Below are 461,373 nucleotides of genomic sequence, written 5' to 3'. Positions count from 1 at the left end.
TATCTGTAAGTCACAATTCCCGCTCCGCTAAGATCTGCGCCTGCAAGGTTAACAAAGACCGTAAAAAGAAGACCAGTTAATTAACCCTCGTCCTTTTCGGATGAAGTAAGATTAACGGTAGCTAAGAATAAAGACATCAGTTTGGCTGTGGAGCACCTGCTAGACTTCCGGTACTGCGCAGCAGTATTCCGCAGACGGAGTCGAGGAAAGGAAGGCTAGCGAGTGCAGAAGAGCCTAACGGGGCCCGCCGGCCACGAGGCAAACTGGTTACTTATTGAACAAGATGGAACCATAACATGGAGGCTGGAACAGACTCCAATGATAATCGTTTCTTTTAGAAAAACTTTATTGCCTTTGGAATAATGGATATTACTAAATGATAAGCTACTAGACAAAATAAATATTCATTTTCCCTGGTAGTTAAAAAAACAACCACCCCTACCCCTCCTGAACTTAGGAGAGGAGCTTTTACCTCCAACTTATCCTATATAAGTAGTTATTCGTTATTAGTTGCTCGTTGTTAGTTTAGTAAATTTTTAATGCTCAACCACTTATTATAAATAATAGTCTCACCTAATTTCGTTGAAGTACTTAATTTGTCTTTTCACTTAACTTAGGTGTTCGTATTAGTTTTACTATCTCATTATTTGAAACAAGAATCCTTAAATGCGCTTCTACTGCCCTACCATAAAAATAGCATTGCCAAACATTAATTTACCGCTGTGCCAGAACGCCCGGAACAAGGGGTTGTTGGCTAAGTAAATAATTTGGCCGCGGCCCATTTCCTGGGTACCAAATACAAGGGAGTCTTGCAAACGCTTTTTTACTTTGCTGCCGGTAAAGCCGTTGGCGTAACTATCTTTTTTGAGTACACCCACGTTCCAGCCCTGCTGCATAAAAGGGTAATCGTTTACTTCCTGAATTAAAGCAAAATGGGTAGGTCCGTAACCAAAAGCCAATGGGTGCGAATTATCCAGGGTTACCCGGTAAATGCCGCCTTGCACCAGTTCCGAAAGGGCATTGCGTTCGGCATCGCCGTAGCGTTTCAGGGCACGGTAAGGGTCTTTTTTAAAATCCAGACTATCGGTAAATTTTCTTTTACTTAAGGAAAAATCGCGTTTCCCGGCCAGGTGGGCAGCGGCTCCTTCTAGGGCAATTACTTTTCCGCCAGCGCGCACCCAGGCTTTTAATTGCGTCAAACCTTTTTCATCGAATAAATCGCTGTAACTTCCATCGGGTAATATCAACACATCCAGTTGCTGCCAGGGAACACGGTTAAAGTTTTCGGTAGAGAGAACGGTAACCGGGTAATGAATCTGCTGCTCAAAGAAATACCAGATTTCGCCGAAAGCGGTGGAAGAAATACCATCACCGGCCAATAGGCCAATTTTCGCTTTGCGGACGGAACGCACACTCGTCGAACCAAAATCTACCCCACTGCTCACAAAACCGGTCGGCGAAGACACTAGTTTCACCCCAAAGGAATCGGCCTGCGCTTTTACCAGCACATCAAAGGTAGCATTTAAGCGTGCGTTACCGGTACGGGTAATAATTAAAGTACCCGGTGCGTATTGTTCTCCGGCGGCTTCAAATGCTTTTTCGGAGAAGCGTACTTTTACGTTTTTATTTAACAAAGCCGTTAAAAATTGTAAATCGTTGAGGCTGTTGTATCGCGCCAGGTAAGCGTAAGGTGCTGCGACAGTAGTCGTTGTCGCAGGTTTTAGGGCTACATTTAAAGGTTGCTCCGCTACCTTACTTAACCGGTTTTTTAAACCATAGGCGGGTAATCCGTAGGCGTACGGAATGGCCCAGGAAGTAATATCGTAGGTTAAAGAATCTTCCAGTTTCGTATTCGGGTCAAACAAAACCTTTAGTAAAGTCGATTTTGGTTGGTACAAACTAATTACTAAATCATTGGGTTCAATTTTTAAGTTTTCGGATTTGCCGGTAGAATAGTTAAAACCAAAATTCGAACTTTTTTGAGTAGCGTACCCGTACTTAATTTGTTGCTGGTTAAGGTAAGCGGTTAATTGCTGCATTTTACCGGGTTGTCCCTGCGCTTTTAACACGTAGGTTTTGTAGGTACCTGTAGGATTGGTACGAGCCTGCTGGTAATACTTCTGGTATTCTTGCAGCACTTGTTCCTGATGGTCGGAGGCGGCTTCAATAGTAGCCAGGCTGGCAGCGTAATGGTGCGCAATGCGTTGGCTTAAGGTTAAGGTATCGCCGTCCGTTTTGGTAATGGCACGGCCGGCCCGACCACCGCCGCCTTGCTCGTAGGTCATGGCAATGGCGCCGTTAAAGGTAGGCCAGGTATCGCCGTAACTGGGATAAAGTAAATCGTAGGTTTCGCGGGTAAAGTACAACCAGTTGTTTTTATCGAAGTACTTGCGGTTATTTTCGCCGATAATTTGCTGAAATTGCCGCTGCCAGGGAGTTATGGCTTCGTGAAAAGGTTTGGCAGCCGGCGAAAAATAATAAGGTGCTTCCGGACCCATTTCGTGGAAATCGGCGTGTACCTGCGGCATCCACTGGTTATATACCACAATGCGTTGCTGGGTTTCCTGCTGGGTTTGCCAAGCCCAGTCGCGGTTTAAATCAAATAAATAATGATTGGTCCGGCCACCGGGCCAGGGCTCCTGGTGTTCGCGGGCCAGCGGCGAAACGTTGGGTAATTGATTAGCCACCTGGTTGTACCAATTTGTGTAACGGTCGCGCCCGTCGGGGTTCACGCAAGGGTCTATCAGCACCAGAGTATTTTGCAGCCATTTTTTAATTTCTGGGGTTGAGCCCGTTACCAGGTTGTACAAAACCTGCATCACCGCTTCCGACGATACGGCTTCGTTGCCGTGCACATTATAACTTAACCACACTATGACCGGTTGCTTACCGGTAGCTTGCCCCGGTAATAAGCCAATGCGCTTTAAATTATTTGTCCGGATAACTTCCCGGTTGCTAAAATTTTCTTCCGAAGAAAGCGTAGCTAATAAAAGCGGACGGCCTTCGTAGGTGTGGCCATAGGTTTGCACTTGCATGCGCTGCGGAGCTTGGCCCGCCAGGTATTCCAGGTACCGAACAATCTGGGAATGAGGCGTAAACCGTTCTCCTAAATTATACCCTAAAAATTGCGCGGGTGTTTGAATAGTTTGCGCCAGCAACGGCGCCGAACCCATTAAAACAACTAACCAAAAAAATAATGGGAGTACGCGTAGCCTCATAGATAAACACGATTTTAAGCGAAGTTCGGTAATAAAAGTGGGTCGTAAAAATTTTACTATTTCGTGCTTTACGGCAGCAGGAAGAAAAACAACCTTTTACAGTTAAATCTAAAACCAAGGAACATATAAACGACCTTCCGGAAACAAGTTTAAATTTATAGCTTTCTGTATGGAAAAGTATAGTTTACATCTCCCAAAAAAGGAATGAAAATTCTAAAAAGTAGATTAAGTTTCCAACCTGTTTACTTTCAGGAGCATCTTCGAATTAAAATTTTTGACTCAGGTAATGGTTAGTTATTTACTAAAATTTCCCCAGAACGAAATTCAATTAAGTAACTAAACAAAATCAAATAGCAGTTTCACATTTTAGAAGTTTATCCATTATCGGGTAATTTCCGCCACAATTTGTTCCTTGCAAGCTCCTATAAGGTGGTGAGGACACTACCTTGGGCTAAATTTTTTACTTTTTTTATAGATGCGAAACAGTTTCTAATTCAATATCCTGGACGTTGGAATTGCTGTAATAAGTTATTGATAATAAACTGGTAATTAAAATAGGCCAACTTCTACTATCTTGCTATTGGGGTCTTTTTACTTAATTTTCTGATTGCTGCCATTTTTACATCTAAAGCCGTAATCTTTGGGAATAGTTGGATTCCCTTTTATCTTCAACCAGCGGATACCAGCAAGTCAATCTTGTACTACTCTTGGCAATTACGTCACTAACATAAATGAACGATAATTATAATAACCGGCGTCATTTCTTAAAACAAATTAGTACGCTGGGTGCTTTGGCGGCGGCCGCTCCCGGCTTCGTGCAGGGTATGCCTTTATTAGAAACTACTTTACGTAAAGCGGGCGATAATTTTACGTTTTTGTTTCAGGGCGATTCTATTACCGATGGTAACCGCACGCGCAACAACGATTGGAACCACGTGATGGGGCATGGCTATGCCTATATTATTGCCAGTAAGTTATGGTATGAGTATCCGGCCAAAAATTTTCACTTTTTTAACCGGGGTATTAGCGGCAATAAAATTACCGATTTAGCCTCCCGCTGGCAAACCGATGCACTCGAATTAAAACCTGATGTTTTAAGTATTTTGATCGGTATTAACGATGTTTCGGCTTTTCTGGGCGGTAATCAGAATTTCACGGCCAAACATTACGAAAGCGGCTACCGCGCTTTATTGCAGCAAACCAAACAGCAATTGCCCAACGTGCAACTGGTGCTAGGCGAACCATTTATTTTGCCGGTGGGAAAAGTAAAAGAACAATGGGCCGAATACAGCCGCGAAGTACTGAAACGCCGGGAAATAGTAAAAAAGTTAAGTACCGAATTTCAGGCCGTTTTGGTAGAGTTCCAGAATGCTTTTAACCAAGCTTTAACCAAGGCACCGGCAGAGTACTGGATTTGGGATGGCATTCACCCCATGCCCGCCGGTCACGAATTAATGGCGCGCGAATGGCTAACCCAGGTAAGTAAAAAATTAAAATTTATAAAAGCCTAATAGTTAATAGACACAAGTATTAAGATGTAAGACTTTTGTGTGTTTCCGGAATATGGATACTTTTTACCACTATCTGGATAGCATATATTGTAAATTAATTTTGTTCGGTTACTTAGTAATTGAAAACTAAAGATATTCACTTTAAATTAAATTTTTATTCTCCGTTATAATGAAGACTCTCGTATGTACCTCTCCCGGTCAGTTTGAATATAATCAAGGAAATAAACCCGAATTAACCCCAGGGAATGCTATTATTAAAATAAAGCGTATTGGTGTTTGCGGTACCGATTTGCATGCTTTTGAGGGCACCCAGCCTTATTTTGAGTATCCCCGGATTTTAGGGCACGAGTTAGCTGGCGAATTAGTAGAAATAGATTCTGCTGCAGGTTTTGAAATAGGCGAAGCCGTCACGTTTATTCCGTATTTTAACTGTGGTACCTGTATTGCCTGTCGCAACGGCAAACCCAATTGTTGTTCTTCCCTGAAAGTGTGTGGGGTGCATGCCCACGGCGGCATGGTGGAGTATTTATCGGTACCTTCCTCCACTCTCATTCACGGTGACGGCTTAAGTTTTGATGAACTGGCATTAATTGAACCCCTGGCCATAGGAGCGCACGGAGTTAGACGTGCAGCCGTACAACCTGGTGAATTTGTATTAATAATCGGGGCTGGCCCGATTGGTTTAGGAACGATGGAATTTGCCCGGATTGCCGGCGGAAAAGTAATTGCCTTGGATATAAACGAGGAACGCCTGCAATTTTGTCGGGAGAAGTTACAAATACCTTATACTATAAACGCACTGCAGGCCAACGTACCCGAACAACTCGCTCAAATAACCAACCACGACATGCCCACGGTAGTAATAGATGCTACGGGTAATCTTAAAGCTATTAATAATGCTTTTCAATACATGGCCCACGGTGCCCGTTACGTGCTGATTGGTTTACAAAAAGGAGACATCAGTTTCAGCCACCCGGAGTTTCATAAGCGCGAAGCCACTTTAATGAGTAGCCGCAATGCTACCCGCCAGGATTTTGAAACCGTGGTAGCCGCCATAAAAAGCGGATTAGTAAATCCTACAACCTACATTACCCATCGCGTTTTATTTAACCAGGTGAAAGACGAATTCCAAAGCTGGCTCAACCCAGCCACGGGCGTAGTAAAAGCAGTAATAGAAATGGAGTAAGCCAACAACTTCCCGAACATAGCTAAACTATTATTCACCGTTTAATTGTAACTAATGGAGTTTATCAAAAAGTATAGGTTACTTTTATTAATAGTTCTACTAACATCCGGCAAGGCCTTTGCCCAGCAAGATTTAAAATTATGGTACCAGCAACCAGCTAAAATCTGGACCGATGCGCTACCGGTGGGAAATGGCCGCTTAGGGGCAATGGTTTACGGGCGGGTGTCAGAAGAACTAATTCATTTAAACGAAGAAACCTTGTGGTCGGGCGGGCCCGCTAATTTAAACCCCAACCCCGAAGCGCCTAAATATTTACCGCAAATACGAGAAGCCTTGTTTAAGGAAGATTATAAAACGGCCGAAGAACTTTGCAAGAAAATGCAGGGCTTGTACACGGAATCGTATATGCCTTTAGGCGACCTACTTATTAAACATAATTTCACCACCGAACCATCCGGTTACTACCGCGATTTAGATATTTCGAAGGCCATTGCAACTACCCGCTTTAAAATAAATACTACCCAATATACTCAGGAAGTCTTAGCTTCTGCCCCCGACCAGATTATTCTTATTCGGCTGCGTTCCGATAAAAAAGGCCAGCTTAATTTTGATGCCACTACCAAAAGCTTAATTCAATTTCGGAATGCCGCCAGTAGCCAAAACGAGTTGGTAATGAAAGGCGAAGCTCCCAGCCACGCCGACCCGAATTATGTAAATTACAATCCCGAACCGGTTGTGTACGATGCCGCCGACAATTGCCGAGGCATGCGCTACGAACTCCGGATAAAAGCTAAAAATAAAGATGGTAAAGTAACCACAGATGCAACCGGAATCCACGTGAGCAACGCCACCGAAGTAGTATTATATATTTCGGCAGCTACTAGCTTTAACGGTTTTGATAAATGTCCGGATAAAGACGGCAAAGATGAAGCGGCATTAGCCCAAGGCTACCTGAATAAAGCTTACTCTAAAGATTTCGACAGCATTCGTAAAGCACACATTAAAGATTACCAGAATTATTTTAACCGGGTAAGTCTATCGCTCAACAACAACCCGCCGGTAAATACACCCACCTTGGAACGGCTGATGCAGTATACCGATGGCGCCGCTGATCCGGCTCTGGAAGCCCTGTATTTTCAATACGGCCGGTATTTACTTATTTCCAGCTCACGACCCGGTGGTATTCCGGCTAACCTGCAAGGTATCTGGAACCCCATCCTGCGGGCACCCTGGAGCAGTAACTTTACCACCAACATAAACGTGCAAATGAATTACTGGCCCGCCGAAATGGTGAATCTATCAGAATTACACACGCCTTTAGTAGATTTTATTAAGCAAACGGCCATTACGGGAAAGCAAACCGCTAAAAACTTTTATAACGCCAAAGGTTGGGCCGTTCATCATAATTCCGACATCTGGGCCACCTCTAACCCGGTTGGGGATTTAGGTAAAGGTAGTCCGTCGTGGGCGAACTGGGCTTTGGGTAGCCCTTGGCTCAGCCAGCATTTATGGGAGCATTACAGTTATACCAACGACCAAAATTATTTAAAAAATACGGCCTATCCGCTCATGAAAGAAGCCGCTCTTTTTTGCATGGATTGGCTCGTGGAAGATAAAAACGGGCATTTAGTAACTGCTCCAGCTTCTTCGCCCGAAAATATTTTTATTGACGATAGCGGCCATAAAGGCAGCATCTCGGTGGCTACCACCATGGACATGGAAATAATCTGGGACTTATTTACCAACGTTATGGAAGCTTCGGAGAAATTAGGTATTGATGCTGATTTCAGAAAGGTAATTGCGGATAAACGGGCTAAGTTATTTCCGTTGCAGATTGGTAAAAATGGTAATTTACAGGAATGGTACAAAGACTGGGAAGACGAAGACCCGCACCACCGCCACGTATCGCATTTATTTGGCTTGCACCCCGGCCGCCAGATTTCGCCGATTACCACGCCTACATTTGCCGAAGCCGCCCGCAAAACTTTAGAGTCACGCGGCGACGAAGGCACCGGCTGGAGCATTGCCTGGAAAATTAATTTTTGGGCGCGCTTACACGATGGCAACCATGCTTATAAGCTAATCCGTAATTTACTGCGCCTTACCGGGGTTGAAGGAACGGAATATGCGAAGGGTGGCGGCTCTTATTCTAATTTATTTTGCGCTCATCCGCCCTTCCAAATCGACGGTAATTTCGGGGGAGTTTCAGGAATGGGCGAAATGCTCCTGCAAAGCCATGCCGGCTTTATCCACTTATTGCCCGCCATCCCGGACAATTGGAAAGAGGGAAAAGTAACCGGCCTACGCGCCCGGGGCGGTTTTGAAGTAGATATGGAATGGGAAAATAATAAACTGGTAAGCACTACCATCCGCAGCATTAACGGTACTTCTACCAAGGTACGATACGGCGAAAAGGTAATTGATTTAAATCTGAAACCAGGGCAATCTAAAAAGCTAAATAATAACCTGGGAAGTTAAAGTAGCTTTTATTTAATCCTATATACCTATATATTCTTAAGTACCACTATGGCGCGGAAGTTACTTCTGCGCCTTATTTCCTTTTTCTAACAATAGATGCTTTTTTTTGATAAGATAATTGGAAGTCACGGAAGTAACTTCCGCGCCATAGTGGGTATATTAAATTAATTTTGTCCCTTAATTTAAACTTTAAAACCTTGAAAAGATATTGCTTAGCCCTCGACCTGCACGATGACCCCAAGATGATTGCCGAATACGAGCATTGGCATAAACCCGGCAACGATCGACCGGGCATAAAGCAAAGTATTCGGGATGCAGGTATTACCAACATGGAAATTTACCGCATTGGTGCCCGCCTTTTTATGATTATGGATACGAATGAAACCTTCAGCTTTGAACGCAAAGCGGCCATGGATGCGGCGAACGAATTGGTGCAGGATTGGGAAGAATTTGTGGGGCAGTTTCAAAAACCAGTACCCGGTGCTAAGTCCGGAGAGAAATGGGCTTTAATGAATAAGGTATTTCAGTTATAAAATACGTTTTAATTGTTGGTATTCTGTGGAGGCTGTTCCAGTCTCCAGGCTGCGGTGCTATCTAGTTTGAACCGGCTGAGTTTTGCCTCATGGCCGGCGGGTCTCGTTTGGCTCTTTCGGGCGGTTTAGCGAACCTTGGCTCACTCCGTTGCGCCATGCCTCCTACGTCGGCACCGGAACGCTAAAAGGCCCTCAACAGCCAAACTGGTGTCTTTGCTAGTAGCTACCGTTAATCTTACTTTGGCCGAAAATGAAGATGGTTAATTAACTTGTCTTCATTTACTGTCTTTGTTAACCTTGCTAGCGCAAGTCTTAGCGGAGCGGGACTTGTGGCTTACAGACATAAGCCAGTCTCCCGACTGGCGGAAACCAGGCCATTTTACGTCAGTCAGGAGACTGACTTAGGTTCTTACGGTTAATTTTTAAAACAATGCAGGCACAAGTGTTTTCGCTCGTATCTACTTTAAGGTTGGCCCTTGGCCGGGAACACCTATAGATTTTAGTTACGAGAATGCAAATCAAAACCCTACCGGCCAGAGACCGGACAATGAGCAACACGAGCGAGGACGCTCGCGTTATTCAAAGTAATACCTGCATTTAACAATAAAACGGAACATCTCTACCTCTACGAATTACACTTAAGATACCAGTATAAAAAATAAGGGAGTAGCAAGAATAGCAGTAACTAAGAACAAACGAGACCAGTTTGACTTCTTCGCGCCTTGTAGACTTTCGGTGCCGAGGCACGAGGCATTCCGACGAAGGAGGAAAGAAAGGATACACCGCGCGAAGAAGTCAAACGAGGCCCGCCGGCCAGGAGGCGAACTGGTTACTTGTCAAATCGCATTAGCACCGCCCCCTGGAGGCTAGAAAAGATTCTAAAAGTGAACAGGAATTCACCCCACAAAATAAAGGGCCAGCTATCATGCCGGCCCTTTATTCTTATTTGTTGCCTTTCGGCATTAAAAACTTTTACTTACTAGCTTGTATACCATGATAAGGGGCATTAATTGTAATTTTACCCGCCCATTTTTTGGGTATTGGTTTGCCTGCTGCCCAGTGAATGCTATTAATTACCAATCGCTGCACTGGTTCTATATCGAAATCTTCCGGATGGCCCAGAGTGGTCATAAAAAATTTACTACCGAAGGAGTTGGTGCCGGTCCAGGCTACTGGATTCTCTACGTCTTCCTTATCCGGATTAACGGCGTGCCCCATTAATAACCAGGTAGAGCCTTTTTTCGGGTAATCGGGTAATACCCGGTATAACCAGGAACGGGCATGAAAATTACCCTGAACACCGGTAAGAATAGGGTTTTTAGCTTCTTTGGGAATAATACTTACATCCGTACTGGATTCGTGCCCGTAATGAGTATGCTTGGCTGCTCCGCCCCAACCCGGAGGCGCGTTAAAAACCATTTCCCCGAAAGCATTCCATTTTTCGAGTTCATGCCCTTTGGGGTAGTTAAACGCATGGGTTGTAGTCCGGAAGCCAATTACCGGTTTGCCGGATTTCAAATAATTTTCGATGTGCTGCACCTGGTCAGCCGGTAACCGTCGCCAACGTAAAAAAAACACCGCTACATCGGCGTCTTTTAAAGCCTCTAATCCAGGAATATTTTCTTCGGAATTTTGATCGGGCGATGCTTTTAAAACTTTGGTCCGGAAGCCGTAATTTTTTTCGAGTTCGGCGGCAATAGCGGGCATAGTTAATTCACCGCTATACTCGTGGTCGCCGGTAACAAATACAATTAAGGGCTTTTTAGCCTTACCTTTAGTTTGAGCACAAGCGTAAAAAGTAAACTGGAACAATAAGCTGAAAAGAAGAACCAGGTATTTTATATTTTTCAAATTTTTCATAAACCGCAAATAAGAGGCTAAATCTATTTTGTACTAAGTTATTTAACGCGAGTTGTATAAATTATACTTCATACAACTCGCGTTTTCATTTATTTTTTAAATTAAGTTTCCTGAGCTGGCCGGTGTCATTCAGTGAAATATAACGAGTACTCTCCCTTAAGATAGAGTTTGTAACTTCCGAAAGTCAAAGACTTCTGTTTGTCTTTAAAGCACCCGTGCCGATTCACTGAACACGGGCGCTAGATAAAGGACAATTTTTACTCATCTCCCACTAAGTTAATATATTACCCAAGTCATTTTTACCGTGCAACGAGTAATGAATAACCAACAAAAAAAATAATTACTGAACTCCGTTTTCCAGGGGATGTTGCTTGAGTAATTCCTCTGGAGAAAAAAAACCAGTTTTATCTTTAATGCTTGCCCGTACCATTTTTACTTTTTCCGGGGTTACCGCCGACGCTTTGTTACCAAAAGAATTACGCACGTAGGTTATTACCGCGGCTACTTCTTCGTCTTTCAGCATACCACCAAAAGGAGTCATGGGAACCTGGCCGGGGAATTTTTTACCTTGTACTTCTATGGGGCCTTGCATTCCTTTTAAAACAATTTTAATCATACGTTCCTCACTACCCAGTACCCAGTTGGTGCCAGCCAGCGGGGGGAAACCAGAAGAAGCCAAGCCTTTGCCATCGGGTTGGTGGCAGGTACCGCAGAATCCGTCGCGGGCATAAATTTCTTTGCCTTTGATAAGCAAGTCCCGCTCCGCGCCTTTTAAATCGGTTTTCACTACTTCCTCTTTTTTCTTCTCTACTTCGCGGCCATTCAGGTGGGCTACGGCAGTTTCGTGCGCGTGAATCATCCAGTTATCCAATGGCTTTTTAGCGGCTTCGGCCAGAATAGGCAAACCTTTTTCTTTATCGAGCCACGAGGCAGCCACAATGGCTTCTAAACGTACCCGGCCGTGTTCGTCGCGGGCAGCTTGCATTAATAAATCGGCTTGATTAGGTACCTGATGACCGGTATAACGCACTACGCGAACCGCCGCCGCCCGGGCATGGTAATCTTTGGCTTGCAGCAACTGCTTTAATAAATCCTGATCTACTTTGTTCATGCCCCAGCTTACCCATAAACCTTCGAGTAAGTGGTGTTCGTACTTCGGATCGTTTTTATCTAATTTAGCAGTCCAGGTTTTTAAATGCGAAAGAACTTCCGCCACATCCCGGCCCCGTAGTTCCCGACGGGTACGGTAACGGGTACGGTATTCCGGTAATTTTAAGTTTTCCAATAACTCGTCTATGGTGGCACCAGCTACTTTAGCGGGTTGCACCAATGGCCGACCAGGATACGTGATGCGGTAAATACGGCCGTGTACGTGGTCGCGCAGCGGGTCGCGGGCATTGTGCTGCATGTGCCCAATTAATACATTATGCCAGTCGGCTACGTACAAAGAACCATCCGGGGCAAATTCCATATCTACGGGCCGGAAATTTCGGTCTTCGGATACTACCAAGTCTTGCTTGTGCTTGCTAATGTAACCGGTGCCATCGTCTTTTAAGGAATGCTGTTTAGTACCTAAAAAACCAATGGTATTGTTAATAATCATATCCCCTTGCATATCATCCGGAAAATGCCGGCTCGAAATAAATTCCAGACCAGAGGTTGGCCGTACGCGGTGCTTGTCTTCGATCAACTGTTCGGATTTGTGCGTCGCCACGCCGTAACGTGATTTCACGCTGCCGGGCATCATCCAGCGCACATCCGGGCTGGAAGTCTCGGCGAAGAAGTTTTGCCCCCAATCATCAAAAGCAATGCCCCACGGGTTTGGGATAGAAAGCTGAGCGGTGCGCTCTAACTGGCGGCGCTGCGGATTGTAGCGGTAAAAACCACCATTAGTAGCTCGTACCGGACCATACGACGTTTCAACGTTGGTATGCAGAAAAACACCCTCACCCATGTAAATAGCGCCGGATGGATCCAAAGTATACGTGTGATGTGCGTGGTGCGTATCGTGGTCATCGAAACCACTCAGAAGAATTTCCCGCACGTCGGCTTTATCGTCACCGTTGGTGTCTTTAAAAAGCATCATGTTGGTACCCTGCGAAATATAAACCCCCTCTGGTGCCAACTCAAAACCAACCGGTAAATGCAAGCCATCGGCAAAAGTAGTTTGTTTATCGGCTTTGCCGTCGTTATTGGTATCTTCCAGGATGATAATTTTATCATTTGGTTTTTTATCACCGGGCTTGTAATGGGGGTAAGTTGGCATGGTGGCTACCCACAAACGGCCTTTATTATCGAAAGTAATCTGGCAGGGGTTCGCTAAATCAGTAAACTCTTTTTCGGAAGCAAACATTTCGATTTTATAGCCCGGCGCTACTTTTAGCTTGTTTACCGCATCTTGTCCGTACAGGTATTCCGTGCTGCCGTTTTTTTCGGGGTTATAGTTGGTGGGTACCGGTGGCAATTCAGAAGTCTTCTGGTCGGCAGCGGCCACATCCATTTTTTGTCCTTTCACCGCTTGCCAAACTGCCTGATCGCGGATAACGGTCATTTCCCGGATCTTTTTTAATTCGGCCGGATAGTTCTGCGGACCGAAAGGATCGTAGCGGCGGCCGTATACGTGCACTCCGTTCGGAATCTTCAAATCGTTGTGCCACATCCAGTTTTTCTCCATTACGGCAGCGTGTACCAGGGCCCGGTTTTTTTCGTTTTTAATTGCTACTTTACCAAAAACCTGATCTGCGAGCAATTTACCAAAGCGGGCATAACCACCATCGGTCAACTGGGAGCCATCAATGGTTAAAAATTCCTCTGTGTTATCGTACCAGCCTTTAGTGGGGGTAAAAGCATTTACGAAAAGCACCTTGTTTTTAGCGGCTACTTCTTTCATGGCCTCGGTGTACAAAGCCAGGTTTACGTTTTCCTGTTTGCCATTGGGCAGATCGTATTTACCGGACAAATCTTCGAAGGCAATAGGCGAAACCAGGGCGAGTTGAGGTGCTGTTTTGCCGTTGTATTTTTGTTTTAAAGTATGTTTCACGAAGGCATCCAGTTCGGCTTTGTAATTTTCCAGGCCTTTCTTTCCTTCAAATGATTCGTTGTAGCCAAAAAAAGCAATAATAATATCAGCTTTATGCCGGGTTATCCACTCGTCGGGGGTTTCGTAAAAACCCTGACTATCGGAGTTATGCGCTAATTCGGTCTGGAATTTTTCGGCTCCCGGAAAGGCCCACGGCGATACCCGCCCGGAATGGGGTCGGAACCCGGGAGTATTGCCCCCATCGCACATATTACGGATATAAAGCTGATTGTCCGGGTACCGTAATTGCATTTCGGTCTCAAAATGGCCGAAGTTCATCATGCGGGAGCCCAGATTATTGCCAACTAAAATAATATGGGATCCTTTGTTAACTTTTATCGGGGTAGAATTAGATTGGGTAAACTGAAGCGTTAAGAGCGCTATTACTACCAGCCCCAAACTGGTAAGCACTAACCTGAAACTTCCTTTTCTAATAATTTTCATTTACTATTTTATTTATCTAAAAATATGAATTCTATTCCGGATTCCGCAGCATTCTACTTTTAATTGTAGATAAATGCTCCCATTAACCTATCCTGCACTATCCTGTTTTTCCTTTTACTACCTTTTATAATCAGGCAAACCAATAAGAGTAATTATCAACCGGTGGTATTATAGGAGAATCCGGCAAGAAAGGGTTGAGCACCAGTTCTTGCCGGATTGACTTGAAAACTAATTCTGATTTACTTTTTTAATAACCTGTGTTCTGAACTAGATTTTTATTGTTCCGGATTTCGGCGGTTGGAATCGGGAATAAAAGTTCCCGATCTTTTAATACCGGGCCGTACGAGAACTGGTGGCCTACGTAGTCGTCAAAATTCCCGGTTTTTACATTAAAGGCTTTGCGCAGACGTACCATATCAAACCAGGTTTTATTCTCGTAGCTCAGCTCATGCCATTTTTCGCGCCAGGTAGCTTCCCGGAACGCTTGCTGGTTTAAGCCTTGTAATTCCGGCAACTCGGCTCTTCTTCTTATTTGGTTAATAGCTTCGTAGGCTTCTGCAGTGGGTCCGCCCGATGCTTCATTGGCTGCTTCGGCATAGATTAATAAAACCTCGGCATAACGCATTAACATCCAGTTTAAGCCGCTGCTGGTAGTTTCCAATTGGGCTTTGGGATCGAAGAACTTATAAATAAAGTAACCACCTAAATTGATGTTCGAATTCCGGTCGCTGCTCAGGCTGTATTCGTTAAAGTAAAATTCTTTTTCCCTGGTACGTTTGTCGCCGGGTTCATACGTCTGAATAAAATCGGTATTGGCATAGATAGCCCCGGTTTCGTCGGAGTAGGCAGAAATACCTTTGTTGTACGGAATAATAGAGGTTTGCCAGCCCGAAGCCATAATAAAGGGAGCAAATTGCACCATAAAAATGTGTTCGCCGGTATTTTCGGTAGCTTCGTTGTGCAAGTCGTTATAAGAAGTAAACAGGCTGTAGGCATTAGAGGTGATAACCTCCTGGGCTTTGTCGGCTGCTTTTTTATAATATTCTGCCCCTTTCTGTAAAGGATACCCGGCCATAGTCAGGTACACGCTGGATAGTAATGATTTAATGGCTCCGGTAGTTACTTTTCCAGTTTTATCGGTAATGGGCAAACCAGCCGCTTCGGCCGCAACCAGATCATCTACAATTAATTTATAGGTTTCTTCTTCGGTAGCTTTAGGCGGGTATAATGCTTCTGAATTTAAATCAATCGGCTCGGTAATTAAAGGAATTGCCCCAAATATCCGTACCAGGTTAAAATAATAATACGCCCGTAAGAACCTGGCTTCGCCAAGTAACTTGGCTTTTTGGGCTTCGTCCATGGTTATGTTGGGAATATTTTTAATTGCCAGGTTGGCATTAGCAATACCCCTGAAGCTGCTGGTCCAGTAAGTTCCGCCGTACGAATTATCCGAATTGTTAGCCAGGTTACGAACGTTAATACTGTTTTGGGCTTGCCCTAAATCGGTGTTGGCAAGTCCGGTAGCAAATTCCAGCATCATCCAGGGAGCGCCATTAAAACCACCACCGGTAGTGGACCTTAAATCGGCGTATATAGCGTTTACGATACTTTCGGCATGTTTTGGTTTAGTAAAATAAGTATTCTGAGTAAAATTAGACTGGTCGGTTTCTTCCAGAAAATCATCACAACTGGTACTAAAAAGTAGTAAGGAAATGCCTAGAACTGAATGACTGATATATTTTTTAACGATGCTATTCATAACAGATGTTTTAAACGGATTAAATTAAAAACCAAGATTAAGACCAACCATAAACACGCGAGGTTTTGGATAATCATATAAGGCCAAACCCTGATCGAAGGTACCACCCGAGGTAGCTACTTCCGGATCATATCCTTCGTACTTGGTAATCAGGAAGAAATTCTGCAGCGAGGCATACACCCGCAACCGGCTGATGCGCAGTTTTTCGGTTACCCCTGCGTTAAAATTATACCCAAATAGTAAATTTCTGCCCCGGATAAAATCAGCATCTTGTACCCGGTGGCTATCATCAAAGGTATCGTAACCGGCTGGAATGGGGCGCCATTGCGCAATGTCGGTGTTTTGGTTTTCGGGGGTCCAGGCGTTTAATACGGTGGCAAAACTGTTGGCAATACCCTGGCGGTCTTCGGAGGAGTGTTGGCTGGCCAGAGAAACATCATTGCCGTACATAAACTGTAAATCGAGCGTTAAATCAAAGTTTTTATACTTAAAGGTGTTGATTAAAGCACCAAAGCCATCTGGAATACCTTTACCAATAATCACCCGGTCCCGGTCGTTAATTTGTCCGTCGTTGTTTACATCCTGGTATTTTACGTCGCCGGGTAAGCGTAAATATTTGGCAGCCTGGTCGGCTTCGGCGGTGCTCCAGGTTCCCTGACGTACGTAGCCAAAGAACGAACCTACCGGTTCACCTTCCCGGATAATGCCGCGGCCGGAAAAAATATCATCGCCGCCAGTTAGAGCCAATACTTTATTTTTGTTGATAGAAATATTAAAGTTAGTGTTCCAGGTAAAACTACCAGTAGAAATATTTACCGTATTCAGCCCGAATTCAATTCCTCTGTTCTCCATGCTGCCCACATTGCGGGTAACGGTGGTATAGCCGCTGCTTGAAGGTACAGGAGCGCTTAACAGCATATTGGTGGTTTTCTTGCGGTACACATCCACTTCCAGCGCAATCCGGTTGCTAAACAAACCTAACTCCAAACCGGCATCTACCTGATACGTTTTTTCCCATTGTAAATTTGGATTGGCTAAGCGGCTTACGCCTACCCCAATAGTACGGGTACCATTAAAAATAACCTCGTAGTTGCCCATTCCGGCTTCGGCCTGGTAAGCGTTAATTTCGGAGTTACCCGTTACCCCGTAGCTGGTACGTAATTTTAAATCCGATATAGCGGGCGTGCCTTTCAGGAAGTTTTCTTCCGATACGCGCCAGGCTAAAGCAGCTGAAGGGAAAAAGGCATACCGGTTTTCTGAACCAAATTTAGAAGACCCATCGGCCCGACCGGTAAGCGTTACTAAATACTTATCTTTTAAGCTGTAATTTACCCGTCCGAAATAAGAATTAAGGCCATACGCAGTAGTACCGGAAGTAGGTGCCACGGCGGTTGCGCCGGCTCCTAAGTTATTATACCCAAAATAATCATCCTGAAAATTCTGCGACTGTGCCCGGGCGGTAAACACATCTACGTGCTGCCACGACAAACCTAATAAGCCAGTAATGGAATGGTTAGTAGATATTTTTTTATTGTAAGTTAGATAATTTTCGAACTGCCACGAATTATGCCGCTGGTTTTGTACGTACGCCACGCCGCCTTGGTCTTGGGAAATATAGTTCAGTTCCCGGCCGCCGTAGTAATTAATGCCCTGGTTGATTATATTGGTTCCCAGTACCGTTCTTAGCTCCAAGTCTTTGGTTATTTGGATATTGGTGTATAAGTTACCTAAGGTGTTTTGGGTTTTAAGAATATATCTCCGTTCTGCTCCAACTTGTAAAGGATTGTCGCCCCCTTCCATACCCGGATAATCGGCATTGCCGGCCCAGGTTCCATTCGGATATTTGATTGGAATAATAGGAAGGGCTTCCAGAACCTGACGCATGAAAGTGATACCACCTTCGCCTTGCAAATCCAGTTGCTTTTCCTGCTGATCGTTATAACCCAACGAGCCGCCTACTTTTAACCAATCTTTAATCTGACTATCGAAAACAAAACGGCCAGAATAACGCTTCAGCCACGAATCGCGCATTACGCCATCTTCGTTGCGGTAGCCCAGGTAAGCGCCAAAGCTGGATTTATCGGTGCCACCGGTAAATGATAACTGATGGTTTTGGGTAGTAGCTTTTTGAGAGGCTTCTTTTTGCCAATCGGTATCGTACAAGGGCCGGCCATTGGCATCAAACAGCAAAGGATTAGTTCGTTTCGTTTTAGGGTCAACGTATTTGCCGGCCGCCCAACCTTCGGGGTCATATTTTTCGGCGTTCTGGTAGGCTACGTCTTCTACATGTAAAAATTCTTCTGAATTTAATAAATCAAGCTTACGGGTAAGGGTACCTACGCTGAAATAGGTGTCGTAATTTACCCGTCCGCCGTCTTTGCTACCCCGCTTAGTGGTTACCAGAATAACGCCGTTAGCACCCCGGGCTCCATAAATAGCCGTAGCCGAAGCATCTTTTAATACTTCAATAGAAGCAATATCGTTGGGGTTCATGTAATCAATCGGTGACGTACCATTGCCTAAATTAGTAACGTTCAGAATAACGCCATCTACCACATAAAGTGGGTTATTGGTAACACTCACCGAAGTATTTCCCCGGATCCGGATATTGGCGGCTCCACCGGGCCGGCCGGAGTTTATTGACACATTAGCTCCGGGCACTCTACCAGCTAAAGCCTGGGTAAGATTAGCCGAAGGTCGTTCTTCCAGCGCTTCCGCTTTCACCGAGGCAACGGCACCCGTTACGTCCGATTTTTTTTGAGTTCCATAGCCTATTACTACTACTTCTTCTAATGCTTTGGTATCGGCCGCTAAGGTTATGTTAATGGTAGTTCTATTATTAATAGGAATCTCCTGCGTTAAATAACCCACAAAAGAAGCACTAAGTGTACCATTCCCATTGGGCACGTTTAAAGAAAAACTACCACCAGCATCGGTAGTGGTACCATTGGTAGTACCTTTCACCAGGATTGTAACTCCTGGTAAAGCTTCTCCTTTTTCATCGGCAACTTTTCCGGTAACAGTAGCAGTTTGGGCCAGAAGGTTGGTAATGGAGAAGAAAAAGAGGGGAAGAATAAAAATAAGTTTCAACTTTCTAAGTATTAGGTACTGCATAGACGTAAGTGTTTTTAGGTGGAACATGTGGAATTTTTTACTATTTATATTCAGATAGCCATAGCCTTAATATTAGCGATTAGAAGGATCCTTTACTCTCTGTTAGAGCAGGTTAATAATCTTGAAATTACAGGCATTGTTAGCTCGCACTATCCTGTTGTGTCCGGTACCTACTTGTCTGAAATTTAAAAATTTCAACAAAATGCCACTGCCACTACTATTTACTAGTCTATTATGGTAAGATCGTGGATAATGATTTTAAGAAAGGGCTTAATTTTTTTATAAGTTTTAAAACAGGTAATAAGATTAGCTGGAGAAGCTGTTCTTACAGTTGAAGGGAGGTATCCTGAATTTTAATTGTTTAGATAAGTACTCTTAGATTATGTGGCCCTATATGGCCCTAAAAAGTAATTGTAAACTATTTCCAATGCACACATTTTAAATTACAGCTTCTCGTCCGTAACAGAAAAGCTATCCTAATTTTTGACATTCGGAGAAATGCGCTTTTAATTAATCAATTTAATAAATTCAAGTGTTTAAATCTTATTCAAGGCAATTCAGCTTAAGTGAAAGCAGGTAACTTATACCACTATAGTATAAACCCTATACCATAAAATTTGAATAAAAGGTTTTTCCGTGGAGCCTTTTCAAGTCTCCATTTTCCTGTTCCATCTTGTTTTAACCGGCTGAGTTTGCCTCATGGCCGGCGGGCCTCGTTTGGCTCTTTCGGGCAGTTTAGCGAACCTTGGCTCGTTGCACTGCGCCATGCTGCTGCGCAGCACCGGAACGCTAAAAGGCCCTCAACAGCCAAACTGGTATTTCTTGCGTGTAGCGCCGGATATTGCTACTACTTATTAACTCCTTTAGTTATTTTAAAAATATTGCAAGCTCCCCTCCTATTTTAGGAGGGGCAGAGGTGGTAAAAAATTGTAACTTAATCTAAGTCATCAACTGTAGAAAATTAGTAATCACTACATAGTAAATAGAAAAAGCCAGTAAAACAAGAATGGCTTTAGCTACCACGTAATGACACCAGTTTAGCTATGGAGCACCTGCTAAGCTTCCGGTACTGCGCAGCAGTATTCCGCTGACGGAGTCAAGGAAAGGAAGGATAGCGAGTGCTCCATAGCCAAACGAAGCCCGCCGGCCATGAGGCAAACTTAGGCCGTTGAATCGCATCAGCACCTGATTCTGGAGACTGGAACAGGCTCCAAAGAAAAAAGTAAACGCTACTAGGTATTTCAAAGAGTTTAAGCCTATACTTTACCTTAGCTCTCTATGGAATAATGTTTAAACAATCGGGTATTATTTCCAAAATATTCGTATTTGCCTCTTATTTACTATTTTTGTTTCCTTTTACATTTTTTACTTTACTATGTCGGGTTCTGAATTTGAATTATTACTACAACGTGCGCTACATACAGCACAACCTAATTTGTTTGATCAACCCGTAGCAACGGTATTTCAAAGTTTTGACCGGGTTGAAAGCCGCTCTCGCCAAGGCGGGCCGGCAAACACTGAATTACACTTTAGTTTTGAGAAAATTCGGTTGGGCGTAGCAATTGCATTAATGCAAATATTTACCGACCTGGGCGGCGAGGAAGTAAGCGCGAATGTTTTATCTGTCTTAAAAAAAGCCGCCAAAGCTACCAGCATTGGTCAAATTGATAGTATTATTCAAAAAGAAAATAAAGTTTTCGATAAGCTTTTCCAGAATTTATACACCAACACCGAAGGTGAATTAATTCTGGATTTATTTGCCCGTGCCCTGGAAGCCGACTCCCGCCGGGAAATGGGCCAGATTGTAAAAGAAACCTTACGGGCTTTAGAAACTTTAGAATTTCCGTCGGATGAAGATGAATAAGAATTAATTACACCGACCAGGAAAATCTTAAAAACCATTCTACTTGTGGCATTCCTTGCTAACAGCAACTAATCTTTTTAACAAGTTATTTGATTCTAACTAAACTGCCTGAGAGAACACGTGCAGCGCACTTAAATTAGGTTGATTTAGGTAATAACAGTATCTTATAATTGATAATTTAATTGACTTGGGCCACGGAGGTTCCCTGAATAAATTAGGAGAAGAAAACAAATGCAGGGGCCTACTTTAAAAACAGCTACAATCTTAAAAAAATAACCTATCTTCCTTTTTTTACTAATTCATCATCTAATTTATTTTTCTTTAAAGCTTATTATATTTCTATTTTAGGCAAACCTATAACTTATAAATTCCGATAAAAATAGTATTTGTGTAGCTATATTATAGCAGCCATTCAATTTGTTGTCAATAACTTATGAGAGCAACCACTGCTTACCGGAATCAAAATAACTCTTCTTTGTTCTATCCTATTCTGCTTAGAACATTACTGCTTTTATTAGCTTTCACGGGTATAATCCCTAACCTCCTGGCACAAGACAAAGAGTGGGACAAAACCTTTGGCGGCACCGGCGATGATTACCTGCCATATATCCGGCAAACCAATGATGGTGGCTATATTCTGGGCGGCTGGTCGAATTCGGAAAAAGGCCACGATAAATCGGATGGTTCCCGCGGGGGTTTTGATTATTGGGTCATAAAGTTAAAGGCCGATGGATCCAAAGCTTGGGATAAAACTTTTGGCGGCACCGGCGATGATTTACTAACCTCGCTTCAGCCAACCAGCGACGGCGGTTATATTCTGGGCGGTTTTTCTTACTCCGAAAACAATAACGATAAATCCGGGAAATCCAGAGGTGGGGCGGACTACTGGATAGTAAAATTAAATGCGAAAGGAACCAAAGTCTGGGACCAAACGCTGGGTGGTAAAGGCGACGACTATTGCCAGTATCTAATACAAACGCAGGATGGTGGTTACATGGTGGGAGGTTACTCGAACTCTAACATTGATGGTGAAAAATCGGAAATTAGCCGGGGCAATTATGATTATTGGATTATAAAGTTAAACGCCGACAGCTCTCTGGAATGGGATAAAACCATAGGGGGCAATGCCGATGATAAATTAACCATTTTGCAACAAACCAAGGATGGTGGCTACGTAATAGGCGGCTATTCTAACTCCGAAAATCGAGGCAATAAATCCGAACCTTCACGCGGTAATACCGATTATTGGGTAATTAAAACGGATGAAGCAGGTATTATTGATTGGGATAAGACGTACGGCGGGTATGATTTTGAAAATTTACAGTTTGTTCAGCAAACCACCGATGGTGGGTATATACTAGGTGGCCAATCCGATTCGGGAGAAGGAGGCGATAAAACCCAAGCATCTAGGGGCGGCTCTGATTACTGGGTGTTAAAATTAAAACCGGATGGTTCTAAAATCTGGGATAAAAGCTACGGCGGAGAAGGAGACGACTACTTGGCTGCCCTTCAGCAATCAAACGATGGCGGCTGTATCCTGGGCGGGTCTGCTACTTATGGCAAAGGTGGCGATAAAACCGTTGCAGGAGTCGGGAATTTAGATTTTTGGTTATTAAAAATTAAGAGTGATGGCAGTAAAGTTTGGGATAAAACTTGGGGGGGCAAGGAAGATGATCTTTTAAATTCAATTCAAGTTACTCAAGAGGGCGGTTACATTATGGGCGGTTGGTCTTTATCCGGAAAAACGGGAAATAAAACCGAAGCTTCCCGCGGCGGTTATGATTATTGGGTAGTAAAAATGAAAGACACCGAAAATCCCGAAAAACCTTACTGCCAGCCAACTGTTACCTACACTTGCCAGGATGTAGACCTTTATATCGCTAATTTTACTTTTCATACCTTAAACAACCGAACTACTGGTTGCGAAGGAAAAGAAAACGGCTACGTTAATTTCGACCCGGTTGTCAACCTGACAACCACTGTTCACGCCGGCCAAAGTTACCCTATTCAATTACAGTCTGGTCCCGACCACCCGCAAGGTTTCGGAATTTGGATTGATTTTAATAATGACGGTGATTTCTCGGATAACGGGGAACTGGTTTATACCTTAGCAGAACCCGGCAACGGCACCTTCTCCGGAACTATTACTATTCCGGCTAGTAGTACTTTAGGTAACCGCCGTTTGCGGGTCCGGACAAAGTATGATAGTGTCTTTACCGAAGAGGAATCATGCGCGGATACAGAATACGGCGAAACAGAAGATTATACCATTACCATTGCCAAAGCCGAAACTACTACCCAATGGAATATGCGCTACGGCGGTTCCGGTAACGAAGGGCTTCTAACCCTTATCCGAACAACCGATGGCGGCTATTTAACCGGCGGATACTCGCCTTCGGGAATTAGCGGCGACAAAACCCAAACTGCCCGGGGTAAAAATGATTATTGGATTGTAAAAGCCGATGATAAAGGTAAAAAAATCTGGGATAAGCGTTTCGGCGGCTCCGACCATGAATACCTGAACCGGATTTTACAAACTCTGGACGGCGGCTATCTTTTAGGTGGCTCTTCTCTTTCGGGCATAAGCGGAGATAAAACCCAGGATAACCGGGGCGACCGGGATTATTGGGTAGTAAAAGTAAATGCCCAAGGCAACAAACAATGGGATAAACGCTACGGCGGCAGTGGCTACGACGAACTAAAGAAAGTACTGCTTCTTCCGAACGGTGATTATTTACTGGCTGGCTCCAGCAACTCACCCGCCAGCGGCGATAAAACTCAGGAAAGTCAGGGTGGTACGGATTTCTGGCTGGTAAAAATATCCAGTACCGGCGCTAAGGTTTGGGACCAGCGTTACGGAGGCAACTTAAACGATGATCTAAACGGCATTATTTCTACTCCGGAAGGTGGTTTTCTGTTGGCGGGCACAACTGCTTCGGGCCGAAGCGGAGATAAAACGGAGTTGAGCCGGGGAGGTACTGATTTCTGGCTGGTTCGCGTGGATAAGGACGGTACTAAACTATGGGACAAGCGTTTTGGCGGTAGCGGTCAGGATGAGCTTTATTCCTTGGGCCGTACCAACAGCTATATTTATCTTTCCGGCCAAAGTAATTCTCCCGCCAACGGCGACAAAAGTCAGGGTAGCCAGGGAGGTAAAGATTATTGGTTTCTGAAAATAGCCAATAACGGTACTAAAATTTGGGACCAACGCTTTGGGGGTAGCAAAAACGACGAACTCCGCGGCAGCATCCAGACCAGTGATGGCGGGTACTTGCTGGCCGGATACTCCTTTTCAGATAAAAGCGGTAATAAATCCCAAGATAGTCAGGGCGGAAGTGATTACTGGCTGGTAAAAACAGATAAAAATGGTGATTACCAATGGGACAAACGCTACGGTGGAGAAGAAGCCGAAGAATTACGAGCAATTATTGAAGCGCCCGAAGGTGGCTATATTCTGGGAGGAAAATCCGCTTCCGGCGTAAGTGGCGACAGAACCCAGCCCAGCCAGGGAGGTACAGATTTCTGGTTACTAAAAGTAGCACCAAATGCCGCAGAAGAGCCCATAATAGCAACAAGAGAATCTATCCTGCCCACAGAAAGCACTACTTTAACCGACTCAATAAACTTAAGCGTAGCTCCCAATCCTTTCGCTCAAAAAGCAACAGTGCGTTTTACCTTACCTGAAACCCAAACTGTTACAATTAAAATATACGATAGCCAGGGCCAGGAAATAACAACTCTTTTCCAAGGCGAAGCACAAGCCAACCAAACGCAGGAGTTGGAATGGAAAGCCGAAAATCAAGCTTCCGGCTTATATTTATTGCAAGTACAAACGCCTACTAAACTGCTCCGATATAAAGTAATTATTGCTAAGTAAGAAAATATATTTGTACCAATTGGGCAGACCAGTTTTACATCTATCTGACTTTTACCAAAACGTATTAGAAAGCTATCTTAATTTTTGCTTGCTAGTAAGAGTTTTCTTTGGAGTCTTTTCAAGCCTCCAGGCGGCGGTGCTAATGCGATTTGAGAAGTAACCAGTTTGCCTCCTGGCCAGCAGGCATCGTTTGGCTATTGAGGGTTCTGGTGTGGCGTAAAGCCACATTCCTCAGACCCAGTCGAGAAAAGGAGAAAATAGGGATAGCTACATCTCCTCCCCTGTTTTTAGCTTCCCGCAGGGGGAGGGGTTTACGAGGCCCGCCGGCCACGAGGCAAAACTTGAAATATCAAACAAGTTAACATCAGCAGCTGGAGATTGGAAAAGGCTCCAAAAAAATTCATTGGTTTAAGCAAATTCCTTATTTCAACTTAGTAGAGTGTTTGAATATACTATTAATTATTAATGAATTCAGGACGATTAAATACAACCTTCCTCTTTATGAATAACAGAATGTAATTAAAAGTTAAAATATATAGGAAAAAGTTAATAAATAATGACTGGCAGTAAAACTTGGCAAGAGAGTTGCCTATAACAAGTCCTGTTCCTACTCACAATTTAAACGGCTGCTCTTTGGGCAGTCGTTTTTTTATATCTATAGCTAAAGATACTTATAGTTAGAATTACTTTAATTTACTGATCGCCTTTTTGAGTACTTAACCAAATACCTAAAACTGCGAGTACTGCTCCCAAAAAAGCGACCGCTACATCTTTTTGGGCATCCCAAATATCACCTTGCATGCCCAGGTAAACCGATGCTTTTTCCTGCACAAATAAAGTAGCAAAAACCCATTCAATTAATTCAAAAAAAACACTCATCGATAAGGTAAGTTCCAGAGGTATCAGGTAAGGTAGCCACTTGGCCGATTTTAAATGGTACCGGCAGATTTCGTAAATGGGTAAAGCCATTAATAACCCAAAACTAAAATGTACAAAACGGTCGTAATGGTTACGCTGTAAAGAAAAGGCTTCTTGCAGCCACCGCCCTACGGGGTTCTCCTGATACGTATACTGGCTGCCATACAGATGCAGCAACAAAAATAAGAAAACGAAGATTATACTTTTGTCTGACAAAGAATAGCGGGAATAGAAAAATCCAAAAGCAATTATTCCCGGAAGCGTGAGCATGTTTTCGAGTATCCAATTAAGGAAATCGGTAGTAGCAAAGCCACTATATAACCAAAATACAATAAATACCAGAATACTCCCGGTTAATACCGGATTTCGAAAAAGAAGTATTTTATGTGAATTACGGGCTTTAACGAGCGACATACTAACAGCAAATTTTTTGTTTTTTAACTAGTATCGTTGGCCGGATGTTTCAAACTTTTATAACAATCCTGCAAGGACCTGGTAGTCTAGCGTACATGGCAGTAGGTAAAATTTAAAAAATTCTTATTTTAGCCTCCAATTTATCTCTCTCTTACGTTCCGGCTTCTACCTTTTTTCTATGAGTTTTAGAGTATTATACAACCTGGTATTACTGTTTTGTATTTTCGGGATACGCAACTTAAACGCTCAAACTACTATTTTACAGGCCGGCCCAATGGTAGGTTACGCCGATTTAAAAGAAGTAATGCTGTGGGTACAGACCCGCACCGAAGCGGAGGTAAAAATAATGTACTGGGATAAAACGATTCCCAAAACGAAATACAGCACAGCCCCGGTTAAAACAAGTAAAAGCCAGGCCTTTGCGGCTCATTTGCTGGCCGACCAAGTTCAACCCGGGCGTAAATATGGTTATGAATTATACATTAATAATAAAAAAGTTAGCCGCCCCTACCCTCTCCAATTTCAGACCCAGGAGTTGTGGCAGTTTCGCAAAGATGCTCCCAATTTTAGATTTGTAATTGGTTCCTGTAATTACATTAACGAACCTGAAGCAGATAGACCTGGCAATCCTTCCGGCGGCGATTACCAAATATTTTCTTCTATTCTGGCGCAAAAACCAGATTTTATGCTCTGGCTCGGCGATAACACCTACTTGCGGGAACCCGACTGGAATACCCGAACCGGCATTCTTCACCGGTATACCCACACGCGTTCTGTACCCGAAATGCAACCTTTGCTTGGCGCCGTACCCCAATACGCTATATGGGACGATCACGATTACGGACCTAACGATGCGGATCGTAGTTTCTGGAACAAGGATATTACTACCGAAGCTTTAAAGCTTTTTTGGGCCAATCCGAATTACAACCTTACCGGTGAGGGTGGTATAACCGGCACTTTTAACTGGAACGATGCCCAATTTTTTCTCCTGGACGATCGTTATTTTCGTAGTCCTAATAATAGCAAAAGAGACAAGGTTTTATTAGGAAAAACGCAGCTAAACTGGTTAATCGATGCTTTAACTTCCAGTAAAGCAAGTTTTAAATTTATCTGTATCGGGGGGCAAGTATTAAATTCCGTAAACGCTTTTGAAAACTACAGCACTTTCCCAATCGAAAAACAACAATTACTAAATAGAATTACCGCCGCCAGAATTCCGGGGGTAATTTTTCTGGACGGCGACCGGCACCATACCGAACTCAGCAGACTGAACCGAAAAGGCACTTATCCGCTCTACGATTTAACCATATCTCCTCTTACTGCCGGACCCGGCAAAGGCGATGGCAATGCTAATAAAAATCAATTACCGGGTACATTCTATAACCAACGGAACTTTGCTGTTTTAGCCGTGTCAGGTCCGGATACAGACCGTGTTTTAATTATTACCGTTTATAGTTATGATTCTGAACCAATCTGGCAGCAACAAATCCGAGCCAACGATTTAAAATAATTCAGAATTATTTATTCCTAGCCTTATTAGTAATAACACTGGTTTTAAGCACCTTAAATGATATGATTGGTTCTATTTTACTCACTTCTGAAACCGCATCGCTACCTTAAATGTTATTTACTGCGACTAATATCGGCAAAATTTAATTTGTTATTAATTAGCTGCATTAGGTTAATGCAAGGTAACTTATATTATGTGCTGGTAATTACGTTATTTTGTATTACCTATTTATTTTGAACGAACGTTAATGATACTTCTAAAACGCTATATATTCCTGTTAACTTTTCTACTTGTTGCGACAAACAGCTTGTTAGCCCAGGTATTAAAACCTGCTAAATGGACCTACTCATTTTCTAAAAAAGAAGCTAAAACCGGCGACGAACTAGAAATTGTTTTTGATGTAAAAATAGACCCGGATTGGTATTTATACTCCAGTGATTTTGACCCTAATGTAGGTCCTACCGTTACCACCTTTACCTTTACGCCACATTCCTCTTACCAACTAATAGGCAAAATAAAGCCCGTTAATCCGAAGAAGAAATTTGATAAAATTTTTGGCGGCGATGTTACATATTTTACTAAAACAGCCCAGTTCCGGCAGCCAATTAAAGTTATGCAAAAAGATTTGCGTGTGGCGGGTTCAGTGGAGTATCAAGTATGTACCGAGGTTGATGGGCGGTGTATTCCGTTCGACGATTCGTTTACATTAGAACCCATTGCGGTTAGCGGCGAGAATGTGGGAGCTATTAGTCCTGCGCAGAAGCCTGTTGTTGGCCAAGCCACAACGCCAACTAGTAAACCTAGCGCACCTACCGAAGAGCCGGAAACTTTACTTGCCGATAACCCCGATTTTCAGAATGTGATTACCCGGGTAGATTCTGCGCGCGCCGATTCAACTCGAAAAGCGACTACCTTAGCTAAAACAGAAGAAAAGGTTGTTTCCCCTCCGGTTTATAATTCGGCTGACCCGGATAGCTCTTCACCGGCGAGTTTACCTAATCTCTGGAAATTTATTTTATTAGCTTTTGGCTCTGGTTTAATTGCTTTATTAACTCCCTGCGTATTTCCGATGGTACCCATGACGGTATCTTTCTTTACGGGCAACAGCAATGGCCGGGGCGAATCTATCTTAAAAGCTTTAGGTTATGGTATTTCCATTATTGTTATTTATTCTTTTATCGGAGTAATTTTTTCTAAACTAGCCGGGCCCGATGCCGCTAACTTTATCAGTACCCATTGGCTGCCGAATAGCATTTTCTTTTTGATATTTTTGCTTTTTGGTTTATCCTTTTTGGGTTTATTTGAAATTACTTTACCCAGCAGTTTAGTAAATAAAGCCGATAGCCAAAGCGACAAAGGCGGCTGGTACGGTATCTTTTTCATGGCTTTTACCCTGGTTTTGGTCTCCTTTTCCTGCACGGGTCCTATTGTAGGCAGCATTTTGGTAGCATCAGCGGGCGGCGAAACGTTAAAACCCATTGCCGGTATGTTTGCCTATTCGTTGGCTTTTGCCTTACCTTTTACTTTGTTTGCGGCTTTTCCTTCGTGGCTCCGCAATTTACCAAAATCCGGAGGCTGGCTTAATTCGGTAAAAGTATGTTTAGGTTTTATTGAACTAGCTTTAGCGCTTAAATTTTTAAGTGTAGCCGACCAGGCTTACCACTGGGGCATTCTGGACCGCGAAATTTACCTGGCCATCTGGATTATACTCTTCACTTTACTGGGATTTTACTTATTGGGCAAGCTCAAGTTTGCGCACGATAGTGATCTTCCTTACATTAGTGTGCCTCGCCTGTTAGTAGCAGTAGTTACGTTTAGTTTTGTAATTTATTTAATTCCCGGCATGTTTGGTGCGCCTTTAAAAGCCTTGGCTGGTTATTTACCCCCACAAAGTACCCACGACTTTGATTTATCGCGGTTATTTACTTCGGGTTCCGTAAATAATAATAGTACGGCGGCCAATACTTTATGCGAAAAACCTAAATACGGTGATTTTTTACATTTGCCTCATGGGATTCAAGGGTATTTTGACCTGGAACAAGCTAAGCGCTGTGCCTTGGAACAAAACAAGCCTATTTTTATCGATTTTACTGGCCATGGTTGTGTAAACTGCCGCGAGATGGAAGCCAATGTTTGGTCAGATCCGGAAGTGCTGCGCCGCCTGAAAAATGATTTTGTAGTAGTGGCCTTGTACGTAGATGATAAAACCGAACTACCAAAATCGGAATGGTATACCTCTACCTACGACCAGAAGCAAAAAACTACCATAGGTAAAAAATACGCCGATTTCCAGATTACGGCCTTCCAGAACAATGCCCAACCATATTATGTACTTTTAGGCAAAGACGGTAAACCTTTGGTTAAACCTACTGCCTATAACTTAAATGTTTCTGATTTTGTAAATTTTCTGGATGCCGGCATTGCTGCTTACAAAAACTCTATCCAGTAATTAGCAAATATTATTTCAAAACTAGATTTAACTAAAACAAATGAACTAAGTTTAATTTACTAATCTGGCTTTCTTACAGATTTCAGCCAATTACAAGATTTAAATTTCCCCTTCCGAATACCTGGCAGTTTAAAAAGGAAATTGCCAGGTATTTTTTTGTCAATTGTAGTCTTAAATTTACTTTTCCTTTTAAAACCTCGATTAATTTAGTAACTAACAAACAAAAAATAGTTATAAAATCAGAACCTTAAAAATGGCCCTTTCTTTGAGAACATAGTAGAGCAAAAAATTGTCTTAAAGCTGTTTTTACACTCTTGCTGTTTCTTTATGAAGATATTAAAACCCGCACTATTTTTTATTGGTTGTTTTGTAAGTTGCTATTTTCCGGTAAAAGCCCAAAATGGGATTGAAACCCGGTTAGGTTATTCTTATAACGATAAATTTAATTTTACCGACGAATGGCAATATCTTTCTACGGACATTTACCTGTTTAACGGTAATAAGTTTACCCGGGTAATTAATGAACTTAAGACGGGAGCGGGCAAAAACAAAAAAAATTACGCGCAGGAACTGGAGTATCTGCTTATTACGGCTCAGCTTAAAAATTTAAAATTATTTGGCAACGAAGGCATTGTTTATCCGCTGTACAATTTTTATGTAAAAAACGATAATAAAGAATTAACGGCGCGGGTAAGCGATAACATTGATGTAATACGGGTGATTGATAAAATGCCTCTTTCCAGCACGGATAAAAGCATTGATGCTACCATTGAAGCCAAAGCTATCGCCGATAATGCCAACGAACAGGTTTTTGGTTTAGTAGCCTTACAGTTACAGAATATTGCGAACCTAACTGCTTCGCCTACGGGAGCGCTAATGTCGTTGGTAGGCGAATTTGGTAAATTATTAGGTTCCAGTTCCCGCAAAACGGAATACAAATTCAGTTCTACCATCCGGCTCTACGAAGGCCATAATTTCGACACGCGTTTACACTCGGTAAGGGTGTACGCGCTGGTACCACCCGATGTAAAAAACGTAACTTTAAAATCAGCGAAAGCGAACGAACTGTTGGCCAACAGTTCGAATGGACTTGACCGAAGAAAGTTGGAAACTGTTTTCGATTACAAAGAATATCCTTACTTAGTTGTAGCTAATTATAAGTCGTTGTACAAAACCGATGTTTTAAGCGGCAACGAAATCAACACGGAGCTCATTGAAAGACGCAAGCAAAAGATAAATAATGCCCACGACGCCGGTTTAGTAAACGACGAAACCTATAAGCAGGAAATGTATTTTATTGAGTTCCTGCGCACCTTCGCCGAATTAAAACAAAGCTTAAACGATTATAAGTTAAATTACAAAAACAATATTTCGGAAGTAAACTCCAAAAGTTTGTTTTCAGTAATCCAGAATTACCGGGCGCTTAAAACCTTGCAGCGGGTACGCGAGCGGGAATTTGCGAAAAACACCACTTACCAGAATATTTTCCGGCCAGAGTATGCCACCATTGTGAATAATGCCGAATTGTACTTAGATGCAGATCATAATTTAAAAAACAGCAAGGAGCTGGTGTTAACTTTATTAGAACTGGAAAACGAAGGTAAAAGTGTGGCTAATGCGGCCAAAAGGGAAACTTATCTTACTAAATTGCATTCAGTAGATTTACCAGGCAAAGATTTTTTATCGGCTACCATTGAAGGTGAGGCCATTACCCGCATTATTGCTGAATTAGAAATTCAGCAGTACCGGGAAGTTTTCGAAAAAGAAACTAACCGCCTCGCCGAGATAGAAGCTAATGAAGAAACCTTAAACTTACGGAACAATTTAACCGAAAAGGCCAGCGCAACTAAATGCTTAACTTGCCGCGATAAAGTAAAAACCGCAGTATTAAACTACGACCAACGCTACGCCAACTACTTATTAAAACTGGCTCTGGATAAAAAAGGCACTCTGCAAGCAAATGCCGACAAAAAATCGCTTGAATATTTAAAGAAAAAGTACTGCATCGAAACCAATATTAGGAGTAAGTTTACCACCGAAGAAGCTCCGCCACCACATATTACCAAGCTTGTGGAACGTACTAATGAACTTGCCAAACAACTAGAGCAGCTAACCCAACTCATTAAACAAAAGCCTGACGAAAGTAAACTAGAGGCCGTTCAGGATTACAACGCTCAACTTAGTCAATTTTTAAAAGATCTTGATGAAGGTTACAATACCATCTGCAGCGCCGAAAAAAGTTTGTGCCCTTGTGAGGGAAGCTAACCCATTAAAAAACTATAAAAAGAAAGCCAGCTTCAAAAAAGCTGGCTTTCTTTTTATAGTTAGGTAGCTAATTTCAACTAACCTGTACAGGATATTCTTTTAAGTTTTATTTTAAAATTTAATATTCTACAATTTTTTTTGTAGAACATAATAAATTCCTTTCCCTTTTTCAACCATGCTGATTACTAATACCATAATAATTTTATGAAAAAATAGTAATTATTTGGAAAACCTATTACATTAGTTTGCCTTTAAAGTAAAAACCAACCAATTAGGAATGGTTACTTTACTTCCACTTTTTTGTGCCCCGGTGCAGGTTTGTTTTACTATTTTAGATTAAAACCTGCTTTTCCATTTCTTTTTTTGAACACTTAAATTCTGAATGTAACCATAATAAGTATGAAAATACGTGTAGCTCAATTTAAAGTATTTAGTAAATTTTTACCTTCCCAAATTAAGGGATGGCGAATTCTAGGAATTATTCTTCTTATTTTTTTCCTAAATCCTCCGCAGGGAAAAGCGCAAGTTAAACTCTGGGACAAAATTATTGGCGGAAAAGATAATGACGTATTAAAATCAGCTAAGGAGACTAATGATGGCAATTTTATTTTGGGAGGTACTTCTTACTCCGGAAAAAGCGGCGATAAATCAGAGCCAAATAAAGGAACGTCAAACGGCGATTATTGGATAATAAAATTAAGAGCCAATGGCACTAAACTCTGGGATAAAACCTTTGGCGGGAATGATGGGGATTTTTTATCGTCTTTGCAGCAAACCAGTGATGGTGGCTATATTTTAGGCGGTTATTCCAATTCCGGCATTAGCGGGGATAAAAGCGAGGCTGGAAAAGGGAGTGGAGATTATTGGCTTGTAAAATTAGATGCGGATGGTAATAAAATATGGGATAAGACTTTAGGTGGTAATAATGACGATAGGTTAACCGAAGTGCAGCAAACCAGTGACGGTGGTTATATTCTGGGAGGATATTCAAATTCGAACAAAAGTGGCGATAAAAGTGCGAACAACCGGCGCCCGGTAAATGAAAATGGGTATAACCAAGCGGATTATTGGGTGGTAAAAGTAGATAGCACTGGGAATAAAGTTTGGGATAAAACCTTTGGTGGGGAGAATAATGATCAGTTAACCGCCTTGCAACAGACCAGTGACGGAGGGTACCTACTCGGGGGCAGTTCTAATTCCGGCAAATTTGCCGATAAAAGCGAACCAAGTAAAAGTGATTGTATTAATACCGATGGGGAAATATGTTACGATTATTGGATAGTAAAAATTGACTCAAATGGTAAAAAACTGTGGGATAAAACTTTAGGAGGTTACTCCGATGATATATTTTCTACTATGGTGGCTACCAACGATAGTGGTTTTTTACTAGGCGGTACTTCCGAATCTAATAAAAGCTTCGACAAAAGTGAACCCAGCCTGGATGCGACGGAAGATGAAGCGAATGGGGATTATTGGATAGTAAAGATTAAAGCCGATGGCACGAAAGAATGGGACAAAACCTACGGTGGTAATAAAAGGGATGGCCTCGCGGACGTGTTAGTTACTGCAGATGGCGGCTATCTGCTGGGAGGTTATACTAATTCTAACCAGAGCACCGACATAACCGAAGTTAGAAGAGATGTGGAAAGCATTTGGGTACTAAAAATTAACGATAAAGGAGAAAAAATCTGGGATAAAGCTTTTAGTAATGTTAAACAATTGGTAAATAACCTTACCCTGGATATGGCCTTAACTTCTGATGGTGATTGCTTAATAGCCGGACAAGCCTACACTGGGATAGCAGAATGGGAAAAAAGCCAGGCAGGCAAAGGAGCTGAAGATTTTTGGGTAATAAAGCTAGGTATTCCCGATAAAAAAATACAAACCATCTCCTTTTCCCCAACAGATCAGGGTTTAGGAAATTCTCCCTATACTCTTTCGGCTAGGGCAAGTTCCGGTTTGCCGGTTACCTATCAGGTACTATCCGGCTCGGCTACCCTCCAGGGCAATCAACTAAGCTTTAAAGGTTATGGTACTATTGTAGTAAAAGCCATGCAAGCCGGTAATGCCACCTATAGTCCAGTTGAATATACCGCCAGTTTTCAGGTGCAAAGATTTCCCAAACTTCAGGATAAAACCTTTGGCGGAAATCAAGCAGATTTACTAGCCGACATGGTATCCACTCCCGATGGTGGATATTTACTAGCGGGCACCTCTTCTTCGGGTAGTACGGGCGATAAAAGTATGGCGAGTAAGGGTCTTTCTGATTTCTGGCTCGTGAAAATGGATAAAGACAGGAAAAAGCTGTGGGATAAATCTTACGGCGGTGCAGGCCGGGAAACAATGGCCACCATTATTTCCACGCCGGATGGGGGTTATTTACTAGGTGGTTCCTCTTCATCGGGTAAAGAAGGCGACAAAAGTACAGTTAGTAAAGGCAACGCTGATTATTGGCTGGTAAAAGTAGACGCTAATGGCACTAAACTCTGGGACAAAACCATTGGCGGCGACTTGGATGATAATCTTACCGTTATTTTGCCTACCCCAGAGGGAGGCTATTTACTGGGAGGCAATTCCCAATCGGGTAAGGGTGGCGATAAAAGTGAAAACAACAAAGGGAAAGTGGGCGAAAATGGCAAATATACCGCCGATTTTTGGGTAGTAAAGATAGATGGTGAGGGCAATAAAGTATGGGATAAGACCTTTGGCGGCGGGTATGAAGATAGATTATACTCTATAATCGTTACCCCAAATGGCAATTACCTGATTGGTGGAGAAAGCGTAATAGATTCGGACCAATTCTCTAAATACTGGATAGTCAAAATAACCCCCCAAGGAGAGCAGCTCTGGAATAAATCGTACATATACGATGTGTACAATAAATTAACCTCCCTTATTACTACTCCGGATGGCGGATACCTTTTAGTGGGTAGTTCGGGTCAAGAAAGGTTTTCTTACTGGATAATAAAAACAGATGCAGAAGGTAACCAATTATGGGATAAGTTTTACCGGGGAGAAGGTGTTCATTCCTGTACTTTTTGTGATACAAATGAATCTTTCCCAATAGACGTTTTACCTATTGCCAACGGAAATTATTTAGTGGCTGGCTACTCCTATTCCGATAAAGGTGACGACCGAACCGAAGGTAACCGTGGTGGGCAAGACTATTGGTTATTAGAGATAGATGAAAATGGAAAGAAGGTCGCTGACAAAATTTTCGGAGGCGGTAGTTCAGATTTTCTAACCACTCTTCTAGCCTTGCCGAATGGGGGCTATCTCTTGGGCGGCAATTCCTACTCTAATGCAGGCAATGAGAAAAGTGAAAACAGTAAAGGCAATCAGGATTTTTGGCTGGTACAAACCCAATTAAGCACTTTTCCACCTTCAACCCTGGAAGCCTGGAATTTACGTTACGGTGGTACTGGTCTGGATAATTTTACTACCGTTATCCGAACTACCGACGGTGGTTATTTACTTGGGGGTTATTCGTATTCTAACCCATCCGGCGATAAAACTCAGATTAGCCAAGGCGAAAGTGACTACTGGGTGGTAAAAACCGATGCATCTGGTAACAAGTTGTGGGATAAACGCTACGGAGGCACAGGCCATGATTTTCTGAACAGCATTGTTGCTACCCCAGATGGTGGTTTTTTATTAGGTGGCAGTTCGGAGTCTGGTAAAGGTGGAAATAAAAGTGTAGCCGGTTACGGAGGTAAAGATTTTTGGATAGTAAAGATAAATAGTACCGGTGAAAAAGAATGGGACCGCAGTTACGGCGGCACAGGGAACGAAGATTTACGAAAAATAAAGTGGGTTACCGCCAATGAGTATTTATTAGCTGGTTTTAGCAATTCTCCGGTAAGTGGCAATAAAAATCAAGCGAATCGGGGCGGACAAGATTACTGGATAATTAAAGTTACCATTGATGATTTTAACATCTATAAAATGTGGGAAAAATGTTTCGGCGGGGCAGCTAACGATTTCCTGGAAGATGTATCACTGTTAGAAAATGATAATTTATTATTAGGAGGAACCTCTTTTTCTTCTATTAGTGGAAATAAAAGTCAGTCTAACCAAGGTGGTTCCGATTTTTGGATTATTCGCACCGATAACCAAGGAAATAAAATCTGGGATAAACGCTATGGTGGCAACGACCAAGACCAACTCTATTCTATGCTCAGTATTAATAAAGACACCATCTTATTAGCCGGCCAGAGCGCTTCGGGTAAGAGCGGGGACAAGAGCCAGGTTAGTCAAGGCGGTAAGGACTTTTGGCTGGTACAAGTAGATGGTAAAGGCGAAAAGCTCTGGGATAAAACCTTCGGCGGCACCGAAGATGAAACCCTACGTTCGTTGATTCAGGATAAAAATGGTGGTTATATTTTAGGTGGCTCCTCTTTCTCCGGTAAGAGTGGCGACAAGAGTCAGGAAAGCCAAGGCAGCAGTGATTATTGGTTGGTGAAGACCAATAACAAAGGCGAAAAGCTCTTGGATAAACGTTATGGCGGCAGCCAGCAAGAAGAACTCCGGGCCATGTGGATTACCGAAGATGGCGGGTACTTACTAGGAGGGCGATCCAACTCCGACGCAAGCGGCGACAGAACCCAGCCCAGCCAAGGCGAAAATGATTTTTGGCTCGTTAAAGTAGCTCCGGTAACTACAACTCTAATAGCTAGCAGGGAACCGGCAATTACAGAAAATACAGAGATTTCCAGCAACGGATTTAGCTTACAAGCTTATCCTAATCCCTTGTCTTCTAATACTACCATCCGTTTTACTTCACCCAAAACTCAGCAAGTTATAATAAAACTCTTTGACTATCAGGGTAGAGAAACAGCCACCTTGTTCCGGGGTAAAGCCCAAGCTAAACAAACCTATCAAATAAAATGGCAGCCCAATAATCAAAGAACTGGTATGTATTTGCTGCGCCTATACAGCCAGTATAAGAACCACACGATTAAACTTCTGCTTACGCAATAAGGCTCACCAAAAAATTTTTGACGAAAATCTACTCCGCACCTAACCAGAATCAGAGTGGGTTTTTGTCAAAAATCACGAATACCTTTTCGGTATATAAACATTATGAACCACATTGTTTTTATGCAATTAATTATCTAAATTATATCTAATTAAATTTAACATCTGAGGGTTTCCGTTGAATTAAGGCCGGGCGGTAAAAATACTTTTTGGTAGAACTATTGGCATATCTCTATAATGGAGAAAAGGTAAGCGGCTACTAACAGGCCAACTTATCTGGTAAGCGTAATGAAAAGTATTTAGTAAAAGTGTTTAGTTCATATTACTTAAGAGATTTTTACCTATTAGCTACCATGTACTTTCTAGTGATACTCAATCAAGAACTATCTAGCACTTAGGTAAAAATTAAACTTTTGTGCCGTACTAGGTAACAATTTACTAATTTACTGGATGTATAAGAGAATATTACGTATCCATATAGCCCATTTTTTTTACTAATCAAGTTGCCAAAGAATTAAAAAACTATTTTAAAAGTAGTAATACTCAAAGCCTTTTTTTCCCGAAAGTATTTAATAGCAGGGAGCGCTAGAGAACCATACTCCAACATATTTTTGCTTACTACCCTAGTTCATCAAATAACAGAAAGTTTTACTTCCTAAAGTTATACTACCCCTACGACTTGGCTTATTATTTCTTTGTAAGCCAGGTTTTCCTTCTGATATTTTATTATTAGCGTTTTTCCTTTTAACCTACCCTAAATGAAAACACATTTATCTCTTCTTTTAAAAGGAGGGTATACTTTTACTTTGCGTTCCAATAACAGCCGGCCAGTACTTATTATCTTATTATGGTTACCGGTATATTTTTCCTCTCTTGCCCAAACTAAACTATGGGAAAAAACCTACGGAGGTAACCAAAGTGATGGACTAGCCAGAGCACAGCAAACGAGCGATGGGGGCCATATCCTGGGGGGTACTTCCTCTTCCGGAATTAGCGGCGATAAAACTGAAGCTAGCCGAGGAGAAGAAGATTATTGGATTGTTAAGTTAAATCTGGATGGCAGCAAAGCCTGGGATAAAACTTTTGGGGGTAATAAGTCTGACTATTTAGCATCGGTACAACAATCCAGTGACGGGGGCTATATTCTCGGTGGATATTCTTATTCCGGGAAATCAGGTGATAAAACTGAGAACAATAAAGGTGATTTTAGCACCGATTATTGGATAGTAAAATTAAATACCAGTGGACAACAGGAATGGGACAAAACCTTAGGAGGAACTGAGTCTGACTTTATAGTAACGGTACAACAAACGAGTGACCGGGGCTTTATTTTGGGAGGATATTCCGGTTCTGGTATAAGCGGTGATAAATCGCAGGGTGTAAATGGCAGTTGGGACTACTGGGTAGTGAAGCTAAAGGAGGATGGCAGCAAAGAATGGGATAAAACTTTTGGAGGTAATGAGTCGGATGCTCTTACTTCCCTAATTGTTACTCCCGATGATGGTTTTTTACTAGGAGGCTATTCTGCTTCTGATAAAAGCGGAGATAAGAGCGAATCAAAGAAAAGTGACTGCACGGATGATGGTGGCTCACCTTGTTTGGATTATTGGGTCGTAAAAATTACAAGTGAAGGCACTAAGGAATGGGATAAAACTTTTGGCGGATACGAGGATGATGTACTGAATGCCCTGGCTTTGGCACCGGATGGTGGTTACCTACTGGGCGGTCTATCCGAATCTGGTAAGAGTATAGATAAAAGTGAGCCTGCCCGAGACGATACGGAAGATGATGTTTTCGGCGATTACTGGGTAATTAAAATTGGAAAAGATGGCAGCAAAATATGGGATAAAACCTTTGGCGGCAATAAATATGTTAACCTTACCTCCCTGTTAACTACGCCGGATGGCGGTTACTTGTTGAGCGGCTTTTCTAATTCAGATCGTGGTGGAGACATGGGAATTAGAAGAGGAATAGGTAATACTTGGGTCGTAAAAATAGATACAGCCGGTACTAAACTTTGGGATACAAGCTTAGAGAGCGGCTCCCAATTATTACCAACTTCTAATGGTAGTATTCTGCTGACTGGTAATTTTAGCGGATATCCTAATAGCGACTATTGGTTAGTAAAGCTTCAAATTCCAAATAAGAACGCCCAAACGCTTACCTTTTTTCCACCAGACAAAGCCTTAACTAATTCTCCAATTATTCTGACAGCTTCAGCTAGCTCAGGATTACCAGTTACTTACACGCTTATTTCCGGACCAGCTATTCAAAATGGTAATCAATTAAGCTTTACTGGCTACGGTACCGTAGTAGTAAGAGCTTTTCAAGCGGGTGATGCTACTTATAGCCCGGTAGAATATACCACAAGTTTTCGGGTACAGCGTCTGACTCCTCAAAATGATAAAACAATTGGTGGCAATGGTTCAGATATTTTGGCCGATATGGTGGCTACTGCCGATGGCGGGTATTTGCTAGCTGGCTCTTCTTCCTCGGATATATCCGGCGATAAAAGTATGGTTAGTAAGGGTGACTCGGATTACTGGCTGGTAAAAACAGATAAAGATAAAAACAAAATCTGGGATAAATCCTTCGGCGGCAAAGGTATCGAAAAATTAGCAACTATTATTTCCATTCCGGATGGAGGATACCTACTGGGCGGCTACTCTACCTCGGATAAAGAAGGAGATAAAAGTGAAGGCAATAAGGGCAAGAATGATTTTTGGATAGTGAAAATTGATGCTAACGGCACAAAACTCTGGGATAAAACTATAGGTGGAAATAAGGATGATAATTTAGCAGTAATAGTCGCTACTCCTGATGGCGGGTTTTTACTAGGCGGTTCCTCCCAATCGGGTAAAAGTGGCGATAAAAGCGAAGAGAATAAGGGTACACCGTACGAAAACGGGTATATTCCGCCCGACATTTGGTTAGTTAAGATTGATGGAAACGGTAATAAGGTATGGGATAAAACTTACGGCTCCCAGCTTGATGATGTACTAACCTCCTTAATAGCTATGCCGGATGGCAATTACCTGATTGGCGGTAATATTGTATATAGTTTCAATTACCTATTAATAAAAATAGATACTCAAGGTCAGCAAATTTGGGAGAAAACTTTTGATTACAGTAGCGATAATAACGGTTACATTCATAACATATCTGCTATGATTACTTTACCGGATGGCGGCTATTTATTAGCTGGTATAGCTGGTTTTGAAAGCTATTATTATTGGATAGCAAAATTAGATTCGGATGGAAACAAAATATGGGATAAACTCTACGGCGGCAGACCTATTTTTACTTGCTACACCTGCGAAATTAATCGATCTACTATCGTAGATATACAAGCGACTTCAACAGATCATTATTTACTGGCTGGTTATACCCATTCCAATCAAGGTGGTGACCGGAGCGAAGCAAATAGAGGTCGCCAGGATTACTGGCTCGTGGAGATTGATGCCAATGGGCAGAAGATTGCTGATAAATCTTTCGGTGGCCACGACACTGACCAATTAACGGCTATTATAGCTACTTCCAACGGCGGTTATTTGCTCGGGGGTTATTCCAGTTCAAATACTGATCACGAAAAAAGTGAAAATAGTAAAGGTGATTTAGATTTTTGGTTAATAGAAACGCAAATCAGTGCCTTTCCTCCTTCTTCTCTGCAAGCCTGGAACCTGCGCTATGGTGGCAGCAATTCCGACTATTTAACTACAGTTATAAAAACCAACGATGGTGGGTATTTGCTTGGGGGGTATTCCTATTCAAATAAATCTGGTGATAAAAGTCAGGACAGCTACGGTAAAAGTGACTATTGGGTAGTAAGGACAGATGCCGCTGGGAATAAACTCTGGGATAAACGGTATGGTGGCACCAAAGAAGATTATCTTAAAAGTATTGCGCCTACTGCCGATGGCGGATTTTTGCTGGGCGGAGGTTCTGAATCGGGTATAAGCGGAAATAAAAAGGCAATTAATAAAGGAGGCAGAGATATATGGGTAGTAAAAATAAGTAGAAGCGGAGAAAAAGAGTGGGAACAAAGCTACGGCGGCCAAGAAACAGAAGACCTACAAAAAATTATTGCACTACCCGATGGCACATATTTGCTTGCTGGTTACAGCAACTCTCCTGTTGGGGGAGATAAAACCCAAGTGAACCAAGGCAATCTAGATTACTGGTTAGTTAAAATTAACATGCACTACGGCCATAAAATTTGGGATAAAACCTATGGTGGAACCGCCAACGATTACGTAGCTGATGTATTAGTATTGAATAATGGAGACTTACTGGTCGGAGGCACTTCCTTCTCTTCTGTTTCGGGAGATAAAAGTCAGGGTAATCAAGGCTCCAGTGATTACTGGTTGCTGAGAACGGATAAGGTAGGTAAAAAACTCTGGGACAACTGCTATGGCGGCAAAAACCAAGACCAACTTTTGGCTATGTTAAGTCCAAATACAAGTACTTTCTTGTTGGCCGGCCATAGTGATTCTGGAATAAGCGGTCAAAAAACCCAGGCTAATAAAGGAGATAAGGACTTCTGGCTGGTGCAAGTGAATAATAAAGGAGAAAAAAAATGGGACAAAACCTATGGTGGCAGCAGTGACGAGAATCTACGTTCTCTTATTCTGGATAAAGATGGCGGCTACGTATTAGGTGGAACTTCCTTCTCCGGTAATCGTGGAGATAAGAGCGAGGAGAGCCAAGGCAGCAGTGATTATTGGCTGGTAAAGACAAATAATAAAGGTAAAAAACTCTGGGATAAACGTTACGGCGGCAGCAACGAAGAAGAACTTAGAGTCGTGTGGACTACCGAAGATGGCGGTTATCTGTTAGGCGGTCGCTCCAAATCCGACGTGAGCGGGGATAGAACCCAGCCTAGCCAAGGGGAAAATGATTTCTGGCTGGTGAAGGTAGCTCCGGTAACATCAACTATCTCATTGGCAGCTGCTCATTCTGATACTTTTACCCCAAAAGAACTTACCTCCGCCGAACTTTTGCCACTTACCGCTTACCCAAATCCGTTTGTGCAGGAGGTAAATATTAGCTTCCGGGTACCACAAACGCAAAAAATTACATTAAAAGTGTACGATAGTCAGGGCCAGGAAATAGTTACTTTGTTTGAGGAGGTAGCCCAGGGAAATCAAACCTATACCCGTAGGTGGAAGGCGAGTCATTCCTCACCCGGAATTTACACTCTGCGCCTGCAATCCAATACACACCAAAGCTACCAGAAAGTTTTCTTAACGCAATAATAGCTGTTGTTGCAAACGTAAAATTGAAATGACCTAGGTAGTCTCTCACTTTTTAAAAGAGTACGCCTCCCACCCTTAGCTCTGATTTTACTTTTACTCGACTGGCCTGGAATTAAATTCAACTAACTTCCTAATCCCTTTTACTGGTAAGGTGAATGATACCAATATTGAATTCTAATAATTAAATACATTCCTCCCGGTGCAGAACTTGTTTTATAAAAATTTAAGTACTGCTTTTTCTCTTCCTTTTCATATTAAAGAATTACTTTAACCTCAACCGAACCTATGAAAACACATGTATTCCTATTGCAGGTATGCAAACACTTTTTTCGATTTCGGAGCATTTGGCTACGACTATTCGTTTTCCATACAATCATTTTGTATTCTTTCTCTGTTAAAGCGCAAATTAAACTTTGGGATAAAACCTATGGCGGGAATAGAGAAGACAGAATAACTACTGCCATACAAACCAGCGACGGCGGCTACCTTCTAGGCGGGTGGTCGGTTTCAGGCCTAGGCGGCGATAAAACCCAACCTAGTAAGGGTGATTGGGATTACTGGGTAATTAAACTTAATGCAGATGGCAGCAAAGCCTGGGATAAATCTTTTGGCGGAAAAAATGGCGACTTTTTAAACTCGGTGCAACAAACCAAGGATGGTGGCTATATTCTGGGGGGCGAGTCTCAATCTGGTAAAAGTGGAGACAAAAGCGAAGCTCCTACCGGGGCCTGGATGGTAAAATTAAAAGCCGATGGTAGTAAAGCCTGGGATAAAACTATTCCTGGTGGTGGAATATCCTTTATCCGGCAATTGAGTGATGGCGGCTATGTTCTGGCGGGTATATTTAATTCTGCTACAAAAAGAGGAGAATATTGGGTAGCAAAAGTAAACCCTGATGGCAGCAAAGTATGGGATAAAGCTTATGGCGGAATGGACCGGGACATACTTACTGCTCTGGTAGTTGCTCCTGATGGTGGCTATTTACTAGGAGGCTTTTCTACTTCCGATAAAGGGGGCGATAAAAGCGAATCAAGGAAAAGTGAATGTACTAATTCCGATGGAGAAGCTTGTTACGATTACTGGGTGGTAAAAATTAATGGTATAGGTACCAAACAGTGGGATAAAACTTTTGGAGGTTACGACAATGACCGAATTACCACTATAGCTACTACTTCTGATGGTGGTTATTTATTAGGGGGAGTTTCCGCATCAGATAAAGGCATGGATAGAAGTGACCCCACCCGCGATGATAAGGAAGATGAAAATACAGGAGACTTTTGGTTAATTAAAATTCAAGCCAACGGCACCAAAGTTTGGGACAAAGCTTATGGGGGTAACAAAACCGATGAACTTGCCACTTTGGTAGGCACGCAGGATGGTGGTTATCTTTTAAGCGGCTATTCTGGCTCAGATAGTGGCGGCGAAATGGGTATTCGTAGGGGTATTGGAAGTAATTGGGTTCTGAAAATAGATGCTAAAGGCAACAAAATTTGGGACACCAATGTAGAAAGTGGGCCATTTTTAGTGCCTACTTCAGATGGCAATTGCCTGTTAGCTGGCACTAAGTTCATAGGTTTCTTAAACTCCTTCTACAACACTGATTTTTGGTTGGTGAAGCTACAGATTCCGAATAAAAAAGTACAAACAATAACCTTTTATCCACCTGATCAGGGTCTCGCCAATTCGCCTTATACCCTTTCGGCTAAAACTAATTCAGGGTTGCCGGTTACCTTTAAACTTATTTCCGGACCGGCTATTCAAAAGAATAACCAGTTGCGCTTTACCGCTTACGGCACCGTGGTCGTGAAAGCCTTTCAGGCAGGTAACGATAGCTATAGTGCCGTAGAATATACCACTAGCTTTCAGGTAGTCAGGTTTCCTAAACAACAAGACAAAACCATTGGCGGCGATAAGGCAGATATGCTGGCCGATATGGTAGCTATTCCCGATGGCGGATATTTGCTGGCGGGTACATCTTCCTCGGGAATATCTGGAGACAAGAGTTTGGCTAGTAAGGGCGAATCGGATTATTGGCTGGTGAAATTAGATAAGGATAAAAAGAAGGTCTGGGACAAATCTTATGGCGGCAAAGGCACCGAAACTATTTCTACTATTATTCCTACATCGGATGGAGCTTACCTGTTAGGCGGTTCTTCAGCTTCGGGTAGAGAGGGCGATAAAAGTAGTACGAGTAAAGGCAAATTGGATTATTGGCTAGTAAAAGTAGATGCTAGCGGAAATAAACTCTGGGATAAATCCTTCGGCGGCAATCAGGATGATAACCTTAAAACCATAATTGCTACTCCCGACGGCGGTTACCTGTTAAGTGGTTCTTCTAATTCAAACAAAAGTGGCGACAAGAGCGAACCCAGCAGAGGGAATATCGATTATTGGATAGTAAAGATAGATGGGCATGGTAACAAATTGTGGGACAAAACCTTCGGAGGGAATAATACTGATAACCTCGCTAGTATAATAGCAACCGATAATGATGGTTACTTATTGGGTGGTAGTTCTGATTCAGATAAAAGTGGAGATAAAACCGAAGCTAATAAAGGATTTGAAGATTACTGGGTAGTTAAAATAAACACTCAAGGCAAAAAACTCTGGGACAAAACTTACGACCACGGCTATGTAATTGATAAGCTCACCGCTATGCTACCCACTCCTGATGGAGGAGCCTTAATAGCCGGTGTCTCAGGTTTTGAATCACCATTTAATTATTGGGTACTTAAATTAGACTCTAAGGGCACCATAATCTGGGAAAAAGAATATGGCGGAGCGGTTGTGTTTACTTGTTATTTTTGTGAAAACAACAGGTCAATACCAATAGAAATTCTTCCTACTCCAACTGGTCATTATTTACTGGCTGGCTATTCTTATTCAACGCAAGGTCGAGACCGGAGTGAAAAAAACAGGGGAAGGGAAGATTATTGGGTTCTGGAAATAGATGAAAACGGGCTGAGAATAGGAGATAAGTCCTTTGGTGGAGATAATCCGGATTATTTAGTGGCCATGATACCCACTGATAACGGCGGTTACCTGCTCGGTGGCTATTCCAATTCCCCCGCTAGCCACGAGAAAAGCGAGAACAGTAAAGGGGATAATGATTTTTGGCTGGTAGAAACTCAAATTAGTACGTTTCCACCCACTACTCTGGAAGCCTGGAACCTGCTCTATGGCGGCAATAATCTAGATAATTTAACTACTGTTCTCCCTACCAACGATGGCGGATATTTACTAGGTGGCTATTCCTATTCCAAGCAATCAGGCGACAAGAGCCAAAATGGGTATGGCAAAAGCGATTACTGGGTAATAAAGACAGATGCTGCGGGTAAGAAGCTCTGGGATAAACGCTACGGTGGCACAGGGGCGGACTATCTTAAAAGCATTGTACCAACTTATAATGGCGGCTTTTTATTAGGTGGCAGTTCCGAATCAACTAATAATGGCAATAAAACAGCTGCAAATAAAGGTAAACGTGATATTTGGATAGTAAAAATAAATAGTATTGGGGAGAAAGAATGGGAACAAAGCTACGGTAGCAGTGGCCTGGAAGACTTACAGAAAATTATTTCTTTACCAGATGGCACGTTTCTGCTAGCCGGCTACAGCGACTCTCCTGTAGGGGGAGATAAAACGCAAGCCAATAAAGGAGGTTTAGATTACTGGTTAATCAAGATTAACGATAATGGTGGCTTTAAGTATTGGGATAAGACCTACGGCGGGAATGCCAATGATTACCCAGGTGATGTATTGGTGCTGAATAATGGAGACTTACTCGTGGGGGGTACTTCCTTTTCCTCTGCTACCGGTGATAAAAGCCAAAGCAATCGGGGAGGTAGTGATTATTGGCTGCTGAAAACCAATAGCGAAGGTAAAAAACTCTGGGATAAACGCTACGGGGGCGCAAACCAAGACCAACTCTTAGCTTTGCTGAGCTTAAAAGAAAATACAATTTTGTTAGGAGGTAATAGTGCTTCTGGAGTAAGCGGCGACAAGAGCCAGGCTAGCCAAGGAGGTAAGGACTTTTGGCTGGTACAAGTAGATGGTAAAGGCGAAAAACAATGGGATAAAACTTACGGCGGCAGCGAAGATGAAACCCTACGTTCTCTCCTTCTGGATAAAGATGGTGGTTATATTTTTGGTGGCACTTCTTTCTCCGGTAAGAGTGGCGACAAGAGTCAGGAAAGCCAAGGCAGCAGTGATTATTGGCTGGTGAAGACCAATAACAAAGGCGAAAAGCTCTGGGATAAACGTTATGGCGGCAGCCAGCAAGAAGAACTCCGGGCCATGTGGATTACCGATGATGGCGGCTATCTGTTAGGAGGGCGCTCCAACTCCGACGTGAGCGGGGATAGAACCCAGCCCAGCCAAGGCGAAAATGATTTCTGGCTCGTGAAAGTGGCTCCGGTAACTACTCAAACTATAGTTAGCAAAAAAATAACTGCTTCAGAGTCAGAAGTAAGTAGCATACTTCAACCTGGTACGGCTTACCCGAACCCATTTGTACAAGAAGTAAATATTAGCTTTAAACTGCCACAAACGCAAAAAGCTACGGTAAAGGTGTATAATAGCCAAGGGCAGGAAGTAGCTACTTTATTTAAAGGAGAAGTGCAGGCAGCTCAAACGTATACTTGTAAATGGAAAGCCGGCACTAAAGCAGCTGGGATTTATATCGTACAACTGCACACCCCAAATAAAATTCATACTATTAAACTATTGAAAACTCAAGAGTAGTATATTTATAAGATTTCTGCGCTAAATCAACGTTTTATTAGGAGTTATATAAGTTGATTTGGCGCAGTAAATAGCTCTTTAATTTGTAAATCAAACAATACTGTATTTATTCTTTAACCTTTCATTAACTGGTTGCACTTATTTTAGCCAATTAAATAAAGGCCATTTTGTATTTATTAATAAACCAGATATAATGTGGCCTAGAAAATATTTTAAACTTCTGGGTTAAATTGGGTAACAATTTAACTGTTTGCGGAATGTATAAGCAAATACCGTTTGTTTCTTAAATCTTTTAAACTTTAAATATGAAAGGTTATGAATGATTCAGAAATGAAAAAAGTAAATTCAAACTGTCCTACCTATTAACTTTTGTAATAGGCAGCCCTAAAACACCATACACCTACCACTATCACTTATTGGCTTAAGTTTAGCTTAAATCATAAAAATTAGGGCAATAGCCTTAAATCCTTCTTCGCAACCCGTTTCTTTATTTTTTCATTAAAAGCTGGGTATTTCTTTTGATGTTCTGGAGTTAACGTTATTCTTTTATCCTACCTGAAATGAAAACACGTTTATCTTTTTTGTTTAAAATTGGGTATCTTTTTATTCAACCTTCCAGTAACGGTCGTCTGACACTTTTGCTAGGGTTATGGCTGTTTGTTTCCTTCTCCTCCCTTGCTCAATTTAAAATCTGGGAAAAAACGCTGGGTGGTAACCACAGCGATGAACTGCATTTTGTACAGAAAACCAGCGATGGCGGCTATATTGTCGGGGGTTCTTCTTCTTCGGGTATTAGTGGTACTAAATCCGAAGCAAACCGGGGAGTATGCACCCCGGATAATTGTACCACGGATTATTGGGTAGTAAAAATAGATGGCAAAGGCAATAAAGTCTGGGATAAAACTTTGGGAGGAAACGATTCCGACATTTTAGCATCCGTACTGCAAACCAGTGATGGCGGCTATATTCTGGCGGGTTATTCTTACTCCGATAAATCAGGCGATAAGTCCGAAGCAAATAAAGGTTTTGTTTATTACCCAGATTATTGGATAGTAAAATTAAACGCCAATGGCAAAATAGTATGGGATAAAACCTACGGCGGCAATTATGGTGATTATCTGCATTCTCTTCAACTAACCCCCGATGGCGGCTATATTGTAGGAGGGGAATCTAACTCTGAAAAATCAGGCGATAAAAGCCAGAGCAATAATGGCAGTTATGACTACTGGGTGCTAAAACTAAATGCCAGTGGCAATAAAGTCTGGGACCAAACTTTTGGGGGCGATGACTCAGATGATCTCTATTCCTTAATTACTACTCCCGATGGTGGCTATTTACTGGGAGGCCGATCCAGTTCTAATAAAAGTGGCTCGAAAAGTGACCCGCGAAAAAGTGATTGCACCGACGGCTTTGGTACTCCTTGTTATGATTATTGGGTTGTAAAAATTTCGGAAAAGGGTGCTAAACAATGGGATAAAACCTTTGGCGGATACCACGACGATGTATTAAATACGCTGGTAGTAGCCACGGATGGCGGCTACTTGCTGGGAGGACGTTCCGAATCTACTAAAAGCCTGGATAAAAGTGAGCCTACCCGCGACGAAACTGATGATGATATCTTAGGCGATTATTGGCTGGTAAAAATTGCTACGGACGGCAGCAAAGTTTGGGACAAAACTTTCGGCGGCAATGAAAGAGAAGAACTTACCTCTATTTTGCCAGTGAAAGATGGTGGTTACCTATTAAGTGGCAGTTCTGATTCGGAGAGTGGAGGCGACATGACGCCCAGAAGAGGTGTTGGCGACACCTGGATCATAAAAATAGATGCGAAAGGAAAAAAACTTTGGGACACCAGCGTGACTAGTGGTTCCTATATTACGCCTACTTCCGATGGTAATATCTTGCTGGGTGGTATATCGGGTTCCTATCCTAATGATGATTATTGGTTAGTGAAACTCCAAATTCCGAATAAAAAAGTGCAAACCATTGCCTTTTACCCACCCGATAGGGCACTTACCAGTTCCCCTATCACTCTTTCAGCCAAAGCTAGTTCGGGTTTGCCCGTTACGTTTAAGCTAATTTCCGGACCAGCCACTCAAAAAAGCAATCAATTGCGCTTTACCGGCTATGGAACGGTAGTGGTAAAAGCTTTTCAGGCGGGTGATGCTATGTATAGCCCCGTAGAATATACTGCTCGATTTCGGGTACAAAGATTTCCCAAACAACAGGATAAAACCATTGGCGGAAGTGGAGAAGATATGCTGGCCGACCTGGTTACTACTCCCGACGGCGGTTATTTACTAGGTGGCTCCTCTTCCTCCGGTATTTCCGGGGATAAGAGTAGCGCTGGTAAAGGTCAATCGGATTTCTGGTTGGTAAAAACCGATGCGAACAAAAAGAAAATCTGGGATAAATCTTTTGGTGGTAAAGGTACCGAAAAATTGGCTGTTATTGTTCCGGCGGTGGGTGGCGGTTATTTGTTGGGCGGCTCTTCGGCTTCGGGTAAAGATGGTGATAAAAGTGAAGCCAATAAAGGCAAGAACGATTACTGGTTGGTGAAAGTAGATGCCTCCGGCAATAAACTTTGGGACAAAACCATTGGTGGAAATTTAGATGATAATCTTTCGGCAATAGTTGCTACCCCCGATGGTGGATACTTGCTCGGGGGTTCTTCCCAATCAGATATAAGTGGGGATAAAAGCGAAGGGAATAAAGGCGAACCAGATGAATTTACGGGTACTCCTTCCGACTTTTGGATAGTAAAAGTAGACAACAAGGGAAATAAAGTTTGGGATACAACCATTGGTAATGCCCCTGATGATGTTCTTTCTTCTATAATACCTACGCCCGATGGTAATTACCTTTTAGGAGGATACAGTACCAGCACCGATGACGATACCGATTATTGGGTAATTAAAATAAACGCAAAGGGCGAACAAATTTGGAATAAAACCTATAACCGGGAATATTCTGACCGGCTTACTGCCTTAGTTACAACTCCCGAAGGTGGGTATTTACTGGTGGGTATTTCAGGTTTTGAAACGTACGGGTACTGGGCAATAAAAACCGATTCAAAAGGTAATGTTATTTGGGATAAATTTTTCTTAGGTAGTTCTATTGCGTGTTTTGCCTGCGAAGTAAATTATTCTTTTCCGGTAGATATATTACCTACTTCCAACAATCATTACTTACTGGCCGGGTATACTTGGTCCAATCAGGGCTTCGACCGGACCGAAGAAAATAGAGGCAACCAAGACTACTGGCTCGTAGAGATAGATGAAAACGGGCAAAAGATTAGCGATAAAAGCTTCGGCGCACGCAATTCCGACGAATTAGCGGCTATTATTGCTACTCCCAGCGGCGGCTTTTTGCTTGGGGGCCACTCCAATTCGAACAGTGGCTATGAAAAAAGCGAAAATAGTAAAGGTAACTACGACTTCTGGTTAATAGAAACTAAAATCAGTGCCTTTCCTTCCTCTTCTCTGGCGGCCTGGAACCTGCGCTACGGCGGCAGTAGCTCCGACTTTTTAACCACCGTACTGCCCACTAACGATGGTGGGTATTTGCTCGGCGGGTATTCTTCCTCTCCTAAATCGGGCGATAAATCGCAGAATAGTTATGGTAAAAACGACTATTGGGTAGTAAAAACCGATGCAGCTGGCAATAAGCTCTGGGATAAACGGTATGGTGGCTCTGCGGATGATTACCTGAAAAGTATGGTTCCCACTACCGATGGTGGCTTTTTATTAGGCGGAAGTTCCGAATCGGGAAGTAATGGTAATAAAATGGCAATCAGTAAAGGGGGCCGGGATATTTGGCTCGTAAAAATAAGCAGCAGCGGGGAAAAAGAATGGGATCAAACGTACGGTGGCAATGGCACCGACGACTTACAAAAAATTGTAATACTATCCTATTTGTATACCGACTCTTATGTATTAGCCGGCTACAGCGACTCGCCGGTAAGTGGCGATAAAACCCAAGGCACCCAGGGTGGTTTAGATTACTGGTTAATAAAGATTTATAGCTTTAACGGTGACATAGCCTGGAATAAACGCTTCGGAGGAGCGGGCGACGATTACTTAGGAGATATTTTAGCCCTTGCCAAAGGGGATTTACTCATAGGAGGCACTTCCTTCTCTTCCGCTTCAGGCGATAAAAGCCAGGGTACGCAAGGCTCCAGTGATTACTGGCTGCTAAGAATAGATAAAGACGGTAAAAAGCTTTGGGATAAACGCTACGGCGGCAGCGACCAGGATCAGCTTTTAGCCTTATTAAATACCAGTTATAATTCTTTCTTACTAGCGGGTCATAGCGCTTCTAATATAAGTGGAGAAAAAAGCCAGAACAGCAAGGGCGGCAAAGATTATTGGCTGGTGCAAGTGAATGGTTCCGGCGAAAAACAATGGGATAAAACGTACGGCGGCAGCGCCGAAGAAACGTTACGTTCTCTGATTTTAGATAAAGATGGCGGTTATGTTCTGGGGGGCACTTCCTTTTCCGGCAAGAGCGGGGATAAAACTCAAACCAGCCAAGGAGCAAGCGATTACTGGCTCGTTAAGACCAACTCGGCGGGCACCAAGCTCTGGGATAAACGCTACGGCGGCAGCCAGCAAGAAGAACTCCGGGCTCTATGGACGACGCAGGAGGGTGGTTATTTGCTTGGCGGACGCTCCAACTCCGGCGTAAGTGGCGACCGAACCCAGCCTAGCCAGGGCGAGAATGATATTTGGCTCGTGAAAGTAGCTCCGGTAAAAACTATTACCCCCCTAATAGCCTCCCAATCATCTACTTTCCAACCCGAAGAATTTCGTTCCGCTAAACTCTTGCCTCTTACCGCATACCCGAATCCGTTTGTGCAGGAAGTAAATGTTACCTTCCGGGTACCGCAAACCCAAAAAGTTACGGTAAAGGTGTTCGACAGTCAGGGGCAGGAAGTTACGACTTTGTTCGAGGAAGTAGCCCAGGCAAATCAGAACTATACCCGGCAATGGCAAGCCCAGCATTCGGCAGCCGGTATTTATATTCTGCGCCTGCAAACCAATAACCACCAAAGTCACCAGAAAGTAGTGCTAAGCCGCTAACCAGGTTTAGTATTTTAACATTCCATAAAAGTAAATATTAAGCGAAGTAAGGTCTTGTATTCTAAAGCAAGAAATTACCTCGCTTAATATTTATTCGGAAGTTTGCGGCTTAAACCAACCAGCATACATTACATAGTTACTAGCCGTGCGCGCCATGTTGGCAATTTGCTCTTCGCTAACGGGTTTTACTTTCCGGGCGGGAGTACCTGCATAAATATACCCGGCTTCGCAAACAGTATTTTCGAGCACCGTGGCTCCGGCCGCTACAATGCAGTTTTGCTGAACGACTGCTTTATCCATTACAATAGCACCCATGCCAATTAGTACGTTATCTTCTATGGTGCAACCGTGTACAATAGCATTATGCCCCACCGAAACGTTGTTGCCAATTACCGTTGCGGCCCGTTCGTAGGTACAATGGATAATAGCGCCATCCTGAATATTAGTTTTATTGCCAATCCGGATGCTGTTTACATCGCCTCTTACAACCGCATTAAACCAAATAGTACAATCTGCTCCGCATACAACATCACCCACAACAGTGGCATTTTCGGCAATAAAGCAATTCTCGCCAAAAACAGGGAATTTATCTTTAACTGGTAGAAATAGTGGCACGCTTACTTATAATTAATTAAGTTAAAACTTTATTTAAAGTGAAGCTACTATTATTTCTCTTATTCGTACGTGCTGCCCGGAAATTTGCCTGTATTCTTATCTGTAAGCTACTTTTCCAAACTTCTTTTATAACGCCGCATTTTTCTAATAAATCAATAAAAAAGAGGCATTCATGCATTTTTTCACACTAAGTACTTTCATTAATGAAAAACATCCAATCAAACTAAAATTTCATGAAAAGTTTTCTAAATTTTAAAAAACAAACCTTTGAAAATCAACTCATTTAGAAAATAATCTTAGCTTTATTACAGAACAAACCTTTAACAATCCATTATGAAAAAACCTTTTACACCTGACTGGCAATTGCAAATTTGCAGTTTAATACTGGTCTGCACCTTAAGTGGTAGTGTTGGTAATTCAGCCAAAGCTGCTGCTACTTTCTCTCCTACCCCGGGGTTAGCCGCACCCAAAAGTAACAGCATTACCAAAGTAGTTACCTGGACTATTTCAGGACGGGTTTCTTCAGGTACCGGTGATCCTTTACCCGGGGTAACAGTGCTGTTAAAAGGCACCTCTACCGGAGCTACTACCGCCCCCGATGGGGCTTATACCTTAACTGTTCCGGAATCGGCTGGCACTTTAGTGTTTTCTTTTATTGGCTTTGCTACCCAGGAAAAAGCCTTTACCGGCCCAGGCTCCATTAATATTACCCTACTCGAAGATACTAAAGCTTTGCAGGAGGTAGTAGTAACCGGTTACACTGCCCAATCTAAAAAAGATATTACCGGCGCGGTAGCCACCATCGATGCCAAACAATTATTAGCTACTCCTTCTACTAATTTAGGGCAAGCTATGCAAGGCAAAGTAGCGGGTGTAACGGTTGGTAACGAAAACAGCCCAGGTGGGGGCGTAATGGTGCGTATTCGCGGTTTTGGTACTATTAACGATAACTCGCCGCTCTATGTAATTGATGGCGTGCCTACCAAAGGTAACCTAAACACGCTTAATCTGAACGACATAGAATCTATGCAGATTTTGAAAGATGCTTCGGCAGCTTCCATCTATGGCTCCCGGGCAGGTAATGGGGTAGTAATTGTAACTACCAAAAAAGGCAAGGCGGGCAAACCGGTATTTACTTATGATACCTATGTGGGTACCCAACGCCCCGGCAAGTTCCTGGATTTACTAAATACCCAGGAATATGCGCAGTTAATTTGGGAATCGCGAAGAAATGCGGGAGCCGTGGGCGCCAATGGTAATCCGGTGCACGCGCAGTTTGGTAATGGGGCCACTCCGGTTATCCCGGATTATATATTTCCGGCCGGCGCCACGGAAGGCGATCCGCGGGTTGCCCAGGATGCCAGCGGCAAATACGTAAACTACAGCAATAACATCGACGATCCTAATTTCAATAAAACCAAATGGCTGATTACGAAAGCCAACAAAGCCGGTACTAATTGGATGGACGAAATTTTTGATCCAGCTCCCATCCAAAATCACCAGTTAGGGGTTTCCGGCGGAAATGAAAGCGGGCGGTATGCCATGTCAGTAAATTATTTTAATCAGGAAGGGATTATGATTCATACCGGCTTTAAACGTTATTCGCTGCGGGCCAATACCGAATTTAACGTAAACAAACGCATCCGGGTAGGCGAGAATTTTCAGGTTGCTGTCGGCGACCGCATCGTACAACCGGGTTCTAACGGTTTCGAAAATAACCCTACATCTTTTGCTTACCGTATTCAACCACTAATACCCGTTTACGACGTAGCGGGCAACTTTGCCGGAACCCGTGGTACTGACCTGGACAACTCCAACAACCCGGTAAGTATGCTATACCGCAATAAAGACAATCACCAAAAAGAAATCCGTTTATTCGGGAATGCTTACGCTGAAATAGACATTCTGAAAAATTTAACGGCTAAAACCAGCTTTGGGGTAGATTACAACTTGTACAATTACCGGAATTATACTTTCCGGGATTACGAATCGGCGGAAGCCCGGGGCTCCAATAACTTACAAACCACTAATAACTACGAATGGACCTGGACCTGGTTTAATACTTTGGCCTATAACGCTACTCTTGGCGAAAACCATCGGCTAAACTTTTTAATTGGTACCGAAGCCATTAAAGATTATTATGAATTTTTTGATGCTTCGCGCACCAACTTTGCCTCCGATGATTTAGATAACCGGTATTTAAGCGGCGGTACCGGGGTACAAACCAATAATGGCGGTGGTTATAACTGGGCCTTAGCTTCGGAGTTTGCTAAAGCTAATTACGCTTTTGCCGATAAATACTTACTCGAAGCTACCATTCGCCGCGACCGTTCTTCTCGTTTTGCGCCACAATTCCGGACAGCTTATTTTCCAGCTGTTAGTGGCGGTTGGGTGTTTTCGGAAGAAAGTTTTGCTGAAAGCTGGGGCTCCTGGTTAAGTCGTGCTAAACTGCGCGTAGGTTGGGGACAAACCGGTAACCAGGAAATTGGTAATTACAACTCCATCACCCAGTACTCCACTAATCCCATTACTTCTTTTTACGATTTAAATGGTACCCGTACGTCGGCGATACCAGGTTATGAATTAACGCAATTTGGTAATGCCAATGCTAAATGGGAAACCACCACGGCAACCAACGTGGGCGTAGACCTTACTTTATTAAACGATAAAATTGATGCTTCCTTCGACTGGTATACCCGTACTACCTCCGACATGCTTTTCCCGGTGCAAGCACCCCTTACTTCGGGCGTAGCGGTTACCCCTTTCCAGAATATTGGTTCCATGCGCAACCGCGGGGTAGATGCCGCATTAACGTATAATGGGCAGGCTGCCGATGGTAAATTAACCTATAGCATTGGTGGTAACCTGAGTACCTACCGGAACGAGGTAATAAAAACTACCGGTGACCCGAACACGCAATATTTTGGTATCAACGACGAACGCATTCAAAACTTTGTGGTAACCCAGCAAGGTCATCCCATTTCTTCTTTCTTTGGCTATACCATTGATGGTATCTTCCAATCAGACGATGAAGCGGCCGCTGCTCCTAAAAACAATTTGGGCGTGAACCAGAATAAAGCGGGTCGTTTCCATTACCGTGATGTAAACGGCGATGGCATTATCGACTCAAAAGATTTATCGATTATTGGTAGCCCGCACCCTGATTTTACTTACGGCATTAACTTGAATGTGAATTATAAAAATTTTGGTTTAAGCGTTTTCGGCCAGGGCGTACAAGGAAACCAGATTTTTAATATGGTGAAGTACTTCACTGATTTCCCCACCTTTGGCGGTAACCGTAGCAAAAGAATGTTATACGATTCCTGGCGGCCTGGCAAAACTGATGCGGTTCTGCCACAATTAACCTCCAGCGACCAGGTTAGTATTCTTCCTTCTTCTTATTACCTCGAAAACGGTTCTTACTTCCGGATGAAGAATATCCAATTAACCTATACTTTGCCGACTACTTTAGTTTCCAGAATTGGTTTGGGTTCGGTACGCGTGTATGTACAAGGTCAGAACGTGTTTACCTTCACTAAATATTCCGGCATGGACCCCGAAGTTAACCTGCGGGGTTATTCTTCCGGCAACGACCGCCAAATTGGAGTAGATGGTGGAAATTACCCTATTGCCAAGCAATATTTGGTGGGTTTAAATGTAAGTTTTTAAGAGTATCTGATTTACTAATTATATAAATCACACAAGATTAAACAAATGAAAAAAAGTATAATATTAGGCAGCAGCATTTTACTCAGCATATTAAGCTCCTGCTCCGATTCTTTTCTGGACGTAAAACCCAAAGCTGCTCTCACCATCGATGCCCTAACCACCAATAAAGGAGTTAACTCCTTGCTGGTAGGTGCTTATTCGCTGTTGGATGGCTGGGCAACTGCTGAAGGCGCTTACCGTTCGTACCAATCATCCGCGGATAATTGGGTATATGGCAGTGTGGCTTCGGATGATGCTTACAAGGGAACAATTGCCGGCGATCAACCACCTATTTCCTTAATTGAGCAAGGAAATATCTCTTCCGATAACATTTATTTCCGGGGCAAGTGGCGGGGCATGTACGATGGTATTGCCCGCACCAACGATGTGTTGCAAACTTTAGCGAAAGTTACCGATGTTACTGACGCCGAACGTTTGCAAATTACCGCCGAAGCCCGGTTTTTACGCGGACATTACCACTTCGAGCTGAAGAAAATGTTTAACATGGTGCCTTACATCGACGAAACCATTTACAACCCCAACGACCTGGAAAGCACCAAAAAAACCAATACCGAAGATATCTGGCCTAAAATTGTGGCCGATCTAACCTTTGCCTACGATAATTTGCCGCCTAAACAAACCCAACCAGGCCGGGCCAGTAAATGGGCCGCGGGAGCTACCCTGGCGAAGGCTTACTTATTTCAGAAAAAATATACCGAAGCCAAAACTTTGCTCGATGCTATTGTGGCCAGTAATCAATTTAGGTTAATGGATCGTTACCACGATAATTTTAGGGCCGTTACCAACAACAACGCTGAATCAATTTTTGAAGTGGAACACTCTGTAAACGATGGCGCTTCGGGGGGTGAAAACGGAAACGTGGGTGCTACTTTAAATTATCCGTACGGCGGTGGTGGGGTAACTACTTGCTGCGGCTTTTTCCAGCCCTCGCAAAATTTAGTAAATGCCTTTAAAACCGACGCCGGTGGCTTACCGTTACTGGAAACTTTTAATAACGAAGATGTTACCAGTGACCAAGGCATTGAAGCTACGCAACCCTTCACTCCCTATGACGGCACCGTAGATCCGCGCCTTGACTGGACCGTTGGCCGTCGGGGCATTCCGTTCCTGGATTGGGGCGTGCATCCGGGTAAAACGTACGTGCGCGACCAGGCTTATGGTGGTCCTTACTCGCCGAAAAAACACGTGATGTATCGCTCCGATGTGGGTACCAATACTTTTGCCGGTAATCCCCGCTTAAACGCAAACAATTACCGCCTTATCCGGTATTCACATGTTTTATTATGGCTAGCCGAAGTGGAAACGGAACTAGGTAACCTGGAAGCTGCTCGCGGCTACGTAAACCAAATTAGAAGAAGAGCGGCCAATCCCGATGGTTTTGTTAAAAATGCCGATGGCACCCCGGCGGCTAAATACGTTATTAATGAATATACCGCTCCCTGGACCGATCAGGCTTTAGCCCGCAAAGCCGTGCAGTTCGAAGAACGTTTAGAATTTGGCATGGAAGGCCACCGTCGGTTTGATTTAGTGCGTTGGGGCATTGCCGCCGAAACCTTGAATAACTATTACGCTACTGAATCGAAGAAGCGGTCTTACCTGGCTGGGGTGCAGTTTATTCCGGGGAAACACGAGTACTTCCCCATTCCGCTGCAGGAAATACTAAACAGCAAGGCTAACGGACAAAATACTTTAACTCAGAATCCCGGTTACTAAAATATTCTTACTTTAATAAAAAAGGCTCGTTCTACTAACGAGCCTTTTTTATTATTATCCAGGTACTTTTGCCAATGTAAATTTTTTTATACTAATTTAGGTTCCCACCCTGGTTCATACTCCCGCCGCCACAAGGCCATGGCTTCTTTGTCGTTCACAATATGGCCGTTTTTCTGGTCGCAGTTTAATACCCGTCCGGTTCGTTGCGCAATATTGCCCAACTGGCATAATAACACGCTTTTATGGCCGATTTCGATATCACCGTTCGGGCGTTTACCCGTCCGAACAGAATCCAGGAAGTTGTTGATATGATAGGCATCCAGTTTGTCACCAGGCCCGGCTGGGTCAGTAGTGTTGGTTTTAGGTGCGTCCTGTACTTTCTTTACTACCTTATTATCCATGTCGTAAACGGTATAATCATTATCACCGGTAGTGACAATGGTGCCTTTATCGCCGTAAAAAATAGCGCCCCGGGCGCTGCCTTCGATGGGATAATTGTTACAACTCCGTCCTTCCCAGGTAATAGAAATATTACCCGGAAAATCCATGCTAATAATTTGCGTATCCGGCGTTTCCCAATCATCCTGATAAGCATAACGGCCACCCACTGAGGTTACCCGGGTCGGATACTCTACTCCTAAGCCCCAGCGCATCACGTCTATTTCGTGGGTACCATTATTCAGAGCCTCGCCGGTGCCCCAGTTCCAGAACCAATGCCAGTTATAATGAATCAGGTTATCCTGGTAAGGTCGCCGGGGAGCGGGTCCCTGCCATAATTCATAATCCAGATGAGCCGGAACGGGCACTTGTTTGCCTTTGCCAATGGGTTTGCGGTTATTGGTGTACCAACCTTTCGCCAAAAAAGCTTTCCCAATTACACCGGAATTTAGTTCCTGCATGCATTCCATAATGCGAGGCCACGAACGCCGCTGGTTTCCCATTTGCACGATACGGTTGTATTTACGGGCCGCAGCTACCAGCAATTCCCCTTCGTAGGGATTGTGGCTACAAGGCTTTTCTACGTACACGTGTTTACCGGCCTGGCAAGCCAGAATAGCGGCGGGAGCATGCCAATGGTCGGGAGTGGCAATGTATACGCCATCCAAATTTTTATCATTTAAAATAGTCCGGAAATCTTTTACTCCTTTGGGTTTCTTTTTGGATATATCCGCTAAGCCAGATATGGTTTTGGCCATGGCATTAGCATCTACATCGCACACGTACACCACCTCGCAACCAGGCTGTCGGGCGAAGTTCTTGGTCATGCCATTACCCCGGCCGTTCACACCAATAAACCCCATTCTAACCCGGTCGTTTGCCCCAATTATACTCGCGTAGCTTTTGGCACTAATTGCCAAACCAACTGTTCCAAAACCTGCTTTTTTAATAAAATCCCGGCGGGAATTATGGTTATCGTTTATCATTTTACCACATTTTTAAGTATAAGACTCTAGTATCAAGACAAAAGACTTTTATTTTTTTGTTTTTGGAAAAACCGGATGTTCCATAAGCAGCATTAATTACTAAATTTCAACTCAGTAGCTGTTTTAATAATGCTTTCTATTCTGCAGTTTACAAATTTTCCTGCGGAATCTTGTTAATCTTTCTAATGAAGTTTATAGTTTGATTCTGGTTAAAAAACGAAAAAACGGAGTTATTTCAAGCTTCAACCCTTACCACTACCTTTCCTACCGATTTTCCGCGCTGAAACAAATGGATAGCTTCCTGCATTTGAGAAAACTCATACACGTGGCCGATGTGTTGGGGCTTCAGTTCAAGCGCTTGTAAGCGGTTAAGGAGTTGGTGCATTAAGACGGTTTGCTCGTAGAGATAAATGAGGTTAAAACCCATTAATGATTTATTCTGGGTGGGCAAACGCAAGGGGTCAATTTGTGGTCTTTTTAGATATTTCCAGTAGAGTTGCAGGTAATTGGGTTTAGAACTATGGCTGGAGAAACTGGCATTGCCATACACCACCATACGCCCCATCGGTGCCATGGCTTTCCAGCCTTGCATCAGGATTTTGCCGCCAATGCATTCCATAATCAGGCGGAGCGGCCGTTCGCCCAAAGTACTTTTCAAATTTTCATAAAAATTCTTATCCCGAAGTATAATGGCATCGTAGGCTTCTTGTTCCTGTAAAAAAGTAATTTTGTTGGCCTGCCCTACCGTTCCAATGGTATACGCTTCGTATTTTTTACAAATCCGATTCGCCAGAATACCTACTCCGCCAGCCGCACTATGAATTAACACCGTCATGCCGGGTTGCAAATTACCCAGTTCCAGAAGAGCGTAATAAGCCGTGAGCCCTTGCACCAGAAATCCAGCGCCTTCTTCATAATTCCAGGCTTCGGGTAATGGAATTACGTAACGGTAATGGCTATTAATATGCGAGGCATAACCGCCAAACTTAGTAACTCCCATTACTTTATCGCCCACTTGCCATTCTTTTACGGCAGAACCTACGGCTATAATCTCTCCGGAAAATTCCAAACCAGGAATAAACGAACCTTTGGGAGTAGCACTGTACAGGCCCTGCATGGCAAAAATATCGGCAAAATTGAGCCCAATGGCTTTTACCTGCACGCATACTTCGTCGGGCTGGGGCGGTGCTATTTCTTCGGTTTGCAATTTCAGATTTTTAATAGAACCTGCTTTCGGCATGCGGTACACCTGGCGTTGAATCATAAATTATCAAATTATCTTGACCTTTCGGAAGTAGAGTTTCTTCATTCAGTTTACCATTTCTTAGCACTTAAACTGTGCTTAATTAAAATAAGAAAGGACAAGTAATTGGAAACTTCTTTACACTTTTAAATTTTACTATTCCGGCTTGTAAACTGGTAGTATACGAGTAAATTTTACTTTTTAGTAGGATTTTGATTTGCCCGGCCAGAGGTCTATTGAATAGAAAGAAACGAGCAGGACACTCGCGACAGCAAAAATTTAATAAGTACCAGAACAGAGCAAGAACATTATAAGCTTAAAAAGGAATTATCACTTATGATACAAAGGGCTTTCTCTTATTTCATCTAAAGCGCTCTAAGATTTAAAAATTAGGTAAAATTTCGGGGATTAAATAACTTACCGGTTAACTTCCTTAATGCCAATCTATGAAAAATTCTTTTCGGTTTACTAGCTGGTTTGTTTTCCTGAGTTTATTCTCCTGCCGCAGTTCCGAAGTTAAAAACCATCTTAACATTATAACAGCGGATATTATCGTGTATGGCGGCACTTCGGCTGCTATTGCTTCGGCAGTGCAGGCAAGCCGCTTGGGAAAAACGGTAGTAGTAGTTTCGCCGGATAAACATTTAGGAGGTATGGCTTCCGGCGGATTAGGTTTTACCGATACCGGGAATAAAGCCGTAATTGGCGGCATTGCCCGTGAATTTTACCAACGGGTTTACCAACATTACCAAAAGCCAGAAGCCTGGCGTTGGCAGAAAAAAGAAGAATACGGCAACAAAGGCCAGGGTACGCCTGCCATGGACGGTACCGAACGTACCATGTGGATTTTTGAACCCCACGTTGCCGAAACTATTTTTGAAGATTTTGTAAGAGAAAACAAAATACCGGTATTCCGCGACGAATGGCTGAACCGCGAAAATGGGGTACAAAAGAAAAACGGTAAAATTACGTCCTTTCAAACTCTTAGCGGTATAACTTACGCGGGTAAAATGTTTATTGATGCTACCTACGAAGGCGATTTAATGGCTGCCGCTGGGATTAGTTACCATGTGGGTCGGGAAGCTAATTCGGTTTACGGTGAAGAATATAATGGCATTCAAACCGGAGTATTGCACCACGACCATTATTTCAAGAAAAACATTGACCCGTATAAAATTCCAGGTAATTCGGCTAGTGGTTTGCTACCCTTAATTTCCCCGGAAAATCCGGGAGAAAAAGGCGAAGGGGATAATAAAGTACAGGCTTATTGCTTTCGGATGTGCCTCAGCAATCACCCGGAAAACCGGTTACCGTTCCCCAAACCCGACGGGTACGACTCTACCCAATACGAATTGCTGGTGCGGGTTTTTGATTCTGGCTGGCGGGAGTTGTTCCGGAAATTTGACCCCATCCCAAACCGGAAAACCGACACCAACAACCACGGCCCAGTAAGTACCGATTATATTGGCATGAGCTACGATTATCCCGAAGCTACTTTCGAACGCCGGCAAGAAATAATAAAAGCCCACGAAACGTACCAAAAAGGTTTGTTATACTTTATCGCGACCAGCAAGCGGATACCGAAAGAGGTGCAGGAAGAATTTAATACCTGGGGTTTAGCCAAAGACGAATTTACCGACAATGGCAACTGGCCGCACCAACTGTATGTGCGGGAAGCCCGCCGCATGTTAAGCAATTACGTAATGACGGAAAACGAAACTTTGGGCCGAAAGCCGGTAAATAATCCGGTGGGTATGGGCTCTTACTCTTTAGATTCGCACAACATTCAACGCTACGTAAAACCCGACGGCTACGTGCAAAACGAAGGCGATATTGGCGTGCATATCAAAGAACCTTACCAGATTGGCTACGGTGCTATTATCCCGAAAAAGCAGGAATGCCAGAATTTATTCGTACCGGTTTGTTTATCCAGTTCGCATATTGCCTATGGCTCTATCCGCATGGAACCCGTTTTTATGATTCTGGGGCAAAGTGCGGCTACTGCCGCCGCTCAGGCTATTGAAAGTAAAAAAGCCGTGCAGGATGTGGATTTTACTAAACTGAAAGAACAATTACTAAAAGATAAGCAAGTTTTAACCAAACCGGCTTCTACTTTTTAACGGATGATAGACTTAGATGATTCAAGCCTATAATTTACTGAAGTAAACTCTCTAGATAATGCAAGCTACCTGTTAGTATTTGAAGCTTATCGAGTAGAAAAACAACTTTGCAGGATGTTCTTTTATATCGCGAGCGTCTTCGCTCGTGAGTAACATCGTCCGGCCTCTGGCCGTTTAAAATTTAACCTGATTGCTTTTAGGAAATGCCTAATCATAAACCTGGCCAGTGACCTACCCAATGGGTAGACACGAGGCTGGAGCCTCGTGCCATTTTAAAACTTCATGGGTGCCGTTAACTTATCAAATATCCTTATCCACCATTTTCTTACTGGCTTCGTCATAACGGTCGCCGGTGTTCGGGTATTCAATTAGTAAATCTTCTATTTGCTGTAAGTGTTGCGACGTTAAATTTACCTCTACACTACCCGCATTATCAGCTAATTTTTCCCGTTTTTTGGTGCCGGGTATCGGAATAATATTATCGCCTTGCGCTAGCACCCAGGCCAGAGCTAATTGAGCCGGAGAACAACCAAATCCAGAAGCTAATTGAGCAAAAGCAGCCGCTAATTTTTGGTTATTACCTTGATATTCGGGTTGATAACGAGGTAATTTACGGCGGAAATCGTTTTCGGGTAGCTCATTTACATTTAAAGTGTTGGTCATTAAGCCACGGGCCAAAGGACTAAATGGCACGAAGGCAATACCCAACTCTTTGCAGGCCGGCAACACATTTTTCTCTACCTCGCGGGTTAATAAAGAATATTCGCTTTGAATGGCGCTAATCGGGTGAACCGCATGTGCTTTTTTAATAGAAGTTACCGAGGCTTCGGATAAACCCAGGTATCGCACTTTACCTTCCTTCACCAGTTCGGCCATACCGCCTACCATTTCTTCAACGGGTACGTTCGGGTCAATGCGATGGGCATAATAAAGATCGATGGTCTCTATTTTGAGTCTTTTTAAGCTGGCTTCAACGGCTTTCCGCATGTAAGCCGCTGAACCGTTGAACACCATATTACCAGCCGCATCCTGAGTAAAACCAAACTTGGTGGCAATAAAAATTTTAGCGCGGTTTTGTACCAATACTTTAGAAATCAATTCTTCGTTTTTGCCGTTGCCATATACATCGGCGGTATCACAAAAGTTAATTCCCAAGTCTAAAGCATAATGCAGGGTAGCAATTGATTCGTCATCGTCCGGAACTCCATAGGCGTGGCTCATACTCATACAGCCCAACCCAATGGCCGAAAGCTGCTCGTTATTACCAAATTTTCTGTATTTCATGTATTTGATTTTAAATGGTAAATTACTCTTTTAAACGTCTCGCAAAAAAGGCCAAAGCGGTAGCCCAGGTTTCCCAAACGGCCAAAGGATGGTAACTTTATCTTTCGTCGAAGTACTTAGTAATCTTTGAAGAAAGAAAATTAAAATTCGTAAAAACTTATCCTCCCCTACCCCTCCGAAGTGCAGTTCTGTTAAGTTCTGATAAAATCCTGCTTTCGTGAGCACTCAACGCTCGTGATGCTTATTAAGGAGGCCTCCAGCTGGGCAAGTCCAAAAGCCTTATTCCTGTTTAGAGTGCATCCATTCGCCTGTTTCTACCGGCCAGAGGCCGAACGATGAACAACATGAGCGAAGACGCTCGCGTTATAGCAGACCATTAATTTTTACTAAATCTATTATCCCTATTGCCAAAACAACGGTAGCCAAGAATAAATAACACCAGTTTGGCTGTTGAGGGCCTTCTAAGGTTCTGGTGCCGAGGAACGAGGCATGGTGAGGCACGAACAAAACAAGCTTAGACCAGCCCGAGAGAGCCAAACGAGGCCCGCCGGCCACGGGGCTAACTGGTTACGGTTCAACCCGCATCAGTACCGCTAAATGAAGGCTTGAAAAGACTTCACGGAATCAGCTAATTAAACTTTAAACTACATTTTAGTAAATTTAATGTCAATCCAAACCAGGTACGTAAACCAACCAAATTAAAAGAAGTTTTAAAAGTTATACCGTCTATTCCACTACAATCTCATCAATCCGCATGTTAGCTGGGCGTCCGGCGCCGGGGTGCCACTCGGGTGTGTTGCCAATGGTATAAGCCTTTACCTTCACGTAGCGGGCGTTCCGGGGTGTAAATTCCGAAACAAAATCTCTTTGGATGCCACCGTACTGGTCAATAGGTAAGGTATTATTTACTAATCCTACCTGCTCAAAATTTTCCCCATCAATAGAAACAGAGTATTCTACTTTTTTAGGTAAAATTCCAAGCCAAAAGGCAAACTGATGATACGCCGATTCAATCCGTTTTACTGGTTTTATTTCTTCCAGGTCAATTACTACTTCCAGGTCTTTGCCGCTGAAAGAAAACCAATTGAAAGCGTAATCATGGCTACCGCGTACCCCGTCGGTGAGCATTTTATTTGCTTCAGCGGGTAAGCTTTCTGAAACCGGACTTAAAAATTTTACTTTTTTATTACAAGCCAGGTGCTCTTTCATGCCCTGGGAAAATAAACGGTACATGGCCGCCCGGTATTCTTCCGGCGAAGTACTCCATTCCTTTACCTGCGTTACTCCCTGGCGGTTACATAAATCCACGAACGGGTCAATCTTAGCCCGTATAGCCGAACGCACCTTCCATTGTCCATCGGTTTTTACAAACACACCCTGCTCCCCGGTAAAGTTTTTCTTAGCTTGTTCCATTATAGCGTACTCCAATGGCAAACGGGCAATTTTTACTCGCTCCAGCAACGTCGCATCCTGATTCACGGCTACTTCGGCTTCATCGAATAATTGCTCGTACCGCCGGATAAGAGCAGGAGTTAAATAACTGGTGGCAGCATCGTAAGGTGTTCCGAATATTTTGAGAGTGGCACCAGATTTTTGTAAGGCTTCGCGCATTTCGTTGATGTAGGTCCGGATGGGTTTGGCAGCGGCTCCGTAATATCCTTGCAGAAAATCATCCATTAAAACGTCAACATTCTGGTTCGGGTCCCACAAAAGTTTAGAGATTAGGTAGCTCCGGAGTTCGGCAAACTCCCCTCCTACTTCGCGGTTTCCTTGTTCGAACATAGCTGTTACGCCGTGCTTGGCAAAAAATGCAATATTGGGCTGCAGTACATGCAAGTTCGGGAAGGGACTAACCAAGTGGTTGAACTGAATTACATAATCCCATACAATAATATCTTTGGAAATTTTACCCCATTCTTCTACATCGCGCCGGAAATCATCGCTGGTTGGGTCTTCACTAATAGGTTTATCGCGGTTTACCTCAATGCTGCAGAGCATGATATTTACGTTTCGCTGCGGCTTTAACGATTTGGGTGCTTTGCGGCCGTATTCATAAGCCAAAGTAGATATAACTTTATCCGGAAATTGCTGTGCTACCTGGTTCACAAATTGGATGATAGAGCCAGAAGGCGAACCTTCTCGCTCATCAATAGCGCGACAATTATCGCAGGTGCAGAAATTCCGGTTATCGTTCTGGCTCACCGACCAGTACGTGGCCGTAGGGTTTTGGGCTATTTTCCGGCGGAGGTTCTGGATTGTAATTTCTAAAACAGTCGGGTTGGTAAGACAGAGTTGCGTGGGAATGCGTTTGCCATTCACCATGGAAAAATATTCGGGGTGTTCTTTGTAGTAATTCTGCGGTGGAACTAACTCGTTAAAAGTATGTACCCACATGCCCCAATCCGGGCGGCCTCCTTCCTTATCGTGGTCGAGCTTGTGCCAATCAGTATACTCGGCATCCCAGGTACCCCGGTAATGTGTATCCCGGAACAGAATTACCGGCACTTGCAAGTCGTTAATCTGGGCTAAGGCAATCCGCTTTTGGGTAGGTATTACTTTTACTTTATCGCTATACATGCGGCAACCCAAGTATTTTTCCAGAAAGGTATACACGCCATACAAAGTACCTTTTTCATTGCCACCCGCAATAATTAAACGCAGGCTATCAGTTTTAATTAAGAATCCATCCTCCTTGAGTTTATTAAAATCTACAGCAATACCAGCTTCGGCCAATCGCTCATTTTGCCCCAGCACAATCTCGTACCGGCTGCGGCCTTTATTATCGGCCACTATGGGCAATGCTACGCCCGAAATCTGGAGCAAATAATCTTGTAAAACCTGCGAAGCTTTTAACTCGTGCGGAGTAGCCGCTGCGGGCACCACTATCCGGTAGCGGCTGGTTTCTTTATCGGTAAGTACAATATTGGTGGCTGTAGTACTGGTTGTTTTTTGCCGGCTCTTTTTTTGGGCAGATAGCGGTAGACTAGTCAGTAAAAAACTTATAGAAAAGAATAAAATAAAAACTGATTGTACCCGCGCGGGGCAAGTGGTAGATTTTGCCATAAACAATATATTTTCAGTTTATTTTGAATGCTATCAGATTAGAAAATAAGAAAACAGTCGCTGCTTTTGCTCTTGTTTCTTAATTCTGACAAATGGGAATTTAATATACTAAAATAGTAAATAATAAAAATCTATTTTAAAGGGAGTAGTGCTGATTTAGTAAAATCTAAAACGGAACTTATTATTACTGGCAGAAAAAGTATTCTTTTACCTAATTTATCTGCTTCGGATTATTTGTGTTATCTTAAAGTTTTTTCCGTTTTATCAGCGGGAATTTAACTTTGTATTCATTCATTTGGGGTAGTTATTACCTTGATTTATTTAATATGAAAAAGAGTATTTGGTGTTTTCTGGTAAGTTTTGTAGGGCTTATTCACCTTAGTTGGGCTCAAAGTGTGGCCATTCAAAATAACAATAAATCCCCGCAGGCAGCTTATGCCGCCCAAATGCTGGAGAAATCCTTAATGAAACAAGGCTATAAACTACAAAAAGCGCCGGCCGATTTTACGATTACTTTAGCCGTACAAGCCGGAAAATTAGCAAAAGAAGCGTATGCTGTTGTACCAACCGGTGAAAAAATCACCATTACCGGCACCGACGGAACGGGCCTAATCTACGGCAGTTTATCGGTGGCCGAAGCTTTACGAAATGGCACCAAACTAACTGATGTAAAAGCCCAAAGCGAAAGTCCGAAATTACCTTTTAGAGCCATAAAGTTCGACCTGCCCTGGGACACTTACCGGCACAGTTATTCGCTGGACCAACACATTGAAACTTGCCGGGATGTAAATTACTGGCGGGCGTTTTTAGATATGATGGTCGAAAACCGGTTTAACGCCCTTACCTTATGGAACCTGCATCCTTATACCTACATGATAAAGGCGAAAAATTTTCCGGAAGCCACGCCCTTCACTGATAAAGAAATGCAGGATTGGCAAAACTTATTTCGGAGCATATTCCGGATGGCCAAAGAACGCGGCATTGATACCTACCTGGTTCCATTTAACATTTTTGTGAGTCCGGAATTTGCCAAAGCGCATAATGTGGCCCTGGATAACCTGGAACATCATTTTTTTGTAAAAGGCGATACTTCCGAAATTATTAAACGCTACACCCGCGAAAGCGTCGCACAGGTTTTGCAGGAATACCCCGACCTGACCGGATTTGGCTTAACCCTCGGCGAAGGTATGGGCGGTATGACGCCGCAGGAACGCGAAGACTGGATGAAAGTAACCATTATTGAAGGCATGCGCTTGGCCGGTCGTAAATCAAAACTGGTGCACCGGATTCCTTTTTCGGGCAATACAGCTTCGTTGGGAGCTACTACCGTGGAAATGGAGCAGATTACCCGCAAAGGAATTGAAAAAGAAGCGGCCATGGATTTTATCATTCCACCTATCTGGGCCGATTTAAAATTTAACTGGTCGCACGCGCACTCCACACCAAAGCTTATTAAAGTACACGGAGGTAAACTATACGGTACGTATTTTAAGCCGGTTCCGGAAGATTATAAAATTACCTGGACAGCCCGCAACGAAGATTTTTTCTGTTTGCGCTGGGGAGTACCCGGTTTTGTACGGGAACACATTATTCAGAATTCGCCGGCTTATGTGGGCGGTTATTTTCTTGGTTCCGAAACCTATATTCCAGCCAAAGATTACTTTACTAAAATAAGCGGCCCCGTTGACTGGAAGTATGCCTTTGAACGCCAATGGTTGTTTTATAAAATCTGGGGCCGGTTGCTTTACAATCCAGCCACCCCGGATGCTATATTTCAGGCAGAATTTACTCGTAGGTACGGGGAACCCGGAAAAAATTTACTAGAAGCGTATACCCGGGCAAGTTCCACCGCTTTGCGCCTGGCATCTTCTTATGATTTTACCTGGGATTTTTCGTTGTACAGCGAAGGCATGCTGGCCCTAGATTCAAAAAATAAAAGAGTGTATTACATCTCCGTCGATCGCCAGATTAACCAACCTACCCTCGACCCGGATTATGTTTCCATTCTGGATTATGTAAAAACTACTACTTCGGGCGGTACGTTTGCCAAAAATAAAATTACCCCGCCAGCTTTGGCCCAAATTCTGGAACAGGATTGCCGCAAAGCCCTGGATTTAGTAAAAAATATAAATACTCAAAATAATAACACGCTCATGTACGAAGTGGCCGATGTAAAAGCCTGGGCTAACCTGGGTTTACATTTTGCTGAAAAACTACGAGGAGGTGTGGCTCTGCAAACTTACCGTTTAAAAGGTGGTGAAGAAAACAAACAACAAGCCGTAAAGCACCTGGAGAATGCCCTGCGTTATTGGGACGAAGTAATCTCCATTACCCGACCTATTTATAACGATATGCCTTTGGTGCATTATAGCGAGCAGGATAGCAAACCCTGGCAGCAGAACGACCATTTACGTTTCCACTGGGAGAAAATTCGGCCTGAGGTTGCTCACGATGTTGAAGTTGCCAAACAAGCTACTGTCCTTTTAAAGGAGAAATAGTTCTTTTTAATAAATTTTTTATGAGCTTCCTAAATCAACCTAGCAACATTTGGCTTTATTAAGAAACCTTAGGTTTTTGTAGATTAGATTCTTTAAAACTTACTTCAAATGGTTTGTCTTTGGAGCCTTTTCAAGACTCCAGGCTCGGGTGCTATCTAGGTTGATATTTCAAGTTTTGCCTCGTGGCCGGCGGGCCTCGTTTAACTCTCTCGCACTCGCTATCTTTCCTTTACTCCTGACGTCGGAATGCTACGCACCAGAAATCTAGCAGGTGCTCCATAGCCAATCTGGTGTCAGTTGTGTTGGTTATTGTTGTTTATTCTTGGCTTATAAAATTGAATAAATAGGATTAACAAATCTGGAAGACACCTCCACCTTATTTTTCTTCAAAATCGAATCTTTTTGACCAATAAAACCAATTCCTTTTCAGTCATTTCTTCGAAAATACTAATTGTGTGGCCTTCTTTTGTTGGATTGGAGGGTAACAATATCCGGGTTTTAAGTATTTAAGAATAACAAGAAATATCTGCTTCCGGATTTTTCTTTAAAAAGAAAAAATATTTATGGAAATTAAAACAGGTTGCATCTGTACTATTAAATGGCCCGGTAAACCTGCCCTATGAAAAAGTTATTCACGCTTTACATATTTTGCTTGCTGGCACCGGTAACCTTTGGCCAGAACCAGGCTTCTACTGGAACGGTAGCGAATCCTCCTACCGAAATATTATGGGATAAATACGGCGTACCGCACGTGTATGGCCGCAATATACCAGAAATGTATTACGCCTTTGGCTGGGCGCAAATGCACAACCATGCTAATTTACTTTTAAAATTATACGGTCAGGCCCGCGGCCGCGCCGCCGAATATTGGGGCATGGATTACCTGGCTACTGATAAGCAAGTGCACCTTTTTAACTTACCCGAAAACGCCCGCAAGCAATATGCGCAACAGGAACCTGAATACAAAAGTTACTTAGATGCTTTTGTGAAAGGAATTAATGCTTATGCCCAGGCGCATCCCAACACCATTGACCCAAGTTTTAAACGGGTATTACCTGTTACCCCAGTTGATGTACTCGCCCATAGTACCCGGGTAATTTGCCTCGAATTTTTAGCCGCCGGCGATATATATAATGCTTTACAGCCATCTACGCCCGGTTCGAACGCCTATGCGATTGGCCCCACAAAATCGGCATCAAAAAATGCAATGCTGATGGCCAATCCGCATTTACCCTGGAGCGATTTTTATTTGTTTTTTGAAGCTCACCTTACCGCTCCCGGGTTTCAGGCCTATGGCGCCTCTTTAATAGGACAACCGGTGCTCAACATTGCTTTTAACGATAACCTGGGTTGGACCCATACCGTCAATACTATTGATGCCTCGGACCGGTACGAATTAACCCTTAAAAACACTGGTTACCTGCTCGACGGAGTAGTACAGCCTTTTACCCGAAGAAAAGTTACTTTAAAAATTCGGCAGGCCGATGGTAGTTTTCTTACCCAACCCGCCGAATTCCTAACTTCTAAACATGGACCGGTAATGGGCGAAAAAAACGGGAAAGCTTATGCCCTTCGGATAGCGGGTTTAGAAAATGCTTTTTTAAGTGCTCAATACCATAAAATGGCCTTGGCCCAAAACTTTAAAGAGTTTGAAGTCGCTTTAAAAATGCTGCAAAATCCTATGTTTAACGTTATTTACGCCGACCGGGAAGGTACCATTTTCTACCTGTTTAACGGCAACGTACCTAAACGCAGCGAAGGCGACTGGGCTTTCTGGAAACGGACTCTGGATGGCAGCTCCTCGAAATTTCTCTGGACACAATACCACTCCTACGAAGATTTGCCTAAGGTATTGAACCCTAAAACTGGTTTTGTACAAAATGCCAACGATCCGCCCTGGACCAGCACTTACCCTGCTGCCTTGCAACCCGATAAGTTCCCGGCTTATATGTCGCCGCAGGAAGTGCGTTTGCGGCCACAACGAGCCATAAAATTATTAAAAGACGATGCGTCTATTACGTTTAATGAACTGGTAGATTACAAATTAAACACCGGTCTGGAAGCCGCCGACCGAATCCTGGACGATCTACTGGTCGCCATACGGCAATACCCGGACCCGGTTGCCATTCGGGCTCTTCCAATTCTCCAGAAATGGGATAAAACCACCAATACGCAAAGCAAAGGTGCCGTGTTATTTGTACGTTGGCTAAATAAATTAGACCGTAATCCATTTCAAACACCCTGGGACCCGGCTCACCCTTTAACTACTCCGGATGGCTTGCAAGACCCAAAAAAAGCGGTTGCTTTATTTGCCCGGGCTGCCCTGGAAGTAGAAACAGATTATGGTGCTCTGGATATTGCCTGGGGGGAGGTTTACCGGTTTCGGATGGGTAATTTTAATTTACCTGGCAACGGCGGCCCCGATCAGTTTGGCGCTTTTCGGGTTATTCAGTTTTCGCAAACTCCCACCGACGGCAAAAAAAGCTTTGCCATGGGCGGCGATAGTTACGTAGCCATTACTGAATTTGGGCCTAAAGTAAAAGCTCAGGTACTACTTAGTTACGGCAATGCTACCCAACCCGGCAGCAAACATATCGGTGACCAATTACTCTTACTTTCGCAAAAAAAACTACGACCTGCATTATTAGAAAAAAACGAAGTATTGCAAAACCTGGAAAAACGCGAGCAATTATATATGCAAACAAAGCAGCCAGGCAGATAATTTTTTAAAGTTTTGCCTGATTATCTACTTACAAAAAGTAATAGAAGTCATTTTTTAGTAATTCAAAGCGAAAAGTAATTATTAAAATAACTAAGAAAAATGCCATCGTACTTCGGCCGAGTATGAGATAACGTTTTATTGCCCAATAACAACTATTTGTACTAGTACTTTTTTCATTTTTTCTTATCAGGAAAGAAGTGTTACTCAATACCTTTTGACCAATTTCTAATCCACTTATCACAATTATTATACTGGAAAATCAACCTTAACTTGAATAAACATGAAAACTAACCTTACTTTTTCCAATTTACTTGTAAAATCATTTTCCCTCCTGCTGGCCTTCATTTTTACCTTTTCGCTGTTTTTAAAACCCGTTAAGACAGATGCCCGCCATTCAAAAGAATTTAAAATATTTGAAGGATCGTACCAGTTATTGGGCAATCAAAATGCTTTTATTAAGATTAGTGCGTACGTCGATCAGTTAACACTGAAAGAATCGTGGAGCAATAACGAAATAAGTTTTAAGCAAAAATCTGAACTTAGCTTTGTTTCCAACGATCATCCGGATTTTACGCTCGACTTTGCCCGCGACCAAAATGGCACCATTACGCAGGTAGTAGCTTTTAAAAAAGATGTCTGGATAAAAATGAAGCCTCAGGCAGCAACAGTTAAATTAAGCCCCGCCGAAATTAAAAAATTAACAAATGCTTACCAAACAATTTTTACTGCTTTTGTGGAAGCTATTAATTCTAACTCCGATGAAAAAATACAAAGTTTCTTAAAAACACACATGGACGAATCGGTGCTGAAAACATTAACTAGTGAAAATCTAATTATGCGGGCGAAAGAAATGTACCAAAATACCGGTGGGATAGAAAGAGTAACGCAGAGCCCCATTGACGTGACAACCGGTACTGCCACCTTTAAAGATAAAAAACAAGGCAATCTTTTCCAGATGAACTTTTCTGTAAATTCGGCGGGTAAAATAATAAATTTTGGTATGAAGGAGTAAAGAATTTACTTAAAATTACCACCAGAATACCTGCTTCAATTACATGTTGGCTCAAAGAAAGCATCATTTTCTTTGGGCCAACTTTTTATCGAAATTAAGGTTTACGTTGAACCGATTGGTTCTATTATCGACAATACTATTACTGCTCTAAAAGTTTATTCTGGTTTAAGCCACGATCTACTTTTAAGTTACGTCATTGATTTACCTATTGGCCACTGGCGCATTTTTAAGATGACGAGGAAAGATGGTACACCTTTGCTCATTCGGAATGCCGTTAGTGTAATTCCGAATAAAAATGTATCGCACTTGGATTTTTATTTTGCTCAGAACACAAGTATGTATTGCATCGAAGCACCCCTCTGAGTAACGCGCACTCTACTCTTGGCAAGCCGTAGAATTTACTAAATTCAAAAAACAAAAAGAGCATGTTGCTTGAATATGGCAACATGCTCTTTTTGTTATACCGTTTACTTAATAATGTTACTTAATAGCCATAAGGCGAGGTAGGATTATACCAACTATTCTGGTAGGCATTGCCGTTGGAATAGCGCAAACCTCCGGATACAGAAAAATTATCGCTTACCTTATAATGAGCCCGGAATTGCATGCCATTGCTGCCACCAGGCATTAATAAATTAACCGGAGCCGGCATAGGATTTTTAGATAAATCGCGCCACACACTGCCAGTTAAACGCAACCGGTCGTTCACCAGGTAATTACCGCCAGCATGTAAAATAAAATGCCTGTTTTGTAAAGGAGTATAATTGGCACCTGCATTTTCCCGGCCAAACCAATTGTAATTATTGCCAAAAGTAGAGATCATGTTTAAACTGGCAAAGCCGCTAAAGCGCTTGGTAATGGGCACCATAACGCTAGGCTCCAGATAAGTGGCCGAACCCCAACCCGGAGCAAACTGTGCCCCCGCCGACATACTGTACGAAACTCTACGAACAGGTTTAACCGACGATACTTGGGTAGTTTTTACTGAATCAGCCCGGGTAACAGCAGTTTCCTGAGCGGGTGGTACACTGTTTAATTCGGCTGGTGCGTTACCGGAAGTTTGAGCCAGAGTGCTGGCACTTATTCCCAAAAACAAAGCCCACAAACAAATATATTTTCGCATCATTCTATTTCTAATTATAGAGTAACTCCCAAACAGTACTCCGGATAAATATACGTAAGCAATCTTTTAATTGCTACTACCCAAACGTTATATTTACCTGAATAGTGCTTGTTTTATGATGGAATATGGCTGTTGGCAGTAAACTGATTTTAGAAGCAACCTAATAAATGAATGAAAAATTAAATTCTCTTCAATACGCTATCCTATCTGAGATTGAAAGGTTTCATAGAGAAACACACCCATTTTTGAAGGATCAAATGCTGGATTTAAAAGTCAAAACACGTGAATTTACTGGCGTTGGTTGGTATGTCAACTTTGATCCTAAGGGACAAAAGCGGCAGAACAATAAAATTCCAAAAGCAAAAACTTATTTAAGTGTAAGTAAAAACTACTACATTGACACACTTGAATTCCCAATTTCTTTTGAATTGAACTTAAGTGAAGAAGGAGTTTTAGAGTTTTTAGAAATTGTTTCCAATGATAATAAAACTTGGAATGGAGAGTTCAATTCATTGACAATTGTAGAAGAATAGGAAATCCTTCAGCCAACAAAGCACAGGCTCTATACTCGGCTATGCCTTGTTTCAAGCCTGTACTAACCGTATTAAAAGAGATTTTAATTTACATTTTAGTGGGGATTGAAGTTTTTTCGTATCAAGAATTTAAATTTACTCTTTCTAGTCAATTACCTATTTAGCAGAAATTAGATTTAAAAGTAATTCTGGCTCGTTGGTAGTAATAAAATCTACGTTCTGTTTCAGAAAATCTTCCAGCATGGCTTTCTCGTTCACCGTCCAGACGTTAATGGTTAGTTTATTTTGTTTCGCCTCCTGAACCCAGTTTGAATTTTTCTGTAAAACTTTGAAATGGTAATCCAACCCGAAGAAATTAGCTTGAGCCAGTTCAGTTGGTGTTTTATCGCCGTTTAAATAGGCTACTTTGGCGTAAGGCGCTAATTTCATTACCTCCAGGCAAACGTCGTAGTCAAAACTAATGTAATCTACCCAGGCTTGGGCTTGTAAATCTTCTACCATTTTAACAATTCGGTGGGTAGCGGCCAGAGAGTTTTCTTTTCCTAATTCTGATGCTTTAATTTCCAGGATAAGCTTGGTTTTAGTTTGTCCCATGCCCGCTTTTAAGTAAGCTTCGAGCGTAGGAAAAGATTCGCCGTGCGATAATTTTATAGTATTTAACTCATTAGAGCTGGCTTTGGCAATCGAAATTCCTTGAATTTCCGGATCGTGGTTTACATACAACACCGAGTCGGAAGACATGCGCACGTCAAACTCGCTGCCTTCGCAACCCAAAGCTACCGCATGATTTAAAGAAGCTACTGAATTTTCGGCTACGCCAGTATTTTTCCAGGCACCGCGATGCGCTACTACTTTGTTCCGGATAAACTCGTCTTTCACAATCCGGAAGGTATTTTGATACTCGCCGGCGGTGGTTTTTACTTTTAGCACTACTTCCAGCGGACTTTTACTACTATTTACTTTTTCTTTACGAACGGAAAGTTGATCCTTGTTTATTTTAAAGACCTCGGCCTGCTCGCCGGCTACACTTACGCTTTGAATTTTTGCATCCGTTCCGGCCCGCAGTTTAAGAGTACCTACTACTAACCGGTTTTTCGAAAAAGTATAATTAGTTAAATAAACTGGAGCGAACTTATTCATTTGACCAAAGCTGTCGTGAAAAAGAAAAGTCATTAAGAAAAAACCTAGGCAGAATATTTTTTTCATAAATCAGAATAGTATACGATGGTAAGTTTAAAAGAAAAGGAAGTTAAAGGTGAAAAAAGATAAGCACACTTGCCAGAAGAAAGTGTGCTTATCCGGAAAAATTAATTAAAATTAGAAACTATAGCGTACTCCTAATTGGATCTGGTAAGGGTTTCCGGAGGGAGTAACAACGCCGGCGTTTGCGTTAACATTGTAATTATACGCTTGTGTGGCCGGGTCAAAGCTGGTAAGGGTGTAAATATTTTGCTTACCTAAGGTTTTAGTAGTTCCCCATTTTTTATTTAGTAAGTTGGCTACGTTAAATACATCGGCCGATAGCTCCAGGCTGTGCGTACCAAAGGTTTTAAGGCGTTTACCTACGCGTAAATCCCATACCCCGTAAAAATTATTAATACCGCCATTTCTTTCGGCTACTTTGCCTAAGCTGCTCTGAATATAATCTTTAATGCTTTGGTCGGCATTGGGGTTATTTAAAATGGAATTTAGGCCGGCAATATACTTTTCGTTTACCGCCGGATTATTACGGTCGAAAACATACGCTAAGTCGTTGGAGTTAACAAAGTCGCCGTTTACGTTGCCGGCTACTGCCAGGGAGTAACGGGTACCGCCAATACCTGAATACCGCACCCCTACGCTCACACCGTAAAAAGAAGGTAACGTACCGTAAAATACCACTTTATCGCTAAACTGATTATCCGAATACGTCATCCGGTTCAAATTCCGGGGATCGTCTTTCACCATTAAAGATAAAGTGGCCGAATTGGCTACGTTTCCATTAAAGGAGGTATTATCTTTAATTTGATTTTTGGTATAACTAAAAGAAATTTCTCCGTCTTTAAAGTAACGGTAGGTACCATCTACTACTGCCGCGTAATGGTTTACCTTACCTTCGCTTACTAACTCCAACACGCGTCCTACCCGGTCTGTTTTCCGGCCCTGCATCCAGTCGGTAGCGCCATTAGCCGGATTGATAGAACCAGCCGGTACGTAAACGCCGCGGTTGCCTTCGTTGGCCAGTGTAAAGAATGGTTGCTCGGCCATGTTCCGGTCTACGTACATGTAGTTATTGCGGCCTAAGCTGGCAAACAAACTCACGCCCATTTTAAACCGATCCGTGAATAAGCGGTTGTAAGAAAAATTAGCTTTGTAAATAACAGGTACTTTGGCGTTAGCGCCGTTCATATTAATGGTTGCCAGGCGTTGTACTCCGGGCAAATTAAACAATTCGGTACCTGGTGCCGAAGCCGGATTAGTACGGTACTGTACAAAATTAGGCGCCGGAACATTCGCCCCTTGCATATCCACTGACAATACTTTGGTGCCATCAAACAACATATTATTAATCATGGCATAGTTGTTAATATCCGATCCAAAAATACCCGCCCCGAATCGTACAAAATCCCTTTGTTTTTCATTCACGTCCCAGGTAAACTGCACGCGGGGCTGCACCTGAAAAGTAGCCAAACCATTGTCGGTGCGTAAGCCTAAGTCTTCGAATACAATCTGATTAAAGTTGGGCTTGTTCATGTAATTAGAATAATCGGCCCGGACACCCAGCAACACGTCTAAACCGCGGGCTAATCGGGTTTGCATTTGCGCGTACAAACCGGTATTCAGGATATTTTGCTCTACACTGTGATCGGGCGATAAAGAAATTTCGCGGGCGTACCGGTAAGGCTTTAGATTATTAAAATTTTCGAGACCGGTAAAGTAAAAACGGCCGTTCATTTCGCTGCCATACAACGAATTTAAATGGCTGTACATAATATCAGTACCGAAAGTAAAATTGATTTTGTTGGTATTATAATACACGTTATCTACTAATTGCACCACGTTGTTGTAGAAATGTTCCGGCGAGTAACGTTGCCCGCCCAACTGAATGGTGGTAAACACATTTTTATCATCTACCACCGAACCCACGCGCTCCACAATTGCCCGCGGAATATTCTGACCCGGCAACTGCGAACCGGGCGTAGATTCTTCTAAAGTATATAAATGCTGAACTTTTAACTCGTTGGTAAGCCGGGGACTGAAGGAAGTTCGTAAAGTAGCTAGAAAGCTGTTGTCAATCGATTTTACATCGCCGTATACCTCAAATAAGTTAATGCTGCTGTTGTCATCTAAGCCCAGATTGTTCTGGTCGTACACAAAGTTGTTGCGGATAGTAAGTAAATTTTTATTGTTTAGCTGCCAGTCTATGCGGCCAAAAATGGCATCGGTACCTCTTTTTTTATTAAAGGACCCAAATTGTGGTGAGTTGCCTACCCCGTATTTGTTCCGGGCAATTTGTAGGTACTGATCTAAAGTAGCCTGCGACACATTCAAGCGTCTTTCATCTTCCGGCGTCTGGATATCGGCAATTTGCAGGGGTCGGGCATCGGCCTGGTGGTCCCAAACTACAAAAAAATGCGCTTTATCTTTCACAATGGGGCCCCCTAACGAGAAACCGTACTGGTAAGTAGAAAAATCCACGTCTCGTTTGTTTCCCCGGATATCGTAGGGGCTCGATAACCAATTGGCCCGGGCATAGGTAAAGGCGCTGCCGCTAAAAGTATTTGTTCCTGATTTAGTAACAGTACTAACGGTGCCACCGCCACTCCTGCCGTAAGTTACATCGTACTGGTTGGTTACTACGTTAAATTCCCGTACGGCTTCCATCGAAATGGCATAAGGTCCGCCGTTCCGGTTGGTAGTACCGCCCGAAGTGGGGTTTTTAGCCGTCATGCCATCAATGGTAAAGTTAGTAGACGAAGCCAACTGGCCGGCAATATTACCGCCCCGGCTTAAAGGCGATAAATCAATTAAAGTAGTAAAATTACGACCGTTCACCGGTAATTTAGCAATATCGCGGGCAGTAACCGAAGTAGCCGCGCCAAAATTACCTACCTGGTTTTTTAAAGCTGAGGCGCTTACTACTACTTCGTCTAAAGATTCAGTAGCTACTTTTAGTTGCACATTTACCCGTAAAATATCGCCTTGGTTTAAGGCATAACCGGTCCTTTTTTCGCTGGCATATCCAATAAAAGAAATAGTAACGGAATACGGACTACCCAAAGGTAATTGCTTAAAAGTATATTCGCCGGTAACGCTGGTGGTAGTGCCCGTAGTAAAGCCCGTTGATTCGTTTTTAACGGTAACCGTTGCCCCGGGTAAAGGACTTTTCTGTTCATCGGTTATTATTCCAACAATGGAGGCCTGCGTGGTTTGGGCAACTAATTTTAGATTGGGTAAAAAGATTAAAATTAAAAATAGTAATAGTAAGGGTAGAAAAATTTTCTTCATGGTTCATAGGTTATTTCGGGGCCGAAATTAGAACCACGCTATTATCTAAATATTAGCCTTAAATTAAGAATAAGTTACTAAAAGCTATTTAAAAGCATTTTTGGGTAACAATTTAGCAACATTAGTAATTATCAAACAAATTAGAGTTAATGGTGCAAAGCCAGTTTAATACCTCTAACAATACTAAATTAAAATATTAAACATTATTAATTCCTTTTTAGAAAGCATTTAGAATGGACTATCAGATTTATAATATTCCTAATTAACCTTAATGTTAGTGTGCTTCAAAAAGGCATGGTAAGACCAAAATGATCTTGCCATGCCTTTTTGCAACTCAATGGCATAACCCAGAGTTATAATCAGGGAATCAGTATGTTTTAGTTCCAAACAACTATAACCAGAAGTAGGCTATTCATCGGATAGTAGTTGCCATGGGTAAGCTGTACCAGCTGCCCATAGCAACTACTATTTATTTGACTGAACAATTCAAATAAGTCCCTTGAAGTTTCAACTTACTGGCAAAGTTTCTTTATTCTTTTATTAATTGGATATCCGCTATTTTATTTCCTATTTCTTTACTCATTTCTATAGTAATGTTTTGAGTAAACCGGTAGTGAATGCCGGCATAAACCCGGGAGATAGCTGCTTCTTCATTCATTTCTGTAATAGAAGCATAGTGACGGGGGGCGTCCCCTCTCCAAAAATAGGCGTTGTCCGTTATAGGAATATCGCCGAGCTCTCTTATTAACACCTGCATAACAGGACCGTATAATCCGACCAGTCCGGATGGATACTCTGGATAAGGAGGGGTAGGTAAATAGGATTGCCAGGATGGTTTAATGTGCCTTTGAATAAAGGTAACCGGCCGGATAAGATTGTACTGAAATTTTCCTCGAAATGTACAAATAGGTCCGTCCTTCTGAGCAATTCCAACTTTGGCATAAACTTCTGCCGCTTGCCCCAGCTTAGCCTTCTTACTTTCCAAAGCACCTGTTACAATCGAAAGAAGATGATAGGGAGAGGGAACGCCGACGCCGGCTCCTCCCACATCGGCCCACCAGTTAGCAATAGCTTTTTGCTCCGCCGTTAAATTTTTTCCAATATTATACACCTCTCTGGCCGCTTTATAAAACTTTGAGGACTGTTCTTTTGAATAAGGAAAAGGTAAAGGAGGAGCTGTAGCCGTTAAGCTATACGCCAGGAAAGGCCTTGAGTCCTTCAAATAAGGTCCTACTGGGTTGGCAAAAGTTGGGGGAGTAGGTTCCCAAGCCCCCGGGAATTTAGGGATGGTGTATCCCTCACTGGAAAGATTAAATTTATCGGTGGTGGACCAGTTGTAAATGGCCGTGGCAATAGAACGCCCGTAGGCTTGTGAACGGGAAATCACAGCATCGGAGTAGCTTAATTTAAAGCGATTATTATAAGCATTTTCCATAGAATCAATGCGGGCTATATCAGTTGCAGATAGACCCACTATAAATTGCTTATACATACTGGCTAACGCGGCATTAGCACTAGCGCTCCATAAATATTGCCGGTACTTCTCTGGTTCGGGCATATCCGGCATTAGGTAAAGGTGGGCAGACAAACTCACGGCGTTTTCTATACCGGGACGTACGGCTTCATAGAGACCCACGCCAATGTAACCAAAATTTCTGTTGTTGAATATTACCACCGGTTGCGGATTGGAACGAAATTGAATCCGAGCAATTAGTTTGTACCAATCATACACCACATCGGCACTTTCCTGGCGGTATTTAGGTGGCCGTTTAATGATATCCTCTATTTCATCAATTATATCCTCGCAACCATAGAGCAAACTAAAAAGGAAAAGCCCGAGCAAATAAGCAGCTTTTCGGCGCGTATGCATAGAAAGTGTTTTCATAACTAAGAAATTATAGGGTAAAAGGGTGAAAAAATAAGAAAGGAGTAAAATTTTTGGCAACCTAGGCCACGATAGCCCCGCATACAACCATCACTAATCCGTTATCGGGTGTATATTTTACTATGCCAATACAGTGGTTTCTCTAAATAGTAATTAATAACTCCGGGGTGTTCAACAAAATTGACCGGTCAAGCTTAAATACCATAACCATAGCTGTCGGACAGAGTCGCCTTGCATGGTTAATCAAAATGCGTGAAGCGGTCACAATCAGAGTAAAGCCTCTGAATGAGACGGGTGGAGCAAGAAATGATAGATTTTCCTATCTATCTTCTTAATTATTGCGGCAAGTAAAACTTACCTGTTAATAATGAAAAAAATTGAGTGGGGGCAGCAACAAATAGAAAAAACTTCAAGGCTCTTATGAGCGGGAGCAGTACCCTAAAAAGGTTTTAAACTAACCTACTTCCTGTCTAGTAAAGAAAGATGTTTACTTATTTTAAGAAGAACAGCTGCACAAATATATTATAAGTAAGCAGTAAAATATTATTGGAAAGAGCTAATACAAAAACATAATGGGATAGATGCTTAAAGTAGACAATAAATAAGATTTTTACAATTAAATTTTAACTTTTTTCTTGTTGATGTACTTAATCCTGAGCAAATTATACTTCTATGAAATAACACTACTTGAATTAAGCTAAGTTTTAAGGAACAGCTTTCAGTTTTTCTTCATCTTAATTTTAAATCGCCAATAATTATCTAAAAAGTTTTAGAAAATTATTGTGTAGAAAATGCTAAATTCCGATTCTCGTAAATTCTTAAAAAGAGTTTTGCCTACTAAGTCGGATTAAGCATTATGAAAACCTTCTTTTCCATCCGTATTTTTAAAAATTGTTTCTTCTTTTTAATCCTGCTGCTGGCTGCTACCCGCAGTTTAGCGGATGATCCGAAAACGCTGGAAATTGGAGCTTCGGCTCCGGACTTTAGTTTGCCGGGGGTGGATGGAAAAACGTATTCGCTGAAAAGCTTTGCCAATGCTAAAATCCTGACCATTATTTTCACTTGTAATCATTGCCCTACTGCCCAGGCCTACGAAGACCGCATGAAGGTTTTGGTTACCGATTATAAGAACAAAGGCGTGGCCGTAGTAGCCGTTTCGCCCAACTATCCGCAAGCAGTTGCCTTAGATGAAATGGGCTATACCGATTCAGGCGATAGTTTCGAAGAAATGAAAATCCGGGCTAAAGATAAAGGCTATAATTTTCCTTATTTATTCGACGGCGAAACCGAAATAATGTCGAAGGCTTATGGTCCCATGGCAACTCCCCACGTTTTTGTGTTTGATCAGCAACGGAAATTACAGTATACGGGTCGCTTGGATGCTTCGGAAAAGCCTGGCTCGGCTAACGCCGAAGATACCCGTAACGCTCTGGATGCTTTACTGGCCGGAAAACCCGTTGCTGTACCTAAAACAAAAACCTTTGGCTGTTCTATAAAATGGCAGGAAAAAAGCGACTGGGCGAAAAAAGCACCGCTCGTGTGGGCCAAAGAACCCGTAGACTTAACCATAATAGAAGAAGCTGATTTAAAAGCCTTGTTAAAAAACGATACCGATAAAGTACGTCTGGTAAACGTTTGGGCTACCTGGTGCGGTCCGTGTGTGGCCGAAATGCCCGAATTTGTTAATATTAACCGCATGTACCGCAACCGCGAGTTTGAGTTTATTACCATTAGCGCCGACAAACCCGACAAAAAAGATAAAGCGCTTGCCACCTTAAAACGGCTGCAAGCATCCAACAAAAACTACCTCTGGAGCTCCGAAGACAAATACAAATTAATCGAAGCCATTGATCCGCAATGGCAAGGCGCCTTACCCTATACCCTTTTAATTGAACCCGGCGGAAAAGTAGCTTACCGCACCCAAGGCTCTATTGTACCTATGGAAATGAAGAAAATGATTGTAAGTAAAATTGGCCGGTATTATTAAGGAGCTGTAAAGAATCTTGTTCCTTAACTGCATCAAAATTATTACTCTGGATTACGGGTATTTCTTTTAAACTTATTCCTCTTTCTATTGAGTCTAGGATAGATCTATCTTTTTTAAAGTCTTCTTCCGCACAAATTATTTACTTTTTTAATTTTAAATCATGTTTAAACTGCTATCTCTTGTTCTTTTCTGTTTAATTAATGTTGCTTCCTTTGGGCAGACTAATGCAATAGGTATTTTTCAGAACCATGCGGATATTGGCAACCCGAAAAAAACAGGTGGTGCCCGTTACGAGGAAGTAACTCAAACTTATACCATTAACGGCGGTGGCAGCAATATCTGGTTCAACCGCGACGAGTTTCATTACTTGTACAATAAAATTCAAGGCGACTTTATTCTTACCGCTAATTTTGAATTTGTTGGCCAGGAAGGAGATCCGCACCGCAAAATTGGCTGGATGATCCGGGAATCGGCGGACGAAGCGGCGGCCAGCATGAATGCCGTGATACATGGCGATGGGCTTACCGTTTTACAATGGCGGCCTTTGCGCGGCGCCTACATGCGAGACCCTCAGGACGAAATTTTTTATCCGAAGAAAACCGTTTTTCAGATAGTACAATTGGAACGTAGCGGTAAAAAAATGATTATGCGGGTAGCTAACTGGGGCGAACCGTTGCAAGAAGTTGGTTCCCACGACATGCCCGATATGCCCGATGCGGTACTAGCCGGTTTATTTATTTCGTCGCACAACCCCGAAGCAGTAGAAGAAGCCCGTGTTTGGAATGTTAGAATCGATAAGCCGGTGGCCAGTATTTACCACCCTAATCCGCAAATCCAGAAAACACTTCCTAAATCACAACCCACCTTAGGCTGCCGCTTGGAAACCATGACCTTAGCCGATGGAAAAAGAAAAGTTATTCACGAATCTTCCGGTAAATTTGAAGCTCCCAACTGGATGCCCGATGGCAAAAAACTGCTGTTTAACGAAGGCGGCTCTTTGTATACCATTCCGGTAAACGGCGGAACTCCGGAAAAATTAAACACCGGTGCTATCTCTAAAATTAATAATGATCATGGAATTTCCTTCGACCGCAAACAACTGGCTATTAGCAGCAACAAGGAAGGAGCTACGGGCGGTGGTTCTTACGTGTATGTGTTGCCTTTAACCGGCGGCACACCCAAAATGGTAACGGAACAATCGCCTTCGTACTGGCACGGTTGGGCGACTAATAACAAGGAAGTAACCATTGTGGCTCAACGGAATAATAGTAAAATTTATAATTTGTACCAGGTAAACGTGGCTACGGGCAATGAAAAACCTTTAACTACCAACATTACCGGCCACGTAGACGGACCGGAATATTCACCGGACGGAAAGTTTATTTACTATAACGCCAACCCAACGGGTACCATGCAAATCTGGCGCATGAAACCTGATGGCAGCGGCAAAGAACAAATTACCTTCGACGAAAACCATAACTGGTTCCCGCATATTTCGCCGGATGGCAAATGGATTGCTTATATTTCTTTCCCGACGGATATCGACCCAAACTCCCACCCTTCTTACCAACGAGTAACGCTACGTTTAGTATCTACTAGCGGCGGAGCCCCAAGAGTAGTCGCGTATTTGTACGGCGGGCAAGGCACTATTAATGTAAACTCCTGGTCGCCGGATAGTAAATCCATTTCTTTCGTTAGTAATTCGCAAGTAGCAGAAACAGGTAAAGAATTATCCGGCACCAAGTAATTTTAGTAAAGCATCTAGGCTAATCTTTTACCTATACAACTTGTAAACCTCTTATTTCTAAAGGCTTTGTTGTTTATATATTTTTGTAATAAGTAGCTTTGTGTTTGTTTTTAAAAGTGGTGGACTTAAATAGATTGTGGCAGAAGTTCTTAATCTACGTTAATGGCTTCTAATCAATTTTGGTGCTTTTATGGAACATTGGTATTCTGAGAGTTCCAGCTGCGGTCCAGTCTAATTTTCAAGCGAACCCAAAATCAGAAATTTGTATGATAACTGATGAAATAAGAAGATACGCAAGTAAGAGCATATTATGCTGGCTAGCCACTGTGTCAGAAGAGGGCATTCCGAATGTATCGCCTAAAGAGATTTTTACTTTTTATGATGAATCAACTCTTTTAATTGCTCATATTGCCTCGCCCCAAAGCATCCGTAATATTCAAAAAAATGAAAATGTTTGCGTGAGCTTCATTGATATTTTTGTTCAGAAAGGATTTCAGTTGAAAGGGAAAGCTGAAATAATTAGTAAATTCCACCCCGATTTTCAAACTTTGGTTATTCCTTTAGCCACTCTAGCTGGCGAAAAATTCCCGATTGCTGCCATTATAAAAATGGAAGTTACACGTGTAAAGCAAATTGTAGCGCCTAAATACGCGTTATACCCGGAAACAACCGAGGAAGAACAAATTGAAAGCGCAATGAAAACCTATAACGTTCAGCCATTACGGTAGCACCAGAGTTGCCGAGTAATTTTTTAGTCAGTAACAGAATTTAAAAAATGTAATCAAATTGCCAGGTCAATTCCGGTAAACTTCTTTTAAAGCCAGTTATTCTAAATACAACCATGAAAATTTTTGTTGAAACAGACCGGCTAATTTTGCGGGAAATGCTGCCGGAAGATGAAGCAGGAATTTTCCTTTTAGACTCCGATCCGGAAGTTCACGCGTTTTTAGGAAATAAGCCAATTAATAATTTAGAACAAGCTCAGAAAACTATTCAGTTTATCAGGCAACAGTACCAGGATAATGGCATTGCGCGTTGGGCCGTAATCGATAGAAGCACCAACGAGTTTCTGGGTTGGTCTGGCCTAAAACTTATTACCCAAACCATTAACAACCACACCAACTATTACGATTTAGGCTACCGGTTTATTCAAAAATACTGGGGAGAGGGCTATGCCACCGAAACGGCTCTTGCCACCTTAACTTACGCCTTTGATAAGCTTAATTTGAATGAAGTTTTTGCCATGACAGATGTAAGAAATAGCGGCTCTCGTAAAGTTTTAGAAAAAGTAGGGTTTCATATTATTTTAAAGTTTTACTACGAAGGAGTAGAACACTACTGGTTTCAAATAACTAAAAATCAATGGCAGGAAAAACCTTTAACCGCAAACACTAATTTAATGATTAAGTACTAGTAGTCTATTTTTCAGGTAAATGGGCCGATGATAAAAACCCAGGTTGATTTTATGGCATTAATTTTTTTAAGCAATAACAGTTTGAGCGGCAACAGAACAATAATAATTAAATAAGTAGTTTTAATTAAATTAAGCATTTACTTCGTCTCAGAAATATTCACCTAAATAATGGAAATAAATATTACGGGTACGGAGGATAATAGCATCGCCGAAATTATTGCCGAAGATATCATAATCAAAAATGCACAAGATGCTTTAGACATTATAGCAAATTGCGGTTACCAAGGCGCGCAAAAAATAATTATTCGGGCAGCTAATATTACGCCTGATTTTTTTGACTTAAAAACGGGTATCGCTGGTGAAATTCTGCAAAAGTTTTCTACTTATAACATGAAACTCGCGTTGGTAGGTGACTTCGCGCAATATGCCAGTAAGAGTTTAAAAGATTTTATCTACGAAAGTAATAAAGTAGGTAGAATTTACTTTGTAAGCTCAACAGAAGCAGCAAAAGCCTCTTTAACAAAGTAACTGTTTAAACATCTTTTTCTGAAAGAAGCTTTGCGCCTAGTTTAGTAGTAAACCAGAAAACACGAGTTACTATTTCTAATCATCAATCAGATAAGCCAAATTAGCAGAGTTTAAACTTTGCAGAAGTTGTACACTGGCCGGTGATAACGTTAAATCTAAAATATCATCATCGCTGGAAATAACCCAGTCGTTTTCGCCGGCTTCTCTTAAAAATTTAGCTTGATCGTAAAGAATCTGGATGCCGCATTTTTCATAATACAGCCGCAGTGGTTTTTCACAAAACCCAAGCGCTTCTATTTTCCTTTTTTTTAAATTTTGAATTAGATTGACTAATAATTCAGTACCGTACCCTTTGCTTCTGGGCTTGGCTACAAAACCGCCAAATTCAGGGTAAGTGTAGGTTTGGTCATCTATCTTAAGTTTAAAATCAAAATTCATTCGGGCTACGGCTCTTAGGTTCGAGGAATGATCTTTTAATAAATGAAATTCAGAATTTTTAAATTTTTCTTTAAAAACGTCCGGAGTCATATTCTGCCCGTTCGTCATTTCCCAAAAGTTTAGAATAGCTTTAACGTCCGAATCTAATAAATTAACTGCTGCTTTTACTTTGTAATGACTCATGCCAATACTTACCTGATTGATCCACCTAATTTACTGTGAGTAGCGCCATTTAGATTTACTAAAAAATAGAATATTCAACCCATCAATCCTCCTCCTCGTTTTCTTCCTCTGCTTTCAATTTTAAGAAGGCACTACGGCGAGGCGCCGGCATTACGGAATCTTCGCCCTTTATTGATTTCCAGACTACTTCGTTCAAATCCAGATCCGGCGCAGAATCTTCAGCGGCCAGATTAAAATGCTCCGACCGTTCCGCACTTTTATTCCAGGCTACGTTTCGTTCTTCCAGGTCTACCTGCGCTGGCTTGGCACTATAACCCGTTAAATCAGGTTGTGACGAAAAACAACCAAACAGAGGTAAAGCCGCAGCATCGTACTGGCTCATGGGTGGTAAACCCAGAATTAACTCCATGGTCCGCAACACCCCGGAAGTGGTATACATGGTATGATTAACTGAATTGCGTTTGGTATACGGACTAATAACAAAGGCCGGCGAACGGTGGGCATCAATGTGATCAGGACCGTTTTGGGCATCGTCTTCGAGCACAAAAATGGCCGATTCCTTCCAGATTCCGCTCTTAGAAATATGTTCTACCAACTGACCCAATGCCAAATCATTATCGGCAACGGCCGCAATAGGAGTAATTTTGCCTTTGCGCTGGCCGCTGGTATGGTCGTTAGACAAGCGAATGGTACTAAATTGCGGCACCGCGTTTTTTGCCAGCAAAGAATCAAAATCCTGCTTCCAGATCCGGACCCGCTCTACATCTTTAATATCCATATCAAAACCGGGAGCCGCTTTGCAAATATGCCCTCGTAACGACTTTAAACTGGTTTTTCCTTTATTCGCAAATTCGCCGTAACTGCGATAGCTTACGCCGGCCCGTAAACAATAATCCCAGATAAAGCCATCGCGGGGATAAGCAATTTTCCGGCTTCCTTCGTAATCGTAGGTTCCGCCCCGGCCGCTATAACTCGTAGGCCAGGTTTTCTCCACGTAATCGTTCGCGTAAGCGGCCATACTCCAGTTATGCCCATCGGCACTTACTTCGGCATTCACGTAAAAATTATCGAGCAATACAAATTCGCGGGCTAGCGCGTGGTGATTGGGCGTAACTTTTTCGGGAAACAAACACAAATTGGGGTCGCCGTTGCCTTCTTTCATATCACCTAAAATCTGGTCGTAGGTCCGGTTTTCTTTAATCACGTAAAAAACGTACTTAATCGGCGATTTCTCCCCTAGCTTGCCAGGTATAGGATTACCCGGTTCGCTTTTCGCTTGCGCTTCGGCTTGTAGGTTAAACGGGGTATTTTTATATACTTGTTGCGAGTAAATCTTTAGCTGTTCTTCTTTCGGCCGGTCGATAAAAGATAAGGTTCCTTTAAATAAACCACCAATGTATTGCACTTCCTGTTTATCTGTAACTCCCCGGTGCGAACCGCTATTATCCGTTACTTTAACGGGTTGCGGCCCCGCCGGATTAGGCAGTGACGAAAAGCCCTTACCATTAGCTACCATTATTTTTTTGCCTAAAGTTTTAATATTAGTCGGATACCAACCCGTTGGGATAAAGCCTTTAGCGCTGCTTTTACCTGGCTCCTCCACGTTAAAAACTGCCACGCAGTTGTTATCGGCATTGCCAATGTATAAGGTTTTTTCATCGGGCGCTAAGGCCAAAGCATTGGTAGTAGAACCCGTTAATTTAGTAGGATACAGGGCAGCCGAAATAATTTCGATTACTTTACGAGCTTTAATATCTATTACTGAAACTGAATTATCACTGGCATTGGCCACGAACAAGTACTTGCCCGATTTAGTTAACAGCAATTCATTCGGGTGATTTTCAGTTTTAATCTCAGTGGTAATTTTTTGAGTATTAATGTTAAATATGGCCAATTTATCGCCGCCCCACAGCGAAATATACAATTCGGTTTTATCCGGCGAAAGCAAACAGGCGTAAGCTTCGGAACCCAATTTTACTTTTTGCCGGGTTTTTCCGGTAGTTAAATCCACTACGTACAAAGTACTATCGTCTTTGGTAACCGAGTAAAGCAATTTTCTTTTATCGTCTACATCCAGGCCAGTCGGGCTAATTTTTTCTTTGGGCCAGGGCTGTCCTAAAGCTATCGTATCGGCTGTTCCTAATTTGTTGTTTTGAATGGGATATACCAAAATGCGGTTATCGTTGCCACCCGAAACGTACAATTTTTTACTATCGGCACTAAATTTTAATCCGTACCAGGATTTCTTAATTACTTTCTCATCCAGCAATTTTTCGGTTTTAGGATTAATAAGCTGAATGATTTGGTTGCCGTGGCCGTTGTTAGTAACCGCCAACAATTTTTTAGAAGGGGCTAACTGTAAGTTTAATGGCAAATCGCCCAAAGGTAAGGAACGTCCGGCCGGACTTAAAGACCAGCCATTTGGCAGCAGTACATTCTTTGCTTCCGGATTATTTGTTGGAGTCTGGGCAGTACCTGTAAACCCAACACCCATAAAAACAAAAAATAAAACCAAGGAATAAAGCTGTTTCTTCATGGTATAAAAAGTTAAGGCGTAAAATTACATGGGCGAATTTGGGTTTTTAACCTGTAACTGAAACTTAACAAAAATTTAAAGTGAGCCGCGGATGAAGGTATAGTTTTCTGTTATCCTACCCTAAATTTACTAATCTAATCCATTCTTTATTACCCAGTAACTCAAATTTATGTAAGCTTTAAACCAGTCTTTTGGTGCTTACATTGTCTTTTATAGAAGAATTTCTAAAACAATTTATAATCACCTGTTAACCTGAACTAATTACCGGATATTAATAGATAAAGGCTTTACCCGAAATTAATTTTTTAAAAGCAAAAAAGAGAATTTAAGCAGGTAATAGCTGGCATCTTGTTTGTATATAGTAATTATTGATTATTCTAAGAAAAAATTAGGCAACAGGCATTACCATTGAACCGGAACATTAAATGGGCAAAAAGATAAAGTAACTGTTCTTAATGTTTCCTTTCTTTTTGAATAGTTTGTTTTTACCTGTACAAAGTTTTTAAATAATATAGAACCACAACCTTAATCCACCACCCAACCAAACTTAATAAAGATCATGCGCTATTGTAAACAAATTTGTCATCGCTGCGGGGCGGAAGCAGATTCGCTTCGTGCTTCGTGGTTTAACGTTCATATGCTTTGCCAGGATTGCCGGGCCGAAGAATCGGCACACCCGCTTTACGAACATGCCCGACGGACGGAGTTCGCGAAAACGCAAACCGGCAATTACCGATTCGAAGGAATTGGTTTACCCGAGGATTTGCAAAGAAAATATTTCACCCGATAAACTAAGAAACAAGTAAACCAAGCCCAGGCCCTGTAAATCCTATAATTTACGGGGCTTGTGTATTTATAGAGTTTTAATAAAAATTACTAATTCCCTCTAGAAGTTATTCTAAAGAGAAAATCACCCGCCCAATTCTAATGACTTATCTCGACCCAGCCTTTCCAGCTTAGCCCGTTAGAGGAATGCAACTGGTAATAGTAAGTACCTTCCGGAAGGTTGGCACCGTTCCAGGTATTTTGGTACTCGGCCTGTTCGTAAACCAGTTTGCCCCAGCGGTTATATACTTTTAAATCTACTTTTTGACAAGATAAAGCCAGAGCAAAAGTATCATTTAAACCATCGTTGTTGGGTGTAATAATATTAGGAATGGCAGCTCCTAAGCCCAGCGGAAATATGTTTAAAGCAGTTTCGCTGGCATTGCTGCTAATGGCTGGCGAAACTGCCACTACACGAATCCGATAACCACTGCCCGCCATCGTATTTGCCGGAATAGTAGCCAGTAAAGGACTAGTAGAGCCGGTACCAATAATAACAGGAGAAGCAAAGGAACCCGCCGCATCGGAGAGTTGGGCCACAAAGGAATTGTCCGCCTCAAAAAATCCACTGGTACGAAAAGGAACGTAGACCACCGGACCTGCGCAATAATTAAACTCAGCGAAAGATTGGATAGTAATAGAAGGCTTACTATTAGGTTCGGAATAAGGCTGACCAAATTTAGCTACGAATACATCTAAACTGCCCTGGCTGATAATGGAGATAGCGCCAAAATAGCTGGTTGCTTCGAAACTTCCTGCCACGTAAGCATTGCCGGTAGAATCTAAAGCAATTTTACGAACATTATCCTGCGCCGCCCCGCCTGCTGGTACAGTAAAAATTTCCTGGCCGATTTCATTCCACTGCGTAATAAATAAATCTGCAGCGCCTTTACTCGTTAAAACCGTATCCTGAAAAATTACGGAATTACTAAAAGTACCCGTTAGAAATATTTTTCCTTTCTGGTAAGTCAAGTCTATTCCTTTGTCGGAATCTGGTCCGCCTATGTTTCTTGCCCAAAGTGCCTTACCCGCCGGATCATACTTTGCCACAAAAGCATCTTCGGCACCGTGGCTGGTTAAAGAAATACTACCGAATGTGGCGGAACCAATAAAACTACCAATAGCGTAACAATTACCCGCAGCATCTACGGCTAAACCTCCGGGAATATCTTCTTCGGGATTATCAATCTGATTTGCCCAACGTACATTACCTTCGGTGTCGTATTTTGCCAGAAACACGTTTTTTTTTAATTCCTGGTTATTACTGCCGGGTAACGTAATCGCATCGAAGGTAACCGAACTGTAAAAGAACCCCGTTAAATAACAATCGCCGGCAGGAGTTACCACGGCGTTGGTTCCTACTGCACTGCCGGTAATAGCGTTTCCCCCGGCGTTTTTAGCCCATAAAACATTACCATTGCTATCGTATTTTACTAAAAATGCATCGTCCCTACCCGAACTGGTTAACCTGAAATTTCCGAATGCAGCGCTCGCCCGAAAGTAACCGGTTACATAACTGTTTCCTTTACCATCCAAAGCAATGTTATTCGCAACAGTAAAACTAGACCCACCTCCCCTTTTTGCCCAGATAAAATTACCATTGGTGTCGTACTTGGCGAAGAACATATCTCCATACCCAGAACTGATTAAGGTAGTGTTGCCGAACTGAACCGTACCGCTAAATCCTCCTGACACGTACAAATTGCCCAAACTATCTACCTCAATGTCGTTCCCGAAGTCAAGGTTAGAGTCGCTTATTTTTCTAGCCCATATTTCCTGCCCTTTCAGATCGTATTTGGCCATAAATACAGCATCTTTGCTAAAATCAATTACCAGAGAAGTAGGCGTAACGGTAAAATCACCAAATTGGGCTGTATCGCTAAAAGTACCAATTACGTAGCTATTTCCGGCGGCATCTACGCATAAACTACTTCCCTCATCGAAACCCGCTCCACCCCCTTGTTTTACCCATTGGAATTTTTGGCCCCAGGCAAGTGGCGCCAAACTCAGAACCAGTAAGAGGATTGGAAAGATGCGAAACAAAGGTTTGAGTATTAAGAAAAGAATGGTCTCTTAAGTTAACTTAATTTGAGCTAATTTGTAAACGAATGGGTTAATAATTGTTTGTTGATGGAGATTGTTCAAGTCTCCAGGCAGCAGTGCTAATGCTTTTTAGTAAGGCTGAGCTTGCCTCCTGACCAGCAAACCTTTTTTGCCTTGCCTCACCCCATCCCCTCTCTGGTTAAAACTTCGCTTAGGAACACTTGTTTATTTAATTCTTCCACAATGGCGCGGAAGTTACTTCTGTGCCTTTCCAATAAACCAGAAAAGCTTCTCCTGTTAGAAAAAAGCAATTAAGTAAGGCACGAAATGTAACTTCCGCGCCATAATGGAAGCCATAATGGAAGGTAGAACATACCAACTACTTTGCCCAGAAAACTAAACTTTACATCCAGATCACTTAAGTTGCTTTTCAGGATATTAGCTTCGTTTAAGCTCAAACTTGTGTTATCTTAGTTAATTACTACCACCTACAACTTTAAAGTGAAGTTTTTTAATTTACATTCTTCCCTAAAAAATCAATGCCACTCCTTTCGGAATGGCATTGATCAGAAAAAAGTTGAAAAATATACTCTAAGATTTACTTAGTTCTTTTACCCGGATATTCCGCCAGCGCACTTTTATACCGCCGCCATCGTGAATTTGGAGGGCAATAACTCCGTCTTTGCTCCCAATTTGTTCATCGGTTAACTCTACCATCTGGGTGCCGTTTACCCAGGTAGTTACCTGGTTACCCACTACCCGAACTTTCATTTTATTCCAATCGCCCATTTTAAGAGCCTTATCTTTTTCCGGGTCTGGTTTAATCAACCAACCCCGGCCGTACGATTCGTAAATGCCGCCGGTACTTTTACCGGGAGGAGCTACTTCTGCTTGCCAGCCCGAAACTTTCGTTCCATCGAGCGAAGAATGAAAAAATACGCCGCTATTACCGTCTGCCTCTTGTTTAAACTCCACAGTTAACTCAAAATCTTTGTAGGTTTTATCGGTAGCCAGGTAACCGTATTGTTTGTCCGGGCCACTTTCGCAGACAAGCTCCCCTTTATCTACGTACCATTTTTCGGTGCCGTGCACTTTCCAGCCATCTAAATTTTTACCATTAAACAATTTGGTTTGAGCCTGGGCTTGAATAGTGAACGTAGCCAGTAAAAGGAGAAAGAAGGTTTTAACAAGTGATTTGTGATGCATGAAAATCTAATTTTAAAATTGAATAAGTGCGATTAAAGCTATTGTTTATTTCTTACAGATTCAAGCCTAATAACAATAAAGTTGAATAACAATACCAGAAAACGTATTTAATAAACCTGCCTTTTCCTTTATTTAGCTATTTACTTTCCATTTTAGTTGCTATAAAATCTAAAGCTGATTTATCGGGTAGTGGCCGAGAAGTAAGTTTCTCGTCTAAAATCATGATTTGGTTATTTTTAGGATTATAAGCCGGCCATTCGGGTAAACCTGCTCCGTTTGGATTTCCATTTTTAATAAAATTGGCCCAATAAGCAGACATAGAACTAGCTAATTGCTGATCTACGGGTTGCCACGGCCGGTCTACGAATTTTAAGTTGTTATAAGCGTAAGGCACCTCTCCGGTATGGAAAGCGCCGTATTTAACGTACTCGCCGGTGGCCGGTACTTTGCGGGTAAAGCGATAAACAAAAACTTTTTGCTTTTCCTGCTGGCTTTGCACATTGGCCCAAGTATAATTTTGCACGCCAAAAATCATATCCCGCGATAATCTGTACTGTGAATTAATAGCTTGGGCTTCATCCCCGGCCGGATAATGTTCCAGAAATGTTTTAGCTTCTGCTCCATATTGCTGTTCGGCCTGTTTCCGAAATTCCTCGGCGGTTTTTAACGGACCAAATACTAAACCTTCGTCTTCGTTCCAGCCAGTTAATAAAGCTACTTTGTTTTCTTGGCCAGCAGCAAATATTTCGGCTATTGGCATTGGTAAAACATAACCATCTATAATTGGCCCGCGTCTGGCTTGCGTTTGCTGCATTAACTCTTTGGCTGGCTTAGCTCTTAAATCGGCCAGAGAGGTAACATTTACCGTTTGGGCTAGTTTTACACCATCTTGTTCGGCTTGCTGGAGGGTAGTAGTACCTCTTGAAAAATTGGCTCCGCTTTGTGCAATGGCTTTTACAAATAAATTTTTCGCTAAAGGCGACGCAACCAGGCAGTTTACACTCATGGACCCAGCCGATTGACCAGCAATAGTTACATTCTTAGGATCGCCGCCAAAAGCCGCAATATTTTTCTGAACCCACTGCAACGCCGCTATTTGATCCAGTAAGCCGTAATTTCCCGAAGCATTTTTACCCGATTCTTTGCTTAAATCCGGATGCGCAAAGAAACCAAAAATTCCTACCCGGTAATTAATACTTACAAACACAATTCCTTTTTGAGCCAAGGCTTCGCCGTCGTAAATGGGTACGGCACTGCCGCCACTATTAAATCCTCCCCCGTAAATCCAAACCAGCACCGGTCTTTTTTCGGCAGCAGATTTCACACCCGACCAAACATTCAGGTACAAACAATCTTCGCTGATAGGTTCTTTCGGAATTAAGAATTCAGCACTCCACATGCTAAACGGGGCCGGATCAGCTTGCATGGGGCTAGGGCCAAAAACTTCGCAGCGCTTCACTCCCGACCAAGGTTTTACGGGTTGGGGAGCTTTCCAACGTAAGTCTTTTATGGGTGGGGCCGCAAATGGAATTCCCCTATAAATAGCTACATCACCCGCTTGATTTTTTATTCCGGAAACTAAACCAGCCTGCGTTTTTACAACCCCCAGGGCAAGAGGCTTTGGATTAACAGGTGCAAAAAGGAAGTTTAGTAAAAAATAAATTACTATTTGTACGGTCACAAACATAAGGTTATCAATTAAGACAAAGGAATGGCAACACCATTTGCCACTAGTACTTTATGAAAAAATATCAATTGGTAAGGTAAGGCATTTTCCCAATATTGCCAGGTGTGTCCGCCGGGTCTTTCGGTATAATCGTGCGGGGTTTTGTTGGCAGTTAAACGCCGGTGTAAATCGCGGTTAGGTTCAATTAAAAAATCATCTACCCCGCAGTCAAAAATCAATTTTAAACCACTCGCCTTTATCTGGTCGGTCATTCCTACGGCGGTATAAGCAGAATAAGGATTTAAAGAATCTTGCGGTGCTCCCAGCAAACGCGCAAAATTTTGTGCCCGCGATTGGGCAAACTCAGCTGGTACTTTCCAGGTAGCTGTATTAATATTCATTACCCCACTCATGCTACCAGCGGCACAGTAAAGATCCGGATGTTTGGTGGCAATATAAATAGCGCCGTGGCCGCCCATAGAAAGACCAGCAATTATTCTACCTTTTCGCTCGTGCACCGTGCGGTAAGTGCCATCTATTTTTTCGAGTAGTTCTTTTGAAATAAACGTTTCGTACTGGCTCGTTTTATCCAGGGGGCTATCAAAATAATAACTGGTGGGGCCACCGTCTGGGGTAACAATTATTAAATTATACTGATCAGCTAGGCGGTGCAGCAAAGTTTTATCCGGAGTTTTCGTTAACCAATCGCGGAAATTACCAGTGCCCCCATGCAGCAAATACAACACGGGATAAGGCTTCTTAGCTTTTTTATAACTGGCCGGCAGAACCACGGCGGCCCGGATATTTTTCTGCATTACTTTACTGGAAATATCCAGGGTATCTACCTTAGCCGCCTGACTGGTAGAAGCAAAAAAGCACCAGCTAAAACCAACCAGCAATAAATTTTTTACTAAATTCATGTTAAATAAACAATTAGATTCTACTAAGCTCCCGGTGACAAAATCAACGTAGGCATATCTATTCAAAAAGTAATTTTTAAAGTACCGCCACGCTGTTATTTTTCAAAATCTGATAGAAGAAAAGTATGTGATTCGGTAAAGAGTTTTCCCAATAATCCCAGGTATGGCCTCCTGGTCGTTCGGTATAATCGTGCGGAACTTTCTCGTAAACCAGCCGCCGGTGTAGTTCCCGGTTGGGCTCAATTAAAAAATCATCTACTCCACAATCAATAATTAATTTTACGTCGTTCTCCTTCATTTTATTAGTCATGTACACCACCGAATTAGCCGCGTAATAATCGGGCTTGGAACCTAATGGGCCTAAAATACGCGTAAAGCCGGGTTCAATTTGCTTAGCAAATTCCGGCGTTATTTTCCAATTGGCGGAGTTCAAATCCAGTGCACCACTCATGCTACCGGCCGCGCAGTAAAGATCGGGGTGTCGGGTAGCCAGGTAAAGTGAGCCGTGACCGCCCATACTTAAACCCGTAATTACCCGGCCCTTACGGTCGCGAATAGTACGGTAGGTATTATCAATTTTAGTAATTACTTCTTTGGTAATGTATGTTTCGAAGAGATTATCTTTCTGGAAAGGGCTATCTAAATAACCTCCTAATCTTTCGCCTTCGGGAGTTACAATAATAATCTTGTACTGATCGGCTAATTTATGCAGTAATTGCTTATCGGGAGTTTGCCGGAGCCAATCGCTGAAATGCCCGCCCCCACCGTGCAATAAGTACAGCACCGGAAAAGCAGCTTTACTTTTGGCATAAGCATTTGGCAGCACCACCGCGGCCTTATACGTTTTGTTCATGGCTGCACTCGGAATATCCAGCGAATCTACTTTGGCAGCGGAAACATAACCGGCGGGCAGTAATAAAATTGCTAAAAGAAAAGAGTATAAAAATTTCATAAATTTAATTTGGTAAGTAGAAGGAAAAGTAAAGATTATTTACTGAAAAGCGAGATAATTTCTGTTTGTAAGACCTACGGATGCAATTTGCTCTATAAAAAAACTTTGAGTCAGTAAATTTAAAAGTTGGTTAGTGTTAAGAAATGAAAGGGAGTGCATTGTAACAAAGGAAAACCTGAGCCCAAAACCAGGAGTCTCAGGTTTTCCTTTGTTACAGTTTTGTTTAAAAAATTTACTTTTTAGTCTGGAGTTGATCCAGTAATTGGTAACGCTCCCGGGTTTGGTCTGCTTCAGCTTTTGTATTTACATCCAGATTCATTACCTGAGCCGGGCTACCCGGTTTCATAGCCGGCCAGTTAGGTAGGCCAGTTCCGTTAGGATTACCTGTTTTAATAAAATTAGCGAAGTAGCTTTGCATGGTTTTCGAAACTTTGTAATCTTCCGGTGTCCAGGCGTAGACTTTATTGTAGGGCAAATTACCTAATGCGTATTCAATTTCTGCGGCGTGTACAGCTCCTTTAGCAGGGGGCAAAGTAACCGCATTGGCCGAATTATCTTTCACTACTCCTCCCGCTAAACCAGCCGAAGCATTACCCATTTCCGGCGTCATAGCAGGTCTTGGGCGGGAAAACAAATAACGGTATACCGGTTTACCACTGGTTTGGCTGTGTAAATCTAACCACTTCCAGGTACTGTAAGCAATAAAGCGGTCACTGGCCAGGTTTGTAGCCGATTGTAAAACTTCTTCTTCGGTAGTGCCCGGGTAAGCTTTTAAAATTTCATTGGCTTGACCCGCGTACATTTTCTCCACGGCGGCTTTAAAATTTTCCGGAGTTGGTTTTTCTCGCCCGAGTACAAACATAGGCGTCATTTCTTCGGAGTTCCAGCCGGCTAATAACGGCACCTTGGATTGTTCGCCGGCACTAAAAATTGCCGTAGCCGATTTGGGGAAGAAATAATTATCGATAGTAGAATGGAAACCCGGAATTCCTAGTTTACCGGCCGCCTCTAACAATTGCTGAGCTGGCATAGCCCGCAAAGCAGCTAATGTACTCGCGCCTTGATTAGTGGCAAATTTTATTCCTTGTTGTTCGCCTTCGGCCAATGGAACAGGATCTAAACCAGAATTAACGGCAGCACCGCTCTCCCCTATAGCTTGCGCGAATAATCCTTTAGATAAAGGCGAAGCCATTTGCGCGCTCACCGAAATAGAACCTGCCGATTCGCCGGCAATAGTTACTTTGGCCGGGTCGCCGCCAAAAGCCGCAATATTTTGTTTTACCCATCGCAAAGCGGCATTCTGGTCGAGGTAACCGTAGTTGCCGGAAGCGTGATGCGGGGATTCTTTTGTTAATTCGGGATGCGACATAAAGCCGAATACGCCAAGTCGGTAATTAATTGTAACTGCTACCATGCCTTTTTTAGCCATACTCTCGCCATCGTAACGAGGTTCAGAACCATCGCCGGCCACAAAGCCACCACCAAAAAAGTAAACGAGTACCGGCAGTTTTTCTTTACCGGTTTTAGCCGGCGTCCAAACGTTCAGGTACAAACAATCTTCGTTCATGCCGTTGGAGCGGAAACCCATGTCGCCGAATACGGCTAACTGCATAGCTCTAGGGCCAAATTGCTTGGCCGGCCGTACTCCCGACCAATTTTTAACGGGTTGTGGTTCCCGCCAACGGAATTCGCCTACCGGAGGTGCCGCAAAAGGCAAACCTTTAAACACCCGAATGCCGCTTTTTTCCTGCGTTCCTTCTACCAGACCATTCGCGGTTTTAGCCTGGTTCGCACTCAACCCGGTATTGCTTTTACTTTGCGCGTAAGTGAACGACAACAGTGGGAGAGTTACCAGAAAACAAAAAACAAACTTTTTTACCATACCCATGCGGAATTAAATTAGATTAGAACAGAAGATTCAATTATATTATGTTATTTTGACATAATAATAGAAACTTTTTTTGAATATGTCAAAGTAACATAATAAAAATCATTTTACTGAATGACTAAACAAAAGGAATCCGACCCAAAATTTGCGGATGAAAATACCTCGTTGATTCCCCAACTTACCTTAGATTGCATTATTTTAGGTTTTCATAATAATCAGTTGCGGGTGTTGCTGCTGCGCTGGAAAAATACTCAGGAATGGAGTTTACCGGGTGGTCCCGTCCGGCAAAACGAATCGGTAAATGCCGCAGCTCAACGGATCTTAAAAGAACGAACCGGTTTGGATCAGATTTTTCTGCAGCAATTTCATGTTTTTGGCGAAGTAGAACGTTACAATCGGGCCGAAATTCAGGAAAAATTAAAACTGATTTTCGATCCCAATCTCTGGTACGAGCGGGCGGTTTCTATTGGTTATTATGCCTTAGTCGATTATTCCAGCGTTACTCCTACCCCAGATGCCTACACCGATGAATGCCAATGGTGGGATATTCAGGATATTCCGAAATTACTTTTTGATCATAATCACATTATTCAGGTGGCGCTGCAAGCCTTACGCCACCAACTTAGCTGGCAACCCATTGGTTACAATTTACTACCCCACGAATTTACCTTACCCGAACTGCAAAAGCTCTACGAAACCATCCTGGACCGCAAACTAGATCCTCGGAATTTCCAAAGAAAGCTGCTGGGTTTAGGGATTTTAGAACGGCTCCCTACTCGCCGGAAAGGTGGGGCCCATAAATCGCCTTATTTGTACCGGTTTGATAAAGAAAAGTATGAGGCTGGCCTTAAAGAAGGAAACTTGTTTTTTATTTAGTAATTATACCAAGTATTGTCAACAAACTGTTTCTAATCTATCTTTCTATAAGAGGATTATTTGTGGAGCCTTTGTAAGGCTCCAGTTGGCGGTACTGATGCGGTTCAACGGTCTAAGTTTGCCGGCACCGGCGGTCCTCGTTTGGCTCTTTCGTGCTGTCTAAGCTTCCTTTCCTGCTTGAGTTGGAATTCTGCTGTGCAGAACCGGAACCTTAGAAGGCCCTCCACAGCCAAACTGCTATCTTTTTCTTAGCTTCCTAATCCTAAAAAGCAAACTAGTACAAGAAGTTAACCGACTTGTTGAGTTTAGCAAATTGAGCTAAAGGAAATGGTTTTAATTAAACAGAAAGCAAAGATATACCTAACAGGATGCGCATAAAAAAACCGGTGTTATTCCCGGTTTTATAAATTCAAAATTTAATTCATCTGCTTTAATCTGTAGTTCGGGCTCCGGAATTATCGTAAGCCATCATCATGATATAACCGGTCATGGTACCTACGGCTGTACCTAAAATTGTGATAGCGCCTGCCAGCATCATCGGCGATAATACCGAACCGTAATAATCCTGGGTTTTTAAAACAGTAGCATAATCCGGGTTCAGGAACTTGGCGTACACATAGATAAAAAACGCGTATATAACTGAACTAACCAACCCAACCAGAAAACCAATAGCCAAGCCGGGTAAGTAAGGTACTGAGCCGTGATAACGTTGCCTATAAGCATTAATGGCCCAAATTACGGCTACCAAAATAAAAATATTACTGGCAAACCGTACAATTTCAAGGTCTTGTAAATTAACAACATTAATAAACAGGAAGTAAGCAATCATGGCAGCAGCGGCAATAATGCCGTAACGAATGCCAAAACTTTCGGTGGAAATGGTAGTATTAGCCATAGCTTATTAAGATTTATAGTTGTATAAATTATTTCCTGCTAAACCCAACCCGTTTAATTTCCTTACGTTGGCTCCATCCGTTTTCCGGCGCTTCTTATCGTTCCAGCAATACTGCCAACTTTCCTACCTCAGTCAGGTCTGGTATTAGGTTTACATACGCGTTATAATATATTTAGTATACTTATTCTTCCGGAAAAGATTTACCAAATACTCTCTTCTACAACAAATAATCCACTGTTTTGTTAACTCCCAAAAGAATCTGACTGGTTAGTCTTCCCGTTTAAATTAGCTTTCAAATTCTGCAACACATAAAATTTAGTAAAAATGGATTTAAAAATCAAAGATAAAATAGCATTTGTAAGTGGCTCAACCGCCGGAATAGGTTTTGCCATTGTCAGAAGACTTTTGGCAGAAGGCGCCCAGGTAGTACTAAACGGCCGTACTCCGGAAAATGTAGATCAGGCGGTAAAGCAATTACAATCTGAATTTACCCAAGCCCAGGTTTCCGGTATTGCGGCTGATTTCTCGAAAGTAGAAGACGTAGATAAGTTGCTGCAAGCGCTTCCGGAAGTAGACATTTTAATTAACAACGTCGGCATTTTTGAACCGAAACCTTTTGCGGAGATTCCGGATGAAGATTGGTTCCGTTTTTTTGAAGTAAACGTTATGAGCGGAGTTCGGTTGTGCCGGCATTACTTCCCGAAAATGCTAACTAAAAATTGGGGCCGGATAATTTTTATTTCCAGCGAGTCGGCCGTGTTTATCCCGGATGAGATGATTCATTATGGCATGACCAAAACCGCTCAAGTAGCTATTAGCCGCGGCCTGGCCGAACTAACCAAGGGCACCCAGGTTACAGTAAATTCCATTTTACCCGGACCTACCCGGTCTAGAGGAGTAGGCGGTTTTATAGAAGATTTGGCTAAGGCGGGCAACACTAACGTAGATCAGGTAGAAGTAGATTTCTTTAACCACATGCGGCCTACTTCGCTTTTGCGGCGTTTCGCTGAGGTAGAAGAAATTGCCGATACCGTTGCTTATTTTGCCAGCCCGCTTTCTGCTGCTACCAATGGCGCTTCCATCCGTGCTGATGGCGGTTTAATCCGATCTATTTTGTAACACTACCTATTCGGTATATCATTCCACGTCAAGAGAATATTCGTAACATCTACTGACTTGCTATTAGTGTCTTTTTACTTATTATTATAAGCACGAATTTGCAAAAAAAATGGATGAACAATCGAAAGTTACCAGGGCAGCAAACAGGTTAACTTCCTTATTGTTTGTGATTTATTTGATTGTATTATCCTGGATTTTACTATTTAAATTAGGAATCCGATTTTCTTACATAGAAAATCGAAGTGTAAACTTAATTCCGTTTAGTGAACCATTAATTTTAAATGGTAAGATGGATGTTAGTGAAATTATTTTGAATGTAGTAATTTTTGTACCCCTTGGGATTTATGGGGAAATACTTTTGGAAAGATGGGTATTTTCGAAAAAACTTTTCTTCTTTTTCCTGATTAGTTTACTAGTGGAAGGACTTCAATTTATTTTAGCCATTGGTGCTTTTGATATTACAGATATATTAACGAATACTTTAGGTGGAGTAATTGGATTATTACTTTGTAAAGCAATTACAAAAGCATTTCATAACAACGTTAAAGCACAAAAATTTATAAACGCAATTGCAGCAACCGGAACTGCCTTACTAATTTTACTTTTAGTATTACTAAAAATGAACATGCTACCAATAAGGTATAAATAATAAATCTCAGGTGTCACAAATAAGGTTTGTTGCCATAACCCAAACGATAGGAACAAGGTAAACTTCTTATTCGCCAGATTTAGTAAATTATAGTAAGAATAAGAAGTTTAAAGTCTGTATTTATTCTTGGTTTTTTCTGCCATTCAGAAAATAAAAGAGGTAAAAAAGCCAAAACTGGGGTTAAACGAACATCTATTATTAACCTAAGAGTTGTAGTAGTTTACAACGCGCTAAGTTGGTTTTATTGCTAAGTTGCCCAAATTATTGTTAAGCTAAAAAGATTTAAATAGTTAAGATGAAAGCAATTATTACGGAGAACCCGGGAGGTGTAGAAAACCTGAAGCTTCAGGACCTAGAAATACCACAACCAGCCGACAACGAGGTGCTGGTAAAGGTTTATGCTATTAGCATTAACCCCGTAGATATTAAAACCAGAAAAGGCGGCACTTTTCACAAAATGCTTAATGAAACGCCACCCGTTATTTTGGGCTGGGATATTTCGGGGGTTGTTACCGCTATTGGTGCCAATGTAACGGCGTGGAAAGAAGGCGACGAAGTATTTGGTATGGTTAACTTTCCCGGCAAGGGAAAAGCTTACGCCGAATACGTAGTGGCTCCGGCAGACCATCTGGCGCGCAAACCTCAAAATATAAGTCATGCTCAGGCTGCTGCTACCACCTTAGCGGCTCTTACGGCTTACCAGGTGATGGTACACGAAGCCAACCTTCAAAAAGGTCAGCACCTGCTCATGCACGCGGCGGCGGGCGGCGTTGGTCATTTTGCCGTGCAACTGGCAAAACACTTGGGCGTAACAGTTAGCGGCACTGCATCGGCAGGTAATGCTTCTTTTTTAAAAGAATTAGGAGTAGATAATTTTATTGATTATAAATCCCAATCTCTGGAGGAAGCAGTACAGGACGTTGATCTTGTATTTGATACGGTTGGTGGCGATACTACGGCGGCATCTGTTAACGTAGTAAAAAAAGGCGGCAATCTTATTTCTATTGTTGGCGGGGTAAAAGAAAACTTAACCAGCCAGATTAATGAAAAAGGAATCACGGCCAAGAATTACCTGGTACACTCCAGTGGCGCCGATATGGAAGTGCTAGCCAATCTATTAGAACAGAGAATATTAAAACCAGTTATTGAACACACTTTTCCGCTGGAAGAGATGGCCAAAGCCCACGAGCAAATTGAAACCGGCAGAACCCGGGGCAAAGTGGTGCTAACGGTAGCGGAGTAATAATCAGCTAATTTTTACAATATCGCACTCCATGATTCAATTTCGAGATGCCCAATTTTCCGATTATGCTGCTATTGCGAAACTCCATGCGGCCAGTTGGCAACAACATTACCGGGGAATAATGAGCGACTATTATTTAGATAAAGAAGTAGAGCAGGAACGTTTAGAAGTTTGGCACCAAAGACTGCAAAACCCCAGCGAAAACCAAAAAATAATACTGGCTATTGCTGACGAAAACTTAGTGGGCTTTTCTGGTATTTTCTTAAATAATGATCCTGTTTTCGGATCCTTAATCGACAACTTACACGTTACTAAAAATCTGCAAAAATCCGGTATTGGTGCCTTGCTCCTGAAAGAAAGTGCTAAATACATAAAAAGCCACGCCGAATTTCCAAGCATGTATTTGTGGGTTTTTGAGTTAAACAGAAATGCGAGAGCTTTTTATGATCGAATGGGCGGAAAAAACTTTCAAACCATAGAAACCCAAAACAGCGACCAGACCAAGGCGCAGGTATGCCGATATATTTGGGAAGATGTTTCGCAAATACTTTAGTCAAAGTTCAACTATTGTTGGCAAGTTATAGGCAAGGCAATAATAGTTGAACTTAATAATGAATAAACAGGCATGAGCTACAAAGCAGGCAAATTATTCGTTCCCAATTAAGTTAACCGATTGTATTCCCCTAAAACTTTTCTCCATGAAAATCGGCTCCATCGTGATTGGTTGTTATGAATTCGGGGAAATGCGGGAATTTTGACTTTTAAAAAGTTAACAAAAAAGTAGCAGTTTCTCCGGATACGATTTGGTTAGGAGAAAACCATTAACTACCCGTATTTTAAACTACTAAATGCCACAGTAAAAGCAGAATAAAAGGTCGCATGAAACATTACGTTTTAGAAGTTCGCTATAACTTTAAGGGGGTAGAAAATGTGCTTTACCCTGTAATATTACAAAACGAAGCGGAACTCATTTTAATTGATTGTGGCTATCCGGGCTTTATTCCTTTACTCGAAAAGGCCCTTCAGCAACATAATTTATCGTTGCAAAATCTAACGGGCATTATCATCACGCATCACGATATAGATCACGTGGGCTGTCTGTATGAATTAAAAGAAAAATACCCCGCTTTAAAAATATACTCCCCCGAAATAGAAGAGCCTTACATTAATGGCCAGAAAAAATCTTTACGGTTACAACAAGCCGAAGCCTTGTATAACTCCCTACCCGAAGAGCAAAAACCAGGCGCTTTGGCCTTTCAGGAAATGCTCAAGCAAATTCAGCCAGTACCTGTAGACGCTACTTTTACCGAAGAAGAACTACCCTTTTTAAGAGGAGTTCGGGTAATTAAAACTCCTGGCCATATGCCCGGCCATATTTCTCTTTACCTGCCAGAATGTAAAACCCTTATTGCCGCCGACGCTGTAGTAATCGAAAACGGGGAACTGGAAATTTCTAACCCTGATTTTACGCTGGATTTAAAAAGAGCCGTGGATTCTATTAAAAAGCTTCAGGCATTGAATATTCAACAACTAGTGTGCTACCACGGTGGCAATACGTTAAATGATATTCAACTGAATTTAGAAAAACTAATTGCAAAATACGCTTACCTTTAATTACCCAAAATCAGAAAAGTAAATCATCATTTTAGTAAATTAATTAGGTTAAGTGAACCTTTTGCGAAAGGAGAATTGGTGTAGCGCAGTAATTTATTCCTTCTTTAAAGCTAACAAAACATTGCTTACAGAACATCCAAAGATTAGCAAAACCAAGGAATTAGAACGGACATTTGCCGGTAATTAGTAAAATTATCTTTGCAAACAGTAGTACTTTAATAATCAATTCAAGCTAATTCATAAATATTTAAACCATTGATATTCAAAGAATAAAGAGAAATTCACTAAATTAACAAGGGCAACTAAGTCCGGCGCGACTAGTAAAATAAGGTAGTTAAACTCTGATTCTTATGCATCCAGGAAACTCTACAAAATCCAGAAAAAATGCTTTATTCTTTTTTTTCGTTCTGGTTGGTTTATTAGTAAATAACCATTGGCTGCAAGCGCAATCGTTTCCTGCCGGTTTTACGCAAGTACTGGTAACGAAAGGAATTAATAAACCCACTACCATGGCTTTTGCGCCGGACGGAAGAATTTTTGTGGCGCAGCAAAGAGGCGAGGTACGCATAGTCAAAAACGGCGAGTTGCTGCCTAATTATTTTATGGATTTAAGTGTTAACTCCAACGGAGAACGCGGCTTAATTGGTCTGGCCTTAGATCCGGATTTTACCAATAACCAATACCTTTACGCTTATTATACCTTAGCCGACGCTTCCCGAAACCGAATTAGCCGGTTTACTGCTAATGGCGATGAGGTAGTACCCGGTAGTGAAGTAGTTTTATTAAATCTGGATACGCTTAGTACGGCGGTTAACCACAACGGGGGCGCCCTGCATTTCGGCAAAGATGGTAAGTTATTCGTGGCAATCGGCGACAACAACCGGTCCGCTAATTCTCAAAGCCTGGACATCTATCACGGTAAAATCCTGCGGATAAACACCGATGGTTCGGTTCCCAACGGCAATCCGTTTAAAACCGGATCGTCCCAGCGTAAAAGAGTTTGGGCCTATGGTCTCCGCAATCCTTACACCTTTTCCATCCAGCCCAGAACCGGGAAAATATTCGTAAACGATGTTGGTCAGGTTACCTGGGAAGAAATTAACGATGCTACTACCGGTGGTAAAAATTTTGGCTGGCCTATTACCGAAGGCTTTAGCATTAATCCAGATTATGCTAATCCCGTGTACGCTTATCCGCACGCAGATACGGACGGCACGGGTTGCGCCATTTCGGGTGGGGTATTTTTCAATCCAACTAATACTAATTATCCAGCTACTTACTGGGGCAATTATTTTTTTCAGGATTTGTGTAATAACTGGATTAACGTGCTCGATTTAAGTGGCTCTACCCCTGTCCGGAAACCTTTTGCTACTGGCTTAAACACCAATTCATTGGGTATTAGTGTGGGGAACGATGGCAATCTTTATTATCTCCAAAGAAATTCAAGTGCGCTTTATAAAATTATTTATACCACCAATGCGGCTCCTAAAGTAGTGCAACAACCAACCAGTGTTACTGTATCGGCCGGACAACCCACTACTTTTCAGGTAGTGGCTACGGGTACGCCCACTCTCACCTACCAATGGCAAAAGAACGGAGCAAATATTCCGGGGGCTACCGGCCCAAGTTATACAATTGCCCGTACCACAATGGCTAATGCCGGTAATTACCGCGTAATCGTTAAAAATAAAGTAGGTAGCGCCATCAGTAACCTGGCTACTTTAAAAGTTACTCCCTTTAATAATGCACCGGTTGCTGTAATTAATACTCCTGCTAACAATTTTTTCTACCATGCGGGCGATACCATTCGGTTTGCCGGTTCGGCCACTGATGCAGAAGATGGTACGCTACCAGCCAGGAATTTTTCCTGGTTCGTAAATTTTCACCACGACACGCACGTACACGATGGTCCACCCATAGCAGATGGTGTGAGAAATGGCTCTTTTGTGATTCCGACCAGCGGAGAAGTAGCCGCTAATGTATGGTACCGGATTTATGCCGTGGTAAAAGACTCTAAAGGTTTAACCGATACTGTTTACCGGGATATTCATCCGTACTTATCTACCATCGCACTCGCTACGCAACCGGCCGGACTTAAAGTAACTTTAGATGGGCAGCCTGTTACCGCTCCTCTTTCAGTGAGCAGCGTAGAAGGGATTGAAAGAACAATTGGTCCGGTATCACCGCAAACCTTAAATGGTAAAACCTACGTCTTTGCTAAATGGCTGCACAGTGAGCCAGCCAATCAAACCATTGCCACACCACGGAATAATGTAACGTATACGGCTGTGTATCAGGAAAAATTTGACCCGGTACAGCTAGAGGCCGAAAAAGCCCTTCTTCAGGGAGTGCAGGTAGCTTCTATACAGGCGGGTTACGCTGGCACGGGTTACGCTGATTACATAAATGCTGCCGGTGATTATGTAGAGTGGACCGTAAATGTACCAAGAGCGGGTAAATATCAATTAAATTTCCGCTACGCATTAGCGAGTGGTTCCCGTAATTTAAGGGTTCAGGTGAACAACACGGTTGCCGCCGAAGCGCTTAACTTTACATCTACCGGCGCCTGGACTTCGTGGTCAAATAAAAACCTGGAAATTAATTTAAATGGGGGCTTAAATAAAATTCGGGCTACTAGCACGGGTACCAGCGGCCCCAATATCGATTATTTATTAGTATCCCAGAATACTTCTACCCTGGAACTGACTACTCAAGAAGAACTCACTACTCCTGCTGCTGCTTTGCAGATTTATCCAAATCCGGCCAATTCTTATTTAAACCTTGTAATTCCGTTTATACCGGAACAAGAGTACACGCTGCAGCTTTATAATAACCAGGGGAATTTAGTAAATCTGAAAGCTCCCGTTACGTCGGTTTCAGGTCAGAATACTATTCAACTACCTTTAGCCAATTTACCTGCCGGCCTTTATGTTCTCAAAATTATGCAAGGAGAAACCAGGTTTTCCAAGGTATTTTTTATTCAGCGGTAAAATCAATAAAATAAACTAGGTAAGTTTTAAGAACCTACCGGCTTTATTCTTCTGTATTAAACCAAAGCTTAAAAGCGGTACATCATCCGGATCGTTAAAATGTTGTCTTTATAGTCGTGGGAGTATTTGGGTAATTGCGTCGCCTGGTTTTTCACCCAATCGTACCAAATAGTAAGGCGCACGTTGTTATTAAAATTATGAATATACCCGCCGCTTAGCGTGCTGAACTTAATATCGGCTTCGGTGGTGTTGTCACCCGGGCGGCCTATTTCGCGGTTTTTTACTTCTTGGTTTGGATCGTACCAATCGTACTTAATTGCAATTTGGTCGCGGTTAGTTTTAATATCCTGTATAAGATAAAAATAAGCGCCGTTAAATTTACGGTGGTAAATAGGCAGGTTTACTTTACGGGTAAATGGCTGATTATTTATGATAGTAACCTCCTCGGCAATGGGTTCGATAGCTGGCACTTCGGAAGTGGAAGCAAGACCGGGTTGTCGGCCCGTTATAAATTCGCCGCGCAGTTCGGTGGTGCCCCATTTATTTAGAATTTTTAACTGCACATCGGCTCCATAATAACGCCGGGTAGCAATTTTACCAATGTTGGTTTCCGCAGAATCTACCTGAAACACGGGTCCGGTTGCGGTATTATGTAAGCGATACACTTGTTTCCCGAACTGGCGCATGCCCCCATTGTAGTGCGAAACACTGCCGGAAAAAGTTAAATTTTTTGCTACCTCGGTGGGCTTTAAAGATACACGGCCAATAAAATCTTTGTGGCTGTCGTAGTCGGTAGGGGCTGCTACCCCGGTGCCATTAAACAAGCCAGCCTCGATCCGGAGATTTTTTAGAGCATCATCTTTGCGCTGGGGTTCCAAGCTTAGCATCAACCCTAAATCCCGTTCGTTCCGGAATAAAGTTTGCGACATGCGGCCCCGTTCCGGAGATTCCCGCTGCGACGAAGAATAATTTACCTCGAACCCGAAAGGCCGGGAGAACATGCCTGTGGTTAAATGAAATTTATTAAATCGGTTTTCGTATATTTTCCCATAAAAATCCCGGATTTGTATTCTGCGCTCATTAATATCAAATTGAAACGCAAACGAAACCGAAGGCAAATTATCTTTATGAAGCATGGTATATTCCATCCTGACCCGGCCCCGCCGCAACATAAACCGGCTATTAGAATTAGCCGCAAAATCGCCGCCGGCAAAGCTCGGGGTACCCGCACTTTGCGCCACTTGGAACTGTGGTTGAATGTAACCGCTGAATTTTAAATTTTCGAATTTTTTAAAAACCGAGTATATCCCTTCGCCTTGTGAAATAGTAGAATCCTGAACCCCTTGTTGAGCCGAAGCCCGGAATATAAAAGTATTTACCAGTAAAAAGGCTGTAAAGTAGCACCAATTGCTCTTTTTTAGTTGGAGCAACCAAACGTTGTTTTTCATTTTTAGTCTCTTTTGTTTTTAAAGTAGGCGCGGATAAAGGGTGGTGAGAACGCCCTAACTTTAAAAATTTTACAAAAATAGAGAATCAAGGTCAGTTTAAGAGAATAGACTATCCTGTATACCTGTTAACAAATTGTTAAGTTTTTGTTATTTAATTCAATGACTTAGCTAAAAAGTAGCCCAATTTCCTAAAATAATTGGTTTTATCTACCATCCCATACTTAATCAACGCTACCACAGAAGGTATATACTTGTTTACTACTGGCTAATCAATGCTTTCCCATATACCAGATAGAGCAATTAGGAAGAATAAAAAACATAAGCCCGTACCGACCAATAAATACCGCCGGTTCCAATTAAAAAAGTAAGCGGCCTTAAAATAAAGCAGTAAAACAAGTAAATTGCCCTGAGGCAAAAAGTTACTATCAGCAAATAAGATAATAAGAACGGCATGGTTGTTTTTTAATTTTTATCTTTTCCCTCAATCATGTCTATTATTTCCTTCAACTCATCGGCCGATAATTTTTTTTGCTCCACGAAAAAGTTAACCAATTCTTTATAAGAATTGGCAAAGTAGTTCTGCACAACGCCGCTCATAAACTTCTTTTTGTATTCGGCCTCCGAAATGGCCGGCTGATACAAATAAGTATTACCCACTAAACGGCTGCTCAAATAACCTTTTTTCTCGAGGTTTTTAATCGTGGAGGCAAGGGTGGTATAAGGTGGTCGCGGCTCTTTTATCTGTTCTAAAAATAATTTCACATGGGCTTCCCCGGTTTTCCAGACGGCTTGCATGGCTTGTTCTTCCGGGGCAGTTAGCTTTTCCATATAGTTGCTTATAATTTTACTTCCAAATACTACGAATAGTTCGTGATTTTACTGAATTTTAGTAAATATAAAATTTTTAGTAAATTTTATTTTCAGAAGTGATTAGATAGAAATTTTAAGAAACTGAACCAGGTAGTTTGCGTGTTAGAATAAGAGAGAGTACCACATATTTTTTTTAACTTGCCAAGCTATTTCCCAGACAGCCCTGAAGCGAATGGATTACCTGAAATTACTAAACGAATCACAAAGAGCCGCCGTACTGCACACCGACGGGCCGGTAATGATTATAGCCGGCGCTGGTTCCGGCAAAACCCGGGTATTAACCTACCGGATTGCTCACTTAATCAGTAAAGGCGTAGATCCTTTTAATATTTTATCGTTAACTTTTACCAACAAAGCCGCCAAAGAAATGCGGCACCGGATTGAGAAAGTTATTGGCAACGAAGCCAAAAACATCTGGATGGGCACGTTCCACTCGGTGTTTGCGAAAATTCTGCGGTCCGAAGCGCCTAAAATTGGTTACCCCAGCAACTTTACCATTTACGATACCGACGATTCTAAAACCCTGATCCGGAACATCGTAAAAGAAATGAACCTCGACGAAAAACTGTATAAACCGGGGATGGTACTGGGACGGATTTCGGCCGCTAAAAACAAGCTAATTACCGTAGCGCAATACCGCCAGGATGCTACCATTCAGGCCGACGACGAAGCCGCCATGCGACCAAAAATCGGTGAAATTTACCAGGCTTACCAAAGTCGCTGCTTTAAGGCCGGTGCCATGGATTTCGACGATTTGTTGTTTAACACCAACGTGTTGTTCAAAGACCATGTAGACGCCCTGAATAAATACCAGAATATTTTTAAATACGTGATGGTAGATGAGTACCAGGACACCAACTACTCGCAGTACCTGATAACCCGCAAACTGGCCGCCAAAAACCGCAATATTTGTGTAGTAGGCGACGATGCCCAAAGTATTTACGCCTTCCGGGGAGCCGATATTCAGAATATTTTAAATTACGAACGCGATTATCCGGAACTGGAGGTATTTAAACTGGAGCAAAATTACCGGTCTACCAAAAACATTGTATACGCGGCTAATTCAGTTATTAAAAACAACAAAGCCCAGCTTCGTAAAGATGTTTTCACCGACAACGAAGAAGGTCCGCTGATTGAAGTATTAAAAGCCAACTCCGACAACGAAGAAGGCAAATTAGTAGCGAATGCCATTTTCGAGGAGAAGATGAACAACCACTTATCTTACGAAGATTTTGCGATTTTGTACCGCACCAATGCCCAAAGCCGGGCCATGGAAGAAGCGTTGCGCAAAATGAACATAAAGTATCGCATTATCGGGGGATTATCGTTCTACCAGCGTAAAGAAATTAAAGACTTAATTGCCTACCTCCGCCTTACGGTTAATCCTAACGATGAGCAAGCCTTGCGTCGCGTAATTAACTATCCCAAACGCGGCATTGGCGATACTACCATCGAGAAAATCATTGTTTCGGCCAACGAGACTAATCATACCATTTGGGAAGTGGTTAGCAACGCGAAGAGCTTTTTAACCGGTCGGGTAGCCGCTCCCATCGAAGATTTTGCCACCAAGATTAAGAGCTTCGCCATTATGGCCGAGCACCAGGATGCCTTTGAGGTAGCCAAGCACATTGCCAAACAATCCGGCATCGTAGAAGAGCTGTACGCCGATAAATCTATTGAAGGTCTGGCCCGCTACGAAAACATTCAGGAATTGCTCAACGGGATTAAAGAATTTGTGGATGACCCGGAAAAAGAAGACAAAAGCTTGTCGGCCTTTTTGCAGGACATTGCTTTAATTACCGATGCCGACAAACAACAGGACGATGGCAGCGAATACGTAACCATGATGACTATTCACTCGGCTAAAGGTTTGGAATTTAGAAACGTGCACATTGTGGGGATGGAAGAAAACTTATTTCCGAGCCAGATGATGCTCACTACCCGGGCTGATTTAGAAGAGGAACGCAGGTTATTTTACGTAGCTATTACCCGCGCCGAAAAAAGATTAACGCTCTCCTACGCTACCAGCCGGTACCAGTGGGGCAATTTGCGGGCTTGCGAGAAAAGCCGGTTTATTGATGAAATAGACCCAAGATTTTTAAATTTCCAGTACGGCGAAGGTCCGGGAGTTTTCGATAAAGTTTTAAAACGCAAAAGCAATCTGATTCCGGCTACACCTGTGGCAAAGAAAGCCACGAACTACGTGCCGCCCGCTGATTTTGTACCCAGCGATACTGCCAACTTACAAGCGGGTATGCGCGTAGAACATCCTAAATTTGGTTTCGGGGTGGTATCTAAAATGGATACCCAAGGCAACAGCACCAAAGCCATTATTGAGTTTGAAGAAGCCGGCGAAAAAACCTTACTCCTCAGCTTCGCCAAATTACGCATACACGAATAATAGATGTTGGATATTGGATGTTTGACTTTAGATATAAAATTTAGATAAAAAAGCATCTAAGATCTAGTGCGGAGTTAAAAATTTAAAAAGTCTAATATCTAATATCCAACATCTAACATCCAAAAAATTCTTACCTTTACCTTATGATTGCTAATTCCAGTTTTAAACAAGAACTGCTGCTGCGGGAATACGGCAGAAATGTTCAGAATATCGTTTCTTACATCTTATCCATTGAGGATCGGGCGCAACGCAGCCGCAGCGCGCAATTGCTCGTGAACTTGATGGCGAAACTTAATCCATCAATCCGGGATATTCAGGACATGCAGCAAAAGCTGTGGAACCATTTGTTTGTCATGTCAGATGGCAAATTGGATGTAGATTGCCCGTATCCGTTAAGCGCCATGGAATACCTCAACGATAAACCATCGCACATGGAAATTCCTCGCGATATTCCGAAGTACAAACACTACGGCAAAAACGTGGAGCACTTAATTAACAAAGCCATTGAAATAAAAGACAAAGACGAGCAGGATGCCGCTATTATTTCGTTAGGCAAGCTCATGAAAACGCTTTACCGTACCTATAATAAAGATTCCATCACCGACGAAATCATCCTAAACAACATTCGCGAGCTTTCCGGCGGTAAATTAAACATGGATCTGGCCAGAATAGAAGCTAACAATTTGTTCGAGGTAAGTGCCAAAGCCGCACATCAAAATAGTTCTTCCAATAACAACAACAATAATAACCGGAAGAAGATGCAGGACAACAAACAACAGCAACGCAAAAAGCAACAATAGCTTTATTGTTTGTGGTTGCTTGTTCGTTGTTGATGATCATTTTAAATCTAACTTCCGCAAAAGAGGACTTTTAAAGTTGTTTGTGAAGACACAAACAATGGCACCGCTTATTATTAGCAGTATTTACCCGGTCAACTTTGCAGAAGACCTAATATTCCCATTTCTAGCATAACTTGTATATAGTTTAGGTTCGTGTTTTAGGCTATAATTTGCCTGAAGTATCTTACTTATAACTCTTAACTCATAACTCTTAACTCATTTAAATGGCCTGTTTTGAAGTAATTGGTGGCAATAAACTAAAAGGAGAAATTATTCCGCAGGGCGCCAAAAACGAAGCTTTGCAAATTTTATGTGCCGTATTACTTACCTCCGAAACCGTAACAATTTCTAATGTGCCGGACATTCGGGATGTAAATAAATTAATCCAGATTTTAGCTGATTTAGGCGTAAAAGTAGAAAAGAAAGATGCCTCTACTTACACGTTTACTGCCGATGATATTAACCTGGATTATTTAAAAACGGAACAATATGCGGCCCAAGGCCGCGCTTTGCGGGGTTCCGTAATGATTATGGGTCCCATGCTGGCGCGTTTCGGCGTATGCGCATTGCCAAAACCCGGCGGCGATAAAATCGGCCGTCGTCCCATGGATACCCATTTTAATGGTTTAAAAAAGTTAGGCGCTACCTTTAATTACGACTCTCAGGACTCTTTCTTCCAGATTACGGCCCCAAACAAATTAAAGGGCGCTTATATGCTGCTCGATGAGGCTTCGGTAACCGGAACGGCTAACATTGTAATGGGCGCTGTGCTGGCCGAAGGCACCACAACCATTTACAATGCCGCTTGCGAACCTTATTTGCAGCAATTATGCCGGATGTTGGTGCGCATGGGCGCTAAAATTAACGGCATTGGCTCTAATTTACTCGTGATTGAAGGCGTTGAAAAACTGGGAGGCACCGAACACCGCATGTTACCCGACATGATCGAGATTGGTTCTTTTATTGGTTTGGCTGGTATGACGGGTTCCGAAATCACGATAAAAGATGCTCAGATTCAGGAACTAGGCATTATCCCGGACACTTTCCGTCGTTTAGGAATTCAAATGGAGTTCCGGGGCGATGACATCTACATTCCGGCGCAGGATTCTTACGAAATAGACACCTACATCGACGGCAGTATATTAACCATTGCGGATGCCATCTGGCCCGGTTTTACCCCCGACTTGATTAGTGTGGCTTTGGTTACAGCTACCCAGGCGAAAGGCACGGTACTCATCCACCAGAAAATGTTCGAGAGCCGCTTATTTTTCGTGGACAAGTTAATCGATATGGGCGCCCAGATTATTTTATGCGATCCGCACCGGGCTACCGTTATCGGCCACAACCGTAAAGTTTCGCTCCGCGGCATTAACATGACGTCGCCGGATATCCGGGCCGGTGTCGCTTTACTCATCGCGGCTTTATCCGCAGAAGGTAAAAGTGTAATTGAGAACGTAGAGCAAATTGACCGCGGCTACCAATACATTGATAAACGTTTAAACGCCATTGGTGCCGATATCAGACGATTGTAGTGTTAAAATTTTTAAATTTTTAAACAGAGAGCGGCTGATCATCTTCATCAGCCGCTCTTTATTTTATACCGCTACCTCTTTCTAGCTCAGAATTTATTTATCTGACTTTTCGAACAAAGCTCCTTTTTTGGGACAAGTCTTAGTGGAGTAGAACTTGCGCCGGGCACATAAAAAATTAAAAAATTTAAAAACACGGGGATAACTACCATATTTTTAGATTTTCAGAACCTGATAGTTAAAGAAAAAACGGCAATTCCATTGTTATAGTAATTTTTTAAAATAGTAAATTCTTCTTTACTTTCGAAATATTAATGTTACAGGCCATGTCCAACACAAATTACAGCATCCGCACCGATTGGGAGATTGAAGAGATTCGGGGAATTTATAACAAACCGTTACTCGAACTTATAGTAGAAGCCGCGAATGTACACCGCCAGCACCAAACAGGTAGTGAAGTGCAGGTTTGTACCTTACTTTCGGTAAAAACCGGGGGCTGTCCCGAAGATTGCGCGTATTGTCCGCAGGCGGCCCGCTACCAAACCGGCGTAAAAGCCCATGGCTTGTTAAAAGACGAAGAAGTACTGGAAGCGGCTACCCGCGCTAAAAATGCCGGTTCTACCCGTTTCTGTATGGGAGCTGCCTGGCGTGAAGTGCGCGATAACCGCGATTTTGACCGCGTATTAGGCATGGTTACCCAGGTAAACGACATGGGCTTAGAAGTATGCTGCACCTTAGGCATGGTAAATGAGTACCAGGCCGAGCGCTTAAAACAAGCCGGTTTATACGCCTACAACCATAACCTGGATACGTCCGGCGACCATTATAGTAATATTATTACTACCCGTAAATACGAAGACCGCTTAAATACCATTGATCACGTGCGCAAAGCCGGTATTTCGGTGTGTAGCGGTGGCATAATTGGCCTAGGCGAAACTACCGAAGACCGCATTGAAATGCTGCACGTATTGGCTACCATGCCCGAGCATCCTGAATCAGTGCCGGTAAATGCTTTAGTTCCGGTTGCTGGTACACCACTAGAGAATCAACCCCGGGTATCTGTCTGGGATATGATCCGGATGATAGCTACGGCTCGCATAACCATGCCCAAAGCCATGGTGCGCTTATCAGCGGGCCGCAATACCATGAGCGTTACCGAACAAGCCCTGTGCTTTTTGGCGGGAGTTAATTCAATTTTCTCCGGCGAAAAACTACTTACTACGCCTAACCCAGACTTTAACGAAGACCTGGCCATGTTTGAGCTACTCGGTTTAGAGCCGCGTAAGGCTTTTAAAAATGCGTTGGAACCGGCTAATTAAGCCATGCAATTCCCGCATAACTTACAGCAAAAATTAAATAACCGGCAGTTTCAAGGCACTTACCGTCGTCTTAAAACCAGCCAGGTGAAGATTGATTTTTGCTCGAATGATTATTTAGGCTTAGCCCGGTCTACAGCTTTAAAAAAATTAGTGGCCCGGGAAGTTGAACAATTTTCGGATTACTTAATGGGCGCTACCGGTTCCCGGCTTTTATCTGGCAACCATCCCGTATACGAACTGCTCGAAGCGCAACTGGCTACTTTTCACCAGGCCGAAGCGGCACTGTTATTTAATTCGGGGTATGTAGCTAATCTGGGCATTTTTTCGGCGGTGCCGCAACGGGGCGATACCATATTTTACGACGAAGTCAGCCATGCATCCATTAAAGAAGGTATCCGGTTGAATTTAGCGAAGGCGTATTCTTTTAAGCACAATTCCCTGGAAGATTTAAGCCGCAAATGGAAGCACGCCGCGGGAAATGTCTACGTTGCCGTAGAATCTATTTATTCCATGGACGGCGACCAGGCTCCCTTACCTGAACTCGCTGCTTTTTGCGAAGAACAAGGCGCCTACCTAATCGTAGACGAAGCGCATTCCAACGGTTTATTCGGGCCAAATGGGGAAGGCTTGGTGGTAGAACAAAATCTAGTAAACAAAGTATTTGCCCGCATCATGACCTTTGGCAAAGCCATTGGCAGCCATGGCGCCGCAGTTGTGGGTTCTACTAACTTACGCGAGTACCTCATTAACTTTAGCCGCCCTTTTATTTACAGTACGGCCTTACCGCTGCATAATATATTAGCTATTAAAACGGCTTACAGCTTTTTACCCTCGCTCCAGGCTGAGCGGCAACATGTGATGCAACTTTCCGGGTACCTGAACCAGAAATTAGAAGCGGCTATGGGACTTTTTTTAAAAAATCCGGGTCCAATTAATTGTATTTTCAGTAATGATGTAGCGCAACTCCAAAAAGTAAGTGCGCAATTACAAGAGGCAAATGTGGATGTACGACCGGTTTTCAGTCCGACGGTACCCGCCGGTAAAGAACGATTGCGTATCATAGTTCACGCTTATAACTCCCAGGAAGAAGTAGATTTGTTATTACAACACACTGAATTTTTAAATTTTTGAAAAAAATATTTGTAACCGGTATTGGCACCGATGTAGGTAAAACCTTGGTAGCCGCCATTTTAACCGAAGCCTTACAAGCCGATTATTGGAAACCTGTACAAGCCGGAAATTTAGAATTTACGGACACTGACCGGGTAAAAGAACTGGTTTCTAATGCACAATCCTGTTTCTATCCGGAAGCATACCGGTTTCACATGCCGGCTTCGCCGCACCTGGCCGCCGCCGCCGAGAACATCGAAATAAACCCTGATAAATTTATTTTACCGGAAGCTACAAACCATTTAGTAATTGAAGGAGCCGGCGGATTGCTGGTGCCTTTAACCGCTGAATTTTTAATTATTGATTTAATTGCCCAACTGCAGGCCGAAGTAATTCTGGTTTCACAAAATTACCTGGGCAGCATTAACCATACTTTACTTTCTATTCTTTGCTTGCAGCAGCGTCAGATTCCTATTAAGGGCATCATCTTTAACGGTCCTCCTACACCTTCTTCCGAAGATTATATTACGCAGTACACCAGAGTACCCAAGTTAGGCGCATTGCTGCCGGAAACCGAAATAAACCTTGCCATGGTACAGCATTATGCTGCCCAATGGCGACCAAATTTATGAAGAATTTAGCAACCCGCGACCGCGAAATTATCTGGCACCCCTATACCCAAATGCAAACCGCCGCTTTGCCCATTGGCATTGTGCGCGGCGAAGGCAGTTTATTATACGCTGAGTCCGGCGACGTTTACCTGGATGCCGTATCGTCGTGGTGGGTGAATATTCACGGCCACTCCCACCCTTACATCGCCGAAAAAATAGCGCAGCAGGTTAAAACCCTGGACCACGTTATATTTGCCGGATTTACGCACCAACCCGCCGTTGAATTAGCCGAAAAATTACTGACCATTCTGCCCCAAAACCAAAGGCGGATTTTTTATTCCGATAACGGTTCTACGGCCGTAGAAGTAGCTTTAAAAATGGCAATTCAATACTGGGAGAATGCGGGCACGCCCAAACGCAGAATTATTGCTTTCCGGGATTCGTACCACGGCGATACTTTTGGGGCAATGTCGGTAAGTAGCCGCAGTGCGTTTACCCAGCCCTTTGTGCAGTATTTATTCGAAGTTGATTTTCTGGATGTGCCTGTAGTGGGCAAAGAACAACTGGTATTATCGCAGATTGAAGAAATTTTAAAAAATAACGCTGTAGCGGCCTTTATCTTCGAGCCGTTATTGCTCGGTACCGCCGGCATGGTCATGTACCAACCGGCTATTTTGGATGAACTGCTGGAAATTTGCCAAAAGCATAACGTAATTACCATTGCCGATGAAGTTATGACTGGTTTTGGAAGAACCGGAAGAAACTTTGCCACTGATTATTTAAAAAATAAGCCGGATATCATGTGCTTTTCCAAAGGTTTAACCGGGGGGGTGATGGCTCTGGGTGTAACCAGTTGCACTGCGGCTATTTACGAAGCTTTTTTAAGCGATAATCCAGGCAAAACATTTTTTCACGGTCATTCTTTTACGGCCAATCCCATTGCTTGTGCCACTGCCCTGGCCAGCCTGGATTTATTTGTGGAAGATTCTTGCCAGAATAATATTAAAAGAATTTGCCAGCAACACGAACAATTTCGGGCTCAAATTGCCCATCACCCAATCCTAAAAGAATGCCGGCAATTAGGGACTGTATTAGCTCTTGAATTTAACGCCGGGGAAACTTCGTACTTTAACAACATCCGCCAAAAATTGTATCAATTTGCCCTGGACAACCAGGTTATCTTACGTCCGCTGGGTAATATTATCTACGTGATGCCGCCTTACTGTACTACCAATGCGCAACTAGCGCAAATTTACCAGGTAGTTTCGGGCATGCTTACTTTAATGGCAGAAAACTGATTTGACACAAAAAAGCTACATCACTTTAAAAGGCTTAGGCTCTATTTCGCCTTTGGGTGCTACCCCGCAGGAAGTAAATAAAGCGTACTTGGACGCTGCTTCCCGGATATATTTAAAAATTTTTAAAAATTATCCGGCTCCGGCGGCGGCATTATCCCCCGAAACGGAAGACCATGTGACCGCTCTCCGACAGGAAAATAAAATGTACAAAAATCTGGACCGGACGGTTTTGCTGGCAATGCACGCAGCCAGGCAGGCTATTACCCAAGCTGGTTGGCACGCCGAAAACGAGATAGCCGTGAACATTGGATCTTCGCGTGGCGCTACCGGTTTAATGGAGCAATACCTGGAAGATTTCCGGAACAACCCGGCGCAATTATCTTCTCAAACGTCTCCTACCACAACTTTAGGCAATATTTCGAGTTGGGTTGCCAACGATTTGCAAACGGAAGGCCCCGTTATCAGCCACTCGGTTACCTGTAGTACAGCTTTGCAGGCCATAGCCAATGGGTTTGCCTGGTTACAATCCGGCATGGCCACGCGTTTTTTGGCCGGTGCCGCCGAAGCGCCGCTTACGCCTTTTACCGTGGCCCAGATGCAAGCCATTGGTATTTACGCTAAAGAACCAGTCCATAACTACTGGTGCCGCCCTTTAAATGCAGAAAAGCAAAATACGTTTGTACTAGGCGAAGGCGCCGCTTTGTTTGCTTTGGAGCGCAATTCGGAGAATCAATTAACAATCGATTCTATTCTGCTGGAAGCTATTGGGTTTGGGTTTGAGAAAATCACGAGTAAAACCGGCATTTCACGGGAAGGCTTAAACTTTCAAAAAGCGATGGGGGGAGCATTGCAACAATTACCTGCTTATGATCAAACGATTGATGCTATTGTACTACACGCCCCCGGTACCGCAGCTGGGGATGCCGCCGAAATAACCGCGATTAAAGCAGTTTTTGGGGAGAACATACCTGTGCTCACTTCGAATAAGTTATTAATTGGGCACACATTGGGAGCTTCGGCTGCCCTTAGTTTAGAATATGCGCTTTGGATTTTAGAAAATCAAAAAATTTTAAAATTTCCTTACCCGGTGTTTATCCCGGAGCAGCAAAATCCCAAAGTTATCCGGCGAGTTCTATTGTTAGCAGCTGGTTTTGGCGGCAATGCCTCCGCTTTAATTATCAGGAAAGGAATTTAGTTAATAGTCCATAGTTGATGGACCTTAGTTAAAAGCCAATAATTAATAGGAATCAGAGAAAATAGCTAAACAGAGTGGAAACATCTAAATAAAAACTTTACAATCTTTCAACTTTATAACCTTTTAACTTTCAAACTTTTCAACTAATTCATCACACCCGAAAATCAAAGTAATTTATTTCTTCGATTTCTTTTAAAAACTTAAAAGAAGCATATTTATTTACGATAAATTCATCTCCTCTTAACCACACCAATTTATCTTCTATCCCAAACGTATTATAGACGCAGGTTGTAGGAGAAATAATGTAATCGACCGGTTCATCTTCGTAAAACAAGGTATCATATGCGTTAAATGTCTGTAATTTATCGCTGTAGTTCTTATTGGCTAAAGAATTAACAATAAAAACGCCGCCTTCGATTTTACCAATTTTAGTAAAACCTTCGGGTGTTTCGGCCACACAATCAATGCCGCCTTGTTCAATAGAAGGCCCCAAAATAAGTCCACCGGCCCGGGCATCAATTACTAGCCCAGTTTTTAATAATTTCCAAAATTCTTTTTTAGATATAATATCTAAATCCGTATCGGAATGGGCGTAGTTGTAATCATCCATAATCAAGTGTAGTTAAACGTAATGTAGGAAGGAAATATTTAGAGATAATTTTACTGAATTACAGTGAATAATGTTTTACCTATTCTTCAATAAAGTTCATAGAATAAGCTATTTAAGACAGCTTAAGCCGGGGAGTAAAAACAATGGTAGACTTGCCAGGGTAATTTTTTATGAATTTCTTAATTTTAACCTAATCTAATTGGTTGCTAATTAATATTTGTAAATAGAAAGGTAATTAGCTAAAATTTTAACAATTATTTAACAAATAGTCTAAAAAATTCAGCAGCTTCTCCCTGAATTTAGTAGTTTTGCGACACATTGCTACAAATAAATTGCCTGTTAATGAAAATTTTAAAGTTTGGCGGCACCTCGGTAGGTTCTCCCCAAAACATGAAATTGGTAGCCAACCTGGTTAACGACGAGTATCGTAAAATTGTGGTATTATCGGCTATGTCGGGTACTACGAATAAGCTGGTCGAAATTGCCGGTAAGTTTTACCAACAACAAACCCAGGAAGCGCTTCAACTTACCGAAAATTTATATAAAATTTACCGGGAAGTAATAAAAGGTTTGTATACCACCGAAAAGAAAAAATTTGCAGCACTGGATTTAGTAATTTCTCACTTTGATTTTATTAAATCAATGGCAACAGGTCCTTTTTCTATTCGCGAAGAACGGGCTATTTTAGCCCAGGGCGAATTACTTTCTACGGCTTTATTTCAGTTTCTACTGGAGGAAATGAACCTGGACTCTGTTTTGTTGCCGGCCCTCAATTTTATGCGCATAGACGAAAATGAGGAACCAGACACTAAATTTTTGCAGCAAGAATTAAGTACTACTTTAGCCAAACATCCCCATAATAATCTTTTCGTTACGCAAGGCTATATTTGTCGTAATTCGTTCGGGGAAATAGATAATTTAAAACGCGGTGGCAGCGATTACTCGGCTTCGCTGATTGGAGCCGCTGTAAAAGCCACCGAAATCCAAATCTGGACCGATATTGACGGCATGCACAATAACGATCCGCGTATTGTACGGAACACCTATCCAATTGCCGGGTTATCGTTCGATGAAGCAGCCGAGTTAGCTTATTTTGGTGTTAAAATTCTGCATCCTTCCAGCGTTTTACCTGCTAAGCAAAAAAACATACCGGTAAAATTGCTCAACACTATGCAGCCGGAAGCAAAGGGGACTACCATTTCGTCGCTATCGTCGGGCAAGAGCATAAAGGCCGTAGCCGCTAAAGACGGCATTGTGGCCATTAATGTAAAATCTAGCCGGATGCTGCTTGCTTATGGTTTTTTACGGCGGATTTTTGAAGTATTTGAAGAATATAAAACCCCTATCGATATGATTACGACTTCGGAAGTAGCCGTATCCTTAACCATTGATAATACAAAACACTTGTCGGATATAATTGCGGAATTAAAAGAATTTGGTTCGGTGCAGGTAGATGAAAGTCAAACTATTATTTGCTTAGTAGGCGACTCAATTGAAGAAGTACCCGGTACTACAGTAAAAATATTTGAAGCTTTAAAAAATATTCCTCTGCGCATGATTTCTTACGGCGGCAGTAAAAACAACATTAGCTTATTAATTAGTACCACCGATAAAAAACGAGCTTTAGTAGCTTTAAACGAAGGTGTATTTGAAAGGGAACCCGCACATGCTTAATCTGACCCAGCAAAACTGGAATGGGCAAAACACGCCCTTTTATTTCTACGATCTTAATTTATTACAGCAAACTTTACAGGCAGCCCGTACCGAAGCTAACCGTTATGGCTACCATGTGCATTATGCCTTAAAAGCAAATAGCAACGAGCCCATTTTAAAATTAATTCAGCAGGCAGGTTTTGGGGCGGACTGTGTAAGTGGTAACGAAATTAAACAAGCTTTAGCCACTGGTTTTAGGGCAGACCAAATTGTTTTTGCGGGAGTGGGTAAATCTGATGCTGAAATTAATTTTGCCTTAGAGCATGATATTTTCTGCTTTAACTGCGAATCGATGCAGGAATTGGAAATTATCAGCGAACTGGCACAGCAGCAAAATAAAATTGCCCGGATTGCCTTGCGTATCAACCCGAACGTAAACGCCAATACGCACAAATACATAACCACTGGTCTCGAAGAAAATAAATTTGGCATTAATACCTGGGAGTTGGCCGATGTCTTGGCCTTGCTGCGGCGCTTACCTAATCTGGAATTAATTGGTATACATTTTCACATTGGTTCGCAAATCACAGACCTGGTTGTTTTTGAAAAATTAAGTCTCCGGGTGAACGAAATTCAACAATGGTTCCGCGAACAAGCCTTTAATTTAAAGCATTTGAATGTGGGAGGTGGTTTGGGCGTAGATTATCACGCCCCTGAGGAAAATCCAATCCCAGATTTTGCGGCGTACTTTGCTATTTTTAACGAGCATTTGGCCGTACAACCGGGTCAAGTAGTACATTTTGAGTTAGGTCGAGCCTTGGTTGCTCAATGTGGCACCTTATTATCTAAAGTACTTTACATTAAAAAAGGTCAAAAGAAAAATTTTGCTATTCTGGATGCCGGCATGACGGAATTAATTCGCCCGATGCTCTACCAGGCGTACCACAAAATTGATAACTTAACCAGTAATTTACCGGAGCAAGTTTACGATGTGGTAGGGCCAATCTGCGAATCATCGGATTGCTTTGCTCAGAATGTTGCTCTGCCTGAGACCAAACGCCACGACTTAATTGCCATCCGCACGGCAGGAGCGTACGCCGAAGTTATGGCCTCGAACTATAATTTACGGGAAAAAGCTCCAGCTATTTACAAGTAAAATCTAACTTTATATATTGGGAGAAAGCCTGTTTAATACAGGCTTTTTTGTTTTTGCTAAAAATAAGTTAACTTTTTTGGCATTTAAGTAAATAATTTAGTAAAACAAAAATTACGAGTTTTTAAAATTTGCCGTAACCTACATTTCATTTATTAAACAGATTAGTTAAATAATTGAATAAACGCTGTATTAACACAAAATATAGGTATATATAAACCTCTTCGGCAAACCCTTATCCGTATTTTGACCTATTTTGGACTTCAGAATATCTTACTAACTTTACAACCCACTCAGAAGAAAAATTTTGATGCAGGCTCTTAAAGAGACAAACTTTCATTTCGCTAAACAGACAGGTTTTTACCGGGGCAAAGTTCGGGATGTCTATTACTTTCAGGATAAGCTGGCGGTAGTTGCTACTGACCGCATATCGGCTTTTGATGTGGTATTACCCCGCGCCATTCCGTTTAAAGGACAAGTACTAAATCAAATTGCAGCCACGTTTTTAAAAGCTACTTCGGATATTGTGCCCAACTGGGTATTGTCCCATCCTGATCCCAATGTAACAATCGGGATAAATTGCGAACCATTTAAAGTAGAAATGGTAATCCGGGGGTACCTGGCAGGCCATGCCTGGCGCGAATACCAGAGCGGCAAACGGGCAATTTGCGGGGCCAGTTTACCAGAGGGACTACGCGAAAACGACAAACTACCGGAACCTATTATTACCCCAACCACCAAAGCCGCCGAAGGCCACGACGAAGATATTTCGCCGGAGGATATTATAGCAACCGGGATCGTATCTGAAGAAGATTACCGCCAACTCGAAAATTACACGCGTCAACTGTTTACCCGGGGTACCGAAATGGCCGCCCAACAGGGATTATTGCTGGTAGATACTAAGTACGAGTTTGGGAAAGTAGATGAAAAAATTTACCTGATTGACGAAGTGCATACCCCCGACTCTTCGCGCTATTTTTATGCGGATGGTTACACCGAAAGACAAAAAGATGGCCAAACGCAAAAACAATTATCGAAGGAGTTTGTTCGTAAATGGTTAATAGAAAACGACTTTCAGGGAAAGGCTAATCAACGCGTTCCAGAGATGGACGATGACTGGATTCAAAGCATCTCTGAACGCTATATTGAGCTATTTGAAGTGGTTACCGGCACGCCTTTCCAGAAGACGGATTATAATCAGGCACTTGCGCGAATAGAGGCTAGTATATTGCAAAATGTTTAACTATAGGGCTTGAGTTACCCTTTTATATTATAAAATATTAATTTTTTTTAGTACATTCGCACTCTAAACATTATTTCAGTTCTTATGAAATACACCATTGATAAAAAAGAAAATTATACTATCATCACCATTGATGAGAAGAAATTAGATACAACTATTGCCCCAGATTTAAAATCAGAATTTGTTAAACTTAACGCCGAAGGTATCTCCAACCTTATTCTGGATTTAAGCAACGTAAAATATACCGATTCATCCGGTTTAAGCTCTATCTTAATTGCTAATCGTTTATGTAATTCTTCTAATGGTTTATTAATTCTAGCTGGTTTACAAGATCACGTAATGAAATTAATTACTATTTCTAAATTAGAATCTGTATTAAACATTTTACCTACCGTAGAAGAAGCTATTGACCGGGTATTTTTACACGAGATCGAGCGCGATTTAACAAACAAAGAAGAATAAGGTAAGCAGCGGAAGTATTGGAATTTGAGCTTAAAATACTAGGCAGTTCTTCCGCCACTCCTTCTCCCGATCGTCATCATACCGCTCAGGTTTTAACCATAGGCAATCAAATTAATCTAATTGATTGCGGCGAAAATACCCAAATGCAGCTGATGCGTTACAAAGTAAAGCATCAGCGCATTTCTAATATCTTCATCAGCCATCTCCACGGCGATCATTTTTTCGGTTTGTTTGGATTGCTCTCCACTATGCACCTGCAACAACGCACGCAGCCCTTAAATTTATTTGGTCCCGCAGGTTTAGACGAAATACTCACTACACAATTCAGGTATTCTCATACCCAACTAAGCTTTAAACTTACTTATCACGAACTCGATACTACGGTTCACGCGCAGGTATTTGAAGACAAAGCCATTACGGTACACACCTTGCCCATGCAGCACCGGATAGATTGCTGCGGCTTTTTATTCCGGGAAAAACCTAAACTAAGGCATTTAATTAAAGATAAATTACCTGGCTTTTTAACCCCAGCCCAGTTAGTGCGGCTTAAAGCCGGCGAAGACATTTTAGATGAAACTGGCAATTTACTGGTAGCAAACGCCGATGTAACCAGCGAACCAAACCGTAGCCGTTCATACGCTTACTGTTCTGACACCCGCTATAAAGAAGATATTCTGCCGTACATTAAACAAGTTGATTTATTGTACCACGAAGCTACTTTTCTGGACGAACTCAAGGAGCAAGCAGCCTACACAATGCACTCCACAGCTCTTCAGGCAGCTACTTTGGCGCGAAAGGCCGAGGTGAAACGCTTATTAATTGGTCATTTTTCGGTACGCTACCGCGATTTAACTCCTCTTCTGCTCGAAGCTAAATCTGTTTTCGACAACACGCAACTGGCCACCGAAGGCAAAACCATCAGTATTTTAGAGTAAACCGTTAATTTTCGAATCTCTATAAATTCAACTCAAAACAAGCATCTCTATTCGGGCATTTAAGCTTTTAGTAATAATAATTCGCTAGTCTTTTTACTTACATATAGGAGAGCGAATAATTAAGATAATGAAGCAAATAAATAGCTTTTCCCTCTTTTATTTTTGACTTCTTCGCGTAATTTAGCTGGCAAAAATTTACTATGGCTAAGTTAGCTTTATCTGCCCATCGAAAACGAAACACCTTATTTTTAATTTTATGCAGTATTTTTCTGGCGAATGCTTTATTAGCAGAATTAATTGGAGTTAAAATATTTTCGGCAGAGGCAATTTTTGGTTTACCAGGAGCTCAAATTCCAGTTTTACCCGGATTTAACTTAGATTTTAATTTAACCGCCGGCGTAGTAATATGGCCCATAGTATTTATTAGTACCGATATTATTAATGAGTATTTTGGGAAAGAGGGCGTTAAAAAAATTAGTGTTATTACGGTACTGCTGATTTTGTATATGTTTTTAGTAATTACCGTTATTGGTGCCTTGCCCCCAGCGCAGTTCTGGTTAGATGTAAATAACAAAGATGCCGCTGGCCATCCATTTAATATTAATTTTGCTTTCAACAGTATTTTTCGCCAGAGCTCGGGCATTATTATCGGATCAGTAACGGCATTTTTAATTTCGCAATTCTTAGATGCTTCGGTTTTTCATTGGTTACGCAGGGTTACCGGTAGCCGCAAAATCTGGTTACGAGCCACAGGTTCCACGTTAGTGTCGCAGCTAATCGATTCGCTGGTGGTATTGTTCGTGGCTTTTTATTTGTTTGGGAATTGGCCTTTAAAACAAGTTTTGGCAGTAGCTACCATTAATTATATGTATAAATTTGTGGTAGCTGTAGTTCTTACGCCTCTTTTATACCTGGCTCATTTTGCTATTGACCGCTACCTTGGGAATCACCTTTCCGAAGAAATTCAACACGAAGCCGTACTAGACAAAAGCGAGTTGTAGGTTTTAGGTTGAAAATCAAAAAATAAGATTTATCAAGTTCTTGCGATTATTAGCGTAGTATATCTTCTAATATTTATGAAATTTGGTGCTTTTGATGAAGTACTATTTGTAGTTTCTGAATATGCCAACTTTCTAACCTTTCCACCTGTAACTTGCAACCTGCAACTTTCATAACTAACTTGCCAAAAATTTAATTATAGTATGTCGCGTATTTTAACTGGCATTCAAAGCTCCGGACGGCCGCATTTAGGCAACCTGTTAGGCGCCATCATTCCGGCTATTGAGCTTTCTAAAAACTCTGCCAACGATTCACTTTATTTTATTGCGGATATGCACTCGCTCACTTCGGTGCGCGATGCCCAGCTATTGCGTCAGAACACGTATGCGGTAGCTGCCGCGTGGTTAGCTTTTGGGTTTGATACTAATCGCAATATATTTTACCGGCAATCGGATTTACCTGAAGTTACCGAACTTACCTGGTACCTGAGCTGCCTGGCACCGTATCCCATGCTGGCCAATGCTCATTCCTTTAAAGATAAATTAAACCGCCTATCTGATGTAAATGCAGGTGTATTTACCTACCCGGTTCTTATGACTGCTGATATTCTTTTGTATGAGGCTGAATTTATACCGGTAGGGAAAGACCAAATGCAACATTTGGAAATAGCTCGCGACATTGCCAATGCCTTTAATAATACGTATGGTCAAACCTTTGTAGTACCACAAGCCAAAATAGACGAAACAGTAATGACTATTCCGGGTACAGATGGTACTAAAATGAGTAAATCGTACGGTAACATTATCGATATTTTTGTAGAGGATAAGGCTTTACGGAAAACTATCATGTCGATCATATCCGATAGTAAAACCTTAGCAGAACCTAAAGATCCGGAAAACGATACGACTTTTACTTTGTATGCTTTGTTAGCCTCGTCGGAAGAAACGGAAAAAATGCGTGCTAATTATTTGGCTGGTAATTACGGTTACGGGCACGCGAAACAAGCTTTATACGAGTTAATTATTACTAAATTTAAGCGGGAACGGGAGTTATTTAACTATTACATGAACAACCTACCCGAAGTAGATCAGAAGCTAGCCGAAGGTGCAGCCAAAGCCCGGGTCATTGGCTCGCAGGTACTCGCGCGGGTACGGCAACGGTTAGGCTACAATGCCCAAGCATAAAATTACGGAAATAACTTCGGGGAATTTTAAAATTTTTGATTCACTACTATAATGGAATTCAACAAGAAAGCCGGAACATTTTCCGGCTTTCTTGTTACTGTTAGTCAAAGTTTAAACTTAACTAAAAATCCGGTCGTGGGAGCGTTTTTCGTTCCACTCGGGTGTTGGCCGGAAATAGGTAGTGTCTTCTTTATGCAGATGTTGCTTCATCACTTCGTCGTTTAATTCTACGCCTAAACCAGGTGCATCTAAAGGTACGTGCGCGAAGCCTTTGGTGTACAATGGTTGTTTGCCTACCATTTTTACTAAAGTGGGCCACCACGGATTATCGACTATCTGGTTTGGTACTTCCAGGGCTAATACGTTTTGGGTAGCAGCGGCGCTGTGTACATTAGCCATAAAGCAAACGGGGGTACCGGCAAAATGCAGGCCCATGGCTACACCTTTTTCTTCGGCGTAATCGCCAATCTTTTTAGTTTCCAGAATACCGCCGGAACTTCCCATATCGGGTTGCACAATATCTACGGCGCGCACATCGCAGAGCTTCTGGAAGGTTTCTTTTAAGTAAATATCCTCGCCAGTCATGGTGGGCGTGGTGATGGCATCGGTAATGGTTTTTAACTGGTCGGTGCTATCCCAAGGCACAAAATCCTCCAGGGAGGCCATCCGGAAAGGTTCAAGGGCCCGCGCTACCCGAATACAGTTATTCACGTCGAAATGCCCCATGTGATCGGCGGATAATGGAACCTCGTAACCCACAATAGACCGAATAGTATCCACGTATTTGGCCAGCAAGTCTAGTCCTTTGTCGGTTACCTGAATGGCGGTAAACGGATGGCGCGTACTTTGGTAGGAACCAAAACTCAGATCATCGGTGCCGAAGCCAGGTACAAACTTGGTATTTACCGTAGTTCCCAGAATACTACTGTACACTTGTATACCGGGGTGCATTTTTAACCAGGTAAACCCTTGCTCTTCCATGCGGTGTTTAATATCGGCTTTAAATTTGGCCACGTCCATGTTCGTAACCGAGTGCCCGGGCACGTACGAATAAAGCCGCACCTGATCGCGATAACGCCCGCCCAACAGTTGCCAAACCGGAACGCCGTACGCTTTACCCGCTAAATCCCAGAGCGCCATTTCTACGCCGCTAACGCCGCCGCCCAAACGGCCATGATTACCAAATTGCTTAATTGTTTTAAAGAGCATTTCAACGTTGCAAGGATTTTGACCCAGAAGCCGGCTTTTCAGAAACAGCGCGTAGCGGGCATCTCCCCCATCCCGTACTTCGCCTAAACCATAAATACCCTGGTTGGTATCTATCCGGATGATAACGTTGCGCGCGTTGGTGAACGAGGTTCCATTCGAAACCGTAGCGTAGCGCATATCCGTTATTTTTAATTCCGAAGGGTTCGAAGCCCGGTTTACTTTGGCGGTACTTTGGGCCAGGGTATCTTCCAGCGAAAAATTCAGGAAACCAGCTAAAGAAATACCACCCAACGCAGTCCTTTTTAAAAAATTTCGTCGGGCGGGGGTTGTGAGCGGATTACTCATTTCGGCTTGCGCAGCCATTTTTTGTCCATTCTCGTTGGCCTGATTAGCAGCCATTAATTGTTGAAGTATGCTCTTCATTTACTTTAGCTGTTTATGATTTTTATTGCTGATGATACTAAAAAAGCAAGCTACAAACAAGATTAAATTGGTGTAGAAATAAAAAAAGCTGAAATTTCTTTCAGCTTTTTAAAAATTTAAAAAAAAATTTACCAGGTTCTTTTGCTCATTACTTTGTCTACTTCGGCTTTGGTCATGGTGCCCAATTCGGGATGTTGGCCTAACCATTTCAGAAAATCATTTTTCAACTGATCGTTCCATTGACTATCAATTTGGCCGGCAGAATATTTACCGGCTTTAATCATTTCAATACCAAACTTATCTTTCCGGATTACGAATTCGCAGGTACTAATAACTTGTTCAGCCAAATGCGCCGGAATAAACAATACACCTTCGCGCTTGGCAATTACTAAATCGCCAGGCATTACCATTACGTTGCCCATCCGGATGGGTGTATTTAAACCGGTTAACACGCTGCCTTCTAAAAACGACGGGTGCCAATCGCGCACAAATGCGTTGAATCCTTTTATGGTTTGAATTTCTTCGAGGTCGCGAGCAGCCGCGTTAAACACAACACCATTACCCGATTTATTATAAATAGAATTAGCCAGCGTAGCGCCCATTAAGGTTCCCCCGCCAATTTTACCAAAACCATCGGCTACATACACATCGCCTTTCACGAGTACATCAATGGGCCAGGAGTTAGAAGCGCCTTTGCGACCCTGTACTTTCTGACCACGGTCCAGAATGCTTTTTTCTACATCGGGGCGGCTAGGCATAAACTGGGCGGTTACCGCCCGACCTACTACCGGCGTTACATCGTCTACAGTTTTCCAGTTGCCTTCGTATTGGTTCAGGTAACCTTCATTTTTTAAAACGGTCCAGGCATCGGCAATACCAACTTTCTTCGCTCTTTCCAATAAGCTTTCCGCCACTTTCGGGCGACCATCCGGGAAGCGCTCGCCCTTCCACTCCGAAGTTAAAAAGGTAAGTTCTTCTTTTGAAATTGTTTGGGCATGTAAAGATTTAAAACCAAAAAGGCTTACAGCAGAAAGTACTACGAATGAAATTTTAAAATTCATTAGGTTTGTAATTAAATGAATGATTGGTAAAAACAAGCTGGTTAGTTAACTAAATCTTAAGACAGATTTGGCTAACTAACCAGGCTATAATCTTATGAAATAAAAGGCCAAATAAAAAACAAACGCAAAAAATTAAAAAAGCATCTGTTTAAAAGCAACAATTAGCTTTTATTGATTAATGACCTTTAGCTAAGTAAGCCTCAATGTCTTTCTTCGTGATGGCTAATTTCTTCGGATATTTTCCGATCCAGGTTCTAAACTCATCTTTAATTTTATCGGACCAATCGCCGTGAATTTCGCCGGAAGGATATTTGCCTTGCGTTAAAAGTACCCGCTCAAACTCGTCGCGCAGTGCGGTCATTTCGGAAGCTGAAACCAAACCTTCTACTAAGTGCGCCGGAATAAACACCACGCCATATTCGTTCGCAAACACCACATCCCCGGGGAAAACGGTAACTTCGCCAATCCGGATAGGTGCGTTAATGGAAGCTGGCGTCATGTCTTTGATGTACGACGGGTCGTGGCCTTTTACCCAGGCGTTAAAGCCTTTGGTATCTTTTAATTCTTGCATGTCGCGGATAGAGCCGTAAAAAATAACGCCTTTGCCAGTTTTGCCGTAAATCGCGTTACCTAAGCTGGAGCCAATTAAAGTACCGTCTTTTACTTTACCATATCCATCGGCCACGTAAATATCGCCTTTGGTTAAAATATCGATGGGCCAGATGTTAATACCACCTTTTTGCGAACGGCCTTCGGCTTTGCCCTGGGCTCTTACCAAACTATCCAGGTCGGGGCGAGTGGGCATAAACTGCGCCGTAACTACCCGGCCCGTCATGGTTTCGCCGGGTTTTAAAATAACCCAGTTTTTCTCTACCTGGTTGCGGTAGCCTTTATTGCCCAAATAACCCCAAATTTGTTCTAAAGTACAATTCTGTAAACGCTCCAAAACTAAATCCGATACTTTGGGGCGACCATCCGGAAAACGCTCGCCTTTCCAGTTAGAAGTCAAGGCTTTTACTGTTTCGGACGTGGAGCCTACCCGTACTTGCGCATTTGCCAAAAATCCGCTTAAAGCAAGAGCGCCAACTAGCAATAATTTCTTATTCATTATACTTTCGTTTATTAAAATTAAGGAAGTTGTGAGATAATTTATTGTGGTTTTTACGGGAGCAATTCCTATTATTACAACCTAATTAAACCTCAGTATGGCATAGCCAAAATGATTAAAATTTAAAAATCAAGGCACTTTAAAAGCTTGCCGGGCCAGAAGTTTCCATTGCCCTTTCTGCTTTTGCCATACCAGTAAATTCCGGATTTTGATTTCGCCGGGCGTACCGTTATTCGTAATCTTGGCATTAAAAGCGTGCCGCACCAAAGCCGTATTACCCGCCACCCGGATGGTTTGATCTTGTAAATCAATAATATTAAACTTAATCGGGTCGTTTAATACGCCATTCACAAAAGCAGCCTTATCTTCTACTTTTCCGCTGGAGTGTCCATAGCTTAGCTCGTCGGCAGTTATAGACTCCAGCAATTTTTTATCGGCAGTGGTTAAGGCATTTTTAAAAATTTCTACGGCAGCGGCTACTTGCTTTTCATCGGCGGTTTGCGCCCAACTACTCCAAGAAAGTCCTACCCAAAGGAGGCACAAGACATATATTTTTTTCATCTAAAAATCTACAATTTGTAAAAATTTTTAATTTTACCGGTTCCTGGATTTTACCTGGTGCATGCCGCTTAAGATTTAACGGCTAGCTCATTCACTTCCAGGTTTAAGGTTTCCTCCTCGTCGCGGGGCGGTTTGCGGTGCCAGTAAGAGGCCAGGATAGAGCCGGTTATGTTCATTAACGGACCAAATACTGCGGGAGCTAAACCAATGGTTGCGGCTTTCCCCATTTCTTTGGCCAATCCAGAAGCTAAACCGCCGTTTTGCATACCCACCTCAATGGCAATTGTACGGGCATCGCGCTCTTTTAAACCAAACAAACGGCCAATCCAGTAGCCGAACAAATAACCACCGGTATTATGGATAAGGGCGCACACGATTAAAGCCGGACCAATAACAATCAGGTTATCGCGACCAGCTGCCGTAATAATGGTAATAATAAAGGCAATCCCGATCATTGAAACCAAAGGCATGGCTTTATCTACCCAGTCGGCTTTGCCTTTAAAAAACTTGTTGAACAACAAACCGCCACCAATCGGGAAAATCACCATTTTCACGATATCCCACATCATATCCAGAACATCCACTTCCACAAACTGACCACCAAGAATTTTCATCCACATAGGAGTTAAGAAAGGAGCCAGCAAAGTAGCTACTGCAGTAAGGGTTACCGATAAAGCCAAATTCGCATTAGCCAGGTACGACATTACGTTAGACGCTAAGCCGCAAGGCATGCTGCCAATTAAAACTACACCCGCCGCGATTTCCGGGGGAAAACCAAACGCTTTGGCAAGAGAAAATCCCAGCAAAGGCATTACCGTAAAGTGACCTACTAAGCCAATTAATACTGCTTTCGGCATTTTTAAAACGCCGGCAAAATCTTTCAAACCCATTTCGGTACCCATGCCAAACATAATTATTTGAATAAGTGGCGTAATGAGTGCGGCAAATTTAAATCCGTTTACTTCCACGAAATACTGCGGAAAATTGAGCGCGGTAGTTACCGCAGCAAAAATCATCATGGTATAGGCAAAGCCTTTTGTAACGGCAAAACCCCGGAAACCAACTCCTAAAGCAACAAAAAATAAAATAAATAAAGGACCCGCCTGCGCGTTGTTGCCGCTAAAAATAAATACAAGTGCCGCCAGCAGAGCAACGGCTGCTACCCCCAGGGCTACTTTATAAATGCTGTTCTTTTTCAAAGTATAAACTATTATTCGTAACGAAATAATTTTCCTGGTGCCTGAAGTGGCTTTTTAAATAAAAGCTAAAAAATAAAGCGGAAAGCCGCAAGGCCATCCGCTTTATTTTTAAATTAACTAAATATACGGTCATGCGAACGTCTTTCATCCCACTCTTTGGTTGGGGCAAAAAACGTTTTATCTCTTTTATCCAGGTGTTGTTTTACCACATCTTCGTTTAGCTCAATGCCTAACCCAGGAGCAGATAACGGTACATTGGCGTAACCTTTGGTAATCATTTTTCTGCCATCGGTAGTTTTTACTAAACTTTCCCACCAAGGTAAATCTACGGAGTGGTGCTCCAGCGCCAGGAAGTTTTGCGTAGCCGCCGCGCAATGCACGTTGGCCATAAATGATACCGGCGTACCGGCCTGGTGCATAGCCATGGCAATACCCGCTTCTTCGGCGTAATCACCGATGCGCTTGGTTTCCAATAAACCACCAGAACTAGCTAAATCCGGGTGAATAATATCAACCGCTTTTTTGTCAATTAAAGGCTTAAAGTATTTCAGCAGGTAAATATCTTCGCCGGTAGTAGTTGGAGTTTCTAAAGCATCCGATATGGTTTTCCAATGATCAGTATATTCCCAGGAGATGATATCTTCTAACCAGGCTAAGCGGTATTTTTCTAAAGCTTTACCTAACCGGATACCGTTGTTATGATCGAAGTGGCCGTAGTGGTCCGTAGAAATCGGAATATCGTAACCCACCATGCTGCGCACATTTTCCGCAATTTTAGCCAATTCTTCAAAGCCTTTATCGGTAATTTGAATTTGCGTGAATGGGTGCAAGGTATTGCCATAAGACATGTAATTGCTTTGGTCGCCCCACTGCGCCAAGTTGCCCTGCGCATTTTCCCAGAATTTAGAGTTTACCACGGTGCCGGGTTTGCCTTTTAGTTCGCCAATGGAAATATCCATTTTCAGCCAGGTATATCCTTGATCCTCTGTCCGGAATTTAATTAATTTAGCTTGTTCTTCCGGCGAACCCGCTTCCGGCGTATCGGCGTATAAGCGAACTTTATCGCGGTAGCGGCCACCTAGTAATTGCCAGGCGGGTACGTTATACGCTTTACCGCATAAATCCCAAAGGGCCATTTCTACAGCGCAAACACCACCAGCCTGCCGGCTTTGACCACCAAACTGCTTAATGGCTTTAAAAATCATTTCCACGTTACAAGGGTTCATGCCCAGAATGCGGCTTTTCAGCATTAACGCATACCGTGGATCTGCCCCGTCCCGTACTTCGCCTAAACCATAAATACCTTGGTTAGTATCAATCCGGATAATAGCCGTACCGCCCAACACACTGGTTAAGGCATAACGCATATCTGTAATTTTTAACTCCGAAGGATTAGATGCCCGCTTAACTTTAGAAGTAGTTTGAGCAATGGTATCTTCAAAAGAAAGGCCCATAAAAGCACCCAGCGAGATACCACCTAAAGCTGATTTTTTTAAAAAAGAGCGGCGACTGTCTGATGTTTGCGGATCTTTAATTTCGGCCTGCATGGCATCGGCCGTTTCTTTCTCCTGTTGTTTGTTCTGGGCAATAATCTTCTGTAATATGCTTTTCATAAAGTTTTAAAAATTTAGGCGTAATGAAAATAAAATTTAAAAAAATTAAAGTTTAGTAGTTTAAGCAGGAATGTTTTACACAAAGAATGGTATATCCTTCGGATGGTATTTTTTCAAGCCTTCTTCATTAATATCTACGCCAACACCTGGTTTATCCGAAACAGTAAGAAACCCTTTTTCTATGAATGGTTTGTCGTATTTTACTACGTCTTTGTAAATCTGCTCGGTATCCATGTAAGTTTGCCACTCCAGAATATGGAAGTTTGGCACGGAAGCACAAACGTGAGCCGAGGCCATGGCTCCCAGGAAAGTAGCTACCATGTGCGGCGAGAAAGGCACATAATACAAGTTGGATAAATTAGCAATGCGTTGTCCTTCTCCTAACCCACCTACTTTTTGTAAATCCGGCATGATAATATCCACCCCGCCATCTGCTAAAACCTTGGTAAAGCCGTAAGCTAAATACATGTTTTCGCCGGCACAAATCGGAGTAGAGGTGCTTTTAGTAATTTCTTTATACACGTCCATGTTATCGGCCGGAATGGGCTCCTCTAAAAACATCAGGTTTAAAGGCTCCATCAGTTTAGCTACTCTGTGGCCCGTAGTGGCATCGTAACGGCCGTGCATATCCACGCAAATATCAATCTTGGGTCCTACTGACTTCCGAACCGCTGCAATGGCATTGTACATCCGGTCTAGCTCAGCGGGGCTGGCAGTCCAGTTATAACGGTCGTATTTGTTCGGGTCGTTGCCTTCGTCAATGTCAAACTTAACTGCCGTATACCCTTTATCAACGGCACCTTTTGCTGATTTGGCATAATCATCGGGGGTAGGGTTACGTGAAGTATAAAGCGCGGTGTCGCAATATACCCGGATTTTATCGCGGAATTTACCGCCTAATAATTGGTAAACTGGCAGGCCTAATGCTTTACCCGTAACATCCCAAAGAGCGGATTCGATTGCTCCCATTACGGCTACATAAACCCCCGACTGGGCGCCACCAAAGAAAGCCCCTTTCCGCATATCTTCCTGAATGCGGTTCGGGTTTAATGGGTTTTGGCCTTTTAAGCGGCTGCCCAATTGCTTTACCATATAGTAAGTTCCGGCTACGGCATCTACCCCTTGTCCCCAACCTACAATACCTTGGTTGGTTGAAATCTTTACAATTAAATCGTGGCCACCTTTAATAAAAGCACAGGTTACATCGGTAATTTTCAGATCAGAGGGAGCGGAAGCGTGCGAAGTTCTTTCTTTAGCACCAACTAAACCAGTACCAGCCGAAGCCAGGGCCGGAGCGCCTAACAGACCAGCAGCCCCAGCTAATGAAAGCTTACCTAAAAAGGAGCGGCGATTTTGCTTATTTGACATATATTTTAAATTAGGAATTTTCTAAGTGTTTAGGTTAAAGTTTAAAATACATTATTAACACTACTGGTTGCTATAATTTCCTCGACTTGAGCTTTAGCAACCGGTAATTTCATTTTTTTATCTTTCACGCTGGCTTTTAACCAGGCCAGATAATCTTTCTGAATTTCAGCCGGCCAGTTCGCGTCCATTTGCCCGGCGGTATATTTACCTTCTGCGGTACGAATATGGGCAAACATGTCTTCCAGGCGGGTTTTTTCAGATGCTTTCACTACTTTTTCTGCCAAGTGCGGCGGAATGAAAATAACTACACCTTCTTTACCCAATACTATATCGCCCGGCATAACTGTTACCTGCCGGATGCGGGTAGGTTGGTTAATGCCCATAATCATGGTATTTAAATCGCTGCGCGGGTTATGGTACGAGGGGGAATAGCTGGTAACATAGGAAGTAAACCGGCCCATGGCTTTTAATCCTTCAATATCCCGGATAGCACCGTCGTAGATAATACCATTACCGGTTCTTCTGTAAATATCGGCGGCTACGCGGTCGCCAATGGTAGGTCCGTTTTTGTGCAAGCCAAACTGACTTCCCACGTATACATCGCCTTTTTGCAGTTGCTCTACCCCCCACACGTTCTGGTTACGGCGGCCTTCTTTTTTACCGCGTTCGTCTATTACTTTCCACATATCCGGGCGATACGGCATAAATGTAGTAGTAAATGCACGGCCAACTAGTACACTGTCCGGATTGATTCGAACAGGCCAATCTTCTGCTAATTGGTAATTAAATTGGGTGCCTCCCATAGTAGCCCAGGCTTCTTCAATACTTACCGCTTTCATGCGCTTCAGAATGTCATCCGAAACTTTGGGACGACCATCCGGAAAGCGCTCCCCCTTCCATTCCGGGGTTAAAAAAACAAGTTCTTCTTTCGAAATCTGTTGCGCTTGCGTTAAAGAAACAGGAATAAAAAAGGAAGCCAGTAATAGTAGAGTAAATACTTTTTTCATTTGCCAAAAAATGGGATAGCGAATGTAAATTCTGCTTTATGCGTGGTAAGATATTATTTTAATATTGTAGATAATCTGAATTTTTGCTTTTCACCTGTGTTCAAACTAAATTTTAATGCGGTAAAAAGTAAAAATTTTAAAATCCGCCTGATTACAAGCAGCAACCAGGCGGATTTTAAAACTATTTATCCCAGAACAAACGGGTACCCAATACATTAGGGCCCATGCGGGTAATGGCTTCGTTCACGTTGGCCTGGTTCACGGATACTTCGCGGTTCGGATAAACTAAGCGACGGATAAAGCCTCCTTTTACCGAAACATCTTCGCCAGGATAGTTAATAGGCTGCAATCTAGGCAGCTCCGTACGGCGGAAGTTAGCCCAGGCTTCGGACCAGCTCCGGAAAGAAGCTACCCAATACTGCGTATTAATTTGCTCCAAAGCAGTAGCCGGATCGAACAAAATACCGGGTTGCTGCACGTAAGCATTTTTCACGTCCTCCGGAATATCAATGGTAGCATCATAGCCTTTTAGTTGGTCCATGTGCGCTTTAATACCGGTTTCATAGTAGTTTTTAGCATCACCGTCAATAAATCCTCTTTGAGCTGCTTCAGCCAATAATAATTGAGTTTGAGCGAAGGTTACTAAAAACTCCGGCGAATTTTGGTTTAATACGGTGTTACGACGGAATTGCGAGTAGGCATCCAAAGAACCGCGGTAACCCGGAGCAGTTGGTAAGGTTACATCCGAATACCCGTAAGGCAAGCCAAACTGATCCGCCAAATTCGTGTTCATATCGCCACCAGTATCGGAACCGCGTTGCGAGTACCGCACCACAATGTAAGGCGACCGGGGATCGTTGTAGGTTTTCAGGTAGTTAACAAAAGGCTCACCAGCGAAGAAGTTAGCTTTTTCAGTAGCGGTAAGTCCGGCAGTGGTTGGGTGCACGTAAGCGGGCGAGTTAAACTTAACAAAAGCGTTATCCTCGTTAGAAACCATTAATGGTCCAGCCACGGCTTTGTCTACCCACTGATCTGCTTTGGCTGGGTCTAATTCGGTGAAACGCATGGCTGCGCGCAACAACAAGGAATTACCTAATTTCTTCCATTTTTCAACATTGCCATTGTAGAAAATATCGCCACCGGTAACTGTAGGTTTAGCGGGGTCCAAAGCAGCGGTAGCTTCTTCTAATTCCTTCAGGATATCATCGTAAATGGCTTTCTGATCGTCGTATTTTGGTAGGTAAGTGCTTTCCAGAAAACCTTTACCCGCTTCAAAGTAAGGTACGTCGCCGTACGTATCTACCAGTACAATAAAGTTATAAGCCTTTAAAATACGGGCCATATTGTAGAGGTTACTCTTCTCTGGATCTGCCTTGGTTTTTTCGATAATGGCTACCGTATTTCGTACCGGTCCTTCGTACAAGCCATTCCATAAAGAGCGGGTGTTGGCATCGTTAAGCACGTTGTGGTTACCAGCCTCCACTACCCCAGTAAAAGGCGTATTTACCTGTTGCACAATATTGCCTTCATAAAAATGCATGGATTGGTTACCCGAGGCAAATTGGGCGTTGTTTAATAAATAGACTGGGTCTAGGTCGAGGGCCTGGTTAGGATTAGTGTTAATTTCTTCGAAATCCTTGTCGCAGCTACTCACGCTTAATAATAAAGCGGCAAATGCCAGGGATATATATTTTTTCATGTAAATCATAATTGCTTAAAGCTTAATATTAATGTTTAAACCATAACTGCGGGTAGTAGGCATGGCATGCGCCTCTAAACCAGTGTTAAGGTCAGATGCGGAGAATTGGGTTTCCGGATCCAGGTTGTCGACATATTTTTTAATAATGAAAACGTTGTTTACAAAGGCATTAACGGCTAAACCTTTCACAAATGACTTGTTCACGAACCGTGTTAAGTCATAGCCTAAAGACAAGGTTCTCCAACGCACGAAGCTAGCGTTGTAAACAAATGGGGTAGTTACGTTTACGCTGCGGTAGTTATTGTAAAATTCTTGAGCTGGTACGGGAGTAGTGTTGGGCGTTCCATCGGCGTTTACCGCATCTGGCATTACTACCCCACCTTCGCGGCCAACCAAAGAGGCTTTGTGCAAGCCATGGCGGTACCAGTTAAAGTTAGAGTTAGAAATTAACTTATGACCCGCTTTAAAATCAATTTGAGCAAATAAGCGGAAACCTTTGAAATTAACGGTGTTTAACCAACCACCAGTGTGCGTAGGAATGGCGCTGCCGTAAGTCACTAAATTACCCTGTGAAAAACGACCGTTGGCAGTTAAAATACGGCCTTGGTCATCACGCTTGTAATCAAAACCACGCAAAGAAGCTAAAGGCTTGCCAACTTCGTGCGACACATAACCGATAAAGGCACCTAAATCTTGCGCATTGGCTACGTCGAAGCGGGTTTGGTTATTAGCCAGCTCCAGAACTTCGCTTTTGTTAATAGTAAAGTTAAAGGCACTGGTCCAGGTAATAGCTTCGGAACGTACGGGTTCTAAAGTTAATAAAGCCTCAATACCTTGGTTTCTTAATTTACCTACGTTTACTTTAGTTTGGTTATAACCAGAAGTATTCGAGATATCCACGTTCAGGATTTCATCCACGGTGTTTTTCCGGTAAACGCTAAAGTCTAAATTAATGCGGTTATCCATAGTTCTTAATTCAATACCAGCCTCGGCTTCGCGCACGCTCAATGGCCGTAAGTTCGGGTTCGGGCTAACAGAACCAGAAATATTACCTAAAGCATAGTTGCTGCCATTAATTGATAACGGGTTCGCGTTGATGTTATAGAATAAAGCGTTAGAATACGGATCGGTCGCACCGCCTACTTCGGCGTAAGCTACCCGAACCTTACCATAGTTTAACCAGGCTGGCAAACTTGGGAACGCCTGACTGAACACAAAGCTGGAGCTGATAGATGGATACAGATAGTTGTTCGACTCAGGATTTAAAGTAGAGAACCAGTCGTTACGGCCCGTTAAATTTAAAAACAAGTAGTTATTAAACGAGAAATCTACGGTACCAAACAAGGAGTTTACCCGGTTCTGGGAATAAGACGCAGTAGGCTCTTTTACCTGGCCGTTGCCGATGGTATACAGGTCACGCACGTAGAAGTTAGTTACCGACGTACCCAGGCTGGTAGTTTTAATGTCCATGGAGTTACCTCCGAAGGTAGCATCAATACCAAACTTGCCAAATTCGCGGTTAAGCCCAACTAAGAAGTCTAAGTTGCGTTCGCGGAAGGTATTTTCTCTTTGGTAAAAGTTACCGTTAAACCCTGTAGTGGCCGAAACTAAGAAGGCTGTACCCGTTGGGCGATTGGCATTGTAGGGGTTAGTAAAATAATCCTGCCCTACCCGACCTTGCGCGTATAACCAGGGAGTAAACTGATAACGGATTGACGCATTACCAAAAATCCGGTCGCGGCGGTTTTCCTCTAAACGCTTATTAATACTCCAGTACGGGTTAGTACGGTTCGTGAAACGGGATGGGTGAATTTCGTTACCAGCGGCATTCTGGTAAGCCGCTTCCAGCCAGGCTACATCTATGCTATTGGCAATGGTATAAACTGTTTGGTTAATGTTATAATCCTGCTGCGCTACAACGGGAGGATTTTTGTTGTACTCGTTCGAGTAGTTGGCGTTAAACTGCGTAGATAGCTTATCGGTCAGGTTATAAGTTAAACCAAAATTTAAAATCTTCTTGTTGAACTCCGAGTTTGGAATAATGCTGTTAGCATTGGTATTGGCGAAAGATAAACGGAAATTACCTTTATCGCTGCCGCCGCTTAAAGCAACCGAATTAGTCCAGGTGGTACCAGTGCGATAAAAATCTTTCACCCGGTTTTTATAAGGGCTGTAAGGATGCATTTGACCATCTACGGCAATAGTGGGCTGGCCATCAAAACGCTCGCCAAAGCTCCAGGTACCTGTACCAGTCGATGGACCACGGGCCGCGTTAGGGCCGCCTTCGAGTACTTGCGGCCGGATGCCGTTTTCGCCCTGGCCGTATTCGTATTGAAAATCGGTATAATCTAAAGCCTGATCGGCCTGGAAGTTAGAGTTAAGCTCTACCCCAATACCGGTTTGGCCTTTACCAGATTTAGTGGTAATAATAATAGCGCCATTTGCCGCTCTAAAACCATAAAGCGCCGAAGCAGCCGCTCCTTTTAATACCGTCATGGATTCAATATCGTCGGGGTTAATACTTTGCAGACCATCGCCGGTATCAGTACGAGCTTCGCCGTTATAACCTGTTCCGCCGCTGTTAGCCGAGCCGCCAGTAGAGTTGTTAATCGGCACCCCGTTTACAATAATCAAAGGAGAGTTGTTAGCTCCGAAAGAAGCTTGTCCCCGGATCCGGATTTTTGAAGAACCGCCTGGACCGCTAGGTGGCGCCTGCACCTGTAAACCAGGCACCTTACCTACTAAACTATTACCCACGTTGGTGGTGCGGGTAGTTGTTAACTGCTCAGTATTTACAGTAGATGTAGCATAACCTAGTTTTTTAGCATCGCGCTTAATACCAAAGGCTGTAACTACTACTTCTTCCAGTGCTTCCGAATTTTCTTCCAGCGTAATATTAATAGCTGTTTGATTACCTACTGGAATTTCGCGGTTGGTATAACCAATATAACTAATTACCAAAGTCGCATTATCCGGAACGTTCAAGCTAAATTTCCCTTCTGCATCGGTGGTAGTACCGGTGGTAGTATTTTTAACCAGGATAGTTGCCCCGATAATAGCCTGCTTGTCTTTGGCCGATGTAACGGTTCCGGTAATTTGCCTTCCTTGGGCCTGAACATTTATTGCCCCGAAGACTCCCAGGCAAAATGTTAGTAGGTAAAAAATGAGTCTAGATTTGTGCATACACTTTTTATTTAAATTAATTGGTTTACTAGTTAGAGATTCTAATCTTTTTAAGGGAAATTATACTTGTTTCTAGCCTCATGATTACCGCTTCTCTTTTAGTAATTAATATTTATTAAAAAGGAAGACAGTTTCTGAGGGGACAACCCTAAATAGGGAGAGAGGACACGATATATTTACTTATAATAATATTTCATCATAAATGGAGCTTACTTACATATTATTTTTTAATGATGGGCATTTATTGAAAATTTGTTTAATTACTTACCTAAACAATAAAAATAAACTAATTTCATAACTTAAAAACAGCCTTTTCTTTAATAATATTTAAAATCAGTTCTAACAAATTTAGTACTTATTGTAAATTTTACAATAGTAAAAATCAATTAAATTAAGGTATATTTTAAAAAGGCAAACTTCCTCGACTGGAAGAAGAAAATTAATCTCTTGATTTTTTTACTTTATTTGAGTATAGATGTACTGCGCTTTTAGGTGTACTACTTTATTATAATATACCTACTGTTAACTTTTAAATCGCGCGAATAAGATTAGAGCAGTACTGTAGTTTTGGCTTATAAAAAATTGTACAGAGAAATAGAAAATAAAAAAATCCGGAACAGTTTAACCGTTCCGGATTTTTGTTAATTAGTTTAAATTAAGTATTAAGCCTTCCAGACTTCTTTACGTACGTTTTTGCCCACTGACAAAACTAATCTTGTAGGGTTTGGAACCAATACCAGGCGGGCTTCGCGATCCGGGTATTCTTCGGTATCTACCCAAACTCCTTCTTTCGACGAAATAGTTGTGTTATCATCGCTGGCTAATTGAGTAGGTAAATAAGCAGTAGGCAGCAATACATCCGTGTCCGGACAAACTTTATCGTGTACCTGGATGAGTATATCTTCTAAGTAATCGCCAAATTTTTCATTAAAGTCATCTTCCAGGTCGTGTAGTTCTTCTTCCACATCGTCGTACCGACCGTCGTCGTAAGTAAGCTTACCTAGTTCATGCTTTTTTTGAATAATGGCTATAAGAGATTCATTTAAATCTTTAATGTTCATGAGTGCCTGCTATGATTTCTACAAATTTTAAAACATGTATTAGCAATTGCAAGTAAATAATAAATAATTTGAACCTGCAATGTGTGTTTTCCGGTGGTTTACCAACGGCAAGTAAAATGTTTAAATCAAGAATTATTCTGTAAAAGTATGCATGCTAATTCTTCGTCCGACTTTTTGCCCTTAAACGGCTCCGATCACATTGAGTTTTACGTGGGTAATGCCAAACAAGCAGCTTATTACTACCAAACCGCTTTTGGTTTTGAACTAATTGCCTATGCGGGCCCGGAAACGGGGCGGCGCGACCAAGCCAGCTACGTGGTACAGCAAGGTAAAATCCGGTTGGTGTTTACTACCTCCCTCCTACCCGACTCTGCTATTGCGCGGCACGTTCTACTTCACGGCGATGGGGTAAAAGTATTGGCTTTGTGGGTAGACGATGCCGAAAAATCTTTTCGGGAAACCATTGCGCGTGGTGCTAAAGCAGCCGCAGAACCGCAAACTATCCGGGATGAATTTGGAGAAGTAACTACTGCTTCTATCCATACTTACGGCGAAACCATTCATGCATTCGTAGAACGACGAAATTATAACGGTCCGTTTATGCCCGGCTTTATCCAAAGAAAAAGTGCGCTCCCAGTAAACCCCGTTGGTTTAAAATACATCGACCATTGTGTAGGCAACGTTGGCTGGGGCGAAATGAATAAGTGGGTAGAATTTTACGAAAAAGTAATGGGCTTTAAATTATTAATTACGTTTGATGATAACGATATTTCGACGGATTATACAGCCCTAATGTCGAAGGTAGTATCGAACGGTAATGGCTACGTAAAATTCCCGATTAATGAGCCCGCCGAAGGCAAAAAGAAATCCCAGATTGAAGAGTATTTAGATTTTTATCATAGCCCGGGGGTGCAACATATTGCGTTGGCTACCGATAACATTTTATTTACCGTGGCCGAACTACGAAAACGGGGTGTTGAATTTTTGGAAGTACCCGCCACTTATTACGAGGATTTGATGGAACGGGTGGGAACTATTGACGAAGAAATAAATGCCATTAAAGATTTAAATTTATTGGTAGACCGAGACGAGGAAGGTTATTTGCTTCAAATTTTTACTAAACCCGTAGAAGATAGGCCTACCGTATTTTACGAGATAATTCAACGGAAAGGTGCTAAATCTTTCGGAAAAGGAAATTTTAAAGCTTTGTTCGAAGCCATTGAACGCGAACAAGCCCGGCGCGGAAATTTGTAGTAAGTAAATCTAAGTGCCTTCTAAATATGTTTTCTTCTCTAGATTAGGTTTAGGAAGAAATCATACTTGAATTATAAGTAACTGAAAGACTATTTGCCTAAAACGGGTATTGGTTTTACTGATTAAGCAAGAATATTGTTTAATTATGTTTAATTTCTAATAGCTAGATAATTATGTCTCTTTATTTTAAAAGTAGTTAGCAATAAATTTTCATTAAATAAACCATACTGCTTGTATAGCATACAATTTTGCAATTAGGGGAAATTATATTTATAAACTCTCCGTATACTAATTTTAAAAGTTTTAATTTATAATCACGAAATAAATTTTCCGACAAAACTATGATTGACCCAGCTATCCAAAGTAAAATTGACTCCTGGTTGAACGGTCCTTACGACGACGTAACCAAAGCCCAGATTCGGGAATTAATGAACGGTACCCAAAACGAATCGTTAACAGATGCGTTTTACCGCGATTTAGAATTTGGCACCGGCGGCCTGCGCGGCTTAATGGGCGTAGGTAGTAACCGCATGAACCGTTATACTCTGGGTGCTGCCACGCAAGGTTTAAGTAATTATTTAAAAAAATCTTTCCCGGATGAACAAGTAAAAGTAGCCATTGCCCATGATAGCCGTAACAACAGCCCGGAGTTTGCCCGCATTGTGGCCGATGTTTTTAGCGCCAACGATATTAAAGTATATTTCTTTAAAGAGCTGCGTCCTACGCCCGAACTTTCTTTTGCTATCCGGCACTTAGGGTGTCACAGCGGCGTAGTTTTAACCGCCTCGCACAACCCCAAAGAATACAATGGCTACAAAGCTTACTGGAACGATGGTGGTCAGGTGGTAGCGCCGCACGATAAAAATATCATCAACGAAGTAAATGCCATTAAATCGATTGAAGACATAAAATTTGAGCCTAAGGCAGAAAACATCCAGTTAATTGGCGAAGAGGTTGACGAAGCTTACCTGGAACGCGTAGCTGGTTTATCTATTTCGCACGAAGCTATTCATCGGCAGCACGATTTAAAAATTGTGTATACGCCTTTGCACGGTACGGGCATTACTTTAGTGCCTAGCATTCTGGCTAAAATGGGCTTTACCAATGTTACTATCGTAGAAGAACAAGCAACCCCAGATGGCAATTTCCCAACGGTAGTTTATCCGAACCCCGAAGAAAAAGAGGCCATGAGTTTGGCTTTGCAAAAAGCCCAGGAAATAGACGCCGACCTGGTACTGGCCACTGATCCAGATGCGGACCGGGTAGGCATTGGAGTAAAAAATATCCACGGCGAATTTGTGCTGCTCAACGGTAACCAAACCGGTAGTTTACTTATTTATTATTTAGTAAAAGCCTGGAACGATGCGGGAAAACTAACCGGTAAAGAATTTATCGCCAACACCATTGTTACTACGGAGCTCATGAACCGGGTAGCCGACAAATACGGGGTAAAATCGTATCAAACGCTTACCGGCTTTAAATACATTGCCGAAGTAATCCGGGGATTAGAAGGCAAAGAAACTTTTATTGGCGGCGGCGAAGAAAGTTATGGTTATTTAATCGGGGATTTTGTGCGCGATAAAGATGCTATTGCTTCCTGCGCCATGATTGCCGAAATGGCGGCTGTAGCCAAAGACCAGGGAAAAACTTTGTACCAGCTTATGATTAGCATGTACGAAGAATTTAAATTTTACAAAGAAGATTTAATTTCCTTAACTAAAAAAGGGCAGCGCGGACAACAAGAAATTGCTGAAATGATGCAGGCCTTGCGTGATAACCCGCCGCAGGTAATTAATGGTGCCCGGGTTCACGAAATACGGGATTATAAAACCGGAGTAATTAAAAATCTGGAGACTGGTACCGAACATACCATAGACATGGAGCGCTCTAACGTATTGCAGTTTATTACCGCCGATGGTTCTAAAATCTCCGCTCGTCCATCCGGAACTGAACCAAAAATTAAATTTTACTTTAGCGTGCAGCAAAAACTACCTTCCGAAGCTGACTTCGACCGGGTAGATGCCCAGCTTACCCGCCGCATTCACGAGATTATTGCCGATATGAAATTACGCTAGGTTAGTTTCTATCGTGAAATAGACAAAGTTTTAAATCCTGATACCGGAATCCGTGTCAGGATTTTTTTATGTGACTAATGTTATAAAATTTAAAGCCCTGCAATCAATTAAGAAGTTTAAAAATTCTAAAATACCTTGGTCAAATCCGCTTTTTTATTAAACAAATTTTCTTCTTAAAAAGCTTAAGCCAAGGATTAAAACAACTCCTTTAATCAGTACGTAACTAATGCTGGTAATTAATTAAACAAGACAGAAGATATATAATTTCATGCTTTACTCCTTTTTAAAGACTTAAATGGAAAAAGACTTAACCCATGCAATTGCGCCATCGCATGCACCTAAATTAGGTGAGCTTCCTGCTACCGCTATTTGCGGTAACGATATAACTTCTTCTTGTTTATATGTTTCGGCTTTGGCCGTTATTTATGCCGGCCAATTTGCCTGGCTAGCTCTTTTAATGGTTGGCATTATCTTATTCTTATTCCGGAAAATTTACGGCGAAGTAGTAGGAGCTTTGCCTTTAAATGGTGGCGCTTATAATGCTTTGCTGAACACTACCAGTAAACGTACCGCCTCACTGGCTGCCTGCCTCACCTTACTCTCATACATGGCTACTGCCGTTATTTCGGCTAGCGAAGCTATGCATTATGTGCATCATCTTTGGGAAGGCTTGCCTATTATGTATGCTACGGTTGGTTTACTGGCATTTTTTATGGGTTTAACCATTTTGGGAATTGGAGAATCATCTATTGTAGCAATCCTAATTTTCCTCACGCACATTGTTACCCTCACGCTGCTTATTGTAGTAGGTTGTATATTTTTATTCGGCCACGGATTAGGTACCTTCGAGTTTAACTTTTCGCAGCCTTTACCGGGTGGCAGTATTTGGCGGGCTTTATTTTTTGGCTTTTCTGCGGCTATGTTAGGTATTTCGGGTTTTGAGAGTTCGGCTAATTTCGTGGAAGAACAGGCCCGGGGAGTTTTCCCGAAAACGTTGCGCAACATGTGGATGGCGGTTACTATTTTTAATCCGGTTATTGCTTTTTTAATCATTGGCATTATTCCCATGAGCGAGGTTCCCGAACATCAAGCCGCTTTACTAGCTTATATCGGGGATGTAGCGGGTGGCAAATGGTTGGCTACCCTTATTTCCATAGATGCTGCCCTGGTACTCAGCGGAGCGGTTTTAACGTCCTTTGTAGGAGTAACCGGTTTGGTGCACCGCATGACTTTGGATCGGTGCTTGCCCCAATTTTTACTTATTACCAATAAAAGAGGCACCGCTTATTTAATAATGGTAGCCTTTTTTCTGCTTTGTGTTTCTATATTACTCATTACCAAAGGCGACTTAGGCGCTTTAGCTGGGGTATATACTATTTCGTTTCTCTCGGTAATGACTTTATTTGGAGTAGGAAATATCTTGCTTAAACTCCGCCGCAGCCAATTACCACGGCCGGAACGCGCTTCCGGGCTTGCCTTGTTTATTGCTATTGGTGCTGTTATTGCCGCCCTGATAGGCAATGCCATTTTAAATCCGCCGTATCTCTTAGTATTTTTTAAATATTTTATTCCCACGGTATCTATTGTATTTTTTATGTTGTATCGTACTACCTTACTCCGGCTATTTACTTATTTAGTGAAGATATCGGAAGGTACGTTTTCCAAATTTTTACCTTTTACCTCGTACCGGCTTAAACGGTTAATTACCGAAATTAACTCGCAGCAATTTGTTTTTTTTACCCGGGGCGATAATATTGCCAACATTAACCAGGTAATGCGCTACATTGAAGATAACGAACACACCAATAAAATAAAGATTGTGAACGTGCTCGGAGAGAACGAACACCCACCCAAAAAATTAATCCACGAAGTAGATGTACTAGACCGGGCGTACCCGGATTTAGACGTAGATTTTATTGTTATCAAAGGTCATTTTGGTCCCCAATTAATTAATGAGCTATCTCAAAAGTGGAATATACCTAAAAACTTTATGTTTATCGGCTCGCCTGGCCAGCGGTTTCATTATGGCTTACAGGAGTTGGGCGGGGTACGTTTAGTTATATAGTTAAAAAAGCAAAACCACTTATTTTTAATTCTATACTTTAAAAAGACTTTAACAAATAGTTTAATTTGCTTTGGCTATCTGGTACCCATTTAGCAAATTTTTTTATGTTTTAAGCGGTAAATTTCACTCCTTTTTATTTGAAAACAGGATTACGCATCAGATTAGAAGAAATTCAATAAAAATTACGTTTCTTTGCGCGAAAATTAAGTAGAAGCACTATTTAACCTTTTTTCAGAACCACTTCTAGCTACTACCCTGCATTTAGCAACAACCATGTCAAATCAACATAATTCTAACAACCGGCTTTCCACGGGGGGATTATTAATAGCTTTAGGCATCATCTACGGCGATATTGGTACTTCTCCTTTGTACGTAATGAAAGCCATTATTTTAAGCGGCGGCAACGTAATAAACCAGGAACTCATCTACGGCGGTGTGTCGTGTGTGTTCTGGACAATTACCTTACAAACCACTATTAAATATGTTCTATTAACCTTACAAGCCGATAACAACGGGGAAGGTGGCATTTTTTCGTTATACACCCTGGTACGCCGCAAAGCCAAATGGCTGGTTATTCCGGCTATTATTGGAGGGAGTTCGTTGCTGGCCGATGGCATTATAACGCCTCCTATTTCAGTATCTTCAGCTATTGAAGGTTTGCAGATTATCTACCCGCATATTCCTACCATTCCTATTGTAATTGCCATTTTAACGCTCTTGTTTATTGCCCAGAGTTTTGGTACTCAGATAGTAGGAAAAGCATTTGGCCCTATTATGTTCGTGTGGTTTACCATGCTGGCGGTATTAGGAATAAGTAATATTTTAATTCATCCGGAAGTAATTAAAGCGCTAAATCCCTATTACGCTTACCGTTTACTGGTGCTCTACCCTGGTGGTTATTGGCTTTTAGGTTCGGTATTTTTGTGTACCACCGGAGCCGAAGCTTTATATTCTGATCTGGGCCATTGCGGCCGGGATAATATTCGCATTAGCTGGATTTTTGTTAAACTATGCCTGGTATTAAATTACTTTGGTCAGGCGGCCTGGCTTACCCAGCATATTGGCCAATCGTTGCAAGAGCGCGATAATCCTTTTTATGGCGTTATGCCCGATTGGTTTTTGCTCATTGGTATTGCTATTGCTACTTTAGCCACCATTATTGCCAGCCAGGCTTTAATTACCGGTTCTTTTACCTTAATTGGCGAAGCCATTCGCCTTAACTTATGGCCCAGGGTGCGTTTACGTTATCCCACCAACGTAAAAGGCCAGCTATTTGTACCTAGTGTAAATAAATTGCTTTGGGCGGGCTGTATTGGTATTGTGTTGTATTTCCGGGAGTCCAGCAACATGGAAGCTGCCTATGGATTAGCCATTACCATAACTATGTTGGCTACTACCATATTAATGAGCTATTACCTGTACCTGCGGAAGTTCTCTAAAATAATTGTTGGTTTGTTTTTAGGAGTTTATCTGGCTATCGAACTTTCGTTTTTGGTAGCCAACTTATTAAAACTTCCGCATGGTGGTTGGGTAACCGTAGTAATAGGCTCTATATTAGTATTAGTAATGTATGTGTGGCTGCGTTCTTTCTACATCAAACGCCGGTTAACCGACGAGGTACATCTAGAAAAATACACCGATGCTTTAAGGCAGTTGAGCGAGGACGAATCTATTCCTAAATATACCACGCACCTCATTTACATGACCAGTGCCGAACGCAAAAACTACATCGAATCTAAAATTATATATTCCATTTTCCAGAAGCGCCCAAAGCGAGCCGATATTTATTGGTTTCTGCACGTAAATACCACCGACGACCCATATACCATGGAATATAAAGTACATCATCTTTTAGATAATGATATTATCCGGGTTGATTTTAACTTAGGTTTCCGGGTAGAACAACGCATAAATCTATATTTCCGGAAAGTAGTAGAAAACCTGGTGCAGAATAAAGAAGTAGATATTACCAGCCGTTACGAATCCTTAAGCCGGCAAAATGTTATCGGCGATTTTCGGTTTGTGGTATTAGAAAAATATTTATCCTTAGAAAATGATTTACCTTGGGATGAAAAATTAATTATGCAGGCTTATTACTACATAAAAGAAGTTATTGCCTCTGAAGACAAGTGGTTTGGCTTAGATATGAGTTCAGTTAAAATTGAAAAAGTACCTTTAGTTATTAACCCCATTCACAACGTTGAGTTAACCCGCGTAGTTTAGTCTTTAATCAATATGTATTTCTGCTTTAATACTAACCTTGGTGCTAGTTTTACTAAAATTTAACAGGCAGAAAAGATATAATTGAAGCTGTTTATACTACTAATACCAAGTAAAATTTACTAAATACCATTAATGTATTTCAAAAAGAAGCCAACCTGATAGGTATGCAAACCTACCGGGTTTAAGCCGTAGCTCTATGGAAGTTAATTTATAAAATTTAGTAATAGTAAGCCGCTCATTAGTAAAATAGCCAATAGGCTGTTTTACATGAGGTAGCCCTTAATCGGTTAAATCCTCCTGGAATAGCAGCAAAAAAGTAATTAAAACTGAGTCTTTACAAAGATTCTGGACAATCTTGTTAGACAATCCAGAGGTGCCTGCCGGAGCAAATAAGAAATAATTGCCAGTAAAAATTAACTTTCCTTTAGCGCTTCAATTTGTTCGTCGTTTAATAAAATGTAACGGTTGTTGTATGGGTTGGCGTAAAATTTTTCTGCGATGATGTATTCTCCCGTTTTTAGTTTATGAATGTTGTAGGAGAATAAACTGTTTGATTTTTCAATAACTTTTTCGGTACTGTCGAGGTCAAATTCTTTACCGCAAGTGGTATTAATGTACTGCATGATAGTTTAGAGGATAAATCCTGAAAGATAAGATTGGTAGCATTGTATGTACGAAAAAATAAAAGAGAAGTAATAATCTAGAGCAAAAAAATAAGAAAATAACTTTGCTTTAGTCCTCTATTTACCAAATACAAAAACAACCAATAAAAAGACGGGTATTGAGCGGGAATGCAGCAAGGAAAAAACTCAGGTTAAACATTTTTCCGGCGGACGAATGTAACGCTGGCGCTACAATCATTCGCCGGAAAATAAAATAATAAAGCAAAAGCTACTTCTAAATAAAGCTACAAATTTTCTCGCCCACTTCACGGGTACCCAAATGATTAGTCGGGTTAATATCTACCGTTACAAAACCATTATTTAAAGCTTCTTCTACGGCTTGACGAACGGCTTTACCTTCTTCCATTAAATTAAAAGAAGTTTCGAGCAAAGTTGCCGCCGATAAAACTGCGGCCATGGGGTTGGCAATGTTTTTTCCGGCTGCCTGCGGATACGAACCGTGGATAGGTTCGTACAAAGCTACCTGGCTACCCACCGAAGCCGAAGGTAACATACCCAAAGAACCCGTAATCACGGATGCTTCATCCGTTAAAATATCGCCAAACATGTTTTCGGTTAAAATTACATCAAAGCGGCGCGGATTCTGAATGAGTGCCATAGCGGCATTATCCACAAACATAAGCTCTAATTCTATCTCCGGAAAATCGCTGGCGTATTGCTGTACTACTTCGCGCCAGAGCCGGGAAGTTTCCATTACGTTGGCTTTATCAACAAGGGTTACTTTTTTGCGGCGTTTCCCGGCTGCTTCAAAAGCCAGTTTTGTTATCCGTAAAATTTCGTCTTTGGTATACGTGCAAGTATCATATGCACTGTTACGGTCGTCGGAGCGGCCTTTGGCCCCAAAATAAGAGCCCCCAGTTAATTCCCGGAACACTACAAAATCAACATCTTCTACTATTTCGCGCTTAAGCGGCGAGGCATCGGCTAACGTTTTAAAAGTATTTACCGGCCGGATGTTGGCAAATAAACCTAGTGCTTTACGCATCGCTAATAAACCTTGCTCGGGCCGCACGGGAGCTGAGGGGTCGTTATCGTACTTCGGGTGACCAATTGCCCCGAATAAAATGGCGTCGGCTGATTGGCATAATTGCCAGGTTTTTTCCGGAAAGGGATTGCCCGTAGCGTCGATGGCACAGGCACCCACTAATCCTTCTTCAAAGGTAAACTGATGATTAAATTTTTCGGCTACTTTCTGCAGAACATTTACGGCTACGGCGGTTACTTCGGGCCCAATCCCGTCGCCAGGCAGAACGGCTATTTTCTTATTCATGAACAAGCTGTTTTTCTGATGGAGGCCAAAAGTAAGCAGTTTCCGGTAGGATGCTATATTTTTTTACCGGAAAATTCAAATACGGATAGAAGATTGCAGGCAAATGTTGGGTGTAGAATGATTCGTTGACTATTGTAACCCCTCACAATAAATAATCTTCACAACAAAATTTTAAGAGAAACATTTACTACCCGCCCTTCTACTGGCATCCAAAGAGGCCTAAATACCGGAGTGGTTATGGTTCCCTCTACTAAGGGTTCATATTTAGACTGACGCACATCAAAAATGTTTTCGCAATTTACTACTAAGCTATTGCTGCCAAATTTTTTCTCTATCATACCAGCCATAAACCAATAATTTTTCACTTTTTGATTATTGAATAAATACTGATTGCCACTGTAGCTAGCCTCCATTCCGGTTCGCCAATTTCCCTCTTTTTCGTAAGCCAAGGTTGTCGAAAACTTATCTTTAGGATTGAAAGGCATATTAAATTTAACCTGGGTATTTTTATGGTAAGCGTACGTATGATTATATCCAACATACAATTCTAAGGAATTATATTCGATACGTGCGTAGGTATCAGTTCCGTAACTAACTACATGGTAATCGGTGTTAATTAATGTTTGCTGACCAGCTGTATTAGAAACCAGCACATTTATGTGGTTTATATGGGTATAATAAAACGCCTGATTTAAGCTTATACTAAGTGAATCCCATAAGAGAATATTATAATTAAGGTCTGCATTTATGCCCTGCGATTTCTCTGCTTTTGTATTTTTAGCAAAGTCAATTAATGTAAGCGAAGGATCGGAAAAATCAAATAAAGTGGGCGCTTTGTAGCCCGTACCAAAAGCCACCCGACCCGATAGGTTGCGTATTGGCTTATAGAAAAAGGAAAGTCGCGGCAAAACAAAGTTTCCGAAACGGTTATGATGATCAAAGCGCAGCCCGGTTTCAAGTGATAATTTTGGCCAGACTTGCCAGTCGTGCTGTACAAAAACACCTGGCACCATGTTAGTATAATTTTTAAATAACACTAAATCAGGTTCAATTTTTCTAAATGCCTCCGTAGTTACGTTCACACCTACTATTACACTTTGCTTAGGAAGTTGCCATAAATTATTGACTTCGGTATATGAATTATATTGAGTACCGGTAAAAGCAAAATTAGGTAATTGCATTTCCCGTTTAAAAATGTTTCCGGCAGATTTTAAGTTAAATTTACGTTGAGCATTTACCTGATGATTGAGCTGAATTTCCAGCATGTTCCGGAAAATTTTTTCCTTTTGTAAAAAAGGATGATTAATGGTAGGATGATTGCGGATAGCCTTCCAATCACCACCTTGGCGCTGATTATAAGTGCCGCTATACCCAATCGTTAAATCCGTTCCGGGTTTTAGGTAGAAAAACCAGCGCGGGTGAATAGTATTATATTCATCAAAGGGTACTTCGGCAAAACCATCATGGTTCACGTCGTTAGCTTGTTTGTAGTTAGCGCCGGCATAAATAGTATAGCCCGCTTTCTTCCATTTTCTGGATAAAAACGAGTTAACATTATATTCTTTTAAAGTACTCGCATTTAGTAAAAAAATATTTTGAGTTGAATCGGTAGGTGTTTTTGAAATAAAATTAAGCAAACCGCCAATAGCCCCGCCTCCATAAAGCGTAGAAGCCGAGCCTTTAATAATTTCCACTTGTCTTAAATCGAGCGGCGGAATTGACAATACGCCCAAACTACCTGAAAAGCCGCCGTAAAGCGGCAAACCATCCCTTAAGATTTGAGTATAGCGCGCATCTAAGCCTTGCATCCGGATAACGTCATTAGCATTAACCGGATTAGAACGCTGCACCGTAATAATGGCTAAATCGCCTAGAATACTAGTAATATTTCCGGGAACAATCGTGCTTTCTTCGTCCATCTCTTCCTGGCCTAGTACTTCTACCCGAATAGGCAGATCCTCAATACGAGCATTTGTTCGGGTAGAGGTAATATATATTTCGTCTAAAGCAGCTATTACAGGAGCTAATAAAATTGATTGTGTTTGGTTAGAGCTATTTAATGGAAAGGTAAATTTAACTTGCTTTTTAGCATAACCCAGAAAACTAAATAAAATGCTTTGTGGGCCATTAGGTATGTTTGGTAACGTAGCCTTGCCGTTAGCATCAGTAGTTGTACCATTAGTTGTATGATTGAGCATAATGGTAACTCCCGGCAATGGAATATTGGTAACACTATCCCGAACAAGGCAGATTAATGAATTTTGCGCCTCAACATTCAGACTGCTTACCAGCAGAAACAATCCTAAAAATATTTTTTGCATAAAATATTATACGCACCAGCAGACGAGAAAAAGAAAGATCAGAAAAGTTATTTAGCAAGGTGTTGAGGTTGATCTATAATTTAAAGTCTTCTCTGAAATGGTTTACTAAAAACCCATTTTAGAGAACTATTAACTTATACCTTCTTTCTATAAAGTGCAGAATAAATATGTTTCAATAACATTATAAATTATTAAAAAATACGTCCATGAAATGAGTTTAGAGAACAGTTGGCAAATTAAACAGTATATTACTTTTCCTTTTTCTTTACCGCTCGAAAGATCTTACCGCCTTCATTGCTAAGTAGTAAATCCTTATTATTTAGAAAAACCAACGCTTCGGCCTGACCAGATTGCGGAATAGCCAGACAGTATTTTTTACCGGAGAAGAACGTAGAGCCACCATTCATATGAAAAAGATAAAGATTACCGTAACCGAGTAGCGCAACCATTTGGCCATCCGGACTAATATCAGCCGCAGTAATTCGCGAAGCAAAGTTTAAACTATCTACCACTTTTGCCTGGTAAGAGCCAGGTTGCGCCGGTATTTTGTACATTTTTACTTTTTCGCGCGGATTCCGGTTTTTGGAGAAAAGATATAAGCTATCCTGGTAGTAAAAGAATGCTTCGCAGTTAAAATTCCAATCTTTTTTTACCGGTGGAAATGCTTTTTGATCGGAGTACGAAAAAGAAATAGTATCTACCTGAGACATATTACTTTCCTTTACCCGAAAAATGCGCAGGTTTTTCCGGCTGTTACTATTATTGCCCAAATCACCAATATATAGATATCCCTTATTGTCTTTGGCTAAATCTTCCCAATCTAGATTAGAGGCATGCGGAATATTTACTGTTTTCAACAATTTACCAGTTGCGTTTATATGGTAAAGTTGGGGAGGGTTGCCACTGTCGGCGTGTGTCCATAAGGTAATTTCGTCCGGAGCAAGCTCTAGGCCTGAGCTTTCTTTTACTTCCCGCTTATCCATCTTACCTACTTTCTTAATGCTGTAGGGCATTTCTTTCACCAGAAATCCGGCGTGTCGACGGTCAGCAGAACAGCCGCACAACAAGGTTTGGAAAAACACATAAATAGTAAATACTTTTTCCAGCAGCATACAAGATTTGAATTTTTATAAAGCTAATAAACGAGAATATTATCTTTCTCGATAAGCTTTCTTAAACCCATTTCAATTGATTTCACTTGAAGTCTTTTCAAGCCCCATGCAACGGTACTAAATAATATGATGATTCAAGTTTGCCTCCTGGCCTTTGGGTCTCGGTTAGTCCATCTCCCTACGGTATCTCCCTTAAAAACAGCGTAAGAGATGCTATTATTCTTATTTTCTTCTTTCCTCGACCTTATCGTTGGAATTCTGCTGCGCAGAACCACAACCTTAGAAGGCCCTCCATAGCCAAACTGGTGTCAGTTGCTTTTGGATTCTAAATAAACAATTCATGATGTTTTAAACCTCACTTTTGTTATTAGAAACTCTAACTTTAGAGCAACTCCTACTCCTTTAAAGTTTAAGTTTAGTTTTTAATATTTTTTAGGAGATAGATTTATCTATGATTCAGAAAGATTTTATGGATTAGCTATAGAGTGAGGTATGGTTTAATTTTCTGGTAAGTAGCCTCGTCTAAAGTTTTAATATTGCGAAGATCGTCGAGGGACGAAAAAGGTCCGTGTTGCGTTCGATAAGCTACAATGTGCCGGCCCAGTTTATAACCCAGATACGGATGTTGCTGCAATTGCGCCAAGGTAGCCGCATTAATATTTACTTTATTCGCCTGAAAACTTTTATCTACAAAAGTGTACTTCCGTAAGCTATCTACCATTTCGGCGGGTAGGCCATACACTTCGCGGAGCTGTTCCAGGTTCTCGAAACCACCTAATTTATCCCGAAACTTTACAATCCGGGTGGCCAATTTTGACCCAATGCCTCGGAGCTGTTTTAATTGAATAGTATCGGCTGTATTAATATCAAACGGTCTTAGAATAAAAGGCCTAGGAGTAAACGTAGGTTTTGTCCTTTCGGGATAATTCGGATAAGAACGTTCGTTTTTTCTTTCAGAATACGCGAAGGCCTTATTATTATTTTTAGCGGGTAAAGTAATATAAGGTTCTAGTTGCGTGTACAGTTCGGGCGGAAATCCGTAAATACGCTGGATTTGATCTTTATAAGTAAATCCGTGCGCTTTATCACGGTACGTAAGCAGCCGTTTAGCAACATAAGACGGCAAACCAAATTTTTCCCACTCGGCCTGAGTAAGTTTATTCGGATCAAAGGGCTGTAATAGTTCTGGTGGAATTGGCTCAATAACGGCTATTTCCTTCTTTGGGCGGGATAGGTCATAAGGACTGGTTTCCAGTTGAACTGCCAGACTATCTAATATTTGCCTGTCACGTGTTAGATCATAAGTTACTTCTTTCGGCTTCCACAAAAAAGGAAAAACGGCAATTATGGCAAGTGCTAGAATTAAAAGAATAAAGCCGTTGGTTTCGCGTTGATTAAAATGAAAGTAGTCACGAATCCAGCGTTTTATGCTCTTCATTAATCTGATATTATTATAATTACTTTTTCTACCCACTCATCAAACCTCGCCTAAAGGTTAAAGTTGTTTGCCAAGCTTGTGAATAAAGAATAAAAGCTAAAAGAATAAATTTAGTTCGCCCACAATACTGCTTTTTGAGTAAATTAACTTTATTTATAAACAGTAGAAACGCTATTACAGGTTACTAGTAATCAACTACTGTTGGCGATTTACTAAAGCAAGTTTTACTTTTTTATTCCTAAAGCTGATTGGCCACAACGGCAATTCCTTCCGAAAAAGTTCGGGGCCGAAAATTCAATTGTTCCTCGGCTTTAGTAATAATAAATCCGGTACGGGCGGGCCGTTTAGCGGTCTGCGAAAAACTGGCAGCATCGGCCCGGGTAATGTAAAAAGTGTTTAGTTTAAAATAATCGGCTACTTGCAGTGCCATGGCATAAGGCGTTAAAATTTCTTTACTCGAAATATTAAAAATCCCCTCTGCATCCTGTTCCGCAATCAACCAGCAACCCACTGCTAAATCTTCGGCCAGGGTTGGGGACCGGAACTGATCATCTACTACTTTAATCGGTTTCTGATTTTCCAGGTTGTTTTTTACCCAAAGCACAATGTTGGAGCGGCCGTAATCGTGCACAATCCCGTACACCAACACCGTACGTACAATTGCCCAAGGTTCCGTACTTTGTTTTACCAGTTCTTCGGCTGCTAACTTACTTTCGCCATAATAACTTATGGGGTTCGGAGCAGCCTCCTCATCGTAAGGTCCCGATTGGCCATCAAAGATAAAGTCAGTGGATAAATGAATAAAATGCGCTTTATTTTCGGTTGCCGCTTTCACCAGGTTCGCTACTGCATCTACATTCAGTTTCCAGCACGCTTCCCGGTTAATTTCGCATTCATCTACATTGGTCATGGCCGCCGTATGTATTATATGCGAGGGCTGGTACACCGCGATTACCCGTTCCACTTCAGCAGGGTTCGTAACATCCAGCGAAACAAAATTTAGCTCCGGAAAAAGAGCCGCCAATTTATTCTCTCCCCTGGAGGTCGCAATTAATTCAACGTTCGAATTCGGCAATAATAAATCTACTAGTTTTTGGCCCAGTAGCCCGTTAGAACCTGTTATTAAGATTTTCTTTTTCATAAAGGCAAATTACCGGTACGCTATTTTTATTATGTTTTGCCTGCACCAGTTCGTGTTTTTATTCCTGAAACACGAATAAACGTAATTTTTACCTGAATGATGCTTACTTGAAAGTACTTTTAGAAAGTAAAGTTAAAATGGTTAGTAGCTTACAAAGCATATCTTTATAAAATGCCAATTGAGTTGACTACTTTCCCAGCACAGTTAGGAGTGCAAAATGGGTTTTCTTAAAAGCCTTAAGGATAAGAGAAGAATGAAGAGGTTTAGTGATGTTTTATAGTAACCGGGCGCTTCTTATAATTTGATATAAAATCCTCTCTAATAATTGATTCTTCCTAAAGTTAAAGATCCTCCCAAAGCCCTTCCTGTCATATTGCATCTAATTAAGAAAAGTGTTAGACTAAATTCAATCTATTCACTAAATGTACAAATAAATAGTATCTATTTAAGCGGGCTTCTGAAACATTTATAATTTTAAAATAATTCTTTTAGTTAACTAAGGTTTATCGCTCTTATAACTTAAATATTAGTTTTTACGTAAGAAAATAAAGTATAAGCAGGAGTATCAATAAAATATTATAAAATGGTTCTTATCGAATTTTTGATCTACGGAATAATAGGTGCTTTATTAGGGTTGGCACTAGCTTCTTTTACAAAAATAGTAGCTAAAGGTTTTTCAGGTAAAACCTTCTTTTCTTCTGCAATACAATCTATCAGGCTTTTCTTCCAGACTAATTTCTCTCAATAAAAATTGTCTATTAACTTACCTATTCAGCAATTAATAGGCATTTTCGTTACCTTTAATTGCTTGCCATATAGTTAATAACACAATTCGTATATCTAACAATAAAGACCAGTTCTCTAGGTACCATAAATCAGCTTCCACCCGCTTCGACATGGCTTCGGTTTCTTTGGTTTCTCCTCTAAAGCCATTTACCTGCGCCCACCCAGTAATACCTGGGGTAAGGAACTGACGAACCATATATGTATCAATTAAAACTGAATAATCTTCAGTTTGTTTCAGCATATGTGGTCTTGGGCCAACCACCGACATATCCCCGAGCAATACATTTATAAACTGAGGTAGTTCATCTATACTGGTTTTCCGAAGAAAAGCACCCACTTTAGTTACCCGCATATCACCTTTCCGCGCTTGCACACTGTCAGAATCAGAGTTAACCGTCATTGTTCTAAATTTAAAGCAGTAAAAAGGCTTATTGTCTTTTCCGGAACGTAGTTGTTTAAAAAATACCGGCCCATTAGAATTCCATTTGATAATTAAACCCAGTAGGGGTATAAGCCAACTAAGTAGGAAAATAACCACGAACAAAGAAAAACCAATGTCAAATAAGCGTTTTCGAAGTTCATTAAATTTATTCTCTAAGGGCTCAACGCGGGGTGTTAGTACTGAAAATTTAACGTTTTTACCGCTAATAACATCATGCTCAATAAAATCATTTATATCCGGCACCATCTTAAATCGAACCATTTGTTTATCTGCCTCCTTCACCAAGCTTTTTATTCTGCTCACTTCTTTGTTTGGTAAAGCACAATAAACTTCTGAGATGCCCGCAGCCTTCATGTAAGAAAAACAATCCTCCACATTACCTAATACAGGTTGATCATCCACCATTCCAGAAACACTATCATCAAAAATCCCTTCTACTTTATAACCTAATTGAGGGTTAGAATTAAAAAATTTACTTACTTCTACCCCCGCCCGGCCAGCTCCTAGAACTACAATACGGGTACAATCTATCCAAAATTTTCGCTTGGCTCTCCTTAAAGCGAGGAAGTAAAACTTCCAGGAAGTTAATAAAATAAATAAAGATAGCTGAAAAACGAATAAAAAGGTAAAAGTGAAATCTAAAAGGGGAAAAGTTAAGGAGAGTAAATAAATACCTACAAAATATACTACAATAGCCAAAATAGAGGCCTTCATAGTAGGCAAAGCATCCCGATCTAAAACATTATTATATAAGCCGAATAATTTTGCACAGTAGAACCAAATAAGATTTAAAAGCAGTAGCTCCAGTTTGTTTAGTTCAGATAAATGTCCAGACAAGGAAAGAGCCCCATCAAAACTAAGAGCCAAAAAGAGACAAATATTTAGGATTAAGTAATCGAATACTATATTTATCCATTTAAAATAGGTGGTGTATTTGTGCGTCATATACTTTAATACCGATAAATCTTATTTATAATATTTCCCACAACTCTCCTAAAGAAATTACAATTTAATCTTTATATTAACAAATATAATTTATAAATAAAAGTAAACACATTTTTAAATGAAAAAAAATTCCATAAAAAAGACAATAAGAAGTAATTAAATAGAATAAATGCCATTCCATTATTTTAATTGCAAAATATAATAATTTAATTAAAAATCTTTTTTTTTTTAATATTTATTAACTAAAATTACCCTAGTAAAATTGAATGACTATATATTTCGACGATAACTTTCAATATCTAATATTTAGTATATAGATATAGTTTACACCAGATCCTAGCCAGGTATAAATTTACTTTGATAAATTATACTTAGTTGATAATTATAAATCAAATACTTAATTGGTATTATATGAAATTAAAAATTACAAGCTTTAGTTTAACTGAACCAAGCCAACATTATTTTCCCTTTGAAGCCACAATTAAAGTTCCACCAATTTCAATTTTTAATTTTATCATTTGGCACTTCTGAAGATTTTGGTTTTTGTCACTGGTTTTATTTTTTTCTATTTACATTTCTGCCATTGATGTTTCACCTTATCTTCATTTAGATAAATCTATAACTTTTAATCTTTCGGAGGTTAATTCATCTTCTTAACTAACGCTGGTTCATAGCTTGGCTACTGGAGAGAGATGAATCTGTATTTGATCTTTTAATTTACAACTCTTTCAATGCTTATAGTTGTTTTTTTACCTTATGAACTTAGAACTACTAAGGTAATAACCACATTAAGAATTATACTGAAAGGTGTATCCTGATAATCATAATAACATGTATAAGTAGGAAAGTTTTTCGTAATGCTATCACAAATTAAATTCAACAATTTCACAACTAAGGTAAATGTAAAGGTCAATCCAACTTTACTAGAAAACGGTATTACTACTAGAGATTTCTGGAGTAAATGGATTATTTATCTATTAATCATATTCATTATTTTTTCCTTTACTATAGTCAAATCACCAAACTTTTGGGTAGATGAACACATGAATGTTGATTTAGGAAGAATCATTCTTCAGCCGGATACAAGGTGGGCAATCTCGTGGATGACCAAGCAAATGCAACCTGTATATTTATTTTCTTATTTAGGTATAGTCTTCCAGGAAATCATTTACCAGAAAACAGGCCATTTTGGTCCAGGTATTTTTGCGCTAATAGGTGCATTTTTTGCTGCAACAATAATGGTGAAATGGTTATTGGCAATAGGAACATCTCATAAGGTAGCTTTGTTTCTCTCGCTGGTTTTCCTTTTAGACCCTTTATTTGTTCAAAGTTATACATTAGGGCGGCTAGATGGCTGGACAATAGCTTCTTGCTTATTTGTATGTCTTTTATTAAGAAACACATCGAATAATTTACATCTTGAAAAATTCTTTTGCGAAATCCGCATAGCTCTTGCGGGGGGAATGACTGTCGTTTCGATTTTTATTTGGCCATCAGCCTTTTTCTTATATCCATTAATTTTATTAGAGTTTATATACCTTTTAAGCCTAGTTAAATCAAGAACTAAGAGTTGGAACAAAGTTGCATTACCTATTCTTATATTTGGTTTAGGAAGTTTAATTGCATTCTTCTTCTTAATAATTCCTATTTATTCAAAGCTATTGACACAAATAAGCGATGTAATAAGTACTATTCAAATTAATCTCCGAGACGAAAATATTAAGGCTGATAAACCTTTTTACATGCGTTTCTTTGAATCTGCAATTGGATTTTTAAAAATTTTTAAATACAGTCCTGTTTTACCATTAATTGCTTTTATCGGTATAATCAGAATAAAAAAGGTGGGATTGTTCGTCGCTGGACTTACGGCCGCTTTAATTATGATTTGTACACTGGTATATCCCAATCGTGTCCTTTATCTAATTCCTTATTTTATAATTGGGACTGCTTACTTGTTCCATGTTAGACATACCCGTTCAATTGATTACAAATCTTTCCTTTTTTCCTCCCTACAAGCTTATGTACTTGTATTTCTTCTAATTTGGTCAATAACCTTATCTATTGGTGCCCGCACAATATTATCGCTTGAAAAAGTAAAGGACCAAGAAATAGATCAGCTTTATAGAGTTGGTGAGTCAATGTTAGGTAAAGGGAACTATAATGTATTTGCTCCATATGAATTATATTATATAGGTCGTTCATTGGGCTGGAGGATGTATTATCCCTATGTTGCGTGGGGAGAAAATAAATTATCACCAAAAGAAATCGATAGGCTTTTGCCACTTATTGACTTTGCTATAATAGGTGAAGAAAATTTAACGAAAAATTTAGTCAATCAACTTAAAGAAAATGGCATGTACGATCTTGGTTATTACCAATTATATAAAAAACCTTTACCTCGCCTTCCTTTTGATGGTATAACAACAAATACCATAAGATTACGCAACCTTTATAAAATTTACAAACAACCATTTGGTCCATATAAGCTTTTCGCACGGGAATCCAAAAAATAATCATTAGAAATTAGTAAAAAAGAATCGTCTAACAAAATATCTAAAACTTTAATGTAATGGTAAATGTAGGCATCATTGGCTATGGTTATTGGGGACCAAACCTTGTAAGAAATTTTTTCGCTGCAAAAGATTGCTGTGTAAAATCAGTAGCTGATGCGCGACCTGAACGATTGCAGCAATTAGAAAAAGTATTTCCTTCAATTAAAGGAGTTAGAAATGCAGAGGAGATTATCTATGATCCCAATATTGATGCCGTAATAATTGCCACCCCTGTTTTCACTCATTTTAAGCTGGCTAAAAAGGCACTCGACGAGGGAAAGCATGTATTGCTTGAAAAGCCTATGACGTCGTCTATAGAAGAGGCTGAGATTTTAATTAATCTGGCAGAACAAAAAAACGTTCTGCTTATGGTGGACCATACCTTTCTGTATACAGGTGCTGTCCAGAAAATGAGACAATTAGTAGATAATCAGGATTTAGGAAACATTAAATATTTAGATTCCACTAGGATTAACTTAGGCTTATTTCAGCACGATATTAATGTGCTTTGGGATCTGGCACCACACGATATATCCATCCTAAACTATATTGTAAACGAGCGTCCCTATAGTGTAAATTCTACTGGCATTACACACACTAACAATGGAATTGAAAATATAGCATACCTTACAGTTAATTATGCTTCAGGTTTTATTGCTCACTTTAATTGCTCCTGGACAAGCCCTGTAAAGGTTAGAATGATGTTAATAGGGGGCGATAAAAAAATGATTTTGTACAACGATTTGGAGCCAACCGAGAAAATAAAAGTTTATGACACAGGATATAGCCATTCTAATGACGAGGAGAAGAATCGGGTTCTAGTTGATTACAGAACCGGAGACATACATGTTCCTAAATTAGAAACAACCGAAGCCCTTCTCGGCATGGCAAATGATTTTATTTCCTGTATTCTGGAAAAAAAGCAACCCCAATCCTCCTGTCACTTAGGATTGGATGTTGTCAGAATTTTAGAAGCATCAAACAAATCAATTAAACATAACGGCCAGGAAGTTGTGTTGAAAAGTGCCAATTTACCTGTCTTACCTAATGTTCAAGAGATTTTAATCTAATACTATGGATTTAGTTACAGTTGATAGTAATAAACAAAGCTTACATAATGTAAGATTGGGTAAGAACGTGAAGATATACAACTTCGTGAATGCTTATGGGTGCAGTATAGACGATGGGTCTAAGGTAGGTACCTTTGTAGAAATACAAAAAGGGGCTTCCATTGGCAAAAACTGCAAAATCTCCAGTCATACTTTTATTTGTGAAGGCGTACACATTGCTGATAATGTCTTTGTCGGCCACAACGTCACCTTCATCAATGATAAGTTTCCCCGGGCAACTAACAAAGATGGATCTCTCCAGACCGAGGCAGATTGGAATTGTGTGGAAACTTATATAGAAGAGGGTGCATCTATAGGCTCCAGTGTTACTATTCTTTGTGGTGTTCGCGTCGGTAAAAGAGCCATTGTTGGAGCAGGTTCCGTCGTTACTAAAGATGTTCCGGAAAATGCTGTTGTAGCTGGTAATCCTGCCAAATTAATCAAATACACTGACCAAATACTTGCCTGATATGCAAACAGCTATATTAGAAAAGATCCCCTGCCTCGATCTAAAAGGTCAACACCAACAAATTAAAAAGGAAGTTTTTGATGCCTTCGAAAAGGTGTATGAAAGTACAGCATTTTCAGGTGGACCATTTGTAGAAGAATTTGAGAAGAACTTTGCGGTTTTTTGCCAAACAGCATATGCAGTTGGAGTAAATAATGGCACTTCAGCCTTACACTTGGCCATGCTTGCATTAGGTATTGGAGTTGGAGATGAAGTAATTGTTCCGGCTAATACTTTTATTGCTACTGCTTGGGGGGTGTCTTATACTGGTGCCATACCTGTATTCGTAGATTGTACCTCCGACACCTGGCAGATAGATGCGACTAAAATCGAAGAGAAAATTACTCCTAAAACCAAAGCTATTGTAGGAGTGCATTTATATGGACAACCTTTTGATGTGGAATCATTATTGGCAATCTGCCGGAAGCATAATCTTTCCTTACTAGAAGATGCTGCTCAGGCTCAGGGTGCCAGGTACAATGATATACCGGTGGGTGGCTTTGGAGAGATGGCCTGTTTTAGCTTTTATCCTGGTAAAAACCTGGGAGCTTGCGGGGAAGCAGGAGGCATAACTACAAAAAATGAAAAATACTACAAGCACCTACTTAGCTTAAGAAACCATGGTTCCATGGTGCGCTACCATCACGACGAAGTTGGGTTTAATATGCGGATGGGAGGTTTAGAAGGGGCTTCTTTAAACGTTAAATTGAAATATTTGCCAGAATGGAATAACCGTAGAAGAGAAATAGCTACGCGTTATCAACAGGAAATTAAAAACACTCATATAAAACTACAATATCAGCCGGATTGGGCTAAATCTGTTTACCATCTTTTTGTGCTAACAACAGAGAATAGAGATGGGCTTATAAATTATTTAAACGAAAATAATATTTTTCCAGGGCTGCACTATCCAGTTCCATGTCATCTGCAAAAGGCTTACGCACATTTGAAGTATAAGGAAGGAGATTGCCCAAATGCGGAATACCTGGCGCAGCATTGTATATCCTTGCCCATGTATGCTGAACTGACAGATGCAGAAATTAGCCATATTATTAAGGTGCTAAACGCTTATAAAAATGCCTAAAAAAAAGCTGGTTATATTTCCTTATAATGGCAATGGATTAGAATCATTGGACTGTATTAGTTTTGATGACTATGATCTTGTTGGTTTTATTGATGATGATCCACAAAAGAAATCAGAACAATATTATATCTATTCCCGGGAAATCCTGCAGCAATACCAGGAACTCTTTATTTTGGCAGTTCCTGGTAGCCCGGCTACCTTCCATAGAAGAAAAGAAATAATCAGCACTTTAAATGTGGATAAGAGTAGGTACATTACAGCCATACATCCTAGAGCCACAATTGGCAAAAACGTAAAAATAGGAGATAATTGCCTGATCATGGCAGGAGTTGTGCTTACAAGTAATGCCCGCATTAACAATCATGTTTGTATCCTACCCAACACTGTAATTCACCATGATGCAGTTATAGACGATTATACGATCATTGGAAGTAACGTAGTAATTGCCGGTGGAACTATAATAGGAAATAGTTGCTATATCGGCAGTGGTACGAACATTATAAATAACATCAGCATAGGTGATGCATCATTGATAGGTTTAGGAAGTAATATAATAAAAAATGTTACTACTGAGGCAAAAATGGTGGGTAATCCTGCCCGAAATCTCCATGATCTGAATAAACTCAATGCTTACAACAATCAAAATATACTTTAAAGTGTAAATTATGGTAAAGGTAACCGTTATCATACCAGTCTTTAACGAAGAAGAAAATATCGATAACCTGATATATGAGTTAAATTCTTACTTCGAAAATGAGTCGAGATATTCCACGGAGATAATTTTTATAAACGATGGTTCATCGGATGATACCATGAGCAAACTAAAGCGGGCACCTCATCATTCCTACACTTATAAAATTATAAGCTTTTCCAGAAACTTTGGTTCACATGCTGCCTTACGGGCAGGTATTCTAGCCGCCAAAGGTGATTATATCACTTTTATGTATGCCGATCTCCAGGATCCCCTCACGCTTGTTACCCAACTTTTTGAGGAGATGGAGAATAAAAGAGTCGATATCACCTGGGCTTTCCGCAACACCACAGCAGTAGCTAAAACGGAAAAACTATTTTCTTCGGCCTATGCCACCTTAATGCGTAAATACGCAGTTTCTAATTTTCCTAAAAAGGGGTTTGATATTGTGATGTTTAGTAAAAAGGTAAAGGCATGTTTAGATACAAACGTAGAAAATAATTCATCCGTCTTTATCCAGATTCTGAGTTTGGGTTTTAAACAAGCCGGAATAAATTATGATAAGCGGCAAAGAGTATTAGGTAAATCTAAATGGACTTTATCAAAGAAAATAAAGCTACTTATTGACTCTTTTGTGGCGTTTTCGTTTGCACCCATCCGGTTAGTTTCTTTTATTGGGGTCGTTTTTTTCTTTTTGGGAATTATTTGGACAGCTTATATAATATTCCGGAAAATTATTTTTGATGACCTGGAAAGCGGCTGGCCAGCATTGTTATCAATTTTGATGGTTGGTTTTGGCATAACTAATATTTCCTTGGGAATTATTGCAGAATACCTATGGAGAACCCTTGATGCAAGTAGAAAAAGACCTGTGTTTGTTATAGATGAAATTGTAGAAGAGGTTCAGGAGGTAATACCAGAAAATAGTAGAGTCCTTATTGATTTCAAGTAAATGATTAAAACAATAATTTATATTTTGCTTTATGCGGCATTTAACGTTTCTGGAGCTGCTTTAATTAAATGGCAGTTAAAAGGTAAGAGATTAGAAACTATAAATGAATGGTTTATGCTTATATTTAATCTTCCGTTTATAGCTGCTTTTCTTCTAATTGTTCTTTCAGCGCTGGTGTTTTTTAAAGCACTGTCAACAAATAGTTTTTCGATGATTATACCTATAGCCACAGGTATAAATTTTATTTTAACAATTGGTGTTGGTTACTATTTGTTTCAGGATAAGATATCTACCCTCTCCTTTATCGGCTTTATACTTATTATCAGCGGAATCATTGTCCTTAGTTTAAATAATCAAGCTCATGCATAATAAAATTCAAAACAGCAGCATATTGGTCACCGGAGGTGCCGGTTTTATTGGTTCTTATGTAGTAGAAGAGTTGCTTAAAAGCAAGCCTGCAAAAATTATTATTCTTGACAACCTCATTCGGGGCAGTCTTGAGAATATGAATTCCTTTATCCAAAATCCACTAGTTAAGTTTATTGAAGGGGATGTAAGGGACACCACATTACTGGAAAATTGTATAGCAGGGATTGATTATGTGTTTCATATGGCCGCTTTGCGCATAAATGCCTGTGCTGCCAACCCCCGGGAAGGTTTCGAAGTAATGCTGCGATCTACTTTTAACCTGGCTGAATTATGCGTAAAGTATAAAGTGAGAAAGGTAATTTATAGCTCCAGTGCTTCGGTGTATGGTTTGGCCCAACACTTTCCTACCCCGGAAACAGATAACCCTTACGATAACCAAACTTTTTATGGTGGAGCAAAACTTTGGGGTGAACAATTATTTCGCAGTTTTAAATTTACCTACGGTTTGGATTACGTAGCACTCCGATATTTTAATGTTTATGGTTCCCGGATGGACACGGATGGGAAGTATACCGAGGTCATGATTAGATGGCTTGATTGTATAAGCAATGGCAATTCTCCTTTGATTTATGGAGACGGCAGTACTTCTATGGACTTTGTTTATGTCAGAGATGTAGCCAAAGCTAATATTGCAGCATTGCTATCGGAAGTGACTGATGAAGTTTTTAACGTAGGCAATTGTGAAGAAACCAGCTTGAAGCAATTATTAGATGCTCTACTAAAAGTAAATAATTCTACACTTATACCAGAATTCAGAGAAGAAAATACCGTAAATCCGGTAAGCAGGCGGTTAGCAGACAACAGCAAAGCTAAAAGGTTACTAAACTTTGAGCCAACAGTAACCTTAGAAGAAGGGTTAACTGAACTCAGTCAATGGTACTTTAAAAAGAAAAAAGCAACAGAAGTAAGTATATGATACCTATTGCCAAACCTTATTTAACAGAAGAAGAAGCGCAGGCCGCTTATGATACTATACTAACCGGTTGGATCACTCAAGGACCAAAAGTTCAAGAATTTGAAGAAAAATTTGCGGCTCATACAGGGGCAAAATATGCAGTAGCAGTGTCAAACTGCACAACTGCATTACACCTTTCTATGATCGTGGCTGGAATTGGCCAAGGAGATGAAGTAATTTGTCCCTCTATGAGTTATATTGCCACAGCAAATGCTATAAAATATGTTGGAGCAATCCCTGTGTTTGCGGAGGTACAACCTAATACATACAACCTCGATCCTGTTGATGTAGAAAGGAGAATCACAAATAGAACTAAAGCAATTCTAGTTGTACACCAGATAGGAATGCCTGCAGATATAGATGCCTTTAAAAAGATTTGTAAAAAGCATAGCCTTAAATTAATAGAGGATGCTGCATGTGCCGCCGGTTCGGCCTATAAAGGTAAAAAGATTGGTTCTCACTCTGAGCTAGTTTGCTTTTCTTTCCACCCAAGAAAAGTTATCTCAACTGGTGATGGCGGTATGGTTACTACTAATCGGGAAGATTATTATAATAGACTTAAGTTATTACGACAGCATGGCATGTCAGTAAACGATCGGGTACGCCATGAGGCAAATAAAGTGATCTTCGAAGACCATGTAGAGGTTGGTTACAACTACCGCATGACAGATATACAAGCTTCTGTGGGCATTAAACAACTAGAGAAACTTGACTGGATTGTTGAAGAACGAAGAAAAATTGCTACTACTTATAACAAAGCCTTTAAAAATATAAAATCTATCCGGTTACCATTAGAAGAGGATGGCTATTTTAGTAATTATCAATCCTACAGCATCTATCTAAAAAATTCTTCTTCAATAGCCAGAAACACTCTAATGCAAACTTTATTGGATAAAGGCGTAACCAGCAGGAGAGGTATCATGACAACCCACCGGGAGTCCGCTTATAAGGATTACAAAGCGCATACAAAGCTACCTATTTCGGAGGATTTACAAGACAACTCTATTTTACTTCCACTTTATATCCCTATGAGTGAGGAACAAATCAACTATGTTGTTGAATCCTTTCTGGAAATAGTAGAGCCAAAAGTTTTTAATACTTGAAAAGGTTTACTTAGGAGTTTAGGTTATTAGTTAATAGGTAGAGCCATTGATAAAATCAACGATCCGAGGTTTTTGTCTACTTTGCTTTTATACTATCAAGGTTATAGGATAAATGTGATAATTATCTAAAAAGAATACTTTATCAGGCTTTTCTATTAAATCAAAGTTAAGGAATAATTTATCTTCAATTAAGAAGGCAGAGCGTTAGGTTTTAATAATGTTTTGAATTTAGTTAGGTATAAAATTTTTTAGCACGTTTTGATATCAGTAAAATAAGATGTAAAAAGCTTTAAATCTATAATTAAAACATAAAATATTTAAAGTTAAAGCTTCATTTTGGTTCTATATTCTATGATAAAATGCTCTTAGTGGTATTCAATAAAACCTGTCAAATCTAGCTGAGATTTTCCTATCCAATTATCCATAACTTAACTCACAAAGGTAAGGCTACCCTATTTAATAAGGAGGTCTACTTCACCAACACTTACTTATATTACCCTTTAAGAAGTAAGACATAGATCCAATAAGAAATATAACTGATTCAATCAAATTACCAATGCAACTACATCCAACTTGCTTAAGCACCTTGCTAATAAATAAAGAATGTCGAACCTTTTTAAAGTTTTAATCTAAATGTTTTTGTAGGCTAAACACTATAAGAGTAATTTTACTATTAATTAATTACTGAAAAAAAGGTACGAACGATTAGATTTCTTAAAATCATTTAAGCATTAAGATTTATCTCTGATATCTCTAGAATCTTGAATTAAAGCTATGATAAAAAGTAAATAAGTTAGTATATACAGTTTAATTGTAATATCTAAAATAGAAGCACAGCTATCGTTTTAGGTAGCATCATTTATAAAAATGGTTTAAATAACATTATTAAAAGAATATTAAAATAAACACGCTAGATTAAATTTACTTAATGAAAAAAGCCTTAATAACGGGAATAACGGGTCAGGATGGCGCTTACCTTGCAGATTTATTACTAGACAATGGATACGAAGTACATGGCATTAAACGCAGAAGCTCTTTATTTAACACAGAACGTATTGATCATTTATACCAAGATCCCCATGAAGATAATGTTCGTTTTCGGTTGCATTATGGAGATTTAAGTGATTCCACTAACATTATCCGGATTATTCAGCAAGTTCAGCCCGATGAAATTTACAATTTGGGAGCTATGAGCCACGTTAAAGTGAGCTTCGATACCCCTGAATATACCGCTAATGCTGATGGAATTGGAACTCTCCGTATTCTTGAAGCAGTACGGCTTCTTGGCTTAACTGAAAAGACTAAAATTTACCAGGCCTCTACATCCGAATTATACGGGTTGGTACAAGCGGTACCACAGTCCGAAACTACTCCTTTTTACCCTCGTTCTCCTTACGCTGTAGCTAAATTATACGCCTATTGGATTACAGTAAATTACCGGGAAGCTTACAATATGTATGCCTGTAATGGCATTCTGTTTAACCATGAGAGCCCTTTAAGAGGCGAAACTTTTGTTACCCGGAAAATTACCCGCGGAGCTGCTAAAATAGCTATGGGTTTGCAAGAAATACTTTTTCTAGGAAATTTGGATGCTCGTCGTGACTGGGGACATGCGAAAGATTATGTTCAAGCAATGTATTTAATCTTGCAACAGGAAAAGCCTGAAGATTATGTAATTGCTACTGGAGTTACTACCACTGTGCGAGACTTTGTTAAAATGGCTTTTGGTGAGTTAGGCATTCAGTTGGAATTCATTGGAGAAGGAGTAAACGAAAAGGGAATAGTTAGTTCTTGTGCTCATCCCGATTATCAAGTAACACTAGGAAAAGAAGTAATAGCTGTAGATCCCCGTTACTTCCGGCCAACGGAAGTAGATTTACTTATTGGTGATCCTACCAAGTCCATGACGCAACTAGGCTGGCAACCAAAGTATGATTTAACTGCCTTAGTAAAAGAAATGATGGAGGCAGATTTAGAGTATTTCACGCAGGAAAAGATGTTAAAGGAAGCAGGGTATCGCGTAAAAAATCAATTTGAATAAATGAAATTAAGTGATAAGATATATGTAGCCGGCCACCGAGGCATGGTTGGTTCGGCTATTGTTAGAAAATTAGTAAAAGAAGGATATACTAATATAATTTATCGTACCACTAAAGAACTGGACTTACGAAATCAGCAAGAAGTTAATAATTTTTTTGCCACAGAAAAGCCAGATTATGTGTTTTTAGCCGCGGCAAAAGTGGGAGGCATAGTTGCTAATAACTCTTATCCTGCAGAATTCCTTTACGATAATCTTTTGATTCAAAGTAATGTAATTCATGCGGCTTATATGAACAAAATAACAAAGTTGTTATTTCTAGGCTCATCTTGTATTTATCCTAAATTTGCTCCCCAACCATTAAAAGAAGAATACTTATTAACCGGTGAATTAGAACCTACCAATGAAGCGTATGCAATAGCAAAAATCACTGGTATTAAATTATGCGATTCTTATCGTATTCAATACGGATGTAACTTTATTTCTGTCATGCCAACTAATTTATATGGACCTAATGACAATTATAATTTAACTACTTCACATGTATTGCCGGCTTTACTTCGCAAGTTTATTATGGCCCATAATAAACAGGAACCTACGGTAACTATTTGGGGGAGCGGAACCCCAATGCGGGAATTTATGCACGTAGACGATTTAGCCGATGCTTGTTTATTTTTAATGCGAACCTATAACGAAGCCGGGTTTATAAATATAGGAGTAGGTTATGATATTTCCATTATGGATTTAGCTAAGCTTATTCAGAAAACGGTAGGATATGAAGGAAAAATCATAACTGACCCAAGTAAACCGGATGGTACTCCTCGTAAATTAATGGATGTTTCTAAACTAAATTCAATTGGGTGGCAAGCACATATATCTTTAGAAGAAGGCATCCGGCAGGTATACGAAGAAGCAAAAAATTTTAATTGCAATTGGAGCTATGCGTAATACCTATCTATATTTATTTTAGCTGGTAGCATCGGCGGCCACTATTGCCCAAAAAGCGGCCGCAAATCTTTCTTAATCGTTTATAGATATCTTAGGTATTAGCAAATCATTGTTACATTTAAACTACAAACGGTTTATTCAACTTTGCACGGCCCAGAATATCTAATCTTAACGTGAGTTCGAGTTAAACTAGTTAAATAGGGTCTTAATACCCTCCGGAATAAACTTAAGTTGTGGTTTCTTGGGCAAGAAAGAATAAGCAACTAAGCCTAAAATAAGATTCACCAACCAATTGCTTCAACTGCGATGCCGGGTGTGCTGTATCTGGCAGGTGTTCTTAAGAAAGTCATGCACCGATTCAATTAAAGCTCTTTTACGCAGCAGGAATTGTTCTAACTAGTTCAATTGCTTTTGTTTCATATTGCTACGGAGTTTGGTAATTAGGTCTATCCCTTTAGTTTTGAGTTTCGCTTGCAGTCTTTTACTGAAGTAGCCTTTATCCCAAAAACTTTGCCCCACAGTTTTCGGGTAAGTTGTTCGACAGGCTTGTGATTATCTACATTGCCCGGGGTGAGGCAGAAAGAGAGCATCTCTCCTTGATGATTCATTACTAAGTGGAGCTTGAAGCCAAAGAACCAACTTATTCTGGTCTTGCCTCGCTTGGCTGCACCGGCAAACATTTGGTGGACTGGGATGCGCGTGTTCTCACAGACAGCTAAGGCAATAGAGTCATTGAAGGTTATTCCTTGCGTCTGAGTCGCTCTCTAGTTGATCATCAACAAGATAATATCGTGCGAGGGTATGCCACCGGGTAAGGTCAGAAAAGTATGTAGGAACACTTCCTTCTGCTCGCCATAAGTAGCTATCTTATCATCATTCTCTGCTCCATTCATCACCGCACAAAAACTAAGTAGCAAAATATCTTTCAGCAAATTTCAACGCACAATACACTACGCCGTTTAGTATAATTTTTTATATACTTATCCATACCTGATTTATAAATAAAAACAACAAATGGTGAATTTTGCTCCCGCAATTGTGTTTAACATGATGTGTTAATAAACATACCCACTTTAAAGATAAATTAGATTAACTTATAAAGGAGGTATTGCATTTGATTCACGTAACCTTTCATTCAATGAATGCACGATTATACTGTATCCATTGAGAAAGATTTCGATTTAATCAAAGTCTAACTTGTTAGATTGCCATATTAGTCTATAATTTGAATTAATAATGTGGTCATTGATTCCTAGGGAATGCATTTTTTCAACTTTAAAAAAAAAATTTTTTTCATTAAACCCCAACTACTAGTCTTCCATAACATAACTATTCCTTTGTAAAAACCACTTATAATATAGAATTGAAAAATTAAATAATCCCTTTTAATTTTAGCAGCAGGTTTAATATTTGCTGGAACCCGGTTTATATTTTCCTTTTCAAATATTTTTTTTGTAATAGAATCTAATAATTCTATACAATATATGACACTCTGTATGTTTTTTTCCTTCAAAGTAGCTACAAAATCATTGCTTAGATACTCCAACTGCCAATCTTCTACGTTTATAGGAGTATCATCCAGGTAGAATTGTATGTTTCTACGAACTTGCTGTAGAAAGGCAGCTTTATACTCGTTCTTTTTTGCATGATTACTCAGACTCTGTTCGTTAATCCTGTAATCTAAAAGAACTTCCGGTTGATGAAAAGCTTTATATTTGCGCATAAGTTGCCAAACTAACTCATAATCTTCAGAATAGGGTACACTGTATTTGCCTACAGTTAAAACTGCCTCCCGTCGATATACCATTGTAGGATGATAAATCCAATTAGAGAAAGTCATATTAAAATAATAGTATTCAGGATTAAAATGCTCAATTTTTATCAATTTTCTGTTTTCGTTAACTTCGGCTGCCCAACACGTAAATATAACTCCCTCCGGGTGCGCCTGAATAAAATCATATTGCTTTTGAAGCCTATTAGGGTAAGAAACATCATCCGCATCCATGCGGGCAATTAGGTCCGTGCGAGCTAATTCAATACCTTTGTTTAAAGTGGCAGAAATTCCAACATTTTTTTTATTTTTATAGAAACGGATTCTAGGATCTGAGAAGGATTGGATAATGTTTAAACTACCGTCTGTTGATCCATCATCTAAAATCAAAAACTCAAATTCGGTAAAAGTTTGATTTAAAATGCTTCCTATCGACTCCTCCAAATATGCAGCCGCGTTATAAACCGGCATTAGAACCGAAATTTTAGGTCTTACCATAAGTTCAAAGAATTCTACGCTGAAGTATTTGCAAGAAAGAAATTATCTCCATATGAATGGCTTGAAGTAGTTTATACAAATTATAGAACAAAGGATAACGGTACGGAAATAATGCCTTATTCAAAAGGCCTTTTATTTCTGCATTGCTCAGATGAATGCTTTTAAAATAGAGTTTTAACCATTCCAGAAATAACTTTCGCTCTTGACTGTACCGTCCGCTAGAGTGGGAAGAAGATACTAATGAATCAAAATGTTGCCGGTATTTATTGTTGCAATCATCTGAAATATACACTGGTTCGTGTAAATAAATCTTAACCAAAAAAGTTTGATCATCATACATTCCTTTAAAATTTTCATCAAAGCCACCATGCTTTACTAAGATTTCCTTTTTTATTAAAATACCGCAAATACAAGGTGCTGCCCCCTTACCGAGAGGATATAAGTACAACAACAGTTGAGATGGTAAGTACAAGCAATTGGGAGTGACACCAATAGGTATAATTTCATCGGATTTCGATGATTCTTTCCAACTGTACCAATAATTACTTGCTTCGCAAACCATTGAAACCGAATGTTGCTGCATTAACTTTAATAAATTCGGCAATAAAGAGGGCATCCATACATCATCGCCGTCTAAAAAAGCAATAAACTTCCCTTTGGAATGCTTAATTCCCAAATTACGGCTAGCACTCGTACCCTTGTTAACCTGACTTTCATGTTCCAAATAGAAAATTTTATCAGGATATTTTTGAACGTATTTCTGAGCTATCGCTGGGCTTTGGTCAGTAGACCCATCATTAATTAAAAGTAATTCCCAATGTTGGTAATTCTGGCGAAGAACGCTTTCAATTGTACCTTCTAAATAAAGTTCTTCATTTAGAAAACATGTGATTACGGAAATCAACGGATTAGCAAACATAAAAGAGGAAAATTAAAACAATGAGTACAAATTCTTCTTCATTTCATCCTTAGTCCAATTATTAACCTGAAACCGGCCAATTTGATAAGGATCTGTGTGTTTATTTACTAATACATCATGAGTAGTAAAAGCAATCTGAAAACTTAGTTGCTTTAAAATTTGTAATGTTGTCTCGTTATAATTTCCAGATGGATAAGCAAAAGATTGAATGATAGAGTTTGTATGAAACTCTAAAAACCGCTTGGACTCAGCGATTTCTACTCGTTGTTCTTCCTCGCAATAACATGCAAGTGCTGGATGAGAAACAGTATGAGACCCAATTTCAAATAACTTATTACGGCTTAATTCACGCAGTTGCTCCAAGGTCATTGAGAAATTGCTAATGCAAGGTTGATTTGGAATTTTGCCCCAGTCTCTCACATTAGATAATACTTCTTGCTGTTCTGCATAAGGTAAAGGGCTTAAGAGCTTCCATAGTTTAATATAAAGTTGAGCACGGAGAGTAGTAGGCTCTAAGTAAGCATTCCAAAGTTTAATTTTTTGTTCTGTTACTTCGGTTAATGTTTCTTCCGTTTGTAAGTCAAAATAAAACCTAGTTCCGTTTAGATTCAAATTCAGGTGCCGAGGAAGAGATGAAGTTTGTAGTAAAATACGCGCTAATTCATCCCACCAAAATTCCTTGTATTGGTCTATGTGTTTGGTACTTATAAAAAACGTAGCAGGTAATTCATATTTTTCAAGAATGGGTTTAGCTACTTCAAAATTATCAGCATATCCATCATCAAAAGTAAGAACAACACGGGATCTTTTTACATTTTTAGCATTTACTTGCTCTATAAGTTGCGAGGAGGGAGCTACTAACCCGGTTTTTTTTAAAACTTGAAGTTGTTGTTCAAAGTTTAACGGGCTTACAGATAATTTCCATGGGTCAACCTCCGGTTGACCCACTCTATGGTACATTAAAACCAGAGTAGGTTGTTCATATATTTTATATACTTTTTTCTTCAGCCAATGATATATTTTCATGCGATACCGGCTTTGTAGCTTTAGCAGTAACTATCACTTGGAAATGTGAATCCTCAAAATCTAATTCTTCTTTTTTTAATTCTGGCAAACCCATTCCATACAGAAAAGCAGTAGCCACAAAAACATTTCCAAAGGTTTTTATTTCTACATTAATAGACGGAAAAACATCCGTTATTATTCTTTCCATAACCCGACCGGTAAAGGACCATAACCAAGTTTTCCCCCATTCACCGTGATCTATTGGTGTTATGCCAGGAACAGTAAGCAACAAAGTACCGCCTGGTTTTAAAATTCGAAAACAAGTACGGATTACAGCTTTATAATCGTAAACTAAATGCAATGTTTGAGTAAGAATTATACATTCGAAACTGTTATCAGGGATATGAGGAGCATTGCTTAAGTCACCAATAATGGTAGCAGCAGGATTACTATCATTTACGTGCAGAATTTCGCTTTGCAGACCATTTTTATTGCCAAATCGTAAAGTATACTCATTATCACCAATCTCCAAAACGCGTCCTCTGATGCTGGCAGCTTCTTTTTGAAGAAAATTTTCTATGTAATAGCGGTCTATTGGCCCACCGCGGTCGTAGCCAAAATATTCACTGAAAGGAGTTAAGCTTTTAAAATCGCCTGGTTCTACTTTCCCCACTTTCGGTTTGTAATTTTGAAATAGACCAAGCCGATGTAATAAACGTAAACTAAAGGCAGGGGCTCTTTTTTTTATTGTTGCATTTCTCACTAAAAATTGTGTTAACAAGTAACGAATATAAAATTTTGGCTTAAATTTCCAAAGAACATGCAAGGCATTTTTGGAAGGACTTGTTTTACCAATTTTAAGGCTAGCATAAAGTACACTGCAGTAATATTCTTTGAAATTCCTTAATCCCTCACGATAGGCCTTTCTCTCCAACTTTGAATCTAATTGAAACTCTTGGCGCTTAAGTACCGTTAAAGCTTGCGTTAACATCAATGGAATGTTATCCGACATATTGGCACCATGAAACCGGTAAGCCGTTAATTTAACCGTATGATGCAAAATAGGATGTTTTCGGGCCACTTTCAAGTACAAATCGTAATCTTCACAAGCCTTTAAATTCTCATCATACTGGAATTCATCAAATACCCACCGTCTATACATAACGGTACCATGCATTGCAATGTAATTACCCCTCAACAAATGCGCATAGTGATCTGATGATATTTCAATATCACCTTTATCAAATTTTTTTTTATCCGAAGTAATCAAGTCGTGGGCCCCGGATATAAAAGCTGTTTCGGGGTTCTGTTGTAAAATCTTGACATTATAGGCAATAGCATCTTCATACAATAAGTCGTCAGCATCCAGAAATACCAAGAAACTTCCGATAGCAGCTTTAATGCCGGTATTTCTGGCCGCCGAAAGACCTTGATTTTTTTGGTAGATATAATTTACTTGAGGATAATTAGCTGCAATTAGTTTTGTATCATCAGTAGAACCATCATCCACCACTATTATTTCAATGTTTTGGTACGATTGCTTTTGAACACTTTCAATTGCTTCGTGCAAATAAAGACCATGATTATAACAGGGGATAATAACTGAAACTAAAAAAGGTTCCAAAGGCAACATAGAAATAAGAACGTATAACTATTTTTAACTTCAAGAAAAATTATTGCTTTACAGTCTAATGTTTAAAAGTAAATCTTAAAACTTACTTAACCTGAAACCAGTGTACTTATATGTTTCGGAAAATATTACTATTCTATTGCATTATCTAGAAACATTTATAGCATATATGGCATAATAATTTTTTCTCTATTCCTACACATTCAATTAACATTTTTGAAGTGTAAAAAGAAATACCTATTTCTTTACAAATTCATAAGTTAAATAGGTACCTATCCACTTTCTTTGTATTTGGTTAAAGCGTGAATTACTCCATTGTTGTATGTCCTTATCTGTGATAAAAATATGATCAGATTGAACAGGCCATTTTTGGTTGAATAATGCAGTCCTTATTTTAGATTTAAGCATTCTCGTCAAACCATTTAGACCAAAGTATTTAAGCAGGGATTTATCAAGAAAATCCCTCCACAAGGGCTCCATATCTTCAAAAACTATAAAGAATCGACCACCTCTTTTTAGAACTCTTTGTACCTCATGAAAAACTTTTGCGGGATTACTTACATGATTAATGCTCCACAAAGAAAGAACTGAATCAAAAGTATTATCAGCAAACATTAAGAATTCACCTACCCCCATGACAAAATTAGGTTTGGTATTTAGGCAAGGGTACGCGTTGGAGAGCAATTTCCAATCCGAGCTAAGCCAATCAGCGGAAGGGTCAACTACTATATAGTTGCTTTTATCAGAGAGATAATGTCTAACTACACCAACGCCACCACCTAAATCTAAAATATTACCAGTTAATTGAGCAAAATATAACTTTAAAGGAGTATAATCATGTTCAAAAACAGATACTGCTGAAATAGTATCTGTTATTAAATTTTTGTACCATAGCTCCATATCCTCCTGTCTTTCTTCCCACTTACTTTCTTCTTTAATTATGGCGTTTTGGGGCAACAAATTAATGTATTCCTGGGTCTCTTGTAAAAATTTAGTACTGCAAGAATGACAGATAATCAAATCCTCTTTATAAAGAATATTTCCCTTACAAATTGGGCAGAAAAGATCAGTGTTAAAACATCGAATAGTTGAAACCATTACAAGGGATTAATAATGTAGAAAAAATTTCAACTTTAATAAATAATTAAAAGGCATCCGTAAAAGTTTAGGTAATAACCTTAATCAATTAGTATTTTTGAAAAACAAGTATCAAGCTTTTTTATTCTTAGCTTTACTTGTATTGAGAGCCGTTGTGTGCCATTCCAACTTGGGACGAACTAATCCGAACCATTCACCTGTATATTCTTTTCTCATTTCGCCATTATCTACTATAGTAACCATAAGCGATTCTTTTACTTCGGCCGCAGTGGCAGATACATTTTCCAGAATCCAAGCATTAATAATATAGGAACCTTCATTTAAGAAATTGCCGGGAATTTTCATTCTGGATTTGTAACGGCCACTTGAATACGCAAGGTTGGAGTAAGGATCTACATTGGCAGTGGCAGAAGACCAATTAGCCGAAGATAGCACCCCTACTTCAGTTAAACTCCGAAGTTCAAAGTAACTGGAAAGGAGGTTTCCTTCTTTATGATTGATGAATTCAACTTCGACATAAAAATCTTCGTTCATATAAAAATTACTACCGATTGTTTCATCATCCCGCAAAAGTCGGAGTGCAACTATTTGAACTCCGGATAATGGCTCCTTTGCAAGCTGCCAAGTAATCTCGGATTTTTCGTGTTTTGAAGAAAAATCAAGGTATGCTTCTACTGCTTCCTCAATGGAGCTGTCTAATAATACTCTTCCAGATCTTAGTAAAATACCTCGACTGCACAATTTTTTTACAGCTACCATATTATGACTCACAAATAGAATAGTTCTACCTTCTCCAGTTACCTCCTTCATTTTACCAATGCATTTTTTCTGAAACTCCGCATCTCCTACGGCTAAAACTTCATCCACTATTAAAATTTCAGGTTCTAAATGCGCGGCAACCGCAAAAGCCAAACGAACGTGCATCCCGCTACTATAACGCTTTACCGGAGTATCAATATGCCTTTCTACCCCTGAAAAGGCAATTATTTCGTCCAGCTTACTTCTGATCTCACGTTTTGTCATGCCCAAAATAGCGCCGTTTAGAAAAACGTTTTCCCGGCCAGTTAGCTCCGGATGAAAGCCAGTACCAACTTCCAGCAAACTTGCCACCCGACCTTTTATTTTTATCTCACCGAAAGTAGGTGAAGTTATCCTGGATAAAATCTTCAACAAGGTAGATTTTCCTGCCCCGTTTTTACCAATAATCCCTACTGCTTCTCCTTGTTTTATTTCAAAATTAATATCTTGCAAAGCCCAGAAATCATCTTTCCTGAAATAATTAGTACCAGCATTATCTAATCTAGAATATGGATCTTCTTTTCCCCGGAATCTGGCCCACCATTGATTTAAGTCTCGGCTTAGCGTGCCGGTTCCTATATTCCCTAATCTATACTTTTTACTCAACCCGTCAACCCGAATAACTACCTTTGTCATAACCTAATGATTTATATTACATCCATAAAGCTTTTTTCAACTTTATTAAAAATTAGAACCCCAATAAAAAGAGTAACCAAAGTAAATGTAATGCTGTAAGCGATATACCATATATTAACTTCCCCTACACCTAATAAAGAATACCTGAATATTTCAACAATAGGTGTTATAGGATTTGCCAGAATAAACGCCTTATACTTTCCGCTCAAGAAAGAGAGCGGATAAATAATAGGTGTAGCATACATTAACAATTGTATACCAAAAGTTACAAGAAAAACCAGGTCACGGTATTTAGTAGTTACTGATGAAATAATTATACCCAAGCCAAGTCCTAACAAAGCAATAACAAGAAGCAAAAAGGGTATAAAAAGCACGTAAGGATTAAACTTAATATTTACATCTAATATAAAATAATAGTAGCCAATTAAAACGAGTAAAATTCCCAATTGAATACAAAAGCTAATAAGCGCGGATAAAACACTAGATAAAGGAACAATTAACCTTGGAAAATATACTTTACCAAAAATACCCGCATTAGCGGTAAAGGTGTTAGCAGTAGTAGTAAGGCAAGTAGAAAAGTAATTCCAGATAACTAAACCCGATAAATAGAATAGCGCAGAAGGAATCCCATTGGTAGAAATTCCGGCTATTTTATTAAATATAATCACAAACATAAAAGTGGTGAGTATAGGCTGGATAATAAACCACAATGGACCTAAAATTGTCTGTTTATATAAAGAGACAAAATCGCGCTTTACAAACATAAATATTAAATCACGATATCTCCAAAGGTCATATAGGTGAAGATTGAACCAGGAAGTCTTTGATTTTATAATTAGTGACCAATTTTCGGATTCAACTAACTGGGACTGGTGGTGCATTTTAAAAATGTGTTATCCTGATTATATTAAATGTTATTAGATTAAAATGAAAAATATCTATTTATCTCAATCTACAATAAAAAATTCAATGTACAAAAACCACATCTAACCACTTAGGAGAGGTCTTCCAATTCGACCTAAAAAGCTTTAATTTCTTAATTGTACTAGTTTAAAAACCTTTAATTTATAAAAAGATATCTATCAAACGAAAATATTATTAACCTCAATTAAAAAGGTGTTAATAGTAATGGATTATAATTTTCTATATTCATTTCATCTATATAAAAGGTACATTATAAGTAAAATCAGAAATAAAAAAATTAAAGATAGTACTCAAGTGGTACGATGGTAAATTTACTTCGCCTTGGCAAATAGAGTGCTTCTATTATCATAATTGTTAGCTTATTATCCTCGGCAATGTTTATTGTCTTTGGAAATAAATAAGCAATCAAAAATAGAAAGATTGTCTAACCATTGAAAATTTTGATTGGCAAAGTGTCCTCATAAGCAAGACAGGTCCTTGATGAAGCCGTAAAGCTTTATAATAAATAAATTTTTCGTGTATTTGAGCTTTCAGTTATACAAAAGAACAAGTTATTAAATTAGTTATTCTTTTGTATAAAATTTAATATACTTTCAAAATAAACTTAATGTATAATTTAAGTATATGATAATAAAGTTCCGGGGACTTATTTAAACTTAAAGCTAGTTTTACCTGGGAGAATGCCAGCTTCTTATTGCGGGTTTCCCCCCAAATAACATTTGCCCGGCTTAGACTAATAAGTGCACATTCCTTTTGTGCTTTAGCTGTAAGTTTTTTCTTATCTTCTGGTAAATATTGTTGCACATAGTATATAGCTCTTGCATAATCATTGGCTATCTGCCCTGATGAAATAGAATTTTCATGTCTTCGGTATTCAGCAAAGATTTCTGGTGTATATGCAACAGAGTAATTTTTTGCAATTCTTACCCACATTTCCCAATCTTCTCCATAAATCGTCCCATAAAAGCTTCCTAATTTTTCATAAACCTCCCGCCGAACAGCCATAGCTACAAATTGGATGCGTTGAATTTTTGAAATTCTTAAAAACCAGTTTTTTAATATTCCATCTTCTTTTTCTTCTGGAGCCTGGTCATGGTACTTTTCACCGAATTCATCTATAAAACTATAATTACAAAAGGCAGCTCCCACTTCTGGATATCTTTCGAAAAGCCAAGTTAGTTTCTCATAGAAACCTACTTTAACCCGGTCATCTCCGTGCAGCAGATGAACTAGTTTGCCCTTTGACCGGTTAATGCATGTTTCAAAATTACGCAGACTCCCAACATTTATAGGTTGTCGATAATACTGTACTCGGCCTTTTCCAAGACTTTTCACGATCTCTTCAACATTCGCATCGGTGCTGGCATCATCTACAACTTCAATTTGCATATTCAATTCTCCTAAATCTTGGGACAGTACACTTTCTAGCACAATAGGCAGATAATTGGAACAGTTATAAACCGGAATCATAACTGACCATAAAGGACGCTTTTCACATACTGGAAGAGGCAAAATCGTAGGCGGCGAAGATGGAATACGATCCATTTAAATTAAATAATTGTAAATAACCTTAAAACTTAGGATTTTAATATATAAATTTATAATTATAAAAAAGTTTATATCAATTATTAATAATATAAAATATTATTAATAATTGATATAAAGAATATGTGAAAATTAATCTCCACTTTAAATAAAGATATAAATCTATTTTGTAAAACAATTTATTCCAATTATATGGAGTTTCAACTACTTGGCTATAAGAAAAGTTCAAAATAAAATCAATAAGATTAAATTAACACAACTTTGGTCATATAGCGCAAATAAAAATAAGTGAGCCATTCATGGCATATATCAAATTTTTATTGGTTAATCAATATAACAATCATGTCAACATATTCTGAAGTTTTAATGTAATTAAAACAGAAATAGAAGTTCCCACAAAGGCTTCAATTTATAAAAGCATGTAAAAAGCCATGGAAGCAGCCTCTTATATTGCCTATCTTTTAAGCGAGCTTCGTAAAATAAGTTGTGTTAAGGCCAGTGAAGTGTTAGCAGTTTTATATGATGAGGTCAACCGTTTTCTGTTGAAAAATGATTTTACAGGCAAAGAACTATTTGAAGCAGTAAAGTCCGGGATATGTCTGCAGGGTGGTACTTTATCGGCGGATGATTCGGTGCCGGATAAACCCTTTACTGATTTAGAAACAACAGAGCTAGTTGGCTTTTTCTGGTCGGGCAGACATCATAAAAAGGTCAAGGGCATTAACCTGATTGCCTGTTTTACACCGATCCATCTGGCTTGCGATTTCTAGTAAATTTCCGGGCAAATCGTTTTAGTGATGGTAAAAGTAAGCATGATTACTTTCAGCAAATGCTCACCAAGTGCTTTACCTGGGGGCTGCGCCCAGATTGTGAAAGCGCTGATAGCTGGTATGCTTCCCTTCAGAACCTAAAGTTCCTTAGAAAACAGGAAGTAGGATTTTTGGCCGGATTGAAAGCCAACCGCCTTGTCTCTGGTCAGCCCGGCCGCTACGAGCAGGTGGCTGCTTCCTTTAACAATACCCTAAGTTCTTCAAAAACCTGCTTTATCTGTAATACATCGTGGTGCTGACCAGCTTGAGGAGAAGAACAAGCTAACATTAAACCTTGGCTATCGGCTAAAAACAAGCTATTACAACTCTTTGCCGCTTTTCTAGTTTAATAGCCGATGTAATCACCGCCGTTCTTGCATATAGTTTGACTACCATGTAACTGCACACTCTGGTAAATCAAAGAGTTTGCGTTGACTCTTTAAATGTTCTACCCACACTTTTCGAAAGCTACCGTCCTTAACCCACTTTCTAAAATGATAATAGACACCCTGCCAGCAAAGTAGTTGTTTACCAAAGAATACTCCAGTCGGCAATTGCCGCCACTGACAACCTGTTTTTAGCTTATACAGGATCGCCCTTAGGATAGCTACCTGTTCAACCTTGGGCTTTTTTCCTCTATTTCCAACACTTAGAAAAGGAACAATCCACTTGTTTATGTTATCTTTACTGATGAGTTCCATTGGAGTAAGATTAAAGTAAGAGGACTTCGCAAACACTTTTACTTCTTCCTCCTTTGGAAGTTTAAAAATCTAAACAGCTTCTTCTTAAATACTTACCCTTTAAGTAATTCCTATATGATTAAGACAATGCATAAATCTTGCATTTAAACTTAAATCATTCCCTAATTTGAAACCTACACCAGTAGTAGTACCAATATTACGCTCTTCTGTTTCGTGGGTGGTGTCAGTAATTCCGTCATTAATCTTTTCTTTAGCTTTTATTAATAAATCAAATTGAGGACCTGCTACAAAACTAATTTTTGGTAATAGCTTGTATTTAAAAAGCACTGGCAGTGAAAAACAATTATGCTTATAACCTGTTCCTATACTTTTATTTTCTCCGCCAACTTGAGAATATAAATACTGTTTTTGAAAATACAATTTGTAATATATAAGTACTCCTAAAATCAAACCAACTAAAAAGTCCATCCGCCAAGAGGGTGTTATCGGAACGGAAGGTTGAGGATAACATTTATTAAAATTCATTTTTATAAAACTTAAGGTAGTGTGCTAAAAATAAGGATGAATAATTGAGAAAAAAGAAATGAGAACAAAGTAACGTAAACTAGAAATTGCCAAACCTCTAGCTTATGAACCATTGTCCTCATTGCCACAGTATAAAAATAGTTAAAAATGGGAAAACCTGTACGGCAAGCAGAATTATAAATGTCATTTTTGCGAAAGACAAGCCGTGGAAAGAAAAATAGAAGCCGGCTTAAAGCCAGAAACCCTGCTGAAGCGGTTACTCTTAGAAAGGTTGTCCCTGCGGGCAATTGCGCGCATATTGCAAGTAAGCTTAGGCTGGCTGATGCCTCGTATCCAGCATATATGGGAACAAGAGCCCATGATTTAGCCGCTTATGCGGCTGTCTTAGAAACAGGGCAACACCAAGCTGAAGGAAAGCCGCAGACCATCCCAATCGAAAGGTTGAACAATACCATACGCCAACGCTGTAGTAGAGCTGTAGTAGATTAATCCGGAAAACGCTGTCTTTCTCTAAATCCTAGCACCATCATTATCTTGCCCTGCATTTTCTCCTGGTTAATCTCAATCTTGAAAAGTTGGCAACTAAACCATCCTTATTTTAAGTATACTACCTAATTTAATCCTAATTTTAGACCAAAACTAATTTTTAAAGAATTTTTTGGTAATATTTCACTTTTAAAATGCAGAGAAGGATTTTGGCCTCGATTTCTTTCAACTAAATTATTCCCTATTAATACCTTTCTAAACTGAGAAAAATTAGAATTAATTTGACCAAACTAAGATAAGCCAAGAAGAAGAAATGATAATTTAAATAGAAAGCTTTATAAACAGGATGAAAGCATTTCAAACATATTTTATGATAAAATTATTATTATAAGTCACCAATCAGTTGCATCAAGCATTCTCCTTAAATATTAATACTTTAAGACGCAATCTTCAAGTGATTTCATTATATTATCGATAGACAGATACCTTTCCGCATAAGACCGAGCATTAGCAGTAATAGCTTCTTTATTTTCACAATGTAATGCTTTCCGTATTCCTTGATTCAATGCTTCTTGATTTTCTGCCTGTACTAACATTCCCATTTTATATTTATCTATTAATGTATGTAGGCCAGACCCTATGTTGGCTGTTATCAGGGCCAATCCACCTACAGCTAAAATAGTGGTTAATTTAGAAGGCATTACCAAATCGCTGGCATTGGCTTTCTGAATAACTAAGTGCAGATCAGCTACGTTTAGAAACCTGTTAAATAATTCAAAAGGCTGTAAAGGTAGAAAAATTACATTTCGTAAATGTAGCTCTTTGGCTAAGCTTTGCAGTTTTCCTCTATATGGACCTGATCCACAAATCACAAACTTCCACTCTTCAATATGCTTAGCTTGGTTGGCTGCGTACAAGATTGATTCTAAACCTTGTTTTTCGCCAATAGCTCCCGAATATAAAATTATTTGATCATTAGCTTTAAAACCGAACATTTCTTTTAAAGCATTTCGATCTTTAATTGGGAAAAACAGATTATTGTCTGTCCAGTTCGGTAATAAAAAAATTTCTTTTTTTGCTTTCTCCCTAATTTTTTGAACCATTCCTTCGGAGATACTACTAATAACATCACTTTGGTTAAAAATATAGTTCTCTAACCTAAATAAGCTTTTTATAATTTTGTCAGATTTAATAATCTGCAGGTCTCTGGCTACCTCAATCTGCATATCCTGAATATGGTAAAACAGCTTTGCACTACGCACTTTTTTATATAAAATTCCCAACAAGCCAAACTGAAAAGAGGGAACTACAGTAAATACCCAGTTATATTTTTTACCAGGTATTAGCTGAATCAATTTAAAAAATGCGGTTATTAAAAATGAAAAATCTAACAGAACTCTTTTTAAACCTGATGGATTGGACGGAACATACATGGGGCAACGATGAACTACTATTTTACCTCCAGATTCAAATATTTGTTCCTCAATTTTATACCAATATCTATTCTTGTAATAAGGTTCTTGTACTTTCCAAAAAGGATAATAAGGATAAGTAGTAATTACTGTACAATGATAACCTTGATTCGCAAGCCAATAAATCATTTCTCCACTATATTTCCCAATACCAGTAGGCTCTGGATGAAAATTGTATCCAAGAAGCAGAATCCGCTTTCCCATTCAAAGAAACTTGTTTACGCTTTAATTAAGTTGACAAACAAAGTTATTCAAGCTTTTGAATTCATATATTAATAATACCACTTTTTTAATTGCTTTAAATTCTAATGAATTCTTATTTTGAGCATATTGTAACTCATATATCAATATCAAATTGTTCCAAAATGATTGTTCTGGTTATAGGTATAACTAAACCAAAAAGCGAACCCATACTTCCCCAAATTACATCCAACCAATCAAAAGATCTATAAGGAATAAATAACTGACCCGCTTCTGCAATTAATACAAATATGGTAAGAACAAACAATGCCTTAAACCAATTGAATCATGGATAATTTCTTACATTAAGGCCTAATCAGGTAAAATACACAAAAATATACATGAACTCCAATGCATATTGCATTATTACTACTTACATCAGCCCATTCTGGCAGCCATTTAGGAATAAACCATACTCTACTTAAATTTGGGTGTGGCTACTAACTCATAAAATAAACCAAATGCCAACTAAAGCAAGTACAGGAGGCAAGATTAACCGAATTTCATAAATACTTAACTTTACTATATTTAGATTTAAGCGACAGAATAGAATTCCTTTAATTTTATAAAATTAGTTTCGCTGAATTTTCACTTATATAAAAATAACTTTTACTATTAAATCCGCAATAATTACGTTAATACTTGAAGGTTTTCGTACTTAAAATAACTTAAACTTTCCAGAATAATGATCAAAAAAGAAATGATAAAAAGTAACAGAATAACAGATTCACTTTTTTCAATTCTGAAATTTGATAACATTTATTAACAATAAAAACAACCTTTTAATAAGTATTAATTTATAATTCCTTTAAGCTTTGAATGATTAATTAAAAAGGAAGCTACAAGACAGATAAAACATACTAAAATTGCAGAAACAAATGCTAACGAAAGCTCAAAGAATTCCGTTCCTTTAATAATTCGTAATGGTTTAGTAAAAGGTTCTAACAAAGTTATTACTAAAGGATTCATCACGAATATAGTCATTGTATTTTGCCCAACGTATTTGACAGAACGACCATAAAATGAATTTGCATCTAATCTAATGGGCAATCTAACAAAACCATAAATCAGCAAAGAAGAACTAATAAGTACAGCAGGTGTAATGTAAGCTGAATGTTCAAATCGATTTGCATTTAAAAACCAAAACTCTAAAGGTATAAGTATAACACCAAGGCAACAAACCCAATGACCCTTAAAATTTGGATTACGGGCTAAATGAATTCCCAAAATTGCAAATACTATCCAGAAAACAACTGGTCGATCTCCAAGAGATTTAATAAACGTTGGCATTACATGATACCAATAACCATAAATAACAAAAATAATTATTGAACATGTAATAGTTAGATATAACAAGTGCTTATGGTCATATATTTTTCGTAATACAAAGAAGAAAACTATAAGCTGAAATAGTATAATAAAGAAATACTGTCCTGCCCAACCATAACCTAACCAATATTTCGTAATTGCTTTTACAAAAGTTATTTTAAACCAATCTTCTGTAAGAAAAAAATAAACCGCTGACCAAATAAAAAAGACAATAAATAAATGAGTGAGTTTAGCTTTAGAATAAGGGTATAATGACTTTCCTTTTTGAAGTGAAACTTCAAAAAAAAAGGACCAAAAAACAATAAATACTGGAACGCAAAACCGAAATAGTGATTCAAAACACTTCCCAAATTGAGTATCCCCACTTAATAATCCATTTCCATGAATAAAAACTACACCAAATATTGAAATGCATTTAAGGATATCAGCAGAAGCATCACGATTTTGCATTTCATTGTATTATTATATTCAACAGTATAAAATTGAAAATAATTTATTAAAGATTAATCGTTAATTTGAATTTAATTTACATTTTACATCTACAATTAGTTACTTATTACTTAATGTTTTGTATTCTTGAATTTTGCAATAAACTTGTGTAAAGTACGACATTTTGAGGATTGCAAATGCCCAACCTCTAGCCCCATCTCTAAATCCTCCTAACAGAAAAAAGCTACCAAAAAAATATATTGGACCAATAAAAACATTTTGCATAAGTTGGTATTTCAACCGTTGTTTCCAAGTCCATTTTTTTAAATTTCTATCTATTTTTGATGCTTTCAGAAAACGTGCTGCTTCCCAACTTGCATACTCATTGTGTTTTATAATATAATGAGAGATTCCTTGAAAATCTTTGTGGTCAATTTTACTTTGAATCACTCCTATATCACCTGTAAGAACTGGATGCTCATGCACTTCCATATCCAACTTGCTCCATTGGTCCTCATCTATTTGCTCATATTCACCAAACCCTACCCGAAATAGAGCTAGTTTCCGTAATGGATAACCTCCTTTTAACTGTTTACCTAAAAAGTTGACTGTGTAATTTAACCAATAACCTACCTTGTCATCAAATTTAAGCTTTTCACGTAGTTCTAATTTAAAATCATTTGTGAGATATTCATCGGCATCCAAAAACAAAACCCATTTAGTTATTGGTTTATAAGTTCTTAAGAACCAATTTCTCTTTTTAGGAAACTTCCCATCCCAAGTAAAATCTAATACCTTTGCTCCAAATTCTTTGGCAATTTCCTTAGTTCTGTCTGTACTACCTGAATCAAGTACGATGATCTCTTGGGCTAAAGTACTACCAATGGCAGCTAAACAACCAGGCAAGTTCCTTTCTTCATTTTTAACGGGAATGGCAACAGTTAAATCGAGTTTTAAGGACATTTTTGATTTTAAATGGATGATGAATGAATTTTACATGTTAATGTATAAGTCATTGTTTATTTGTTTTGCGCTCCAGTTAATAAGGGAAATTCTAATTTTAGCTCTTCGGATATTCTTTCTTTGATTGGTTTGCAAGGAAATCCGGAGCACACCATCCAAATTGGCATATCTTTGGTTACAACTGATCGTGCGCCTATAACACATCCATCACCAATGGTTACACCTGGATGCACAAATGCTTCGGCAGCAATCCATACGTAATTACCTACATTTATAGGTTTAGTAATAAGTGGAAATCCAATTTTGGTATAATCGTGAGTTCCTGTTATAAGGTGGGCACCTTGTGACAGGACTGCCCGGGTACCAATGGTTATTTTACCTTGGGAGTAAAGAATTACTCCATTTGCAATGCCACATTCACTACCAAGTTCTAAATTCCATGGAGCCCAAATTTTGACCTTTGGATAAACATGAACTCCTTTGCCTATTTTTGCACCAAATGTACGGAGAAGAAAAGATCGCCACCAGTGAAATGTTCGTGGAGAAAAACGAAAGAACAAGATTGCTACTAAATTCCAAACAACACGGGCAAGACGATTACCTATAGAAAAAGAAGGCCCAATATGCGTGTTATGATTATGCATTATTTAAATACTAATTTTTAAGTGAAGGAGAATTGCTATTATCTTTTAGTTTTTCAAAGCATTTAACAACTTTACTGTAGCTTGATATATAGAAAAATGTGTATTAAAGCATCTTCTAGCAGATCTAGCCATTCTTTGTCTTTCTTCAAAGGACAAAAGCAACCAACTTTCCAATAATTTTGAGGTTCCTTTAATTGAATTATCACCAATTATGCCACCACCTGATGACTGGATTTCCCTCCAGATATTAACTTGATTAGATATTAATACTGGCTTACTGCAAGCTAAAGCCTCTACTACAGCTATACCAAAATTTTCCTGATGACTTGGTAGTATAAAGGCCTCACTGCCATAAAATGCGCCCCATTTTTCATTACCTAATAGCATGCCTGGAAAAAAAACTAAATCGTGCAGTTCCGGAGATTCAGAAACTATTTGTTGTAGATATTTCCCATAGGTAGTTTCCAGACCTGGTCCAGCTATTATCAACTTAGGTATTTTAGTATATATAGATTTTTTTTGTATCATCTCACTTGTTAAAAGTTTTACACATGTAGACTCATTTTCATCTTCAGACCTTTTGTTTACTAATATTTTAAAAGCATTTAACAACAAATTGATACCTTTTTTTTCATGAATTCGGCTGATGAAAAGAATATAGGGACTATCCTTTACCTCAGGACATTTTTCCAGGAATGCATCTTGCATTAAGGTGGTATAAGGAGGAGGCTCTTCGACTCCCAAACCAACAATAATTTCCCGCTTTGGGCTGTAAGGCCGAAATGATTGAGCAGCTAAAACATGTTCCTCTCTACAAGTATAAAGTATTCCATCAGCCTCGTTCACGTTCCTACCTTCTATTAATTTCCAATACGCCCAATTACGCAAAGCTTTTAGCTTCCTTCCGGGAGCTTTCTGAAAATAGGGATCTAACATGCCGTGAGGCATAATAAAAAGTTTTGGCAAATTGTTTATTTCCTGCTTACCTATAAAATGCCTCTTATTTGAAATATACAAAGCTTTAGTTAATGCAAATCCAGGGTAAAGCCATAAGCCGTGACAGATCACTACATCAAACCGAACCAAATTTTCTGTAAGCCAGCTAAAAAGCAAAGGACTATACCCCCAAGAACTTTTACCTGGCCCTAGAGCATGAATTTGAAATGAATCTTCCGTAGAAAAACGAGAATCAGGTGCATCTAAACTAGTTACCTCGTTGTGAATGCCAAATTCTTCAAGACCCGCAATCATTGTTCGTACAGCCTGGCACACTCCTCCCATTATTGGATTCATACTACCTATCACATGTAGTAACTTCATGCCATTTTGTTTGATTGAAGTATGCTTTTATAATTAACCTCTAACTCATCTATAATTAGAGAGGCCTTAAAACGCTGCACATTTAAAAGACCTTTTTCCAAAACTGATTGGCGGTTTTCTGGAGAAAGCCCTAGAACATTACTCACAACTTTAGCAGCATCAGTTGCCCAAGAAATCGCTCTAGCATGGTTAGGTCGCCGAGGAATAAAAAAGCCGGCATTGCCAGCAACTTCTGTCATAGGAGCTTCATCAGTTGTAATAACCGGGCATCCGGAAGCCATTGCTTCCGCTATGGGCCATCCAAATCCTTCGGCTAACGATGGAAAAATAAAAACGGAAGCCCCTGAATAAGCTAAACGGACGAGACTATCCTCTATTCCACTTAGAAAATAAATCTCAGACTTATACAAGGATTGAGCATGTACTTGCATTATTTCCGGAGAGGGAGGTTCCCCTATCAATATGAGAGGCAATTTCGAACCAACAGTTGACCGCCAAGCATCGTATATTTCAATAACACCTTTCCGGTTTTTATACCATTGATTTCCTCCTACATGAAGTAAGTAACCTGATTTCAAGTCAATCTTAACTTGGGCTGCAAGCAAATCCTTTGCAATGGAGGCGTCAATTGGTGAAAAAGGTTGGTTTAAAAAATTGTAAACTAATTTAGAACTAAAAGGTTTTCCTGCTAAAAACCGGTGCAGGTCTTCTTTTGTTTTTTGAGAAGTAGGAATAAAATGTTTTCCCTGCCTAAATCCGTGACGTATGAGTTTCTGATATTGGCGGCCAGTCCAGGTAATTTGGTTTTCCTCTATTTCACCTAAAGCAGAGCGTTGGGCAAGAAAATCGTGGCAATGGATTACATGAGGCCTATTCATTACCAGTGGCACCCAAATCCCTAAACCATTATCAGTAAAAACAAAAAGAGTATTTGAGGGACATTTTTTTAAACGGCTGCGCACCTTTTGGGGAAATATTACATATTGATCAATATAGCCCATCCACTTTTTAAATAATTTAGGCAAAGGCATCTGAAAGAATAGAGGTTGTGGGGACCATATAGCTACTTTATGCCCACGTTGGTTCATACCTTCCGCTAACACATTTGCAAAACGAGGCATACTCTGGTGCCCAAGAAAATCAGGATGAGCAAAGAAAACTATATTCATCAAAAAGTAGTATTCTATTTATAAACAATAGTAATAGCCAAATTAATAACCAATAATTAAATATCCATTATATATTATTTAAAAAAGCATCCGCTGTGGCCTTAATAGAGTAAGGTATTAATTTTTGAGTTGCCCATTCAAAGCTTCGGGGATATTTAGCAAATTCTGTTACATAGGTTGCAAGTTCTAAAGCATTATCATCCTTAAAAACTTTGAACCGTTCCCATGAGCTAAAATCAGCACTACTACCTACCATATCACTCACAATAACTCCACACCCAGCTTGCATAGCCTCATTAGCAACAAGTCCCCAGGTCTCACCCATCTGTCGGGAAGGCAAAACTAAAATATCCATTCCAAGATAATGTCCCGCTAATTGAGTTTGATTAACAAAACCAGCAAAGAAACTTCGTACGCCAAATTTTTGTAAAGCATTTTCTGATAATCTTTTTAAAGCTATTTCGAGTGGCCCGCTACCTATAAAATACAAACATAACTTTAGTCTTAAATCTTCAGGCAGGTATTCCAGCATTTGAAATAGTATTTCGGGATTTTTTTTTGTAATAAATTTCCCTGAAAACCCTACAACAAAATCGGAGAATAAAATGCCTGCACTTTCACGTGTTTGGTTACGCAATTGTACCTTTTGGTGGTTTGTCATTAAAGCAAAACGATCAACAGTTCCGTACCGGGCAGATTTAAGTTTAAAAGAAGGCACTCCATGCATTAAGTAATGCTGATGGTTAAGTTCTCCAATGTAGAATATAGTACCAAACCTCTTATAAATAATTCGATATATTAAAGCACGGAAAATTGATTTAGCTTTTGAACGGGGTGCCGCTTTATCCTGGGTTTCACAACGCAACCATAATGGAATACCTTTACGAATTGCCTGCACATAGGCTACCAGATCGTAGCGATAGTTTAGACCTGTGAGCAAGATTGCTTTAGGCTTTAAATCTTCTATTATTTGCTTTACACCTTTACCCGTTAAGGAGCCCCAATCCGAAAGAGGTTTTCCTTTTTCACAATTCAGTATGGTGTGGGCGTACCCGGTTAGCATAGGCTCATCCCAGGAGACGGTACGGCCAAACTCCTCATCGGCATGCCCGCGTACAGAACAGTCAGAAGCATATACTACATGCACACTACCAGGCATCGCCGCCTCCATCATTTGCCAAATAGGTACCCGGTATTGAACTGGGTGTGAATCAAATACTAAAAGTTTTAGATTATGCATTTAAAATTGATTGTTCTAAAAACAAAAGCGGTAAAAAGACATATATATACACCCCTACAAAACAACATTATCTGCCTTAAAACTTCGGGGTATGATTTTGAGCAATATTCCTATTTGAACTAATTACTGAAGAAGGGATAGAGAGATTATTATGATCCGTTTTACTAGGGAATTGCTTATCTGAACTATCAATTGGAACTTTCCCAATTCTACTTACAAACCATAGTGCCAAATGATAAATTATCATTATTTGCCAAGAAGCTCGCAAGATCATACCAATTGGGGTGGAAATCCCATCAGTTGAAATATTTACAAAAATTGTAAATACAATTAAAAGGCCTAACGTAGACACTCCATACCATGTTTTTAGTCTACTACCATAAAAGGAGAAAAGACCTTGGAACAAAATAAAAATGATACAATAAATTAAAACCAATATTAGCGGATATAACCACCCAAATAATGCATATGCATGAGCCGGAATAGACCCAACACGAAAGCCTCCTAAATCACCCCGCCCACTAATTGCTTCTATAAGATCGCCGGTAGAAAAAGAATTTAAAAACTCTTTATCGATATTAAAACCCAGTGGCTGCAGAAATGGCTCCGGTAAAGTGGCAATAATTAAATTTTTACTAGTTTCTTTTAAAGTTCCAATATCAGCATCATCAAAGCCTAATATTCGGTTAAAGCAATTATCGTCATACTTTATTTGAATAAACCGGCCTATAAAATCATTTACAACATAATTTTCTTGCCATTCTTCATCAGCTTTGCCTTCACTGAGTAAAAGCAAGTATTCATTACGGTAATTAACTAATGCCTCCTTATCCAAAAAACGCTCCCAAGTAGCTGCTAACTGCTCACTTTTTCCCCGCGTTGAGCGCTGCGCTCGTTCGATAAGTATTGCAGTGGATAAATCCGCAAATTGACCAGCTAAAAAAAGACCAGTTACTCCCAGAGTTATTCCCCGCATTATTAATTTTTTATTTACCTTTATCCTCCCTAATAACAATGTTACTACCCAAGCTGCCCCTACCATAGCTACCGGCCCCACCATTCCCATCCTGCTATTGCCAGCTAAGGATACTCCTACTTGCAGAATATAATAAATAAATATTTTCCACTTTACTGAAGGTTTACTAAAATATGCTGAATAAGGTGATAACAACAGTAAGAAAGGAGCCCACAAAAGAAATCCAAAGCCATCCAGCAGCTTAATGATCACATTAGGAAGATGCAAATATTTGACCAGGTAAGCTAGAAAGCCAATGGCTCCGAGACCCCAAACTCCTGCTGGAGGCAGAAATGTTCGGGATTTAAAAACTGATCCTAACTGGCTCATTCCATATCGCATTGGCAAAAAAAATTTTAACCCGGCCAATGCTTGAGCGACAAGCAAAACGAGAGCAAAAATGAAGCGGTGAAAATAGGTTTCTTTGGGTTGAAGCAAGGTATGGGTTAATGGATGCCCTTCCAACAAAGTACCCAGCATGGGTGCTAAGCTGTTTGCCGTAATAATAAAAAACACGGTTGTACTTGTAAATGCGGTACCCATTTGGCTGTTTCTCGGATGAAAAATCAGAAAGCAGGTAAGAACGAAAGCTCCTAATGCAAAAAGGTTAGAGAACAAATTTTCTTCACTAGCATCTACTAATAACTGAGCAGCAAATGTAAAAGCAGCCAGGATTAGCAAGGCTTTGCGTACTAATAACAAGCTTTGTTGATTTTGATTTATAAAATTCATGTATAAAATTGATTCTACATTGCACTTAAATATCAACCCGCTTTTGCAAGTCATAAAGTAATTCTTGCATCTGGCCTTCTAATGTCCAATTATTTAGGAGACATTTTTGATATGCTGCTTCTCCTATGCTACGACATAGTTCTGGTTCCTTTAGCAAATCCAAGAGCTTACTAGCGCACTCCTGAGGAGTAGAAAAAAAAACGGCTTCCTTCCCTTCTAAAAATAGTTCTTCATGGGTAGGTGTACGTTCTGCTAATAGAAGCCCAGCGCACCCAGGAACTTCATAGGTTCTCATTGTCCATTCATCATGATTTGAATGAGAAACTAAACCAAGGCAAATCTGCGATTTCCGGATCACTTCTGCATATTGTTCCCCCTCAACGGCTGGATGGAAATTCGCCGGAAAACGCATTGGCAAATCGCTTCGTTGATCCCATCTATTGCCAAAAACATGTACTGGTAATTTATGTTCTAGTAAGTACTTAATTAATTCAACCCGCTGATCCATACAAGTTCCTACAAAACTTACCGGATATATTTTATTTATGTTGATTGAGGGCGGGTAAAAAAGTAGTTTATAAAGTCCATGACGCCATATACGGCAACTTTTAGCACCCAATAGATTTAGATTTTTAATATCAATCGGCCGCTTTACCAAATGCATATCAAAGTTAGGAATTACCCTAAAATAATCCCGCCACATCCAACTATCTGTCCGCCGATCACCCCAAGGGTTGTCATCTTGAAACGATATTAAAAAGGGTCGTGGCCTTAACTTCTGCAATTGCATTAACACAGCAGGTTGCAATTCTTTAGCCCACTCCAACCAGATTACATCTGGTTTAATTTGCATAGTAAAATTTATTAAATCTTGTTGAAGTTTACTTGTATTATATAAAAGTTTGGGAGATTGGCATAATTTCCCTAAATACCCAGCCAACCTCCCCAGTTTAGATGAGTAATTATCCTTATCAATTATAGAAACGTTAACCCCGCATTGCTGTAAAGCCCACAATCTTTGACGACCTGAAGCACTAGAGGAACGAAGACTGGCAAGAAAAATAACTTTCATAAAAACTAATAAATAATTACTCTTTTTATTTTTACCACCAATTACAATGCTTTCCAATTTCGTTAGCCCACCCTTGCTCTGAAGGAAGATCCTTAAGCAGGGTTTCCTCCGGATAACTTTGCCGGATACGTAAAACGTGTTGTGCAACTTCTCTTGTAAAGGAATTACTATTGTTCTCCGATATGGCTACCCAAGAATTTGACATTAAAATTTCGGAAATACGAGATTCTTTATTCAAAACTACAGGTACGTGCCTATAAAGAGCTTCCAGAACAGGTAAACCAAACCCTTGCCGACCAGGTACCAAAAATAAATCAGCATTCCGATACTCCTCTTCCACTTGGTCTGCTGACAAGAAACCAGGAAACTGAATAATGCTATCCAATTCCATTTCCGAGGTTATCTTTTTTAGGTTATCGGTATCAGGACCTTTACCTGCAATTATAACTTCCAATTTTTGATATAAATTTATAAAGGGATCTGAAGTTTGAAAATAACGGACTACATCAAGAATCCATTTAAGGTTTTTTGAGGAATTGATCCGGCAAATGGAAAATATTCGGAAAACAGGTCCGGAGCAACGTGGTAGGCTATTAATTACCCCTGCTGGGGGCAGTCCCCCTTGGTAAACCACCTTAAAAGGATATTTATAAATACTCTCCAATTCGTTGGCATTCCACTGGGTCATAGTTAAGCAAACCCGAGCCCGCCGTACACCTTCTTTTGTAAACCAATCAGAAATCCGTGACCTATATAATAAAAAACGACTTTTAATAAAAGCATAACTTTTATCTGTACTAAGTAAACTTGGTGGATCGGTGTAATGAAGAGCATATTCTTTCATTCGTGCAATGGTGGCATAGAAACCAGCTTTACCTCCAAAAAAAAGCGGTAGCCCTTTTATTAACTTTCGATTTTTATTAAACCAATTATACAATCTTAAACCTTTAATAAATGGGTTCCAATGATCACCAAGTAAAATGGTTTCTAAATTGTTATGGTATTGAGATATTCCGATATTATCATAGTAGCAAATTAAAACCGGAGATATTTTCATACGAGAAGCTTCTTCAGCTAATGCAATAATATTTCGTTCAATCCCGCCGTACTCACCAATGTGGGGATAAAAAATTATAACCTTATTTAATGATTCCATTGACCCAACAAAAAAATTCCTTTTTACTGTTTAAGGAGCACACTATCCAAAATTGGTGTACTTAATTTATTTGTATTAATATCCTCATCTATTTTTTTCTGCTTTTTCATAACTGAATAGGCGCAAAATTTTGATATACGATGTGAGGGCTTCTCAAATACTTTATAGAAAACAAACATTGCAGCATGTACGGCTACTAATAGTCCTATCCAAAAAATTTAGGTGTCCGGGGAAATACATTAAAGGGATTTGATTAAAAGACCAAATAACAATATTGTGGATAAGATATAATGAATAAGATGCTAATCCAAACCGTTCCAATGTTCGGGATGGTGAAACAGCACCAAAGTTGTTTAGGATAACTTCCTTCTCAATCCAAAGAAAACAATAGAAGCCAAATAATAATATAGTAAATTGTGAACTGAATACTAAACCTATAAGTGGCTTATTAATTAAATTAAAATAAAGACCAAGTCTATATAAGGGAAAGGAAATCATAGACAAAAAAATTGCTCCCAAGCGCCATTTCCAGAGACTTTGTGTGTTTACTTTAGCCTTGTATAATGATGAGGAAGTAGAAACATTCTCAGCTATAAGACACCCGCATAACCAGCAAGGAAAAGCTAACACGGCAGCTTTCCAAAATAAAAATCCACCGCCACCAATCTCATGAAAATACATACTTCTATCAGGTGTCCAAATAATGATAAGAATTACAGAAAATGAGCTCATAAAAATAATAACCTTTTTAAGTAGGTTTTTTTTGGCTAACCACCACACCACAGGATAAACAATGTAATACAAACCCTCACAAAGAAGCGTCCAAAAAGGACCCGCATAAATAAATCCAGAATTATTCTGATAATTTATAATCTTAGCTAATCCCAAACAAGCTATAAGGGGAAGAACAAGCCGCAATAGTCGAGCAATATAAAATGACCTTAAGTCAAGTGATTTGCGTTCAATATTTGGGAAATGAATACAAAGGCCTGAAATAATAAAAAAGCCAATAACAGCGTCTTGCCCATTAATACACCAACCATACAATTTATCAATAAAATTATATGATTCTATATTAGCATGTCCATTAAAAAATGGTGGGGCACCATTATGTGTAAAAAAAACCCACAAGGCAAAAATATATCTTAATTGATCTATTCCTATAATGCGTTTCATTACTAGCCTTTCTGTATTCAAATTTTCCCTTTTTAAGAGAGTTCCAATATTTATAAAGGTTTTCATTTAAATTGGTAATAATATTTATTTCCTTTAGGCTAATTACTAAATAATAGTAGCTTTATTTCAAATCGAAATGTTGCCTAGATGCTTAATCAAACTAAATTGTACTACATAATAATTAATGAAAATCACATAAATAATTCTAAAAAAGTACATTTAGATCTATACCTACGGAATATTAAGTTAAATTAACTCCATTAAAGAAACCTTGTTTGCTTCTCTACAAACTTTTACTATTTCTTCAGCATACACCTTCCAACCCCCAATTTCTTTTGCTCGTTCAAGACAAGCAATACTCATTCTATTCCTTAAATTAGGCTCATCAGCAAGCCGGGTGAAAGCTGCGGTTAATGCTTTAGAGTTTTGAGCTTCTACAATTAAACCCTCTCTCTCGTGCTTGAATAGCGTTTCAGAACCTGTATTTGGAGTGGCAATTATAGGACAACCACAAGCCATCGCCTGTGCTTGCACCAAGGCTAAACCTTCTTCAATACTTGGCAATACTAAGGCATGTGCGGTGGATAAATACTTTTTTACTTCTGCCCGAGTAACAATACCAATGAAATGAACCGTATTATCAACCAAGGCTTTAATGAGAGAACTTATTTTTTCATCTACACTCCCTACCACTATTAATTGTTTATTTGGGTGTTTAAATGCTCTAAAAGCTTCGAGCAAATACGGCACTCCTTTACGTAATGAAAATTGCCCCACAAAAACCAGACGAAAGCAATCAGTTGGTGGGTTATCAACTGGGTAGAATTCTTCCAAAGAAATACCATAAGGCACTACGCGCATCTTTAATGGGTTAACACCTTGATCTAAAAACGTTTTTTCAACAAAATGAGACGGCACAGTAATAAGATTTGCTTCTTCTATTTCAGATTCTTCGTTTTCTATTAACCAAGGGTTGATGGGAAACCTAAGTATTTTCCAGCGAAGGTATTCCTCCTGAAGAATAGCATTAGCATATCGAATATGAGACGAGCCCCTATCCATTATATATGCAGCACCTCTGCTTTTTGCTACTCTCCCTGCATGTAATCCTGATCCCGAAATACCAATATATGCATCACATTGTGGCAGTATATTTGCCACCCATTTTGAGAAAAGTTTAGTTTGAAGAACTGATAACTTAGAGTCAATTTTATCATTATAAAACGGTAATTTATTTCCGACGTGCCTTATTCCCTGACCGAGGAAATTACAAGAAATGCGTTCTCGAGGTATATTTTGTTCTCTCGATTCCTTTTCAGCTTTCCACCAAGGAAGACTTGTAAATATCCGTTCAAGATGCCCCATGAGGTACAATTCTCTAGCGAGATCAAAATGATGATAGCGTACCCAGGTTGATTGAACAATTCGCATGTATACTACTTTTTACTAGCTTATATATGATAACTAACTTTTTATATTAATGTAATGTTTTAGTGCTCGCAACGTTAATCTTAACTCCCGAATTGTTAACCACCGGCCGCCCCTTATCATAGCAACAATCATTTTAATCCATTGACTTAAATAAATATCTTTATGTCGAAGTTCTGTAGTTCTCTCAAAATCTTTAATAACTCCCTCAGCGCGATACCATAGTGCCAATTTTGAAATTTCTGATGACGAATTAGCCCAAAATGGAGGTAATTCAGCTAATTGTGATAGTCGATCAGCAGTAACGTAACTTGTGTTTGCAAAGAACTCAGTGTGGTTACTTTGTGGAGAACGGTCTGTCATCGCTTTATCATGAATTCTATAATAACCCAATGTCTGCTTTATAATCATACCTCTCTTGGAATCTAGCAAAGGTCTACAAAAAATTTCAGATGTGGCTGGTAGTAAGGTAAGTGCAGCCTCTCGGTGTACACAAACTGAACTTGTGTTACCACAAGCTCCAACTCTACCTAGCGACTGACCTTTTTCATTAACTTCTATCATTGGATGCATTACAACCAATGCCCCAAGGTTTATAAACATCAATAAATTTTCAAGCTTATTAGGCTTCCACCAATCATCTGCATCCAAGTAGGCTACGTATTCACCTCTAGCTTCTTTAACACCACGTGCAAGGCTAGTAGCAAAACCCAAATTTTCTGACCGAGAAACTCTGATTAAATCACCATATCTGGCACAAACTTCTGGTGTTTCATCAGTGGACCCATCATCAATAATGAGCACTTCATAAAGAGAAGAATCAATTGTTTGATTTAAACAGCTATCAATAGCTTGTGCTAAAAATCGTCCGTAGTTATAACACAGAATTGAACAAGTAATCTTTAACTGATTCATTTTCATTGTCAATCAACTATTAAATTCAATTGTATGAAGAAAGTTATTTAATGTATAATTAAATATCAAATCCATGTAAATTATCAAAAATTTTGTTATTTAAAAGTAACATTAACTACAAGGCCAAAATATTTTAATGAATGCTTTTAAAATTAAAAACAATTAAGTATGTAGACAATAAATGCTTGGTATATTTTATAATAGATGCCTTAATATATCCTTTATTTAGAATCGATTTCTATTTCCCCGAACGGCAACAAAATAGTATTTCGGGTATTAAATTATGGTCTTCAAAATTCCTTCGTAAACTAATATAATGTAAACGCAATGCTAAATCTGAAAGGTCAGGCAACTTATTAAAATGATTAAACACACTCATCAACTTATTTGGAATAGATGGTTTCACAGTATTTTCTTGCATTACTAATTCCTTAGGTACCTGTTTATAGATTTCCCGATGGTTATCTGCACCGCTTCCTTTGAAGTGGAAAAATTTAATTTCTTTAAACCCATTTATGGACAAGACATCGTAAATATCAAAAATATCAGTTTTCCACATATGGGCTGGGTTCATTAAATGCATTTGTTTAGGATTACCATTTTCAATAATTTTTAAGAAATTATTTATAGGTGGGTTTTTAGGATTAGCATCACATGGCATCGCACTTGCAAAGTAACCATCTTTGCACAACACTTTAGAGACACTTTTTAAAACACGCTCTCGAACTGGACCTAAATGTTCGAGTACATGGTTTGAAAAGCATAGATCAAATGAATCAGGTGAAAAAACTTCGCCAATATCTGCAATGTTCATTTCTAATAAATTTCCAAACAATATTTTATCTGATAATGAAAAGTCTACTCCCGTAATACGCCAATTTGGAAACAAATTCTGAGCTACTAAACACTCCAACCCTGGATTTGCTCCTATACAAAGTACCCGGCTATCATTTGGTAAATCAAATACTTGATTAATATAATGCCACTTCCAAATCAATTTAGCAATGTCAATATTTGGTACAGATATTTTTCGAAATACTTCAATACAATTTTCAGGCAGAGTAATATTTTCAATTTGTGTTATAGATATGGCATTAAAATCTGTTTTGGAAATTGTGTGCTTCCAATTTTCCATTGAGGTAGCTTTAGAGCGTAATCGTTTGTTCATTTCACGATTTGGCCCCACTAGATCTGCATTTGCTTGCAAATAAGAAATCTCTTCACTTTCAAGTCCCGTAAGAAGGAAACCTTCCCGTGAAAATATTTGGTTATTTATAATTTCTGTTTTCATCCTAGTATATTGCTCGTATCTAGTTTCAATTAACTTTAATAAAATTGTTTATATTATTGAGTCTTAATATCTGTTAGCAATATATTTTGTTCTACTTAATCGTAAGTATAGAATGATAATTTGAGCCAATAGATTAGTAAGTGCTGATAAAAAAAGACCAATAGTAGCTTTTTCTACAGTTTGCAATCCAATTATTGCCACATAGCCAAAATAAACGCCTGTAGCAATTAAAGGTACCCACCATTGATTTTTGGTCTCTCCCCGGGCTAATTGAGCCGATAAAACTAACCCAGAAAGACGTTCAACTCCTGAAGCGGCTACGGCCCAAAGTAGAGCATTCCCAATATTGGAATATTTTTTCCCTAAAATCCATAACCACATATCAGGCACAACCCAAGCAGAAAGCAATAAACCCGAGCATATTGTTAAAACACCTATAAAGCTAAGTAAAAGCCGTCTAATAAATCGTAGGTTGTCTGTAATGGCTCCTAACCTAGGTAAAACAACTAATTCTACAGCCTTATCCATCATGGCAAAAAGTGCCATTAAGCGCCCCAGAGCTGCCGCTTCAGCAATTACGGCTGTACCACTGATTAAGTAAATTAGCGATCCACGAAAGAATATAGAAAGATAAAAGAAGTAATAGGGAAAAAGAATTGGCGTTAACAAAGTCCAAAATTGCTGTCGATGCTCCTTTGTAATTGAGAGCGAGTGTAACTCATAAGATCGAAAATGCTGAGTTATGGAATAAAGGCCCCAAGAAGTACTTATAACTAATGCACCTATAAGTAAAATGGGAGCTTTTCTGGAATAAGATAGTACTGGTATTACAAATGATATTATTATAATTACAAGAATTAACCGAATCAATCCTTCTTTTAGAGAAATCCTAAATGCAAAAAGTGGATTACCAGATACTTTAAAAGCACTTTCAAAAAATCCAAAATGGTATTGGCATATTGCCACTAGCAATGCCAATATGGTTCCTACAACAAAAGTTTCATTTAACCATCTATTATTATAAGCCGAAATAAACCAAAAAGCTATTGCAACAAAAACAGCAATTAATAACAGTGGCAAATTTAACTTGCGAAATATAGCTGTAGTTGTTCTTATCTGACTTGGTGAAAGTCCAATACGGTTAGCAAAAGGTATAAAAATGGAACTTACGCTAAATCCTGCCCAAACTATTAAAGTCGCACTACCCGTATTGAGTAGGTTAAAAATAGCATAATCTTCCTTTGAAAGGTTACGAATAATTAAAAATCCAATTGTTGCACCAATGGCCATTTGTAAAGCTTGTAAACCAGCAGCTCTGTACAATTGCCTTAATAAATCTTTTTTAAGAATAAGGACCGAATATGCAGAACGTAAACTAAGAAGTTGATTTAGAAACATAATAGGCCACTCAGATGGGCTTGAAAAGTTTAAGAATAGATTTCTTTTAATATATTTTAACACATCTATATAAGAGAAAAACCAAAATCAAAGATGCTATTATGTTTAATTTAAACAACAACTTTTAATTAGCTTTAAAATTATTAATTGCGTAAGCTAATTCTAATTAGTTTCTATTGATCTTATGGCAATCCTTCTTTAACAAGATTTTCATGAGATTCTTATTAGTATTAAGGATTAAAATATAATAAGGAATAATGAAGACTATGAATAAATATTTCTAATTCTATTTAAAAAGGAATGTTGCCGTTTTTGTTCAGTATAGGCATACCCATAACCATAAGTATCACCAACTTTAGCATCATTTAACACCAGCATAGGTTGGTTAAGCTTTTTATTTAAATAAATATCGTTAATAATATTTATTTGTTCTTTAAAAGTATAATTATAGCGAATTAGATAAATAGTAGAATCTATAAAAGGAGCAAGATTATAAGCATCTGCTACCTGGCCAACAGGAGGAGTGTCTACAATAATGTAATCGAAATTAGCTTTCAATACCTGAAACAAATGTCCCATGCGCGAGCTTAACATGAGTTCATACGGGTTTGGTGGGATTGTTCCGGAACCTATTACAAATAAGTTCGGCATTATTACTGTAGGTTGTATTATATCATCAATAAGGAGAGTATCAGAGATTAAATAGTTACTTAGTCCTTTACCTTCTGAAAGCCCTAAGTTTGGGAACAAACTTGGTTTACGTAAATCAAAACTTAAAATTATAATCTTTTTAGCTGTACTAGCTAAACTAATTCCTAAATTAATACTAAAAAAAGTTTTACCTTCCCCGCTCATACTAGAAGTTACCAGCAGTACTTTACTTTCTTTACCAAAATTAGAGAATTGCAAATTGGCAAGAATAAGCCTGAACATTTCTGCAATCGGAGTTCTGCTTTTTTCTTTTACCACAATTGAATTACCACCTTTGTTATGGGCAATTTCACCAAGAATAGGCACAGAAGTTAATACTTGAACTTCCTGTAATTTTTGTACTTTATTATTTAAAACATTTTTTATATAAACTCCTAAAAAGGGTAAAATTAGACCTAACAATAAATAATATAAGTAAGTAGTAGTTGCATTAGGAGAAACTGGACCTGAGAATTTTGGCGGATCTACAATTCGGCCATTTGAAACAGTAGCTGCCAACGATAAAGCAGATTCTTCTCTTTTTTGTAACAGGTACAAATAAATGGCTTGTTTTATCTCCTGTTGCCGCGTTATTTCTATTAATTGGCGTTCAACTACAGGAACTTGCTGGATTTTGGCACTAAACTGTCCGGACTTTAATTGAAGATTGCGGTGTGTTATAGCTTTGGATTTTTTAATGTTCTTTAAATTTTCCAGAATATTTACACGCAAATTGGCTAACTGATTATTTATATTCTGAATAAGGGGATTGTCCGAACGATTAATACGTATTAACTGCTCGCGTTCTATTTGCAACTCATTAAACCGTGTAATCAATCCAACCAAAGTAGGATCCTGAATAGTTAAGGAGCTAGGTACTAATTGGTACTTCTCATTTTGTTGATTCAGGTAATTTTCTATAGATTCTAGTACATCTTGCTCAATAGCTAATTCTGCCACCTGCTTATTATAATCACTAGCTTCTACAAGGTACTGCTCCGCTTGCGAGCTTACATTAGTTAAATCATTTTGTCGTTTATATTTTTCCACATCCTTTTCTACATTAGACAACTCTGCGGTTAAATATTTTAGACGTTCGTCAATAAAACTGATTGTTCTGGACGCAATTATGTTTTTGTCATCAACTTCTTCTTTATTATAAACTTGGAGTAGTTTATTTATCACATCAATCCCTTTCTGAGGTACGGCATCGGTGATACTCAAAACCAGAGCACTAGCCTTCGTATTATACTTGCTTACATTTAATTTCGCCGCATATATATTTGCCAAAATCCGAATATCTTGAAACCTTGCTATTATTGGTTCACTAACTAATGGTGCAGAATTTGTAGAAGTAGCGACAACTGTAAAAGTTCCGTATGGCATCTGAATCCTCTGTCCAAACTTATGAACTGTTCGGTTTTGAAAATCTTCTATTTCAAAGCTGTTATTATTCTTAATGTAAATATTAATTGATTTGTTAAATGCAGAGTCATTTAATTTATTAATAATTATTTTAATTGGCAGTTCACTACCGTAAATCTCCTGCTCCAAAAACCGTCCTTTTTTGAAATAACTTGTTTGGAAATCCAATTCATATAAAACCCGTTGCATCAAACTGTTTGATTGCAATACTACAATTTCATTATCAATATTTTTAGAAGATTTCATAAGAGCTAAATCACTGAAGGCGGAACTTTCTGATAAGCCTTGCCCATTCTTATCATCTTTAATTAATAAAGTAGTAGTAATACTATATTGTGGAGTAGTATAACGCAATGAAATATATGCCCCTATTAATCCAAAAACACCTCCCAGAACAAATAAGTACCAGAAATTTAGGTAGCTAAAAAGAACTTTTTTTATATAATTTGATTCAATCTTTTCTGAGTTCATAATAGTTCTGAATACTCTATCCGCTATGCTTACCTTGACAATAGATTAATTAAATACTTATTACTAGCACCGTTAAATTCTTACTAGTACTGTTAAAATGGATAAAATTGAAAGTGCTACTGATACTCCAAATTGAACATTACTTCTGGATAAACTTGCTTGAGCCGCTTTGGACTTATTAGGTTCTACATACACAACATCATTCTGCTGCAAATAAAAATATGGGGAATTCAATACCTCTTTATTGTTTAGATTTATCCTAACCACTTTCCTAACACCTTCATTTTCTCTTATGATGGCTATGTTGTTTCTTTTGCCATAAGGAGTTAAATCGCCAGCGAGAGCTATAGCTTGAAATATATTTATTTTTTCGGTAGGTACAGTATAATTAGATGGTCGATTAACCTCTCCAATAACAGAAATTTTAAAATCAATAAACCTTATATTTACAATTGGCTTCCGAACAAACTTTTCAATAGCGGAGGTAAGTTTTTGAGTAGCTTCTTCTTTTGTTAAGCCGCCCACCTGAATTAGTCCTAACACAGGAAAGTTAATAAATCCATTCTCATCTACTAAATACCCTTCATTATTATCCTTACTTACCAATGCAGTTTTAACTGTACTTTGTATTACACCATTATTAAACAAGGCATTTGACTCTGGACTTAATGTACTTACTGTAATACCAAGTAGATCATCTGATTGAATATGAGGTTTTGTTCTGTTCCCGATCTTAGTAGTGTATTCTAAGTCTTTTAAATCACGAAAATAAATTAAATTTAGACTAGGTTTACACGATATAAAAACAGTTACAATTAAAACATAAACAAAGCCAAACCTCATTTTATACAAATTTTTCGTAAAATTATTGCTAAATATAAATTTCTCAACTAAGATATGGATTGCTCTTAATATTATAAAAACATTTTAATATTATTTATTAAAAAACAATTATTATTTATTTAATTTAAATTTTACAATAAATATTATAAATTTATAACCTTAGTTAAAATCAATTTAAAATTGAATAAAATTATGGCATTAACAGTCTATATCTTATTATAGTTTAAAATTTCCCAAAAATTATATTAATTTCTTATAGAAACATAAAGAAATAAGTATAATTAAATAGAGGATGCGGCGTTAACAGAAAATTAGAATAGAAAAGATTTTTTACAACAATATCGTTAAAAGTAAATCCAATAGTGATTATTAACTAAAGTAAAAATATTTTAAATTAATATCTAATTTAAAATATTTCACTATTCTAATTACATTTAATCTTAAAAAATTTAAAGTATAATTTTTAATTAAAACTCACTTCTTCCGAGTTAATAATTTGCATAATTAATACTAGCATTTTTAAATAAGTTCTTTTTATTAAAAAATACAATTGATTTAAATTGAACAAAAAAAATTAAAAAAACAAAATCAGGTACTACAACTATTCAGGTACTACATTTATTTTGCTAAATATAATATTTAAATATTATGGGCAAAAATACTTTTTTTCAAGTATTTAGGTACTTCTTTGTAACTGCATTATTGGTACATTTTAACTCCATCATTTATGCTCAAAATATTCCTGTTATATATTCGACTAATGGATTACTACCCAATTGCGCAACTGAAAAACAAGAGTTAAATTTAATTATAAATGGCAGCAACTTTGGTTTAACAGAAAATGAGGAGGTAAAAGTACGAATAAGAGGATCTGCTTTCAAAGGAGAAGTTTTATTTACGCCTGAAATACCAAATTCTTCCACCCAACTAAAAATAATTATTCCAGCTAACAATACGGTTTTATCGCTACCTGGAACCTTAACAATTGATATTCAACAACTAAACTCAGATAATAATAAGGTATTTTCTAACGCGGTACAATTACCAGTTTACCCCAAAACGAGTCCAATAAGTGGTTCTACTGTTGTCTGTGGTAATTCACAAAATAACTACACAGTTCCTAAATTAAACGGTGCAGCCAGTTACGAATGGTCGGTTATTTCAGGTAATGCCTCTATAATCTCAGGTAGTAATAGGAACACTGTCCGAATCCATTTTGCTAATTCAATTGGTACCGTGAAAATAGGCGTAAAGACGCTTACTTCTTGCGGCACAAGCGGAACAACATCCAACTTGGAAGTACTTGTAAATGCAATACCAAAAATTACATTACCAACCTTTAACGATTTATGTGTGAATGCGCCAGCTATCAAGCTTATTCAAGGAGTACCAGCTGGAGGAACCTATACAGTAGACGGTATAGTAGCTACTTCTTTTGATCCTTCTGCTTTCGGCGTTGGAGAACATACTATTATTTATTATTATAATCAAAATGGTTGTTCTGCCAGTACTTCCCAAATTATTAAGGTTCTTCCTGGTCCTTCAGTAGCTTTTTCTTCAAATTTAGGTTCTATTTGCCAAAATGCGGCAATTATCCAGCTTAATGGCGGCTCACCTGCAAATGGAACTTTTAGTGGACCAGGGGTATCAGGTAATACTTTTGATCCGGCCATTGCTGGTATTGGTTCTCATTCAATTCTATATACAGTTACACAAAATGGTTGTACAACTAGCGCTTCCCAAATTATTAATGTTTTGCCTGCACCTATTGTTGATTTACCAGCTTTTAACGATATTTGCAATAATGCGCCTGCCTTTGCTCTAATCAGCGGTTCCCCATCAGGAGGCATATATACTATAGACGGAAAGATTGCCACCAATTTTGATCCAGCTATTGCTAGCATCGGCAGCCATACTATTACTTATTCTTTTACCTTGAATGGGTGTACAGCTAGTGTTAGCCAAACTATTAAGGTCAAATCTGCTCCTATTGTAACTTTTCCAATTTCTCTGCAACCTGTTTGTGTAAATGCAAAACCTATAATCTTATCCGAAGGAAAACCTGGTTCAGGCACTTTTAGTGGTGCTGGGATAATAATGGATGATGACGTTTACCAGACAGTACGGTATGGTAATCCAAATACAAATTTCAGTTATAATATACCTGTAAGCACCACCAAGTATACTATTATCCTCCACTTTGCCGATATTAACTGGAACGAATCAGGGCAACGATCTTTTGACGTAAGTATAGAAGGCAATAAAGTTTTAGATAATTATGATATTGTTAATAAGGTGGGAGCTAACACGGCAACCACCGAAACCTTTACAGTAAATGTTAATGATGGCCTTCTAAATATAGATTTTATTGGCCTAACTAGTGAGGGAGGCAAAAGCGATCCTACCGTTTCCGCTATTGAAGTTATTTCCACTACTTTACCTTCTGAAATTTATCGAATCAACGCGGGGGGTGGCCAGGTTATTAATTCTATAGGTGAATTTGCTTCGGATAATTATTTTAACGGTGGAGATCCTTTTTCTGTTTCCAAATCTATTGGAGGAACTCCTACTACCTTTAATCCGGCTTTAGCTGGAGTCGGCGAACATATTATTACTTTTTCATATTCCCAAAATGGTTGTCAGAATAGCGCCACTCAGAATATTACTGTACTGGATGTACCCGTGGCCCAGATTAGTGCGCCTGCCGAAGGCACACAAGTATGTTTTGGACAACAAGTTACCTTAACGGCTAACCCTGTTTTTAACGCTAAATACCAATGGTTTCTCAATGGCAATCTTATTTCGGGGGCAGTTAGTAATTCCTACAATGCAGAGGAATCGGGAAGTTATACAATACAGGTTATAGATGCTAATTGCCCTGTCATTTCAGATTCAGTAATAGTAAAAATTTTAACTCCGGACAATGTGATTATCGACCAAGGGCCGGTTAAAATTTGCGCTGGAAGCGATACTACTCTACACGCCTTAACAGGGAATGGTTATCAGTATCAATGGTATCTGGATGGTAACCGATTAGTGAATAAGACCAAGGCCACACTTTCCGTAAATTCTCCCGGAGATTATAAAGTAATTTTAACGCCTCTTGGCTGTGAGCCCGTGACTTCTGCTGCCATAACGGTAACGTACTTACCAGAAATAATAAATAATGTAGTTACAACAAATGCTAAGAAAATTATCTGTTCAGGCAGTACTGTTTCCATAATAGGTTCCCAACCAGGTGGAGGCACTGGAGAATATACCTACCAGTGGGAAAGTAGAATTAATAATGAACCCTTTACGGCTATTCCTGAGGCCATAAATCCGGATTATAGTTTTGCTACCGGCACCTTCATGGGTTCTATTTCTTTCCGGCGTGTAGTATTTTCCGACTCGTGTTTGGTTATTAGTAATGAGCTAAACTTTACTGTAAATCAATTGAATGCAGAAAATAGTATTTCGGCACCCGGATCTACTACTATTTGCGCGGGAAACGCACCCGGGATAATTTCCAGTAACACAATAACAGGGGAGGAAGAATATAGTTATACCTGGGAAAGCAGCAGTAACAATGCTCCATTTCAAATTATTAGTGGTGCCACATCAGCCAGCTTTACGCCTGATATCCTTTTTCAAACCACCTCCTTCCGGAGAGTTATGGCACTAGGACAATGCATCAATATAAGTGATACTGTAACAATTCAAGTCAACCCCGAAATCTTAAAAAATAATATTACCATACCATTTGATTTAATATGCAGCAACTCAGATCCGGGAACTATAGCCGGTGAGCAAGTTACCGGGGGAGATGGCACCTACCGGTATATTTGGGAAAGAAGCTTAGACGGTACAACTTTTACAGCTATTTCAAATAGTAATACAATAGATTATTCCCTAGGTGCTCTTACCCGAACTACCACTTTTCGCCGGACAGTAATTTCCGGAGCATGCCGTAATATCAGTAATGAAGTAACAGTTACCGTAAATCCGGCCATTCTGGGCAATAGGTTAACAGAGTCAGAAACTACTATCTGCGTGAACAATTCTCCGGAAACTATAAATAGTGAACCAATAACTGGTGGAAACGGTACTTATACTTACTCCTGGGAAAGTAGTGTTGATGGGAATACTTTTATCCCCGTTCCAAACCTGAATACGGCTAAGTATAACCCCGGCAATCTTACTCAAACTACTACCTACCGACGGTTGGTTACATCTGGTGTTTGTACAGATACCAGCAATGCCTTAACTATTACGGTATTGCCTGTGATTACCTACACTGTCTTTCTGACCGTTGCGCCTTCTGATTTTCCGGTTTGCGGGGAAACCAGATATATTGCTCAAGTTATTAAAAATGTTAATGGGATAAACTATCCAACTGATCCTCATTTGCAACAGACGACTTGGTCAGGTGGCGAAGATGCAACTCAACAATTTTTATTTGACTGGTGGAAAAACGATGAACAACGTCTGGTAGCTGGAAATACAAGTGGCACCCTAACTTTGGAAGCTCTCCAACCGGGTGATTATTACACGGTAAGGGCCCGACCCATTTCTTCTGATTTATCGTGCGCCATCTTCAATAGCCGACCAGACCTAATTGTTTCAAATTCGGGAACGAATACCTTGTTCTCCAATAGATTCTATTCCGGACAACCAGACGCCTACTCAGTAGATATCACATCAGATGCATTCGGCACTGTATGCCCCGATACACCGGTTACCTTTACTGCCACTCCCAATGTTCCTACTTATATAAACCCAACGTTTCAATGGACTATAAATGATGAAGAAATTCCGGGAGCCACTCAGCCCGTTTTTACAACTGCCCTAGTAAGAGATAATGATGTTGTATCGGTTCTATTCAACTCAAATGAAAATAGTTGTGACCCTATCACTGCTGGTAATCCAATCACCATGCAGGTGTCAGCTTCTATTCCAAACCGACTAGACAAAATTGAAGGTCCGGAAAAACCGGAAGTAGGAAAACCCGCCACTTACCGGGTATCGCCCGATAACAATACTCTAAACTGGTTATACGAATGGACTATTACCTATAAGAATGGCCAAACAGAAGTTTTACCTGAAACAAGTGAGACCTTAGTTATACCTAAAATACCTGCCGATTTATTTGAAATAACTGTTAAAAAAATAGCACCACCAGGCAGTTGTGTTGATCAGGAATCGACAGTAGTTTCTACATTCACCATACCACTTCCCGTTGAATTACTTTACCTAAGAGCAAGAGAAACTACCAATAATGTAATAGTTGAATGGGCAACTGCCATAGAGCAAAATAATGCTGGTTTTGAGGTGCAGGTTGCAGCAGATGCAATCAATTACCGTCTGTTAGGCTTCGTTCCTTCTAAAAGCTTAAATTCTTATACCAAACAAGAGTATACCTTTCATGATCAGGAGAAAAACAAATCTGGCACCCGGTATTACCGTCTGAAACAAGAGAACTCTAATGGTTACTTTTCTTATTTTGGCCCTATTGCCATTAACATACTTGCTTCTGAAGAAAGTCTTACCGCTTTTCCGAACCCATTTACAAAGGAGGTAAATTTAGTAATTAATACAAAGGAAACGGGAGATATGCACCTAATTATACTGAATGCAATTGGAAGTAAAGTAGGAGAACAAACGTTTAAGATAAAAAAGGGGAACAATAAGGAAAAAATATTAATGAACACCAGTTTACCACAAGGCATGTACACCCTTATAAGCCAAATGAACAATCAAATCAGGTACCTTAAATTATTAAAGCAATAAATCACTACTGCTATATGGTGGTTCTGTTGGTAATCAGAAATAAAATTAAGGCCATCTCAGCTAACATCCTTTTTGAATATTGCTTTAGCTTAAGTTAAAAAAGTTTACCAAAACAAGTCCTTTCTAATTCAATTTTTATACGCCATTATTACATACGGAGTAATGAATAAACTCCACAAAGAAGCCGAAATAAGCGTAATAAGCACATCCAATATAAAGTATTTTGAGTCAACACCTAATAGCAATCTTAAAGTCATAATCAGGAAAATCAACATGCCTGCACAAAGCCAATATTTATTATTATTATTATTAATATTATGCTGATGTGGTAAGTAACTTGATTGCAATTTTAAAATAACAACTGCTACTATAAAGCCACCTATTATAGTACTTACCCGATCAATCAAAATAAATAAGGGCATAGAATAGGTAAAAAATTTTATTTTTGATTTAGATAAGGTAATAATAAAGGAAACCAATCACTTGGGTGTGTAAAGGTATCCCAAGTAAGATGCGATGTTACACCCACTAGAATAGAAAATATGATAATAATATAGTGTTTCTTGAAATGGTTTAACCAATTTAAATTTTTAAAGGGCAACAACCTTTTTATTAAAAATAAAGGAAGATTATTGATTAAAGAGTCTCGAACTACTTGGTGAAAGGCAAAACTCAATAAAATCGCTAATGGCAAGTTAAAATAAAAAATAGCGGGCCAGGCATGACTAAAACCATCCTGATGACTCATCCGGAAGAACTTTTCAAAATCTGGTGATATGCTTCCTATAACTAAACCGGTCATGGACCTAGTTTTTTTGGCAGGAAGTAAAACGGCAAAATTATAGCTAGATGGGAAAAAGTAAACGGCATGCTAAGTTAAAATCTGAAAGCAATGGTAAACAAGAAGAAAAGCTTTAAAACCTATTATTACACGTATTTACAAGTTATATTTGTTTAATTATAACTCTACACTACCCGCGTTTGCTCTTGAATGTGGCGGATGATTTTAACGGCGTGTTCCCGTGAATTTTCAATAAACCAGATGTGGGTATCCATGCCTCCGCAGATAACCCCGGCGAGAAACACGTTTTCAAGGTTGGTTTCCATGGTTTCGGGGTGATATTGGGGATGGCGTTTAAAATCCGGTGATAGGTTGATGCCGAATTTCTGCAATAAACCGAACTGAGGCTGGTAGCCCGTCATGGCTAATACGTAATTGTTGGGGATGGTAATCTGACCAGTGGGGGTTTGTATGTCTACTTCGTTTTCCCGGATTGCTGTAAGGTGCGACTGAAAATAAGCTTTAATGGAACCTTCAGCAATTCGATTTTCCAGGTCGGGTTTGGTCCAGTACTTAATGCGGCCCAGTTCTGCTTCCCGGATAATCATGGTTACGTCCGCTCCTTTCCGGAAGGTTTCTAGGGCAACGTCGGCAGCAGAATTATTTGCGCCAATTACTACTATTTTCTGTTTGTAATAAAAATGTGGGTCGAAATAATAATGCCGTACTTTTGGGAGGTCTTCGCCGGGAATATCTAACAAATTAGGCGCATCGTAAAAGCCAATGGCAATAATAACATGGCGAGCTTGGTATACTGCTTTAGACGTTTGTACCTGGTAGTAATCTTGTACGGGCTCTAAGGCGGTGACTTCTTCGAATAAATTAATATTTAATCCTTGCGAATCCGCCACCCGACGGTAATATTCTAGAGCTTCGGGTCGGTTTGGTTTAGCCTGAATAGACGCAAATGGAATTCCACCAATCTCCAAGCGATCGGAAGTAGAGAAAAAAGTCATGTTAAGCGGGTATTTGTACAAAGAATTTACTAAACAGCCTTTCTCAACGATCAGGTAAGAATAACCGGCTTTCTTCGCCTCTAAACCACAGGCCAAACCTATTGGTCCGGCGCCAATAATAAGAATATCTAACAAATCTGAATTCACGTTGTTATTTTTCGGATTTAACTCCTAAAGAGGCTAATAAGTTTTCTATCTTTTTAGATTCAGCAATATCTATAAAACTTATCAATTTATAGTTTGAATTAAATAAAGACCTTTCGGCCTCCTGAACCTTCGGATTGGAAGTGAATTGGTAAACTTACATTTAAGAAATTACGACAAAAGGTTTCCTTTTTCGTCTAAAGGTAGGAATGGATTATAGGCGATTTCCCATAAAAAGCCATCAGGGTCGGCTATATAACTGCTGTATCCACCCCAAAAAACTTTTTGCGGCTGTTTTACAATGGTAACACCTTTCTTTTCTAAGATTCGGATTAAATCGTCCACTTCTTGTTCGCTCCGGAGGTTATGCGCCAGGCTGAAACTTTTAAAGCCACTACTTTCAGCGGCTGCACCTGCATCGAGAGCTAACTCTTGGCTTGGAAATAATGCTAATTGCATTCCGTTCAATTGAAAAAATACTACACCTTCATTGCTAGCTGGTAGCCGTTGCCAATTAAAATTTTGTTCGTAAAAGTGAGTAGAAGCAGCTAAATCAGATACTCCCAAGGTAATTAAAGTAAGGCGCGGTTCCATTTTATAGTTTATTTTAAGTGTTAGGTAATGTTTCGTCAATATTTAAGGGCAATGATTTTAAGGAATTTACTATTTCAGAGTTGTATCATCAGATGGAGGTCAGTGGAGCCTGTTCCACTCTCCAGATAATGGTGTTGATACGCTTTAATGGTTTCAGTTTGCCTTGTGGCGATAGGCCTTGTTTACCCCTCTATACTCTGGACACCTCACCTAAAAACAGGGGAGGAAATGCAACTATTCCTATTTTCTCTCTTCCTTGCCTCCGTAATCGGAATACTACGCACCGGAACGTTAGCGAGTGCTCCATAATCAAACTTGTTTCAGCAATCAATGTCAATTAAATTCAAAATTTATCTAACTTAACTACTTTCTGAAATTATATTTAAATTTCAAATTTCCCGAAGCGGACAATACTGTACCTTATTTCTATTTCCTGTAACCCTGTACCTGCCTTGAACCTTAACCGCTTGATTCCTTTGATACTTTTCAATTGGCCTAATTAGTGATAAATTAGGATATAAATTAAATGGAAGTTTATCAATAAGCCCGGCCAGAGGCCTACCTCATAGAAGGCACAAGCGAGGACGCTCGCGCCAGTATAGATTTTAACAGAATGGTTTCAATTAGATAACCAGTGTGCTTTTGCCCCTACCCTTCTGAAAGAACTGTTTCCGGAACTCTTGCAGGCTGAGCATGGTAACGGGAAAGGGAACGCAAGGCTAATAACAAACTGATCAAGGTTAAAACGGCTCCCATTAGAAAAGGAGCACCGGGGAAGTAAACCGGGGCTTTTCCGGAAGTAAAATAAGCAAACAGGTTCGTCATGAGAGGTGGCCCGATAATGGAAGTTAAACTAATGAGGCTGGTTAAAGCCCCTTGCAACTCTCCTTGCTCATTTGCCGGAACCTGACCCGAGATGATTCCTTGCACGGCCGGGCCTGCAATCCCACCTAAGCAATAAGGCACCAGAAAAGCAAACATCATCCAACCTTTGGTAGCAAAAGCAAATAAAATAAAGCCAATGGTATAAAGTGCCAAACCAAAGTAAACCGAACGTTTGGCACCTAATTTTGGATTGATAAACCGGATTAACCCACCTTGCACAATGGCCACCATAGCCCCGATAGCTCCTAGGGAATAACCTACCCAGGCCTCATTCCAGTTAAATTTTTGCATGGTATAATAAGACCAGGTGCTTTGAGTAGCGTGTGCCCCGATATAAATAAAAATTAAACAGCTTACTAAGCCCAGAATAACCGGGTAACGTTTTAATTGCATCAGCGAACCAACCGGATTAGCTCTTTTCCAACTAAATGCCCGACGGTTTTCGGGAGCTAATGATTCTGGTAAAATAAAGTACCCGTAGAGCCAATTTACCAAAGTAAGTACTGCCGCCGCAAAGAACGGCACTTGGGGTCCAAATTGTCCTAAAACGCCGCCAATTACCGGACCAATGATAAAACCTAAACCAAATGCTGCTCCTACCATCCCAAAGTTCTGCGCTCTTTTTTCGGGGGTACTAATATCGGCAATGTAGGCAGCTGCCGTAGTCATGCTGGCACCGGTAATACCTGCAATTAAACGCCCTACAAAAAGCCAGGCCAGGGTAGGTGCGTAAGCTACAAATAAATAATCCAGAGCAAACCCAAATAAGGAAATAAGTAAAACTGGTCGGCGACCATACCGGTCACTTAGGTTTCCTAATACCGGTGAGAACAAAAACTGCATTACCGAAAAAGCAAACATGAGCCAACCGCCGTACCGAGAGGCATCACTTAAATTCCCTTGAATTAACTCACTGATTAATTTTGGTATTACAGGAATAATAATTCCAAATCCAATAACATCTATAAGTAAGGTTACAAAAATAAACCCGAGAGCTGCCTTACGTTTACCGGCCATAGTTTCACTTTTAAAATCTAAATTAGATGCTTGCTTCAGGAAATGAAATGTATTTTTGTAAAATTTTAAATGCTATCAGTGAAAGATAGAAAACACCTGTTTTTCTAATATCCGAAATTCGAGTAGTCTGATATTTAAAATTCTACAAATTAAGAAATAAAAAAGGAGCCTAAAAGCTCCTTTTTACAAATACCTTTAATTATTAAAATTTATTGGAAGTAGTAGCTTTGCCTGCGATCTGGAAATTTGTGGCCTGTTTAATTGTTTTTTCCTTTCCTTCGGCATCCTGGTAAGTACGTTCTTCAATTTCAACGGAAAGAGTTTTCCCATTTAGCTCTTTTGTATCTACTTCTTCCTTTTCAATACCGGCTGCTTTCAGGAAGCTGGCTAAAATAGGCTGCCCGGGTTCGCTCAAATAAAATCGTTGGTTTACAAAACCTTCTTCGTTTTCTAGGCGGCAATTAATAAAAGGAACGTTTTTATTTTCGCTGGTACCTTCTTCCACTTCCGTTATAGTTACTACATGGCGGCCATCCGGCAGAAAAGGTTTTTCATTTACTTTTACTTTCATAGTTGTGTCGTTTTACTAAAAATATACGAAAAAGTAGATCTCAGGTTCTAAAATTACTATTTTAATTAGCAAAAAACCTAATTATTTTCAGCCTTTTACTAATTTTAATTTTATTATCAATCCTAAACTATTTAACGATGGTGATAGAGCAGATTAAAAAACTATTTGCTTTATAGCTGGCAGGCATTCTTTTGCTTCTTCGTGCAAGGTTTCTTTCCCGTTTACTTTTGGCGGAATGCTATGGACCGGAGTACTAGCAGGCGCTTAATAGCTAAGTTGGTGTCTGATTTTTTAGCTACTTGGTTCCAATCCTTTGATTACCAGAGTTTATCAATACGTTGCCCTTCTTCCCTTTTAGTAAAATCCTGACAAGTAACATATTCATCCAAGTTACTATAAAAGAAAAAGCATCCGGCGGGTGAACCTACCGGATGCTTTTTACTAGTTTCACTTTTCAGAAGATTACTTTAAAAACAAGCTCCTGGTGGAAGATTAAATTATAGAACAATTAACTTGGTGCTCACTTGTTTCGTTTTAGAAACTGCTACCAAAATATATTGTCCTTGTGTTAATGGATTAGCAAATGCTAAACGAGTGGATATAATACCGTTTTCATCTGTTATAACAGTTTGCGTTTGAATTAACTGTCCTTGTAAGTCACGCAATGTTAACGTTACTTGCTCCCCTGCTTCGAAGTTGCTTAAGTCCACCCCTACGCTCTCACCGGTACTTGGATTTGGATACAAGTTAACCGCAGGTGCCGGGCTGCTATTCAGAGTAGTACTTATTTCTGGTGAAGAAGCTACAGGTGCAGCAGGTGTCTCCATTGTTCCTGCTGGCAGTACTTCAATAGCTGACAGAGCTGGTAAGTTAAAAGCGCCACTGGTAAAATCAATGTTTAACACGCCATCGGTAACAGTTACCAAGAAGGTCTCCTGAATTGCTTTCCGCATGCCAGCGGCTTTAGCAAATATATCGTAGTTGGTCAGTTTACGACTGCCTTCAACATCTACGTTAAACTGACGCTTACCAGTTGCTCCGAAGTATACCTCAGCAAAGTGCAGTACTACATTAAAGTTGCCGTTTTGTACGGGAATGCTGTAGTTAAACGCCATTGAAGAACGGTACGTCTGATACAAGGCATCATCGGTAGTGTTCGCAATGGCTACCGTAACTGGCGCTCCTACCCGGTCTACGCCACCGTAATAGGCATCGGCAATAAAGGTCCGGTTGTTAGAAGCATTGAACGCTGGGCCACCTGCATTGATCCGGATTGCGGAAGCTGTAACATTGTTAACGGTTACCGTAATCTGTTCTTCATCGGTTAGTACAGGCGAGCCATTGTCTGCTACTGTTACCGTGAAAGTAAAGGTACCAGCTGCAGTAGGAGTCCAGGTAAAGACACCTGTTGAAGAATTAATAACTGCGCCAGCCGGAGCATTTACTAAAGAGTAGGCTTTTACCTGATTCACATCGGCATCAGTCGCGCTTGCAGTAAAGGTTAGGGCCTGGTTCACGTTAATTGTTTGGTTACCTACAAAAGCTAATACCGGAGCTTGATTTACCTGTACGTTGTTCGTTACCGTTACCGTAATTTGTTCTTCAGCAGATAAGGCCGGCGAACCATTATCAGTTACTTTTACGGTAAAGGTATAAGTACCAGTTGTAGTCGGAGTCCAGTTGAAGACACCAGTTGAAGGATTTATAGCCGCATCGCTTGGCGCATTTACTAAAGAATAAGCTTTTGTTTGGTTAGCATCGGCATCCGTGGCACTTGCCGTGAAAGTAAGTGCCTGACCAATAATTACGGATTGATTACCAATGTTAGCCAGTACCGGAGCCTGGTTTGCGCTGGTTGTTGTAGCTATTACTTCAATAGCGGCCAAGGCTGGTAAGTTAACAGCACCGCTCGTGAAATCAATGTTCAACACGCCATCCGTAACAGTTACCGGGAAGGTTTCCTGAATAGCAATACGCAATCCACCTGCTTTAACAAAGATATCGTAATTAGTCAGTTTACGGCTGCCTTCAATGTCTACGTTAAATTGCCGTTTATTGGCCGCGCTAAAGTACACTTCAGCAAAGTGCAGTACTACATTAAAGTTACCGTTTTGTACTGGTATGCTGTAGTTGAACGCCGTTGATGAACGATACGTCTGATACAGGGCATCATCAGTAGTGTTCGCAATAGCTGTTGTTATTGGCGCTCCTACCCGATCTACGCCACCGTAATAAGCATCGGCAATAAAGGTTCGGTTGTTAGAAGCGTTAAACACTGGGCCACCCGCATTGATCCGGACAGTAGATAATACGCAGTTTTGATCACGGTTTACAGTTACTTCCTGCGTTTTGCTGCAACCAGCGGCATCCTGCACTGTTATGGTATATACTCCAGGCGCTAAACCAGTAGCGGTTGCACCAGTTTGTACCGGCATTGTATTCCAGGTGATGGTGTAGTTTCCGGAGCCACCTGTAATATTACTTACTGTAGCCGAACTAGTAGTGGCATCGCAGCTAACCAGAGGAGCCGTTACAGTAAAGGCCATATTATTCTCCCGAACCGGAATAGTAAAGGTTTTAGAAGTTTCGCAGGCTCCCGCAGTATTTTCTTTCACAAAGAAAGTATAAACACCCGCGGCCAAGTTCTCGAACACCGGCGAAGTCTGGTACGTACCAGTAGCGCCTAGTTTGTACTGGAAGGCAGTAGCAGTAGTGTTAGAAACGCTCAAGGTAATAGAGCCATTTGCCAGGTTACACTGCGCTCCGGTAACTGCTTGCTGATTTAATACTAAGGTACTTTGGCCACCAGATACTGAGAATATTTCCAGACCCGCAATAGCTAGGCGGTTTGCAGTAGGATTAAATTTTAAATCCAGTTTACCATCGGTTAAGCTTACCGCAAAGTCTTTCACCATTGCTGCTTTATAACCTACTTCCCGGTAAATATCCAAATTAGACAAACGGGTTTCCCCTTCAATTCCAACACTGAATACCCGGCCACCCACTGAATTGAAGAAGTTCTCCACAAAGTGCATCCGAACCATGTAATTACCATTAGCCAATGGAATCTGATAACGGGTTTCCGCTAAATCTGCGCTGGACGATAAATATGTCTGATATAAAACATCGTCTTCGGTGCCGGCTATTGGTGTAGCAGCCGGTTTATCTAATTTGATGGATCCTTGACGGAAAGCCTTATCTGCTTCCCAAACCGTGCCGTTAATGGTTACACTAACATCAGCCGCACTCTTAATCCGTTTTACCATTTTAATTGCAGCACAGTTATTATCGGCAATTCCGTAAAGAGGTACCCGCAAAGGTGACAGAGCGTTATTGTAATAAACTAACAAGGCTGCATTTTTAATACCCTGGCTGCTAGGTTGGAAGGTTACATTTACTGTTGCCTTATTCTGCGCGGCAATAGTAGTGGCTGTTGGTGCAGTTACGCTAAATTCAGTACGGTTATCACCTACAATAGCTACACTTTTAATCACAACTGCCGGATCACTTCCATTGGCATAAGTTTGACCAAGGTTATTTAAAGTGAGTGTGCGGGTGATGGTAGTACCCACCTGGCCAGAACCAAAGTCCTGAGCGGATGGAGCAGCGGCTAATTCCGAATAATTTGCCGGACCATTTACTGGCTTGATGTTGGTCACGTAGTAAACATTATCCTGATAATCATAATTGGTTACGCCTGGATTACCTATATAATCGTGTCCAATGATGTAGGTATTCGGAATAACATTACCATTATTATCAATGGCTTTGTACACCCGGAAACCAATTCTACCTTCTGAATTACGGGCAAGTTCGGTATACTGCGCACTGGCTCTGAAACCAAAAGCACCTGTTGGAGAGAAGTTTCCTTCTGCCAATACTGTAGTTAAATTTTTGTAAGGTAGCAATGATTGTCCGTCAAGAGCACGATGCGTAAATATATTAGTGTTGGTAGTAGCACCTTGCAAGAACCATTGGAACGATTCTTTAGAAGCGCAACATCCGTGGTACGCTGCCATTTGAATTGCGTAAACAGGCTTAGCGGCATCGGCCCGAACAAAGAACTCAGAGAATATTTCGTCGGAATTTGCAATAACTTTAGTACCCTTATTACCATCAATGTGGGTAAAGCCTACTTTAGTTTTAAAGCCAAAAGCATCAATAATTTCCTGTAAATAGGGTTCGTTTACGCCTTCCCCTTTAATTTGCCATAAACCGTGCAGCACAATTTTCTTTTGAGGAGTAAGATCATCATTAGAAATAATCTTGAGGGTATCGTTCAGAACCTTCACGCGATCCGATTGGTTGCGGGCAATAAATTGGATGGTAGCACTAATCGAACTTCCCGGATTAACAATAATGGGCAGACTTGTGGCAGCATTGTAAGGTACACTTTCTATATTTACAATTTTCCAAGCCGCAGTATTCGAAAATTTCAAATCTCTAATAGTAAGGGCCCCATAACCACGGTTACTAATTTTAACCGTTACACTATCGTGATTCTGATTATAAGGAGTGTACGTACCATCCGCATTCTTACGAGCCCATGGAGTTTGTACCAGCGAGAAGGTAAGACGGTCATTGGCCGGGAATTTATCCAGGTTTTCTATTACCATATTCGCGTTACTTGGCGCAGGATTACCTACTTGTACTACTTCTAAATTAACTTTAATAGTAGCAGACGTATAACCATCAGCAGTAGCCGTAACAGTTGCTGTATACGTTCCGGCAGCCAAATTCGCATCCTGAATATTGAACGCTAAAGCTCCTAAAGTAGATTGTGGCATTTTTAACCACTGGCTGCTTCCTTCTGACTGAGTAAGCGTAACTACCGGAGTACCTGTAGTAGCCGATAGAGCTACGGTTTTAGCAGCCGTGGTGGTACCAGGAGTATAACCAAAGGCCAGAGACTCACTGGAGAATTTAAGTTCTTTCGCTACTACCGCATTAAGTGGCTTAATGTTGTACACGGCTACTACAATATCCTGGTAATCAAAACCGGAAACGTGTTCTTCGGTAGCAATAATGTAAGCGTTTTGCACCAGCGTTCCATCCGCGTTTTTCAATGGGTACACCCGTACGTGATGCGGAACCGCACCAGTAAAGTTATTTAATGCATCTTCGCTGTATAAATGACGGTTTTCGAAGTACGGCCAGCGCGAGTAGAAACCAAAGTTAGTAGCACCTGGATCAAACGACAAGCTACCGGAAGTTTGCACATCTACTGTCTGGTAATTGCTGTTGTCAACGGTAAACAATTCGTTTTTAGCATTAGCATCACCGGAAGTATACCACCCAAATGCAGTTACAATACCGGCACTATGTTGTGGGCCAAATACAGAAAGTGGTTGAATGGTTATTGGTCCATCTTCCGCCCTAATAAACTTTTGAGCAGCAATTTCTTCGCCTAATAATGCTGCCTTAAAGTTAGTGCTGTGAATAATGTTGGTAGATTTATTATCGTCTCCAACGTTCACTTTCACTCCGTGCACATCCAGTACTGTTTGTAAAGAAGGTTCGTTCGTACCAGACAATCCGCTGGTTCCTAAACCATTTAAGGCTACTTCTTTCACGGGGTTATTAGCACTAGTTACCACAATTTTCGCGGTTTTAACCCCAACAGAAGTAGGGTTAAATACTACCGTAAAAGTCATAGCGCTGTTTGGAGCAATAACTAAGGGGGCAGCAGTAGTGGGTGCAGGAGCACCTACTAATTGAAACTGCGTTTTATCCATTCCATCAAGGGCAATGCCAGTTACATTTAAGGTGCTATTACCGGTATTAGCAACAGTAACCGTATGGTTTTTACCGGCAGCTCCTCCTATAACATCATTATCCACTATCTCACTTGGGCTTACCGTAGTTATACCAGCTAAAGCTGATGGAGCAGTAGCTTTTAATAAAGTAATTTGAGAAGTTTTACCGGTAGAGTTATTCCAGTTATACTCAATTACATATAAGTTACCGGTTTGTACGTCTTCGGTTAAATCCAGTGGGTTTACAAATCCGCCTAAACCAGTGATACCATTCGTACCGGAACCAGTTCTATCATTTACAATATCATAGAGTTTATCATCGGCAGTAGCAGAATTCACGGCTGGATCTTTGACCATAGAACCTGGTTCGAGCACTATAATATCACTACCACCACTGAAGCGGCAAACCAGAATTCTTCCCTTCAAAGCACTATTAAAAGCATTGCTCTTGTATTCAATGGCTCCATTTGGTGATTTGTTCAACTCAAAGTTGTAAGCAGCTCCCCGGTAGTTTACATCCGGGATAACAGAAGAAGGGTATTTTGGATTATCTATATAACCACGGTGAGCAGCATATTCTCCCCGTAATGGATTGGGGTGACCAAAGAAACCTACTGGTTTGAGTGGGTTCACCCGGAACAACCAGTCTGGTTGTACTTGCACCCCGTTAGTAGCCGGAATTACCGGACCATCGTAGAAAGTACCGTTTGGCCGACGAGTACCTTTTACAGAAGCGGGTGAATTACCACCTGCTGCAGAACCGTTAGTAGGCACATACAATTGACCGTTACTATGCCACACTAAGTCGTAAGCATTACGAACCCCGGAAGCGTAGATGGTTAAAGGCGAATTAGTCGCGTATGGGTTATAAGTACCATCCGACATACGGATATTGTTAGCGGGTGCAGCATTAATTAAGCTTAAATTAGCGGTAGTTCTTACGTCTAAAGGCAACGTTACACTAGTAAGCTTCTGCATATCCAAGCGTAATACAGCACCAGCTAGCAAGCTCTCGTCCCGCTGCCAGGTTCCGTCGTAATTACCCATAGAACTGTTACTACCCTGGCAGAAATACAAGGCACCATCCGGGCCAAAGGCAATATTGTTAACTAAATGGTCTTTCTGCGAACGCGGTAATTTAGTAATTACTAACGCCTCGTTTCCTAAATCCGGTCCGGAAAGTTTAGAGATATTGCCATCAAACTCAGGAGCATTGGTTAAACCAGCGCTGCAATGCGATACCCAGGCAATTAAATTAGAAGCCGTAGAAGCCGGATCGAAAGTTAAGCCAACTGCCGAGCGAGCACCATGTTTCATTACTAAAGAGTTTATTTCATATACGTTCGACAACATACCGGTTTCCCGGTTTACATCGTAACGCTCAATTATACCGTCCAGGCGCAAAGCGTAGAATTTACCGTCCGGGCCAAAGGTTAAGCTGGTATATTTTTTACCAGTGGTACCGGGAATAGTTTGCTTGGCAAACTCGATGGCTGTTGTATTATTAGGAGCCGAAACAGCACCAGTAGTAAAAGTAGCCTGGTAAGGCATGAAAGAAGCCCCACTGTAGGATTTTACCCCATCGGTAATAACAAATTTATAAGTGGTATTCGGTTCTAAGGCATAAGACGGAGAGAAACTAATGGCATCGCCACCGCCGGTACCCTGAATAACGCCCTGAATCTCAGAAGCAGAACCACCTGTAACTTTTAATAATTTAACCGTAGTAGCATTTAAAGTAGCATTATTTACTCCACCTTTAAAGCCTGACACTTCCGGCACGTACAAATTGTTAGCCGCAATGCTGGCAGTATTTACACTTACATTAGTAGCACCATTAGCCGGGGTAGAGGAAATAACATATGGCTGGTTACTACCCTGAGGAACAACGGTTACCTGCACCAAAGTACTGGCACTGCTGTAACCTGCGGCAGAAGCCATTACAGTAGCAGTATAAGTACCTTGCGCCAGATTTTTAGCGGCCGTATAATCAAAAATAACGTTTGGCTCGCTGTTGGTATGAGTAGCATCAAAGCTTAACCAATTGCTGGCACCTTCGCTATAGGTAGCATTTAAAGCAACCGCTAAGTTTTCCTCAGTACCAGAATTATGTAAATCTAAAGAGAAAGTTTTATTGGTAGCAGTAGTTCCTTTTTCAATTACTAAACTATGGGAACTGGTTGACCACAGAAGGTAAGGTTTGGTATCAACCGGAGTAATAATAGCGGAGTTGATTTTAGTATTAGTACCTCCATCAGCGTTAATTGTTAAATAACCATCTGTTACAGTTACCCGAACTTTGTTTGACTTAAACCGGGTGGCACTACCGTTTGCACCACTAGGTACAAAACCACTGATAGCACTTACTCCTTCTACCTTCAGGCTATGACTCTCTGGGGTAGAACTAGATACAGCATCACCGGCACTAACGGTTACATCGTACTGGCCATTTGCTACTTTTATTTCCCAGTAACCTTCCACGGCAGTACCGGAAAACGTAGAACCAGTAATTTGATTGGCCTGCATGTGCATGATCGTTGCCAGCAACACATCAATATCCGGAGTGAGAGTAGAATTACGATTCCGGCCATTACCAGGAGTAGAGCCACCCACTGATAAATCTAAATTGGTGCCATCGCTGCGTTTTTTCCAGCCATACTCCAGGTTTTGCCCCTGATATTGTCCGGTTTTTAAACCGTATGCTTGACCATAGTCTCTTACCCAACCAGTTGGAGGTACAGTAGCCGGATCCTGAAAATTAACTTTTACCTCCTGGGCTACACCTGGAGGAGATACAGTTAAATTAATCCGGAGAGTAGCAGGTTCATAACCTTCCGCAGTAGCCGTAACAATAGCTTCGTAAAGCCCTGGAGCCATGGTTGAGCTGAAGTTGCTCGCGCCAAAGGAGATAGTTCCTAATTTAGCAGCAGGCAAAGTTAACCAGCTAGCCGAAGTTTGGCTAAACGTTACTACCGGTTGATCTTTGCTGGCAGAAAGAACTGTTGATTTAGTTTCAACGCTTCCGCCTTGTACGGCAGTAAAATCAAGAGCGCTTGGTAAAAAGGCTAATGTTTTATCATTTTTAACCTCTAATTGTTTTACACTAAAATCGTCGAAAGAATAATCAATAGCAGTAGTAGCCCGGCGGTGAGTAGCGAATATACCAGCATAAGACAGGGTTTTTTCGCCAACTTTCTTGCCGTTTACAAAGCTTGCCGGTAATGGCAAAGTACCTAAAGAAACTTCGGCACCTCCGTTAATGGAATAAATACCTTCTACAATACCATCAGCACCCGCGGTTGCTCCGCGTTTAACAATAAGTTTTAATTTTACTACACTTTTACTTAAGGCTAATGTAGCAGCAGTAGTTGCCTGATCGGTAGTTCCCGACAGGCCATTCACTTCCCGACGAAATTCGATATTGCTTCTAAGGTTAGCAGCCGAAACTACATCAACTTTAACAAAATTATCTTCATCTAAACCAAACCATAAACCTGCTTGCTCGGATTTGTTTGTACCGGCATTTGGTTGTAAAATAGTTGTTTCAATTACAACATCCTGATTGGCAGCTTCTACACCTACTCCTAAAGCATTTAATTGAGAGTTGGTAGCAGTAGTAGTGGTAGAAGTACTGCCATTACGCAAGTAAGCAATACCCGGGGTAGTAGTAATAGTAAGTTTACCTGAGCCCGAAGGATCCAGAGTTAATTTACCGGGCTCATAACCAGGAACAGAAGAGTAAGTAGGTGTTCCATCGCTGGCTAAACGGGCAGATGGAGCATCCACCATGGTAAAGCCTATTTTGGCTCCATTTTTATCAGCTAAACCACCTTCGCTGCTATCGAAAATTAACATGTAAGGTAAGGAAACTCCAAGCTCAGCACATGGCAAAGTACTCACCGGAGAACAGGCAACTACCGGAGCAGTTGGCTCAACATTTACGGTGAAGGAAGCACTAATAGAAGCCTGAGAGTTATCTGTTGCAGTAACCCGAACCAAAGACATGCTGGCCGTTACCGGCGCAGTTCCACTAAAAGTCTGGGAAGCGGCATCAAACTTTAGCCAGGCAGGTAAAGCTTTTCCATCGGACAAAGTAGCCGAATAAGTTAACACATCCCCTACATCCGGATCGGAGAAAGAACCGGTTTTGAAGGAAAAGGCCTGACCACCGCTCAGCGTTTGTGCTTCCGGAGAAGAAATAATAACCGGAGGGGTGTTAGCAGCGATTACATTTATTTCGCTGATGATGTTAGTTGCCAATCCTACTGTAAAATTTCTAGCCAGATGGAAGGCGTTAGATTGCCAACTTATTAGCAATCCAGCTACTATTACTACTAACCAAAATCGAGAGAGATATCGATTTGAGTTTTGAATAAAGGAGTATCCCTTTTTCATACTTAGTTTTTAAATCTTGTTAAGTAATTGTTTATGTAAATTTTTGAGCTTTAAATTGTAGCTAATTAATAAATTAGCGACAATAAGATTTAATTAGTTGGTTAAGGCAGATAGAAGGTTTTGACTAATTTTTTGAATATGAGAGAATATTCAAAAGAATGGTTCAACTGATTAGTAGCATTTTCCCATGTAATTTGTATAATAATTTTTAAGATTTTAGTATTCAAGATAAAAGTTGCTTGTACTAGCTAATTAGTTTAATAATATTTAATCAGAATAATTTTATAAGGGTTTAACAAGAATGATGCACAAATTGCAAATCTTGAATATATTTTTAATTTATTTTTATATATAGATGCTAATATATTGAAAACAAATATATTATAATTAAAATAAACTAATATTACTATTAAATAATTCAACCAAAATGAGGAATAATTAAAATATTTGCGGTGAAAAAGACATTTTTAAGTCGGGATGTTAATAGAATATAATGTGACTCTGTTATTAAGGGAAGGTGCGACGAAGTAATAATTATTTTAATATTTAATAAAAAAAGGACAAAGCACAGTATAAGTACGACTAAATGAGTAAACTACGTTATACTTAATTTTTAAACTAAACTTTCTCCCGCTTGAGTTATCTTCAATATACATTAATAAAAGTACCTAATTTAGTAAATCCAATAGCTATATAGTCTTAATACTTCTTAGATTATCAAATAAATCAGCAGGAAGCAGAAAGTACTCTTTCAAAAATAAAACCCACTTTTACTGGATGCAAAATTGAAAAATAGGTATTTTACTCCTTGGCGTTCTTTTAATAAATCTTGTATTGGAAAGAGCCATATAATACTACTCCTTGAAAAACGCCATTAGTTTATGCAGCCAATTTCTTTAACGGTAATTCTTTCTTTAAAAATGATTAAATTAACTGGATACGAATGCTTTTTTAAGCAACTCGCCTAATGACTAAATAATTTATCATGAGAATTTTATTATTGTTCGTTGGTTGTTGGCTACTAAGCAGCTTTCATGTGCTAGGACAAAATTCTAAATACACGAAGATTAAAGCGGAGGAAAATTTTGAAAAAAATATACCGAATAATCAAAAATACCAATATCCAGCATTTAAAAACGGAACGATAGCTTATAACAACGGTACCGTGGCAGCAGGTAAATTCAATTATAATTTCCTCCTGGATGAAATTCACTTTATTAATCCGCAAGGCGATACCCTTTCTTTAGCGGATGAATACTTATTAAAAATGATTGTTATTCAGCCGGACACCTTTTATTATCAATCCAAAATAGGGTATTTGCAAATTGTAGATTACTTTAAACCTATAAACCTGGCGGTAAAACAAGGCATAAAAGTACTGCGAAACGAAAAGCAATCCGGTTACGATCAGAGTTCCGCAGTTTCGGCTATTCGGCAATACAGTTATTATACCGATTTGAATGGACAGATTAGAAAGTTAGAACCAAAGGGTAACATACTTTTAGTAAAAGAAAACAGTTTCTTTCTTATCGATAAAAACAGTCGTGTTCTTCCGGTTACTAAAGTTAACCTATTATCTTTTTATAATTCATTCAGGAATAAAATAACAGCCTTCATGAAAGCCAATAAAATTAATCTTAATCAAGAAAAAGATCTCCTTAAGTTATTGGAATACTGCCGAGGTTTAGCAGCCTAGCTTATTTGCCGGTTCGGTTTCCTACTTCTTTATTTATTATTACTTTCTTTAACTGCTTTTTAAACCTTTATCAGGTAACCTGAACTGTAATGCTTTATTATACCCTGCCGCCCTCTCCGGAGTTATCACCCTACGTTCGTTTTTTTTGGGTATTGGAGAGTGAAGCTTCCGTGAACCAGCCTTATGTTCACCGGTCTATGGCAGATGGCTGCGCCGAACTTATATTTCATTACCGTGGCCAGTTTACAGAATTAGTAGGCGCTGATAAAACGGAAAAATCTTTTATGGCCGGCCTCCATGGTCCAGCACAAACGTTTCGGCGTTTTGCTATTCAGCAGAGTTTTGGCATTTTCGGGGTTTATCTTTATCCTTTTGCTTTAACGCAGTTTTTTTCCATTCCGGCGGTGGAAGTTCGTAATCAAATGCCTCATTTAAGCAGTTTATTAGGTCGGGAAGGAAGCAATTTAGAAGATAAAATAATGACCGCACCCGATAATAGTACTCGATGGCAGCTACTTTCTCAATTTTTGCTAAAAAAGTTAATTAATAATCGTTTCAAGCAGCCTCCACCTGTTTTTGCAACTATTCAATCCATTATTCAGAATAAAGGCATCTTGTCCGTAAATCAACTAGCCGAACAAACTTGTCTTTCTACCCGGCAATTCGAACGGGCTTTTAAAAGTTACTCGGGCTTTAGCCCCAAATTATTCTCCCGGATTATCCGTTTTCAGGCGGCCTTAAACGAATACGGTAATCAACAAAAATCTTTAACTGAAATTAGTTATACCTGTGGGTATTACGATCAATCGCACTTTATTCACGATTTTAAAGAGTTTTCGGGGCATCATCCCCGGGTATATTTTTCGGGTAAATCTTTAGAAAGTGCTTATCGGGATTGCTGAAAAATGTCGGATTTTTCCAATTCTTACCTTAAGCGCTGTTGTACCTTCCGCAAAACTAAATGTAACCAACATGAATATTCCAAACGGACACCAGTCAGTAATGCCTTATTTAATGTTAAATGGGGCGGCCAGCTTTATCAACTTTGTGCAACAAGTGTTTGATGCAAAACTTACAATGGAACGAAAACGGAACGACCATCAAATTAGGCACGCCGAGGTACAAATAAACACCTCTACGATTATGTTTTGCGATGCTACCGAAGAATGGAAAGCACAAAATGCCAACTTATTTGTGTACGTACCTAACGCCGATGAAACGTATGAAAAAGCCATAAACGCCGGTGCCGAAACGATTATGCCTTTATCTGACCAGGATTATGGCCGGACCTGCGGAATAACTGATCCTACTGGTAATGTTTGGTGGATTACGTCTATCCATTAAGTTTACTTACTATCTATAATTAAAATAGTAATTTTTGATGCGGGCGGCTGAGCAATATTAAATCTGCCCGCACCAAAAACCCCTAAAAATCGAAAAGACTACGAATGTCCGAAAACACCCATAGTCTCTCTCGGGAATATTTTTATAAAACGAGATTTAACGTCTAAAGCCTTTCAGCCTTCCGCTATTCGTTAAACAAATTCACTCTAAAATCTTACTATTTTTATTCGTTTAACTAAAATCCGTTCAAAAAGTTTTAACTTAAAATACTTCTTTCATTGCTAACGTACTTTTACCCGTTAGTATTTTAACAATCTTACATTAGAGGATATTAACTACTGTTCTTTACACTTAATTAGAGTAAACAGAGTATGTTTTTAGTACTTATTTCTTTAACCTGAACTTTACTAATATAGTTATTTCTAATAAAATAACCAAAGCTTTATTTAATTTTACCTGCCTTTATCTGTTTCTTACCCAAAAGTTTTTCCGGCATTTACTAAATTAATGTAGATACATGCCGAATTATTTATCAATTTTGCAGCTTGTATACCTTATAGGTAATTAAGAATTAAAACAGCATGCATTTAAGCGAACAAGAAATCCGGCGGCGTCACGAACGCGAAGAGCTAGAAAAAATGGGCATTAGCCCCTACCCTTCTGAGCTATTTGAGGTAAATGCCTGGGCAAAAGAAATAAAAGAAAATTATAATCCGGTACAAAACAATTACCAACAAGTATCCTTGGCTGGTCGCCTGATGAGCCGCCGCATAATGGGTAAAGCTTCCTTTGCCGAACTCATGGACTCCACGGGCCGCATTCAGATCTACGTGTCGCGTGATGATATTGCGCCCGGCGAGAATAAGGATTTGTACAATACCGTATTCAAAAAAATGCTGGATATCGGCGACTTTATCGGCATAAAAGGCTACGTTTTCATTACGCAGGTGGGCGAAATTTCGGTGCACGTAACCGAGCTAAAACTGCTAAGCAAATCCTTAAAGCCCTTACCAATTGTAAAAGAAGTATTGGATGACCAGGGCAATAAAATAACGTACGATGCCTTTACCGATCCTGAACTGCGCTACCGCCAGCGATACGTAGACCTGGTGGTAAATCCGGAGGTGCGTAATACTTTTATTAAACGGACTCAGCTTACTAATTCCATGCGTAGTTATTTGAATAGCCGCGGTTACCTGGAAGTAGAAACTCCTATTCTCCAACCTTTGTACGGTGGAGCAGCCGCGCGGCCGTTTAAAACGCACCACAATACCCTGGACATGACTTTGTACCTGCGGATAGCCAACGAATTGTATTTAAAGCGGCTAATTGTGGGGGGCTTTGATGGGGTTTACGAATTCTCGAAAGATTTCCGGAACGAGGGCATGAGCCGGTTCCATAATCCGGAATTTACCCAGATGGAGTTGTACGTAGCTTACAAAGATTACTACTGGATGATGGATTTAGTAGAGGAAATGGTTGAGAAGATTGCGCTCGATTTGCATGGTACTACTCAAATTAAAGTAGGTGAACATATTATTGATTTTAAACGTCCTTGGCAGCGTTTTTCTATGTTCGAAGCCATTGAACATTTTACTAAAATTGATATTTCCGAGATGGAGGAGGCGCAACTACGCGCAACGGCAGCAAGTTTAAATATTCACTTAAATCCGAATTTAGGAAAAGGTAAAATTATTGATGAGATATTCGGCGAAATGTGCGAGCCTTATCTTATTCAACCTACTTTTATTACCGATTATCCCGTAGAAATGTCGCCGCTGGCGAAAAAACACCGCAGCAAACCTGGTTTAGTAGAACGGTTCGAAGCTATTTGCAACGGTAAAGAAATTTGTAATGCTTTCTCCGAACTAAACGACCCTATTGATCAACGGGCTCGTTTTGAAGAGCAATTAGAACTTGGAAAACGTGGCGACACCGAAGCAATGGTTTTAGACGAAGACTTTCTACGAGCTTTGGAATACGGTATGCCCCCAACCGCTGGTCTAGGAATTGGTATCGACCGGTTAAGCATGATCATGACCAATTCTAAATCTATTCAGGATGTATTGTTCTTCCCGCAAATGAAACCGGAAAAGACAGAAGATCAGGTTGAGGAATAAAAAGATGCTTATTTAGCTTTATTTCTGATTAAAGCTAAATAAGCATCTTTTTATTTTTTGGATAAACCGCAGGAAATAGAAAACCCTAAAAATCAAAAGGCCTTCCTTTTTCAAGGGAAGGCCTTTTTTGTTGATTAAATAATTTCTTTAGAGTTACTATTATGATAAAAACGTTTTAAGTATTCTTCTTTAGCGATTTACTTACATCATAAAACTTACATCCTATTTCTATATCAAATTTGCTAAGAAGTCATCAATTTTACTTCACTCCTTACTATTTAATCAACCTTTCTTTTTTATACGGAAAATAAAACCCCAGGGTTTCATTTTTTAAGAATGTCCTTGCTCACCAGCGGCAGAACCTCCGGCACCTTCTGCTCCGGCACCTGCATCCGCTGTTCCAGCACCACCAGCTCTTTTGCCAGCACCACCAGAAGTTGCGCCAGTGGCTGAACCACCTGTTGCAGAATTACCAGCATCATCGCCACCTTTACCGCCTAACCCAATAGCACCTAAAATAGCATTAGTATCAACTTTTGACAGGCTATCCTGGAAAGTTTTCTCCAGATCTTTGCTTAGTTTACCGGCGTAGTTTTTCAGATTTTCTCTGGATACTGTACCGCTATCCGGAGCCATAAGTAAACCAGCTACTATACCTGCACTTGCCCCTGCTAATAAGGCAAGGATAATTTTACCGCTATTGTCTTTCATAGTGTTGTTAGTTTTTAATTTTTTAGATTTCAATTTCATTATAATAGTTAATTACCATTACTTAATGGAGTACTAACGATAATGCGTACATAATGTTTTATTAATCTAAAGGCAAGCATTTTGTAAATGCTTATTATTTTAGACTATTTAGTAAATTAAATTTCTTCAATTATCCGGCGAAGCTCTTTTTTGCCTTGGCCTAATTTAAATTCTAAATTACCTAAAAATTTATCTTCTTCCCCTTCTACGTACGTTAAATCTTCATCCGTTAAATCGCCATATTTGGTTTTTAACCTACCTTTAACCTCGTCCCAGGTACCCTGCATTTTTAAGCTGCTACCCGTGTTGGTAACCTTTGAGCCTTCTAACTTACGCATTAAATTACGTACCGCATCATCTAACTGATCGCCGTAATCCAAAGCTTTGTTTTTTAAGGCACTTATAGTATCTCTGCCTGGCTCAGGCGCCATTAATAAGCCCGCAATAATGCCAGCACTAAGTCCGGCTACTGCCGCTAATATTACTTTTCCGCTTTTGTCTTTTACTTTCAACATCATAGTTTTTGCAATTTTTAGGTTTAAATTTTAGAAAAGAATCAAAAATTACCATTAAAGAATATTAGTTGATATAACCACTATTCGGCAATTTACTAATTGCACTCTCTATACGCTACAATGCTTTAATAGTTAAGAAACACCAATATAAGTGCGCAAATAGAATCAAGTTTTATATAGTAATAGTGGCCATAAACCTATAAGCTTAAATAACTGCTCCCCTTAACTTGATACGCTGCCGTTCTTCTTACTTAACTTTTAACAATTTGAAGTGAAAGCCCTGCTGCCAATAATAATAAGACAACTAAACTTAATGCTCCCGCTATTGCTAAGAAAAGCAACATAAGTTACGTATCGCAGGGCAGCCAAAAATCTGTTTATACATTCTTCTTTATGGAATAATCCTTGAATAGCAAAAATTAAGAAATATATTAGTTCTAACTTATGCGTTTTATCTTAGTACTATACTAAAATCAATGCAATAAAAATAATTGTACCTTAATGCCTATTTGAAAGTATACCCCTTATCTTTCCGCTTATTAAATACTATAAAATGGAGCAAAAATATTTTAAGCAGACCAAACCTTTCCGGGTACCGACTATTGATAACAAATTAATTGAGGAACATTTTGGTCTCGCTTCTACCCGAACCGGTAATTTTAGTATTGCGCACATGGTTGCCCCGCCTCATTGGAGCGAACCGCACCAAAAACCAGAATTTGATGAAATTACCATTGTTATCCGTGGACGTAAACAAATTGAAGTAGATGGCGACATTATTGAACTAGCTGCCGGAGAAACGCTCCTGGTAAAAGCAGGCGCCCGGGTAAAATATTCTAATCCATTTGACGAAGAAACGGAATATTGGTCGGTATGCGTGCCCGCTTTTGATATTAGTACGGTACACCGCGAAGGAGAATAAATTGTCCTTTATTTGGTGCAAGTAAGTAAAACAAAAAAGCAGCGATGAATAATTATTTATCCCTGCTTTTTTGTTTTACTAAACTAAGCTAAACTTATTTACTCATCTGAGTCACTATATCTTCTGAAATACCTACACTGGAGAAACCTCCATCGTGCAATAGATTTTGCATGGTAACCAACCGGGTCAGATCCGAGAATAAAGTAATGCAATAATTAGCGCAATCTTCGGCGCTGGCATTCCCCAACGGCGACATTTTATCTGCGTAGTCAAAGAAAGCATCAAACCCTCCTACCCCGGTTCCTGCCGTAGTTTTTGTTGGCGATTGCGAAATCGTATTTACCCGTACTTTTTTTAATTTACCAAAACGCTGACCATAAGAGCGGGCAATGGATTCCAACATGGCTTTAGCCTGAGCCATATCACTATAATCTGGGAAACTTCGTTGGGCGGCAATGTACGAAAGCGCCAGAATAGAACCCCACTCGTTCATGGCATCTTGCTTCTCGGCTACCTGCATTACTTTATGAAAAGACAAAGCGGAAATATCTAACGTCTTTAGAAACCATTCGTAATTTAAGTCACCGTAGGTTTTACCTTTCCGCACATTAGGGCTCATGCCAATGGAATGCAACACAAAGTCAATTTTACCACCCAGAATTTCCTGAGCCTGGGTAAATAAATTTTGCAAATCTTCTACGGAGGTAGCATCAGCCGGAATTACCTGGGCACCACACTCTTCAGCTAATTTGTTTATTTCACCCATACGCATAGCTAATGGGGCGTTGGTTAATACAAATTGCGCTCCTTCTTCGTGGGCACGTTGCGCCACTTTCCAGGCAATAGATTTATCGTTGAGGGCACCGAATATAATTCCTTTTTTACCTTGCAGCAGGTTGTAGGCCATAGTTCTATCTTTTTAAGTTCTATTTATTAATTACTCCCACGAGTACACTATGCAATATTACCAAATCTAAAGCAACCAGTAACTACAATAATTATTTTTTAAGTAATCAGGGTAGTTATAATTTACCACTACGTTACAGAAGTAACCGTTAAAAAAGCAAAAACTTAATAAACTGATTGGCGGATAATTAATGATAACTACTTAACCTGTAATTTTTAACCAGCCATCTGTAACCTATAATGCTAATAACTCACGGGCACTCTGGAAGGCGTGGTTACTCGGATTAGCCCCGGCAATCATGGTAGCAATTTCTTTTACCCTTTCTTCCTCGCTTAATTTCCGAATACGGCTAATGGTTCGATCCGCACGATCTTCTTTGAACACAAAATAATGCGCATCGCCTTGCGCTGCCATTTGCGGTAAATGCGAAATAGCAATTAATTGGTGCTTTTTAGCCATCTGCTGCATCATTTTACCCACTTTTACGGCAATCTCCCCGGAAATACCGGTGTCTATCTCGTCAAAAATAATGGTGGGTAAGGCGGTTTTATCGGCTAGTAAATATTTTACGCAGAGCATTAAGCGCGAGAACTCACCGCCGGAAGCAGCTTTGCTTAAAGTTTGCGGAGCCGAGCCTTTATTGGCACTAAATAAAATACTGATAACATCTATTCCGGTAGCGGTAGGTGAACCCGTTACGTGCTGAAACACAATGCGGGCATTAGGCATACCTAACTCAGCCAATAAAGCGTGTATTTCGTCCTGAAATTTACTAAAAACCGTTTGCCGCGAATCGGAAAGCTGACCTGCCAGTTCTGCTACTAGTTCGTAGGCGTTATCCATTTGCTTTTTAGTACGGCTAATAGATTCGTCTAAATTTAACACGCTACTTACTTTTTGCTGCAGTTCTGCTTGTAGTTGCAACAATTCGGCATTATCACGGGCCTGGTGTTTGCGTTGCAGGTTATAAATAAGCGTTAATCGTTCCTGGGTTTGTTCTGCCTTTTCCGGATCCGCTTCGGTTTTTCTTTCTGCTGTTTCAACTTCGGCGGCAATATCATTTATTTCAATCAGGCAAGAATCTATTCGTTCTTTTAATTCCTGAAAATGATCGCCGTAAGGAGTTACTTGATTTAACAAATAAGCGGCATCCTTCAACGAAACCGCCACATTATACTCTGATTCCGACAAATACTGTAAAGCCTGGCTTAACTTTAACTTAATCTCTTCGGCGTGCTCCAGTTGCTTTAATAGCGTTTCGAGTTCTTCCTGTTCGTCCTCTACCAATTTGGCTTCTTCCAGTTCATTCAGCAGAAAAGTATTATAATCTAATTCTTTCTGGGCCTGGGCTAGTTGCGATTCCAGTTTTTTATAATCACTTTCCAGTTTTTTGTACTGGCGATAAGTGTTTTGATATTGTTCTTTTACTGCATTATTACCCGCGTAAAGATCCACTATATTCAATTGAAAAGCAGTATCGCCTAACATAAGCGTATCGTGCTGCGAATGAATATCCATTAGGTTGGCACCAATAGTACGTAGCGCATCCAAGGTTACCGGAGTATCGTTGATAAAAGCCCTTGATTTACCAGTAGGAGTAATTTCGCGCCGCAGAATACATTGGGAATCGTAGTCTATATCTTCATTGGTAAATAATTCTTCCAGCTGATACGATGAAATATCAAAAATGCCTTCTACTACGCACTTTTCTTCGTTATTGAAAAGTACTTTGGTATCGGCCCGGTTACCTAAGAGCAAACCAATAGCGCCGAGCATAATAGATTTACCAGCCCCGGTTTCGCCGGTTATTATATTCAGCAACGGTGAAGGTTGTAGCTCTAATTGCTCAATTAAAGCGTAATTTTTTATTCGTAAATTAACCAGCATTCCTTAGTATAATGTTTCTTGGTCGTATACCACCTCCCTTACGTCGTTCGGCAAAATACGATGTAAATTAAAGCGGGCATCTTTCAGTAACAATTCCGAAGCAGATAAATCCTCGATAGAACCAGTAAGAACGCGGTTGCCCGCTAAAATTACCTGTACCTTTCGCCCCAGCAATTCATTTGTTTTACTTAACATTTCTTTCTGACTAATTCGGAATTGCCGTTTACCCACGCTTTGTAAAGTTAAGAGTTAAGAGTTTTAAGTTAACCCTCATCAAATTTCCGCATAAATATTTACTAATGAAAATAGAATATCAGGGGCGTTCTGAAATACAGGCTTAAATTTTCCTTTTACGTGCTTATACAAACAATTTGGTAGTAAAAGTATAGTAGGCCAAGTTCAATCTAAGTTATAGTTAAAACGGCAAGCCATTTAGCTTGTAAGATAACTCATAACTCTAAACCTATAACTTTTAACTTACCTGCCTATCGCTGCAGTAGAACCTGGTATTTAGTGATGTTAGTAGGATCCAGCTCCGATAATATACTATAAACCGTTTGTTTATCGGCGGGTGCACCTCCTTTAAAGACGGATACAATTTCGTCGGATTTAGCGTCGAAAAACGACCGGATGATAGCGGTACCAGGCCGGCGCTGCGCCACCTGCTGAATACTTCTGATAGCTTTCAGTATATTCGTGCGGGCATCAGCGGGTTTCGAAATAAAAATATCCATTCCTTGCCGAAAGTAGTTGTATACAGCCGTCCGGAAAGGTTCTATCTGGGGATCTTGTAAATTGGTCAGCAGCCAGTAGCGGTTACGGGTATCTTCAAAGGCTTTCCAACCCGGTGCATTTAGATTTTGAGCGGCCACATTGTTCAGCACATTCGTAGCCCGATCATACATAGCCGAACCTCCTAGCCGGGAAAAACTATCGTTATCTAAACCAATTATTAAATAGGAATAAAAAGTAAGCAACGAAGCAAGCTGGGAAGTATACGAATTTTCGGAGAATTGCAAGGGTTGAGCATCGTTGTACTCAAAAGCCCAGTCTTTATCAAAGAAAGAAAGTACTGTGGTTTCGTAACCGGTACCATAAACCGGCCTGGCCGAAAGCACCTGAACGGTAGCGGTATAGTTACCAATGGTAGGAACGCTGGTAATGGTAATTAGCATCCGGGCCTGAATGCGTTCTTCCTGTTTATACGCAGTAGATGTCCAGCGCTGATTATTAATAAAATTAAAAATATCACGCTGCATATCCCGGAAAACACGTTTATCGGTTACCGTTACCTGATCGTCGTTAATGATTACTTCGCATTGTAATTCCTGCGCCGTAACACTACTGTAAGCTAAAAAGAAGCTTATAACAAGAGTAAATACGTATTTAAGCATGTATTCTTTGACTAATAAATCGTACAATATCGCGGGCTACCTCGTTTTTAGGCTTTAACTCAAATTTAGTAATTTTATCTTTCTCAATTATCGAAATCTTATTGGTATCGTGGCGAAAGCCTGCGCCTGAATCGTTCAGCGAATTCAAAATAATTAAGTCAAAATTTTTCATTACTAACTTGGCCTGGGCATTCTCCAATTCCTTATCTGTTTCTAAGGCAAAACCAATTGAAAACTGGGTGGGCTTTTTAGTTTGGCCCAAGGTAGCTGCTATATCAACGTTTTTTATTAGTTCAATTGTTAAAGTACCGTCGCTTTTTTTTATTTTATTAGGAGATACCTCTTTGGGGCGATAATCGGCTACGGCCGCCGCAAATATCCAAATAGTTGCCTGTTCGGCTAATTGCCGGCATTGCTGGTACATTTGCTCAGCAGAAACTACCGGAAAAGTTTTAATTAAAGGATGTTGCGCCCGTAGGGCAGTTGGACCAGAAACCAGGTAAACGGTTGAGCCTTCTTCCGCTAAGCATTCGGCTAAAGCATACCCCATTTTACCCGTAGAGTGATTACTGATATAACGAACCGGATCGAGGGCTTCCTGAGTAGGACCGGCCGTAAGCAGAACTGTTTTTCCTTTAAGCAATGGCACTAACCTCAAAATGTTTTTGAAGAACTGCAAGTATTTCTTCCGGCTCCGCCAAACGTCCCTGCCCTTCTAATCCACTGGCTAATTCGCCATAACCGGCTTCAATTATGGTATTGCCGTAAGAGCGTAACTTCGTAAAATTTCCTTGTACCGCCGGGTGCGCATACATTTCTAAATCCATAGCCGGAGCCCAAAATACGGGGCAACGCGCCGACAGATAAGTTGCCGTAAGTAAATTATCACACAACCCGTTGGCTGCTTTGGCAATGGTATTGGCACTAGCCGGAGCTACCAGCAAAGCATCGGCCCATAAACCCAACGCAACGTGGTTAGTCCATTGCCCACTGGTTGCGTCTTTTATAAACTCGGTAAGCACGGGGCGTTTAGAGAGAGTAGCCAAGGTTAAAGGGGTAATAAAAGCAGAAGCAGAAGCCGTAAGTATTATTTGTACTTCCACTTCTGCTTTTACCAGTAAACGCGTGAGTAGCGCCGCTTTATAAGCTGCAATACTACCACAAACGCCTATTATTATTTTTTTATGCCGCAGCATGCAGCCACTTATAAACCAGAGGTTTCTTCTTCTATATCCGGGCGACGGAAAAACACTTTACCTTCCAGGAATTCTTCAATGGCCAGGTTAGTTGGTTTTGGCATGCGCTCGTAATACTTAGAAATTTCTATTTGCTCGCGGTTTTCGAAAATTTCCTCCAGGTTGTCTACCGTGGTCGCAAATTCGGCTAGTTTAGAATTTAATTCTTCTTTGATTTTAACCGAAATCTGATTCGCTCTTTTTGAAATAATAGCTACAGATTCGTAAACATTGCCCGTATCCTGAGCAAAATCGGCCATGTTACGGGTAATAATAGATGCAGGTACTGCCATATTGTTAATTTAAAAGTTAAATGGTTAGAAGGTCGAAAAGTTGGAGTTTACTAGTTAAATAAAACGTTTCACCCAATTTGTACTCATATAATTTACGGTACTGTATCAACCTTATTCTTATTTGTTTATAGATATTATTACTCTAGATTACTTTAACTGATTATTATAATTAGCAAAAGTAAAACGTACTACTTATAACCTAAAACCCAATTGCTACTTACTAGCTGTATTCGCTTCTTTATTAGCGGGTTCTTTCAGTTTCTCGAGTTGTTTTAAGCTTTTATCGTAAAAGTTTTCGGCGTCTTTCAGGTATTTACTTTTTGGAAATTTATCTACTAAATCCTGATAATACGCTACCGTTTCAAAATAACGTTCGCGCTGTTTTTCTGTTACGCTGCGCTCCGCCAGATTGTATTGAGCTTCCAATTTCAGGTACAAAGCCTCTTCGTTATAATTTGAAGAAGGAAAATTACGCTGAAAATTATTGAATGCAGTAACGGCTGCCTGGTAATACCGCATAGAAGCATAAATCCGGGCACTTTCAAAAGCTTTGCGTTCTACCTTCGCCGATAATTCCTGATACATTTTATCCGCTTCTTCTTTCATTTTACTAGCCGGATAACGGTTCAAAAAATCCTGAATAGCTTCGATGGCCGTATAGGTGCTGGTCTGGTCGAGATTAAAAGTAGGAGAATCGCGGTATAACGATTTAGCGTGCATAAAAAGTGCTTCTTCGGCATACTCACTGCGTGGGTACGTATCGTAAAAAGATTTAAAATGAAACGCACTCAGCGGGTAAGAACGTTGGTAGAATTGCGTATAAGCAAAATAAAACTGCGCCTTTTCCGCTTCTGGTCTACCTTTTAACACAGGAATCAATTCTTCGAGCAAAGTACTAGCCCGGTAGTAATCCTGCTTTTCGTAATATTTTAAAGCAGCTTCGTATTTTTTTTCGGCGCTGGTACTTTTCAGGATTTTATTATAATCGCTGCAGGCACTTAATACCAACGTAAAAAAAGCAAATAAAACTGCTATGTAAGAGCTTCTGGTCATGGATTGGCAAAATTAGAAAAAATACTTTCTATATGCAAACAGTTTACGTTCAAGGCAAAGCCTTACCCGTTTGCGTTAGTTTACTGTACGTTTGGCTTTTTGTTCTTTTTAAACAGCGATTTCTTACGGGTTGGTTCCGTTTTTTGAACAGATGCTTTTTCCGGCTTAGGAGTTGCCTGTTTAGGTGTTCTTTTGGTTAAAACTATTTCTTTGGTGGGCTGCTCTTCTATGCGCCAGCTAAAACCTTTCAGGCGTTTATCAGGCTCTTTTAGTTCGTGGGGCGGTATAAAACTAGCCTCCGGATTAGTAAGTAAAGATACCGTGTTTACTTTTCCTTCTCTAAATCGTAAAATTAAATCGCTGGAAATGCTGCGGTTCATGCCTGTAACAGCCGTATCTCCTTCCAAAGCAAAGTAAATACTCTCGCCGTTCCCATTTACGTTTACTTTAGCCAATTGCCCTTCTTTAAAAAAAGCTTCCATGTTCCGGCCCTTTACCTGATTGAAGTTTTGGAGGGTATCTTCGGATATAATAAACGAGTTATTATACAGATACATGTGGTCTAAAGCTTTGTTGCGGATAAACATTTCCATACTATCGGCCACTAACTGACTTTTTTCACTCCACACAATCGGGTTCCGGTCCAGGTACATAATAGAGTCGTTCACGCTATACGTAAGTGAATCACATTTTCCCTGCAGGTCCGACTTATAGATCCGCACATCGTAAAAAGCATAAATGAAATCTTTCAGCTTCGGATCTTTTTGCTTCGCTACCTTATCGTGGTTAATAGCAATTAATGTATCGCTGGAAACATACAAAGTATCTTCCGAAACCAACGACCGCATTACCGGACTCCCGTATACTTTGGTTTTGCCAATTGTTTTCCAGCTTTGCAAAACCTGGCCTGTGATAATGGTTTTATTATCCGGATCTTTCGAAGTTAATTTAACCTTGCCGCTGGCGTATAAATATTGTGCCGCCCGATCATACACCGAATAATCGGCATCAACGAGGTAATCTGGGGTTTCTACCCGCGAGCCCCGAAAGACGGATTCTTTGGTAACCGTATTGTACGTGCCGCCTTTGGCCGTTAACAAGCCATCTTCGTTTTTAATTTGAGTAGGCGCCACAAAAAATACCAGCTTACTTTGGGTATTATACTGCAGGGTATCGGAAGTTATATCCGCATCCGGGCTAATTAAGTGCACATTTCCTTTAAAAGCCAATAATTTAGTAATGGTATTATAATAGCCCAACTGACTGGTAAGAGTATTACTTTCTTCTAAAATGGTTCCGCCTTCGGTGTAGCGCGAGGTTTTTGCCACCATGTCGTAAAACAACGAGGGAGTGGTTAAGGTCATTTTATCGTCGCGCAGGTTTACATTACCTTTAAAAGTGGCATTTCGTTTATTGCCATCATACACGGCCGTGTTACTGGTTATAACTAAAGTTCCTTGGGTTACCCGAACGTTGCTAAAAACTTCTACGGTATTGGTTTCGCGGTATAAGTGGGCCGAATCGCAGTATAAATCCGTTTCTTTTTGCTTTAAATGTACATTCTGAATTAACCGGTTAAACCGAACCCCGTTTTTAACTCCTCCTTGTAAAGAACCGGCACCCACTAACTGAATTTGTTCCTGCTGCGCGTACACGGACAAGGAACTTAATAAAAGAAAGATAAGAGAATAAAATATCTTTGTGTGTTTCATCCAAAATAATAATTGCCGCAAAATTAATAAAATTACTTTTAGTCTCTTATGGTTCAGAAAGTTTTAGCCTTTGTGCAACAGCAGCAACTCTTTGCTCCCGACCAAAAAATTATAGCAGCGGTAAGCGGCGGTATAGATTCAGTGGTAATGTGCGATATCTTAGCAGAATTAAAAGTAAATTTTGCCATAGCGCATTGTAATTTTGGTTTGCGAGCCGAAGAATCGGAAACCGACGAACTTTTCGTTAAAAAATTAGCTAAAAAATACGATGTTCCTTTTTACAGCGAACAGTTTAACACCAAGGCTTTTGCGGCTCAGGAAAAAATCTCTACCCAAATGGCAGCCCGTACTTTACGGTATACCTGGTTCGAGAAACTACGCCAACAACATAACTACGACTTTATTGCAGTAGCCCATCACCAAAACGACACTGTTGAAACCATTTTACTTAATCTTACCCGGGGTACCGGTTTACCTGGTTTACACGGTATTGCTCCTAAAAATGGCTACTTAATTCGGCCCCTGCTTTGCTTGCAAAAAGATGATATTTACGATTATGTAACTTCCCATCAACTTATCTGGCGCGAAGATTCATCGAACGAAACCACCTTGTACCAACGCAATAAAATTCGACACGAGGTGATTCCGATTCTCAAGCAACTTAACCCAAATCTGGAACATACCATGCAACAAACCGCCGCTAAAATTAGCAGCGCAGAAATTATTGTGCGTGACTACATTCAGGGTATCAGAGAAAAAGCATTACGTTCAGAAAACGGAATAGCTTACTTAAATATTGCTGCTTTACCTGAAACCGAAGCATTGCCTCTGGCTTTATTTGAGCTTTTACAACCATATAACTTTACTTTTGAGGTAACTCAAATGATTATTTCGGCTTTACAGGCAGAATCCGGGAAAATTTTTGAATCGGCAACGCATACGCTAGCAAAAGATCGCGGCCAACTGGTAATTACTCCTAAAAGCATAGACACTTTTGGTAGTTACGAAATACGGGAAGGTCAAACGGAATGCGTAACTCCGGATCTACATCTAACGCTTACTTCCTTATCTGCCCTTCCTTACAAAATTACTCCGAACAAAAAAGTAGCTGCTCTGGATGTCGGGCTCTTACAATTCCCTTTAAAAATCCGCACCTGGAAAGAAGGCGACTGGTTTGTGCCTTTAGGGATGAATGGCAAAAAGAAAATTAGTGACTTTTTAATTGACGAAAAAATACCCGTAAATCTGAAGCCTAACGTAAAAGTGCTTACCTCCGGCAATTCCATAGTGTGGATTATTGGTTATCGGCTCGACAACCGGTTTAAAGTAACTGCCAAAACAGAGCAAGTAATAGAGGTTAAAATAAGCAAATAAACACAACTATCAAGATAGTACATGTTAGGCTTGTGTGTGTGTATAAGTAATTGAATTTTGATTTCTTTTACTAAAATCTCATTTAGACAAGTTTAGCAAATTAATTTTTTTCCGTTACTTATTACAAAGTTTCATACTGTTTTGCGATTGATTATTTTTATTTCTTATAGCTTAGCTTGTTCTAAATTGCTAAACTATAACTTATGCTACTTGGCGTAAACTTTCCTTGGAAATAAATCTAACAAAACATTTTCCGTTTCGCTTTTTTTATAATTTTACGACCTTGAAAATCTAAACCGTTCCATCTTAATCTGTTTATACCATGAAAGTAACTGTTGTAGGAGCCGGAAATGTGGGTGCTACCTGTGCCGATGTGCTGGCTTACCGCGAAATTGCCAATGAAGTAGTGTTAGTGGATATTAAAGAAGGTTTTGCCGAAGGGAAAGCCTTGGATATTTGGCAAAAATCACCCATAAACTTGTACGATACCCGTACGGTAGGTGTCACCAATGATTATTCCCGCACCGCCGATTCAGATATTGTGGTTATTACTTCCGGCTTGCCCCGCAAACCCGGTATGACCCGCGACGACCTGATTTCGACCAATGCCGGTATTGTACAATCAGTTACCGAAAATGTAATTCAGCACTCTCCCAATGCTATTATTATTGTGGTATCTAACCCATTAGACGTAATGACTTATGCGGCGCATTTAACCGCTAAGTTGCCTCGCACCAAAGTTATGGGAATGGCCGGTATTTTAGATACTGCCCGTTATCGCGCTTTCCTGGCCGAAGCTTTAAATGTTTCTCCTAAAGATATTCAGGCAGTATTATTAGGTGGCCACGGCGATACCATGGTTCCGCTACCGCGCTATACTACCGTTGGCGGCATTCCGGTAACCGAGTTAATTGATGAAGCCACTTTAAACGCTATTATCGAACGGACAAAAAATGGAGGTGGAGAACTGGTAAAACTAATGGGTACCTCGGCCTGGTATGCCCCAGGCTCAGCTGCAGCGCAAATGGTTGAAGCTATTGCCCGCGATCAGAAACGTATTTTCCCGGTTTGTATTAAGCTGGAAGGGGAATATGGTATTAGTGGCACTTACCTGGGAGTACCGGTAGTATTAGGTAAAAACGGCGTCGAAAAAGTAATTGAACTGCAACTGAACGACGAAGAAATGACGCTCCTGCGTAACTCTGAAAAGCACGTACGCGAAGTAATGGAAGTACTGGACAGCATGACAGCTTCTAAATCATAAGAATTAATTTATTTTAGTAAAACAAAAAGCATGGCTCCGGTCGTGCTTTTTGTTTTACTAAAATTATAGCAAACAACTTTATATCTATTAATTGCCCCGAAGTTGACTTTACAAGAGAACCGGATTATAACTTTTTTAGCTAATTTTCACTTGCTTATTTAATCTACTACACTATTTTGCAGCTTTTTTTGCACGAAAACGTACAGTCAATTTTCCTTAGCTGATTAAAGATATCTTGTATTTACTTTATTTTTATTACTAACAAGCGTAATTTGGATATCCGCTTCCTCTTTACCAGAACATATTTACTTGAATGAGCAGAAAATATGTTTTCAATTAAATTAGGTTTAAGACTGTATTTTGAATAAAATGAGTTAAAAACAGTTTCTTAGATTTATTTTACTCTCATTGTTAAATTAATTTTTCAGCTTAGTCCATAAAAGCTATAAGATGACCCAGACAGTAATTAACTCTGTTTTGCTGATAGATGATGACGCTATAAGTAATTTCTTAAACACTCGCTTGTTAAAGGAAATGCACGTTGCTCAAAACATCAAAGTAACTTTAAATGGCGAAGAAGCTTTACGGTATTTGCAGCAAGAAAAAGCTGCAGATAATCCTTTCCCGGAGTTAATACTTTTAGATATAAATATGCCGGTAATGAACGGCTTTGAATTTTTAGAGGCCTTCCGGGAAGTTGCGGATGAGAACAATCATTCTGTTATTATAATTTTAACTACTTCTACCAACACCCGCGACTTTGAACAACTGCAACGTTACGAAGAAGTAGAAGTGTATTTAAGTAAACCTTTAACCGACGAGAATTTACAATACATTATAGATAAGCACTTTCCTCAGGACTCAGATTCTTAACCTGTCCTTAAATAATTATTCACTTTGCGGATGCCTTGTTGTGTTGCGCAAAAGATATTGCTAAAAAGTTTAGTAGCATATTATTTTTTCATAGTATCTTCATTACTTAAAATAGAAGTTCCGGAGACGCATGAAAATTTTACATACATCGGATTGGCACTTAGGTAAACGGCTGGAACAATGCGAACGAACGGATGAACACCAGCATTTTTTGGATTGGCTCCTTACCTTTATCCGCGATCAGCAAATAGAAGTATTACTTATTGCCGGCGATGTATTTGATACAGGATCCCCTTCTAACGCGGCATTAAAACAATATTATGATTTCTTGTGGGCTTTACGCGCTACCCATTGCCGCGAAGTAGTAATAATCGGCGGTAATCACGATTCGGTTGCTACGTTAAATGCTCCTCAATCTCTTTTAAAATATTTTAGTGTGCACGTTGTAGGAGGCGTACCGGCGGAGTTTACCGAACAGATTATCTCAATCAAAAACGATGCTGGTTCAACGGAATTAGTAATTTGTGCGGTTCCGTTTTTACGCGATAAAGATGTGCGGCTTTCCGTTCCCGGCGAAACCCACGAGGAGCGGGAAACACGCCTTAAACAAGGAATTTGTGCGCACTACCAACAATTAGTAAATCACATTGCACCCTATAAGCAACAGCAAATTCCAGTAATTGCCATGGGGCATTTATTTGCCGCAGGCGGCAGCACCTCAGAAAGTGAAAAAGAAATTCATGTGGGTAACCTGGGCCAGATTTGCGGCGATCAGTTTCCGGAAGAGTTTGATTATATTGCTTTAGGGCACTTGCACCGGCCGCAGATAGTGAATAAGATGGCGCATATCCGTTATAGCGGCTCTCCTATTCCCCTTTCCTTTAGCGAAGTGGAAGACTCTAAATTAGTGCTCGTACTCGATTTTGTTGCTGGGAAATTAACTAATCTTACTGAAGTAGAAGTGCCTTGCTGCCGCAAACTTATTCGTTTAAAAGGTGATTTAGACGAGGTAAAACGCCGGATTATTTCATTAAACGATACTAATTCTTTATACCCAGCCTGGGTGGAAGTACAGGTAGAGACCGAAAACTTTATTCCTGACTTAGATTACCAGTTAACGCAAATCACAGAAGACTTACCGCACGTGGAGCGCGTTTTCACCCGGCAAATTCGCCTGAAATCTCCTATTGCCTTACACGAAGATTCGTTTGATGAATTAGTAAATTTGCAAGAACTAGACCCGAAAGAAGTATTCCAAAAAAAATGCACTTCTATATACCCTGAGGCTGACTTCTCGGATTTACTGGCTACTTTCGACGAGTTGCTGGAAAAGATGGGGCAAGCAGATTAAATAACGAACCTGCATTATTTCTAGGATATTTAGCTCAAAAGAAAAGCTTTAGTACCTTTAAAAATTGTTTTTGAGTTGTTTGGTGTTTTAATATTGGATGTTATTTTATTGAAAACACGACTCTTTATGACAGGATTTACTATAATGAACGCTATTTTTGAATTTTCAAAAACTCTTTAATTTCGTCGACATAGCGCTTGAATTCTAGGTCATTTATTTTTCTAATCGCGTCGATCAGGTGGTCTTTCTCACTATTTGATAAATACTTATCCTTCTTAATATAAGTGGCAATTGCTTCTAATGCTGTTTTAACATCATAGTCTTTCGATACATACTTCTCATAAAAGCTTAAAGTTTTATGGAGCCATTTCAACAGATTAAATATTTCCAGCTTAGTAAAACTTACTAAATCTGTTACTAGAATGCTTATTTTTAATAATTCAATTTTAATAGAATGAATATTAACTTTCAAACTACCTATCATACCTTCAATGCTTAAAAAATTGTATCTCACCTTTTTATCCAGGTTTTCACCTAAATAATCGTTTATCCTTTTGGCGTTCTCCGCAGAAAGCACAATAGCCCCAAATTTCCTTTTTATTCTTTCCCATTAGGTTTATATTTTCTAACCAATCTATTGATTTAAGTGAGATAATAAAAGGTATATTTACTAAGCTTCAAGTGTCAGCCCCGTTTTTAGAACAGTGTCAGCCCATTCTGCCATGTCAATTGATTCTCCTGACATTTTAAGGTTAACCATAACGAGGTACGTGTATGGTAAACCCGCACAGGTTGGTATAAATTGGGTTAGCAGCTGTAATTTTTACATCCTACACTTACATGCTCTCCCAGTTCTTTAACTTACTTCCCTTACTCAGTTGGTTTTGATAGATAAAGGGTCATAATCACTATTTTATGCTTGGATTTGTCAATAATGAAATCATATAAACTGTCTCCATCAATATCTCCGGCAAACACTGGATTAAAAAAATAACAGAAAATCGACCATTTTTGATAACATATGCTGTTCCTTAGTTTGAGCATTGCATTCTTTAAGCTTTCTGTTTCAGGTTAAGCCAATATAATTTAGACAGATGCACGAATCATTACATCAAATAAGGCTGAAATGAACCGCAAAGGCTACCTTGTAAAAACCAATACTTCAGTTTGTAATGTTATTTAAGCTGCTTTCATAAAATTAGCTGTTTAGAATTTAAGTTGCTTATCAGTTGTAAACTATTCGGAACAGAATATGAAATTCCTCACGTTTTTAGATTTTCCTGAACATTTGCTGATAGCAAGGAAGCGGAAGCTTCGTCTAAATAATAGCTGCAGTTAGGATGTTGTTGCAAAATACTGGCTGGGTACTGATTGTCAACAGCTTCTTCTAGACAATTGCGTACGGCAGCTGCTTTGCGGCTATCAGGTACCGAGCAGATAATATGTTTTGATTTCATAATTTGCCTTACCGACATACTTATAGCTTTATTGGGCACATCTTCCAAAGTATCAAACCATCCCTCATTAAATTGCTGTCGCCGACATTGCTCATCTAATTCCACTATAATATAGGGTTGCTCCGTATCAAAATCAGCGGGAGGATCATTAAAGGCTAAATGGCCATTCTCTCCTACTCCAACCAAAGCTACTTCAATTGGATGCGAATGAATTGCATTGCCCAAACGTTCACATTCTGCTTCAGGATCATTTTCTCCGTCAACCAGATAAGCTGCTTTTAGCTCCGGAACCTTGTCCAGGAAACGTTCTTTTAGATATTTCCGAAAACTAGCTTTGGCCGTAATGGGTAAGCCGATATATTCATCTAAATGGAACATAGTAACTTTACTCCAATTAATATCCTTTTCAGCAATAAGCTGGTTTAGGGTTTCAAATTGGCTCGTGCCGGTGGCTAAAATTACATTAGCGTAGCCTTTGTCAGCTATAGTTTTCCGAATTAATTCAGCTGCAGCCTTGCCTGCTGATTTGCCCAGTTCAATTGGATTTTCTAATACTTTAATCTCCATTTGATTTTTTAAATTTTACCTTTTTTATATTGTCTTAAAAAGAATAAATATGATGGCAACAATCCTAAAACCTTTACATATACTGTGGAGTCTCCAGCTCCTACAATTTCAAGTATAAGAATATAAGCGGCGATTTCCCCACCAATAGGATAGAAAAGAACGATTCTTTCAATAATGTTCTTTAAGGGAATTTTTATAACATACAATGTACCGGCAGAAATTAATCTCGCAAGAGTCTATTAATAAACAATGGTTTCTCCTGCCAGCAATTATCATTAAGACCTTTCAGGGAAAAAGTAGAAGCATTGGCGTTACGCCCAGAAAATCTCTGTTTTGTCGGCATTACTGGTTTTAGGATTATTTTACTGTAATCTCATGTATTTTATACGATTACTTTCCGCTGGCAGCCCATTTTACATTATACTTTCAACCATTGGTCAAACCAATTAAAAGCTTCTTTCTGCATTTTGTCATCAAACTTATGATATCCCGGGTAATAAGAGCACTTAAAACGGTTTTCCGCTCCTGCTTTCTTATATACCTCCGCTAATACTTTTTCTGCCTGGTTCATTTCTGGCAAAGTATACAATTGGTCATCGCTATCATTTAAAACAAGAGTTGGCAGTGGGGCCCTTAAACTTAATATATCCGGAAAATCTAATTCATTTGGCAGTAAAGGAACATACGTCATCCAGGTATGCGTATAGGATTTATTAAGGAGGAAATCTTTCCAGGTACTCATAAAGCCAACATCAACCGCACACTTGATTCTTGGATCAAGGCCAGCCAAAAAAACAGTTCTAAGGCCTCCTCCCGAAAGTCCTCCGCAGCCTACTTTATTAGCATCCACATCTGCCCGGGCACACAAAATGTCCAGCGCTTTCCGGTCCTCGGCATAAAATACTCCGGGCCAAGTGGTGCCGGCGCAAAATAAAGATTTGGCCATTATATGTTCGTGGTCGGCGGCCCAAGTGTTATAACTGGCTATACCTTCCGAATTTGCCAGGTCGGCATCCGTTAAACCATTCCGCTGCCGGGACGGGACATCTTGTAGCATTACCCGGCGGCTGGCAAACGCAAAGGCATCAGCAACCAAAACCACATACCCGCGTTTGGCTATTTCATTCGCCCAGGCAATACCGCTGTAGTAGTGTTCCTGGTGGTATTTCATCAACGGATGTTGATTATCCGAAGTCCGAGTGATTTTATAACAACCAAAATATTTGTTTGCGGCATGATCGTGTAAAGCAAGGATACCTGGCAGACGGCCTTTCGCGTTCTGCGGTTTCAACAAAATAGCTTCCGTTGGGCGGCCATAAGGTAATTGCCAACTAAGTTCTTCCATATGTAAACCGTCATAGTTGTACTGCTTCTTTATTGTTACTTTTGGTAATCCGCCAATATCCGGAATAGCTAATCGTTCTACTACCTGGTCTTTCGCTGCTTTTCGCCATTTTTCTAAATCCGGCCATTTTTGGCTTCTAAAAGAAAAGGAAGGCAATTTGTTTGCGTTTAAAGAATTTGCCCAGGCACCGTATAAGCCAATAATACTTTGATCCTTTTCATCTATTTCGGTATTAGGGATAATGGTATTATTTTTTTCTTTAGCAAATGCTGGCAAGATACCTGCCCCCGCAACACTTATACCTGCAAAACCCGTAATTTTTAAAAATTCCCTGCGATTTTTTTTCATAGTTATTATGGTTTATTAAGATAATTGTACTTTCCTGATCGCACGATGCAGGAAGCATTGAATTTAATGATTTTATAACTTTAGGTAATTTTAGGTCAAAAAATAAGGCAATAGATTGCCAGCTTCCGATATCCGGATGCATCACAAAGAATCCACTCTTCCGAGTAATAATCAGGAATTTTAAAATACTGGAAAAGCTAAATTGGAAGTAGCTTAATGTTATAAACAGGTATCTTTCAAATACCTATAACCCTTCGTACTAAAAATTAGATTTGACTCTTTTTTTGAACTTGAAAAGGAATAGTTGAATTTTGCCACTTGCCGGTTGAACCTAATATTAGAATTAACTTATCAGGTACCCTAGCATTTTTATTACCAACAGCAACCCAGAGGCACTTATGCGATTAGCACCTCTATCCCCATGCCCATCAATTTATTTTTTTCTTCCGGAGGGATACCGCTGTCAGTAATCAGGGCATGGATGCGGGTAATGGGGGCAATAAAGGCAAAGCCCCGACGCCCGAATTTGCTAGAATCTGCCACCACAATAACTTTTTGTGACATTTCTATCATGATCTGATTCAGGTGAGCTTCTTCCACGTTGGGCGTTGATAAACCATAACTGGTATCAAATCCATCTACACCGAGGAAGAGTTTATCGCAGAAATAATTCTTGAATCCTTTTTCCGCGAGGTTGCCTACCAAAGAAAGAGAGTTATTACGGAGAGTGCCGCCAGGCACGATCACGGTGATATTTCTTTGCTCAGCCAGGTAGTTGGCGACATTAATGGCGTTAGTAATAACGGTTAACTCCTCAAATTTTCCAAGGTTCTTCGCAATTTCAAAAGTGGTTGATCCGGAATCCAGAATGATTGTATTGCGCTCTTCTATAAGCTCCGTTGCTTTCTTGCCAATCTCCCTTTTTTCAAGAAGGTGTTTCTTTTGTTTATCCGACAACGGAAAATCAAGACTGACATGGTCATGCGAAATCTTCATTGCCCCGCCCCTAGCGCGCAACAGCATATTTTTCTTTTCCAGTTGCTCCAGATCATTCCGAATGGTCACTGTACTCACCCCAAGCGCTAAACTAAGGTCATTGATATTGACCTCCCCGTTCTTTTCAAGCTGACTTAGTATTATCATCCGTCTGCTGACCGTGGACTTTGTTTCGTTACTCTTCATAGGGCTCAAAAATGACTGTAAACTCTCGGGAATAATGGTTTCAAACATACTAAATTAAATTCTTTTCTTGGAAACTGTTTTAAAATCATTAAAATCTTTTTAGAATACTACAAATCACGGTCTGCTAAAGCATACCCTGGAGTTAAGGTTAGTTTTTCAAATAAAATTAAACTCCCTTTATAACTCGCCTCGTTTTAATTGATTTACAGCATGATCTACTGCTCTCGCGGTCAAGGCCATATAAGTAAGGGAGGGATTTTGAGTAGAGGTAGAAGTCATAGCCGCACCATCCGTTACGTACACATTCTTACATAAATGGAGCTGATTCCATTTATTCAACAAAGAGGTTTTAGGGTCATTACCCATTCTAACACCACCCATCTCATGAATTTCGTTTCCCGGATTCGGCAAAGAATTTTGTATTTGTATATTGCTAAAACCAGCCCGCGTAAACATATCCGAGAATTGCTCGAAATAATCCTGCTTCATCTTCTCATCATTATCGTCATAAGCGACCGATATCTTCAGTAATGGTATTCCCCAGGCGTCAGTCATCGTGCGGTCAAGGCTTACCAGATTGGTTTCCTTTGGGATTGTTTCACCCATCATGTGCGAACCTATTTTCCAGGGTCCTAGTTTGGGATTTAACAGCCGTTCCTTTAAATCTACCCCTACACCAGATGAATCAGTAGGCGAGCTTCGGTAAGCGGACAAACCCGCCGCATAGCCTCGTAGGAAATTGGTTTCCTGTTTAAAAAGGTTTCTGAAACGCGGCATATAACCTCCGCCTGCCGGATTTCTGCCAATAGGGTCATATTCCTCAAATCCTTGTTCCAGTGTGGCGCTAATGCGCGCGCTGTAATTGTGAAAAGCTACAAATTTACCCATCAGGCCGTTATCATTGCCAATCCCGTTCGGAAAGCGATGCGATGTGGAATTGAGCAAGACCAAGTTTGAATTTAATGCGCCGGCATTTACAAAAATTACCTTGGCATTATATTCAATCATCTCTTTGGTATTTGCATCAATTACTCTAACACCTGTTGCTTTTCCCTTTTCGTTGTTATAAATAATGGAATGAACAACGGAAAAAGGCCGTAAGGTCATGTTGCCGGTCTTGGCTGCCCAAGGTATCGTGGAGGAGTTACTGCTGAAATAGCCACCGAGCGGGCAACCCCGCGAGCAAAGATTACGGCTAAGACACTGCGCCCTTCCCTGTTCGTGGTGGATCGGATTTGGCTTAGTTATGTGCGCAACCCTTTCGCTGATTACATGGCGGTGCTCATAGAGTTCCGTCATTCTTTTTTTAAAATAATCTTCCACTATATTCAGAGGAAAAGCCGGCAGAAACTCGCCATCCGGCAATTGTTTCAATCCGTCGCGGTTTCCGGCAATGCCCACAAACCGCTCTACATGGCTGTACCAGGGAGCCATATCCTTTTCCCGGATGGGCCAGTCTACGGCAAAGCCATCTCTTGCCGGGCCCTCATAATCGAAGTTACTCCAACGTTGGGTAGCCTTTGCCCACATCAGCGATTTACCTCCTACCTGGTAACCGCGGATCCAGTCGAACGGTTTTTCCTGAACATAAGGATGCTCACTATCTCTTACAAAAAAATGTTTTGTGTCCTCCTTAAAGGCATAATAACTGCCTATAAGCGGATCCTTTTTTTTCTCCTCCAGCGGTATTTCTCCCCTGTGCTCAAATTCGTAAGGCAATTTGTTCGCAGTTGGGTAATCTTTGATATGTTTGACATCCCGACCGCGTTCCAGCACCAATGTCTTTAATCCTTTTTCGGTAAACTCCTTGGCAGCCCAACCACCGCTCATACCTGATCCTATCACGATGGCGTCAAATGTCCGTTCTTTTGCCGAATCGTATTTTATTTCTTCCATTCTCTCCCTTTAATTTCCAATCCGGTGATATCCGTCGTATTTAACAGTAGGAATAATTGTATAATGCTCAATTTCCTGCAACACAAATTGGGAGGTCATATAACCCTGAATGGTGCGTTGCTTCATAATCTTGTAGAAGTCATAAACTTCCGGCGCGAATCCATCTTTATCTTCTACCCCTTGCAGCAGCTTTTGCCGGTCAGCGGCGGTACATTTAAGCATCGATTTTCCGAAACGCTTTTGGGCAGCCTTCTCCAGTTGATCCAGGCCCAGTACAAATTTATCCTGATCAGCTTTCTCGTAGCAATCATCTACCATTTTCAGGACAAACAGATGGGCGCCTGTTTCGTCGGCACCCGGTGTATCGGTTTTCGGGATGAGGGTAGCTGCAATAGTAGATAGAAGTTTTTCCTGTTGAGCGGAAATATTGATATTACTAAGGGCTACGGATGCCTTTCCTTCAGGTCCTAAGCAAGCAGGCAAAAAGGTTACCCCGCCTGCAAAAATGATCATATTCCTGATAGAAACTCTTCTATTCATGGTTGTAAATTATTAAATATGAAAGCCGGATTTAGGATTGAGCTTTTCTGAAGTATTTTACACTTTGTATTTACCAGCGGCTGGTTAACTTACCACTATAATTCGTATTCAGCGGAAAACATTCCCTGTAACTTTTATCTCTTCGGCTTCGCAATCTCACGATGGGCAAGGAGCATAATCCTCGTTCCACTTTGGAATAGTTGGGAATGTAGAAAAGGGATTTCTTTAGCTTTGTTTTCAAAATACTTTTACCCGCGCAGTTACCATAGAAGGTACTTATTAACAATATTTTAAAAAACTAGCATATCTCTACTTATCAAGGATATTGCAAAACGGTATTCCCATAAATACCGTTTTGCAAATGGTTATCCTTTAAAAATATCAGTTATAACCTGGATTCTGTTCAAGCTGAGGAGCTTTATTTATTTCTATGCGTGGTATCGGAATCCATAGCATTCTATCAACTGCCTCCCGTGTCTGCGTAACAAATCGTTTCCAGGTAGTCGAAATAACGCCATTGTTTGTGATCTCATCAATCTTAATTCCATAAACATTGGTCAGTTCCGGAACCAAAATTTTCCACCTTCTCATATCATACCAACGTTGGTTCTCAAAAGCCAGCTCAATCTGTCTTTCATAGCGCAATGCCTGGGTTATGTCTCCGGTAAAATCAGGCATACCCGCTCGATTGCGAATCATGTTTATATAGATTGCTGCTTCCGAAATTTCTCCTAATTCGATGCTGGCTTCTGCATAGTTTAACAGAATCTCCGGGTATCTGAATTCTATATAGGCATTATTATTCCGGTTTAGCGGATCAGTTAAATTTCCAATTAGTAATTTACGAAGGCTATAACCAGTAACTGTTGCATTGTGCGCATTGTATGTACTATTTTCAGTATCAAATCCAAAAACCCGTTTAGTTTCCACACCATTTTCAATAGTTACCCGTGTACGGATATCGACATTTTTTCCGTTCCAAAGAGCGCTATCATAAAGAATGGTCGCATAGAATCGGGGATCGCGATTTTTGTAAATATTTTCATTTTTATACTTACCAGAAATATTTCTATATACGTCGTTATCCACCGCGAAATGCTCATAAAAATTACTGCCGTCCTCCATCTGATAGGTATCGACTAACTTTTGCGAAGGATTGGTGGAAGTAGCGAACCCGGTGCTGCTCGGCGCATTCTGTCCATTCATTGAGTTTATATCGCCGTCAATGGTCGAATACATTTTACCCCAAATTACTTCGGGGCTTGCCAGATCCCTTTTTTCGAAGAAGGCAGCCATACTATTACTTACTTGCTCTTTGTTAGGGGCGCCAAAACTTTCCAGACCAACTTCAGGCAAATCCATTACTGCTTTGGCAGCAAGCTGGGCGGCCTTCCATAGCGCCGGTCTATTAGGGTTTGTATAACCAACAAACTTGCTTCCAGCAGTTCCATCAGCAGTTAAATTACTGGCGGCAAACAACAAAATTCTAGATTTTAAAGCTAGTGCCGCCGCTTTGGTAGCCTTACCCATCTCGGTTCTACTTTTTTCAAGCAGGAGCGCGGCAGCATCGTCGCAGTCTTTTACAATAAAATTAATAGTCTCCTCAAAGGAGGCCCGCGTTATAGACTGGAAGTCCTGATTTATTTGACTTTCTGTTGCCAGCAGGGGAACACCTCCATAAGTGCGAGCAAGCTCAGTATAGGCAAACGCCCGTAAATACAAAGCCTCACCCCGCAAAATATCTACCTGAGCCTGTACTGAAGTTTTGTTATCTGCGGAAGCAGCTTCTACCGCACGTCCTACATTATCGAGAAACTTGTTAATCTTTTGTATGTTTTTGTAATGGTCGTTCCAGCCCGGAAGGTAGCTCGACAATCCCCAGGGGGCGGCATTATCGGGCGAGATGTCACCTCTCACGTAAAAGTTTTCCCGGAATTTAATTTGTGACTCATCTGATACCCCGGTTACCATATATTGCCGGTAACCAATACCGGTACCCCGGTAGGTATCCAGCAAATAAGCCTTAGATAAGTTAATATCTTCCCAGAGTACCGCGTCGGTATACCTATCTACCGGCGTTATATCAAGGATGTCGTGGCAGGAAGACATCCCAAATAGTAGGGAGCCGAATACTGCTATAAAAATTTTAGAATATTTCATAAGAGCTAATTCAAATTTTAACTATAAAATTTAGATTTTTAAAAAGATACCCGGGCACCTATTGTATAGACCTTCATAATCGGGTAGTTATCCCGGTTGCCGCTGAATTCCGGATCCCAGATACCCTGAGAAGCATAAAAGAGGAATAAATTTTGTCCGGATAAATAAATTTCTGCATTGGCCATCTTAAGGGTGTTCTGGAATTTTTTTGGCAACGTGTAGCTCAATTCCACATTTTTTAACCGGGCAAATTCCATATTCTGATACTCCATATCTGTCCGAAAGCTATTGTTTCTCCAATAAGGCTGCCAGCCATTAGGGGTTCTGGGTTTGGTAGCATTTGGATTTTCAGGTGTCCAGCGTCCGTCGGCCTGAAACTGGTAGTAATTACCTTGCAAACCTTGCTGAGAACCAAGCATCTGCCTCCAGGCCGTCCCAACTCCGGTTATTAAGGCAGTTAAACGCAAGGCTTTATACCCTACATTAAGCGATGCGGCATAAGTTATTTCCGGAACGCTCGTCTGATCAAATAAAACTCGGTCATCGGCGGTGATTTGACCATCTCCGTTCACATCTTCAATAATCACGTCACCCGGTATGGCTCCCGTCACATGCGGTGTTGAATTTACTTGGTCTGCATTTTTGAAAATACCCGCGGATTTATGAAGCAGTATGGCACCGATCGGATGTCCGGTTCTTCTCTGCCATTCCACCACCTGTTTAGGCTCATCGAACTCCACTATCTTGTTCCTGGCAAACGTAAAGTTGCCGGTTATACCGTAGGTTACTTCAGATTTTCCTTTTTGGTATCCTAATTCTACTTCTAAACCTTTGCTATCCACAATACCAAAGTTTTCATTCGGAAGGGAAATTCCGGTAAAGTCAGGCACCGAAGCATTTCTCGCTACCAGAATCCGGCTTCTGCGCTGATAAAAGAAATCAGCATTTAAAAAGAAGTCATTAAAGAACGCCGACTCGAAACCGACATTGGTCATATTGGCAATTTCCCAGGTAATATTAGGGTTCGGGGTTACATTCTGGAAAAGGCTGTTGCTATAATTTAAACCGGTGCCATAAACGCCACCAGTGCCAAACGAGTAACTAGCCAGGTATTGGAAAGGGTCTACCTGGTCGTTGCCCATTCTTCCCCACGATGCCTTCAATTTTAAAAAATTAACAAACTTATCCTGCATGAAGCTTTCCTTGGAAACTACCCAGCCTACTAATGCACTGGGGAAGGTACCCCAACGTCCACTTTCTTCCGAAAAGCGCACGGATCCATCTCGGCGTAAAGTGAATTGAAACAGGTATTTTTCTTTAAAATTGTAGCTAAGTCTTCCGAAGTAATTAACTCTGGTATCTATCCCAACCGTTTCATAGTTATCTTTATTAAGATTACCTCCTGCAAATAGGTAAGGCAGCGCGCTGCTGACAAAACCGGTACGGAACGCTGATGTACTATTGGTTTCGTTTTTAAATTGCTCGTAGGCTACAAAGGCACTCAGGTTATGAACATTGTTAAAAGTCTTCGTGTAATCCATCTGCAAATGATAGAGTTTGCGGGTAGCGTTACCATAAGTATTTTCCAATGTTCTGGGAGTATTGTTTGATATCTTGGTCAAAAACGCGGAGCCGTCTTCCTTTCCGGTATTTCCGGCGGCCAGGTACGCAGCACGATTAAAGGTATACCCTTCTAATGGCTGGGTAAAAAGCTTACCTTTGTTGAAGTCGATGTCATAAGAATAATAGGTTGTCAAAGCCAGTCCTTCTACACCTGGAATTTTTAAGGAAGCATTGAGCGTGTTGTAACTCATTAAGTTCTTCCGGTCGTTAAAACCATAATCAAGTGTAGAGATAACAGCAGGATGATATCCCAAACCAAAAGAACCGGTAGCAAGCTGACCGTTGGGCCAGTAAGCAAAATCGGTAGGTCGGCCTTGATTCACAACGTTAAAAATTGTTTCTCTATCCATCGCCGAGGACATCCTGTTTTCCTGGATTTCGTTCAACGCCACCCCTACAGTTAAGTACTTATTGACATTAAAATCAACGTTCACCTTGATGTTAAAACGCTTAAAATCATTCGCATCACGTTTATAAATACCATCGGAGTGAAAATAACCTATACCACCATAATAGGTAACTCGATCGGTTCCACCGCTAATAGAAAGGTTATGGTTCGAGGTGTTAGCAAAGTTCCGCAATGTAACGTCATTCCAGTTAGTATTCGGATGAGTCCAGGGATATTCGCCCGATCTGTATTTTTCGACATCTTCCGGCTTATACCGCAAGTTGGCTTCCGTAACACCATCATAGGTTTGCATTTCTCGCACCATTTGGGCGTAAGTAGCGGCATCCGTCATTTCGGGCAACCAAGTAGGTTTTGATAGTCCTTGATACATCGAATAATCTATCCTGGGTTTACCCTGTGCGCCTTTTTTCGTAGTAACCAGAATTACACCGTTGGCCGCACGCGCCCCATAAATAGCGGCGGAAGCGTCTTTGAGAACACTGATACTCTCAATATCATTCGCGTTTAAAGCATTGATATCCCTTCCTTCCGTGCCATCAATAATAATCAACGGGGCACTGTTGCCCAATGTACCTCTACCACGAATTAACAGCTGCGCCGCATCAGCACCAGGTTCTCCCTGCGGTTGTTGTACAACTAGCCCCGGCAACCGTCCGGCCAAAGCGTTGGAAACTGACCCAACAGGCGATGCCTTGATCTCTTTCGTCGAAATCGTTTCGATGGACCCAATAACGTTTACTTTTTTTTCCGCTCCAAACCCAACGATTACCACTTCGGAAAGACTTTGCATGTCTTCGGTCATACTAACATCAACAGTTGTCCGGCTTCCTACGGTAACTTCCTTTGAAACATACCCGATAATTGAAAAAACCAGAACCTCATCCGGAGAAACATGCAAACTATATTTACCATTTACATCAGTGGTAGTACCCTTAGAAGTTCCTTTTACCAATACAGTTACTCCAGGAATTGGAGTTGACCTTTCATCTTTCACGGTGCCAGTAACCGTTTTTTGCTGAGCAAATGTAATCGATTGCACTCCGAGGATAAGAATACAACTTATCCAAAATACCAGAAGAGCCTTGCCAGGTGGTTCTGACCAACACATTTTTGTAGAATTTTTTAATTTCATAATTGCTTTTTGAGTTGAATGGAGAAATAACGGCTTTCGTTTCCTAAATAAAATTGATTCCAACAATAAATCATAACAAAAAAATATTTTTTTTTAAATTAATAATGTTTTGAAACATGCAATTTACACAATTAAAAAGGTAAGGAAACACATCTATCACCAAAATGAAAAACTACACTATATTTTTTTTAGCTCAAACTCGATTGTGATTTATTATATTGATGCTTCCATAGCAAAAACAAATTTATTATAAGGCCATTGGTACACATTATAAAATAATTAGTCTGTCCGTGGTGCCACTATCTTCAGTTTGATCGATCAGGATAAAGCAATCCTTAAAACAGCAAATTACGTCCTACTATTTTCTCAGTGAGCAGATAACCCTGGTGTAAGAAAAGCTAAACTGATTAATGAATATAGATACCCCCATCTCCTTTTTATCAACAGTATTAACAAAGTTTATTTTTTTCTTTTTTTTCGTAAATAAAAAGGTAATTTCGCAACATTACATAAGGTTGTGAAAATTATAATTTAGCCAAATCATATACCTTCTGAAAGAAAGTTTGTAAGTAAATAAAGCTGATCGAGCCTTTGTATTTACTAATGAACCTTAGCCTAGTCTGCCCAATAAATATTTTAATATTTAAAAAAGGTCATTCATTAGAATAGTTTAAGTGAATCACCAATTAAACCATGAGAGAGACGGAATATAAAGAGACGCGCAACCTCATTTTTCATATTGATGACATATTTGAAATTCGCAATCTAAGTGGTATACAAATTTCTCCTGATGGCAGTAAAATCGTTTATGTTAGAACTGTAAGCGATTTAAACCAAAACACAGGACAAGATTATATTGTATTAACATCTACTTCCGATAAAAAATCGGAAATTCTAGGCGAAGGTTCTTCACCGGTATGGTCTCCGGATGGTTTATCTATTGCTTATCACGCATCCCAAAACAACCAGACCGGCATATGGATTTATAGTTTAAAAAATCATACAACACGGTTCCTGACTGCAGTGTATGAATCATCTTACTTTATTAATCATCTGACCGAAACGAATTTCTGTTGGTCACCGGATGGGCAATATATTGCCTATGTAAGTACCGATCCATATTCTACGCCAGAAGCCCAGGATAACCAGATTATGGCAGTAGATAGGCTGCTATATAAAACCAAAGGCGGATGGGGCCGACCATTTTTTGCGGATGGGTATACGAGCCATATTTGGATAATTCCTACTCATGGCGGCGAGCCGCAAATTATAACACCGGGGGATTATAATGAACATTCTATTTCATGGTCTCCGGACAGTACTCAGATTGCCTTTATCAGCAATCATACCGCTGATCCGGACAATAATCAGAATTGCGATTTATGGACAGTTAGTATCGATACAAAAAAAATAGAAAAACTAACGCACCATGTGGGCACCGCCTTTCAGCCCTCCTGGTCGCCCGATGGAAAGCACATAACGTACCTGGCCACAACCAGTGCCATCAGTACGAACGACAGTCCCGCTGACGATACGCATCTATATATTGTACCAGCAGGAGGCGGATCGCCACAGTGTTTAACCCAAGTATTAGATCGAAGAATAGAAAATATTCAATGGCATCCACTTGGAGAATGGGTTTACTTTTGCGCCGGGAACCAAGGCTCAACCTCCCTGTACCGGGTATCCATTAGCAACAATGAAATTGAAACAATCCTGGCGGGTAATTCTCAAGTGCAAGAGTACAGCCTGGCACCTGACGGTAACTCTATAGCTTATATTTCAACAGACATTACGCATCCGTCAGAGATTTTCCTGAAAAAAGCCAGCGAGCCTTCCGGCGTTCAAATCACAGCTGAAAATAAAGATTTGCTGGATGAGCGGAACCTGCAAGAGGTTAAGGAGTTCTGGTTTGATAGCTTTGACGAAACTCCGGTACAAGGCTGGATCATGCCGCCTCGTTCTTTACAGGATTTAAAAAAGTACCCTTTAATCCTGGTTATTCACGGCGGCCCGCACAATATGTTCGGCTATTCTTTTTACCCGTTTATGCAATTGTTAGCGGCGCAAGGGTATGGGGTGCTATTCATTAACCCAAGAGGCAGCAGCGGCTATGGCCAGGCATTTTCGAAAGGCACTGTTCTGAACTGGGGTGGCGGCGATTATAAAGATTTGATGCTCGGACTAGATTATGCCATTGCTAATAATTCCTGGATTGACGGAGAACAATTAGGGGTAACAGGCCAGAGCTACGGCGGCTACATGACCAACTGGATCATCACGCAAACCAATCGCTTCAAAGCAGCTGTTGTTGACGGCGGTATTAGCAACCTGATTAGTTTTGCGGGCACCTCTTTGTATCATTCGCTTATGGAATCGGAATTTAACGGAAGTGTTTACGATAATTTTTCCCTGCTTTGGCAATGGTCGCCGCTGCGGAATGTAAAAAATGTTAAAACTCCTACGCTGTTCCTGCATGGCACTAAAGACAACGAGGTTCCGGTAACCCAGGCCGAAGAAATTTACATCGCCTTAAAAAAATTAGGAGTTACCGCATCTTTCGTGCAGTATCTCGAGGAAGGCCATGGCTGGCGACCGGATTTAAAGCCAAAAAGCAGGTATGATTTATACAATCGGGTGCTGAACTGGTTTGATGAGTACCTAAAGTAATAAATGATAAAAAGACGATGCAGTACCAATCAAGCTTCTGGTTAAAACAATAGGTGCGGAAATGATAAAAATTTAAAAATTACTGCCTTTTGCTCTTAAGAATGTAATTATTAATTCAAAAAGAAACACCAAAAGGTTCCTGTTCATAAAAAATCTGGGCACGTCTTATTGCGGCCATTAGGGAGCAGGTAGTATAACAAATTGATTAACCTATAATGTAAAGATGAACAAAGGAAAAAATTGGATCAGTTTTGTAGTTATACATGTAATTTTTATGGGCGTGTGGGGTGCGCTGATTGAAATACCCGAAAAAAATGGTTTTCCGGCCACCCTGGGTTATGTTGTATGGGCCTTAACCATGATTGTGGCGGCGATATTTGCCTTGGCAGTAAACCGATGGCAACTCGAGCGTGACAAGCGGTCTATTTTATTGGGTACCAGTGCTGGGGTTATGGGCGCAGGCGGCCAATTGGTTCTTTTCTTTACCTTAAAAATTGCACCCGCTTATCTTGTTTTTCCATTGCTTTCACTAACCCCGGTTATTACCATTTTATTGGCAGTAATTATATTGAAAGAGAAAACAGGTCGCTTGGGATGGCTGGGCATAGTTGCGGCTATAATTGCCGTTCTGTTACTTTCTTATCAACCTCCCGGCGACAGCACGGTTAAGGGTTATTTATGGATGGTTTTAACGGCCATACCATTACTGGCCTGGGGAGTTCAGGGTTATGTTTTGCGCTTTGCTAACGAAACCATGAAAGCCGAGAGCATTTTCTTTTATATGGCCCTGGGCTCGGTTTTACTCATTCCGTTTGCCTTATACATGACTGATTTCTCGCAGCCCATTAATCTGGGAATAAAAGGTCCTTACCTGGCAGCGGTAGTTCAGATATTAAATGCTTTTGGTGCCCTTTGTCTGGTATATGCTTTTAGGTTTGGCAAGGCAATCATTGTAGCCCCCATGACTACTGCCCTTTCGCCGGTCCTGACGGTGATCATCTCATTAACCATCTATGCCTTTATTCCTCACCCAGTAATTATTACCGGAATGGTATTGGCCATTATCTCGGCTCTTTTAATGGCTAGTGAAGAGACTAAAGTGGAAGAGATTAAAGAGTCAGAAGCTGTAAAATTGAAAGAAGTATAAAGCCGGCTCTACCTCTCAGATAACATAACGCTAAATAAAATAGATATTTTTAAAATTCCTCTGCTCTAAAATGACGTTAAAGCAAAAAATGCAAGTACTTACCGAACAGAAAAAAGGCTTACTTGCTACTAATTTTTACAATCTGGAAACGCTTCATGGCGTACTGCGCGCAGCGGCATCCTTGCAGCAACCATTAATATTACAATTAACCAGAAGTTCCATCGAATACATGGGCCTGGAAACAGCCGTTAGTATGGGAAGAAGTGCCTTGAAAGCGTTTGAGGTAGAAGGATGGCTTCATCTGGATCATGGCGACTCCCTGGAACTTGTTCGCAAATGTCTGGATGCTGGATTTGATTCCGTTATGTTTGATGGAAGTGAATTGCCTTTTAAAGACAATATAAAATTAACGGCAGAAGCCGTGAAAATTGCAGCCGAATATGGTGCAACCGTCGAAGGGGAGCTAGGATATGTCGCTAAATTAGGCCAATCTCATGCGCAGCAAATGTTCACCAGTCCGGAGGAAGCCAGCCTATTTGTGGAAGAAACTGGCGTGGATGCCCTGGCAGTTGCCATTGGGTCTGCCCATGGATTTTACAAGGAAGTGCCGAAACTTCAATTACCACTGTTATCGGAAATTCACGCGAAAACAGATGCTATTCTGGTGTTGCACGGCAGCTCCGGTATACCCGAAGACCAAGTGCAGGGCGCCATTTCCAGAGGAATTTGCAAAGTTAATTTGGCTACCGAAATAAAAAATATGTTTATGAAAAGCCTGCAGGCTCTCCTGAGAGATACAGATGAAATAGATTTAAGAAAAGTGTTTCCGAAGGCAACAGAGAAAGTAACCGAGTTAGTTATGGAAAAACTTATCTCGGTTCAGAACATGAAGGCGTACGTTTAAATTTTGAATGTTAGAATAATTATTTCTTTATAGAACATCTGGGGTAAACCAGAACAAGAATACCAGTTATTTTTTATTGTCAACAATCCGAAGGAATCTAATCAATCGATAAAATTCTTCCGGATTGTTTCTTTTTGGTGAGGTTAGATAAGGAAGCTGTTTAAATTCTAAAAATTTCGAAAAACTTCGCCCTTGGTGGTGTCTTCACCACCAAACTTATTTACAGGTAGTTATAATTAAAAAATTTAAAAATGCGAAACAGCCAACTTAAAACTAACCAGCAACCTACACCTTACAGAGTATAATCAAAAGAAGACTTCGCGATTTCTTTTACCCTGCTCATATTTTCAAATGCCATAGTCCCCCCCGAACTGGTTGTATTTATCGCTCCCATAAGGGCACCAAACTCCATACATTCCTTTAAACCTCCCCCCTGCAGAAACGCATGAATAAAGCCCGCATTAAAACTATCTCCTGCCCCGATACTATCAACGACTGAGTTGTTAAAAAATGCCGGCTGATGAATGGAATCACTTCCAGTCCAAACAACCGCTCCTTCCCTTCCATTTTTCACCACTAGTATATTGAAAAAACTTCGGAGAGCATCAACTGCTGCCAGTATTGTTGTGGTATTTGTTATGGCCTTTAGTTCGGCCTGGTTTGGCATAAAAATATCAACGTAGCCTAAAAGGTTTTCCCAATCGATATCCCATTTTTCCGACGGATCCCACTGCGGATCAAGGGAAGTGGTAAGCCCCAGTCTCTTTGCTTTTTTAAAAAGTGACACGATATCTTTTTTCAGCCCTTCTTGCAGAAAAATAGAACTTAAGTGGAGGTGCCTGGCCTGTTCTAATACACTATCCGGAATATCTCCTAAGGTAAATGCTGCCATAGCTCCCTGGTACGTTACCATAGCCCGGTCTTCATCATAATTAAGAACTATGGTAACGCCGGTATCTTGTTTGCCGGTCCGAATAATATTACTTACATCTACCCTTCTCGCCTGTAAAGAGGCAACGATAAAATCCCCGTAATTGTCATTTCCAACTTTACCTGTAAAGGTTACCTTCGTTCCAAAGGCACTCAGATTGTTGGCGAAAATGGCGGAACTACTACCCAGGGTGGTGACGAATTGATTAGCAATAATTTCTTTTCCGACCTCCGGAAATTTGGGGAGTCCATTGGCAATTAGATCCACATTCAGCTCGCCAACGACTACCACATCATATTTTTTTTTAATAACCATACAGGAAGCTATAAAACCAAAATTGCCATTTAACTAAATCCGTAAAGCAAGTTATTAGAGCTAAATAAATTAAATTTTAAAATTTGCGTTAAGCCATCTAAGTGGCGGCAATAAAAACTAATTTATTCAGAGCACCAGATTCCTCAAAAGTTTATCCCTTGAAGAATATCTGCTTGATTATTCATAATGACAAAGACCTTTTATCAATAAAGAAAAGTCTTCTATTATATGAGAGATTCTACTTTTTTAATTATCTGCCACGAATTACCCCAAACCTAACCTTATATTAATCTGCCAATATCTGAATTCTTCTTACCCCATCGGATTCATCGTTAAAATATAAAACGCCTGCTGAGGAAGTTTGAAAAGTGCCTTTGTTTTTGTTGTTTATAATAACCTTTACTTTTCTATTTGGCGTTAATTCAGCAAGTACATGATTTACCGGTGTTTTTGCCTTTACTTTATATTTCAGAGGAAAATTTACTGTTTGATGCTCATGGCCTTTGGCATCGAGGCTGCTGCTAAACATTACCAAATAAGAATTTTGTTCTGACCGGAAAAACGCCCCTTCCAGTTTGCCATCCTGGGTCCGCAGGTATTCGGTGGCAATCATCTCTTTTTTACTGGAATCCGAGATCTGGAAAGCATGCAAAAAAGCTGTGCCGGTTCTGGGTTTTTCCGGGCTTACTTCCATGCGCCAGTTACCCGACTCCCGATTTTGGAGGAATGGTTTTTCGGGTGTAAAATTCTTTTTTGAAAAACGGTTATAATATTCATAGCCCGGCCCTCCAATTAAAGAAATGGTTCTTTTATTGGGCGTTAAGGTTTTAACGAACAAACTACCGGAATATGGCACAGGCTGGCCTTCCAGAGATAACGTTCCGGTGCGCTGCGAATGAACTATGGAGGCATTCTGGTAATCCTTTACACCTGCTTCCGGTATTTTTCCGTCGATGGTAGGTCGTTCTTCAAAGTGCAGTAACCAATAATTATCCAGCGGCCGGGGTGTGATTACACGGTCTTTCACCACCAGAAAGTCGGCTTGTGGCAGATAAAATAATTGCCGGTCCATCCACGTTACCTTTTCGCCATACGCGTTTGTTAAGTTGCTTTTTACATAATTATAACGGTTCAATCCCTTATCGGCATCAAAGGCCAGTACGCTCGCCGTATGCAACCCGAGTGCACCTGCCTTTTCATTAAATTCTTTCCAGCTTGTAAGGGCTTGCGCTCCCCTGATTATTCGCTGCCCACCATCGAGGTGAATTTCGGTTTTATTTACTTCCTTGCCTGGAAACTCCTTAGGATCATAAACGAGAACATTATTATGCGCCAAGGTCCGGATAGAGTAATTAGACCAGCTATCACTATACATCTTGGAATAACCACCGCCATCCACCACTAACGCGCCATTTTTGTAAATAAGAAAATGCCCTTTATCGAAATGCTGATGGTCGGTATAATGATCACCACTTAAATAAGTAATTAAAGTACCATTTTCGCTCCAATCGCTTCTAAACATAATATGCTCATAAGAGTTTTCTCCCAGGCGCATGGCAGTTGGTAAAGTAGTGTAGGCCGGCTTATCAGGAATTTTAGCATTGTAATTAACCAGCATCATCCAATGGTACGGATCCGACACCAGATCGGCTCCGTAATAGACTGACAACTGTTTAGAGAAGGAATGTATCTGCCCTTGTAGAGTCTGATCGTTGATCTTCAGAGCCATTAAATCTATAAACGGGCGCAGGAAGGATTTGTGAGGAACGACCCGCGTAGTTACGTCACCAATCCGCTCCATGGTAAAATCCGGCCGGAAGTTGGCTATAATAAATTTTGACATCGGGACAAGAAAATCATCATAGTTCTCTCTTATGATGCTAAAGTAATCCCGGCTGGTAGCAGTGCTAAGTCCGTTCAAGGTCATAAGCATCGGATAAAACACCACAAATGGTGTATAATGATTGCCCTCCCCCCAAGTTCCTTGTTTGGCCTTTAATGTTGCAAATAACATGTGATCATCCAACAGCAGCTGGTTTAATAGGCTAAGATATTCTGCTGCCTTCTGGTCATAAGCATCGCTTTCCCCATGAATGGCCATCGCTGCCATTGCCACCCCGTACATAGATACAAAAGTATAATTATGGTTGATGGAGGGAGTAACTACTCCACCTTTGAGATGTTCCGCCCCTTCGACCAACCGGGCACAGATCTTTGATGCCATCTCCTTCGGCAACGCCATCCTGACCCAGTCAAACGCAATCGCGCTATTATAAACCATGGCGGCAGCAGAGGTATGCTCCCCAAAATTGTAAGGAGTGTTGGCGATATATTCACCTACCGATTGCGCAATCTTTTTATCTCCTTTAAGTAAATACTGCATCGCCATTGCGGGCAAGCTTTCCCATCCGTTAATTCCCCCGGTGTAATTAATCCAATCCTTGTAGGTTGAATCCTCGCTTCTCAACCGCAATTCCGAAATAGTAAGTCCGACCCCGGTCTTGTCCTCATCAGCCCTCACGAACAGACGCGGCCGAAGATTAGATATTTTTACATCACCTCTAGGATCTGTAAAAATGTTACTATTAAGGATTGTTGTAGCATGAGGAGTGAGAGCAACCATTTCCCGAGTATCCATAGAAGATAGCTGCCCCAAAATAGCCTTTGGCAGTATTTGCGCTTGCAATATCCCAGTCCATAAAAGAAAGAAAACAAAACAAACGCAGTATTTTCCTATCATACAATTTAAATTATGTTATTTATTACACTGGGCACAAGCAATATTCTATTCCTCAAAACTTTTTAGCCTCCTAAAGGACACATTAAGGGGGCGGTACTTGCATTCATATTTATAGAGAGTGCTTACGAGTAGACTTTTATGACTTTAAAAGCCTGTTTTTTCTGATACTGGCTCGAAAAGATTTACAGTTATTACCTCTACCTGCCGCAAAAGCTGACTTTGTAATTTTAACACGTTTTCTTTTGTTTCTTCAATAATAATTAACATCCGTTGCCGCTCACCACCGTTCAATCTGCTGGTTTGAAAATCCAGGACAGGAATGCGACGGCGCGAAAAAATATTATAAAGTCTTATGGAGATGTGCAGCGAATCCTCACTTTCGACCACAAAAATGTACTGATTGGTTTCATCAGGAGTTTTAAGCAGGTCATTATTCTGACTTTTTGTACTCATATAACACACTTTCAATCTGCACTTTGTAGTATTCTGCTACTGTTGACATCCGGTATCTAATTCCGGCCTAGAAATGATTATCTGTTAGTTCATAAATAGGAAATTCTTCCACGACCCGGGAAATAGCACCTGTTTCCGAGGGTGAATCCGGGCGGAGTCCCAGTTGAAAAGATTTAAAAAATGCGAGTAACTGAGCAGGTAAAACGCTGCATACTGACAGAAATTCTTTAGGTAAGCTCTGGTTATCTTCAGAATAACAGAATGTATAATCCAGATTAAGTTCTGGGATATGCTTTTCCATAATTCCAATCTCCAGCAGCGGACGGTTTCCTTTTTTCATGGAGGCAACCATGTCGATTTCATATTTCAAAACGTAGCTATCGCTTGAAAAAATATATACTACCAATGTGGTATTATCAACAACCGCTTTCGGGCCATGTCGGAACCCAAGAAAGGAATCATCCTTACAAATAATTCTGCCGTCCGTCAGCTCCTGAAGTTTCAGGTGCGATTCAGTGGCTGTACCTTGTAAAGGGCCGGAACCAAGAAAAACGGCGCGCTTAAAGTCTTTTGCCGCGATCATGCGAAAATCTGCACTGTAATCATTGATAATTTTTCTGCCGTAATTACTCAAAATATCAACCGTAGTTTTGTTTGCCTCAACGTTTTGCATTTGCGAAATAAGAATGCCAGCCAGTAACATTCCCGTATAACTACTGGTCATGGCAAGGCTCTTGTCATTCGCTTCACTGGGTAAAGTTATCACGTGTCTGCGCTCTTCATCAGCTCTGCCATTCCTGGCAAGCTCGCCATCGCTATTGCAGGTAATGATTAAATGAAAGCAGGTATTGCAAAGAGTATCTGCCAGAACAACCGCGGCAATACTTTCAGGACTGTTTCCTGATCGGGCAAAGGAAATCATCAGTAAAGGCGTATCTGGGTCCAAATAATCTTTCGGGTCAGACACTAAGTCAGTAGTGGATATGGCATCTGTTATAATTTTGGTATTTCGCTGGAATACGCCTGACAAGGAACGCCCTATGAATGCACTGGTGCCGGCGCCCGTTAGTATAATCCGCTTTGTTTTTGGTAAGACTTTGTCCAGAAACTTGTTAATTGCTGAGCTGTTTTTATAAATCATCTCCCAAACGCTTAACCAGATCTCCGGTTGCTGCGCTATTTCCTTTGCCGTATGGAATGCACCTTTTTCATTTAAAGTCCGAAAATCCAGCCCGAGGTGTTGCATATTCTATTATTTTAAAATATAAGTATTAAACAAAACTAATAATAAAAAACACAAAAACATTCGTTTCCTTACCTTTATTAACTATTTTCTTTCTTTTTCAAGAATCACCATACATTTATCTTGAACTAATAAAAAAATAAAATCTGAACAATATCTAATATGTTATGTGCATTGCTCTAATTTGAACCCTATTAACTCTTTTTTATGCAATTATTAATTTTACCCCATCTGATTTTAACGATTAGAATAAAATTTTCATTTTATTTATCATTTAATTTTCAAAAGCTTTAATTATAAATACATTTCCCCTAATGCCACAGTAGCATTCACCTTCTTTATTACCTTTTTAGTTATTATGATTAAATTGAGAAAATGAAAACTTGTAGAATCCAGATTTTTAATACTTTTTTTCTATTTTCTAATATCAGCTAAAGAAAAACGATGCTGACTTAGATTCTATTTTGGAAGTACTTAGCTTCCAGTTGATAAAAGCAGGCGTTCTTCTAATAGAGTATTTAAATTTTCATTTGAGCCCGAGCGTACTTTAAAGACCTGTGGAAAATAGCTTATAAAGAGCATTTTTTACAGCCATTAAACTCAATATTACTTCTGATGCCTGCTTTTTTACCGTTCAGGATGACTCATAAAAAAAGCGGTAAATCGTTGAGTGGTTTTTGTCCATATCAACAATTTACTGCCTGATATCTTCTCCGGAGAAAAAAGTATTTTTCTTTAACCTTTCTATCCGGGTATAGTGGGTTAGTCTTCCAGGCGTTTTTCAGCCAGTCCTTTCACCGGAACTTTGTTTGCAGCGGCATATTGTTTTATTCTTTCGTTCAGCTTATTCTGCCAGCCCGGCAGATTTGTCCGTTGGAAAGGAGCGATCATATAATCCAAGCCTTTCCGGCGGTCCGCAAAATGATCTTTTACATCGTCCTGCACATGCACAAATTTACGTCCGTTTATATCAGGATTTTTTTCATACCGGCTTTTTTCCCATACCTCCGTAACGTTTTCCCACATTCCCTTACTCCAGTTGTCGAGAGCGCCTATCTTGTTGCTGGCTTCTATCAGGAACCCAACAGCTTCTTCGTGTTTCCCGGCCGCCGAAGCGGCCTGGGCACGCTCAAAGGTGCGCTCGGCGTCGCGAAACGCAAGTACGGTTTTAATAAAGTAACGCTCCAGGTAAGCAATTGATAAATAAACTTCCAGGCTATAACGGTTGCGGTCAATCTGTGTCATGTATCGGGCAAGCTTATTGATTAACTCATCATTTTTTACTTCTAATTCTTCTGCCTGCGCAATAATCTTGCTATGATCGGTGGTGTATTTGGTATTGGATTTTAAATTCTTATCTAGCGGAATCTCCGGAAGCCGGAGAAAATCGTCCATTCGTTCGGTGCCAATTCCTTTGCCGAAGCTGTTTCCGTAACTGGAAGGGCGCTCGGTGCTGGTTACCTCATCCCAACCTCTTCTAAAAAATTGTGCGCCTTCATTCAGAAGTTTGTAGGCAGAGGCTATATCCGGACTGTTTGCTCCGTAAAACACATCTAAAAAATCGGCCATGGTTTGTTCATATGCTGGCCCATAGGGGTTCCAGGCATATTGCGTAATAGTGGCCCAACCAAGATGAAACACTTCTTCGTGCAAGCCGCTGTCGTCCCAGGCGGCAGCAAAACTTCCGATGGGATTAGCGCCTGCTTTAATGCCATTACGTACAGTGCTTACGTATGCCGGATACCTGGAATAATCCGAAAAAAGCGGCTCGCCCCCCTGGATGGAACTGTAGGCAAGTTGCCGCATTCCTATTTTGCGCTGATTGTCCAAAAATTCCTTGTCTTCGCCCATTATGCCATTAATTATATCGGAAGGCAGGCGCGAAATATCCTGCGGAAGCAGGGGGTATTCCACCCAGGCAATCATCCGGCGATTACGTTTCGCCAGCCAGTCATGGGCTTTTACAGCAAACTCGGCCCACGCTAGACTTCGGTTTTCCGGATTGTAAGGCCGTTTACATTTGGCGCAGATGCCGGCGTAATACACTTCATCCGTAGAAGCCAGAAAATAGTCAACACCGGGTGTGGCATCAATCATATCCTGGTACATGTCGAAAATCAGGTTGATGGCTTCGTCGTCGCACATGCAGGCCTGGTAATTAGATTCAGGTTCGGCCTTTAAATGCTCAAATTCTTTATGTTTCAGAACGTGCGCCATGTGTGCCGGAGCCTGAATATTAGGAACAATCTGAATGTGCCGCTCTAGGGCGTAACGGGTTAGTTCCTGTAACTCTGCTTTGGTGTAAGCACCTGGAGCACCAATAATCGGATGTCGCGGAAATTCGTATTTATCTTCAATCTCCAGGGCAACCATGTTTACTTTAAAGAAGGCGTGCCAATCGATCAGGCGCTTCATGGTTTCCATGCGTTTCTGATGGTGTTTCGTATCCCAATGCACAAACCGCAATTGCACCGCCGGCCAGTCGCGAATTACCGCTTCCGGAGCAATGAGCCGCCCGGCGGGGTCCCGCCGGAGTAACTGTAGCAAACTTTGAACCCCGTAAAAAAGCCCGGTTGGGCTGTTACCGGTAATTTCGATCTTATCAGCGGTAATCCCCAACAAATAACCCTGATCGTTGAGCGCCGGATCACTGGTAGCCTTTACTGTTCCGGGTTTGACGGCAAGTGTAATCTTTTTCCCTCCTTTTTTCGCGAAATTTAATCCATGAAGCTCCGACGCGCCTTCAAGCAGTCTTCGAACAGCAATATCCTCTATGCTTACTTTTGAATCTACCGACCATGACCCGTCAACCACAATATTCTTAGCGCCCAATTCTACTTGTTGCGGTGCTGGCAGAAGGCTAAAACCCCGGAGACGTAGTGGAGAAATAAAACTCAAAGAATCATTAACCTGCACAACTGAGCCTATGTTTTTATCTATTGCGGCAAACGCACGCTGTCCATTATAAGACAGAAGAATAACAGCACAAAACAACGTGAACCAAATGTTTCTATTTCGGTTTAGGAGCATAGCAAAGAATGTTTTTTATTTATTCTTAAAAGAACCTTTTTTTTTAAAATAAAACAAGCTTTTAAAACTTTTTAATAAAAAAAGTAAGCTTTTGAAAATAATTAAAACAGAAGTGAAGCACCTATTTTTAAACTAACCTATTAAATAACTAAATAACACGTAATTAAAAAGTTGTTAAGCTTGTAGGCAGATTGCATTAATGCCATTGGTGATTTGCATGTAAATTATTATGCCAGTATAACTTACATCCCGTATGATTACATAGCCATTCCTGTTAATGCATTGCCTATGCAATTAAACTTTCGTTAGAACATCTTTTGATTTAATAATTTTTAAAAAATAGAAGGGATAAAGAAGCGGCGAGCTTCAATTTTTAAATTTAGACATGTGCTAACAACATGGAGATACCCACTTTTTCCGGCCGGAAGTTCAGAAAAATACTTTCATCTTATTCAGAATTTTAAAATTATTCCGTGTTTGTTCTAAAATTTCCATCTACACTAAAATGGTATAAAACTAAAAACCCGCAGGTATAAGCCTGCGGGTTTTAGTAAACCAAACAAATTCATTTTCAATTCTTAGCCGCTATAATAATCCGCTACTTTCTTTATCAATAAATAAAATAGCTTCCGGGTGTTTTCGCAGAATTGTTGACGGGTATAATTCCTGAATGTCACTTTGCAGCGTATTGTGAATGGCCTGAGCTTTAGTTGGTCCAGGAACTATACAAAATGCGTATTTGGCACGCATTAAAGCGGGCACCGTTAAAGTTAAAGCATAAGTTGGTACTTCATTTAACGTAGTAAAGCAACCATCGTTTACTTGTTGCTGCCGGCAAGCTTCGTCTAAATCCACTATTTTTACCAAATGCGGATCGTTAAAATCGGCCACGTGCGGATCGTTAAAGGCAATATGTGCATTTTCGCCGATACCCATGCATACAATATCCGTCGGATTAGATTCTAATAAGGCAGTATATCGGGCGCACTCTTCTTGTATATTTTCGGCTAATCCATTCAGGTAATTTACAGAACGGAATGGTACTTTACCGAATAAACGAATTTTTAAAAAATTACCAAAACGTTGTGGCGCATCTTCCTGCAGGCCAACATATTCATCCATATGAAAGGCATTGATACGTTCCCAGGCAATTGCATCATTTTTAGATAGCTCTTCCAGAAATTCATTCTGAGAAGGAGCTGCGGCAAAAATGATGTTCACGAGTTGCTGTTGGCTCAATAATTCTATTATTTTGCTTGCCACCATTTTTGCTGCTTTAAAACCCAACTCACTACGTGTAGCGGAAATATCCACTTTCAAGGCATCAATTATGCTTTCGTTATTCATGAAGAATTTATTAATTTAATGATATATTAAAACAGTTTACACCTTTATTGAAGTAGTAGAAGTCCGCATTACCTCCTTTTAATTCAATAGTAGCATAGAAATTGGCTAAACACAACCATTTATTTTGCGAGCATTTCTCTTTCCAAGAGATCCCGCACAAAAGCATCATCCACCAGATGCGGATAAGCAGCGCACACGCGGTTAATTTCCTCCATTTGCCCGGGTGATAATTCCTCTTCTGGATTGAGGCACCAACGTCCTTCTAGTAAACCTTGGCGGCGCAGTACCTCGTGAATGCCCGGAATACAGCCATGAAAACCATGAGCCGGATCAAAAATAGCGGCGTTCATATCCGTAACTTCGATATTGCGGGTCAGCAATTCTGAAAAAATAGAGGCGTCTCCTGCCTGTTTTACATTTTTAACTGCAGTTAATAGTTCAACTGCTTTCTTCGTCCAAACGGCCCAGTGGCCCAACAAACCACCGACAAATTCCTTTTGTCTTATAATTCCGTCAACTTCAAATCTATAAGTTGTTAGTAAATCGGCAATAATATTATCATCGTTACCTGTATATAACGCAATTTCATCCCGACGGGGAGAATAGCAAACCGCCCGCACAACATCTAAGGTTTGGTAGCGGTTAAAAGCAGCCACTTTAATAGCTTGTACATTGGGTATCTGCGCAAACTTATACCAGAAATCATAAGTAAAGATGCGGCCACCTACGCTGGGCTGCAGGTAAAAGCCAAAAATAGGAATAACATCAGCTACGGCTTTTACCCGATCCAATATCTCATCTTCGGTCCAGTTTTGTAAGCCGCCCATGCTTAATAAACCCAAATCATAACCGTATTTTACTGCTATTTCGGCTTCTTCCGTAGCTTGCGCGGTCGGGCCCACAATACCGGCTACTTTTATAAACGGACGAGTTAATTGCGCCTCTGCTATTTCTTCGGCGGCTAGTTTTAATACGGTTTCATACAAATTAACTTCCGGGTCCCTTATTTCAAATTGGGTTGAATGAACGCCAACGGCTATTCCACCGGCACCAGCAGCCATATAGTAACGGGTTAAGCCGCGCTGGCGCTGCTCATCTAATTGGCGGGCTGCATTTAAGGCCAAAGGGTGCGCGGGAATTACAGTACCTTCGTGCAATAAAGCTTTAATTTCGGATTTTAAGGTGTTAGTTGCCATATGTTAAAACTTGCCGTTTCGTTCCTGGAAATGAGTTGGTTTGTTTGATATTTTACCGCCGCCCTGTAACCAGGTAACCGTAATATCCATTATCTGCCGTAAAGTTACTCTGGGGTAACCAAATAAGCGATGCGCTTCCGAAGCGTTACTTAACAAAGCCGTTTGCTGCACTTCCCCAGTAAATTTCGGCTCTTTGCCTAATAATAAACCAAATTGGTCAGCCAGCCACTTCACCGAAACAGTCTCGGGCCCGGTAACATTTAATATTTTAGCAGGTACGTCGCAGTGTTTTAAAGCCCGGATAGCAATTTCATTGGCATCTCCCTGCCAAATAACATTTACATTTCCTGTGGACAAATCTATTGGCCGGCCTTCGTTCACTGATTTAGCTATTTCGAGCAACACGCCATATTTAAAATCAACGGCATAATTTAAGCGATAGATTAAGGTCGGAATCTGATATTTATCGGAGAAGTATTGAAAAATACGTTCCCGGCCTAAACACGATTGACCATACTCTCCCACCGGTGCCGCTGCCTGGTCTTCGGATGGCCCACCAGAAGTTACCGATCCAAACGGATATACATTACCCGTAGAGAATGCTACTATCCGGGAGTTTTTATACCGTTCGGCAACGCGACCCGGCAAATACGCATTCATGGCCCAGGTAAAAGCTTCTTTACCCGTAGTACCAAATTTAGTACCTGCCAAGTATATCACATTGGCCGCATCTGGTAAGGCGGCTAAATGATTTTCGTTTAATAAATCAGCCGCAACTGTTTCAATACCATTTGCTTCTAATTCGGCCTGGGTTTCCGGATCAGAAAAGCGGGAAACACCAATAATACGCTTTTTTAATCCGGCCTGGTCAACGGCTTGCTTGGCTAAACGGGCCATACTCGGCCCCATTTTTCCACCTACCCCCAGCAATATAATATCGCCTTCTATGTCATATAAATCGGAAATTAAAGCCTCTGAAGGTTTTAATAATTCCCGCTCTAATAGTTCTAATTCACTCATATAAACTACTCTATCAATTATTTTAAAAATAACTCATTTACATTACTTGCAGCCAGAACAAATAAAATCAGCAAGCCAAAAGCACCCATTATTTTAACTGGAGTTGAGTTTACATGGGAACCCATAATTCTAGCATCATTCCCGATAACATACATGGCTAACCCAATAAAAGGCACTAAAAAAATGGTAACGCTCTGGGCAAATACAATTAATTCCAAAGGTAATTTACCGAAAGCAATGGCGATGCAGGCTCCAATAATCATAACTAAAGCAATTAAGAAGCGCACCATTTTGGAAGTTAACTGGCTTCCATAACCCAAGGCATCGCCCAATAAAGTACCTCCTAAAGACGCATTTCCTACTAATGAAGAGAAGGCAGCCCCAAATAAGCCGGTTAAAAACAAAGTAGAAGCATAACTTCCAAAGAGAGGCTCCAGCGCTTTTGCCATATCGGAGGCACTGGTAACTTTAATGCCTTGCGGGTTTAAAACCGCTGCAGCACAAATAAGCACAATAGCACTCATGAGGCCGAGAATGAATATGCCGGTTATACTGTTGCGGCTGGTTTCTCTAATCTCCGGATTTTGCTTGATGCGCTCCTGCACCAGGTACGATTGGTATAAAGCGCCTACAATGGAAAAAGCGGAAGCCGTAAAGGCTATCACTAAACCCAATGAGCCTTCCGGAATGGATGGCACAAAACCGGCAGCTACCGCACTCCAGTCCGGATCAGCTAAAAACAAGGTGGTGATAAAGGAAAAGAGCATCAATCCTACCAGGAAGATCATCAGCTTTTCTAATACTTTGTAAAATGCCTGGAAAAATAATAGGGCAATGCCGATAACATTAAAAACAATAACCCAAATAACCGGTGAAGTACCATTTGCTTCCGCAATAGCAATTCCTACCCCTATGGAGTTTCCGGCCTGGAAAGAGGTGGCCACTAAAAATATCCCGAAACCAATAATAATAGCCGCTGCTTTTCCCCATTTTAACCGGATAGTAGCCAGTAAGGATTGCTTAGCCGCAACACCAATGCGGGCGCCCATAACTGTAAAAACAGTCATAAAAAATATTGCAACGGCAATTATCCAAAGCAACGAATAACCATAAACCGCCCCCAATTTGGAGGTAATGGTCATTTTACTTGGTCCAAATACCAAAGCCGCCGTTATGATGCCCGGTCCTAAGGATAATAAGACCTTTTTAAAGTAGGTAAAAAATCCACCAGCTCCTGTTTGTGGTGAAACCGTAACTGGTTCCTGCGTAACTCTATTATCCATTTATTTATCAGATTATAAATTCGTAGCTCTTCAGTAATATCAATGAATCCGGGAATTTTAAAATTTTAAAAATTTTCGTTGATTCTTCTATTCTGCTTTCCCCAACCTAGCTTTTTCTACCTCTTCTTTAGAGATGGGACTGGCTCCTTTTCCAAATTCAGCCCGGACGTAGGTAAGTACATCGGCAATCTCGGGATCGCTTAAGAAATGGAAAGCCGGCATCTGCTGGTTATATTCTTTGCCTTTAACCATTATCGGACCGGCTAAACCTTGCAATAAAATAGCAATCAATTTCTTTTTATCTCCCGTAACCTGCTCTGCTTCCGTTAAAGGCGGGAAGGTTCCGGCAACCCCATTGCCATCTTCTTTGTGGCAGGAAACACAATATTTGTTATAAACAACAGCACCGGCATTGGGTAATATTTCACTTGGTTTAGTTTCGGTTGATGCTATATCTTTAAAATTTGATGCATACGTATCGTTTTCTTTTATTTTAAATAAACGAATAATCCTGTCATCATTTTCCTGCGGGAAGCCTTTGGCTGGGTTCCAGTCCCGGTTGCTGGTAGAGATGTAAATATCGCCTTTAGGGGCTACGCATACATCGCGCAACCGCCCAAATGCTTTATCCAGGTAAATTTGTTCTGAAACGATGGCGTTGCCGGCTTTATTCAGTTTTAATACCCGAAAATCGGTTTCTTTAAGCGTAGTAAGCAATATAGAATTCTGCCACTCCGGAATAGCGGTAGCGTTGTAATAATCAATACCCGCCGGGGCGATAGTAGGTGTCCAGGCGAATAGAGGGTCAATTACGGCGTGCTGGTCACAAAAAGTTTTTTCGTGAGGGAGGTTGCATTTACCCGCCACGTTCGGGTAGCCATAATTACCGTTTTTCGTAATCAGGTTTATTTCATCATCGGTGGCATCGCCGTGCTCGGCGGTGTATAAATTTCCGTTAGCCGCATATACCAAACCCTGGGGAACCCGGAAGCCTTTCGCCCAAACCGGACTGCCCGGCATTGGGTTGTCTTGGGGCACGGATCCATCTATGTTAATACGTAATATTTTACCGCTTACAATATTATCCTTCTGGGCGTTACCTCCATTCTGCTCATTGTTGTTCACATCGGCATCGCCGGTAGCCAGCATTAATTTGCCATCGGGGGCAAAAGCAATGCGCGAACCATTATGCCCCACATCGGCGGGTACTTCCAATAAAACTAAAGGGGTGGTTAGTATATCGTTGCTATAAGTATATCGCACCCACCTCGACATTAATTTTGTATTATGCTTATAAGTGTAATTTAAGAAAACAAAAGGCTGTTTTTTAAAATTTGGATGCAGGGCCATACACAACAAGCCCAGCGTGCGGTAGCGGTATACCTCCGGAATAGCTAATAGTAATTTTTTTTCGCCGGTAACCGGGTTTACTTTGCTAACGCTGCCACTTTGCTCGGTATACCAAATCCAGTTATCGGGGCCCCAGGTTATTTCCCAGGGCACATTTAAATTATCGATAATTGTACTTACCCCTACCTTGGTGGAATCCAGCATAAATTGCTGCTCAATGGGTGTTTTTATGACTGATAATTTGGAATAGACTGAACCCGGGCCAGTAGTTATTGTGGAACAGGAAAAAATCAACAGGAAAATGAAAAATGATAAAAACTGTATTATTTGCCTGTTTTTTAAATAAAGCATAAATATAAATTAGTAAGCATAATAAGCCCGTAAAAAGACATTATTAAATCGATTTACTTCAGGAAATATTCGAGAAATAAGTAGGCCTTTTCGTTAGAATCGGCATTAGGCGAGTGCGCCGGCCGGTTAGTCATCGCTACCCGGTTATCTTGACCCAGTAATTTATTAACCATGATGGTATGATTTAAAGGTACCCACCGATCCACAGGGTCTTCGGACCCACCCGACACCAGGAATGGGCGCGGAGCCATTAAGGCATGCAGTTCGTGTAAATCAAATCCTTCCTTAACCAGTTGAGGGTACAAACCTTTGGCCGGATTTTCTACCGAAACAATCCCACTTTTCCTCCAAGGTTTAGGATGGTAACCTAAATACCAGGGTTCCCAATAATTAACATTTTCCCTTTTTTCATCAAACACGATTCCTGGATCAGACCAGACGGCACAGGCAAATTTGTCGAACAGGCAGGAAGCAAACATGGCCCACTTACCCCCAAATGAATGCCCCATAATACCAATGCGCTTTGCATCTACTTCGGGTAGCCCGGCTACTACATACCAGGCATTGGCCGCCGCATAGCCCAGCATCGAAAGTGGCTGAACGGTTGCATTTTCAACAGAAGGATAATAAATGGAATACGTTTGAGCTTTGGTAGCATCCGTAGTACCTATAGAAAGCGTTACAAAGCCTCTTTTGGTTAGTTGTAAGGCAAAGTCCCGAAAAGGCGCACCTCCAACACCAATAGCAGTTTCCGGTTCATAAAAGACGGTAATTACGGCCGGCTTTTTTCCTTTGCCATCGGGCACTGACAGGTAGCCCGTTGTTTTTTCGGTGGGGGTCCAGTTGAAGCGAATGCGGTGCTGGGTATAGCCTTCCTTGCGGGTTGTTTCCAGTATTTCCATTTTCTGGTTTTCAATGAAGGCCGGCCATTCCCCCATTAATCCGTGCCATTTTTTTAAAATTTCTTGTCGGCGTTTAGTCCAATCCTGCTTGGTTTTTACTTGGCTACCATCATAAAAACTTAATGGAGAACGGTAACTCCCAAAATCATTTTTATAAAGATCAGGTGGCGAAAAATAAGGCGCTATCTGCTCCCAAATAGCCTGTCTTTCAGCCTTTTTTAAGGTCTGCCCATTCAGCTCAGAAGCCAGAAACATTATTATTAGAAGCGGAATAATGTTTTTTAAAAAACACTGTATCCTGTATATATTTAAAGTTCGTCTCACCTCTTTTTTAAAATTTTTGCTTCTATCACTACCCCGTTTTCCCTATCAGAAAATTAGAATTTTGCTAAATACTCCAGCGTCTGATTTTATGCCCGTACATCGCATAAAATACCAGATAGAGGTAGCATGGGAATAGCACCCAGTAAGCGGCGCGTTCATTTAAAAGATCGGCGAAGTAACCGTAGAAAAGCGGCATAATCGCGTTCCCGCATAAGCCCATAATCATGATGGAAGCTCCCAGTTTGGTAAACTTGCCTAAACCATCCAGGGCCAAGGGCCAGATGCCCGCCCATACCAGCGAGTTTGCCAATCCCAGCAAAACCATAAACCAGATAGAAATATCTGCCTGGTGCCCCAGAAAAGAAACCTGCCCTTTTGCGAAAATAACGAGCAGCGTAAAAATGGTACCCAGCAAGGTGCAAACCCGGAAAGCATTTACCTGGCTGATAAACCGCGGTATACAAATAATGCCCAGAATGTACCCGCAAATGGTGGCAAACAAGGTATAAGACGGGAATACCTTTGCTTCCATTAACGGGATATTCATAGTGCCGGCATATCCGATGATGGTATCTATGGCGATAACCTGAGTGCCTACGTGCAAAAAGATGCTGATTGCCCCAAGTATTAAGTGCGGAAACTGAAAAATACTGGTCTTGCCGGAGTTGGCGGTAGCTACCTCGGCCGTTTCTTCTTCCGTATTAATTTCGGGCAACGGCGAAAAACGCACCATTAAACCCAATGCCAGTAACACACAGCCTAATACGCTGTACGGAAGAATTACCCGGCTAATTAACTCATCTAAAGCAGCATCTTTCTGACTTTCACTCATTGTACCTAACTGAGCAAAAAGGTCTGTATCGGTAGCTTTTAAAATAACAGCGGCAAAAATAATGGGTGCTAAAATGCCAGCCGCCTTATTACAAATACCCATAATACTGATGCGCTGGGCAGCGCGCTCCTTTGGACCGAGAATGGTAATATACGGGTTTGCCGCCGTTTGCAGGATAGCTAAACCTGCTCCCAAGGTAAATAAACCCAATAAGAATACTTCGTACGTGCGGGTAGATGCGGCTGGTATAAATATAAAGGCCCCGGTAGCCATGGTCCAGAAGCCGACCATCATGCCTTTTTTAAAACCCATCCGTTTGAGCAAAAAAGACGCTGGTACCGACATGACAAAATAGGAAATATAAAAGGCGAACGTTACTAAGTAAGACTGGAAGTTTGTCAGCTCACAAGCAATCTTAAAATAGGGAATCAGAATTGCATTTACCCAGGAGACAAATCCAAAAATAAAAAACAGCAACCCAATAATCAAAATTGAAATAGTGGTATTGCGCTTTGATAAGGAACTTACCCCAACTGAATTACTTTCTTTCTTTTTTGTTATCGTATTACTCATACCTATATTTTTTGATTACTAACGCATTAAATTTTATTGATTTTCCTTACAGATGCGAGTGGGCAATCAATAATTAAATTATCAATTACTTGTTACCAGAAGTTTAAAGCATCGGGTTTAAAAGCTTATTTACCTTTAAACCCTATTGCACTAATGGTTTTTTAAATTTTTTAAATTTAAACTTTGGGTTCCCAGCCTTTTTGATATTCGCGGCTCCAGAATTTCAGAGCGTCGTTGTCATTCAGAATATGGCCATTGGTTGGGTCTATATTTAAAGACCTGCCCGTACGTTGGGAGATGTTACCTAGCTGCACCAGCAATGTGCTTTGGTGGCCACTTACAATATCCGAATTTAATTTGCTTCCTACCCGAATAGCATCAAAGAAATTCTGGATATGCAAGGCATCTAAAGCCTGTGAAGGATTGGCTAGATTACGCGGATCAATAGCTGCATTATCGCTCTTCACATCTTTTACCACCTCATTTTTTAAATTATAAATCGTATAGGCATTGCCGGCACCAATAAATAAAGAGCCGTTTTCGCCATAAAACATCACTCCTACCGAGGAACCTTCAATAGGCTTGCCATTGCAGCTGCGGCCTTCCCAGGAAATAGCCGTATTATTCTTGAACTCTAAATTAATTACCTGCGTATCCGGCGTTTCCCAATCATCCTGGTAGCGATACCGCCCTCCGGATGAGGTTACCCGGGTTGGATAATCTACGCCTAAGCCCCAACGGGCTAAGTCTACCATGTGCGTGCCATTATTTAAAGCTTCGCCGGTTCCCCAGTTCCAGAACCAATGCCAGTTGTAATGCACTACATTATCTTTATAAGCCCGGCGAGGTGCCGGGCCCTGCCATAAATCATAGTTTAACCACTCGGGTACCGCCGTAGGTTTACCAATACCAATGGATTCGCGATTATTGGTGTACCAGGTTTTGGCAAAATAAGGGCGGCCAATAACGCCAGCTTTTATTTCATTAATGGCGGCAATTACATTGGGCCAGGAGCGGCGCTGGTTCCCCATCTGTAAAATTTTATTGTATTTTTTTGCTGCTGCCATTACCAGTTCGCCTTCGTTGGGGTTGTGGCTGGCTGGCTTTTCCAGATAAACGTGCTTACCGGCTTTACAGGCCAAAATAGCCGCCGGGGCATGCCAATGATCGGGAGCCGTTACAATTAAAGCATCCAGGTCTTTATCCTCTAAAGCTTTGCGGAAATCGCCTTGCTCTTTTGGTTTTTTCTTGGTGAGTTTCTCAATGGCGGCACTAAACTTTTGCGAAGCTCGGGAATCCACGTCGCAGCAGTACAACACTTCACAATTGGGTTGGCTGGCAAAATTAGAACCTACTGCCATTCCGCGGGAATTTACCCCCATGGCGGCTACCATAATCCGGTCGTTGGCACCTAATATGCGGCCGTAGCTTTTTGGATTAAAGCCAGGTAGTATGCCCCCGATTGATAATGCAGCCGTACCCAGGGCCGCTTTCTTGATAAATTCTCTTCTGGTATTTTCCATTTTATGAGCTAGGATTTTCTGATTTTTTAAAAATTTAAACTTTTGCCTTCTCCATCACACTTGCCAGGGTAATAGCTTTGCCGCCCTGTCGTTTACTCTCATCAGCAGCTTCCATAAAGGCATATATTTCCAGGGTATCCTCCGGATCAACCGGAATTTGGCCTGTTTCAAAAAATTTAATTATTTGCTCTAACAAAGCATTATAACCGCCGAATTGGCCTAAAGTAATATTCCCTTTTTCAGCATAAGCAGTCCCGCCGTAGTCTGACTTTCCATTTCGTGTTCCCCGAAAGGTACCAATGCGGCCATCTTCCCAAACCCCAACTACCAGTTCCGTGTTTTCGGTTTGAGTACGGGTTACGCTCTGGCATCCTTTGCCCATAATGGTAAACAGCGTTTCTACCCCATGGATACCATACCAGAATAAATCCGGGTGGGATGGCTCCAGTGCAGCCGGGCCGTACGTATCAGCGCCTAAAATTTTTCCTTCCTTACCTTGCGCGGCCTCCTGTGCACTGGGCATATAACGTAGCGAAGAGCTGGAGAATAGCGGCACTTTTCTTTTCTTTGCTTCTTCGTAAATAGCCCTAACATCGCGTAAGGAAGCCGCAACCGGCTTATCAATAAACATGGGCTTACCGGCTTTTAAAACTTCCATGGCTTGTTCCAGACGCGGGTGACCATCGTTGGTCTCAAGCAATACCACATCTACTTCTTTCAATAAATCTTTAATAGAATTGGAGATTTTAACACCGTGCTTTTTGACTTCTTCGATATATCCAGGTATCCGCTTCGTACTGGATTCTATTTTTTCACTGCCCTTCGGATAGGCCGCTACTATTTTGTAGCCATCGTATTTATCACCGGCGTTGGGGTTATTAAGTTCTTTTGTAAAGGCTACACTATGCGACGTATCCAGGCCAATAACCCCTACCCGTTTACCTTTTTCTTTACCCAAAACAAGTCCTGAATTTAAATTTAATCCTAAGCCTACGCTAGCCATTGTTGCAGTTTTGATGAATTCCCTTCTGTTAAAGTTTTGATTCATGAGTATTTGATTGATGGATGACTTTTTTAAATTTTCAGGACTTTGCTTAAGTGGTTATATCCTTACTAATTACAATAAGGCATCTAATTTTAAAATTTTTAATTAATTCCCTTTTGGCTCTTCCTGGGTCCGTAAAAAGGCCACCAAATTCAATACTTCTGATTCCGTTAAATTATCGAATAACCCAGGGGGCATCATGGATACTGCGGTAACTTCCCGGGATTGAATGGCCGATTTATTTAACACAACTGCTTCCTGCCCCACTACCCGCAACGTAACCTGCCGCTCATTTTCGGCAATAATGTTCCCGGAATAAGTACGCCCATCGCGGGTAGTTACCACCACCAGTTTGTAATCATCTTGAATGTCGCCACTGGGGTTAAGCACATTAAACAGCAAGTAATCTAAATTAGCGCGGTTCGAGCCGGTCAGGTCTGGCCCGATGTTGCCGCCTTTGCCGTACATTTTGTGGCAGCTGCCGCAGGTACGCTGAAATACCGCATTGCCTTGTACTACATCGGCTTTGCTCACTGCCTGAGGAGTTAATAGTTTCTGATACTTGGCAAAGGCTTTTTCGTCGGTGCTGCTTTGCTCAATGGGTCCCCATATTTCTACGAAGCCACTACCTACTACCCGTAATAGTTGCCGGGCTACGTAAGGCGGCACATCTCTTTTGGGGATGCTATTATCTTTAATGCCTTGCGCCAGCAACCAACCGTATTTAGGACGAGCGGCCATGGTTTGCACCACTTGTAATTTTTCGGCGGTATTAAACGAATTGTAACGCGAGAGCAGCATTTTGCCAAGCGGTTCGTCATCAAAATCAGCAATGGCCCGGATGGCATCGCCGCGTAAACCCGGATCATCTAATAATAAGGGCAGTTCTGCTAAAAGCTCTGGTTGTTTGCGGCTGGTAATGGCTTGCAGTGCTTGGCGGCGCTGGTCTAAAGGCGCATTTTTATTCTTCAGAGTTGCCAAAGCTCTTTTCACCGATTCGGTATCGCCGAACTGCTGGGCCAGGTCTTGCGCCAATTGCACTATTTTCTCATCCGGAGATTTTTGCAATTTGGCATAAACAGCTGCCCAGTTAGCAGGAGCAGCTAAATCGTAACGGCCTTCCAGCCCTTCGCGCATGCCTTGCAGCATACTTACCGGAGGCTCAGGTATTTTACCTAAAGCCGTTATTAAGGTTTCTACAGCATTGGCATCTACGGTGCGCCGGGAAATATATTGAGCTACCATTGGTATTTTACTTTGGCTGGCCAATTCTAATGCCCGATCCGGATTTTCTTTTACCAAGGGCTCCACGGCAAACCAAATCATTTTGGGTAAGTTATGGTCTTCCGCATCTTCTCCGTGCTTCACTAGTTCGCCGGCAATTTTCCAGCGGTCGGCGGGCTCCATCCGTTGCAATGCCGAGGCCAGGTATAAGCGCACCACTGCCGATTTATCAGATTTTGCCATTTTGGTAAACCTGGCCATGGCTTCTGAACCCGGATTTTTATCCTCGTTTAATAATTGAATTGCCCAAGCCCGAACGTATTGATCTTTATCAGATAAGGATTTCAGCAGGTTTTTAGCTGGTAGACCGCCTGTTACGTGTAAGCTCCACATGGCTCGTAATCTGTAATCTGGATTGCTGATTTTCTCGAATAATTGCCAAAGTTGGTTGTGCGTAGTAACCGCTAATTTACCTTTTGCGGCCCGGTTTTGTAAAATAACGCGAGCCCGCCGAGCATGCCAGTCGCTTTTCCTTGTCTGCAGATTTACCAGATGTTCATCGGTCATCCGGGATAAATCAGCATAACGGCCTTCCCAGTTTTCGGCCAAAGAGCTCTCCGGCATAATCCGGAATATCCGGCCGGTTTCACTGTTCAGCACATCATTGCCGCAAATATCGCCATCGTGCCAATCCAGTACGTACATACCGCCTTCCGGTCCGATTTCCATGCTAAAACCAACCCATTGCGCATTGTTGGCCATCATAAATTCATTACCGTGGTGCGAGGTAAATCCAGAGCCTTTCGGCACCAATACATCGGATAATACCCCGTGGTCGTGGATGTTAGCCATAAAAACACGACCCCACTGGTTAGCTGGGAATGCATCCGATTGGTAAATCCGGGCTCCGCCGTGCGCCGACCGGTGGCGGTGGTCAGCAATGGTTTTGATATCGTTATACACATACGGATTAAAATGCTGCCCACCCTGGCGGTGATAAATCCCCCCCGGAATGACGTGCCACAAATGGGGAATTACGCAGGCGCTAATTAACAATTGCCCTTTGGAATCATGGTCGATGCCCCAGGGATTGCTGAAACCGTGAGCTACTACTTCAAACTTATCTTTAGTAGGATGATACCGCCAAACCCCACCGTTTATATCCACACCTTCCCCTTTCATCACATCCGGGAAAGGATCATTGTGCCGGTATATTTTTCCTTTGCCGTTGGGTTTACTAACTTTAGAAGGAGTGGCAAAACCCTGCAAACCATATAACCAGCCATCGGGCCCCCAATGTAAACTGTTCAGGGTTTCGTGACGGTCGCGGATACCCCAGCCGGTCAGCCGTACTTCAATATCGTCCATGTCGGCTTTGTCGTCCTGATTTTTATCGGGTACAAAAAGCAGGTTAGGCGGTGCCCCCATAAATAATCCATCAAAACCCACGGCTATCGCAGAAGGAAACGCAATACCTTCCAGGAATACCTTCTTCGTATCGGCTACCCCATCTTTATCTGTATCTTCCAGAATTAGAATGCGGCTGTTACCTTTGGCAGAAAAACCTTTGCCCCGGTTTTCGTAGTCCCGGTTTTCGGCAATCCACATGCGGCCGCGGTCATCCCAGCAAAAAGCCATGGGTTGGGTCATCAGGGGTTCGGAAGCCCAGGCATTTACTTTATAACCCTTCATCAGAGTCATATTTTTTACGGCTTCTTCGGGTGTTAAAAATTTTGCTTCTTTGCCTTCTTGTTGGGCCAACTTCCACAAATCTGAAGAAGAATTTTTGCCGCTGAATTCTGCCCAGGCAGTGTTCATTTCGGTGTCGTTCAGGGCTCCAGTGTACACCACCACCTGGTGCCGGATGGTTTCAGTTTCGCCTTTGGCAATTTTCCAATCGCCGGTACGGGCACGGGCCGGACCAATACCCAATTGTGGGTCAACACGCCAGGGGGTAGGAAACCCTTTGTTATCGGCATGGTCAAAAATGGCAATGTGGGCCAGGTCTGAGCGACCTTCGACTTGCATCCCTACATCGGTCCAAATGGCTTTTTGTCCTTCGGCTTTTTCATTTCGTTGCCGGGAGGCATTTATTACTTCCCCGTTGATGCCTTCTTTCCAGGGCATGCGCAGGAATAACCCACCGTAATCGTATTTCCCAATGGTTACATCCTGCTTTGCTTTGCCGTTCCACTCCAACGTAAGAAAATATTTACCCTGCTGTTCGCGCATGGCCCAGTTTTGGGTTTCCGTTAGTACCGGGCTGCCTTTCTCGTCTACTAAATCATAAACGGTTTGCCACTTTACTTCCGGACCATTTGCTTCTACCACCTTCGCCGCAACTTTACGCCAATACGTACCTTCGGGATGATGGAAATAATCACGGCCATTAACCCGGGTGAAACCCCAGTATAAACCGGTTTGGTGTTTGTGGTGGCCAGGGCTATATTCTGTTAAAATACCTTTACCGTCCGGTGCCACAATGGGGTGCATGTACGGCCGGAAATTGGATTTGGCGTTTTGGGTGAGAATGGGTTCCGTGCCATTCGCCCGGAATACAGAGATGGTACCAGCCTGTTCATCTTGTTTCAGGGTTAATACCGTAGGCGCATCCGCTGTTGAGTTTGATATAGATTCCTTCGCTTTCTGGGAAACACAACTATCCAACAAGATGAAAAGAAAAACAAAAGAAAGGATAGATCTTATTTTCTCAATCATATTTTTGCGACATATCTTTTGTTTCGTTTTTTACTAAATATAATAAAATAATTGCAATCAATTTTTAAAAAAAGATAAAGCTTTGCAAGCACCATTAATGCAATTTGCATAGAATATTCACCAAATTATTTTGTAACTCGCCGATTTTCAGAACGCAAGATTATTCTTATACTCTTCGTACAATGTCGGCTCACATGGTTGAGGTCAGACAAGGAATAATTCCTGATTAGTTGTATTTTTCCCATGATACTGGCATTTTCCGCACGTAGCATGGTTGAAAAGGATAGCATTACAAGAACAAAAACCCTATTCTCGCCATCAATGGCGACATAGAATTCTTATTTTTTCTTTCCCGAAATGAGCGCAGCCAATTCCATGCGGACTTTATACCATTGTTCCTGATCGTAACTCCAAACATCAAGGTTACCGATGGATTTATCCCCAAATGGTTCTTTGATGAGCTTATCGACAATAGCGTCGGCACGTTTCGAGTTGCCATCAAGTTTTGCCAGCAAACGTAAATATTCATAATCCTGCACACCGTCGCGCATTGTTTTCAGACGAATGGACGGACAAGGTTCCGATACATTAGGCACCATGTCCGGTTTGTAAATGACCGAACCGTTCCCATTGAATTGCCGGTATGTGAACTCCGCATCGGCTTCCGAAGCTTCCTTGTAAAAGTCTTTCCAGGATTCAGGATCGTACCAGCCCCTTTCCCAGCCGGCACCAATGCCCCAGCTGATCCAGGAGTACGTTTTATATTTCCAGCAACTCCAGCTAATCGCGCGGTCATTAATCAGTGGTAAATCGATGAATGTCGAGCTTCCTACCCAGCTGTTCAGTTTATGTTCATACAGCAGCGGGCCGTAAAGCCAGTCTTTGATGCCCATTTGCTGGTATTGCTTTACTTCATCAATGTTGTAATTGATCGTATGTGATGCCCAATCCGTAATGGATTTCCCGATTACGTCCATTGCTTCCTTGTTATAAGCCCCGTCCACACGGAACTTCGCCTCCGGATATTCTTTTTTGAAAAGATTACCATAAAATACCATCCTGGACCACGCCTCCGGAAAATACGATTCATCTAATCCGTTCAAATAAACCGTGAGCAGCGTTTTCTTAGGATCGACCATCGGGAGCAAATGCTGGCGCACCTGCCGGATGCTGCTGGTGTATATAGCCTGGTTGGCCGCATTGCGTTCTACTTCTGGCTTGCCGATATCCGGCCAGCCAGCGGTACCATGCTTGCCGTACACGTCGAACGGCAGCGCAAAGGTTTCGAGTGGCTCACCGTAGCCGGGACCGTCAACGTAGCCATGTTCTTTGGTGAAGGCTTGACCGGTCAGGTATTTTTTCAATCGCTGGTCAAACTTGTCCCAATCGATTTGAACCTTGTTGTCTTTTACCTGAATTTCAGGATCGTAAGTTGGATCCATTAAAGAAATGCGGTTGCGCTTGAAGAGCTGGTATACAGCCAGTTCTTGCTTTTCATCCATTTCACTCAGAAACCCTTCGTGTTGAAGACTGGCTTTGAAGAGGTTCTCATTAGGCAGTTCGAAATCCCAGATTGTCAGGCTAATCGGCATTTGTTTGACTTGGCCACCAATCGTGACCGTAATTGCGCTCTGATACGTGCCTGGCTTTGCCCTTTGTGCGTCAAGAGGAATAAACTGATCCACCCAAATAATCTGTGAACGTTGGTTGCTGATCCGGTTATTGAAGTCGGGCAAGGTAAACGGGTACACCCACCGGCCGTGCACCTTTGCCGAGTCGGTCTGAATGTATTTAAATGGGATTAATGCGTCAGGATACCAGCCTTTGCCAAGGGTGGATTTCGGGTAGCCTGTACTGGTACTTTGCACATTTACAGACCATTCCAGAAAAAGCTCAGGCTTAACGGCTAGCTCAGTACTGCCATTCTTAAAAGGTGCCATCTCAAGCTTGATGTCGGTCAGCTCGGCGTTTGATTCATTGGTCAGTACCAATTGGAATGAAACATATTCTCCGCGCGCGCCGTGCAGGGAAACCTGTTTTCCATCATAGATCCAGTTTTTATCCAGAAGATTACCCTTTCCAACCTGATTGGCCGGTACTCCTTTGAATCGATGTTCGATGATTTCATTCGTAACCGGATCCAGCCGGACCGAAGAAGGTAGCGCCCGCAGTTGCCACGGGTCAGCGCCGTTACCTTTATTTCCAATATTGCATGAAGTTAATGCTAAAAAGCAGAAGAGTACTTTCGCAAATCGTATCATAGTTAAGTTTAGTTCAGGAATGTTGATCAGCACTTATTGGCCGACCGGAAAAATCATTAACTGACTGAGTGCTTCATCTTCCCCCATGACCATGTATTTTCCATCATTAGAGGCAGCAAGAGTGCTCAATTGAAAGCCCCGCCAAAGAATGCCCTGCTCGATCCCGGGTGCTACCATCATAAATTCGGGATTGCCCAGATCAACAAAACCAGCGCCTTTATCATCATAATAAAACAAATGAGAGTAACCCGGTGCACCACCTGCCAAACCGTACAATCGCCCATCACGCCCGAAAGCCAATGCCTGCAATCGGGCCATCATCATGGGTTTGCCCAGATTTTTGATTTTTTTAGTGGCAGGATTCAGTACAAATAACTGACCATCACCGGCATTACCGCCGTACAGTTTTCCGTCGGGTGCTTTGGCCCAAGCTTCCACTTGACCCAATACCTCACGCCCCCAAACAGCAGGCAGGGGAGTTTCCAGAAACTGGAAGTTTTTTTTGGTCGGATCAAAAGCAAAAACGCGGTTGCCCGCTGTACTGCCATAAATCAATCCGGCATTATCCTGAATGAGCGCTTTGCACAGATAAACCTCCGGCCCGACAGCATATTCGTGCAGGTTGTTCAGTTCTTTTTCTTTGGGAGCCACTTCATTAAATACCTGCACCTTTTTAGTTGCAATGGTATAGGTAAAAAAACGGCCGCTCGGATAGCTGATCCCATACAGTTCGGTGCCTTCCCGGTTGCTGAGCAGTGTAAAAACGCCTTCTCCGGCGACCGGGATACCCAAATCTTTTACTTCAATGGCATCTCCTTTGCCGATACTAACCTGCAACAAGTGACCCGCCGGCTGCTTTTTCTGGCCCATTGTGCCGGCATACAGCTGGTTGCCGGTACCTTTACAAAATCCTGTTGCAATGCTTTTTTGCCCGGGAATATTCTCCTGCAAATCCTTTGTTGCCAGGAGTTTCCGGCCAGAAATGGATGCAACAAAAAGATAAGGGGATAAACCTTCTTTTGCCGAAGTACCACCCAAGATCCGATCACCCTGCACAGTTAAAGACCTGATCGCATTGCGATACAAGGGGAGGCGTTTTTCGGTACTGTTAGGCAGCGAGACTTCTATCGCAAACGCTTCTTTGGGGGTAAAAAAAGTGTACTGAGCCAGGAGTGGGCCGGTACATGTCAGAGACAAAACTGGTAGAAGTATTTTTTTTAAAAAATTTCTCATTTCCGGATTTCTTTTTCGGGATTGAACTGGATCAGAAACGGCTTAGTTGAATCGCCTTTAGCAGATGGATTACGCCGGGCCGCGAAGTACAGATTTCCGTCTTTATCCCTGATGTCGCAGCCGGTAGCTTCTGTCATGGCGGTAATAGGATATTCACGCAGAATAGTCTTTTTGCCGGTAGCTGGATCACATTCAACCAAAACGGTTTTGTCTTTCAGCACGTAATTACCGTGACCGCCAATGATGTAGTACAGCTTGCCATTTTTGCCAATGTTCAGGTTGGGCACATAAGGTCCCCAGGCTTCTGTTTTGCCTGTTTCAATAACGCCTCCCAGGTCTGTAACCTTGCCAATTCCGTTTTTTTCCGGGCGAAATGCGATGAGTTTTGCGCCATAGGTGATCAGGTAAATAATGCCTTTTGCTTCATCTTTGGCGTAGGCGGTAACTCCCGTGATGATTTTTGAGCCAGGCGTTCCAGGAAATGCCGGCAGGCTCTCGCGTGCAAATATTAATGAATCGCTGTCTTTTTCATATTTCACTAATCGCTGCCGCCAGTCTACATAATAACAATGTCCCCACCAGTCGGTGAACAATATACGCGGAACGTGCGAGCTAGCCAGTCGGCCGAGATCGCGCAGGTGATTTTTGGCTGGATCATAAACCATAAAATGCGCCTGTGGATAGGTAATTCCATAAAGCATTCCTGTTTTTGGGTCAATATCAATGTCCTTAATACTTTCGTAGGGCATGCCTAATCCCAGATTTTGCAAACCTGTTTTAGAATTCCATTTCATAAAAAAACCGCCGCCATAACCTTGCGGATGTTCCATCAAGTACTCCTCCCGCGACTCGCCACCATCAGTTGAGAAATAAATGGAACCATCCGGCGCCGCTACGATCTTGGAATGTATTTTTCCCTGCCACTGAAACTGGCGCAAATGAGCCATATTCGAGACAAACCCATTCAGTTTCATCGAATTCTGAGCCGGTTCATAAGTATACAGTCCTATGTTATCGCGATGATTAGTTACCCCTATATGTACCGTGTTAGAAGCCGCATTGTAGCCGATTGAACCCCAGGTAGAGTGCGCTTCGGGAAAATCTGGATATTCAATAAACTTAATATTCTTATCACTGGCTGCGGATTTCTGGGCCTGCGTAGTTTCGGTACCCGCTACCAGAAGCAGTCCGACAAGCCAGCATGCCGCAACGTACAATCTATTCGAAAAACGAAAGTTCATGAGGAGCTGTTTAGTAAAAAGTATTAAGGGTTTAGATGAGAATTATATTACGCTAATGTAAAGAAACTTATCTAAAAAAGCATATGAAACTAAAAAATCTTCGTTTAATTCCTATTTTCTTTCAAAAGGTATATAAACTCATCTAAAAAGGAATATAAAACTCGATAAGTTTCATTTAATTTCTATTTACTTTCAAATTGACGCTCTTAGACTTTGTTGGATTCTTCAAAGTCCATAAGCAGGACTGCTTTGATGGTAAGTACATACCCTCAATGATGATTGCATGAGGAATGGTCTAGTACAATTTGACAGTAAGCACGGATGCAAGTGCAGGTGTAATGAGCCCAATGACAATTACTTTTGCATAACAAATGCATATACTAGGCAGTGCGCCCCAGTGTATTGGCTGACTGCAACATATCCAACAAATAAGACCTGCTGAATTCCCATTCAAGGACTGATTGAAGTCGGTTATAAACAATGCAAGCAGGATGAGTGCGATGGTTTTTGCAGAACGAAAGTGATATTAATGTGTATTTCAAAAAGTATTACAGTAGTTCCTATACGTCCAACATTCCTAAAGAAGAAGAATGCCAGAATCTGTTTCTTCCAGATTGCCTGTCCAATTCACAAATTGATTACGGATCGATCTGCATAAAGCTTGCTTTCATAATTCTGGAACAAAGCGCTGCCGACGCTACGGGGCAGGCCATTGATGCCAATGTGGCTATGCAGAATGTAGATGATACTAAACTCAAAGCTCAACTATTGAAAGACAAACAGAAATTGGAGCTTTAAGATACTCTGTGTTTCTTGATTTTACCATAAAAAATACCCCCAAGAAGTGTTTAACTTTTGGGGGTACTTTTTATACAGGCTTTCGGATCTACATACTAAATATCAATACCCCTCATTCTGCTCAATGGCAGGTGAGCTGGTAATAACTACCAGAGCGGGAATCGGGTACAAAAGCTGGTAAGGCTTAATGGATGTCGAAATTCCAACTGTAATTTTCCCAGGACCAGAGACTTTTTCATTCATGACTGTTAGTGCCCGATCTGTACGCAGAAGATCAAACCAGCGATGACCTTCAAAAGGCGACTCCAGTCGTTCTTCATTGTAAACCGCTTCTTTGAAAGTTTCATAAGTTAGATTGCTTAGATTAGCGAGGCCAGCGCGGTTCCGGACCAGGTTGATCATTGCGTAAGCTTCGGCAACCGGACCTTTATTTACTTCATTGAGTGCCTCTGCATACATTAATAGGATATCGGCATAGCGAATCACATACCAATCGGCTCCCGAATCGGCGTAGCCACCGCCTGTTTCGCGCTCTACATAACCGCGGATGTATTTGGCAGCAACAAAAGTAGTCCCATTCATGTAGCCGTCAGCGATATTATTGCGGCGTACATCACCATCCGAATAGGCGGCGGCAATATCTTCGGTCGGCTGGTTAAACCCGTAGGCGCCACCCGATGGAATGGTAATTCCTTCTGAGCCAGTTGGTGCAAAGTGATTGGGAAAGTTTGAACCGAGCCCATTGGAGGCTCCTTTAAATTGTGCCTGCCAGATCGCCTCGGAATTTCCTTGCTGTCCGGCTTTATACAGGTCGGCATACACCGGCAACAGACTATAAGTGCCCGAATCGACTACTTTTTTAAATGCTGCAACCGCTTCGGTATATTTTTTCTGAGTAAGGTAGACTTGCCCCAGCAGACTTTGAGCAGCACCCTTTGTCGCCTTTCCTACATTGGCGTCATCATAAGAAACTGGTACCAATTCCTCTGCTTTTATTAGGTCGGCTTCAATCTGTGCGTACACTTCCTGCACGGTAGCCCGACCCACTTTGTAGCTGGCATCGAGATCCATTACAGGTTCGGTTACGAGCGGAACGCCGCCAAATAACCTAACGAGGTTGAAATAGCCCAAAGCTCTCAGCGTAAGTGCTTCCCCGGTGTATTGCTTTTTCAGTTCATCCGAAAAGCTTGCACCGTCAATGCGGGCAAGGATACTGTTGCATCTTGCGATCAGGGTGTAGCTGCTTTGCCAAAAGGCAGTGAGATGCTCATTGTCAGTCGTTTCCCGAAATTCGTCAATATTCCTCTTAGCATCATTCCCATCCCCGCCAGCGGTGAGCTCAGTGGTGTTATCGGAGCGCAAATCAACCAGCAGGGAATAGTACCCATTACCCGAATACACTTGCGCGAAAGCCGAATAGGCACCCACCAGCGCCTGTTTAAAATCAGATTCGGTTTTGAAAAAATTTGTTTCGCCGATCTGAGAAATGGGTTCTGATTCCAGGAAATCTTCACAGGACGTTCCTGAAAATGTTAGGATAACCAGGGCAACAGCTATTTTTAAATTTTTTGAGATCATATGAATCAATGTTAAAAAATTGATTTGTTATCGGTTGGATCAGAAACCAAGGTTGAGGCCAAACACAATGGTTCTTGCCATGGGGTAAGTGCCATAATCGATGCCAGGCGTGAGCGCAGAAGAAATCCAGGGATCGCCTTCGGTCGTATTCACCTCTGGATTGTATCCGGTGTATTTGGTGAAGGTGTGCAGGTTTTGAATGTTTACGTACGCTCTTGCATTTCGCAAAATTGTCCCGGTGAGAATTTTGCCAAGTTTATAACCAATGGTAACGTTTCTGATGCGCAGGAATGAGGCATCGTCTACCAGCCAGGAGGAGATTGTCCGGTTATTAGCCGAGCTTCCCGGGCCAAATGTCTTGCCATCACCTGGTTCCTCAGGCGAACGCCAGTAGTTCTTGAAAGCTTCACCATTGTTCCGGTAATTACTGCGTTTGGTAAGGTTCATCACCTCTACATCCTGAGCGCCTTGCAGCGAAAAGCCAAAGTCAAAGTTTCCGTAGTTGAAGCTGTTTGTAATGCCATAGGTAAACTTGGGAAGGTTATTGCCGATAATGGTCTTGTCGGAGTCATTGATTACGCCATCATTATTGAGGTCCCTGAATTTGGCATCACCTGCATTCGTGTTCGGTAAATGAGCGGAAGCATTAACTTCGTCAATTGTATTATAAACACCATCGAAAACATAACCATAATAACTTCCCAGCGGGCTGCCGATCTGAGTAATGTGTGTCAAAGAGTTCTCCTGGGCACGGTTGGCAACAATAATTGGTGTGCCGCCATTTCCAAGTGATTCCACCTTATTGGTGTTAAAGGAAATGTTGGCGTTGGTGGTCCAGGTAAATTTATCCGTATTAAAATTCCTGGTTTCCAAGGCAAGTTCTACTCCTTTATTACGCAGACTTCCCAGATTGCGTAGGGCGGTTTCAAAACCAGTTGAAAGGGGCACAGGAACATTAAGAAGCAGGTCAGATGTTAGTTTGTTGTAATAATCAGCGGAAAGGTAAATCCGGTTTTGGAAAAGTCCCAAGTCCAATCCTAAGTCTATTTCTTTGGCCTTTTCCCATCCAAGGTTTACATTTCCCAAAGAACCTTGCGCTAATCCGCTGGCAATGGAACCATCACCTGAGCCCAAAATATAGTTACTACCGTAAATTAAGCCGACGGATGCATAATCGGGTATCTGGTTATTACCAATCAAACCATAACTGGCACGCAACTTCAACTCACTAACAGCAGTTACATCCGCCATAAATTCTTCCTGGCCAATTCTCCATCCCACCGAAGCTGAAGGAAAATTTCCCCATTTGTTTTCCGAACCGAAACGAGAGGAACCATCGCGACGGAAAGTGGCGGTTAAAAAGTACTTCTCGTCGAAATTGTAAGTCGCCCGGCTTAATAAGGAGAGTAGTGTCCATTGTGAACGCATAGAATTTCCACCCGTTACGATCCCCGCATTTAGCGTAGGTACCAGGTCATTCGGGAATGAATTTGCATTGACTGCCGTAGAGTTGAAAGTCGATTTCTGTTCTGTTAACCCTACCAGCACATTTACATTATGCCGATCAGCAAACGAATTGTCGTAGGTCAATGTGTTTTCATTGATCCAGCTAATATTCGTAGCCGCGTAAGAACGACCGTAAGATGGATTTACACTGATAAAAGAGGGCGAAAATTTGTTGTTATTGAAAGTATTAACATCCGCATTGATACTTGTTTTGAATTGAAGGTTTTTCAGGATATCAATTGTGGTAAACAAGCTACCAACCGTGCTGAACTGGTTCATAGTGTTCTGAATACCTTCACCAAAAGCCAGCGCGTTGTTGTAGTTGATATTTTGCGTGGTGCCATCGTCATAATGCAGCGTGTAAGCTGTTGCGTAAGTACCGTCTGCATTCCGCGCGGGATATAAACCCGGGGTTGACATCACGGTAGTGGCTACGGCGCCATAATCAGAAATCCCGCCTGTTGTGGCAATGCGGTTATTTGTGTAGGATGGAGCGATGCGGAAGCCGACTCTGATCTTTTCCGACGCTTTCGCATCCACATTCAGACGAAACGCATATTTTTTAAAGCCAGAATTGATCACAATGCCTTCCTGATTTTGATAGTTACCTGACAAGTAATACCGTGCATTCTCCGTGCCGCCGGAAGCCGAAAGCTGGTAGTTTTGCATGGGTGCCTGGCGATAAAGCAGGTCTTGCCAATCGGTGAAAGGCAGTGACGCGGCATTCTTAAATTCATCCGCAATCTTGTATTGTGGTCCGCTTCTGGCCGAATTAGGATCAGTGGCTTTCCCGCCTGCACGCACCCAGTCTGTATTTCTCATGTCAATCTGGCGTTGCGCGTATTCCTGGTTGCTCATGATTCCAACTTTTTTCGCAATTTCCTGAAAACCGTAACTTACATTCAGGCTGTACTGCGACCTACCTGCCACGCCTTGCTTGGTGGTAATCAGAACCACGCCATTAGATCCGCGCGATCCATAAATAGAGGTAGCAGCAGCGTCTTTGAGTACATCAATGGACTGAATATCATCCGGGTTGATACTTGCTAGCGGATTAACCGGAGATTGATCCCCAATATCTCCCCCCTGGGCTGACGCATTACTAACTGAATTATCGAGCGGCACACCATCGACCACATACAAAGGCTGGTTGCCCGCCGTAATGGACCCCGTACCCCTGATTTTCAAGGAAATGCCACCGCCCGGCGCAGCAGATGTCTGCTGTACCTGTACACCCGCCATCTGTCCAGCCAACGCTTCACCGAATGAAACTACCGCCCGATCCTGCAATTGCCGAGCATTGACTGAGGCTACTGAACCTGTGAGTTCACGCTTCGACTGGCTTCCATACCCAACCACAACAACTTCGTTCAATGCCCTGCCACCAGTTTCGAGTTGCGGTGAAATAGTTGACCGGTTTCCGACAGGCTCCTCTACATCACTGTACCCAATATAGGTAAACAGCAATGTGCTATTTGCAGGCACCTGAATTTTATAGTTTCCATTTACATCAGAAACAACACCATCATTGCCGCCTTTAACTCGAATAGATACGCCGATCAGCGGTTCACGGGTCGCTTTGTCTGTAACCTGACCACTCACAGTGATCATATTCGTCCGGTTAGACGTCTGAGCCTGAGCAGTAGTACATAATAATAAAAGGAATAATACTTTAAAGAGTATTCCCAGAAACACTCCGCGCTCAGTGCAGAAATAATAGCCTTCGGTAAAATTTAATTTTCCCATAAGTTATGGAAGTAAGGGGTCTAAAAATGATTAAATCGAAAGGTTTCGGAACAAATATATGCCATTTGTTCAAAATAAAAATTTTTTGCAAGAAAAAATAAGCGTTATTTTGTAAAAAGAAAGGTAATGATAGTTTTGGTGAAATATTATTAATAAATAGCTAGTACACGAAAGTGTTTGTAGCCACCAATATAGGTGATGGTGAGTGTTAGCTACTCAAAATATGATATGAGATTAAGAAAGAAATGTTACAATAAAAAATGTTCTTTATCGTGATACTCTACCCTACCTTGTATTATACAGGGTAAAAATGCGTATTGCTTTAGTCGTTAGTTTTATGAATGGCATGCAAATCCCTCAGCGAATGGCCAAACAGACAATGAAAGTACACGGGACTCCAAGTTACAGCAATAGTGAAATCAATTTTAATCTTAGCGGGTTAGAAATCGTTATCCATCCTTGTTGAACTGAAAGATAATCAGATTTCATAAAAAGGGAGATTACAAAATAATGTGAGCCTATTTTGTACCAAAAGAAAAAGGACTTAACTTTTTATAGCTAAGTCCTTTATTATCAGGTAGCGGGAACAGGACTCGAACCTGTGACCTTTGGGTTATGAGCCCAACGAGCTACCAACTGCTCCATCCCGCACTGTTTGTAATACAAAAGTAGGGTGTCTGTATTAAAAAACCAAATAATTCTTAATTAAAACCAAAAATCAGCTTTAACTTATTTAGCTTGAAGCACTTAATTTTTATATTTGTTCTAAAACCGGCTCGTAATACCAAAATGAATGCGGGAGTAATTAAGACTTATTGGTTGATTTAAGACTTTAGATTGCCCCACCGAATAAATAAACTGAAAAATACCTGCTCCGGTACTAAAACTAATTCCGGTACCTAAACCAAACGGATACTCCTGCGTCCGGTCTTTACTTATCTGGCGATGGTAATAACCCTGGTCATAAAAAAGTAATACGTACGAATCAGAACCTGTAAAGAGGCGGTATTCTAAAGTACCAATGGCATAACGCGAGGCATAGAAAGTATATTCCGGAAAACCTCGTAAGGAGTTAAGTCCACCCAAGCGAAATAAATCGTTATAAAATAATTGTGGATTAATTAAAGCTTCGCCGTTTAAACGCGTTAACACCACACTCCGTTGGTTTAATTTAAAATAATACTCACTGCGCAAGCTCAAAGATATTTGAGTAGTTTTTAACCGAATAGTATCGTAATAGCTAGCTTCGCGGTTTAGATTGCGTTTTATATTTTTATTGCCAATGGCTATCTGACCACTCACCTGATATCCTCTACGAGGGAAATAAAAATCATCGAGGGTTTGACGTAAATACTGCATACCATAGGCGTGATAATTAAAATCGGCGAGCGGTATAGAATCCTGACGAGCTTGCAAGCCTACCGGCGACAACAAAAGGCGGGAATTTTGCAGTTCAGTAAAAAAAGTAATTTTTCCGGCTCGAGGGGTATTAAATCCAAATTGCAAGCGGGGTTTTAAGGTGATAAAAGCCGTATCTTGTTTATACAGGTTAAAGGTAAAGCCAAGTTCAATAGGAGAACCCAACAAATTAGGATGCAGATAACTGGCATTTAGTAATTGCGAGCCGCGCTGTACCTTGCGCCAATGCAGACCTAGTTCCTTGCCGCTGCCCTTTATATTACGAATATCCAGATTTACTTCACCGGTTACTAATAGCTTTTGCTCTTTCCCTTTAGGCTCGGGCAAGAATCCAACAATGCCATCGAACTGGTTTGATTTTTTATCTTTTAGAAACAAATATAAGCGGGCCCGATCCCGGCCAAACTGCAGCAAACCAGATTGAGTACTTTCCAGATAAGGTAATTGTTTTAATAAACGAGGTACATTATTTACTTTTTGCTGGTCGTATAACTGACCAGGATAAATTTGCAAATAGCGGCTTAAAAAACGGGTTGTTGTTTTGGTAGCTCCATTTATTTGCAAGGAATCAAATAAAATAAGCGGCCCTTTCTCTACTAAAATAGAAGCATCGATGAAGCTTTCTGAAACGTCAAGGGAATCCAGGCGAATGCTGGCAAACGGGTAACCGTTGTTTTCGGCTTGCGTTAAAACAGCTTCTTGCAATTTTACCCATTCTGCCGGCAGAAAAGGTTTGCCGGTATATAATTTTTCTTTGTATCCGGCCTGAATAAGTAAATTTTCCACTACGTTTCCGCTCCGCAAACGGGCCCACCGGTATTTTTCGCCAATAAAGAGCTGACTATATAAAGTGCCTTGCTGGTAATAAAAAGTATCAACGGAAGCCATTAAATAACCATCGTGCTGCAGTTGCTTCATTAAGCTACGAATACCTTGGCGAGCCGCCAATGAATCTGGAAACTGTAATGGGTAAACATATTTGCGTAAAATTTCCCGATCTTTGCCCGAAACTTTTACTTTTAAAGTAACCGCCTGCTGCGCCCAACCGGTAAAGCTAAGCAGTAAGAAAAAGATAAGGCCGGTTAGATTTTTGTACATTTGCTCAATAATAAGCCAGTAAATAAACTTTTTACTGGCCAGCATGTTGCTGTAACATTGTAAAATTGAGCTATTGTTCCGCAAAAACCAAACTATTAAGCCCCTGCCGGTTGTTTTCTATTTAGTAAAAACACTGCTCTTTATTGTTCTTAAAACACGTTAACTCTACCCAAAAATTGACCGGTATTTATATTCATGTCCCTTTTTGCAAGCAGGCCTGTCATTACTGCGATTTTCATTTTAGTACTTCTATGCGCCGAAAGCACGAAGTAGTACAAGCAATTTGTCAGGAAATTATTTTGCAGCAGAATTATTTATCTAGCCGGGAATTGCAAACTATTTACCTGGGTGGCGGCACACCTTCGCTGTTAACAGCAACGGAACTAGATAAAATTTTTACTACGCTTCATCAACATTTCACGATTGCTGCTGATGCCGAAATAACTCTGGAAGCCAACCCTGACGATTTAACTGCTGCTAAAATAAATGAATTAAAACAATCGCCGGTAAACCGCTTGAGCATTGGGTTACAATCCTTCCACGATCCTCATTTACGATTAATGAACCGGGTTCATTCGGCGAATGAATCTTTAGCTTCGGTACAATTGGCCCAAGATTCTGGTTTTTCTAATATTACCGTTGATTTAATCTATGGCATTCCGGCCGCGAATCATTCTATTTGGGCTAAGGACTTAGAACAAGTAGTAGCCTTGCAAGTACCCCATGTATCGGCTTATGCTTTAACCATAGAACCTAAAACGGCACTGGGCAATTGGACGAAAAAAGGCACCTTTATACCCAGCGAAGATGAATTTGTAGCAACTCAGTTTGAAATGTTGCTGACTCACATGCAGACACATGGCTACGAGCAATACGAAATATCAAACTTCGCGCAACCAGGTTGGGAATCCAGGCACAATAGTAATTACTGGAAGGGAGTTCCGTATTTGGGTCTTGGCCCGAGTGCCCATTCTTTTAACGGCTCTTCGCGGCAATATAACGTGGCGAACAACAGCCAATATTTGGCCGCCCTTTCCCAAAATAAAATACCCGCTACCGTTGAGACTCTTAGCTTGGCAGATCAGGCAAATGAATATTTAATGACTACCCTCCGGACTATTTGGGGCTGCGATTTAAATAAAATAAAAAATACATTCGGCTTTGATTTACAGCAACTGCACGGCAATTATTTATCGCGTATTATTCAAAAAGGAATGGCTCAATTAGAAAATAATACCCTCACCTTAACTAACCAGGGCAAACTGTTAGCCGACCAGATCACTCTAGATTTATTTATAGCAGAATAGCCTTTTTGCTTTGTCTCGCTATTATAAGTATATATATACTTTGCGTTTATTTTAGCAAAATTTAACCATTGATTTAACCTTTAACTATAAACATGAGCAATTCGGTAAGTGGGAATCCTATGATATTTTATTTTATAATACTCAAATTCAAACAATAGCTTTCGGACCTTTGGTCAGATATTATCACTTTATCAGGTTAGAATTAGTTGTATTTGGCCAAGCGTCCCTTACCTAAATCGCAACTTTAACCGGAAAGATTATTACGGAATATCTCCTAAGGTTGCTCTGGGTTTAACTTATTTTATTTCTTATAGACTAGGATCAGAACTGAATCTTGAAGGCATGACGTATCCGCACGGAGTTTACAAACCACGGGATTAATACAAAGCAACGAACAATGAAATAGAACTCAATCTTATTAAAGGCACCCAAATTGGAGTAAGTTTTTTTCCTTTCACATTGATTAATCTGCTAATTGAGCCTGTACTCGGCCGTAACGAGTATCTGGAAATTCTTCTAAGTACTGTTTTTTAAGGTTTAATTTATTTTTCTTGGCGTAATCAAATAGTTCGGAATAAAGTTTATTCGGCGCTAAAAAATAATGGGCCTTTACGCTGGCTTGTACCACCGGTTTACTTCCTGGCCATTTATGTAGTTCAAACCCTTCGGGTAGTGCTACCAACGAATCAGGTACCACTACCCCAATTAACGCCCGAATACTATCGTGGGCCTCTTCGGGATTGTTATAATATATATTACCTAAATAGCCAGCTATTTTCTTTTCTTCGAGCAGTTTAGCTGCTTCCTGAAAATAAAGACCTAAGTTTTTATCTTTCATACTGCCTTCAAAATATCTGCCCGCAATAAATACTGGTTTAGAAGTAGTTCTAATTACTTGTACTGCATTAAAACCACCCAGATAGGCATAAATTCCAAAACCAATTAGTAATATAAAAACAATAATAAAACTAAACTTTCTGTTCACGGAGGTAACTAAATTGAATAATCGGATAAAGGTATTTGAAATAAGAAGTAGAAACTAAACAACCCGGGGTAAATCTACCAGTTAACTTTTATTTAAAACAACTAGCAAGTAGGTTTAATAGCAGCAGAAACTTATTCTTTAAATCACTTCTTTGTACTGCATCTTATAAAGTTGGGTGTAATATCCTTCGTTCTGCATTAACTCTTCGTGGGTGCCAGCTTCTTTTATCTCGCCTCTATCCATTACAATAATTTTATCGGCTTTTTGGATGGTAGACAAACGGTGCGCAATAACAATAGAAGTACGCCCTTGCATTAACTGTTGAATGGCATATTGAATTAACTCCTCCGTTTCAGAATCTACTGAAGAAGTGGCCTCGTCGAGAATAATAATTTTAGGATCGTACACCATGGCCCGGACAAACGAAATTAACTGGCGCTGCCCTACCGATAAAGTTGCCCCCCGTTCCATTACTTTATAATCCAAACCACCGGGTAAACGCTGAATAAACTTATCGGCTCCTACCAATTCGGCTGCTTGCCAAATCTGCTCCGTTGTTATGGCTTTATTCCCCAGAGTAATATTATCGGCAATAGAACCCGAAAATAAGAATACATCTTGCAGTACTACACCTATGTGCTGGCGTAAAACACTTAAATCATATTCTTTTAAATCGTGGCCATCTACACGAATAATACCTTTGTTAATTTCGTAAAAACGGCTCAACAAATTAATAATTGATGTTTTACCGGCTCCGGTTGCCCCCACAAATGCCACTGTTTGACCAGCTTTTACATTAAAGGAAATGTCGCGGAGTACCCATTCTTCGTTGTTATAAGCAAACCATACGTGCTCAAATTGCACATCACCTTTAATAGTAGCCGGGGCGTAATTTCCTGTATCTGAAATAAGTTCGTTGCTATCCAATAGCTTTAATATACGGTCGGTACTTACTACACCCAGCTGCAAAGTATTAAACCGGTCGGCAATTTGGCGGATAGGCCGGAAAAACATGGCGATGTACATAATAAAGGCAATAAGTACCCCCAAGGTAATATCTTCGTTTAAAACCCCTTTAGCTCCGTACCAAACCAGTAAACCGGTACCTGCGGCGCCAATTACTTCGGCCACCGGAAAGTAGATTGAATAATACAGTACCGACCGGATTTGCGCTTTGGTATGTTCCTGATTTATTTTTTCGAACTTTTGCATTTCCCGGGCTTCGTTGTTAAATATCTGCACAATACTCATACCGGTGATATGCTCCTGCACAAAAGCATTTAAACTAGCTACAGCCGTGCGCACTTCCTGAAACGAGGATTTTATTTTTTCCTTAAATATGTAAGTGCTCACAAACAATAACGGAAACATAGATAAACTCACCAAGGTCAATTTCCAGTCGATGTAGAGCATATAGCCTAAAATAAACACCAACTGCAACACATCGCCAATCATAGCGGCTAAACCTTCGCTAAATACATCCGAAAGCTGCTCCACATCCGAAACGTTACGAGTAACCAAGGTACCAATGGGAGTGCGGTCGTAAAATTTAAGGCGAAGCTTTAAAAGATGCCGGTATAATACCACCCGAATATCCCGAACGATGTACTGCCCCAACCAACCGGCAAAATAAGTATGCAGGTATTGAACCACGGCATGCCCTACCAATAATACCGCTAACCAAATAAACATGCGGTTTAAGCCGGATTTATCGCCCAGCATAATGTATTTGTCTACCGTATACTGAATCATAAACGGCCGTACAGCGGCCAGTAACGCCGAAGCAACTGTTAGAAAAATAAGAAAGTAAAATATTTTTTGGTAAGGCTTCACGAACGCGTATAATCGCCGCAGAGTACTATAGTCGAAGGCTTTACCTATTTTTGAATTTGATGTTGGTTCCAAAATTAAGGATAGAGATTAGAGCAGAAGAATCCAGGCTCCCGGAAACTGCTACTGTTTAACTGCAAATTTATTCTTTTTTAAAACGTGATAGGTCCGTTAATGTTTACTTTGCGGCCGGTAATATTCATTTAGATGAGGAAGTAAAACAATAACTACTTTATCATCAAAAAGTTTTCCGGATATTCTACCTTAATTAAAAACAAACCAGTAGCAGGTGCAGCCGCACTAGCCATCCGGCGATCCTGACTGGCAACTACTTCCTTAAAAGCCGCTACGGACAATTTACCACTACCTACATCCAGCAACGTTCCTACTATTAACCGCACCATACCACGTAAAAACCGATTAGCCCGAATAGTAAAGATAAGCATATCCGGGTCTCGTAACTGCCAGTTGGCTTGATAAAGTTGGCATTGGTAATGTTTCGTATCTCCTTTTACTTTCGAAAAAGTAGTAAAGTCTTCGAAATTCAACAAAGCTGAAGCTGCTTCGTTCAGTTGTTCTACGTTTGGATGCCGACCTAAAAAATAACTAAAAGCGCGCAAAAATGGATTATTCTGTAAACAAATACGATATTCGTAGGTACGAGCAATGGCATCAAACCGGGCATGGGCCTCTGGTAGTACTTCGTAAATATTTTTTACCGCAATATCTGGAGGTAAAATGCGATTAAACCGGTAACAAGCTTCTGTTTTGTTTAAAGTTCTGGCTACATCAAAATGCACAAATTGTTGCTCGGCATGTACCCCGGTATCGGTTCTACCACTGCCAATCGTTTCAATGGTTTCGCGTAGTACAGTACTCAGGCAGTCGTTTAATACTTGCTGCACCGATATCGCATTCGGTTGTATTTGCCAACCGTGGTAATTAGTGCCGTCGTAAGCGATTTCGAGGAAATAGCGCATATGGGCAAATATATTACAGATTTGCTCATATATATGTTTTCAGAAAACTATTTTACAGATTAACGCAGAAGCATCAACATTTTTCGTAAATAATAGCAGCCCCTTGTCCTACCCCCACGCACATGGTAGCTAAACCGAAACGCACCTTTTCGCGGCGCTGCATTTCATGCAGTAAAGTGGCAGAAATACGGGTTCCGCTCGCTCCCAATGGGTGCCCAATAGCAATAGAACCGCCGTTTACATTAACTTTACCCGGGTCAAATTTTAATTCCTGCATACAAGCTAATACCTGAGCAGCAAACGCCTCATTTAATTCAATAAGGTCAATATCGTTGAGGGTTAACCCGGCTCGTTGCAGGGCTTTTTGGGTTGCAGGCACGGGACCTATACCCATATAAGCAGGCGCGACTCCTGCCACTGCCGACGAAACAATCCGGGCTATAGGTTTTAAACGAAATCGTTTAATTACTGCCTCATTTACTAAAAGTGCGACAGCCGCTCCATCATTTATACCCGAAGAGTTACCCGCCGTAACGGTTCCATTTTCTGATACAAAAGCTGGTTTTAAAGCACCTAATTTTTCCAGAGAAGTTAAACGGGGATGCTCGTCAATTGAAAAACTTAAAGTTTCTTCTTTATTTTGCGGAATTGGAACAGGTGTAATTTCCTTTTGAAAAAAATTATTTTGTGCTGCGTGCTGGTATTTTAATTGTGATTCGTGGGCAAAAACATCTTGCTGTTCGCGGGAAATTTGCCATTTTTTAGCTACGTTCTCGGCCGTTTCGCCCATGGTATAGGGATAATATAAGTTGGCTAATTTTTTATTAATAAATCGCCAACCCAGAGTAGTATCAAACAATTGCATTTCGCGCGAAAAGGCATTCTCTGCTTTAGCTAGCACAAAAGGTGCCCGGGTCATGCTTTCTACTCCTCCTGCCAGATATATCGCGCCCTCGCCACATTTAATAGCCCGTGCTGCATCCATTATCGATTGCAACCCCGAAGCACATAATCGGTTAACGGTTGTTCCGGCTGTTTCGGGCGGTAAACCGGCTAACAATGCTGCCATGCGGGCTACGTTTCGGTTATCTTCGCCGGCTTGGTTAGCAGCGCCCAAAATAACATCTTCAATTAAATTTAAATCAATTTCCGGGTTTCGTTCTAGCAAGACCTTCATTACATGGGCCGCTAAATCATCGGGGCGCACAGAACTTAAGGAACCACCAAATTTTCCAACCGGGGTACGTACAATATCCACAATGTAGGCAGCACTCATGGTTTTTGCGAAAGAAGTGTCTATTTTTGTAAAAATATGTAAGGTAATTAACTCTGAAATGATCCAAAGAATTCAATCTGTTTTTCTGTTTCTGATAGCGGTAGCTTTAATTTGTCTGTTGTTTTTGCCCATTTGGTCAAAGACAGATGCTAATGGTCAGGAGTATGTTTTAAATGCTTTTTCTTTAGCTGCCTCTAACACTCCTTCTACTGGCAATACCATGGCTACTGTTTCAAAATCGACTATAGCCATAGCTATTTTAGCCATTTTAGCTGCGTTGGTAGCTTTATACGAAATATTTCAGTATAAAAACCGGCTCACGCAAATGAAATTAGGTTTTCTGAACACCCTGCTTTTAGCAGGTCTAATGGGAAGTTGCTTTTATTATGTTTCTTACGTAGGGGAAGAAATTGTAAAAACACCTGGCCGTGGGGAGTATGAAACCGGGTTTTATCTACCCTTACTTGCGCTGGCCTTAAATGCACTGGCTAACCGGTTTATTCGCCGCGACGAGCAACTGGTTCGTTCTGTAGACCGCTTACGTTAATTTTTTATAATACAAAATGGCTACTTAAATACGGTAGCCATTTTGTATTAATTAATAATTGAAGTTTAGCGAATCGAAGAGTTATTTCATTTTTTGAAGCAATGCCCATTGCACAGCAATTATAGTTTTGCCGTCTTCTATGGTTAAATTTACTAAATCTTCCGGAGCAACTTCTACTATTTTAATATTTTCGTGTTCTTCAGCTAAACCTCCTCCTTGCGAACTTTTCTTACTTACTTCCGCGTAAAAAACGTTTAATTTTTCGCCAAAAGCTCCCGGCGAAGAGTAATAAGAAGCAATAGAAGTAATTTTATCTACGGTATAACCTGTTTCTTCTTCTATTTCCCGGCAGGTGGCTTCTTCTAAACTTTCAGTGGGTTTGTCGTGCATACCGGCAACTATCTCTAGTACATCGTTATTGGTTGCCAAGCGGTATTGCTTAACAAAAACGTAGCGCTGCCGAACAGTATCAAAAACCAGGGCAGCTACAGCTTGCCCGGTATCAAACAGTTCTCGTTCCAGAACAGTACCTTCGGCATCTAATTTTACTTTATATAGCTTATAAAAACCATCGTAAATAACTTGCTTATCAATAATCTTCATGCAGGTTTGCGGCTATCCCTTTCAGTATCTTTCTAATTATTTGACTGCCTATACGAAAATAAGAGCTATTAAGCTGTATTAAATCTCCTTTTTACAAATTATTAGTGTAGAGGTGTATTAAATACTACCCATTGTATATTCGACAAAAACTTATTCTGGAGCATATACATAAAAAAAGCTCTGGTAAACTACCAGAGCCTTTTCAGTTAAACTACTAAACTTTAATCTTATCTTTATAGTTTTCTGGCCTCAATTACCAGCAAATCATTTTTATTACGTAAACGAAGCAGTATCAAACCTTAACATATTCTTCTGTGGCCTAAAAGAGCTTCATTCTGGTTTTTGTTAAAACAAGTATTATGCCAGTATTGTTAAATAAAAAATGGCCCGTCAGGTAATAGTACCAAACGGGCCTCGCTATTTAACTCGATTAAATAACTCTTCACAAATTTATTAAAAAATTATGGTTGTGCCTGGTAACCAACAATACAGGTAACCTCAGCTAATTGACCACCAACTAAACAGGCTTTATCTACGTGTCCTTTTTTTACAAAGCCTATTATTACTTGTTGATTTTCCTCAACAGTAAAACCATTTATTTTATATTGCTGCCGATCAGACTTTATTTCAGGTAAAGTGGTAAGATTAACAGGCACTAATATTTGGTTATTTTTAAGTACTAATACCAACCCACATCCGGGCAAATTTTTAACAGTAGCTTGAGTATCGCAGGTTTGTTGCGGTATTACTTCCTGTTCTTCTCCGTTGCAGCCTGTTAAACCAAGGACTACCACCAACAGTAAGCCACATACATACAACTTTAACGCACCCATAAATTTTATCATACCAGTTAGACAAGCCTAAGCCAAATAGGTTTAAATCAACAACTATAGATAAGATTCAGAAGCAGCTGTTTTGGTTGCTTTGCCAATAAAATTTATTTACAAGGTTCTTTAAAAGACCTGTATAAGAAAATTATAGTAAAGAGGTTAATTTACTTTCTATCGGAAGAAATAGAAAAGAATTTACTTAATCTGTTAAAAGACGTAAAGTAAGTAGAAGATTTGTCCGATTATACAACAACAGTTTTTCACCATCAATCTGATAACGGGTTATTTGCTGTAAACCTGAAATAAAATCAGTTTCAATGTTTGCATCCGGGCAAATCATTTTAGTAGAACCAATCTGGGAAAAGGCAATAGCACTTCCTTTCGAATTGAAGGCTCCAAATAATCGGTTACATCCAGCAAATCCGGTTAATTTTTGGTCCGTTACATTAAATTCCAAGTAAATTGGCCGATCTGCATTTTGCTTAATTACTTCCTGGCTGTTTAAATTTATTAATATCCACTTACCACTTTCCAGAGTAACATTGTTAATATAACTCTTCTTGTTATTAACCGAACAACTAAATAGTAGCAAGAAAATAGTTGTTAACGTTGCTTTGTAAAGTATGAATCTCATACTTATTCTGTTAAAATGGAAATTATATTCTACTTTCTTGTACAACTATAAATAGTAAATGGAGTTGTGCTGCTATCTCAGAAATCTAAATTCTAAAACTTAATGGTAGTTCGTTAAGAGGAGTGAAATACTAAAAACGTAAAGAATTAGTATACGCGCCTAAACAAAAAGAGTATGCAAGAAGGCAGAAATGCGTTTAAATATAAAATAAAAGGGGTATTACCTTAACTCAACACCCAATTTCACGTACTAATTCTTCAACTAGCGAATAAATACGTAGTCGGAAAGTGAGAATGGGAATGAATAATAAAAAAATACAGGAATCGAGGTTACAGTTAAGAGAATTTGGATATCTATACTACAGTTTATACACTTACCGTCGTAAGATTGAAGCCAATATTAGAAATATAATTCAAACAGATGCACAGTCTAGTTTTAGCTCTAATATTACCTCTTCGAGTGATTCGCACACCTTAGACGAACTTACTCAAAAGCTACGTAAAATTAATATTATTACCTCAAAGGTTATATCTTTAAATAAAGGCTATAAACAACAATAACCTATAAACAGCCAAAAAGAGAAACTCCCAGAATTTAGTTTTAGAGTTCTTTCGTAAGTTCTGATATACGAGCCTTAAGTTCGTCTAACTTAGAGGTATTCTTTTTAGTCCGCTCGATTTCGTCTAATACTTCTAAAAGCTTTTGCATTTCACCTAAATGCTTCATCCGATTTTTATGCATTAATTCCGCATCCAAGCTTGAAAGAGAAATATTTTCTTCTTTAAATATATTACCTTCCCCGTATATAACCCAATGCGAATTTAAATTTGGCAATTTATTTAGTACAGCTAATAAATCATCCATGCAGTAGTTTTTACCGGATATTATATTAGATATTAACATGGCAGAAGTACCAGTACGTTCGCCCATAGCAAATATATCTAAACCTTTAATCCTCATGTAAAAACTTAATCTTGTTCCAATCTGATCTAAATTAACCGCCATACCTGTATTAAATGAATAATTTAAACTTTTACTCTATCTTTTTCTACAAATTTTAGAATTAACTAGTTCCGGGATCTGATAATGTAAAGAATATTACTTTATTTTAATTTTCATGCACGGATAAAAAGTAGTTATAATACTTTTTCAACTAAAATATTAATTTTTATACAACTCGTAAAAAAACCAGCTTATTAAAGCTGGTTTTTACTTAAGTTAAGTTTAAACTTTAATTTAAAGAATAAATATAAGCGCCAAAATCAGGTATTATCATATATGGGTAACTGCGAGGTTCAGGAGTACGAATGAGTTTATTATGTACTACCACCCCTTTAAACCGTTCTTTATACCTATAATTATACGTTAACTCAATTGGCAATATAATAATAGTATTTTTCATAAGCTTTCCGTTCTTTTATATCCCACTAAATAACTTATTGTGGGTACTATATTGGTCAACACTTTTAGCAATCAATACGGTAAAGTTAATAAGTCTAATTTGTTACCCCCTTATTCTTTAACTTAATACTACTTATTTTAGTAGTGTATACGATATATTATAGATATATATCTTCATAAAATAGATTTAAAATTGAACATTTTCAATAAAATTTAATTAAACATAATTTAAAATAACATACTAGTAGGCTATATTTCCTAAAACTAGCTTACGGAACAATAAAATAAGTTTATATTAAATTTAAAGAGTAGAATAAGCAAAGAAGGCTATTAACGTCTGATTATAGCTCCTAAATTTTTGGAGGCTCTATTTTATAAAGTTTTCGTTGCAAATTTAAACTTCTAGGGTTTGTAATTTTCACAAGCCTGGCAGTTAAGCATTAAATGTTTTTAAATAACATTTTGTAGCATTCTTAAAACATACTTAATTAACGAATGTTCGAGAAAGTATATGTTTATGGAACATGTACTCTTTTACTTTATCTCATTCTAAGTTTCCAATTAGCTATTTATAGCTTCGATATACTTATTATTTATTTCTAATTTACCTTAGAACTACAACTATAATTAAATCAGTACCAATCCATTCCATTTATATCTAACTTAATATTACTTTCGTATTAACCTTAACATATCCTATTGTATTAAAAAACGATAATAAATAAAATATTTAATATTGGCTTAAAATTTGTTCCAAGTGGTGATTTAAAATTTGAAACTAGTTGAAGTATTCGGTACAAACACTTACTAAACCTAGTTACATTATTGCAATATTATATATTAAAATTTAAATGTTTGGCTTATTATTTGTTATACCCGTTAACTGTAATTAAAAATTAAACGGCAATACTCAATAAGGACTAATAATTAACGCCTTTGTTTATACTTGTTAATTTAGCTTTATTAACCAACAAGAGCGTATACATATATAAAATAATATTTATTAAAATTTAAAAGGTTCCCTGGAAAGTAAATGAAGAATAAAATACCTAAACTCAATTTGATTGTTTATAATTTTTTAACCTATAAATAGCTTTTTTTACACTTTTTATATAAAAAATCTATTTACTTTGTAATTATATTTCGTGTGATGCTAAAATTTTATAAATATTCAATTTCTAAAATGAACAAGTCATTTTATCTAATCATTTTTGTTTTTTTATTTTCTTGTGGTCCTAGCCGGAACCTGGTATACTTTAGCGATTTGCAAGAAAATACCGACCAGAGTACAAAAATACTTAATTCCGTAGATCCTAAAATTCAGCCTGACGATCTTTTAGGCATTAGTGTGAGTACGTTAAACCCTGAATCAAATGCATTATTTAACAGCGGTATCTTACTCCCCCCTACTGTTAACAACTCTAATAATACGAATACCAACTTAGTAAAAGAAGGATTTTTAGTTGATAAAAATGGCTTTATCAGTTACCCGGTTTTGGGTCAGATTAAATTAGGGGGATTGTCTAAGGAAGAAGCCACTAAAAAAATGATAGCTGAACTTAAAAGATACATTAAAGGGGAACCAATTGTTAATATCCGTTATTTAAACTTTAAAGTGACTGTTATTGGTGAAGTAAACAGACCGTCTACTATTAGTGTACCAACCGAAAAAATTAATGTATTAGAAGCTTTAGGTATGGCTGGCGATATGACAGTTTACGGAAAAAGAGAAAATGTATTAATCATCCGGGAGAAAGAAGGTAAACGAAATATTACTCGTGTTAATTTAAACACCAAAGAGACTCTTAATTCACCTTATTTTTACTTACAACAAAACGATGTTGTGTATGTAGAACCTGTTGTGGGTAAATACAGAGCAACTCAAGCTAATACGAACAGAAACCTTTCAACCATATTAGTTGGAGCTACCTCCCTACTCACACTTATTATTACGAGATTTTTTTAATTATTGATATATGGCTAATAGAGAAGTCCTTCCATTTGAAACAGAGCAAGTTAGCTTAAAGAGCGTACTAAATAAATATTCAAAGTACTGGCCCCTTTTTTTGGCATCCGTTGTACTCTGCTTAGGTTTAGCTTATTTTTACTTACTGTATGCTACGCCCGAGTATACAATAGTAAGTACTATTCAAATAAAAGACGATAAAAAAGATCCGAATGGTTCTAAAGGAGAAGCTTTTAACGATTTAGATATTTTTCAATCGACTAGAAGCGTTCACAACGAAATTCAGGTATTTAAAGCAAAAAGCCTGATGGTTAGAGTGCTTAAGGAGCTTTCTATGAATACTACTTATTTTATAGATGGCCCAATTAAAGAAAAAGAGGTATACGTTAATTATTTGCCAATTAAAGTTGCTGTAAATCAGTTCAACCCTTTAGCATATGACAACAACTTAATTACCATTCGCTTAGAAGACAAGAATACTTTTACCTTAAAAGATGCTCAAGGTGTTAAAGCCTATAAAATAGGTCAGCAAATTACTAAGCCATACGCTACTTTTACCGTTTTGGCTAATTCCCTTAGCGCAGCCAGTGAAATTAAAGATATCAAAATTAAATTTAACAATTTAGATAAACTTGCTACCGCTTATAATACCAAACTTGAGGTAGCTCCTGTTACAAAAGAGACTAATGTTCTTTCTATAACTTTAACGGATGCAGTACCCGAAAAAGGAAGAGATATTGTAAATAAACTGATTGAAGTTTACAATAAAGAGGCTATAGAAGATAAGAATATTATTGCTACTAATACAGTTCAATTTATTGATGCACGTTTAAAAGACTTAACCGCTGAACTATCTAATGTTGAAAAACAAGTAGAAAGCTACAAAAAACAAAAAGTAGTTACAGATGTAGTAACCGAAGCTCAATTATCAATAAACAATGCCAGCGATTATAATCGCGAATTAACAGACTGGGGTATTCAGATAGATGTTCTTAATTCACTGGAGAATTATCTTAAGAGCCAAAAAGGAAGATATGAATTGGCTCCTAGTAATTTAAATATCAAAGATCCTACTCTACTGGATTTAATCTCAAGATTTAATTCTTTGCAATTGGAGCGGCAACGTATGTTGCGCACAACTCAACCCGACAATCCTTTGGTTTTAAACATAAACGAGCAGTTAAGTAATTTACAGGCTAATATGTTAGAAAACCTTAAGAACATTAAGAGTGGTTTAGTTATTACCCGGAATAAGCTGCGTTCCAATTTAGCTCAAAATGCTTCCAGAATAAAGCAGGTACCTTCTATGGAACGTGATTTACTGGAAATTAACAGACAACAAGGCATTAAACAAGCGCTTTATCAATATCTGTTACAGAAACGTGAAGAAGCGGCTCTTTCTTTAGCTGCCACGGTTTCCATCTCGCGTATTATAGATCCACCTTTTGCTGGTGATGCCCCAACTAAACCTAAAAAGCCTCTGATTTTGTTATTAGCCTTTATAGTTGGCATGGGCCTTCCTTTCGCCTTCGTTGTAATAAAAGATAGCTTTAATGATAGAGTTCAGGAGTTTAAGGATGTGGAACTTGTTACAACTGCTCCTTTACTCGGTGAAATATCGCATAATGATACCAGAGAGACCTTAGTAGTAACAGATAAGAGCAGAAGTTTGGTTGCCGAATTGTTTCGGCATAACCGGGCGAACTTGCAGTTGGCTACTCTAGGCCAGGATAACAAAGTTATTCTTGTTACTTCGAGCATGTCCGGTGAAGGCAAAACCTTCTTTAGTTTAAACTTAGCTTCGAGCTTAGCTTTAGCGGGTAAAAAAGTAGCTGTTGTAGATTTTGATTTAAGAAAGTCCGGATTAACAGAAAGCTTAGGTATTCCAAATGAAAAAGGGATTAGCAATTACCTGAACTCAGAGATATCCGCTATAGATGATATTATAGTAGCTCTTCAAACAGTTACCGGGTTGTATGCGGTTGGTTCTGGCCCTATTCCTTACAATCCGGCAGAGTTAATGATGTTGCCTAAAGTAGGAGAATTAATAGAAGAATTAAAGGATAGGTTTGATCATATTGTATTAGATACCTCACCGGTTGGACAAGTAGCAGATGCTTTATCACTTTCGCCTTACATTGATTCTACCATCTATTTAATGCGCTATAATTATACTCTAAAAGACCAGGTAAACATAATTGAAGACATTTATAAGAACAATAAGTTAAAAAATCTTATGATGGTCTTAAACGACGCTAAAAAACAAAAAGGTTATGGCGGTTATGGCTACGGCTATACTGACGAAAAAAATGAATCCTGGAAAATTAAACCAAGAAACAGAGCCAAAGCTTAATATTTAAACTTGGTTTAGAGTATAAAATAAATTTAAACAGTATCATTTTAACCTTTTTTATACCTACTGATAAGTAGTTTAGATATTTATCAGTAGGTATAATTAAATGAGTTAATTCATAACCATCTCGTAAAATGGATTCTCAAAATCTGAAAGGGAAAGTAGTAACGGGTGTATTTTGGAATGTTGTTCAACTTCTTATAAATAGATCATTCGATTTTGCCATCAAGCTTATTTTAGCAAGGCTTCTATTCCCAAACCAATTTGGGATTGTTGGCATGGCAACTGTGTTTACCAGCTTCGTGCAGGTATTTAATGATTTAGGAATTGGCGCAGCCCTCGTACAACGAAAAGAAGAACAATTAAAAGAAGTACATTATCATACTTCCTTTTGGACGGGAGTAATATGGTCAGTAGCTATTTATTTAATAATATTTTTTATTGTAGCTCCCTTAGCGGCTGTTTTTTACAAAGAGCCTATTTTAAGCAGCATTATTCCGGTTTTAAGTTTAGGAGTATTATCCAGTCCTATAAATCTAGTTCATAATGCTCAATTAACGAAACAAATGAATTTTAAGAAGCTTGCTTTCATTAGTAATGTTTCTACTATTTTTTCAGGAGTTTTGGCTTTAATTTTAGCTTACATGGGCTTTGGAGTATGGGCTTTGGTATTTAATTCGGTTGCAACCTTTATTGTTGCTATGCCTTTATACTTTAGAGCAACCGGCTGGTATCCTAAATTCATGTGGGACAAACAAGCATTCCACGATATATTTGGCTTTGGAGTTTATACTACCGGAACAAATCTATTCAACAACCTGATTCAGAAAATTGATTATTTGTTGATTGGTAAGTTATTGACTGCCTCTGCTTTGGGTACGTATACGCTGGCGTTTGTACTTACTGATACTTTTAGAAGTCAGTTAATGAACATTATGAATAAAGTGATGTATCCCGTTTACGGCAAGAAGCAGGATGATCCTCTATCCCTTAAGCGCTATTATCTAAATGTTGTAAAATATAACAGTATTGTTATTTATCCCATAATGGTTTGTTTAGTTGTTCTTGGTGAGCCTTTCATCATCAACTTTTTCGGGACAAAATGGCATGACACTATTTTACCTTTGCAAATATTAGCCTTATCTGTTATGGTACATATGATGGTTAACAGCCATGGTTCGTTAATTCGCGGATTAGGTAAGCCAAAATTAGAAATGAATCTGCAGCTTTTTAAAGCTTTATTCCTCTATGTACCCTTAATTTCATTAGGTATATACAAGTACGGTATAATTGGAGCAGCCTATGCCTACCTGGTAAATAAAGCCTTAGAGGTAATAATAGCTCAATATTTTCTAAAAAAACTGTTAAATATATCTTTTGGAGAGTTATTATCTAATTTAAAAGGACCTTTAATAGCTAGTGTAGTTGCTTATCTTGTAGGTTATTTCCTTTACAATGCTAAATTACATTTTGTGTTATGCGGTATTGGTTTAATGATTAGCTACGCAGGAGTAATTTGGCTATTTATGAAATCTGAATTGAATTTACAGATTCAACAATTTAAGAATCGTAAAAAGAAGCAAATTGCAGTATAAACAAATTGTTAAATTTTAATAGCTCTAATTTAAAGAGCAATACTTACTTTTTAAGCTCAACTTAAAAAATAAGTATCATTTAACTTTTCGTTTTATCGCTATTGAACAGTTAAGAAGGTTTTATCGAAACATAAAACTGTTTGGATTGAGTACACAATTTATCACCTAAGTTCCATCTTACCTAAAGTTCATTTTATAATGCTTACTCTATTTGGCACTAAAAATGATAGGCTGTAATTAATAAAAATTTAAAGTTAATGTCTTCAATACCTTTTATTTCTATTATAATACCTACCTACCGTGATTGGCAGAGATTATCTTATTGTATTGATGCCTTAGACAAACAAACTTACCCAAAAAAATCTTTTGAGGTAATTATTGTGAATAATGATCCGAAAGATCAGGTTCCGGAAAATTATTATTTACCGGAAAATATTACAGTAGTCCCAGAAAGTATTTCTGGCTCTTACGCTGCTCGTAATAAGGGAATTAGCTTAGCTAAAGGTGAAATATTTGGGTTTACTGATTCAGATTGCATACCTCATTATGATTGGTTAAAAAATGCTGTCCAATTTTTTGAGGAAAACCTGGAATATGATAGGATTGGTGGGAAAGTTGAATTGTTTTTTTCTGGAAATCAATATACGGTAGCAGAAGCTTACGAAATAGTGTATGCTTTTCGGCAAGATGAAAATGTAAAAAATGGAAGGTCGGTTACGGCTAACATGTTTACTAAAAAGGCAGTTTTAGATAAAATAGGTCCTTTTAATCAAAGTATGTATTCTGGAGGTGATTTTGAATGGGGTAAAAGAGCAACATTAAATAACTTTCAGATAGGTTATGGTTCTAATGTAATTGTAAAGCACCCAGCAAGAAAAGAATTAGAACAAATAATAAAAAAAGCTCGTCGGGTTGTATCTGGTAAAAAAGAAATTGTGGAGTCAGAAACAAGTGTTCTGCAGAAATACATAAATTTTGCTTATGAGATTCGGCCACCATTTAACGAGTTCAAACATATTTTTTCCCGGGGCAAGCAGCTTAACTTCCGGCTGAAATTATTGGTATTTTTTACCAGATATAACATTAGGGTTACCCGGGCCTACGAAGAACTACGTTTAGTGCATGGTGCTAAACCAGTTTACGACGCTTAATACCTTTTAATTTTAGTTGCCTAACATACCCAGAATATTTAGTATATATAAAGTATTGGTTTTTAATTAACCTAAAAGATGTAAGAGGTAAATTACTAATGCACTCTACTTTTAACATCTTCCTATAAATCATATGAATGCCGATCTGTTCTTTTCCATTATTGTTCCTGTACATAACAAATTACCCCACCTAGAAAGATCTGTAAATTCTGTACTTCATCAAAGCTATCGTAATTTCGAGCTTATTTTAGTGGATGATGCTTCAACAGATGGTTCTTCTGAAAAACTTGCAGAATTTAATGATGAAAGAGTAAGGAGATTCCGGCGCGATACCCCAGGACCGGGTGGCTACGCAGCCCGAAATGTGGGTATTGACAATGCAAAATATAACTGGATTTGTTTCTTGGATGCAGATGATGAATGGGAATTAGATTTATTAGCATCCATTGCAGAAGTTATTAAGAAAGACAGCAATCTGGACATTGTAAGTTGGGGTTGGTTCTGGACAAAAGGAGAAGAAAAGAAATTAGATGCTTATTCTAAAGCAAATAAACATCTTTCCACTAAAGAATTTACTTTAATTGACTTTCTGAAAGGTCCTCAGCCCATCTGGACGGGGGCAGTGTCCATTAAAACGGATGTATTGAAAAAAGCAGGTAAATTTCCTGAAAACGAATTTAAAAGAGGAGGAGACATGGATACCTGGACCAGGTGTTTATGGAATAGTAAGAAATGCCTTTGGCTAAACAAAGCAATGTCTTACTACCATATTGATTCAGTTAATATGGTTACTAAAAATATAGAGCGGGAAACCAAGTTTATTTTTTCACCCTTTTTACAACACCTTCTTGGAACTGTTTCAGATAAAAATCTAAAGGACGCGATAAAATTTTATCAGAATAGGTACATCTATATAATCTTAAACGGAAACGTTTATCAAGGTAAAGGAATCAATTATAGTTTATTAAACAAAATGAATTGGAATAAACAAGGTCTTTGGCTTTACTTAAAACTTCACATAAATAATTTAAAGCTTTCTTTTAATAAATAAAGAAGGCTACTTATATAAATTAACTATTTATAGTAATTTACATTATACCTTATAATATAAAAATAAATGTACCAAATAAAGCGGGAGAGCGTAAAGTCAAGACTGGATTGGAGGTACATAATTACCTTGTTAGCTATAGCAAGCGTCTTTTTAGGTAGTACACTAGTAAAGTTAGACGTTTCTTTTTTCTCATTATATCCGTTACGGTTCTTTGGATTTGTTGGCTTCTTCGTTATTGTTTTATCACGTAAAAAGTGGGCTGATCCATTTTTAGAAGGATTTTACAAATTCAGCTTATTCTTTTTAATCCTAGGATTAGTAAGTATATTATGGGCGCCCAATACCGATTTAGCCATTAAAGAATTTGGTATTTTACAAACTGGCATCGCGTTATGTTGGTTAGTTACCAGATATATTGACACGGAAGAGAAAGTTGAAGTATTGATTAAAATATGGATTGTTGGTGCTATATTCATTAATTTAATTGGTTTATATGAAGTTACGCATCAGCAATATCTGATTAATACCGATATTGGTGAAAAAATTGAACGATTGGCTAATCGGGTAGGTTTTCTGGCACCTCGTTCTATCTTCATTAATCAAAATAACTATGCCTTCTTCAATTCTTTAACGGCATTGGTTTTATTTGGAAAATTGATGAAACGGTACCGGCCCTTAATTTGGTATGCCATCAATGCATTAAGCTTATTATTAAGCTTATATATACTAATTAGTTCCTACTCCAGGGCTGCTATTTCAAGCTTTTCTATAGGTGTTATCTTTTTTGTAATTTTCTCTTTCCTCACTCCTAATACCTACAAAAGCAATATATTAAAATTAGGGTTACTTCTTATAGTAACTTTTATCGGAGTTATTGTTGTCAATGATTCTTTACTTGATGCGATGATAAATAAATTATACCTGGTTGTAGAGAAAAATGAAGTTACTACAGACGATGCCCGGATAAATATTTATACAAAATCAATAAACTATGCCCTTGACAATATGGGATTTGGTATGGGCCCAGGTTCTTCCCTTTATCCCTTAGAAGGAATTCCGCCTCATAATTTCTTTCTACAAATTCTGGTGGAATACGGAGTAGTTATTCTTTTAGGAATACTTTTTATACTATTTAAATCTTTTAACAGGATTGGTAGGTATCAAAATGTAATAGCTAATGCATTGCCAGCCATTCTCCGCTCTTCTATCCTGGTTTTTCCTCTTATGGCGGTAGGCCCTAGCTCTATTATGGGAGAAGGAATTTTTTGGCTATGGCTTGGTTTTATAGTAGTATATGGATCAATCTCCTATCGTAAAACCCAAAACATAATTAAAGAAGCTACTCAAAAACACGAAGTTTTACCTAGTAATCTAAATTCATCTGTGCTTCAGCCAAAATAATTTCTTGAAGTAAAATCTTAATTTATTTTATCATATTTAAAAGAAAGTGGAAGAACTAAAAAAAATATGTTTCTTTCCAGGAACGCTTGCATTAGGCGGGATAGGAAAAGTATTTATAAACTTAATTCAACAATACGCCAGTGAAGGGGTAGAAGTACATGTGTTTCTCACCAAAAAAGAAGGCGAGTTCTTAAGTCAGTTACCTGCCAATGTGCGCGTGTTTGAAGGCAGCGGCCGGGCATTAACCAGTATTTTCAGCTTTATTAAATATTTACGCCGTGAAAAACCTCAAGCGGTTCTTTCAGCTCGGGAGTTTTTGAACATAATTAATATTTTCTGCTGCTTATTCACCTTCAACAAAACTAAACCCGTTGTTTCTTTGCACACGAACCAAACGGCTGAAAATAACGCAGATCCAAACAAGCCAAGTTTATACAAGAACCCTTACTTCCTTACTTTAGCTAAAGTAATGTATAAGGTTCCCGATAAGATTGTTGCCGTATCCGGTGGAGTAGCGGATGATTTCTCTAACCGCATGGGAGTTAACCGCGACAAAATGAAGGTAATTTATAATCCCGTTTATGATCCTTCTGAAAAAGAAGAAGAAATATCTAATTCTAAATTCAAACAATTTACAGCTAACGGCAAAAAATACATTATTAGTGTTGGGCGTTTTACACACGCTAAAGATCATCCAACATTAATTAAAGCTCTTAGTTTAGTTAGAGAGAAAATGGATATCTCTTTAATTTTATTAGGAGAAGGCGAATTGCGGGAAGAAATTGAAGATTTATTTACGCAATTATCCCTGCAAGAGCATGTTTTATTACTTGGCTTTGTTGATAATCCATCCTACTATATAAAGCGGGCAGCAGCGCTTGTCGTTTCTTCCCGATTTGAGGGCTTTGGTAACGTAATAGTGGAAGGATTAGGAGTAGGTACCCCAGTAGTTTCTACGGATTGTCCTAGCGGGCCGCGCGAGATATTAGCTAATGGCAAATATGGAATACTAGTCCCTGTTGAAAATCCGGCCGCTCTTGCTCAGGGTATTATTGATACACTTAATACAACATATGATCCGGAAATTTTGATTAACCGGGCAAAAGATTTTTCCATTTCACGCATAGCCAATGAGTACTCATCTTACATAATGAGCTAAAAGTACACTTTTATTGGCCTTTATGCTCCTGTTTTAGTAAAATAGTACAAAAAAAAGGCATTTACCGGCTTTCATCGTAAATGTCTTTTTTTGTACTTTTGCATCAGTAATGTAATAGTAAATAGTTAAGCATGAAGACATCTACTCAATCCACCTTATTTCTTTTTTTATTTCTTTTGATTTTTGCATTCAATGGATTAGCTCAGGTAAGACCCAATACGTTCCTGATGAATCCGGACCTTTTAATGCAAAATAAATTTAAGCTAAATGCTGGCAATGAACAGTGTTTATCTGCGCTAAAATTATTAATATCTAACTCTAGCGTAGCTTTAAACAGAGCGCCCTACACTATAGTAAATAAAACTATAACTCCGCCAAGTGGGGATATGCATGATTACTTAAGCTTGGCTACGTATTGGTGGCCAAACCCAAATACATCTGATGGCTTGCCTTATATCAAAAAAGACGGGCAGATGAATCCGGAGGTGAACGAAGTAAAAGACATGATTTATGTCCGGGAATTAAGCAAGGATATTCGTTTACTTGGGCTTTCCTATTATTTTACAAATGATGAAAAATACGCGAAAAAAGCTGCTGAACTTCTTAAAGTTTTTTTCCTGAATAGTGCTACCAAAATGAACCCTAATCTTAAATATACTCAGATTGTTAGAGGAGTAGATAATGAGAATGGGGTAGGCACTATAGATACCGAACGATTTGTTGACCTGATAGATGGAGTACAGTTGTTAGTTGGATCTCCTTCCTGGACAGCAGAAAATCATGAAGCTTTAAAGGGTTGGTTCAATCAATATCTTAACTGGATGTTAACTAGCGTAGTAGGATTAGAAGGAGCCGCACAACCTAATAATATTGGTACATTTCATAATTTACAGGTTGTATCCTATGCCTTATTTGTCGGCAATAAAACTCTTGCTAAATCTTTAATAGAAAAGCAGGCTTACAGCAGAATAGAAAGCCAATTTACAGTTGAGGGTAAACAAGAATTAGAATTATCTAGAACTAACTCCTGGACTTACAGCACTAAAAATTTAGAAGCATGGTTTAAGTTGGCAAGTTGTGCGGAAAGTGCTGGTATAAATTTATGGGATTACACTACCCCAAGCGGCAAAAGTTTAAAAAAGGCATTCCAATGGATGTTACCGTTCGCTTCTGGTAGCAAAGCATGGCCTTATCAACAAATTTCAACTTTAAGCTTAGACCAATTTGTTCCAATTGGCAGAACTGGATCAGCTGTGTACAAAGATGTTAACATACAGCCTGTTCTTTCTCCTACCCATGCAAAATTTGTTTCTGGTTCAATAATGGATTTATTAGTTTCACGTTATTATTAATAGCATTCCAAAGTTATTGCTTGGGTATTAAATTATTAATATTTATAAAACAAAAAACTCTAATCAGACAAGATTAGAGTTTTTTGTTTTATAAATATTAACTTCTATAACCTTCTTTCCATTAGTGCACATTCTGGTAGATCCCAAACTATAGTAACTAGTTGTTTGGCTGATTAACCTGAAATAACAAAACACCTATTTTAGTAAATGCTAAAACAAATATTTTATCAGCAAAAGCTGTAGACCTATCCTTATTAATAAATTTAAAGGTTAAATAACATATTAGTTAATACTTGTTTATAATATTTGTTACTTTTGTGCAAAATTTTTAAATAAAATCTTATAAGTATAATAATTTATTTATTTGATGATACATTATCAGGTATGGTAGTTGCTATAACCTTACTTTATAAGTGCGAGATATTTTATGTTCTTACTTTAGGAAATTACAGTATAGAACATCATTACCAATAATTCAGTAAAATATAAACTTCTCATTTATAAAAAGTTGTTATATATTAAATTTTATATATTGTAGGATTTTATTACCTTTATGACGCAAAAGAAAGCTTTACATATTAATAGCTATTTTCTTTCTAATAAAATTCATTATAATCTTTATACTACTATTACAAAGTATAGAGAAGATAAATTATTTATTCCAGTATATGAAAGTTATCGTGAAAACGATATTCCTGGTTTAGATATTGATTACATATTTACCAACGTAGATAAAAAATTATTTTTTACTAAATACTTCAAAATATTTAAAGTAATAAATAAGAAAAAATTAACTAATGGATATGACTATATACATGCTCATACCCTTATAAGTGATGGAATAGCAGCTTACCTACTGAGTAAATTTACAAACAGGAAATTTGTTGTAACTGTTAGAAGCACGGATGTTGACTTCTTTATCAAGAAAAGTTCTTTTTTTAGGTTTATTGCCAGAAAAATACTCTCGCAAGTAAGTATGGTGTTCTTTGTTTCGCAATCACATAAAAACATTATTAAAACACTTTATCCAAAAATAGACACGAACGCATTCTTTTCTCTGCCTAATGGTTTAGATAATTTCTGGTTAAAAAATGTTTACGAAAAAACTCCGGCAGATCAAGATTTAAGTTCTGTTAAAATCCTTTTTGTTGGACAAATAATAAAACGTAAAAAGCTTGATCTACTAATTGACTTCTTAAAAAAGTACGATGATCGTAAATATGAACTTACAATTGTAGGTAAAAACTCTTTAGAATTAGATTTCGACCAGATTGCTCAATCTATTACTAATGGTAATACTATAAATTATGTAGGAGAGGTAAAAAATAAAGAGGAACTACTCAGGATTTACCGAGAAAACCATCTTTTTATTTTGCTTTCCTATGCTGAAACGTTCGGAGTTGTTTATGTAGAAGCTTTATCGCAAGGTCTGCCTATTATCTACACCCGAGGAGATGGCATAGATGGTTATTTTCCGGAAGGTGAAGTGGGGTATTCCTCCAGCCATGAGTCCTTGCCCGAGCTAAAAGAAAAAGTAGATTTAATTCTGGCACAATATTCAACTATCTGTAAAAATACTAAGAAGAATATTCAAAGGTTTGATTGGGAATTAATTGCAAAAGATTATATACAACAAACTAATAATTTAATATAGTAAATACCAGCAAAAATTTAAGCAGAGCTATTTACTTAATCTAGTCAGTTTAATGATAAAAAATTTTTATAATGAGGATCCTTTACATTCATCAGTACTTTATTACTCCTAACGAACCTGGTGGAACTCGCTCCTATTGGTTTGCTAAAGAATTAATTGCCAACGGTCATCAGGTAGTAATGCTTACGAGTAGAAATAAGCAACAGGAACTAGTTGAAAAAAAGTTGATCGACGGCATTGAAGTAATCTATGTTAAAAATCCATATAGCAATAATATGGGCATTATAAGTAGATTATGGTCTTTTTTCCGTTTTATGCTTCTCTCTACCTGGCTAGGATTAAGACAAAAAAACATTGATTTGGTTTATGCTACTTCCACTCCATTGTCTATTGGTATACCAGCCTTGGCTATTAAGCAATTTAAAGGAATTCCGTACATTTTTGAGGTACGTGATCTCTGGCCCGAAGTACCTATTCAAATGGGAGCCATAAAGAGCAGTTTTATTATAAAACTTTTAAACTGGTTCGAGAAAAAGATTTACACCTCTGCTAAGCATGTTGTAGCCTTATCGCCAGGAATGCGGGATGGCGTAATTAAAACCGGTATTACTCCTAACAAAGTTACCATGATCCCTAATATGGCTAAAAAGGATGAGTTTTTTGTAAGAGCTAAAAATTGGGAAGTAGCGCGTACTTTTAACTTAAATACTAATCATTTTAATGTTGTTCATTTTGGCGCGATGGGTATCGCCAACGGCCTGGAATACCTAGTAAAAGCAGCAGCAGTTTTAAAAGAACAGAGTATCCATAACATAGATTTTGTTTTTTTAGGTGAAGGTAAAACAGAAGCGGATCTTAAGAAGATATGTGAATCCCAACACTTGACAAATGTTAAGTTCTTGGGTAAACATCCCATGAAGATTGTTTCCGAGATAGTTAATATTTGTGATTGCTCCATGGTTTCCTTCTCAGACATTCCAATTTTATACACTAACTCACCCAACAAGTTATTTGATTCACTCTCTGCGGGCAAGCCATTAATTGTAAATTCAGCGGGATGGACAAAAGAAATGGTAGAAAAACATAATTGTGGTGTTTATGTAGATCCGCAAAAACCAGAAGATTTGGCTAACATGCTTATAAAAATGGCAGCTAATCCGGTATGGTTACAAGAAATGTCGGTAAATAGTCGTCGTTTAGCGGAAGAAGTTTACGATAAGACTATCCTTTGCAAAAAATTTGTTAATGTAATTGAAGCATACAATGTACAAAAACCTGCTGAAACGTTTTCTTGATTTTCTGGTTGCTATTAGCGCATTTATCGTTGCTCTGCCAATTTTTATTCTAGTAGCAATTTGTTTAGCCATAGCCAACCAAGGAAAAGTATTTTTCTTTCAGGCTCGTCCTGGTAAAAACGAAAAAGTCTTTCGGATTATAAAGTTTAAAACGATGAACGATTTGAAAGATGCCAATGGCAAATTACTACCAGACGAAGTTCGCTTAACAGCAGTGGGTAAGTTTGTCAGAAAAACTTCGTTAGATGAAGTTCCCCAATTACTTAATGTTATTAAAGGAGATATGAGTTTAATTGGTCCTCGCCCTTTATTAATTGAATACTTACCACTTTACAACGAAGTCCAAAAGCGAAGACATGAAGTTCGGCCGGGAATTACAGGTTGGGCTCAGGTAAATGGCCGCAATGCCATTAGCTGGGAACAAAAGTTTGAGTACGATGTATGGTACGTAGACCACATCAGTTTTTTGCTGGACATAAAAATTATACTACTAACGATAAAAAAAGTATTTAAATCAGAAGGTATTAGCCAGCAAGGGCATGCTACCATGCCTTTCTTTGAAGGAGTTAAACAGGTATGAACATCTTAATTACATCTGCAGGAAGAAGAGTTTCTTTAGTAAGAGCATTTCAGAAGGAATTAAAAGTCCTTTTTCCGGACAGTGAAGTCTTTACAGCCGATATGAATCCTAAGTTATCAGCAGCCTGTAATGTGGCTGATGGTTATTTTAAGATGAAAAGTGTGGCTGATCCATCTTACATCAAAGACCTGTTAGAATTATGTGTAGCTCAAAATATAAAGCTGGTAGTTCCAACCATTGATACGGAACTACAAGTTTTAGCTAACCACCAGGATATATTTACGAAACAAGGTATTCATTTGATAGTATCCTCGGCCGATTTTATAAGTAAATGCCGGGATAAACGTAAAATCAATCAATTCTTTGAGCAATCCGGAATTACTATACCTGCGGCTATAGACAAAAGTAACCCTACTTTTCCGCTGTTTATCAAACCGTACGATGGTAGTTTAAGCGCTGATATATTCCTTATCCGTCAACCTAATGAACTTACTCCTTATCATATGACTAACGAGAAGCTTCTGTTTATGGAATATATCGATAAAACAGAACACGACGAGTACACAGTAGATATGTACTACGGGAAAGATAATGAAGTAAAATGTATTGTTCCCCGGCGCCGCATGGAAATCCGCGGTGGAGAAATTAGTAAAGGCATAACATGTAAGAATGTAATTGTTTCGTATTTAAGAGAAAAGATAGGCCATATACCAGGTGCTATTGGTTGTCTTACAGTGCAGGTTTTTTTACATAAAAACACAGAAAAGATCTACGGAATAGAAATAAACCCAAGATTTGGTGGTGGTTATCCTCTAAGCTACCAGGCAGGAGCAAATTATCCAGGCTGGTTAATTCGAGAATATTTACTTAATGAAAACATCTCCTATACAGATAACTGGAGCAACAATTTACTTATGCTTCGTTACGACGATGAGGTTTTAGTTCATAATTATGAGATTTAACGAAAATACGTTTGTAGTCTTCGACTTGGACGATACGATTTATCAGGAGATTGATTTTTTACGGTCAGCCTATCGCCATATAGCCGGTTTGCTACAGCCATCTGTAAAGAAAGATCTCTTTGATGAAATGTGGTTTCGTTATACTAATAAAGAGAATGTTTTTGAGTGGCTTATGAAGGAGCATGCTTCTTTATTACCCAATATTACTATTTCATTTCTTTTAAATGAGTACCGATCACACCTACCTCAAATTACTTTATCGGAGGATGCATTAGAGTTTTTAGATTATTTAAAAGAAGCTAAAATTTTGTGCGGTCTTATTACAGACGGTCGAAGCATTACACAACGGAATAAGTTAAAAGCATTAGGTATAGAGACTTATTTTGCAGATATTATTATATCAGAAGAGTTTGGCTCCGAAAAACCGAATGAACGTAATTTCTTATTCTTTGAGCAAAAATATTCTGATAAAGAATTTTACTATATAGGTGATAATACCGCTAAAGATTTTATTGTGCCGGCAAAATTAGGATGGCATACGGTTTGCCTGGAGAATAATGGTCAAAACATCCATTCACAGGATTTTAGAAGAGAACCTATACCCACAGTAATAATCAGATCTTTTAAGGAATTAATGCCAATTGTGGTAAGTCAATCCTCTAGTTAACATAAACCTAGATTTTAATTAGAATTGTTTAAGATACAAAATTCAATTAGGCACTCACCGCTTTTTTACAATAATAGCAATCTAGATACTAAAATATTTATTCATTTATTTTTTAAGATATGAACCCAAAAATATGGCTTTCGTCTCCACACATGGGCAATAACGAATTTAACTACGTTAAAGAAGCTTTTGACACTAACTGGATTGCGCCTTTAGGACCACATGTAGATGGTTTCGAGAAAACATTAGAAAATTTTTTAGGCCAAAACACTTATGTTGCCGCTTTAAGTTCTGGAACTGCCGCTTTGCACTTAGCTTTAATTATTTTAGGTGTGCAGGCTGGCGATGAAGTTATATGTCAGTCTATGACCTTTTCGGCATCGGCTAACCCAATTGCTTATCAAGGAGCGACGCCCATATTTGTGGATAGTGAAGAACAAAGCTGGAACATGTCGCCGGACTTTTTAGAAGAGGCTATTAATGATCGCTTAAAGAAAGGTAAAAAACCAAAAGCAATTATTATAGTGCACTTATACGGAATGCCGGCCAACATGACTCGTATTATGGAAATTGCGAATAAGCACGACATTCCTGTAGTAGAAGATGCGGCCGAAGCGTTGGGATCTTCCTATAAAAAACAACCACTAGGCACATTTGGAGCTATGAGTATCTTATCCTTTAATGGTAATAAGATAATTACCACTTCTGGAGGAGGAGCTCTGGTTTCAACCAATGAAGATTGGATAAAAAAAGCTCGTTTTCTTGCTACTCAAGCTCGCGATGCAGCCCCACATTATCAGCATTCTCATATAGGGTACAATTACCGCATGAGTAACATATGTGCAGGTATTGGACGTGGTCAAATGGAGGTTTTGCTGGAACGGGTAAAACAGCGGCGATACAATTTTGAATACTATAAAAATGCCTTTGCCTCCATTCCGGAAATAAAGTTTATGGAAGAGCCGTCTTCTGATTATTATTCGAATAGATGGTTAAGTACCATTTTAGTAAATGGCTCTGGCAAAAGTATAGATCGTGAGCAGCTTCGTTTATCTCTGGAGAAGGATAATATCGAATCACGCCCACTTTGGAAACCCATGCATTTACAACCTGTATTTGCTGATGCTTCTTTTTACGGCGATGGCACTAGTGAACGGTTATTTGAATCAGGACTTTGTCTCCCTTCCGGCTCTAATTTAAGCAAAGAAGATTTAGATAGAGTTGTTGATCAAGTAGTAAGCACTTTTTCAACGGTACAGATTTAATTTGTTAATTAAAATCAGGTAGTAATAAGGTTGTTCGTTTTTACTATTACTACCTGATTTAAGAATTTATTTCTAAATACTTATCTTACACTATACACTAACTACCATCCATTATAAACTAATTTACATTAATTTGTAGACTAGAGGTTTGGAGAAGTTAAGGCCAATCATTAGAAAATTAGCAAGTAAGTTTATTTAAGACTTATAAGCTAATCTGTTTACTGCTCTAAAATTCTTTATTTTTCAAAGCTCACCTTTATATATATAATAATTAATATTTATTTGCCCTTTTTTACCACATTGGCGTAATTATTGTTTAAAGTAGATTTAAATATATTAAAATACCTTTATTAATTATTATTGTTGATATAAAACAGATGAGTAAATCAGACAATTACTAATAGAAAAGGTAGTAGATATTAATTAACTTACATTTTTTTTGACTTATTTTGCAAAACTTTTTAAGTGTTAAAATATAATAGAAAACTAAATTGGATTATATACTTTATAAATTATATACTATATAAAATTTAATATTTATTTATTTTAATATTTGAAATTATTTAGTACTTTAGATTAAAGGTTAAGTTTTTTCTAACTATAATAAAAAAAAATTATACCAACAAATTTTAATTTTTAAGGTATATAGAATACAATGTTGAATTTTATGCAAACATTTAACTATTTATTTACAAATAACTTTTGCAAAGTAGCTCTTACTTTATTTATTTTATAAAAAATTTACAAAGGATTTATTATTTAATATATAGCAAATAATTCTATAAACCTTTATTTAAAATATAAGTAAAAGATTTTACCAATTATATAATGCACAAAAACATTGCTTTATTTAAAATATTGGTGTTCTAAATTAAACTTTCAAAATAATTTAGCATTAAAAAACTTAATTAATCACTATTCGTCACTAACTCTAGAACTACGAATTATAAATTACTTTGCGTCATGAAAAAATTTATACTTGCTAATTCAATACCACGATGGGTCATTTTACTGATCGATCAGGTTATTACAAGCTGGTCCTTCGTATTAGCATTCTTTGTAATAACTCAATTTGAATTTTCAAATATATTAAGAGGGCATTTCTTTATATATACAGGTTTATATTGCATTACTTCTCTTAGCGTATTTTTTCTCATGCGCATACATACCGGGGTAATCAGATATTCCAATACTCAAGATATAGTTAGAATTTTCTCGGCTGTATTAGCTACAAGCTTTATCTATATTTTAGTGTTAAGCATGATTATTATTCCTGTATACCATATTAATACAGTAAACATTTTTATTGTGCTTTTAATAAACTTTTTTATATCCTCTTCTTTACTAATTATGCTAAGAATTGGAGCTAAAAGTTTCTTTCAATTTATAAAGCGAAGTACTTCTGCTGAAAAGGAAACCGTACTCATCTTTGGTTCCGACACTAATTCTATGCTTATAAAAAAGGCTTTAGAAAACAGTATCTCTAGTAGATTTGTCATTGCTGGGTTTATTGACGATAACTACCAAAATGTTAATAAATATATTCAACAGAAAAAGGTTTACTCTGCGAAAAATATTGAACAGCTTCGTTTAAAGCTTAAAGTAGATAAGATTGTGGTAATGAGCGAAGACTTGAAAACCGAAGGCAGAAAAAATATTGTTGAGAAATGCTTAGAAATTGGTTTAAAAGTTTTAACTGTTCCGCCAACCGAACAATGGATTTCCGGTAGGTTACGACTCAATCAGATCCAAGATCTTAAAATTGAAGATTTATTACAACGTGATCCTATTGTTATCCAGAGTGGTAATATTTCTAGAGAAATTACGGGAAGACGAGTTTTAGTAACTGGCGGTGCAGGTTCGATTGGTTCAGAAATTGTAAGACAAGTTTTGACTTTTGACCCGGCAATGATTATCATTTGCGATCAGGCTGAATCTCCTTTACATGAATTACAACTTGAAGTAGAAGAAGCATTTCCAGATGCTAACATAAAAATATACATAGCCAATATTTCGAACTATAACCGGATGTATTCTCTTTTCGAAGAGTTTAGTCCTCAAATTGTCTTCCATGCGGCGGCTTATAAGCACGTACCAATGATGGAAAACAATCCTTCTGAAGCTATTATTACTAACATATTAGGCACTAAAACACTAGCAGATTTATCTATTGCCTTCGACGTAGAGAAATTTGTAATGATTTCAACGGATAAAGCAGTTAACCCAACTAATATAATGGGGGCTTCTAAGCGTATTGCTGAAATTTATATTCAATCGTTGAACAACGTAAATGTTCAGTCCTTGAACAACATAAACGTTATAAGTTCTCGATTAAATGATCTTACCCATTCTAAAACGAGGTTTGTTACTACCCGCTTTGGTAATGTGCTTGGTTCAAACGGTTCTGTAATTCCCCGTTTCCGGGCGCAGATTGAAAAAGGAGCTCCTCTTACTGTTACGCATCCGGAAATTACCCGCTACTTTATGACGATTCCGGAGGCTGTTCAACTAGTGTTAGAAGCAGGCAGTATGGGTAAAGGTGGTGAAATATTCTTGTTTGACATGGGAGAGCCAGTTAAGATTGCGGATCTGGCTAGAAAAATGATTAAACTAGCTGGATTAATTCCGGATGTGGATATTAAGATTGTCTATACAGGTTTACGGCCAGGTGAAAAACTTTATGAAGAACTACTTAATAAAGAAGAGGAATCTATTCCAACTCACCATGACAAAATAAAAATATCGAAGGTTAGAACTTACATATATGATAAGGTAGCTAGTGATATAAAAGAATTGCTTACTTTAGTTCAGAAAGAAAATGACGATTATGAGATCGTTAAGAAAATGAAAGATATTGTACCTGAGTTTTTAAGTAAAAATTCTAAATACGAAGAACTTGATTATGGTACAGCTAACAACAATTCTCTTTTGATTCAACAGGCAAGCTGATAAAAAGCTAGTACTAAATAAAAAAGGAGCCATTCTAATTAGAATGGCTCCTTTTTTATTTAGTAGATTTAAGATAGTTAAAACTTTAAACAAGAAAACCAATATACTGGAATGGAAATATTTACTCTTTATTCTTATTACAAATTGGGTACAGTAGAATATTTACTTATGTATTGATCAACTTCAATAATATTATTACTTATCAAGTAGTTACTCCTGTTAATTGCTCACTGTTTTACTAATACTATTCTGGTGAACAATTATCAAAATATATACTGTGACTAATTTTATAGAAATATTAAGTAAAAGTAATTTCCAGTATTTATAAAAGGAACCGCTAAGTTATAAAAGCCGTAAATAGGTAAATATGAATTGCAACCCACTGGATTAAAATAAAAGTTGTATTAAAATTAAAACAGATTTGCGCCTTCGATTTTCTTAATGAACAGGAATTGCTATTTACACCAATTTAGTTCCTGAATAAACGCGTACTTCTTATTTAATAGTAGTATATCCTAAATTTTATGAGAGTAACTTGAGCCTAATTTCTGTTTTTTACTAAATCTTACTTTTTTCAAAAATTAGAGATTGATTCAAAGCAATGTAATCTTAATTAACCAAAGAGGCCTAAATACTGTTTATTTAATGATTGGACTTTCAAACAAGTATAACTTGTACTAATAAACTCACCGCTGGATGCTGTACCTACCCAAAAGCCGTTAGCTGATCTCTTAGTAGGGGGCTTGAATAAAAGCAAAATACCCAATGATATTAAAAATTGCTACTCTCCTTTTCCGCTCAATGCTTATGAATGCTAAGTACTTTATCTGTTTTGCTTTTGGCTTGGGGCTTTATTTTCAAGGTTTTGCCGCTAATAAATACAGTAGTGAAAGTTTAGAATTTTTATGCCCTACCTTCAATCCAGATTTTATTAACAAATCGAAGAATGGTGTACTGCATCATGAAAAAAGTTGGTTTTCAAGAAAGATTAATTTTGTTGCGGGACCAAGTTTTGCTGGGAACTATAATTTAAACATTCCAGAAAATGCTTCTATTGAAACCATCCTAGATACTATTCAAGCAACAGATCCCGATGGCGATGCTCTCATTTATTCTATTCAGGCAGGTAATACCAATACAACATTCTTACTTGATAGTGTATCGGGGACTTTAAAAATTTCAAAAAAACTTAATTATCATACTCAGTCTCAATATTCTTTAATTGTAAAAGTTACAGATGCTACCGGACTTTTCAGTGAAACATCCGTAGATATTAAAGTTGAGTTATTAAACGCAGTGCCCCTGCAGTCATCGTTTATATGGGAAACTGCCGCTAGTCAGCCGTACGTTGTAAATGAAGCACAAGGCGAAACAGTTAATAACAAACTTTATAATTTTGGTGGTTTTGATAGTCAGAAATCTGGTTTCACGCCCACCAGCCGCGCTTATGTTTATGATCCAAACCTAAATAAATGGACGGCTCTGGCTCCTTTGCCTCCCATGAACGGTACCAAATACGGCGGGGTAACGCATACAGGCATAACCACCGACGGCACAGATATATATTTTGCGGGAGGTTATACTTCTAATTTAGCAGGTACCGGACAAATATTTGGCACCAAAGAGGTCTGGAAATACATAGTAGCCGAAAATCGTTATGAACGTTTACTAGACTTACCAATTGTAGTTGCCGCCGGACAATTGGAATACGTAAATGGATGGCTGCATCATATTGGTGGCACCAATCAAGCGCGTACAGTGGATCTTAATAATCATTACGCTCTAAATTTAGATGACCAATCTGCCGGCTGGAAACTTCTGGCTCCCTTACCTAACCCTCGGCAACACGCTGGCTCGGCGGTGTACGAAGGAAAGATTTATTATATAGGTGGTCAGACGGGCCACGATAAAAATTTAATTACTCAAAAGAAAGTACACGCGTATGATCCGGTTACTAATCAATGGACTGAAAAAGCAGATCTGCAGGTTCCCGCTGGTAGTTCAGGGCGGGGCCATATTAGTTCGGCTGTGCTAGTTGCCGGGAATCAAATTTTAGTTTTAGCCGGTGAAACAGTGCATAGCAGCGGGCAAAGTAATTTGGTATCGGCTTATAATCCTAACACCAATACCTGGGGAAATTTAGCACCTTTACCCAAAGCTCGTTTTTCGGGCGTGGCCGCTTTACTAAACAACTGTATTTATTATAGTGGTGGTTCACGGACTAATATTACCTTTAAAAGTTCCCCGGTTCTGCCTCCAACGCAATCTCTGATTCAAAATCTTAAAAGTAATACGGGTGGAGTTTACAGTTTTGGCGAATTAGTTGTAGGTACCACTATTTACACCGATCAAACCTATCAAATTAAAAGCTTACCGGATGATTTGAATCATTCTCTTTTTATTAAAACCCCTGATAAAGATAAATCCCTATCCGAACAAGAGGTTTTTTCTTTTGACATAACTAAAGGTTCAACTTTATATATCGCCTATGATTCTAAAGCTACTGTTTTGCCGGCTTGGTTAAACGAATGGCAAAAACTACCCGATACAATTTCTACTACTAACCCCATTGATGACACCTACCAATTATATAGTAAATCGTTTCCGGCCGGAAAAGTAATATTGTCAGGGAATATGGCTACGCCGGCTGCAGGGGTTAATTCTAATTATTACGTTATTATAGTTCCTAATAATACCACCGGCGTTCAACCTGAATGGAAAAAAGAAAAATCAATAGTAAAGTTATTTCCTAATCCTAGCTCAACTGGAGGTAAAATTAAGATGTTTGTATCAGGTCTAACCCCAAAAATGTTGTTAACAATAACGATGCAAGATATGGTTGGCCGTCGGGTATATACCCAGCAAGTGAAAACAAACCAAGAAGGTATTATAAATGCAGAACTCACTCCTTTTCCTCAACTATCTAAGGGTTTATATTTGGTAACAATTAATTTTCCTTTAAGTAAAGTTCAAGCCAAATTGCTTATTGAATAAACCTGCCTAATTTCTTGTGAACAATCTTTTTAATCAAAAAATAGTTGAAAAAAGTCATGTTTATTAGTTATTTCCTATATATTTATAAGAATGGTATAATAGTTGAGGAAAATAATAATTCATTATCTACTATAACTTCAGTTAAGAGTTAAATACTGTAGCACAATTTTGTAAGCTTGTAAGTAGTTAGATTTTAATTATATAAACTTGAACAATAGCTTATATTATAAACCATACATAGCAGGTTTTCTATAAGTTTATTTGTAACTTTAAACAATAATTCACCGTTATTTTAAACTATAAACTTGCGTATTGCTCTTCTCATAAACATTCCATCTTTGATAAACATTAATAAAACTCCGAAATAATTCAACTGTTTACTTTTAAAAACCAATTTTGAATACCAATTACAAATTTTAGTCCTTATGAAAAAGAATTATACTATTACCCCAATAGCTCACCGAAGGAAATGGCAGGTTCTTGGCCTGATCATCTCTCTCTTAACTATTAACAATACTGTGTTTGCCAAAAAATTAGTTTTAGCAGATGCTCCTTGTAGTCCCATAAGTACTTTACCTTGTAATCAGTTAAGTGCAACTTTACCTTTCTCTTTAACTTTTAATAGCAGTGTAGCCAATTCTATTACCGACAAGAATGGTTCAGGTACCGGATTTACTATGGTAGACACTTACTCGGGCGCTCGCAATCCTGCTGATGGCACCCCTAGTAATGCCAGTATTCCCGGATATGATAAATCTAAGCTAACTGTTAGCTCTGGTACGTTAAAGATTGTCAGTTCTAAAGGAATAGCTTCCACCACCACTAATAATCAGATTAACTCTTTAGGAGTAAGGGTAGATAGCAAAAATAAACTTCAAATAGATGTAACCATAGTTAATCCTTTTAAAGGATCTAATTTTGAACAAGGCGGTTTATGGTTTGGACTTAGTGATAAAACTTTTGTTAAGTTAGTTGCAACAGCCAATCAAATTGAAATGCGCAGAGAGTTTAACGATGTTAGTAACTCTACTGATCAACGGATTACCAACGTAATTAGTAACCTTAATACCCAAACGGTACGCTTGCGGTTAGTCATTAGTTCCGCATCTAACACCGTAGAAGGTTTCTACTCCACAGATGGTAATACTTACCTGAATGTTGGCGCTACTTATACAACTAAATCTTTAAGTATTGCCAGTATGGGGCTTACCAGTAGCACTGCCTACGCCGGAATATTTACTTCTCACCGTAACGCAACTTCTCCTGTTACTTATACTTTCGATAATTTCGGGGTTAAATCTTTAACAACGCCTAACCCATTAAGCAGTAATGCTTACTTGTTATTAGAAAATCCCGATAAGCTTCCAGCCTATGATCAGTTAACTTTTTCTACTATTCAAATTCCTTGGCGGAGAACAAGTCCAGAAGTTACTCCCTATAATGCAAACCATAACCGGGTAAAATTAAAAATAAGCAACAAGGGTACTGAGAATTTAGTAATTACTGGTTTTGCCCTTTCTAACCCAAGTGCCTGGAAGTTAGACACCCTTAATGGTGTTGCGTATGATCCAGCAAAATTACCGCTTACTTTAGCAAGTGGCGCTTCCGCTGAATTAGGAATTCAGTTTACTGCTAAAGACCTAGGGAATAAAGTAGTTGTTTTAACCGATAGGCTGACTATATCTTCTAATGATAATCTTGCGCCTGAAAAAGAAGTAACGCTTCGGGGCTTATATCAATACAAAGGGGAAGGCGTAAATGAACCTTCGGCTCAACAAATTATTGATGCTTTTGGCTTTACAACGAAAACGGGCTATGGACACAATGATGGGGATATAGATGGTCGAACTCTTGTTCCTAACTCTAGCGAAGTAGCCGCTGATTACTTCGCCCAGGTTGATCCTAGTATACCAGTATCCCTTTCACTATTGGGCTCTTACCATGGCTGCTGTGCCCAAGGAGAAAAGATTCAATGGTACGATAAAACAACCCCGAGTACTATTAAAACTTTATTCTTTCAAGAACCTATAGATGCACAATCTTTATTACCCCGCAAAGCAAAATCAAATGCATTAGCAACTGCTACCATTAATACCACCGGTAATTTTGGTTTTATTGTAGCGAATTCTTATTCTGACAGAACCAAAAATTTTGAACAAAGACTAGGGATGCGTTTTTGGAAGGCTCTTGATAATAACGGCAACGTTATTCCTAATACTTATATTTTTGGTACAGATTATCTTGGTACCCCTTCTACTAATTACGACTACCAGGATAATGTTTACATTTTAAGTAATGTTCGTTTAGCAAATGGCACGGCTGATGTTCCAGCATTTGTTCCAACTCCTTCTTCCCTATCTATAGGTTCTTTATTAGCTGGAACAAACAAATCTATGTCGGTTAAGTTAACTAACCAGTCTGCAAGTAATGTAACCATTAATGCTGTAGAGGTTGTGGGGCCAAACTTAAGTGAATTTAGTGCTGATCCGCCAGCTACGGCAATCGTAGCAGCTAAAGGTTCGACTACCATAAATGTTACTTTTAAACCTACTAGCAGAGGACTTAAAAATGCTGCATTATTAGTACACTACAACGGCACAGGTACTCCGTTACGTATTCCAGTCTATGGCGTAGCTAACGATGCCAGCTTTAATTTAGCAATTGTAAAACGTATTAAGGGGGCGGCTGATGCGGGTATGACAATTAATGGTACCACTTGGGAAGCAGATAAAGCCTATCGCCAAGGCTCAATCAAATTAGATAAGCAGGTAGTAGCAGGTCCGATTGCGGCAACTGATCAGGATGTTTTGTATCAATCTTACCTTTCTGCTGCTAATAATTTAGCTATAACCAGTTATCAAGTACCATTAACTAACGGAACTTATTGGATCCGGATGCACTTTGTAGAAAACTTCTTTAACGGACCAGTTGGTTCCAGGGTGTTTAGCACTACCATTGAGAATGAACTGCGGCAAAGTGGCTTCGATATTTACCGGGAAGTGGGTTACCGGTCAGCGTTGGTAAAGGATTTTGAAGTTGTAGTAAAAGACGGTGCTTTATCTATTAAGTATACGCCAACTGCAAACCGGGTAGCTATTGCAGCTATGGAGATTTACAAAGCGAATGCAGCCACTGTTACTGCTGTTTCTGACCAAATTATTACTGATAACACTAATGCGGCGGCCTTAACTATTTATCCGAACCCGAGTACAACGGGTAGTCAGGTAGATGTAGTTTTAACCGGTTTCGCGGCTAAGCAAGAAGTTAACTTAACAGTGCAAGATGCTATGGGTCGTCTGTTCCATACTCGTCAGGTAACTACAAATGCAGTTGGTGCAGCCCAGGTAGACTTATCAAGTTCGGTAAACTTACCAGCTGGTTTGTATATACTTAATGCAGAAAGCGCAAATACAAAAGCTCAGGCCAAATTATTAATACAATAAAAGAACCCTGACTTAAATAAAAAAGGAGCTATATTACTTATAGTTCCTTTTTTTATTTAAGTCAACTTACGAATAGATAAGGAGTTACAGCTTTTTCTATTCAGAAATATTATAAGCTTTTATTAATATTTAAACTTACATAATTAGCAAATGCTCTTAAGTCTTTAATAAAAAGGCTTAATCTAGTTATACCTATCCGAATGAATGCTTAACTTTTAAGACTTTTATTTATCAATTCTTGAATAAACAATCTCCTATTTTATTGGTAGATCCTACTTGTTTAAGAAATATGGTGTACTAAACAACCTAATATAAATTTCAAATAAAGATAGCTCAAACATCCATTCGGCTTTTAATGGTTATTTGTTTATACTTTTAAATATTAGTTACTAACTTTCTAGCTAAATAGAGAATCAGCAACTAGTGTTTAAAGGTTTGGCTCACATTATATTAACAGGTTATTACAATAAAAGCAGAAACAAGAAAGTCAATATTGGTAGCTTTCTTGTTTCTGCTTTTATTGTAATTATTGAAGACTCTAATTTAGTTTTTAAAAATTCTGAGTGTCTGTACTCCACTTTGGGTTTTAAGCTTAGCTACGTATATGCCGCTTTTAACCGATGTTGCCTCCCAAACTAAACGAACAATGTTATCGGCTTTAACTGCACCTGGCGCAAAGGCTTTTATACCATTCCCATTCAGATCATAAATATTTAACTCATATTCTTCATCTTGAGAAAATTGTAAGTTAAAGGTAATGCTTGCGTTAAATGGATTAGGAGAAGCTTTCCATTCAGTAGATAAAGCATTTGAGGCTATACTTTTATTTTTTTGTTCTATAATTTGCTTTTTCTGCTCCAGGGCTAAACTATTTGCTGTAGCTATATTTACCGGACCGTTGGTTGAAGTGGTTAAGCGTAAAAGGTCCATGTTTGGTCCTCCTTTACCAACTGATTTAACCCGAATAATATTTATTCCTGCTTTTAAAGTAGTTTTAACTGTTGTGTAAGACCAACTTGACCAACTTTTAGTAGTATTAAAAATTTTGGCTTGCTCTATTATTTTTCCGTTTAAAAAAACCTTTAACGGAATGTCCTTGCCTCCACCATTAGCATAACGAAAAGAAAGCTCATAATTAGCCGCTTCCAGACCTGGTATAATCCACTGCACAAAATCATCATTGTCATTCAAAAAATCAACGTACCCTTTGCCACTAAATCCTTCGTGTTCACTTTTTCTTACTCCCCCATGCACCCCTGCCTGCTCGGCTTCGTAAATACCACTTTCAATAGGTGCAAAAGTAGCCGCAATCCTTTTATTACGGTCCATAGTTATAGTTAGCGGGTTTTGAGTACCGTTGGCATCGCCGCTCCAACCTACAAAACGGTAACCAGCCATAGGTTTAGCAGTTAACGAAACTACCGCGCCACTTATATATACGTTTGTTTTAGAACTTGTAACTATAGTCCCTTCGCCGGTAGCAGTAGAAGTTAAAGAGTAAGTACCCGAGACATTATCAGAGGCCTCTTTTACTGCAATACTTATTAACCAAAAATCGTAACTTCCTTTAGATGCAGCAGTTCGATCTTTGGTAACCGAAGACTGTGAGTAACCTCCCAATATGTACTCTCCGTTGCTAATTTGTTGTACTGATTGCAGACCGTCTTCTTTACTACCGCCAATCGTTTTATCCCAAGTAACAGCTCCTGAACTATTTACTTTTACTACCCAAAAATCAACATCTTTATTAGAAGACTCGGTTTTATTACCACTCACTCCCGAGGTGGAAAATCCTCCCAGAATAAAGCCGCCATCGCTGGTTTGCTTAATTGAGCGCAAGTTGTCTTTATTATTTCCTCCAATCGTTTTATCCCAAACTACGCGTCCTTGTTCGTTTACTTTAACCAGCCAATAATCTGTTTCGCCTTTACTGGCCTGTGTCTTGTTGCCACTTACCGGCGAACTAGAGGTGCCTCCTAAAATAAAGCCGCCATCTTTAGTTAATTCTAGGCATTGCAGTACATCTTCACCGCTACCGCCAATGGTCTTATTCCACATTATTAAACCGCGAGAATTTAGTTTCACAATCCAATAATCCGCGAATCCTTTATTAGCTCCTGATTTATTAACGCTACTAGGCGAATAAGAGTACCCACCTAAAATATAACCATTATCATTGGTTTGCTTAACTGTTCGTAAGAAGTCAAAACTTTTTCCGCCAATGGTTTTGTCCCATTCTTTTTTACCATTTGCATCCAGTTTCACTACCCAATAGTCCTTTTCACCCTTAGAACCGATTAATTTATTCATACCAAATCTTCCTGTGGCAGGTGAACCGGAAGTGCCTCCTAATATGTAACCTTTATCGCTGGTTTGCTGAACTGAAACTAAAAAATCATCGTAAATACCGCCAAACGATTTATCCCATTGCTTATTACCTAAAGCATCTACTTTTACTATCCAATAATCAAACTCAGCAGAAGCTACCACTGATTTGTCTCCGCTTACCGGCGAATTAGAATAGCCACCTAAAATGTATCCGCCATCGCTGGTTGGTTGCAAGTATTGAAAATAATCTTTTTTACTACCGCCATAGGTTTTATCCCATTGCTTACTACCGTTAGCATCTACTTTTACTATCCAATAATCTTCTTGCCCTTTCGAATCTGCGGATTTATTTCCTGTAACCGGAGAATTAGAAGTACCTCCTAAGATATATCCACCATCGCTGGTTTGCTGTTGATATTGCAATACATCATCATTACTACCTCCAAATGCCTTATCCCATTTTATAGATATTTGAGCTTCTGCAACATTTATTTGCATAAATGCTAAGGAGATTAAGAATATAATAAGCTTGTAAGTATAGCCTTTTCTGATTTTGGCAGACGAATTAATAAGAGTACTCACTTTGATTTTAAAATAAAGTAGTGAAAAGCTATTGCAGACACGGTTTAATATAAAGAAGTAGATAATCCAGCTTCTTAATAAGTATTTTTGATTTTCCTGAATTATTTAAATTTTATTCATTATAAAAATATTACTATTAATGTATTTAAATTTTAAGAGTCATTATTTAAATATGTTTAAATACCGCATACTTTTATATTTATGTACCACCCGCCTCAAAGTTAGATTATAAATAAAATACAAAATATGCTTTCTTATTCATTATAAATCAATTATTTAAATAATAAATCAATGGTATTAGCAAAGCTTATAATGCGATTATGAAATGTTAACTACTTAGCGGTACATATAACCTGATCTAAAATATTTGTCTTCTTAGATTAAAATAAGTTAACAGGTTTTTGTAATCTTTTTCTAAAATTTTAAATAATTAGAAGTATATATCTAATTTATAATATAAAAAGCCCTGCATTATGAATCATTAGAAAATACTTAGTCAAACATGCAACTAACCTTATTTGCAAGAAAACTTAGCAAATAGCTGAATACAAATTTAGTTTATTAGCATTACTAAATTAAGCACTACTTTGTAAAGTACCAAATCAAGAAGGTTACAAATTTTTATAACATTTAGTAAATAGTCTAAAAATTATATTTTTGTAGTTGTAAGGATTCTAAATTGAATTATTAATGAAGTATTTTACTAAAAATATCCAATTAAAAATAAAAGGAATTTAAAATAAAAAGAAGGTAAGGATTATAGGTTATTTGAAGTACAACAATTTTAGTTTGATTTTTGGCAATTTAAAATCAAACAATTAGATTTATTAAACAACTTAAAAAACTACAGCATTGATTAGTAAGCCTTAACAACTTTAGAATTTAAATTTATTCTGCGTTAAGAATGAATCTTATTATTATCTAACAAAAGTGTAAGATAATAAACCATTTAAGTGCTTAAATGTAAGATTAAGGCGTTTATAACGCTAACTACCAGAAATTACTTTTGATCGTTAGGTACAAGTTGCCCGCGCTCGTTATAATAAAAGCCTCCTTCAAAATAAGACACTGGAATACCTAAAGTGGCTGCTACAGCTCTAACGGTATTTTCTCCTTGTTCTTCACTTTCCAGGTTATGATACAGCAAAATAGGCGTAAGATGTAAACGCTCAGAAAGCTCATCGATGGTAATAGTAGAGTGTTCTAAAGCTGTTTTAAGAAGTTGGGTACGGTTGTAATCGTTATTCATAACATAATAGGTTCTATTTATTATAAACGTTAAAACGGCCGAAAGTTTTAAAACTTGCTTTAAATATTTACAGGCATTTCCTTAATTAGATGTATATAAACAATTTAAAGCAAGTACTACAAAATAGTTTAGGTGTTTAGTATTTTAACTTATTCTACCAGATTAATTTGTCAGGTTTTACGGGTATCTAAAAGCATTTAGTAAATTAAATGCTTTAACCTAAGTTTATTATTCCCTCGGAAGACAAATCTTAAATGAATACTATAAGGCATGCTTTCTCTTTGTTAAAAGTAAAAAATTTGATATTTTAAGGCTTTATCCAAGCAAAATATGCTATGCCTCGCTTCCTAAAAAATTACTTGTGTTTGCTTTGTTATTTACTTTTTGCCCAGAGTGCCTGGTCGCAAACAAACAACTCTGCTGGCGACCAAAATAACGGCAAATACTTTACTTCTTCTGACGGTATTAAAATTTACTATGAGGTTCAAGGAGCCGGACAACCCGTAATATTGCTTCACGGCTTTACCACCACTCTGGATAATTGGAAGAAAAAAATTGTTTACCAGGATTTAATAAATAAAGGCTTTAAGGTAGTAGTACTTGACTTACGAGGCAACGGCAAGTCAGATAAACCTAAAACTGTAGCGGGTTACGAGAAGGATGCCGAAGCGCGCGATATAATGGGTTTAGCCACTGCTCTGGGGTTTAAAAATTATCAGGCAGTAGGTTATTCGCGCGGCGCCATTATTACGGCCAGATTACTGGTGTTAGATAAAAGAATAACGGCGGCGGTAATAGGCGGAATGGGCGAAGCTTTTACTAATCCTAATTGGCCGCGCCGGATTGCTTTTGTGAACGCGTTAAGCGGCAAAGAAAAAAACAAAGATTTTGACGGTTTTTTGCATTCCGTTCAGGAACGTGGCCTCGACCGTCAAAGTCTTACGTTTCAGCAGCAAGCTCAACCCAGCACCTCTCCTGCCGCATTAGCCAAAGTGCAAATACCCGTATTAGTTATTTCGGGCGAGGAAGATAATGATAATGGCTCAGCCGAAGAATTAGGTAAACTACTACCCACGGCTACGGTTAAAAGAGTTCCGGGAGTGCACAATACCGCCTGGCAAACCCCTGAATTCGCGCAAGAGGTTTTAAGCTTTCTGCAACAAAATAAATAATAGCAATAACAGTAAGGTCACCTTTTGCAAAAGAAGGGCACCTTCTTTCTTTTTGAAATCAGAATTTAGAGATTTACCATAAATGTAAAGCGTATAGCCTTACTCAGTATTTGTACTTATTTAAATAACCTATTATGATAAAGTACAGAACAAAATTACCCCAACTAGGAAATGATATTTTCCTGACAGATGGAGGTTTAGAAACAACGCTTGTTTTCCTCCAAGGAATAGAATTACCATTCTTTGCTGCCTTCAATTTACTTAAGCAGGAAACGGGCAAGCAAGTATTAAGAAATTATTTCCGAAAATACCTAACCCTTGCTCAGGAATATAAAACAGGCTTTATCCTGGAAGCTCCTACCTGGCGGGCAAACAAAGATTGGGGTACCAAATTAGGCTACACAACTGCCTCTCTAGATCAAATAAACAGCATCGCCATTGCAGAAATGGAAGCTCTCAGAGATGAATTTGAAAAATTCCATTTACCGATTGTAATTAGCGGTAACATTGGACCTAGAGGGGATGGGTACGTACCAAGCAGCATAATGACAAGCTCAGAAGCAGCAGATTACCATTCAAGGCAAATAGAAACATTTAGTAAAACCAATGCCGATCTGGTATCTGCCTTTACCCTTAACTATACCGATGAAGCGATTGGAATAATACAGGCTGCCAAAAAATACCAGATGCCGGTGGTTATATCTTTTACCGTAGAAACCGACGGAAGTCTGCCCAGCGGCCAGCTTTTGAAAGAGGCTATACAAGAAGCAGATAAAGCTACAGACAATTATTCGGCGTATTTCATGATTAACTGTGCTCATCCGCATCATTTCATTCATGAACTACAATCAAGGGAAAATTGGGTAAGCCGCATAAAAGGTATTCGGGCCAACGCCTCTACCAAAAGCCACGCTGAACTAGACGAATCCGAACATTTAGATGTAGGAGATAAACAAGAACTCGCTCACAGCTATGAGCAGTTAAAACAGTTGTTGCCACAATTGAATGTAATTGGTGGTTGCTGCGGCACCGATCATACGCATCTTGAAAAAATATGCACCCAATTGTTTCATCCGTAATTTTATAAAACTTTTGTTGCAATTTTCTCCGGCAGCTTGCACCAAAAGCATTAACTTTTAAGCAATAGTTAACGCAATTAATAAACCAATAACTATAAAATAATCAAAAGTTGAACAATATTATTCTGGTTGAATTTCCTTCCAATCTTGGTTTAAAAGCACCTGCTCCGGGCAAAGAACCGGGAGTTAAAAGATTACCGGAATGGTTAAGGCAGCACGGCTTTCACGAAAAAATAAACCCTGACCAAATTATTACCTTAAAGGCCCCTGCATATCAACCAAATCGTGATTTGGAAACAGCGGTTTTAAATGCAGATTCACTTGTTGGGTATGCTCAGGAACAATCCGAACTAATACAAAAGGTATTGAAAGAGAAAATATTTTTACTGGTACTTGGGGGCGATTGCAGCATTTTGTTAGGTAGCGCTTTAGCATTAAAACAGACGGGTAACTACGCTTTATTTTATCTAGATGGGCATACCGATTTTATGGAACCCCATTTATCAGGGACAGGTGGAGTGGGCGGCATGGCAGCAGCCATGGTAGCTGGTTACGGCCCTAAAAAGCTTACGGATATAAATGGATTAGGTCCTTACTTTAAAGAAGAATACGTTTGGTGCGTCGGAAATAGGGAGTACGACGAAGAATATGAACAGCAGATTAAAGATTCACAAGCTCAATATATACCCTTGCATGCTTTACGCGAAAATAGAATTTCTAATTATGTTAACTCCTTTCTGGAATTGGTAGAAGCACAAGAATTAGATGGTTTTTGGTTGCATCTGGACGTAGATGTATTAGATGATGAAGTAATGCCCGCAGTAGATAGCCGCACTCCCGGAGGATTAACCTACGAAGAACTAGACAGCATATTATCTGTTTTACTTGCAAGTTCCAAAGCTGTTGGTTTAGAAATTACTATCCTGGATCCAGACCTGGACCCAACCGGCTACTACACCGCCGTATTTGTTTCTAATTTTGTTAAATCTTTTCACCAAGCCCGCCCATCAACTCTAATTAACAGACCTTAATAGTAAAAAGTAAAAAACAGTGACCGAAAATTTTATTTGAAAAATTTAAAAGGGAGCCAATTTTTAATAAATACTAGTATGCCCACAGAAGCCGGGGAACAAATAATTGTTGACCAACAAGAATACTTAGAAGATTTACTAAAACTAGCTATAGAATTATAGCTCGATCAGGATTAAGAAGACCTGAAAGTTACCTTTTCAAAAATTTAAACTACCGATAAATTTAAAATATTTCTATTTCGTAAAACAAAGGAGTTTTTTGCTTTCCTGTATTTAGCCATAAGAACGAATTACGTTGAAGGTTCCAAATCGAGCCCGACAGGCTATATAGAAGGCATTTACGTAAAACCCAATTTCCACCTGCAAGGTATTTTCCGAAAGTTGCTGCAAGTAGGAGAAGCGTGGGTAAAAGAAAAAAATGGCACCCAAATAGGTTCTGATACTTACCCGTAAAAATTAAGTAAGCTACGATTTTCACACCAGTATTGGCTTTGAAGAAGCCTGCCGAGTCATTGCCTTTATCAAGATTTAAAATAGTTTTTCAATCTTTAAGATTAATTCGTGCGGTTTTCTGCTACTCTTTTCTCCGTTTAAAGGCCATTCCGTTTTTTAAGAAGTAACCTTGCAAAAAATAAAACGATTTACTTAAAAGAATAAGTTTCTAAAATTTGTTATTAACCTGAAAGCCTGAAAAGGGCACAGATTTACTTCAGATTTACCAACTACTTTTAAGTTAATTCTTTTATTTTCTGACCATTACTATGAAAAAACATTTATTACTGTTGCTTTTTATCACCTTAGCCCTTTGTGATCAACTAGTGGTTGGACAGGCAAATGGCAACAGTGGTGCCCTTACTGGTTCGCTGGCTCCCAAAGGCAATAGCCGAATTACGGGTACTGTTCTGGATGCGGCTAACCAACAGCCGGTTGCCTTTGCTACTATTACCTTAAATAATCCCGCCTCTGGTAAACCTTTAGACGGAGCCTTAGCCGATGAGAAAGGCAAATTTACTATAAGCAATATTGGTAGCGGTACCTATCAATTGGTGATTACTTTTATTGGTTACGAGACCCGCACTATTAACGATGTTCGAACAAACGGCAGGGACGAAGCAGTTAATTTGGGGGAGATCAAAATTAACACCAGCACCCAAACCCTGAAAGAAGTAACCATTGAAGCCCAGCGGGCCATGATTGAGGAGAAAGTAGACCGTACCGTTTACAACGCCGAAAACGACCAAACCAACCGTGGTGGCGATGCTACTGATGTGCTCCGGAAAGTGCCCATGTTGTCGGTGGATTTAGAAGGAAACGTATCGATGCGGGGTAGCCAAAACATAAAAGTTTTAATCAACAATAAACCATCTACTATTGCAGCCAGCAGCGTGGCTGATGCCTTAAAGCAAATTCCGGCTGATATGATAAAATCGGTAGAAGTAATTACTTCGCCATCGGCCCGGTACGATGCTGAAGGTTCGGCAGGTATTATCAATATCGTTACTAAAAAGAACAACTTAACTGGCTTTTCCTTGAATCTGGATGGCAGCGTCGGTTTACGTGGCTCTAATTTGGGCTTAAGAGGTTCGTACCGCAAAGGTAAAATGGGATTTTCGCTGGGTGGTTTTGGCCGGGCTCAGTATAACGTAAAAGGTGCCTTTGAAAATCAGCAAACCAGTATTTTTACCGACGACATTGGTACAGAAATCCGGAACTTAAGAATCCAAAACGCCGATACCCGTAACCGCAATATGTTCGGTCGTTACACCGTAGGGTGGGATTATGATATAGATAAAAACAACTTTCTTACGGCTTCGGTAATGTTTGGGGTACGAAATGGCCGTCAGAATCAGAACTTTCTGCGGACTCAAACTTTTCGGGATGATACCTTTATCCGGAGCATTCTGGAAGATAGCGAAACTAAAGACTTATCGGGCAATGTGGATGTTAGTTTAAACTATACGCATACTTTTGCCAAACCTCAGCAAGAATTAAATATATTAACTCTGTTTAGCCGCAATAACCGAACAAACGACTTTATCCGCGACTCCTTAAACGAAGATAATAATGCAATTCTGCACCGGCTGAAAAACGATAACACCAGCTACAACCAGGAATCAACTATTCAGGTAGATTATCAGAATCCCATTGGCAAAATGCAGTTAGTAGAATTTGGGGGTAAAATTATTAGCCGCCAGGTAACCAGCGATTATAAATCGTATGAGTCGGATGGCGAGAATCAACCTTATGTGCCGCTTTTAAATCAGCAATCAGCTAACGTATTTGATTATAACCAGAATATTTCGGGGGCTTATACCTCTTATACCTTAACTACGCCTAAAAATTACAGCTTAAAAGCTGGTGCCCGCTACGAGTATACCACCATTGATGCCCGGTTTAAAAACGGTTCCAACGGCGAGCGGGATATTCCTTCTTACGGTAGCCTAGTGCCAAGCGTAAACTTATCTAAGAAATTAAAAAGCGGCAATACGGTAAAATTGGCCTATAACCGCCGGATTCAAAGACCTTCTTTGCAATTTTTAAATCCAAACGTGCAAAGCGCTAACCCCATAAATATTACCGTTGGTAACCCCGATTTAAGACCCGAGTTCACGAATAACTTTGAATTAGGCTACAACACCTACATTAAAAGAACATTCTTGACCTTTTCTACTTACTTCCGCAACACCAATAACTCCATTCAAAGTGTGAGGGAGCCTATCCGTCCGGGTTCTGATACTATTCGTACTACTTTTGCCAACATTGGTCAGGAAGATGCTTATGGGGTTGGGGTATTCGGGAACGTTAACCTATCTAATAAACTTTCTATTAACGGCGGTACTGATGTGTATTACGCGGTACTCGACAATAACCTTTCCGACCCCAGACTTAAAGCAAGAAACACAGGTTGGGTAGCTAGTGTCCGGGCCATGGGATCTTATAATTTCGCCAAAGATTGGGGCTTGCAGTTATTTGGTTTTTACCGGGGCCGCCAAATACAGTTGCAAGGCTTTCAAAGCGGTTTCGGCATTTATTCCCTGAGTTTGCGCCGTGATTTTAAAGAAAAACGAGGCAGTATTGGGATTGGAGCCGAAAACTTTATTACCTCTTCTATACTTATGCGCAACGAGTCGCAATCAGCAAACTTTTACCAAAAAAGCACTAATAGAATGTACAATACCAGTGTAAAAGTTAATTTTAGTTATCGGATTGGTAAAATGAGCATGGATGACCAGTCTCGTCGGCGGAGAAAATCGGTGAACAACGATGACCTGAAAGAAGGAGGCGGCGATGGTGGTCAGGACAATGGCGGCGGAGCTGGTGCGGCTGGAAACGGCGGAGGCCAAGGTGCCGCTGGTGGTGGGCAAGGACAACGCCCAGGCGGCCAGGCACCCGGTGCTGGTGGTCGGCCAGGTGGTGGTCAGGTGCCACAAAGACCAGGCGCAGGAAATGGCCAGGCTCCGTTTAACAGACCTGCACAAGCTATTCCCAATCAAGGAATGCCCGGCCAAGCTCCGGTAACGGTTCCCGGACAATCACTACCAAGCAGTGTGCCGTTTGATTCTACTAACAAAGCACCGTTAATACAACCCAATCAGCCTGCTGATTCTCTTAAGCCTGCTTTATCCACAGATTCTTTAAACCAGGTGCCAGCTACTCAGCCGCAAAATAATCCAGCTGATTCTTTGCAACCAGTACCAGCTAACCGGCCAGTAACACCTACTTCTCCAGGAGTTAATAGCCAGCCCACAAAGCAAAATTAGGATGAAGATATATAAGTAAAACAAAAAAGCAGTTCTTAAAAGAACTGCTTTTTTGTTTTACTTATACTTTGGAGAGATTTATTTCAAAATTTACTCGGCAATTTTAGAAAGTTGAGAAGAAAAATCCCAGAATTATATTCTATCAAACTATGCCAAAAAGTAAATTTTTCTCTCAGCCTTTACTACCATAATTCACGGCTTAAACTATAACCCGGATGACCTTGGCTTAAAGCATCGGTAATTAAACCCGCAATAGAAACGGCTATTTCACCGGAGAATTTATCGGCTTCGGCTCCGTTGGAATAATGAATATGCAAGGATTTTACGTCGCCGTTTTGCTCAAATAAACAGCGCGATATAGCATTTAAATTAATCAGGTACGATTGTTTTCTATCTAGTTCTTGATAAGTAAAAAGGATAACGTTTGGTTTTTCCATAGTAATAGTTGAGTTCAGTTATTAGTACCGCTTCGGTTATAAGTTACTCTGTACGGCTATCTCCTACTCTCTGTTATTTATTTTTAAAACAGATTTGTTTTTAAAAATTACCTGCTAACGTTATTTAAAAACCAGAGATTAAATCTCCATCATTACCTTATTAAAACGAAGTTTTAAGTAACTGGACAAAATTAATTTACTAAAATTATTGGCCAGGCTGTTGTTTTTACAATATTGATGATCAATAACTTATGCTTGCAAAAGTCTAATATCTACTATCTTAATACTTTTGTCTTTTTACTTAAATTAAAGGCAAGCTTCTATTTAGCTTACAAATTCCACCAATAAGTAAATTTAAAAACCAAAGCCCGGCTTTTTACGGCAAAATTAGTTGGCAAGTAGTTATCGGTGTACACAATAAATAAATCGGAAGCGGGCTTGTAGCGCCATTGTAAACGGGCATTTAAATTCACATTATCAATCTGTTCATTGTACTGCACAAAAGTGGTTAAGTATAGAGTATTTGTCATGGTTACATCCAGCCGTGGACCAATCAGCCAAAATTTATTTCTTCCCCAAGGTTCCGGTAATTTTATATCGTTGTAGTTAGCCGCTACCGCAATGCTTACGAAAGGCTGAAAACGGTATCCTAGACTACCAGCCAGGTTTAAACGGGTACCATCGGCATAATAACCTCCGTAGCGCGTGCTAAACGAATAAGTAAAAATGCTTTGCGGTTTAGAAATAAACTCGGTTCCCCATGATTTCCAGTTATGTTCCGTACCCCGGGCCAAGGTGTCGCGGCGAAAATTGGTGGGGTCAAAAGGCTGCAGTAATTTCACGTAATCATAGGCAGTCCAGGCCGTAAAAGTGCTCCGGCTCCGGAAAGTAAAGGCATACGAAAGTATACTGGTATTATCAGTAGTTTTAAAATTTTCATTGGTAATATGGTTGGTGCTGATACTCGGCCCGTGGTTTAAAACAGGGCCCCTACGCGGGAAAAAAGAATAGCCTACTTTCGGATTTACCTGAATAAAGCCCTGGCGCGGCACATAACCCACTTCGGCGGTATAATTACGGCCTACGTACTGGTGCTGCCAATTAATTAACCAAGCCCGGCTAGCATATTGCAGATTAGCCGCATGCACCCAATCACGCCCGGTTTTATTCGGACTAAAGGATTTTAAAACCATGGCCTTCCCCGTCCACATATTATTAGCCGAAGCTAAATTGTACTCAAAACCGAAGTTACGATTGTAACGCGTGTAAACAGGTTTACCTGGTTCTTCGCCGGGTTTGTAGTTTAGAGATTCTTTATTTATAAAAATAACCCCAATGTTAGATCGGGCAAAAACGCGTCTTTGCAAAGATGCTACCGCAAAATTCTGGGCCGGTAACCCAAGCTCATCTACTGCTCCGGTTTGCATATCCATTACTCCGAGTCGCCAATCTTTATTCAAACGGCCACTCAGGCGGGCTCCAAAACGGATGGGCACTCCTAAACCTATGCGTCGCGAGAAAAACGGGCGGATATTAGCGTACCCGTAATTAGTAAATAAATCACCGTTTTCGAGGAAGAACTGGCGTTTTTCCGGGAAAAATAATTCAAACCGATCCAGATTGGTTACCTGTTGATCTACATCTACTTGCGAAAAATCCGGGTTTACGGTTAAGTCTAAATTTAAAGAAGAAGTAATGGCTACTTTTGCATCAATTCCAATTTCTTTCCGGTACTCGTTTTTTTGACCGGCTGCAAAATTGCGAAAAAGGCCACCTAACGCATAAGGAATTAAGGAAATATTGGTTCCTGCTTCGGGTGGGGGTTGATCCCAAACTAAAGTGCCGGTGTACGCCAACGCAGCACTCGGAAATTGCCGGGGTACAGGAGCCCATGCCGATTTTTCCGTACTTTTTAAATCTTGGCGACTAAAATTAATACCCCAGTTAGTAATGCCTTTTTTATAACGAATGGTTTTAAAAGGAATAGCTGCTTCAAATACCCATTTATCATCGTAGTTTTTTACCGCCGAAACCCACTTATTATCCCAGCTTAAATCTACTTTACTACCTTCGTACATAATGCCGTCCCACTGGGCACCGGCTGCATTCGCCCCAAAAGAAAAGCCATTAGTCTGGTCGTCGAAGGGGTCAATAAAAAAGATAAAGTTGTCGTTTTTCCCAAAGCTCCAATCCCGCCGCAACGATTCTACCATGTACGGTCCGGGCAAGGTAACGTAGTTTACCGCAATAATATAAATATTATTTTTATCGTAAGTCATGCGTACTTCCGTAGGTACCTGCGCGTAGCTGGTATCCATGGGTAGCATCATGTAAAAATCTTTCGCTACCGTAGCTTCCTGCCAAGCTAATTCATCCAGCACGCCATCAATTTTAATTTCGGAAGAAGCTGCTTTAATGGGTAATTGGTAAGCTGCATTCTTTTTTTGGGCCAGTAACGAAAAGGATAGCAAATAAAAACTAAATACAAGTAAAGTTATTCTCATAAGAGATTAATGGAAATTCAAGTTTATTAAAATGAATAAAATAAAGATGTTTGAGCTACTGAAGAGATTAAGTAAAGACGAAAGTACTACTCTACCGCCAAACTTCTTGGTCTGAAAACAGATTATAAAAAAATGTCATTCAAGAAGAAAACATTTGGCTTAGCAGCTTAACAATTTCTTCCAGAATGACACTTATAAATTAAATTTTTTACTTAATCGCTAACTTCTTACTTAAATCCTTAATCCGGATGTTGCGGAAAGCTAAAGTAGAGCCGTGGCCAAGAAAACCGATATAACCTGTATTCCGGTGAATGCCCGGATGCTCTTTATGATCCATCGTACCATTTTTTCGGGCTTCGGTTAAGTCGCCGTCCAGGATGGTAGTACCATTTAAAACCACTTTTATTTTCGGGCCTTTTACTGTTACTTCCTGGTAGTTCCACTCTCCTATTGGTTTTAAATAACCCCGTTTGGCAGGTAAAACCCCGTAAGCCGAACCATGATATTGGTAAGTTTCTAAAGCTTTGTAAATATCCGCTTCGTTATCCAGAATTTGCAATTCAATACCAGTGTAAGCCGCATCGCCTTCTAATGGCGCCCGAATACCTAATCCGTTATTGGCGCCCGGCGTTAACTTAAATTCAAACCGAAAAACAAAATCGCTGTACTGATCTTTGGTGTATAAATTACCGCGGCTGCCCGGCTTAGGTGAAACCAGCATCGTGCCTGCATCAATGGTATAATCAATGGTATTGCCTTGCCACTCGTGCATGTTAGTACCATCAAATAAAATTTTATACCCTTCTTTCTTTTCGGCAGCAGTTAATTCATAAGGCTTGGGACGGGGAATTTCCCGGATGTACAAGTTCCGGTAACCAACCGGCGAACCATGCGCTTGCAGTTCAATCTGTTCTTCGGGGAATAAAGGCAACTTGGCATCCCAGAAATTTTCCAGAATTACATTATCAGTTACCAGTTCTCCATTTAAGTATACAGTTACCCGGTCGCCTTGCATTAAAATCCGGAAGTTATTCCATTCTCCGAGGGGATTATCGGCTACTTTTAAAGGTTTGCTGGGATTTACTTTATTGTTGTACAAGCCTCCAGAACCTACCTGAGCGCCATCTTTTACGCGGGAGGTGTCCCACATTTGCACTTGCGGCGTACCGCGCAGATAAATACCGGCATCACCTTCTTTTTTGCCATCGTCGTAGATTTTCCAATCTACTAACATTTCAAAATCACCGTATTTTTTTACCGTAGTCAGGTTATCAAAACCTTTTCCTACGAAAACAATTTCTCCGTCTTTAACCTGCCAGTCTTTCCGCATTTGTTCGTCGGCTTTTTGCTGGGCGGCAGCCAGGGTTTTAGCATCCATTTTTGCCCGTTTGATGGGGTCAGCTACTAAGCCTTTCCAACCGGTTAAATCTTTGCCATTAAACATAGATACAAAACCAGGTTCTTTGGGCATTTCGTCCAACAGCTTGCGGATATTGGCTTTGGTATATTCTACCTCCGCGCCTTGCATAGCACTCATGGCTTTGTTGAGTAAATCGCGTACGTCTTGTCCGTAGATATTTTTGTTACCTAAAGCAATATTGGTAACGGCATCGGCAGCTATCTGTTTTAAAGCAGGATCATCTAAATACTTACCCGCTTGCAACAATGACAGATAAGTAGGGCTTTTACCAATTTCGCGCAGAATAACGGTTTTCTGTTCGTTGTTTTGGGCAATGTCCATTACTTTGGTTAACAGCAATAGTTTTTGCTCCGGGGTAAACTTAGCCGTGCTCACCTGGCGCACATAGCCGCGAAGTGCCTGGTCGAAGTAAGGAGAATTAGCATTGGATTGCGCAATCCGGAATAACTCATTCGCAGCGGTAAAATCGCTCCAGTTGCTTAAAGCCGCAAACGCAGTCTTTTTAATTTCGTCGTTACCCCCATTAAAATCAGACACTACTGTTTGTAAAGCTTTTTTACTGCCAATTTTGCTTAGAACCGCGTAGTAAAGCGATTTTTTATCAGCCGGACCTTGCGCCATTTGAGCCAGAATAATATCTGTTTGCTGGTTTTTATCTTTTACACTACCTAAGGCGTTAAAAATAGCATCCTGCATAACTGTCACTTCTTCCGGCCGGTCAGCAGCTAATAACAAAGGATACAAAGAAGTCAGATTATCTTGAGCAGCCATATCCTTTAAAGCAGTTAAAGCAGCTAGCTCGACTTCCGGGTTTTTACTTTTGGCCAGTTCTAACACCACGTTAATTTGCTCCGAAGCTTTACGAGATCCTAACACTTGTAATAAAGCAACCTGAGCAGTTTCGCGCATTTTAGGTAAAGCCTGACTTACCTGCGGTACTATGTTCGTGCCTTTCATGGTAAGAATTGCAGTTTGAGCGGCTTGCACGACAGTAGAATCTCCTTTGCGCATAGCTTTTAAAATAGCTGGTAAGGCTGCTTCCTGACCTACTTTACCGGCAGCAGTGATGGCGGCCACCTTTACCTTTTGGTTTTTGTTTTTTACTGCTTTTAGTAAAACTGGTAAAGCAGCCGCATCCTGCTGAGTACCCAATAAATTAATAATATCGGCTTTTGCATCTGGTTTAGCTTTTTTCAGGGCAGCTAACCACTCCGTGGTGCCAGTTTTAAATTTAGCAGCCCGGCTTAAAGCAGCCACCCTATAAGCTTGATTTTTATCCTTTGCAGCTTTTACCAATAATGGTAAGCTCTGCTCTCCCTGAATATCTACCAAAAAGTTTAAAGCGGCAATTCGGGTAGGTACCTGGTTTTCTTGGGTAGTTTTGTCTAGTAAAGTTTGTGCCATTTTTTCTACCTGGCTCTTGTTGCCGGCAGTTAGCATAGTTTCAGCCCAGCGCAAGTAAGCGGCGGTAGCATTGGCATTTTGGTAAGCATAATTTGCTTTTTCCGCTTCAGCTGCCAGTACGGGTTCGGCCGCCGGATCACCAATGTTTGCTAGCGCAAATAGCGCCACTTTTTTCATTTTTTCATCGCTACTGCTGGCTAATTTACTAATAGCTGGTACAGCCGCAGCATCCCGTGAATCACCTAATGCTTCCACTAAAGACAACTGGCAGGTTCCCTGAGCTTGGGATAAAGCAGTTAATAAAGCTGATTTAGCGCTAGCCGTATTGATTTTTACCAACGCCCGGGCAGCGGGACCGCAAACCTGATCGTTGCCTAAATTTTTAACCAGAGCTGCTACTGCTTCGTCTTTACCGATCATTTGAAGCTGGAAGATCAGGAAAGTTTTATTAATCGGGTCGGTTACCTGATCCAGGGCTTTCACGTAGGCATTAGCTGCCATAGACCGCAGGTTTTCGCGATTTCCTTGGGCAACATAATACGAAAAGCCACCTAAAGCGTATTGTATTTTAGAGTTATCCCCTTTTCCGGGAGGAACCAGCATTTTTGCCATATCCACCAGACCGGCTTCTCCCAATGCGCCCACCTCGTTCATGTTGGTGGCTAATTGTTGAGCATCCTGGGCTGGGAATTGGGCTAATATATCGGCAATCCGGGTAGAAGTAGTCCGGTTATCAACTTTGGTCTGGGCATTTAAACTGCCCGATATTAGTAGAAACGAAAGAAATACTAAGGAAAGTTTTTTCATGAATAACGGTATATTGATTCAAGTATGAGTCTTATAGTTAGCCAAATAACTATAAATTCTGATTCAGTTGTTTCATTGCTCAAGCCTTGTTCTTTTTGTCTTGACACAAAAAGAACCAAAAAAGTCAAGACAATTTTCAACTCGCTCCGCTCAAACACAAAATCGTCGGTTGTGCACTTTGAACGGTTTACTGTTGCATAAAGAGGTAAAATAACAATTAGGCTATTTACAAGAGCTTCCCTCCTAAGTTTGGGAGGGACAGCGTGATTGTTTTTGTAACTATAAACAATAAGGATCTTTATAAATACCTATCGTATTTACTAAATCACAAATGGTGCACGCATAGGTTGATCAATAAGGCGGTTAGCGCCTTCGTCATCGATAAACTCTTGTTTTACCGGATCGTACTTGAGCGAGCGTCCTAGTTTTAAAGCGGCTAACCCCATGTTTACAATGGTGCAGGAACGGTGACCGTTTTCTTCGTTTAAGGCAAACTTTTTCCGGTTTTTAACGGCATCTACAAAATTAGTAACCTGAGGTTGTGGGTCGGGGAAAGCAGCCAGTTTTTTCTCTAAATCCGGAATATCCGACCGGAAGCCAGGGTATAATTTACCGTTAGGACCTTCGATGTAAGCGGCATTGGTGTCTTTTCCTTCCCCATCCAAAATAATCTGGCAGCCATCAGCATAGGTATAAGTAATCCGGCGCCAAGTGCCTACGGCATCCGTATGTTGCTGCGGAGCATCTACTTCCACCGAAACCGGGCTGGTATCATCTTTTCCTAAAAAGTATTGCACCGGATCTAAATAATGCTGACCCATATCGCCTAGGCCGCCGCCATCATAGTCCCAATATCCCCGGAAAGTTTGGTGTACCCGGTGTGGGTTGTACGGTTTGTAAGGGGCTGGCCCCAGCCACGCATCGTAATTTAAAGTAGCCGGTACGGGCATTGGGTCGAGGTTGGTTTTACCTACCCAGTAGAATTTCCAATCGTAACCGGTAGTAGCCCCAACGGTAACTTTTAAGGGCCAACCTAACAAGCCACTTTCTACTAATTTTTTAATGGGTTTAACCGGCGTGCGCATGCCGTAGAACATATCTTCGAAACGGAACCAGGTATTTAACCGGAAAATACGCCCGTGTTGCTGCACAGCTTCTACTACCCGCTTTCCTTCGCCAATAGTTCGGGTCATTGGTTTTTCACACCAGATATCTTTACCTGCCCGGGCCGCATCGGCGGCCATAATGCCATGCCAGTGCGGCGGGGTAGCAATATGTACAATATCAACTTCCGGCAACTGAATCAGTTCGCGGTAATCCGAAAAAGTTTTAACAGTACTGCCAATTTTATCTAAAGCTATTTTTAAATGGTTTTGCTCTACGTCGCAAATGGCCACTACCTTGGTACCGGCGTATGGGATGTGGCCCCTACCCATAGAACCCACCCCAATAATACCTTTAGTAAGATGATCGCTTGGAGCTAGGTAACCTTTACCGCCTAAAACATGACGGGGAACAATGGTGATACCGGCCAAGGCCGCGATAGAATTTTTCAGGAATTTCCTCCTGGAGTTTGCTTCTGGCAGAGTCATGATGGAAGTTAGCTTATTATAATATTAATCTTAAAATACTTACTTTTTTAACACTTTTGCTAGTTTTAGGTAACCCTTTTACTAAATAAAGACACCTTCATCGTAAAAAAAGGTGTATACGAACTATTAAATTGTTATTTTATTTTTGCGTTGAAATCCGTTTAGGTTAAACTGTTTAGAAAGCCCGCTTCTATATCCTGAAAAAAAGAAGGGTTACCCCACTAATCTTCAAATTATTAGCTTCGGGTAACCCTTCTTTTTTCAACATGTATCTTTTTACTTAACTTAAACTTTATTTAAGGAATTACAACTTCGGCGGGTACACTATGGCGGCCATTTGGCGTAATAGTAATAGCCCTAACTTTTAAATTTTTATTAATTGGTATAGGCAATGGTTTGGTGTACACATCAGATGTTTCGTTCGGAACGGTACCATCTAACGTGTAACGAATTTGAGAACCCGGATAAAGAGTAGTTAAGGTAAGAATGGCTTTATCGCCTTGTGTTACAATTTTATTGGTTTCCATTCCGCCTGGTTCCGGCACCCGGTACAAAATATTTTTAGCGTCGAGCCGCGGGAATTGCTTACCTAAACGCTGCAGGAAATCGGAATAATTTTTATTGGCGTAGGGAGTCCAGGCTACTTCAGATAAAGCTAAAATACGAGGGAATAACATGTACTCTACTTTTTCTGGCGTGGTAATGTATTCGGTCCATAAATTGGCTTGAGGGCCCAAAATGTATTTATGTTGCTCCGGAGTTAGTTCGCTGGAAAGGGGATTATAGCCATATACTTTTTCTAAAGGCAAATAACCGCCAATCATGGTAGGCTCAACCGGGCTGTGCGGAACCGGATTCTGACCGTGGTCTAAATACAAATGGGTGGAAGGCGACATTACTACTTCGTTGCCGTGGCGGGCTGCTTCAATACCACCTTTTTCGCCGCGCCAGCTCATAATGGTTGATTTTGGAGTGATTCCACCTTCCAAAATTTCGTCCCAACCAATTAACTTTTTGCCTTTGGCTAGCAAGAATTTTTCGATGCGGCTGTTAAACCAACCCTGCACTTTCTCCACATCTTTAAGTTTTTCTTTTTTCATGATGTCTTTTACCAAGTCGCTCTCGCGCCAGCGGTCTTTGGGCGCTTCGTCGCCGCCAATGTGCACGTATTTACCCGGGAATAACTGCACCACTTCTGTTAATACATCTTCGAAAAACTGAAAAGTTTGCTCCGACGGACAAACTATATCTTCGGAAATGCCCCATAAGGTACGGGTTTGATAAGGTCCTGGCTTGCAGGCTAACTCAGGGTAAGCCGCCAATACGGCCACTGAATGGCCGGGCATTTCTATTTCCGGAACAATGGTTATGTACCGTTTCTGGGCATAGTCAATTACTTCTTTAATTTGCTCCTGGGTGTAAAAGCCACCATGCGGCATGCCGTCGTACTTATAATCTTCGGGCTTTTTCATTAGTTGCTGCGGCCCAATCAAAGATTCATTCCGGAAAGCACTAATAGTAGTCAGTTTAGGATATTTTTTAATTTCAATGCGCCAGCCCTGGTCATCGGTAAGGTGCCAGTGAAATGTATTTATTTTATAAGCCGCTAAATAATCAATGTATTTCTTTACAAACGAAACCGGGAAGAAATGCCGGGCTACGTCGAGCATATTACCACGCCATTTAAAAGTCGGCTCATCGGTAATACGCACGTATGGCAGCTCAATGCTTTCCTGCACTTTTGGTGGCATTAGTTGCATTAAGGTTTGGGAAGCATAAAATAAACCTGGTCCGGCCGAAGCACTTAAGCTGGCACCAGATTTATCTACTGTTAATTCGTAGCTTTCAGGGTTTTTAGAACTACCGGTGCCACCAATTTTCAATTTTATGGTAGCCAGTTTGGCATCTGGGGTAATGGTAACTTCTTTACCTAATTCACCTAAATAGGTTTTTAAGAAATCGGCGGTGTTTAGTTCATCTTTAGTTTTGGCAGAGATAATTACTTTACTGGGTAGGGTAAATTTTCCTTCGTAAGCTTTAACTTCTTTGGGCAGCGGCACTAAGCCCAGGTTTTCCGTTGAAATTTCTTTTAATTGAGCACTAGCAGGTAAAAGGCTGATCCAGGAAAGAATCAGTAATAGGCAAGCTTTTTTTCTCATGAATAATGTAATTAGTAAAATAGAAGATGGATTACACAAGGCGTCCAACAAATTTAACTTAACTTTTAATGGAATTAAAAATTAAAGAGGTGAAGTTGAGGCATTTTTTTTAAATATTTTCAAATTGTTTACGAACACACCAATAAAAAAAGTAAAAAAGTAAAAAAACAAAGCGTTTATTGATATTTCGTTCGATAGCGATTTTAACTAAAATAAAAGAGCAAGCATTGTGGATCTGCTTGCTCTTTTAACTTTAAAACTCAGGAGTTTTTACCCCGCAACTATTCAGTTATTAAAGGGGATTTTGCTTTAAAATAGTATTGCCCACAATATCAATTTGCGTTTGCGGGATAGGGAAATACTCATCTTTACCTTTCTCGAAGGTGGCTCCATTTAAATACGTTCTTCTTAAACTTTCTTTGGCTAGGTAAGCATTTAAAACTTCGGCGGCATTGCCCCAACGTACTAAATCGAAGAACCGGTGACCTTCCAAAGCCAGCTCTAAACGGCGTTCAAATTGTACCGCTTTGCGGGCATAGGTTTGGTCGGGGAAAGAAGAATATAAACCTACTTTATAGTTCGCGGCCGGAGAACCATCCGGTAAAGTAACTACCACATTATCGGCTCGGTCTCTAATTTGATTCACGATGGTTAAAGCAGTGGTTAGGTCATTTTCTTCTACGGCTACTTCAGCGCGCAATAATAATATATCGGCAAAGCGCAGAGCCCGGTAATTATTGGCATTGGACCTCGTCGACTCCGCACCCGCGTTATCGCCCTGGTAAAAAGAAGCTTTTTTGCCAGAATAAGGACCGGCAAATGCCTGATCGCGAATCCAGGTACGGCCCGGGTGAATGCCCCAGTTTAAAAATGGAATACCCCGGCGACCAACCGTCCAATCTAGGCGTGGATCCAGTGTACCATCATAGGGAGTAAATGAATCTGTTGCTGCTAAACCTTCGTCGCTTTTCACATCAGTTTCATTATAAGTATCCAGCAAAGGCAAGCCATTGGCATCGGTTTTAAATGCATTTACTAAATTTTGCGATGGCTGATAAAAACCGCAGCAACCGCCCGGACCGGCATTGTACGGAAAATTTAAGTTATCTCCCCAGTTACCATTCTGGCCGCTACCCCCATCGGCAACTGAATTTTGCACTTCCAGAATAGACTCGCTGTTGTTTTCGGTAGCAATTCTAAAATTATCGTGAAAGCTATCTACCAATCTGAACGGGCCATTATTAATGACATCATCCAGGAGCGTTTTGGCAGCGGTATAATCCTGTTGAAACATATGCGCTTTAGCCAGTACCGCCTTTGCCGCCCAACTGCTTGCCCGGCCGGGTTGCGATTTAGTAGCTGCCAGGTTAGCCGATGCAAATTCTAAATCAGCTTCAATTTGCGGCCAGATATCTTTATCGTTCGCAATATTAAAATTAGTGACGGTTTCGTCTACGTAAGGCACCATGTTCCACAGTTTCTTAGCTTCGAAATGATACCAACCTCTTAAAAAGCGCGCTTCAGCTATTATCTGGGTTTTCTCGGCTTCTTTTAGGTCGCTTGCTTTGGCCGCCAGCTTTAACACATCGTTGGTTCGCGAAACCCCGTCGTAAATGGCCACCCATCTATCATTAAAAGCAGCAATATCGGCCTGGCCCTGGTAACGCTCAATAGTCGTAATCTGGGCCTGGTCGCCCACATCGCTACCTTTATAGGCATTATCCGAAGCTACTTCGCCGTAAATCCAGTTGCTGCCCGATGCCGCAAAATCAGGTCCGGCCCCTACCCCATCCAATAAACTATAAGCTGCAATCAAAGCGGCATTTACTCCTGCCGCATTGGTTAAAGTAGCTTCATTTGCAGCACCTAAAGGAGTTCTTTCCAGGAAATCATCGCCGCAGGAACTGGTAAGCCCCAGGGAAATAAAACCCGCTATTATCATAATTTTCTTATTCATATTTTGATTTTTTAAATCTTCGAATATTTCCTATTGTCCTTACAAACCAATGTTAAGGCCTATCTGGTACATTTTAGATTGCGGATAGGTACCCTGATCTACTCCCAGAATAGTACTGCCCGGCGTAGAGCCAACCGAAGTAATTTCCGGATCGATGCCGCTGTATTTGGTAATAGTAAACAGGTTTTGAGCTTGCATGTAAACCCGTAAACTTTCTAACCCGATTTTACTTAAGGCATTGGTAGGCAAAGTATAACCCAAAGTCAGGTTTTTCAAGCGTAAATAAGAACCATCTTCGATAAAATAACTGGACGGCTGCTGACTTCTACTATCCGTTGAGTTAAGTATAGGCAGAACTGCATTGGGGTTTCCGAGAGTCCAGGAGTCGTTTAGCATGCGTAAACTCCGGTTACCGGCCTGGTTGTTAAAATCGACCCAGCGTTTTACCATGTTCAGAACTTCGTTGCCTTGTACGCCCTGGAAGAAAGCAGATAAGTCGAAGTTTTTATATCCTACATTCAGGTTCACGCCATAGGTAAAATCAGGGTGCGGATTGCCGATAAAAGTGCGGTCGTTGTCGTTAATAATACCGTTGCCATCCACATCGCGGTATTTAAATTTACCCACGGCCGCGTAGCCCGGATAGGTAGGACTGTTCGCTACTTCGGCCTCGTTCTGGTAAATACCATCAATCACATGGCCGTAGAAAGAATACAAAGGCTGACCAACCACGGAACGGGTCCAGGTATAACTGCGAATGTTAGGTCCTAATAAAACCGCTGTAGCGCTGTTGTTTAGCTTTAAAACTTCGTTGCGGTAAGTAGAGAAATTAACACTTACGCCGTAGGTTAAATCGCCGTTTAGCGCTTTGTTGTTAAAATCAATACCCAAATCCACCCCACGATTACGCATTTCGCCCACATTCACAAACGGAACGGTAGCAGTACCCTGGGTAGCCGGTAAGTTTACCTGGTACAACATATCTGACGTAAGTCGGTTATACAAATCGAAAGTTAAACTTAATTTTCCCTGTAAAACAGAAGCATCCAGACCCACGTTGGTTTGGGTGGTTGTTTCCCATTTGGCATCGGGGTTACCAAAAGCCTGGGTATCAAAGCCGGCCACTACCGCATTATTAGAGCCAGTAATGGCATAAGAAGATTGGTTAAGGGTAGAGCGGTACGTATTAAAGCCATTGTAATTACCAATTTCCTGGTTACCGGTTTGTCCCCAACCGGCCCGTACTTTTAAATCATCGAAAAAGGTTAAGCCCGACATAAACTCTTCTTCGGAAAGACGCCAGCCAGCACTAAACGCCGGGAAAGTACCGTACCGGTTGTTAGCTCCAAACCGCGACGAACCATCGCGACGCACGGTAGCTTCTAACAGATAACGGTCTTTAAGAGAATAATTTACTTTTCCGAATAAGGAGAAAAGCGCCCATTCGTAACCAGCACCGGCATTGTTAATGCCCGAGGCACCGGCACTTAAAAACATGTATTGCGGATCTTCGGAGAAAAAGGTAGTACGGTTAGCCGAAAAGTCCCGACCCGTTCCTTCAATAGCTTCGGCACCAATTAATACTCCTAGGCTATGAATATCATTAAAAGTCTTTTTGTAGTTTAAAGTATTCGACCAGGTCCAGGTAATATCATAGGCGTTGGCGTTCGTTAAACCGTTTGCCGATTCAATTTCGGCTTCTTCTAAATCGAGCAGGTTGTAATCCTGACGATAAGCGTTAATATAGTCAATACCAATACTGGTTTTAGCGGTTAAATCTTGTAAAATATCTAACTCGGCGTACGCATTACCAAACGTCCGGAACTGATTAGTTCGATCGTTTTTGTTGCGGTTTAACTGGGCAACCGGGTTGGTAGCGGGTCCTAAACCAGCGGCCCGGGTAGCTGCGTAACGGCCATTTATGTCATACACAGGTATAATAGAAGGTATCCGGTAGGCATTGCCCACGGGGTTGCCATCCTGGTTATTAGCACCGCTTGCTGTACCGTTATTGTTATAATACCCTTTATTTTGAGTATAGCTTACTTCCAGGTTTTCGCCCAACCGGAACCGGTCTTTCAAGCTAAATTCTGTGTTAGACCGTACCGAGTAACGGTTGAAAGAAGTATTTAATAACACGCCATCTTGTTTAAAATAATTTAAAGAAAGCGCATAACGACCGTTCTCGCTACCGCCGGAAGCCCCCAGGTTATATTCCTGGATAGCAGCTGGCCGTAAAATTTCGTTTAACCAGTCGGTACCTTGTTTATTAGCTTTTACAATCTGGTAATAGCCGGTGCGGTTGTAATTTACTAAAGTGGGATCTACCCGTGGGTCTCCTTCAAAAAGTCCGTAGCTGTTACCTGCCAGAATATAATCTGGTACTACCGGAGTAGACCCATTACCGTATTGCGGGTGCGATGGATTTCCGTTGGTTAAAATGCCGGCGTTCCGGAGTTGTTGCCACAATAACTCACCGTGTTGTTGCGGATTGACAATCAGATCCAGATCCAGTTTACCGTATTGCACCCCCGTACGAGTATTAAAGGAAAATTTAGGTACGCCGGCTTTCCCTTTTTTAGTTGTAATAATAATTACCCCGTTAGCTGCCCGGGAACCATAAATAGAAGAGGCCGAAGCATCTTTTAACACTTGCATCGACTCGATATTATTCGGGTTTATGTTGTTTAAGCCACCTTTAGTAGGGACTCCATCAATCACATAAAGCGGATCGTTGTTGTTAATAGTACCAAAACCTCGGATACGAACGGTGGCTTCGCCGCCGGGTGTATTGTTGGTGGTTACCGTAACCCCCGGCGCGCGGCCTTGTAATTGTTGCGCTACGTTGGGTGCAGCCACTTTAGTTAGCTCCTGAGCATCTACGGTAGCTACCGAGCCAGTAATATCTCTTTTAGACTGAGAAGAATAACCGGTAACAACTACTTCCTGCAAAGCTTTGGCATCTACCCCTAAACTAACGTTAATAGCCGATTGATTACCAACAGTTACTTCTTTGGCCGCATAACCAATAAAAGAAAAAACCAATACACTTTGATTATTAGGAACGGAAATTTTAAAGTTACCTTCTGTATCCGTAACGGTTCCCTGAGAAGTACCTTTTACAACAATACTCACTCCCGGAAGCGCCTCATTGGTATCGGAGGCAGTAACTTTCCCGGAAATGGGCAGCCCTTGTGCAAAAGAGTAGTTCCACGATATAAAACTTAAGGTAATAGCAATAAGGAATTTTAAACTGGTAAAAATTTTCATTTAAATTGGGTTAAAAGGTTGTTGAATGGGTAATAAATAGACCAGTACTACTTAAAAAATTATTTTCTGGATGAGTATGTTTGCTCTTGTTGTACCTCCTTTTCCGATTAATTTACTATTAGATGATGGTTGAATGTAGATTGAGTCTCTTCATTTAGGTTTCGAAAACAAGCACTACTTTACTAGGGAGGCGCCTTACCCTAAGTTTTAATAAAGGATAAATCCCAAAACTGGTACAAAACAACCCGAGCCTGTGTCAATGACTCATGCCTGATATCTTAAATAGCCATTTGAATTGTAGCAGTGTTCTGATGACCAATATTATACTTAACCGGTTTTAATTCCAAAATTTAGGTATATAAAATTTTTAAAATTTTATACTGGTTTTGGTCAATTTTTAAATTTTTTATTGAAAATTTCGCAATTTTATAATAATTAATTAACAATCAAACGCAATTACCTATATAACAATAATTTAAATATTTATAATTATTTTAATAAAAATCAATAATCTATTATATTTAAATAACTTAGAATAAGGTTTTTAGCTACCCTTAAAGAATAATGAGTAAAAAAGATGGGGAAGATTTTACAATTCTTCTTTTGAAAGGACTTATAGGGGTAGAAAAAGCTCTTATAGCCTCTTTTTAAATTCCAGAAGAGTATACAACAGATAGGTGAACATGAAAGCCAGGAAGCTTAAACTAGCGTGGCATTTAAAAAGTAAAGCTTAATGAAAGCAAGTAGATTCGCGGATGTGCAAAACGGAAGGTAGCACCTGGCTTTCCGAAATTAAACTTACATTTTTTCCTTTTAAAGCTTTAAATAAACTAGTGGCGGCGGCTTTACCCATATCAAAAGCAGGTTGAGTTACAGTAGTAAGAGCCGGATTTAAATAAGCCGCCGTCTGTAAATTAGAAAAGCTCACTACTTTTAAATGTTGGGGTATTTGTAAATTTAACTCCCGGCAAACCTGGTAAATAATGGTAGCCTGCTTCTCCACTGTAGCCACAATACCATCTGTCCGGTCTGGCCTGGTTAACAACTCTTTAATTAATTGATAATTTACCTCGTCTTGTTTAGAACAAGCTAATTCAAAATCCTCCTTAAAATCTATATCCAAGTCAATTAGAGCTTGTTTATACCCGGCCAACCGGTTTTTACTAATAGCTAAACTGTTCGAAGCGGATAATAAGGCAATCCGACGGCAACCGCAGGAAATTAAGTGTTGAGTAGCTTGGTAACTACTTTCAAAATCGTTGGTTATAATTTTAGCCGTAGCAATTTCTTCACATACCCGATCGAATAAAACCAAGGGTATGCCCCGCGAAATTAACTCCTGAATATAATTGTATTGAGCAGTTTCGGCGGTAATAGAGAGTAATACGCCATCTACCCGGCCATTCTGGAAATCTTTTAAAATAGCTTGTTCTTTGGTGCAACTTTCGTGGGTTAAGTAAATCAACACGTGAAATCCTGATTCCTGGGCTACAGCTTCAATCCCGTTTATGGCTTGAGCAAAAAAACTATCCGCTACTTCCGGAATAACTACCGCAATAGTTTTACTTACTTTTTTTCTTAAACCGCTGGCGTGGTAATTCGGTACGTAGTTGAGTTCGGCCGCTAACTCTAAAACTCTTCTCTTGGTTTTACTGCCAATCTGGTAACTATCCTGCAAAGCCCGGGAAATAGTAGAAGCCGAAAGATTTAGTTCTTCCGCTAATTTTTTAATGGTTACTTTCTCCATATTTATTTTGGCTTCAATTCCAGAACAACCCAGACCTTAGGCAAACGATTGCGTAAATAAAGCAAATAGTAAGTGGTACTAAAAACCTTCTAATTGTATTAAATTAGTAAAATTTAGAAGGACAAGAGATTTCTTCTTTACTAAAATTTTGCATTGTTATGAAATTAGCCGAAAAACCCGAAATGAACCCATTGGAGAGTTTGGAAGAGTGGGAAGAAAACTTATTAGACCGTTATCCGGATCCGGAAGAAATTGCCCAAGGTAAAGCTACCGAAGCTTACCGTAATTATGAGGCGCCGGTGCGCGATACAGTAAAAGAATTTTACCGTCTCAATCACCGGTATCAGTCCTACGACTTTGTTCTGGAGAAAGAAAAAGAATTTTTACGTTTTGATAAGAAAGAAATGCCCGTTTGGGATGCTTTTCAGTTTTTAAACGAACTGGTAGATGATTCTGACCCCGATACCGATCTGGACCAAATGCAACATTTATTGCAAACTTCCGAAGCTATCCGGGCGGATGGTCACCCGGACTGGATGGTGATGGTAGGTTTAATGCACGATATGGGTAAAGTACTTTGCTTATTTGGCGAGCCTCAATGGGCCGTAGTAGGTGATACTTTTCCGGTAGGATGCGCTTTTTCCGATAGAATTGTTTACCCGGAGTTCTTTAAAGATAACCCGGATATTAACGACCCGCGGTTTAATACTAAATACGGCGTTTATGAACCCAACTGCGGTTTGCGCAACGTACATTTATCCTGGGGCCACGATGAGTACGTGTACCACATGATGAAAGATTACTTACCGGAACCGGCTTTGTATATGTTGCGTTACCACTCGTTTTACCCGCAACACCGCGAAAATGCCTACGACCATTTAATGGATGCGCACGACCACGAAATGTTTAAATGGGTAAATTTATTTAACCCTTATGATCTGTACTCGAAGAATCCTACCCCACCGAACTGGACCGAATTACGACCGTATTACGAAGATCTGGTAGCGAAATATTTGCCAGCTACTTTAAAATTCTAAATTCAAAAAAGCTCCTTCTCTTCTCAGAAAAGGGGCTTTTTCATCCATAATCTCAAGATACTTCAGCGCAAAAAGTTAAAGGATTATTATTACACTCCAGCAGGTTACGAAGTAGACAAGAAAAAGTAAACCAGATTTCAAGTTATTCTTCTATAAAAAATCAACGTACTTCTTTTATAACATTGGCGCTTACAAAACTATTTACTATTTGCCTGGTGAGCGTGCTCTTTTGATTTTCAAAGTTTTATATTCAATAGTTAGCTGCCGGGCTACTTATTAAAATCCCGACCCCAGATATTAATCACCAATCCTAAACTAAATACCGAGTAACCGGCTGTTAAAGCTTTCCGGTTTTTTAAACCAAAATTACCCCCGCTGGTATATTGCAACTGCACCACCGGACTTAAAGCTAACCGGGTGTAGAATATCGGTTCTACAAATATATTGTCTTCCGTAGGCTTTATTTCCCCGTTGCGCACGTGGCGGTACATATCCACATAACTCATGCGCAGGGCTGTACCATAGTTTAGCGGATAGCTATTGCCAAACAGGCGCAAATCTTTTTTCCTTTTAGATGTAAAGTTTACCTGCAAAAAGTATTTGTCGTAATTGCCCGATACCCGGGTGTAGGTAGTTACTTCTTCGGCGTCGGTGTGTTTTTCAGTGCGATCGCTGCTGCCCCGGCCAATACCGGCGTAAGCTTCCAGTACCCGGTTTTTATTGGTACCAAAGCTGGTAAAGTAACCACCACCCACTTCAAACAAATTGTGGCGGAAATCTTCTTTTTTGCGATGATTATTTAACCGGGAGCCATTCATCATTACACCAAAATGGTCGGAAACAGCATAAGCACCATTCACACTAAAATTACCCTTTAAAGTAGCGTGCCCACCCGCACTTATTTCCCCTTTTTGGGTAAACATAGGCGTATTGGGCACATTGGGCATATACACGGAGGAGCAACTAGACAGGAGCCATATACAGCTCACTAAAAAGCCGAAAAAATTATATGTATTTCTCATAGCGGCAGACGATTTAACGGTTCTATCACGCTGCTAACTTGCAACGAAAATCGCAACCTGCCTCTATCCGGGGCTCTGTATTTATACAATTTTTATACAACCGTTATCCACCCATTTACAAACATTAACCTTTAACGATATTCCAATTACAAGAATACTTAATAAAAGTAAATTAGAATTGTATTAAGGTTTGTTCGAGAATCTTTTAATATTACTTACAAAAAAGTCCTGCTCTCCAAGTAGAAAGCAGGACTTTATAGAAAAAGTTAAATCTACTTTACTTCGCGTAGCTTACGGAACGCATTTCCCGGATAACTGTAATTTTTATCTGGCCGGGGTATTGCATCTCTTTTTCAATTTTTTGCGAAATATCAAACGACAGTTGCTGCGCGCGTTCGTCGGTTACATTATCGGCATCTACCATTACGCGCAGTTCACGACCGGCCTGAATTGCGTAGCATTGGTTCACTCCTTCAAAACTTACAGCCGTTTCTTCCAGTTCTTTTAACCGTTTAATGTACGATTCCATAATCTCGCGGCGGGCACCCGGGCGCGAACCCGAAATAGCATCGCAGGCCTGCACAATCGGCGAAATCATGGCAGTCATTTCAATTTCATCGTGGTGGGCACCAATAGCGTTTACCACATCCGGATGTTCTTTGTATTTTTTAGCCAGCTCCATACCTAAAATAGCGTGCGGCAATTCCGGTTCGTCGGGAGTTACTTTACCAATATCGTGGAGCAAACCGGCGCGTTTAGCGTGTTTCACGTTCAGGCCTAGTTCAGCGGCCATAGTGGCACATAAGTTGGCTACTTCGCGGGAGTGTTGCAACAAATTCTGCCCATAAGACGACCGGAAGCGCATGCGGCCTACCATTTTAATCAACTCTGGGTGCAAACCGTGTATACCTAAGTCAATAATAGTTCGCTCTCCGATTTCTACTATTTCTTCTTCAATATTTTTCTTGGTTTTGGCTACTACTTCCTCAATCCGGGCCGGGTGAATTCGTCCGTCGGAAACTAAACGGTGCAATGATAAACGGGCAATTTCGCGACGAACCGGGTCAAAGCCTGAAATAATAATGGCTTCGGGAGTATCATCTACAATAATTTCTACGCCGGTAGCAGCTTCCAGAGCGCGGATGTTACGGCCTTCCCGACCAATAATTTTACCTTTTACGTCGTCGGATTCAATGTTAAAAACGGATACGCAGTTTTCAATGGCGTGCTCGGCGGCCGTACGCTGAATGGTTTCTAAAACTACTTTTTTGGCATCTTTTGAAGCGGTTAATTTGGCCTGAGCCACCACATCCTTAACGTAGGAAGAAGCCTGTATCTGCGCTTCGTTTTTGAGAGTTTCTACTAGCTGCTCGCGCGCTTCGGCGGCCGATAAGCTGGCAATATGTTCTAACTGCCCAATAATAGACTGATGTTCTTTTTCTACTTCTTCTTTGCGCTTTTTTAATCCTTCGGCTTGGGCCGCTAGTTGTTCTTTAAGCGTGTTTAATTCCGTCTCTTTTCGTTTTATTTGCTCTAATTGGGTATTAACCTGCTGTTCACGCTGTTTAACTTTCGCCTCGTTTTGAATAATAAGCTGCTTCTTTCTGTTAGAATCTTCTTCAAACTCGGCTTTCAGGCTGAGGAATTTTTCTTTGGCTTCGTGAATACGATTTTTCTTGATGCTCTCGGCATCTAGTTCAGCTTCTTTTATAATAAGCTTCGCCTTTTCACGGGCGGCATCCTGGTGTTTCTTAAACACCTGGTTCAATAACACCCGGCCAATGTAAACGCCCACCCCGAGCGCCACCAAAGCCGTGATGATAATATAAAGAGTAGTAGACATAACTATAATTTTTAGGGTTTATTAAAATTATAGCAATAGGCCGCCAACTACAGGTAACAACCAATAAATAAACAAAACGAGACTGATACTAGGCTCGCTATTCAAATTTAAGAGAGGCTAAAAGCTTGTTTAAATGAGTAAGCTTATCGACCAGGGTGCTTTCATTCTCGGCTTTACTCTGGACGGTATGTAGTTTATCAGCCAGAGATTCCAAGGCAACCATAGCTAACAAATCTTGTTTATCAGCAATGCCAAATTGTTCGCGAAACGCTTTCAGGCGTTCGTTAATAATCCGGCCGGCAGTACGTAGCCTTTCTTCTTCTTCCTCATTTACCCGCATTGGATAATCGCGATCCGCTATCCTGATTTTTATAGACAATTCACTCATTCCGTTGCGTACTACTGGTTGTTTTTAGGTTGCCTGTTCTTTTTTGCCCGTCAGTCAGGGCAAAACGTTTGGTTCAAAAATGAATGCTTACTTTCTTTATATTCAACAACAAACAATTTATTTATTCCGGTTAAACAACCAGGTTTAATCTCTTAGATAAGCGATACACTTATCAATCTCTCTAATATACTCGTTTATTTTCAGTTTTAATTCTGTCGAATGGGCAGGCTCTGCTGCTATTGTATTTACAATTTTAGAAATATTATCTTTATTTTGAAAATTTTTTATTTCCTCATCCTTTGCGTCGATTACCGACTGTAAATTGTGAATAACATACCGGGCCTGGTCCAGGCTTTCGCGCACAGAATGGTAACTAGCAATTAACTGCGTTATCCGCTGTTCTAAAAGCGCTATTTGTTCTAACTCCTGACCAGTACTCATGCTAAATAGTTGTTCGTTAGTAGTTATTCGTTGTTCGACTAACAAAATACGGCTAGTCAGTGAATTATGAATTATACTCTAAATAAAATTTGTTGAAATACTTAAATACCCGGACAAAATTAAATTCTGTTAAGTTTATTATAAAGTATGCATCTACAAAACTTTAAAAGGTAAAATTTATAACTTAAACCGTACCACTTACTTATTTACGAATTACAGCTCCTAATTGTCGTTCAAATTGTTGCATCAATCGGTTCATGGTGCTGTCAATTACTTTATCGGTCAGGGTTTGTTGTTTATCCTGCAAAATAAAGCTCATGGCATAAGCCTTTTTACCAGCATCAATTTTATCGCCTTGGTATACATCAAACACATTTAATTGCTGCAGCAATTTGCGTTCGGTACGCCAGGCAATTGCTTTAATTTGCTCAAAGGTAATGTTCTTATCAACTACCAACGATAAATCACGGCGTACTTCCGGGAACTTGGCAAGTTCTTCGGCTACTAATTTATCGGAATAATTCCGGATCAGATAATCCCAGTTTAACTCGGCATACCACACCGGCTCCTTCACATCCAGCTTCTTCGTTACCGCTTCGTTTAGCATTCCCATCTGCACCACCGGCACATCGTTCCGGTAATATGCTATACCGTTTTTAATATAACGATGCTCCACCGGTTGTACGTTCAATTGTTCGCGGGTAAGTTTGGTCAGCAGGTTCTGTACCACTCCGGCTAATTGGTGGAAATTCACTTTTTGGGAAGGTTGCTGCCAGGTTTCGGCAGTAGCATTACCTGTTACAAACAACGCTAGTTGCGTTTTTTCCTGATATTTATTGCCGGCCTTAACGTACACTTTGCCCAGCTCGTACAATTTCAAGTCTTTTTGCCGGCGGTTCATGTTGTGCCGTAAAACTTCTAATCCCGAAAACACCAACGTCTGGCGTAGCACATCTAAATCGGCGCTATTGTAGTTTACAATGCGTACTAAAGAGGCATCCGGTTCTTGGCCAGCACTTTCATAATATTTAGAATTAGTAAGCGAATTAGTAATAATTTCACTGTAACCAGCTCCGGCCAATAACTGCCCGATACTTTGTTTAATAACTTCCGGATCGGGTTTCGGGAATTTTGCCAGATAACTGGTAGCCAGGTTAGGTGTAAGCGCAATGTTGTTATAGCCGTAAATCCGCAATATTTCTTCTACAATATCCGCTTCGCGCTGCACATCTACTTTAAATGGCGGTACCGAAAGAACTAAATCTGTTTCTGATTCTTCGGTTATGCCAATTCCTAAATCTGTTAAAATTTCTTTCACCCGCTCCAACCCAATTTCCTGCCCGATTAATTGGTTAACCCGGGCAATACTTACTTTAATGGTAAACGGCTGCACGGGTTGCGGATAAACATCTACTATTTCGGAGCTTACCTCGCCACCAGCAATTTCCTGTACTAAAAGCGCTGCCCGCTTTAAGGCTAGAATTACCATATTGGGATCAGTACCGCGCTCGAACCGGAACGATGAATCGGTTTTAATGCCGTGAATTTGCGAGGACTTGCGAATAGAAGCGGGTTGAAAATAAGCCGCTTCCAGGAAAATAGTGGTAGTATCTGAAGTAACACCCGAATTTTTGCCACCAAATACCCCGGCAATTACCATGGGTTCTTCGGCATTGCAAATCATCAGGTCAGTGGAGCGCAGGGTACGTTCAACGTTGTCCAGGGTAACAAACTTAATCCCTTCTTCGGCTTTCTTCACAATAATTTTGTCACCGGCAATTTTATCGGCATCAAAAGCGTGCATGGGCTGGCCAAGTTCGTGCAAAACGTAGTTGGTAATATCTACCACGTTATTTATAGGCGATAAATCAATAGCTCGTAAACGGTGCTTCAGCCATTCCGGGGATTCCGCAACTTTTACTCCTGAAATAGTTAAGCCGGCATAACGCGGACAAGCTTCTGAATCCTGCACTTCCACCAAAATATTCCGGCTGTTGGTGTTAATTGTAAATCCGTCTACATTAGGCAGAGTATATGGTACTCGTAAAAGGGCCTGTAAATCGCGGGCAACCCCCAAGTGAGAAGCAGCATCCGCCCGGTTGGGAGTTAAGCCAATTTCAAATACTTTATCCGACTGTAAATTAAAATATTGGGCAGCCGGCGTACCATTAGGCAAATCGGTATCCAGCACCATAATACCCGCATGCGACTCCCCTAAACCAATTTCATCTTCGGCGCAAATCATACCTTCCGAAGCAGCCCCCCGAATTTTTGATTTTTTTATCTGAAACGATTCGCCGGTAAAAGGATATAAGGTTGCTCCTTCGGTGGCTACTATTACTTTCTGACCGGCGGCTACATTCGGCGCTCCGCATACAATTTGTTTCGGCGTTTCGGTACCAACATCCACGGTAGTCAGGCGTAGTTTATCGGCATCGGGGTGTTTTTCGCAGGTTAGCACTTCGCCAATTACAATACCTTGTAAGCCGCCTTTTACCCGTTCGTAAGGGTATAGACCTTCTACCTCCAGGCCAGAGCCGGTAAGTAATGCGGCCACTTCAGCAGCCGGTTTATTTGTTTGAATTAATTCTTGTAGCCAGTCGTATGAAATCAGCATGTAAATTTAGTCGATAGTCAATAGTACATGGTCGATAGTTGATAAGCTGTGATCTGTGGACTATCGACTGTATTTAAAAAGCAAATTTAAATAATTTAGAATTATTAACTCTTGTTTTATTTTTTGGCATAACTCTTTTCGCCGGCAGGAACTGCAATGGGCAAACGGTTTTCGGCAGGAGGAATGGGACAACTATAATTGTAATTGAAAACACAAAACGGATTATAAGCTTTGTTAAAATCCAGAGTAATTAATTTTTCGCCGGATGCCGGCTTAGGAATATCCATAAACCGTCCCCCTTCATAAGTATCGGTACCATTGGTCCTGTCGGTAAAAGGCACAAAAAAAGTAGAGTCTTCCGCATTTGCTTTTAAAAATAAGGTAAGCACTACTCGTTGCCCTTCCAGGTTAAAATGAGCTTTGGCAAAGCGTAGGTAGGCTTCGGAATTACCCGTAGTCATAGGAATTTTAATGGTATCCGGATTGGGCAACTTCTCATAATCCGCATCGACCTGAAATTTACGGTTAATCGGAAAATAGGTCAGGCTATCGAAAGTGGCTCTTGCGGCCTCTTCTAGTGGCGAAGAGGAGCTTTTAAAACTCTGATTTTTTTCTATCCGCTCTTTTTTTATAGTTGCCAGGTACGCGTCATCGCTGAAAACAGCTTCTTGCAGGAAATAACCAATAATAATAACAAGGCCAAGCAAAACAATCAGGCGGAGCGGTTTGGACATAGCAGAACAATTTAGAAGTCTACAAATATAACCAGAATCTGGCAAACCCCTCTACCCTAAAGAACATCTCCCGTAAAACCGGGAAGAATATGCTGTAGTAGCTCCGAAGAAAATGCTAGGTATCCGGTTCACTATTTTGGCTAGGTGTTTATGGCTGATATTGCTCTTTGCTAAAATATTTATTTACCTTAATTTGCTTACCTAATAATAAACTTAACCTTACAGAAACAAAAAAGACGCAAACCATTGCGTCTTTACATGAACTAAGGAGAGCCTTTAGATTTTTTAACCTTCCAACTTTTCAACTTTTCAACCTGTAACCTGCAACTTGCAATTAATTATAAAAGCCCTTCATCGGCAAAGCTGTAGTAGGATTGATCGGCAAAAATCAGATGGTCCAGTATAGGCAAATCTAATAAAGCCCCGGCTTCTTTTACTTTTTTGGTTAGGGCAATGTCTGCGTTGCTCGGTTTTAAATTACCCGAGGGATGATTATGCACCAGGATGATGGCACTCGCCAGTTGTTCAATAGCGTGTTTAAAAATTATTTTAGGATCGGCCACAGTACCTGCAACACCTCCCATGCTTACCGGTATTTTCTTCATGATCACATTTGCCCGGTTCAGTAAAATAATCCAGAACTCTTCGTGCGGCAAATCCAGCAAATGCGGCTTCATGTAATTGTAAATATCGGTAGAGCAAGTAATAGTAGTGCGGGCAGCAGCAGCCGTTTCTTTTCGCCTACGTCCTAATTCCAAGGCGCTCACAATGGCTATGGCTTTAGCTTCGCCTATGCCTTTATGCTTCATTAAATCTTTTACCGACAATTTGGCCAGTTCGTTGAGGTCGTTACTGACAGCCGCTAAAATAAGTTTGGCCACATCCACGGCAGTAAGCTTTGGCGTACCCGAACCAATCAAAATTCCAATTAATTCAGCATCACTTAAGGCTGCTTTTCCTTTTAAAAGTAATTTTTCCCGGGGACGGTCTTCTTCGGCCCAGCTTTTGATGACAAGTGACGGAACTTGTCCGTAAGAGTTAGAAGATTCTGCGATTAACATATTTAATTTTAAGAATAAACCAGATTTAAGCTAAAATTGTGCTCATTTCGAGTAAAGAGTGGCTAAAATTTCAACTTTTTGGCTTGTTCTTAGTTAAATCATACACTTACATTTATTATTTCCTTAAACGATGCAACGTTTTTTATTTATTGCTACAGCTATTTTACTCGTTTTTGTGGTAGACTGGTATGTGTTTCAGGCCGTCCGGACGGTTTCGCAACACCTTTCCCTTCGTACTCAAAAAATAATTTATATAATCTATTGGGCTTTATTTTTAATTACTTCCGGTACAATTCTTTTATTTAGTCTTACCCGTGGCACTCCGCCTACACCTTTTCGCACGTACCTGGTAAGTACCGTTTTTATTTTATTTGCGAGCAAGTTGGCGGTAGTATTATTCCTGGTAATTGATGATGCCATGCGGTTGCTTAAGTTTATTGTGTATTATATTTTTAAAGGTCCGGAAAACGCAACTGCCGAAGCCAACACCATTACCCGCAGCGAATTTTTAAATAAATTAGCTTTAATTGCCGGCGCCATTCCGCTTACTGCTTTTATCTACGGCATGGTAAAAGGCGCTTACCAATACCAGGTGAAACGGGTAACTTTACGTTTTCCTAATTTACCAAGTGCTTTTGCTGGTTACAAAATTTTACAGATTTCAGATTTACATACCGGCAGTTTTAATTCTACGCACCCTTTAGAAAAAGCCGTAGATTTAATTAATAAACAGAATGCCGATTTAGTTTTTTTTACCGGAGATCTGGTAAATAATGTAGCTACCGAAGTGGTACCGCACATCCCTACTCTGCAAAAAATTAAATCAAAAGATGGCACCTTCTCTATTTTTGGTAATCACGACTACGGCGACTACGTTAGCTGGGAAACCCGCGAGGCCAAAAGACAAAACTTACAAACACTAGCCAAGCATCACGCCGAAATTGGCTGGCGATTGCTCATGAACGAGAATGTAGCCATCCACAAAGACGGGCAACACATTACCGTGCTCGGCGTTGAAAACTGGAGCACGCGCATGAATTTTCCAAGGTATGGCAACTTAGCTAAAGCTTACGCCGGAACTGAACAATCGCCTTTTAAAGTTTTATTGTCGCACGATCCATCGCACTGGGACGGGGAAGTAAATCAAAATTATTCTGACATTGACCTGATGTTATCCGGGCACACGCACGGCATGCAGTTTGGCGTTAATATTCCTGGTTTTAAATGGAGTCCGGTACAATACGTTTATAAACAATGGGCTGGTTTGTACAAAAAGGGAGCGCAGCACCTTTACGTAAATACCGGTTTAGGTTTCTTAGGATATCCAGGCCGGGTGGGCTTTTTACCTGAGATAACGGTATTTGAATTACAGAAAGCTTAAAAAAGTAAGTAAGCCATTACTATTGGTAAGCTGAATAGCCCTAATGTTGGACGAGTTTAGGCAAACCTTTGCTTAAAATTTTAAGAAAAGGTACTTAGTTGCCAATTGCCTGAATTAGCACATTCAAGCTCTCAGGTAATTTATTATTACAAGCTAAAAGCAGCATTCCTAATAAAGTTATATTTGTTAAATTTAGTAAATAGGCTATCTTTCTCGCCAAAACTACAATTATGTTCTTTAGTAAATAGAACTAACTCATTTAATACCAGGTAATAACCATTGCTATTATCACAAGCAAAAGCTTATTTATTTGCGAATTTAGCAGTAAAATCATCCGTATAAATACTTAAAATTGCAAAGTTTATTGTAATATTTATTACCTGCTAAAACAAATTGCGTAAGAAGCCTTGAACTTAAACAAAGAGTTACTTCTAAATTTTAACACTAAACTTAAAAATCGAAAACTATGAAAAAGGCAATGTTGCTGTTATGTTGCGCAGGCGCGTTAACATTTTCTTCATGCAGCCAAAATAAGTCTACAGAAAGTACGGACACTTCCGGAACTGGTACAGATACCGAAAGCGGAATGAGCAGTGATTCTAGTATGGGAGCTGGTTCAGACATGGGAGCTTCTACTTCCGGTGATGCTGCCACTACAGCTAGCACCGGTGACGCAGCTTCGGGTGGATCTACTGAGGGTAGCACCACAACTTCTGGCACTACGGGCGGGACTACTTCCGGAGAATCAACTAGCGGTACTACAAGTGGTACCACCGCTGGAACTACTACCGGTACTGGTACAACTAGTGGAACAACTGCTGGTGGGTCAACTAGCGGTACTGGTACAACTGCCGGCGGATCTACTGGTGGAACAACCGGTTCTTTCTAATATAATTCAGTTTTAAAACAAGAAAGGCTTGTACTTAGTAAGTACAAGCCTTTCTTGTTTTAAAACTGTAGACAAACGATTTTGATAAATCAACAATAGTAAAAACTAAGTAGTTGTTGGTTATTAGTTGTTCGTTGCTAGTTTAGTAAATTTCATTAATCAACACCTTACTATACAACTTACCATAATCAATATTAGTATTCTCAATTAATTTCGTTGAAGTACTTACATTAATCTATTTTACCTATTCTCTGTAAAATAGATATCAAATTTTAGTAAAATTTAGTAAGAAACTTCAACGGTTCCTGTCGTTTAATGGTATTTAAAACTCATCTCGATTTTATTTTATAATCAGGAAAGGCACGTAAAAAGATAGAGCTTCGTTCTGAACCTATAAAGTAATTTTTGTTTTTATATCTATAAAAAAGATATTTAATAAAATTTTGATCAGGGAAGTTACTTTATCATTCCTTTTTACATCTGGTAAGTAATAGCTATATTTTGCCTTGTATGCAGCGTTCGTTTTTCATTTTTTTATTATTTCTGATTTCAGGCTCATTTTTTATCGGCCGGGCGCAGGCACAACAAAGCACAAATATTCAAATAAATGGATCGGTGATTGCCGCCAGTACTAAAAAGCCGTTGGCTAATATTACCGTAATCAGTAAACGACTTTGGCGGGGAACCATCACTAACGAACTAGGTCAATTCCGGATTACTACCTTGCCCGGCGATACGCTTTATTTCCGGTCGGTGGGTTATAAGACCAAAATGTACCCAGTTACGAGCAGCACTCCCGACGAAACTTCTATTACTATTAATCTGGAAGAAGGTAATGTAATGCTGGAAGAAATAGAAGTAACCATTGGCCCTGATTACGAAAAAGTAAACCGCTACTTGCGCAATCAAAAGAAAAAACCCGAGCCGCGGGCGGTAGTAAAACCAGCACCTCCCAAACCAGTTTACGAAGAAAAAGTATTTACCCCGCCACCTGCTTCTGTGGCCAACCCAATCAGTTTTATTTACGACCAGCTTTCGAAAGAAGGCCGCGACCGTCGTAAACTCCAGGCTATTTTAGATGAACAGGCTGCCGTTGAAAAAGTAAAACGGGAGCAGGCTGCTCAGCAAAAATACGACAGTCTTTTCCTGGACCGCAACAAAAACTTCCGACGCCGCGAGTAATCTTATTACTACCATACCTTTAAAATCACAGATTTAACTGAGCCCGATATTCTTGTTTTATTTAACTTTAAATTAATTCGTGCGTTTGTTAAACACTGAACGAGTTTAAATAAAACGCCTTATGAAAATTGGGTATCCGTGTATTAATAATGGGATGGATTGTACGCCGGCAACAACGTTCCGGCTAGCTTCTTACTCCGAAGAACGCCTTATTAGTACCGTAACAAATAACTTAGCCTGTCTCCGGAAAATTCTGGAGTACAATGTGCAGCATAATTTACTTTTTTTGCGCATGAGTTCCGATCTGGTGCCTTTTGCTTCACACCCGGTAAATACCTATAACTGGCAGAATCATTTTCAGGGTACTTTAAGAGCTTTGGGTCGTTACATTAAGGCGCATCAAATGCGAATCTCAATGCACCCCGATCAGTTTGTGGTTATTAACTCGCCGAATACGAATACCTTAAATAACAGCTTTGCCGAATTAGAATACCAATGCGCTATTATGGATATTATGGAGCTCGACGAAACGGCAAAACTGCAAATTCACGGGGGCGGAGTATACGGCGACAAACCAACTGCGATAAAAAGATTTGTCGAAAATTATTTTCTTTTACCCGAAAACGTACGCAAACGCCTGGTAATTGAAAACGACGACCGCTCTTACAGTTTAAGCGATTGCCTCGAAATTCATGAGCAAACCGGAATTCCTATCTTATTCGACAATTTTCACCACGAATGTCTTAATAACGGCGAAACCATGACCGAAGCCTTGCACTTGTCGGCCGGCACCTGGCAGGAAAAAGATGGTATTATGATGATGGATTACTCGTCGCAAGCCCCCGGCGAACGTAAAGGCAAACATACCGACACAATTGTGGAAGATCTTTTCCGGAATTTTATTCAACAATTGGATGGGCTGGACGTGGACATAATGCTGGAAATAAAAGATAAAGAATTAAGCGCCTTAAAAGCAGTAGAAATCCTGAAAGAAATGGGTAAACTAAGTAAAGAAACGCCGGTAGCAAGATAATAGACACATGCCTATTTTTGCGTGTACTCTATATTTTATAACCGCTTTTATAAGAGGTATTTATATCAAATAAATTAAATCAATTTGTTCCTTTACTTACTAAAACCTAACGGGAAGCAATTGGATACTAAATAGCTTCCCGTTAGGTTTTAATGATAGTACTTCAACCAGATTAGTTGAGACAATTATTAATAGTAAGTTGTTAAGCCTTAAAAATTACTGAACCAGCAACAAACAACTAATAACGAACAACTACGTTCAGCAAAATTACTCTGCGCTGGCTTTATTTAGTAATTCAATGGCTTCCGGGTCTAAGTGTAGGGTTGCCGCTTTTACCAGCGATTGTAGCTGATCTAGGTTAGTAGCACTGGCGATGGGAGCTGTAATGCTGGGTTGGGCAATGAGCCAGGCAATAGCAATACTGGCCTGATCAGTAGTGTATTGTTCTGCCAAATTATCTAAAACACTTAAAATCCGATAGCCCCGTTCATTCAAGTACTTTTTATTTCCTTGTCCTCGTTTGCTCTTGGCTAAATCTGCCTCAGAACGGTATTTACCAGTAAGAAAGCCGCTGGCTAAAGCGAAATAATTAATTACTCCTATCGTATTCTCCAGGCAAATAGGTTCCAGTTCTTTTTCAAACAAGCTCCGTTCGTACAAATTATATTCGGGTTGCAGGCTTTCGTACCTTGGGTAACCATTTTGTTCGCTCAGTTGCAAAGCTTCTCTTAACCTTTCAGGGCTAAAGTTAGAAGCTCCAATTGCCCTGATTTTACCTTCCTTAATCAGTTCGCCGTAGGTTTCCAGGGATTCTTCCATGGGAGTAGCCGGATCGTCGTAATGCGATTGGTACAGATCAATATAATTTGTCTGCAACCGCTGTAGCGACTCTTCTACCGATTGCCGAATGTGCGCTTTAGAAAGGCCTTTTTTACCCAGACTCATCTCGCCGCCTACTTTGGTTGCAATAATAACTTTATCTCTTTTGCCCGATTGTTTAAGCCAGTTGCCGATAATGGCTTCCGATTCGCCACCCTGATTGCCGGGTACCCAGTTCGAATATACATCAGCGGTATCAATTAAATTAAAACCGGCATCGGTAAATGCATCTAATAAAGTAAAAGAAGTATTTTGGTCAATGGTCCAGCCAAAAACATTTCCCCCGAAAGCTAAGGGAGCTACTTTAATTCCGGACTTACCTATTGTTCTAGTTTCCATGGGTTCTTACGTAAATTTGGGTACTGTTTACGCACAAAACTCAAGAGAGATATACCGAAAATGCCTCTGAAACCAGGAAGTAGATAAAGTAAGTAACTAGAATAATTTAATTATAATGGATGTAAGGATTATTAGTAAATTACTAGATATTCAATTATTTAAATAAGAAGAATTTAACATCTAATCTCTTTACTTAATTGCTTTGGCAAATTGTTTGAGTTTAATAGAGTTCATGGACATTGTGGCGGCTGATATTTAATTTACGGCTTCACTTTAATATACTTCTCTATATTTTCCCGGTTAATGTCGGTCCCTTCTACTTTCTCTATTCCGCGTTGCACCAGGGTATCTCCTTCAATACTTATCGTAAAGTTAAAATTATTTCCTTCCCAGTCGCGGGCACTGCAATACTCCAGATATTCGGTGTAGGTATTATCCTTGAGCGTGTAAGTGCCACCGCCCGCCACAAAAACAGCTGAATCTTTTCCTTTATTTAAATCGTGCTGCAAAAAAGCAAAATGAGAATCGTTAATTACTTTAATGAATGAAGTATTTTTCGTGTAATCCGTAACGGTTGTATCTCCTTTCTCAATTAAGGTGCCCCTAATTAGCTGCCAGGTACCGACTATGGGTTTAGGATTTACTTTTTCTTCCTGCTTTGCTTTTTCCGTTCCGCAGGATATAAGAAGGCTACTTAAGAATACAAAAAGGATTCTCACACGCATATTATTAGGTTATTTAAAGCAATGAATTTATTAATTTACTTTAAGGAGCACTAGTTAACAAAATTAAGTAATTGCTGATTAGATTATCGTCAGAAATAATAAATCTTAATTTCCCAAAGCAAGTAACGCCTTCTGGTTATAATTAAAAAATAATATTTCTGATCATTCGATTAAATTTTTTTTAGTGTGTTACCGGAACAAAAACGACCTTTTTAGTTTCAAAAAACTCTTCGATAAAGTAAGTTTTTAAGTCGAAAACCTTTACAATTAAACCAGATTCCGCAATTTCTTCGGTAAGGTCGCCGCCTTTTAAATAGTACAAGCCATTTATATCAGAAGTAGGCTTTTTATAACTGTTCCGGATCCAGGGATGAAATTCGGCTAAGCGCGTAACGGCGCGGCTCACCACAAAATCAAATTTTTCAGTTATTTGTTCGGCGCGGCTATGCGAGGCTTTAACATTAGTAAGGTGCAGTGCTTCGGCAATGCTTTGCACCACGTGAATTTTTTTACCAATAGAATCTACTAAATGAAATTTAACCTCGGGGAACAAAATAGCCAGCGGTAAACCGGGCAAACCGCCGCCGGTACCTACATCCAGCACAGCAGTACCCGCCGGAAACTGCACTACTTTCGCAATCCCCAGAGAATGTAGCAGGTGATGCAAAGCAATTGAGTCGGTGTCTTTACGGGAGATTACGTTTATTTTAGCGTTCCACTCCCGAAGTAATTGTTCCAGTTGCGCCAACTTAGCCAGTTTACTCTCGGTAACTTCCGGAAAATAATGCTTGATGATATCCACTCTTTTAAATTAGTAATTAGAAATTCAAAATTAGAAATTATTTCAGGGATTTAGCTTCCTAAATTTTATTCTAATTACCCGGTTTTTCAATACGATACGTTTAAAACAGAAGAACCCCAGCCAACGCCAGGGTTCTTTAACTATTCTGAATCAGAAATTTCTGATTCAGAATAGTTAATTTCTGATTAAATAAGGTGCTTCTTATTCTTAATCATATCATAGAGCAACTCACGGGCCCGGTGCAATTGGGCTTTTACCGTTCCTAACGGTGCATTTAATTCCGTCGCAATTTCTTCGTACGATAATTCGTCGAAATAACGCAGGGTAACCAAACGCTGGTATTTATCGGGCAGCTTTGCTACCACAAATTGCATAATCTCAATTTTCTGATTTTTAATAGCGTTTTCCTGTGGGGTAAGGTTAGTGTCTTTAAAATCAATGGTAATCTCGTCGCCATTATCAATTTTAATGGCCGAATCAATACTCATGGTTTTGATTTTATTTTTCCGAATAAAATCTATGCAGTTATTGGTAGCTATCCGGAAGAGCCAGGTACTAAACGCATATTCCGGATTAAATTTATGTAAGTTCCGGAAAGCTTTGGCAAAAGCTTCAATGGTTAAATCTTCGGCGTCGTCGGGGTTGCGTACCATTTTTAATACCACGTGGTATACTGGCTTTTTATAAATGCTCATCAACTCGGCGTAGGCTTTCTCGTCCCCGTCTTCTACTGCCGATTGAATCAATTTAAAATCGTGTTTTGCTTTCGCAGAAAATTGCTTATTTACTTCCATCTTACTTTTTTAAACATTAAAACAGATACGCCCAGAAAAAGGTAGTGCAAAAAATAAGCCGCATCTAGGGCCACCATCTTTATAACCGACTGCTGTTCATTAAGTTTCCGGGCTATACGGGCGTACCCTGCCAATAGAACGATAATCCGTACCAGAAACAATATGCCCAGCAGCCATAAATATTGCTGCAATAACAGCATAAGAAACCAAATTAAATAAAAAAAAATGTTCGATAACATAAAAGTTCCTATCCGCAGCCGATCGGATAGTTTATACTGTAAGCCCACCTGCAGGTGGCGCCTTTTCTGGGTAATCCATTCGGAATAGGTTTGTTTGGGTTTACTTATGGTTTGCGCATCTTTACTAATTTCGATATCAATGGTGCTGCGGACTACGGCATCTTGTACAAATAAATCATCATCCCCTCCTAATATTCTTATATGAGAAGCAAACCCTTTGTTCTGATAAAAACATTTTTTGGTGTAAGCTACATTGCGGCCAACGGCCATATAGGCATTTTTTTTCAAGGAAAATGATAAGTACTGGATTGCCGTCAGCAAAGTTTCATACCGGATTAAATAGTTCAAAAATCCGGGTTGTTTCACGTAAGGCGAATACCCGATTATCACATCGGCACCCCGGGCAAAACCGCGCTGCATACTTTCTATCCAGTTATTACTTAGGGGCTTGCAATCGGCATCTGTTAATAATAAATACTCGTAGCGGGCCACCCGAATACCCAAAGTTAAGGCATATTTTTTTGAGTTAAACCCAGCAGGAGTTTCATAAATATTTACCAGCCGAACCTGGGAGTAATTCCTTTGCCATTGCCGTATAAGATTAGCTGTTTCGTCGGTAGACCGGTCATTCACTACAATTATTTCAAATGCAGAATATTCCTGGCTGAGCAAGGCGGGCAAAAGTTCCTGCAAATTCTCGTACTCGTTATGGGCGCAAATTATTACCGTTACCGGCACCTGGCTAGTTGTAGTATTGGGAGCTGTATAATTACTTAAAGGATAAAAATAGTAAAAAGCGTACGCAGCTTGCACCAACACACAAACCAACAAAACCAATAGCAAAGTAACGGGGAGCAAGAATTAAGGGCTTAAACCAATTTGGGATAAAGATAATACGAAGTTATGTAATGCGAAAAAGTATCTTTTCTTTTTACCCCTTAATTAATGCCCAGTTTACTTTTAATTTGTTAGGTTTTACACCGAACGAAATTCAGTTAAAAAATTGTACCCACTTATTTTACTATTCCGTTCTTTTACAAAGATTCCTCAACCAGAGCCTGCAACCAAAACTGTCCTAAACTAAAATTTACTAAAGTCATGGATTAAATTCAGCTAGACTACTTGTTTTCCTTTGTCTACTCCTTTTTGCCTTACTTCCTGGCAATAATTGCAGATAGTACACACAGGGCACTCCTGGCATTTTGGTCCTTTCCAGGTGCAAATGCGTTGTCCGTGCCAGTATAAATGCTTATGAAAATTAAATAATATAGGAGCATCTTTGGGCAACATGTCTAACAAAATAGTATGTGCTTTTTCGGCGGTAACTTTGGCGCCAATTAAACCTATTCGCTGACTTACCCGGAACACGTGCGTATCTACGGGTAATACTGGTTTATGAAAATTAAACAGCAAAAGCAAGGTGGCCGTTTTTAAGCCTACTCCCGGTAAAGCCATGAGCCAATCCATTGCCTCGTCCACGGGCATTTCTTCCAGAAAGTGTAGTGAAAAATCCGGCGCTTTTTCCTGAATCAGTCCTAAGGCTTTTTGAATATTAATTGCTTTTGGTCCGGGGTACTGAGCTGTTTCCAACGCTTTAGTAAGTTCATCTACGGGAGCAGTAATTACCTCGGGCCAAGTAGGAAATAATTCGCGCATGCGGTAGTAAGCCTTTTCTTCGTTGGCGTGGGTGGTACGGTGCGAAAGCATGGTAGATATGAGTTCGTGAATGGGTTCGCGGCGCGGTTTGCGTAAATCTAGTACCCCGTAGAGTTGATTTAGTGCTTCGTGGGTGTGCCAGGTTTTCTCCGTCGGGCTTAACTGCTCATTTTCTGCAATCATTTTTAATGAATTGGTTTACAGAACACAAACGTATCCTTTACCGGAAAGTTAAGTTGCGGGTATCCCAGATTTACGGGTTTACGTTACCTTATCCAAACCCTAATCTTCTTCTACTATTATGAAAATAAAATTCCTGGGCACCGGCGGCGCATTTGAACCCACTTATGGCAATTCAGCCGCTATTTTAGAGATTAATCAACAAAATATATTGATTGATGCCGGCTTTACTATTTACCCTAAATTAGTACAGCTGGACTTCTGGAAAATAGATTACATTTTACTCACGCATTTGCACAACGACCATTGCGGTAGCCTGGCTAATATTTTGCTGCATTCTTGTTTTTACGCCAATGGCCGCAAGCTGGTAATTTTGTACCAGACCGAAACTTTCCGGGACCAAATCAAAAGCTTTTTGAATATTCAGTTGAAAGACGTTGAAAAATACGCCGAATTTAAACCTACCACCGAAATTCCGGGATTATTTTACCTCGATACATTTAACCGCCATTCCGAAGGCTTTCAAACGTTCAGTTTTATTTTTGAAGAAGCAGGTGAGCGCCTGGTGTATTCCGGGGATTTACGCGATTGTAATTTTTTATTTAATCATTTAAGCACGTTACCTTCTCTACCTACCCAGGTTTACCACGACATTTCTTTTGATTCAACCAACAAAGGCCACGCCTTTTACACCGATTTAATACCTTATCAGGCTCAGTTTAATATTTTAGGTTATCATTGCGACCCAACTCAAAAACCGGCCGATAACACCATTCCTTTGGTTTATGACCAACCTGATTTACGTTATTAATATTAGCCGGTATATTTTTTAAGAGTTGTGGGGTATTCAGGAGAGTTATCAGATAAATACGATTAAATAAAGCCTTAACTAGTTACATCTTCAGAAGCAATTACACGTAGAAGTATTTTTATTTACTTTGAAACTTCTGCCAGACCTGTATATTTGAATTATATTGTACCAAGCCGCCTTCGCGGTTCCGCTGCCCGACTATGATAGCTGATGTTCTGCTTACTATTTTTTTAGTTTTACTTAATGGTTTTTTTGTTGCCGCCGAGTTTGCTATTGTTAAAGTACGGGCTTCCCAAATGGAGTTGCGTGCCCAAACCGGCAATGCTTTAGCTAAGGTGGCGCTAAATATGGTTAATAACCTTGATGCTTACTTATCAGCTACTCAGTTAGGTATAACCCTGGCGAGTTTGGGCTTAGGTTGGATTGGCGAAAAAGTAGTAGCCAGCATTGTTATTAACATTATGCTTTGGGCCGGTTTTCAAGGCGACGAAGCCCTGGCGCATAGCATTGCCATTCCGATTGCGTTTGCCGTTATTACTATTCTGCACATTGTTTTCGGGGAATTAGCGCCAAAATCGTTGGCTATTCAGCGTTCCGAGGCTACCAGTTTGGCAGTTTCAGTACCGTTGCGTGTTTTTTACATTATTTCGTGGCCAGCCATCTGGTTTTTAAACGGCTTTTCTAACATGATTTTGCGGGCATTTGGTATTACGCCCATGCATGGTTCCGAAGTTCACTCTTCCGAAGAGTTACGGTTATTGTTTGAGCAAAGCAAGGAAAGCGGCGCCATCCAGGACTCGCAACACGAACTAATGGACAATGTGTTTCAGTTTAATGACCGCATGGTAAAACAGATTATGGTACCGCGCACCAAACTGGCTGCCTTGGATATTGACTCTCCGGAAGAAAAAATACTGGACATGGTTTTTACTGAGGGGTATTCCCGCATTCCGGTTTTTAAAGAAACCATTGACAATATTGTGGGCGTGTTGTACGTCAAAGATTTGCTTGTAATTATTAGGCGGGGCGAAGCCATTGATCTTACTAAATTAATGCGCCCACCGTATTTTGTGCCGGAAACTAAAAAAATCCATCGGCTGCTCCAACATTTTCAGCGCACCCACATGCATATGGCTATTGTTTCGGATGAGTTTGGCGGCGTTTCGGGTTTAGTTACCATGGAAGATATTATGGAAGAATTGGTGGGCGAAATTCAAGACGAATATGATGAAGAGATTCCGGTAGTAGAAAAAATTAACGATTTTGAATACCGGGTAAGCACAGCCGCTTCTATCCTGGATGCGAACGATTTTCTACCCTATCCTTTACCCGAAGGCGAAGATTACGAGACCGTAGGTGGTTTAATTAACGTTATTTACGGTGCTATTCCCGAAGTAGGCGACACCGCTATATTTAATGAGTATGAGTTTAAAGTGCTCGAAAAATCACAGCGGAACATTGAGATAGTACTTCTTAAAGTAACGGAAGATAAACGGGATGATATTTTATAAAGTAAGTATCGCTTAATTTAACATTCTGTAAAATTTTAGAATACTATCATTAACCGTTTTTAAAACGCTAAATGTTTATGATTTGAATATTAACTTTTCTAAAATTTAAATTAATTTGAAATACAAAGTTTATTTTAAAATCGAGTACTATATTGTAAAAATATAAAATACCACTTTAAAATATATCTAAATAAGCAATTTAACCCAGAAATATTTACATAACTTTTTACTTTAAAACCAAGTATATTTAAAAGTAAAATAGAAAGAAGTGGGTAAGCTGCGGCTTTAGGTTGCTATGAATCGTTGGAATAACTTGAAACTAGAACTATATAGTTTAACATGCAAAGCACGTAAAATTTTTAGCAGGGCTTACGAAGATATGACCATGGTAATTTTTTATGATGCGCGTGAACGGTTTAAGTTATTAATGGTTGACAAAGAAGATTACATTCTTTTCGAACGCGAAATAACCCGGGCCGAAGCCTTTCGGATTATTAACACCCGTCCTTAACCTCATCCATTCCCTAATTTTTGATTTAATAACCCGAAAGGTTAAATTTTTATTACAGTATTCCTCTGTCCATTTATAGAAAGCTTTTCCGGATTACTTTTATTTTAAATGTAGCGAATCTTAGGAGTTCGGTCCTGATGCCACTCGCTTTTATGTTTTAAAATAAAATCGTCGGTTAAATAATATTCCGCCAAATGGTACACGTGGTCTGGATTAACAAAATAAATGTAATCTTTCAAAAATTATTAAACAACTCTTCCACAAACGGCGAATTGGGTACACTTTGTAGCAAACACATTACTGTATCTAATAAGTATTGGGTTTGTTCGTCTTTGGAGTTTCCCTCTTCTTTAATTTCTTGACAAGCTTTATCGCAATCAGACACTTCTGGAATATAGCTGTACTTTCTAAAAGTAGCTTGCAGTTTTTCCCGTATGTCTTGGTATACTTTATCAGAAGCAGAAACTTTCATTATCTTTGATTTCTCCAATTCGATTATATTTTCCCCTACGCAAAAATATTAGGTTTTGATATAATTATCGAACTAAAAAACTATCTTAAAGAAGTTTTCTATTTATAGCAAATAAGTAAAAGTTTAAGTAATTATCAGAAATTTACTATTTAAAGCAAATCGCTGTTACTTAATTTAATTCTGCTCCTGTTAACCTAAATCCTCAAAGCAAATAATATTCAGGTGTCCCTAAACAACAGCTTAAGACAGTTACATCTTTTCCAAAGTTGAAACACGAAAGCAGCAATTTTAGATTATTCGGCTACATTTTACTCGCAGTGCACCTGTTAAAGCTTTACATTATTTTAACTGCTACTTTCGTTTTGGTCTCTGCCAGTTCCCCGCACAGCTGGATCATCGGATCGGGCATTGTAACCAGGAGGTGCATCGGGGCGGGCAGAGCTAGACCGGTAATTAGGATCGCTCTTGGCTTTATTTTTCACGGTTATTACGCCAATAATTATGGCAATAACCACGGCTATTATAACAACAGTAGTGAGCATATTGGTATATTTAAAGTTAAACACAAACAGTACTTACCAACATTTACTCTAAGAAGCGTAAGGCAGTTTCAGAAACCGAAAAAATAAACGCAAAAACTATTCAAGAAAATCGCTTTACCCATAAGAAGTTGTTCTTTATTGATTAAGAAACAAGTCGCTCACGCAGGTATAAAACCTAATTAAACAATTTGGATAGAACGAGTATTCTAACTTACTCGTATTTCGTTTTTAAACTACTTTGTTTCTGCATTTATTTTAAAAACCCATTCTAAAGAAATCTGCTTCATTTAGATAAATTTTATTTTATTTACTAATTCTTTACATTCTAACTATATTTATCGTAACTTTACGCTGCAAATAGGAACCCTAACGTATTTGCAATGTTCTCTTCTTCATCTAAAGTACTTTTTGAAGCACTCACCTACGACGATGTGCTTTTGCTCCCCGCTTATTCCGAAGTTTTACCTAAAAACTGCCAGACCACTACTCTCCTGACCCGCAACATTCGGTTAAATATTCCTTTTGTTTCGGCTGCAATGGATACAGTTACCGAAGCAGATATGGCCATTGCCATGGCTCAGGAAGGCGGAATTGGTATGATTCATAAAAACATGTCGGTGAAACAGCAAGCCGAACAAGTGCGCAAAGTAAAGCGCTCGGAGAGCGGCATGATCATGGATCCAGTAACTCTGGACGAGAACACTACGCTGGCCGATGCTTTCCGGATTATGAAAGAATTTAAAATTGGCGGTATTCCGGTAACAAATGGGAATGGTAAACTAACCGGTATTATTACTAATCGTGATTTGCGTTTTCAGAAAGACACCACACTAAAAGTATCGGAGGTAATGACGAAAGAAAACCTGATTACAGCCGAAAAAGGTATTGATTTAGCAAAAGCTGAAGATATTTTACACCAATACCGCATTGAAAAATTGCCCGTAGTGGATGACAGTGGCAAGCTGATTGGCTTAATTACGTATAAAGATATCCTGAAAAAGAAAAACCGCCCGAACGCTTGTAAAGACGAATTTGGCCGTTTACGGGTAGGGGCTGCTGTTGGGGTAACTCCCGATGTATTAACCCGGGTAGCTGCTTTGGCCGAGGCTGGGGTAGATGTTATTAGCGTGGACACGGCTCATGGCCATTCAAAAGGAGTACTGGATGCGGTTAAAGAAATAAAAAAACATTTCCCTAAGCTTGATTTGATTGCGGGCAACGTAGCTACTGCCGAAGGGGCTAAAGCTTTGGCCAATGCCGGAGCAGATGCTGTAAAAGTGGGAGTTGGACCGGGTAGTATCTGTACTACCCGCATAATTGCTGGTATTGGCGTACCCCAACTTTCGGCGGTAATAGAAGCAGTACGAGGCTTGGAAGGTACCGGAATACCTGTAATTGCCGATGGTGGCATTAAATTCTCCGGCGACGTAGTAAAAGCCATTGCTGGCGGGGCCAGTACCGTAATGATCGGGTCCTTACTTGCCGGTTCCGATGAGGCACCCGGCGAAATGGTTATTTACGAAGGCCGTAAATTTAAAACGTACCGCGGCATGGGTTCTATCGAAGCTATGGAAGAAGGTTCGAAAGACCGGTATTTTCAGGATGCTGAAGACGACGTAAAGAAGTTAGTACCGGAAGGAATTGTGGGCCGGGTGCCTTTTAAAGGCTCAGTAGCCGAAGTAATTTACCAAATGGTAGGTGGCTTGCGGGCGGGTATGGGTTATTGCGGTGCTTCGGATATTGCCCGTTTAAAAGAAGCCAAAATGGTAAAAATATCAGCTGCTGGTTTGCGCGAAAGCCATCCGCACGATGTACAAATTACCAAAGAAGCTCCTAATTATACCCGTTAATGATTAGTTGATTGTTCCTAGTTGTTCATTGTTATAATCTTAATGCTTTGGTAATAAGCTTCTAAAAAACTGAATTAAGGCACTTCATTCTTTATTTATCTGGTGCCTGATAGCTACGTGCAAAAGAGTCCCAATTTTAAAATAACCAGTTTAAAATTGGGACTCTTTTGTGTTCAAAACTTTGTACCCATTTTAAATAGCTTTAAAATTTATGATGCGTTTAAACTTAGAAGCTTTTTTAGGCTAATTTTGTTAGAAGTTTGAATCTTATTTAGTAAAACTTATATTTGAATCGTTTGGTAGCCTCTTTAATTGAGTTTGCAGTAACCAGCCATATCCTTTATGCCTTATTCCATTAATTACAAAAGGTTATATACTGTAACCGCCCTAGTTAGCTGGTTTTTGTTGCTTATTAATGCTTTGTTTGCTAATCATGGTTCCTATCCGGAAGTTTTTGCGGCGAATGCTCCTTTACTAGGCCGAATTTTTAAAGTTAGCTTTATTGCGTTTTCTTTCTTAACCCAGCGAGTATCCGTAGATACCTATCGAGGCACCGATTTTATTGGATATTTATGGAGACTGTTTCTGCGGGCGGGAACCACGGCCTACGTTAGTGCGCTTCTTTATTTTGGCTACTTCCACTATGCAAGCCGTACTTCCGGCGATCATTCTATTTTGCTGGGCACCATTTATTATATAAATTTTGCTTTTCTTATTTACTTTTTAGGTAAAGCCTTTTACATCTGGCGCAACATGATTTTGTTCCAGAAAACCCGGGCTTTGCAATACGAGTGGCAATGGTTTGAAATCGTAATTTATGCTACTCTGCTTAGCAATTTTTTCCAGTTAAACTTACAAAGTTTTGTACCGCTCGTCGGGCTATTTTTACTATACACTCTTTTCCTGTGTATTCATTTACGGTGGGTAGCTTATTTAACGGCTACAAAAAAATGGCGATCTATTTTTTTGCTAATTGGCATTGTTCTAAGTTTAGTTATTTTCTATAATATTTTTACTTACTTTTCGCCTGAGCAGCAGTTAACGGGCAATCTTTTTGAAGACCCTTTTTTGGTGCTTACCTGCACCTTTGTGGGGATGTACACCGTGGCTTCGCTGTTAGTAGCTATTTTTAATTTACCCACTTCTTCGGTATTCGAACAAAAGCGCGAAGATTTACTTAATTTACAGCGTTTAAGCCAGTCCATTCAGCAGGGCGAAGATGAGCCGCAGGTATACAAACTAATGTTCGGTAGTGCCATTAAAGCTTCTAACGCGGATGCTGCCTGGTTGGAGGTGCAAGATGATACGGGTACCCTGTCCCTGATTGAAGCTGAAAATATTGATCTGGAAGAAGTAAAGCAAATCCGGCAAATTCTGGATCAATACCAGGTGTCTACGGTAGAGTATGTAAACAATAATCTTGATCAAAATACGAGCTTTAAGTCTCTTAATCTTCCTTGGCGTTCGCTGAATGTGATACCCCTACGCTCGCAGAAACGCGCTTATGCTACTTTGTATTTACTAAAAGATGTAGAACAAGGCTTCGATCGGGAAACCCTCAGTGTTATTCGTACTTTTACCAGCCAAACTATACTTACAATCGAAAATTTGCGCTTAGTAGCCGAGTCGCTGCAAAACGAACGATATAAGGAAGAATTAAAAATTGCTTCTTCGGTGCAAGAAAGCTTAATCCCGAAAACTTTCCCGAGCGATAGCTGGTTCGAAATCAGTTGCTTTAGCCAGGCCGCCAAAGAAGTAGGCGGTGACTTTTACGATTTTTTGCAGGTAAGCGAAAGCCGTATTGCTATCATTATCGGCGATGTATCGGGTAAAGGAATCACGGCAGCTTTTCACATGGCCCAAATGAAAGGCATTTTCCATGGTTTGATGCAAGATGATTTGCAACCCGTAGAATTTATGCAAAAGGCAAATAATGCGCTTACGCATTGCCTCGAACGTACATCGTTTATTACTGCTGCTCTGTATATTATTGATTATAAATTAAAAGGTTTCTTTTTTGCCCGGGCAGGTCATTGCCATACGTTATACTACAACTCCATGACCGAAGAAACGTTTTACTTTAATACCGAAGGTTTGGGATTAGGTATTATCCGGGATAAATCGTATGGTAAGCGCATCCATAACATGCACTACGATTATAACCCTGGCGACGTAATGATTATTTACACCGATGGTATTGTAGAAGCCCGTAGTTCCAGCCAAGACGAATACGGGGAAGACCGCTTGCGGGAAATGCTTAGTACTACATATCACCTGGAAGCAGATGATATTAAAGCGGCTATTATCAACGATTTAAATAATTTTAGCGGAGAATACATCCACGACGACCAAACTCTCATTGTGATTAAGTTCAGAAATGATCAACCAAATTTAATCTTGTGACGTAATAAATGGCGATGAAAATAACACACGAAATCAAAGACCAGACGTTTACCATTCACTTAAATGGTGAGCTAGACGCCAGCTCCTCTGTTTTGCTGGATGAAGAATTATCTAAACCAGAAATTATGCTGTTTAAAAAAATTCTGGTGGATTGTGATCGGCTTAACTATATCTCATCAGCAGGCTTAGGTGTGTTTATTTCGCACCTGCAACGTTTCGAAGATGCACAGATTAAACTTATCTTTTTTAACATGCAGGATAAGGTTAAAAACGTTTTCGAAATTCTGGGGTTAGACTTGCTGATGACGATAGTCTCCTCTTACGATGAAGCTATGACGATTGCTAATGAATAACTCCATTCGGATTAGCTGTGACGTAGACAATTTGCAAAGAGTCCGGGACTTCGTCCGGGATTTCTTAAGCGCCTATGCTCTTAATGAACAAGTAAAGGAGGATATTGTGTTAGCGGTGGATGAAATAAGTGCCAACTTAATCATCCACGCTAACAAAAAAGACAGTAGTAAATTCATTGAATTAACTATTTCCAGTAAAAGAAGTAATCTCTTATTTGAGTTTACTGATCAGGGAGTTTCCTACAATCCTGCTAAATATTTACCCCCAAATGTTGAAGAAAAAATTAGAGACGGAATAAAGGGCGGATTAGGAATGTTTTTAGTTCATCATATAATGGATAAAGTCGAGTTTGTTTCCAACAATGGAACCAACTACAGTAGACTTTATAAAAACCTTGCTAACTCAATAAAATCTAATCAGGTTTTATACTAATAATTATTATGTGATGATCTTTTTAATTAATGTATTTGTAAAGTAAATACCTACTATTTTTCTGATTAACCTTGTTCTAACAACTGCTGGTTAGATTTACTTTATTCTTCATTTTCTTAAATAAAGTATCTTTCTTATATACCAAAAAACAATACGGCATCGTTTTGGCTAAAAATCCGTGCAATCTTGTACATGCATGTTATTCCGCGATTAAAAATTCGTAAATTGCTTGTCGTTAATTTTACTCTATCAGCACCATAGCACTAGTCGTTTGTTTTTAAATTATATGCACAGAAGCCTTTTCCTTGTTGGTGGTACGCTTTTATTACTTACCGGATGTAATGCCTCTAAAACCCCGGAAAACAAAGAACCGGTACTTTTTACTGTAGCTGGTAAACCGGTAACTACCACCGAGTTTAACTACGTTTACAATAAAAACAACAGTCAGCCAGATAATGCCGCCGCAAAAGGCAGCGTTCAGGAATATCTGGAACTGTATACTAATTTTAAATTAAAAGTTACCGAGGCAGAAAAACGAGGCTTAGATACTACTACTGCTTTCCGGAAAGAACTAGAAGGCTACAAAGAACAACTCGCCCAGCCTTATCTTACCGAAAAAAATGTAACCGACCAATTGGTAAAGGAAGCATACGACCGGATGAAGCAAGAAGTAAATGCTTCGCATATTCTGGTGAACGTAGCGCCAGATGCCGATCCTAAAGACACCTTGGCGGCTTATAATAAAACATTGGAACTCCGCCGCCGCATTGAGGCCGGCGAAGATTTTAATACTTTGGCCCGCTCACAATCCGATGATCCCTCTGCTAAAGAAAACAGCGGAAATCTGGGTTATTTTACAGCCTTGCAAATGTTGTATCCGTTTGAAAAAGCTGCCTACAATACATTGAAAGGACAACTTTCCATGCCTGTCCGGACCCGGTTTGGGTATCACTTAATAAAAGTAAATGATGTTCGTCCGGCTCAAGGAGAAATAAAAGTAGCCCATATTATGGTTCGCGCTACTCCCGGTATTCCCAAAGCGGACTCCGTGGTAGCTAAGAAAAAAATTGATGCTATTTATAACCGCCTCACCCGAAAAGAAAACTGGGATAAAATAACGGCTCAATTCTCCGAAGATGCAAGTTCGTCCACGAATGGTGGTGAACTACCTTGGTTTGGTACCGGCCGTATGCTACCTTCTTTTGAAGAGGCAGCGTTTAAACTAACTACCGTGGGTGATATTTCTAAACCCGTACAAACCCCTTATGGCTGGCATATTATTAAATTAATAGAGCGCCGCAGCTTGCCCGCCTTTGAAGAAATGGAATCGTACCTGCGCAGCAAAGTAGCTAAGGATTCCCGTTCCGAATTAAATAAAACTGCTTTTCTGAAACGCATAAAACAAGAAAACAATTTTCAGGAGGTAAAAGCAGCCAAAGATTTTGCTCTTAGTAAAGCTACCGATGCTTTAACCGGTGGCACCTGGCAATATACCGCTTCGGATAAAGAAGCAAAAGAAGTTAATCAGTCGCTTTTCACTTTGCAAGATCGGCAATACACCGTAAAAGACTTTTTTACTTACGCCCAGAAAAATCAGAAACCTATTGCCAATGCCTCTCCCGGGCACGCGATGAACGTACTCTATGATAATTATGTAACAACCAGTCTCCTAAACTACGAACGGGAGCACCTGGAATCGAAATACGTGGACTACAAAATGCTGGTAAATGAGTACCGCGATGGAATTTTACTTTTTCAGCTCATGGACGAAAAAGTGTGGTCTAAAGCCATTCAGGATACGGTGGGGCTACAAGCCTTTTTTGAGCAAAATAAGGAAAACTATAAGTGGGATACCCGGGCCGATGCCATTGTGATAAGTGCGGCCAATAAGGATATTTTAGCGCAAGCGCAGCAAATGCTCACTACAGGTAAATACGAATTAGTAAAATCGCGTCCGGAACCAATCTTGTTTGGAGCAGGAAAAGACACCTTTACTCCAGAAACCAAAGAGCAACTAACGGCTCTTTCTGACCGTTTATTAGGTGATCCTTTGCTCAGTGTTACTCTCACCGGAAACGCCGATTCAAAAGAAAGCAGTGGCAAAAACGCGAATTTGGCTAATCGGCGCGCCCAGCAGGTAGCAGCTTTTCTTAAAGAAAAAGGAGTACCTGTTAATCGGATTACCGCTACCACTAATAAGCCTAAAACGGTAAGTGCTGCTAACCGGAATGTATCCTTTACCTTATTTACCAGTGACTTAAAAGGCATTGAAGAAACGCTGAATGCAGCAAACCCGTTAGCCGTTCAGGTTCAGAATAAACGCTTCCAAAAAGGAGAAAACAAAATTTTAGATGAAATCACCTGGAAGGAAGGTACTTACAACCTGGAGAAAGATGGCCGGGCTGTGTTTATTAAAATAAATCAAATATTACCACCTGGTTATAAAAGCCTGAACGAGGTGCGCGGAATTGCTACTTCTGACTACCAGGCTTACCTGGAAAAAGAATGGTTAAAAGAGTTGCGCCAAAAGTATCCGGTACAGGTTAATCAGGCTGAAGTACAGAAGCTTACTCAAAAATAATTTTCTAAAACTCTAACCAGATAAAAGCGCACCAAACCGGTTAGCGCTTTTATTTTGTGCATTAATTCCCGTACCTTTGTACGAAACGCTTCTGTACATAAAATTTATTAATAACTTGTACGTTAGCGTTTTTGCAGGCAACGCCCGTATTAGATTTAACATCTATTCATTCATGAAATATATTACTTTTAAAAACATTTCTTTAAGTCGGCTATTACCCGCTTTTTTTCTGTGCTTATTACTGGGGTTTTCCGTGCAGGCACAGCAACGCACTTCCAAACCCATTGATGGTATAATTGTAAAAGTAGATAATCAGATTATTTTACGCTCGGAGCTCGAAACAGCTTTGGCTCAGGTAGCCAGCGAAGGTCAATCCATGACTCCAGATTTACGCTGTAACGTTTTGCGCTCCCTGCTCATGAACAGCCTGATGCTGGCCCGGGCCGAAATTGACTCTGTAGTTGTGGAAGAAGATCAGGTAAACAGCGAATTAGACCGCCGGATGGCCTATTTTGTGCAACAAATTGGCAGTGAAGAAAAGTTAGAAGAATACTACAACAAAAGTCTTCGCCAGCTGAAAGACGATTTACGCCGCCAGGTTAAAGACCAGTTGACCTTGCAAAAAATGCAGGCCGAGCTTACCGAAAAAATGACGGTTACGCCTAACGAAGTAAAAAAATACTTCAGTAAAATTCCAAAAGACAGTTTACCTTATTTCTCTACTGAAGTAGAAATTGGCCAAATTGTAAAACTAGCCCAAATTGATAAGAAAGAGAAAGAAAAAGTACGTGCCCGGCTGGAAGAAATAAAAAAACGCATTCAGAACGGCGAAGACTTTGCGACTTTAGCCAAAGAATTTTCCGAAGACCCGGTATCGGCCAAGGATGGGGGTAACTTAGGTTTTTTTAAGAAAAAAGAATTAGTACCCGAATACGAAGCCGCATCCTTAAAGCTAGAGCCTGGTCAGTTATCCGAGGTAGTAGAGTCGCAGTTTGGCTTTCACCTGATTCAATTAATCGAGCGCCGCGGCGAACAGTATAATACCCGCCATATTTTGTTAAAACCTACCTCCACCGATGTAGATATGGAACAAACCGCGCAAGACCTGGAAAAAATCCGGAAGCGTATTATGGCAGACAGCATATCCTTTGCCAAAGCTGCTAAGGATATTTCGGATGATACACCTACTAAAAACAACGGTGGCTTATTAGCTAATCCGCAGGATGGCAGTACCTATATTCCTTTAGATAAAGTAGACCCAGGTATTTTCTTTACCATTGATACCATGAAAGTAGGTAGTATAACCAAACCGCTGCCTTATCGTACCGAAGATGGTAAACAAGCAATGCGTATCCTTTATCTAAAATCGAATATGCCGCCGCACCAAGCCAACTTAAAAGACGATTATCAGAAAATAGCAGCGGCTACCTTAAACGAAAAACGGCAAAATGCGCTTAATACCTGGTTCAATAAAAACAAAAGCACTGTATTTATTGATATTGATCCAGAGTTTGATGCGTGTAACATTTTGCAATCGATAAACAACTGACGTTCTTCATGAAGCAATTTTCTTCCGATAAAGAAGCGGCCGATGCTTTGGCCCAAGCTTATAAAAATTTAACCCGCGAAATTTCAAAAGTAATTATTGGTCAGGATGAAGTAGTACGGCTGGTATTAACTGCTGTCTTTAGTCAGGGCCATTGTTTGTTGGTTGGGGTACCCGGTTTAGCTAAAACTTTACTTATTCAAACAATTGCTTCCTCGCTGGATTTATCTTTTAACCGTATTCAGTTTACGCCCGACCTGATGCCTTCGGATATTGTAGGTTCCGAAACTATGGATCAGAGCCGGAACTTCCAGTTTGTAAAAGGGCCTATTTTTGCCAACATCATTCTGGCCGACGAAATAAACCGTACTCCACCTAAAACGCAGGCTGCATTACTAGAATCAATGCAGGAATATTCGGTAACAGTAGCGGGTCAGAAGTATGAGTTAAACCGTCCATTTTTTGTGTTAGCAACGCAAAACCCGATTGAGCAGGAAGGTACCTATCCCCTACCCGAAGCGCAGCTCGACAGGTTTATGTTTAATATTTTGCTCGATTACCCTAGTTTCGATTCAGAATTACAAATTGTTAAAAACACTACTTCAGATGTTAGTTACCGGCTACCTACCATCTTGCACGCCGATGAAATTACAGCTTTTCAGCACCTGGTACGTCGGGTGCCGGTAGTAGATAATGTAATAGAATATGCGGTTAAGTTGGTTCATCAAACCCGACCTAATACAACTATGGGCGCTGCACAAGCGTCGCAATACTTAGAGTGGGGAGCGGGTCCACGGGCGTCGCAGCATTTAATTGTGGGGGCTAAGTGTAATGCTTTGCTCAATGGCAAATATTCTCCCGACATTGAAGACGTTCAAGCGGTAGCCTTACCTATTCTTCGCCATCGTATTGTTCGCAACTTTAAAGCCGAAGCGGAAGGAATTACAGTAGAAAAAATTATTAAAGATTTGTTGTAAAGTTGTTTTAAAGTTATTTTAAAGAAAGCTCGGCAAATAAGTCGGGCTTTCTTTTTTTATTCTCTGTTCCATGTTACAGAATAACCTTATTACCTTTTAAGATTATCTCTGCGATTAAATAGTTCTGATACTAATTCTATAAATAGGCATACTCTGATTTACTTAAGCTCTTTTGCTCTATAATCATTGCCGAATCACTATGAAACAAGCCAAAAATTTATTTTCAAACCAGGCAAAAGAATATAAACGTTTTAGGCCAACTTATCCGAAAGCTCTTTATCAGCGTATTTTGCAAGAAGTAAAAGATAAAGATCATGCCTGGGACTGCGGTACGGGAAACGGACAAGTACCTACAGAATTAGCCAAGCATTTTACGACTGTAACTGCTACCGATATTAGTCAATCGCAATTAGACCAGGCAGAACCTAGTAGCAATATAACGTACCAAATTTGCCGGGCGGAGCAAACTAACTTCAGTAATGATTCATTTGATTTAATTACGGTAGCTCAAGCTATTCATTGGTTCGATTTTAAGGCCTTTTATCAGGAAGTAACTCGGGTAAGCCGACCGAATGGCTTGCTTGCGGTATGGGGTTATGGATTATTGCAGTTCGAGGATAAGGTTAATCCTTTAATTTCTCATTTCTACCGCGATGTAACCGGCCCATACTGGGATACTGAACGACATTACATCGACGAAGCTTATCAAACTATACCATTTGAGTTTCCGGAAATAGCAGTTGAGGAACACTTTGCTATTAAACAAGACTTTACTTTAACCGAATTGGGTGGGTATTTAAATACCTGGTCCAGCATTCAAAAATACCAAAAAGTGAATAACTCCAATCCTATTAAAGAATTGTTGAGCTCCCTGGAAACATATTGGCCAGAAAATACTCGAAAAACCGCTACCTTCCCAATTTTTATGCGCTTAGGAAGAATTCTAAAATAATTATTAAGTTATGCCTTGATATCTAACCTTTTATAGAGTTTTAATAAAGTAAGTTCATCAAAATAAGATCTCTTCAATTAATAAATTTTTTATAAAAATGCTTTGCTCAAACAGTTGGGCAACTATTAAATCTAAACTTTAAAATCTTATTCGCAGTAAGTTAAAATTAATAAGGTTTCCTTTACTCAATTCTGTAATTTTACTTAATTAATTTATCAAAGACAGAAGTAGCTTTAATTCTATGGAAGCATCCGCTTTATTTGCCCGTTTCGAAGAAAATTTAAATACGATTCTTTCTATTTTGGAAACCAACAAAGTAGATATTAGCCGCACCCCCTTTGAGTCGGTTATACCGTTAGAAGTAACCCGCCTTTGCGAAATCTTAAACACGGCTGGCGAACATTTCTCAGTTTCCGGCAACGACCTGCAAACTTTATTCAATTTCCGGGAACAATATATGCAACATAGTCAAAGCATTTCTGAGGCAATGGTTAAAATCCTGAATGACAAAAAATCATATATGAAAACCCCGGAAGGTACAATACTTACGAAAGAATTACTTATTCGCCGGTTAGAGTATATTAATGAAATAGCCCGCACGCTTACTGTAATGTTTACCCAACAACAACTTGGCAGTCCTTTGCAATATAAATACCCGCATTTACAACAAGGATAACACGGTTTACCGTAAAAGAAAAGCCTAAGCGCAGTTGATGAACAAACTGAGCTTAGGCTTTTTTTATGGCTAGTATTGTAGGTTAACTCCTGCTACTTGTTTCGTAAATAGTATTTAAGATAACTTATCTTCCCCGGCTTTTACATGAATCCAGTTATTCCTACTGAGCTACGTACAAATCGTTTATTGCTTCGCCGCTATCAAGACTCCGATGCTCCTGACTTTCTAACTCTGCTTATCACAAACCAGTCCCGGTTATCACTGGCTTTTCCGGGGCGAGTAGAAATGAATAAAAAACTGAAAAATGCTGAATATTTTGTCCGGCAAATGAGTACCGATTGGCAATTTAAAAAAGTTTTTGAATTTGGCATCTGGCTGTTAGATACCAACCAATACATTGGCGATATTGCTCTTAAAAACTTAGAAAAAAGAGTACCTAAAGGAGAGATTGGTTATTACCTCGACGCAGCTGCGGAAGGGAAGGGGTACGCTTCGGAAGCATTGCGCGCTATTACTGTTTTTGGTTTCGAAACAATAGGCCTAAATAAGGTATTTATTAAAATGCCGGTTCAGAATGCACGAAGCTATCGCTTGGCCGAGCGCTGTGGTTTTATGCGCGAAGGGTTACTGCGGCAAGATTTTCGTTCCGATGAAAAAACTGGTTTGGTTGATGTCTATTATTACGGGATGACCCTAAGCAACTATCAAAATTTGTATAACAAACCAGAATAAAAAGTAAGTATTCACCTGAAAAACAAAAGCCAACTGAAAATTCAGTTGGCTTTTGTTTGTTGAACAAAATATAAATCAATTAACCAATGGCCACCCGCTTAAATTCACTTACGGTTAAACCTTTGCTGGTTTTATCTAATAACTGAGCAATTGTTAAAGACGAATCTTTCACAAATTCCTGGTTTAAAAGAGTATTATCTTTGTAAAACTTATTCAGTTTACCCATGGCAATTTTTTCCAGCATCGCCTCTGGCTTACCTTCGGCGCGAGCTTGCTCTTTACCAATTTCAATTTCGCGGGCAACTGTTGCCGCATCTACTCCGTCTTTATCTAAAGCTACTGGCTTCATGGCGGCAATTTGCATAGCAACGTCTTTACCTACTTCTGTTACATCAGTGCCATTCGTATTTTTTAAGCCTACCAATACCCCTAATTTACCATTAGAGTGATTGTACGCTACTACTTTATCAGCTACAACTGTCTCATAAGTCACTACGTCCAGTTTTTCTCCAATTTTACCCATCAGGTCGGTAATATGCTCTTGCAGCGAACGGCCATCAGCCTGTGAAGTAGCTAATAATTCTTCTTTTGTTGAAGCATTAGTGGTTACAGCTGCTTCCAATATTGATTTTGCTAAATTCTGGAAATCAGCCACTTTAGATACCGGTTCAGTTTCGCAGGCAAAAGCGATAACTTTACCAGTGGTCCCGTCGGCACTTACTTGCGTTAGAACAACGCCTTCAGAAGTAACATTGTCAGCACGCTTACTGGCAATTTTCTGTCCGGCTTTACGTAAAATATCTTTAGCTGCTTCAAAATCACCGTTTGCTTCGGTAAGTGCTTTTTTGCAGTCCATCATACCTGCTCCGGTTTCCTGACGAAGTCTGTTAACGTCTTGTGCTGTAATAGCCATTCTTTTATTTAGTTATGAGTTAAAAGTTATTGGTTAAAAGTTAGAAGCTTATACTGGTATAAATTCTTAATTACTGCTTCCAACATCTGTATATGGATTAAAAAAAACTGAACATCAGAGTTGGTTATCCGATGTTCAGTTTGCTAGGGCATTTTAGAAAGATAAATTATTCAGCCGCAACTTTTTCAGCAACGCCTTCTTCTTCCGAACGTTTTCTTTCTGTTTCTTCTTTATCTACTTTTCTTTCTGATAAACCTTCTTCGATGGCTTTACCAATTACTCCCACAATCAGGGAAATAGATTTGGACGCATCATCGTTAGCTGGGATCGGGAAATCAACTAATTCTGGGTTAGAGTTAGTATCCACAATCGCAAAGATTGGTAAATTTAATTTTTGAGCTTCTTTAATCGCGATGTGTTCGCGTTTAACATCTACAACAAACAAAGCTGCTGGCAGACGAGATAAATCAGCAATACCACCTAAAACCCGGCCTAATTTTTCGCGCTCACGTGATACCATTAAGCGTTCGCGTTTTGCCAAGTTCGCATAAGACACGTTATCTTTGATCATTTTATCGATGGTCGACATTTTTTTCAAAGACTTGCGTACTGTTGCAAAATTGGTTAACATACCACCTAACCAACGATCGGTTACGTAAGGCATTTTCAGGCGTTTTGCTTCTTCTGCTACAATATCCTGAGCTTGCTTTTTGGTAGCAACGAACATAATTTTACGACCAGATTTAGCAATTTGGCGAATAGCTGCCGCTGCCTCATCTAACGAAACTATGGTTTTATTTAAGTCAATAATATGGATACCGTTCTTCTCCATGAAGATATACGGAGCCATTTTCGGATCCCATTTACGGGTAAGGTGGCCAAAGTGCACACCTGCATCCAATAATTCTTTATAATTAACACTTGCCATTTTGATACACCTTTTAGATTAACGTTTAGAGAACTGGAACGAGCGTCTGGCTTTTCTTTTACCAAATTTCTTCCGTTCCACCATGCGAGGGTCACGGGTAAGAAATCCTTCTTTCTTCAATCCCGGACGGTTATCGGCACTTTCTGAAACTAATGCTTTAGCAATAGCTAAACGAATTGCTTCGGCCTGGCCGCTTACACCGCCACCTTTTACGTTGGCTTTTACGTCGTATTTACCTACTTGATTCAGCGTTTGAAACGGCTGATTCACGATGGTTTGCAGTACTTCACTCGGAAAGTACGCTTTTATATCTCTATCGTTAATAGTGATATTCCCTTGCCCGGCCGTGATATATACACGAGCCACCGAGGTTTTTCTTCTACCAGATGTATTGAGAACTTCCATTAATTAGTATTTAGTTAAGATATTTTTACTTGTTTTGGTTGCTGGGCTTCATGTGGATGCTCAGCGCCATCGTACACGAACAGGTTACGGAATTGCTCCCGGCCTAAACGGGTTCTAGGCAACATACCACGCACTGCTCTTTCTACTACTTTAGCAGGAGTCTTTGCTTTTAACTCGCGCACAGTGGTTTGTTTCTGGCCACCCGGATAACCTGAGTGCGTTACATAAACTTTGTTGTCTAATTTTTTACCAGTTACCCGTAAATTGGCTGCATTTACAACAATAACGTTGTCGCCACAGTCGGCATTGGGAGTAAAGGAAGGCTTGTTCTTGCCTCTTAAAATGTTGGCTACCTGGCTGCAAACGCGGCCTAGGGTGGCGTCTCCGGCGTCTATCACTACCCAACCTTTGTTAGCGGTCGCTTTATTAACTGATAGCGTCTTATAACTTAAATGATCCATTTGTGTGCTTTTAAAGCGATTTAGATGTAAATTTGTTCTTCTGTTTTCAGAAAATGAGCACAAAGATAGAAGCATTAGTTTGCAATTGCAAACTAAATTGCTATTTATCTGTAGATAACAGGATTACTCTGTTTATTCTTTTATGTTACTGCTAATTAACAGTACCTTATTCAGGTTTAAGTTAATCCATTATAGTAACTATTTATTAAAAAAAGCTCCGTACTGAAATATTAGGTATATCCGTACAAATACCTACTCTTTTTATAACCTGAAAGAATACAGGTTAACTTTCCAGCGATTTTTACGTATTACTTGCAACTGTTTAAATAGGAGCAGTCTTTTTGAATTAACTGCGTAATGTATATTGTAATTAATGAACTGGAAAAAGATGTTTTAAGAGAGATTATTAACATCAGTTTAGCTCGTGCGGCAGATTCTTTTGCTGATTTTTCTCGTAAAGCGGTGTTATTAGCTGTTCCAGAAGTAAAAATTATTGAACCCCGCGTTTTGCCGGATGTAATTGATGAATTTGAAGACGAATATCAAATTATTCGTTCGGAAATTGAGGGGGAGCTAAACGGTAAAACTTTTTTACTTTTTTCTGAGGATCAAGTAGAAAAGCTGGCTGAGGCTTGCTTAAATAATAGTTCACAGATAAATATTAAAAGTAAAGAAACTTTATTGCTCACTATCAGCAATATTATTACGCAGGCTATTGTAGATGAATTGCACCATCTGCTCCAGCTTAAGCTACAGGCTGGTTCTCCGGAGGCATTATTTGAAAACGAGCAGCTACCTATTTCTTACATTTTAGAAGATCTACCAGCGCATCAACCATTTGTAATAGCCATTAAAACACAGTTTCAAAAGCTGGTAAATCCATTAGAGTTGCCGTTACTTATTGTATTTCACGCTAATTCTGTTTCCAAGTTGTTACATATTCTTCGCCAAACCAATCTTTACGATTTTAAATTGTTGCAAGACAAAGATTAGGTAATTATAGGTTTTAACCGTTAATCAGGAATATTGCTGTAACATTTTAACCAGTACCTGAAAATCCTTCGGGTAAGGGGCTATTATTTCGGTTGATTCGCCATTTAATAAAGTAAATCCTAATTTGGTGGAATGCAAAGCAAATCGCTTAATAAATGGCTGTTCTTCAGTATCTTTGCTTAAATTAAATTTTCTTTTCAGGTCAGATAAATAAACGTGCGCCCCACCATAAAGCAAGTCGCTAACAATAGGGGCATTTAAATACGCTAAATGAAGCCGGATTTGGTGCATTCGCCCGGTTACGGGTTTACAAGCAACAAGCGTGTGCTTAGGATATTTTTCGAGAGTAGTAAAATACGTTTCGGAGGGTTTGCCTTTATACGCTAATTTAGCGGTACCTTTTAAACCGGGCTGAATAGACCGGTCTACTAACTTTTCCTCGAACTGGTGTACTCCCCAAACAATTGCGTGGTACAATTTAGCTACCTCCCGGTGCTCAAACTGCATGGATAAATGCCGGTAAGCTTCATTATTTTTAGCTAATGCTAAAGCACCAGATGTTTCTTTATCCAGTCGGTGGCAAACTTGTACATCCGTAAAGTATTGGCGGGCCAGTTTTAAAACATTGGTAGTGTGCAAAGCCCGGTCTTCGAGAGTTGCTAAAAAGGGTGGTTTATTAATAACAATATAATCGTTGTTCTCAAATAATATTAAATCTTCAAAAATCGGATATTTCATAAAAAATTATGCTGATCAGCCAGGAGGCTAAAATAAGTTTACCTCTGCTACGCAGATTTTGGTAAGAAGTATTAGGTTAATCTAAAAAAGTAAAATGGTAAAGCAGTTTTTAGTTAACCTATAACGTAGTTAGAATTTTACCTACGTTACAGGTTGTTTTACTTTAGGTTTTGATAATTTAAACCGCAGCGAAGTACCTTTACCTAATTCGCTGCTAATAAAAATGGTTGATCGATGCGCTTCTATGATGTGCTTTGAAATAGCTAAACCTAAGCCAGAACCACCACTATCGCGCGAACGACTTTTATCAATGCGGTAGAAGCGTTCAAAAATACGGGGTTGGTGTTCTTTGCCAATTCCAGGGCCATCGTCGGCAACGGTAACTAATACTTTACGTTTTCCGTCGAGCAAGGCTACCCAAATATTGCCGTGCTCGCTCCCGTATTTTATAGCATTGTCAATCAAATTTATTAAAACTTGTTTTATGCGAGTACGGTCGGCGTAAACCATTATTTGCTCGTGCCCGTTGTGTTGCAGGTGCAGGTTAATATTTCGGGTTTGCGCTTTAGCATTTAGCTCATCAAAAACTTCGTGACATAGCGAAAGCATGTCCATGGCATGCTTATTCATTTTCACTACTCCTTTTTCAAGCTGCGAAATACTAATTAAATCTTGTACCAGGGCATCCAGGCCATCTAAACTTTTTGCTGCTTTCTTTAAAAATTTATCCCGTACTGCTTCATCATCCATTGCCCCATCTAACAAGGTATGAATAAACCCTTGAGCCGCGAAAATGGGCGTTTTTAGCTCGTGCGAAACATCGGCTAAAAATTCCCGGCGGAGTACTTGCAGCCGCTTTAGCTCGTCTATTTCCTTTTGTTTCTGTTCGGCCATAAATAATATTTCATCCTTAATCCGCTTTAACGGATCAGGCCGAAATAAAAACTTATTGCTCATTTTCCGGAATTCTTTACGCTTAATGTGCTCTAGGCCGGCGTAGATATTATTAATTTCTTTAAAGATTAATATCTCAAAAGAAAAATAAATTAGTAAAAAGCAAGCCGAAAAAGCAATGGCCAAGGTTAGCACCCGCACCCGAAACGGCAGATAAGGGCCAAAGAGTAAGCCCGCTACAATAACCAGTGATACCGCTCCCGAAATTAAGAGAGCAATAGTGCGGGAAGAAATGCCCATATACTTTAATCGGTGTTAAACTTGTAACCGACGCCTTTTATTGTTTTAATGTGCTCTTCGCCGATTTTTTCGCGTACTTTCCGGATGTGAACATCTACGGTGCGGGCAATAACGTAAACGTCGGTGCCCCATACGTTATTCAGGAGTTCTTCGCGGTTAAATACTTTATTGGGAGTGGCCGCCAAAAACGATAGTAGCTCAAATTCTTTTTTAGGTAAGGTAATTCTTTCCTCGCCTTTAAAAACCGAAAAACTAGTCCGGTCAATGCGAATGTCACCTATTTCTATTACCTGATGATCGTCGCTGGTTTGCTGGTTATCGCGCCGTACATGAGCGGCCAAACGGCTTAATAAAGCTCGAGGCTTAATGGGTTTCGTAATAAAATCATTAGCGCCAGCGTCAAAAGCAGCTATTTCCGAAAATTCCTCGGATCGGGCCGTTAAAAATAAAATATACGTATCCCGAAATTCCGGCTTTTCTCGCAAATGCCGACAGGCGGTAATGCCATCCATTACTGGCATCATCACATCCATCAAAATAATATCGGGGTTAAATTTAGCGGCGGTATCTAAGGCCTCTTTTCCGTTCTCGGCACTGGCAACTTCGTAGCCTTCTTTAGCTAAATTGTATTGCAACAACTCGGTAATATCCGGATCGTCGTCAACTACCATAATTTTGTACTGATTTGTATTCTGCACGTCTTTATTGGTTAAGTATGTGGTTGTGTTAACAAGTAAGCGGTGAGAATAAATTTACTATTTAAAACAGGTAGTCTCTGATTTCGAAGCAAAGATAAAGGAATTCGCTAATTTTAGTACAACCCAGCGAAGTACTTACCTTTTTTCTGTGAAAAGGCTCAAAACTTTGTAGAAATTAACAATAAAGAGGTGCGTATGCTTACTTTCTTATTGGTTACCGGCCGTATTTAACCGGTATTTTAAGCCTCTGTATTCGTATAAATCTACTTTTACTGCCCCAACGAGTAAGTCGGCTTTAATTAAAACCGGAATTTTATTTTTATCATCTGATAAATAAATGCTTACTGAATTTTCTCCGGCAAACAAATCTGTACTGGGCATTCTGGGTACTAGTTTAAAGGCCCTAAAAGAGCCTGCTTTGGTTTCAACGTTTTCGCGGCCTTTATAAATCACTTGCATGTCGTACACTTTCTTGTAAAAATATCCTTTAATCCGGATAACATCGCCTACCCGGTATCGGTCAAAGTTTAATGTACGCAAATAATAAAAGCCACTCACTACATCTTGCACCTTATCTGGCACTTTTAAGTTTAAGGTTTGCTTTGTTTCTACGAGTGCCGTATGATCTTTATGATTAAAGGTTACGTTCTCTTTTTTCCGGTACCTACCCTCCTCCACGTTCCGGTGATACTTTTGGGGTATAATTAAGCTGGTATCAATATAGGACCGCCAGGTATCGCGAATACGAATAAAAAAATCGAAAGAGCCAACTGTTTTGCCAAATACATTGGCTCTGTAGCAAGGCCGATCGTTTACCCTATGAATTTCTGGTGCAATTTCTATTTCTGCTTCGGCAGCATTAATTAAGCCATAATGTACTTTGTATTTTAAGGTTTCACCGGTAGTAAAACTTGGTCGCTCTGCCGGATAATCGAGGGGTTGTTGTATTATGAAGCCAGATATAATCACGAATACTATGATGACAGCCAAGTATATTTTGTTCATAAAAGCCGGAATAAAATGTACTTGTAGCAGTTACTTATTTAGCATTTTTATAGACTACAAGTAAATGTATAACGAATTTTGCTTATACGTATTGGTTTACAATACTTAAATTCATAAAAAAAGGTGCCAAAATAGGCACCTTTTCGTTTTAAAATTAAAATTTACTATTCATCTCCCAACATGGCGGCGGCTACTTTTTCAGGCTCACCTTTTATCATATTCCGGATTTTCGTTTCAATTTCTTCCATTAAACCTTCGTTATCGAGCAGTAAATTCTTTACAGCATCGCGACCCTGGCCTAATTTTTCGCCGTTGTACGAGAACCAAGAACCAGACTTTTGAATAATGCTTAACTCTACGCCTAAGTCCAGGATTTCGCCCACTTTAGAAATTCCCTCGCCGTACATAATATCAAACTCTACTACCTTAAACGGAGGCGCTACTTTATTTTTTACTACTTTCACTTTAGTACGGTTACCAGTTACATTATCGGCACCTTCTTTAATTTGGCCAATACGACGGATGTCTAAACGTACCGAAGCGTAGAACTTTAGCGCGTTACCACCGGTAGTAGTTTCAGGGTTACCGAACATAACACCAATTTTTTCGCGCAGCTGGTTAATAAAAATACAGCAGCAACCAGTTTTGTTAATGGTGCCGGTTAATTTCCGGAGGGCCTGGCTCATTAAACGGGCTTGTAAACCCATTTTGCTATCGCCCATATCGCCTTCCAACTCGCCTTTTGGCACTAATGCCGCAACGGAGTCGATAACAATAATATCAATAGCACCAGAAGAAATTAAATGGTCGGCAATTTCCAAGGCTTGTTCTCCATTATCGGGCTGCGAAATTAGTAAATTAGTAGTATCAATACCCAATTTCTCGGCATAGGCCCGGTCGAAAGCATGTTCGGCATCAATAAAAGCGGCTAATCCACCTCTTTTTTGCGCTTCGGCAATGCAGTGTAAGGTTAAGGTTGTTTTACCGGACGATTCCGGACCGTATATCTCTACAACGCGGCCCCGGGGCAAGCCCCCGATTCCTAAAGCAATATCCAGTCCAAGGGAGCCTGTGGAGATAGCCGGAATATCTTCTACTTTATTATCGCTCAATCTCATAACAGTACCTTTACCGAAGGTCTTGTCGAGTTTGTCCATGGTTAACTGGAGAGCTTTTAATTTTTCGTTGTTTGCACTCATGTTAGTGGTTTTAATAATTGCTTATTTTTAGGTGAAATTACAATTTTTTGCGCCAACTTGCAAGCATTTTAGAGGGTAAGTCACCCTGTTTTTCGCTATCAGGAAGGTATAAATTAAACAGATAACCGGTACTTTTTGTGCCATTTACCTGCACTATTTTATGTGTAAATACCCGTTTTTTTCTATTCTTTTCAGTCTATTGATTATCAGCCAGGTACACGCCCAATTAAATAATTCGGCGCTGGAATACCGGTTGGCGGTGAAGCCAGAATATAACCAAAATTTCAGGATTGGCCTGAATGCTTTTGGGTTTACGCGCAACAACGAATATTTTAATGATATTGCCGATGGGTACACTCTCTTTGGATATCACTTCAATCCTAAGCTGGTTTATTTTCCGGCAGAATTTGTGCGCTTGGAAGGAGGGGTTTTTCTTTGGCAAGATTTCGGAAATAACCGTTTCACGCAGGTACGACCCACCTTTACTTTGAAAGTTCAAAAGAAAAATTACGCTTTGCTGTTTGGGAACCTGGAAGGAAACCTGAACCACGGCTACATTGAACCACTCTATAATTTTGAAAAAGTAATTAATGATAACCTCGAAACTGGGGTGCAATTCTTGTTAACCCGCGAACGCACGAAATTAGATGCTTATATAGACTGGGAGCGCATGATTTACCCGCGCGATCCGTTCCGGGAAGAAATTGCCGGTGGCCTAACTCTGGAACATACTTTATGGCAAACAGATAGTGGCTGGCGATTAGGCTTACCCTTGCAATTTACCGCTCAGCACAAAGGCGGCCAGATTGACTCTAGCGATTTGCCTTTACTTACCGTTTTTAACGGCGCTACCGGCTTTAACCTGGAAAAAAAGCTACATACCCGTTTCTGGCAGAGTTTGTATACTAAAAATTACTACGTGGTAAATAAAGAATTTTCGAATGTACCGCAATTAGCGTTTGAGCAAGGCCACGGCTTGTATTTAAATGCAGGCGTGCAAACCAAACTGGCAAATATTATGCTGAGCTACTGGCACGGGCAAAATTACGTAGCCGAAAAAGGCGGACGTTTATTTCAGTCGGCAACAACCTCGTTCCTGCATCCGGGGTATCTGGAACCAGACCGAAAATTACTAATTCTACGCGTACTAACCGATGTTAAGTTATTAGACAACTTGTTTTTGACTGTACGTTTCGAGCCGATTTATGATTTTCAAAATCCTAGATTTGAGTTTTCGAATAGTTTTTACCTGCACTACAACACCGATTTGTTTGTTAGTAAGGTAAAGCAGTAATTTTTAAATTTTTGGAGCTGGTTCTATCTCTATTAAACTTATACTGGCGCCAGTGTTTAGCGCAGCGACACTGGTGCCTTTTTGACAAGAGCCAGTCTCCTGACTGGTGAATGTGCTTCTGTAACTCTTTTTATTGTTATTCTTTGGAGCCGGTTCCCGTCTCCAGGCTCAGGTGCTAACTTATTTGAACCGGCTGAGTTTACCTCGTGGCCGGCGGGCCTCGTTTGGCTCTTTCGGGAGGGTCTAAGCTTCCTTTCCTACTGACGTCGGAATTCTGCTACGCAGAACCGGAACCTTAGAAGGCCCTCAACAGCCAAGCTGGTGTCATTTGTTCTTTGCTACTGTTTTGCCTAAACAATTAAGATAACCAAATAATTCTTTTATAAAAATTGGTTAGAAAAATCAATCTTAAATTCTCGTAAGCAATAAAGTAAAAAAGCATAGTGAACGTAGAACTTAGAACCTGCTACTTACAACTGTCTTTTATCTTGTGTCTAAAATCTTTATACTTATGTCTCGATACTTACTACTCCGTTATAAATCGATTCTCTAACAATTGTTCCTGGCGGAAGTAAGTAATTTTAAAGTCCGGGTTAAAGCGGACGCGGACGGCGGCCTTAGTTTCCTGCTTTTGATTTTTAGATTTACGAAACGCCGAACCGTTTTCCAGATAAGTTAGTTCGTAGCTGTTGTTACCCATACTTACTACTTCCATAGAACCTGCCTGAATACTGCTTTGCCCATTTAAAAACTCCGGGAAGTGGTAAGTATTAATATTTACGTTGATAGCTGCCGGCGTGGTGTTCGATAAGGTATAATACCGTTCTACCTGGGGAGCAAAGTAATTAGCTGCTTCAAAAGGTGCCTCCTGAATATCAGCGTAATAAGCGTTTAATTTCTCCTGTGCTTTCCGGATAACTTCAGTTTTATCGGTGAGTAACCCGGCGGTTGCTGTATTAACTGTTTCGTCAGGAGTGGTAATTGTTTCGCTAGTTGTTTCCGGTGTAGAAGCAGAGGAAGTTGTAGTTGTACTATCAGAACCCGCTACTGGAATTCGATCGGAGCGGTTGGAAAGAATTTCGGTTGAATCGCCTGGTGATTCTTCTTGCGAAGCATCAGGTATTATTTCTTCGGTATCTGGGCCCGATTTACTGGTTAAACGTTCGGATTGAGGCTTGTTAAAAAACTGATAGGCCAGCAAACCCAATAATAACAAAGCGCCCAACACAGCTAGAGAAATTAACAGCCAATCTTTTTTGGGAGCAGGTCTTACTCCCATCGGCGATTCTTCTTCATTATAAAAATTTTGCTCAACCACCGGTGGCTCCGCTATAGGTGGCTCAGGAGTTGCGGGTCCGGTAGGATATATTATTCTGGTTTCAATAGGATTAACCGCTTCTGGCGAAGAAGACATAATTGGCGCTGGTTCGGGGATAGGTTTGGGTTCTTCGGGAGTGGAAGATCCAAAAATAATGCGTTTTTTAAGTGCGTCGTATTCTTCCGCAGTAATTGCGCCCGAATCGTATAATGTTTTAAGTTCGTTCAGCGACCGAATTGTGGAATTTTCGTTATCCATGCTTTTTTAAATCTCAAATCGTTTTTTAGCTATTACAGTTAAAAAACTGTTTAGAGCTACATAATCTACTTAAAAGCGATTTTCTAATCTGCCCGCTCCTGGGCGGCCATTAAGTTTTGGTGCATTTGCCCAAACAATTCAACGGCTTCGTTAATAAAAGTTTCGTCTAAAATATGTTTTAAACCTTCATCACCCAATACATCCGTTTCGCTAATTTTATACGTTTGTTCATAAGGCCCTCTTTCGAGCTTAATCAGGAATTTTCCGTTCCAGGCAAAAACAGTTATTTTAACTGCTGCATGAGGTATTTCAGCAACTACGCGCATTTTAATCTTGTGTGAATAAGTGGTTAGTTTTACGTTAAACGTACTACGTTATACGTTTTTAATTTAAATGATACAATTGAGAATGAACGTAAAATCTAAAACTTACAACTTTTTAATTTTACCAAAACTGCTCAATTGTTTTTAACCGGTGATTTTCGTTTATCTTGTAAGTTCGGCTACGACTGGTACGGGTAAGCAACTGTCCGGCAATAAAAGCGCCAGCCGTATATTTTAAAAAAGTAAGAGTATTATCACCAGGTTCTTTATCTAAAAGGTAATTTCCGGCACCTATAACCGAGAAAAATAATCCCCCGTTTTTTAGCAATCGGCCCAGAAACTGAAGGCCCGAAGAAACAGTACTGGTATTTGCTAATTTTATTTTTCGTATATCCCGCAGTGGAATTTCAGTATCCCACATAACTATAGAATGCTTTTTAATATTAGTAATTTGATCGGAATAACGTTGTTTTTCGCCGGTTAGCTTAAAAGTAATTTTATTGCCGGTGTAAAAACGAATCCGGCTCACTTTACCAGGCTTATCTAACACCATAAAATACTTTACTTCCTTTGGGTTTATTTTTTCCGAAGATAAAATCTGAATCGAATCCGTGGTTTGGCTAAAGCACATGAAACTACTTAACAGTAATTTAATTGCCAGTAAAAATATTATTTTAGCCATACTTTATAATTTGAAATTCATGAGTAAGGAGTCCGCAATCCGAACAAAAAAAGCATCCTTACTTAATTTTAATTTTAAAATTACTCCATATGAATGCCCATTTGCTGCATCAGCTTACTGGCATTAAAGCTATTACACACCCCAGGATGCAACTTATAATCGAACAGAATTTTATCGTCTTCAATGGTACTGTTAAACGAATAATTTTGAATGTAGTCAGGGTTTTCCTCTTCCATATTTCCTAATTCTAAATCGTGGGTCGAAACCAAACCCGAGGCATTTTGTTGGTGCAATTGCCGGATAAGTGCTTGCGCTCCCAGGTGCCGGTCGTGAGAGTTGGTTCCTTTTAGAATTTCATCCAGAAAATAGTAAACCGGGGTGCCGGTAACACTTAAATCAATCAGCATTTTCAACCGTTTCAGTTCAGCGTAAAACGACGAAGTGCTTTCAGCCAGGTTATCTTCGGTGCGCATAGCGGTATACACCTGCGCCGGGTACGCCCGTAACCGCCGGGCACAAACGGCCGATCCGGCAAAGGCTAGTACCAGGTTAATCGCAACCGTGCGCAGGAAAGTACTTTTACCCGACATGTTAGAACCTGTAATAATTAGCGTTTGCCCTGCACCCGTCATCGCAAAACTATTGGTAATCCGGTTAGTTACAAAAATAAGCGGGTGACCCAAGGCCTCGGCTTGTACCTCAAATAATTGCTCACTTAAAACAGGATGCGTATACGAAGGATTTGCATATTGAAAAGCGGCTAAACTCGTAAGGGTTTCCGTTTCGGCCACCACTTGTAAAACGGGATCAAGGTTGGTAGCCATGTTCTTTTTCCAATTCTCGAGCCGGTACATCCAGAAGTAATCCCACATTAAAGTACTGTTCAACAATAAATTCATGTACACATTTAGGCGGGCCGATATGTATTCAATAATAGAGGCGAGTTCGTTTAAATAATTAGATGCAGTTTTCTGTTTAATATGTAGTTGTTGTTGCAGTTCCAGCAATTTTTTGGCTTTAAAAGAATGTGCTTCGATGTGCGTAAGCAATGCCGTATAACTTTTAAGTATTTCGTACATGCCGCTGCTTTTCTCGTAGTATTGCTCCCGGAAAACGGCGTAACGTACGTTTAACACATACTGGCATATCATTAAGCCAACCACCGGCGAATAAGTAGGTATTGCATCCAGCCACCACGCTAGAATAGCTCCTAGGGTAAATACCGGTAAAACAAAAATTAAAATTTTCAGCCAGAGTTTATTTTTATAAAAATCGGGTGCGTGCAGCCACTCGAAGAACGGCGAAGAATCTTGCCTTTCTTGTTTATAGTGCATGGCTTTGGCTTGTAGTTCTTGTCGCCACGCTAGTTGGGGAGCTAACTCGGCCACTGCTTCTTGCCGTTCTCGGATTACGGTAGTTTTAGCTGGTGTTTGCAGCCAGCTTGCCAGCTTATCTTTCCCGATAGCAGTAACGGCCCGATTTAGTAATTGAAACAAAGAATGTTTTCCAAAAATATCCAGGTCGGAAGTATATAAATGCTGTGGATTAGCGTAGCGTTCGCCGGTATCAAAAGAAGTTAATTTGCCCTGCAAACGATCTAACTCTTCGCTGTTAATGCGTTTTAAAAAGGCATGATGGTATTGTTTATACCGTAAGCGCTGGTGCCAACGCATTATAACAATAAATACAATGTAAAATAAAAACAACCCAACCCAGGCGGCGGAATTTAAATCTTGCCGGAAAAAATAAACCACACTGCTTACTCCGGCAACAAAAATTGCCAGGCGTAACCAGCCAACCTGGCTGCACTTTTTTTTATAATTTAGTTCTTGTAGAGTATTTTCTTCGGCTAAATTTCTAAAAATTTCGGGGGGTGATGGTTGTATCATTCCGGAGATGGTTTGGTGCACAAAGTAACAACACTTTTGCGAAAGAAAACGAGCAACAAAGGAAAGTTCTTATAAGTTGAGGATTTATAAATTGCTGGTATTATTTGCTGATTAAGTAAGCGGACCAAATTAATTTTAATATTTGATGTTGGACAGGTAGTAAAAAGGCATAGACATTCTATTACTTAAACACAAAAATCTACCAGCTAATACCATGATACTTATGTCTCTTTTCTTAAAAGTTTTTATTAGTAAGCCCTTCTCAAAAAAGCCTGATTTTTACTTTGTTTTAAAGTTTACCTTATAGATTTCAGCGCATTCTTTTTAGTTGCTTCTGTTATAAGTTTTAGGTGTAAATAATTAATAATAGGTTAGTCTGGTTACCACAAAACTTTGTTGAAATTCTTTTTGCCACGGGATTGTAACTTATATTTACTTATTCAATTTTGCTAAATCTTATAAATTTGAGTTCTGCCATCCGGAAGATTATTCATATTGATATGGATGCCTTTTATGCGTCGGTGGAGCAGCGCGACCATCCGGAACTACGCGGAAAACCAGTTGCCGTTGGAGGCTCCCGAGCGCGCGGAGTGGTAGCCGCAGCCAGTTATGAAGCCCGCAAATTTGGCGTTCATTCGGCCTTAGCCTCGCGCATAGCTGCCCAAAAGTGCCCGCAATTAGTTTTCGTAAAACCCCGGTTTGAAGTATACAGCGCCATCTCCCGCCAAATTCGCGAAATATTTTACCGGTATACTGATCTGGTAGAACCCCTTTCTTTAGACGAAGCTTACCTCGATGTAACTGAAAATAAAATTGGTATGCCTTCAGCTAGTATAATTGCGAAAGAGATAAAAGCGAGCATTCTGGCCGAAACTGGTCTAACTGCATCCGCCGGAGTATCTTTTAATAAATTTCTAGCTAAAATTGCCTCCGACATGAACAAACCCGATGGTTTTACCCTTGTTACACCGGATAAAGCAGAGGCCTTAGTAGCCAGTTTAACTATTAATAAGTTTCATGGCATAGGCAAAGTAACCGCAGCAAAAATGCAGCAACTAGGCATTACTACTGGCGCCGATTTACGGGAACGTTCCGAAGAAGAATTGGTGCGGCATTTTGGCAAAACCGGGCATTACTATTACCGCATTGCCCGCGTGCAAGACGACCGTCCGGTGCAGCCGCATCGCATTCGTAAATCCATTGGGTCTGAACGCACTTTTGACGTAGATTTAATTGAAGAAGAAGACTTACTGGAGCGTTTGCATTTTCTGGCGCAAGAAGTAGCCCAGGACATGGCCCGTCTGCAAACTTCGGCCAAAACCATTACCTTAAAGTTGAAGTATTTTGACTTTACCCTCCAGACCCGCAGCAAAACTTTACTCAGCTACCTAAACTCTACCGATGCTATTTTTACCATTGCCCGCGAACTACTGCGTACTCCAACTCTACCCCTGTTCCCCGTGCGTTTATTAGGTATCTCGGTTTCTAATTTACTTTATCCGCACGACCAGCCGGCTTCTTACCAGCTTACCTTTGATTTTTAGTAAAAAATCTGCCTCAACGAGATTTTTAAGCAGGTTTGTTAAAAATTTACTATTCTGCCCAAACCCCCATTTTTCCCATTTGGTAATCGCGCATGGCTTGCATAATTTCAGCTTGGGTATTCATCACGAATGGTCCTTGGGCAACAACCGGTTCATTGTAAGGTTCGCCGTGGCCTAGAATAAGGGTAGTGTTTTCGGTAGCTTCCAGTTGAATTTCTTTGCCATCGTTGTTAAATTGTATTAAGTTATGCGTAGTAGCACTTTGGCCATTTATGTTAACTATACCGCGTACCACGTAGCATAAAATATTCCGGCTTGCTGCAATTTGTGCTGTATAAGTTCCCCCAACCTGGAGTTCTAAACGGGCAATTTGAATATCTGTAAGCGAGGGCACAGATCCTTTGGTACCGGCCCATTCTCCGGAAACAGCGTGAATAGTAACTTTACCTTCATCCAATGTTATAGCTGGAATTTCTGCCTGCTGCAAACCAACGTAATGCGGAGCGGTCATTTTAAGTTTGGCTGGCAAATTAAACCAAAGCTGAATAACTTCTACGTTGCCTCCGTGTTCTTTAAACTCTTCCGACGAAACTTCCGCGTGAATTAGCCCTCGGCCCGCCGTCATCCACTGGATGCCGCCCGCCCGAATTACACTTTCACCGCTACCCGTATCGCGGTGCACCAAATCACCGTCCAGAACAAAAGTAAGGGTTTCGAAACCACGATGCGGATGTGGCCCAAAAGGAAGCCCCCGGTTAAAAGGCGGATATACCTGCGGCCCGTGATGATTTAAAAATAAAAAAGGATCCAGGTAATCAATTTGGCTGGTAGGTAAAGCCCGAAAAGTAATTAAATCGTGAATAGGAGCAGAAATAGCTTTATGTATTTTTTTGATGGTTCGCATACAGAATTTAGGTAAGGAATTTTCTTAGATTTTGAATTTTGCCGTTTATTAAAGGCTAGCTTATTTTGAAATTTAGTTTCAAAATAAGTTAGCCTTTATTTGCTCTTAGTTATACCTAAATGCCAGCCTCTGGTTACGAGTACACGAAACAGATATTTTCTATTTTCTTTTAGTACCAATTTAACAAGTAATACGCTTAGGTAGAGAAACAAAGGTAGATAAATAATCCCTTGCATCTGGTTGTAGTAATATCGGCTTAAGATGGTTAAATAATCTTTTACTAAATTTTTATCGGTAGATATCTTGTTACTGGTTTTAGCTCGCAGTATGTCAAAGAAGCAGTCCACCAAATGAATTTCAGGACAAACCATAGGTAGTTTTTGCCGGGCGGGAAGCTCTAACATCAAGGCTTTAGAAGTAAGTAGGCTAGTTATCATTAATACCGTACCCAAGGTTTAAGATAAGTAAACTATTAAAAGCAAAAATCGGTATATTGTTCTTTAAGTAAGTTATCAACTGAGCTATGTCTACCCAAACTGAAATACTGGAAGCCGTAAAGAACGGGGATATTGCCAAAGTACAATCATTGCTAAAGGCCGATCCGGATTTAATTTATGCTAAAACCGATAATCAGATACCTTTAGTATTATTAGCTACGTACCAGCGCAATCCACGTTTGTTGGAAGTTATATTAAGCAATTCTAACTACGAACTTGATATTTTTGAAGCGGCTGCTTTAGGGGTAAACGAACGTGTTCAAGAATTACTTAATAACCAAGCTGATTTAATAAATTCTACTTCGCCGGACGGATTTAGTCCTTTAGGTTTAGCTAGTTTTTTTGGTCATGCCGATACGGTAAAATTATTAATAGAAAAAGGGGCCAACGTTAATCAAGCATCTAAAAACGACTGGCAAGTACAACCATTGCATTCGGCAGTGGCGGCCCGCAGTCTGGAAATAGTAACTTATTTATTGGAAAATGGCGCTGAGGTAAACACCCAACAGCAACACGGTTTTACTCCCTTGCATGCCGCTGCTCAAAACGGCGATGCCGATATGATTAAGCTTTTACTGGAACATAAAGCAGATATTAACGCCACTACGAGTAGCGGAGAAACTGCTATGGATATTGCCCTTAAATGCAAACACACGGAAGCCGCTCATATGTTTGTGGCCGGTTAGATATTTGATCTTTTAGTAAATAAAATTACTTTTTGTGCCTTTCCTGAATTACTTACGTAGCAGATTTTTATTGAAAATCATCCTGAATAAACAGCTTTAATTAAAGCCATAACGGACCTGTACCCGAATGTCTTCTCTAATATGGCCTTTCATTTCTTCTAAACCAGATCCAATCGTTGCCTGGTGACGGTAATTCGTGTTAGAATATTTTACCCAGAAATCGAGGTTTGAATTAGCTTTAAACTGTGCTACCAAATAATAATGTGCTCCTACCCCACTTAGAGCTGGCACCGAAAAGGCATATAATACATCCCGTTCAATGGTATATTGCCGGTTATCATAATCATCGGTGTCAAATAAACCGTAACGGGTACTCAATTGCCATCTTTTTAGATTAAAACTAACATCCTGAGCCATAAAATACCCTTGAGTAGTTTTACCTGCTAATGTAAAAGTACTATGCTGAATCCGGGAGCGTAAATTGATTTTCGGGCTGGGAGTATAATCCAGATAAAGTAAATAATTTTTCCGGGTAGCCTGGCTTACAAAATCTATTTGTTGGTTAAGTAAAGAAACATTACGGCCTTTGGTTTCCGACCGGAATTGAACATACAACAAAGTCGTTTTAGTTGGTCGGTACTGTAGTCTTACTAAACTTTCATTTCCGTTTGAAGGAGCATTTACCCGATATTTAAGCCACGGAAAAACAAAGGCATCGTAATAAGCAGTAATTTCCCACGGAGTTGTTGGTTTTACTTTTAAGCCGAAATACCATCCTTGTTCATTATTATTCCGGGTACTTTCGCCAAAAGCATTTCCGTGCAAGGAATGAAACTGCCGGCTATAATTTCGGTATAGCACCGAGGCTTCCAGACGAGCCGATAAACTTGCTAAAAGGCCATTAACGGTTCCCCAACCACCAGAAGACGAGTAAGCTGTTTCGCCAAAGAAATTTAAGTTTTGCCAATTATAAGAATAATGAGTACCCAAATTGGTAAGTTGTTGTCCGGCAAACTCAAACTGATTATAAGCCCGGGACATTGGTTGTATGGCCACATTGTAAACAGTGCGTAAAGCCGTTATGCCCATTGTAAATGGCTGATTTGGTGCCCGGAACAAAAGATTACTCCCTATTACTTGCTCTTTTACCTGATGTTTCGAAGAAATTTCTGTAAGCGTTCGGTGGAAACCCGTAGCCTGAATAGATGAAAAAGAACTTTCTTCTGTTCCGAAGTCTGCTTCAAGTGTGTCTAATGCACTTTGTACATTGCCATCTACTTTTTTATTTGAATAAAATGTTGTTAGTTCCCATTGCTGCCAGGTATAAGTAAAAGCGGCGCCCCGGAAAAATGCTGCTTCTAAAACAGATGTGTAAGGCCGGATACCCAAATTACTTCGGCGTAACGTAGTAATGGTTTCGGCACCTTTTCCTACACTAAAGCCACCAGCCAGTAAAAGTCCCTGGCCAAACTGAAGCTGATAATCGCCCAATGCCAAAGCTTTAAACTTACCTTGATTGTATAACTGCACATGCGCCGAGTAAAAATCCAAACCATAGCGTTGGGTATTCGGGTCCCAGATAAGTTTCTCACCGGCATCTTTTTCCGCGGTAAAGCCTACGCTATAATCCCGGGCATGACTGTTACGGTACCGGATTAAATATTTATCCGGCGATCCTGAATAACGCGAGGCAACTCTACCGGTACTGCTGGTATCTGCAAACGAATAGCCTTTTTTCTGCTGCATCGTACGATCGTAACGAACCAGGAAGTATTGGTTTTGTTCCTGGCGCATTCGCAACCAGAGTGGCTTTAATTGGGTTAACAGGCTACCATCCGGAACGTCTACAAAGGGCAAGAGCTTATAAATAGTAGGCACATCGAACCCAGGGATGGCTTGTAGTTCGTAAAGATTTACTAAAGGGCTATTTTGTCTCCTATATTCAAAGAAGCTATTTACCTGTGCCGGCGACAAAATAAACAGCGATTCCAGTTCTTCGCGGGTAGTTTGATTAAGGTTAATGGGCTGCTGATAGTATTGTAAAAGATTTTCGTAAATATCTTCGTACATCAGATCTGAATTATCGGGCTGCGCTATTAGTTCCTGAGCAAATAATTCTAAGTTCAGGGCGGGGCGAGCCACATTTTGAGCAGAGGTAACAAAACTTTTAACTACCAGAAAAGTAAATAGCACTGAGGCCAGCCACTTTTTATTGCCTAATTCCATTTATACGCAATAGCTAATTGGTGCAGGTTACCTAAGATGCTCTGTCGGCCGTAAGCATAATCGAATTGTAGCTGCTTCGCCTGAAAGCCCGTTCCAAAGGAAAATTGTTCGGTGGCAGTACTTATTCCGGCCCGTAAGTTAAGTTTAGCAATTAATTTATATTCCAGTCCTACTTTCACATTAACCGGATACTCTAAATGCTTTTCGGCTTCTGTTACTAAAAGCACCGAAGAAATAGGCTGGTAGGATAAGCCGGCCCGCATAACCGTTGGTAAGCGCTCATCTGTATAGGCTGCGAGTTTCGCTTGATTAATATTGAAAATTGAGGCCGCAAAAATTAAGTGGGGAATTACCTCGGATTGACCACCCAGAGAAATAGCCACTGCTCGCTTACTTCCCACTTCTTCTATGTGAGTCTGAAGTATATCTGCTTTTACACCAATGTTTACATTACCTAACCGATGTCCGAAACCAATACCTAAACGTTGCTCATTGTACCACTGATCACCAAAACGAGATAAGTCTATCCCAAAACCACCCTTTTTATTAACCGGGCAGACAAACTGCAAACCAACAGTGGTAAAAGCGGCTACATTAAACCGGTTCTCCGCAAAAATTCCTATTTCGGGCTTTTTTAAAGATGCTATTCCTGCTACGTTATTCCGGATAGACCAAACATCAGATAAAGTAACCGCCGCACCAGCTAAACCTGCCGCCCGGGCACCTATGGGAAAAGGCTCGTGTGCGGCTAAGCTGGTAAGGGTAGTAAAAAGAAAAAATGTATAAATTAGAAAACGAGTAAAAACAACCATGCAGTATTTTAAAAATTGCTATCTAAAGCCTTTTATTCAAGTGCTTTAATAAGTTTATTCCAGATTTAGTAAAACAACTGTTACTTTTAAATCAATCTTTCAGGTGGCTCTAGCTAAATACTTATGAAAACAGTCAGAAATTCATGGTTCATCTGCGCACCTAAACTTCTTATTTTTAGTTAAAATAGAATTAGCTTGCAGATGCGCGCGCCATGAAAATTTTACAATATCTATTACTAGCTTTCGTTTGGGTTTACCAAAAAATACTATCTCCTTTAAAACCGCCTAGTTGTCGCTTTACTCCAACCTGCTCCGAATACGCGGCTCAGGCCTTACGCAAGCATGGCCCATTACGAGGTACCCGGCTTGCTATTAAAAGATTAGCCAAATGCCATCCTTGGGGTAGCAGTGGTTATGACCCTGTTCCTTAAGCTAAAAAGTAAAATTTCAGATTTTATTTTCACCTAAACTTCTTATTACATTTAAGCTGTTATTGTAACCAGCAGATTATAATATGTAGGCGAACAAACCAGAATAGCCAAGAAGTTTAGCCTACGCTTTGGGAAGCATACTTTTATTTACATTAAAGAACAAGGTGCAATTTGCGAGCTTAGAAAATTTATATTTAACTTTTTCCCGCTGAGTTTACTTTTAATAACCGGAACAAGCACTAATTAAATTATTAGTGAAAGTAATGCTTCCGTAAGGTTAAGTGAATAGCAACGGTATAAGGGCTTTCCGTTTTCGGAGGTAAGAAAATATCTTAATTTAACTCAATGGAAATTGATAGATGCTTGCCGGAGTGATAACAAATTGTAATGTAATATCCTCATTATGCACATCTGAGATAAAAGGCACAGGTTCTTCCTCCAGCGATAATCCTATAGTAATGGTATCAGGCCGGCATTCGGCTAAAAAGCGATCGTAAAAACCTTTTCCGTAACCAACCCGATGACCTTGCTTATCAAAAGCAAGTAGCGGAACAAAAACCATATCTATGTTTTGAACCGGTACCAGCTCGGCATTTTGGGGCTCCGGAATGCCCCACTTATTTTGCAGCAGTATTGTTTCCGGAGTAAGTAAGTAATGCGAAAGTGTTTGCGCCTGCAAGTCGGTTAAGGGTACCGAAAGCTTAATTTCCGGGAAATTAACTCGCAGGTGCTCAATAATAAACCAGGTATTTACCTCATTGCTGGAAACAATGGGTAAAAAAGTATGAATAATTTTTAAATTATTTACTAAATAAAAATCAAAAAAATTCCGGCAAATAATTTTACTACGGCTATTTACCTCATCTAAAGAATATTCTTTTCGCTTTTTTAAAAACTCCCGACGAAGCGTAGCTTTCAGCATTACTCCTCTTCCAGAATAGTAAACTTACCGGCAAATGGCTCAAAAGCCTCGTATAAATGGCGAATAAACTCTGGGTTATTTGTTTGATAGGTTAGTAAATTATCTACACGCTCTTGCAGGGTGCCGTTAGGAAATAATTTATCTTTTAAAGAAGTAAGTTGATTGTAAATGGTTTCGTACTTAGAATCGTTGGCTTTTACAATTTTCTTTTCCAATACCATTAAAGCGTTGTGCGTTTTTTGCGCTTCAGCAGCAACGGTTTTTGATAAAGTAGGATCAATAGAAACGGCAAGTTTTTCAATCTGCGCAAAAATGGATTCCACCTGCTTTTTTTCTTCTTCCAGGTTTAGTTCTGTATCCTGGTAAGTGGCAGTTACTTGTTTCTTTAAGCTTGGCAAATCATGAAATAAATCTTCTGCTTGTAGATTTAATTTGTGCATGCGGTTAGCAGAATTTTTAGCAATGTATAATCCTGAATTGCGCAACATTAAAACCGGAAAAGGTACTTTAAAATAATCGAATACTTCTTTTAATTGAAACCAATAAGCCACTTCGGCTCCGCCGCCAATATAACACAAGTTAGGTAATATTATTTCTTCGTAAAGCGGCCGCAAAATAACATTAGGACTAAATTTCTCGGGTTGTGCTTCGGCTAAGGCTAAAATTTCTTCCTGGGTAAAAGATAAATCAGTATTTAATACCTGATAACGCTCTTCTTTTTTCACCAGACGTTCGCGCAAACCATTATCCAGATAAAATAAGTTTATTTCACGAGGTGTAACTTGCGTTTTATAGCCAGCCGCCGCTAATTTTTCGGTAGTGCCATTTACCAATTTATAAGTAATTTGCTCTAGTAACTCATTTTTTATAACAGGTTGTAAAGCTTTTTTAAGTGCGGGTACATCGGCATCAATGCTGATTAAGCCAAACTCACCAAATAGTTCGTGCGCCAGAAAACGAGTAGCGGCAGATAAAGTATCAAACTCCGTATAGGCTTTCTCAAATAAGGGAAAATTTTCCGGTAAAGATTCAATTAAAGAAAATATAGAATTGGTTTTAAAACGTCCTACCGCTCCTTTTTGATCTGTTTCCCAAGAGTAGGCTTTACTAAACAAAGTAAAATGATTGATTTCGGCGAAATCGTGGTCTTCACTTGCCATCCAATACACCGGCACGAAATTATAATCGGGGTATTGTTCTTTTAGCTGATGCGCCGTTTTAATGGCAGTAATTATCTTGTAAATAAAGTAAAGTGGCCCGGTAAAAATACTTAGTTGATGCCCGGTAGTAATAGTAAAGGTATTAGGCTGCTTTAGCAAATCCAGATTTTTACGAACGTTGGCATGTACGTCGGGCAATAAAGCAAATTGCTTTTCTAATTCCTCACAAAGTAAGGCCCGTTGCTTCGCAGAAAATTGTTTTTCAGCAATTTGTTGCTCAAAATTTTCGGGAGCAGGAAAACGGTGGTAAAAAGGAGCTAAATTTTTATTTTGCTGAAGATAATCAATTACAAGCGGTGAAAAAGAGTGAGTAGCACTGTAATCTATCTGCGAAATTTTCATTCGAAAGCATTTTTGGTGGTCGGCTGGCGCCGCATCGCAAAGTAACATGTTATTTTATTAGTTTGATAGGTATTTTATCGGAAAACGTATTTTACTCTAATGCAGGTAAGATTTAATGAAAGAAGAGTAACAGTATTTTACCGAAATAGTTTTAACCGAATACCAGTGTTTTATGCAGCAATAAAGCTCCTACAAAAAGAATGTTCTTGAAAATAGAAGGCAGCTTGGCCTTAAAACTCTCAAGAACATCTATTTCAAATTGAATACTATTTTGTTTAAAAGCCTGTAAACAGTAGTGACAGCAATTAAAAAGTAAATTTAACCTACTATTTCGCCGTATAAATCAAAATCGGTATTGCTGGTAATTTGCACGTTGGCAAATTCTCCAATTCTTACATAATGGTTACTAGCAGGCACTAATACTTCGTTGTCTACTTCCGGCGAGTCGTATTGGGTGCGGCCTACATAATAGCCACTTTCTTTACGATCAAATAACACTTTATACGTTTGACCAATACGGGTTTCATTCAGTTCCAAGGAAATTCCTTGTTGTAATTCCATAATAGCATCGGCCCGTTCTTGCTTTACTTCATCCGGCACGGTATCGCCCAGCGTGTGCGAATGGGTGTTCTCCTCGTGCGAATAAGTAAATATGCCCAAACGATCGAAGCGGCTTTCCTCTACAAAATTGTATAGCTCTTCAAAATCTTGCTGCGTTTCCCCGGGGTGACCAGCAATTAAAGTAGTTCGTAAAGCAATATCGGGTACCCGCTGCCGAATAGTATCCACCAACTCAATGGTACGGCGTTTACTAATTCCGCGCCGCATAGTTTTAAGCATGTTATCAGAAATATGCTGCAGCGGCATATCCAGGTATTTACAAATATTTTCGCGTTCGGCCATTATGTCCAATGCCTCCATTGGAAACTGCGACGGATAGGCGTATTGCAGGCGAATCCAATCAATGCCAGGCACATCCGATAAGTGCCGTAATAAATCGGGTAACTTACGTTCCCCGTAATGCTGCAAACCGTAGTAGGTTAAATCCTGGGCAATTAAGATTAGTTCTTTTGTGCCCATCGTCGCTAACCGATTAGCTTCTTTTACTAAATCTTCGATTGAACGATCTACGTGTTTGCCCCGCATAAGCGGAATTGCACAGAAAGAACACGGACGATTACAACCTTCAGCAATTTTAAAATAAGCGTAATGTTTAGGCGTAGTTAGTAAACGTTCGCCTACTAGTTCGTGCTTATAATCGGCTTCTAAAGTTTTAAGCAACTGCGGCATTTCCAAAGTACCGAAATACGCGTCAACCTGCGGAATTTCTGCTTCCAGGGAATCTTTGTAGCGCTGCGACAAGCAACCCGTTACGTATAATTTATCAATGTTACCGGCTTCTTTCTCGTCGGCGTATTGCAAAATAGTATCAATAGATTCCTGCTTGGCATTGTCAATAAAGCCGCAGGTGTTAATAATAATTATATTGGCGTCGTTTTTCTGGGACTCGTGGGTAACCGCAAAACTATTGCTGCGCAACTGGCCCATGAGTACTTCCGAATCCACGAGGTTTTTGGAACACCCCAAGGTGATAACGTTTACCTTATCTTTCTTTAACGTTCTTACTTTCACTGAGTAATTATGAAATATTAATTATTTAAATCGAAAACCTTCTTTTGTATAGAATGGTTCGTTTCGAAATAGCGGGCAAAGTTACAACATGTTTAGCGAATTAAATAAATACAATCTGTTTTTACTCCAGTAATAGAACCTAACAGCAGCTAAATACCATTAAATGGGAAACGGAAGGTAAAAAGTTTTACTTTTTGTTAGCTGTTAATCCAGGCCAGTTATCTGTCCGGAACGGAGAAGCCGGAAGATTGGCTTTATTATAAAGATTAGCCTGGTCAGGATTATTCGCCCAAGCATAACGGACCGCTACCGGAGCTAACACCTGAGTGGATGATACTACAACCGTGTTGCCTTCTATCTGAGCATCGGCCCAAACAAATTTATGATCAGTGCCAGCAATAGAAAAACCTTTTAAAGTTGCTCCGTTTTTAGTCATGAGTCCAGGCTCTGCATAGTCAAAAGTTAACCGGATTCTATTTCCTTCTACTTTCATGCTTTTGTACAAGGGTCCACTGTAGGTCACTTTTTTGTTATAGGCCAACTTTTCGGCCGCTAATGCCAGACATTTACCTACGTCCTGCTTATTTTTCGGGTGAATATCTTCTGCCTCGCCAATATCAATAATAACCGCCATAGCCGTATTGGGCACAGCTAAGGTTTTAGTTTGAGCTTCGCGTAGTTCTGCCCACTCGCTTTCAGCAGGCTCGGGTTCTGTTTTCATAAAATTAGCAAGTTGCACAAATAAGAAAGGAAAGTTTCCTTGTCCCCACTTAGCCCGCCAATCCATAATCATAGCCGGAAATAAATCACGATACCGGTAAGCTTTCCCAGCATTACTTTCGCCCTGGTACCAAATCATTCCCTTTATGGCATAAGGAATAAGCGGTTTGATCATGGCATTATACAATAAAGTCGGGCGGCTATTAGGGCCCACATCCACAGATGGAGGCGCTCCTGTTTTGTTTTCTTTAAAATTACTACCCACCCGGTATTGCCAGGAACCACTTAAATCCACTATTCTACCCGCTTTTGCCTCCGTCAGAAATAATTCTTCGGGTTTGCCGTAGATACCACCTCCTCCGCCCGTATCGGTTACCCGCACCACTATCACATTTTTGCCCGGCTTTAGGATTCCCGGTTTTATAGAATATTTCCTGGCGATATTGTATTGATTGCTTTCTCCTACGAGCGTGCCGTTCAGCCATGTTTGATCCAGATCGTCGATGGGGCCTAAATTTAGACTTACCTCTTGTGCCTTAAAATCAGCGGGTAAAGAAAATTCTTTGCGTAACCAGACTATCCCATCAAAATCGGGTAAGGCACTAGTTTCCCATAAGGCGGGCACTTGAATTTCTTGCCAATCGGTAGCGTTTACACTGGGGTTTTTCCAACTGGCGACGCCATTCTTATAGCCTTCATCCAACGCATCATTTTTCTTTAACCAGTCTTTTACTTGCGCTTCATTTTCCTGCTTAATTTTGTCCAGAAAATCAGGTGAATGGTTCATGCCGGCAATCTGGCTTTTTAACTCCGGAAATTTAGTAACTGCCTCCGGGCTCATCCAGGTTTCGATGATAGTACCACCCCAAGAGGTAAGAATTACGCCTACCGGCACTTTCTCTTGCTGATGTAATTCCCGGGCAAAGAAAAAAGCAACCGCTGAAAAATTATAAGCATTTTCTTTATTACAAATTTTCCATTCGGCCTTTTTAACATCGGCCAGTGGTACAGGGCTTAAATCATTTTCTACGGTAAACAGGCGAATATTAGGAAAGTCTGACTCACCGAGTTGCTCGTCGGTGTATTTAAGCCAGGAACTCTGAAACTCCATATTAGACTGTCCGGAGCCCAGCCATACATCGCCTAACAGAATATTTTTTACCACAATAGTATTTTTACCCGAGATAGTCATATCGTAAGGTCCGCCGGCTGGCATTGCTGGTAAACTCACTTGCCACTTCCCTTCCGGGTTGGGTTGTGCCGAGTAAGATTTGCCTTTAAACTGCACGGTTACTTTTTCGCCAGTATCTGCCCAGCCCCAAACGGGCAATTTCATGTCTCGCTGCAGCACCATATTATCGCTTACCAGTTTGGGTAAGCGTACATCCGCCCTTATGGTAGCTATTGAAGTGGCTAAAGCAAAAACGGTAAGTAGTAAAAATTTCCAGGATAAATATTTCATAATTGGCCTTTATGAAAAGAGAAGATAACAGAATTGAAAGCCAATATAAGTAAATAATCAAGATTTAAGTAAATTCTGATCAGGAGTAAATGTAGTTCACTTTATTTCTGTTACCGGCTTAAAACAAGAAACCCGACAACTTTTAAATTTGCCGGGTTTCCTTCTTATTTCTATTAAATTTTTTACTTCGAGAAAAGCGAATCAACAAATTCGTGTTTGTCAAACACCTGCAGATCATCAATCTTTTCGCCAACTCCAATGTATTTTACCGGAATTTTAAATTCGTCGGAAATACCAATAACTACTCCCCCTTTAGCGGTGCCGTCTAGCTTGGTAATGGCCAATGCGGTAACATCGGTTGCTTTCGTAAATTCGCGAGCCTGAATAACGGCATTTTGACCAGTACTACCATCCAAAACCAATAACACTTCGTGCGGAGCTTGTTCAATAAATTTCTGCATTACCCGCTTTATCTTAGTAAGCTCATTCATTAAACCTACTTTGTTGTGCAAACGACCAGCAGTATCAATAATTACTACGTCCGCTTCCATCTCCACGCCTTTTTTTACGGCGTCAAAAGCCACCGAAGCGGGATCGGTGTTCATACCATGCGATATAACCGGCACCCCAACTCGTTCGCCCCAGATAATTAATTGGTCCACGGCAGCTGCCCGGAAGGTATCGGCGGCACCTAACACCACCTTTTTACCCGCTTTGTTAAACTGAGCGGCTAGTTTACCAATGGTAGTAGTTTTACCCACTCCATTTACGCCTACTACCATAATAACGTAGGGCTTAATATTGGCGGGCAAAACAAATTCAGCTGTAACTTTTCCAGAATTATTTTCTTCAAGTAAAGCTGCAATTTCTTCCCGTAGAATACGGTCGAGTTCGGCGGTGCTCACATATTTATCTCGGGCTACCCGGTCTTCTATCCGCTTAATAATTTTAATAGTAGTTTGTACGCCTACATCCGAGTGCACGAGCGTATCTTCTAAATCATCCAGTACTTCTTCGTCTACTTTAGATTTACCAACTACAGCCTTGCTTAACTGATCGAAAAAGCTGGTTTTGGTTTTTTCCAAACCTTTATCCAGCGATTCCTTTTTTTCTTTACTGAAGAAGTCGAAAAGTCCCATAATGGTAATTACTTCTGTAATATTATAAATGAAATGTAACTATAAAGTTGGCTGTATCTGACCAGTATTTAATAAAAGATAAAGAAAAAAGTTTTTACTTAAAATTCAATTCTTTAGAAGAACTTAAATACTAAATCTGCCTGTACGTTCGTCGTTTGAAAAGAAATAGTAAATATTTTCTTTCACTACACTATAAATCGCTGGTTTGCTGACTATAAACAGAAAAAGTCCCAACAATTCCTGTGGGACTTCTTTGTATTAATTTTGAGCGAAAACTATAATTATTTCGCTGCTAAATATTCCTGCACTTTATCTACAGGTACCATTTCTTCTCTAAAGGTATAGGCTCCTGTTTTTGGTGATTTTACTGCTTTGATAACTTTTGCCCAATCCTTACCAGTGGAGGTTTTAAGGGTCGCAACTACTTTCTTAGCCATGGTTATTTAATTTCTTTGTGTACAGTAACTTTTTTCAGATTTGGGTTGAATTTTTTCAATTCTAACCGCTCCGGCGTGTTTTTACGATTCTTAGTAGTGATATATCTGGAAGTACCCGGAACGCCAGAGTTTTTTTGCTCGGTGCATTCCATTATTACTTGTACTCGATTTCCTTTTTTAGCCATCTCAACTGTATTTTTGAATTAGGACTGCAAATATAGTCAATTCAAATTTAAATTACAACAAGCCTTCTATAAAAGTTTTCTTTGCCTCATTGACAACATCCGTACTAATACGTTCAGTTCAATACTCTGCTACTCGTCATCCGTATCACTATCAATTACTTGCACTTACTAGCAACAACGTAAAACCCTGCTATCCTTAATCCGATTAGAGTTATCAGAACTAAATTTTATTGGGCTGTGTACACAAAATTTATGCAACCTAGAGTAACTGGAGCTTAAATAATAACCCTTTTACAAAACCACTTAACTTAATTATGATAAAAAACCTGATAACTTCGTTTTAAATAAAAACGAAGTTAAATAATACATTAGTAAGGTATCCGTAATTGTATATAACTTTCAGCACTTAAAATAGTCTTTTTTACAGCAAACACGTATTTGGTATCAGCGGAAGTGACTGTATTTTATTAAACCTAAATCTAAACCTGTTCATTAAAAGTTTTTATGCCAATAAACATCCGGACTACGTGCATTATCCCGTTTTATAATGAAGAATACCGAGTGTTTCAGGTACTGGAAGTAGTTACAGAAATCAAAAATATTGCTCAGATTATTTGCGTAGATGATGGTTCGGATGATGATACCGCCGATTTAATTGAACAATATTATCCGCAGGTTAAACTGATTAGGTTACCTTATAATCAAGGAAAAGCCGCTGCTATCCGGCACGGTTTAAAACACGCCAAATATGAAAACATTTTGCTGATGGATGCTGATTTACAATCGATTAATAAATCGGAAGTAGAAAAGGCTATCCGGGCAATTACTCATTACAACCTGGATATGCTTATTCTGCGCCGGATTAATGCGCCCTGGTTTGTTAAGTTCGATCGGGGTGATATTTTGCTTTCCGGCGAGCGGATTGTAAAGAAAAAAGACTTGATTAAAATTCTGAATCAGGAAGTAAACCGCTACCAGGTAGAATTGGCCATTAACCTGTACATGCAAAAACACAAACGTAATGTACGCTGGATGCCATGGTCGGCCACTAATACCTATAAAGCAAAAAAAATAGGCATTGTAGAAGGGTACAAAAAAGAATTTGAGATGTTTACGGATATTGTACTTTATGCGGGTTTTAAAAACATAGTCAAACAAATTAGTTCTTTTGCTACAAAAAAAGTAGACTATGATTATTTAATAGAATATCCTCAAAGTGAAGAAAGTAGCGTTTAAAGCTTTTTTCTGCCTGGTATAATCTTTACAGGTTTTGAATATTTTACTTTAATTCCGGCAGTACAAAATCATCTAAGGCACTGGGCTGAGCCATTAGTGCTTCTATTTCAGAAATGCTGCGCGGAGCCGCAACCGACAAATTTTCCCATTCTCTCTCCGAAATTAAAATATCATCTTCTATTCGAATACCTATTCCCCACCACTTCTTCGAACAAGGACTTCCTTCCGGAATATAAATACCTGGTTCCACGGTAATAACACTGTTCGCCTGCAAATTTCCGTAAGCTCCCCGGTCGTGCACATCTAAACCCAAATAATGCGAAGTACCATGCGGGAAATACGCGGTCACGTCTGCTTCCTTTTTAATAATTCCCAGTTTTTTCAGTCCTTGAGCAATTATCCGTTTAGCAGCTTGATGAGGGGCGTTAAACGGATTTCCTGCTTTACATTGTTCAAAAGCAGCTTGCTGGGCTTCAAACACTAATTGATACAGTTGCTTTTGTTCCAGAGTAAATTTACCATTGGCCGGAATAGTACGCGTAACATCGGCGGTATACCCGTGGTACTCGGCTCCTACATCCATTAACACTAAATTAGTACCTACCTGAGGTTTATCGTTTTCAATGTAATGCAGTACACAGGCATTATTACCAGCACCTACAATAGAGGGGTAGCCCTCGTACTCCGAGCCGTATTTCTTATATACAAACTCGTGCAATCCCTGAATTTCCGCTTCCGACATATTAGGCTGCATGGCTTTCATTACTTCCTGCTGCCCTACCGCCGAAATAGCAATTGCTTTCCGTAATAGATTTAATTCTTCGGGAGTTTTAATCTCCCGCATTCTATCCAGAATAATGGGTATTATAGTAGTATTTACCTTTGCGTTTCCCGGATAATTTACTTTTTGCTTAAACTGCTGCACTAAACTAAATAAATCAGCAGAGTCGCGGGGATTATCGCTGATAGCATCCAGCATATCTTTTATTAAAATTCCACCGGTAAAAGCAGATGCATTTAGGTTAAAAGTTGCAAAAGCAGAATTAAGTAAAATACTTTGCAAGCCTAATTGTTCGGCTACTCCTTTTTCGCCGAGGCGTTTTCCGTTCCATTGTTCTTGCTTGGGGTTGCGGGGCTGAATAAAAATAACTTCCTGGGTAGGCTTCCCGGCAATGGATTGTTCCTGTGCAAACAGAATTAGAACAGAATTAGGCTCGCGGTAACCCGTGAGATAATAAAAGTCCGGATCCTGGTGGTAAGTATAATCTACATCGTTAGCGCGGTTGCGCTCCGGATTGGCAAAAAAAACAGCAACGGAGTTAGCTGGTAATTGCTTAATTAGCAGCTCTCTCCGTTGCCGGTGAAAATCTTTATCTAAAAAATCGGATGGCTTCTCCGGATTACCTTCGTTTTGCGCAAAGGAGCGGGTGGCGAAACTAATTCCTACTAAAAGCAGGAAAAGCCGGATAGCCGCCATAAAAAGAAATACTAGTAAACGATATAACCGTCTGCTACTGCTTTCTTCAGCACGGCAGAAATACCATTTTTGTTAATAGTCCGGATAGCCGAAGTAGACACTTTTAAAGTAATCCAGGCATCTTCTTCCGGTACATAAAATTTCTTTTTCTGAAGATTGGGGTAAAATTTACGCTTTGTTTTATTATTTGCGTGTGATACGTTATTACCAACCTGTGGTCTTTTTCCGGTTAAATCACAAACTCTGGCCATTTCTATCTTTGTCTAAATCAGTTTATTCTTAAAGGGACGCAAATATCCGAAAAATCGCCTAAAAATCAAACTCTCGTCTAAATAATTTTCAAATCGGTTACGGGTGGCCATTAAATAGTAAATAAAACCAAGCCCAGAATACGTATTTGGAGCAATAAATTTACTAAATCAAAGATTGGGTTACTCGTTAATTAAGATTTTTTCTTAAAGCCATACGGGCAGTGTTTACAGCCATTTTTACAGCAATAGCCTCGTTTTAAATGATAGGCCGCCGTAAATACCATTAAGCCTTGCTCGTTAAAATAAAAGTCGCCGGGCTCCAAAGGCGGGAGTTTATCTAGTTTCAAAAGAAATAAATTTTAATTTTATTGACTTAACAAAAGTATACCATTCGGGTTACAAAGCCGTATTTGAAGAACAACCTCTTTTAAGTAATTTTAACTCAACCGAAGAAAATAAACGTAATGGCTGTTTCTACAGCTAATTTATCAATTAAAACTTTCCTGCCATGAATTTTACCAGCATTACCTCCAGCCAACAAGCTATAGACCTTGAAGAGAAGTACGGAGCGCACAATTACCACCCGTTACCGGTAGTGTTAACGCGGGGTGAAGGAGTTTATTTATGGGACCTGGAAGGCAAAAAATATTTTGATTTTCTATCGGCTTATAGTGCAGTAAACCAAGGCCATTGCCATCCCAAAATTATTCAGGCTTTAGTAAATCAGGCCCAAGTACTTACGCTTACTTCACGGGCTTTTTACAACGACAAATTGGGCGAATGCGAAAAATATATTTGCGAGTATTTTGGCTACGATAAAGCTTTACTCATGAACTCGGGGGCCGAAGCCGTAGAAACAGCCATAAAACTAGCGCGTAAGTGGGGCTACGAAGAAAAAGGTATTCCGAAGTACCAAGCCGAGATTATAGTGGTAGATCATAATTTTCATGGCCGCACTACCGGTATTATTTCTTTTTCTACAGATCCGGATTCTACGGGAGGTTTCGGGCCATTTATGCCTGGCTTTAAAGTAGTGCCTTACGACGATTTGGAAGCTTTAGAAGAAGCCTTACAAAATCCGCACGTATGCGGTTTTTTAGTAGAACCCATTCAAGGTGAAGCCGGTGTTTACGTACCTAGTGAGGGATATTTAACCCAAGCCAAAGCACTCTGCGAAAAATATAAAGTATTGTTGCTCGCCGACGAAATTCAAACCGGTATTGGCCGCACTGGTAAGTTACTGGCCTCGCAGTACGATAATATCCGTCCGGACATATTAATTTTAGGTAAAGCCCTATCGGGTGGCGTTTTACCAGTTTCTGCTGTTCTGGCCGACGATGTTATTATGTTGTGCATCAAACCCGGTCAGCATGGTTCTACTTACGGAGGAAATCCTTTGGCTTGCGCGGTGTTAGTGGCTGCTTTAGAAGTAATAAAAGAAGAAAACTTAACCGAGAATGCTTTTAAACTGGGAGAAATTTTCCGGACACGCATGCGCCAATTACAAAATCAATTTCCGGAGGTAGTGCAAATCGTGCGTGGCAAAGGTTTGCTCAACGCTATTGTTATCAAGCCTGGTCTCGATGGGCGAACGGCCTGGGATGTTTGTTTAGCGTTAAAAGAAAACGGTTTACTTGCAAAGCCTACCCACGGCGATATTATCCGGTTTGCGCCACCGCTGGTTATTACAGAAGAACAATTGCACAAATGCTGCGATATTATTCAGAAAACAATTACGAATTTTTAAAGCGGTAAGATTTTACTTCATAACCATTCCCTTTTTAACGATAAAAAATAAGCAATCAAAGAAATTTAAAACTGCCGGTTTAAGGTAAACAGCCCGATTAAGAATCCTAAATTAAAAAGTCAGCCAGGCTCACTTTTTAATTTAGGATTTTCTCTTTAGTGCCTGCACGTACTTCATTAGTTAAACAATTTTCCATCTTACTGCTTATTTAGCTTTTTCTTACTACCTCCCTCCTACGATTCAACTAGCTTTTTCTACGACTGATACTTTTAATTGGAAGAGTGAATCAGTTAACTATTTACTAGTAAAACGGGGCGCTATTACTTTGTAGCAAAACCAACCCAAAAGCTATCCTAAAACATTAAAAATCAAGAAAATGAAAAAGCTATTTTTAATTTCCCTTTTACCTATTTGTTGCTTATTTATGCTCTTCCTTTCCAGTTGCGAATTACTTGAAACGGAAGAAGAAAAAGGAGTAAATAGTGCCGCCTACGGTCCGCATCCGGGCGGTGCTGATTTGCCCGATGAGTTAAAAGGCAGTTGGTCTACTACCACTATTTCGCTGGCGAACGCCTGGAACCAAGGCCAGTTTGTGAAAGCAATGGGTGTTTCGGGTGCTATAACCCTCGTGTTTAAAGATGATAACAAAATAGAACGTTACTGGTATACCGAAAACCGCCCCAGCACCTATTATAGTATTTACGGAGCCTCTAAAGAAACTGGCCGGGTAAAATTGGGGGACGATGGCAGTCTGACTTTAATTTGGGCAAAAGGAGAATGGGAAAAAACCACAGCCCCCAGCGCAAACAGCACCGATGGTCATTACGAATACAGCCAGGAAGAATTAACCAATCGCACTAAAATTTATACGGGTTACGAACGAGGCACCAGCAGCCGAAACATACCCGAACTGCGGTTAACGAACGAAAGTGGCGGCATTTCTTACCTGGAAAAAATGTAGGTTTCTCTCCTACTTTACTCAACTTAAATACAACTCAGGCAGCTTTTTCTACGAGTGAAACCCGAAATAAGCAAAGTGAGCCGTTTAGTTATTTGCTGAATGAATATAAGCTCCTTATTTTGTAATAAACCAACCCTCCGCCCCAACCCGTTGAAACTTATTCATAGCTACCGAGTTCGCCTGATAGGAATTTTAGTAATGGCTCTGCTTCGCTTTAGCTTATTCGGGACCGTTACCATTAGTACGGAAGGCAAGCTGTCGCTGGCCGGGGTGTTAGATAATATTTTGCTGGCATCGCTGCTAATCTGGGAAACCAGCCGGGCAGTAGTGCTTTACACGCATCGGCGCTATGCTTTACAACTTTCTATTAAACGGTTTAGCCTGGAAGTTTTAGGCGTGTTTATAGCCAACGGAGTTTTTTACAGCGCCCAACTAATTATGCACGAAGGACTGCAAGCTCTGAAAAAAACAAATCCGCTTTTTATATTATACGGGTTGTTCTATACATTTTTATACGGAGTACTGGTAGCTGCTTTTTACGAATTACTATTTTATATGGAAGCCTGGAAAAAAGCTACCCAAGAAGCCGAAGAGCTAAAAAAAATAAACCTGCTGGTACAATTAGAATCGCTGAAAAACCAGGTGAAACCGCATTTTTTATTTAATAGTTTAAATACCTTAACCGCTTTAGTAGAAAAAGACAAAGCCCAAGCCGTAAAATTTATTGCCGAACTGGCCCAGGTGTATCGCTACTTACTGCAAAGCAACGAGAAAGAATTAATTGCCCTGGTACAAGAGTTACAATTTACGCAAGCTTACTTTTTTTTATTGCGGACCCGGTTCGGCGAAGGTATTTCGCTGCGGGTAGAAGTAGAAGAAGATTTACACTCTTGCCTGATTCCGCCGCTTACTTTGCAAATACTCCTGGAAAATGCCATGAAGCATAATCAAATTTCAGCACGGAAGCCTTTAATCATTACTATTCATGGGGAAGCCGGGGAATGGCTAGTAATTCAAAATAATTTGCAGCCTAAACGGGGAATAATTGCTTCTAACGGCATGGGCCTGGCGAACATTGCGGCAAAGTACAAAATACTGAACCAACCGGAAGTTATTATTTTAAAAGAAGTTGATTTTTTTACCGTAAAAGTTCCTCTTATTAAAGCAGAAGCCGCATGAAAATTTTTATTATCGAAGATGAAACCGTAGCTGCCCAACGCATGCTGGAAATGGTACGTGAAATTGTTCCGCAAGCCAAAATAAACGGCCCGGCAGATAGCATCGAAGAAAGTGTGCAGTTTTTGCGCACTCACCCTATGCCCGATTTAATTTTAATGGATATTGAACTGGTAGATGGGCAAAGCTTTGAAATTTTCGGGGAAGTAGAGGTAACCTGTCCGGTAATTTTTACCACGGCTTACGATGAATTTGCCTTACAAGCTTTTAAAGTGCACAGCATTGATTACTTACTAAAACCTATTCAGCGCGAAGATTTACAAAAAAGCTTACGTAAGTTTCAGCAGTTACAACAGGTATACAGTAAGCCACAGCCCTTTAACATGGACGAATTGCTTCAGGAATTACGCCGGACTACTGCTCCCGCCAGCCATCCGCAACGCGAGCATTTTCTGGTACGTCAGGGTCAGCGCCTTATTTCTATCAGCACCCCGGACATTGCCTATTTTTACAGCGAAGACCGGGTCACTTTTTTAAAAACCCACGATGGCCGCTTTTTTTCCTTGGATTACCCTCTGGAAGAAGTAGAACAACAAGTAGATAGCACCAAATTTTTCCGGGCCAGCCGCCAGTATTTAGTACAACGCCGGGCAATTAGCGATGTGTTTGTTCATTTTAACGGCAAATACAAACTGGCATTAAAGCCAACGGCCAACGAAGACGTGTACGTGAGCCGCGACCGGGCACCTGATTTCAAAAAATGGCTCGGAGCTTAGGTTGCAAGCAGCAAGTTTTAGGTTGTAAGTACCAGATTAAAAGCTTATTACTTTACCTCATTAACTAATCAGTATAAATTAGATTAAAAATTAAAAACTCTAAACTGTGACGTAGGTGCTTACAGGCATAAACTTGCTGCCTGTTCCATTTATACACTTACTCCAATAATAAAATTTTACTTTTTTAAAGACTCTCACTAAAAATTAAATTAAAACTCATGAACAATAAATTGCTTGGGATACTGGCCCTGCTGGGTGCCCCTACCCTCCTGATTGGTATGCACTTAGAACAAACCTATCCATCTTTATCAAACTCCTGGTTTACGGGTGTTTGGGGAATTACTTACATTTCTGCCTGGATGGCAAGCATAGTGGCTCTTCGTCGTCTGCAAGCTACTGGTACTAGCCGTTTTGGTAAAGCGCTTCTTTGGATTATTTCGGGTACCCTTATTTTGGCCAACATTTCCAACGTGTACCAAATTATCCTTCCAAAAGATAAATCTACCTTGTTTATTATAATCGATTCGTTCTGGCCAATTAGTAATATTATTATGCTGGTAGTGGGAATTATGGTAATAAAAGCCAAAGTATTATTAGGCTGGCAACGGTTTGTTCCTTTAGTGGTGGGTTTATGGTTTCCTTTAACCATGCTCACCATGGCAATAGTTGGGCGAGATGCTCCCATTATGGAAGTTGTACCTTATTACACCGCCATTGCCTGGAGCTTGCTGGCCATTGTAGTGCTAACGGCCAGCAAAAAAATGGAAACGGAAAAAATATTTGTTCCTGATCATCAATGGGCTTAGCTCATTGATGATTCTTGATCTAAATTTCTGATTTTAGATTATATTAGAAACAAATTCCTATTGAATTGACCTTTGCTACTCTTTATTATTTTAGAATACAAACAGTAAGAAACCGGGAAGTTCTTAAACAGTCTTATTCTTATTATTTTACTTAGCTTAACTTTAAACTGCTTTCGGAAGTAGCGGCATTGGCAGCATTGCTGCTTATTTATGCTCTAAAGTCACCATATTTGCGTTAGTGTTTCTATATAATTTTTCAGCTGCTATTTTGGTAAGCAACTGTTAGGCATATAAGCTTTGTTTCTTAAATTTAGCCTTTAAATTGAAATATGTTTCGGCACAGGGGTAAGAGCAGAACGTTCACTCACAACCTAAAACTGGCGTCTTTATTATCTTTTGTTGCTGGTATTGTTAATGTAAGCGGACTTTTCGCTGTGCAAAGACTAACCACTAACGTAACAGGGCATTTTGCCTTCTTTGCTGACGAACTGGTTAGAAATAATTTTGAACAGAGCATTATTTACTTACTTTTCATCATCGCTTTTTTTCTCGGTGCTTTTTGCTCCAATCTGCTGATAGAGCTTATTTCTAGAATGGATGAGCGCTTTATCAACTCCATCCCTGTTGGATTAGAAATTTTCATTCTGTCCTTTGTTGCTTTCCTTGCCACGCCAACAATTCGGGCTCAGGTAAATACCGTTGCTTGTTTGCTATTATTTGCAATGGGGCTGCAAAATGCATTGGTTACATCAATATCAAATTCAATTGTAAGAACTACACACTTAACTGGGCTTTTTACCGATTTAGGTATCGAGCTCTCACAACTTTTCTTTTATAAAAGGAATGATCAGCAAAAAAAGCTTCACTCCTCTATAAAACTACGACTTACCATTATCTTCTTTTTCTTCTTTGGAGGTGTGAGTGGAGGGTATGGTTTTTTATTGATTGGAGTTAAAGTCTTGTTAATAGCTGTTGGCTTATTGACTGGTGCGCTCATTTACGATTACATCAAGTTCAAAATTGTAAGGATAAAAAGAAAATACCTTCGTTAAAGTTCTACTTTTACTCCTTACGTACTGGGCTAAAAAGCGGTTTATTGGTTTTTAGATGTGGTTGGGCTGAGGAATTCTTATTTGGTATTGCTAAATTTTGTACATTAAACAGTATGAATACCTACTTCTATTTGAAATAAATATTAAATCATTAAATCAGCTTTATTTACCAACCTGTAAGGTTTTGAAAATATGTTGAATTGAAAGCATATTAGGTAACCCGACATAGGACGTAGTTAAATAAAAAAGTCCGGAAACATTTTAAACAAATTTTTGCAAAACCCATATTGGCTGCTAGCCTTCTAATTCAGTTTCCCTTGGTTTTTTAAAGCCCTTATTAAATTCGGATTATTACGCTGATCATCTATAGTCACACCTTGTAATGGTCCAGGATAGCCGAGGTTAACTGAAATCTTATTTTCAGTAGCTGTAGTTATATCCATTGTAATCGAATTGTCACAAGAAGAACTTGAAAAATTTGGTTTAAAAAAACCATAATAGACCACTTGCTTATCGACTGTCACTGCAAATGGAGTTTTATCCTTAAACGTTTTTACCTTTTGGATGGCAATGTCCGACAATTTAAATTGGTAATCCGTTTTTGAATATTGCAAAATGTCCTGATTTTTAACTGTAGCTGTGTCTTGCAATACACTTGATAAGGGATTTACCTGACACTTCCCTGGCATAACTTGGTAATTTTTGAGTAAATAAATTTCAACATTTTTACCTACTCCCCCATCGTCTTTTTTGCATGATAATAAATTGAAAACAATGGGTATTATTAAGAATATAAGCTTTTTCATAATTTGGAGCGCCTTTTATAATAAGACCCTTTTTTCTTTAATTGGTTGCATCAGCTTTATTATTAAGCCCAACTACCAGATAAAAGGAGTTATTCCATATATCCTCCAATAGTAGCTTGATATACGGAGTAGTTCCGGTTATCGGCATTATGAATGGAGGAATAGCAAAGAATTTATCGGGTTTATCCTGTGTATTGCATGAATAGTTAATAGTCTCATGCCTAACTCAATTTACTTTAATATTATATAGTAAATTAATAAAAACATACAGCGCACTCTGGCTTATATTTTTAAACTTGCCTTTTAATTGATTGAAAATAATATACCTTAACTTGGCAATATAGGAAAAGAAAGTAGTTATAAGCGATACAATTTCAGCTAAAATATTTTCTTACACTTTTCTTTAAATGATTCTACCATGGAGAGTTGGTATGCTAGTACAACCGAAGAGCTTTTAACAACGCTTCGTTCTTCGGCCAAAGGTATTTCGGAGGAAGAAGCAAGTCTGCGTTTGCAACAATACGGAGCAAATAAGCTAATGGATAGCAAGCGAAAAAGCCCTATAAAAATGCTTTTTCAGCAGTTTACCGAAGTAATGGTACTAATATTAATAGCGGCGGCCTTGCTCTCCCTGTTTCTGGGTAAAACTACGGAAGCAGTAGCCATATTAGCCATTGTTCTGTTATTTGGTTTACTAGGTTTTTTCCAGGAATACCAAGCCGAAAATGCCATGGCGGCTCTTAATCAATTGGTTGTTCCAACGGTAAGAGTACGGCGCAACGGTGTAGTTAAAGAACTACCCGCCACCGAATTGGTTCCGGGAGATATAGTAGAATTTGAAGCCGGAAATGTTATTCCCGCCGATTTGCGCCTGCTGGAATCCTTTAACCTGAAAATCCAAGAAGCAGCCTTAACCGGAGAATCCGAGCCAGTAGATAAAATTTCGAAACCAATAGTAAAAGAAAACTTACCCCTAGGCGACCGCACCAATCTGGCCTACATGGGAACTATTGTTTCTTACGGCCGAGGCATTGGCGTTACAGTAGCTACCGGAATGGCCACAGAATTAGGGAAAATAGCCAATCTTATTAGTGCCGTTGCCACCACTAAAACCCCGTTGCAGGAAAAACTAGACAAATTAGGAAAACTGTTGGCTCTGGTGGGAGTTATAGCTGCCTTAATAATTTTTATGGCCGGCATATTAAAGGGCGTAGCTTGGCCAGAAATGTTCCTGACCGCCGTAAGCGTAGCTGTAGCCGTTATTCCGGAAGGATTACCAGCAGTAGTAACCATTACTCTTGCTATTGGCGGCCAAAGAATGCTCAAACATAATGCGCTCATCCGCAAATTGCCCGCCGTCGAAACGCTCGGTTCGGTTACCGTAATCTGCTCCGATAAAACCGGTACCCTTACGCAAAATAAAATGACCGTAACCGTGGTTGATTTACCCGATAATACGGTTGAGTTCAAGAATTCTGGTTTAGAAATAGTAAATCAACAAACTGCCACTGCCCTCGATTTTACCCTTGCTGTTTCGGTTTTGTGCAATGATGCTACGCTGGAAGTAGATGGTAATGAACCCAACTCAGAAAAAGTTTTAGGTGACCCCACCGAAACTGCTTTGCTGGTAGCCGGCGCTCAAAGAAATATATACAAACAAGAACTCTATCAAACATTTCCGCGGATTAATGAAATTCCCTTCGATAGCGTTAGAAAAAAAATGTCCACTATTCACCGGGCGGTTGGTAATTTACCTGGCTGTTTAAGCTTTTTGCAAAAGGCTGATCGGGTAGTATTTACTAAAGGCGCGCCGGATTCGATTATAGATATTTCTGAATTTATCTGGGTAAATAATAACCGCGTACCTTTAACGGACGAGTGGAAAAAAAGAGTTAAACAAGCCAATACCCGTTTAGCCCAGCAAGGAATCCGGGTTTTAGGTTTTGCCTTTCGGGTCTTGGACGAAGCTCATACAACTGACCTGGAAAAAGAACTGACTTTTATTGGTTTAATGGGCATGATTGACCCACCTCGGTTAGAAGTAAAATCGGCCGTTGCCAAATGTAAAGCTGCGGGTATCCGGCCGGTTATGATTACAGGCGACCATCCTTTAACGGCTACTGCTATTGCCACTGCCTTAGATTTCAATTCTCAATCAGAAGCAGTATCCGGAGAAATGTTGCAAAAGATTAATGAAAATCAGCTGCAAACCTTATCCGCTAAAACTGCCGTTTACGCGCGGGTTTCGCCGGAAGATAAGTTAAAAATTGTGGAGGCGCTGCAAAAAACCGGTCATGTAGTAGCTATGACCGGCGATGGCGTAAATGACTCACCCGCCTTAAAAAAAGCAGACATTGGCGTGGCTATGGGTATAACCGGCACAGATGTAGCCAAAGAAGCCGCCGATATGGTTTTACTAGACGATAATTTCTCTACTATTGTGGCAGCGGTAGAAGAAGGAAGGGTAATATTTACTAATCTGCGCCGGTTTATTAAATTTTCCCTGGCCGGTAACATCGGGAAAGTAATTATAATGCTGGTGGCACCTTTTTTCGGCATGACCATCGCCCTCCGGCCTTTGCAGCTTTTATGGTTGAATCTGCTAACGGATGGTTTATTGGGCCTAGGGTTGGGAACAGAACCCGCTGAAGAAGGTATTATGAACCGGCCACCTCGCAATCCGGAGAAAGGGGCGCTTAGTAAAAGAGATTTTCTACAATTAGGTATTGTCGGAATTGTTATCGCGGCTATTACTTTAGGCTTAGCTGTATTTTACTACAATCCCCAACAACCAAATGATTTAACCTGGCAAACCATGATTTTTGCTACAGTAGGTTTTGCTCAAGTATTTCAGGCAATTTCCCTGCGGTCGTTTGCGTACTCTCCTTTTTCACTATTTACTAATCCTTTAATGACTTTGGTAGTTATTAGTACCATTTTATTGCAAGTGGCGGTTATCTACATTCCTTTTATGAAAAGCTTTTTTGGCCTGGTGCCTTTACCTGCCAAAGATTTACTTATTTCGCTGGCGGCAGGAAGTATCATTTTCTTTGTAATTGCCTTAGACCGAAAGCGCCGTAAAAGAGAATCAGCTTAAAATCTAAAGTAAATTCCAAAACTAAGTACCTGGACAAAAATAAACATTCATTTTCACGCGCAGCTTTAAGTAGGAAAACAACCACCCCTACTCCTCCTAAACTTAGGAGCGGAGCTTTTCCCCACTTATCATCTATCATTTCATTTGTCTCTTTACTAACTACTTTCCAGTAAAGAGCAAGTTTCCTCCATAAGCAGTTTCCCAAATAGAGTAATACCAGGTAGTATTTACTAATTACAACAAGAGTATAATATAAAGAAGCTAACCCAGTAGGTACTGAAAACAGGAATATCGAAAACCTGCCTGAACTGTAACCAAGTAATACATACTTCTTTTACTTTTGTACTCCTGGCAGGAACGAACCGGCAGAAAATAAGAACGGATGGTTGGTAGTAGGGGAGATTACATATTATAACTTTCTAGAAAACACTGCGGCAGTCACTCTAAATTAGTTAGATATTACAGGAGAACGGAAGTTAGAATAAAACTGTTTTAAACTTCTATTTCCGACTATTCTGTTTGTAAACCTGCCGGTCTTGAACTATCGAAGGTTCTTTTAATTATGCGGTAATATTATTTAGCTAGAAGAACAAGTAATATCCAAATAGTAAATTTGAATTATTCAGGAGGAAACAATTTTATAAATTTTCCTCCTCAAGAACTCGAAAAATAGAGTTTCTCTACTTTAAACTAGCTATTTGCTCTTACTTATTTAACAGGCGTAGTAATGCTTACGAAGATGAATAATCTTTCTATTGTCACAGGCAGTTTATTTTGCGGTGAAAAGGATATGCGCGCAAAGCTTTTGGCAAAAAAAAGCCTTCCGGATGAGGGAAGGCTTTTCTGTTTGAAGTATAAGAATAAATCTTAGATAACGCGGGTAACACCTGGAGTTGGAATTGGGTAATTTCCGTTCGCATCTGGTTTAGTAGGTGTTGGGGCATCCCAGGCAAATTTTTCCGGCATAATGCTTAATTGGGTATTTAAAGCATCATCCCATTTAATAACCTGGCCAGAATAAGTAGCATTGCGGCCTAAAATCGCGGTCATGGTGCTTTTTGCGCCATATTCGGCATTATTAATAACGTTACCGCTCCGGATGGCTGCAAATAATTTGTCGTGTTCGGTTTGATACGGATCCGGGTCGTTTTTAGAACGGTGGTTGTAAATTGAACCTCCTTTTAAGTCAGTAACAATACCTTTTCCATCGCCGGAGAGCGTAGCACGTCCTTTTGTTCCTACAAACACTTCCTCTACCCGGTTCATAGTACCAGGCTGGTGGCGGCATTGGCTGTTAAAGATGGTACCATCCGCGTAAGTAAACTCTACGTAGTGGTGGTCATAAATTTCGCCGTGGTCTTTACCATTACGAACCTGGCGTCCGCCCATCCCCTGAGCTGATACCGGATAACCATCTTTTACCCAATTTACTACGTCAATATTATGAATATGTTGCTCTAAAATATGGTCGCCGCACAGCCAGTTAAAGTAATACCAGTTGCGCATTTGGTATTCCATTTCAGTTTGTTCTGGTTTCCGGGGACGTACCCATACGCCGGCATTATGCCAATAGGCCTGGGCACTGGTTATATCACCAATGGAGCCATCGTTTATACGTTTAATGGTTTCGAGGTAGGCATTTTGGTAACGACGCTGTAAACCTACTACCACATTTAAATTTTTCTTTTTAGCTATTTCCGCAGCAGCTAATACTTTCCGAACTCCAGGTGCATCGGTAGCTACTGGTTTTTCCATGAAAATGTGCTTGCCTGCATTCACGGCTTCTTCGAAATGAATCGGACGGAAACCCGGAGGAGTAGCCAGAATAACTACGTCGGCTAAAGGAATTGCTTTTTTGTAGGCATCAAAACCCACAAACTTATTTTTTTCTGAAACATCGAACCGGCTTTTATCCGGAAACTTAGTAGAAATAGCGGTAAAGCTTTCGTCTAAGCGGTCGCGGAAGGCATCGGCCATAGCTACTAACTTTACTTTGCCTTGCGTACTCAATGCCTGAATGGCCGCACCTGTACCCCGGCCTCCACAACCAATTAACGCCACTTTAATGGTATCATCGGCACCGTAGCGGGCATAGGCATTGGTTTCGAACGGAAGTTGACTCATTAGCGCTCCCCCTAAAAGGGCCGCTGAGCCTTTAAAGAAACCCCGCCGGGAAAGATGGGGAAACGTAGTATTGAGGTCTTTTTCTTCGCTCATGGTAGTAGCTATTTATAGTTATGAATAATTTACTCAGTTAATTAAATGGTAATAAGTTATAAGTAAAATAGTTAAATTCAATATTTATCTTACCTATACTCTAATCAGGAGCCATAATCTTTAATGGGTTCTGACCAGTACTTGGCTATTTCTTCGGCGGAGGGCTGTTTAACCGGTCTTACCACCCGGAAACCAACAAAAGAGGCATCGGTAAACCACCATTGGCTTTTCGGAATTTGCGGATCGCGTTGCTTCCAAACGGGCTTCGAGAACTGGCGGGCCGCACTGCGAAGCGCATCCGGGTCATCGTCCCAGGAGCCGCCGCGGAGCGAATGGGCGTATAACTTAGTTGGCTTTAACCAAGGATTAGTAGCTGTTGTTTTCGCAAATTGGGCGTAAAAGTTGGGATCGTATTGGTCCAGGGTCCACTCGGCTACGTTGCCGTGCATATCATATAATCCCCAGGCATTAGGCTTTTTACTACCTACCTTTTTAGTACCGGCGTTGCTGTTGTTAAAGTTCCAACCGTATTCCTCTAATCCGGCAGGATCATCGCCGAAAGAATACGCGGTAGTAGATCCGGCCCGGCAGGCGTATTCCCACTCCGCTTCGGTGGGCAAACGATAAAAATGGCCGGTTTTAGCAGTAAGCCATTTGCAATAGGTAAGTGCCCCAAACTGGGTCATGTTAATGGCCGGGAAGCCGCTTTTCCCCATCCCAAATGTCATATCCAGGTACGGCGGACTAGGCCGCGATACGGCATCAGAAGGACCCGTTGCAGCCATGGAAGACGCGTTCATGGACTGTTTTTCAATTTCTTTGTACACAAAAATCTCAAACTCATCCCAGGTTACTTCGTATTTACCCATCCAGAAAGGCTCAATTTTTATTTTGTGCTGCGGACCTTCGTCGGGTTTGCGTTTTGCTTCGGTAGCTGGGCTACCCATCATAAATTCGCCCCCTTTAACAGGTACTAACTCAAAGGTAATCTTAGTACCTGGAATGGTTTCGCGGTAAGCCTCAAATTTATCTTCTTGAAAGGAAGGAATAGTAGAATTTGCGGGAGATTGTTTGTTTGTGAACCCGGCAGCTACCAAAAAGAAAACGGTTACTGCGCCGGATGTTATAACTTTGTGTAAATTCATGTTGTAATAAAAGGCATTGATAACCTGCCAGTTGCTGACAAAATCAATCGAAGTTAACCCTTTTTTATTGTAATTTAAACAGTAAGCATTCTTAAACTTTTAATATTTCTTACATTTTCAATAATAATTCACAAGTGCTATAATATTATTAAGACTTCCCGTTATTTATTATAAAAATTATACAAACAAAATCTCGCTAAACTATACTCCAAAATTTTAGTAACTTACAAAAATTTACTTTTAATAAAGTAAAAGCAATCGGCTGGTTATTGTACCTTTAACAATTGCATCTATATCTACCAACATAAATTTACTTTACCTATTACTTATGATAAATCGTCGGGATTTTTTGAAACAAGCTGGCTCCGTTGCTTTAGGAGCAACTGCCCTTCCTTTTCTAACCCATGCTGGCACTCTGGCTAAGCCTAAAAACGCCGGAATCCAGTTATACACGGTCCGGAAAGAACTGGAAGCAGACGTAAAAGGCACTCTTAAAAAACTGGCCACTATCGGCTATAAAGAGTTAGAATCGGCTCGTAGTGCTAAAGGCAATTACTACGGCTTTGGTCCTAAAGAATTTAAAAAAATTATTCAGGACTTAGGCATGAACCTACGCAGCGGGCACGTGCACCTGGATAAAGATTGGCAAAAAACCGTAGCCGATGCCGCCGAAACGGGTCAGCAATATTTAATTTGTTCCTCGTTGCCCACTGAAGGCCAGACTATTAGTAATTACCAAAAAATAGCTGAGCAATTTAATAAAGCCGGCGAAGAATGTAAAAAAGCCGGAATCCAGTTTGGTTACCACAACCACGAGTACGAGTTTGAGAAAGTAGAAGGCAAAGTATTGTACGACCTACTATTAGCCGAAACAGATCCAAATTTAGTAACCTGGGAATTAGATTTAGGCTGGGTAGTAGCTACCGGTCACGATCCGATTGACTATTTTACCCGGTATCCCCGTCGCTTTCCGTTGTGGCATTTAAAAGACATGAAGAAGGAGGAGCCGGTAAGTACCGAATTTGGAAAAGGTAGCCTGGATATTGCCAAGCTTTTCCAGAACGCCGACAAATCGGGTTTAAAATACTACTTTGTTGAGCAGGAAGAATATTCCGGCGATCCGATGGAAAGTGTAAAACATAATTTTAACTACCTGCAAAAGTTAAAAGCATAATCCACTAATTTAATAAAGCACAACTATCAGGATGTTAGACAAAGATTAATATCCTCTTATCTTCTCCTATATAAGGTAATTGTGTAAATTATAACCTTATAAATTGATTTATTTTTATTCGGTACTTAATATTATAAACTGAAGCATTAATAAAATAGAAATTAAGCAGTTTTCAAATATCTAAACAGCCAACCTTCAATTACCAGGTTGGCTGTTTTTTTATGAAAGCTTTTATTGGATTGTATTTGGAAACTAGGGTTAATAATATAGATTTGTTCTATTAAAACAGCTTAATAAAATAGTACTCCCTGTCCAGGAACTATAATAGTTCTGGTCACTTCGGACTTTTCTTCTAAAAGGCCCGAAACAGTTTTGTATTTACTATTTTATAAAGCAATCATGAAATCAAAAATAAAAATAGCCGTATTAGGCGGCACTGGTAAAGCCGGAAAATACCTGGTTAACCAACTCCTTGCGCAAGGCATTCCTTTTAAAGCTCTCGTCCGAAACCCGGAAAAATTTAACATAGTAAACCCTTTAATCGAAGTTGTACCCGGCGATGTCCAAGATTATGAAAGTATTTATACTTTAGTGGCGGGCTGTCAGGCAGTAATCAGCACTTTGGGCTTAGGTCAGCCACCCAGCGAACCTACCTTATTCAGCCAGGCTACTACCCACCTATTACGTGCCATGCAGGCGCATCAAATTAAACGGTACATACTTATAACTGGTCTGAATGTAAACACTCCCTTTGATAAAAAAGGCACAAAAACTCAATACGCAACCGATTGGATGTACACCCATTATCCTAAAAGTACGCAGGATAAGCAATTAGAGTATACTATTTTATCGGCTAGTAATCTAAATTGGACCTTGGTTCGATTACCCTTAATTGAGCAAACGGATGAAAGAAGGGAAATAAAAGTCAGCATGGAAGATTGCCCAGGAGATAAGATTAGCGCTACCGACTTAGCCTGTTTTTTAATTGAGCAGTTGAATTCGGATACTTACCTGAGGCAAGCTCCTTTTATTGCTAATAGTTAAGTTTCAGGTTTAACCTTCCCTGGTTAATGCATTTATTCAAAACCGGATTTTCGCAAATTGAACCTTTAAGCCGCTTCATCTCCCCTACTCCTTTCAAAAGTAGGACATTAAGTTCTGTTCTAAAAAAGCTGTTATAACGCGAGCGTCTACGCTCGTGTTGTTCATCGTCTGGCCGCTAGAAACAGGCGAATGGATGCCGGCCGGAAGCCTCCTGAATAATCTTCACGAGCGTACACACTCGCGAAATCAGGATTTCATTAAAACTTAACAGCCCTATCTCTTCAAAGGAGGATTTTTTACTTTTTTGCCAAAATCTAATATAAGTAAAAAGCCGCTGCCTGTTTTAGGCAGCGGCTTTTTACTTAGAACTTGTTTAGAGTTTTGGTTTATTAGGGATTTTACGAATAAATAAGACGGAGAAAGCAATTAAAATAAGCACGAACCAGTGTAGTGCTTTGGTTTCGAATCGAATGAGCAAAGCTTTGAAGCTGTCCATCCAGGCGTTAGCTCTTTCAATGGCATTTCTCTGCTTAAAGAGTTGTTCATCAAAATAAATATATTCATCCGTGATTTGGCCATTCCTGGGATTAGTGGCAATATTAGCTTCTATTTTCATTTCTGAACATATACTTCTAAAAGCTTGGGAATCAAATCCGGCATCGGCATTTAAGAATAAACCTTTAGTTTCAATACCTGCTTCTTTCAATAAATTACATAATTCTTTAAATACTACTTCAATCTCATACAAGTCATGGTGGGCTCCTGATACTGGTAAACTACAAGCCAGCATCTGCCCTTTGTTATCAGCTAAAAACAGGCTATTGCAACTATTGGCCGCTTTCCTGTTTTGATAACCAATGCATTCCCCTCCCTGCTTACAGATAGTCTGACTACCATCTAACTGAACACCTGATAAATCTAGTAAGCAACGCTGGCTTTTTAGTAGGCCAAGCCATACATTCTTAAAACTCCCATCATTTACCCACTTTCGAAAATGATGATACACGCCTTGCCAGCTAATGGTTGGGCCAGTAAATATTTCTTTTAGGGGTAACTCTCGCCATTGACAGCCTGTTTTCAACCGATATAAAATACCTGAAATAATGGCTGCTGGTGCTACTTGTAATTTACTGCCTCTCTTTCCTTGGCTCAAATATGGAACTATCCACCGATTTATTTTATCTTCGCTTAATACTGCCATTGAAATAGGAACTTGTGTAAAGTGTCTTTGCAAACTCTTTTACACTCCTATTTCTTTGGTAGTTTTAAAACTCTAAACAACTTCTTATTTAGCAATTATTTTTAATTACGACCCAGGATTTTTTTACTAAAGTTACCAAAGTTAATCCAGTCGAGTAAGAACAAATCACGATTCGAGCTTTGATTATTCTGGAACACCACGTATAAATCCTGCGGCTTAGTACCAGCATTTGTTACAGAGGCAACTACTTCTGTCCAGCGAGGGTCGTTAGACATTAACTGGCCTTTACCTTCGATATTAGTTGTTTTAACCGTAGCGGTAGCCACTATCGGGCCGTTTACAGAGCCACTGCGAACTTCAATGGTACCACCCGGATATCTGTTACCATTTGCATTTACCCGGAAAGTTAACGTTTCTATACCAGTTAGGTCAATGTTTTTAAAAGATATCCAGGAGCCATTCCGGATATTATCTACGTAACCTAATCCACCCGAATTTGGCGGACGCTGCGTATTAATTTGCTGATAGCCATCGTAGTCTTCGGCTTGAACTTTAGGATGACGCAACACCAAGGTTTTACGATCGGTAAGCGGACCGGTAAACTCATTGCCTTTATCGCGGTAACTAACCGTAATTATGTACGAACCTTCTTCGCCGGTACCAATGTGCTCTTTAGTGGTAAATTTACCTTGCAACGGCATGCTGCCACCGGCATTATTAGTAGCCGACAGCGATAAAATGTAACGAACCATTTCCGAAGTTTCGGCTTTGCTGTGCTGCGGATGGGCGGCCATTAGGCTGTGGCCCCAATTACCATTACCACCTTTAATAATTTTTTCGGCCAGGAAGCCAACGGAGTTTTCGCCGGCTGCTGCGTAACGTTCCGCCACGGCTTTATAGCTAGGCCCAATAGATTTTTTCTCTAAATCGTGGCACGATTTACAATCGCTGCCATCAATTAAAGATTTACCTTTTAAAAATTTAGTAGCCACGTTACCCGATTTAGAAGCCGCCGAAATAAGCGCGTAGTCTTTACCTTGCGGTAAATAATCAAAGGCAAGCATTACCTGAGCAGGGTCAATGCCTTGGCCTACGGTACCTTCTTCTTTATCAGATGCAGTTACTTTATAGTTAAAGGTATTGTTATCAAAGAAAAACGAACGATTACCGGTAATATCAATGGCTACTTGCGGCGGTTCGTTCCCTACTT

General features: G+C 40.1%; 324 protein-coding genes, 1 tRNA gene and 3 pseudogenes (1 of these 328 cut by a window edge). 138 read left to right on the top strand and 190 right to left on the bottom strand.

What is annotated here, in order from left to right; translation table 11 throughout:
• Nucleotides 1-674: 674 nt before the first annotated feature.
• Nucleotides 675-3,218: a M14 metallopeptidase family protein gene (locus HUW48_RS05665; protein ID WP_182414752.1), complete on the bottom strand. Its 2,544-nt coding sequence runs from the start codon at nt 3,216-3,218 to the stop codon at nt 675-677.
• 731 nt (nt 3,219-3,949) lie between these two features.
• Here HUW48_RS05665 and HUW48_RS05660 point away from each other — a divergent pair.
• The 4 genes from HUW48_RS05660 (at nt 3,950) to HUW48_RS05645 (ending at nt 8,926) form a co-directional block, all read left to right on the top strand.
• Nucleotides 3,950-4,729 carry an SGNH/GDSL hydrolase family protein gene (locus tag HUW48_RS05660; RefSeq protein WP_182414751.1) on the top strand — a complete coding sequence of 260 codons (780 nt, stop codon included), beginning with the start codon at nt 3,950-3,952 and terminating at the stop codon, nt 4,727-4,729.
• A 169-nt stretch (nt 4,730-4,898) separates the two neighbouring features.
• Nucleotides 4,899-5,915, top strand: a complete 1,017-nt coding sequence (locus HUW48_RS05655; protein WP_182414750.1) for a zinc-binding alcohol dehydrogenase family protein — start codon at nt 4,899-4,901, stop codon at nt 5,913-5,915.
• A gap of 54 nt (nt 5,916-5,969) precedes the next feature.
• On the top strand, nt 5,970-8,393 hold the full coding sequence (locus tag HUW48_RS05650) for a glycoside hydrolase family 95 protein (protein ID WP_182414749.1): 2,424 nt from the start codon (nt 5,970-5,972) through the stop codon (nt 8,391-8,393).
• Nucleotides 8,394-8,590: 197 nt separating this feature from the next.
• Entirely contained in the window at nt 8,591-8,926 is a 336-nt protein-coding gene (locus tag HUW48_RS05645; protein WP_182414748.1) for an L-rhamnose mutarotase, read from the top strand.
• A 972-nt stretch (nt 8,927-9,898) separates the two neighbouring features.
• On the opposite strand, the gene HUW48_RS05640 is transcribed toward HUW48_RS05645, so the two are convergent.
• From HUW48_RS05640 to HUW48_RS05625, 4 genes are all read right to left on the bottom strand, one after another.
• Nucleotides 9,899-10,786: a ThuA domain-containing protein gene (locus HUW48_RS05640; RefSeq protein WP_182414747.1), complete on the bottom strand. Its 888-nt coding sequence runs from the start codon at nt 10,784-10,786 to the stop codon at nt 9,899-9,901.
• Between the two features lie 340 nt (nt 10,787-11,126).
• Complete coding sequence (locus tag HUW48_RS05635; protein WP_182414746.1) at nt 11,127-14,309, bottom strand: PVC-type heme-binding CxxCH protein; 3,183 nt, start codon at nt 14,307-14,309, stop codon at nt 11,127-11,129.
• A 247-nt stretch (nt 14,310-14,556) separates the two neighbouring features.
• On the bottom strand, nt 14,557-16,068 hold the full coding sequence (locus HUW48_RS05630) for a RagB/SusD family nutrient uptake outer membrane protein (RefSeq protein ID WP_182414745.1): 1,512 nt from the start codon (nt 16,066-16,068) through the stop codon (nt 14,557-14,559).
• Between the two features lie 24 nt (nt 16,069-16,092).
• Nucleotides 16,093-19,182, bottom strand: coding sequence for a SusC/RagA family TonB-linked outer membrane protein (locus tag HUW48_RS05625; protein WP_182414744.1), 3,090 nt, complete (start codon nt 19,180-19,182; stop codon nt 16,093-16,095).
• Between the two features lie 699 nt (nt 19,183-19,881).
• Between HUW48_RS05625 and HUW48_RS05620 the strand changes: the two genes are divergently transcribed.
• Nucleotides 19,882-20,040, top strand: coding sequence for a hypothetical protein (locus HUW48_RS05620; RefSeq protein WP_182414743.1), 159 nt, complete (start codon nt 19,882-19,884; stop codon nt 20,038-20,040).
• 183 nt (nt 20,041-20,223) lie between these two features.
• Here HUW48_RS05620 and HUW48_RS05615 read toward each other — a convergent pair whose 3' ends face one another.
• Nucleotides 20,224-20,427 (bottom strand): hypothetical protein, encoded by a 204-nt coding sequence (locus tag HUW48_RS05615; RefSeq protein WP_182414742.1) that lies wholly within the window; start codon nt 20,425-20,427, stop codon nt 20,224-20,226.
• Nucleotides 20,428-20,557: 130 nt separating this feature from the next.
• On the opposite strand from HUW48_RS05615, the gene HUW48_RS05610 reads away from it, so the two are divergent.
• Nucleotides 20,558-21,046 carry a hypothetical protein gene (locus tag HUW48_RS05610; protein ID WP_182414741.1) on the top strand — a complete coding sequence of 163 codons (489 nt, stop codon included), beginning with the start codon at nt 20,558-20,560 and terminating at the stop codon, nt 21,044-21,046.
• Nucleotides 21,047-21,479: 433 nt separating this feature from the next.
• A complete protein-coding gene (locus tag HUW48_RS05605; RefSeq protein ID WP_182414740.1) occupies nt 21,480-24,923 on the top strand; it encodes a GEVED domain-containing protein in 3,444 nt (1,147 codons plus the stop codon).
• A gap of 693 nt (nt 24,924-25,616) precedes the next feature.
• Here the strand turns inward: HUW48_RS05605 and HUW48_RS05600 are convergent.
• The gene (locus HUW48_RS05600) at nt 25,617-26,255 is read right to left on the bottom strand and encodes a DUF2238 domain-containing protein (protein ID WP_182414739.1); all 639 of its coding nucleotides are present in this window, start codon (nt 26,253-26,255) and stop codon (nt 25,617-25,619) included.
• A gap of 178 nt (nt 26,256-26,433) precedes the next feature.
• Between HUW48_RS05600 and HUW48_RS05595 the strand changes: the two genes are divergently transcribed.
• The 7 genes from HUW48_RS05595 to HUW48_RS05565 all read left to right on the top strand — a co-directional run bounded on the left by HUW48_RS05595 (nt 26,434) and on the right by HUW48_RS05565 (nt 52,532).
• Complete coding sequence (locus tag HUW48_RS05595) at nt 26,434-27,765, top strand: alkaline phosphatase D family protein (protein ID WP_182414738.1); 1,332 nt, start codon at nt 26,434-26,436, stop codon at nt 27,763-27,765.
• Nucleotides 27,766-28,012: 247 nt separating this feature from the next.
• Entirely contained in the window at nt 28,013-30,214 is a 2,202-nt protein-coding gene (locus HUW48_RS05590) for a protein-disulfide reductase DsbD family protein (protein WP_182414737.1), read from the top strand.
• Between the two features lie 327 nt (nt 30,215-30,541).
• On the top strand, nt 30,542-32,479 hold the full coding sequence (locus HUW48_RS05585) for a hypothetical protein (protein WP_246343704.1): 1,938 nt from the start codon (nt 30,542-30,544) through the stop codon (nt 32,477-32,479).
• 399 nt (nt 32,480-32,878) lie between these two features.
• Nucleotides 32,879-37,459, top strand: a complete 4,581-nt coding sequence (locus HUW48_RS05580) for a T9SS type A sorting domain-containing protein (protein WP_182414736.1) — start codon at nt 32,879-32,881, stop codon at nt 37,457-37,459.
• Between the two features lie 755 nt (nt 37,460-38,214).
• Entirely contained in the window at nt 38,215-42,711 is a 4,497-nt protein-coding gene (locus HUW48_RS05575) for a T9SS type A sorting domain-containing protein (protein ID WP_182414735.1), read from the top strand.
• Between the two features lie 378 nt (nt 42,712-43,089).
• A complete protein-coding gene (locus tag HUW48_RS05570; RefSeq protein ID WP_182414734.1) occupies nt 43,090-47,451 on the top strand; it encodes a T9SS type A sorting domain-containing protein in 4,362 nt (1,453 codons plus the stop codon).
• Between the two features lie 560 nt (nt 47,452-48,011).
• On the top strand, nt 48,012-52,532 hold the full coding sequence (locus HUW48_RS05565) for a T9SS type A sorting domain-containing protein (protein WP_182414733.1): 4,521 nt from the start codon (nt 48,012-48,014) through the stop codon (nt 52,530-52,532).
• 90 nt (nt 52,533-52,622) lie between these two features.
• Here HUW48_RS05565 and HUW48_RS05560 read toward each other — a convergent pair whose 3' ends face one another.
• Nucleotides 52,623-53,147 (bottom strand): gamma carbonic anhydrase family protein, encoded by a 525-nt coding sequence (locus HUW48_RS05560; protein WP_182414732.1) that lies wholly within the window; start codon nt 53,145-53,147, stop codon nt 52,623-52,625.
• Nucleotides 53,148-53,480: 333 nt separating this feature from the next.
• Between HUW48_RS05560 and HUW48_RS05555 the strand changes: the two genes are divergently transcribed.
• Both HUW48_RS05555 and HUW48_RS05550 read left to right on the top strand, forming a co-directional pair.
• Nucleotides 53,481-56,816 (top strand): SusC/RagA family TonB-linked outer membrane protein, encoded by a 3,336-nt coding sequence (locus tag HUW48_RS05555; protein WP_182414731.1) that lies wholly within the window; start codon nt 53,481-53,483, stop codon nt 56,814-56,816.
• 45 nt (nt 56,817-56,861) lie between these two features.
• Complete coding sequence (locus HUW48_RS05550; protein WP_182414730.1) at nt 56,862-58,589, top strand: RagB/SusD family nutrient uptake outer membrane protein; 1,728 nt, start codon at nt 56,862-56,864, stop codon at nt 58,587-58,589.
• Between the two features lie 86 nt (nt 58,590-58,675).
• Here HUW48_RS05550 and HUW48_RS05545 read toward each other — a convergent pair whose 3' ends face one another.
• Nucleotides 58,676-60,013, bottom strand: coding sequence for a Gfo/Idh/MocA family protein (locus tag HUW48_RS05545; RefSeq protein WP_182414729.1), 1,338 nt, complete (start codon nt 60,011-60,013; stop codon nt 58,676-58,678).
• Between the two features lie 235 nt (nt 60,014-60,248).
• Nucleotides 60,249-61,277, bottom strand: coding sequence for an alcohol dehydrogenase catalytic domain-containing protein (locus HUW48_RS05540; protein ID WP_182414728.1), 1,029 nt, complete (start codon nt 61,275-61,277; stop codon nt 60,249-60,251).
• Nucleotides 61,278-61,702: 425 nt separating this feature from the next.
• On the opposite strand from HUW48_RS05540, the gene HUW48_RS05535 reads away from it, so the two are divergent.
• The gene (locus HUW48_RS05535) at nt 61,703-63,376 is read left to right on the top strand and encodes an FAD-dependent oxidoreductase (protein WP_182414727.1); all 1,674 of its coding nucleotides are present in this window, start codon (nt 61,703-61,705) and stop codon (nt 63,374-63,376) included.
• 300 nt (nt 63,377-63,676) lie between these two features.
• Here HUW48_RS05535 and HUW48_RS05530 read toward each other — a convergent pair whose 3' ends face one another.
• The 3 genes from HUW48_RS05530 to HUW48_RS05520 all read right to left on the bottom strand — a co-directional run bounded on the left by HUW48_RS05530 (nt 63,677) and on the right by HUW48_RS05520 (nt 67,723).
• Complete coding sequence (locus HUW48_RS05530; protein ID WP_182414726.1) at nt 63,677-64,660, bottom strand: aldo/keto reductase; 984 nt, start codon at nt 64,658-64,660, stop codon at nt 63,677-63,679.
• Nucleotides 64,661-65,023: 363 nt separating this feature from the next.
• Nucleotides 65,024-65,215 (bottom strand): hypothetical protein, encoded by a 192-nt coding sequence (locus HUW48_RS05525; RefSeq protein WP_182414725.1) that lies wholly within the window; start codon nt 65,213-65,215, stop codon nt 65,024-65,026.
• Nucleotides 65,216-65,386: 171 nt separating this feature from the next.
• Nucleotides 65,387-67,723: a DUF4838 domain-containing protein gene (locus tag HUW48_RS05520; protein WP_182414724.1), complete on the bottom strand. Its 2,337-nt coding sequence runs from the start codon at nt 67,721-67,723 to the stop codon at nt 65,387-65,389.
• 326 nt (nt 67,724-68,049) lie between these two features.
• Between HUW48_RS05520 and HUW48_RS05515 the strand changes: the two genes are divergently transcribed.
• The 4 genes from HUW48_RS05515 (at nt 68,050) to HUW48_RS05500 (ending at nt 74,318) form a co-directional block, all read left to right on the top strand.
• Nucleotides 68,050-70,221 carry a glycoside hydrolase family 20 zincin-like fold domain-containing protein gene (locus HUW48_RS05515; protein WP_182414723.1) on the top strand — a complete coding sequence of 724 codons (2,172 nt, stop codon included), beginning with the start codon at nt 68,050-68,052 and terminating at the stop codon, nt 70,219-70,221.
• A gap of 619 nt (nt 70,222-70,840) precedes the next feature.
• Complete coding sequence (locus HUW48_RS05510) at nt 70,841-72,943, top strand: acylase (RefSeq protein ID WP_182414722.1); 2,103 nt, start codon at nt 70,841-70,843, stop codon at nt 72,941-72,943.
• A 280-nt stretch (nt 72,944-73,223) separates the two neighbouring features.
• On the top strand, nt 73,224-73,955 hold the full coding sequence (locus HUW48_RS05505; protein ID WP_182414721.1) for a hypothetical protein: 732 nt from the start codon (nt 73,224-73,226) through the stop codon (nt 73,953-73,955).
• Nucleotides 73,956-74,027: 72 nt separating this feature from the next.
• A complete protein-coding gene (locus HUW48_RS05500; RefSeq protein WP_182414720.1) occupies nt 74,028-74,318 on the top strand; it encodes a hypothetical protein in 291 nt (96 codons plus the stop codon).
• 121 nt (nt 74,319-74,439) lie between these two features.
• Here the strand turns inward: HUW48_RS05500 and HUW48_RS05495 are convergent, their stop codons facing one another.
• A complete protein-coding gene (locus tag HUW48_RS05495; protein WP_182414719.1) occupies nt 74,440-75,081 on the bottom strand; it encodes a hypothetical protein in 642 nt (213 codons plus the stop codon).
• A 164-nt stretch (nt 75,082-75,245) separates the two neighbouring features.
• Between HUW48_RS05495 and HUW48_RS05490 the strand changes: the two genes are divergently transcribed.
• The gene (locus tag HUW48_RS05490) at nt 75,246-75,611 is read left to right on the top strand and encodes a hypothetical protein (protein ID WP_182414718.1); all 366 of its coding nucleotides are present in this window, start codon (nt 75,246-75,248) and stop codon (nt 75,609-75,611) included.
• A 156-nt stretch (nt 75,612-75,767) separates the two neighbouring features.
• Here the strand turns inward: HUW48_RS05490 and HUW48_RS05485 are convergent, their stop codons facing one another.
• The 3 genes from HUW48_RS05485 to HUW48_RS05475 all read right to left on the bottom strand — a co-directional run bounded on the left by HUW48_RS05485 (nt 75,768) and on the right by HUW48_RS05475 (nt 81,984).
• Nucleotides 75,768-76,784 (bottom strand): glycerophosphodiester phosphodiesterase family protein, encoded by a 1,017-nt coding sequence (locus tag HUW48_RS05485; RefSeq protein ID WP_246343703.1) that lies wholly within the window; start codon nt 76,782-76,784, stop codon nt 75,768-75,770.
• Nucleotides 76,785-76,928: 144 nt separating this feature from the next.
• Nucleotides 76,929-80,099: a TonB-dependent receptor gene (locus HUW48_RS05480; protein ID WP_182414717.1), complete on the bottom strand. Its 3,171-nt coding sequence runs from the start codon at nt 80,097-80,099 to the stop codon at nt 76,929-76,931.
• Nucleotides 80,100-80,628: 529 nt separating this feature from the next.
• On the bottom strand, nt 80,629-81,984 hold the full coding sequence (locus tag HUW48_RS05475; RefSeq protein WP_182414716.1) for a vanadium-dependent haloperoxidase: 1,356 nt from the start codon (nt 81,982-81,984) through the stop codon (nt 80,629-80,631).
• Between the two features lie 856 nt (nt 81,985-82,840).
• Here HUW48_RS05475 and HUW48_RS05470 point away from each other — a divergent pair.
• From HUW48_RS05470 to HUW48_RS05450, 5 genes are all read left to right on the top strand, one after another.
• A complete protein-coding gene (locus tag HUW48_RS05470; RefSeq protein ID WP_182414715.1) occupies nt 82,841-83,971 on the top strand; it encodes a redoxin family protein in 1,131 nt (376 codons plus the stop codon).
• Nucleotides 83,972-84,131: 160 nt separating this feature from the next.
• Nucleotides 84,132-85,718, top strand: coding sequence for a TolB family protein (locus tag HUW48_RS05465; protein ID WP_182414714.1), 1,587 nt, complete (start codon nt 84,132-84,134; stop codon nt 85,716-85,718).
• A 266-nt stretch (nt 85,719-85,984) separates the two neighbouring features.
• A complete protein-coding gene (locus HUW48_RS05460) occupies nt 85,985-86,446 on the top strand; it encodes a pyridoxamine 5'-phosphate oxidase family protein (RefSeq protein ID WP_182414713.1) in 462 nt (153 codons plus the stop codon).
• Nucleotides 86,447-86,559: 113 nt separating this feature from the next.
• Nucleotides 86,560-87,132, top strand: coding sequence for a GNAT family N-acetyltransferase (locus HUW48_RS05455; RefSeq protein WP_182414712.1), 573 nt, complete (start codon nt 86,560-86,562; stop codon nt 87,130-87,132).
• A 168-nt stretch (nt 87,133-87,300) separates the two neighbouring features.
• Nucleotides 87,301-87,660, top strand: a complete 360-nt coding sequence (locus HUW48_RS05450) for a DUF4180 domain-containing protein (protein WP_182414711.1) — start codon at nt 87,301-87,303, stop codon at nt 87,658-87,660.
• Between the two features lie 75 nt (nt 87,661-87,735).
• On the opposite strand, the gene HUW48_RS05445 is transcribed toward HUW48_RS05450, so the two are convergent.
• Nucleotides 87,736-88,281 carry a hypothetical protein gene (locus HUW48_RS05445; RefSeq protein WP_182414710.1) on the bottom strand — a complete coding sequence of 182 codons (546 nt, stop codon included), beginning with the start codon at nt 88,279-88,281 and terminating at the stop codon, nt 87,736-87,738.
• 82 nt (nt 88,282-88,363) lie between these two features.
• Nucleotides 88,364-90,817: a bifunctional YncE family protein/alkaline phosphatase family protein gene (locus HUW48_RS05440; protein ID WP_182414709.1), complete on the bottom strand. Its 2,454-nt coding sequence runs from the start codon at nt 90,815-90,817 to the stop codon at nt 88,364-88,366.
• 559 nt (nt 90,818-91,376) lie between these two features.
• Between HUW48_RS05440 and HUW48_RS05435 the strand changes: the two genes are divergently transcribed.
• Nucleotides 91,377-91,607 (top strand): hypothetical protein, encoded by a 231-nt coding sequence (locus HUW48_RS05435; RefSeq protein ID WP_182414708.1) that lies wholly within the window; start codon nt 91,377-91,379, stop codon nt 91,605-91,607.
• A 134-nt stretch (nt 91,608-91,741) separates the two neighbouring features.
• Here the strand turns inward: HUW48_RS05435 and HUW48_RS05430 are convergent, their stop codons facing one another.
• The 6 genes from HUW48_RS05430 to HUW48_RS05405 all read right to left on the bottom strand — a co-directional run bounded on the left by HUW48_RS05430 (nt 91,742) and on the right by HUW48_RS05405 (nt 100,311).
• Nucleotides 91,742-93,685, bottom strand: coding sequence for a T9SS type B sorting domain-containing protein (locus HUW48_RS05430; protein ID WP_182414707.1), 1,944 nt, complete (start codon nt 93,683-93,685; stop codon nt 91,742-91,744).
• Nucleotides 93,686-94,276: 591 nt separating this feature from the next.
• Complete coding sequence (locus tag HUW48_RS05425; RefSeq protein WP_182414706.1) at nt 94,277-94,891, bottom strand: 3-keto-disaccharide hydrolase; 615 nt, start codon at nt 94,889-94,891, stop codon at nt 94,277-94,279.
• 136 nt (nt 94,892-95,027) lie between these two features.
• Nucleotides 95,028-96,578, bottom strand: a complete 1,551-nt coding sequence (locus HUW48_RS05420; protein ID WP_182414705.1) for a carboxylesterase/lipase family protein — start codon at nt 96,576-96,578, stop codon at nt 95,028-95,030.
• An 11-nt stretch (nt 96,579-96,589) separates the two neighbouring features.
• Nucleotides 96,590-97,477: an alpha/beta hydrolase gene (locus HUW48_RS05415; RefSeq protein WP_182414704.1), complete on the bottom strand. Its 888-nt coding sequence runs from the start codon at nt 97,475-97,477 to the stop codon at nt 96,590-96,592.
• Between the two features lie 76 nt (nt 97,478-97,553).
• A complete protein-coding gene (locus HUW48_RS05410) occupies nt 97,554-98,429 on the bottom strand; it encodes an alpha/beta hydrolase (protein ID WP_182414703.1) in 876 nt (291 codons plus the stop codon).
• 232 nt (nt 98,430-98,661) lie between these two features.
• Complete coding sequence (locus HUW48_RS05405) at nt 98,662-100,311, bottom strand: carboxylesterase/lipase family protein (protein ID WP_182416283.1); 1,650 nt, start codon at nt 100,309-100,311, stop codon at nt 98,662-98,664.
• A 120-nt stretch (nt 100,312-100,431) separates the two neighbouring features.
• Between HUW48_RS05405 and HUW48_RS05400 the strand changes: the two genes are divergently transcribed.
• Entirely contained in the window at nt 100,432-101,193 is a 762-nt protein-coding gene (locus HUW48_RS05400) for an NUDIX hydrolase (RefSeq protein ID WP_182414702.1), read from the top strand.
• A gap of 430 nt (nt 101,194-101,623) precedes the next feature.
• Here the strand turns inward: HUW48_RS05400 and HUW48_RS05395 are convergent, their stop codons facing one another.
• Entirely contained in the window at nt 101,624-102,088 is a 465-nt protein-coding gene (locus HUW48_RS05395) for a DUF4199 domain-containing protein (RefSeq protein WP_182414701.1), read from the bottom strand.
• Nucleotides 102,089-102,412: 324 nt separating this feature from the next.
• Between HUW48_RS05395 and HUW48_RS05390 the strand changes: the two genes are divergently transcribed.
• From HUW48_RS05390 to HUW48_RS05365, 6 genes are all read left to right on the top strand, one after another.
• The gene (locus HUW48_RS05390) at nt 102,413-103,207 is read left to right on the top strand and encodes an SDR family NAD(P)-dependent oxidoreductase (RefSeq protein ID WP_182414700.1); all 795 of its coding nucleotides are present in this window, start codon (nt 102,413-102,415) and stop codon (nt 103,205-103,207) included.
• 109 nt (nt 103,208-103,316) lie between these two features.
• The gene (locus HUW48_RS05385) at nt 103,317-103,856 is read left to right on the top strand and encodes a VanZ family protein (protein WP_182414699.1); all 540 of its coding nucleotides are present in this window, start codon (nt 103,317-103,319) and stop codon (nt 103,854-103,856) included.
• 295 nt (nt 103,857-104,151) lie between these two features.
• Nucleotides 104,152-105,099 (top strand): NADP-dependent oxidoreductase, encoded by a 948-nt coding sequence (locus HUW48_RS05380; RefSeq protein WP_182414698.1) that lies wholly within the window; start codon nt 104,152-104,154, stop codon nt 105,097-105,099.
• A 31-nt stretch (nt 105,100-105,130) separates the two neighbouring features.
• Entirely contained in the window at nt 105,131-105,652 is a 522-nt protein-coding gene (locus tag HUW48_RS05375; RefSeq protein WP_182414697.1) for a GNAT family N-acetyltransferase, read from the top strand.
• Between the two features lie 326 nt (nt 105,653-105,978).
• Nucleotides 105,979-106,713 (top strand): MBL fold metallo-hydrolase, encoded by a 735-nt coding sequence (locus tag HUW48_RS05370; RefSeq protein ID WP_182414696.1) that lies wholly within the window; start codon nt 105,979-105,981, stop codon nt 106,711-106,713.
• Nucleotides 106,714-107,063: 350 nt separating this feature from the next.
• Nucleotides 107,064-109,703: a PQQ-dependent sugar dehydrogenase gene (locus HUW48_RS05365; protein ID WP_182414695.1), complete on the top strand. Its 2,640-nt coding sequence runs from the start codon at nt 107,064-107,066 to the stop codon at nt 109,701-109,703.
• A gap of 68 nt (nt 109,704-109,771) precedes the next feature.
• On the opposite strand, the gene HUW48_RS05360 is transcribed toward HUW48_RS05365, so the two are convergent.
• Nucleotides 109,772-111,151 carry a porin gene (locus HUW48_RS05360; RefSeq protein ID WP_182414694.1) on the bottom strand — a complete coding sequence of 460 codons (1,380 nt, stop codon included), beginning with the start codon at nt 111,149-111,151 and terminating at the stop codon, nt 109,772-109,774.
• Between the two features lie 462 nt (nt 111,152-111,613).
• The gene (locus HUW48_RS05355; protein WP_182414693.1) at nt 111,614-111,979 is read right to left on the bottom strand and encodes a BlaI/MecI/CopY family transcriptional regulator; all 366 of its coding nucleotides are present in this window, start codon (nt 111,977-111,979) and stop codon (nt 111,614-111,616) included.
• A gap of 214 nt (nt 111,980-112,193) precedes the next feature.
• On the opposite strand from HUW48_RS05355, the gene HUW48_RS05350 reads away from it, so the two are divergent.
• The 8 genes from HUW48_RS05350 (at nt 112,194) to HUW48_RS05315 (ending at nt 122,323) form a co-directional block, all read left to right on the top strand.
• Nucleotides 112,194-114,422 carry an ATP-dependent helicase gene (locus HUW48_RS05350; protein ID WP_182414692.1) on the top strand — a complete coding sequence of 743 codons (2,229 nt, stop codon included), beginning with the start codon at nt 112,194-112,196 and terminating at the stop codon, nt 114,420-114,422.
• A 143-nt stretch (nt 114,423-114,565) separates the two neighbouring features.
• Nucleotides 114,566-115,222, top strand: a complete 657-nt coding sequence (locus HUW48_RS05345; protein WP_182414691.1) for a DUF4290 domain-containing protein — start codon at nt 114,566-114,568, stop codon at nt 115,220-115,222.
• Nucleotides 115,223-115,485: 263 nt separating this feature from the next.
• A complete protein-coding gene (gene murA, locus HUW48_RS05340) occupies nt 115,486-116,793 on the top strand; it encodes a UDP-N-acetylglucosamine 1-carboxyvinyltransferase (protein WP_182414690.1) in 1,308 nt (435 codons plus the stop codon).
• A 323-nt stretch (nt 116,794-117,116) separates the two neighbouring features.
• Nucleotides 117,117-118,109, top strand: coding sequence for a biotin synthase BioB (gene bioB / locus HUW48_RS05335; RefSeq protein ID WP_246343701.1), 993 nt, complete (start codon nt 117,117-117,119; stop codon nt 118,107-118,109).
• Nucleotides 118,110-118,112: 3 nt separating this feature from the next.
• Nucleotides 118,113-119,240 carry an aminotransferase class I/II-fold pyridoxal phosphate-dependent enzyme gene (locus tag HUW48_RS05330; RefSeq protein ID WP_182414688.1) on the top strand — a complete coding sequence of 376 codons (1,128 nt, stop codon included), beginning with the start codon at nt 118,113-118,115 and terminating at the stop codon, nt 119,238-119,240.
• Complete coding sequence (bioD, locus tag HUW48_RS05325) at nt 119,237-119,851, top strand: dethiobiotin synthase (protein ID WP_182414687.1); 615 nt, start codon at nt 119,237-119,239, stop codon at nt 119,849-119,851. The genes HUW48_RS05330 and bioD overlap by 4 nt, the downstream gene beginning before the upstream one ends.
• Complete coding sequence (bioA, locus tag HUW48_RS05320) at nt 119,848-121,128, top strand: adenosylmethionine--8-amino-7-oxononanoate transaminase (protein WP_182414686.1); 1,281 nt, start codon at nt 119,848-119,850, stop codon at nt 121,126-121,128. Before bioD ends, bioA begins: the two co-directional genes overlap by 4 nt.
• A gap of 1 nt (nt 121,129) precedes the next feature.
• Nucleotides 121,130-122,323, top strand: a complete 1,194-nt coding sequence (locus tag HUW48_RS05315; RefSeq protein ID WP_182414685.1) for a beta-ketoacyl synthase N-terminal-like domain-containing protein — start codon at nt 121,130-121,132, stop codon at nt 122,321-122,323.
• Nucleotides 122,324-122,474: 151 nt separating this feature from the next.
• Here HUW48_RS05315 and HUW48_RS05310 read toward each other — a convergent pair whose 3' ends face one another.
• Nucleotides 122,475-122,933 carry a hypothetical protein gene (locus HUW48_RS05310; RefSeq protein ID WP_182414684.1) on the bottom strand — a complete coding sequence of 153 codons (459 nt, stop codon included), beginning with the start codon at nt 122,931-122,933 and terminating at the stop codon, nt 122,475-122,477.
• 342 nt (nt 122,934-123,275) lie between these two features.
• Here HUW48_RS05310 and HUW48_RS05305 point away from each other — a divergent pair, with 342 nt between their 5' ends.
• The 7 genes from HUW48_RS05305 to trpS all read left to right on the top strand — a co-directional run bounded on the left by HUW48_RS05305 (nt 123,276) and on the right by trpS (nt 130,562).
• Nucleotides 123,276-124,607: an aspartate kinase gene (locus HUW48_RS05305; RefSeq protein WP_182414683.1), complete on the top strand. Its 1,332-nt coding sequence runs from the start codon at nt 123,276-123,278 to the stop codon at nt 124,605-124,607.
• Nucleotides 124,600-125,742: a diaminopimelate decarboxylase gene (lysA, locus tag HUW48_RS05300; protein ID WP_182414682.1), complete on the top strand. Its 1,143-nt coding sequence runs from the start codon at nt 124,600-124,602 to the stop codon at nt 125,740-125,742. The genes HUW48_RS05305 and lysA overlap by 8 nt, the downstream gene beginning before the upstream one ends.
• Nucleotides 125,743-126,049: 307 nt before the next feature.
• The gene (locus HUW48_RS05295; protein WP_182414681.1) at nt 126,050-126,982 is read left to right on the top strand and encodes a phosphoribosylaminoimidazolesuccinocarboxamide synthase; all 933 of its coding nucleotides are present in this window, start codon (nt 126,050-126,052) and stop codon (nt 126,980-126,982) included.
• Nucleotides 126,983-127,066: 84 nt separating this feature from the next.
• On the top strand, nt 127,067-127,444 hold the full coding sequence (locus HUW48_RS05290; RefSeq protein ID WP_150092066.1) for an STAS domain-containing protein: 378 nt from the start codon (nt 127,067-127,069) through the stop codon (nt 127,442-127,444).
• Nucleotides 127,445-127,461: 17 nt separating this feature from the next.
• Nucleotides 127,462-128,379 carry a ribonuclease Z gene (locus HUW48_RS05285; RefSeq protein WP_182414680.1) on the top strand — a complete coding sequence of 306 codons (918 nt, stop codon included), beginning with the start codon at nt 127,462-127,464 and terminating at the stop codon, nt 128,377-128,379.
• 200 nt (nt 128,380-128,579) lie between these two features.
• Nucleotides 128,580-129,380, top strand: coding sequence for a queuosine precursor transporter (locus HUW48_RS05280; RefSeq protein ID WP_182414679.1), 801 nt, complete (start codon nt 128,580-128,582; stop codon nt 129,378-129,380).
• Between the two features lie 201 nt (nt 129,381-129,581).
• Nucleotides 129,582-130,562: a tryptophan--tRNA ligase gene (gene trpS / locus HUW48_RS05275; RefSeq protein ID WP_182414678.1), complete on the top strand. Its 981-nt coding sequence runs from the start codon at nt 129,582-129,584 to the stop codon at nt 130,560-130,562.
• 117 nt (nt 130,563-130,679) lie between these two features.
• On the opposite strand, the gene HUW48_RS05270 is transcribed toward trpS, so the two are convergent.
• From HUW48_RS05270 to HUW48_RS05220, 11 genes are all read right to left on the bottom strand, one after another.
• The gene (locus HUW48_RS05270) at nt 130,680-132,194 is read right to left on the bottom strand and encodes a mandelate racemase/muconate lactonizing enzyme family protein (protein WP_182414677.1); all 1,515 of its coding nucleotides are present in this window, start codon (nt 132,192-132,194) and stop codon (nt 130,680-130,682) included.
• 128 nt (nt 132,195-132,322) lie between these two features.
• Nucleotides 132,323-133,255 carry an RraA family protein gene (locus tag HUW48_RS05265; protein ID WP_182414676.1) on the bottom strand — a complete coding sequence of 311 codons (933 nt, stop codon included), beginning with the start codon at nt 133,253-133,255 and terminating at the stop codon, nt 132,323-132,325.
• A 175-nt stretch (nt 133,256-133,430) separates the two neighbouring features.
• A complete protein-coding gene (locus HUW48_RS05260) occupies nt 133,431-134,363 on the bottom strand; it encodes an RraA family protein (RefSeq protein ID WP_182414675.1) in 933 nt (310 codons plus the stop codon).
• A 129-nt stretch (nt 134,364-134,492) separates the two neighbouring features.
• Nucleotides 134,493-134,924: a nuclear transport factor 2 family protein gene (locus HUW48_RS05255; RefSeq protein WP_182414674.1), complete on the bottom strand. Its 432-nt coding sequence runs from the start codon at nt 134,922-134,924 to the stop codon at nt 134,493-134,495.
• Between the two features lie 68 nt (nt 134,925-134,992).
• On the bottom strand, nt 134,993-136,123 hold the full coding sequence (locus HUW48_RS05250) for a bile acid:sodium symporter family protein (RefSeq protein WP_246343700.1): 1,131 nt from the start codon (nt 136,121-136,123) through the stop codon (nt 134,993-134,995).
• A gap of 113 nt (nt 136,124-136,236) precedes the next feature.
• Complete coding sequence (locus tag HUW48_RS05245) at nt 136,237-137,736, bottom strand: mandelate racemase/muconate lactonizing enzyme family protein (RefSeq protein WP_182414673.1); 1,500 nt, start codon at nt 137,734-137,736, stop codon at nt 136,237-136,239.
• Between the two features lie 75 nt (nt 137,737-137,811).
• On the bottom strand, nt 137,812-139,104 hold the full coding sequence (locus tag HUW48_RS05240; protein WP_182414672.1) for a mandelate racemase/muconate lactonizing enzyme family protein: 1,293 nt from the start codon (nt 139,102-139,104) through the stop codon (nt 137,812-137,814).
• Between the two features lie 41 nt (nt 139,105-139,145).
• Nucleotides 139,146-140,111 carry an RraA family protein gene (locus HUW48_RS05235; protein WP_182414671.1) on the bottom strand — a complete coding sequence of 322 codons (966 nt, stop codon included), beginning with the start codon at nt 140,109-140,111 and terminating at the stop codon, nt 139,146-139,148.
• A 181-nt stretch (nt 140,112-140,292) separates the two neighbouring features.
• Nucleotides 140,293-141,810: a SusD/RagB family nutrient-binding outer membrane lipoprotein gene (locus tag HUW48_RS05230; protein WP_182414670.1), complete on the bottom strand. Its 1,518-nt coding sequence runs from the start codon at nt 141,808-141,810 to the stop codon at nt 140,293-140,295.
• A gap of 15 nt (nt 141,811-141,825) precedes the next feature.
• The gene (locus HUW48_RS05225; protein WP_182414669.1) at nt 141,826-144,993 is read right to left on the bottom strand and encodes a SusC/RagA family TonB-linked outer membrane protein; all 3,168 of its coding nucleotides are present in this window, start codon (nt 144,991-144,993) and stop codon (nt 141,826-141,828) included.
• Nucleotides 144,994-145,655: 662 nt separating this feature from the next.
• Nucleotides 145,656-146,054, bottom strand: coding sequence for a hypothetical protein (locus tag HUW48_RS05220; protein ID WP_182414668.1), 399 nt, complete (start codon nt 146,052-146,054; stop codon nt 145,656-145,658).
• Nucleotides 146,055-146,201: 147 nt separating this feature from the next.
• Between HUW48_RS05220 and hppD the strand changes: the two genes are divergently transcribed.
• The 4 genes from hppD (at nt 146,202) to HUW48_RS05200 (ending at nt 153,671) form a co-directional block, all read left to right on the top strand.
• The gene (gene hppD / locus HUW48_RS05215; protein WP_182414667.1) at nt 146,202-147,308 is read left to right on the top strand and encodes a 4-hydroxyphenylpyruvate dioxygenase; all 1,107 of its coding nucleotides are present in this window, start codon (nt 146,202-146,204) and stop codon (nt 147,306-147,308) included.
• A gap of 341 nt (nt 147,309-147,649) precedes the next feature.
• On the top strand, nt 147,650-149,383 hold the full coding sequence (locus HUW48_RS05210; RefSeq protein ID WP_182414666.1) for a phospho-sugar mutase: 1,734 nt from the start codon (nt 147,650-147,652) through the stop codon (nt 149,381-149,383).
• A 295-nt stretch (nt 149,384-149,678) separates the two neighbouring features.
• Complete coding sequence (locus HUW48_RS05205; protein ID WP_182414665.1) at nt 149,679-151,448, top strand: APC family permease; 1,770 nt, start codon at nt 149,679-149,681, stop codon at nt 151,446-151,448.
• 273 nt (nt 151,449-151,721) lie between these two features.
• The gene (locus HUW48_RS05200) at nt 151,722-153,671 is read left to right on the top strand and encodes a KUP/HAK/KT family potassium transporter (protein WP_182414664.1); all 1,950 of its coding nucleotides are present in this window, start codon (nt 151,722-151,724) and stop codon (nt 153,669-153,671) included.
• 413 nt (nt 153,672-154,084) lie between these two features.
• On the opposite strand, the gene HUW48_RS05195 is transcribed toward HUW48_RS05200, so the two are convergent.
• The 7 genes from HUW48_RS05195 to HUW48_RS05165 form a co-directional block, all read right to left on the bottom strand.
• Complete coding sequence (locus HUW48_RS05195; protein WP_182414663.1) at nt 154,085-154,294, bottom strand: hypothetical protein; 210 nt, start codon at nt 154,292-154,294, stop codon at nt 154,085-154,087.
• Nucleotides 154,295-154,568: 274 nt separating this feature from the next.
• Complete coding sequence (gene leuB, locus HUW48_RS05190; protein ID WP_182414662.1) at nt 154,569-155,624, bottom strand: 3-isopropylmalate dehydrogenase; 1,056 nt, start codon at nt 155,622-155,624, stop codon at nt 154,569-154,571.
• A 158-nt stretch (nt 155,625-155,782) separates the two neighbouring features.
• A complete protein-coding gene (locus tag HUW48_RS05185) occupies nt 155,783-157,945 on the bottom strand; it encodes a TonB-dependent receptor (RefSeq protein WP_182414661.1) in 2,163 nt (720 codons plus the stop codon).
• A 248-nt stretch (nt 157,946-158,193) separates the two neighbouring features.
• The gene (locus HUW48_RS05180; RefSeq protein WP_246343699.1) at nt 158,194-159,057 is read right to left on the bottom strand and encodes an SdiA-regulated/phytase-like domain-containing protein; all 864 of its coding nucleotides are present in this window, start codon (nt 159,055-159,057) and stop codon (nt 158,194-158,196) included.
• Nucleotides 159,058-159,535: 478 nt separating this feature from the next.
• A complete protein-coding gene (locus HUW48_RS05175) occupies nt 159,536-160,495 on the bottom strand; it encodes a ComEA family DNA-binding protein (protein ID WP_182414660.1) in 960 nt (319 codons plus the stop codon).
• A gap of 238 nt (nt 160,496-160,733) precedes the next feature.
• Entirely contained in the window at nt 160,734-161,636 is a 903-nt protein-coding gene (locus HUW48_RS05170) for an SDR family oxidoreductase (protein ID WP_182414659.1), read from the bottom strand.
• A 778-nt stretch (nt 161,637-162,414) separates the two neighbouring features.
• Nucleotides 162,415-163,809: an undecaprenyl-phosphate glucose phosphotransferase gene (locus HUW48_RS05165; protein WP_182414658.1), complete on the bottom strand. Its 1,395-nt coding sequence runs from the start codon at nt 163,807-163,809 to the stop codon at nt 162,415-162,417.
• Nucleotides 163,810-164,666: 857 nt separating this feature from the next.
• On the opposite strand from HUW48_RS05165, the gene HUW48_RS05160 reads away from it, so the two are divergent.
• The 11 genes from HUW48_RS05160 (at nt 164,667) to fcl (ending at nt 176,178) form a co-directional block, all read left to right on the top strand.
• Nucleotides 164,667-166,322, top strand: a complete 1,656-nt coding sequence (locus HUW48_RS05160) for a hypothetical protein (RefSeq protein ID WP_182414657.1) — start codon at nt 164,667-164,669, stop codon at nt 166,320-166,322.
• 56 nt (nt 166,323-166,378) lie between these two features.
• Entirely contained in the window at nt 166,379-167,431 is a 1,053-nt protein-coding gene (locus tag HUW48_RS05155) for a Gfo/Idh/MocA family protein (protein ID WP_182414656.1), read from the top strand.
• 4 nt (nt 167,432-167,435) lie between these two features.
• A complete protein-coding gene (locus tag HUW48_RS27200) occupies nt 167,436-167,939 on the top strand; it encodes an acyltransferase (RefSeq protein ID WP_182414655.1) in 504 nt (167 codons plus the stop codon).
• 1 nt (nt 167,940) lies between these two features.
• Nucleotides 167,941-169,062 carry a DegT/DnrJ/EryC1/StrS family aminotransferase gene (locus HUW48_RS05145; RefSeq protein ID WP_220463994.1) on the top strand — a complete coding sequence of 374 codons (1,122 nt, stop codon included), beginning with the start codon at nt 167,941-167,943 and terminating at the stop codon, nt 169,060-169,062.
• Nucleotides 169,055-169,717, top strand: a complete 663-nt coding sequence (locus HUW48_RS05140) for a NeuD/PglB/VioB family sugar acetyltransferase (protein WP_182414654.1) — start codon at nt 169,055-169,057, stop codon at nt 169,715-169,717. The genes HUW48_RS05145 and HUW48_RS05140 overlap by 8 nt, the downstream gene beginning before the upstream one ends.
• Before the next feature lie 10 nt (nt 169,718-169,727).
• Nucleotides 169,728-170,705: a glycosyltransferase gene (locus tag HUW48_RS05135; protein ID WP_182414653.1), complete on the top strand. Its 978-nt coding sequence runs from the start codon at nt 169,728-169,730 to the stop codon at nt 170,703-170,705.
• On the top strand, nt 170,706-171,074 hold the full coding sequence (locus HUW48_RS05130) for a DMT family transporter (RefSeq protein ID WP_182414652.1): 369 nt from the start codon (nt 170,706-170,708) through the stop codon (nt 171,072-171,074).
• Nucleotides 171,067-172,050, top strand: a complete 984-nt coding sequence (locus HUW48_RS05125) for an NAD-dependent epimerase/dehydratase family protein (protein ID WP_182414651.1) — start codon at nt 171,067-171,069, stop codon at nt 172,048-172,050. The genes HUW48_RS05130 and HUW48_RS05125 overlap by 8 nt, the downstream gene beginning before the upstream one ends.
• Entirely contained in the window at nt 172,047-173,192 is a 1,146-nt protein-coding gene (locus HUW48_RS05120; protein WP_182414650.1) for a DegT/DnrJ/EryC1/StrS family aminotransferase, read from the top strand. Before HUW48_RS05125 ends, HUW48_RS05120 begins: the two co-directional genes overlap by 4 nt.
• A gap of 928 nt (nt 173,193-174,120) precedes the next feature.
• Complete coding sequence (gmd, locus tag HUW48_RS05115; RefSeq protein WP_182414649.1) at nt 174,121-175,233, top strand: GDP-mannose 4,6-dehydratase; 1,113 nt, start codon at nt 174,121-174,123, stop codon at nt 175,231-175,233.
• Complete coding sequence (gene fcl, locus HUW48_RS05110) at nt 175,234-176,178, top strand: GDP-L-fucose synthase (protein WP_182414648.1); 945 nt, start codon at nt 175,234-175,236, stop codon at nt 176,176-176,178.
• Nucleotides 176,179-176,475: 297 nt separating this feature from the next.
• On the opposite strand, the pseudogene HUW48_RS27555 reads toward fcl, so the two are convergent.
• The 10 genes and pseudogenes from HUW48_RS27555 to HUW48_RS05055 form a co-directional block, all read right to left on the bottom strand.
• Nucleotides 176,476-176,924: pseudogene (locus HUW48_RS27555) on the bottom strand (IS982 family transposase); the annotation flags it as partial.
• Nucleotides 176,925-176,942: 18 nt separating this feature from the next.
• Complete coding sequence (locus HUW48_RS05095) at nt 176,943-177,095, bottom strand: transposase family protein (protein ID WP_262891522.1); 153 nt, start codon at nt 177,093-177,095, stop codon at nt 176,943-176,945.
• 335 nt (nt 177,096-177,430) lie between these two features.
• Nucleotides 177,431-178,447, bottom strand: coding sequence for a glycosyltransferase family 2 protein (locus tag HUW48_RS05090; protein ID WP_182414646.1), 1,017 nt, complete (start codon nt 178,445-178,447; stop codon nt 177,431-177,433).
• A gap of 4 nt (nt 178,448-178,451) precedes the next feature.
• On the bottom strand, nt 178,452-179,366 hold the full coding sequence (locus HUW48_RS05085) for a glycosyltransferase family 2 protein (RefSeq protein ID WP_182414645.1): 915 nt from the start codon (nt 179,364-179,366) through the stop codon (nt 178,452-178,454).
• Nucleotides 179,367-179,378: 12 nt separating this feature from the next.
• A complete protein-coding gene (locus tag HUW48_RS05080) occupies nt 179,379-180,392 on the bottom strand; it encodes a polysaccharide deacetylase family protein (protein ID WP_182414644.1) in 1,014 nt (337 codons plus the stop codon).
• Nucleotides 180,355-182,004 (bottom strand): glycosyltransferase, encoded by a 1,650-nt coding sequence (locus tag HUW48_RS26955; protein ID WP_182414643.1) that lies wholly within the window; start codon nt 182,002-182,004, stop codon nt 180,355-180,357. The genes HUW48_RS05080 and HUW48_RS26955 overlap by 38 nt, the downstream gene beginning before the upstream one ends.
• A gap of 234 nt (nt 182,005-182,238) precedes the next feature.
• The gene (locus HUW48_RS05070; protein ID WP_182414642.1) at nt 182,239-183,099 is read right to left on the bottom strand and encodes a class I SAM-dependent methyltransferase; all 861 of its coding nucleotides are present in this window, start codon (nt 183,097-183,099) and stop codon (nt 182,239-182,241) included.
• A 111-nt stretch (nt 183,100-183,210) separates the two neighbouring features.
• A complete protein-coding gene (locus HUW48_RS05065; protein ID WP_182414641.1) occupies nt 183,211-184,533 on the bottom strand; it encodes an ABC transporter ATP-binding protein in 1,323 nt (440 codons plus the stop codon).
• Between the two features lie 11 nt (nt 184,534-184,544).
• Nucleotides 184,545-185,297 carry an ABC transporter permease gene (locus HUW48_RS05060; RefSeq protein WP_246343698.1) on the bottom strand — a complete coding sequence of 251 codons (753 nt, stop codon included), beginning with the start codon at nt 185,295-185,297 and terminating at the stop codon, nt 184,545-184,547.
• A gap of 742 nt (nt 185,298-186,039) precedes the next feature.
• On the bottom strand, nt 186,040-187,002 hold the full coding sequence (locus HUW48_RS05055) for a glycosyltransferase family 2 protein (protein ID WP_182414639.1): 963 nt from the start codon (nt 187,000-187,002) through the stop codon (nt 186,040-186,042).
• A 431-nt stretch (nt 187,003-187,433) separates the two neighbouring features.
• Here HUW48_RS05055 and HUW48_RS27675 point away from each other — a divergent pair.
• A pseudogene (locus HUW48_RS27675) lies at nt 187,434-188,002 on the top strand (IS701 family transposase); the annotation flags it as partial.
• Nucleotides 188,003-188,200: 198 nt separating this feature from the next.
• On the opposite strand, the gene HUW48_RS05040 reads toward HUW48_RS27675, so the two are convergent.
• Together HUW48_RS05040 and HUW48_RS05035 are read right to left on the bottom strand one after the other, a co-directional pair.
• Entirely contained in the window at nt 188,201-188,512 is a 312-nt protein-coding gene (locus HUW48_RS05040) for a transposase (protein WP_182414636.1), read from the bottom strand.
• A gap of 99 nt (nt 188,513-188,611) precedes the next feature.
• The gene (locus HUW48_RS05035) at nt 188,612-189,037 is read right to left on the bottom strand and encodes an outer membrane beta-barrel protein (RefSeq protein WP_182414635.1); all 426 of its coding nucleotides are present in this window, start codon (nt 189,035-189,037) and stop codon (nt 188,612-188,614) included.
• A 205-nt stretch (nt 189,038-189,242) separates the two neighbouring features.
• Between HUW48_RS05035 and HUW48_RS05030 the strand changes: the two genes are divergently transcribed.
• Nucleotides 189,243-189,404, top strand: coding sequence for a hypothetical protein (locus HUW48_RS05030; protein WP_182414634.1), 162 nt, complete (start codon nt 189,243-189,245; stop codon nt 189,402-189,404).
• 547 nt (nt 189,405-189,951) lie between these two features.
• Here the strand turns inward: HUW48_RS05030 and HUW48_RS05025 are convergent.
• The 18 genes from HUW48_RS05025 to HUW48_RS04940 all read right to left on the bottom strand — a co-directional run bounded on the left by HUW48_RS05025 (nt 189,952) and on the right by HUW48_RS04940 (nt 211,941).
• Nucleotides 189,952-191,199: a WcaI family glycosyltransferase gene (locus HUW48_RS05025; RefSeq protein WP_182414633.1), complete on the bottom strand. Its 1,248-nt coding sequence runs from the start codon at nt 191,197-191,199 to the stop codon at nt 189,952-189,954.
• 133 nt (nt 191,200-191,332) lie between these two features.
• Complete coding sequence (locus HUW48_RS27550; RefSeq protein ID WP_182414632.1) at nt 191,333-191,503, bottom strand: hypothetical protein; 171 nt, start codon at nt 191,501-191,503, stop codon at nt 191,333-191,335.
• A 524-nt stretch (nt 191,504-192,027) separates the two neighbouring features.
• Entirely contained in the window at nt 192,028-193,014 is a 987-nt protein-coding gene (locus HUW48_RS05015) for an acyltransferase family protein (protein ID WP_182414631.1), read from the bottom strand.
• A 99-nt stretch (nt 193,015-193,113) separates the two neighbouring features.
• Complete coding sequence (locus HUW48_RS05010) at nt 193,114-193,956, bottom strand: glycosyltransferase family 2 protein (protein ID WP_182414630.1); 843 nt, start codon at nt 193,954-193,956, stop codon at nt 193,114-193,116.
• A 56-nt stretch (nt 193,957-194,012) separates the two neighbouring features.
• The gene (locus tag HUW48_RS05005; RefSeq protein WP_182414629.1) at nt 194,013-194,600 is read right to left on the bottom strand and encodes an LbetaH domain-containing protein; all 588 of its coding nucleotides are present in this window, start codon (nt 194,598-194,600) and stop codon (nt 194,013-194,015) included.
• A gap of 45 nt (nt 194,601-194,645) precedes the next feature.
• Nucleotides 194,646-195,920 (bottom strand): glycosyltransferase, encoded by a 1,275-nt coding sequence (locus tag HUW48_RS05000; RefSeq protein ID WP_182414628.1) that lies wholly within the window; start codon nt 195,918-195,920, stop codon nt 194,646-194,648.
• Entirely contained in the window at nt 195,917-197,089 is a 1,173-nt protein-coding gene (locus HUW48_RS04995; protein ID WP_182414627.1) for a glycosyltransferase, read from the bottom strand. The genes HUW48_RS05000 and HUW48_RS04995 overlap by 4 nt, the downstream gene beginning before the upstream one ends.
• Nucleotides 197,090-197,156: 67 nt before the next feature.
• Nucleotides 197,157-198,329, bottom strand: coding sequence for a glycosyltransferase (locus tag HUW48_RS04990; protein ID WP_182414626.1), 1,173 nt, complete (start codon nt 198,327-198,329; stop codon nt 197,157-197,159).
• Nucleotides 198,330-198,405: 76 nt separating this feature from the next.
• Complete coding sequence (locus HUW48_RS04985; RefSeq protein WP_182414625.1) at nt 198,406-200,076, bottom strand: hypothetical protein; 1,671 nt, start codon at nt 200,074-200,076, stop codon at nt 198,406-198,408.
• 25 nt (nt 200,077-200,101) lie between these two features.
• Nucleotides 200,102-201,205: a CgeB family protein gene (locus HUW48_RS04980; RefSeq protein ID WP_182414624.1), complete on the bottom strand. Its 1,104-nt coding sequence runs from the start codon at nt 201,203-201,205 to the stop codon at nt 200,102-200,104.
• A complete protein-coding gene (locus tag HUW48_RS04975; RefSeq protein ID WP_182414623.1) occupies nt 201,180-202,304 on the bottom strand; it encodes a glycosyltransferase in 1,125 nt (374 codons plus the stop codon). Before HUW48_RS04975 ends, HUW48_RS04980 begins: the two co-directional genes overlap by 26 nt.
• A 162-nt stretch (nt 202,305-202,466) precedes the next feature.
• Entirely contained in the window at nt 202,467-203,546 is a 1,080-nt protein-coding gene (locus tag HUW48_RS04970; protein ID WP_182414622.1) for an acyltransferase family protein, read from the bottom strand.
• 180 nt (nt 203,547-203,726) lie between these two features.
• Nucleotides 203,727-204,845 (bottom strand): glycosyltransferase family 4 protein, encoded by a 1,119-nt coding sequence (locus tag HUW48_RS04965; protein WP_182414621.1) that lies wholly within the window; start codon nt 204,843-204,845, stop codon nt 203,727-203,729.
• A gap of 99 nt (nt 204,846-204,944) precedes the next feature.
• Nucleotides 204,945-205,829: a glycosyltransferase family A protein gene (locus tag HUW48_RS04960; protein WP_182414620.1), complete on the bottom strand. Its 885-nt coding sequence runs from the start codon at nt 205,827-205,829 to the stop codon at nt 204,945-204,947.
• Nucleotides 205,830-206,061: 232 nt separating this feature from the next.
• On the bottom strand, nt 206,062-207,114 hold the full coding sequence (locus HUW48_RS04955; protein WP_182414619.1) for a class I SAM-dependent methyltransferase: 1,053 nt from the start codon (nt 207,112-207,114) through the stop codon (nt 206,062-206,064).
• A gap of 63 nt (nt 207,115-207,177) precedes the next feature.
• Nucleotides 207,178-208,512 (bottom strand): hypothetical protein, encoded by a 1,335-nt coding sequence (locus HUW48_RS04950; RefSeq protein WP_182414618.1) that lies wholly within the window; start codon nt 208,510-208,512, stop codon nt 207,178-207,180.
• Between the two features lie 264 nt (nt 208,513-208,776).
• The gene (locus HUW48_RS04945) at nt 208,777-211,098 is read right to left on the bottom strand and encodes a GumC family protein (protein WP_182414617.1); all 2,322 of its coding nucleotides are present in this window, start codon (nt 211,096-211,098) and stop codon (nt 208,777-208,779) included.
• A gap of 72 nt (nt 211,099-211,170) precedes the next feature.
• The gene (locus tag HUW48_RS04940; protein WP_182414616.1) at nt 211,171-211,941 is read right to left on the bottom strand and encodes a polysaccharide biosynthesis/export family protein; all 771 of its coding nucleotides are present in this window, start codon (nt 211,939-211,941) and stop codon (nt 211,171-211,173) included.
• 648 nt (nt 211,942-212,589) lie between these two features.
• Here HUW48_RS04940 and HUW48_RS04935 point away from each other — a divergent pair.
• A complete protein-coding gene (locus HUW48_RS04935; protein ID WP_182414615.1) occupies nt 212,590-217,710 on the top strand; it encodes a malectin domain-containing carbohydrate-binding protein in 5,121 nt (1,706 codons plus the stop codon).
• Between the two features lie 128 nt (nt 217,711-217,838).
• Here HUW48_RS04935 and HUW48_RS26950 read toward each other — a convergent pair.
• The 6 genes and pseudogenes from HUW48_RS26950 to HUW48_RS04900 form a co-directional block, all read right to left on the bottom strand.
• Nucleotides 217,839-218,512 (bottom strand): annotated as a pseudogene (locus tag HUW48_RS26950) (DUF4184 family protein).
• Nucleotides 218,513-218,676: 164 nt separating this feature from the next.
• Complete coding sequence (locus HUW48_RS04920) at nt 218,677-219,654, bottom strand: YpdA family putative bacillithiol disulfide reductase (protein WP_246343696.1); 978 nt, start codon at nt 219,652-219,654, stop codon at nt 218,677-218,679.
• Nucleotides 219,655-219,822: 168 nt separating this feature from the next.
• Complete coding sequence (locus HUW48_RS04915) at nt 219,823-220,245, bottom strand: VOC family protein (RefSeq protein WP_182414612.1); 423 nt, start codon at nt 220,243-220,245, stop codon at nt 219,823-219,825.
• Nucleotides 220,246-220,893: 648 nt separating this feature from the next.
• On the bottom strand, nt 220,894-222,147 hold the full coding sequence (locus HUW48_RS04910; RefSeq protein WP_182414611.1) for a TCR/Tet family MFS transporter: 1,254 nt from the start codon (nt 222,145-222,147) through the stop codon (nt 220,894-220,896).
• 202 nt (nt 222,148-222,349) lie between these two features.
• Nucleotides 222,350-222,718 (bottom strand): hypothetical protein, encoded by a 369-nt coding sequence (locus HUW48_RS04905; protein ID WP_182414610.1) that lies wholly within the window; start codon nt 222,716-222,718, stop codon nt 222,350-222,352.
• Nucleotides 222,719-223,215: 497 nt separating this feature from the next.
• Nucleotides 223,216-232,869, bottom strand: a complete 9,654-nt coding sequence (locus tag HUW48_RS04900) for a malectin domain-containing carbohydrate-binding protein (protein WP_182414609.1) — start codon at nt 232,867-232,869, stop codon at nt 223,216-223,218.
• Nucleotides 232,870-233,854: 985 nt separating this feature from the next.
• On the opposite strand from HUW48_RS04900, the gene HUW48_RS04895 reads away from it, so the two are divergent.
• The 4 genes from HUW48_RS04895 (at nt 233,855) to lysS (ending at nt 238,029) form a co-directional block, all read left to right on the top strand.
• The gene (locus HUW48_RS04895; protein WP_182414608.1) at nt 233,855-234,565 is read left to right on the top strand and encodes a hypothetical protein; all 711 of its coding nucleotides are present in this window, start codon (nt 233,855-233,857) and stop codon (nt 234,563-234,565) included.
• 89 nt (nt 234,566-234,654) lie between these two features.
• The gene (locus HUW48_RS04890; protein ID WP_182414607.1) at nt 234,655-235,467 is read left to right on the top strand and encodes a helix-turn-helix transcriptional regulator; all 813 of its coding nucleotides are present in this window, start codon (nt 234,655-234,657) and stop codon (nt 235,465-235,467) included.
• A gap of 70 nt (nt 235,468-235,537) precedes the next feature.
• Entirely contained in the window at nt 235,538-235,909 is a 372-nt protein-coding gene (locus tag HUW48_RS04885) for a VOC family protein (RefSeq protein WP_182414606.1), read from the top strand.
• 581 nt (nt 235,910-236,490) lie between these two features.
• Nucleotides 236,491-238,029, top strand: a complete 1,539-nt coding sequence (lysS, locus tag HUW48_RS04880) for a lysine--tRNA ligase (RefSeq protein ID WP_182414605.1) — start codon at nt 236,491-236,493, stop codon at nt 238,027-238,029.
• Nucleotides 238,030-238,359: 330 nt separating this feature from the next.
• On the opposite strand, the gene HUW48_RS04875 is transcribed toward lysS, so the two are convergent.
• Both HUW48_RS04875 and HUW48_RS27440 read right to left on the bottom strand, forming a co-directional pair.
• Nucleotides 238,360-238,740: a YtxH domain-containing protein gene (locus HUW48_RS04875; RefSeq protein WP_182414604.1), complete on the bottom strand. Its 381-nt coding sequence runs from the start codon at nt 238,738-238,740 to the stop codon at nt 238,360-238,362.
• Between the two features lie 155 nt (nt 238,741-238,895).
• On the bottom strand, nt 238,896-239,297 hold the full coding sequence (locus tag HUW48_RS27440) for a CsbD family protein (protein WP_317173759.1): 402 nt from the start codon (nt 239,295-239,297) through the stop codon (nt 238,896-238,898).
• Nucleotides 239,298-239,847: 550 nt separating this feature from the next.
• Here HUW48_RS27440 and HUW48_RS04865 point away from each other — a divergent pair.
• On the top strand, nt 239,848-240,216 hold the full coding sequence (locus HUW48_RS04865) for a cupin domain-containing protein (protein WP_182414603.1): 369 nt from the start codon (nt 239,848-239,850) through the stop codon (nt 240,214-240,216).
• Between the two features lie 94 nt (nt 240,217-240,310).
• Here the strand turns inward: HUW48_RS04865 and HUW48_RS04860 are convergent, their stop codons facing one another.
• The 9 genes from HUW48_RS04860 to HUW48_RS04820 form a co-directional block, all read right to left on the bottom strand.
• Nucleotides 240,311-241,123, bottom strand: a complete 813-nt coding sequence (locus HUW48_RS04860; RefSeq protein WP_182414602.1) for an enoyl-ACP reductase FabI — start codon at nt 241,121-241,123, stop codon at nt 240,311-240,313.
• Nucleotides 241,124-241,357: 234 nt separating this feature from the next.
• Nucleotides 241,358-243,010, bottom strand: coding sequence for a DNA repair protein RecN (gene recN, locus HUW48_RS04855; protein ID WP_182414601.1), 1,653 nt, complete (start codon nt 243,008-243,010; stop codon nt 241,358-241,360).
• A 3-nt stretch (nt 243,011-243,013) separates the two neighbouring features.
• The gene (locus tag HUW48_RS04850; RefSeq protein ID WP_182414600.1) at nt 243,014-243,241 is read right to left on the bottom strand and encodes a hypothetical protein; all 228 of its coding nucleotides are present in this window, start codon (nt 243,239-243,241) and stop codon (nt 243,014-243,016) included.
• A 254-nt stretch (nt 243,242-243,495) separates the two neighbouring features.
• Nucleotides 243,496-244,404, bottom strand: a complete 909-nt coding sequence (porD, locus tag HUW48_RS04845; RefSeq protein ID WP_182414599.1) for a type IX secretion system protein PorD — start codon at nt 244,402-244,404, stop codon at nt 243,496-243,498.
• Entirely contained in the window at nt 244,397-245,053 is a 657-nt protein-coding gene (locus HUW48_RS27435; RefSeq protein ID WP_182414598.1) for a phosphopantothenoylcysteine decarboxylase domain-containing protein, read from the bottom strand. Before HUW48_RS27435 ends, porD begins: the two co-directional genes overlap by 8 nt.
• Nucleotides 245,040-245,600: a flavoprotein gene (locus HUW48_RS27430; protein WP_182414597.1), complete on the bottom strand. Its 561-nt coding sequence runs from the start codon at nt 245,598-245,600 to the stop codon at nt 245,040-245,042. The genes HUW48_RS27435 and HUW48_RS27430 overlap by 14 nt, the downstream gene beginning before the upstream one ends.
• Before the next feature lie 8 nt (nt 245,601-245,608).
• Nucleotides 245,609-245,932, bottom strand: a complete 324-nt coding sequence (locus HUW48_RS04830; protein ID WP_182414596.1) for a DNA-directed RNA polymerase subunit omega — start codon at nt 245,930-245,932, stop codon at nt 245,609-245,611.
• A gap of 213 nt (nt 245,933-246,145) precedes the next feature.
• Nucleotides 246,146-246,985 carry an outer membrane protein assembly factor BamD gene (locus tag HUW48_RS04825; RefSeq protein WP_182414595.1) on the bottom strand — a complete coding sequence of 280 codons (840 nt, stop codon included), beginning with the start codon at nt 246,983-246,985 and terminating at the stop codon, nt 246,146-246,148.
• A gap of 80 nt (nt 246,986-247,065) precedes the next feature.
• Entirely contained in the window at nt 247,066-248,697 is a 1,632-nt protein-coding gene (locus tag HUW48_RS04820) for an OstA-like protein (protein WP_182414594.1), read from the bottom strand.
• A gap of 48 nt (nt 248,698-248,745) precedes the next feature.
• On the opposite strand from HUW48_RS04820, the gene tilS reads away from it, so the two are divergent.
• The 4 genes from tilS to HUW48_RS04800 all read left to right on the top strand — a co-directional run bounded on the left by tilS (nt 248,746) and on the right by HUW48_RS04800 (nt 253,559).
• The gene (gene tilS / locus HUW48_RS04815) at nt 248,746-250,071 is read left to right on the top strand and encodes a tRNA lysidine(34) synthetase TilS (protein WP_182414593.1); all 1,326 of its coding nucleotides are present in this window, start codon (nt 248,746-248,748) and stop codon (nt 250,069-250,071) included.
• 322 nt (nt 250,072-250,393) lie between these two features.
• Nucleotides 250,394-251,335, top strand: coding sequence for a malate dehydrogenase (gene mdh, locus HUW48_RS04810; RefSeq protein ID WP_182414592.1), 942 nt, complete (start codon nt 250,394-250,396; stop codon nt 251,333-251,335).
• A 450-nt stretch (nt 251,336-251,785) separates the two neighbouring features.
• Nucleotides 251,786-252,208, top strand: a complete 423-nt coding sequence (locus HUW48_RS04805; RefSeq protein ID WP_182414591.1) for a response regulator — start codon at nt 251,786-251,788, stop codon at nt 252,206-252,208.
• Nucleotides 252,209-252,338: 130 nt separating this feature from the next.
• On the top strand, nt 252,339-253,559 hold the full coding sequence (locus tag HUW48_RS04800) for an exonuclease SbcCD subunit D C-terminal domain-containing protein (RefSeq protein ID WP_182414590.1): 1,221 nt from the start codon (nt 252,339-252,341) through the stop codon (nt 253,557-253,559).
• Nucleotides 253,560-253,710: 151 nt separating this feature from the next.
• Here HUW48_RS04800 and HUW48_RS04795 read toward each other — a convergent pair whose 3' ends face one another.
• From HUW48_RS04795 to HUW48_RS04760, 8 genes are all read right to left on the bottom strand, one after another.
• Nucleotides 253,711-254,136: a hypothetical protein gene (locus HUW48_RS04795; protein WP_182414589.1), complete on the bottom strand. Its 426-nt coding sequence runs from the start codon at nt 254,134-254,136 to the stop codon at nt 253,711-253,713.
• 685 nt (nt 254,137-254,821) lie between these two features.
• Nucleotides 254,822-255,583: a glucosamine-6-phosphate deaminase gene (locus HUW48_RS04790; RefSeq protein ID WP_182414588.1), complete on the bottom strand. Its 762-nt coding sequence runs from the start codon at nt 255,581-255,583 to the stop codon at nt 254,822-254,824.
• 418 nt (nt 255,584-256,001) lie between these two features.
• Nucleotides 256,002-257,276 (bottom strand): alpha/beta hydrolase family protein, encoded by a 1,275-nt coding sequence (locus tag HUW48_RS04785; RefSeq protein ID WP_182414587.1) that lies wholly within the window; start codon nt 257,274-257,276, stop codon nt 256,002-256,004.
• Between the two features lie 396 nt (nt 257,277-257,672).
• Nucleotides 257,673-258,506, bottom strand: coding sequence for a transcriptional repressor AgaR (agaR, locus tag HUW48_RS04780; protein WP_246343695.1), 834 nt, complete (start codon nt 258,504-258,506; stop codon nt 257,673-257,675).
• Between the two features lie 129 nt (nt 258,507-258,635).
• Nucleotides 258,636-260,354 carry a GMC oxidoreductase gene (locus tag HUW48_RS04775; RefSeq protein WP_182414586.1) on the bottom strand — a complete coding sequence of 573 codons (1,719 nt, stop codon included), beginning with the start codon at nt 260,352-260,354 and terminating at the stop codon, nt 258,636-258,638.
• A 9-nt stretch (nt 260,355-260,363) separates the two neighbouring features.
• The gene (locus HUW48_RS04770) at nt 260,364-260,894 is read right to left on the bottom strand and encodes a gluconate 2-dehydrogenase subunit 3 family protein (protein WP_182414585.1); all 531 of its coding nucleotides are present in this window, start codon (nt 260,892-260,894) and stop codon (nt 260,364-260,366) included.
• A gap of 381 nt (nt 260,895-261,275) precedes the next feature.
• Nucleotides 261,276-263,003 (bottom strand): RagB/SusD family nutrient uptake outer membrane protein, encoded by a 1,728-nt coding sequence (locus HUW48_RS04765; protein WP_246343694.1) that lies wholly within the window; start codon nt 263,001-263,003, stop codon nt 261,276-261,278.
• Between the two features lie 89 nt (nt 263,004-263,092).
• On the bottom strand, nt 263,093-266,125 hold the full coding sequence (locus HUW48_RS04760; protein WP_220463993.1) for a SusC/RagA family TonB-linked outer membrane protein: 3,033 nt from the start codon (nt 266,123-266,125) through the stop codon (nt 263,093-263,095).
• A 786-nt stretch (nt 266,126-266,911) separates the two neighbouring features.
• Between HUW48_RS04760 and HUW48_RS04755 the strand changes: the two genes are divergently transcribed.
• The 3 genes from HUW48_RS04755 to HUW48_RS04745 all read left to right on the top strand — a co-directional run bounded on the left by HUW48_RS04755 (nt 266,912) and on the right by HUW48_RS04745 (nt 270,939).
• Entirely contained in the window at nt 266,912-268,888 is a 1,977-nt protein-coding gene (locus HUW48_RS04755) for a S9 family peptidase (RefSeq protein WP_182414583.1), read from the top strand.
• Between the two features lie 223 nt (nt 268,889-269,111).
• Nucleotides 269,112-270,035: a DMT family transporter gene (locus HUW48_RS04750; RefSeq protein ID WP_182414582.1), complete on the top strand. Its 924-nt coding sequence runs from the start codon at nt 269,112-269,114 to the stop codon at nt 270,033-270,035.
• A 70-nt stretch (nt 270,036-270,105) separates the two neighbouring features.
• Nucleotides 270,106-270,939, top strand: a complete 834-nt coding sequence (locus HUW48_RS04745; protein ID WP_182414581.1) for a class II fructose-bisphosphate aldolase — start codon at nt 270,106-270,108, stop codon at nt 270,937-270,939.
• Between the two features lie 292 nt (nt 270,940-271,231).
• Here the strand turns inward: HUW48_RS04745 and HUW48_RS04740 are convergent, their stop codons facing one another.
• The 18 genes from HUW48_RS04740 to HUW48_RS04655 all read right to left on the bottom strand — a co-directional run bounded on the left by HUW48_RS04740 (nt 271,232) and on the right by HUW48_RS04655 (nt 300,074).
• On the bottom strand, nt 271,232-272,161 hold the full coding sequence (locus HUW48_RS04740) for a carbohydrate kinase family protein (protein ID WP_246343693.1): 930 nt from the start codon (nt 272,159-272,161) through the stop codon (nt 271,232-271,234).
• 310 nt (nt 272,162-272,471) lie between these two features.
• Entirely contained in the window at nt 272,472-274,823 is a 2,352-nt protein-coding gene (locus HUW48_RS04735; protein ID WP_182414579.1) for a heparinase II/III domain-containing protein, read from the bottom strand.
• A 246-nt stretch (nt 274,824-275,069) separates the two neighbouring features.
• Nucleotides 275,070-275,378, bottom strand: coding sequence for a hypothetical protein (locus tag HUW48_RS04730; protein WP_182414578.1), 309 nt, complete (start codon nt 275,376-275,378; stop codon nt 275,070-275,072).
• Nucleotides 275,379-275,445: 67 nt separating this feature from the next.
• Nucleotides 275,446-276,624 carry an SIS domain-containing protein gene (locus tag HUW48_RS04725; protein ID WP_182414577.1) on the bottom strand — a complete coding sequence of 393 codons (1,179 nt, stop codon included), beginning with the start codon at nt 276,622-276,624 and terminating at the stop codon, nt 275,446-275,448.
• 759 nt (nt 276,625-277,383) lie between these two features.
• Nucleotides 277,384-279,651 carry a beta-N-acetylhexosaminidase gene (locus HUW48_RS04720; protein ID WP_182414576.1) on the bottom strand — a complete coding sequence of 756 codons (2,268 nt, stop codon included), beginning with the start codon at nt 279,649-279,651 and terminating at the stop codon, nt 277,384-277,386.
• Nucleotides 279,652-280,236: 585 nt separating this feature from the next.
• Entirely contained in the window at nt 280,237-280,998 is a 762-nt protein-coding gene (locus HUW48_RS04715; RefSeq protein ID WP_182414575.1) for a glucosamine-6-phosphate deaminase, read from the bottom strand.
• 119 nt (nt 280,999-281,117) lie between these two features.
• Nucleotides 281,118-282,194, bottom strand: coding sequence for a dihydrodipicolinate synthase family protein (locus HUW48_RS04710; protein WP_182414574.1), 1,077 nt, complete (start codon nt 282,192-282,194; stop codon nt 281,118-281,120).
• Nucleotides 282,195-282,197: 3 nt separating this feature from the next.
• Nucleotides 282,198-283,214, bottom strand: a complete 1,017-nt coding sequence (locus tag HUW48_RS04705; protein ID WP_182414573.1) for an NAD-dependent epimerase/dehydratase family protein — start codon at nt 283,212-283,214, stop codon at nt 282,198-282,200.
• Between the two features lie 17 nt (nt 283,215-283,231).
• Nucleotides 283,232-284,497 (bottom strand): Nramp family divalent metal transporter, encoded by a 1,266-nt coding sequence (locus HUW48_RS04700; RefSeq protein ID WP_182414572.1) that lies wholly within the window; start codon nt 284,495-284,497, stop codon nt 283,232-283,234.
• An 87-nt stretch (nt 284,498-284,584) separates the two neighbouring features.
• A complete protein-coding gene (locus tag HUW48_RS04695; RefSeq protein ID WP_220463992.1) occupies nt 284,585-286,051 on the bottom strand; it encodes a PQQ-dependent sugar dehydrogenase in 1,467 nt (488 codons plus the stop codon).
• 200 nt (nt 286,052-286,251) lie between these two features.
• Nucleotides 286,252-287,355 (bottom strand): acyl-CoA thioester hydrolase/BAAT C-terminal domain-containing protein, encoded by a 1,104-nt coding sequence (locus HUW48_RS04690; protein WP_182414570.1) that lies wholly within the window; start codon nt 287,353-287,355, stop codon nt 286,252-286,254.
• Between the two features lie 133 nt (nt 287,356-287,488).
• A complete protein-coding gene (locus tag HUW48_RS04685) occupies nt 287,489-288,829 on the bottom strand; it encodes a sugar MFS transporter (protein ID WP_182414569.1) in 1,341 nt (446 codons plus the stop codon).
• 176 nt (nt 288,830-289,005) lie between these two features.
• Nucleotides 289,006-290,352, bottom strand: a complete 1,347-nt coding sequence (locus HUW48_RS04680) for a Gfo/Idh/MocA family protein (protein ID WP_182414568.1) — start codon at nt 290,350-290,352, stop codon at nt 289,006-289,008.
• A gap of 34 nt (nt 290,353-290,386) precedes the next feature.
• Nucleotides 290,387-291,400, bottom strand: a complete 1,014-nt coding sequence (locus HUW48_RS04675; protein ID WP_182414567.1) for a Gfo/Idh/MocA family protein — start codon at nt 291,398-291,400, stop codon at nt 290,387-290,389.
• 102 nt (nt 291,401-291,502) lie between these two features.
• Nucleotides 291,503-295,339: a PVC-type heme-binding CxxCH protein gene (locus tag HUW48_RS04670; RefSeq protein ID WP_182414566.1), complete on the bottom strand. Its 3,837-nt coding sequence runs from the start codon at nt 295,337-295,339 to the stop codon at nt 291,503-291,505.
• A 338-nt stretch (nt 295,340-295,677) separates the two neighbouring features.
• On the bottom strand, nt 295,678-297,600 hold the full coding sequence (locus tag HUW48_RS04665; RefSeq protein ID WP_182414565.1) for a glycoside hydrolase domain-containing protein: 1,923 nt from the start codon (nt 297,598-297,600) through the stop codon (nt 295,678-295,680).
• Between the two features lie 33 nt (nt 297,601-297,633).
• Nucleotides 297,634-298,797, bottom strand: coding sequence for an NHL repeat-containing protein (locus HUW48_RS04660; RefSeq protein ID WP_246343692.1), 1,164 nt, complete (start codon nt 298,795-298,797; stop codon nt 297,634-297,636).
• 32 nt (nt 298,798-298,829) lie between these two features.
• Nucleotides 298,830-300,074 carry a hypothetical protein gene (locus tag HUW48_RS04655; protein ID WP_182414563.1) on the bottom strand — a complete coding sequence of 415 codons (1,245 nt, stop codon included), beginning with the start codon at nt 300,072-300,074 and terminating at the stop codon, nt 298,830-298,832.
• Nucleotides 300,075-300,569: 495 nt separating this feature from the next.
• Here HUW48_RS04655 and HUW48_RS04650 point away from each other — a divergent pair, with 495 nt between their 5' ends.
• Nucleotides 300,570-300,872: an FAD-dependent oxidoreductase gene (locus HUW48_RS04650; protein WP_182414562.1), complete on the top strand. Its 303-nt coding sequence runs from the start codon at nt 300,570-300,572 to the stop codon at nt 300,870-300,872.
• A gap of 102 nt (nt 300,873-300,974) precedes the next feature.
• Here the strand turns inward: HUW48_RS04650 and HUW48_RS04645 are convergent, their stop codons facing one another.
• The 4 genes from HUW48_RS04645 to HUW48_RS04630 form a co-directional block, all read right to left on the bottom strand.
• Nucleotides 300,975-302,450 (bottom strand): RagB/SusD family nutrient uptake outer membrane protein, encoded by a 1,476-nt coding sequence (locus tag HUW48_RS04645; RefSeq protein WP_182416273.1) that lies wholly within the window; start codon nt 302,448-302,450, stop codon nt 300,975-300,977.
• 39 nt (nt 302,451-302,489) lie between these two features.
• Entirely contained in the window at nt 302,490-305,702 is a 3,213-nt protein-coding gene (locus HUW48_RS04640) for a SusC/RagA family TonB-linked outer membrane protein (RefSeq protein WP_182414561.1), read from the bottom strand.
• Nucleotides 305,703-306,280: 578 nt separating this feature from the next.
• Nucleotides 306,281-306,353 (bottom strand) — tRNA-Met (locus HUW48_RS04635).
• Between the two features lie 114 nt (nt 306,354-306,467).
• Complete coding sequence (locus HUW48_RS04630) at nt 306,468-308,264, bottom strand: BamA/TamA family outer membrane protein (RefSeq protein WP_182414560.1); 1,797 nt, start codon at nt 308,262-308,264, stop codon at nt 306,468-306,470.
• 131 nt (nt 308,265-308,395) lie between these two features.
• On the opposite strand from HUW48_RS04630, the gene hemW reads away from it, so the two are divergent.
• On the top strand, nt 308,396-309,526 hold the full coding sequence (gene hemW / locus HUW48_RS04625) for a radical SAM family heme chaperone HemW (protein WP_182414559.1): 1,131 nt from the start codon (nt 308,396-308,398) through the stop codon (nt 309,524-309,526).
• A 463-nt stretch (nt 309,527-309,989) separates the two neighbouring features.
• On the opposite strand, the gene HUW48_RS04620 is transcribed toward hemW, so the two are convergent.
• The 4 genes from HUW48_RS04620 to HUW48_RS04605 form a co-directional block, all read right to left on the bottom strand.
• Nucleotides 309,990-310,511: a hypothetical protein gene (locus tag HUW48_RS04620; protein ID WP_182414558.1), complete on the bottom strand. Its 522-nt coding sequence runs from the start codon at nt 310,509-310,511 to the stop codon at nt 309,990-309,992.
• Nucleotides 310,512-310,649: 138 nt separating this feature from the next.
• A complete protein-coding gene (locus HUW48_RS04615) occupies nt 310,650-312,416 on the bottom strand; it encodes an ABC transporter ATP-binding protein (protein ID WP_182414557.1) in 1,767 nt (588 codons plus the stop codon).
• A gap of 152 nt (nt 312,417-312,568) precedes the next feature.
• The gene (gene truA / locus HUW48_RS04610; RefSeq protein WP_182414556.1) at nt 312,569-313,321 is read right to left on the bottom strand and encodes a tRNA pseudouridine(38-40) synthase TruA; all 753 of its coding nucleotides are present in this window, start codon (nt 313,319-313,321) and stop codon (nt 312,569-312,571) included.
• Nucleotides 313,322-313,394: 73 nt separating this feature from the next.
• On the bottom strand, nt 313,395-314,597 hold the full coding sequence (locus HUW48_RS04605; protein WP_182414555.1) for a thiolase family protein: 1,203 nt from the start codon (nt 314,595-314,597) through the stop codon (nt 313,395-313,397).
• Between the two features lie 58 nt (nt 314,598-314,655).
• On the opposite strand from HUW48_RS04605, the gene HUW48_RS04600 reads away from it, so the two are divergent.
• Entirely contained in the window at nt 314,656-315,144 is a 489-nt protein-coding gene (locus HUW48_RS04600) for a DUF4293 domain-containing protein (RefSeq protein WP_182414554.1), read from the top strand.
• 81 nt (nt 315,145-315,225) lie between these two features.
• On the opposite strand, the gene HUW48_RS04595 is transcribed toward HUW48_RS04600, so the two are convergent.
• The 4 genes from HUW48_RS04595 to HUW48_RS04580 form a co-directional block, all read right to left on the bottom strand.
• Nucleotides 315,226-315,747, bottom strand: coding sequence for an NUDIX domain-containing protein (locus tag HUW48_RS04595; RefSeq protein ID WP_182414553.1), 522 nt, complete (start codon nt 315,745-315,747; stop codon nt 315,226-315,228).
• Between the two features lie 461 nt (nt 315,748-316,208).
• The gene (locus HUW48_RS04590) at nt 316,209-316,592 is read right to left on the bottom strand and encodes a hypothetical protein (protein WP_182414552.1); all 384 of its coding nucleotides are present in this window, start codon (nt 316,590-316,592) and stop codon (nt 316,209-316,211) included.
• A gap of 184 nt (nt 316,593-316,776) precedes the next feature.
• The gene (locus tag HUW48_RS04585; protein ID WP_182414551.1) at nt 316,777-317,211 is read right to left on the bottom strand and encodes an META domain-containing protein; all 435 of its coding nucleotides are present in this window, start codon (nt 317,209-317,211) and stop codon (nt 316,777-316,779) included.
• 600 nt (nt 317,212-317,811) lie between these two features.
• Nucleotides 317,812-318,216, bottom strand: coding sequence for a hypothetical protein (locus tag HUW48_RS04580; protein WP_182414550.1), 405 nt, complete (start codon nt 318,214-318,216; stop codon nt 317,812-317,814).
• 1,579 nt (nt 318,217-319,795) lie between these two features.
• Here HUW48_RS04580 and HUW48_RS04575 point away from each other — a divergent pair.
• The 17 genes from HUW48_RS04575 to HUW48_RS04495 all read left to right on the top strand — a co-directional run bounded on the left by HUW48_RS04575 (nt 319,796) and on the right by HUW48_RS04495 (nt 346,449).
• Nucleotides 319,796-320,578, top strand: coding sequence for a polysaccharide biosynthesis/export family protein (locus HUW48_RS04575; RefSeq protein ID WP_182414549.1), 783 nt, complete (start codon nt 319,796-319,798; stop codon nt 320,576-320,578).
• A 10-nt stretch (nt 320,579-320,588) separates the two neighbouring features.
• Nucleotides 320,589-322,931: a GumC family protein gene (locus tag HUW48_RS04570; protein ID WP_182414548.1), complete on the top strand. Its 2,343-nt coding sequence runs from the start codon at nt 320,589-320,591 to the stop codon at nt 322,929-322,931.
• Nucleotides 322,932-323,065: 134 nt separating this feature from the next.
• The gene (locus HUW48_RS04565) at nt 323,066-324,526 is read left to right on the top strand and encodes a lipopolysaccharide biosynthesis protein (RefSeq protein WP_182414547.1); all 1,461 of its coding nucleotides are present in this window, start codon (nt 323,066-323,068) and stop codon (nt 324,524-324,526) included.
• Nucleotides 324,527-324,783: 257 nt separating this feature from the next.
• On the top strand, nt 324,784-325,677 hold the full coding sequence (locus HUW48_RS04560) for a glycosyltransferase (RefSeq protein WP_182414546.1): 894 nt from the start codon (nt 324,784-324,786) through the stop codon (nt 325,675-325,677).
• Between the two features lie 133 nt (nt 325,678-325,810).
• Nucleotides 325,811-326,728 carry a glycosyltransferase family 2 protein gene (locus HUW48_RS04555; protein WP_182414545.1) on the top strand — a complete coding sequence of 306 codons (918 nt, stop codon included), beginning with the start codon at nt 325,811-325,813 and terminating at the stop codon, nt 326,726-326,728.
• A 66-nt stretch (nt 326,729-326,794) separates the two neighbouring features.
• On the top strand, nt 326,795-328,129 hold the full coding sequence (locus HUW48_RS04550) for an O-antigen ligase family protein (RefSeq protein ID WP_182414544.1): 1,335 nt from the start codon (nt 326,795-326,797) through the stop codon (nt 328,127-328,129).
• Between the two features lie 46 nt (nt 328,130-328,175).
• Complete coding sequence (locus HUW48_RS04545; protein ID WP_182414543.1) at nt 328,176-329,288, top strand: glycosyltransferase; 1,113 nt, start codon at nt 328,176-328,178, stop codon at nt 329,286-329,288.
• A 131-nt stretch (nt 329,289-329,419) separates the two neighbouring features.
• Nucleotides 329,420-330,640 carry an alginate lyase family protein gene (locus HUW48_RS04540; RefSeq protein WP_182414542.1) on the top strand — a complete coding sequence of 407 codons (1,221 nt, stop codon included), beginning with the start codon at nt 329,420-329,422 and terminating at the stop codon, nt 330,638-330,640.
• Between the two features lie 553 nt (nt 330,641-331,193).
• Complete coding sequence (locus HUW48_RS04535) at nt 331,194-332,294, top strand: glycosyltransferase (protein WP_182414541.1); 1,101 nt, start codon at nt 331,194-331,196, stop codon at nt 332,292-332,294.
• 71 nt (nt 332,295-332,365) lie between these two features.
• Nucleotides 332,366-333,589 carry a glycosyltransferase family 4 protein gene (locus HUW48_RS04530; RefSeq protein ID WP_182414540.1) on the top strand — a complete coding sequence of 408 codons (1,224 nt, stop codon included), beginning with the start codon at nt 332,366-332,368 and terminating at the stop codon, nt 333,587-333,589.
• The gene (locus HUW48_RS04525) at nt 333,558-334,169 is read left to right on the top strand and encodes a sugar transferase (RefSeq protein WP_182414539.1); all 612 of its coding nucleotides are present in this window, start codon (nt 333,558-333,560) and stop codon (nt 334,167-334,169) included. The genes HUW48_RS04530 and HUW48_RS04525 overlap by 32 nt, the downstream gene beginning before the upstream one ends.
• Nucleotides 334,166-335,131: an ATP-grasp domain-containing protein gene (locus HUW48_RS04520; protein WP_182414538.1), complete on the top strand. Its 966-nt coding sequence runs from the start codon at nt 334,166-334,168 to the stop codon at nt 335,129-335,131. Before HUW48_RS04525 ends, HUW48_RS04520 begins: the two co-directional genes overlap by 4 nt.
• Nucleotides 335,121-335,798, top strand: coding sequence for an HAD family hydrolase (locus HUW48_RS04515; protein WP_182414537.1), 678 nt, complete (start codon nt 335,121-335,123; stop codon nt 335,796-335,798). Before HUW48_RS04520 ends, HUW48_RS04515 begins: the two co-directional genes overlap by 11 nt.
• A 119-nt stretch (nt 335,799-335,917) precedes the next feature.
• Nucleotides 335,918-337,063 carry a DegT/DnrJ/EryC1/StrS family aminotransferase gene (locus HUW48_RS04510; RefSeq protein WP_182414536.1) on the top strand — a complete coding sequence of 382 codons (1,146 nt, stop codon included), beginning with the start codon at nt 335,918-335,920 and terminating at the stop codon, nt 337,061-337,063.
• Between the two features lie 963 nt (nt 337,064-338,026).
• Complete coding sequence (locus HUW48_RS04505; RefSeq protein ID WP_182414535.1) at nt 338,027-340,012, top strand: polysaccharide biosynthesis protein; 1,986 nt, start codon at nt 338,027-338,029, stop codon at nt 340,010-340,012.
• Nucleotides 340,013-340,819: 807 nt separating this feature from the next.
• Nucleotides 340,820-343,006 (top strand): Kelch repeat-containing protein, encoded by a 2,187-nt coding sequence (locus HUW48_RS04500; RefSeq protein ID WP_182414534.1) that lies wholly within the window; start codon nt 340,820-340,822, stop codon nt 343,004-343,006.
• Nucleotides 343,007-343,431: 425 nt separating this feature from the next.
• Nucleotides 343,432-346,449 (top strand): malectin domain-containing carbohydrate-binding protein, encoded by a 3,018-nt coding sequence (locus HUW48_RS04495; protein WP_182414533.1) that lies wholly within the window; start codon nt 343,432-343,434, stop codon nt 346,447-346,449.
• Nucleotides 346,450-346,992: 543 nt separating this feature from the next.
• Here the strand turns inward: HUW48_RS04495 and HUW48_RS04490 are convergent.
• A complete protein-coding gene (locus HUW48_RS04490; protein WP_182414532.1) occupies nt 346,993-349,275 on the bottom strand; it encodes an InlB B-repeat-containing protein in 2,283 nt (760 codons plus the stop codon).
• 1,084 nt (nt 349,276-350,359) lie between these two features.
• Entirely contained in the window at nt 350,360-350,608 is a 249-nt protein-coding gene (locus tag HUW48_RS04485) for a hypothetical protein (RefSeq protein ID WP_182414531.1), read from the bottom strand.
• A 335-nt stretch (nt 350,609-350,943) separates the two neighbouring features.
• On the opposite strand from HUW48_RS04485, the gene HUW48_RS04480 reads away from it, so the two are divergent.
• The 5 genes from HUW48_RS04480 (at nt 350,944) to HUW48_RS04460 (ending at nt 357,651) form a co-directional block, all read left to right on the top strand.
• Nucleotides 350,944-351,780, top strand: coding sequence for an alpha/beta fold hydrolase (locus HUW48_RS04480; RefSeq protein WP_182414530.1), 837 nt, complete (start codon nt 350,944-350,946; stop codon nt 351,778-351,780).
• Nucleotides 351,781-351,914: 134 nt separating this feature from the next.
• Entirely contained in the window at nt 351,915-352,859 is a 945-nt protein-coding gene (locus HUW48_RS04475) for a homocysteine S-methyltransferase family protein (protein WP_182414529.1), read from the top strand.
• A gap of 110 nt (nt 352,860-352,969) precedes the next feature.
• A complete protein-coding gene (locus HUW48_RS04470) occupies nt 352,970-353,890 on the top strand; it encodes an arginase family protein (protein WP_182414528.1) in 921 nt (306 codons plus the stop codon).
• A 228-nt stretch (nt 353,891-354,118) separates the two neighbouring features.
• Nucleotides 354,119-354,343: a GNAT family N-acetyltransferase gene (locus HUW48_RS27545; RefSeq protein ID WP_182416272.1), complete on the top strand. Its 225-nt coding sequence runs from the start codon at nt 354,119-354,121 to the stop codon at nt 354,341-354,343.
• Nucleotides 354,344-354,651: 308 nt separating this feature from the next.
• Nucleotides 354,652-357,651, top strand: a complete 3,000-nt coding sequence (locus tag HUW48_RS04460; protein WP_182414527.1) for a TonB-dependent receptor domain-containing protein — start codon at nt 354,652-354,654, stop codon at nt 357,649-357,651.
• Nucleotides 357,652-357,833: 182 nt separating this feature from the next.
• On the opposite strand, the gene HUW48_RS04455 is transcribed toward HUW48_RS04460, so the two are convergent.
• The 8 genes from HUW48_RS04455 to HUW48_RS04420 form a co-directional block, all read right to left on the bottom strand.
• Entirely contained in the window at nt 357,834-358,088 is a 255-nt protein-coding gene (locus HUW48_RS04455; protein WP_182414526.1) for a hypothetical protein, read from the bottom strand.
• Nucleotides 358,089-358,417: 329 nt separating this feature from the next.
• Complete coding sequence (locus HUW48_RS04450; protein WP_182414525.1) at nt 358,418-360,592, bottom strand: carbohydrate binding family 9 domain-containing protein; 2,175 nt, start codon at nt 360,590-360,592, stop codon at nt 358,418-358,420.
• 208 nt (nt 360,593-360,800) lie between these two features.
• Nucleotides 360,801-364,223 carry a DUF1080 domain-containing protein gene (locus HUW48_RS04445; RefSeq protein WP_182414524.1) on the bottom strand — a complete coding sequence of 1,141 codons (3,423 nt, stop codon included), beginning with the start codon at nt 364,221-364,223 and terminating at the stop codon, nt 360,801-360,803.
• 320 nt (nt 364,224-364,543) lie between these two features.
• Entirely contained in the window at nt 364,544-365,815 is a 1,272-nt protein-coding gene (locus HUW48_RS04440) for a Gfo/Idh/MocA family oxidoreductase (protein WP_182414523.1), read from the bottom strand.
• Between the two features lie 296 nt (nt 365,816-366,111).
• A complete protein-coding gene (locus tag HUW48_RS04435) occupies nt 366,112-367,974 on the bottom strand; it encodes a beta-N-acetylhexosaminidase (protein ID WP_182414522.1) in 1,863 nt (620 codons plus the stop codon).
• Nucleotides 367,975-368,266: 292 nt separating this feature from the next.
• Nucleotides 368,267-369,931 (bottom strand): RagB/SusD family nutrient uptake outer membrane protein, encoded by a 1,665-nt coding sequence (locus tag HUW48_RS04430; protein ID WP_220463991.1) that lies wholly within the window; start codon nt 369,929-369,931, stop codon nt 368,267-368,269.
• A 39-nt stretch (nt 369,932-369,970) separates the two neighbouring features.
• Complete coding sequence (locus tag HUW48_RS04425; RefSeq protein ID WP_182414521.1) at nt 369,971-373,201, bottom strand: SusC/RagA family TonB-linked outer membrane protein; 3,231 nt, start codon at nt 373,199-373,201, stop codon at nt 369,971-369,973.
• A gap of 730 nt (nt 373,202-373,931) precedes the next feature.
• Nucleotides 373,932-374,948 carry a LacI family DNA-binding transcriptional regulator gene (locus HUW48_RS04420; protein WP_182414520.1) on the bottom strand — a complete coding sequence of 339 codons (1,017 nt, stop codon included), beginning with the start codon at nt 374,946-374,948 and terminating at the stop codon, nt 373,932-373,934.
• A gap of 158 nt (nt 374,949-375,106) precedes the next feature.
• Here HUW48_RS04420 and HUW48_RS04415 point away from each other — a divergent pair, with 158 nt between their 5' ends.
• Nucleotides 375,107-375,985, top strand: coding sequence for an inositol oxygenase family protein (locus HUW48_RS04415; protein ID WP_182414519.1), 879 nt, complete (start codon nt 375,107-375,109; stop codon nt 375,983-375,985).
• A 269-nt stretch (nt 375,986-376,254) separates the two neighbouring features.
• On the opposite strand, the gene HUW48_RS04410 is transcribed toward HUW48_RS04415, so the two are convergent.
• The 7 genes from HUW48_RS04410 to radC form a co-directional block, all read right to left on the bottom strand.
• Entirely contained in the window at nt 376,255-377,007 is a 753-nt protein-coding gene (locus HUW48_RS04410) for a hypothetical protein (RefSeq protein ID WP_182414518.1), read from the bottom strand.
• Nucleotides 377,008-377,284: 277 nt separating this feature from the next.
• Entirely contained in the window at nt 377,285-378,850 is a 1,566-nt protein-coding gene (gene rny, locus HUW48_RS04405; RefSeq protein WP_182414517.1) for a ribonuclease Y, read from the bottom strand.
• Nucleotides 378,851-378,947: 97 nt separating this feature from the next.
• A complete protein-coding gene (locus HUW48_RS04400; RefSeq protein ID WP_182414516.1) occupies nt 378,948-379,238 on the bottom strand; it encodes a cell division protein ZapA in 291 nt (96 codons plus the stop codon).
• A gap of 144 nt (nt 379,239-379,382) precedes the next feature.
• Nucleotides 379,383-379,679, bottom strand: a complete 297-nt coding sequence (locus HUW48_RS04395; RefSeq protein WP_182414515.1) for a hypothetical protein — start codon at nt 379,677-379,679, stop codon at nt 379,383-379,385.
• 202 nt (nt 379,680-379,881) lie between these two features.
• Complete coding sequence (gene pheT / locus HUW48_RS04390) at nt 379,882-382,296, bottom strand: phenylalanine--tRNA ligase subunit beta (protein ID WP_182414514.1); 2,415 nt, start codon at nt 382,294-382,296, stop codon at nt 379,882-379,884.
• 116 nt (nt 382,297-382,412) lie between these two features.
• Nucleotides 382,413-383,030, bottom strand: coding sequence for a DUF1684 domain-containing protein (locus tag HUW48_RS04385; protein ID WP_182414513.1), 618 nt, complete (start codon nt 383,028-383,030; stop codon nt 382,413-382,415).
• 338 nt (nt 383,031-383,368) lie between these two features.
• Complete coding sequence (gene radC / locus HUW48_RS04380; protein ID WP_182414512.1) at nt 383,369-384,091, bottom strand: RadC family protein; 723 nt, start codon at nt 384,089-384,091, stop codon at nt 383,369-383,371.
• 130 nt (nt 384,092-384,221) lie between these two features.
• On the opposite strand from radC, the gene HUW48_RS04375 reads away from it, so the two are divergent.
• The 4 genes from HUW48_RS04375 to uvsE all read left to right on the top strand — a co-directional run bounded on the left by HUW48_RS04375 (nt 384,222) and on the right by uvsE (nt 388,576).
• Nucleotides 384,222-385,472 (top strand): metallophosphoesterase, encoded by a 1,251-nt coding sequence (locus HUW48_RS04375; protein ID WP_182414511.1) that lies wholly within the window; start codon nt 384,222-384,224, stop codon nt 385,470-385,472.
• A gap of 466 nt (nt 385,473-385,938) precedes the next feature.
• Nucleotides 385,939-386,361: a hypothetical protein gene (locus HUW48_RS04370; protein WP_182414510.1), complete on the top strand. Its 423-nt coding sequence runs from the start codon at nt 385,939-385,941 to the stop codon at nt 386,359-386,361.
• A gap of 510 nt (nt 386,362-386,871) precedes the next feature.
• Nucleotides 386,872-387,543 carry a carboxypeptidase-like regulatory domain-containing protein gene (locus tag HUW48_RS04365; protein ID WP_182414509.1) on the top strand — a complete coding sequence of 224 codons (672 nt, stop codon included), beginning with the start codon at nt 386,872-386,874 and terminating at the stop codon, nt 387,541-387,543.
• A 121-nt stretch (nt 387,544-387,664) separates the two neighbouring features.
• Complete coding sequence (gene uvsE / locus HUW48_RS04360) at nt 387,665-388,576, top strand: UV DNA damage repair endonuclease UvsE (RefSeq protein ID WP_182414508.1); 912 nt, start codon at nt 387,665-387,667, stop codon at nt 388,574-388,576.
• 267 nt (nt 388,577-388,843) lie between these two features.
• Here uvsE and HUW48_RS04355 read toward each other — a convergent pair whose 3' ends face one another.
• The 6 genes from HUW48_RS04355 to HUW48_RS04330 all read right to left on the bottom strand — a co-directional run bounded on the left by HUW48_RS04355 (nt 388,844) and on the right by HUW48_RS04330 (nt 394,193).
• Nucleotides 388,844-389,794 carry an aldo/keto reductase gene (locus HUW48_RS04355; protein WP_182414507.1) on the bottom strand — a complete coding sequence of 317 codons (951 nt, stop codon included), beginning with the start codon at nt 389,792-389,794 and terminating at the stop codon, nt 388,844-388,846.
• Between the two features lie 260 nt (nt 389,795-390,054).
• Nucleotides 390,055-390,519: a lipocalin-like domain-containing protein gene (locus HUW48_RS04350; protein ID WP_182414506.1), complete on the bottom strand. Its 465-nt coding sequence runs from the start codon at nt 390,517-390,519 to the stop codon at nt 390,055-390,057.
• A gap of 181 nt (nt 390,520-390,700) precedes the next feature.
• Nucleotides 390,701-391,321 (bottom strand): 16S rRNA (guanine(527)-N(7))-methyltransferase RsmG, encoded by a 621-nt coding sequence (rsmG, locus tag HUW48_RS04345; RefSeq protein WP_182414505.1) that lies wholly within the window; start codon nt 391,319-391,321, stop codon nt 390,701-390,703.
• A 185-nt stretch (nt 391,322-391,506) separates the two neighbouring features.
• On the bottom strand, nt 391,507-392,115 hold the full coding sequence (locus tag HUW48_RS04340; protein ID WP_182414504.1) for an RNA polymerase sigma factor: 609 nt from the start codon (nt 392,113-392,115) through the stop codon (nt 391,507-391,509).
• Nucleotides 392,106-393,212 (bottom strand): glycosyltransferase, encoded by a 1,107-nt coding sequence (locus tag HUW48_RS04335; protein WP_182414503.1) that lies wholly within the window; start codon nt 393,210-393,212, stop codon nt 392,106-392,108. The genes HUW48_RS04340 and HUW48_RS04335 overlap by 10 nt, the downstream gene beginning before the upstream one ends.
• Before the next feature lie 255 nt (nt 393,213-393,467).
• Nucleotides 393,468-394,193, bottom strand: a complete 726-nt coding sequence (locus HUW48_RS04330; protein ID WP_182414502.1) for an endonuclease III domain-containing protein — start codon at nt 394,191-394,193, stop codon at nt 393,468-393,470.
• Nucleotides 394,194-394,311: 118 nt separating this feature from the next.
• Here HUW48_RS04330 and HUW48_RS04325 point away from each other — a divergent pair, with 118 nt between their 5' ends.
• The 3 genes from HUW48_RS04325 (at nt 394,312) to HUW48_RS27195 (ending at nt 397,023) form a co-directional block, all read left to right on the top strand.
• Entirely contained in the window at nt 394,312-395,001 is a 690-nt protein-coding gene (locus HUW48_RS04325; protein WP_182414501.1) for an MBL fold metallo-hydrolase, read from the top strand.
• Between the two features lie 200 nt (nt 395,002-395,201).
• The gene (locus HUW48_RS04320; protein ID WP_182414500.1) at nt 395,202-396,512 is read left to right on the top strand and encodes a hemolysin family protein; all 1,311 of its coding nucleotides are present in this window, start codon (nt 395,202-395,204) and stop codon (nt 396,510-396,512) included.
• 385 nt (nt 396,513-396,897) lie between these two features.
• Nucleotides 396,898-397,023 (top strand): hypothetical protein, encoded by a 126-nt coding sequence (locus HUW48_RS27195; protein WP_262891491.1) that lies wholly within the window; start codon nt 396,898-396,900, stop codon nt 397,021-397,023.
• Nucleotides 397,024-397,127: 104 nt separating this feature from the next.
• Here the strand turns inward: HUW48_RS27195 and HUW48_RS27190 are convergent, their stop codons facing one another.
• The 3 genes from HUW48_RS27190 to HUW48_RS04310 form a co-directional block, all read right to left on the bottom strand.
• Nucleotides 397,128-397,262, bottom strand: a complete 135-nt coding sequence (locus tag HUW48_RS27190; RefSeq protein ID WP_262891490.1) for a hypothetical protein — start codon at nt 397,260-397,262, stop codon at nt 397,128-397,130.
• Nucleotides 397,259-397,495: a hypothetical protein gene (locus HUW48_RS04315; RefSeq protein WP_182414499.1), complete on the bottom strand. Its 237-nt coding sequence runs from the start codon at nt 397,493-397,495 to the stop codon at nt 397,259-397,261. Before HUW48_RS04315 ends, HUW48_RS27190 begins: the two co-directional genes overlap by 4 nt.
• 344 nt (nt 397,496-397,839) lie before the next feature.
• Entirely contained in the window at nt 397,840-398,037 is a 198-nt protein-coding gene (locus tag HUW48_RS04310; RefSeq protein ID WP_182414498.1) for a hypothetical protein, read from the bottom strand.
• A gap of 380 nt (nt 398,038-398,417) precedes the next feature.
• Between HUW48_RS04310 and guaB the strand changes: the two genes are divergently transcribed.
• The 10 genes from guaB to HUW48_RS04260 all read left to right on the top strand — a co-directional run bounded on the left by guaB (nt 398,418) and on the right by HUW48_RS04260 (nt 410,540).
• Complete coding sequence (gene guaB / locus HUW48_RS04305; protein ID WP_182414497.1) at nt 398,418-399,887, top strand: IMP dehydrogenase; 1,470 nt, start codon at nt 398,418-398,420, stop codon at nt 399,885-399,887.
• Nucleotides 399,888-400,229: 342 nt separating this feature from the next.
• Nucleotides 400,230-402,290 carry a GAF domain-containing SpoIIE family protein phosphatase gene (locus HUW48_RS04300; protein ID WP_182414496.1) on the top strand — a complete coding sequence of 687 codons (2,061 nt, stop codon included), beginning with the start codon at nt 400,230-400,232 and terminating at the stop codon, nt 402,288-402,290.
• An 8-nt stretch (nt 402,291-402,298) separates the two neighbouring features.
• Nucleotides 402,299-402,643 carry an STAS domain-containing protein gene (locus HUW48_RS04295; RefSeq protein ID WP_246343690.1) on the top strand — a complete coding sequence of 115 codons (345 nt, stop codon included), beginning with the start codon at nt 402,299-402,301 and terminating at the stop codon, nt 402,641-402,643.
• Nucleotides 402,636-403,076: an ATP-binding protein gene (locus HUW48_RS04290; protein ID WP_182414495.1), complete on the top strand. Its 441-nt coding sequence runs from the start codon at nt 402,636-402,638 to the stop codon at nt 403,074-403,076. The genes HUW48_RS04295 and HUW48_RS04290 overlap by 8 nt, the downstream gene beginning before the upstream one ends.
• Nucleotides 403,077-403,362: 286 nt before the next feature.
• Nucleotides 403,363-405,657, top strand: coding sequence for a peptidylprolyl isomerase (locus HUW48_RS04285; RefSeq protein ID WP_182414494.1), 2,295 nt, complete (start codon nt 403,363-403,365; stop codon nt 405,655-405,657).
• Nucleotides 405,658-405,829: 172 nt separating this feature from the next.
• The gene (locus HUW48_RS04280) at nt 405,830-407,206 is read left to right on the top strand and encodes a peptidylprolyl isomerase (protein WP_182414493.1); all 1,377 of its coding nucleotides are present in this window, start codon (nt 405,830-405,832) and stop codon (nt 407,204-407,206) included.
• A gap of 8 nt (nt 407,207-407,214) precedes the next feature.
• Nucleotides 407,215-408,180: an AAA family ATPase gene (locus HUW48_RS04275; protein WP_182414492.1), complete on the top strand. Its 966-nt coding sequence runs from the start codon at nt 407,215-407,217 to the stop codon at nt 408,178-408,180.
• Nucleotides 408,181-408,379: 199 nt separating this feature from the next.
• Nucleotides 408,380-409,132: a class I SAM-dependent methyltransferase gene (locus HUW48_RS04270; RefSeq protein ID WP_182414491.1), complete on the top strand. Its 753-nt coding sequence runs from the start codon at nt 408,380-408,382 to the stop codon at nt 409,130-409,132.
• Nucleotides 409,133-409,373: 241 nt separating this feature from the next.
• A complete protein-coding gene (locus tag HUW48_RS04265; RefSeq protein ID WP_182414490.1) occupies nt 409,374-409,808 on the top strand; it encodes a hypothetical protein in 435 nt (144 codons plus the stop codon).
• A gap of 144 nt (nt 409,809-409,952) precedes the next feature.
• Nucleotides 409,953-410,540: a GNAT family N-acetyltransferase gene (locus tag HUW48_RS04260; RefSeq protein ID WP_182414489.1), complete on the top strand. Its 588-nt coding sequence runs from the start codon at nt 409,953-409,955 to the stop codon at nt 410,538-410,540.
• 79 nt (nt 410,541-410,619) lie between these two features.
• Here the strand turns inward: HUW48_RS04260 and tsf are convergent, their stop codons facing one another.
• The 4 genes from tsf to rplM all read right to left on the bottom strand — a co-directional run bounded on the left by tsf (nt 410,620) and on the right by rplM (nt 413,247).
• The gene (gene tsf, locus HUW48_RS04255) at nt 410,620-411,453 is read right to left on the bottom strand and encodes a translation elongation factor Ts (protein ID WP_182414488.1); all 834 of its coding nucleotides are present in this window, start codon (nt 411,451-411,453) and stop codon (nt 410,620-410,622) included.
• A gap of 166 nt (nt 411,454-411,619) precedes the next feature.
• Complete coding sequence (gene rpsB / locus HUW48_RS04250; protein ID WP_182414487.1) at nt 411,620-412,381, bottom strand: 30S ribosomal protein S2; 762 nt, start codon at nt 412,379-412,381, stop codon at nt 411,620-411,622.
• 18 nt (nt 412,382-412,399) lie between these two features.
• On the bottom strand, nt 412,400-412,786 hold the full coding sequence (gene rpsI, locus HUW48_RS04245; RefSeq protein WP_182414486.1) for a 30S ribosomal protein S9: 387 nt from the start codon (nt 412,784-412,786) through the stop codon (nt 412,400-412,402).
• Nucleotides 412,787-412,800: 14 nt separating this feature from the next.
• On the bottom strand, nt 412,801-413,247 hold the full coding sequence (gene rplM, locus HUW48_RS04240) for a 50S ribosomal protein L13 (protein ID WP_182414485.1): 447 nt from the start codon (nt 413,245-413,247) through the stop codon (nt 412,801-412,803).
• Between the two features lie 357 nt (nt 413,248-413,604).
• On the opposite strand from rplM, the gene HUW48_RS04235 reads away from it, so the two are divergent.
• Nucleotides 413,605-414,240 (top strand): chemotaxis protein CheC, encoded by a 636-nt coding sequence (locus tag HUW48_RS04235; protein WP_182414484.1) that lies wholly within the window; start codon nt 413,605-413,607, stop codon nt 414,238-414,240.
• A 24-nt stretch (nt 414,241-414,264) separates the two neighbouring features.
• Here the strand turns inward: HUW48_RS04235 and HUW48_RS04230 are convergent, their stop codons facing one another.
• The 5 genes from HUW48_RS04230 to recA form a co-directional block, all read right to left on the bottom strand.
• Nucleotides 414,265-414,978 (bottom strand): RluA family pseudouridine synthase, encoded by a 714-nt coding sequence (locus HUW48_RS04230; protein ID WP_182414483.1) that lies wholly within the window; start codon nt 414,976-414,978, stop codon nt 414,265-414,267.
• A gap of 141 nt (nt 414,979-415,119) precedes the next feature.
• Entirely contained in the window at nt 415,120-416,172 is a 1,053-nt protein-coding gene (locus HUW48_RS04225; RefSeq protein ID WP_182414482.1) for a sensor histidine kinase, read from the bottom strand.
• 5 nt (nt 416,173-416,177) lie between these two features.
• On the bottom strand, nt 416,178-416,870 hold the full coding sequence (locus tag HUW48_RS04220) for a response regulator transcription factor (protein WP_246343689.1): 693 nt from the start codon (nt 416,868-416,870) through the stop codon (nt 416,178-416,180).
• Nucleotides 416,871-417,077: 207 nt separating this feature from the next.
• Nucleotides 417,078-417,875, bottom strand: coding sequence for a DUF3108 domain-containing protein (locus tag HUW48_RS04215; protein ID WP_182414481.1), 798 nt, complete (start codon nt 417,873-417,875; stop codon nt 417,078-417,080).
• A 164-nt stretch (nt 417,876-418,039) separates the two neighbouring features.
• Complete coding sequence (gene recA, locus HUW48_RS04210) at nt 418,040-419,074, bottom strand: recombinase RecA (protein WP_182414480.1); 1,035 nt, start codon at nt 419,072-419,074, stop codon at nt 418,040-418,042.
• Nucleotides 419,075-419,234: 160 nt separating this feature from the next.
• Here recA and HUW48_RS04205 point away from each other — a divergent pair, with 160 nt between their 5' ends.
• Nucleotides 419,235-420,368: a hypothetical protein gene (locus HUW48_RS04205; RefSeq protein ID WP_246343688.1), complete on the top strand. Its 1,134-nt coding sequence runs from the start codon at nt 419,235-419,237 to the stop codon at nt 420,366-420,368.
• 526 nt (nt 420,369-420,894) lie between these two features.
• Here HUW48_RS04205 and HUW48_RS04200 read toward each other — a convergent pair.
• The 4 genes from HUW48_RS04200 to HUW48_RS04185 all read right to left on the bottom strand — a co-directional run bounded on the left by HUW48_RS04200 (nt 420,895) and on the right by HUW48_RS04185 (nt 424,838).
• On the bottom strand, nt 420,895-421,944 hold the full coding sequence (locus tag HUW48_RS04200) for an SHOCT domain-containing protein (protein ID WP_182414479.1): 1,050 nt from the start codon (nt 421,942-421,944) through the stop codon (nt 420,895-420,897).
• Between the two features lie 83 nt (nt 421,945-422,027).
• Nucleotides 422,028-422,270 carry a hypothetical protein gene (locus HUW48_RS04195; protein ID WP_182414478.1) on the bottom strand — a complete coding sequence of 81 codons (243 nt, stop codon included), beginning with the start codon at nt 422,268-422,270 and terminating at the stop codon, nt 422,028-422,030.
• Between the two features lie 118 nt (nt 422,271-422,388).
• Nucleotides 422,389-422,949 carry a hypothetical protein gene (locus tag HUW48_RS04190; RefSeq protein WP_182414477.1) on the bottom strand — a complete coding sequence of 187 codons (561 nt, stop codon included), beginning with the start codon at nt 422,947-422,949 and terminating at the stop codon, nt 422,389-422,391.
• Nucleotides 422,950-423,029: 80 nt separating this feature from the next.
• Entirely contained in the window at nt 423,030-424,838 is a 1,809-nt protein-coding gene (locus HUW48_RS04185) for a MutS-related protein (RefSeq protein ID WP_182414476.1), read from the bottom strand.
• 464 nt (nt 424,839-425,302) lie between these two features.
• Between HUW48_RS04185 and dinB the strand changes: the two genes are divergently transcribed.
• Nucleotides 425,303-426,382: a DNA polymerase IV gene (gene dinB / locus HUW48_RS04180; protein WP_394368452.1), complete on the top strand. Its 1,080-nt coding sequence runs from the start codon at nt 425,303-425,305 to the stop codon at nt 426,380-426,382.
• 49 nt (nt 426,383-426,431) lie between these two features.
• Here the strand turns inward: dinB and HUW48_RS04175 are convergent, their stop codons facing one another.
• Together HUW48_RS04175 and HUW48_RS04170 are read right to left on the bottom strand one after the other, a co-directional pair.
• A complete protein-coding gene (locus HUW48_RS04175; RefSeq protein ID WP_182414475.1) occupies nt 426,432-427,286 on the bottom strand; it encodes a pirin family protein in 855 nt (284 codons plus the stop codon).
• A gap of 95 nt (nt 427,287-427,381) precedes the next feature.
• A complete protein-coding gene (locus HUW48_RS04170; protein WP_182414474.1) occupies nt 427,382-427,738 on the bottom strand; it encodes a hypothetical protein in 357 nt (118 codons plus the stop codon).
• A gap of 71 nt (nt 427,739-427,809) precedes the next feature.
• Between HUW48_RS04170 and HUW48_RS04165 the strand changes: the two genes are divergently transcribed.
• Entirely contained in the window at nt 427,810-428,469 is a 660-nt protein-coding gene (locus HUW48_RS04165) for an ankyrin repeat domain-containing protein (protein WP_182414473.1), read from the top strand.
• Nucleotides 428,470-428,565: 96 nt separating this feature from the next.
• On the opposite strand, the gene HUW48_RS04160 is transcribed toward HUW48_RS04165, so the two are convergent.
• Complete coding sequence (locus tag HUW48_RS04160) at nt 428,566-430,695, bottom strand: ComEA family DNA-binding protein (protein WP_182414472.1); 2,130 nt, start codon at nt 430,693-430,695, stop codon at nt 428,566-428,568.
• Nucleotides 430,686-431,507: a PorV/PorQ family protein gene (locus HUW48_RS04155; RefSeq protein WP_182414471.1), complete on the bottom strand. Its 822-nt coding sequence runs from the start codon at nt 431,505-431,507 to the stop codon at nt 430,686-430,688. The genes HUW48_RS04160 and HUW48_RS04155 overlap by 10 nt, the downstream gene beginning before the upstream one ends.
• A 212-nt stretch (nt 431,508-431,719) precedes the next feature.
• Here HUW48_RS04155 and yidD point away from each other — a divergent pair, with 212 nt between their 5' ends.
• Complete coding sequence (gene yidD / locus HUW48_RS04150; RefSeq protein WP_182414470.1) at nt 431,720-431,938, top strand: membrane protein insertion efficiency factor YidD; 219 nt, start codon at nt 431,720-431,722, stop codon at nt 431,936-431,938.
• 337 nt (nt 431,939-432,275) lie between these two features.
• On the opposite strand, the gene HUW48_RS04145 is transcribed toward yidD, so the two are convergent.
• From HUW48_RS04145 to rpmG, 7 genes are all read right to left on the bottom strand, one after another.
• Nucleotides 432,276-432,860: a 5-formyltetrahydrofolate cyclo-ligase gene (locus HUW48_RS04145; protein WP_182414469.1), complete on the bottom strand. Its 585-nt coding sequence runs from the start codon at nt 432,858-432,860 to the stop codon at nt 432,276-432,278.
• A complete protein-coding gene (bshC, locus tag HUW48_RS04140; RefSeq protein WP_182414468.1) occupies nt 432,860-434,422 on the bottom strand; it encodes a bacillithiol biosynthesis cysteine-adding enzyme BshC in 1,563 nt (520 codons plus the stop codon). The genes HUW48_RS04145 and bshC overlap by 1 nt, the downstream gene beginning before the upstream one ends.
• A gap of 318 nt (nt 434,423-434,740) precedes the next feature.
• Nucleotides 434,741-436,054, bottom strand: a complete 1,314-nt coding sequence (gene rimO, locus HUW48_RS04135) for a 30S ribosomal protein S12 methylthiotransferase RimO (RefSeq protein WP_182414467.1) — start codon at nt 436,052-436,054, stop codon at nt 434,741-434,743.
• A 187-nt stretch (nt 436,055-436,241) separates the two neighbouring features.
• Nucleotides 436,242-438,236, bottom strand: coding sequence for a sialate O-acetylesterase (locus tag HUW48_RS04130; protein ID WP_182414466.1), 1,995 nt, complete (start codon nt 438,234-438,236; stop codon nt 436,242-436,244).
• A gap of 182 nt (nt 438,237-438,418) precedes the next feature.
• On the bottom strand, nt 438,419-439,375 hold the full coding sequence (ftsY, locus tag HUW48_RS04125) for a signal recognition particle-docking protein FtsY (RefSeq protein WP_182414465.1): 957 nt from the start codon (nt 439,373-439,375) through the stop codon (nt 438,419-438,421).
• Between the two features lie 281 nt (nt 439,376-439,656).
• Nucleotides 439,657-439,812, bottom strand: coding sequence for a DUF4295 domain-containing protein (locus HUW48_RS04120; protein WP_182414464.1), 156 nt, complete (start codon nt 439,810-439,812; stop codon nt 439,657-439,659).
• Between the two features lie 2 nt (nt 439,813-439,814).
• Complete coding sequence (rpmG, locus tag HUW48_RS04115) at nt 439,815-439,997, bottom strand: 50S ribosomal protein L33 (RefSeq protein WP_106932221.1); 183 nt, start codon at nt 439,995-439,997, stop codon at nt 439,815-439,817.
• Between the two features lie 504 nt (nt 439,998-440,501).
• On the opposite strand from rpmG, the gene HUW48_RS04110 reads away from it, so the two are divergent.
• A complete protein-coding gene (locus HUW48_RS04110) occupies nt 440,502-441,233 on the top strand; it encodes a glycosyltransferase family 2 protein (RefSeq protein WP_182414463.1) in 732 nt (243 codons plus the stop codon).
• Nucleotides 441,234-441,276: 43 nt separating this feature from the next.
• Here the strand turns inward: HUW48_RS04110 and HUW48_RS04105 are convergent, their stop codons facing one another.
• The 3 genes from HUW48_RS04105 to HUW48_RS04095 form a co-directional block, all read right to left on the bottom strand.
• Nucleotides 441,277-442,710: an aminopeptidase P N-terminal domain-containing protein gene (locus tag HUW48_RS04105; RefSeq protein WP_182414462.1), complete on the bottom strand. Its 1,434-nt coding sequence runs from the start codon at nt 442,708-442,710 to the stop codon at nt 441,277-441,279.
• A gap of 11 nt (nt 442,711-442,721) precedes the next feature.
• The gene (rpmB, locus tag HUW48_RS04100; RefSeq protein ID WP_106932218.1) at nt 442,722-442,961 is read right to left on the bottom strand and encodes a 50S ribosomal protein L28; all 240 of its coding nucleotides are present in this window, start codon (nt 442,959-442,961) and stop codon (nt 442,722-442,724) included.
• Between the two features lie 191 nt (nt 442,962-443,152).
• Complete coding sequence (locus tag HUW48_RS04095) at nt 443,153-443,284, bottom strand: DUF5522 domain-containing protein (protein ID WP_394368470.1); 132 nt, start codon at nt 443,282-443,284, stop codon at nt 443,153-443,155.
• Between the two features lie 185 nt (nt 443,285-443,469).
• On the opposite strand from HUW48_RS04095, the gene rocD reads away from it, so the two are divergent.
• From rocD to HUW48_RS04065, 6 genes are all read left to right on the top strand, one after another.
• The gene (rocD, locus tag HUW48_RS04090; protein ID WP_182414460.1) at nt 443,470-444,708 is read left to right on the top strand and encodes an ornithine--oxo-acid transaminase; all 1,239 of its coding nucleotides are present in this window, start codon (nt 443,470-443,472) and stop codon (nt 444,706-444,708) included.
• 376 nt (nt 444,709-445,084) lie between these two features.
• Nucleotides 445,085-445,669: a hypothetical protein gene (locus HUW48_RS04085; protein WP_182414459.1), complete on the top strand. Its 585-nt coding sequence runs from the start codon at nt 445,085-445,087 to the stop codon at nt 445,667-445,669.
• A 99-nt stretch (nt 445,670-445,768) separates the two neighbouring features.
• Complete coding sequence (locus tag HUW48_RS04080) at nt 445,769-446,848, top strand: sensor histidine kinase (RefSeq protein WP_182414458.1); 1,080 nt, start codon at nt 445,769-445,771, stop codon at nt 446,846-446,848.
• The gene (locus tag HUW48_RS04075) at nt 446,845-447,621 is read left to right on the top strand and encodes a LytR/AlgR family response regulator transcription factor (protein ID WP_182414457.1); all 777 of its coding nucleotides are present in this window, start codon (nt 446,845-446,847) and stop codon (nt 447,619-447,621) included. Before HUW48_RS04080 ends, HUW48_RS04075 begins: the two co-directional genes overlap by 4 nt.
• A gap of 218 nt (nt 447,622-447,839) precedes the next feature.
• Nucleotides 447,840-448,427, top strand: a complete 588-nt coding sequence (locus HUW48_RS04070) for a hypothetical protein (RefSeq protein WP_182414456.1) — start codon at nt 447,840-447,842, stop codon at nt 448,425-448,427.
• Nucleotides 448,428-448,756: 329 nt separating this feature from the next.
• Nucleotides 448,757-449,479: a YoaK family protein gene (locus HUW48_RS04065; RefSeq protein WP_182414455.1), complete on the top strand. Its 723-nt coding sequence runs from the start codon at nt 448,757-448,759 to the stop codon at nt 449,477-449,479.
• A gap of 302 nt (nt 449,480-449,781) precedes the next feature.
• Here the strand turns inward: HUW48_RS04065 and HUW48_RS04060 are convergent, their stop codons facing one another.
• Complete coding sequence (locus HUW48_RS04060) at nt 449,782-450,285, bottom strand: hypothetical protein (protein ID WP_182414454.1); 504 nt, start codon at nt 450,283-450,285, stop codon at nt 449,782-449,784.
• 418 nt (nt 450,286-450,703) lie between these two features.
• Here HUW48_RS04060 and HUW48_RS04055 point away from each other — a divergent pair, with 418 nt between their 5' ends.
• On the top strand, nt 450,704-453,382 hold the full coding sequence (locus HUW48_RS04055; RefSeq protein WP_182414453.1) for a cation-translocating P-type ATPase: 2,679 nt from the start codon (nt 450,704-450,706) through the stop codon (nt 453,380-453,382).
• 867 nt (nt 453,383-454,249) lie between these two features.
• Here the strand turns inward: HUW48_RS04055 and HUW48_RS04050 are convergent.
• Both HUW48_RS04050 and HUW48_RS04045 read right to left on the bottom strand, forming a co-directional pair.
• Nucleotides 454,250-455,599: a Gfo/Idh/MocA family protein gene (locus tag HUW48_RS04050; RefSeq protein WP_182414452.1), complete on the bottom strand. Its 1,350-nt coding sequence runs from the start codon at nt 455,597-455,599 to the stop codon at nt 454,250-454,252.
• Between the two features lie 104 nt (nt 455,600-455,703).
• A complete protein-coding gene (locus tag HUW48_RS04045; protein WP_182414451.1) occupies nt 455,704-456,744 on the bottom strand; it encodes a formylglycine-generating enzyme family protein in 1,041 nt (346 codons plus the stop codon).
• 328 nt (nt 456,745-457,072) lie between these two features.
• Between HUW48_RS04045 and HUW48_RS04040 the strand changes: the two genes are divergently transcribed.
• Both HUW48_RS04040 and HUW48_RS04035 read left to right on the top strand, forming a co-directional pair.
• The gene (locus HUW48_RS04040) at nt 457,073-457,918 is read left to right on the top strand and encodes a sugar phosphate isomerase/epimerase family protein (RefSeq protein WP_182414450.1); all 846 of its coding nucleotides are present in this window, start codon (nt 457,073-457,075) and stop codon (nt 457,916-457,918) included.
• A 399-nt stretch (nt 457,919-458,317) separates the two neighbouring features.
• The gene (locus HUW48_RS04035; RefSeq protein WP_182414449.1) at nt 458,318-458,962 is read left to right on the top strand and encodes an NAD(P)-dependent oxidoreductase; all 645 of its coding nucleotides are present in this window, start codon (nt 458,318-458,320) and stop codon (nt 458,960-458,962) included.
• Between the two features lie 373 nt (nt 458,963-459,335).
• Here HUW48_RS04035 and HUW48_RS04030 read toward each other — a convergent pair whose 3' ends face one another.
• Nucleotides 459,336-460,163 (bottom strand): transposase, encoded by an 828-nt coding sequence (locus HUW48_RS04030; RefSeq protein ID WP_182412169.1) that lies wholly within the window; start codon nt 460,161-460,163, stop codon nt 459,336-459,338.
• Nucleotides 460,164-460,264: 101 nt separating this feature from the next.
• Nucleotides 460,265-461,373, bottom strand: partial view of a PQQ-dependent sugar dehydrogenase gene (locus tag HUW48_RS04025; protein WP_182414448.1) — the 3' portion only. It continues 2,047 nt past the right edge of the window; 1,109 of the gene's 3,156 nt are visible here — the last part of the coding sequence; its start codon lies beyond the right edge, outside the window; the stop codon is at nt 460,265-460,267.

Origin of the sequence: Adhaeribacter radiodurans, assembly GCF_014075995.1 — a bacterium.
GTDB classification, from domain to species: Bacteria; Bacteroidota; Bacteroidia; order Cytophagales; family Hymenobacteraceae; genus Adhaeribacter; species Adhaeribacter radiodurans.
Note: the sequence above shows the minus strand (reverse complement) of the source record. Positions and strands in the feature narration are given on the sequence as shown.

Excerpts from the sequence above, each read along its gene's own strand:
- HUW48_RS04190 (WP_182414477.1), bottom strand. The coding sequence starts at position 422,949 with ATGGCTAAAATAATATTTTTACTGGCAATTAAATTACTGTTAAGTAGT.
- HUW48_RS04050 (WP_182414452.1), bottom strand. The coding sequence starts at position 455,599 with ATGAGCGAAGAAAAAGACCTCAATACTACGTTTCCCCATCTTTCCCGG.
- HUW48_RS04860 (WP_182414602.1), bottom strand. The coding sequence starts at position 241,123 with ATGGCCTACAACCTGCTGCAAGGTAAAAAAGGAATTATATTCGGTGCC.
- HUW48_RS04565 (WP_182414547.1), top strand. The coding sequence starts at position 323,066 with ATGGATTCTCAAAATCTGAAAGGGAAAGTAGTAACGGGTGTATTTTGG.
- HUW48_RS04430 (WP_220463991.1), bottom strand. The coding sequence starts at position 369,931 with ATGAATAAGAAAATTATGATAATAGCGGGTTTTATTTCCCTGGGGCTT.
- HUW48_RS05005 (WP_182414629.1), bottom strand. The coding sequence starts at position 194,600 with ATGCATAATCATAACACGCATATTGGGCCTTCTTTTTCTATAGGTAAT.
- HUW48_RS05420 (WP_182414705.1), bottom strand. The coding sequence starts at position 96,578 with ATGTTTGTGACCGTACAAATAGTAATTTATTTTTTACTAAACTTCCTT.
- HUW48_RS04495 (WP_182414533.1), top strand. The coding sequence starts at position 343,432 with ATGAAAAAGAATTATACTATTACCCCAATAGCTCACCGAAGGAAATGG.
- HUW48_RS05350 (WP_182414692.1), top strand. The coding sequence starts at position 112,194 with ATGGATTACCTGAAATTACTAAACGAATCACAAAGAGCCGCCGTACTG.
- HUW48_RS05040 (WP_182414636.1), bottom strand. The coding sequence starts at position 188,512 with ATGGAACTCATCAGTAAAGATAACATAAACAAGTGGATTGTTCCTTTT.
- HUW48_RS04120 (WP_182414464.1), bottom strand. The coding sequence starts at position 439,812 with ATGGCTAAGAAAGTAGTTGCGACCCTTAAAACCTCCACTGGTAAGGAT.
- HUW48_RS04460 (WP_182414527.1), top strand. The coding sequence starts at position 354,652 with ATGAAAAAACATTTATTACTGTTGCTTTTTATCACCTTAGCCCTTTGT.
- HUW48_RS26955 (WP_182414643.1), bottom strand. The coding sequence starts at position 182,004 with ATGTTGCCTTTGGAACCTTTTTTAGTTTCAGTTATTATCCCCTGTTAT.
- HUW48_RS05455 (WP_182414712.1), top strand. The coding sequence starts at position 86,560 with ATGAAAATTTTTGTTGAAACAGACCGGCTAATTTTGCGGGAAATGCTG.
- HUW48_RS04270 (WP_182414491.1), top strand. The coding sequence starts at position 408,380 with ATGAAACAAGCCAAAAATTTATTTTCAAACCAGGCAAAAGAATATAAA.
- HUW48_RS04325 (WP_182414501.1), top strand. The coding sequence starts at position 394,312 with ATGAAAATAAAATTCCTGGGCACCGGCGGCGCATTTGAACCCACTTAT.
- agaR (WP_246343695.1), bottom strand. The coding sequence starts at position 258,506 with ATGTTTGAAACCATTATTCCCGAGAGTTTACAGTCATTTTTGAGCCCT.
- HUW48_RS04300 (WP_182414496.1), top strand. The coding sequence starts at position 400,230 with ATGCCTTATTCCATTAATTACAAAAGGTTATATACTGTAACCGCCCTA.
- HUW48_RS05655 (WP_182414750.1), top strand. The coding sequence starts at position 4,899 with ATGAAGACTCTCGTATGTACCTCTCCCGGTCAGTTTGAATATAATCAA.
- HUW48_RS05620 (WP_182414743.1), top strand. The coding sequence starts at position 19,882 with ATGGCCGGCGGGCCTCGTTTGGCTCTTTCGGGCAGTTTAGCGAACCTT.
- HUW48_RS04410 (WP_182414518.1), bottom strand. The coding sequence starts at position 377,007 with ATGAGAAATACATATAATTTTTTCGGCTTTTTAGTGAGCTGTATATGG.
- HUW48_RS05365 (WP_182414695.1), top strand. The coding sequence starts at position 107,064 with ATGCATCCAGGAAACTCTACAAAATCCAGAAAAAATGCTTTATTCTTT.
- HUW48_RS04720 (WP_182414576.1), bottom strand. The coding sequence starts at position 279,651 with ATGCTCCTAAACCGAAATAGAAACATTTGGTTCACGTTGTTTTGTGCT.
- guaB (WP_182414497.1), top strand. The coding sequence starts at position 398,418 with ATGTTCTCTTCTTCATCTAAAGTACTTTTTGAAGCACTCACCTACGAC.
- HUW48_RS04690 (WP_182414570.1), bottom strand. The coding sequence starts at position 287,355 with ATGTTTCTGGCTTCTGAGCTGAATGGGCAGACCTTAAAAAAGGCTGAA.
- HUW48_RS04605 (WP_182414555.1), bottom strand. The coding sequence starts at position 314,597 with ATGAGTGCTGCCTACATTGTGGATATTGTACGTACCCCGGTTGGAAAA.
- HUW48_RS04950 (WP_182414618.1), bottom strand. The coding sequence starts at position 208,512 with ATGTTTCTAAATCAACTTCTTAGTTTACGTTCTGCATATTCGGTCCTT.
- HUW48_RS05155 (WP_182414656.1), top strand. The coding sequence starts at position 166,379 with ATGGTAAATGTAGGCATCATTGGCTATGGTTATTGGGGACCAAACCTT.
- HUW48_RS05380 (WP_182414698.1), top strand. The coding sequence starts at position 104,152 with ATGAAAGCAATTATTACGGAGAACCCGGGAGGTGTAGAAAACCTGAAG.
- HUW48_RS04535 (WP_182414541.1), top strand. The coding sequence starts at position 331,194 with ATGACGCAAAAGAAAGCTTTACATATTAATAGCTATTTTCTTTCTAAT.
- HUW48_RS04365 (WP_182414509.1), top strand. The coding sequence starts at position 386,872 with ATGCAGCGTTCGTTTTTCATTTTTTTATTATTTCTGATTTCAGGCTCA.
- lysA (WP_182414682.1), top strand. The coding sequence starts at position 124,600 with ATGCTTAATCTGACCCAGCAAAACTGGAATGGGCAAAACACGCCCTTT.
- HUW48_RS05630 (WP_182414745.1), bottom strand. The coding sequence starts at position 16,068 with ATGAATAGCATCGTTAAAAAATATATCAGTCATTCAGTTCTAGGCATT.
- HUW48_RS04035 (WP_182414449.1), top strand. The coding sequence starts at position 458,318 with ATGAAATCAAAAATAAAAATAGCCGTATTAGGCGGCACTGGTAAAGCC.
- recN (WP_182414601.1), bottom strand. The coding sequence starts at position 243,010 with ATGCTGGTTAATTTACGAATAAAAAATTACGCTTTAATTGAGCAATTA.
- HUW48_RS04370 (WP_182414510.1), top strand. The coding sequence starts at position 385,939 with ATGAAAAAGGCAATGTTGCTGTTATGTTGCGCAGGCGCGTTAACATTT.
- HUW48_RS04085 (WP_182414459.1), top strand. The coding sequence starts at position 445,085 with ATGAAAAAGCTATTTTTAATTTCCCTTTTACCTATTTGTTGCTTATTT.
- gmd (WP_182414649.1), top strand. The coding sequence starts at position 174,121 with ATGAAAAAAGCCTTAATAACGGGAATAACGGGTCAGGATGGCGCTTAC.
- HUW48_RS04165 (WP_182414473.1), top strand. The coding sequence starts at position 427,810 with ATGTCTACCCAAACTGAAATACTGGAAGCCGTAAAGAACGGGGATATT.
- HUW48_RS05540 (WP_182414728.1), bottom strand. The coding sequence starts at position 61,277 with ATGATTCAACGCCAGGTGTACCGCATGCCGAAAGCAGGTTCTATTAAA.
- HUW48_RS04885 (WP_182414606.1), top strand. The coding sequence starts at position 235,538 with ATGAATATTCCAAACGGACACCAGTCAGTAATGCCTTATTTAATGTTA.
- bioA (WP_182414686.1), top strand. The coding sequence starts at position 119,848 with ATGAAGAATTTAGCAACCCGCGACCGCGAAATTATCTGGCACCCCTAT.
- HUW48_RS04710 (WP_182414574.1), bottom strand. The coding sequence starts at position 282,194 with ATGGCAACTAACACCTTAAAATCCGAAATTAAAGCTTTATTGCACGAA.
- HUW48_RS04105 (WP_182414462.1), bottom strand. The coding sequence starts at position 442,710 with ATGGCGGCTATCCGGCTTTTCCTGCTTTTAGTAGGAATTAGTTTCGCC.
- HUW48_RS05625 (WP_182414744.1), bottom strand. The coding sequence starts at position 19,182 with ATGCAGTACCTAATACTTAGAAAGTTGAAACTTATTTTTATTCTTCCC.
- HUW48_RS04970 (WP_182414622.1), bottom strand. The coding sequence starts at position 203,546 with ATGAAAACCTTTATAAATATTGGAACTCTCTTAAAAAGGGAAAATTTG.
- rplM (WP_182414485.1), bottom strand. The coding sequence starts at position 413,247 with ATGGATCATTTAAGTTATAAGACGCTATCAGTTAATAAAGCGACCGCT.
- HUW48_RS04445 (WP_182414524.1), bottom strand. The coding sequence starts at position 364,223 with ATGAAAAAACTTTCCTTAGTATTTCTTTCGTTTCTACTAATATCGGGC.
- HUW48_RS04990 (WP_182414626.1), bottom strand. The coding sequence starts at position 198,329 with ATGCATAATCTAAAACTTTTAGTATTTGATTCACACCCAGTTCAATAC.
- HUW48_RS05330 (WP_182414688.1), top strand. The coding sequence starts at position 118,113 with ATGCAATTCCCGCATAACTTACAGCAAAAATTAAATAACCGGCAGTTT.
- HUW48_RS05660 (WP_182414751.1), top strand. The coding sequence starts at position 3,950 with ATGAACGATAATTATAATAACCGGCGTCATTTCTTAAAACAAATTAGT.
- HUW48_RS05485 (WP_246343703.1), bottom strand. The coding sequence starts at position 76,784 with ATGACTTTTCTTTTTCACGACAGCTTTGGTCAAATGAATAAGTTCGCT.
- HUW48_RS05070 (WP_182414642.1), bottom strand. The coding sequence starts at position 183,099 with ATGGTTTCAACTATTCGATGTTTTAACACTGATCTTTTCTGCCCAATT.
- HUW48_RS04205 (WP_246343688.1), top strand. The coding sequence starts at position 419,235 with ATGTGTAAATACCCGTTTTTTTCTATTCTTTTCAGTCTATTGATTATC.
- HUW48_RS05310 (WP_182414684.1), bottom strand. The coding sequence starts at position 122,933 with ATGGATGATTACAACTACGCCCATTCCGATACGGATTTAGATATTATA.
- HUW48_RS05225 (WP_182414669.1), bottom strand. The coding sequence starts at position 144,993 with ATGCACAAATCTAGACTCATTTTTTACCTACTAACATTTTGCCTGGGA.
- HUW48_RS04130 (WP_182414466.1), bottom strand. The coding sequence starts at position 438,236 with ATGAAATATTTATCCTGGAAATTTTTACTACTTACCGTTTTTGCTTTA.
- yidD (WP_182414470.1), top strand. The coding sequence starts at position 431,720 with ATGAAAATTTTACAATATCTATTACTAGCTTTCGTTTGGGTTTACCAA.
- HUW48_RS04865 (WP_182414603.1), top strand. The coding sequence starts at position 239,848 with ATGGAGCAAAAATATTTTAAGCAGACCAAACCTTTCCGGGTACCGACT.
- HUW48_RS04060 (WP_182414454.1), bottom strand. The coding sequence starts at position 450,285 with ATGAAAAAGCTTATATTCTTAATAATACCCATTGTTTTCAATTTATTA.
- HUW48_RS04485 (WP_182414531.1), bottom strand. The coding sequence starts at position 350,608 with ATGAATAACGATTACAACCGTACCCAACTTCTTAAAACAGCTTTAGAA.
- rpmB (WP_106932218.1), bottom strand. The coding sequence starts at position 442,961 with ATGGCCAGAGTTTGTGATTTAACCGGAAAAAGACCACAGGTTGGTAAT.
- HUW48_RS04755 (WP_182414583.1), top strand. The coding sequence starts at position 266,912 with ATGAGAGAGACGGAATATAAAGAGACGCGCAACCTCATTTTTCATATT.
- HUW48_RS05140 (WP_182414654.1), top strand. The coding sequence starts at position 169,055 with ATGCCTAAAAAAAAGCTGGTTATATTTCCTTATAATGGCAATGGATTA.
- rpsI (WP_182414486.1), bottom strand. The coding sequence starts at position 412,786 with ATGGAAGTTCTCAATACATCTGGTAGAAGAAAAACCTCGGTGGCTCGT.
- HUW48_RS05060 (WP_246343698.1), bottom strand. The coding sequence starts at position 185,297 with ATGTTTGTAAAGCGCGATTTTGTCTCTTTATATAAACAGACAATTTTA.
- HUW48_RS05530 (WP_182414726.1), bottom strand. The coding sequence starts at position 64,660 with ATGAAATACAGAAAATTTGGTAATAACGAGCAGCTTTCGGCCATTGGG.
- HUW48_RS05405 (WP_182416283.1), bottom strand. The coding sequence starts at position 100,311 with ATGGTAAAAAAGTTTGTTTTTTGTTTTCTGGTAACTCTCCCACTGTTG.
- HUW48_RS05235 (WP_182414671.1), bottom strand. The coding sequence starts at position 140,111 with ATGAAAAAAGTATTTACTCTACTATTACTGGCTTCCTTTTTTATTCCT.
- HUW48_RS05610 (WP_182414741.1), top strand. The coding sequence starts at position 20,558 with ATGTCGGGTTCTGAATTTGAATTATTACTACAACGTGCGCTACATACA.
- HUW48_RS27200 (WP_182414655.1), top strand. The coding sequence starts at position 167,436 with ATGGATTTAGTTACAGTTGATAGTAATAAACAAAGCTTACATAATGTA.
- HUW48_RS05145 (WP_220463994.1), top strand. The coding sequence starts at position 167,941 with ATGCAAACAGCTATATTAGAAAAGATCCCCTGCCTCGATCTAAAAGGT.
- HUW48_RS04550 (WP_182414544.1), top strand. The coding sequence starts at position 326,795 with ATGTACCAAATAAAGCGGGAGAGCGTAAAGTCAAGACTGGATTGGAGG.
- HUW48_RS05000 (WP_182414628.1), bottom strand. The coding sequence starts at position 195,920 with ATGAAGTTACTACATGTGATAGGTAGTATGAATCCAATAATGGGAGGA.
- HUW48_RS05015 (WP_182414631.1), bottom strand. The coding sequence starts at position 193,014 with ATGCAAAATCGTGATGCTTCTGCTGATATCCTTAAATGCATTTCAATA.
- HUW48_RS04330 (WP_182414502.1), bottom strand. The coding sequence starts at position 394,193 with ATGATTGCAGAAAATGAGCAGTTAAGCCCGACGGAGAAAACCTGGCAC.
- HUW48_RS04235 (WP_182414484.1), top strand. The coding sequence starts at position 413,605 with ATGTATATTGTAATTAATGAACTGGAAAAAGATGTTTTAAGAGAGATT.
- tsf (WP_182414488.1), bottom strand. The coding sequence starts at position 411,453 with ATGGCTATTACAGCACAAGACGTTAACAGACTTCGTCAGGAAACCGGA.
- HUW48_RS04415 (WP_182414519.1), top strand. The coding sequence starts at position 375,107 with ATGAAATTAGCCGAAAAACCCGAAATGAACCCATTGGAGAGTTTGGAA.
- HUW48_RS04725 (WP_182414577.1), bottom strand. The coding sequence starts at position 276,624 with ATGCAACACCTCGGGCTGGATTTTCGGACTTTAAATGAAAAAGGTGCA.
- HUW48_RS04905 (WP_182414610.1), bottom strand. The coding sequence starts at position 222,718 with ATGAAAGTAAAAGTAAATGAAAAACCTTTTCTGCCGGATGGCCGCCAT.
- HUW48_RS05065 (WP_182414641.1), bottom strand. The coding sequence starts at position 184,533 with ATGACAAAGGTAGTTATTCGGGTTGACGGGTTGAGTAAAAAGTATAGA.
- HUW48_RS05080 (WP_182414644.1), bottom strand. The coding sequence starts at position 180,392 with ATGAAAATATATCATTGGCTGAAGAAAAAAGTATATAAAATATATGAA.
- HUW48_RS04735 (WP_182414579.1), bottom strand. The coding sequence starts at position 274,823 with ATGGATACTCGGGAAATGGTTGCTCTCACTCCTCATGCTACAACAATC.
- HUW48_RS04110 (WP_182414463.1), top strand. The coding sequence starts at position 440,502 with ATGCCAATAAACATCCGGACTACGTGCATTATCCCGTTTTATAATGAA.
- HUW48_RS04230 (WP_182414483.1), bottom strand. The coding sequence starts at position 414,978 with ATGAAATATCCGATTTTTGAAGATTTAATATTATTTGAGAACAACGAT.
- HUW48_RS05565 (WP_182414733.1), top strand. The coding sequence starts at position 48,012 with ATGAAAACACGTTTATCTTTTTTGTTTAAAATTGGGTATCTTTTTATT.
- bshC (WP_182414468.1), bottom strand. The coding sequence starts at position 434,422 with ATGAAAATTTCGCAGATAGATTACAGTGCTACTCACTCTTTTTCACCG.
- HUW48_RS05550 (WP_182414730.1), top strand. The coding sequence starts at position 56,862 with ATGAAAAAAAGTATAATATTAGGCAGCAGCATTTTACTCAGCATATTA.
- HUW48_RS04340 (WP_182414504.1), bottom strand. The coding sequence starts at position 392,115 with ATGGAAGTAAATAAGCAATTTTCTGCGAAAGCAAAACACGATTTTAAA.
- HUW48_RS05475 (WP_182414716.1), bottom strand. The coding sequence starts at position 81,984 with ATGAAAACACTTTCTATGCATACGCGCCGAAAAGCTGCTTATTTGCTC.
- HUW48_RS04655 (WP_182414563.1), bottom strand. The coding sequence starts at position 300,074 with ATGAACTTTCGTTTTTCGAATAGATTGTACGTTGCGGCATGCTGGCTT.
- HUW48_RS04910 (WP_182414611.1), bottom strand. The coding sequence starts at position 222,147 with ATGGCCGGTAAACGTAAGGCAGCTCTCGGGTTTATTTTTGTAACCTTA.
- HUW48_RS04400 (WP_182414516.1), bottom strand. The coding sequence starts at position 379,238 with ATGAGTGAATTGTCTATAAAAATCAGGATAGCGGATCGCGATTATCCA.
- HUW48_RS04975 (WP_182414623.1), bottom strand. The coding sequence starts at position 202,304 with ATGGAATCATTAAATAAGGTTATAATTTTTTATCCCCACATTGGTGAG.
- lysS (WP_182414605.1), top strand. The coding sequence starts at position 236,491 with ATGCATTTAAGCGAACAAGAAATCCGGCGGCGTCACGAACGCGAAGAG.
- HUW48_RS05515 (WP_182414723.1), top strand. The coding sequence starts at position 68,050 with ATGAAAAAGAGTATTTGGTGTTTTCTGGTAAGTTTTGTAGGGCTTATT.
- HUW48_RS04595 (WP_182414553.1), bottom strand. The coding sequence starts at position 315,747 with ATGAAGATTATTGATAAGCAAGTTATTTACGATGGTTTTTATAAGCTA.
- HUW48_RS04275 (WP_182414492.1), top strand. The coding sequence starts at position 407,215 with ATGAAGCAATTTTCTTCCGATAAAGAAGCGGCCGATGCTTTGGCCCAA.
- HUW48_RS04685 (WP_182414569.1), bottom strand. The coding sequence starts at position 288,829 with ATGAGTAATACGATAACAAAAAAGAAAGAAAGTAATTCAGTTGGGGTA.
- HUW48_RS05595 (WP_182414738.1), top strand. The coding sequence starts at position 26,434 with ATGAGTTTTAGAGTATTATACAACCTGGTATTACTGTTTTGTATTTTC.
- HUW48_RS04080 (WP_182414458.1), top strand. The coding sequence starts at position 445,769 with ATGAATATAAGCTCCTTATTTTGTAATAAACCAACCCTCCGCCCCAAC.
- HUW48_RS05295 (WP_182414681.1), top strand. The coding sequence starts at position 126,050 with ATGCAGGCTCTTAAAGAGACAAACTTTCATTTCGCTAAACAGACAGGT.
- rny (WP_182414517.1), bottom strand. The coding sequence starts at position 378,850 with ATGTCTACTACTCTTTATATTATCATCACGGCTTTGGTGGCGCTCGGG.
- HUW48_RS05165 (WP_182414658.1), bottom strand. The coding sequence starts at position 163,809 with ATGACGCACAAATACACCACCTATTTTAAATGGATAAATATAGTATTC.
- trpS (WP_182414678.1), top strand. The coding sequence starts at position 129,582 with ATGTCGCGTATTTTAACTGGCATTCAAAGCTCCGGACGGCCGCATTTA.
- HUW48_RS05535 (WP_182414727.1), top strand. The coding sequence starts at position 61,703 with ATGAAAAATTCTTTTCGGTTTACTAGCTGGTTTGTTTTCCTGAGTTTA.
- HUW48_RS05185 (WP_182414661.1), bottom strand. The coding sequence starts at position 157,945 with ATGCAAAAAATATTTTTAGGATTGTTTCTGCTGGTAAGCAGTCTGAAT.
- HUW48_RS05280 (WP_182414679.1), top strand. The coding sequence starts at position 128,580 with ATGGCTAAGTTAGCTTTATCTGCCCATCGAAAACGAAACACCTTATTT.
- pheT (WP_182414514.1), bottom strand. The coding sequence starts at position 382,296 with ATGCTGATTTCATACGACTGGCTACAAGAATTAATTCAAACAAATAAA.
- HUW48_RS05025 (WP_182414633.1), bottom strand. The coding sequence starts at position 191,199 with ATGGGAAAGCGGATTCTGCTTCTTGGATACAATTTTCATCCAGAGCCT.
- HUW48_RS04745 (WP_182414581.1), top strand. The coding sequence starts at position 270,106 with ATGACGTTAAAGCAAAAAATGCAAGTACTTACCGAACAGAAAAAAGGC.
- HUW48_RS05415 (WP_182414704.1), bottom strand. The coding sequence starts at position 97,477 with ATGAATTTAGTAAAAAATTTATTGCTGGTTGGTTTTAGCTGGTGCTTT.
- HUW48_RS04985 (WP_182414625.1), bottom strand. The coding sequence starts at position 200,076 with ATGAATTTTATAAATCAAAATCAACAAAGCTTGTTATTAGTACGCAAA.
- HUW48_RS05440 (WP_182414709.1), bottom strand. The coding sequence starts at position 90,817 with ATGAAGAAACAGCTTTATTCCTTGGTTTTATTTTTTGTTTTTATGGGT.
- HUW48_RS04955 (WP_182414619.1), bottom strand. The coding sequence starts at position 207,114 with ATGAAAACAGAAATTATAAATAACCAAATATTTTCACGGGAAGGTTTC.
- HUW48_RS04355 (WP_182414507.1), bottom strand. The coding sequence starts at position 389,794 with ATGGAAACTAGAACAATAGGTAAGTCCGGAATTAAAGTAGCTCCCTTA.
- HUW48_RS04435 (WP_182414522.1), bottom strand. The coding sequence starts at position 367,974 with ATGAGAAAAAAAGCTTGCCTATTACTGATTCTTTCCTGGATCAGCCTT.
- HUW48_RS04775 (WP_182414586.1), bottom strand. The coding sequence starts at position 260,354 with ATGGAAGAAATAAAATACGATTCGGCAAAAGAACGGACATTTGACGCC.
- HUW48_RS04580 (WP_182414550.1), bottom strand. The coding sequence starts at position 318,216 with ATGGCGGTTAATTTAGATCAGATTGGAACAAGATTAAGTTTTTACATG.
- HUW48_RS04440 (WP_182414523.1), bottom strand. The coding sequence starts at position 365,815 with ATGACTCTGCCAGAAGCAAACTCCAGGAGGAAATTCCTGAAAAATTCT.
- HUW48_RS04700 (WP_182414572.1), bottom strand. The coding sequence starts at position 284,497 with ATGGATAATAGAGTTACGCAGGAACCAGTTACGGTTTCACCACAAACA.
- HUW48_RS05305 (WP_182414683.1), top strand. The coding sequence starts at position 123,276 with ATGAAAATTTTAAAGTTTGGCGGCACCTCGGTAGGTTCTCCCCAAAAC.
- HUW48_RS04225 (WP_182414482.1), bottom strand. The coding sequence starts at position 416,172 with ATGGGCATTTCTTCCCGCACTATTGCTCTCTTAATTTCGGGAGCGGTA.
- HUW48_RS05130 (WP_182414652.1), top strand. The coding sequence starts at position 170,706 with ATGATTAAAACAATAATTTATATTTTGCTTTATGCGGCATTTAACGTT.
- HUW48_RS04715 (WP_182414575.1), bottom strand. The coding sequence starts at position 280,998 with ATGAATAACGAAAGCATAATTGATGCCTTGAAAGTGGATATTTCCGCT.
- HUW48_RS04450 (WP_182414525.1), bottom strand. The coding sequence starts at position 360,592 with ATGAGAATAACTTTACTTGTATTTAGTTTTTATTTGCTATCCTTTTCG.
- HUW48_RS05125 (WP_182414651.1), top strand. The coding sequence starts at position 171,067 with ATGCATAATAAAATTCAAAACAGCAGCATATTGGTCACCGGAGGTGCC.
- HUW48_RS05265 (WP_182414676.1), bottom strand. The coding sequence starts at position 133,255 with ATGAATTTTAAAATTTCATTCGTAGTACTTTCTGCTGTAAGCCTTTTT.
- HUW48_RS05010 (WP_182414630.1), bottom strand. The coding sequence starts at position 193,956 with ATGTCCTTAAAACTCGATTTAACTGTTGCCATTCCCGTTAAAAATGAA.
- HUW48_RS04475 (WP_182414529.1), top strand. The coding sequence starts at position 351,915 with ATGATAAAGTACAGAACAAAATTACCCCAACTAGGAAATGATATTTTC.
- HUW48_RS05055 (WP_182414639.1), bottom strand. The coding sequence starts at position 187,002 with ATGGATCGTATTCCATCTTCGCCGCCTACGATTTTGCCTCTTCCAGTA.
- HUW48_RS05385 (WP_182414699.1), top strand. The coding sequence starts at position 103,317 with ATGGATGAACAATCGAAAGTTACCAGGGCAGCAAACAGGTTAACTTCC.
- HUW48_RS04285 (WP_182414494.1), top strand. The coding sequence starts at position 403,363 with ATGCACAGAAGCCTTTTCCTTGTTGGTGGTACGCTTTTATTACTTACC.
- HUW48_RS05435 (WP_182414708.1), top strand. The coding sequence starts at position 91,377 with ATGCGCTATTGTAAACAAATTTGTCATCGCTGCGGGGCGGAAGCAGAT.
- HUW48_RS05425 (WP_182414706.1), bottom strand. The coding sequence starts at position 94,891 with ATGCATCACAAATCACTTGTTAAAACCTTCTTTCTCCTTTTACTGGCT.
- HUW48_RS04480 (WP_182414530.1), top strand. The coding sequence starts at position 350,944 with ATGCCTCGCTTCCTAAAAAATTACTTGTGTTTGCTTTGTTATTTACTT.
- HUW48_RS04675 (WP_182414567.1), bottom strand. The coding sequence starts at position 291,400 with ATGAATCAAAACTTTAACAGAAGGGAATTCATCAAAACTGCAACAATG.
- HUW48_RS04070 (WP_182414456.1), top strand. The coding sequence starts at position 447,840 with ATGAACAATAAATTGCTTGGGATACTGGCCCTGCTGGGTGCCCCTACC.
- HUW48_RS04145 (WP_182414469.1), bottom strand. The coding sequence starts at position 432,860 with ATGCTGAAAGCTACGCTTCGTCGGGAGTTTTTAAAAAAGCGAAAAGAA.
- HUW48_RS05360 (WP_182414694.1), bottom strand. The coding sequence starts at position 111,151 with ATGAAAAACAACGTTTGGTTGCTCCAACTAAAAAAGAGCAATTGGTGC.
- murA (WP_182414690.1), top strand. The coding sequence starts at position 115,486 with ATGGCCTGTTTTGAAGTAATTGGTGGCAATAAACTAAAAGGAGAAATT.
- HUW48_RS05575 (WP_182414735.1), top strand. The coding sequence starts at position 38,215 with ATGAAAACACATTTATCTCTTCTTTTAAAAGGAGGGTATACTTTTACT.
- HUW48_RS05390 (WP_182414700.1), top strand. The coding sequence starts at position 102,413 with ATGGATTTAAAAATCAAAGATAAAATAGCATTTGTAAGTGGCTCAACC.
- HUW48_RS05240 (WP_182414672.1), bottom strand. The coding sequence starts at position 139,104 with ATGTCAAATAAGCAAAATCGCCGCTCCTTTTTAGGTAAGCTTTCATTA.
- HUW48_RS04315 (WP_182414499.1), bottom strand. The coding sequence starts at position 397,495 with ATGAAAGTTTCTGCTTCTGATAAAGTATACCAAGACATACGGGAAAAA.
- HUW48_RS04915 (WP_182414612.1), bottom strand. The coding sequence starts at position 220,245 with ATGGAACCGCGCCTTACTTTAATTACCTTGGGAGTATCTGATTTAGCT.
- HUW48_RS04155 (WP_182414471.1), bottom strand. The coding sequence starts at position 431,507 with ATGGTTGTTTTTACTCGTTTTCTAATTTATACATTTTTTCTTTTTACT.
- HUW48_RS05345 (WP_182414691.1), top strand. The coding sequence starts at position 114,566 with ATGATTGCTAATTCCAGTTTTAAACAAGAACTGCTGCTGCGGGAATAC.
- rpsB (WP_182414487.1), bottom strand. The coding sequence starts at position 412,381 with ATGGCAAGTGTTAATTATAAAGAATTATTGGATGCAGGTGTGCACTTT.
- HUW48_RS04520 (WP_182414538.1), top strand. The coding sequence starts at position 334,166 with ATGAACATCTTAATTACATCTGCAGGAAGAAGAGTTTCTTTAGTAAGA.
- HUW48_RS04575 (WP_182414549.1), top strand. The coding sequence starts at position 319,796 with ATGAACAAGTCATTTTATCTAATCATTTTTGTTTTTTTATTTTCTTGT.
- HUW48_RS05580 (WP_182414736.1), top strand. The coding sequence starts at position 32,879 with ATGAAAATACGTGTAGCTCAATTTAAAGTATTTAGTAAATTTTTACCT.
- HUW48_RS05520 (WP_182414724.1), bottom strand. The coding sequence starts at position 67,723 with ATGGCAAAATCTACCACTTGCCCCGCGCGGGTACAATCAGTTTTTATT.
- HUW48_RS05665 (WP_182414752.1), bottom strand. The coding sequence starts at position 3,218 with ATGAGGCTACGCGTACTCCCATTATTTTTTTGGTTAGTTGTTTTAATG.
- HUW48_RS04280 (WP_182414493.1), top strand. The coding sequence starts at position 405,830 with ATGAAATATATTACTTTTAAAAACATTTCTTTAAGTCGGCTATTACCC.
- HUW48_RS04890 (WP_182414607.1), top strand. The coding sequence starts at position 234,655 with ATGCTTTATTATACCCTGCCGCCCTCTCCGGAGTTATCACCCTACGTT.
- HUW48_RS04500 (WP_182414534.1), top strand. The coding sequence starts at position 340,820 with ATGAATGCTAAGTACTTTATCTGTTTTGCTTTTGGCTTGGGGCTTTAT.
- leuB (WP_182414662.1), bottom strand. The coding sequence starts at position 155,624 with ATGAATAAGAAAATAGCCGTTCTGCCTGGCGACGGGATTGGGCCCGAA.
- HUW48_RS04695 (WP_220463992.1), bottom strand. The coding sequence starts at position 286,051 with ATGCTGGATTCCACCAAGGTAGGGGTAAGTACAATTATCGATAATTTA.
- HUW48_RS04065 (WP_182414455.1), top strand. The coding sequence starts at position 448,757 with ATGTTTCGGCACAGGGGTAAGAGCAGAACGTTCACTCACAACCTAAAA.
- HUW48_RS05490 (WP_182414718.1), top strand. The coding sequence starts at position 75,246 with ATGAATGAAAAATTAAATTCTCTTCAATACGCTATCCTATCTGAGATT.
- HUW48_RS04560 (WP_182414546.1), top strand. The coding sequence starts at position 324,784 with ATGTCTTCAATACCTTTTATTTCTATTATAATACCTACCTACCGTGAT.
- HUW48_RS05355 (WP_182414693.1), bottom strand. The coding sequence starts at position 111,979 with ATGGAAAAGCTAACTGCCCCGGAAGAACAAGCCATGCAAGCCGTCTGG.
- HUW48_RS05135 (WP_182414653.1), top strand. The coding sequence starts at position 169,728 with ATGGTAAAGGTAACCGTTATCATACCAGTCTTTAACGAAGAAGAAAAT.
- rocD (WP_182414460.1), top strand. The coding sequence starts at position 443,470 with ATGAATTTTACCAGCATTACCTCCAGCCAACAAGCTATAGACCTTGAA.
- HUW48_RS05590 (WP_182414737.1), top strand. The coding sequence starts at position 28,013 with ATGATACTTCTAAAACGCTATATATTCCTGTTAACTTTTCTACTTGTT.
- HUW48_RS05510 (WP_182414722.1), top strand. The coding sequence starts at position 70,841 with ATGAAAAAGTTATTCACGCTTTACATATTTTGCTTGCTGGCACCGGTA.
- HUW48_RS05175 (WP_182414660.1), bottom strand. The coding sequence starts at position 160,495 with ATGAAGAGCATAAAACGCTGGATTCGTGACTACTTTCATTTTAATCAA.
- HUW48_RS05650 (WP_182414749.1), top strand. The coding sequence starts at position 5,970 with ATGGAGTTTATCAAAAAGTATAGGTTACTTTTATTAATAGTTCTACTA.
- HUW48_RS04900 (WP_182414609.1), bottom strand. The coding sequence starts at position 232,869 with ATGAAAAAGGGATACTCCTTTATTCAAAACTCAAATCGATATCTCTCT.
- HUW48_RS04510 (WP_182414536.1), top strand. The coding sequence starts at position 335,918 with ATGAACCCAAAAATATGGCTTTCGTCTCCACACATGGGCAATAACGAA.
- HUW48_RS05505 (WP_182414721.1), top strand. The coding sequence starts at position 73,224 with ATGAAAACTAACCTTACTTTTTCCAATTTACTTGTAAAATCATTTTCC.
- HUW48_RS04160 (WP_182414472.1), bottom strand. The coding sequence starts at position 430,695 with ATGGAATTAGGCAATAAAAAGTGGCTGGCCTCAGTGCTATTTACTTTT.
- HUW48_RS04790 (WP_182414588.1), bottom strand. The coding sequence starts at position 255,583 with ATGGAGATTAAAGTATTAGAAAATCCAATTGAACTGGGCAAATCAGCA.
- HUW48_RS04185 (WP_182414476.1), bottom strand. The coding sequence starts at position 424,838 with ATGATACAACCATCACCCCCCGAAATTTTTAGAAATTTAGCCGAAGAA.
- HUW48_RS04820 (WP_182414594.1), bottom strand. The coding sequence starts at position 248,697 with ATGAAACACACAAAGATATTTTATTCTCTTATCTTTCTTTTATTAAGT.
- HUW48_RS05445 (WP_182414710.1), bottom strand. The coding sequence starts at position 88,281 with ATGAGTCATTACAAAGTAAAAGCAGCAGTTAATTTATTAGATTCGGAC.
- HUW48_RS05605 (WP_182414740.1), top strand. The coding sequence starts at position 21,480 with ATGAGAGCAACCACTGCTTACCGGAATCAAAATAACTCTTCTTTGTTC.
- HUW48_RS05395 (WP_182414701.1), bottom strand. The coding sequence starts at position 102,088 with ATGGCTAATACTACCATTTCCACCGAAAGTTTTGGCATTCGTTACGGC.
- porD (WP_182414599.1), bottom strand. The coding sequence starts at position 244,404 with ATGCTTAAATACGTATTTACTCTTGTTATAAGCTTCTTTTTAGCTTAC.
- HUW48_RS05400 (WP_182414702.1), top strand. The coding sequence starts at position 100,432 with ATGACTAAACAAAAGGAATCCGACCCAAAATTTGCGGATGAAAATACC.
- HUW48_RS04505 (WP_182414535.1), top strand. The coding sequence starts at position 338,027 with ATGAAAAAATTTATACTTGCTAATTCAATACCACGATGGGTCATTTTA.
- HUW48_RS04895 (WP_182414608.1), top strand. The coding sequence starts at position 233,855 with ATGAGAATTTTATTATTGTTCGTTGGTTGTTGGCTACTAAGCAGCTTT.
- HUW48_RS05270 (WP_182414677.1), bottom strand. The coding sequence starts at position 132,194 with ATGAAGAGCATACTTCAACAATTAATGGCTGCTAATCAGGCCAACGAG.
- HUW48_RS04265 (WP_182414490.1), top strand. The coding sequence starts at position 409,374 with ATGGAAGCATCCGCTTTATTTGCCCGTTTCGAAGAAAATTTAAATACG.
- HUW48_RS04645 (WP_182416273.1), bottom strand. The coding sequence starts at position 302,450 with ATGATCTCAAAAAATTTAAAAATAGCTGTTGCCCTGGTTATCCTAACA.
- HUW48_RS05460 (WP_182414713.1), top strand. The coding sequence starts at position 85,985 with ATGATAACTGATGAAATAAGAAGATACGCAAGTAAGAGCATATTATGC.
- HUW48_RS04705 (WP_182414573.1), bottom strand. The coding sequence starts at position 283,214 with ATGAGTGAATTAGAACTATTAGAGCGGGAATTATTAAAACCTTCAGAG.
- HUW48_RS05205 (WP_182414665.1), top strand. The coding sequence starts at position 149,679 with ATGGAAAAAGACTTAACCCATGCAATTGCGCCATCGCATGCACCTAAA.
- HUW48_RS27195 (WP_262891491.1), top strand. The coding sequence starts at position 396,898 with ATGGTAATTTTTTATGATGCGCGTGAACGGTTTAAGTTATTAATGGTT.
- HUW48_RS04175 (WP_182414475.1), bottom strand. The coding sequence starts at position 427,286 with ATGCGAACCATCAAAAAAATACATAAAGCTATTTCTGCTCCTATTCAC.
- HUW48_RS05160 (WP_182414657.1), top strand. The coding sequence starts at position 164,667 with ATGCTATCACAAATTAAATTCAACAATTTCACAACTAAGGTAAATGTA.
- HUW48_RS05085 (WP_182414645.1), bottom strand. The coding sequence starts at position 179,366 with ATGTTTGCTAATCCGTTGATTTCCGTAATCACATGTTTTCTAAATGAA.
- HUW48_RS04945 (WP_182414617.1), bottom strand. The coding sequence starts at position 211,098 with ATGAACTCAGAAAAGATTGAATCAAATTATATAAAAAAAGTTCTTTTT.
- HUW48_RS04770 (WP_182414585.1), bottom strand. The coding sequence starts at position 260,894 with ATGAATAGAAGAGTTTCTATCAGGAATATGATCATTTTTGCAGGCGGG.
- HUW48_RS05195 (WP_182414663.1), bottom strand. The coding sequence starts at position 154,294 with ATGCAGTACATTAATACCACTTGCGGTAAAGAATTTGACCTCGACAGT.
- HUW48_RS04830 (WP_182414596.1), bottom strand. The coding sequence starts at position 245,932 with ATGGCAGTACCTGCATCTATTATTACCCGTAACATGGCCGATTTTGCT.
- HUW48_RS04630 (WP_182414560.1), bottom strand. The coding sequence starts at position 308,264 with ATGCTGGCCAGTAAAAAGTTTATTTACTGGCTTATTATTGAGCAAATG.
- HUW48_RS05120 (WP_182414650.1), top strand. The coding sequence starts at position 172,047 with ATGATACCTATTGCCAAACCTTATTTAACAGAAGAAGAAGCGCAGGCC.
- HUW48_RS05465 (WP_182414714.1), top strand. The coding sequence starts at position 84,132 with ATGTTTAAACTGCTATCTCTTGTTCTTTTCTGTTTAATTAATGTTGCT.
- HUW48_RS04570 (WP_182414548.1), top strand. The coding sequence starts at position 320,589 with ATGGCTAATAGAGAAGTCCTTCCATTTGAAACAGAGCAAGTTAGCTTA.
- HUW48_RS05555 (WP_182414731.1), top strand. The coding sequence starts at position 53,481 with ATGAAAAAACCTTTTACACCTGACTGGCAATTGCAAATTTGCAGTTTA.
- truA (WP_182414556.1), bottom strand. The coding sequence starts at position 313,321 with ATGCGCTATTTCCTCGAAATCGCTTACGACGGCACTAATTACCACGGT.
- HUW48_RS04965 (WP_182414621.1), bottom strand. The coding sequence starts at position 204,845 with ATGGGGCATCTTGAACGGATATTTACAAGTCTTCCTTGGTGGAAAGCT.
- HUW48_RS04800 (WP_182414590.1), top strand. The coding sequence starts at position 252,339 with ATGAAAATTTTACATACATCGGATTGGCACTTAGGTAAACGGCTGGAA.
- HUW48_RS04420 (WP_182414520.1), bottom strand. The coding sequence starts at position 374,948 with ATGGAGAAAGTAACCATTAAAAAATTAGCGGAAGAACTAAATCTTTCG.
- fcl (WP_182414648.1), top strand. The coding sequence starts at position 175,234 with ATGAAATTAAGTGATAAGATATATGTAGCCGGCCACCGAGGCATGGTT.
- HUW48_RS04935 (WP_182414615.1), top strand. The coding sequence starts at position 212,590 with ATGGGCAAAAATACTTTTTTTCAAGTATTTAGGTACTTCTTTGTAACT.
- HUW48_RS04515 (WP_182414537.1), top strand. The coding sequence starts at position 335,121 with ATGAGATTTAACGAAAATACGTTTGTAGTCTTCGACTTGGACGATACG.
- HUW48_RS04075 (WP_182414457.1), top strand. The coding sequence starts at position 446,845 with ATGAAAATTTTTATTATCGAAGATGAAACCGTAGCTGCCCAACGCATG.
- HUW48_RS04310 (WP_182414498.1), bottom strand. The coding sequence starts at position 398,037 with ATGCTCACTACTGTTGTTATAATAGCCGTGGTTATTGCCATAATTATT.
- HUW48_RS05495 (WP_182414719.1), bottom strand. The coding sequence starts at position 75,081 with ATGATGCGAAAATATATTTGTTTGTGGGCTTTGTTTTTGGGAATAAGT.
- HUW48_RS05545 (WP_182414729.1), bottom strand. The coding sequence starts at position 60,013 with ATGATAAACGATAACCATAATTCCCGCCGGGATTTTATTAAAAAAGCA.
- HUW48_RS04995 (WP_182414627.1), bottom strand. The coding sequence starts at position 197,089 with ATGAATATAGTTTTCTTTGCTCATCCTGATTTTCTTGGGCACCAGAGT.
- HUW48_RS04825 (WP_182414595.1), bottom strand. The coding sequence starts at position 246,985 with ATGACCAGAAGCTCTTACATAGCAGTTTTATTTGCTTTTTTTACGTTG.
- HUW48_RS05210 (WP_182414666.1), top strand. The coding sequence starts at position 147,650 with ATGATTGACCCAGCTATCCAAAGTAAAATTGACTCCTGGTTGAACGGT.
- HUW48_RS05200 (WP_182414664.1), top strand. The coding sequence starts at position 151,722 with ATGTCAAATCAACATAATTCTAACAACCGGCTTTCCACGGGGGGATTA.
- rpmG (WP_106932221.1), bottom strand. The coding sequence starts at position 439,997 with ATGGCTAAAAAAGGAAATCGAGTACAAGTAATAATGGAATGCACCGAG.
- HUW48_RS04055 (WP_182414453.1), top strand. The coding sequence starts at position 450,704 with ATGGAGAGTTGGTATGCTAGTACAACCGAAGAGCTTTTAACAACGCTT.
- HUW48_RS04805 (WP_182414591.1), top strand. The coding sequence starts at position 251,786 with ATGACCCAGACAGTAATTAACTCTGTTTTGCTGATAGATGATGACGCT.
- HUW48_RS04425 (WP_182414521.1), bottom strand. The coding sequence starts at position 373,201 with ATGAAAATTTTTACCAGTTTAAAATTCCTTATTGCTATTACCTTAAGT.
- HUW48_RS04295 (WP_246343690.1), top strand. The coding sequence starts at position 402,299 with ATGGCGATGAAAATAACACACGAAATCAAAGACCAGACGTTTACCATT.
- HUW48_RS05260 (WP_182414675.1), bottom strand. The coding sequence starts at position 134,363 with ATGAATAAGAAATTATTGCTAGTTGGCGCTCTTGCTTTAAGCGGATTT.
- HUW48_RS04640 (WP_182414561.1), bottom strand. The coding sequence starts at position 305,702 with ATGGGAAAATTAAATTTTACCGAAGGCTATTATTTCTGCACTGAGCGC.
- hppD (WP_182414667.1), top strand. The coding sequence starts at position 146,202 with ATGCATGCTAATTCTTCGTCCGACTTTTTGCCCTTAAACGGCTCCGAT.
- HUW48_RS04600 (WP_182414554.1), top strand. The coding sequence starts at position 314,656 with ATGATCCAAAGAATTCAATCTGTTTTTCTGTTTCTGATAGCGGTAGCT.
- HUW48_RS05370 (WP_182414696.1), top strand. The coding sequence starts at position 105,979 with ATGAAACATTACGTTTTAGAAGTTCGCTATAACTTTAAGGGGGTAGAA.
- radC (WP_182414512.1), bottom strand. The coding sequence starts at position 384,091 with ATGTTAATCGCAGAATCTTCTAACTCTTACGGACAAGTTCCGTCACTT.
- HUW48_RS04540 (WP_182414542.1), top strand. The coding sequence starts at position 329,420 with ATGAAGACATCTACTCAATCCACCTTATTTCTTTTTTTATTTCTTTTG.
- HUW48_RS27430 (WP_182414597.1), bottom strand. The coding sequence starts at position 245,600 with ATGCTGCGGCATAAAAAAATAATAATAGGCGTTTGTGGTAGTATTGCA.
- HUW48_RS04385 (WP_182414513.1), bottom strand. The coding sequence starts at position 383,030 with ATGTCCAAACCGCTCCGCCTGATTGTTTTGCTTGGCCTTGTTATTATT.
- HUW48_RS05635 (WP_182414746.1), bottom strand. The coding sequence starts at position 14,309 with ATGAAAATTATTAGAAAAGGAAGTTTCAGGTTAGTGCTTACCAGTTTG.
- uvsE (WP_182414508.1), top strand. The coding sequence starts at position 387,665 with ATGAAAATTGGGTATCCGTGTATTAATAATGGGATGGATTGTACGCCG.
- HUW48_RS05470 (WP_182414715.1), top strand. The coding sequence starts at position 82,841 with ATGAAAACCTTCTTTTCCATCCGTATTTTTAAAAATTGTTTCTTCTTT.
- HUW48_RS05290 (WP_150092066.1), top strand. The coding sequence starts at position 127,067 with ATGAAATACACCATTGATAAAAAAGAAAATTATACTATCATCACCATT.
- HUW48_RS04750 (WP_182414582.1), top strand. The coding sequence starts at position 269,112 with ATGAACAAAGGAAAAAATTGGATCAGTTTTGTAGTTATACATGTAATT.
- HUW48_RS04395 (WP_182414515.1), bottom strand. The coding sequence starts at position 379,679 with ATGAGTACTGGTCAGGAGTTAGAACAAATAGCGCTTTTAGAACAGCGG.
- bioB (WP_246343701.1), top strand. The coding sequence starts at position 117,117 with ATGTCCAACACAAATTACAGCATCCGCACCGATTGGGAGATTGAAGAG.
- HUW48_RS27440 (WP_317173759.1), bottom strand. The coding sequence starts at position 239,297 with ATGATGTTGAAAGTAAAAGACAAAAGCGGAAAAGTAATATTAGCGGCA.
- HUW48_RS04940 (WP_182414616.1), bottom strand. The coding sequence starts at position 211,941 with ATGAGGTTTGGCTTTGTTTATGTTTTAATTGTAACTGTTTTTATATCG.
- HUW48_RS05255 (WP_182414674.1), bottom strand. The coding sequence starts at position 134,924 with ATGAAAAAAATATATGTCTTGTGCCTCCTTTGGGTAGGACTTTCTTGG.
- HUW48_RS05245 (WP_182414673.1), bottom strand. The coding sequence starts at position 137,736 with ATGAAAAGCATATTACAGAAGATTATTGCCCAGAACAAACAACAGGAG.
- HUW48_RS05410 (WP_182414703.1), bottom strand. The coding sequence starts at position 98,429 with ATGAAATTTTTATACTCTTTTCTTTTAGCAATTTTATTACTGCCCGCC.
- HUW48_RS04730 (WP_182414578.1), bottom strand. The coding sequence starts at position 275,378 with ATGAGTACAAAAAGTCAGAATAATGACCTGCTTAAAACTCCTGATGAA.
- HUW48_RS05450 (WP_182414711.1), top strand. The coding sequence starts at position 87,301 with ATGGAAATAAATATTACGGGTACGGAGGATAATAGCATCGCCGAAATT.
- ftsY (WP_182414465.1), bottom strand. The coding sequence starts at position 439,375 with ATGGGACTTTTCGACTTCTTCAGTAAAGAAAAAAAGGAATCGCTGGAT.
- HUW48_RS04455 (WP_182414526.1), bottom strand. The coding sequence starts at position 358,088 with ATGGAAAAACCAAACGTTATCCTTTTTACTTATCAAGAACTAGATAGA.
- HUW48_RS04290 (WP_182414495.1), top strand. The coding sequence starts at position 402,636 with ATGAATAACTCCATTCGGATTAGCTGTGACGTAGACAATTTGCAAAGA.
- HUW48_RS04200 (WP_182414479.1), bottom strand. The coding sequence starts at position 421,944 with ATGGATAACGAAAATTCCACAATTCGGTCGCTGAACGAACTTAAAACA.
- HUW48_RS04350 (WP_182414506.1), bottom strand. The coding sequence starts at position 390,519 with ATGCGTGTGAGAATCCTTTTTGTATTCTTAAGTAGCCTTCTTATATCC.
- HUW48_RS04320 (WP_182414500.1), top strand. The coding sequence starts at position 395,202 with ATGATAGCTGATGTTCTGCTTACTATTTTTTTAGTTTTACTTAATGGT.
- HUW48_RS04875 (WP_182414604.1), bottom strand. The coding sequence starts at position 238,740 with ATGAAAGACAATAGCGGTAAAATTATCCTTGCCTTATTAGCAGGGGCA.
- HUW48_RS04585 (WP_182414551.1), bottom strand. The coding sequence starts at position 317,211 with ATGAGATTCATACTTTACAAAGCAACGTTAACAACTATTTTCTTGCTA.
- HUW48_RS04045 (WP_182414451.1), bottom strand. The coding sequence starts at position 456,744 with ATGAATTTACACAAAGTTATAACATCCGGCGCAGTAACCGTTTTCTTT.
- tilS (WP_182414593.1), top strand. The coding sequence starts at position 248,746 with ATGGTTCAGAAAGTTTTAGCCTTTGTGCAACAGCAGCAACTCTTTGCT.
- HUW48_RS05585 (WP_246343704.1), top strand. The coding sequence starts at position 30,542 with ATGAAGATATTAAAACCCGCACTATTTTTTATTGGTTGTTTTGTAAGT.
- HUW48_RS05180 (WP_246343699.1), bottom strand. The coding sequence starts at position 159,057 with ATGCTGCTGGAAAAAGTATTTACTATTTATGTGTTTTTCCAAACCTTG.
- HUW48_RS04375 (WP_182414511.1), top strand. The coding sequence starts at position 384,222 with ATGCAACGTTTTTTATTTATTGCTACAGCTATTTTACTCGTTTTTGTG.
- HUW48_RS04040 (WP_182414450.1), top strand. The coding sequence starts at position 457,073 with ATGATAAATCGTCGGGATTTTTTGAAACAAGCTGGCTCCGTTGCTTTA.
- HUW48_RS05090 (WP_182414646.1), bottom strand. The coding sequence starts at position 178,447 with ATGGTAAGACCTAAAATTTCGGTTCTAATGCCGGTTTATAACGCGGCT.
- mdh (WP_182414592.1), top strand. The coding sequence starts at position 250,394 with ATGAAAGTAACTGTTGTAGGAGCCGGAAATGTGGGTGCTACCTGTGCC.
- HUW48_RS04260 (WP_182414489.1), top strand. The coding sequence starts at position 409,953 with ATGAATCCAGTTATTCCTACTGAGCTACGTACAAATCGTTTATTGCTT.
- HUW48_RS05640 (WP_182414747.1), bottom strand. The coding sequence starts at position 10,786 with ATGAAAAATTTGAAAAATATAAAATACCTGGTTCTTCTTTTCAGCTTA.
- HUW48_RS04765 (WP_246343694.1), bottom strand. The coding sequence starts at position 263,003 with ATGTCTTCCTGCCACGACATCCTTGATATAACGCCGGTAGATAGGTAT.
- HUW48_RS05035 (WP_182414635.1), bottom strand. The coding sequence starts at position 189,037 with ATGAATTTTAATAAATGTTATCCTCAACCTTCCGTTCCGATAACACCC.
- HUW48_RS05230 (WP_182414670.1), bottom strand. The coding sequence starts at position 141,810 with ATGAAAAAATATATATCCCTGGCATTTGCCGCTTTATTATTAAGCGTG.
- HUW48_RS05375 (WP_182414697.1), top strand. The coding sequence starts at position 105,131 with ATGATTCAATTTCGAGATGCCCAATTTTCCGATTATGCTGCTATTGCG.
- HUW48_RS04530 (WP_182414540.1), top strand. The coding sequence starts at position 332,366 with ATGAGGATCCTTTACATTCATCAGTACTTTATTACTCCTAACGAACCT.
- HUW48_RS04555 (WP_182414545.1), top strand. The coding sequence starts at position 325,811 with ATGAATGCCGATCTGTTCTTTTCCATTATTGTTCCTGTACATAACAAA.
- HUW48_RS05220 (WP_182414668.1), bottom strand. The coding sequence starts at position 146,054 with ATGAACATTAAAGATTTAAATGAATCTCTTATAGCCATTATTCAAAAA.
- HUW48_RS04785 (WP_182414587.1), bottom strand. The coding sequence starts at position 257,276 with ATGAAAAAAAATCGCAGGGAATTTTTAAAAATTACGGGTTTTGCAGGT.
- HUW48_RS05480 (WP_182414717.1), bottom strand. The coding sequence starts at position 80,099 with ATGAAGAAAATTTTTCTACCCTTACTATTACTATTTTTAATTTTAATC.
- HUW48_RS04525 (WP_182414539.1), top strand. The coding sequence starts at position 333,558 with ATGTACAAAAACCTGCTGAAACGTTTTCTTGATTTTCTGGTTGCTATT.
- HUW48_RS04665 (WP_182414565.1), bottom strand. The coding sequence starts at position 297,600 with ATGATACGATTTGCGAAAGTACTCTTCTGCTTTTTAGCATTAACTTCA.
- HUW48_RS04490 (WP_182414532.1), bottom strand. The coding sequence starts at position 349,275 with ATGCAAATAAATGTTGCAGAAGCTCAAATATCTATAAAATGGGATAAG.
- HUW48_RS05170 (WP_182414659.1), bottom strand. The coding sequence starts at position 161,636 with ATGAAAAAGAAAATCTTAATAACAGGTTCTAACGGGCTACTGGGCCAA.
- HUW48_RS04590 (WP_182414552.1), bottom strand. The coding sequence starts at position 316,592 with ATGATAAAATTTATGGGTGCGTTAAAGTTGTATGTATGTGGCTTACTG.
- HUW48_RS04215 (WP_182414481.1), bottom strand. The coding sequence starts at position 417,875 with ATGAACAAAATATACTTGGCTGTCATCATAGTATTCGTGATTATATCT.
- HUW48_RS04960 (WP_182414620.1), bottom strand. The coding sequence starts at position 205,829 with ATGAAAATGAATCAGTTAAAGATTACTTGTTCAATTCTGTGTTATAAC.
- HUW48_RS04195 (WP_182414478.1), bottom strand. The coding sequence starts at position 422,270 with ATGCGCGTAGTTGCTGAAATACCTCATGCAGCAGTTAAAATAACTGTT.
- HUW48_RS04030 (WP_182412169.1), bottom strand. The coding sequence starts at position 460,163 with ATGGCAGTATTAAGCGAAGATAAAATAAATCGGTGGATAGTTCCATAT.
- HUW48_RS04680 (WP_182414568.1), bottom strand. The coding sequence starts at position 290,352 with ATGGAAAATACCAGAAGAGAATTTATCAAGAAAGCGGCCCTGGGTACG.
- HUW48_RS05600 (WP_182414739.1), bottom strand. The coding sequence starts at position 26,255 with ATGTCGCTCGTTAAAGCCCGTAATTCACATAAAATACTTCTTTTTCGA.
- HUW48_RS04670 (WP_182414566.1), bottom strand. The coding sequence starts at position 295,339 with ATGATTGAGAAAATAAGATCTATCCTTTCTTTTGTTTTTCTTTTCATC.
- recA (WP_182414480.1), bottom strand. The coding sequence starts at position 419,074 with ATGAGTGCAAACAACGAAAAATTAAAAGCTCTCCAGTTAACCATGGAC.